At 68.8% G+C, this 461,373-nt stretch carries 323 protein-coding genes, 7 tRNA genes, 2 pseudogenes and 1 riboswitch (1 of these 333 running past the window's edge); of the genes and pseudogenes, 138 read left to right on the forward strand and 194 right to left on the reverse strand.

Annotated features, from left to right (window positions below; translation table 11 throughout):
* Both HUA75_RS33505 and HUA75_RS33515 read right to left on the reverse strand, forming a co-directional pair.
* A partial coding sequence (locus HUA75_RS33505) for a non-ribosomal peptide synthase/polyketide synthase (RefSeq protein WP_254627899.1) occupies positions 1-28,955 on the reverse strand: 28,955 nt, incomplete at its 3' end.
* Between the two features lie 152 nt (positions 28,956-29,107).
* Entirely contained in the window at positions 29,108-31,411 is a 2,304-nt protein-coding gene (locus tag HUA75_RS33515) for a TIGR02266 family protein (protein ID WP_174488709.1), read from the reverse strand.
* Between the two features lie 175 nt (positions 31,412-31,586).
* On the opposite strand from HUA75_RS33515, the gene guaB reads away from it, so the two are divergent.
* Positions 31,587-33,044 (forward strand): IMP dehydrogenase, encoded by a 1,458-nt coding sequence (guaB, locus tag HUA75_RS33520; RefSeq protein WP_141641090.1) that lies wholly within the window; start codon positions 31,587-31,589, stop codon positions 33,042-33,044.
* An 83-nt stretch (positions 33,045-33,127) separates the two neighbouring features.
* Here guaB and HUA75_RS33525 read toward each other — a convergent pair whose 3' ends face one another.
* Positions 33,128-33,748, reverse strand: coding sequence for a hypothetical protein (locus HUA75_RS33525; RefSeq protein WP_174464523.1), 621 nt, complete (start codon positions 33,746-33,748; stop codon positions 33,128-33,130).
* Between the two features lie 99 nt (positions 33,749-33,847).
* Here HUA75_RS33525 and guaA point away from each other — a divergent pair, with 99 nt between their 5' ends.
* Entirely contained in the window at positions 33,848-35,401 is a 1,554-nt protein-coding gene (gene guaA / locus HUA75_RS33530; RefSeq protein ID WP_141641088.1) for a glutamine-hydrolyzing GMP synthase, read from the forward strand.
* 119 nt (positions 35,402-35,520) lie between these two features.
* Here the strand turns inward: guaA and HUA75_RS33535 are convergent, their stop codons facing one another.
* Positions 35,521-37,647 carry a S46 family peptidase gene (locus HUA75_RS33535; RefSeq protein WP_174488710.1) on the reverse strand — a complete coding sequence of 709 codons (2,127 nt, stop codon included), beginning with the start codon at positions 37,645-37,647 and terminating at the stop codon, positions 35,521-35,523.
* Positions 37,648-37,899: 252 nt separating this feature from the next.
* A complete protein-coding gene (locus HUA75_RS33540) occupies positions 37,900-40,290 on the reverse strand; it encodes an ABC transporter permease (RefSeq protein WP_174488711.1) in 2,391 nt (796 codons plus the stop codon).
* Positions 40,291-40,476: 186 nt separating this feature from the next.
* Between HUA75_RS33540 and HUA75_RS33545 the strand changes: the two genes are divergently transcribed.
* Positions 40,477-41,100: a hypothetical protein gene (locus HUA75_RS33545; protein WP_371746250.1), complete on the forward strand. Its 624-nt coding sequence runs from the start codon at positions 40,477-40,479 to the stop codon at positions 41,098-41,100.
* Positions 41,101-41,304: 204 nt separating this feature from the next.
* Here HUA75_RS33545 and HUA75_RS33550 read toward each other — a convergent pair whose 3' ends face one another.
* From HUA75_RS33550 to HUA75_RS33610, 13 genes are all read right to left on the reverse strand, one after another.
* Complete coding sequence (locus HUA75_RS33550) at positions 41,305-42,123, reverse strand: DUF3014 domain-containing protein (protein ID WP_174455508.1); 819 nt, start codon at positions 42,121-42,123, stop codon at positions 41,305-41,307.
* Positions 42,124-42,280: 157 nt separating this feature from the next.
* The gene (locus tag HUA75_RS33555; RefSeq protein ID WP_141648043.1) at positions 42,281-43,162 is read right to left on the reverse strand and encodes a ribonuclease H-like domain-containing protein; all 882 of its coding nucleotides are present in this window, start codon (positions 43,160-43,162) and stop codon (positions 42,281-42,283) included.
* Positions 43,162-43,590 carry a (deoxy)nucleoside triphosphate pyrophosphohydrolase gene (locus HUA75_RS33560; protein WP_174488712.1) on the reverse strand — a complete coding sequence of 143 codons (429 nt, stop codon included), beginning with the start codon at positions 43,588-43,590 and terminating at the stop codon, positions 43,162-43,164. Before HUA75_RS33560 ends, HUA75_RS33555 begins: the two co-directional genes overlap by 1 nt.
* Entirely contained in the window at positions 43,587-44,750 is a 1,164-nt protein-coding gene (locus HUA75_RS33565; protein WP_174488713.1) for a PQQ-binding-like beta-propeller repeat protein, read from the reverse strand. Before HUA75_RS33565 ends, HUA75_RS33560 begins: the two co-directional genes overlap by 4 nt.
* A gap of 10 nt (positions 44,751-44,760) precedes the next feature.
* Entirely contained in the window at positions 44,761-45,561 is an 801-nt protein-coding gene (locus HUA75_RS33570) for a tetratricopeptide repeat protein (RefSeq protein ID WP_174488714.1), read from the reverse strand.
* A 103-nt stretch (positions 45,562-45,664) separates the two neighbouring features.
* The gene (der, locus tag HUA75_RS33575) at positions 45,665-47,044 is read right to left on the reverse strand and encodes a ribosome biogenesis GTPase Der (protein WP_141648039.1); all 1,380 of its coding nucleotides are present in this window, start codon (positions 47,042-47,044) and stop codon (positions 45,665-45,667) included.
* Between the two features lies 1 nt (position 47,045).
* Positions 47,046-47,990 carry a GTPase Era gene (era, locus tag HUA75_RS33580; protein WP_174488715.1) on the reverse strand — a complete coding sequence of 315 codons (945 nt, stop codon included), beginning with the start codon at positions 47,988-47,990 and terminating at the stop codon, positions 47,046-47,048.
* 123 nt (positions 47,991-48,113) lie between these two features.
* Complete coding sequence (locus HUA75_RS33585; RefSeq protein ID WP_141648037.1) at positions 48,114-48,665, reverse strand: peptidylprolyl isomerase; 552 nt, start codon at positions 48,663-48,665, stop codon at positions 48,114-48,116.
* Positions 48,666-48,743: 78 nt separating this feature from the next.
* Positions 48,744-49,469, reverse strand: coding sequence for a peptidylprolyl isomerase (locus tag HUA75_RS33590; RefSeq protein ID WP_174488716.1), 726 nt, complete (start codon positions 49,467-49,469; stop codon positions 48,744-48,746).
* A 44-nt stretch (positions 49,470-49,513) separates the two neighbouring features.
* The gene (gene rnc, locus HUA75_RS33595) at positions 49,514-50,323 is read right to left on the reverse strand and encodes a ribonuclease III (protein WP_174455500.1); all 810 of its coding nucleotides are present in this window, start codon (positions 50,321-50,323) and stop codon (positions 49,514-49,516) included.
* Between the two features lie 9 nt (positions 50,324-50,332).
* Entirely contained in the window at positions 50,333-51,196 is an 864-nt protein-coding gene (locus HUA75_RS33600; protein WP_174455499.1) for a hypothetical protein, read from the reverse strand.
* On the reverse strand, positions 51,196-52,341 hold the full coding sequence (locus tag HUA75_RS33605) for an acyl-CoA dehydrogenase family protein (RefSeq protein ID WP_174488717.1): 1,146 nt from the start codon (positions 52,339-52,341) through the stop codon (positions 51,196-51,198). The genes HUA75_RS33600 and HUA75_RS33605 overlap by 1 nt, the downstream gene beginning before the upstream one ends.
* A gap of 69 nt (positions 52,342-52,410) precedes the next feature.
* Positions 52,411-53,940 carry an acyl-CoA carboxylase subunit beta gene (locus HUA75_RS33610; RefSeq protein WP_141645879.1) on the reverse strand — a complete coding sequence of 510 codons (1,530 nt, stop codon included), beginning with the start codon at positions 53,938-53,940 and terminating at the stop codon, positions 52,411-52,413.
* A gap of 206 nt (positions 53,941-54,146) precedes the next feature.
* Between HUA75_RS33610 and HUA75_RS33615 the strand changes: the two genes are divergently transcribed.
* Positions 54,147-54,506, forward strand: a complete 360-nt coding sequence (locus tag HUA75_RS33615; RefSeq protein ID WP_174488718.1) for a YtxH domain-containing protein — start codon at positions 54,147-54,149, stop codon at positions 54,504-54,506.
* A gap of 110 nt (positions 54,507-54,616) precedes the next feature.
* Here the strand turns inward: HUA75_RS33615 and HUA75_RS33620 are convergent, their stop codons facing one another.
* On the reverse strand, positions 54,617-55,393 hold the full coding sequence (locus tag HUA75_RS33620; protein WP_141645877.1) for an enoyl-CoA hydratase-related protein: 777 nt from the start codon (positions 55,391-55,393) through the stop codon (positions 54,617-54,619).
* Positions 55,394-55,495: 102 nt separating this feature from the next.
* Between HUA75_RS33620 and HUA75_RS33625 the strand changes: the two genes are divergently transcribed.
* The gene (locus HUA75_RS33625) at positions 55,496-57,457 is read left to right on the forward strand and encodes a TIM44-like domain-containing protein (protein WP_174488719.1); all 1,962 of its coding nucleotides are present in this window, start codon (positions 55,496-55,498) and stop codon (positions 57,455-57,457) included.
* A gap of 102 nt (positions 57,458-57,559) precedes the next feature.
* Here HUA75_RS33625 and HUA75_RS33630 read toward each other — a convergent pair whose 3' ends face one another.
* From HUA75_RS33630 to HUA75_RS33655, 6 genes are all read right to left on the reverse strand, one after another.
* Positions 57,560-59,071, reverse strand: a complete 1,512-nt coding sequence (locus HUA75_RS33630; RefSeq protein WP_141645875.1) for a methyl-accepting chemotaxis protein — start codon at positions 59,069-59,071, stop codon at positions 57,560-57,562.
* A 155-nt stretch (positions 59,072-59,226) separates the two neighbouring features.
* Positions 59,227-60,195, reverse strand: coding sequence for a hydroxymethylglutaryl-CoA lyase (locus HUA75_RS33635; RefSeq protein WP_174488720.1), 969 nt, complete (start codon positions 60,193-60,195; stop codon positions 59,227-59,229).
* Positions 60,188-60,916 (reverse strand): class I SAM-dependent methyltransferase, encoded by a 729-nt coding sequence (locus HUA75_RS33640; protein WP_141645873.1) that lies wholly within the window; start codon positions 60,914-60,916, stop codon positions 60,188-60,190. The genes HUA75_RS33635 and HUA75_RS33640 overlap by 8 nt, the downstream gene beginning before the upstream one ends.
* A gap of 96 nt (positions 60,917-61,012) precedes the next feature.
* Positions 61,013-62,206, reverse strand: coding sequence for an aminotransferase class I/II-fold pyridoxal phosphate-dependent enzyme (locus HUA75_RS33645; protein ID WP_174488721.1), 1,194 nt, complete (start codon positions 62,204-62,206; stop codon positions 61,013-61,015).
* A 39-nt stretch (positions 62,207-62,245) separates the two neighbouring features.
* The gene (locus HUA75_RS33650; protein ID WP_371746251.1) at positions 62,246-63,220 is read right to left on the reverse strand and encodes a phosphatase PAP2 family protein; all 975 of its coding nucleotides are present in this window, start codon (positions 63,218-63,220) and stop codon (positions 62,246-62,248) included.
* Complete coding sequence (locus HUA75_RS33655) at positions 63,217-65,727, reverse strand: MMPL family transporter (RefSeq protein ID WP_174488723.1); 2,511 nt, start codon at positions 65,725-65,727, stop codon at positions 63,217-63,219. The genes HUA75_RS33650 and HUA75_RS33655 overlap by 4 nt, the downstream gene beginning before the upstream one ends.
* A 434-nt stretch (positions 65,728-66,161) precedes the next feature.
* Here HUA75_RS33655 and HUA75_RS33660 point away from each other — a divergent pair, with 434 nt between their 5' ends.
* From HUA75_RS33660 to HUA75_RS33670, 3 genes are read left to right on the forward strand one after another with little or no spacing between them, the layout of a single operon-like run.
* A complete protein-coding gene (locus HUA75_RS33660; protein WP_141645869.1) occupies positions 66,162-67,709 on the forward strand; it encodes an aminotransferase class I/II-fold pyridoxal phosphate-dependent enzyme in 1,548 nt (515 codons plus the stop codon).
* Between the two features lie 6 nt (positions 67,710-67,715).
* Positions 67,716-68,897 (forward strand): N-acetyltransferase, encoded by a 1,182-nt coding sequence (locus tag HUA75_RS33665; protein WP_141645868.1) that lies wholly within the window; start codon positions 67,716-67,718, stop codon positions 68,895-68,897.
* Positions 68,898-68,915: 18 nt separating this feature from the next.
* Positions 68,916-69,917, forward strand: coding sequence for an NAD(P)-dependent oxidoreductase (locus HUA75_RS33670; protein WP_174488724.1), 1,002 nt, complete (start codon positions 68,916-68,918; stop codon positions 69,915-69,917).
* Positions 69,918-69,991: 74 nt separating this feature from the next.
* On the opposite strand, the gene HUA75_RS33675 is transcribed toward HUA75_RS33670, so the two are convergent.
* From HUA75_RS33675 to HUA75_RS33705, 7 genes are all read right to left on the reverse strand, one after another.
* The gene (locus HUA75_RS33675; RefSeq protein ID WP_141645866.1) at positions 69,992-70,627 is read right to left on the reverse strand and encodes a phospholipid-binding protein MlaC; all 636 of its coding nucleotides are present in this window, start codon (positions 70,625-70,627) and stop codon (positions 69,992-69,994) included.
* A 54-nt stretch (positions 70,628-70,681) separates the two neighbouring features.
* Positions 70,682-72,460, reverse strand: coding sequence for a TolC family protein (locus HUA75_RS33680; RefSeq protein ID WP_141645865.1), 1,779 nt, complete (start codon positions 72,458-72,460; stop codon positions 70,682-70,684).
* 382 nt (positions 72,461-72,842) lie between these two features.
* A tRNA-Ala gene (locus tag HUA75_RS33685) sits at positions 72,843-72,915 on the reverse strand.
* A gap of 55 nt (positions 72,916-72,970) precedes the next feature.
* Positions 72,971-73,372 (reverse strand): hypothetical protein, encoded by a 402-nt coding sequence (locus tag HUA75_RS33690; protein WP_174455490.1) that lies wholly within the window; start codon positions 73,370-73,372, stop codon positions 72,971-72,973.
* Between the two features lie 56 nt (positions 73,373-73,428).
* Positions 73,429-74,715 (reverse strand): RsmB/NOP family class I SAM-dependent RNA methyltransferase, encoded by a 1,287-nt coding sequence (locus HUA75_RS33695; RefSeq protein WP_141645885.1) that lies wholly within the window; start codon positions 74,713-74,715, stop codon positions 73,429-73,431.
* 114 nt (positions 74,716-74,829) lie between these two features.
* Complete coding sequence (locus HUA75_RS47800; protein WP_141645863.1) at positions 74,830-75,498, reverse strand: response regulator; 669 nt, start codon at positions 75,496-75,498, stop codon at positions 74,830-74,832.
* 99 nt (positions 75,499-75,597) lie between these two features.
* Positions 75,598-75,683: transfer RNA gene (locus tag HUA75_RS33705), tRNA-Leu, on the reverse strand.
* Positions 75,684-75,779: 96 nt separating this feature from the next.
* Between HUA75_RS33705 and HUA75_RS33710 the strand changes: the two genes are divergently transcribed.
* The 3 genes from HUA75_RS33710 to HUA75_RS33720 all read left to right on the forward strand — a co-directional run bounded on the left by HUA75_RS33710 (position 75,780) and on the right by HUA75_RS33720 (position 79,665).
* Positions 75,780-76,526, forward strand: coding sequence for a lipopolysaccharide assembly protein LapB (locus tag HUA75_RS33710; RefSeq protein ID WP_141645884.1), 747 nt, complete (start codon positions 75,780-75,782; stop codon positions 76,524-76,526).
* Positions 76,527-76,923: 397 nt separating this feature from the next.
* Entirely contained in the window at positions 76,924-77,880 is a 957-nt protein-coding gene (locus HUA75_RS33715; protein WP_141645883.1) for a diguanylate cyclase, read from the forward strand.
* Between the two features lie 48 nt (positions 77,881-77,928).
* Positions 77,929-79,665: a response regulator gene (locus HUA75_RS33720; protein WP_174488725.1), complete on the forward strand. Its 1,737-nt coding sequence runs from the start codon at positions 77,929-77,931 to the stop codon at positions 79,663-79,665.
* Between the two features lie 147 nt (positions 79,666-79,812).
* Here the strand turns inward: HUA75_RS33720 and HUA75_RS33725 are convergent, their stop codons facing one another.
* The 17 genes from HUA75_RS33725 to HUA75_RS33805 form a co-directional block, all read right to left on the reverse strand.
* A complete protein-coding gene (locus HUA75_RS33725; protein WP_371745615.1) occupies positions 79,813-80,439 on the reverse strand; it encodes an HdeD family acid-resistance protein in 627 nt (208 codons plus the stop codon).
* A 74-nt stretch (positions 80,440-80,513) separates the two neighbouring features.
* Entirely contained in the window at positions 80,514-81,440 is a 927-nt protein-coding gene (gene miaA / locus HUA75_RS33730) for a tRNA (adenosine(37)-N6)-dimethylallyltransferase MiaA (RefSeq protein WP_174488726.1), read from the reverse strand.
* Positions 81,433-82,221 carry a hypothetical protein gene (locus HUA75_RS33735; RefSeq protein WP_371746252.1) on the reverse strand — a complete coding sequence of 263 codons (789 nt, stop codon included), beginning with the start codon at positions 82,219-82,221 and terminating at the stop codon, positions 81,433-81,435. Before HUA75_RS33735 ends, miaA begins: the two co-directional genes overlap by 8 nt.
* Before the next feature lie 101 nt (positions 82,222-82,322).
* The gene (locus tag HUA75_RS33740) at positions 82,323-82,502 is read right to left on the reverse strand and encodes a hypothetical protein (protein ID WP_141646463.1); all 180 of its coding nucleotides are present in this window, start codon (positions 82,500-82,502) and stop codon (positions 82,323-82,325) included.
* A complete protein-coding gene (locus tag HUA75_RS33745) occupies positions 82,499-85,597 on the reverse strand; it encodes a dehydrogenase (protein WP_174488727.1) in 3,099 nt (1,032 codons plus the stop codon). The genes HUA75_RS33740 and HUA75_RS33745 overlap by 4 nt, the downstream gene beginning before the upstream one ends.
* A 16-nt stretch (positions 85,598-85,613) precedes the next feature.
* Complete coding sequence (locus tag HUA75_RS33750) at positions 85,614-86,156, reverse strand: hypothetical protein (protein ID WP_174455485.1); 543 nt, start codon at positions 86,154-86,156, stop codon at positions 85,614-85,616.
* Positions 86,156-86,452: a PqqD family protein gene (locus tag HUA75_RS33755; RefSeq protein ID WP_141646465.1), complete on the reverse strand. Its 297-nt coding sequence runs from the start codon at positions 86,450-86,452 to the stop codon at positions 86,156-86,158. The genes HUA75_RS33750 and HUA75_RS33755 overlap by 1 nt, the downstream gene beginning before the upstream one ends.
* Positions 86,449-86,856, reverse strand: coding sequence for a S24/S26 family peptidase (locus HUA75_RS33760; RefSeq protein ID WP_305794745.1), 408 nt, complete (start codon positions 86,854-86,856; stop codon positions 86,449-86,451). The genes HUA75_RS33755 and HUA75_RS33760 overlap by 4 nt, the downstream gene beginning before the upstream one ends.
* 137 nt (positions 86,857-86,993) lie before the next feature.
* Complete coding sequence (gene hisS, locus HUA75_RS33765) at positions 86,994-88,262, reverse strand: histidine--tRNA ligase (protein WP_217446419.1); 1,269 nt, start codon at positions 88,260-88,262, stop codon at positions 86,994-86,996.
* 26 nt (positions 88,263-88,288) lie between these two features.
* On the reverse strand, positions 88,289-89,131 hold the full coding sequence (gene asd / locus HUA75_RS33770) for an archaetidylserine decarboxylase (RefSeq protein WP_141646468.1): 843 nt from the start codon (positions 89,129-89,131) through the stop codon (positions 88,289-88,291).
* A gap of 13 nt (positions 89,132-89,144) precedes the next feature.
* Entirely contained in the window at positions 89,145-89,861 is a 717-nt protein-coding gene (locus HUA75_RS33775; RefSeq protein ID WP_141646469.1) for a hypothetical protein, read from the reverse strand.
* A gap of 55 nt (positions 89,862-89,916) precedes the next feature.
* On the reverse strand, positions 89,917-90,648 hold the full coding sequence (locus HUA75_RS33780; protein ID WP_141646470.1) for a metallophosphoesterase: 732 nt from the start codon (positions 90,646-90,648) through the stop codon (positions 89,917-89,919).
* Positions 90,649-90,674: 26 nt separating this feature from the next.
* The gene (locus HUA75_RS33785; protein WP_141646471.1) at positions 90,675-91,028 is read right to left on the reverse strand and encodes a TIGR02266 family protein; all 354 of its coding nucleotides are present in this window, start codon (positions 91,026-91,028) and stop codon (positions 90,675-90,677) included.
* A gap of 102 nt (positions 91,029-91,130) precedes the next feature.
* Entirely contained in the window at positions 91,131-92,057 is a 927-nt protein-coding gene (locus tag HUA75_RS33790) for a PfkB family carbohydrate kinase (RefSeq protein ID WP_141646472.1), read from the reverse strand.
* Positions 92,058-92,172: 115 nt separating this feature from the next.
* Positions 92,173-93,702, reverse strand: coding sequence for an MlaD family protein (locus HUA75_RS33795; RefSeq protein WP_141646473.1), 1,530 nt, complete (start codon positions 93,700-93,702; stop codon positions 92,173-92,175).
* Positions 93,703-93,802: 100 nt separating this feature from the next.
* Positions 93,803-94,540, reverse strand: coding sequence for an ABC transporter ATP-binding protein (locus tag HUA75_RS33800; RefSeq protein ID WP_141646485.1), 738 nt, complete (start codon positions 94,538-94,540; stop codon positions 93,803-93,805).
* 53 nt (positions 94,541-94,593) lie between these two features.
* Positions 94,594-95,409, reverse strand: coding sequence for an ABC transporter permease (locus HUA75_RS33805; RefSeq protein ID WP_141646474.1), 816 nt, complete (start codon positions 95,407-95,409; stop codon positions 94,594-94,596).
* A gap of 198 nt (positions 95,410-95,607) precedes the next feature.
* Between HUA75_RS33805 and HUA75_RS33810 the strand changes: the two genes are divergently transcribed.
* Genes HUA75_RS33810 through HUA75_RS33820 form a run of 3 tightly spaced genes read left to right on the forward strand, consistent with a single transcriptional unit; the run spans position 95,608 to position 98,354 of the window.
* A complete protein-coding gene (locus tag HUA75_RS33810; RefSeq protein WP_141646475.1) occupies positions 95,608-96,165 on the forward strand; it encodes a hypothetical protein in 558 nt (185 codons plus the stop codon).
* 24 nt (positions 96,166-96,189) lie between these two features.
* The gene (locus tag HUA75_RS33815; protein WP_217446402.1) at positions 96,190-97,587 is read left to right on the forward strand and encodes a hypothetical protein; all 1,398 of its coding nucleotides are present in this window, start codon (positions 96,190-96,192) and stop codon (positions 97,585-97,587) included.
* Positions 97,584-98,354 carry a hypothetical protein gene (locus HUA75_RS33820; protein ID WP_174488729.1) on the forward strand — a complete coding sequence of 257 codons (771 nt, stop codon included), beginning with the start codon at positions 97,584-97,586 and terminating at the stop codon, positions 98,352-98,354. The genes HUA75_RS33815 and HUA75_RS33820 overlap by 4 nt, the downstream gene beginning before the upstream one ends.
* 9 nt (positions 98,355-98,363) lie before the next feature.
* On the opposite strand, the gene HUA75_RS33825 is transcribed toward HUA75_RS33820, so the two are convergent.
* The 5 genes from HUA75_RS33825 to HUA75_RS33845 are packed head-to-tail and all read right to left on the reverse strand — an operon-like array spanning position 98,364 to position 104,572.
* A complete protein-coding gene (locus tag HUA75_RS33825) occupies positions 98,364-99,062 on the reverse strand; it encodes an RluA family pseudouridine synthase (protein ID WP_174488730.1) in 699 nt (232 codons plus the stop codon).
* Entirely contained in the window at positions 99,059-100,501 is a 1,443-nt protein-coding gene (locus tag HUA75_RS33830) for a pitrilysin family protein (RefSeq protein ID WP_174488731.1), read from the reverse strand. Before HUA75_RS33830 ends, HUA75_RS33825 begins: the two co-directional genes overlap by 4 nt.
* 8 nt (positions 100,502-100,509) lie before the next feature.
* On the reverse strand, positions 100,510-101,826 hold the full coding sequence (locus tag HUA75_RS33835; protein ID WP_141646480.1) for a pitrilysin family protein: 1,317 nt from the start codon (positions 101,824-101,826) through the stop codon (positions 100,510-100,512).
* A 26-nt stretch (positions 101,827-101,852) separates the two neighbouring features.
* Positions 101,853-102,518, reverse strand: coding sequence for a response regulator transcription factor (locus HUA75_RS33840; RefSeq protein WP_174455477.1), 666 nt, complete (start codon positions 102,516-102,518; stop codon positions 101,853-101,855).
* A 2-nt stretch (positions 102,519-102,520) separates the two neighbouring features.
* Positions 102,521-104,572 carry a serine/threonine-protein kinase gene (locus tag HUA75_RS33845; protein ID WP_174488732.1) on the reverse strand — a complete coding sequence of 684 codons (2,052 nt, stop codon included), beginning with the start codon at positions 104,570-104,572 and terminating at the stop codon, positions 102,521-102,523.
* Between the two features lie 389 nt (positions 104,573-104,961).
* On the opposite strand from HUA75_RS33845, the gene HUA75_RS33850 reads away from it, so the two are divergent.
* The gene (locus HUA75_RS33850) at positions 104,962-106,671 is read left to right on the forward strand and encodes an HAD-IG family 5'-nucleotidase (protein WP_141648660.1); all 1,710 of its coding nucleotides are present in this window, start codon (positions 104,962-104,964) and stop codon (positions 106,669-106,671) included.
* Positions 106,672-106,755: 84 nt separating this feature from the next.
* Here HUA75_RS33850 and HUA75_RS33855 read toward each other — a convergent pair whose 3' ends face one another.
* Positions 106,756-107,574: a hypothetical protein gene (locus HUA75_RS33855; protein ID WP_174488733.1), complete on the reverse strand. Its 819-nt coding sequence runs from the start codon at positions 107,572-107,574 to the stop codon at positions 106,756-106,758.
* Positions 107,575-107,752: 178 nt separating this feature from the next.
* Positions 107,753-108,550: a class I SAM-dependent methyltransferase gene (locus tag HUA75_RS33860; RefSeq protein ID WP_174488734.1), complete on the reverse strand. Its 798-nt coding sequence runs from the start codon at positions 108,548-108,550 to the stop codon at positions 107,753-107,755.
* Positions 108,551-108,758: 208 nt separating this feature from the next.
* Between HUA75_RS33860 and HUA75_RS33865 the strand changes: the two genes are divergently transcribed.
* Positions 108,759-111,008 (forward strand): di-heme oxidoredictase family protein, encoded by a 2,250-nt coding sequence (locus HUA75_RS33865; RefSeq protein ID WP_174462205.1) that lies wholly within the window; start codon positions 108,759-108,761, stop codon positions 111,006-111,008.
* Between the two features lie 69 nt (positions 111,009-111,077).
* On the opposite strand, the gene HUA75_RS33870 is transcribed toward HUA75_RS33865, so the two are convergent.
* The 4 genes from HUA75_RS33870 to HUA75_RS33885 all read right to left on the reverse strand — a co-directional run bounded on the left by HUA75_RS33870 (position 111,078) and on the right by HUA75_RS33885 (position 114,602).
* Positions 111,078-113,243 carry a diguanylate cyclase gene (locus HUA75_RS33870; RefSeq protein ID WP_174462204.1) on the reverse strand — a complete coding sequence of 722 codons (2,166 nt, stop codon included), beginning with the start codon at positions 113,241-113,243 and terminating at the stop codon, positions 111,078-111,080.
* Positions 113,240-113,521 (reverse strand): septum formation initiator family protein, encoded by a 282-nt coding sequence (locus HUA75_RS33875; protein WP_141648665.1) that lies wholly within the window; start codon positions 113,519-113,521, stop codon positions 113,240-113,242. The genes HUA75_RS33870 and HUA75_RS33875 overlap by 4 nt, the downstream gene beginning before the upstream one ends.
* An 81-nt stretch (positions 113,522-113,602) precedes the next feature.
* Complete coding sequence (locus HUA75_RS33880; RefSeq protein WP_174488735.1) at positions 113,603-114,118, reverse strand: TlpA disulfide reductase family protein; 516 nt, start codon at positions 114,116-114,118, stop codon at positions 113,603-113,605.
* A 1-nt stretch (position 114,119) separates the two neighbouring features.
* Positions 114,120-114,602, reverse strand: coding sequence for a Fur family transcriptional regulator (locus HUA75_RS33885; protein WP_174455471.1), 483 nt, complete (start codon positions 114,600-114,602; stop codon positions 114,120-114,122).
* A gap of 352 nt (positions 114,603-114,954) precedes the next feature.
* Between HUA75_RS33885 and HUA75_RS33890 the strand changes: the two genes are divergently transcribed.
* The 3 genes from HUA75_RS33890 to HUA75_RS33900 all read left to right on the forward strand — a co-directional run bounded on the left by HUA75_RS33890 (position 114,955) and on the right by HUA75_RS33900 (position 117,600).
* Positions 114,955-116,190 carry a hypothetical protein gene (locus HUA75_RS33890; RefSeq protein ID WP_141648715.1) on the forward strand — a complete coding sequence of 412 codons (1,236 nt, stop codon included), beginning with the start codon at positions 114,955-114,957 and terminating at the stop codon, positions 116,188-116,190.
* 15 nt (positions 116,191-116,205) lie between these two features.
* Positions 116,206-116,544, forward strand: a complete 339-nt coding sequence (locus tag HUA75_RS33895) for an FmdB family zinc ribbon protein (RefSeq protein WP_141648716.1) — start codon at positions 116,206-116,208, stop codon at positions 116,542-116,544.
* Positions 116,545-116,853: 309 nt separating this feature from the next.
* Entirely contained in the window at positions 116,854-117,600 is a 747-nt protein-coding gene (locus HUA75_RS33900; protein ID WP_174467731.1) for a hypothetical protein, read from the forward strand.
* A gap of 12 nt (positions 117,601-117,612) precedes the next feature.
* Here the strand turns inward: HUA75_RS33900 and HUA75_RS33905 are convergent, their stop codons facing one another.
* Complete coding sequence (locus HUA75_RS33905) at positions 117,613-118,356, reverse strand: PHP domain-containing protein (protein ID WP_174488736.1); 744 nt, start codon at positions 118,354-118,356, stop codon at positions 117,613-117,615.
* Positions 118,357-118,418: 62 nt separating this feature from the next.
* On the reverse strand, positions 118,419-118,694 hold the full coding sequence (locus HUA75_RS33910) for a hypothetical protein (RefSeq protein ID WP_046713894.1): 276 nt from the start codon (positions 118,692-118,694) through the stop codon (positions 118,419-118,421).
* Between the two features lie 226 nt (positions 118,695-118,920).
* On the opposite strand from HUA75_RS33910, the gene HUA75_RS33915 reads away from it, so the two are divergent.
* Positions 118,921-119,133, forward strand: coding sequence for a hypothetical protein (locus HUA75_RS33915; protein ID WP_141648720.1), 213 nt, complete (start codon positions 118,921-118,923; stop codon positions 119,131-119,133).
* Between the two features lie 60 nt (positions 119,134-119,193).
* Here the strand turns inward: HUA75_RS33915 and HUA75_RS33920 are convergent, their stop codons facing one another.
* Entirely contained in the window at positions 119,194-121,350 is a 2,157-nt protein-coding gene (locus HUA75_RS33920; RefSeq protein ID WP_174488737.1) for an alpha-amylase family glycosyl hydrolase, read from the reverse strand.
* Between the two features lie 229 nt (positions 121,351-121,579).
* On the opposite strand from HUA75_RS33920, the gene HUA75_RS33925 reads away from it, so the two are divergent.
* Positions 121,580-122,953 (forward strand): DUF4331 domain-containing protein, encoded by a 1,374-nt coding sequence (locus HUA75_RS33925; RefSeq protein WP_174488738.1) that lies wholly within the window; start codon positions 121,580-121,582, stop codon positions 122,951-122,953.
* 11 nt (positions 122,954-122,964) lie between these two features.
* Entirely contained in the window at positions 122,965-124,275 is a 1,311-nt protein-coding gene (locus tag HUA75_RS33930; RefSeq protein ID WP_174488739.1) for a tetratricopeptide repeat protein, read from the forward strand.
* 76 nt (positions 124,276-124,351) lie between these two features.
* Here the strand turns inward: HUA75_RS33930 and HUA75_RS48035 are convergent, their stop codons facing one another.
* The 4 genes from HUA75_RS48035 to HUA75_RS33950 all read right to left on the reverse strand — a co-directional run bounded on the left by HUA75_RS48035 (position 124,352) and on the right by HUA75_RS33950 (position 134,173).
* Positions 124,352-126,967 carry a protein kinase gene (locus tag HUA75_RS48035; RefSeq protein WP_174488740.1) on the reverse strand — a complete coding sequence of 872 codons (2,616 nt, stop codon included), beginning with the start codon at positions 126,965-126,967 and terminating at the stop codon, positions 124,352-124,354.
* A gap of 80 nt (positions 126,968-127,047) precedes the next feature.
* Positions 127,048-129,513: a serine/threonine-protein kinase gene (locus HUA75_RS48040; RefSeq protein ID WP_174488741.1), complete on the reverse strand. Its 2,466-nt coding sequence runs from the start codon at positions 129,511-129,513 to the stop codon at positions 127,048-127,050.
* 46 nt (positions 129,514-129,559) lie between these two features.
* Complete coding sequence (locus HUA75_RS48045) at positions 129,560-131,959, reverse strand: serine/threonine-protein kinase (protein ID WP_174488742.1); 2,400 nt, start codon at positions 131,957-131,959, stop codon at positions 129,560-129,562.
* A gap of 42 nt (positions 131,960-132,001) precedes the next feature.
* Complete coding sequence (locus tag HUA75_RS33950; RefSeq protein WP_174488743.1) at positions 132,002-134,173, reverse strand: serine/threonine-protein kinase; 2,172 nt, start codon at positions 134,171-134,173, stop codon at positions 132,002-132,004.
* A 60-nt stretch (positions 134,174-134,233) separates the two neighbouring features.
* Here HUA75_RS33950 and HUA75_RS33955 point away from each other — a divergent pair, with 60 nt between their 5' ends.
* The gene (locus HUA75_RS33955) at positions 134,234-135,613 is read left to right on the forward strand and encodes a sigma 54-interacting transcriptional regulator (protein WP_141642342.1); all 1,380 of its coding nucleotides are present in this window, start codon (positions 134,234-134,236) and stop codon (positions 135,611-135,613) included.
* 213 nt (positions 135,614-135,826) lie between these two features.
* On the forward strand, positions 135,827-136,756 hold the full coding sequence (locus tag HUA75_RS33960; RefSeq protein WP_174488744.1) for a DUF4382 domain-containing protein: 930 nt from the start codon (positions 135,827-135,829) through the stop codon (positions 136,754-136,756).
* Positions 136,757-137,002: 246 nt separating this feature from the next.
* Here HUA75_RS33960 and HUA75_RS33965 read toward each other — a convergent pair whose 3' ends face one another.
* The 3 genes from HUA75_RS33965 to HUA75_RS33975 all read right to left on the reverse strand — a co-directional run bounded on the left by HUA75_RS33965 (position 137,003) and on the right by HUA75_RS33975 (position 140,752).
* Complete coding sequence (locus HUA75_RS33965; RefSeq protein ID WP_141642340.1) at positions 137,003-137,956, reverse strand: hypothetical protein; 954 nt, start codon at positions 137,954-137,956, stop codon at positions 137,003-137,005.
* Positions 137,957-137,967: 11 nt separating this feature from the next.
* Entirely contained in the window at positions 137,968-138,666 is a 699-nt protein-coding gene (locus HUA75_RS33970; RefSeq protein WP_141642339.1) for a hypothetical protein, read from the reverse strand.
* A 130-nt stretch (positions 138,667-138,796) separates the two neighbouring features.
* On the reverse strand, positions 138,797-140,752 hold the full coding sequence (locus HUA75_RS33975; RefSeq protein ID WP_217446403.1) for a patatin-like phospholipase family protein: 1,956 nt from the start codon (positions 140,750-140,752) through the stop codon (positions 138,797-138,799).
* A gap of 375 nt (positions 140,753-141,127) precedes the next feature.
* Here HUA75_RS33975 and HUA75_RS33980 point away from each other — a divergent pair, with 375 nt between their 5' ends.
* Together HUA75_RS33980 and HUA75_RS33985 are read left to right on the forward strand one after the other, a co-directional pair.
* Complete coding sequence (locus HUA75_RS33980) at positions 141,128-141,481, forward strand: hypothetical protein (protein ID WP_174488746.1); 354 nt, start codon at positions 141,128-141,130, stop codon at positions 141,479-141,481.
* A gap of 68 nt (positions 141,482-141,549) precedes the next feature.
* The gene (locus tag HUA75_RS33985) at positions 141,550-143,751 is read left to right on the forward strand and encodes an SMI1/KNR4 family protein (RefSeq protein WP_174488747.1); all 2,202 of its coding nucleotides are present in this window, start codon (positions 141,550-141,552) and stop codon (positions 143,749-143,751) included.
* A 12-nt stretch (positions 143,752-143,763) separates the two neighbouring features.
* Here the strand turns inward: HUA75_RS33985 and HUA75_RS47145 are convergent, their stop codons facing one another.
* The 4 genes from HUA75_RS47145 to HUA75_RS34000 form a co-directional block, all read right to left on the reverse strand.
* Positions 143,764-144,957, reverse strand: coding sequence for a sensor histidine kinase (locus HUA75_RS47145; protein WP_371746253.1), 1,194 nt, complete (start codon positions 144,955-144,957; stop codon positions 143,764-143,766).
* A complete protein-coding gene (locus HUA75_RS47150; protein ID WP_254627900.1) occupies positions 144,897-145,241 on the reverse strand; it encodes a hypothetical protein in 345 nt (114 codons plus the stop codon). Before HUA75_RS47150 ends, HUA75_RS47145 begins: the two co-directional genes overlap by 61 nt.
* 477 nt (positions 145,242-145,718) lie before the next feature.
* Entirely contained in the window at positions 145,719-146,393 is a 675-nt protein-coding gene (locus tag HUA75_RS33995) for a response regulator transcription factor (protein ID WP_141642335.1), read from the reverse strand.
* Between the two features lie 112 nt (positions 146,394-146,505).
* Positions 146,506-147,108 carry a sigma-70 family RNA polymerase sigma factor gene (locus HUA75_RS34000; protein WP_174455455.1) on the reverse strand — a complete coding sequence of 201 codons (603 nt, stop codon included), beginning with the start codon at positions 147,106-147,108 and terminating at the stop codon, positions 146,506-146,508.
* Positions 147,109-147,328: 220 nt separating this feature from the next.
* On the opposite strand from HUA75_RS34000, the gene HUA75_RS34005 reads away from it, so the two are divergent.
* The 5 genes from HUA75_RS34005 to HUA75_RS34025 all read left to right on the forward strand — a co-directional run bounded on the left by HUA75_RS34005 (position 147,329) and on the right by HUA75_RS34025 (position 155,306).
* A complete protein-coding gene (locus HUA75_RS34005) occupies positions 147,329-149,323 on the forward strand; it encodes an alpha-1,4-glucan--maltose-1-phosphate maltosyltransferase (protein ID WP_174488748.1) in 1,995 nt (664 codons plus the stop codon).
* Between the two features lie 15 nt (positions 149,324-149,338).
* Positions 149,339-150,997, forward strand: coding sequence for a maltose alpha-D-glucosyltransferase (treS, locus tag HUA75_RS34010; protein WP_174455453.1), 1,659 nt, complete (start codon positions 149,339-149,341; stop codon positions 150,995-150,997).
* On the forward strand, positions 150,994-152,328 hold the full coding sequence (locus HUA75_RS34015; protein WP_174488749.1) for a phosphotransferase: 1,335 nt from the start codon (positions 150,994-150,996) through the stop codon (positions 152,326-152,328). The genes treS and HUA75_RS34015 overlap by 4 nt, the downstream gene beginning before the upstream one ends.
* Positions 152,325-154,529 carry a 1,4-alpha-glucan branching protein GlgB gene (gene glgB, locus HUA75_RS34020; RefSeq protein WP_174462190.1) on the forward strand — a complete coding sequence of 735 codons (2,205 nt, stop codon included), beginning with the start codon at positions 152,325-152,327 and terminating at the stop codon, positions 154,527-154,529. The genes HUA75_RS34015 and glgB overlap by 4 nt, the downstream gene beginning before the upstream one ends.
* 567 nt (positions 154,530-155,096) lie before the next feature.
* A complete protein-coding gene (locus HUA75_RS34025) occupies positions 155,097-155,306 on the forward strand; it encodes a hypothetical protein (RefSeq protein ID WP_141642329.1) in 210 nt (69 codons plus the stop codon).
* Positions 155,307-155,526: 220 nt separating this feature from the next.
* Here the strand turns inward: HUA75_RS34025 and HUA75_RS34030 are convergent, their stop codons facing one another.
* The 3 genes from HUA75_RS34030 to HUA75_RS34040 are packed head-to-tail and all read right to left on the reverse strand — an operon-like array spanning position 155,527 to position 157,651.
* Positions 155,527-156,051, reverse strand: coding sequence for a gamma-glutamylcyclotransferase (locus HUA75_RS34030; RefSeq protein WP_141642328.1), 525 nt, complete (start codon positions 156,049-156,051; stop codon positions 155,527-155,529).
* 11 nt (positions 156,052-156,062) lie between these two features.
* Positions 156,063-156,656, reverse strand: coding sequence for a GbsR/MarR family transcriptional regulator (locus HUA75_RS34035; RefSeq protein ID WP_141642327.1), 594 nt, complete (start codon positions 156,654-156,656; stop codon positions 156,063-156,065).
* Positions 156,653-157,651 carry a polyprenyl synthetase family protein gene (locus tag HUA75_RS34040; protein ID WP_141642326.1) on the reverse strand — a complete coding sequence of 333 codons (999 nt, stop codon included), beginning with the start codon at positions 157,649-157,651 and terminating at the stop codon, positions 156,653-156,655. The genes HUA75_RS34035 and HUA75_RS34040 overlap by 4 nt, the downstream gene beginning before the upstream one ends.
* A gap of 320 nt (positions 157,652-157,971) precedes the next feature.
* On the opposite strand from HUA75_RS34040, the gene HUA75_RS34045 reads away from it, so the two are divergent.
* Positions 157,972-159,366, forward strand: a complete 1,395-nt coding sequence (locus tag HUA75_RS34045; RefSeq protein ID WP_371746265.1) for an MFS transporter — start codon at positions 157,972-157,974, stop codon at positions 159,364-159,366.
* Positions 159,367-159,392: 26 nt separating this feature from the next.
* On the opposite strand, the gene HUA75_RS34050 is transcribed toward HUA75_RS34045, so the two are convergent.
* Complete coding sequence (locus tag HUA75_RS34050; RefSeq protein ID WP_174488751.1) at positions 159,393-160,925, reverse strand: methyl-accepting chemotaxis protein; 1,533 nt, start codon at positions 160,923-160,925, stop codon at positions 159,393-159,395.
* 197 nt (positions 160,926-161,122) lie between these two features.
* On the opposite strand from HUA75_RS34050, the gene HUA75_RS34055 reads away from it, so the two are divergent.
* On the forward strand, positions 161,123-162,079 hold the full coding sequence (locus HUA75_RS34055; RefSeq protein ID WP_141642323.1) for an alpha/beta fold hydrolase: 957 nt from the start codon (positions 161,123-161,125) through the stop codon (positions 162,077-162,079).
* Positions 162,080-162,089: 10 nt separating this feature from the next.
* On the opposite strand, the gene HUA75_RS34060 is transcribed toward HUA75_RS34055, so the two are convergent.
* Both HUA75_RS34060 and HUA75_RS34065 read right to left on the reverse strand, forming a co-directional pair.
* Positions 162,090-162,419, reverse strand: a complete 330-nt coding sequence (locus tag HUA75_RS34060) for a hypothetical protein (RefSeq protein ID WP_174465178.1) — start codon at positions 162,417-162,419, stop codon at positions 162,090-162,092.
* Positions 162,420-162,501: 82 nt separating this feature from the next.
* On the reverse strand, positions 162,502-163,860 hold the full coding sequence (locus tag HUA75_RS34065) for an amidohydrolase (RefSeq protein ID WP_174462188.1): 1,359 nt from the start codon (positions 163,858-163,860) through the stop codon (positions 162,502-162,504).
* Between the two features lie 196 nt (positions 163,861-164,056).
* Between HUA75_RS34065 and HUA75_RS34070 the strand changes: the two genes are divergently transcribed.
* A complete protein-coding gene (locus HUA75_RS34070) occupies positions 164,057-165,118 on the forward strand; it encodes a hypothetical protein (RefSeq protein WP_141642320.1) in 1,062 nt (353 codons plus the stop codon).
* 9 nt (positions 165,119-165,127) lie between these two features.
* Here the strand turns inward: HUA75_RS34070 and sugE are convergent, their stop codons facing one another.
* The 4 genes from sugE to HUA75_RS34090 form a co-directional block, all read right to left on the reverse strand.
* Positions 165,128-165,454 (reverse strand): quaternary ammonium compound efflux SMR transporter SugE, encoded by a 327-nt coding sequence (sugE, locus tag HUA75_RS34075; protein ID WP_141642317.1) that lies wholly within the window; start codon positions 165,452-165,454, stop codon positions 165,128-165,130.
* 18 nt (positions 165,455-165,472) lie between these two features.
* Positions 165,473-165,542, reverse strand: a riboswitch (guanidine-III (ykkC-III) riboswitch).
* Positions 165,543-165,610: 68 nt separating this feature from the next.
* On the reverse strand, positions 165,611-166,639 hold the full coding sequence (locus HUA75_RS34080; protein WP_174488752.1) for an ATP-grasp domain-containing protein: 1,029 nt from the start codon (positions 166,637-166,639) through the stop codon (positions 165,611-165,613).
* Between the two features lie 2 nt (positions 166,640-166,641).
* Positions 166,642-167,712, reverse strand: coding sequence for a putative zinc-binding metallopeptidase (locus HUA75_RS34085; protein WP_141642315.1), 1,071 nt, complete (start codon positions 167,710-167,712; stop codon positions 166,642-166,644).
* A gap of 92 nt (positions 167,713-167,804) precedes the next feature.
* Entirely contained in the window at positions 167,805-169,553 is a 1,749-nt protein-coding gene (locus HUA75_RS34090) for a SulP family inorganic anion transporter (protein WP_174488753.1), read from the reverse strand.
* Positions 169,554-169,767: 214 nt separating this feature from the next.
* Between HUA75_RS34090 and HUA75_RS34095 the strand changes: the two genes are divergently transcribed.
* From HUA75_RS34095 to HUA75_RS34105, 3 genes are all read left to right on the forward strand, one after another.
* Positions 169,768-170,484 (forward strand): outer membrane beta-barrel protein, encoded by a 717-nt coding sequence (locus tag HUA75_RS34095; RefSeq protein WP_141642313.1) that lies wholly within the window; start codon positions 169,768-169,770, stop codon positions 170,482-170,484.
* A gap of 139 nt (positions 170,485-170,623) precedes the next feature.
* The gene (locus tag HUA75_RS34100; protein ID WP_141642312.1) at positions 170,624-172,459 is read left to right on the forward strand and encodes an aspartate:alanine exchanger family transporter; all 1,836 of its coding nucleotides are present in this window, start codon (positions 170,624-170,626) and stop codon (positions 172,457-172,459) included.
* Positions 172,460-172,468: 9 nt separating this feature from the next.
* The gene (locus tag HUA75_RS34105) at positions 172,469-173,389 is read left to right on the forward strand and encodes an HAD family phosphatase (RefSeq protein ID WP_174488754.1); all 921 of its coding nucleotides are present in this window, start codon (positions 172,469-172,471) and stop codon (positions 173,387-173,389) included.
* A 101-nt stretch (positions 173,390-173,490) separates the two neighbouring features.
* Here HUA75_RS34105 and HUA75_RS34110 read toward each other — a convergent pair whose 3' ends face one another.
* Together HUA75_RS34110 and HUA75_RS34115 are read right to left on the reverse strand one after the other, a co-directional pair.
* Positions 173,491-174,249 (reverse strand): DUF5953 family protein, encoded by a 759-nt coding sequence (locus HUA75_RS34110; RefSeq protein ID WP_174488755.1) that lies wholly within the window; start codon positions 174,247-174,249, stop codon positions 173,491-173,493.
* A gap of 1 nt (position 174,250) precedes the next feature.
* Positions 174,251-175,156 carry a DUF6310 domain-containing protein gene (locus HUA75_RS34115; protein WP_174488756.1) on the reverse strand — a complete coding sequence of 302 codons (906 nt, stop codon included), beginning with the start codon at positions 175,154-175,156 and terminating at the stop codon, positions 174,251-174,253.
* Positions 175,157-175,251: 95 nt separating this feature from the next.
* On the opposite strand from HUA75_RS34115, the pseudogene HUA75_RS47155 reads away from it, so the two are divergent.
* A pseudogene (locus tag HUA75_RS47155) lies at positions 175,252-175,437 on the forward strand (IS3 family transposase); the annotation flags it as partial.
* A 1,713-nt stretch (positions 175,438-177,150) separates the two neighbouring features.
* Here HUA75_RS47155 and HUA75_RS34120 read toward each other — a convergent pair.
* Together HUA75_RS34120 and HUA75_RS34125 are read right to left on the reverse strand one after the other, a co-directional pair.
* Positions 177,151-178,011, reverse strand: a complete 861-nt coding sequence (locus tag HUA75_RS34120) for a neuromedin U (protein WP_174488757.1) — start codon at positions 178,009-178,011, stop codon at positions 177,151-177,153.
* Positions 178,012-178,148: 137 nt separating this feature from the next.
* Positions 178,149-179,477 (reverse strand): DUF1254 domain-containing protein, encoded by a 1,329-nt coding sequence (locus tag HUA75_RS34125; protein WP_174488758.1) that lies wholly within the window; start codon positions 179,475-179,477, stop codon positions 178,149-178,151.
* Positions 179,478-179,779: 302 nt separating this feature from the next.
* Between HUA75_RS34125 and HUA75_RS34130 the strand changes: the two genes are divergently transcribed.
* Both HUA75_RS34130 and HUA75_RS34135 read left to right on the forward strand, forming a co-directional pair.
* The gene (locus HUA75_RS34130) at positions 179,780-181,657 is read left to right on the forward strand and encodes a SulP family inorganic anion transporter (RefSeq protein ID WP_174488759.1); all 1,878 of its coding nucleotides are present in this window, start codon (positions 179,780-179,782) and stop codon (positions 181,655-181,657) included.
* Positions 181,658-181,777: 120 nt separating this feature from the next.
* Positions 181,778-184,687 (forward strand): patatin-like phospholipase family protein, encoded by a 2,910-nt coding sequence (locus tag HUA75_RS34135; protein WP_174488760.1) that lies wholly within the window; start codon positions 181,778-181,780, stop codon positions 184,685-184,687.
* Between the two features lie 9 nt (positions 184,688-184,696).
* On the opposite strand, the gene HUA75_RS34140 is transcribed toward HUA75_RS34135, so the two are convergent.
* The 4 genes from HUA75_RS34140 to aspD form a co-directional block, all read right to left on the reverse strand.
* Entirely contained in the window at positions 184,697-185,587 is an 891-nt protein-coding gene (locus tag HUA75_RS34140) for a hypothetical protein (RefSeq protein WP_174488761.1), read from the reverse strand.
* Positions 185,588-185,705: 118 nt separating this feature from the next.
* Positions 185,706-186,857 carry a hypothetical protein gene (locus HUA75_RS34145; RefSeq protein WP_174488762.1) on the reverse strand — a complete coding sequence of 384 codons (1,152 nt, stop codon included), beginning with the start codon at positions 186,855-186,857 and terminating at the stop codon, positions 185,706-185,708.
* Between the two features lie 33 nt (positions 186,858-186,890).
* Positions 186,891-188,048: a type II asparaginase gene (locus HUA75_RS34150; RefSeq protein ID WP_174488763.1), complete on the reverse strand. Its 1,158-nt coding sequence runs from the start codon at positions 188,046-188,048 to the stop codon at positions 186,891-186,893.
* A gap of 35 nt (positions 188,049-188,083) precedes the next feature.
* Positions 188,084-189,757, reverse strand: a complete 1,674-nt coding sequence (aspD, locus tag HUA75_RS34155) for an aspartate 4-decarboxylase (RefSeq protein ID WP_174488764.1) — start codon at positions 189,755-189,757, stop codon at positions 188,084-188,086.
* 274 nt (positions 189,758-190,031) lie between these two features.
* Here aspD and HUA75_RS34160 point away from each other — a divergent pair, with 274 nt between their 5' ends.
* Both HUA75_RS34160 and HUA75_RS34165 read left to right on the forward strand, forming a co-directional pair.
* Entirely contained in the window at positions 190,032-191,066 is a 1,035-nt protein-coding gene (locus tag HUA75_RS34160) for a formylglycine-generating enzyme family protein (RefSeq protein ID WP_174488765.1), read from the forward strand.
* A gap of 222 nt (positions 191,067-191,288) precedes the next feature.
* Positions 191,289-192,359, forward strand: a complete 1,071-nt coding sequence (locus HUA75_RS34165) for an ornithine cyclodeaminase family protein (protein ID WP_246137140.1) — start codon at positions 191,289-191,291, stop codon at positions 192,357-192,359.
* 3 nt (positions 192,360-192,362) lie between these two features.
* Here HUA75_RS34165 and HUA75_RS34170 read toward each other — a convergent pair whose 3' ends face one another.
* Genes HUA75_RS34170 through HUA75_RS34190 form a run of 5 tightly spaced genes read right to left on the reverse strand, consistent with a single transcriptional unit; the run spans position 192,363 to position 200,905 of the window.
* Complete coding sequence (locus HUA75_RS34170) at positions 192,363-193,361, reverse strand: NAD(P)H-quinone oxidoreductase (protein ID WP_174488766.1); 999 nt, start codon at positions 193,359-193,361, stop codon at positions 192,363-192,365.
* Positions 193,348-193,875 carry a MaoC/PaaZ C-terminal domain-containing protein gene (locus HUA75_RS34175; protein ID WP_141642298.1) on the reverse strand — a complete coding sequence of 176 codons (528 nt, stop codon included), beginning with the start codon at positions 193,873-193,875 and terminating at the stop codon, positions 193,348-193,350. The genes HUA75_RS34170 and HUA75_RS34175 overlap by 14 nt, the downstream gene beginning before the upstream one ends.
* On the reverse strand, positions 193,872-194,762 hold the full coding sequence (locus HUA75_RS34180) for an aldolase/citrate lyase family protein (RefSeq protein ID WP_174455428.1): 891 nt from the start codon (positions 194,760-194,762) through the stop codon (positions 193,872-193,874). The genes HUA75_RS34175 and HUA75_RS34180 overlap by 4 nt, the downstream gene beginning before the upstream one ends.
* A 20-nt stretch (positions 194,763-194,782) precedes the next feature.
* Positions 194,783-195,997 (reverse strand): aminotransferase class I/II-fold pyridoxal phosphate-dependent enzyme, encoded by a 1,215-nt coding sequence (locus HUA75_RS34185; protein WP_174488767.1) that lies wholly within the window; start codon positions 195,995-195,997, stop codon positions 194,783-194,785.
* Positions 195,998-196,003: 6 nt separating this feature from the next.
* Positions 196,004-200,905 (reverse strand): non-ribosomal peptide synthetase, encoded by a 4,902-nt coding sequence (locus tag HUA75_RS34190; RefSeq protein ID WP_174488768.1) that lies wholly within the window; start codon positions 200,903-200,905, stop codon positions 196,004-196,006.
* A 231-nt stretch (positions 200,906-201,136) separates the two neighbouring features.
* Between HUA75_RS34190 and HUA75_RS34195 the strand changes: the two genes are divergently transcribed.
* Positions 201,137-202,333, forward strand: a complete 1,197-nt coding sequence (locus HUA75_RS34195; RefSeq protein WP_174468374.1) for an OmpP1/FadL family transporter — start codon at positions 201,137-201,139, stop codon at positions 202,331-202,333.
* Here the strand turns inward: HUA75_RS34195 and HUA75_RS34200 are convergent, their stop codons facing one another.
* Both HUA75_RS34200 and HUA75_RS34205 read right to left on the reverse strand, forming a co-directional pair.
* Positions 202,334-203,140 (reverse strand): cyclic nucleotide-binding domain-containing protein, encoded by an 807-nt coding sequence (locus HUA75_RS34200; RefSeq protein WP_371745681.1) that lies wholly within the window; start codon positions 203,138-203,140, stop codon positions 202,334-202,336.
* Between the two features lie 159 nt (positions 203,141-203,299).
* On the reverse strand, positions 203,300-203,980 hold the full coding sequence (locus HUA75_RS34205) for a Crp/Fnr family transcriptional regulator (RefSeq protein WP_174462175.1): 681 nt from the start codon (positions 203,978-203,980) through the stop codon (positions 203,300-203,302).
* A gap of 241 nt (positions 203,981-204,221) precedes the next feature.
* Here HUA75_RS34205 and HUA75_RS34210 point away from each other — a divergent pair, with 241 nt between their 5' ends.
* From HUA75_RS34210 to mxcL, 13 genes are all read left to right on the forward strand, one after another.
* The gene (locus HUA75_RS34210; protein WP_141646962.1) at positions 204,222-204,995 is read left to right on the forward strand and encodes a 2,3-dihydro-2,3-dihydroxybenzoate dehydrogenase; all 774 of its coding nucleotides are present in this window, start codon (positions 204,222-204,224) and stop codon (positions 204,993-204,995) included.
* A 135-nt stretch (positions 204,996-205,130) separates the two neighbouring features.
* The gene (gene dhbC, locus HUA75_RS34215) at positions 205,131-206,363 is read left to right on the forward strand and encodes an isochorismate synthase DhbC (RefSeq protein ID WP_141646963.1); all 1,233 of its coding nucleotides are present in this window, start codon (positions 205,131-205,133) and stop codon (positions 206,361-206,363) included.
* A complete protein-coding gene (locus HUA75_RS34220; RefSeq protein ID WP_174488769.1) occupies positions 206,360-207,991 on the forward strand; it encodes a (2,3-dihydroxybenzoyl)adenylate synthase in 1,632 nt (543 codons plus the stop codon). The genes dhbC and HUA75_RS34220 overlap by 4 nt, the downstream gene beginning before the upstream one ends.
* Positions 207,992-208,032: 41 nt before the next feature.
* Positions 208,033-208,959 (forward strand): isochorismatase family protein, encoded by a 927-nt coding sequence (locus tag HUA75_RS34225; RefSeq protein WP_174488770.1) that lies wholly within the window; start codon positions 208,033-208,035, stop codon positions 208,957-208,959.
* A gap of 69 nt (positions 208,960-209,028) precedes the next feature.
* The gene (mxcG, locus tag HUA75_RS34230; RefSeq protein WP_174488771.1) at positions 209,029-213,396 is read left to right on the forward strand and encodes a myxochelin non-ribosomal peptide synthetase MxcG; all 4,368 of its coding nucleotides are present in this window, start codon (positions 209,029-209,031) and stop codon (positions 213,394-213,396) included.
* On the forward strand, positions 213,396-214,775 hold the full coding sequence (locus HUA75_RS34235; RefSeq protein ID WP_174488772.1) for a class II 3-deoxy-7-phosphoheptulonate synthase: 1,380 nt from the start codon (positions 213,396-213,398) through the stop codon (positions 214,773-214,775). Before mxcG ends, HUA75_RS34235 begins: the two co-directional genes overlap by 1 nt.
* Positions 214,776-214,889: 114 nt before the next feature.
* On the forward strand, positions 214,890-217,445 hold the full coding sequence (mxcH, locus tag HUA75_RS34240; protein ID WP_254627901.1) for a TonB-dependent siderophore myxochelin receptor MxcH: 2,556 nt from the start codon (positions 214,890-214,892) through the stop codon (positions 217,443-217,445).
* A gap of 43 nt (positions 217,446-217,488) precedes the next feature.
* On the forward strand, positions 217,489-218,739 hold the full coding sequence (locus HUA75_RS34245; RefSeq protein ID WP_174488774.1) for a hypothetical protein: 1,251 nt from the start codon (positions 217,489-217,491) through the stop codon (positions 218,737-218,739).
* A gap of 131 nt (positions 218,740-218,870) precedes the next feature.
* A complete protein-coding gene (locus tag HUA75_RS34250) occupies positions 218,871-219,560 on the forward strand; it encodes a MotA/TolQ/ExbB proton channel family protein (RefSeq protein WP_174488775.1) in 690 nt (229 codons plus the stop codon).
* A 2-nt stretch (positions 219,561-219,562) separates the two neighbouring features.
* Positions 219,563-220,018, forward strand: coding sequence for a biopolymer transporter ExbD (locus tag HUA75_RS34255; protein WP_141646971.1), 456 nt, complete (start codon positions 219,563-219,565; stop codon positions 220,016-220,018).
* Complete coding sequence (locus HUA75_RS34260; protein WP_174488776.1) at positions 220,005-220,838, forward strand: TonB family protein; 834 nt, start codon at positions 220,005-220,007, stop codon at positions 220,836-220,838. Before HUA75_RS34255 ends, HUA75_RS34260 begins: the two co-directional genes overlap by 14 nt.
* Before the next feature lie 40 nt (positions 220,839-220,878).
* Entirely contained in the window at positions 220,879-222,141 is a 1,263-nt protein-coding gene (mxcK, locus tag HUA75_RS34265) for a myxochelin export MFS transporter MxcK (protein WP_174488777.1), read from the forward strand.
* Positions 222,089-223,357 carry a myxochelin B biosynthesis transaminase MxcL gene (gene mxcL / locus HUA75_RS34270; protein ID WP_141640657.1) on the forward strand — a complete coding sequence of 423 codons (1,269 nt, stop codon included), beginning with the start codon at positions 222,089-222,091 and terminating at the stop codon, positions 223,355-223,357. Before mxcK ends, mxcL begins: the two co-directional genes overlap by 53 nt.
* A gap of 56 nt (positions 223,358-223,413) precedes the next feature.
* Here the strand turns inward: mxcL and HUA75_RS34275 are convergent, their stop codons facing one another.
* The gene (locus HUA75_RS34275) at positions 223,414-224,235 is read right to left on the reverse strand and encodes a siderophore-interacting protein (protein WP_174466869.1); all 822 of its coding nucleotides are present in this window, start codon (positions 224,233-224,235) and stop codon (positions 223,414-223,416) included.
* 340 nt (positions 224,236-224,575) lie between these two features.
* Here HUA75_RS34275 and HUA75_RS34280 point away from each other — a divergent pair, with 340 nt between their 5' ends.
* The 4 genes from HUA75_RS34280 (at position 224,576) to HUA75_RS34295 (ending at position 229,567) form a co-directional block, all read left to right on the forward strand.
* Positions 224,576-226,273, forward strand: coding sequence for an alpha/beta-hydrolase family protein (locus HUA75_RS34280; protein WP_174488778.1), 1,698 nt, complete (start codon positions 224,576-224,578; stop codon positions 226,271-226,273).
* 228 nt (positions 226,274-226,501) lie between these two features.
* Positions 226,502-227,317 carry a YdiY family protein gene (locus HUA75_RS34285; protein ID WP_174488779.1) on the forward strand — a complete coding sequence of 272 codons (816 nt, stop codon included), beginning with the start codon at positions 226,502-226,504 and terminating at the stop codon, positions 227,315-227,317.
* 72 nt (positions 227,318-227,389) lie between these two features.
* Positions 227,390-228,964 carry an AbgT family transporter gene (locus HUA75_RS34290; RefSeq protein WP_217446404.1) on the forward strand — a complete coding sequence of 525 codons (1,575 nt, stop codon included), beginning with the start codon at positions 227,390-227,392 and terminating at the stop codon, positions 228,962-228,964.
* Between the two features lie 135 nt (positions 228,965-229,099).
* On the forward strand, positions 229,100-229,567 hold the full coding sequence (locus HUA75_RS34295; protein WP_174488780.1) for a hypothetical protein: 468 nt from the start codon (positions 229,100-229,102) through the stop codon (positions 229,565-229,567).
* A 35-nt stretch (positions 229,568-229,602) separates the two neighbouring features.
* Here the strand turns inward: HUA75_RS34295 and HUA75_RS34300 are convergent, their stop codons facing one another.
* A complete protein-coding gene (locus HUA75_RS34300; protein WP_174488781.1) occupies positions 229,603-230,952 on the reverse strand; it encodes a DUF2254 family protein in 1,350 nt (449 codons plus the stop codon).
* Positions 230,953-231,056: 104 nt separating this feature from the next.
* Positions 231,057-231,419, reverse strand: coding sequence for a hypothetical protein (locus HUA75_RS34305; protein WP_141640651.1), 363 nt, complete (start codon positions 231,417-231,419; stop codon positions 231,057-231,059).
* 74 nt (positions 231,420-231,493) lie between these two features.
* Here HUA75_RS34305 and HUA75_RS34310 point away from each other — a divergent pair, with 74 nt between their 5' ends.
* Positions 231,494-232,939: a hypothetical protein gene (locus tag HUA75_RS34310; protein ID WP_254627902.1), complete on the forward strand. Its 1,446-nt coding sequence runs from the start codon at positions 231,494-231,496 to the stop codon at positions 232,937-232,939.
* 22 nt (positions 232,940-232,961) lie between these two features.
* On the opposite strand, the gene HUA75_RS34315 is transcribed toward HUA75_RS34310, so the two are convergent.
* Positions 232,962-234,332 (reverse strand): MFS transporter, encoded by a 1,371-nt coding sequence (locus HUA75_RS34315; RefSeq protein ID WP_141640649.1) that lies wholly within the window; start codon positions 234,330-234,332, stop codon positions 232,962-232,964.
* Positions 234,333-234,564: 232 nt separating this feature from the next.
* Here HUA75_RS34315 and HUA75_RS34320 point away from each other — a divergent pair, with 232 nt between their 5' ends.
* From HUA75_RS34320 to HUA75_RS34350, 7 genes are all read left to right on the forward strand, one after another.
* The gene (locus HUA75_RS34320) at positions 234,565-235,608 is read left to right on the forward strand and encodes an LLM class flavin-dependent oxidoreductase (RefSeq protein ID WP_141640648.1); all 1,044 of its coding nucleotides are present in this window, start codon (positions 234,565-234,567) and stop codon (positions 235,606-235,608) included.
* A 168-nt stretch (positions 235,609-235,776) separates the two neighbouring features.
* Positions 235,777-240,384: a type I polyketide synthase gene (locus tag HUA75_RS34325; protein WP_174488782.1), complete on the forward strand. Its 4,608-nt coding sequence runs from the start codon at positions 235,777-235,779 to the stop codon at positions 240,382-240,384.
* 15 nt (positions 240,385-240,399) lie between these two features.
* Positions 240,400-243,480, forward strand: coding sequence for a type I polyketide synthase (locus HUA75_RS34330; protein WP_371746254.1), 3,081 nt, complete (start codon positions 240,400-240,402; stop codon positions 243,478-243,480).
* Positions 243,481-243,511: 31 nt separating this feature from the next.
* Positions 243,512-244,816 carry a glycosyltransferase family 4 protein gene (locus HUA75_RS34335; protein WP_174488783.1) on the forward strand — a complete coding sequence of 435 codons (1,305 nt, stop codon included), beginning with the start codon at positions 243,512-243,514 and terminating at the stop codon, positions 244,814-244,816.
* Complete coding sequence (locus HUA75_RS34340) at positions 244,813-245,601, forward strand: thioesterase II family protein (protein ID WP_141640645.1); 789 nt, start codon at positions 244,813-244,815, stop codon at positions 245,599-245,601. The genes HUA75_RS34335 and HUA75_RS34340 overlap by 4 nt, the downstream gene beginning before the upstream one ends.
* A 23-nt stretch (positions 245,602-245,624) precedes the next feature.
* Entirely contained in the window at positions 245,625-245,957 is a 333-nt protein-coding gene (locus HUA75_RS34345) for a hypothetical protein (RefSeq protein WP_141640644.1), read from the forward strand.
* Positions 245,958-245,979: 22 nt separating this feature from the next.
* Positions 245,980-246,849 carry a cupin-like domain-containing protein gene (locus HUA75_RS34350; protein ID WP_141640643.1) on the forward strand — a complete coding sequence of 290 codons (870 nt, stop codon included), beginning with the start codon at positions 245,980-245,982 and terminating at the stop codon, positions 246,847-246,849.
* 15 nt (positions 246,850-246,864) lie between these two features.
* Here the strand turns inward: HUA75_RS34350 and HUA75_RS34355 are convergent, their stop codons facing one another.
* Positions 246,865-248,322, reverse strand: a complete 1,458-nt coding sequence (locus HUA75_RS34355; RefSeq protein ID WP_254627904.1) for a hypothetical protein — start codon at positions 248,320-248,322, stop codon at positions 246,865-246,867.
* A 37-nt stretch (positions 248,323-248,359) separates the two neighbouring features.
* Positions 248,360-250,663 (reverse strand): lantibiotic dehydratase, encoded by a 2,304-nt coding sequence (locus tag HUA75_RS34360; RefSeq protein WP_254627905.1) that lies wholly within the window; start codon positions 250,661-250,663, stop codon positions 248,360-248,362.
* A 104-nt stretch (positions 250,664-250,767) separates the two neighbouring features.
* Here HUA75_RS34360 and HUA75_RS34365 point away from each other — a divergent pair, with 104 nt between their 5' ends.
* On the forward strand, positions 250,768-251,457 hold the full coding sequence (locus tag HUA75_RS34365; RefSeq protein ID WP_141640642.1) for a glutathione S-transferase: 690 nt from the start codon (positions 250,768-250,770) through the stop codon (positions 251,455-251,457).
* Positions 251,458-251,491: 34 nt separating this feature from the next.
* Positions 251,492-252,733: a GNAT family N-acetyltransferase gene (locus tag HUA75_RS34370; RefSeq protein ID WP_174477617.1), complete on the forward strand. Its 1,242-nt coding sequence runs from the start codon at positions 251,492-251,494 to the stop codon at positions 252,731-252,733.
* A gap of 60 nt (positions 252,734-252,793) precedes the next feature.
* Here HUA75_RS34370 and HUA75_RS34375 read toward each other — a convergent pair whose 3' ends face one another.
* On the reverse strand, positions 252,794-253,915 hold the full coding sequence (locus HUA75_RS34375) for a hypothetical protein (protein ID WP_254623954.1): 1,122 nt from the start codon (positions 253,913-253,915) through the stop codon (positions 252,794-252,796).
* Positions 253,916-254,072: 157 nt separating this feature from the next.
* On the opposite strand from HUA75_RS34375, the gene HUA75_RS34380 reads away from it, so the two are divergent.
* Positions 254,073-254,690, forward strand: coding sequence for a hypothetical protein (locus HUA75_RS34380; protein WP_141640640.1), 618 nt, complete (start codon positions 254,073-254,075; stop codon positions 254,688-254,690).
* A gap of 41 nt (positions 254,691-254,731) precedes the next feature.
* Here HUA75_RS34380 and HUA75_RS34385 read toward each other — a convergent pair whose 3' ends face one another.
* The 3 genes from HUA75_RS34385 to HUA75_RS48050 all read right to left on the reverse strand — a co-directional run bounded on the left by HUA75_RS34385 (position 254,732) and on the right by HUA75_RS48050 (position 257,603).
* Positions 254,732-255,811 (reverse strand): hybrid sensor histidine kinase/response regulator, encoded by a 1,080-nt coding sequence (locus HUA75_RS34385; protein WP_141640639.1) that lies wholly within the window; start codon positions 255,809-255,811, stop codon positions 254,732-254,734.
* Positions 255,808-257,271 carry an ATPase domain-containing protein gene (locus HUA75_RS34390; protein WP_174488784.1) on the reverse strand — a complete coding sequence of 488 codons (1,464 nt, stop codon included), beginning with the start codon at positions 257,269-257,271 and terminating at the stop codon, positions 255,808-255,810. Before HUA75_RS34390 ends, HUA75_RS34385 begins: the two co-directional genes overlap by 4 nt.
* Positions 257,272-257,417: 146 nt before the next feature.
* Positions 257,418-257,603, reverse strand: a complete 186-nt coding sequence (locus HUA75_RS48050; RefSeq protein ID WP_371746255.1) for a hypothetical protein — start codon at positions 257,601-257,603, stop codon at positions 257,418-257,420.
* A 321-nt stretch (positions 257,604-257,924) separates the two neighbouring features.
* Between HUA75_RS48050 and HUA75_RS34395 the strand changes: the two genes are divergently transcribed.
* The 3 genes from HUA75_RS34395 to HUA75_RS34405 are packed head-to-tail and all read left to right on the forward strand — an operon-like array spanning position 257,925 to position 262,374.
* Complete coding sequence (locus tag HUA75_RS34395) at positions 257,925-259,964, forward strand: carbamoyltransferase C-terminal domain-containing protein (protein ID WP_174467722.1); 2,040 nt, start codon at positions 257,925-257,927, stop codon at positions 259,962-259,964.
* Positions 259,965-259,990: 26 nt separating this feature from the next.
* The gene (locus HUA75_RS34400; protein WP_174488785.1) at positions 259,991-261,043 is read left to right on the forward strand and encodes a hypothetical protein; all 1,053 of its coding nucleotides are present in this window, start codon (positions 259,991-259,993) and stop codon (positions 261,041-261,043) included.
* 8 nt (positions 261,044-261,051) lie between these two features.
* On the forward strand, positions 261,052-262,374 hold the full coding sequence (locus HUA75_RS34405; protein ID WP_174488786.1) for a nucleotide disphospho-sugar-binding domain-containing protein: 1,323 nt from the start codon (positions 261,052-261,054) through the stop codon (positions 262,372-262,374).
* Here the strand turns inward: HUA75_RS34405 and HUA75_RS34410 are convergent.
* On the reverse strand, positions 262,349-263,224 hold the full coding sequence (locus tag HUA75_RS34410) for a class I SAM-dependent methyltransferase (protein ID WP_371746256.1): 876 nt from the start codon (positions 263,222-263,224) through the stop codon (positions 262,349-262,351). The two genes, HUA75_RS34405 and HUA75_RS34410, sit on opposite strands and share 26 nt — an antisense overlap.
* A 168-nt stretch (positions 263,225-263,392) precedes the next feature.
* On the opposite strand from HUA75_RS34410, the gene HUA75_RS34415 reads away from it, so the two are divergent.
* The 4 genes from HUA75_RS34415 (at position 263,393) to HUA75_RS34430 (ending at position 297,653) form a co-directional block, all read left to right on the forward strand.
* Complete coding sequence (locus HUA75_RS34415) at positions 263,393-264,550, forward strand: hypothetical protein (RefSeq protein ID WP_174488787.1); 1,158 nt, start codon at positions 263,393-263,395, stop codon at positions 264,548-264,550.
* Between the two features lie 176 nt (positions 264,551-264,726).
* Complete coding sequence (locus HUA75_RS34420; protein ID WP_254627906.1) at positions 264,727-267,189, forward strand: acylase; 2,463 nt, start codon at positions 264,727-264,729, stop codon at positions 267,187-267,189.
* A 187-nt stretch (positions 267,190-267,376) separates the two neighbouring features.
* On the forward strand, positions 267,377-285,382 hold the full coding sequence (locus tag HUA75_RS34425) for a non-ribosomal peptide synthase/polyketide synthase (RefSeq protein WP_174488789.1): 18,006 nt from the start codon (positions 267,377-267,379) through the stop codon (positions 285,380-285,382).
* Complete coding sequence (locus tag HUA75_RS34430) at positions 285,375-297,653, forward strand: non-ribosomal peptide synthetase/type I polyketide synthase (protein WP_174488790.1); 12,279 nt, start codon at positions 285,375-285,377, stop codon at positions 297,651-297,653. The genes HUA75_RS34425 and HUA75_RS34430 overlap by 8 nt, the downstream gene beginning before the upstream one ends.
* A 56-nt stretch (positions 297,654-297,709) precedes the next feature.
* Here the strand turns inward: HUA75_RS34430 and HUA75_RS34435 are convergent, their stop codons facing one another.
* Positions 297,710-299,017: a nucleotide disphospho-sugar-binding domain-containing protein gene (locus tag HUA75_RS34435; RefSeq protein ID WP_174488791.1), complete on the reverse strand. Its 1,308-nt coding sequence runs from the start codon at positions 299,015-299,017 to the stop codon at positions 297,710-297,712.
* Positions 299,018-299,160: 143 nt separating this feature from the next.
* Between HUA75_RS34435 and HUA75_RS34440 the strand changes: the two genes are divergently transcribed.
* From HUA75_RS34440 to HUA75_RS34450, 3 genes are all read left to right on the forward strand, one after another.
* Entirely contained in the window at positions 299,161-299,904 is a 744-nt protein-coding gene (locus HUA75_RS34440; RefSeq protein WP_174488792.1) for an aspartate/glutamate racemase family protein, read from the forward strand.
* A gap of 275 nt (positions 299,905-300,179) precedes the next feature.
* Positions 300,180-300,932: a sulfotransferase domain-containing protein gene (locus HUA75_RS34445; protein ID WP_217446405.1), complete on the forward strand. Its 753-nt coding sequence runs from the start codon at positions 300,180-300,182 to the stop codon at positions 300,930-300,932.
* A 95-nt stretch (positions 300,933-301,027) separates the two neighbouring features.
* Positions 301,028-301,957: a biosynthetic peptidoglycan transglycosylase gene (locus tag HUA75_RS34450; protein WP_174488794.1), complete on the forward strand. Its 930-nt coding sequence runs from the start codon at positions 301,028-301,030 to the stop codon at positions 301,955-301,957.
* Between the two features lie 171 nt (positions 301,958-302,128).
* Here the strand turns inward: HUA75_RS34450 and HUA75_RS34455 are convergent, their stop codons facing one another.
* Together HUA75_RS34455 and HUA75_RS48055 are read right to left on the reverse strand one after the other, a co-directional pair.
* Positions 302,129-302,956: a glycosyltransferase family 2 protein gene (locus tag HUA75_RS34455; protein ID WP_174455394.1), complete on the reverse strand. Its 828-nt coding sequence runs from the start codon at positions 302,954-302,956 to the stop codon at positions 302,129-302,131.
* A gap of 15 nt (positions 302,957-302,971) precedes the next feature.
* Positions 302,972-303,718, reverse strand: coding sequence for a galactosyltransferase-related protein (locus HUA75_RS48055; RefSeq protein WP_174488795.1), 747 nt, complete (start codon positions 303,716-303,718; stop codon positions 302,972-302,974).
* Between the two features lie 134 nt (positions 303,719-303,852).
* Here HUA75_RS48055 and HUA75_RS34465 point away from each other — a divergent pair, with 134 nt between their 5' ends.
* Positions 303,853-305,160, forward strand: a complete 1,308-nt coding sequence (locus tag HUA75_RS34465) for a polysaccharide deacetylase family protein (protein ID WP_174488796.1) — start codon at positions 303,853-303,855, stop codon at positions 305,158-305,160.
* A 57-nt stretch (positions 305,161-305,217) separates the two neighbouring features.
* On the opposite strand, the gene HUA75_RS34470 is transcribed toward HUA75_RS34465, so the two are convergent.
* From HUA75_RS34470 to HUA75_RS34535, 14 genes and pseudogenes are all read right to left on the reverse strand, one after another.
* A tRNA-Pro gene (locus tag HUA75_RS34470) sits at positions 305,218-305,294 on the reverse strand.
* Between the two features lie 207 nt (positions 305,295-305,501).
* A pseudogene (locus tag HUA75_RS34475) lies at positions 305,502-305,780 on the reverse strand (integration host factor subunit alpha); the annotation flags it as partial.
* A 99-nt stretch (positions 305,781-305,879) separates the two neighbouring features.
* On the reverse strand, positions 305,880-308,294 hold the full coding sequence (gene pheT / locus HUA75_RS34480) for a phenylalanine--tRNA ligase subunit beta (RefSeq protein WP_174488797.1): 2,415 nt from the start codon (positions 308,292-308,294) through the stop codon (positions 305,880-305,882).
* Positions 308,295-308,384: 90 nt separating this feature from the next.
* On the reverse strand, positions 308,385-309,434 hold the full coding sequence (gene pheS / locus HUA75_RS34485; RefSeq protein WP_141640621.1) for a phenylalanine--tRNA ligase subunit alpha: 1,050 nt from the start codon (positions 309,432-309,434) through the stop codon (positions 308,385-308,387).
* Positions 309,435-309,594: 160 nt separating this feature from the next.
* Entirely contained in the window at positions 309,595-309,942 is a 348-nt protein-coding gene (gene rplT, locus HUA75_RS34490; RefSeq protein WP_141640620.1) for a 50S ribosomal protein L20, read from the reverse strand.
* Between the two features lie 95 nt (positions 309,943-310,037).
* Positions 310,038-310,244 carry a 50S ribosomal protein L35 gene (gene rpmI / locus HUA75_RS34495; RefSeq protein WP_141640619.1) on the reverse strand — a complete coding sequence of 69 codons (207 nt, stop codon included), beginning with the start codon at positions 310,242-310,244 and terminating at the stop codon, positions 310,038-310,040.
* A gap of 272 nt (positions 310,245-310,516) precedes the next feature.
* Positions 310,517-312,445 (reverse strand): threonine--tRNA ligase, encoded by a 1,929-nt coding sequence (gene thrS, locus HUA75_RS34500; RefSeq protein WP_141640618.1) that lies wholly within the window; start codon positions 312,443-312,445, stop codon positions 310,517-310,519.
* Between the two features lie 76 nt (positions 312,446-312,521).
* A tRNA-Val gene (locus tag HUA75_RS34505) sits at positions 312,522-312,593 on the reverse strand.
* Between the two features lie 96 nt (positions 312,594-312,689).
* Complete coding sequence (locus tag HUA75_RS34510) at positions 312,690-313,376, reverse strand: uracil-DNA glycosylase (RefSeq protein ID WP_174488798.1); 687 nt, start codon at positions 313,374-313,376, stop codon at positions 312,690-312,692.
* Positions 313,373-314,158 carry a hypothetical protein gene (locus HUA75_RS34515; protein WP_174488799.1) on the reverse strand — a complete coding sequence of 262 codons (786 nt, stop codon included), beginning with the start codon at positions 314,156-314,158 and terminating at the stop codon, positions 313,373-313,375. The genes HUA75_RS34510 and HUA75_RS34515 overlap by 4 nt, the downstream gene beginning before the upstream one ends.
* 5 nt (positions 314,159-314,163) lie before the next feature.
* A complete protein-coding gene (locus tag HUA75_RS34520; protein ID WP_174488937.1) occupies positions 314,164-315,321 on the reverse strand; it encodes an AI-2E family transporter in 1,158 nt (385 codons plus the stop codon).
* Positions 315,322-315,614: 293 nt separating this feature from the next.
* Positions 315,615-316,028, reverse strand: coding sequence for a PEGA domain-containing protein (locus tag HUA75_RS34525; RefSeq protein ID WP_371746258.1), 414 nt, complete (start codon positions 316,026-316,028; stop codon positions 315,615-315,617).
* 48 nt (positions 316,029-316,076) lie between these two features.
* Positions 316,077-316,883: a hypothetical protein gene (locus HUA75_RS34530; RefSeq protein WP_141640615.1), complete on the reverse strand. Its 807-nt coding sequence runs from the start codon at positions 316,881-316,883 to the stop codon at positions 316,077-316,079.
* 116 nt (positions 316,884-316,999) lie between these two features.
* A complete protein-coding gene (locus HUA75_RS34535; protein WP_141640614.1) occupies positions 317,000-317,350 on the reverse strand; it encodes a PilZ domain-containing protein in 351 nt (116 codons plus the stop codon).
* A gap of 164 nt (positions 317,351-317,514) precedes the next feature.
* Here HUA75_RS34535 and HUA75_RS34540 point away from each other — a divergent pair, with 164 nt between their 5' ends.
* Positions 317,515-318,243: an FKBP-type peptidyl-prolyl cis-trans isomerase gene (locus tag HUA75_RS34540; protein WP_174488800.1), complete on the forward strand. Its 729-nt coding sequence runs from the start codon at positions 317,515-317,517 to the stop codon at positions 318,241-318,243.
* A 10-nt stretch (positions 318,244-318,253) separates the two neighbouring features.
* On the opposite strand, the gene HUA75_RS34545 is transcribed toward HUA75_RS34540, so the two are convergent.
* The 4 genes from HUA75_RS34545 to HUA75_RS34560 form a co-directional block, all read right to left on the reverse strand.
* Positions 318,254-319,204, reverse strand: coding sequence for a class I SAM-dependent methyltransferase (locus tag HUA75_RS34545; protein ID WP_174455386.1), 951 nt, complete (start codon positions 319,202-319,204; stop codon positions 318,254-318,256).
* A 30-nt stretch (positions 319,205-319,234) separates the two neighbouring features.
* Positions 319,235-321,220, reverse strand: coding sequence for a hypothetical protein (locus HUA75_RS34550; protein WP_254627907.1), 1,986 nt, complete (start codon positions 321,218-321,220; stop codon positions 319,235-319,237).
* A gap of 207 nt (positions 321,221-321,427) precedes the next feature.
* Positions 321,428-321,631 (reverse strand): cold-shock protein, encoded by a 204-nt coding sequence (locus tag HUA75_RS34555; RefSeq protein WP_141640610.1) that lies wholly within the window; start codon positions 321,629-321,631, stop codon positions 321,428-321,430.
* Positions 321,632-321,748: 117 nt separating this feature from the next.
* On the reverse strand, positions 321,749-323,581 hold the full coding sequence (locus HUA75_RS34560; RefSeq protein ID WP_141640609.1) for a M2 family metallopeptidase: 1,833 nt from the start codon (positions 323,579-323,581) through the stop codon (positions 321,749-321,751).
* Between the two features lie 238 nt (positions 323,582-323,819).
* On the opposite strand from HUA75_RS34560, the gene HUA75_RS34565 reads away from it, so the two are divergent.
* From HUA75_RS34565 to HUA75_RS34605, 9 genes are all read left to right on the forward strand, one after another.
* Positions 323,820-324,914: a DHH family phosphoesterase gene (locus HUA75_RS34565; protein WP_174488802.1), complete on the forward strand. Its 1,095-nt coding sequence runs from the start codon at positions 323,820-323,822 to the stop codon at positions 324,912-324,914.
* A gap of 54 nt (positions 324,915-324,968) precedes the next feature.
* The gene (locus HUA75_RS34570) at positions 324,969-325,484 is read left to right on the forward strand and encodes a DUF3105 domain-containing protein (RefSeq protein ID WP_254627931.1); all 516 of its coding nucleotides are present in this window, start codon (positions 324,969-324,971) and stop codon (positions 325,482-325,484) included.
* 175 nt (positions 325,485-325,659) lie between these two features.
* Positions 325,660-327,474 (forward strand): hypothetical protein, encoded by a 1,815-nt coding sequence (locus tag HUA75_RS34575; protein ID WP_174488804.1) that lies wholly within the window; start codon positions 325,660-325,662, stop codon positions 327,472-327,474.
* 148 nt (positions 327,475-327,622) lie between these two features.
* On the forward strand, positions 327,623-329,293 hold the full coding sequence (locus HUA75_RS34580) for a DUF1800 family protein (protein ID WP_174488805.1): 1,671 nt from the start codon (positions 327,623-327,625) through the stop codon (positions 329,291-329,293).
* Positions 329,294-329,296: 3 nt separating this feature from the next.
* On the forward strand, positions 329,297-330,838 hold the full coding sequence (locus HUA75_RS34585) for a DUF1501 domain-containing protein (RefSeq protein ID WP_174488806.1): 1,542 nt from the start codon (positions 329,297-329,299) through the stop codon (positions 330,836-330,838).
* Between the two features lie 237 nt (positions 330,839-331,075).
* Positions 331,076-331,582, forward strand: a complete 507-nt coding sequence (locus HUA75_RS34590) for a hypothetical protein (protein WP_141640603.1) — start codon at positions 331,076-331,078, stop codon at positions 331,580-331,582.
* Positions 331,583-331,911: 329 nt separating this feature from the next.
* Complete coding sequence (locus tag HUA75_RS34595; RefSeq protein WP_246136933.1) at positions 331,912-333,180, forward strand: phage tail sheath C-terminal domain-containing protein; 1,269 nt, start codon at positions 331,912-331,914, stop codon at positions 333,178-333,180.
* Positions 333,181-333,195: 15 nt separating this feature from the next.
* Positions 333,196-333,585: a hypothetical protein gene (locus HUA75_RS34600; protein ID WP_174455379.1), complete on the forward strand. Its 390-nt coding sequence runs from the start codon at positions 333,196-333,198 to the stop codon at positions 333,583-333,585.
* A 3-nt stretch (positions 333,586-333,588) separates the two neighbouring features.
* The gene (locus HUA75_RS34605; RefSeq protein ID WP_174488807.1) at positions 333,589-334,449 is read left to right on the forward strand and encodes a hypothetical protein; all 861 of its coding nucleotides are present in this window, start codon (positions 333,589-333,591) and stop codon (positions 334,447-334,449) included.
* Positions 334,450-334,888: 439 nt separating this feature from the next.
* Here the strand turns inward: HUA75_RS34605 and HUA75_RS34610 are convergent, their stop codons facing one another.
* Both HUA75_RS34610 and HUA75_RS34615 read right to left on the reverse strand, forming a co-directional pair.
* Positions 334,889-335,308, reverse strand: coding sequence for a hypothetical protein (locus HUA75_RS34610; RefSeq protein WP_174477638.1), 420 nt, complete (start codon positions 335,306-335,308; stop codon positions 334,889-334,891).
* A gap of 204 nt (positions 335,309-335,512) precedes the next feature.
* Entirely contained in the window at positions 335,513-335,674 is a 162-nt protein-coding gene (locus HUA75_RS34615) for a hypothetical protein (protein ID WP_174488808.1), read from the reverse strand.
* Positions 335,675-335,687: 13 nt separating this feature from the next.
* Here HUA75_RS34615 and HUA75_RS34620 point away from each other — a divergent pair, with 13 nt between their 5' ends.
* From HUA75_RS34620 to HUA75_RS34685, 14 genes are read left to right on the forward strand one after another with little or no spacing between them, the layout of a single operon-like run.
* Positions 335,688-336,023: a hypothetical protein gene (locus tag HUA75_RS34620; protein WP_217446406.1), complete on the forward strand. Its 336-nt coding sequence runs from the start codon at positions 335,688-335,690 to the stop codon at positions 336,021-336,023.
* A gap of 4 nt (positions 336,024-336,027) precedes the next feature.
* A complete protein-coding gene (locus HUA75_RS34625; RefSeq protein WP_174488810.1) occupies positions 336,028-337,056 on the forward strand; it encodes a hypothetical protein in 1,029 nt (342 codons plus the stop codon).
* 1 nt (position 337,057) lies between these two features.
* The gene (locus HUA75_RS34630; RefSeq protein WP_141640597.1) at positions 337,058-337,942 is read left to right on the forward strand and encodes a hypothetical protein; all 885 of its coding nucleotides are present in this window, start codon (positions 337,058-337,060) and stop codon (positions 337,940-337,942) included.
* Positions 337,939-338,493, forward strand: a complete 555-nt coding sequence (locus HUA75_RS34635; protein WP_174462133.1) for a hypothetical protein — start codon at positions 337,939-337,941, stop codon at positions 338,491-338,493. Before HUA75_RS34630 ends, HUA75_RS34635 begins: the two co-directional genes overlap by 4 nt.
* A complete protein-coding gene (locus tag HUA75_RS34640; protein ID WP_141640595.1) occupies positions 338,490-339,122 on the forward strand; it encodes a phage baseplate assembly protein V in 633 nt (210 codons plus the stop codon). Before HUA75_RS34635 ends, HUA75_RS34640 begins: the two co-directional genes overlap by 4 nt.
* Positions 339,123-339,124: 2 nt before the next feature.
* On the forward strand, positions 339,125-339,775 hold the full coding sequence (locus tag HUA75_RS34645) for a hypothetical protein (RefSeq protein WP_141640594.1): 651 nt from the start codon (positions 339,125-339,127) through the stop codon (positions 339,773-339,775).
* The gene (locus HUA75_RS34650; protein ID WP_141640593.1) at positions 339,775-340,185 is read left to right on the forward strand and encodes a GPW/gp25 family protein; all 411 of its coding nucleotides are present in this window, start codon (positions 339,775-339,777) and stop codon (positions 340,183-340,185) included. Before HUA75_RS34645 ends, HUA75_RS34650 begins: the two co-directional genes overlap by 1 nt.
* 48 nt (positions 340,186-340,233) lie before the next feature.
* The gene (locus HUA75_RS34655) at positions 340,234-340,719 is read left to right on the forward strand and encodes a hypothetical protein (RefSeq protein ID WP_141640592.1); all 486 of its coding nucleotides are present in this window, start codon (positions 340,234-340,236) and stop codon (positions 340,717-340,719) included.
* Entirely contained in the window at positions 340,716-342,281 is a 1,566-nt protein-coding gene (locus tag HUA75_RS34660) for a baseplate J/gp47 family protein (RefSeq protein ID WP_141640591.1), read from the forward strand. Before HUA75_RS34655 ends, HUA75_RS34660 begins: the two co-directional genes overlap by 4 nt.
* Positions 342,278-343,681 (forward strand): hypothetical protein, encoded by a 1,404-nt coding sequence (locus HUA75_RS34665; RefSeq protein ID WP_174462132.1) that lies wholly within the window; start codon positions 342,278-342,280, stop codon positions 343,679-343,681. Before HUA75_RS34660 ends, HUA75_RS34665 begins: the two co-directional genes overlap by 4 nt.
* The gene (locus tag HUA75_RS34670) at positions 343,678-345,432 is read left to right on the forward strand and encodes a tail fiber domain-containing protein (protein WP_174488811.1); all 1,755 of its coding nucleotides are present in this window, start codon (positions 343,678-343,680) and stop codon (positions 345,430-345,432) included. The genes HUA75_RS34665 and HUA75_RS34670 overlap by 4 nt, the downstream gene beginning before the upstream one ends.
* Positions 345,429-345,641, forward strand: coding sequence for a hypothetical protein (locus tag HUA75_RS34675; protein WP_141640590.1), 213 nt, complete (start codon positions 345,429-345,431; stop codon positions 345,639-345,641). Before HUA75_RS34670 ends, HUA75_RS34675 begins: the two co-directional genes overlap by 4 nt.
* Before the next feature lie 27 nt (positions 345,642-345,668).
* On the forward strand, positions 345,669-347,378 hold the full coding sequence (locus HUA75_RS34680; protein ID WP_174488812.1) for a hypothetical protein: 1,710 nt from the start codon (positions 345,669-345,671) through the stop codon (positions 347,376-347,378).
* Between the two features lie 15 nt (positions 347,379-347,393).
* Positions 347,394-348,161 (forward strand): hypothetical protein, encoded by a 768-nt coding sequence (locus HUA75_RS34685; RefSeq protein WP_174462129.1) that lies wholly within the window; start codon positions 347,394-347,396, stop codon positions 348,159-348,161.
* 86 nt (positions 348,162-348,247) lie between these two features.
* Here the strand turns inward: HUA75_RS34685 and HUA75_RS34690 are convergent, their stop codons facing one another.
* From HUA75_RS34690 to HUA75_RS34700, 3 genes are all read right to left on the reverse strand, one after another.
* Entirely contained in the window at positions 348,248-348,487 is a 240-nt protein-coding gene (locus tag HUA75_RS34690) for a hypothetical protein (RefSeq protein ID WP_141640587.1), read from the reverse strand.
* 336 nt (positions 348,488-348,823) lie between these two features.
* The gene (locus tag HUA75_RS34695; RefSeq protein ID WP_174488813.1) at positions 348,824-349,276 is read right to left on the reverse strand and encodes a GNAT family N-acetyltransferase; all 453 of its coding nucleotides are present in this window, start codon (positions 349,274-349,276) and stop codon (positions 348,824-348,826) included.
* A gap of 185 nt (positions 349,277-349,461) precedes the next feature.
* Complete coding sequence (locus HUA75_RS34700; protein WP_174488814.1) at positions 349,462-349,869, reverse strand: DUF1801 domain-containing protein; 408 nt, start codon at positions 349,867-349,869, stop codon at positions 349,462-349,464.
* Between the two features lie 119 nt (positions 349,870-349,988).
* On the opposite strand from HUA75_RS34700, the gene HUA75_RS34705 reads away from it, so the two are divergent.
* The gene (locus HUA75_RS34705; protein ID WP_174488815.1) at positions 349,989-350,219 is read left to right on the forward strand and encodes a hypothetical protein; all 231 of its coding nucleotides are present in this window, start codon (positions 349,989-349,991) and stop codon (positions 350,217-350,219) included.
* 130 nt (positions 350,220-350,349) lie between these two features.
* Here HUA75_RS34705 and HUA75_RS34710 read toward each other — a convergent pair whose 3' ends face one another.
* Positions 350,350-350,682, reverse strand: a complete 333-nt coding sequence (locus HUA75_RS34710; protein ID WP_141640583.1) for a hypothetical protein — start codon at positions 350,680-350,682, stop codon at positions 350,350-350,352.
* 454 nt (positions 350,683-351,136) lie between these two features.
* Here HUA75_RS34710 and HUA75_RS34715 point away from each other — a divergent pair, with 454 nt between their 5' ends.
* A complete protein-coding gene (locus tag HUA75_RS34715; protein ID WP_174488816.1) occupies positions 351,137-352,327 on the forward strand; it encodes a hypothetical protein in 1,191 nt (396 codons plus the stop codon).
* 62 nt (positions 352,328-352,389) lie between these two features.
* Here the strand turns inward: HUA75_RS34715 and HUA75_RS34720 are convergent, their stop codons facing one another.
* Entirely contained in the window at positions 352,390-353,745 is a 1,356-nt protein-coding gene (locus tag HUA75_RS34720; RefSeq protein WP_371746266.1) for an MFS transporter, read from the reverse strand.
* Positions 353,746-353,937: 192 nt separating this feature from the next.
* On the reverse strand, positions 353,938-354,978 hold the full coding sequence (locus tag HUA75_RS34725; RefSeq protein ID WP_174455363.1) for a pirin family protein: 1,041 nt from the start codon (positions 354,976-354,978) through the stop codon (positions 353,938-353,940).
* Between the two features lie 249 nt (positions 354,979-355,227).
* On the opposite strand from HUA75_RS34725, the gene HUA75_RS34730 reads away from it, so the two are divergent.
* Positions 355,228-356,328 carry a heparan-alpha-glucosaminide N-acetyltransferase domain-containing protein gene (locus HUA75_RS34730; protein ID WP_174488817.1) on the forward strand — a complete coding sequence of 367 codons (1,101 nt, stop codon included), beginning with the start codon at positions 355,228-355,230 and terminating at the stop codon, positions 356,326-356,328.
* Here HUA75_RS34730 and HUA75_RS34735 read toward each other — a convergent pair.
* Entirely contained in the window at positions 356,322-356,810 is a 489-nt protein-coding gene (locus HUA75_RS34735) for a VOC family protein (protein WP_174477649.1), read from the reverse strand. The genes HUA75_RS34730 and HUA75_RS34735 overlap by 7 nt on opposite strands.
* Before the next feature lie 98 nt (positions 356,811-356,908).
* Here HUA75_RS34735 and HUA75_RS34740 point away from each other — a divergent pair, with 98 nt between their 5' ends.
* Together HUA75_RS34740 and HUA75_RS34745 are read left to right on the forward strand one after the other, a co-directional pair.
* The gene (locus HUA75_RS34740; RefSeq protein WP_174488818.1) at positions 356,909-358,762 is read left to right on the forward strand and encodes a von Willebrand factor type A domain-containing protein; all 1,854 of its coding nucleotides are present in this window, start codon (positions 356,909-356,911) and stop codon (positions 358,760-358,762) included.
* A gap of 331 nt (positions 358,763-359,093) precedes the next feature.
* Entirely contained in the window at positions 359,094-359,792 is a 699-nt protein-coding gene (locus tag HUA75_RS34745) for an expansin EXLX1 family cellulose-binding protein (protein ID WP_174488819.1), read from the forward strand.
* 70 nt (positions 359,793-359,862) lie between these two features.
* Here HUA75_RS34745 and HUA75_RS34750 read toward each other — a convergent pair whose 3' ends face one another.
* The 4 genes from HUA75_RS34750 to HUA75_RS34765 form a co-directional block, all read right to left on the reverse strand.
* Positions 359,863-365,370 (reverse strand): DNA repair ATPase, encoded by a 5,508-nt coding sequence (locus tag HUA75_RS34750; RefSeq protein WP_174488820.1) that lies wholly within the window; start codon positions 365,368-365,370, stop codon positions 359,863-359,865.
* Between the two features lie 147 nt (positions 365,371-365,517).
* Entirely contained in the window at positions 365,518-367,677 is a 2,160-nt protein-coding gene (locus tag HUA75_RS34755; RefSeq protein WP_141647542.1) for a flotillin family protein, read from the reverse strand.
* A gap of 126 nt (positions 367,678-367,803) precedes the next feature.
* Positions 367,804-368,628, reverse strand: a complete 825-nt coding sequence (locus HUA75_RS34760; RefSeq protein ID WP_141647543.1) for a hypothetical protein — start codon at positions 368,626-368,628, stop codon at positions 367,804-367,806.
* Positions 368,629-368,852: 224 nt separating this feature from the next.
* Positions 368,853-369,908, reverse strand: coding sequence for an acetylserotonin O-methyltransferase (locus HUA75_RS34765; protein ID WP_254627908.1), 1,056 nt, complete (start codon positions 369,906-369,908; stop codon positions 368,853-368,855).
* Between the two features lie 110 nt (positions 369,909-370,018).
* On the opposite strand from HUA75_RS34765, the gene HUA75_RS34770 reads away from it, so the two are divergent.
* Both HUA75_RS34770 and HUA75_RS34775 read left to right on the forward strand, forming a co-directional pair.
* Positions 370,019-370,726 carry a 2OG-Fe(II) oxygenase gene (locus HUA75_RS34770; protein WP_174488821.1) on the forward strand — a complete coding sequence of 236 codons (708 nt, stop codon included), beginning with the start codon at positions 370,019-370,021 and terminating at the stop codon, positions 370,724-370,726.
* A gap of 264 nt (positions 370,727-370,990) precedes the next feature.
* The gene (locus tag HUA75_RS34775) at positions 370,991-371,362 is read left to right on the forward strand and encodes a DUF1330 domain-containing protein (RefSeq protein WP_174488822.1); all 372 of its coding nucleotides are present in this window, start codon (positions 370,991-370,993) and stop codon (positions 371,360-371,362) included.
* Positions 371,363-371,375: 13 nt separating this feature from the next.
* Here HUA75_RS34775 and HUA75_RS34780 read toward each other — a convergent pair whose 3' ends face one another.
* Entirely contained in the window at positions 371,376-373,043 is a 1,668-nt protein-coding gene (locus HUA75_RS34780; RefSeq protein WP_174488823.1) for an amidase, read from the reverse strand.
* A gap of 108 nt (positions 373,044-373,151) precedes the next feature.
* Between HUA75_RS34780 and HUA75_RS34785 the strand changes: the two genes are divergently transcribed.
* Entirely contained in the window at positions 373,152-374,210 is a 1,059-nt protein-coding gene (locus HUA75_RS34785) for a patatin-like phospholipase family protein (protein WP_141646335.1), read from the forward strand.
* Positions 374,211-374,229: 19 nt separating this feature from the next.
* On the opposite strand, the gene HUA75_RS47170 is transcribed toward HUA75_RS34785, so the two are convergent.
* The 6 genes from HUA75_RS47170 to murJ all read right to left on the reverse strand — a co-directional run bounded on the left by HUA75_RS47170 (position 374,230) and on the right by murJ (position 389,047).
* Positions 374,230-376,641, reverse strand: coding sequence for a cation:proton antiporter (locus HUA75_RS47170; protein WP_217446408.1), 2,412 nt, complete (start codon positions 376,639-376,641; stop codon positions 374,230-374,232).
* A gap of 307 nt (positions 376,642-376,948) precedes the next feature.
* On the reverse strand, positions 376,949-384,262 hold the full coding sequence (locus tag HUA75_RS47180) for a myxosortase-dependent M36 family metallopeptidase (RefSeq protein WP_174488824.1): 7,314 nt from the start codon (positions 384,260-384,262) through the stop codon (positions 376,949-376,951).
* A gap of 528 nt (positions 384,263-384,790) precedes the next feature.
* Positions 384,791-384,864 (reverse strand) — tRNA-Met (locus HUA75_RS34805).
* Between the two features lie 68 nt (positions 384,865-384,932).
* Positions 384,933-385,006: transfer RNA gene (locus HUA75_RS34810), tRNA-Met, on the reverse strand.
* Positions 385,007-385,103: 97 nt separating this feature from the next.
* Positions 385,104-387,062 (reverse strand): S1 RNA-binding domain-containing protein, encoded by a 1,959-nt coding sequence (locus tag HUA75_RS34815; protein WP_174488940.1) that lies wholly within the window; start codon positions 387,060-387,062, stop codon positions 385,104-385,106.
* Positions 387,063-387,346: 284 nt separating this feature from the next.
* The gene (gene murJ / locus HUA75_RS34820) at positions 387,347-389,047 is read right to left on the reverse strand and encodes a murein biosynthesis integral membrane protein MurJ (RefSeq protein ID WP_174488825.1); all 1,701 of its coding nucleotides are present in this window, start codon (positions 389,045-389,047) and stop codon (positions 387,347-387,349) included.
* Positions 389,048-389,152: 105 nt separating this feature from the next.
* On the opposite strand from murJ, the gene HUA75_RS34825 reads away from it, so the two are divergent.
* The 5 genes from HUA75_RS34825 (at position 389,153) to HUA75_RS34845 (ending at position 394,537) form a co-directional block, all read left to right on the forward strand.
* Positions 389,153-389,635: a ferritin gene (locus HUA75_RS34825; protein ID WP_174488826.1), complete on the forward strand. Its 483-nt coding sequence runs from the start codon at positions 389,153-389,155 to the stop codon at positions 389,633-389,635.
* A gap of 47 nt (positions 389,636-389,682) precedes the next feature.
* Complete coding sequence (gene encA / locus HUA75_RS34830) at positions 389,683-390,549, forward strand: encapsulin nanocompartment shell protein EncA (protein WP_141646339.1); 867 nt, start codon at positions 389,683-389,685, stop codon at positions 390,547-390,549.
* Positions 390,550-390,574: 25 nt separating this feature from the next.
* Positions 390,575-391,999 carry a sigma-54 dependent transcriptional regulator gene (locus HUA75_RS34835; protein WP_141646340.1) on the forward strand — a complete coding sequence of 475 codons (1,425 nt, stop codon included), beginning with the start codon at positions 390,575-390,577 and terminating at the stop codon, positions 391,997-391,999.
* Between the two features lie 196 nt (positions 392,000-392,195).
* Entirely contained in the window at positions 392,196-393,122 is a 927-nt protein-coding gene (locus HUA75_RS34840; protein WP_371746259.1) for a M23 family metallopeptidase, read from the forward strand.
* Positions 393,123-393,217: 95 nt separating this feature from the next.
* Positions 393,218-394,537 carry a hypothetical protein gene (locus tag HUA75_RS34845; protein ID WP_174488827.1) on the forward strand — a complete coding sequence of 440 codons (1,320 nt, stop codon included), beginning with the start codon at positions 393,218-393,220 and terminating at the stop codon, positions 394,535-394,537.
* 111 nt (positions 394,538-394,648) lie between these two features.
* Here HUA75_RS34845 and rsmI read toward each other — a convergent pair whose 3' ends face one another.
* The 12 genes from rsmI to sucC form a co-directional block, all read right to left on the reverse strand.
* On the reverse strand, positions 394,649-395,479 hold the full coding sequence (gene rsmI, locus HUA75_RS34850) for a 16S rRNA (cytidine(1402)-2'-O)-methyltransferase (RefSeq protein ID WP_174488828.1): 831 nt from the start codon (positions 395,477-395,479) through the stop codon (positions 394,649-394,651).
* A 9-nt stretch (positions 395,480-395,488) separates the two neighbouring features.
* Positions 395,489-395,866 (reverse strand): YraN family protein, encoded by a 378-nt coding sequence (locus HUA75_RS34855; RefSeq protein ID WP_174455348.1) that lies wholly within the window; start codon positions 395,864-395,866, stop codon positions 395,489-395,491.
* Between the two features lie 43 nt (positions 395,867-395,909).
* A complete protein-coding gene (locus HUA75_RS34860) occupies positions 395,910-397,808 on the reverse strand; it encodes a chromosome segregation protein SMC (RefSeq protein ID WP_141645908.1) in 1,899 nt (632 codons plus the stop codon).
* Positions 397,809-397,901: 93 nt separating this feature from the next.
* The gene (rplS, locus tag HUA75_RS34865) at positions 397,902-398,285 is read right to left on the reverse strand and encodes a 50S ribosomal protein L19 (protein ID WP_174488829.1); all 384 of its coding nucleotides are present in this window, start codon (positions 398,283-398,285) and stop codon (positions 397,902-397,904) included.
* Positions 398,286-398,407: 122 nt separating this feature from the next.
* On the reverse strand, positions 398,408-399,151 hold the full coding sequence (gene trmD / locus HUA75_RS34870) for a tRNA (guanosine(37)-N1)-methyltransferase TrmD (RefSeq protein WP_174488830.1): 744 nt from the start codon (positions 399,149-399,151) through the stop codon (positions 398,408-398,410).
* Complete coding sequence (gene rimM / locus HUA75_RS34875; protein ID WP_141645905.1) at positions 399,148-399,711, reverse strand: ribosome maturation factor RimM; 564 nt, start codon at positions 399,709-399,711, stop codon at positions 399,148-399,150. The genes trmD and rimM overlap by 4 nt, the downstream gene beginning before the upstream one ends.
* A complete protein-coding gene (locus HUA75_RS34880; protein ID WP_174488831.1) occupies positions 399,708-399,992 on the reverse strand; it encodes a KH domain-containing protein in 285 nt (94 codons plus the stop codon). The genes rimM and HUA75_RS34880 overlap by 4 nt, the downstream gene beginning before the upstream one ends.
* Positions 399,993-400,018: 26 nt before the next feature.
* Positions 400,019-400,282 (reverse strand): 30S ribosomal protein S16, encoded by a 264-nt coding sequence (gene rpsP / locus HUA75_RS34885; protein WP_141645903.1) that lies wholly within the window; start codon positions 400,280-400,282, stop codon positions 400,019-400,021.
* A gap of 89 nt (positions 400,283-400,371) precedes the next feature.
* Entirely contained in the window at positions 400,372-401,508 is a 1,137-nt protein-coding gene (rlmN, locus tag HUA75_RS34890) for a 23S rRNA (adenine(2503)-C(2))-methyltransferase RlmN (RefSeq protein WP_174488832.1), read from the reverse strand.
* Between the two features lie 206 nt (positions 401,509-401,714).
* Positions 401,715-402,158: a nucleoside-diphosphate kinase gene (gene ndk, locus HUA75_RS34895; RefSeq protein ID WP_141645901.1), complete on the reverse strand. Its 444-nt coding sequence runs from the start codon at positions 402,156-402,158 to the stop codon at positions 401,715-401,717.
* A gap of 31 nt (positions 402,159-402,189) precedes the next feature.
* Positions 402,190-403,086, reverse strand: a complete 897-nt coding sequence (gene sucD, locus HUA75_RS34900; protein ID WP_141645900.1) for a succinate--CoA ligase subunit alpha — start codon at positions 403,084-403,086, stop codon at positions 402,190-402,192.
* A 40-nt stretch (positions 403,087-403,126) separates the two neighbouring features.
* A complete protein-coding gene (sucC, locus tag HUA75_RS34905; RefSeq protein ID WP_141645899.1) occupies positions 403,127-404,287 on the reverse strand; it encodes an ADP-forming succinate--CoA ligase subunit beta in 1,161 nt (386 codons plus the stop codon).
* Between the two features lie 321 nt (positions 404,288-404,608).
* Here sucC and HUA75_RS34910 point away from each other — a divergent pair, with 321 nt between their 5' ends.
* Positions 404,609-405,691 carry a S41 family peptidase gene (locus HUA75_RS34910; RefSeq protein WP_174488833.1) on the forward strand — a complete coding sequence of 361 codons (1,083 nt, stop codon included), beginning with the start codon at positions 404,609-404,611 and terminating at the stop codon, positions 405,689-405,691.
* A gap of 160 nt (positions 405,692-405,851) precedes the next feature.
* Here HUA75_RS34910 and sdhB read toward each other — a convergent pair whose 3' ends face one another.
* From sdhB to HUA75_RS34935, 5 genes are all read right to left on the reverse strand, one after another.
* Complete coding sequence (gene sdhB / locus HUA75_RS34915) at positions 405,852-406,658, reverse strand: succinate dehydrogenase iron-sulfur subunit (RefSeq protein WP_141645897.1); 807 nt, start codon at positions 406,656-406,658, stop codon at positions 405,852-405,854.
* A gap of 80 nt (positions 406,659-406,738) precedes the next feature.
* Positions 406,739-408,616 (reverse strand): succinate dehydrogenase flavoprotein subunit, encoded by a 1,878-nt coding sequence (sdhA, locus tag HUA75_RS34920; RefSeq protein WP_174488834.1) that lies wholly within the window; start codon positions 408,614-408,616, stop codon positions 406,739-406,741.
* 222 nt (positions 408,617-408,838) lie between these two features.
* Complete coding sequence (mdh, locus tag HUA75_RS34925; protein ID WP_141645896.1) at positions 408,839-409,783, reverse strand: malate dehydrogenase; 945 nt, start codon at positions 409,781-409,783, stop codon at positions 408,839-408,841.
* Between the two features lie 32 nt (positions 409,784-409,815).
* Complete coding sequence (gene icd / locus HUA75_RS34930; protein ID WP_141645895.1) at positions 409,816-411,114, reverse strand: NADP-dependent isocitrate dehydrogenase; 1,299 nt, start codon at positions 411,112-411,114, stop codon at positions 409,816-409,818.
* A gap of 183 nt (positions 411,115-411,297) precedes the next feature.
* A complete protein-coding gene (locus tag HUA75_RS34935) occupies positions 411,298-411,861 on the reverse strand; it encodes a sensor histidine kinase (RefSeq protein WP_141645894.1) in 564 nt (187 codons plus the stop codon).
* 396 nt (positions 411,862-412,257) lie between these two features.
* Between HUA75_RS34935 and HUA75_RS34940 the strand changes: the two genes are divergently transcribed.
* Both HUA75_RS34940 and HUA75_RS34945 read left to right on the forward strand, forming a co-directional pair.
* The gene (locus tag HUA75_RS34940) at positions 412,258-414,402 is read left to right on the forward strand and encodes a hypothetical protein (RefSeq protein WP_174462103.1); all 2,145 of its coding nucleotides are present in this window, start codon (positions 412,258-412,260) and stop codon (positions 414,400-414,402) included.
* 20 nt (positions 414,403-414,422) lie between these two features.
* The gene (locus HUA75_RS34945; protein ID WP_141645892.1) at positions 414,423-415,172 is read left to right on the forward strand and encodes a hypothetical protein; all 750 of its coding nucleotides are present in this window, start codon (positions 414,423-414,425) and stop codon (positions 415,170-415,172) included.
* A gap of 97 nt (positions 415,173-415,269) precedes the next feature.
* On the opposite strand, the gene HUA75_RS34950 is transcribed toward HUA75_RS34945, so the two are convergent.
* Positions 415,270-416,937, reverse strand: coding sequence for a bifunctional 3-(3-hydroxy-phenyl)propionate/3-hydroxycinnamic acid hydroxylase (locus HUA75_RS34950; protein ID WP_217442641.1), 1,668 nt, complete (start codon positions 416,935-416,937; stop codon positions 415,270-415,272).
* A gap of 364 nt (positions 416,938-417,301) precedes the next feature.
* Between HUA75_RS34950 and HUA75_RS34955 the strand changes: the two genes are divergently transcribed.
* A complete protein-coding gene (locus HUA75_RS34955) occupies positions 417,302-417,514 on the forward strand; it encodes a hypothetical protein (RefSeq protein ID WP_141645890.1) in 213 nt (70 codons plus the stop codon).
* 270 nt (positions 417,515-417,784) lie between these two features.
* Here HUA75_RS34955 and menE read toward each other — a convergent pair whose 3' ends face one another.
* The 6 genes from menE to HUA75_RS34985 are packed head-to-tail and all read right to left on the reverse strand — an operon-like array spanning position 417,785 to position 425,228.
* A complete protein-coding gene (menE, locus tag HUA75_RS34960) occupies positions 417,785-419,227 on the reverse strand; it encodes an o-succinylbenzoate--CoA ligase (protein WP_174488835.1) in 1,443 nt (480 codons plus the stop codon).
* Positions 419,224-420,384, reverse strand: a complete 1,161-nt coding sequence (locus HUA75_RS34965; protein WP_174488836.1) for a mandelate racemase/muconate lactonizing enzyme family protein — start codon at positions 420,382-420,384, stop codon at positions 419,224-419,226. Before HUA75_RS34965 ends, menE begins: the two co-directional genes overlap by 4 nt.
* A gap of 9 nt (positions 420,385-420,393) precedes the next feature.
* On the reverse strand, positions 420,394-421,317 hold the full coding sequence (locus HUA75_RS34970) for a 1,4-dihydroxy-2-naphthoate polyprenyltransferase (RefSeq protein ID WP_371746260.1): 924 nt from the start codon (positions 421,315-421,317) through the stop codon (positions 420,394-420,396).
* On the reverse strand, positions 421,314-422,174 hold the full coding sequence (gene menH, locus HUA75_RS34975; protein WP_174488837.1) for a 2-succinyl-6-hydroxy-2,4-cyclohexadiene-1-carboxylate synthase: 861 nt from the start codon (positions 422,172-422,174) through the stop codon (positions 421,314-421,316). The genes HUA75_RS34970 and menH overlap by 4 nt, the downstream gene beginning before the upstream one ends.
* On the reverse strand, positions 422,165-423,934 hold the full coding sequence (gene menD, locus HUA75_RS34980) for a 2-succinyl-5-enolpyruvyl-6-hydroxy-3-cyclohexene-1-carboxylic-acid synthase (RefSeq protein WP_174466568.1): 1,770 nt from the start codon (positions 423,932-423,934) through the stop codon (positions 422,165-422,167). The genes menH and menD overlap by 10 nt, the downstream gene beginning before the upstream one ends.
* Complete coding sequence (locus HUA75_RS34985) at positions 423,918-425,228, reverse strand: isochorismate synthase MenF (protein ID WP_174488838.1); 1,311 nt, start codon at positions 425,226-425,228, stop codon at positions 423,918-423,920. Before HUA75_RS34985 ends, menD begins: the two co-directional genes overlap by 17 nt.
* Before the next feature lie 116 nt (positions 425,229-425,344).
* Here HUA75_RS34985 and aroF point away from each other — a divergent pair, with 116 nt between their 5' ends.
* The 8 genes from aroF (at position 425,345) to HUA75_RS35025 (ending at position 433,535) form a co-directional block, all read left to right on the forward strand.
* Entirely contained in the window at positions 425,345-426,250 is a 906-nt protein-coding gene (aroF, locus tag HUA75_RS34990; protein ID WP_371746261.1) for a 3-deoxy-7-phosphoheptulonate synthase, read from the forward strand.
* On the forward strand, positions 426,247-426,936 hold the full coding sequence (gene ubiE / locus HUA75_RS34995; RefSeq protein WP_141646435.1) for a bifunctional demethylmenaquinone methyltransferase/2-methoxy-6-polyprenyl-1,4-benzoquinol methylase UbiE: 690 nt from the start codon (positions 426,247-426,249) through the stop codon (positions 426,934-426,936). The genes aroF and ubiE overlap by 4 nt, the downstream gene beginning before the upstream one ends.
* Before the next feature lie 37 nt (positions 426,937-426,973).
* A complete protein-coding gene (locus tag HUA75_RS35000; RefSeq protein ID WP_371746262.1) occupies positions 426,974-427,519 on the forward strand; it encodes a shikimate kinase in 546 nt (181 codons plus the stop codon).
* Positions 427,516-428,787 carry a shikimate dehydrogenase gene (locus HUA75_RS35005; RefSeq protein ID WP_174488840.1) on the forward strand — a complete coding sequence of 424 codons (1,272 nt, stop codon included), beginning with the start codon at positions 427,516-427,518 and terminating at the stop codon, positions 428,785-428,787. The genes HUA75_RS35000 and HUA75_RS35005 overlap by 4 nt, the downstream gene beginning before the upstream one ends.
* Complete coding sequence (gene aroC / locus HUA75_RS35010; protein WP_141646432.1) at positions 428,784-429,803, forward strand: chorismate synthase; 1,020 nt, start codon at positions 428,784-428,786, stop codon at positions 429,801-429,803. Before HUA75_RS35005 ends, aroC begins: the two co-directional genes overlap by 4 nt.
* Complete coding sequence (locus HUA75_RS35015) at positions 429,800-430,870, forward strand: 3-dehydroquinate synthase family protein (protein ID WP_174488841.1); 1,071 nt, start codon at positions 429,800-429,802, stop codon at positions 430,868-430,870. Before aroC ends, HUA75_RS35015 begins: the two co-directional genes overlap by 4 nt.
* 2 nt (positions 430,871-430,872) lie before the next feature.
* The gene (locus HUA75_RS35020) at positions 430,873-432,156 is read left to right on the forward strand and encodes a 3-phosphoshikimate 1-carboxyvinyltransferase (protein WP_174488842.1); all 1,284 of its coding nucleotides are present in this window, start codon (positions 430,873-430,875) and stop codon (positions 432,154-432,156) included.
* 77 nt (positions 432,157-432,233) lie between these two features.
* The gene (locus tag HUA75_RS35025; RefSeq protein WP_174455329.1) at positions 432,234-433,535 is read left to right on the forward strand and encodes a citrate synthase; all 1,302 of its coding nucleotides are present in this window, start codon (positions 432,234-432,236) and stop codon (positions 433,533-433,535) included.
* A gap of 128 nt (positions 433,536-433,663) precedes the next feature.
* Here HUA75_RS35025 and HUA75_RS35030 read toward each other — a convergent pair whose 3' ends face one another.
* Positions 433,664-435,463 (reverse strand): long-chain fatty acid--CoA ligase, encoded by a 1,800-nt coding sequence (locus tag HUA75_RS35030; RefSeq protein WP_254627911.1) that lies wholly within the window; start codon positions 435,461-435,463, stop codon positions 433,664-433,666.
* Positions 435,464-435,562: 99 nt separating this feature from the next.
* Here HUA75_RS35030 and HUA75_RS35035 point away from each other — a divergent pair, with 99 nt between their 5' ends.
* From HUA75_RS35035 to pyk, 3 genes are all read left to right on the forward strand, one after another.
* Positions 435,563-435,937 (forward strand): hypothetical protein, encoded by a 375-nt coding sequence (locus tag HUA75_RS35035; RefSeq protein ID WP_181791072.1) that lies wholly within the window; start codon positions 435,563-435,565, stop codon positions 435,935-435,937.
* 177 nt (positions 435,938-436,114) lie between these two features.
* On the forward strand, positions 436,115-436,822 hold the full coding sequence (locus HUA75_RS35040) for a bifunctional nuclease family protein (protein WP_141646440.1): 708 nt from the start codon (positions 436,115-436,117) through the stop codon (positions 436,820-436,822).
* 216 nt (positions 436,823-437,038) lie between these two features.
* Positions 437,039-438,439: a pyruvate kinase gene (gene pyk / locus HUA75_RS35045; protein WP_174488844.1), complete on the forward strand. Its 1,401-nt coding sequence runs from the start codon at positions 437,039-437,041 to the stop codon at positions 438,437-438,439.
* Between the two features lie 19 nt (positions 438,440-438,458).
* Here pyk and HUA75_RS35050 read toward each other — a convergent pair whose 3' ends face one another.
* The 10 genes from HUA75_RS35050 to HUA75_RS35095 form a co-directional block, all read right to left on the reverse strand.
* Positions 438,459-439,124 carry a hypothetical protein gene (locus HUA75_RS35050; protein WP_141646429.1) on the reverse strand — a complete coding sequence of 222 codons (666 nt, stop codon included), beginning with the start codon at positions 439,122-439,124 and terminating at the stop codon, positions 438,459-438,461.
* A 15-nt stretch (positions 439,125-439,139) separates the two neighbouring features.
* Positions 439,140-440,264 (reverse strand): glutamine-hydrolyzing carbamoyl-phosphate synthase small subunit, encoded by a 1,125-nt coding sequence (gene carA / locus HUA75_RS35055; protein ID WP_141646428.1) that lies wholly within the window; start codon positions 440,262-440,264, stop codon positions 439,140-439,142.
* Positions 440,264-441,568 (reverse strand): dihydroorotase, encoded by a 1,305-nt coding sequence (locus HUA75_RS35060; protein ID WP_174488845.1) that lies wholly within the window; start codon positions 441,566-441,568, stop codon positions 440,264-440,266. The genes carA and HUA75_RS35060 overlap by 1 nt, the downstream gene beginning before the upstream one ends.
* The gene (locus tag HUA75_RS35065; protein WP_141646426.1) at positions 441,565-442,458 is read right to left on the reverse strand and encodes an aspartate carbamoyltransferase catalytic subunit; all 894 of its coding nucleotides are present in this window, start codon (positions 442,456-442,458) and stop codon (positions 441,565-441,567) included. Before HUA75_RS35065 ends, HUA75_RS35060 begins: the two co-directional genes overlap by 4 nt.
* Before the next feature lie 85 nt (positions 442,459-442,543).
* Positions 442,544-443,788: a signal peptidase I gene (lepB, locus tag HUA75_RS35070; RefSeq protein ID WP_254627912.1), complete on the reverse strand. Its 1,245-nt coding sequence runs from the start codon at positions 443,786-443,788 to the stop codon at positions 442,544-442,546.
* A 51-nt stretch (positions 443,789-443,839) separates the two neighbouring features.
* Positions 443,840-445,090, reverse strand: a complete 1,251-nt coding sequence (gene lepB, locus HUA75_RS35075) for a signal peptidase I (RefSeq protein ID WP_174488846.1) — start codon at positions 445,088-445,090, stop codon at positions 443,840-443,842.
* Positions 445,091-445,092: 2 nt separating this feature from the next.
* Positions 445,093-446,904 (reverse strand): translation elongation factor 4, encoded by a 1,812-nt coding sequence (gene lepA, locus HUA75_RS35080; RefSeq protein ID WP_141646424.1) that lies wholly within the window; start codon positions 446,902-446,904, stop codon positions 445,093-445,095.
* 231 nt (positions 446,905-447,135) lie between these two features.
* Positions 447,136-448,077, reverse strand: coding sequence for an NAD-dependent epimerase/dehydratase family protein (locus HUA75_RS35085; RefSeq protein WP_141646423.1), 942 nt, complete (start codon positions 448,075-448,077; stop codon positions 447,136-447,138).
* A 69-nt stretch (positions 448,078-448,146) separates the two neighbouring features.
* The gene (locus HUA75_RS35090; protein WP_141646438.1) at positions 448,147-449,103 is read right to left on the reverse strand and encodes a UDP-glucuronic acid decarboxylase family protein; all 957 of its coding nucleotides are present in this window, start codon (positions 449,101-449,103) and stop codon (positions 448,147-448,149) included.
* 28 nt (positions 449,104-449,131) lie between these two features.
* Positions 449,132-449,311 (reverse strand): ribbon-helix-helix domain-containing protein, encoded by a 180-nt coding sequence (locus HUA75_RS35095; RefSeq protein ID WP_044281109.1) that lies wholly within the window; start codon positions 449,309-449,311, stop codon positions 449,132-449,134.
* 94 nt (positions 449,312-449,405) lie between these two features.
* Here HUA75_RS35095 and HUA75_RS35100 point away from each other — a divergent pair, with 94 nt between their 5' ends.
* Entirely contained in the window at positions 449,406-450,035 is a 630-nt protein-coding gene (locus tag HUA75_RS35100; RefSeq protein ID WP_141646422.1) for a hypothetical protein, read from the forward strand.
* A gap of 30 nt (positions 450,036-450,065) precedes the next feature.
* Here the strand turns inward: HUA75_RS35100 and HUA75_RS35105 are convergent, their stop codons facing one another.
* The 8 genes from HUA75_RS35105 to HUA75_RS35140 all read right to left on the reverse strand — a co-directional run bounded on the left by HUA75_RS35105 (position 450,066) and on the right by HUA75_RS35140 (position 457,098).
* The gene (locus tag HUA75_RS35105; protein ID WP_141646421.1) at positions 450,066-450,428 is read right to left on the reverse strand and encodes a cupin domain-containing protein; all 363 of its coding nucleotides are present in this window, start codon (positions 450,426-450,428) and stop codon (positions 450,066-450,068) included.
* A 27-nt stretch (positions 450,429-450,455) separates the two neighbouring features.
* Complete coding sequence (locus HUA75_RS35110) at positions 450,456-451,352, reverse strand: SPOR domain-containing protein (RefSeq protein WP_174488847.1); 897 nt, start codon at positions 451,350-451,352, stop codon at positions 450,456-450,458.
* 135 nt (positions 451,353-451,487) lie between these two features.
* Positions 451,488-451,853: an integration host factor subunit beta gene (locus HUA75_RS35115; protein ID WP_141647739.1), complete on the reverse strand. Its 366-nt coding sequence runs from the start codon at positions 451,851-451,853 to the stop codon at positions 451,488-451,490.
* A 73-nt stretch (positions 451,854-451,926) separates the two neighbouring features.
* Complete coding sequence (locus HUA75_RS35120) at positions 451,927-452,700, reverse strand: hypothetical protein (RefSeq protein WP_174488848.1); 774 nt, start codon at positions 452,698-452,700, stop codon at positions 451,927-451,929.
* A gap of 30 nt (positions 452,701-452,730) precedes the next feature.
* Positions 452,731-453,777 (reverse strand): tRNA 2-thiouridine(34) synthase MnmA, encoded by a 1,047-nt coding sequence (gene mnmA / locus HUA75_RS35125; RefSeq protein WP_141647737.1) that lies wholly within the window; start codon positions 453,775-453,777, stop codon positions 452,731-452,733.
* Between the two features lie 107 nt (positions 453,778-453,884).
* On the reverse strand, positions 453,885-455,156 hold the full coding sequence (locus HUA75_RS35130; protein ID WP_174488849.1) for a CCA tRNA nucleotidyltransferase: 1,272 nt from the start codon (positions 455,154-455,156) through the stop codon (positions 453,885-453,887).
* A 151-nt stretch (positions 455,157-455,307) separates the two neighbouring features.
* Positions 455,308-456,543, reverse strand: a complete 1,236-nt coding sequence (locus tag HUA75_RS35135; RefSeq protein WP_174488850.1) for an MFS transporter — start codon at positions 456,541-456,543, stop codon at positions 455,308-455,310.
* 12 nt (positions 456,544-456,555) lie between these two features.
* Complete coding sequence (locus tag HUA75_RS35140; protein WP_174488851.1) at positions 456,556-457,098, reverse strand: TetR/AcrR family transcriptional regulator; 543 nt, start codon at positions 457,096-457,098, stop codon at positions 456,556-456,558.
* 515 nt (positions 457,099-457,613) lie between these two features.
* On the opposite strand from HUA75_RS35140, the gene HUA75_RS48060 reads away from it, so the two are divergent.
* The 3 genes from HUA75_RS48060 to HUA75_RS48065 form a co-directional block, all read left to right on the forward strand.
* On the forward strand, positions 457,614-459,860 hold the full coding sequence (locus HUA75_RS48060; protein ID WP_174488852.1) for a VCBS repeat-containing protein: 2,247 nt from the start codon (positions 457,614-457,616) through the stop codon (positions 459,858-459,860).
* 1,040 nt (positions 459,861-460,900) lie between these two features.
* Positions 460,901-460,974, forward strand: a tRNA-Arg gene (locus tag HUA75_RS35150).
* 47 nt (positions 460,975-461,021) lie between these two features.
* Positions 461,022-461,373, forward strand: the 5' end (the start) of a protein-coding gene (locus HUA75_RS48065; protein ID WP_174488853.1) for a tyrosine-type recombinase/integrase. Its footprint extends 737 nt past the window's final position; the window shows 352 of its 1,089 coding nt (coding positions 1-352); its start codon is at positions 461,022-461,024; its stop codon lies beyond the right edge, outside the window.

Genomic DNA, 461,373 nt, shown 5'->3' on the forward strand with positions numbered 1-461,373 from the left:
GCCACCAACTCCGAGGAGAGAGCCTCACCACTGCACACGACGCGGCGCAGGCCCGAGAGCTTCTCGAGTCCCGGCTCCTCCAGGAAGGCGCGGAGCATGGAGGGGACGAAGTGCAGGGTGGAGATGCGCTGCTCGGAGATGAGGCGGACGAGGTAGGCGGGGTCCTGGTGTCCGCCAGGCTTCGCGAGGACGAGGCGAGCACCCGTCATGAGGGGCCAGAAGAACTCCCAGACGGAGACGTCGAAGGAGAAGGGAGTCTTCTGAAGGACGGAGTCGTCGGGAGACAGGCCGTACTGCTGCTGCATCCACAGGAGGCGGTTGACGATGCCGGAGTGGGCATTCATGGCGCCCTTGGGGCGGCCGGTGGAGCCCGAGGTGAAGATGACGTAGGCGAGGGAGTCGGCGCCGGCCAGGGGCGAGGGAGTCGTCGAGGGCTGACGAGAGACAGCGGTCGCGTCGGAGTCCAGGCACAGCACGCGAGAAGCGTGAGGAGGCAGGACGGCCTTGAGGTGCTCGTGGGTGACGAGAACGGGCGCGTCCGCGTCCTCCAGCATTCCGGCGAGGCGCTCGCGGGGGTAGGCCGGGTCCAGGGGGACGTAGGCGGCGCCGGACTTGAGGACGGCGAGGAGCGCGACGACGAGGTCCAGGGAGCGCTCCAGGCAGACACCGACGAGGACGCCGGGACGAGCACCGAGAGAGCGCAGGTGCCAGGCGAGCTGGTTGGCGCGAGAGTCGAGCTGGGAGAAGGAGAGGGAGGAGTCCTCGAAGCGGACGGCCTCCGCGTTGGGAGAACGAAGGACCTGGGCCTCGATGAGCGAGTGCAGGGACACATCGCGCGGGTAGGACTCCGTGCGGCCCTGGAACTCCACCAGCACCTGTCGCCGCTCCTCCTCGCCCATCAGCGGGAGGCGCTGCACCGGCAGGTCCGGTGAGGCCACCACGGTGCGCGCGAGCACGTTGAGGTGCTCGATGAGGCGCTCCATCGTGGCGTCATCGAAGAGCTTCGCGGCGTACTCGAAGCGGCAGGCGAGTTCGCCCTGTCCCTCGACGACTTCCAGGCTCAGGTCGAACTTCGACGTCCCCGTGGCGACGTCGAGCTGGCTCAGCTTGAGCGTCTGATGCGTGGTCTCCGCCGGAGGCGTGTTGATGACGTTGAGGACGACCTGGAAGACCGGCGTGCGGCTCTGGTCTCGCGGCGTCTGGAGCACTTCAATCAATCGCTCGAAGGGCGCGTCCTGGCGCGAGAAGGCCCCCAGCGACTGCTTCTTCACGCGGCCCAGCAGCTCGCGGAAGGTCGGCGTCCCCGTGAGCTGGGAGCGCATGGCCAGGGTGTTGACGAAGCAGCCGATGAGGCCCTCCGTCTCCGGCTGCGTGCGGCCCGCGATGGGGATGCCGATGGCGAAGTCGTCCTGTCCCGCGTGGCGGCCCAGCAACGCCTGGTACAGCGCCAGCATCACCATGAACGACGTCGCGCCTTCCTTGCGGCCCAGCGCGAGCAGGGGCTCCGTCACCTCGCGACTCAGCACGAAGCGCAGGCTGCCACCGTCGTAGGACTGCACCGCCGGACGCGGCCGGTCCACGGGCAGCTCCAGCGCGGGTGCTCCAATGAGCTGGTCCTTCCACCAGCGAATCTGTCCGTCGAGGACCGCGCCCTCCAGCCACTCCCGCTGCCAGACCGCGTAGTCCGCGTACTGCACGGGCAGCTCGGGCAAGGGGTTGGGGATGCCCGCGCTGAAGCACGCGTAGAGCACCGACATCTCTCGCGCGAGCACCAGCGAGCACCATGCATCCGAGATGGCGTGGTGCATGACCATGTTGAGGACGTGGTCCTGTGGCCCCATGCGCAGCAACACCGCGCGGATGACCGGACCTTGCTCCAGGTCGAACGTCCGCGCGCCGTTCTCCTGGCAGCGGCGCATCAGCTCGGCCTCGCGCTCCTCAGGGGTCGCCCCAGCCACTTCCTCCAGCGGCATGGGCAGGCCACCCTTGGGGTGGATGATCTGCACTGCTCCGTTCTCGGTGAGCTGGTACGTGGTCCGCATCACCTCGTGACGCTGCACCAACGTGTTCAGCGCGGCCTGGAGCGCGTCGGTGTCCAGCGGACCGACGAGCCGGAAGCTGGAGCTGTTGTTGTACGCGGTGCTCGTCGGGTCGAGCTGCTGCAGGTACCACAGGCGCTGCTGCGCGAAGGACAGCGGCAACGGCCTGTCGCGCCGTGCCCTCGGAATCCCCGTGGGCGCGGTGGGCACCGTGGCCGTACGGGGCGCGGGGCTCTCGGTCTTCGCGGGTGGCGCCTTGGCCACGGGGGCAGGGGGCTTGGGTACGGAGACCTGGACATTCTCCACGCGTCCATCCGCGCGCAGTCGCGCATGGCGACCCGTGCGGAACACCTGGGACGCGCCTCCCATGGGGTGGGCCACCAGACGACGGCGCTCCTCCTCTTCGGAGCGCCACAGGCCGGAGGGCAGGCCCGCGCCTTCCAGCGCCAGCTCTCCGACGACTCCCACGGGCACGGGGTGGCCCGCGCCGTCGAGAATCCACGGACGGAGGCCCGCGGGGATGCGCTCCTCGGGGCCTCGGGGAACCAGCGCGCCTTCTCGTGCGCCGCCCGCGAGCAAAACCTGGAGTCCCGAGCTCTGATGCAGCGTCGTGGCCAGCTCGGGCGAAGCCCCATCGAGCACCAGGGCTCCCACGGGCCCCAGCGCCTCACGGGCGCCGGGCAGCTCGGTCAGCGTGCGCGCGAGGCGCGCGGACGTGTGCAGGAGGACCTGGCCTGATTGCCGTGCCAGCTCCAGCACCTCGCCTACGCCCTGGTCGCCTTCCACCAAGACCTGCTCGTGGCGCGTGGCGGCCTCTTGCTCCAGGCGCTCTCGGATGGCGGAGAGCTTCTCGAGTCCCTTGAGCACCACGGGCGTCTCGAGCCCGAAGTCGATGAGCGCGGCGATCTCATCCACGTCCGCCACCCTCACGTCGAGCAGGCGCTTGAAGCCGCTCTCCACCGTGCCGATGAGGCCCGTGCCCTTCGCGTGATGCTCGAAGGTGTGCTCCAGGAGGGTGTTGATGTCCTCCTCGGAGACCTTGTCGATTTCACCCTGGTGCCCCTGGGCTGCGAGCAGCGTGGCGGTGATCTCCGCCGAGCTGCGGAAGTAGCCCAGCAGCGGCTTGCGAACCGTGCGAAGGACTTCCTGTTCATCGTCGCCGATGAAGGCGTGCAGCATCACCGTGACGTGGCCTCGGCCCGGGTGGCCGTTGCGACGCCACGCCTCCCGGTAGAGGGCGACCCGCTGCTTCAGCTCGTCGATGGACAGCGCGAGCAGACCGGTGAGCACGCCCGCGCCCACCTCGCCGGCCAGTCGGAATGTCTCCGGATTGCCCACGGCCGTGAGCCAGACGGGCAGCTCCTTCTGCACGGGCTTCGGACGCAGCCCCACCTCCACCGTCACGCCACCACCACCCAGCCGCTTCATCTTCTCGCCCCGCCACAGGGAGCGCAGGGTCGCCAGGTGCTTCATCAGGATGTTGCGGCGGTCCTCGAAGTTGGCCGGAGCGAACGAGAAGTCCGCCACGTGCCAGCCCGTGGCCACCGAGAGGCCCACGCGGCCGCCCGAGAGGTTGTCCACGACGGACCACTGCTCGGCGACCTGCATGGGGTCATGCAGCGGCAGCACCACGCTGCCGGAGCGCAACTGCAGGCGTTTGGTGATGGTGGCCAGCGCCGCGGCGACGACCGCCGGCTGCGGGTAGAGACCGCCGAACGAGTGGAAGTGCCGCTCGGGCGTCCAGACGGCCGAGAAGCCATGGGCATCCGCGAACTTCGCGCCCTCGACGAGCAGCTCGTACTTGGGACCCGTCATCGAGTCCTCATCGTTGGCGAAGTAGATGAGGCTCATGTCCATCGCCTGGGTGCGAGGACCGCCGCCTTGCAGTCGCACCAGTCGCGCGGAGACCTGCTCGGAGGGGAACGCCACGCGCAGACCGCGCGAGAGCGCCCACAACACCTCCAGCTCCGGACGCTCCTCCGACGTGTCGACCGCCGCGAGCCACGTGCCGCCTTCCGACGGACGCAGGCGCTCATCCAGCGCGGTGAACAGCTCCGCCAGGGAGTGATGGTCCAACGTCCACGCCGGCTGGCCCGCGCCCGAAGGCAACAGCCAGGCCGCCGCATCCGCGCGGGCTCCACGTGCGCCCGTGCTCGCGGGAACCGAGGCATCGAGGATATCCTCGAGGTAGAGCGTGCGCGCGGCATCGAGCTTCGAGGAGGTGACGACCCCTCGCCAGGTGATGAGCAGGGGCGTTGCCGCGCCCTGGGGCGCATAGGCCGCGAGCCCACCCAGGTCCGTGGCGCCGAGGGCCACCACCGCGCCGCCGGCTTCGAGGACACCCCAGAGGACCGCCAGCTTCGAAGGGGACGGAGGCAGGCAGACCGCGACAGGGGCTCCGGGATTCAATCCCGTGGCACGCAGTCTCGCGGCGACGTTCTCCGCGCGCCGGGTCAGCTCCGCCCAGGACCAGGACTGGTCCCCGATGATGGCGGCCACGGTGCCCGGGCTCCGCTTCGAGCGCTCAGCGAGTTGGGCCGGAACGGAGGTGGAAACACGCACGGGACGCGGCGCGGGCCAGGTGGCGCGCTCGGTCTCGGTGGCCAGGGGCAGGCGAGAGACGCGCTCATCCGGACGAGCCATCGCGGACGCGAGCAGCACGTGGAGGTGGTCCACCATCCGACCGGCGGTCGCCGCGTCGAACAGCTCCGTGGCGTACTCCAGCGCGCCGTGGACGCGGCCCGACTCGTCACCAAGCACGAGCGTCAAGTCAGACAGCGTGGTGCCCCACTGCACGGGGCCGTCCGGGACTTCGACGATGGAGCCGCGGACCCCGGTCATCTCCAGGGCCGCCGCTCCGCCGCTGATGCCGCTGTGGAACACGAAGACGGTGTCCGTCATGCGCCCACGGCCAATGTCCTTGCCGGGGACGAGTGCTTCTACCAGGTACTCGAAGGGCACGTCCGGACGGGACTGGACCTCGTTGAGTTCCTGGCGCACGCGGTTGAGCAGCTCACGGAACGTCGGGTCGTCCGCGAAGCTGGTGCGGAACGCGGCGGAGTGCGCCACGTATCCGATGAGGGGCAGCAGCTCCGGCCGGGTGCGATTCCCCAGGGGCGTGCCGACGATGATGTCCGTCTGTCCGCTGTAGCGGTGCAGCAAGGTCTGCCACGCGGCGAGCACCAGCATGTACGACGTGAAGCCCTCGCGTTTACCGAACGCGCCCAACTCGCGGGCCAGGGCTCGCGGGAACTCCACGGGCAGGCGCACGGAGGTGAGCGGGCAGCTCGTGGGACGCTTGCGGTCCGTGGCCACCTCGAGCTGACGCGGCATTCCCGCGAGCCGCTGACGCCACCACTGCTCCTGCTCGGGGAAGCGGCCCTCGCGGATGCCCCCGCGCTGCCACGCGCCGAAGTCCGCGTACTGGATGGGCAGGGGAGGCAGGGGCGACGGGCGGCCTTGCTTGAAGGCGCCGTAGAGCTGCACCAGCTCGTTGATGAAGAGCGCGGTGGAGAGCGTGTCGCAGACGACGTGGTGGATGCTGCCCAGCAGCAGGTGGTGCCCAGGCTCCAGCCTGAGCAGTGAGGTCCGGATGACGGGCCCGTTCACCAGGTCGAACGGGAGCATCGCCTCCTCGCGCGCCAGGCGCATGGCCTCGGCTTCGCGCAGCTCGGGCGTGGCTCCGTGTACGTCGACGATGGGGAGGGGGATGTGTACGTCGTGGTGGAACCGCTGGACGGGTCGGCCGTCGACCACGTCATACGTCGTGCGCAGGGCCTCATGCCGTCGGACGACCTCCTGGACCGCGCGCGCCAGCGTGGCCGCGTCCAGATCTCCTTCGAGTCGCAGGACGAAGGGGATGTTGTACGCGGAGAGGCCGGGCAGGTGCTGCTCCAGCCGCCAGACACGTTCCTGGACGAAGGAGAGCGGCAGCTCGGTTGTGCGGGGCAGGGGGACCAGGGGCAGCTCGCGCGTCGGCGCGGCGACGGGGGCCTGCCGCAGCATCGGCTCGATACGCAGAGCGATGCCGGCCACGGTGGGCGCCTCGAACAGCGCCGCCAGGGGGAGCTGCACGCCGAACGCTTCTCGGACCTGGTTGAGAAGCTGCGCGGCCATCAGCGAGTTGCCGCCAATCTCCAGGAAGTCGTCGTCGCGGCCGACGAACTCCAGGCCCAGACGCTCACGCCAGAGTCCCGCGAGTCGCTCCTCGATGGCACCGCGCGGTGCGTCCTCGCGAGTCGGCGTGGCTTCCACGGGCTCCGGCTCGGGAGTCACCGGTGGCGACCGAGGTGCCTCCACTGGCGCCCCGTGGCCGGGTCGGAATCCCGAGGGTTCCAGCGACGCTACCTGGGCTGGCTGGAAGCCTGAGGTCTCCGACGGCGCCACGTGGGCAGGGCGGAAGCCCGCGGACTCACTCTGGACGGCGTGAGTGGGCCGTGAGCCAGCGGGTTCGGACGGGAGTCCGTGCACGGGCGGTGAGCCTGGGGACCCGGCCGGGACTCCGTGGGCGGGCCGGACGCCAGTGGCCTCCGCTGGCACCACGTGAGCAGGTCTGTACCCAGACGACTCCGGCGGAGCAACCAACGCCGGCGGGGGCACGAGTCCCGTCGTCGTCGGACGCCCGGGCTCCGTCCCGGACGCCATGGCTGAGACAGACGGAGGATGCGCGACCGGCGTCGGTGCTCCGGACGCGGCCCTCAGCTGCACGGACTCCGCGACGACCAGGGGCTGCACAGGTGCAGCGCCGGGCTTCGCCTCCACCCAGACGCGCTTCTCCTGGAACGGATACGTGGGCAGATGCAGTCGGTGGCGCTGCTCATGCGCGAAGAAGGCGGACCACTCCACCTCCACACCCTGGGTCCACAGCTCACCCACGGACGCGAGGAGACTCGCGTGCTCGGGCGTTGAGGTCCCCCGGCGCAGCGTGGCGAGCGCCTTCACCCGGTCCTTGTCCTGGCCCAGGGACGCGCGCACCAGCGGCGTCAAATCCTGTCCAGGGCCCACCTCCAGCAACACGCTGCATCCCTCTTCGAGCAGTGCACCCACCGCGTCGGCGAACAACACCGGCTCGCGCATCTGGTCGGCCCAGTACCGAGGCTCGGCCAGCGCCCCGGTCCGCGCCCACGTGCCCGTCACGCTGGACGCGTAGCGCACGGTCGGCTCGGAGCGGCGCAGCGAGGCCACCACCCGCGAGAGTTCGGGCATCAGCGGCTCCACATCCGCCGAGTGGAACGCATGGGGCGCGGGCATCCGCACCACACCGACGTCCCGGCGCTTCAGCGTCTCCTGGAGTTGCTCCACCTCCGCCACGGGGCCCGCGACGACGCAGCGGTCCACCGCGTTGACCGCGGCCAGGGACAGTCGGCCCGACAGCAGCGGCTGCACCTGCGACTCGGGCAGCGCCACCGCGAGCATGGCTCCGGGCGGCATCCGGTGCATCAGCTCGCCTCGGGCCACGGCCAGCTTCAGGCCGTCCTCCAGCGACAACACTCCGGAGACGCAGGCCGCGGCGTACTCACCGAAGCTGTGTCCCAGGACGGCATGGGGCTTCAGGCCCCAGTCCATCCACATCCGCGCGAGCGAGCACTCGACGGTGAACAGCGCCGGCAGCGCGACGCGCGTGTCCGCGAGCAGCGTCGCGTGCTCGGCCTCCTGTCCCGGTGAGGAGGTCAGCAGCGTGCGGACCTGGGCCCGCAGCGCCGGAGTCAGCAGCGCCAGGCACGCCTCGACATGGGCGCGGAACGTGGGCTCGGTGTCGAGCAACTCTCGACCCATGCCCAACTGCTGGCTCCCCTGGCCCGGGAAGATGAAGGCGATGCGGCGCCGACGCGCGGCCTCCGTGTCCTTCACCTTCGTCGGCGTGGAGGGCTTGAGGAGCTGTCGCGTCAGCTCGGCCGCGTCGCGAGCCACCACCACGCGGCGATGCTCGAAGACCTTGCGGCCAACGGCGAGCGTGAAGGCGGCATCCGCCACGGGCAGGGCCTCGGCATGCGCCTCCGCATGGGAGGCGAGCTGCTTCGAGGCCGCATCCAGCGCCTCGGGCGTGCGTGCGGACAGGACGAACAGGTGATGGGTGCGGGAGCTGCTGCCGCTCGGAGACATCGGGGACTCCTCGAGCACGGCGTGGGCGTTGGTGCCGCCAATGCCGAAGGAGCTGACCGCGGCGCGCCGCGGGGTCTCGCTCCTCGGCCACGGCCGAAGGGTGGTGTTGACGAAGAAGGGCGTGGCGTCGAAATCAATCTGCGGATTGGGGCGCTCGAAGTGCAGGCTCGGGGGAATCTCCCCGTGCCGCAGCGACAGCGCGACCTTGATGAGGCCCGCGAGTCCGGCGACGGTGTCCAGGTGGCCGACGTTGGACTTCAACGAGGCCAGGGCGATGGTGCCTCGGTGCTCGGGGCCCAGGCCGTAGGCGCGCTGGAGCGCCGTCACCTCGATGGGGTCTCCCAGTGGGGTCGCCGTGCCGTGCGCCTCCACGTAGCCGATGTCCGAGGCCGGCACGCCGGAGCGCGCGAGCGCCTGGCGGATGACCGCGGACTGTCCCTGCACACTGGGCGCGGTGAAGCCCGACTTGTCGCGCCCGTCGTTGTTGGTCGCCGTCGCGCGAATCACCGCGTAGATGGCATCGCCATCCCGCTCCGCGTCCTCCAGGCGCTTGAGGACGACGCAGGCCACGCCGTTGCCGGAGACGGTGCCCTGCGCCGCCGCGTCGAACGAGCGGCAGTGCCCGTCCGGCGAGAGAATCATTCCCTCCTGGTACACGTAGCCCGTGCGCTGAGGCACCGACAGGCGCGTCGCCCCGGCCATGGCCACGTCGGACATTCCCGCGAGCAGGTTCTGGCAGGCCAGGTGGACCGCCACCAGCCCCGTGGAGCACGCGGTGTGGATGAGGACGCTCTCACCGGTGAGGCCCAGCTTGAAGGATGTCTTCGTGGCCAGGCTCTCGTGAGTGGCCGTGCCGTAGAGCTCGAACAGCGCGGCGCCATCCAGCGGCACCGTGGCGCGCACCGCCTCCGTGTAGCCGGAGTCGATGGCCCCCGCGTACAGGGAGATGGCCCCCGGGAAGCGATCAGGGTCGATGCCCGCGTCTTCCAGCGCCGTCCAGGCCGACTGGAGGAACACGCGCTGCTGCGGGTCCAACCACTGCGCCTCGCGCAGGGACATGTCGAAGAACGCGTGGTCGAAGCGGTCCGCGCCTTCGAGCACGCCCCCCGCCGGGACGAACGCCGGGTGCTGGCTCAGGTCGATGCCCTCGGGGAGGCCGGGCATGCGCTCCAGCTCCTCGGGCTTGAACCAGGTGATGGACTCGATGCCTCCGCGCAGGTTGCGCCAGAACTCGCCCACGGACCTCGCGCCGGGGAAACGTCCCGCCATGCCGATGATGGCGACGGCCCCCGAGGTGGAGGGCTTGGACACGGGGCGCTGAGGCTCGGGCTCGACGTGAGGCGTTGCCGTGGCGGCGGCCTCCGCGCCCTGCTTCTCCAGGGCACGGGCGAGCCCCTGGACGGTGGGGTGTTCGAACAGCCACACCACGGGGAGCGGCTGGCCCAGCTCTTCACGCAAACGCGCGGCGATGCGCACGACGGAGAGCGACGTGCCGCCCAGCTCCTCGAAGAGGTGGTCATGCATGCCGACGCGCTCGGTGCCCAGCTCCTTCGCCCAGATGGCGGAGATGCGCTGCTCCAGCGGATTCGCGGGCTCGACGAAGCGGCCCTGTCGTCCCGTGGACGCGGCATCCGGCTTCGGCAGCGCCTTGCGGTCCACCTTGCCCGTCGAACTCAGCGGCAGCGTGGGCAGCGTGACGATGACCGCCGGCACCATGTACTCGGGCAGCCGCTGGCGCAGCCCCGCGCGCAGGTCGGCCGTGTCCAGCGTCTGGCCCTCCCGCGCGGAGACGTAGGCCACCAGTCGCCTGTCACCGGGGACGTCTTCGCGAACCACGGCGGCGACTTCGTGCACGGCGGGTTGCGAGGCCAGGGCGGCTTCCACTTCGGACAGCTCGATACGGAAGCCGCGGATCTTCACCTGCTGGTCCGTGCGTCCGATGAACTCCAGCACGCCCTCGGCCCGCCAGCGGACGACGTCACCGGTGCGGTAGAGCCGCTCTCCCGGGAGGTTGCCGTAGGGATTCGGGACGAAGCGCTCGGCGGTGAGGTCCGGACGCGACACGTAGCCGCGAGCCACGCCCAGGCCACCGAGGTACAGCTCGCCAGGGACGCCCACGGGCACCAACTGCTGCCGGGCATCCAGGACGTACGCCTGCGTGTTGTCGATGGGCGTTCCAATGGGGAACGACACGCCCGACGGCATCGGCCGCTGGATGGAGAAGGCCGTGGCGATGACCGAGACCTCGGTGGGCCCATAGGCGTTGGTCAGCGAGCCGCGCACCGTGGACAGCGCGCGATGCGCATGGGGCGCCGAGAGGACCTCACCGCCGACGTGAATCTCCTTCAGGCGCTCCAGGATGTCGGGGCGGTGCTCCACGAGCTGCGCGAAGAGGCCCGAGGGCAGGTGCGTGAACGTGACGCCATGCCGCTCCATGACCGCGCCCAGCGTGTCCAGGTCACTGGGGACGGCGTTGGCCGGGTAGATGACCACTCGGCCGCCGTGCAGCAGCGAGGGGCACAGCTCCAACACCGAGCCATCGAACGAAATGGGCGCGAGCAGGATGCTGGTTTCTCGTGCTCCGTACCGCGCGTACCGCTCCGCGTGGCACAGGCGCAGCAGGCCCCGGTTCTCGATGGCCACGCCCTTGGGCCGCCCCGTGCTGCCGGACGTGAAGATGACGTACGCGAGGTTGCGAGGGCCCGCGCCGGAGCTCGGTGGCGTCGTGGGCCATGAGTCCAGCTTCAGGTCCTCCAGGTTCAGGCTCTCCAGTCCCGAGTCAGGGAGGGACAGCCGCTCCCTTAGCGCGCGCGAGGAGACGAGCAGCTTCGGCCGCGCGTCCTCGACCATGAAGGCCAGGCGCTGGGCCGGGTACGCCGCGTCGAGCGGGACGTAGGCGCCACCCGCCTTCATCACGGCGAGGATGGTGACCACCATGTCGAAGCCGCGCTCCAGGCACACGGCGACGAGGACCTCGGGCCCCACACCGCGAGAACGCAGCAGGTGCGCGAGGCGGTTGGCCCGTGCCTCCAGCTCCCTGTACGTCAGCTTCTGTTCGCCGGACTCCAGGGCGATGGCATCGGGGCGCAGGTTCGCCTGTCGCAAGAACCCGTCCACGAACGTGGCATCCGCCGGGAAGGGCCGCACGGTGTCACTCCAGTCGACCACGAGCTGATGGCGCTCGTCCGACGAGAGCAGGTCCAGCGTCCCCAGCGCACGGTCAGGAGTCGCCACCACGGCTTCGAGCAGGTTTCGCAGGTGGCTCGCGAGGCGTGCCACCGTGGGCGCGGTGAACAGCTCTGTGCTGTACTCGATGACGCCACGCAGCCCGTCCGCCTCTTCCACGAGGACGAGGCCGAGGTCGAAGCGCGCGGTGTCGTTGTCCACGTCGAGCTGGCGCAACGTCAGGCCGGGCACGTTCATCGTCGTGGCGGGCGTGTTCTGGAGCGCGAAGACCACCTGCACCAGCGGCGTGCGTCCCAGGTCTCGCTGGGGCTGGAGTTCCTCGACGAGCCGCTCGAAGGGCAGGTCCTGGTGCTCATACGCCGCGAGGGTCGTCTCACGCACCTGGGCGAGCAATGCGCGGAAGGAGTCCTCCGGACGCACCCGTGCGCGCAGCACCAACGTGTTGACGAAGAACCCGACCAGTCCCTCCAGCTCGCCATGGCGGCGGCCCGCGATGGGCGAGCCGACGAGCAGCTCCTCCTGCCGGCTGTAGCGCGAGAGCAGCGTCTGCCACGCGGCCAGCAAGGTCATGAAGGGCGTGGCCCCTGCCTGCCGTCCGAGGGCGACGACGCGATTCACCAGCTCACGAGGAAGCTGGATGGCGTGCGAGGCCCCCTGTGGCGTGCGCAGCGCGGGGCGCGGCAGGTCGGTGGGCAGATCGAGGACGTGAGGCGCGCCTTCGAGTCGCTGCTTCCACCAGGCGACTTCCCTGGCGAGCGTGTCGCCCTGGAGCCACTGGCGCTGCCACGCCGCGAAGTCGACGTACTGCACCGGCAGCGGAGACAGCGCCGGAGCCTTCTGCGCGGAGAAGGCCTCGTAGGCCAACGCCACCTCGCGCACCATCACCGCCAGGGACCAGCCGTCCGAGATGATGTGGTGCATGACGAGCACCAGCACGTGCAGCTCGGAGTCGAGCTTCACCAGCACGGTGCGCAGGAGCGGCCCGGTGCTCAGGTCGAACGGCTGGCTGGCCTCCTCGGCGGCGTACTTGCGCGCCGCGGCCTCGTGCTCCGAAGGCGAGACGTCGGTGAGGTCGGCGAGCGGCAGGGTCCACGGCTTGTGGGGATGGAACGTCTGCGTGGGCTGGCCGTCCTTGAGCGCGAAGGTCGCGCGCAGGGGCTCGTGACGGGAGACGAGGAGGTCCAGCGCCTGCCGCAGCGCCTCGGGATTCAAGGCGCCTTCCAGTCGGACCGCGCCGGACACGTTGTACTGGGTGCCTCCTGGCTGGACCTGGTCCAGCAGCCACAGCCGCTGCTGCGCGAACGACAGCGGCAGCTCCCCGTCGCGAGGAATGGGACGCAGTGGCGGCACCTGCGACGGTGTCGAGCGGAAGAGCATTCCCTCTTCGACAAGCTCCGTGACTCGGGCCACGGTGGGTGCGTCGAAGAGGGCGTGCACGGGGAGTTCGACGCCGAACGTGGTGCGGATGCGAGAGACGAGCTGGGTCGCGAGCAGCGAGTGTCCGCCGAGCGCGAAGAAGTCGTCATGCAGCCCCACGTGCTCGACGCGGAGCAGCTCGCGGAAGGCGCTGGCGACCCGTTGCTGGAAGGGCGTGAGTCGTTCAGGTGCGGTGGGCACGGTGGTTCCAGCCGTGGTCGGTGCCACCGGGGCCGGGAGCGCCTTCCGATCCAGCTTCCCGCTCGGGGACAGCGGGAAGGCCGGGAGGCTCACGAAGGCCGAGGGCACCATGAAGGTGGGGAGTCGGGTCGCCAGGTGGTCCTTCAGCCCGGTCGTGTCGGACGACGCGTACTCCTGGACCACGTAGGCGACGAGGCGCTGGTCGCCGGGGACGTCCTCGCGGACGAGGACGACGGCGTCGCGGACGGAGGGGTGTGAAAGGAGAGCGGCTTCGATGTCACCGAGCTCGATGCGGAAGCCGCGCAGCTTGACCTGGAAGTCGGAGCGGCCGAGGTACTCGAGGGTACCGTCGGGCAGCCAGCGAGCGACGTCGCCGGTGCGGTAGAGGCGGGCCTCGGGAGCGTCGGAGAACGCATCGGGGATGAAGCGCTCGGCGGTGAGCTGGGGCTTGCGCCAGTAGCCGAGGCCGACCTGGGCGCCGCCGATGAAAAGCTCACCAGGGACGCCGATGGGAGTGGGCTGGCCGAGGGAGTCGAAGACGTAGAGGCGGGTGTTGGCGACGGGCCTGCCGATGGGGACGGAGGAGCGAGAGGAGCCGCGAGCGCAGTGGAAGAAGGAGACGTCGACGGCGGCCTCGGTGGGGCCGTAGAGGTTGTGGACTTCCGCGGAGGCGGGCAGGCGCGAGTGGGCGCGGGCCACCAACTCCGAGGAGAGAGCCTCACCACTGCACACGACGCGGCGCAGGCCCGAGAGCTTCTCGAGTCCCGGCTCCTCCAGGAAGGCGCGGAGCATGGAGGGGACGAAGTGCAGGGTGGAGATGCGCTGCTCGGAGATGAGGCGGACGAGGTAGGCGGGGTCCTGGTGTCCGCCAGGCTTCGCGAGGACGAGGCGAGCACCCGTCATGAGGGGCCAGAAGAACTCCCAGACGGAGACGTCGAAGGAGAAGGGAGTCTTCTGAAGGACGGAGTCGTCGGGAGACAGGCCGTACTGCTGCTGCATCCACAGGAGGCGGTTGACGATGCCGGAGTGGGCATTCATGGCGCCCTTGGGGCGGCCGGTGGAGCCCGAGGTGAAGATGACGTAGGCGAGGGAGTCGGCGCCGGCCAGGGGCGAGGGAGTCGTCGAGGGCTGACGAGAGACAGCGGTCGCGTCGGAGTCCAGGCACAGCACGCGAGAAGCGTGAGGAGGCAGGACGGCCTTGAGGTGCTCGTGGGTGACGAGAACGGGCGCGTCCGCGTCCTCCAGCATTCCGGCGAGGCGCTCGCGGGGGTAGGCCGGGTCCAGGGGGACGTAGGCGGCGCCGGACTTGAGGACGGCGAGGAGCGCGACGACGAGGTCCAACGAGCGCTCCAGGCAGACACCGACGAGGACGCCGGGACGAGCACCGAGAGAGCGCAGGTGCCAGGCGAGCTGGTTGGCGCGAGAGTCGAGCTGGGAGAAGGAGAGAGAGGAGTCCTCGAAGCGGACGGCCTCCGAGTTGGGAGAGCGAAGGACCTGGGCCTCGATGAGCGAGTGCAGGGACACGTCGCGCGGGTAGGACTCCGTGCGGCCCTGGAACTCCACCAGCACCTGTCGCCGATCCTCCTCACCCATCAGCGGAAGCTGTCCGATGGGGCTCTTCGCATCGCGAGCCACGGTCTCCAGCAGGACGCGGAAGTGTCGGCCCAGCCGCTCTGCGGAAGCAGGGGAGAACAGGTCGAGACTGAACTCCAACGCGCCGTCGAGTCCGCCGTCCTGCTGCTCCATCAGGGACATCGTGAGGTCGAGCCGCGCGGTGTTCGTCGCGGTCTTCAACACGTCGACCCGGACGCCGGGCAGCGCCGGAGGCTGCATGGGCGCGTTCTGCAACGCGAACATGACCTGGATGAGCGGAGACCTGCGGCCCTCGCGCTCGCCGCCGAGCGACTCCACGAGCTGGTCGAACGGGACGTCCTGGTGGACGTACGCGGCCAGCGACTCCTCACGGACTCGCGCCACCAGCTCCGTGAAGGTCGGGTTGCCATCGACGCGGGCTCGCAGCACCAGCGTGTTGACGAAGAAGCCGATGAGCGGCTCCAGCTCTGCTCGGGTGCGCTGGGCCACGGGGCTTCCGATGCAGAAGTCCTGCTGCCCGGAGTAGCGCGACAGCAACACCTCGAACGCGGCGAGCAGGACCATGAACAGCGTGGCCCCTTCGGCGCGAGCCAGCTTCTCCAGCTCCGCCACCAGCTCCGGGGGCAGCGTGAAGAAGTGACTGCCACCCCGAATCGTCCGCGTCGCGGGACGCACGGTGTCCGCCGGAAGCTCCAGCGCGGGAGCCCCGACGAAGCGGGCGCGCAGGGATTCGAGCTGTCCCTGGATGCCCTCGGAGCGCACCCACTGCCGCTGCCACGCCGCGAAGTCCGCGTACTGCACGGGCAGCTCGGGCAAGGTGGGCTCACGGCCCTCGGCGATGGCCTCGTAGAGCGCGGCCACCTCTCGCACCAGCACTCCCATGGACCAGCCGTCCGAGACGATGTGGTGCATGCACAGCAACAGGATGTGCTCGGTGGGCTCGGTACGGACGAGCACCGTGCGCAGCATCGGACCGGTCTGGAGGTCGAACCGGTGATGCGCCTCCTCGACCATCCGAGCGCGGAGCGCGGTCTCGCGCGCTGCGGGAGCCAGCGTGCTCAGGTCCTCCACGGGCAGGGACCAGCGCGTCGGCGCGGGTTGGATGCGCTGGAACGGAAGTCCTTCACGGGCGAGGAAGGTCGTGCGGAGCACCTCGTGCCGGAGGACCAGCGCGGCGAAGGTCTGCCTCAACACGTCCACGTCGAGCGCGCCGGACATCTTCAGCGCCACGGGCACGTTGTAGACGGCCTGGCCCGGCTGGAGCTGTTCCAGGAGCCACAGGCGCTGCTGGGCGAAGGACAGGGGCATCGCCTCGTCACGGGCCACCGTCAGCAGCGGCGGCATCGCCGTGCGCGAGGCGTGCAGCATGAGCGCCTCGATTCGCTGCGCCAGCCCCGCCAGCGTGGGGGCCTCGAACAACACGCGCAGCGGCAGGTCCACGTCGAGCCGCGCGCGCACCCGTGTCACCAACTGCGTGGCCAGCAGGGAGTGGCCACCCAGCTCGAAGAAGTCGTCGTCCGGACCCACCCGGTCCACCTTCAGCACCTCGCGGAACAGGGCCGCGAGCTGCTGCTGGAGGAGGGGGAGGGCATCCTCGGAGACAGGCGAGGACGAGGACACTTCCGGCGTCGGCAGCGCCTTGCGGTCCACCTTGCCGTTGGGGGACAGGGGCAGGGCGTCGAGCGCGACGAACGCCGTCGGCACCATGTACTCCGGCAACTGACGACGCAGGTGCTCACGCAGGGCGCCGCTCTCCAGCGTCGCGGGCACCACGTACGCCACCAGGCGCTTGTCGCCCGGTGTGTCCTCGCGCACCACCACCGTGGCTTCGAGCACGCCCGGATGGGTGCGCAGCGAGGCTTCGACCTCGCCCGGCTCGATGCGGAAGCCACGCACCTTCACCTGGAAGTCCGTGCGGCCCAGGAAGCGGAGCGTGCCGTCCGCTGTCCACCGCACCCGGTCTCCGGAGCGGTACAGCCGAGCGCCCGGCGTGGAGGAGAACGGATGAGGAACGAAGCGCTCCGCGGTGAGGGCAGGCTGACCCAGGTAGCCCCGGGCCAGACCGTCTCCTCCGATGAACAGCTCACCCGGGACACCGACGGGCACGGGCTGAAGAGCGTCGTCGAGGACGAAGACCTGGGTATTGCCGATGGGCCGACCGATGGAGACGGAGGTCCCCACCTCGTCACCCGGTGACAGCCGGTGGCAGGCGGTGAAGGTGGTCCCCTCGGTGGGGCCGTACCCGTTCACCAGACCACGGCCACTGGCCAGTCGCTCGCGCACCCGTGGCGCGGGCAACACGTCGCCGCCCGCGAGGAGCTGCGGAACCCGGGCCAGGGCCTCCGGCTGATGCTGCTGCATCTGGTCGAACAGTGCGGCCGTCAACCAGAGGAGCGACACCTCATGCCGCACGAGCGCCTGGCCCAGCTCCTCCAGGTCCGTCGTCGCGTGCGGGTAGATGACCAGCCGTCCGCCATGCAGCAACGCGCCCCACAGCTCCAGGGTGGACGCATCGAACGCCAGCGGCGCGAGCTGGAGCACCACTTCCTTGGGGCCCAGGTCGACGAAGCGCGCGCCGGTCAACAGGCGCACCACGCTTCGGTGCGGAATGGCCACGCCCTTGGGCGTTCCCGTGGAGCCGGAGGTGTACGTGACGTACGCGAGCTGGTCCGGTCCGATGTCCGAGTTCACCGCGTGCGTGGGCTGCCGCGCGATGACGCTCCATTCGGAGTCCAGGCTCACCAGGGGCTGGGAGCCCGAGGGGAGCTCGTCCTCCAGCGACGCCTGCGTGAGCACCGCCGCCACGCCCGAGTCCTCGAACAGGAACGCGAGCCGATGCGCCGGGTACGACGGGTCCAGGGGCACGTAGCACCCCCCGGCCTTGAGGATGCCGAGCACCCCCACCACCATCTCCAGACTCCGGTGGAGGCACACGCCCACGCGCGACTCGGCGCCCAGGCCCAGGGTTCGCAGGTGGTGCGCCAGCTGGTTGGACCGCTCGTCGAGCTGCGCGTACGTGAGCGTCCGACCGTCATGATCCACGGCCACGGCCGACGGCGTGCGAGCAACCTGCGCGGAGAACAGCGCGGGAATCGTCGCCACGGCGGGCAGCTCCACCTGCGTGTCGTTCCAGTCGCGCAGCAGTTGATGACGCTCGGCCTCGGTCATCAGGGGCAGCTGACTGAGGCGCTGCTCCAGACCTCCGCGAGCCACCGCCTGGAGCACCACGCGCAGGTGCTCCGCCATCCGGTGGATCGTCGCTTCGGTGAAGAGGTCGGTGCTGTATTCGAGCTGTCCCTCCAGCGCGCCCTCCCGCTCCATCAGGGAGAGCGTGAGGTCGTAGCGCGCCGTGTCCGTGGTGCACGGAAGCAGGTCCACCTGCATGCCCGTGAGCGACGGCGCCCGCATCGGCGTGTTCTGGAGCACGAAGAGGGTCTGGAACAGCGGCGTGCGCGAGAGGTCTCGCTCACCGCCGAGGGCTTCCACCACCCGGTCGAACGGCGCGTCCTGATGAGAGAAGGCCGCCAGGGCGACTTCCTTCACCTGCCGCACCATGGTGGCGACGGTGGGGTCCTCGTCCCACTGGAAGCGCAGCGGGACGGTGTTGACGAAGAAGCCGATCAACCCCTCCAGCTCCGGCCGTTCGCGGTGACCCACCGTGGTCCCCGTGGTGAAGTCGCGCTGCCCCGAGTACCGAGCCAGCAACGCCTGCCAGCCGGTCAGCAGCACCATGAACAGTGTCGCGCTCTGTTCGCGACCGACGACCTCCAGGGCCGACACCAGCTCCGCGGGCAACGAGAAGGAGTGCATGGCGCCCCTGAAGCTGCGGGACGCGGGACGTGCATGGTCCGTGGGAAGCTCCAGCACGGGAGCCTCCTGGAGCCGTGAGCGCCACCAGTCGACTTGCGCGCTCACCGCGCTGTCTTCCATCACTCGCCGCTGCCACGCCGCGTAGTCGGCGTACTGCACCGGCAGCTCCGGGAGCGCCGCGCTCTTGTTCTCCAGGAGCGCGGTGTGGACCTCGGCGACCTCGCGCACCAGCACGTCCACGGACCAGCCGTCCGAGATGATGTGGTGCATGCACAGCAGGAGGACGTGCTCCTGCTCCCCGAGCTTCAGCAGCGCGGTGCGCAGCAACGGGCCGCGCTCCAGGTCGAAGGGACGGTGTGCCTCTTCGCTGATGCGGCGCGCGGCCGTGGCCTCGCGCGCGGAGGGCTCCAGCGCGCTCAGGTCCTCGATTCGCAGCGCCCAGGTCTCGGGCGCGGGATGGACGTACTGCACGGGCCGTCCCTCGCGGGACGTGAAGGTGGTGCGCAGCGTCTCGTGACGACGGGCGACCTCCTGGAAGGCACGGCGCAGCACGTCCACCTGGAGCGTCCCACGCAGTCGCAGCGCGGCGGGCATGTTGAACGCGACGAGGCCCGGCTGGAGCTGGTCCATGAACCACAGCCGCTGCTGGGCGAAGGACAGCTCCATTCCCTCCGGAGCGCGGGGCAGGGCGACCAGGGGCGGCAGCTCGGAGGCGGACGCCGCGAGCGAGGCTTCGAGTCGCTCCGCGAGCCGCGCCACGGTGGGCGCCTCGAAGAACGCGCGCAGCGACAGCGTGCTCCCCAGCCGCGCACGCAGTCGCGTCACCACCTGCGTGGCGAGCAGCGAGTGCCCGCCCAGCAGGAAGAAGTCGTCATTCAGGCCCACGCGCTCCACGCGCAGCACTTCGCGGAACACGTCCGCGAGCTGACGCTGGAGCTCCGTCTGGGGGGCCTCGAAGCTGGAGGCTCCCGAGGCGAAATCAGGGACTGGCAGGGCCTTGCGGTCCACCTTGCCGTGGGACGTCTGGGGCAACGACTCCAGCGCGACGAACGCGCTTGGCACCATGTACTCGGGGAGGCGCTGGCGCAGGTGGGCGCGAAGCGACTCCGTGTCCACGGTGGCCGGCGAGACATAGGCCACCAGTCGCTTGTCACCTGGAACGTCCTCTCGGACCACCGCGATGGCCTCACCGACCTCGGTGTGCGCGCGCAGGGCGGACTCCACCTCACCCAGCTCGATGCGGAAGCCACGCACCTTCACCTGGAAGTCGATGCGCCCCAGGAACTCGAGGGTGCCATCCGGACGCCAGCGCACACGGTCTCCCGAGCGGTACAGCCGCTCGCCGGGCGTGGAGGCGAAGGGATTCGGGACGAAGCGCTCGGCGGTGAGCGCGGGCTGGCCCTGGTAGCCCCGAGCGAGTCCCGCTCCGCCGATGAGCAGCTCGCCTGGAACACCCACGGGCACCGGCCGCAGGCTCGGGTCCACGACGTAGACGTGGGTGTTGGCGAGGGGGCGACCGATGGGAATCGAGTCGCCCAGCGTGTCACCCGGGTTCAGGGGTTGCTGCGTGGTGGCGACGGAGACTTCCGTGGGGCCATAGGCGTTGATGAGCGAGCGGCCCTGGGCCAGTCGTTCCCGCGCCCGGGGCACGGGCAGCACGTCTCCACCCACGATCAGCCAAGGCACCTGGGCCAGGGCCTCCGGTTGATGCTGCTGCATCACGTCGAACAACGCGGTGGGCAGCAAGGCGGCGGTCACTCGCTCCTCGACGAGGATGCGTGCGAGTTCTGTCACCTCGGGCATTTGAGCCGGGTACACGACGAGCCGTGCGCCGGACAGCAGCGTGGTCCAGACCTCCAGGGCGAGCGGGTCGAACGTGGGCGCACAAATCTGGAGGACGACGTCCTCGGGTCCGGTGGCGAGGCTCAGGCCGGACGCCAGACGCAGCACGGCCCGGTGGGTGACGGCCACGCCCTTGGGCATGCCCGTCGAGCCAGAGGTGTACGTGACGTAGGCGAGCTGGTCCGGGCTCGTCGAGAGCGTCACCGCGTCTGCCGACTGGCGCGCGATGTGCGCCCACTCGGAGTCCAGGCACACTCGCGAAGGCGCGACGGACGGGAGCACCGAGGCGACAGCCTCCAGCGTGAGCACCGTGGCGAGGCCGGCATCCGCGATGACGAAGGCGAGTCGTTGCTCGGGCCACGCCGGATCCAGGGGCACGTAGCTGCCACCAGCCTTCACGACACCGAGCATGGCGACCACGAGCTCCGTGCTTCGCGGCAGGAGCAGGCCCACGCGAGGCTCCGACCCCAGTCCCCGGGCCAGGAGGTGGCGCGCGAGCTGGTTGGAGCGTGCCTCGAGTTCCGCGTAGCTGAGCCCGTGGCCCTGGTGAACCACTGCCACGGCGTCGGGTCTGGCCCGCGCGTGCGCGGAGATGCGCTCGTGGAGCGTGGTCTCGGACGGGTACTCGGCGCGGGTGTCATTCCAGGAGACGAGCACCTGGTGTCGCTCGGCCTCGGACATCAGCGGCAGTGCGGAGAGCCGGCGCCGCGCGTCTTCCACCACGCCGCGCAGCAAGCGCTGGAAGTGGTCGACCAGGCGCCGCGCGGTGTCCGGGGTGAAGAGGTCCAGGCTGTACTCGAGCTGTCCCTCCAGGGTGCCCGAGCGCTCCATCAGCGAGACGGTGACGTCGAACTTGGAGGTGTTCGTCGCCGTCCGCAGGAGGTCCACGCTCAGGCCCGGCAGCGCTGGAGGCTGCAGCGGAGCGTTCTGGAGCACGAACACCGACTGGAACACGGGCGTGCGCGACAGGTCGCGCTCTCCGCCCAGGGCCTCGACGAGTCGATCGAAAGGCACGTCCTGATGAGCGAAGGCCGCGAGGGACTCCTCGCGCACCCGGCCCACCAGCTCCACGAAGGTCGGGTCGCCCGCGAGCTGTGCCCGCAGCGCGAGCGTGTTGACGAAGAAGCCAATCAGCCCCTCCAGCTCCGGACGCGTGCGATGGGCCACGGGGGTGCCCACGCAGAAGTCCGTCTGGCCGGAGTACCGCGCGAGCAGGGTCTGCCAGGTGGCGAGCAGCACCATGAAGAGCGTGGCGCCCTCGGACTGGCCCAGCTTCTCCAACTGGGAGACCAGGTCACCCGGCACGGTGAAGAACTCTGTCGCGCCGCGCGAGCCGCGCACGGCGGGACGCGGGAAGTCCGTCGGCAGCTCGAGGACGGGGGTCCCCTGGACGTGCGATCGCCAGGCTTCGAGCTGGGTGTTCTCGGTCTCGTTCTCCAGCACGCGCCGCTGCCAGGCCGAGTAGTCGGCGTACTGGACCGGGAGTGTGGGGAGGGTGGCCGCGCGGCCCGAGGAGGCGGCCGCATAGAGCATGGTGACCTCGCGCACGAGCACGCCCATGGACCAGCCGTCGGAGACGATGTGGTGCATGCACAACAGGAGCAGGTGCTCCTCGGCTCCCAGTCGGAGCAGCGCCGTGCGCAGCAGGGGGCCGTGCTCCAGGTCGAACGCGTGGTGCGCCTCCTCGGAGACGCGGTGCTCCACGGCGGCCGCGCGCGCGGAGGACTCCAGGGGGCTCAGGTCCTCGACCTCCAGAGGCCAGGCCTCGGGCGATGGATGGACGAGTTGCACGGGCTGGCCATCGCGCGAGGTGAACGTCGTCCGCAGGGGCTCGTGCCGACGGACGACCTCCGCGAAGGTCCGACGCAGGGACTCGACGTCGAGTCGTCCCGTCAGCCGCAGGGCCACGGGGATGTTGTACGCGGCCTGTCCGGGCTGGAGCTGCTCCAGGAACCAGAGGCGCTGCTGCGCGAAGGACACGGCGAGCGCGTCCACCGTTCCGGAGCGAGTCAGGCGCTCCAGGGGCACGCTCTCGCTCGGTGTCGGAGCCGAGCCTTGTAGCGGAGCGATGCGCTCGGAGAGCCGTTCGACGGTGGGTGCTTCGAAGAGGGCACGAAGGGACAACGAGACGCCGAGCTGAGCGCGCAGCCGCGTCACCACCTGCGTGGCCAGCAGCGAGTGTCCACCGAGCGCGAAGAAGTCATCCCGGGCACCCACGCGGGAGTGCCCCAGCACCTCGGAGAAGATGCGAGCGATGGCCTCCTCGGTGGGGTTTCTCGGCGCGAGGTATTCGTCCTCGATGACGGAGCGGTCCGCTTCCGGAGCGGGCAGCGCGCCACGGTTCACCTTGCCACTGGGAGTCAGCGGCAGCGACGGCAGCACGACAAAGGCCGACGGCATCATGTGCGGCGGCAAACGCTCCATGAGCGACTGCCGGATGCGCGCCACTTCGCGAGCACTCCGGGCCCCGCGCAGCGGGTCGTTCGCGAGTCGCGACACGGGCGCGAGGTCACCGGCCGCCTCCGGGGTGAGGTCGAGTCGAGTGGCCTCACCGGGCCGTGAGAACACCACGTCCAGGGCGCCGTCCGCATGCGCGCCGGCCCAGCTCACCCGGACGTCGTAGCCGATCACTCCGCCCAGGGCATAGAGGTCCTCCGGCTCCACGCCTCGTGAACCGGGCCAGTCGCGGAGCACTTCGCGCAGCGCGCCCACGTGCGGCGGCCGGCCGGAGCCGGAGAGCAGCGCGACCAGGCGCGTGTCATCGAGCACGCGGGCGTTGGGCAGGCCGCGCACGGCCAGCATCGAAGGCTGGGCTTCGAGCTTCTGGCGCAGGGTCTCCAGCGACAGGTTGCTTCCATCCACCCAGTCAGGACGCGAGGCCGCGGTGGCCTCGCCCACATGGAGGATGACCTCGTAGCGGAAGCGGCTCAGCTCGTTGTCGTAGCGACCGTGTTTGGGCAGGACCTCCACTCGGGAGATGCCCGGCACCCGCGCGGGCAGCGAGGTGAAGTACGTGGGCGAGAGGACCAGCTCCTCCTCGGCCAGCACGTCTCGCTGCACGCGGTACTGGAGTTGCGGCGTCGACAGGTTGGGCGGCGCGCGGTGCAGGCGCACCGAGGCACGGAAGGACTCCAACAGCTCCAGGTTGCGCACGTCGCCCAGGAAGATGCGGCCCCCGGGCTTCAGCACCTTCACCGCTCCGCTCAGGACCTGGAGCAGGTAGTCGCCGCTCGGGAAGTACTGGATGACGGAGTTCAGGATGACGGTGTCGAACGAGTGGGGCTCGATGCCGGACAGGTCATCCACGCTTCGATGCAGCAGGGAGACGGAGCGAAGGGAGTCGCCCAGTCGTTCCTTCTGCTGCTCGATGCGATCCAACGCGGGCCGGGCGAAGTCCACGCCCCAGTACGCCTCGCACCGAGGCGCCAGCCGGTACAGCAGGAGGCCCGTGCCGCACCCCAGCTCCAGCACCCGGCGAGGACGCAGGGCGAGGATCTGCCGCACCGTGGTGTCCACCCACTCGCGCATCTGCGGCGCGGGGAGCGGCCCGCCGGTGTAGCTGTCATTCCAGCCGGAGATGTCGAAGGTGGGGTCCTCGCTGCGCTCCCCCTGGGCGTAGGTCTCGTCGTAGACGGCCTTCCACTGCGCCGTCTGCTCCACGGTGCCCGACGTGTCCAGGTCCCCGAGGACGACGTACGCCGCCAGGCGCTTGTCTCCCGGCGAGTCCTCGCGGGCCATCACCACGGTCTCTCGCACCGAGGGATGCGTGCTCAACGCCGATTCGATCTCCCCCAGCTCGATGCGGAAGCCGCGAATCTTCACCTGGTTGTCGATGCGGCCCAGGTACTCCAAATCTCCATTGGCCAGGCGTCGCGCCAGGTCTCCCGCGCGGTACAGCCTGCGTCCGCGCACGGGGCCGAAGCGGTCCTCGACGAAGCGCGCCGAGGTCAGCTCGGGACGCCGCAGGTAGCCACGGGCCACACCTGCACCACCGACGTGGATTTCTCCCGGGACGCCCACGGGCACGGGCTGGCCGAGCGCATCCAGCAGGTAGATTTGAAGGTCCGGAATCGGCGCGCCAATCACGCTGGACCAGGGGCGCTCCACGTCCTCCATCCGCACGGGACGGTAGGTGACGTGGACCGTCGTCTCGGTGATGCCGTACATGTTGACGAGCGTCGGACGCGCGTCGCCGTGCCGCTCGAACCACGGACGCAGCGCGGCCATGTCCAGCGCTTCACCGCCGAAGACCACGTAGCGCAGGGACAACGTGGGGAGCGGACCGCGCGCGGCGGCCTGTTGCTCGGCATGGATGAGCTGGCGGAACGCGGTGGGCGTCTGGTTGAGGACGGTGACGCGCTCGTCCGCGAGCAGCCGATGGAAGGCCTCGGGAGAGCGGCTCACCCAGTACGGCACCACCACCAGCCGGCCGCCGTAGAGCAGCGCGCCCCAGAGTTCCCACACCGAGAAGTCGAACGCGTAGGAGTGGAACAGGGTCCACACGTCCTCGGGTCCGAAGTGGAACCACGCGTCGGTGGCGGTGAAGAGGCGCACGACGTTGTCGTGCCGCACCATCACGCCCTTGGGGCGCCCCGTGGAGCCGGAAGTGTAGATGACGTAGGCGAGGTCGCTCGGGGCGTTGCAGCGCGGCGGGCGAGGCGCGGGGGTGGAGTCGGACGGCTCGGTGTCCAGGCGCACCACGGCGGCGCCGGGCGCGGGCACGCGGTCCTCCAGCGAGGTCTGCGTGATGAGGACGGGGGCCTGCGCGTCCTCCAACATGAACGCGAGGTTCTCCCGGGGATACGACGGGTCCAGCGGCAGGTACGCACCGCCGGCCTTGAGGATGCCGAGCAGGGCCACGATGAGGTCCAGCCCGCGCTCCAGGCACACGCCGACGAGGACGTCGGGGCCCACGCCATGGCGCAGCAGCACCTGGGCCAGCCGGTTCGCGCGTGAATCCAGGTCGCGGTACGTCAGGTGACTGGACTCGAACGTGACGGCGACGGCGTCCGGCGTGCGGTCCACCTGCGCCTCGAAGCGCTCCACCAGCGTGCCGTCACTCGGTGACTCGGTGCGGGGGTTCCAGGCGTGCAGAACGTGCTGACGCTCGGCCTCCGTCATCAAGGGCAGCTCGGCGATGCGCTGGCTGGGAGCGTCCACCATGCCGCCCACCACCACTTCCAGATGGCCGAGCAGCCGGTCGATGGTCTCCGCATCGAAGAGGTCCGACGCGTACTTGCAGCCGATGAGCAGGCCGTCGGGCCCGTGCGCGGCCTCGAACGTCAGGTCCAGCTCGGTGGTGCGGTTGTCCAGCAGCGACACGCCCAGCGTCAGGCCGTTGCCGACGGCCAGGTCGCGCGGAATGTCGTAGTCGTCCAGGACGAAGGCGACGTTGTACAGCTCGCGCCGCTGCGAGCCGGGCTGCACGGCCGCGAGCACGTGGTCGAACGGGCAATGTCCGTGGGCCAGCGCGCCCAGGGTGCTCTGCTTCACCGCCGCGAGCAGCCCCGTCACGGTGGACTCGGACGGGAGCCGTACGCGCAGCGGGATGAAGTTGGTGCAGTCGCCCATCAGCCCGCGAATGCCGGGGACCTCGCGGCCGGAGATGGCGGAGCCGAGCACGAAGTCGGCCTGTCCGCTCCAGCGATGCAGCACGGTGGACAGCGCGGCGACCACGCTCATGAACGGCGTGACACCTTCACGTCGGCCCAGGGCATGGAACTTCGCCATCAGTGCCGCGGGCAACAGCCGCGAGCGGCGCGCACCGTGGAACGAGAGGCGCTGCGGCCGAGGCCTGTCGGTGGGAAGGGCGAGCAGGGAGGGGGCCTCCGCGAGCGCCTGCTTCCACCACGTCAGCTCCTTCCGGAGGGCCTGGGGCGTGAGGTGTTCGCGCTGCCACGCGGCGAAGTCTCCGTACTGGAGCGCCGGCTCGGGCAGGGGCGAAGGTTGTCCCGCGCTGAAGGCCCCGTACAGGGTGGCCAGCTCGCGCGCCATCAGGCCCACGGTCCAGCCGTCGGCCACCAGGTGGTGCACGGAGACGACGAGGGCATGGTCCTCGGCCGCGAAGCACACGAGGCTGAAGCGAAGCAGCGGACCCGTCGCCGGGTCCATGGGACGCTGGCCATCTCGTACGGCCACGGCATCCAGCACGGAGGCGCGGTCCGCGAGGTCATCGGCGTCAGTGACGACTCGCTCGATGGCCACGGGAGTCGGTGCGTGGACGTGCTGGAGCAGCTCACCGTCCTTCGAGGTGAGCGTGGTCCGCAGCACGTCGTGGCGACGGACCAGTTCGTTCAGCGCGCGCTCCAGCGCGGCCGTGTCCAGGTGTCCCCGCAACGTGAAGGCGAGGGGGATGTGGTAGGCGGTCGAGGCCGGTTCGAGCTGCTGGATGAACCAGAGTCGCTGCTGCGCGAAGGAGGCCGGCAGAGGCACTGTGTTCGCGCTGCCCCGCGCCACCGGACCGGAACGCGGTGCGAGCGAGCCCTGGGCCCCCGTCGAAACCTCTGTGATGAGGCCCCGGAGGCTGACGTCCTGAAGCAGCGTGGCGGCGGAGATGCGCGCGCCCAGGCGCTTCTCGATGCGCACCTGAAGGTCGGCCGCGCCCAGGGAGTCCATCCCCAATCGGGTCAACGGAGCATCCAGGTCCACGGTGCCAGCGGAGGCACCCAGTACGGCGGAGAGTTCCTCGCGAAGCGCGCGCTCCAGCTCCGCGGAGGACAAGCCCGAAGTCCTCGCGGATGGTTCCACGAGCGCGCCAGCGGAAACCGCCACGTCGGCGCTCGCGGACGGCGCGGTGCCGGACTGAGCGGCCACACCGACGCCCACCGTCGACGCGGTGCCGGACTGTGCGGCCACGCCGACGCCCATCGTCGACGCGGTGCCGGACTGAGCGTCCGCGGTCCCACCAACGTTCACGGACGAAGCGGTGCCCAGCAGCGACGACCCGGTTGCTCGAGGCTCCCTCTCAACGACCCCAGCGGTTGCATCCCGAGTCGTCCCAGGTGCGCCCCCGAGGTTCAGGTCCGAGCGCCACAGCACGGGCAGCTCGCCCGAGGCCAGGCCCGCACGGCAGGCGAAGCGCTGGATCTTCCCGCTCGACGTCTTGGGGATGGAGCCGGGCGGAAGCAGTGCCACCGTCCTGGGTTGGACCTCCAGCTCACGGGCAATGCCCTGCCGCACCGAGTCCGCCACGGCGGTCAGCGCCTCGGTGTCTCCCGACTCCGCAAGTTCGCGCGCCACCTCCGCGACCACCGCGAGGGCCTCACCCTCCGGCGTCTCGATTCCGAAGGCCGCCACGCCACCGGGCCGCACACGCCGATGCGCGCGCTCCACCACGGCCTCCACGTCCTGCGGGTACAGGTTCCTACCCCGCAGGATGATGAGGTCCTTGCGACGCCCGGTGACGATGAGCTGCCCGTCATCGAGGAGCAGTCCCAGGTCCCCCGTGCGCAGATAGGCAGGTCCGTCCTCGGCGCCCACGGGGCGTGCCTGGAACGTCTCCTGCGACTGCTCGGGCTTGTGCCAGTAGCCCAGCGCCACACTGCCGCCGGACACCCAGATTTCACCCACTTCACCCGCGGCGCGCGGCACCTTCGTCTCGGGATCGACGATGAGCAGCCGCTGCTCGGCCAGCGTCGCACCGCAGCTCACATGCGCGCGGACGCCCGGGGTCTCCGGGGCCGCGAGGACAGCAGTGCCACGAGACAGCGAAGCCTCGTCGAGCACGTGCACGCGAGGAACGCGGCCCTTCTGCTCACCGGTGACGATGAGCGTGCCCTCGGCGAGCCCATAGCAGGGATAGAACGCCTCGCGACGGAAGCCCGCCGGAGCGAACACCTCCGCGAAGCGGTCCAACGTGGCGGCTCGAATGGGCTCCGCTCCGCAGAACGCCACTTCCCACGAACTCAAATCGAGCGCCTTCACATCCTCGGAGGTGGCGCGACGCGCGCACAACTCGAAGGCGAAGTTCGGGCCTCCACTGACGGTGCCCTGGAAGCGGGACACGGCCTCCAGCCAGCGCATGGGACGCTGGAGGAAGGACATCGGTGACATCAACGCCACGGAGAAGCCGCCGAACAGCGGCTGGAGGATGCCGCCAATCAGCCCCATGTCGTGGTACGGCGGCAGCCAGATGACGCCCACGCTGTCGCGGCGCACCTGGAACGCACCGGAGATGAGCCCCAGGTTGTGCAGCAGGTTGGCATGGGACAGCATCACGCCCTTGGGCGTCCCCGTGGAGCCCGACGTGTACTGGAGGAACGCCAGCGTGTCGGAGCCAAGGTCGGGCTCGCGCCACGCATCCTCACCGCCCACGGGCAGGTCATCCGTGGACAACCACTGGAGCGCTCGGAAGTCCGGCGCCTGTTCGAAGACGAAGTCCGCCAGGCCCAGGATGCCCGACGTGGTGAGTACCACCGTCGCCTCCGCGTCCTGGATGATGGCGCGCAAGCGGGGAAGGGTGCGCTCGAGCCGCGTCGGGTCCGGCGGATAGGCGGGCACCGCCACCGCGCCCGCGTACAAGCAGCCAAAGAAACCCGCGAGGTAGTCGAGCCCCGGCGGATAGAGCAGCAGCACTCGCTGGCCCACGGCCCCACGCGCTTGCAGCGCGGCGGCGATGCGACGTGCCTGTCGCTCCAGCTCGGGCGCGGTCAGCGCGGCTTCGTCGCCGTCCGACTCTCCGAGGAAGGTGTAGAGCGGCTGCCGCGACGACTCTCCGACTGCGCGCGCACGGAGGGCGTCATTGAGGATTCGAAAGGGAGCATGCATGGGGTGTGGAGCTCGTCCGGGCTGATTGCGGCCGGCGGCTTAATAACAGGCGAGGCCGACAATCGCGGGCCTCAACGACTACCCACATGCATCTTCATTCCCAGCGTGAAAGTGGAAGGAGGACTGATCCACTCTCAGCAAGAAATCGAGACTCAGGCTCTACCGAACAAGCCTTTGAGCCATCGCACGAAGCCTCGCGACTTCGCGCTCACCACGGCTGGTACCGCGTGGACGTTGGATTGCGGCGCGGCTGTGACCTTCGGCGGAGCGATTCGTGGGGCCGAGGTAGTTGTCACGCCCGCAGGAGCCCTCATCGGCGCCGGACTGGCGGTGCCTGTTCCCGTCGTGCTCACGGTGCGCGTCGGCGTGGAGCCCGTCGCCTGTGCCGCGGCGGCCGTTCCTTCGGCGTCCAACTGGGCGAGCTTCGCCTTCACGGCGTCGGGCGTGTCGCGCGTGGAGAAGGTGCTCGTCACCTCGCGCCCTGAGGAGGACTCGCGCGCGGTGACCTTCAACAGTGACTCGTTGTTCACCTCGAACGTCACCGACACCTGCACGGCGCCACGCGGGAGCTTGGGCAGTCCCGCGAGCTTCAGCGTGCCCAGGTACTCGTTGTCGGACGCCTTGTCGGAGTCGCCCTGGAACACGGTGAGCTCCAGCTCCGTCTGGCCGTCGCGGTGCGTGGAGAGGGTGTAGCTCTTGGTGGAGGGCAGCGAGGTGTTGCGCTCCAGCACGGGCTTGAAGCGTCCGCCGGGCAGGCCCACGCCAATGGCCATGGGGAGCACGTCGATGAGCACCACGCCTTCCAGCTGCCCCAGGCTGTGCGCCAGGAGCGCGGCCCCCAGGGCCACCGCTTCGTCGGGGTGGACGCCCTTGCTCGGCGGCTTGCCGAAGAAGCGGGTGATCTTCTCGTGCACCAGCGGGAAGCGACTCTGGCCTCCGACGAGGATGACCTCGTCGATGTCCTTGGGGCCCAGGTTCTTCACCCGCAGGACCTCCTCGCAGACCTGGACGGTGCGGTCGACGAGGCCCTCGGTGAGTTCGATGAGCTTCTGCCGCGTGAGCGTGACGTCCAGGTCGTACGGCTTGTCCTCGATCATCGTGACGAAGGCCACATGCACCCGCATCTCCGAGCGCTCCGACAGCGCGCACTTCGCGCGCTCCGCCGCGTCGTTGATGCGCTGCATGGCCACCCGGTCGCCCTGGAAGGCCCGGCCCGTCTTCTTCTGAAACTCCTCCAGCAGGTACGCGACGATGGCGTTGTCGAAGTCGATGCCACCCAGGAAGGTGTCGCCGCCGGTGGAGATGACCTCGTAGACGTTGTCGGCCAGCTCCAGCACGGACGCGTCGAAGGTGCCACCGCCCAGGTCGTACACCAGCACGCGCTGGTTGAGCTTGCGGCCGTAGCCGTACGCGAGCGCCGCGGCGGTGGGCTCGTTGAGGATGCGCTCGACGTAGAGCCCCGCGAGCTTGCCGGCCTCGCGCACCGCGTGGCGCTGGTTGTCGTTGTAGTACGCCGGGACGGTGATGACGGCGCGGGACACGGGCTGGCCCAACTGGTTCTGGGCGACTTCGCGCACCTCGCGCAGGATGAGCGCGGAGATCTGCTGGAGCGTGTAGACGCGGTCCGACAGCTTCACGCCCGCGTCACCGTTCTCTCCCGCGGTGATCTCGTAGTGGAACTTGTCCTTGATGGACCCGACGATGGCGGACTCGTACGCGCGCCCCACCAGGCGCTTGGCGCCGTACACCGTGTGCCGGGGGTTGGTGAGCATCTGCCCCTTGGCGGGGTGGCCCACCACCAGCTTGCCGCGCGTGTTGACCGCGATGATGGAGGGCACCGTGTTGTGGCCCTCGCGGCTGTTGAGCACCCCGGGCTTGCCGTTGCGCACATAGGCGGCACACGAGTTCGTCGTGCCCAGGTCGATGCCAATCACCACACCCGCGCGCTTGGGCTCCGCCGTGTTCAGGTCCAACGCCGCGTCCGACATCATCGTCGCGGGCACCGGGGCGACTCCGCCCGAAGGGGGAGCGGCCTGGGCGGCGACGACCTGGGGATTCGCCTGCTGTGGCGGAGGTGGGACGGTGTAGTCCGGAGCACCCACGCCCGTGGGGACTGGGGGCACGTCCGACTGGGCGTGGGGCAGGGCGGCGACCGCCGAGTCGAGGAAGCGGCGCGTCTGGGGGTCCATCCCCAGGAAGCGCAGGCCCATGCCCACCACGCCCTGGCCTCCCTGCCCGGTGACGAAGTGGACCACGGCCTGCGCGTGGATGAGCCGCTCGCCGCTCGCCAGCCGAAGGTCCAGCGTGACGGCCGTCCCCGGAGGCTTCACCGCGCGAGCGCGCAGGTAGATGCCACCTCGGGTGACGTTGCCGCCATACTTCGCCAGGAACTCCTCCGGCGTCGCGAATGGCAGCTTCACGACCAACCCGACCGCCGCCTGATTCGATTCCGTCAAAGCCCGGTTCCTGAGACGTGAGTGAAAAGCCCGGTCGGATTATCGCTTGAAGTGCGAGTGAACGGGCGTCAAAAAGTCCACCCTTCCAGGTTGCGTGGGGACAACGTACCTCGTATGGAACCGCACCCTCGGGGCGCTGGTGCCTCGTGGGCCCTTCGCCCCGGGAGCGCCGCCCATGTTGAACCCCGAGATCCGGCTCGCACTCACCTTCGATGACGTCCTCCTGGTGCCCGCCGAAAGTTCGGTTGTCCCCAAGGATGCGGACCTGTCGACCCGCCTCACGCGCAACCTTCGCCTGAACATCCCGCTCCTGTCGGCGGCGATGGACACGGTGACGGAGTCGCGCACCGCCATCGCCATGGCGCAAGAGGGCGGCATCGGTGTCATCCACAAGAACATGACCCCCGAGCAGCAGGCGCTCGAGGTGACCAAGGTCAAGAAGTTCGAAAGTGGAATGGTGGTGGACCCCGTCACCATCGACCCCGAGGCCCCGCTGGGCCGCGCCATCGAGCTGATGCGGCACCATGGCGTGTCGGGCATCCCCGTGGTGAAGGGGCGTCGCCTCGTCGGCATCGTCACCAGCCGCGACGTGCGCTTCGAGACCAACCTCACGCAGAAGGTCGAAGCGGTGATGACGCGCAAGCTCGTCACCGGCCGCGAGGGCATCATCCAGGGGGATGCGCAGAAGCTGCTGCACGAGCACCGCATCGAAAAGCTGCTCATCGTCAACGACGACTTCGAGCTGCGCGGCCTCATCACCATCAAGGACATCGAGAAGCGCCGCACGAACCCGAACGCGGCCAAGGACGGAAAGGGGCGCCTCCTGTGCGCCGCCGCCGTGGGCGTGTCTCCGGACCGCGAGGCGCGCATCGACGCGCTGGTGAAGGCGGGCGTGGACGTCATCGTCGTCGACACCGCGCACGGCCACTCCAAGGGCGTGGTGGACGGGGTGCGGGACACGCGCAAGAACTTCAAGGGCTTCGAGCTCATCGCCGGCAACGTCGCCACCGCCGAGGCCACCCGCGCGCTCATCCAGGCGGGCGTGGACGCGGTGAAGGTGGGCATCGGCCCCGGCTCCATCTGCACCACCCGCGTCGTCGCCGGCGTGGGCGTGCCGCAAGTCACCGCGGTGGATGACTGCTGCCGCGAGGCGGAGAAGCACGACATCCCCATCATCTCGGATGGCGGCATCAAGTACTCGGGCGACATCGTCAAGGCGCTCGCGGCCGGAGCCAGCACGGTGATGATCGGCTCGCTCTTCGCCGGCACCGAAGAGGCCCCCGGGGACGTCATCCTGTACCAGGGCCGCAGCTACAAGAGCTACCGGGGCATGGGCAGCCTGGGCGCGATGAAGCAGGGCGCCAAGGACCGCTACTTCCAGTCGGACGTGGACGCGGTGAAGCTCGTTCCCGAGGGCATCGAAGGCCGGGTGCCGTACAAGGGCACGCTCGCGATGAACGTCCACCAGATGCTGGGCGGCATCCGCAGCGGCATGGGCTACGTGGGCTGCGGCACCATCGACGAGCTGCGCAAGAACGCGACCTTCGTGCGCATCACCTCGGCGGGCCTCAAGGAGAGCCACGTCCACGACGTCATCATCACCGAAGAGGCTCCCAACTACCGCGTGGAGTAGGCGTCAGGACGGGCGGCTCCTGGAACGAAAAGAGGGCCCACGCCAGGCGGCGGGGCCCTCGGTTGTTTCGGCCGGGAAGGCGGCTACTTGCGGCCCTTGCGACCGCCGGAGCCAGAGTCGTCGGAGGACGGCGACGCGGCGGAGATCTTCCCCTCGGCGCCGGCCACGCGGCTGAGCAGGGCGTCCTTGTCGTCGGGCTCCAGCGTTTCAATGGCCTGGCGCAGGGTGTTGAAGTCGAGCCGGGCGATGGTGACGGTGTTGCCGCCCTTGATCTCCTGCACGGTGGGCACCATCACCAGCTCGCGCATGTAGGTCTCGAACTCCACCTTCACGTCGGCCGTCTGCTGGATGCAGGTGTCCCGTGCATTGACGATCTGCTGGCTGCCCTCGCGGTAGCTCAGGTCCGGGTTGCGGTTCATCGCCTCCTCGAACGTGGTGGTCCGCTTGCGCAGCGAGGAGTACAGCTCGATGTAGTCGACGAGGCGGTCCGTCTCGGGGCGATTGACGTTGCGGGCCTTGCCCAGTGCGTCGGTGGTGTCGTCACAGGTGAGCTTCTGGAGATCGGAGACCCCTGGCGTGTCTTTGACAGCCAGGTTTTGGGTCTCGCGGTCCAGTCGCTCGTCGGAGGAGATTTCCTTCACGCATCCAGAGGCGGAGAGGAACAAGAGGGTCGCAGCAGTGGAAGCGGACAGGCGGCGGAGCATCCGGACCTCGAACAATTGAGGGGACTTGGGCGTTGCTTTCCGGAAGTTTGTAGCGATAAGGGCCCCCAGCCGTCAACGACGCCCCTTGGAGAACCTCCGGTGGACCTGCACGCCGAGAAGATCCTGATCCTCGATTTCGGGAGTCAGTACACCCAGCTCATCGCCCGGAGGGTGCGCGAACTGGGCGTTTATTGCGAAATCCACCGCCCGGACCTCCCGGCGGAGGATATCCGCCGCTATGCCCCCCGGGGCATCATCCTCTCCGGAGGCCCGGCGTCCGTGGAGGCGCCTGGTTCCCCCCGGTGTGACCCGTTCGTCTTCGAGGCGGGCGTGCCCGTCCTCGGCATCTGCTACGGCCTCCAGCTCACCGCCAAGCTCCTGGGCGGGCGCATTGACCGGGGCGCACACCGTGAGTTCGGCAACGCGGAGGTCGAGGTCCTGGCGCCCCGCGGGCCCTTCTCGGAGTTCAAACCCGGAGACCGGGTCCAGGTGTGGATGAGCCACGGAGACCGGGTGGAGGAGCTTCCGCCCGGTTTCGAGGCCATTGGTCGCAGTGGCAATTCGCCCTTCGCGGCGGCGGCCCACCAGACCAAGCCCTTCTACGGCCTCCAGTTCCACCCGGAAGTCGTACATACCCCGCAGGGCAAGGCCATGCTGCGCGCCTTCCTCTTCAACGACTGCAAGGTGAGCGGCTCGTGGACGATGAAGGGCTTCATCGACGAGGCGGTGGCCACCATCCGCCGACAAGTGGGTGAGCAGGGCCGGGTCATCTGCGCGCTGTCCGGCGGCGTGGACAGCTCCGTGGCCGCGCTGCTGCTCCACCGCGCCATCGGCCCCCGGCTCCAGTGCATCTTCGTGGACAACGGGGTGCTGCGGCAGGGGGAGCGCGCCCAGGTGGAGGGGCTCTTCGTGGACCGCTTCCACGTCCCGCTGAAGACGGTGGATGCGCGGGCCCGGTTCCTGGACGCGCTGGCCGGCGTGACGGACCCGGAGAAGAAGCGGAAGATCATCGGCCGTGAGTTCATCGCCGTGTTCGAGGAGGCCTCGCGCGACATCCAGGACGCCGGGTTCCTGGCACAGGGCACGCTGTACCCGGACGTCATCGAGTCCGTCTCGTACAAGGGCCCCTCCGTCACCATCAAGAGCCACCACAACGTGGGCGGCCTGCCGGAGACGATGAAGCTCAAGCTGGTGGAGCCGCTGCGCGAGCTGTTCAAGGACGAGGTCCGCGCCCTGGGCCGCGAGCTTGGGCTGCCCGAGGACATGGTGAACCGCCAGCCGTTCCCCGGTCCCGGCCTGGCCATCCGCGTGCTGGGTGAAGTCACGGAAGCCCGCCTGGAGCTGGTGCGCCGCGCGGACGCCATCGTCCAGGAGGAGATTCGCGCCGCGGGGCTCTACAAGGAGCTGTGGCAGGCCTTCGCCGTGCTGCTGCCCGTGCAGAGCGTGGGCGTCATGGGCGACGAGCGCACCTACGAGTCCACCTGCGTGCTGCGCGCCGTCACCAGCGTGGACGGCATGACGGCGGACTGGGCCCGGCTGCCGTACCCCGTGCTGGAGCGCATCTCCACGCGCATCACCAACGAGGTGCGTGGCATCAACCGCGTCGCCTACGACGTGTCCTCCAAGCCCCCGGCCACCATCGAGTGGGAGTGAGCCGGGAGTAGGGTGCCCGCTGGAAACGCGAAAGAGGCTGCCTGGCGAACGTGCCCAGGCAGCCTCTTCGTGCTTCAGGGGTCCGGGGGTTGAGCCCGGGCCCCTTCAGGCGGGGTGAATCACCCGGCCGGCTTCGTGGGGACCGAGGGAATCTTGGTGCTGCCCGGACGCAGCTCCTCGAGCACCCGGGTGGCGCCGTAGATCTTCTTCAGCGACTCGATGATGGCGTCGCTGTGCACGGCCACGGTGCGGTTGACGGACTCGTCGAAGCCGTACTCACCGCCCAGGGACTGGATGTTGCCGTCGAACACCAGGCCGACGATCTCCGCGTCCTTGTTGATCATCGGGGAACCGGAGTTGCCGCCGATGATGTCGTTGCTGGTGACCAGGTTCATCGCCGTGGCGCCGTCGAGCAGCTTCTCCGACTTCAGCCAGGAAGGCGGCAGGGCGAAGGGCTCCTCGCCCGTGGCGTGCTCGAACGTCCCGGCCATCTGGGTGACGGGCTCCACCTTCTTGCCGTCCTCCATGTAGCCCTTCACCGAGCCGTAGGACAGGCGCAGGCTGAACGTCGCGTCCGGGTACTGGTTGGTGCCGTAGGCCTCGAACTTCGCCTTGGCGACCAGCTCCGCGTTCTTCTTGATGACCGCGTCGATGTTCTCCTCGTAGTTCTTGCGGACCGCGCGGCCATCCGCGTCGAGCGCGAGGGCCAGCTGGATCATCGGGTCCTTGGAGGCGGCGATGGCCGCCTTGCCGCCGTCGAGCAGGCCCTTGCGCACGGCCACGTCACAGACCTTGGAGCCCTTCACGTCCTTGAGGACGCAGAGCTTGGAGCCCTTGACCAGCCGGGCGGCCAGCTTCTCGGGGGACTCCTTGCCCAGGACCTTCTTGACGAACGGGTGGTTGGAGCCGAGCTCCTCGCGCATCTTCGTCAGGCCGAACGACAGGCGCATGATCTCCAGCTCCGGGTAGATGGGCGCCGGGCTGAGCAGCCCGGCCGTGAGGGCCGGCACGTTGGCCTGGTTGAACTCACGCAGGCGCTGGCCGTTCTCCTTGGGGAGCTCCTCGGAGGCGCGCACCAGCGCCTTGGCGATGCTGTACAGGCTGGAGGACAGGCCGTTGCCCTGCTCGACGAAGGCCAGGTCCTTGCGGACGTTGACGAGCTGGCCCTGCGCCTTGGCGATCTCATCCCACGCCGCGCCGTACTTCTTCTTCATCTCCGGGTTGGCGTCGACCTTCTTGCGCAGCTCCTGCTCGGCGGCGACCTTCTGGCCGAAGAACTTCTTGTCCTGCAGCGCCTCCAGGCGGCCCTTGGTCGCCTTCAGGCCGTTCTCCACGCCGAAGAGCAGGTTGTTGGAGATGCGCTTCTGCTCGGGGCCGCGCTTCTGGAACTCCGTCACCATGCCGCGCACTTCGGACATCATGAAGAGCATCTTCGGCATGGCCACGTCGCGCTGATACTCCAGCTCCGCGATGGTCAGCCCGCGCGAGGTGCGGCCGGGGTGGCCGGACACGAAGGTGAGGTCACCCTCCTTGGCGCTCTTCTCGGACCACTTGAAGAAGTTCTCCGTCTTGGCCGGCTTGCCGTCCTGGTAGACGCGCAGGAACGTCACGTCCAGGTCCCACCGGGGGAACTCGAAGTTGTCCGGGTCGCCGCCGAAGAAGGCGATGGCGTGCTCGGGGGCCATCACCAGGCGCACGTCCTGGAAGCGGCGGTACTTGTAGAGGTTGTACTTGCCGCCCTGGTACAGGGTGACGACGTCGCAGCGCACCTTGGCGTCGCCGGCGGAGCAAGCCTGCTCCAGCTCGGACATCTTCGCCTTCAGGGTGTCGCTATAAGGCTTGCCGGACAGCCCCGCGGTCGCCTTGTTCAGCGTCTCGGTGACGTCGGTGATCTGCTCCAGCTGGTTGATCTCCATCGCCGGGCACTGCGTCTCCTCGGCTTCGGTCTTCGCGTAGAAGCCGTTGGCGATGTAGTCCTTCTTGGCGCCGGAGAGCTGCTCGATACAGCCGCGAGCACAGTGGTGATTCGTCATCACCAGGCCGTTGGCGGACACGAAGCTGGCGGAACAGCCGCCCGCGAGCCGCGCGGAGGACAGGCGGGCTTTGTCGAGCCACTCCTGCGAAGGCTCGAAGCCGTACTTCTCCTTCACCTTCGCGGACGGGAAGTTGTTGTACGTCCACATGCCTTCGTCGGCCAGCGCGGGGGCGGCGCCGACAAGGGTGGCAATCAGGAACAACCGTTTCATTGGACAGGTCCTTTCCAGGGCCGGGGGTGTCGCGGTTCTGCGGTAACCCACTGCCTCGGTCAACCGGGAAAAAAGCTGGGAAGAATTCCCAACCCCTGGAACATCCAGGCGGCCGGGGGATTCCTCGTCAGTGCGCGGAGTCCTACGAGATGTCGCTGCCCGTGATTGCATGATTCGAGCGGATGACCGCTCCCCAGGGTTGGCTATCGCACCGCGTCGAGAACCCGCCGCTCCGGGTCGGGTCGCCGTGACTCAGGTGCGCATGGCCACAAGCGGGTCCACGCGGGTGGCGCGGCGCGCGGGAAACCAGCAGGCCAGCAGGGCGACGAGGGCGAACAGGGTGGCCACGGCGCCGAAGGTGAGGGGATCCGTGGCGGTGATTCCGTGGAGCTGGCTTTCGAGCAACCGGGTCAGCGCCAGGGAGCCCACGAGCCCCAGGGCGATGCCCACTCCCGCGAGCCTCGCGCCCTGGCCGAGCACGAGTCGGAGGACGTCTCCGGGACGTGCCCCGAGCGCCATGCGGATGCCGAGCTCCCGCGTCCGCTGCGAGACGAGCAGCGAGATGACGCCATAGAGGCCGTAGGTGGATAGCACCAGGGCGAGCGCCGCGAAGCCGCCGAGCAGGCACAGCACGAGCCGCCGGAAGCCGAGCGACTGGGAGATGACCTGGTCCATGGTGAGGGCGCGGAAGACGGGCAGGCTCGAGTCGACCCGGCGCACGGCCTCGCGGACCGAGGGCAGCAAGGTCTCCGGTGGCACCGAGGTTCGAGCGACGAGCACCAGGCTGTCGTCGCCCCAGGGCCGGCCGTAGGGGACGTGGAGCTCGGCCAGCGGCGTCTTGTCCAGGCCGGCCTGTCGCACGTCGCCCACGACGCCGATGATGGTGTGGGCCCCGGTGCCGAGTCGGAGCTGGCGGCCCAGGGCGTTGCCGTCCGGGAAGTGCCGGCGCGCGAGCGTCTCGTTGATGATGACCGTGGCGGGCTGACCGGGGGCCGCGTCGACGGTGGTGAAGTCGCGGCCTTGCTTGAGCGGGATTCCCACCGTGCCGAAGAAGCCGGGGCTCGTGGAGCGGCGCTCGGCCCTTGGCTCCGAGCCGGCCTCCGGGGGCGGTTCGCCCTCGATGACATAGCGGGCGTTGTTCCATGCGCGCTGGATGGGCAGCAGCGACGTCATTCCCACGGCGCTCACCCCGGGCAGCGCTCGCACCTCGTCGAGGATGGGCTCCAGCAGGGTGCTCGGCACGTTTCCGTCCAGGCCCTGCTCGGTGAAGAAACGGCTGTCGGGGATGGCGATGTGCAGCGTGAGCAGTTGCTCGGGCGCGAGCCCGGGGGACGTGCCGAGGAGCTGGAAGAACCCCCGGCCCAGGAGGCCCGCGCCCACGAGGAGCACCAGACAGACCGCCAGCTCCACGACGACCAGCGTGGATCGGAGGCGTCGGCCGCCCTGGATGGGGGCCCCGCGAAGGTCGAGCCGGGAGACCTGGAGCGCGGGAAGCAGTCCGAAGGCCAGGCCGCTCCCGATGGAGATGGCGGCGAGGAACAGGAAGGTCGTCCCATCGAGGGAGACCGCGGCCCGATGTGGCATCGACTCGGGGACCACGGCGAGCAGCGCGTCCAGGCCCCAGTGCGCGAGCAGTCCACCCAGGGCGCCGCCCGTGAGCGCGAGCAGGAGGCTTTCGACGAGGAGTTGCTGGATGACGCGGGCGCGCGTCGCGCCGAGCGCCACGCGGACGGCGAGTTCCTGCCGGCGGGCACCAGCGCGCGCGAGCAGGATGTTGGCGACGTTGGCGCAGGCGATAAGGAGGACCAGGGCCACGGCGCCGAGCAGCAGCTTCAGTGGGCCGCTCCAGAGCCGCGTCTGGGCCTCGGCGAGCGAGTCGGCCCGTGCGGTGCGTTCCTTGAGGGCAGCCGGGCCCGCGGCCGCGATTCCGGCGGTGACGTCCTTGAGTTGCTCGTTGGCCGAGTCCAGGGTGATTCCGGGCGCCAGCCGGGCGCGCACGGAGAGCACCGTGGAATAGCGACCGCCACGGGCATCGGGCGGAGCCACCAGCGGCAGCCAGACGTCCATGTCCGGGGCGAACGACTCGGGAATGACTCCGACGACGGTATGCGGGACGTTGTCCAGGAGCACCGTGCGGCCGAGGACGGCGGGATTCGCGCCAAAACGGCGTCGCCAGAGCGCCTCGTTGAGCACCGCGACGGGCTCATGCCCAGGCTGGTCGTCGCCGGGCGCGAAAGTCCTGCCGAGCAACGGGGGGACGCCGTGCACGGTGAAGTAGTCGGCGGTGCCTCGGGTGGTTTCCAGGCGCTCGGAGTCGTCGTCCGCGCGGAGAATCGAGCCGCCCACGGTGAACGCCGCCATGTGCTCGAAGGCCCGGGCCTGATCGCGCCAGTCGAAGAACGTGAGCCAGGAGACCGGGCCGCCGGAGCCTTGGGCGCGCAGTTCGACGAGCGACACGAGCCGCTCGGGTTCGGCGTACGGGAGAGGCCGGAGCAGCACGCCGTGGACCACGCTGAAGATGACGGCGTTGGCGCCGATGCCCAGGGCCAGGCAGAGGATGGCGGCGGCCGCGAAGCCGGGGGCACGTCGGAACGTGCGGAACGCGAAGCGCGCATCCGCGAGCAGGTCGTCGAGGAATCTCATGGGGGCCGGTCCGGGAACGCCGTGGTGGAGGCTTGGAAGGCCCGCATCTTGGCCGACAGCGGCGTGCCGATGGTCTGGGAACAGCGGGGAAGAACCCTGGAAAAACGACCCCTGGTTTCCCATTCGCTTAGTTTACATAACGCATGTTATCGGACGTTCCGATAGAGGGGGGGACAGGGGTGAACGGTGGGCCTGGCTGCCTGGATGCCCGCATCGAGTCCTCGCTTCTCGTGGCCACCGTGGCCGCGTACCGTGCCCGGCATGCGTTTCCTCCAACGAACCGCGGTCACCACCGCGTTTTGCTGCGGCCTGCTGGCGCTGACGGGATGCCCGGACAAGACCTCGGGTCCGTCGCCAGATTCTGGCGTCGCCGAAGTTCCCGAGGCGCCCAAGGCCCCGCCGCCGACCACGTTCGCGCTTCGCTCCCAGGTTCCCGATGCGGGCCTCGCGGAGATCTCCCTGGACCCTGGCGAGAAGCCGGTCATCGAGCAGACCTCGACGCTGGAGCTGACCGCGTCACGAGGCCTCCGGAACTACCGGGTCCGGCTCTTCGACGCCGCTGAGCGAGCCATGGTCTCCGACGACGTCGCCGAGGAATCCGACACCGGGCTCGTCTACCGCATCGTCCTGCCCCAGCCCCTGAAGACCGGCTTCGAGTACACCCTGGTCGTCGATGCCCAGACCGGCACCGCGTTCACGGACACCTTGGGCCGCGACGTCGAGGAACTCCGCACCACGTTCCTGGTCGCCGGCGAAAAGGAAAAGCCGGCACCGCCTCCAGCGCCGGCCAAGAAGAAAAAGCGCCGCTAGCCCTGGGCCTCATGGCGGCCCCGAATGTTCCCGGCACCGCCTCGAATGTTCCGGGCCGCTCGCCCTGGGCCCGCATGAACATTCCAGCCTTGCCGCGAACATTCGGGCCCCGGCTTGCCCGGGTCGCCCATCAACATTCGGGCTCGCTACCGCGAATATTCGGGCTCCATCCAGAGCCCGGCTGCCCATCAACATTCGGGCTCGCTACGGGCCCTCGGCGGCCACCGGAGGCAGTCCCAGCGCGCCCTGAAGCTCCCGGAGCTTCGCCTGGATGACCCGAATGTTCTGGGGCCCCATCCGCAGCAAGTGCTTCTGCGCCCGGCTCAGGCCCTCCAGCTCCGGCGAGGCATAGACATAGAGCGCTCCTTGCGGCTGGACCTCCAGCGCGGCGCCCTCTGGAACCGGAACCGCGAGCAGATGCTGGAAGGCTCGGCTCAGCGTCGAATCGAACGTCTGTCCCGGCGGAGCAATCTCGCCATGCGCCTGGTCGATGAGCGGCTTCAAGTCGCGGTACATGCTCTTGGCGACCTGTGCGTCGAAGGTGCCGAACACTCGCGCCACCAGGTCGTAGCGAGCATGGCTTCGCGGGTCGATGGTCACCGACTTGTCCTTGCCCTCGACGACCTGGAATCCATCCGCCGGGCCCAGGAAACCCAGCACCATCCGGGGGCTCACGCCCTCCGCGATGTTGTTCACGGCCGCCGTCACCCGGCGCACCAGATCCTTCTCCTGGAGCCAGCGCTGGAGCTCCGCTTCCTCCGACATCCGGCTCGCCATCTCCCGGACCCGGCCGTCACTCTCCGGAAGCGAAGCCGTCGGTGCTACCGGCGCGGCCACACCTGCGTCCTCGATGATTGGAGCCACCGCGACCACGGGCGGCGGCTCCTTCTCGAAGAGGCCCAGCGCGACGGCGGCCCCAACGCCCACCGCCACCAGCGCGCCGCCCACCAGCGCGGCCTTCTTTCCAGCCGAGCCTCGCTGGGGAACCTCTGAGCTCTCTGTCGGGTCAATCGGGTCGCTCATGGGTTGTGCGGTCCTCCGTCTCGGGTTCGGTTCACCCTACAAACGACTCCTGGACGCATTCCACAGGCGCTGTGCAACCCATGAGGCCGGTTGTTCACCGGAAGAGAGTCCCAGGGGGGCGAATCGCCCAGGCACCCTGCCCGCCCTGCTCAGGAACTCAGGGAAACTGCTCTTCGGCCCGGACGCGCTCGAGCGTCTGAAGGTCCCGCTCCGTAGGGCCCAGTTCCAGGATGATCCGGCTCACGTCGTACAGCACTTCGCCACGCTCGAACACGGGCAGCCGGGGGACGTCCTGATTCAAGTCATCGGCGCCGCGGTTGTAGGCCACGTCCATCAGCGTCCGGAGCTGGAAGGAGTCGTAGAGGTTGTATTCCACCAGGAACCGCAGCGCCTCCACGTCGCCGCGCCGCGTATACGCACGCCACAGCAGCACGGCGTCGTAGCCGTTGACGCCCTTCATGTGCGGCGGACGCTCGGCGCCAATCTTTCCTTCGATCTCCTTCAGCCCGCCGCCCAGTCCCAGCCGACGCGTGACGAAGCGCAGATCGATATGCGCGTCGGGCACCGGAAACCGCCCCGCGCCAAAGTAGTTGCGCAGCACCGGCACATCGAACGTGGACCCGTTGAAGGTCACCCACAGCCGCCGCGCCGCCATGGCCTCCGGCAGCGCGTCCATGTTCCGGCCCTGGATGAACACGTGCAGGCCCGTGGCATCGAACAGGCTCACCACCGTGGGAGCCTGGGCCTCGCGGCCATCCGTCTCGATGTCGAAGTAGACGGCGTCCTGGTGGAACTCGGGATACAGCCGCCAGTGCTCACGGGGCGGAATCAGCTCCGCCAGCCGGCGCAAATCCCTCCGCTCCAACGCCTCACGGCCCAGCGCGAGTCGCTCCCGCGCGATGTCGTCCGTCTTCCGGGTGATGGCCACACCCTCGCCGGCCGCCGGATAGTCGTCCCACGTCTTGAAGCCGCGCGCCCAGAGGTCCTTCTCGCGCCAGGGGCCCACGCCGGGGATGTGCTGGAACGTCCGCTGGAGCATCAATCGAGCGCGCCCAACCTTCCCGCCACCAGCTCCTCCAGGAGCGGAATGTCCGCTTCGCAGAAAGGCAGGGACTGCATCTCCCCGGGCGTCCGGAACTCGAGCGCATGCGCGCCCAACGGCTTCGGCTCACCGGAGAGCATCCGCGCCGCGTAGAGCACCAGCTCCACCGTCAGGTCCGGGTACTCGTGGCGGCCTTCCCACAGCCGCCGGCCCACGGAGAGCTCCACATCCAGCTCCTCGCGACACTCCCGGGCAAGCGCGGCTTCGTCCGTCTCGCCCGCCTCCACCTTGCCGCCCGGAAACTCCCACAGGAGCGCGCGGCTTCCACCCGGAAGCCGCTGCTGCACCAGGAAGCGCTGGGCGTCGAGGCGACCTGGAATCAGCGCCGCCACCACGCGGACCGTCCGGGTCGCCACCGTGGTCACCCCTTCAGCCCGTTGAAGTCCAGCGAGTAGAGCCACCCGTTGTTGGAGAGCACGAACAGCTTCGAGCCCGCCACGAACGGCGTCGCGGAGACGCCGTCGCCGGGGTTCCACGACACGCGCGCCTGGCCCGTCTTCGGGTCCAGGAACAGCAGCGACCGCTGGATGGGAACAATCAGCATTCCCTTGGAGAACACGGGCGTCTGGCCCGACCTTTCGCCCAGGGGGTGCGACCAGAGGAGCCGTCCGTCTTCCGCCAGGTAGGCGTCCACGCGGCCGTCGCCCACGGTGAAGAGCATCTGCCCCTTCGCCAGCAGCCCCGTCATGCCGGACACCGAGCTGGTCCAGACCAGCTCTCCGGACTCCGCCTCGAGGGCGAAGAGGCCGTTCTTGTACGACGCCACGTAGAGCTGCCCGTGGTCATCCAGCGCGGGCGTGGTGTCCACGTCCAGGAACTCGGAGCCGCTTCCCGACAGCGACTTCTCCCAGTTGGCGCCGCCGTCCTTCATGTTCAGCGACACGATGTAGCCGTCGGAGAAACCCACGTAGACATTGCCGTCGCGAACCAGCGGCGTCGACGCGCCTCGCACCGTGAAGCCCGACGGCGGGTCCCTGCGGTACTGCCAGGCCCAGACCCCGTCCTCGACCTTCACCGCGAACAGGGTGTCGCTCTCCGAGGCCACCAACACCAGGCCCTCGGCAATCACCGGCACCGTGGCCAGCGACTCACCCGCCGCGTACTGCCACTTCTGCTCTCCAGTGGCCGCGTCCAGCGCGTACAGGGTGCCGTCACCCCCGGGAACGAAGGCCACGCCGTCGCTCACCTGGGCCCCCGCCGCGAAGCGGGTCGTCGTCCGCTTGGACCACTTGATCTGACCGTCCGGACCCACGCCGCGGATGACGCCATCCCGCGTGAGCGCGATGACCGTCTTGCTCTTCGCGTCGTACGCTGGCGAGGCGACCTCGCGCGGCGCGTACTCCAGCAGGGTGGGCGCCACCAGTGGCGCCCACCAGTCCACCGAGAAGTAGTCCACCGGAGGCGCCAGCTCCGTGCGGGGCAGCTCCGGATTGCCGTAGCGCGGCAGGGTACTGCAACCGCCCAGGAGACCGACCGCCACGGCACTCCCCAGCCAACGCCTCCAGCTCACGAGCTGCTTCTTCATAACGTGCGCGCTACCCCGCGTCAGTGACGGCGGCCGGCGCGGGCGCCGGGGCCGGGATCTTCACGCCCTGCGAGGCCAGCACCGCCAGCCGCTCGCTGGACAGTCGCGCCGCCGTGGTGTTCGCGTGGTCCGTGGACACCTTGGACAGCACGGCCGCGGCCTCGTCCTTCTTGTCCTGCGCGATGAGCATCCGACCCTTGTGGTAGTCGCCCATGCCGGCCAGGAACTCACCGCCGCCCGCCGCGCCCATCTGCTCGAAGGACTTGATGGCCTCGTCGTACTTCTTCTCCGCCTCGAAGGCGTAGCCCTGTCCCTCCAGCGCGCCCGCGCGGAGCGGGTCGTTCTGGGCGGCGCCCTTCAGGAAGTCGCTGAACGCGGTCTGCGCGTCCGCGAAGCGGCCCAGGCGGAACTGCGCCTCGCCGAGCGACAGCGCCGCCGTCGTCGCCGACCGCGTCCCACCGTGCTCCTTGCGGAAGTCCGACAGAGCCGTCACCAGCGCCTCGTCGCGCTCCTTCACGTTCTTGAAGGGCGTCTCGGTGTCGCCGGGCTGCGCGGGCTGCACGCCCTCCACGGGACGATCCAGCACGGCGAGCGCCTGGCCCAACGCCTGGCCAGCCTGCTCCTCGCCGCGCTTGGACACCTCGCTGGCGATGGCCACACCCACACCGCCCAGGATGATGACGGCCACGGCGATGCCGATGATCTTCTGCCGCTGGATGAGCCAGTCACGCGCGTCAGCGCCGACCTTTTGGAAGGTGTCCGGCTGACGAAGCTCCTGCTGGCGAATCTTCTCGGTCTTGGTTCCAGCCACGTCGGTCAACCTCTCTCTGCGCTTCGGTGCTCTACCCTGTCGGAGAGCGGAAGAGCGGCGCACTGTACGGAGCGCGCGCCGCGAGTGTCAACGCACGGACGCTTCAGTGCTTCCCCTGATGGCTCGGCCTCTTTCGAGCCGCCCGCTTCGCCTGTCCGGGCCGCTCCCGGAACACCAGCCGGATGGGCACGCGCAGGTCGAAGGTCTTCCGGAGCTGATTGGTGATGTACCGCTTGTACATGTCCGGCACGCCCTCCGGATGGTTGCACGTGAGGGCGAACGTCGGCGGCGCCGACGTCACCTGGGTGATGTAGTACAGGCGCAGCGGCTTGCTCCGGACGATGGGCGCCGGGTGGTTGTCCACCATGTACTCCAGGAGCCGGTTGAGCTGGGGCGTGGGGGCCCGGAACCGGAACTGCTCGGCCAGCTCCACCGCCGCGTCCATGACCTTCTCCACCTTGGAGCCCGTCAGCGCGGACGTGAAGATGATGGGCGCGTAGCCCACGAACTTCAGCGAGTGCCGGAGCGACTCCCGGAACGCCTCCTGGCGGCGCTGATCCGCGTCGATCAGGTCCCACTTGTTCACCACGATGACCAGCGCGCGGCCGCGCTCCTCGGCCAGGCCCGCCAGCTTCGCGTCCTGGTCCACCGCGGGCTCGGTGGCGTCCATCAACAGCACCGCCACGTCGCTGCGCTCCATCACCTTGAGCGCCGCGATGACCGAGTACTTCTCGATCTGGTGGGCAATCGTCTTCTTGCGCCGGATGCCCGCGGTGTCCGTGAGGAGCAGCTTGCGGTCCTTGTAGGTCAGCGGCGAGTCGATGGGGTCCCGCGTCGTCCCCGGAATCTCGCTGGCCACCACCCGCTTCTCCTTCAGGATGGCGTTGACCAGGGTGCTCTTGCCCACGTTGGGCCGGCCGATGATGGCCACGCGGATGATGCCGTCGTCCGGCGGGGCCTCGGCGTCCTCGCCCTCTTCCTTGGGCGGCAGCTTCTCGACGACCTCGTCGAACAGGCCGGGCACGCCCAGGCCATGCTCCGCGGACATGGCGTGCACCTCGCCCAGGCCCATCTTGTAGAAGTCCGCGGTCAGCGACTGCATCTGCCCGCTGGTGGTGTCCAGCTTGTTCACCGCGACAATCACCGGCTTGCCGCTCTTGCGCAGGTACTTCGCCACCGCTTCGTCAGCGCCCGTCACGCCCTCCCGGCCGTCGGTGACGAAGATGATGACGTCACACTCCTCCACGGCCAGCTGGGCCTGCTCGCGCACCTGCTTGAGCAGCGAGTCCTTCTCGCCGGGGACGAAGCCGCCGGTGTCGATGAAGGTGAACGCGCGTCCACCCCACGCCGCGTCCGCGTAGTGGCGATCCCGCGTCACGCCCGGCTGGTCCTCCACCAACGCGATGCGGCGACCGATGAGGCGGTTGAACAGCGTGCTCTTGCCCACGTTGGGGCGTCCGACAATGGCTACCAGGGGCTTCATCTCAGTCGTATCCCAGCTTCTTGAGGCCTTCGGGGCGCTCGCTCCAGCGCGGCTCCACCCGGACACGCAGGTCCAGGTACACATGCGCGCCCAGCAGGCGTTGCACGGACTTGCGCGCGTCCGTGCCAATCGTCTTCAGCATCTGCCCCTGTTTTCCAATGATGATGGCCTTCTGGCTGTCGCGCTCCACGAAGATGGAGGCGGCGATGCGGATGAGTCCGCCCAGCTGGCCCGGAGGAGTTCCCGGCCGGGGCTCGCGCTCGGACTCGTCGAAGATGTCCACCATCACCGCGGTGGAGTACGGAATTTCCTGGCGGCAGTGCCGCAGCACCTGCTCGCGGATGTACTCGCCCACCAGCGTCCGCTCCTGCTGGTCCGTGAGCATGTCCTCGTCGAAGAGGTTCTCGCCTTCCGGCAGGTGGCTCAGCACCGTGGTGAACAGGCGCTCCACGCCGTCCTTCTCGCGCGCGGAGATTGGGACCACCTCCGCGAAGGGGAACTCCTGGCGGTACAGGTCGATGAGCGGAAGGATGGCTCCCTTGGGGATGGAGTCGATCTTGTTGATGACCAGGAAGGTGGGCTTGCCCAGCTTCTGGAGCCGCTCGAGGATGATGCGGTTGCCCGGGCTGACCTCGGGCTTTTCGCCCGCGGGCGGCTCAATCAGGAAGAGGACCAGGTCCACCTCCTCCGCGGCCTGGATCGCCGTCTCCACCATGTAGCGGTTGAGCTCCCCCTTGGCCTGGTGGATGCCGGGGGTGTCGAGGAATGCGACCTGCCCTTCAGGGCGGGTCACGACTCCGAGGATGCGGTTGCGCGTCGTCTGCGGCTTGCCGGAGACGATGGCGATCTTCTCACCAGTGAGCGCGTTGAGCAGGGTGCTCTTGCCCACATTGGGGCGTCCGATGAGCGCGGCGAAGCCGCTGCGGTGGTTCTTGGGAGAGGCCATTGCTTCGAAGGTGGTCTGGGAGTCCCTGTGTGGCTGGGAGCCCCTGAGGGGGAACTTCCAACAGCGCCCTATAACAGACCACCACCCCCGGCATCTGCCCGGGGCGGTGGTCAGGCGGGCGGCCTACGGCTGGGTCGTCGAGATGGTCAGCTTGTTGACCGTCACGGGCGTGCGGGGACGGTCATCACCATCCCGGGCCACCTTGCTGATCTTCTCCACGATGTCGTAGCCCTTCACGACCTCGCCGAAGATGGTGTGCTTGTTGTTGAGGTACGTCGGCTTCGACGTCGTCAGGAAGAACTGGCTGCCGTTGGTGTGCGGCCGGCCGATGTTCGCCATCGCCAGGAGGCCCACCTTGTCGAACGTGCGGCCGGACTGGAACTCGTCCTTCACGTTGAAGCCGGGGTTGCCGCGGCCGGAGCCGAGCGGACAGCCGCCCTGAATCATGAAGCCGTCGATGACGCGGTGGAACACGGTGCCGTCATAGAACGGGCGCTTCGTCTTCTCCTGCGTCTTGGGGTCCGTGAACTCCAGCTCCCCCGTCGCCAGGCCCACGAAGCTCGCCACCGAATCCGGGGCGTCCTTCGGGAACAGCTTCACGACAATCTGCCCCTGCGTGGTGTCGAAGGTGGCGTAAAGGTCATTGCCCGCGCGGGCCTCGTCCGTCATTCCCATGCTGCCCTCCCGTCTTGCTTGATGGACCCGCCGAAGCAGCGGGTCCGTTTCACGTCCACTGCCCCAAGTCCCGCCGACCTACCGGGGGGACTCGGGCCGAGCGCCCTGGGGCTTCGGCGTCACCGGGGGCTTCACCGGGGCATCCGCCGCCGGTCCCTTCCGGATGACGACGCCCGCAGGCGCCTTGTCGCTCAGCTCCACCCGGGTGAGCACCACCGGCGTCTGCGGCCGGTCGCGGTTGTCCCGAGGCACCGCGCCAATCTTCTCCACGACGTCGTAGCCCTTCACCACCTCACCGAAGAGGGTGTGCCTGTTCGTCAGGTGGTCAGGCGCGCTGGTGGTGATGAAGAACTGGCTGCCGTTGGTGCCCGGTCCCCGGTTGGCCATGGCCAGCTGACCCGGCTTGTCGAAGATGTGGCCGTTGTTGAACTCGTCCTCGAAGCGATAGCCCGGGTCACCCGAGCCCGTCCCCGTTGGGTCCCCTGCCTGAATCATGAAGCCCGGGATGACGCGGTGGAACACCGTCCCGTTGTACAGCGGCTGCTTCGACATCTCTCCGGACTTGGGGTCCCTCCACTCCTTCTCACCCGTGGCCAGACCCACGAAGTTCGCCACCGTCTTCGGGGCGTCCTTGGAGAAGAGGCGGACGGTGATGTCGCCCTCGCTCGTCTTCAGCGTGGCGTAGAGGTCCTTGCCGGCCGTCACCTTCTTCGTCCACTTGCCGGGAGCCGCGGCGACAGCGGTACCCGCCACCAGGCAGGCCACCAGCGCGAACGTCAAACGGAGGGGGGAGGAGGAGCGCATGGGCGCGGCACCTTATTCCCCACCCCCTTCCCCACCAAGGGGTTTCACGCCGAGGTGTCGTCCGGTGGCACTTCCGGGGTGGGCGCCTCCACCGGGGGCGGCCCTCCCTCGGGGGGCGGAGGGGCGGCGCTCGCGGCGGTGGCGGCGTCCTGCTTGATGCGCTCCAGGGTGGCCTGAGCCGCGCACTGCTCCGCTTCCTTCTTGCTGCGGCCGGAGGCCCGGGCGAAGGGCGCGTCGCCCAGCGTCACCTCCACCTCGAACACCTTCGAGTGCTCCGGGCCCGCCTCCGAAATCACGCGGTAGCGAGGCGACAGCTTGAGCTTCTCGTGCGCCATCTCCTGGAGGAGCGTCTTGTAGTCCAGCCTCCCCTGGCCGCTGGAAACCTCGTCCAGCAGCTCCGCGAAGCACCGGTCCACCAGGGCCACGGCGGGCTCCAGGCCCGCGCAGAGGTAGACAGCGCCGAAGACGGCCTCGAGCGCGTCCGCCAGCACGGAGTTCTTCTCGCGGCCGCCCGACAGGAGCTCGCCCCGGCCCAGCAGCAGCAGGTCCCCCAGGGGGATGGTGCGGGCCACCCGGGCCAGGCCGTCCTCGTTGACGATGCGGGCGCGCATCTTGGTGAGGTCGCCTTCGGGCATGCCTGGGAAGCGCTCCATCAGCCGGTGGCTGACGGCCAGGTTCACCACCGAATCGCCCAGGAACTCCAACCGCTGGTTGTCCTTGAGGTCCTTGTCCCGCGTCTCATTGACGTAGGTCTTGTGGGTCAGGGCCTCGAGCGCGATCTCCCTGCGCGAGAACCCCAGGCCCAGGCGCTTCTCCAGGGCCTCCACCCGCTCCGACACAGTCAGCTTCTCCACGGACGTCTTTCACTCCTGAGGCGCGTCCGGTCCGACCAGCCTCACGGCTTCGGGACGAACTTTCAGCAGCGCCGCCACCATCCGGACAATGCCCGGGAATTCATCCAGCTCGAACCGGCCCGCCCACACCTTGCCCTGAGCCCCCGCCAGCAGGCCTCGGAAGGTGCGTCCCGCCACCCTCGCGGCGGCGAAGCGATACGGCCGGCCCTCCACCTGCAACTGCGCCAGCAGCTCCAGGCTGCTCCGGGGCGGAACCAACGACTCCGCGCCAAACTTCTCCACGATGTCTGAAAAACGCACCAGCCCCGCGCCCGCGGGCGAAGGCTGCGGACGGCTCGCCGGCTCACCCAGCAGCGCCGCCAGATACCCCGTCAGCGCGGCGCGCTCGCGGAACTCCGACAGCTCCAGCGTGTGCCCCGCCCCACCGGAGACCTCACCCGCGTCCCGCTGGGCGCGGGCGATGCGGAAGTTGCCCAGGCGGTCCGCGGCGAGCAGGACGGAGAGGTCGCCCTCCACCACCTCGGTGGTCAGCTCCAGGGTGTCCTGGTCCACCCGCGGCACCAGCCCCAGCACCTGGAGCTCCGCCGAGCGACGCTGGACGTGGAAGATGTGCTCGTTGAAGGCGTCCGACAGCAGCGCTTCGATATCCGCCACGTCGCTGAGGGCGCCGACGAGGATGGGCGCGAGCCCCACCACGGCCGCCGGGGAGATGGGGATGAGCCGGTCCCCCATCACCTGGAAGGTCACCTCGGCGATGAACGCCTTGGTCACGGGATTGACGAGAGGAGACGACTCCAGGTCCAGCACCGCTTCGATGCCGGCCACATCCTCACGTACTTGAAGCCCGAGTCCCTCCAGCCGTGCCGTGTCCATCAAGCCCCTTTGAAGGTCTCTCTCGCGATGATGGTGCGTTGGATCTCGCTCGTTCCCTCTCCAATTTCACACAATTTGGCGTCGCGGAGGTAGCGCTCGACGGGGAATTCGCGGGTGTAGCCATAGCCTCCGTGGATCTGCACCGCCTTGGAGGCCGCGCGCATGGCGACCTCGGAGGCGAACAGCTTCGCCATGGAGGCTTCCTTGGAGTACGGCTGGCCCGCATCGGCCATTCGCGCCGCGCGGTGGACGAGCAGCCGCGCCGCGTCCGTCTCCGTCTTCATGTCCGCCATCATCCAGCGCAGGGCCTGGAACTCGGAGATGGGCTGGCCGAAGGCGGTGCGATCCTTGGAGTAGCGCACCGATTCCTCCAGCGCGCCCCGGGCCAGGCCCACCGCCAGCGCGCCGATGGTGATGCGGCCCTTGTCGAGGATCTTCATCGTGTCGATGAAGCCGTGGTCGACCTCTCCGACGCGGTTCTCGTCGGGGACCTCCACGTTCTCCAGCACCAGCTCCGCCGTGTCCGACGAGCGCATGCCCAGCTTGCCGTGGATGGCGCGCTGGCTGAACCCGGGCATCCCCTTCTCCAGGAGGAACGCGGTGACGCCCTTCTGGCGCTTGGCCGGAGACGTCACCGCGAGCACGACGAAAACGTCGCCCACGGTGCCCTGGGTGATGAACATCTTGGTGCCGTTGAGCACCCAGTTCTTGCCCTGGCGCACCGCGGTCGTCTTCATGCCGGACGCGTCCGAGCCGGACCCGGGCTCCGTCAGGCCCCACGCACCCAGGGCCTCCGCGGAGGCGAGCTTGGGCAGGTACTTCGCGTGCTGCGTCTCGTTGCCGAAGACGCGCAGGTGGCTGGTGCCCAGGCCGTTGTGGCTGGCCACCGTGAGGGCGAGCGAGCCGTCGTAGCGGGCGATCTCCTCCACGGCCACGGCGACGGCGAGCGAGTCCATGTCCGCCCCGCCGTACTTCTCCGAGACGAGGATGCCCATGACGCCGAGCTGGCCCAGCTCCCGGACGACTTCCATCGGGAACTTCTCCTCCTTGTCCCACTGGCCGGCGAAGGGCTTCACCTGGCGCTCGCAGAAGTCGCGGAGGGAGGACTGGAGGGCGCGATGACTTTCGGGGAGTTCAAAGTCCATGGTCGGGAGGATCTATAGCAAAGGGTCCCGGAAGGCAGCGGGCCTTCCGGGTAGGGCAAGATTCTCTACTCAAACGGGATAGACACCGTGCTTCTTTTCGGCACGAGGCGTCTGGCGCGAGGCGTACAGCCCGTAGCGCTGGGTCAGCTCGTGACGCAGGCGCTCACCGGGGACGATGTCATCGATGACCAGCTCGCTGGCCAGCTTGTAGATGTCCACGTCCGCCTTGTACTCGTCGCGCAGCTTCTGGACGTAGGCGGGGCGCTCGGCCTCGGGCAGCTCTTGAATCTTGTTGTAGTAGACGGCGTTGACGGCCGCCTCCGGGCCCATGACGGCGATCATCGCCCCGGGCAGGGCCAGGGTGGCCTCCGGCGCGAAGCCCGGGCCGCTCATGGCGTAGAGGCCGGCGCCGTACGCCTTGCGCACGACGAGGCAGATGCGGGGCACGCTGGCCTCGGACACCGCGGAGATCATCTTCGCGCCGGAGCGGATGATGCCCGCGCGCTCCACCTTGGTGCCAATCATGAAGCCCGGCACGTCCGCCATGTAGAGCAGCGGAATGTTGAAGGCGTCACACAGCCAGATGAACCGGGCCGCCTTGTCCGCGCTGTCCACGAAGAGCACGCCGCCCTTGTACTTGGGCTGGTTGGCGATGATGCCCACCGGACGACCGTCGATGCGGGCAAGGCCGGTGATGAGTTCCTGGGCGAAGAGCTTCTTCACCTCGAACCAGCTCCCCTCGTCGATGAGCTCGGTGATGAGGGCGTGCATGTCGAAGGGCTTGTTCTGGTCGACGGGGACGATCTCCTCGACCTTCTTCCCGCTGGCCTTGGGCGCCTTGGACTCCGCGCGCGGCGGCAGCTGGCTGCAGTTCTCCGGGAAGTAGCTCAGGTAGTTCTTCGCCGCGGCGATGGCCTCCTGCTCCGTCTTCACCAGCACGTCGCCACAGCCGGAGATGGAGCAGTGCATCTTCGCGCCGCCCATCTCCTCGAGCGTCACCTTCTCGCCAATCACCATCTCCGCCATGCGCGGGCTGCCCAGGTACATGGAGGCGTTGCCGTCCACCATGATGACCAGGTCGCAGAACGCGGGGATGTACGCGCCACCGGCGGCGGAAGGTCCGAAGAGCAGACACACCTGGGGCACGTCCCCGGACATGTGCACCTCGTTGTAGAAGATGCGGCCGGCGCCCCGGCGACCGGGGAACATCTCCACCTGGTCGGTGATGCGGGCTCCCGCGGAGTCCACCAGGTAGAGCAGCGGGCAGCGCAGCGAGCGGGCGGTCTCCTGGATGCGGAGGATCTTCTCCACCGTGCGGGCGCCCCAGCTTCCGGCCTTCACCGTGGAGTCGTTGGCCATGATGGCCACCGTGCGTCCGGCCACCTTGCCCAGGCCGATGACGACGCCATCCGAGGGCAGCTCCCCGTCCAGGTTGTTGGCGAGCTTCGCGTCCTCGACGAAGGAGCCTTCGTCGACCAGCAGGCGGATGCGCTCCCGCGCGAACAGCTTGCCGGCCTCCTGGTTCTTCGCGTGGTACTTCGGCGCGCCACCCTTCTCCACCTGGGCGATCTTCTCGAGCAGTTTCGTGTCTTGGGACATGGCCCGGGCGACATAGCAGAAAGGTCCACGGCTGGCTGCTCTCTCACCGAGGGCTCGACGCACCCTGTCGTCCAGCCGATGACGCGCCGAGCGAACCCCAGGGTCCGGGGGGTGGCGGCGCGGGCTCCCCTGCCTACCTTCAAAGCTCGAAGGAGACGCTCCGCGGCGCGGCGCGTCCCCGACCAACACTGGCCCAGGAGGGATGCATGTTCGCGAAGAAGAAGGCGAAGTGGACGGCGAAGGGTTTGGCCAAGAGCGAGCTGTACCGCAAGTGGATGGCGCACAAGCTCCTCGACGAGCTTCCCCGCGTCGCCCGGAATCGCTGGGACGACTTCGAGCCGGATGATGCGCTGCGGCACGTGGGCCTGACGACCTACAAGCCGGGACGCGCCGGACTGGGCAGCCTGGGCCTGTTCCTCATCGGCGCGGTGGCGGGCGGCGTGGCGGCCATGCTGCTCACCCCGAAGACGGGCGACGACCTGCGCAGCCAGGTGAAGGACAAGGCCATGGGCTACATGAACAAGCAGAACATCGGCCTGGCGCCGGAGAAGAGCGCCAGCGCCTAGCGAGTGAAACCGCCGCGTCGCGCGGGCCACTCGTTCGCGAGGGTCCGACCCGACCAGGGTTCACGAGGGCGGGGTCCGCGAGTCGCGGGCCGCCGCCCTTCGTGTGTTTCTCATCGCCCCTTGAAGACGGGGGGACGCTTCTCCGCGAAGGCGCGCAGGCCCTCGAGCCGGTCCTCCGTCTTGAGGACCTCTTCGTACTTGCGCAGCTCCAGCGCGAGCGCGTCGTCCAGCTCCAGGCCCGTGCCCTCGTCGATGGCGTGCTTCGCCGTGGCCACCGCGATGGGGGCGTTGTCCACCACCGACTCCGCGAGGCCGTGTGCCACTTCCAGGAGGTGCCCTTCGGGCGCGAGCCGGTTCACCAGACCCACGGCGAAGGCCTCTGCCGCGTTGAGGCGCCGGGCGGTGAGGATGAGGTCCTTGGCGCGCCCCGGGCCCACCAGTCGCGCCAGCCGCTGCGTGCCGCCGCCTCCGGGGATGATGCCCAGCTTCACCTCGGTGAGCCCCAGCTCGGCCGCCGGGGCCGCCACGCGCAAATCACAGGCGAGCGCCAGCTCGGTGCCTCCACCAAAGGCCGCGCCGTTGATGGCGGCGATGAAGACGCAGTCGCTCTTTTCAATCGCGCGGAACGTCTTGCGCAGCCCGTCGAGGAACGCGCGCACCTCGTCCTCGGCCATGCCCGCGCGCTCCTTGAGGTCCGCGCCCGCGCAGAAGGCCTTGTCGCCCGCGCCGGTGATGACGACCGCGCGGACCTGGTGCCCCGAGGAAACCCGAGCGACGAGCGCGCCCAGCTCCTGGAGCATGGCGCGGCTGATGGCGTTGCGGCGGCCCTCGCCGTCGATGGTCCAGATCTCGATGGCACCGCGTGCGTCGACCTTGAATTCCGGCATATCCGCTCCCCTTCCAGGGCCCGCCCGGCGGGCCGCTCTGGGACGCGGCAGAGTGCGGCGGGAAGGCGGGTCTGGCAAGGCGGAAACGGTTAGCATCCCCTCATGCCTTCGCCGCGCACCGTGCTCCGACAGCTCGCCCCGTGGGCCTCCTGGTGGCCCTCGGCCCTCGCCCTGGTGGCCCTGGCCCTCGTTCCCCTGGATGCCCTGGCCCGGGGCGGTGGTGGCGAGCACTACACGCGTCCCTCCTCCGACCGCGACGGCGGTGGCGATGGGATCCCCATCTGGATCCTCTTCGAGGCGTTCCGCCTGGTGTTCCGCTACCCGAAGGTGATGATTCCGCTGCTGGTCATCTGCGGCGTCGGGTACTGGCTCTACAAGCGCAACCTCCACCCGACGGCCACCACGCGCAAGGCGTTGGACCAGTACGAGGCGGACCAGCGCACCCAGGTGACTTCGCGCGACGTGTCCGGCTGGGTCAACGCGCTCAAGCTGAAGGACCCCGCGTTCGAGCTGGAGCCCGTGCTCGGCAAGGTGCGCCGGCTGTTCATGGACCTGCAGCAGGCCTGGTTCCGCCGCGACATGACGCCGGTGCGGCCCTTCCTTTCGGACGCGACGTGGCAGCGCTTTGGCGTGCAGCTCAAGCTGCTGGATGCGCAGGGCGTGCGCGATGCCATCACCGACATCGAGGTGCTCGACGTCCAGCTCATCGGCCTGGAGCAGAGCGAGTGGTTCGACAGCATCCAGGTCCGCGTCCAGGCGCGGATGCGGGACACGGATGTGTCCGCGAACGACACGGATGCGCAGGCGGTCGAAGCCGCGCGCAGGGCTCGGATGGAGACCTTCACGGAGGTGTGGACCTTCGTGCGCAAGCCGGGCGTGCAGACGCGCATCGGCGCGGACCTGTTCCAGGGCAAGTGCCCCAACTGCGGCGCCCCGTACAAGGGCGGTGCGGCCAACCGCTGCGAGTTCTGCAACGCGGTGGTGAACTCCGGCAACTACGACTGGACGCTCACGGAGATAACGCAGGGCGTGGAGCACTCGCGCTACCACCGGACGGTGGACGGGCTGCTGCAGGCGCGGCAGGACGACCCTGCGCTCAACCTGGAGGTCCTGGAGGATCGCGCGTCGCTGCTGTTCTGGAAGTGGATCGACGCACAGAGCCGGGGCGACACGAACGGCCTGTCCAAGGTGGCCACGCCGGATGCCCTCGGGACGCTGAACTCCGAACTGGACGGTTTGCGTCGCCAGGGCCGGCGGAGGGTGTTCCTGGAGTGCGCGGTGGGCTCGGTGGATGTGCGGCTGCTGGAGGTGGACCCGCGAGGGTATGACCGCGCGCACGTGGAGATCCGCTGGAGCGCGCGCATGGGCGTGGGCCCCGTCAACGAGCGTCCTCCGCAGATCCCCACCCTGCCCCAGCGCTTCGTCTTCACGCTGGTGCGCAAGCATGGCGCGCGGACGAACACCGCGAACGGCGTGTCCACGGACCGCTGCCCTCAGTGCAACGCGCCGCTCACCGACAGCGCCGCCACCGCATGCGAGTTCTGCGGCACGCAGCTCGCCAACGGCGAGCGGGACTGGGTGCTCTCGTCCGCGCTGCCCTTCGAGGCGTGGAATGTCCGCGAGGGTGCGAGCAGCTATCGGGCGCCGCCTGCCCGCGCGCCGGTGGCTCGGCCGTCAAACGGTGCGCCCGCGGTGGCCTCGTCGGGGAGCGGCACGGACGCGGTGCTGGATGTCCAGGAACGGCATCGGCTGCTCTACATGATGGCCGCCATCGCCGCCTCCGACGGCACCGTGACTCCCGCCGAACGCCGGCTACTGAAGCTGTGCGCCGAACGCTGGGACGTCGAGTGGTCTCAGGTGGAGATGGCCCTCAACGCGGGGCCGCAGCTCTTCGAGCGACTGGTTGCCCGAGGCAGCCCCGAGGCGGAGGTCTTCCTGCGCAACATCGTCGAGATTGCCCTGGTGGATGGCCGCATCGACCGCAAGGAGCGCCGCATGCTGGAGTCCGCGGCGGGCCACCTGGGCCTCCAGGAGAAGCTGGCGTCGATGATCAGCGACCGTTGAAACGGCAGGGGGCGGGCCACCGAGTCCGCCCCTCCGGGAATCCGGCGAGACGCACTCCGAGTATGATTACTGAGAGTGAAGTCCAGCCCTGGGCCCGAGGGCTCAGGAGGGGCGGTGTGACTCGGGCTGATAGGTCTGGATGACCCGCTGCACCCGGTCGGTGACGGACTGGAGGGCAACGGTAGCGGAGGCGGCGGAATCCAAGCGGCCCAGGGTTTCCGTCATCATCGCGGACAGGTCATTCACGGCGCCGAAGAGCTGCGAGACGCCCGCCGCCTGCTGGCCCACCGCCGCGGAGATGCGGCGCACGCTGTCGGTGCTGTTCTCCATCATCGAGGTGAGGCCGCGAAGGCTCTCGCCGGACTCGCGCACCACTTCCAGGTCCATCGACATCCGCTCGGAGCCCCGCTTGCTCGCGGTCATCACCGCCTGGATGGACTTCATCGTTTCGTCGAGGATGACGCGCACCTCGCCCGTGGCCTGCTGGGACTGGCGCGCCAGCCGACGCATCTCGGTGGCGACCACCGCGAACCCCCGGCCCGTCTCCCCCGAGCGCGCGGCCTCAATCGCGGCGTTGACGGCCACCATGTTGGACTGGTCCGCCAGGTCCTTCACCGTGGCGGCGATGTCGTTGAGCTTGCGGGCCCGCGCGCCCAGTTTCTCGAGCTGACCGGACAGCTCCGACGCCTGCGACCGGATGCCCTCCAGCCCCAGCATGCTCTTGCCAATCATCGCCTGGGCCGTGGTGCCCGCATCGCCCGCCTGGGTGGTGGACTCCATGATGACCTCCGCCTGCCGTGAGGTCTCCTCCGACGTGCGCTGAATCTCTGTCGCCGTCACCTGTGTCTCGGACAGCGCCTGCGCCTGCCGCGACAGCATCCGGCGCTGGTCCTCGGTGGTGATGGTCAGGGAGAGCATCGCCTCGGTCAGCTCCCGAGCGGAGTCCATCAGCGGCTCCACCACCCTCGCCTGGATTTCCCCCTGCGCCAGCTCCAGCCGGGCCTGACGCGACGCCAGCTCCCGCAAGTCCCTTCGCCCGCTCAGGCAGGTCAGGATGAGGAACACGTTCTCGAACACCACCCAGCCCGCGTGCTCCAGCGGACGCCACACGCTCACCAGGTCCGAGCCGAACACCGATTGCGGCCAGAACAGCCCGCGCGCAAGGTGGTCCACCACCACCACGCCCGAGTAGATGAGCAGCACGCGCACGTCCCGGTAGACGGCCAGGAAGGCCAGCGAGCCGAAGATGTGGAAGTGCGTCTCGATGCGGCCATCGGTGATGTGGATCAGCAGCCCTGACGTCAACGCTTGCGCCACCGCGATGGAGAAGCGCGTGGACACGCCCCCAGGACGCAGCAGGCTCAGTGACACCGGAAGGCTGGCCACCACGAGTCCGAGCACGCCCGCCGCCCAGACATGCGGGTGCACTTCACTCGAGGTCCCCGCCCACGTCCGTGGCGACAAGACGAGCGCGGTGAGGAGCGCCCCCAACCATTGAAGTCCCATCAGCACGGCGAACATCCGGTCCGTGCGGCGGTGGAGGGCAGATTGATGCGTGTCGAAGATGTCCGACGAGCGGTTCGCGAGGGCCGTCGCGTCGACCGTGTGGGTCATGAAGCAAGTCCAGGTGGGGGGTACAGGGTCGACTCCCACCCAGGCTAGCAGCGGTGCCCTCGTATCGGAACCACCGTCGAAATTTTACAGACTTGCCACCCCTCACGAAGGGAGTGACCCACGGAGCCGCTCCAGGCGAAATCCGTGGGAATGGCTCAGGTCTGCGCGCGGCGAGAGGCCTTCTTCTCGCGCTCGCCCAGGGCGGCCTGGAGGTACTTGCCCGCCAGCTTCCGGCCGATGAGTTCCTGGGCAATCTCCCCGGCCTCCACCAGCCGGTCCAGGTTGATGCCGGTGTCCACGCCCATGCCGTGGAACATGAAGACGGCGTCCTCGGTGGCCAGGTTGCCCGCGGCTCCGGGCGCATAGGGGCAGCCGCCCAGCCCGCCGGTGCTCGCGTCGAACGTCGTCACGCCCGCGGACAGGCCCACCAGCGAGTTGGCCAGCGCGGTGCCTCGGGTGTCGTGGAGGTGCAGCGCCAGCTTCTCCACCGGAATGTGCTGCAGGAGCGCCTCCAGAATCTCTTCCGTCTGCCGGGGCGTGCCCACGCCAATCGTGTCGCCGAGGCTGAGCTGGTAGATGCCCGCGTCCACCAGGTAGCGGCAGATGTCCACTACGCGCTCCACCGGGACATGGCCCTCGTAGGGACAGCCCCACACGGTGGACAGGTAGCCGCGCACGCGCATTCCGGCCTGGAGCGCGGCGGACGTCACCTCGCGAGCGCCCGCCATGGCCTCGGCGATGCTCTTGTTGATGTTCTTCTTGGAGTGGGCCTCGGACGCGGAGATGAACACCGCCGCTTCCTGCAACCCCGCCTCCTTCGCGCGCTCCAGCCCCTTGAGGTTGGGCACCAGCGCGGAGAACACCACTCCCTCGCGGCGCCCCACCAGCCGCAGCAACTCCTCCGCGTCCGCGAGTTGGGGAATCCACTTGGGCGACACGAACGACGTCACCTCGATGCGCTTCTCGCCGGCCGTCACGAGGGCGTCGATGAGCCGCGCCTTGTCGCGCGTGGGCAGCGTGCGCAGCTCGTTCTGGAGTCCGTCCCGAGGGCCGACTTCGTACACGTCCACCCGCTTCGGCAGCTGGCTCAGCAGGGTTCCACGCGCTCGTGAATTCTCAGCCATCTCGCAGCACCGCTCCCACAATCAGGTCGGCCGACAGATGCGTCAGCGGCTCGCCATCGAGCCCGCCATGCACCCAGGAGATTGAAAACCCCGTGCTTTCCAACAGCCCGGCGAGATCCGCAAGGGGATAGTAACGAATGGCGTAGGACGCATGCAGGACGCGCCCGTCCACGAGGGTGAGCGTTCGTCGTCCCACGTCACGTCCCGTCGCCGCGTCGAAGTGACTTTCCTCATCCAGCACGCCACCACCGGGAAGCCCGCGCTGGAACGCGGCGTCGGGTGACGCGGCCAGTCGTTCATGTGGCACCGTCTGGAACACCAGCCGCCCTCCCCGTCTCATGGCGCGCGCCAGCTCACGGAGGATGTGTACGTGCTCCTCGTCCGTGAAGGCGAACAGCGTGGAATACCACGCGTACGCACCGGACAGGCTCCCCTCCCGAAAGGGCAAGGCCCTCAAGTCTCCGCGCACCACCGGAAAGCCCGGGCGTCGCATCGACAGCGAGAGCGCGTCCTTCTCCAGGCCGATGACGCGACCGGCCAAGGGGCCCGAGGCCTGGAGCCGCGCGGCATGGCGGCCATGCCCGCAGCCCAGGTCCACCACGGGCCCCGGGCCAGGGAGGTCGGCGAATGCGCGCGCGAGGTAGTCCACCTCCCTCGCCGTGACGGACTCGGAGAGGAACGGCAGCGTGCTGCGCAGGTACAGCTCGCCGAAGAAGTCCACGCGCGCCCGTGGCGGCCGGGAAGTGCCGGGCCGCCCTCCTGCGAGGGGATGTAGCAACCGCGTCCGGGGCTCGCAATGCGCGCGGGCACGGAGCCGTCAGCGTCGAGTCGACAGCTTCGCGCGCAGTCGGAGCACGGCCTCATCCAGCACCGCGTCCGTCTTGCAGAACGCGAAGCGGGCGAGCCCGTGCCCCAGGTGCCGATGCTCGGGCCCGTAGAAGACACTCGGGGGAATGGCCGCCACGCCGACCTCCGACACCAGGTGCCGGCAGAAGGCCACGTCGTCCGGGAAGCCGAAGCCCCGGATGTCCGCGAGGATGAAGTAGCTGCCATCCGGGGTGTACGCCGGCAGTCCCGCCTCGCGCAGCCCGGCGAGCAGCCGCTCCCGTCTCGACAGGTAGGTCGCCGCCAGCTCCGCGAAGTACGCATCCGGCAACCGGAGCGCCGCCGCCATGGCCGCCTGGAAGGGAGACGCCGTCGCGAAGGTGACGAACTGGTGCGCGCGCTGAATCGCATCTCGCAGCGGGGGCGGCGCGATGACCCAGCCCACCTTCCAGCCCGTGAGGCTGAACGTCTTGCCGCCGCTGCTCACCGTCACCGTCCGCTCCGCGAGCGACGGCACCGTGGCCGGGCGCACGTGGCGGGCGGGCGCGAAGGTGATGTGCTCGTAGACTTCGTCGGACAGCACCTTCACGTCATGCTCGGCGCACAGCGCGCCGATGCGCTCCAGTTCCTCGCGAGTGAAGACCTTGCCCGTGGGGTTGTGGGGCGTGTTGAGGATGAGCAGCCGCGTGCGCGGACCGAAGGCCGCGCGCAGTTCGTCCCAGTCGAACCACCACTGCGCATGCGCCGCGTCCGGTGGACGCAAGGGCACCCAGCGCGCGGTGGCGCCGACGAAGGTGATGTTGGCGTCGTACGAGTCGTAGAACGGCTCGAAGGCCACCACCTCGTCGCCCGGGTCCACGAGTCCCAGCAGCACATCGAGGATGGCCTCGGTGGCGCCGCTGGTCACCGTCACCATGGTGTCCGGGTCCACCGTCTGCCCGTAGAAGCGCGCGGCGTGTTCGGCGATGGCGACCCGCAAGTCCCGGGCGCCCGAGCTCATGGCGTACTGGTTGACGCCCTCGCGGATGGCCCGCTGAGCGGCCTCCTTCACGGCGTCAGGCCCGTCGAAGTCGGGGAACCCCTGCCCCAGATTCACGGCGCCATGCTTGTGCGCCAGGGCGCTGAACTCCGAGAAGACGGTGGTGCCGAACCGGGACACGCGCTGCGACAACACGGGCCTGGACATGGGGGCTCCTGGCGGCCGGCGTCAGTCGCCGGACCGGGCTCAGGGGCGCAAGATAGCGTCCACCGGGACGGAACGCGCGGCTCTCTCGCTCTCGCGCTGGCGGGCCGCTCGGGACAGGGCCGCGGACATGCCCACCACCACCATCACCAGCGGCACCGCGCACAAAAGGTCCGTGGCGTAGTGGAAGCGCCCGGCCAGCGTCGCGACGATGAGCCCCAGGCCCGGCAGCAACATCACCCAGAACAGCTTCCGGGAGAACCGCCACGAGTAGAACAGCACCACCAGCGTGGTGCCGGTGTGGCCCGACGGGAAGCAGTCCCGACCGAAGAGGGGCCTGCGCATGATGGAGTCCAGCATCGGCGTCCACGTGCCCTGCAGCGGCCCGCTGAACGCGTCGACCAGGAAGTAGCGCGGCCCCACGGCGGGCACCAGCGAGTAGGCCGAGTAGTTGAGGATGAACAGCAGGCCCAGTCCCAGCAGGTACTCGTCGAACTCCGCCGAGGCGCCCCGCGCCCGGTAGTACAGCCCGATGCCCAGCACCAACGGCCAGACGAAGTGGCCGTAGTAGCAGACCATCAGCACGTCGTTGAGCCACGGCGGCACGACGTGCGCGAGCACCACCGCCGCCTGGAACCCGAAGATGCGCTGGTCCGCCGCCACGAGCTGCGCGTCGCGCAGGAACGGGTTGAGCGTGTCCACCACCGGCGACAGCCACGAGTGCGTCAGCACCGCCACGGGCAGCAACCAGAAGTCGGCGATGACCGTCAACCAGCGCTGGCGAGGGAACCAGGACTCCAACGTCCGCAGCACCAGCGGACCGGCGGCCATGGAGGCGAACAGCCCCGCGTTGGGGATGGCCTGCGGCGCCCAGCGTCCCGGCCCGAGCAGGACAAAGGCCCCGAGCGAGCACGCGATGACGATGATGAGGTCCACCGCCCCCAGCCGGACCTGCACATCACGAGGGCCATTCATGGGGACGGAGCCACGAAAGCTCTGGAAGGTCACGAGACTCACGCCGATTTCCGCTCCCCCGATGGCGCGGTGTCCTGACCGGCCATGTCGAGCTCCAGGCTCCGGACGACAGCACCCTCCCGGGCGACCGAGCCCTGCCTCTCCTTCCAGCGCTCCAGGAGGGCGAGCAGCGCGGGGAAGAAGACCGTGGTCCCCAAGAAGGTGCACACGACCCCAAGTAGCGCAATCTGTCCGATGCTGCGCAATCCCTGGTGGTTGGCCACGAGCAGCGCGCCGTAGCCCGCCGCGTTCGACAGCGTGGCCACCACGGCCGCCAGCCCCGTGTGTCGCACCACCTTGCCGAGCGAGCCGGGGCCCTCCTCCTCGTACCGGTGATACAGGTGGATGGAGTTGTCCACGGCGATGGCCAGGAGATTCGGCAGCACCACGGCGTTGATGAAGTTGAGCTGCACGTCGAACAGGTACATGCCGCCCGCCAGGCACGTCATGCCCAGGAACAGCGGCCCCGTCACCAGCAGCGCGCGCTTCAGGCTGCGCAGACTCAGCAGGATGACGACGAACACCACCGCCGCCGCGGAGCAGAGGATGAGCAGTCCGTCTCCGCGCACCAGCGCGAAGATGCGCGCGGCGATGCGGTTGCTGTCCAGGACGGACATCTCCACGCCCCGCGCCGTCGCCGTCTCCACCACCTGGTCGATCTGCGCGGCCCAGCGCTTCAGGTCGTCGGTGTCGTAGTTGGACACGGAGGGGAACAGCAGCAGGAAGGTGCCCTGGCCGTCGGTGGCCAGGAAGCGACGGCGCACCTCCACGGGCAGCGAGTCCAGGCCGTAGGGCTTCGCTTCCACCATCTGCTCGAAGTCCTTCAGCCGCGGATCCTCGTGCGCCGCCTCGGGCAGCCCCTGCAGCAGCGCCCGGATGCCAGCGATCTCCTTCTCCCGTCGCTCCAGGTCTCCCGGCACCAGGTCGTTCAAGGAGGTGGTGCGCAGGAACACGGAGTCGGCGCCGTTGCGCTGCTTCACCTCCGCGATGACCTGCTCCACCTTCGCCACCTGGGCCAGGTCGTCGACCAGGAAGATGGCCGGGTTGAGCGGCTGTCCCAACTGCTCGGTGACATGGTCATCCAGCCGCGACGCCGGCGAGTCACCCTTCAGCTTGCGCATGTCCGTCTCGAACCCCAGTCGCGGGGCGATGGAGACGGAGAACGCGGCGAAGCCCACCACCAAGAGAGCCAACAGCGCGATGACGGGCGTGGGCCAGCGCTTCCACTCGCGCGCCGGAGCCGGGGGTGCCGCCGACGTGGCGGTCTCCGCCGACGCGGGCGCGCCGTCCTTGCGCGCGGGGCGCAGTCGCTCCGCGATGGCGAGCAGTGATGGTCCCAGCGCATAGGCCGCGATGACGGCGAGCAGCACGCCCAGGCCCGCCAGGAAGCCGAACTGGTTGAAGGCGTGGAACTGCGCCAGGAGCAGCACAAAGAAGGCCGCCGCGTTCGTCACCGCCGAGGTGAGCGCGCCGCTGAACGTGCCGCGCACCGCCGTGGCCAGCGCGTCGCGCGACGAGCGCGTCCGCCGCTCCTCCCAGTAGCGCATGCACAGGTGCACGCCGTACTCGATGCCCAGGCCGATGAGGATGGCGACCAGGAAGCCCGTCACCACGTTGAGGTGGCCGATGGCGAGCTGCGCCACACCGAACGTCACCAGCAGCCCCACGACGACGGGCACGCCGACGACGGCCAGCGCCGCGATGCGTCGCGTGGCCAGCAGGATGAGCCCCACCGCGATGAGCGCGGACAGCATGCCGGCGCGCGACAGGTCGCCCCGCATCACCGCGTCTTCCTCGATGCGGTTCTGGAAGTTGCCCGTGGCCTCCAGCTTCACGGCCGGAAAGCGCTCCGAGGCCAGCGTCCGGCCCGTGCCCATGGCCAGCTCCACGAAGCGGCGAGCGAAGGAGAGATCTCCCGCCGTCCCCATGGGCTTGAGCATGAGGTACACCTCGGTGCCGTCCGCGTTGGCCAGGTACTCGTGCACCGGCGCGTTGGGCGAGTGCTTGCGGGCAATCTCCTCGAACGTGGGCGGAGGGGGCGTGGCTCCCAGGTCGATGTAGAAGGGATTGGCCTGCTGCCGCTCGTAGCGCACCCGCGCCGCCAGTTCCGTGCGCAGCTCCACCAGCTTCTCCGCCGGCAGCAGCAACAGCCCGTGACGACGGAAGAACTCCACGTCGTAGCTGTGCTCGACGTAGCGGACCTCCGGCAGGGCCTCCAGCCGCGATTTCAGCTCGCTCGCGTAAGCCTTCAGCCGCTCCGGCGTGTCCCCCTTCGCGACGATGACCAGGTACCCATCCCCGCCGGCCTTCTGCGACACGCGTGTCAGGTCCTGGACTTCACGGGCTCCCTGGGGAAGCAGTTCCACGAATGAACCACGAAACTCCAACCGCGACGCCAGTGCCATACCGCCCGCGGCGAGCAATGCGCAGATCAGCAGCACGTACCAGGGCCGGGAGACCGCCGTCTGGATGAACCCCTCGAACCACCGTTCCCGCAGAGACCTGGCCACCGTCCACTCCTCGATGAACGCCGGGCATAGCAAATTCCCGGCCATTCGTAGCCCCCCCAAACAACGGGCGGCTGGAAAGCCTTCCGCCGGTCATTCAGGTGCCGCCGGACGTGCAGCCGAGTACACACGGTACTTTCCAGTATCCACTGGAAGACGGTGCGATGCGGCGGGGTGCCACCAAAGCGCCAGTGCTGTCAAGGCACGGGCGTCAAAGGGCCTCTCGCATGGGACTCAAGCGACAGTCCGCGCCTTGACACTGCCTCTCGGCCTCTTTATTCACCGCCCCGCGTCCCCCGAGGGAGGTCGACGGACGCAAGGTTGCCCCCGGCTCGGGAACGAGCCCTGCATGGTGAGTGGCGACCGGAGCGATGCATCCGCCTGACAGGCGACAAACCCTCCCCCGACGCAGACATACAGAAAGACCACAGAACACCATGAGCGACGTCTTCGACAAGTGCAGCAATTGGAAGGACTACCGCATCGCGAAGGCCACCGGCCTCTACCCTTACTTCCGCGTCATCGAGGCGTCGCACGGCGCCACGGAAGTGGAGATCGAGGGCAAGCGGGTGATCATGGTTGGTTCCAACAACTACCTCGGCCTGTCGGCGGATCCGCGCGTGAAGGAAGCGGCGATCAAGGCGACGGAGAAGTTCGGGACGACGTGCTCGGGCTCGCGGTTGTTGAACGGCACGCTGGCGCTGCATGAGGAGTTGGAGGGACGGCTGGCCAAGTTCCTCAACCGCGAGTCGGCGCTGGTCATCTCCACCGGCTTCCAGACGAACCTGGCGCTGGCGTCGATTCTCGGCCGCCACGACATCGTCTTCAGCGACCGGCAGAACCACGCATCCCTGGTGGACGGCATCCGCCTGTCCTTCGCCACCGAGCGCAAGTTCCGCCACAACGACATGGACCACCTGGAGCAGCTCTTGTCCCAGGCGGATCCGAACGCGGGGAAGATCATCATCACCGACGGCGTCTTCTCCATGGAGGGAGACGTCTGCAACCTGCCGCGCATCGTGGAGCTGGCGAAGCAGTACAACGCCCGGGTGATGACGGATGACGCGCACGCCATGGGCGTGCTGGGTGAGAAGGGCCGGGGCACCTCGGAGTACTTCGGCCTGGAGAAGGAGACGGACCTCGTCATGGGGACGTTCTCCAAGAGCTTCGCGTCGCTGGGCGGAGTGCTGTCCGGTCCGTTCGACGTCATCAACTACATCCGCCACAAGTCCCGCTCGGTCATCTTCTCCGCGTCCATGACGCCGGCGTCCATCGCCTCGGCGCTCAAGGCGCTGGAGATCATCGAGGCGGAGCCGCAGCGCCGCGCCCGCCTGCTGGACATCGCGGAGAAGATGCACAACGGCTTCCGCGCCATGGGCTTCGACACCGGCGTGTCGGTGTCGCCCGTGGTTCCGGTGCACATCGGCGACCAGGTGAAGTGCTTCCGCTTCTGGCGCGCGCTGCATGAGGCGGGCGTCTTCGCCAACCCGGTGATTCCGCCGGCGGTGGAGGCGGGCCACGCGCTCATCCGCACCTCGTACATGGCCACGCACACCGACGCGCAGTTGGACCGGGTGCTGGACACCTTCGAGACCATCGGCCGCAAGCTGGGCGTGATTCCGGAGACGCGCCCCACGGTGTACGAGCCGGTGCAGATCGCCCGCCCGGGCACGTCCGTGCGCTCCAACAAGGCGAGCGAGAAGTGGGCGGCGGGCTCCGCCGGCCTGCTCGCGGACAAGGGCGGCATCACCCTGGAGCAGCTGCAGCGCATGTCGTCGCGCGAGGTGGCCGGGAAGATCTTCGACGCGGTGGAGCAGCTCACCTGGCGCGCGGCCAACCTCCAGCCGGAGGACCTGCGTCAGCTGCGCTCCGCGCCCATGAAGCTGTGGGAGAAGCGCGGCACGCTGCCCGGCCTCCTCCTGGAGAAGGGCGCGCACTTCTTCATGCGCAACGGCACCGACGGCAACCCCGCCGAGAGGACCTGATCCCCCATGGCCCTGCCCGCCGAGCCACCCGCGACACAGCCCGCCCTTCCTCCCCTCCCCTTCGACGTCCTGGTGACGCCCGTGCGGGGCGCCGCGGCGCAGATGACGTTCATCCGCTTCCCGGCCTCGCTGTACGCGGGAGACCCCAACTGGGTCCCCCCGCTGGAGATGGAGCGCAAGGACTTCCTGGACCCGAAGAAGAACCCCTTCTTCGAGTATGGCGAGGTGGAGCTGTTCCTCGCCCGGAGGGGCCAGGAGGTGGTGGGCCGCATCGCCGCCATCCGCAACCCACGTCACCAGGAGATTCACGGCACCAAGGAGGGCTTCTTCGGCCTCTTCGAGTGCGTGAATGACGCGGGCGTCGCGCGACTGCTGCTCGACGCGGCGGGGGCATGGCTGAAGCAGCGCGGGCTGGACGCCATGCTCGGGCCGGCCAACTTCTCGTCCAACCAGGACTGGGGTCTGCTCATCGAGGGGCACGACTCGCCGCCGGCCGTGATGATGCCGTACAACCCGCCCTACTACGCGTCGCTCATCGAGGCGTGCGGGCTGGTGAAGGCCAAGGACCTGTTCGCCTACGAGCTGTCCTCGTCCGCGGAGCCGCCGGAGAAGGTGGTGCGCATCGCGGAGAAGATGCGCCAGCGCGAGGGCATCACCGTGCGCGCGGTGAACCTCAAGGACTTCGCCAACGAGGTCGAGCGCATCCGCGACATCTACAACTCGGCCTGGGAGAAGAACTGGGGCTTCGTGCCCTTCACGGACCGGGAGTTCGACCACCTGGCCAAGGACATGAAGACCATCGTCCGGCCGGAGCTGGTGCTCATCGCCGAGGTGAAGGGTGAGCCTGTCGCCTTCTCCATGACGCTGCCGGACGCCAACCACGCGCTCAAGGCCGCCAACGGGCGCCTGACGACGTTCGGCCTGCCCATCGGCCTGGTGAAGCTGGCGCTCGCCTCGCGAAGCATCCGCCGCCTGCGCCTCATCACCCTCGGAATCAAGGAGGGCTACCGGCGCCGAGGGCTGGACGCCATCCTGTACCTGGACACGCTGCGCACCGCGCACCGCCTCGGGTACTCCGGTGGAGAGATCTCCTGGACGCTCGAGGACAACCACCTCGTCAACCGCGCCATCGAGTCGATGGGTGGCCAGCGCTCCAAGGCGTACCGCATCTACCAGCGCCCGCTGTAATCCTCCTGGAGTCTCCTCGTGCGCTTCCTCCTCACCGGTGGCACTGGTTTCATCGGCCATCGGCTCGCGAGCCGCATTGTCGAGCGGGGTGACTCGCTCACGGCGCTCGTGCGCTCCAGCTCTCGTCGCGACGCGCTCGCGGCGCTCGGTGCCCGGTTCGCCGTGGGAGACCTGACGACGGGCGAGGGCCTGGCGGAGGCCGTGCGCGACGTCGACTGTGTCCTGCACCTGGCCGGCGTCACCAAGGCCCGGGAGCCCGCGGGCTACTTCGAGGGCAATGCGAATGGCACCCGCCGCGTCGCGGAGGCCATGGCGTCACTGCCCCGCCCTCCCCGGCTCGTCTACTGCTCGTCGCTGGCCGCCGCCGGGCCGTCCACACCGGAGCGTCCGCGCCGGGAGGAGGACCCTCCGGCGCCCGTCTCCGTCTACGGCCGCAGCAAGCTGGGGGGCGAGGAGGCCGTGCGCGAGCTCGCGGACCGGGTGCCCTCCGTCATCGTCCGGCCCCCCATGGTCTATGGCCCTGGCGACGTGGAGTTCATCCCCTCCGTGATTCCCATGGCGGAGCGAGGGCTGGCGCTCAAGAGCGGCTTCGGGCCCAAGCGCTACTCGCTCATCCACGTCGATGACCTGAACACCGCGTTGCTCGCGGCCGCCGAGCGAGGCCCCACGCTGGACAAGGCCGACCCGGCGCGCGGCGTGTACACCGTCTCCGATGGACGCGAGTACACCTGGGAAGAGCTGTGCGCGGCGGTGGCCCATGCGCTGGGCCTCAAGGCCCCCACCGTGCTGCCCGTGCCCGACAGCGTGGGCTACATGATTGGCCTGGGGTCCGAAGTCATCGCCCGGCTGCGCGGAATCACCCCCATCCTCAACCGCGACAAGGTGCGGGAGATGACCGCCGCGGCGTGGACCTGCACCACCGAGCGCGCCTCGCGTGAGCTGGGCTTCCTGCCCACCATTGCCCTGGCCGACGGGCTCGTCGGGACCCTCGCGTCGTACCAGCAGATCGCGCGCACCTGAAAAGACGAAGGCCGAGGCCCCTCGCGTGGGAGCCCCGGCCTGGAGTGCTTCGGTGACGCGGGGTTCGCGTCAGCTCACTTCGTCGGACCCGCCGAGCCGCCCGTCGCCGAGCCCGTTGCGCCCGTGGAGCCCTTGGCCGAGTTGGCCGCGTTCTCCTTCTCGAGCTGCGCCCGCTTGGTCTTCAAGGTGGAGAGCAGGCCGTCGAAGCCCTTGGTGCTCAGCAGCTTCTGGAACTGGCCCTTGTACGTGTCCACGAGGGACACCTCGTCGGTGACGACGTCGTAGATGCGCCAGTCGCTCTTGGCGCTGGGCTTGTACAGGCGGTAGTCGACGGGAATCTGGTCCTTCTTGAGGGTGAGCGTCGTGTTGACGGTGGCCTCGGTGCCCTCGATGGACTCCTTGCCGTACTTCACTTCGGCCTGGGCCTGGCCAATGGCCTTCTGGGCATAGGAGGCGCGCAGGAGCCCCGTCATCGTCTCGGAGAAGTCCTTGCGCTGGGCGGGCGTGAGCGTGGCCCACGTCTTGTCTCCGAGGGCGCGCTTCGCCAGCTCCTGGAAGTCGACGAACTTCTCGACGACGCTGGCGAGGGATTCAACGGTGGCGCCGGGAGCGTTGGCGGCCTTCTGGACATCCGCGTTCCCGGACTTGACGACCGAGAGGGGACCAGGCGCCGCGGCGATCAGGGTGGCGGCAAGCAGGGAAGCAATCATGGCTTTTCGACTCCGTGAAGGAGGACGGTACAGCGGACAGACGCGGCGCCCCGATTATTCACCTGGGGCGGGTGGCGTCCCCGTGACTCGGGCGAGGGCCGCCATTCCCAACCGGACGTCGAACCAGCTCTTCGACCGGTCGCCTGTAACCTGCGCATAGGCCGTGAAGGCGTCCACCAAATCGCGCGTTTCGCCCGTCCCCAGGTCGAAGGCGGCGAACGCGGAGGTGACCCAGCGACGCGCGCTCTTCTCCGCGTCCGTATACGCCCGGGCCCGAGACCACGCGGCCACCAGCTCGCCATGCACCTTCGCCACTTCCAGGCGGATGCCGGCGCGAATCTGTTTCTCCTGGGCGCGCAGCTTGTCGAGCTCCGCCCGCGCCTGATCCAACTGCGCGTCCTTGATGGGGATGTCGAACGTCCCCCGCACCACCAGGCCGAGGCCCGCGGTGCGATCATTGTACGGGTCATACGCGAAGGGGCTGCGCTGCCGGGTGGCGCTGCTGGTGAACCGCACGTCGTAGAACCCCGCGAGCCCCAGGTCCGGGAAGTAGCTCCGTTCACGGATGAGCACTTCGGACTCACGCGCGACGATGCCCGCGGCGATAGCGGTGAACTCCGGCCGGTACTGATCGGCCAACGCCAGCGCCCGCTCCAGCGAGGGCGGCTGCACCTCCGCTTCGGGCGCCAGCTCTTCTTCTACGACGTCGACCGCCGCACCGGGGGCGGCGTTGGCCAGCACGCCGATGGCGGTCAGCGCGAGCGCGCGCCCTTGAATCGCCTCGGCCTTCTTGGCCTCGACGATCTGCCGGAAGAAGCGGACCTTGTACGTGTCCACCTGGGTCACCTGGGGTGACTCCTCCTTCAGGAGCGCGGCGATGCGCTCGGCGGCGTCCTCCAGTCGCTTGGAGACCTCCTCGAGCTGCTGCACCCCGGAGCGCGCAAGCTGGTAGCTGAAGTACGCCTGCGCGGCCTGGAAGCCCGCCTCGTCCTGGGCCCGCTCGCGCAGCGCGGCGCCGAGGATGGGGCCCTGCGCGCCCGCCTTCTCCAGCGCGGTCAGCTTGCCGAACGTGTAGAGCGGCAGCACCGCGTTTCCCGAGGAGAACACCGTCACGCCGACCTTGCCGAGGTTCCAGTCGCCTTCGTAGGACGCCTCGGTCGTGGGCGGGCCGCCGACGCCGTCATTGCGCGCCTCGGGCACCGGGCCTCCCGCGCCCACGGAGATCTCGAACTTGGGGAACCAGGCCCACTTCGCCTGCTTGTAGAGCGCCTGGAACTTGCGCAGCTCCGCGCTCGCCTCCTCCACGCGGGAGTCCGTCGCGCGCGCCCGTTCCACCAACTGCCCCAACGTCAGGGGCGCGGCCTTGGCGGGCGGGGCGTCCGCATCCGGCACCTGCGCCACGCCCTCCTTGGCCTGCTGCGCCTCGCGCGCGGTCTCTCGCATGGGCGCCGGAGACACCGTGCGCCCCCCGGAAGGGTTGGTGGAGGTATCCACCGTCTCGGGCGCAATCGTCGGCGGACCTGGAGGAAGCGTGGTGCCTCCCGTCGAGCCCGTCGACGTGGCGGGAGCCTGCGGCGCGGCGGCGCCAGGCGTCGGCGTTCCCGTGCTCGGAGTGGGAGTGGGCGTGGGGCTTCCCGTCGTCCCGGTTCCCGTCCCGGACTGACCGCTGCCGGTGGTCCCCGTCGTCCCCGGCGTCGAGCTGCCCGAGGTCCCCGTCGTTCCCGGCGTCGAGCCACCGCCCTGCCCCGCGGAGCCTGGCGTGAGCTGGGCGGCCGACAGCCCACCCGCGAGCACCAGCGCCACTGCCACGCCTCGATCCAGGTGTCTGCGCATTGCTCGGCCTCTCGCGGGCCCCCATATCCGAGAAGCCCGCGACGTCGCAGCATCTTCCTTCGCCAGGGCACAGTCACCGACCAACTTCGTCGGCTGTCGAGAGTCCTCGTCCATCGCGTCCCCATGTCCCCGTGCCGCGCCACAGTGAGTAGCGTCGAAGGGGCCACGTTCACCACGTCGCGACATCGCCGAGACCTCGAATCGTGCTTGGAAGAATGCGGAGGACGGGACGCCAGCGCGGAGCAGCACCGGGGAGTCGTCGGTCACGCACCCAAGGAAGCCGCGTGAGGCCCGGCGCGAAACCGGGGCCATCGCTCGCGACCGCCCATCGGAAATGAAAAAGGCCCGCCAGGTTTCCCGGGCGGGCCTTTCTACTTCAGAGTGGAGCTAACCGGGATCGAACCGGTGACCTCTTGAATGCCATTCAAGCGCTCTCCCAGCTGAGCTATAGCCCCGTCTTTTGCTGCTGGCCGCCTTGGGTTGCGGCCCGACGTCGAAAGTGGGTGCCTTCTACCGTTTCTTGTTCCCAGGGCCAAGAACTGTTTGAGGCTTCGGTGCGTTTTTTCCAACCTTCAACCGCTCGGCGACTTCCTCACCTTCCCGAAGGATATCGGTGAGCTCGCGAGCATGCGCCTCGGCTGCCTGCTCGGCCGCTTCGATGGCCTTGAGCGCGGACGCGAAGCCCGCGGGAAGCTCCAGCCTGCCCTTCTGGATCTGCCGGTAGACCAGGTCGCCGAGCTCCTTGAGAGCACGGTCCTTCTGGTCCTTCAGCACTGTGGCCCTGGCGTTCGCGCGGGCCAGGTCGGTGTTGCGCTCCACCGCCTCGCGCAGCTGCGCCAGACGGGCCTGCGCCGCCTGGAAGGCCTCGTTGATCTGCTTCACCACCTCGGACTGCTTCGCGTCGGCCGCCACGTGGGTGACACCCCTTGAAGAACCAATACTGGCGTAGCGTGTGGGCTCGTGGACTGTCAACCCTGCCCCGTCGTCCGGCGCAGCCTCGCGGCGAAGAACCCGCCCCCTGGCACCTTGGGTGGCAGGGACTTGAGGTACGGCCCGTGGGCCGCCAGCGCGGCCCGTTCCGCTCCGAGCACGTCCGAGACAGGCTCCAGGGTGAACTCCGGATGTTTCGCCAGGAAGCCCTCGACCACGGCCTCGTCCTCGTCCGGCAACACCGAGCAGGTGGCGTAGACGATGAGCGCTCCGTGCTTCGCCTGCCGGGAGACCTCCTCCAGCAGCTCGGACTGCGTCGTCTGGTACTTGGCGATCTCCTGCGCGGTGAGCTTCCACTTCTGATCCGGCTCGCGCGCCAGTGAGCCCGTGCCGCTGCACGGCGCGTCGATGAGCAACACGTCCGCGTCGGACAGGGGCAAGGGATGCGGGAAGGCCACCTGCCGCAGCGAGAAGTGACGCACCCGCTCACGCGCCTCGGCCAGCCGGCGCCGGGAGCGGTCTCCCGCGAGCACCCGGCCCGAGGGACCGACGAAGTCCGCCAGCGCCAGCGTCTTGCCGCCCGCGCCCGCACAGACATCCGCGACGGTGAGGCCCGTCAGCGAGCCGCCCACCGGACGGCAGACCTCCGAGATGAGCTGGCTGCCCACGTCCTGAACTTGAAGTCGCCCCGTCTTCATCATCCGCGTCTCGAAGACGCGATGGCTCGCATCCACCACGCGCACCGCGTCCGGAGCGGCGAGCACCGCCTCCGCCGCGACGCCCTCCTCCACCAGCGCCGCCAGGACTTCATCCCGCGTGCCCGGAGGCCTGACGCGGAAGTGCAGGCCGGGCTCCTCGTCGAGCGACGACAGCAGTCCCTCCAGCGTGGCTTCATCCGGGTACGCCTGCGCCAGCTTCTGCACCAGCCAGTTGGGGAACGAGTACCGCATGGCGAGCCGCTCCGCGTGGGAGTCCGGCAGCGGCGCCTCGGGCAGCTCCGACTCCACCACCTTCTGGAGCACCTCGTCCTTCAGGGTGCGCGGCCTCATGGGGCCCGGCAGTCGCACCTCCGGGCCGATGCGCGCCCAGGTCTCACCACAGAAGATGCGCCGCCATAGCGCGTACCGCACCAGGGCCTGGTCCTCCACCATCACCAGTTTGCCCGGCGGGTGGCCCAGGAGCTTCGCCGCCAGGTCCAACAGGCGCTGATGACGGGACAGCTCGCGAACGACGAGCGCGGCGAAGCGCCGCTCCTGGCCTCCGAGCCCATCCGCGTCCCGCAGGGCATTGGCCAGCGCGGCCTTCAGCGGATCTCCCCGCAGCACCGCGATGTGCGCTTCCAGCGCCGCCGTCGCCGCCCTCCGCGAGGGACGACCGAGACGTGCCGCATCATGCGGAGTTGTAGGCCAAACAGTGTCCACGGGTGCCAACCTGCCCTTTCAACCGTCCAGGCCGAGCGTGATGACGAGACACCCGGTGGGCGTGCGCACCTCGGGCGTTTCATCCGCACCCACGAAGAACGTCGCCGGGGCCACGAAGCGTGTCCCCTCGATCTCCAGCTCGCCCTCCAGCAACAGGGCCGCCTCCCGCCCACGAGGCCGGGCCGACCAGGCCCACTGCCCCGCCGCCGCCAGCCGCACCCAGATGGCGCCCGCCGCCTTGCCGCCCGGCGAGGCCAGGTGCACACCCGGCGCGCACTCCACCCAGTCACTCTCGGAGGGAACCTGGCCCCTCGAGGCCAGCTCCACGTTCCGGTGCACGGCCAGGAAGCGCTCCACCAACCCGAGGATGTCCTCGATCTGGAAGGGCTTCACCAGGACGCCATCCGGGACGAAGGGCCTCAGGGCCCGCGCCACTTCCTCCGGAGACGCCGCGCTGACGATGGCCACCGCCTGGCGCCCCTTCCGGGCCGCCTCCAGCACCGAGCGCCCGCCTGACTCTCCGCCGCCGATGCGCAGGTCCGTGACGACGAGGTCGAAGCGCTCCTGGCCGAGGGCCGCCAGCGCCGAGCTCACTTCGCCGACCGAGCGCACCTCCGCCAGGTCGGAGATCAGCTCACCCATGCCTTCCCGGAGGCTCGCGTCGTCCTCGACCAGCAGAACCTTCATCTCGGGGTATCTCCAACGCCCCTGACCGGAGCACGTCCTCCACGGTCCCAGGCGGGGGAACCGGCGATGCCCTGCCAGTCACCCACCCCATTCGGGAAGTGGCCCTCCCCGGACTCGAACCGGGACGCGGGGTCAGCCGCAGCGGATTTTGAGTCCGCCTCGTCTACCAATTTCGACAGAGGGCCGTTTGTTACGGAAGCGGCCAGACGTATACCGCGACGGTCGCCCGTATGCATCCGAAGATTGCGGTGCCGGACGCACATCGCTATGAGGGCCCCCGCATGTACAACCTGCTCATCTCGCTGGCAGTGGGAATCGTGGTCGCGCTGCTGGTGAAGTTCGCCGGCTTCTCCATCTGGGCGGGCCTGGTGCCCGGCCTCATCGCCGCACTCGGTACCTTCATCTTCCTGGCCCGGCGGGTCGCCACCCGCATCCAGGCACTCATGACGACGGTGCAACAGGACCTCCAGTCCCAGCCCACCAGTCAGAAGGACGCGCAGGGCCGGGTCGACCGGGCCGTGAAGACGCTCGAGAAGGGACTCGTCTATGACAAGTGGCAGTTCATGGTGGGTCCGGAGATTCACGCGCAGATCGGGATGCTGAAGTACATGGTGAAGGACCATGACGGGGCGCAGGCGGCCTTCAGCAAGGGCAGCTCCCGCAACTACATGGCGAAGGCCATGGAGGGTGCCCTGCGCTACCAGCGCAAGGACTTCGCGGGGATGAAGACCGCCTTCGAGTCCGCCACCAAGAGCGGGAAGAAGGAAGCCATCGTCTGGGCCGTCTACGCCTGGTGCCTCCTGCAGAACAAGGAGAAGGACGAGGCCCTCAAGGTGCTCGGCCGCGGCGTGGAGGAGAACCCGAAGGACGAGAAGCTCAAGGCCAGCCTCGCCCAGCTCCAGAACGACAAGCGGCTGAAGATGAAGCCCTACGAGCCGCTGTGGTGGCAGTTCGGGCTCGAGGCCCCGCCGACGATGCCTCCCATGGGCGGTGGTGGACGCCGCATGCAGTTCGTTACCCGACGTTGATCCCAGGAGCGAGGGGGGCGTGCGCGCCCTCCTTCGCCCGGGAATTCCTACCGCCTCCCCTACCCTGACGCTGGAACGACTTCCGATCCGCCTTCTTTGCGAGGAAGCGTTCGCATCGCAACCCCCTGAAATGACTCCCGGCCGCATGCCTGCTCCAAGGGCATGCTGCTTGCTCTTCGCCCACGCGCGCCGACGGGGATGACACCCGCCGCGCACAGCAGTCGGGCCTGGCGGCCGGAGGTCTCGGGTGAAGGTTGCGGGTGGGGATGGGTGCTCGCAGGACCGGGCGGTGGCGGATGCGCGTGGGGCGCAGGGGCGGCGAGAGCACCTGGTGGGGCGTGGCATCCGAGACCTCTGGACCGCGAATCATCGGGAGATCAACGAAGCGGAGAGGTTCATGCAACGGCGAGGGCGCACCTCGGAGCGGTCCCTCCTCCTGGTCATCGAGGATGACGCGAGCGTGTTGGAGAGCCTGTCGGACCTGCTCGCCTCGCGCTTCGATGTCCTGGGCGCGGCGGATGCGGGCGTGGGGCTGGAGTTGGCGAGCGAACATCGTCCCGACCTGGTGCTCCTGGACAGATTCCTGCCCAGCGGGGATGGGCTGGCGGTGTTGGAAGCGCTGCAGCGGGACTCCCGCACGGAGTCGACGCCGGTCATCTTCCTGACCGGGGACGCGGACGAGGCCACCCTGGAGCGCTGCCTGGAGATGGGGGCGGTGGACTTCATCCACAAGCCGGCGAGCGCGAGGGAGCTGATGGCACGGATCGACCGGGCGCTGCGGCAGAGCGAACAGCAGCGGCGGCTTCAGATCCTCGCCCAGACGGATGCCCTCACGGGGCTGGCGAACTTCCGGGCGCTCACCGTGCGGCTGGAAGAGGAGCTGCGCCGGGCCCAGCGCTACGGCTACCCGCTCAGCGTGGTGGTCATCGACCTGGACCACCTCAAGGCCATCAACGACGGGATGGGGCACGACGTGGGCAACCGAGCCATCCTCGCGTTGGCCAACCAGCTCAAGGGCAATCTGCGCGAGTCGGACTTCGCGGCGCGCTTCGGCGGCGACGAGTTCGTGGCGCTCCTTCCCCACCAGACGGCGCTGGAAGCGGCGGTGTTCGCCGAGCGCATCCGCACCGGGCTGCATTCCGTCGGCGTGCAGAAGAGCGACGGCCGCCCTGCTTCCTTCGGGTTGAGCGTGAGTGTCGGCATCGCCGACCACACATTGGAAACACCCCGGGACGATACGGATGCGCTGATGAAGGCGGCGGACGCGGCCCTCTACGAGGCCAAGCGCGAAGGGCGTGACCGGGTCGTGGTGTTCGGCCGTCCGGCGCTCGCGCCGCCCGTGCAACGACACTGAGCGCGGGGCGGGACGAAGCAGGCGACGGCGGGAAGCTAGAGGGCGCGGATGATTCTGGGCAACAGGCTGACGAGCGGTTCGAGGGTGGCGGTCGTCGGGGGCGGTATCGCGGGGGCGGGGCTGGCGGCCTCGCTGCTCTTCAACGGCAGGGCACGGGGGCTGACGCTCGATGTGCGCGTCTACTCCGGGGGACTGTCCGAGCGCACCGCGCCTCCCGCGGTGCTGACACCCGAGTGTCGCTCTCGCCTGGCCGCGCTGGGCTGTCGCATCCCCACCGAGTGGCGCGCGCACGAGCTGCGGGGCGTGGAGATCATCGCCGAGGGACGTCGCGAGCTGCTGACCGCCTCCCCTGGTGGCCTCTGGGTGGTGGACGGCTGGCCCCAGGGAGAAGGAGGACTGGCCCAGGTGCGTGACGTGCTGGCCACGGCGGCCAGCGCCCAGGGCGCACGGTTCCTCGAGCGGCATGTGGACCGGGTGGAGCGTCAACCCGCGGCCCCGGATGCTCCCGCGTCCGTGCGAGGCGCCGGGCCGCTGGTGGTCCGAGCGCAGGGAGGCGGAGAGCGCTTCCATGCGGTGGCCCTGGCCGGTGGCGCGGGGCCGATGATGGGTGACGCGTTCTTCCCGGGCTTCCGCCCCGCGCCCACGGTGGCGGCCGTGCAGGCACGGCTGCGGCACGCTTCGCCGCGGCTGGAGATCGCCCCCGTGGCTCGGCTGTGGGTGGCGCCGCTTCCGACGGTGGATGGGCTGTTCCTCCTGCCGGGCGCGGACTCTGTCTATGCGCTGGCCTTTGGCCCCTCGGTGACGCCGGCCGACCTGTGCCAGGCGCTGATGATGGCCGCCCGCGATGGACTGCTGGAGGAAGGGTTCGAGCTGGCCGCGCTGGAGACGACCCGGTTGCCCTACGGGCCGGGGCGCACGCTGGTGGCGCCGGGACAGATCGCCGTGGGCCCCGCCGCGTTCGGACATCCGCTCCAGGTGGGGCTGTCGGAGACGCTGGCCTCGTGCAGCCGGGCGGCGGTGGCGCTGCTGGATGGAGGGTTGGATGGCTCGGCCCTGGAGCGTCGCTACGTCCGCGAGGGCCTGTGCGAGTTGATGGAGGACGCGGCGGCCGGAGCCCGCGCGGCGTCGTGGCTGCGGCGCGCCGGGAAGCGAGCGCCTGGGGCCTTCGTCGCGGCGAAGGGACGGCGCACGTCGTCCGGTGTCTACGGGGGTGGAGTGCTGGGCCTGAGTGCTCCCACGCCGCTGGCCCTGTTGGGGGCGGTGCGCTGGGCGGGCCTGCGTGAGGTGGTGGGCTCCTGGCTGCGCACGACGATGGAGCCCGTGCCCATGGCGGTGCCGGAGTTGGAGCCCGACTTGTACTACGTCGTGGACGATGACCCCGACGCGCGTGAGGCGCTGACGGCGCTGCTGGAGAGCACGGGCGCCAAGGTGGTGTCGTTCGCGGACGAGCTGGCGCTGTTCTGCGCCGTGGCGCGACGGCCGCCCACGGCCATCATCCTCGATGTCGTGCTGCACTGGGTGGACGGGCTGCGCTTGTGCGAAGGTCTGAAGCAACATCCCCTCACGCGAAGCACGCGCGTGGTGGTGATGAGCGGCTTGAATCGTCCGCACGTTCGCCAGAGAGCGCTCGACGCGGGGGCCGAGGCCTTCCTGCCCAAGCCCGTGGATCCGGAGCGACTGCTGCGCATCCTCACCGGCCGGTTGGCCTCGCCCAGCACCACGGCTGACGCGACGACGCGACAGCCGACCGATGCGGGTGGTTCGGACCGCTACGCCGCTTCCTAGGGAGCTGTGCTCGGCACGGTGCCTTTCAGTCCACCGTGCCCGCACCGGGGCGTGACGGGGCGACGCGCGCGCGACGCCGCACGCCAACGAGGAAGGGCACGGGGCCTCCTGGCCGCCGTGCCCCTCGTTCGTTCCGCGAGCGCCCGCTTACGTGGCGATGCGACGCAGGCCTCGGCGCAGTTCCAGCGAGCCGGCCATGAGCGCGATGCCACGCATGAGGATGGAGATACCCACCAGGGTACCCACCAGCCACACGGCGGAGACCGGCCACTGCGCCATGACGATGACACCCAGGGCGATGGAGATGGCGCCATAGGCGCAGTCCCAGCCCCACTGGGGATACCGGTCCATCAGCGAGGTCACCACGTGGAAGAGGCCGCTGGCGAAGAAGTAGCCAGCAAGCAGGAGTGTCAGCGCCCCCAGGCCCGCCGCCGGATACACGAGCACGAAGAAGCCCACCACGGTGGAGAGCACGCCGCTCAGCAGATAGAGCCAGAAGGGCCCGCCGGCCTTGCGGACACGGAACGAGGAGACAATCTCCGCGATGCCCGTTCCGGCCAGCAACGCGCCAAAGAGGATGACGGAGACCAGGCTCGTGAGGAACGAGGCCCCCAGCGCGACGAAGCCGAGGACGGCCATCAAGAGCCCCAGGACGAATGGCGGTCCCCATGCCGCTGAGGCGGCCTTGCTTCTGTCACCTGTCGCGGGTTCACGTTTGTAACTGGTGTCCATGTCGGTCCGCCTCCCTTGGAGGAAAGATTCAGCGGCGAACATGGGTGCCTTGGAGCACGGAGACAACAGCCTCACTTCCCGCTCCTCCCCTCCCCGCCCCTCCCTGGAGGGTGACTTCAGCCCGGTGCGCTCGGCGTGCTCTCGCGCAGGGAGGCATACGGGGGCTGGATGAAGACGGCGCCCGGCTCCTTGCGGAACCAGGTGAGCTGGCGCTTGGCGTACCGTCGCGTCTCCTGCGCGGTGTCTCGAATCGCCTCGTCCACGGACAGGCGGCCCTCCACCACCGCACGTGCCTGCACGTAGCCCACGCTTCTCATCGGGGCGGCATCACCCAGGCCTCGCTCCAGATGTGCCCGGGTTTCCTCCACGAGCCCGGACGCGAACATGGCCTCCGTGCGCGCGTTGATGCGGCCGTACAGCTCCTCTCGCAGCGGGTCCAACACGTAGAACCGGAAGGGATACCGGTCCGGAGCGAACGCATGGGCCTTGCGGAACTCGGAGGCGGGCACGCCCGTTTGCGCGTGGATCTCCAGCGCGCGGACCACTCGCACCAGGTCTTGAATGGGCAGCTTCGCCGCGGTCTCCGGGTCCACTTCCGCCAGCCGGCGATGGACGGCCTCGCGCCCCTGTTCCGCCGCGAGCGCATCCATTTCCGCGCGCAGCTCCGGGAGCGCTCCCGGGGCGTCCACCACGCCGTGAAGCAGGATGCGCAGATACAGCCCCGTGCCTCCCACGACGACCACGGGCCGACCGCGTCCGGTGATGTCAGCGATGGCCGCGTCCGCTCGACGCTGGTACTCGGCGGCGGAGAAGGTCTCCATCGGGTCCACCACGGACACGAGGTGATGCGGCACCTCGGCCAGCTCCTCCGTCGAAGGCTTCGCCGTGCCGACGTCGAAGTGCCGGTACACCTGTTGCGAGTCCGCGCTGACGATCTCCCCACCCAGGCGACGCGCCACCTCGATGGCGAGCGACGTCTTCCCGGACGCCGTCGGCCCGGCCAGCACCGTCAACGTCGGTCTCCCCTCCTGTGCCTCACCCATGTCCCGACACTCCCAGGGCCTCACGCACCACGGTGGCGGCGGACGCATCTCGCGAGAACACCAGACGCACCGGCTCCACGTCCGACAGCAACCTCCCCGCCGAGGAGAGCAGCGCACCGCGTCCCTCGGAGGACGCCTCCGACAACAGCGCATTGTGCACCAGCACCCGGCCCACGTCCCCGGCACGCTGTCGCTCCCAGCGCGAGTTCGAATCCCAGGCCAACGTCCCCACTGCGCGCAGCCGGGCCTCACGTGGGAACCCGAGGTTCCACGGCGTCCCCGCTGCTCGCCATGAGCCCTCCATCGCATCGGGCCAGACCGCCACCAGCTCATCCGAGAGCAGCGCCTCGCCCGCGTCCATCCACAGCCCACCCAGGGTGCTCTTGCCCGCGCCCGAGTGCCCCGTGAAGAGCGCCGCCGCGTCGCCATGCACGAGCGCCACGCCATGCACCAACAGGCCACCGCGACGCGCCAACTCCTCCGCCAGCATCACCCGCAGCACCACCTCCACGGGGAAGCGACCCGCGCCGACCACCTCACCACGGAGGCCGTCCGCGTCGAGTCTCGCCGAGTAGTCCTCCCCTTCCAGTCGGAGAGAGCCATCCTGCTCGCGCCAGGGTCGGGGCAGTTCGCGGGTCGTCGGCTCGGGGCGGGCCACGGAGGGGGCCGCGACGCGCAGCCGGCAGACTCGGACACCGGCCGAGGGTGGAGCAATGACGAAGCCCACCAGGGAGCGGTGCAGCAGCTCCCGTACACGGGAGTCTGGCACCTGGAGGCCCACGGTCCATCCAGCGATGGAGAGCCATGGGCCTGACGTCTCCAGGCCGTCTTCGTCGGAACCGCCGGAGCGCTGGGGACCGGACGGGCCGGCTCCCGATGCGTTCAGGGCGTGCACTCCGACTCGCCGGGGATGTTGCACTGGGACATGGCCGCGAGCGCGACGAAGGGCTGCTCCCACAGGATGGCGGGAGCCTCGTAGCGCGAAACAGCCTCGGTGGAAGCAGTCCGAGGAACCTCCGTCGACGGCGACGGAGAGGACGAAGGAGTCGAGGGATTTTTCACGGGAACGGTACCGGGAAGGCGCAGATGCGGCCGTCCTGAGAGCCCACATGCAGTCGGGAAACGGTGGTGTCGATGGTCGGAGTGCCGATGAGCTGCGTGTCGCCGATGGACACCTGCTGCGAGTCCACGCCGCCAATCATCTCGAGCTGATGCACCTTCCCGTCGGAGCTGCCCACGTAGATGCGGACGACGCCGTTGGAGTTGAGGGTGAAGGTGCCGGAGGGATTCGCGATGGGCGTGGTCCACACCTGAGAGGGTGCTGTCTCCCCAGCCGTCACGTGGTCCCAGAACTCCACGCTGCCACTCGCGAGGCTGGCCACGAAGCCTCCGCCCAGGGGCCGCACGAAGCTGGTGAACGCGGGCGTGCTCGGCGAGGGGCGCGTCGCCACATTCGCGCTCCACACAGACGTCAGGGTGCCCGCGTCGATGGCGTGGACGACGCCGTCGCTGTTGGTCGCGAAGATCTGATTCGCCACGGCGTTGCGCACCAGGCTGTGCTCCAGGTCGCCCAGGGAGAGGCGCGTCACCTCGGTGCCCGTCAGCGTGTCCAGGACGCGGAGCGACGCCGTTGTTCCACCATGCGTCTTCGAACCGATGAAGAGGCGGTTGGTGGTGTAGTCGACCACCATGCCACCACTCACCATGCCCAGGTCTCCGGGCTGGTAGGTGAAGACCGGAGTGCCCGTGCGCGCGTTGAGCGCCACCACGCGATTCAGGGCCGGGTTCGCCAGCCGCGTCGCGAAGAACGCCAGGTCCAGGTTCGGCCGCGCGGCCTTGTATGCGGCGTTCGCGTAGTCGTGGAGCTGCGTCACGGGGAAGGACTGGATGGTGCCAATGGGTGCGCCGGTGTTGTCCCAGCGCCACAGCACCGTGCCGGTGGTGGCGTTGAGCGCGTAGGCGACGCCTGACTGGTCGGCGGTGAGGATGTACTGGCCTGCCAGGCCATTGAGCGGCACCACCGGGAAACGGCTGCCGATGAGGCCCGACAGGGGAAGCGGACGCCAGCGCTCGGCACCATCGGCCGAGGGCGTGGTGACATTGGTGAGATTGGCGACGACCGAGTCGTTGAAGGAGCTGAAGATGCCCACGCCCAGCTCGGTAATGGGCTGGAGGCGAGCATCCAGGCCCACCGAGTAGCACCACAACGGCGCCGCGCCGACGCGGGCCTGGGGCGTCGCGATGAGCGCCGCCGAGGCCGTGGGCCGGCTGCCCGCTGAGTACCGTCCCACGTCATCGGTGTTGAACACGCGGTAGTGATACGTGGTGCCGTTGACGACGGTGGTGTCGGTGATGGAGGACGTCGAAGTGAAGCTCTCGGAGGCGACGACGGTGGCGTTGCCAAGCGTCGAGCCGGCGGCGTAGGCCCGACCGGCGACCGGCAGCGTGTTGGGTGCGGCCCCCGCGGAACGAAGCACCAGCACGCCGTTGTGAACCGCGGGGTTGTCCCACGTCACCGTCACGCTCGCATCCCGAGCCACCGCGGTGAGCCGCTCGACTTCCGGCGCAGTGCCCGTGGCGATGGTCACCGGGGCCTCGATGCGCGCGGCCGAGTCGGACGCGTATACGAGAGGCAGATGCATCCGGTGGCGGAACGCCGTGGGCGCGGTGACGTTTCCGACGCTCGCGTACGTCACGGTGAAGGCGCGCTCCTGGTTGGGCATGATTCGCGCGGCATTGTTGTTCGCCGTCCAGGTGAAGCTCGTCGCACTGCTCGAGATGGACCACCCCGCCGGGGCCGCCGGATTGCCGCTGACGAACGCGAAGAAGTTCACGGCGGGCCGGAGCAACGTGACCTGCTCGATCGGCAGCGTCCCCCGGTTCTGCACCGTGTAGACCACCGGCTGATTCGGCACGCCCGGAACGAGCACGGACGGACTCGCCTTCAGGCGATGCGTCACGATGCGCCCCTGTCCCGAACGCACGACCTGGGTCGTCGCGGCGCTCCCGTTCAACGTCGCATCCGCCTGCACATCGAAGGCGAAGTCGGAGAACTCGGCGCCAGTGAGGGTGTAGCTCCAGATGAAGTGCGCGGAAGCGCCGGGGGCCAGGCGCGACACGCTCGCGGGATTGGGGCCGGAGGCGAGCGCCGCCACGGCAGTGCCCACAAAGACGGGGGCACGGGGCGTCACGTTCAGATAGGACGCGGTGGTGGACGTGTTGGTGACGCTGAGCCGCACTTTCACCGTCTCGCCCACGAAGGCCTGGACGTTGTCCACGTCACCGGAGGCCGCGAGCACCCCCACGTTCACCATGGGCGTGTCGGCCACGGCCGAGGTGACCGATCCGCTCCCGTTGGTGGCGCGGACGCTGGCCACCATCGTCCCGCCCGTCTCGGTGGTGGCTCGAGCGGAGAGGATGGCCGCGTTCCGCAGCGGAATGTTCACCTGGAAGTTGGCGGGCTGGACCTCGACGACCTCGAACGAGACACCGCCCACGCCGGTGCTGGGGCCTTCCGCCGTGATGTTGTTCTGGGCGGCCGTCTGGCTGGTCCGGTTCTCGATGACGAGGCGCGCGGTGATGTCGTCGCCCACGGGAAGAACCCGTGGCTGGATGTCGACCCGCGTGGACAATCCCACGCGCCGCCATTCCGCGGCGGCCGTCGTCCGATTCGTGGTGAAGGACTGGTTTCCGCAAGCCTCTAAGGCCGTCAGCGTCGTGAACCGCTGGCCCGTGGCATTGGCCGCCGTCACTTGCGGAATCATCCGCAGCGTGAAGGTCGCCGTCTGGTCCTGCATCAAACCGGCGTCCGCCAACGCGCAGTTGACCGGGATGTTGTACGTCACCTGTCGCGTCGCGATGAAGTGGTCCGCGACCCAACCCGCGGGCGCCGGGCTCTCCAGCAGCGTGTATCCGGTGGGCAGGATGAACGACACCTGGTTGATGGGCCGGAACAGCGGCGAGGTGCTCCGGGTGTTGTTGCGCACCTGGACGCGCAGCTCGGAGACCTCATCCATCACCACGGTCGCCTGGGTCTCCCCGGGCTCCGCGAGCGTCGTGAAGACGGCGGCGCGGGTCGTACTCTGGGCCAGCGCGGCGAAAGGAAGGACGAGCACCGCGACGAGCGCGGCGAGGCGGGCGTTCAGCGTGGGAATCATGGCGGAAGGCCTCACGTCACGGCTCCAGGGTGAAGGCGGCCGTGGTCAGCGGCGCGCCGTCGAGAAAGAAGCGAACCTGCCATGTCCCGCTCATGCCGGAGGTGGCCACCGTCGTTCCGGCCACGGGCAGCGAGAAGCGCACGGTGCGAGTCACGTCCGGCTTCGCCTCCACCACGGAGGTGCGCCGCTCGTACGGATGGCCGGAGGGCGACACGAACTCGACCTCCACGCGGCCCTTGCCACGCACGCCGCTCACCGTCAGGTCCACGTCCACCTGGGACACGTCCGACAGGCCGTGCGCGTCCAGCCCCACCACCTCCGCGTGTCCGGAGACGGGCGTCGGCATCGGCTCTCCCTCCGCGGCTTCAGCCGTCGGAGGCCGGGCGGCCTCGCTCTCCTCGCCCAGCACGTCCGTGGGAGCAACGGGCTCCACGGCGGGCGGCGTGCCCTCCGCGGGTGCATCCGTCCAGTCGAACACCCGGGGAGAGATTCCGCTCTCCGTACAGGCCGTCAGCAGCAGCGCCGCCGCCGAGCAGCCCGCCGCAATGCGCGCTCGCATCACCGTACCTCCTGAAGCTCGTCGACCAGGCCCAGTCGGGCCAGGTCCGTGAGAAACCGCAACGTGTCCGTGAGCACCTGCCCCACGTCCATGGAGAACTCGCGGGCCACGACGTCGGCCACCGAGCGCGCGGAGCGCGTCCCGTCACTGAGTTCCCAGATTCGCACCGCCGTCGCGTTGAGGCCACGCAACGTGCGCCCCTCCGCGTCCAGCAGGAGAAAGTCCGCGCCGAAGCGCTGTCCCTCCGCCCCCACCCGTCGCCGCGGAAGATGGTCCGCCGAGAAGTCGCCGCTCATGGGCGCCCTCCCCGTCCCAGCCACCGCGCCACCCTGCCCCGCACCACCGCGCGCACCCGACCGAGCCGCGACGGCCCCCGGTCCCACCCCGCGCCCAGCTCCACCGCGCCTCGCCGGACACACGTCACGCGCCCGAGAATGCGCGACGCGGGAATCGGAGGGTCCTCCGCCGGCGCATTGTCCCCGCGCAGCGACAGCACGCCCTTCCCCGCCGCGCGGACCCGATGCAGGACGAGCGCGTCGTCGAACCGCGCCAGCACCACCTCGCCTGGCTGAGGCTCGCCAGACAACGGCTCCACACCGGCGAAGTCCCCTGCCCGCAACGATGGCCACATGCTGTCTCCCCGTACGGGAATCCAGCGAAAGGCCGAAGGCGAAGCGGAGGTGGGGGACTCACCCGACATTTCCGAGCCAGTCTACTCCACCGGCCAGGGCGGCGCGAATGAGTCCCTTTGGATTCCCCTTGAATTTCCCGGAGGTTACAAGACCCCTCCGGGTTGGTCTGAATCGCGGGGAGTCCTGAATTCCCTCGACTACAAACTCAGGAGGCGCTGGGGGCGTCCGCCCGGGGGGCGGCCGAGTGGGCCCGCACCGTCCGCGCGATGTCATCCAGGGCCACGGGGATGGGCTCCCCTCCGGCCATCGGCTTGAGCTTCGCCTGCCCGCTGGTGCGCTCCAACTCCCCGAGCACGAGCGTGAAGCGCGCCCCGCTCTTGTCCGAGCGCTTCATCTGGCTCTTGAGGCTGCCGCCGCGCGTGTCGAAGTCCACTCGAAGGCCCTCGCGCCGCAGCCGGCTCGCCAGGGTGAAGGCCGCGTCATGCGAGCCCGCATCCGCCACCGCGATGAACAGGTCTGGCGTCGCGCCGAACTTCTGCTGGCTCTCCTTGAGCAGGAGCACCAGGCGGTCCAGTCCGCACGCGAAGCCGACGGCGGGCACGTCCGGCCCCCCCAGGCTCTTCACCAGCTTGTCGTAGCGGCCACCGGCGCCCACCGTGCTGGCGGTGCCCAGCGCGGGGTGCGAGGCGATGAACTCGAAGACGGTGCGCGTGTAGTAGTCCAGGCCGCGAACCATGCGCGGATTGACGACGAACTTGATGTCCAGCGCCGTCAGCTTGCGCTGCACGTCGTCGAAGTGCGCGCGGCACGGCTCGCACAGGAACTCGAGCACGTTGGGGCCCTTGGCGGCCACCGCCTGACACGTCGGGTTCTTGCAGTCGAGCACCCGCAGCGGGTTCTTCTCCATGCGCCGGTGACAGTCGGAGCACAGCTCCTCGCGGTGGGCCTGCAGGTACTCCACCAGCTTCGCGTGGTACGCGGGCCGGCACGTCTCGTCGCCCAATGAGTTGAGGTTGAGCGTGATGTCCTGGAGCCCCAGCTTCTGGAGGAACTGGGCCACCATGTCCATCACCTCGACGTCCTGGGCGGCCTCCTTCGAACCGTAGGCCTCCGCGCCGATTTGATAGAACTGCCGGTAGCGGCCCGTCTTCATCCGCTCGTACCGGAACATCGGCCCTGTGTAGAACCAGCGCGTCAGCGGCTCCTTGTTCACGATGGAGTGCTCGATGTACGCGCGCGCCGCCGGCGCCGTGCCCTCGGGTCGCAGGGACAGGCTGCGGTCGTTCTTGTCGGTGAAGGTGTACATCTCCTTGCCGACGATGTCCGTCTCCTCACCCACGCTGCGCACGAACAGCGCCGTGTCCTCCAGCATGGGCGTGCGGATCTCCCCATAACCGAAGCGACCGAACAGCTCCCGTGCCAGGCCCTCCACGTGCTGCCAGATCTCAATCTCGCCTGGCAGCAGGTCGTTCATGCCCTTGACGGCGCTGAGCGTCTGACTCACGGGATGACTCCAATGCGCTGCCCCAGCCGAAGCACCGCCTCTTCCTGGAGGCTCGCTTCCCACTTCACGCGGCCGGGCTCGAACAACAGGATGACGGTGGAGCCCATCTCGAACCGACCCAGCTCGCCGGCCTTCTCCACCTTGTAGCCCTCTTGATACCGGTGCACCTTGCCCGGCTGGCCCGTGTGCGTGGTGATGTCCTCGTAGGACGCCTTGATGCGCGACACACAGGTGGCGCCCACCTTCACCACGGCGCACTGCCCCGCCGCCGTCTGGAGGTAGGTCACCAGCCGCTCGTTGACGCAGAACAGGGACTGCTTGTTCTTCACCGACGCCGGATTCACCGGCCAGAACTCACCGGGGATGTACGCATAGCCGGTGATGGTGCCCGCCAGCGGCGAGTGGATGCGGTGGTAGTCGCGCGGCGACAGGTAGATGGTCGTCCAGGCTCCACCGTGGAAGGGCTTCGCCGCCTCCGCGTCCCCCAGCAGCTCATCCACCGTGTACTCGATGCCCTTGGCCTGCAGGCACCGGCCGTGCTCGGAATAGCCCACCTGCGACACGCGGCCGTCCACCGGGGACACCACGGCCTTCTCGTCCGGGTCGATGGGGCGCAGGCCCGGCTTGAGGGCGCGCGTGAAGAACTGCGCGAACGTGGGGTAGTGCTCGATGGGGTGCTCGGCCTCCGCCATGTCCACGTTGTAGGACTTGGCGAACGCCCGCATGGCCGCCTGGTGGACGGGCGCGGGAATGGGCACTCGCGTGGCCATGCCCACCGCCGTCGACAGGGCGGACTTGGGCAACACGCGCATCAACTTCATGAAGGTCTGTTCGTTCATGGGGCGTCTTTGACTAACGGCCGGCGTCGGTCCCCGCGGGGGGCTCCGTCCCGGCATCCAGCGTCCGCGTCACCGTCCGCACGGAGCTCTTGGGCAACAACATCAACACCCGTCCCTCTTCGACGATCAGCACCGTGTCGGGATGTCCGGGGTACTCCAGGCGGCAGGCCGTGCTGTCAGTCAGCTCCCACGCGTCCCGGATGCCGCGCCCCTCCACGTTGATGGGGGTGCCACGCTTGAAGCAGCCTCGGAAGCCGGCGACCAGCTCGTTCGCCGGGGTGCCAGTCTGGGGGCCGTTCACCGGGCCGGCGTCTGGAGGACCGGCGTCCACGGCCTCGGCGGGAGGAGGAGGCGGCGGCGGTGCCAGCGTGGTGGAGGGCGCGTTCGGGACGACCTCGTGGGCGCTGGCCACTGCCTTCTGCCTCGCGACGAGGGCCTCCTGCATGCGCGCCCGGTTCTTCTGGATGCGCTGGAGCAGCTCCTGCGCGGAGGGCGCATCCAGGCTGTCCTGGGGCACGCGCTGGAGCTTCGCCTCGATGGACCCCATCTGCGGGTCCAGATAGGCGTCATCCAGCTTCTGCGCGTACAGCTCGCGGAACTGGCGGGTGGCCTGCTCGTACTCAGCGGACGGCGGTGGTGGCTCGCGACGGCAGGCCGACAACACCAGCAGGAGGGCGGAAACAAGGGCCGCGAAGGGCCGGAGGGATGCTCGGAGGACCTGGGGGCGCACGCACCCGGTTTATTTCATTTCCCCCCGCCGTGCCCAGTTTTCAGAAAGCGCCGCGTCAAACGCCGAGGAACAGGCGCTTGCCGAAGTTGAGCGCCAGGTCGGCGTCGAAGATCTTCTGGGCGGACGTCTCGATGTCGTACTCCACCCGGACGTACTCCACCGTGCGCGCATCCGTGTCGCAGATGACGAAGCAGGCGCGGTTGTCGTAGTCGCGCGGCTGGCCCACGCTGCCCACGGAGATGATGTACTTGTAGCCCTTGCGGATGCCGAACTTCTGGGCCACCACGTCGTTCACCTCGCCATTGCCGATGGCGAACGCCCGGCACAGGTGGCTGTGGCCGATGAACGTCACCTCCGGCAGCTCCTCCACGTAGGGCGTCAGCTCCCGCGCCTGCTCCAGCGCGAAGATGTACTCGTACGCCTTCGGGTCGATGGGCGAGCCGTGGCAGAAGCCCACCTCGCCGATGCGGTACGTGTACGGAAGGCTGCGCAGCCACGCCATGTTCTCGTCCGTGAGGACGTTGGCGGACCAGTCCAGCGCGTGCCGGGCGGCGTCGTAGTAGTACGAGTAGTCCATCCGCCCCGCCACCGCGGCGTCGTGGTTGCCCAGCAGCGTGACTTCCGCCACCGAGCGCACCAGCTCGCAGCACGGGTTGGGAGACGCGCCGTAACCGACGATGTCCCCCAGGGACACGATGCGGTCGACCTTCTGATGCTCGGAGACCCGGAGCACCTCGGTGAGCGCTTCGATGTTGGAGTGGATGTCGGAGATGACGGCGATGCGCATGGATGCCTCGGTCGGTGGCGCCGCGTTCAGCCGGCCCAGACCGCCTTCACGGGGTTCTTCTGCTGCTGCGAGATAATCCGCCGGAGCCGCCCCAAGGTTTCCGCATCCAGCGATTCGAACTGGAGCCCCATCCCCGGCGGGTAGGCCCGGTCCTCCTCTTCCCTCAGCCATACCACCGTGGCCGCCGCCTGTACTTCGGGATCCTCCGCGGGCGTCAGCCGGAGGACCGCTCGCGCACCTCGCGCCAGCGGAGTGCTCGTCCGGAGAAACAGACCTCCCTCGCTCAGGTTCGTGATGCGGGCATACAGGGTGACGTTGTCTCCCTCGCACCAGCAGCGCAGCAAGGTGGGTACCCGTGCGGACTTTCGGTTATCGCTCAACCCTCTTCCTTCCCGAACACCAAAGGATGGAAGCCTAGAGACGGCCTGAATCCACCGTCAAGTTCGTGGGTGAGCTGGGACCCCACCTCACCCTCCAGGCGCTCAACGCTCCAGCGGCCCCAGGTCGTCGAAATGGGTCAGCTTCCTGAATTCCGCGAAACGAGCGCGAATCTCCGGATGCGTCACCTCGCGCAGGCGCTCCAGGCTGAACTTCTCCACGGTGAAGGAGGCCATGACGCTGCCCATCACCATGGCCCGGCGCAGCACCGTCGAGTCGATGTCCGACGTCGCCGTGGCCAGCGCGCCCATGAAGCCACCCGCGAAGGTGTCACCGGCGCCGGTGGGGTCGAAGACCTCCGCCAGCGGGAAGGCCGGGCAGGCGAAGACGTGGTCCTTCTCGAAGAGGAGCGCGCCGTACTCGCCGCGCTTGATGACGACGCGCTGCGGACCCATGCCGAGGATGGCGCGCGCGGCCTTCACGACGTTGTGCTCACCGGCCAGCTGGCGCGCCTCCGCGTCGTTGACGAAGAGCAGGTTGACGCGCTGGAGCGTCTTGAGCAGGGCCTCGCGGCTGCCCTGGATCCAGAAGTTCATCGTGTCGGCGGCCACCAGCTTCGGCGAGCGCACCTGATCCACCACGCGCGCCTGCAGCTCCGGGTGGATGTTACCCAGGAAGACGTAGGGCGTGTCGCGGTAGGCCGCGGGCAGCTCGGGCGAGAAGGTCTGGAAGACGTTGAGCTGGGTGTCCAGCGTCTTCGCCTCGTTCAGCTCGTAGCCATAGCGGCCCTTCCAGCGGAAGGTGCGGCCGGGCACGCGGGTGAGGCCCTCCAGGTCGATGCCTCGCCCCTTGAGGAAGCTCACGTGAGCTTCAGGGAAGTCCTCGCCCACCACGGCGACGATGCGCGCGGGAGTGAAGAACGACGCCGACGTGGAGAAGTAGGTGGCGGACCCGCCGAGGACGTCCTCCTTCTGTCCGAAGGGGGTTTCCACCGAGTCCAATGCGACGGAGCCGACGACGAGGAGGGACATTGCGAGCTTCCTGGAAATACAGAGGGGGGCACGGTGCCCTGCCAGGAACCCCGTGCCCGTGCCGGGTACGCGGTTTCACGGCTGGCGTCAAGCCGCGCAGCCGTGAAAACCCCGATCAGGGGGTGGGGATGCCCGTGGCCGTGAGGATGGCCTTCAGGTCGTCGTCGGTGAAGAACAGGCCGCCACCCACGAAGAAATCGCGGCCGGCGATGAGGCGCTGCGTCGCCGTGTCCCGCTGCTGGGCGTTGAGCATGTCGTCCATGCCCGCGACGACGAACAGGTGGTCGAACGCTTGAGCCCGCAGCGTGGCGCGCAGCCGGGGATAACGCAGCTCGTCCGCCGCGAAGTTGAAGGCGTCCATCTTCAGCGTGAGGGCGTCGTCGAACAGGTGCAGGTCCGCGCCCACGCCGCCGGTGGACTCGATGAGGCCCACGCGCAGCGTGGTGAAGTACCAGCGCTTGGCGAACTGCGCGCTGATCCGCAGGCTTTCCTTCGTCACCTTGCGGGTCTGGATGACGGGGTCGCCCTCGGACGGCGGATTGGTCTGCACGGTCTCCGTCGTCACGGTGCCGCGCGGGTCGTCCACCAGCTCCAACAGGTAGTACTTGTCCGGCTTGGGGATGAGCCGCACGGAGAAGACATTCTTGGAGCGGCCCTGGGCGGCCAGGTAGCTGCTCTGGATGCCGACCTCCGTCTGGAGGTCGGTGAGCTTGGCGGCGAAGCGGGCCACGTCCTGCACCGTCTCGCGGACCTCGCGGCCCACGCTCTCGTCGGTGAGCAGCACGCCCGCGGCGCCCTCCCCGTCCTTCACCTTGCGGGTGATCTCCTCCAGGTTGCCCAGCGTGCTGTCCAGCTTGGTCAGCGTCTGCTTCAGGCTGGCGACGCTCTCCTTGAAGTCACCCTCCCCGCTTCCGACGATGTTCTTGACGCTGGCGAGCACCTCGCGCACGTCGCGGGTGATGAACTCGATGTTGTCGACGATGCGACCGACGTCGGCCTGGTTGTTCTGGGTGATGGTCCGCACGTCGGTCGACACCCCCTCGAAGTTCGCGAGGATGACGTCCAGCCGGTCCGCGTTGCGGCGCACCGTCGCGTCCACGGAATCCGACAGACGGACGAGGTTCTCGACGATGCGCTGGAGCGAGCCGGCGCCGCGCTCTCCGCCCAGCACCTCGCGCAGCGCGCCCGTCACCTGCTGGATGTCGGAGGTGATCTGCGACAGCGACTCGAAGATGGCCTCCATGCCCTGCGTGTCGATGACCCGGCGGATCTGCCCGCCGTTCTCCAGCTTGGGGGCGTTCTCCGTGCCGGGATTCAAGTCCAGCAGGTAGTCGCCCAGGAGCGACTCCGAGCGCTTGGTGACGACCGCGTCCTCGCGCAGGTCCACGTCTTCGCGGATCTTCAGGACGACGCGCGCCCGCGTGCCCTCCAGGATGATGTCGTCAATCTCTCCCACCCGGATGCCGGCGATCTGCACCCGGCCGCGCACCGCGAGGCCAGACGCGTCCCGGAAATAGGCCCACACGCGCGTGGAGTCGCTGTCGCTCAGGCCGCCTTCGCGTGCGAACAGCACGAAGGTGACGAAAAAGGCCCCCGCGGCGATGACCAGCAGGCCAACACGGAAGGGCGTAACGAGCTTCTTCACCTGATGTGACTCCGAGGGCTACCGGCCGGGCGCGACTCTAACGTTTTGCATCTGGAGTGCCACATTTTCCTGAAAGCGGAGCCTCCCGGGGCCCCTGCCCTCAGTTCTTCCCGAACCACGTCTCCAGGAACACCTTCACCGCCGGGTGCTGGGACTCGCGCAGCTGCTCCGGAGGGCCGTGCGCCACGATGACGCCCTTGGAGAGGAACGCGATCTGGTCCCCCACGTTGAACGCCGAGGAGATGTCGTGGCTGATGACCACGCTCGTCACGCCCAGCCCCTTCTGCGCAGCCAGGATCATCTCATCCACGTAGTCCGTGGTGATGGGGTCCAGCCCCGTGGTCGGCTCGTCGTAGAGGACGATCTTCGGGTCCAACACGACGGCGCGCGCCAGGCCCACGCGCTTGCGCATGCCGCCCGACAGGTCCGACGGGAACTTCGACTCCACCTCCCGTTTGAGCCCCATCAAGTCCAGCTTGGAGCGGACCTTGGCGTACAGCTCGTCCTCGGACAGGTGGGTGTGCTCGCGCAGGGGGAAGGCGACGTTCTCGAACACCGTCATGGAGTCGAAGAGGGCCGCGGCCTGGAACACCATGCCGAACTTGTTGCGGACGCGCTGGAGGCTCTGCACCCCCATGGGGATGATGTCCTCGCCGTCGATGATGACCTGGCCGCTGTCGGGGCGGAGCAGGCCAATCATGTGCTTCATCAGCACCGTCTTCCCGGAGCCGGAGCCGCCGAGGATGACGCACGTGCTGCCCGCGGGCACGCTGAGGTTGATGCCGGTGAGGACCTTGTTCTCACCGAACGTCTTGTGCAGGTCCACGATCTCGATCATCGGCTTCGTGGACATGCCGGCGTTGTCTTCGGACGGAGGACCGGAGGCAGCCATCAGTGCATCACGATGCCCACGAGGAAATCGAGGATGAAGATGGACAGGGCGCTGGCCACCATCGCCTCGGTCGTCGCCTGACCCACGCCCTTGGCGCCGCCCGACGCGTTGAAGCCCTTGTAGCAACAGATGAGCGCCACGGAGACGCCGAACACGGCCCCCTTGATGACGCCCTCGTAGATGTCCACCGGCTCCAGCCACTGCTGGGTGCGCGTCAGGAAGGTGCCCGGTGAGATTCCCAGGCCTCCCACCGCGACGAAGTAGGCGCCCGTCATGCCCGCGGTGCTGAACAGGATGGTCAGCATGGGGACCATGAACAGGCCCGCCAGGATTCGGGGCACCAGCAGGTACTGCACCGGGTTGACGGCCATGGTCTCCAGCGCGTCCACCTGCTCGGTGACGCGCATGGTGCCCAACTCCGTGCACATGGCGGAGCCGGCGCGCATGGTGACCATCAGCGCGGAGAACACCGCCGCCAGTTCGCGCGTCAGCGTCAGCGCCACCGTGGGGCCGACGAGGCTCTCCGCGTCGAAGAGCGCGAAGGCCTCGGACGTCTGGAGGGCGAACACCATGCCGGTGAACAACCCCGTCAGTCCGACGATGAAGATGGAGCCCACCCCCACGAAGTCCAGCTGGGCGAACAGGTTGTGGAGGCGGAAGGGGCGCCGGACGCTCCAGCGGGCCACGTCGATGGCCAGCGTCACGACGCCGCCAATGGTGCTGACGACGTCGATGAGGCCCTTGCCGAAGCCGGCCACCGTCTGGGTGAAAATCCCTGGCTCGCGGGCCGGCTTGCTGGGGGTCTGCGTGGTCATGCGGTCAGGCGCCTACTCTTACGTGCCACGACGGGGGGCACAAGCGAAGTGTTCCCTCCCAGGCCTGGGAGCGATACCACCAGGCGGGCGGGCGACGAAGGGACTACCTCACTTCGGAGCGATGCGTTTATGTTCCGCGCCCCTTTCTTTCCAAGCCCGGTGCCCGCGAGGCGCACCGGGCCGAGAACTCAGACGAACATGGCAACTCATAAGGTCGGCGGCGAGGTGGACGCATACTGCACCCGCTGCAAGCTCACCCTCGCGCACACCATCCTGGCGATAGTGGGAACGAAGATCGCTCGGGTGCGCTGTAACACCTGCAACGGGGACCACGCCTACCGAGGCGCCCCGGGCACGACGGACCGCCCTGCTCCCACCCCGCGCGCGAGCCGGGCCTCGGGTGGCCTGACCAGGGCGGAGAAGATCATCATCTCCTTCGAGGAGCAGCTGGCTGGCAGGGACGTCGCCAACGCGCCCCGCTACAGCCCGAAGGACACGTACAGCGTGGATCAGGTCATCCAGCACCCGACGTTCGGCGTGGGACTGGTGACGGCGGTGCGGGGCGACAAGGTGGACCTCACCTTCCGCACCGACACGAAGACGCTGGTGCATGGCCGTGGCGGCGCGCCCTCGGAGAAGCCCGCCTTCAGCCCGCCCGTCCGGCAGGCGACCGGCCCCGCGGACAAGCCGCAGGTCGCCGCTGAAGAAGTCCCGGCGGAAGCGCCCGTCGAGGAATCCCCCGCAACCGGGGATTGACCGAGGCGAGGCGGGAGGGCGAAGTTGGGCGGCACGCTCGTGCGCACCCGCTCGCCGCCCTTCCTGCCGTTCCTCGTGCTGGCCCTGGCCGCTTCGGCGGCCCTGGCGGCGGCTCCTCCGGACTCCGGCCTGGAGGTGCGCGCCGCTCCCGCTCGGGTCGTCCTGGGGCGGGACCTGGCCGTCGCATTGGAGGTCCGCGTTCCTCCAGGCGTGGGGCCGGTGCGGGCCGCGGCGTCGTCGGGGCGGTTCGCGGAGGAGCGACTGGACGGCGGTGGTGCCCGGCGCACCTTCCGCTGGACGCCCCCTCCCGTACGGCACCCCCTGGTGGCGGTGTTCGCGTTCTGGGTCGAGGCCGGTGACGGCCCTCCCCAGGTGACGCTGTTCCGGCTCGGGTTGCTCGGACAGACGACGCTCGACGTGGCCACCGCGCCTGGCGCCACCGTCGAGGTGTTGCTCGGCGACAAGCGCTTCGGCCCCATCCAGGCGGATGCCCGAGGCAAGGCCCGCGTCCCCGTGGAGGTGCCTCCCGGTGTCGTGTCCGCGCGCGTGCTCGCCACTCGAGGTGAGCTGCGCACCGATGCGGCCACGCCCCTGGATGCGCCCCGCGCGAGCCCACGCGTCGCGGTGCTCACGCCCTCTCCCCTCCCCCCTGAGGGAGGCTGGTTGTTCGTCGCGGGAGAGGGACCGCTCGACGTGGCTGCGCTGGAGTTGTCCGTCGAGGGTGCCCGGTACGAGCCTGCGCGAAGAGGAGCCAACGTCGCGCGCTTCCGTGTAGTGCCTGCGCCCGAGGCCACTTCCGTCACGGTGAGCGTGCAATCGCCGGGGGCGGAAGTGGCTCGGACCCGGGCCGACGTGACACGCACGCCCTCGCCGAAGGACCTCGTGCCCGTGACTCCCCTCGCGGAGGATGCACAGGGAACGTGGCGTCCTGCGCTGCAGGTGCTTGCGGGGGGCTCGTTCGCCAGCGGAGACAACACGGGCCCTTTCGGCGCGCTGGGGACGTCGCTCACCGCGCCGTGGTGGAACGGACGGTTCGCGGCGGAGCTGGAGGTGGGCATGCGGGGCGCCACGTTCAACGGGACGGTGGGCACGCTTGGCGCGGTGCGTTCCCAGGTGCTGGCGGTGCCCGTCCTCGCGTCGGTGCGCGCGGAGGTGCTCCAGTTCGCCGCGTTCACCCTGTACGGCCGAGCAGGAGGTGGACTGGCGCCTTTCCGTCATCGACTCCGCAGCGACTTCCAGGCGGAAGTGAAAGAGAGCAAGCTTTCCGGCATGGGGTTCCTGGCCGTCCAGGGCGCGTACCGGTTCGGGCGCTGGAGCGCGCTGGGAGAGCTTCGTGGCGCGTGGGCGCCAGCGAGCACGCCCCTGCTGGACGCGCAGCTCGGCGGTGTGGCCGCGCTGCTGGGGATGAGGTTCGAGCCATGACTCGCGTCACCGTGCTCCTCGCGCTGCTGTTGGCGGCTTGCGGCTCGAGCGCGGTGCTCCCGGCTCCGACCATCATCGCGGTGAGTCCGAGAGAGGCGCAGGTCGGCTATCCCGGCACCATCCGCGTGACGCTGGACGCGGTGTTCCCCATCCGCGTGGACTACTCCCGCCAGGAGGCGCGCGCGGGGACCGGGACGCGGCTGTGGTTCGGCTCCGTGGAAGCGCCCCTGCACGACATCGACGAGAGCGGCACGCTCTCGGCGGATGTGCCGGAGCTGCTGCCCCCGGGAGCGCACGATGTCCGCGTCATCCTCGCAGACGGTCGGGAGGCCCTCCGTGAACGAGGCTTCACCCTGCTCGACGGGGACGGCATCGACGAGGACGGCGGTGTGGAGGAGTTCCCCGACGGAGGCATCTTCGTCGCGGATGGAGGGCCGGAGCAGGATGGAGGGCCGACTCCGGGAACGCCGATGCAGCCAGGGGACATCACCGGCTTCGAGTTCGAGTCGGTGCAGGAGCAGACCCGGGGCCAGCCCTTCGTCATCACGGTCCGAGCCCTGGGCCCGCGCGCGGCGGAGTTCGAGGACAAGCTGGACCTCACCGTGAACAAGTCCAACGGGGGCGTCAGCCCCACGTCGCTGGATCAGTTCGTCGCGGGGGTCTGCACGCAGTCCATCACCCTGGACGTCCAGGGCGACGACGTGACGCTGACGGTGACGGACCGCTTCGGAGTCGAGGGCAACTCCAACAGCTTCAAGGTGAAGTAGTCCGCCGCGTCAGGCCAGCGTGAGTCGCAGCAGCTCGCGAACGCGCGCCATGTCCGGAGGCAGCGGGGCCTCCACCGCCCGGGCCTCGACTCCTGGTAGCGCGGGCCACTCCACGCGCGCAGCATGCAGGGGCGTGCGCGCGAGCGCCACGGCCTCCCCCTCCCCTCCCAGCTCCTTCTCCAGCCAGGGCGTGTCGCGGCCGTACTGGTGGTCCAGCAGCAGCGGGTGCCCCAGCGAGAGCAGGTGCACGCGAATCTGGTGCGTGCGTCCGGTGAGGGGTTCGGCCTCCACCAGCGTGGCGCGGTCGAAGCTCTCCACCGGTCTCACGCGCGTGCGCGAGGGCTTCGCCTCCGCTTCTCCCGGACGGGCCACGCGCATGCGGCCCTTGCGCGCGGCGACCAGCGGCGCGTCCACGAGGCTCGGCGCATCGATTCGCCCTTCCACCAGCGCGACGTAGCGCTTGCGCACCTTGCCCGCCTCGAAGGCCACCGAGAGCGAGCGGTGGACCTGGGCGTCCAGCGCGAAGACGAGCGCACCGGAGGTGTCGCGATCCAACCGGTGCACCACGAAGATCTTCTGGCCCCGCTGTGCCTCCAGCGCATCGCGCAGGGATGGACCGCCATCACGCCCGGGGATGACAGGCACCCCGGGCGGCTTGTCCACCACCAGCAGTCCTCCTCCTTCGAAGAGGATGCGAACCTCGGTCACTCGTACTCCGAAGCCTGCACCACGGAGATGGGCCCCAGTCCGCGCAGCTGCTTCTTCACGGCATCGGCCTTGCCCAGCACGACGATGGTGGGCGGCTCCGCGAAGCAGTACTTCTTCGCCACCACGGCCACCTGCTTCGGCGTCACCGCGCGCAGCCTGTCGCGGAAGTTCATCACCCAGTCGTCCCCCAGCCCGTGCAGTCGCATGTCGGCGATGCTGCTGGCGATGGACTCGTTCGTCTCCGTGCGCAGCGGGTAGAGGCCGCCCATGTACGCCTGCGCGTCGCGCAGTTCGCCCGGTTTGATTCCGGAGTCGCGCATCTTGGCGATCTCCGCCAGCGACACGTCGATGATCTCCCGCGTCGACTCCGTCTTGGTGAACGTCGACAGGGCGAAGATGCCCGCCGCGTTCATCGCGTCGAACCAGCAGCCGATGCCGTACGTGAGGCCCCGGTTGACGCGGACCTCGTTCATCAGGCGCGAGGTGAAGCCGCCGCCCAGGGCCACGTTCATCGACGTGGCCGGGAAGTAGTCCTCGTGGCCCATGCGGTAGCCCGGGCCGCCCATGCGCACCTGCGACTGCGTCTGGTCCGGCTTGTCCACCACGATGACCTTGCCGGCCTTCGCCACCTTGGTCAGCGGCGGGATGACCATGGGCGCGTCGGGTCCGCCCGTCCAACCGGCGAAGGACTCCTCGGCCGCCGCGGCCACGCGCTTGGGGTCCACCGAGCCCACCACCACGAGCATGGCGATCTTCGGCCCCATGCGCTCCTGGTGGAAGCGCACCGCGTCTTCACGCGTGAAGGTGCTCACCGTCTTCACCGAGCCGCTCACGTCGTGCCCATAGGGATGATTCCCCCACAGGGCCTGGACCATGGCGCGGTCGGCGATGACGGACGGCTCGTCCAGGTCATTGGCGAACTGGGCCAGCGCCCTGTCTCGCGCGTCCACGACCTCCGACTCGGGGAAGCTGGGCTCCTGCACGAGCTGGCCCATGATGCCCAGCATCTGCGCGAAGTGCTCGGCCGGGGTGGTGATGGCGACGGACAGCGTGTCCTCGCCCACGCCCACGCCCAGGCTCGCGCCGACGAACTCCACGGCCTCGTCGATGGCCTCCGCGTTCAGGCGGCGGGTGCCCCGGCGCAGCAACCGGGCCGCGAAGTCCGCGATGCCATGCTTGCCCGCGGGGTCGGTGGAGCTGCCGGCGCGAATCACCAGCCGCATGGAGACCATGGGCAGGGGGCCGCGCTCGGCGGCGACCACGCGCAGCCCGCTGGACGTGGTGCCCTCGTGCAGCGTGGGGAACACCAGGGCGCGACTGGCCGAGCTCTTCACGGGCGCGGCCTTGCGAGGTGCGGACTTCGTCGCCCGGGCCGGCGTCTTCTTCTTCGCGGCGCCGCGGGGGGCGGACTTCGGGGTTCGGCTCTTGCGGGAGGCCATGGAGGCAATCAGCTTTCTTCAGAAGGCGCGGGCACCAGCGTCACAACGGAGCGGCGCTCGGGGAGGAGGTATTTCGCGGCGGCGGCCTTCACCTGCTCGCTCGTCACGGCGGCATAGGCGGAAGGCAGCGTGAGGACGTGGCGCCAGTCACCCAGCAGCGCCTCGTAGTTGCCCATCGCATGGGCACGGCCATTGTTGGTGCCCAGCTCGCGCAGGTGGTCCGAGCGCAGGTTGTTGAGCGCCTTCTGGAGCTCGCGTTCGGTGATGCCATCGCGCGCCAGCTTCTCCAGCTCCGCGTACAGCGACGCCTCGGCCTTCTGCGGGTCCGCGCCGGGCTTCAGCTCCAGGAAGAAGAGGATGGTGCCGGGGTCGATGCGCCAGCTCCAGTCGAGCCCCACGCCCACCACCACCTTCTGCTCGTACACCATGGAGCGCACCAGCCGGCTCCCCTCCCCCTTCGTGAGCACGTACTGCGCCACGTCCAGGGCCAGGGTCTCCTCGTTGCGCGCGGCGGGCCCACGGTAGCCAATCATCACCGCCGGGGACTGCGCGGGGTGGCGCACGGTGGCGCGGCGCTCACCGCGCTGCTCGGGCTCCGCGTTGATGACGGGCAGCGGCGCGGGGCCTCGGGGAATGTCGCCGTAGTAGCGGCGCACCAGGGCCATCGTCTTCTTCGGGTCGATGTCGCCCGCGATGTAGAGCATCGCGTTGTTGGGGGCGTAGTAGGTGCGGAAGAACGCCTGGCAGTCTTCGCGACTGATGGCTTCGATATCCGCCAACCAGCCAATCACCGGCCAGCGATACGCGTGCGCCTTGTAGATGAGCGAATCCAGCTCCTCGCCCATCATCCCGCCGATGTCGTTGTCCATGCGGACGCTGCGCTCTTCCTTCACCACCTCGCGCTCGCTGGTGAGCATGTCCTGGGAGATGCGCAGCGAGCGCATCCGGTCCGACTCCAAATCCAGCACCGTCTCCAGCGCGTCGGAGGAGAAGTCGTCGTAGTACACCGTCGCATCGTGGGACGTGTACGCGTTGGAGCTGCCGCCGTTGGACTCCAGCGTCTTGTCGAACATCTTGGGGCCGTACTTCTTGGCCCCGTTGAACATCATGTGCTCGAACAGGTGGCTGATGCCGGTGATGCCGGGGCGCTCATTGCGGCTGCCCACGTTGAAGAAGGTGTAGAGGCTGACGACGGGGGCCAGGTGGTTGGCCAGCAGGCGGACCTGGAGGCCATTGGGCAGCGTGGCCTCGTGCACGTCGAACAGGGACTGGAGGGCGGGGTCCGCGGCGCGGGCGGGAGCGGACTTCGTGGAAGCCTTGCGCATAGGCCCCCAACGTATACAGGGCGAGGCTACAGGTCCACGACACCTTCACGCAGGGCCAACACCACGGCCTCCACATGAGAGTTGACGCCCATCTTCCGGTAGATATGTGACAGGTGCGTGCGGACGGTGCGGCGCTCCAGCGTCATCACGTGCCCCACCTCCGCGTTGGACAGGCCCTTGGCCACGTAGCCCAGCACCTCGAACTCCGTGGGCGTCAGCTTCCAGGGGTTGTCCGCCTTCTTCTCCGGGGTGGCGGGCTTGCCCTGGATGGACTGGAAGTAGTTCCAGAAGCGACGGGCGATGATGGCTTCCAGGACGGTGCCGCCCGCCATCACCTCATGGATGCCGGCGCGAATCTTCTCCGGGCCCACGCGCTTCACCAGGTAGCCGGACGCGCCGGCCTGGATGGCCTCGTAGACCTTCTGCTCGTCGTCGAACGAGGTGAGGATGAGGATCTCCACCTCCGGCGCCTGGCGCTTCACCTTCTGCGTCACCTGGATGCCGTTGATGCCGGGCAGCTCCAGGTCCAGCAGCACGAGCTGCGGCCGGACGCGGACGATGTCCTCCACCGCGGCCTCGCCCTCCTGACTGCTGCCCACGACCTCCAGCTCCTCGAACGTGCTCAGCACCTTGAGCAGGTTCTTGAGCAGCTGCGGCTGGTCCTCGACGACGAAGATGCGAGTGCGGTCCATGGTCACCGTCGGGGGGGCACGCTGAAGTTCAACACGGTTACTTGATTCTCTTTGCCCTTCAATATGCGGACCGACATCTTCTTCATCTCACCGGTCGACAGGGCGATCATCATGACCTCGTACGAGCCGACACGCACGGGGTAGCGCCTCACGGGCGTCGAGCGGCTGATGAGGTCTCCGTCGAGGAACACCTTCGCGGGGATGTTCGTCTCGATGGAGAGGAAGCCGCGCACCCTGACGGGTGGCTTGTTCAGCGCGACGACCTGCTCCTCCACTTCCTCCCGGGGCTCGGGCGCGCGGACGGCGGCGGCCTTCGGGGGCGGCGCGGGCCGGGGAATCGGCGTCGGGTCGGGAGGAAGCACGGGGGCATCCCCGGGCTCCTGCACCGGAGGGCCGTCCCCTCCCAGGCGCCAGGCGGCGATGACGAACGTCGACAGGCCGACGAGGGCCAGCACTCCGGCGATGGCGACCAGTCGACCGCGACGGTGCTGCGTATCGCGGATGCTCCGCTCGTCGGTGTTCATCCGCGGGGTGGGCTGCGCGGGAAGCGCGGGCGCGGAAGGCGGTGGCATCGCGATGTCGTCGCGCCGGCCCGGGTGCGCCACCGCGGGGAACGGGTCCGGCAGCGTGCGAGGCCCCTTCTCCACGGGCGGCGGCGCGCGCTTGGCCCGAGCCGCGGCGCGACGACCGACGACGGAGAACTCCTCGTCATCGTCGGGAGGCGGGCTCGGCGAGGAGAAGTCCTCGAAGACGCGCATGCGCGGATTGCGAACCTGTGCGCGCGCGGCCCCCTGGTCGGCTCCCCCACCCTTCGCCCCCAGTTGCCGACGCGGCTTGGGCGGCGCGGCGCCCGGAGGAGCATCCCAGCCCTGCTCGATACCGGGGGCCTGCGTCCCCTCCGTCCAGTCCCCGTCGGGCAGGCGCGACTCGGGCTCCGGAGCGCTCGGGGCGGGCGCGGCGGCGATGTCCGGCTCGTAGTCCTCGGGACGGTATTCCTCGAAGCCGGGCACGGACTCCAGGGTCTCCGCGCGGGCCTCCGTCTCCGAGAGCGCGCGGGTGTAGGGGGCGCGCTGGACGATGGAGGCTTCGGGCTCCTCGGCGCCCAGGTCGTCCATCTCCGCGCCGGAGATGGGCTCCAGGGAGAAGGGCTCCTTGAACGGCGGGGCCGTGAGGCTCGCGATGCTGACCTCGTTGGGGAACAGCTCGGTGACGAAGCGGCGCACGTCGTCCGCGCCCGGCATGCCTCCGCTGGCCGAAAGGAAGTTGCGCAGCGCGTTCGAAAACTCCGCGCACGAGCGGAAGCGCCGCGCGGCGGTGGGCTCCAGCGCGCGAAGCACGAGCGGATCCAACCGCGCGTTGATGCGGCGATCCAACCGGCTGGGCGGAGGCAGCCCCTCGCTGCGGCGCGTGGAGACACCGCCGCTGCCGGGAATCACCGGCTCGCGCTGCGTGAGCAGCTCGTAGGCGATGGCGCCCAGCGAGTACACGTCGGACGCCTCCGTGGCGGCCTCTCCCCGGGTGACTTCGGGCGCGCGGTAGGTGCCGCGGCCCCGCCCCGCGAAGGACTTGCGCAGCTGGGGTACGGCCAGGAGCGCGCGCATCGCGCCGAAGTCGCAGACCGCGGGCGTTCCAGCCCGGCCCAGCACCACGTTGCCGGGCGTGAGCGCTCCGTGGATGACGCCCGCGTCGTGCGCGTGCTGCACGGCGTCCAGCAACTGGATGACGATGTAGAGCGCCACCGCCGAGGGGAGGAGGACCTCCTTGGTGTGCAGGCGCTGGAGGGCGGTCCCCAACAGGGCGCCATCCACGTCCTGGCGGACCACGGCGAGCCGCTGACGCACGACGCCCATGTCCACGACATGGAGGATGCCCGGGTGGCGCACGGACTGGAGCAGCCGCGTCGTCTCCGCCAGGTCCAGCGCGTAGGCGGGGTCCGACGTCTTGGGGTGGAAGAGCTTCACCACCACCTCGCCCGACGGAGCCTGGACGGCCTCGTATAGCTCCGCCAGCTCTCCGGACTCGATTCGACCCGTCAGACGATACGTGGCGCTCATCGCTTCTTTCGCGCCGGGCGACGGCGAGTCACTGCGGAAAAGACGAAGCCGCACCAGACGCACGACTCGCCGCGTCGGCCTGGGGGGAGCTCCAAGGTACAGCCGGGGCAGCGCGGGCGCGCTCGCCGTGACTCCGGTTTCGAGGGCTCGGCCGCTCGCCCGGAGGTGCTCCGAGGGGTGGCGACGGGCCGAGGCGATGCCGCGCGCAGCCGGGCCTCCAGACGGCGCACCCGGTCCTCGAGCGCGGCGACCCGGGTGGACAGGCGCGCATGGAGTTCCTCGGCGGTCTCCGAGGGCTGACGTCGGACAGGCGAACGCATCGCGGCCTTTGAGCGTGCCACGCCCGTCCAGTGCCCTCAAGGACCGAGCCGCGAACCAGCACGCGTGTTATGTGTGGACGTCCCGTGGCTCCAACCCTGTCCCCCTTCCGTCCCATCCCGGGCGGGCCCTCCCCGGACCCGCTTCACGGGAGCTTCCGTTCACCTCTCAACCGCGCGCGCTCGGAGGCGGCGGCTCAGCACGCCCAGCAGCTCCTCGAGGATGAGACGCTGGCGCGGCTGCTCTCCACTCCGCGAGCCCCCCGGGACACCGTTCCAAGGGCGCGGGAGGTCTTCGTCAACCGCAACCTGCGCATGTCTGGCCTGGAGCTCATCGGCTTCGACATGGACTACACGCTGGCCATCTACCACATGCGCCGGCTGGAGCAGCTGTCGTTCGACATGACGCTGGCCAAGCTCATCAGCGAGTACCACTACCCTCCGCTGGTGGGGCACCTGCTCTACGACCACCACTTCGTGATGCGTGGGCTCGCGGTGGATCGCCTGAACGGGAACATCCTCAAGATGGACCGGTTCGGCCACGTGGGCCGCGCGTACCACGGGCTGCGTCCGCTGAAGCCGGAGGTGTCGCGAGAGCTGTACCGCAACAAGCGCGTGCGGCTGCGCAACCCCCAGTTCGCCTGGAACGACACGCTGTTCGCGCTGCCGGAGACGTGCCTGTTCGCGGGCATCATCGAACTGCTGGAGTCGCTGGGCCAGAGCGTGGACTACGGCAAGCTCTACGACGACATCCGCGAGGCCATCGACGCGGTGCACCGGGACAACTCGCTCAAGCGCGAGGTTCGCAAGGACCTGGGCCGGTACGTGTTCCTGGACCCGGAGCTGGGGCCCGCGTTGCACAAGCTGCGCTCGGGCGGCAAGCGGCTGTTCCTCCTTACGAACTCCGCGTGGGACTACACGGACGCGGTGATGAAGTACCTGCTGGACGGGCAGCTGCCGGAGTACCCGAGCTGGCGGAACTACTTCGACGTGGTCGTGACGGCCGCGGGCAAGCCGGGCTTCTTCACGGACGCGCGGCCGTTCCTGGAGCTGGACACGTCGACGGAGGAAGGCCGCCCCGTGGGCGAGGCCACGTCGTTGGACCGGGGGAAGGCGTACTCGGGCGGCAACCTGGCGCGCTTCGAGGAGCTCACGGGCTACCGGGGTGAGAACATCCTGTACGTCGGCGACCACATCTACGGCGACATCCTGAAGTCGAAGAAGTCGTCGCTGTGGCGCACGTGCATGGTGGTGCAGGAGATCGAGGATGAGATCACCTACACCGCCACGCGGCGCGAGGAGATTGGCACCCTCACCCAGATGGAGATCCTCCGCGAGCGCCTGGATGACGAGGTCAACCACCACAAGACGCTGCTGAACCTGCTGGAGCGGCGGCTGGAGCGCGAGCCGCTGACGCCCTCCGAGCGCGAGTCCGTGGAGGAGCAGCGCCGTCAGCTGAAGTCGGAGCTGGACAAGATGCGTCGCGCGCTGAAGGACGCGACGGGCATCGCGGACACGCTGGAGGAAGACGTCGAGGAGGGCTTCAACCCGTACTGGGGCCTGCTGTTCAAGGAGGGCAACGAGAACAGCCGCTTCGGCTACCAGGTGGAGCAGTACGCGTGCCTCTACACGAGCCGCGTCTCCAACTTCCTGCACCACTCGCCCATGCAGTACTACCGCTCACCGCGAGATCAGATGCCGCATGAGCAGGCCGGCGCGCTGTCCGCGCGACTGTCCCCCATGGGTGGCGAGGGTCCACCCAAGGGTGCCGGGAAGGACTGACGGCGCCCTCCCCTTCCTTGGTCCGCGCCAGGGAAGGGGCACTCGCGTGGCGCTGACTCCTGATTCCGCCCGCGTGCCCCGGTGTCATCCACCCGGGACAAGCACCCGGGTGGACAGGGGCACGGCGTCCAGGCGGGGACGTTGAAGCTCCAGCGAGCCGATGAGCTCGGGAGCGCGACGCGACGACACTCGCGACAAGGTCATCGAGTGCTTCTGTGCGGAGGGCGGCACCTCCCCCACGGTCGACGTCATCGCCCGGTACTCACGCGCCTCGACCAGCTCGGGCCAGGTGTCCTCACCCAGGTAGAAGTCGGTCCGGGCGTTCAGGGAGACCTGCACGGAGGCCGCGAGGGGATGCAGTCCGTCCGGCCTGGAGAGTCGGAGGTAGTACTCCTTCGTCCGTTGGTACTTGCGATACGGGTGAACACTGGGATGGTGCTGATAGCGGGCCGCATACACCCCGGTGACATCCAGCTCCTGCGTCCGCCAGGTCTCTCCGATGACCTCTGGCCTCACGAACTGTGAGGCCGCGACAATCGAGCGCAGGATGTCCCGCTTCCAGGGCTCCAACCCGGGCTCGAAGTACGTCACGAGCGCCGCGCCTCGCGCATCGAGCAGCACGTAGACGGTGGCCTGAAGTTGCGTGATGAAGGACTCGGGATGCAGACCCGATCCACGACTCGACTCGAAGTACGCCTGCGCGCGGACCGAGGCCCGCAGGTCGACTTCCCCTTCCCGAAGGCCCACCACCGCGACGCGCAGCTCACCCTGCAGGGAGCTGATCCGAGCCGGTCGCGCGATATCCTCCCCCGGACCGCGGGCCCCTCGCTCGTCGTAATAGAAGAGGTTGTAGGCCCGCTCGATGCCGGGCATCCAGGCACGTGCGTTCGTCACGGCGGCCAAGGCCCTGGGCTCCGGTGACTGCGGGCCAGGCGCGGCGATGGCCAGGAGGCTCATTGCGAACAGCCAGCGATGACGCATCACTGAGGAGTCCGGGGGAAAGAAGGTGCTCCCTGCAGACGCCCCTGTCCCACCGACGGTTCCAGCCCATCCCAGTCACCGCGATGTGCACCGTCGCGATTCACGAGGACGACTTCGCCGGGACGTGGGCGGCGACACGCCCCCAGGCGACGTCGGAGAAGCGGGAGAGCGGCTCCGGTGAGAGCCCGAGCTTGCGCAGGTCATCCGTGTAGCGCGCGCCCTTCACCACCACCCACCGGCGTGCCACGCGCCTGGCTTCTTCGAGTGTCTCCGCCGTGAGGGGCGCATGCTCCGCGAAGCGGCGCAGCACCTCGAAGGCAGGCTGTGCCTTCTTCGGCTTCGCGAACATCGGGTCGAAGAACACCACGTCGAAAGACGCGGACGGCAGCGTCCTGAGGTACTCGCGCGCGTCCGCATGGACCACCTCGACGGCGCACGCGTCGGCCCCCCGCTCGTAGCGACGCAGCCCCTCCCCTGCCACGGCGCACAGCGCGAGGCTCTTCTCCAGTCCGACGACGCGTCCGGAGGGGCCCACCGCCAGCGAGGCCACCAGCGCGTCCTGCGCAAGGCCCAGCGTGCAATCCAGCACCGAGTCTCCAGCCCCGAGCTCCGCCACTCGGACGAACGTGTCGGGCTCCCCCGCGCGCAGGCGCATGAGGCGCAGGTGCGCCATGCCCGCATGGAACCCGAAGGAACCCTCCGGCTCCCACAGCGTCACCCCATCTCCGCCCACCACCAGCAGCGCCTCCACCTTCGTCCCAAGCCAGGGGGCGATGCCCTCCTTCGAACGACGCGGAAGGAACGGCAGCCCCCACCGCGCCGCGACGGCTCTCGCCTCCTGGAGCTGCGCGGCATCCACCTTGGTGCTGGTCGTCACCGCCAGGGGTACGGGGGGCATGAGCGGCGCGCATCCTGCCCCAGTCGCCCCTCAACGCAACGCATCAGGACGCAAGTCCGAGCTGTCGGGGATGTCCGGAAAATAACCCTAGTAGATAAATTTTCCGAACATCATAGGAATTCTTGGCTTCTCGGCCTAACACTCAACTTCCTTCGGATGGTGGAGAAAGCCGAAGCCACCATGCGGAGGATCCCCCTGGAGAACACGCATGAGTAAGAGAGCAACAGGAGTGGCCGTGGCATTGTTGATGGCGGCATGCGCGGCCAGTTCCGCGAGCGCCGCCACCTCTGGCGCTCAGCCGTCTGGCTCGTCCGCCATCTTCTTCATCGACACCACGTCGTGGGCAGACATCCACTACAAGGTGAACAACGGTTTGCAGCTCAACGTGAGGATGGCCGTCACCAACGGCCGCAACGAGTTCACGGTGAGCGGTCTCAACACCGGTGACTTCGTCGACTACTCGTTCACGTATTGGGACGTGGCCTGTAACTGCGCCTTTGACACGGCGTGGGCACGCTACACGCACTCGGGCACCTCGCAACCCGATGCGGGCACCGGGACTCCGGATGCCGGTACGGGCACCCCCGACGCCGGGCCCCCGCCCGACGTGGGGAACATCATTCCCCTCTTCAACAGCGGTACCGCGCTGGAACCCGCGACGACACAGGACACGTCGACCGCGCTCATCACCCGCGTGGGAGACCGCGTCCGCGACAGGCACGCGCGCGAGTCTCAGTACCAGGCCTATGACCACTACCTGGCGCGCTACTTCGAGAACCGCACCTTCTGGCTCGAAATCATCGACGAGGTGGCCAAGGGCGGCAGTCAAATCAAGGTGAACCTGCACACGGTGTATCCGCACGACGGCACGAACTTCCGCGCCTTCTTCCGCGGCCTCAACACCGTGGCGGAGTACTTCCACAACGGCACCTTCGAGCGGGTGAACGACTTCCTCTACACCGCGAGCGTGAACTTCAACGCCAAGGAGGGCCGGGCCATCCGCGTGGGAGACCGCATGGAAATCGAGGCTGGCGTCTTCCTTCGGCAACCGGTGGAAGGTCGGTTCAACTACTACGGCCGCGCCCTGCTCTACCTCGTGGGCAGCGCGGGAATCGTCCCGTTCGAGGGCCAGGGCGCCATCCTCGACTCCTTCGCCCTGCCCGCGGCGGGCTGGTCAGGGGGGCGCACGACGCTGAACTACCCCTACTCCAACGAGCCGAGGAACCGGTTCCTGCAGATGGCGCTGAACATGGCGCCGGTGAACGCGCAGCCCTTCGTCGAGGGCCGCCGCCTGCACCACACCGACTTCAGCGATGGCAGCCACTCGGAGCCAGGCAACCCCGTCATGTCGTCGCAGGTGAACAAGCTGGGGCCCCACTACATCTCCCGCTCGTGCATCTCCTGCCACGTGCAGAACGGCCGAGGCCTCCCGCCCGCGGTCAACACCACCCTGGGCAACTACGTCGTCAAGGTGGGCCGGGTGAATGGCTCCACGGTGACGGCGGACCCGTTCCTGGGCTTCCGCCTCCAGCCGCGCAGCACCAGCGGCACGCCCGAGGCGGACGTGCGCATCGCCAGTTGGACGACGAGCACCGGTCAGTTCGCGGATGGCTCGGGCTACGAGCTGCGCAGGCCCAACTACAGCTTCCTCAACGTCATCCCCACGAACCACTCGGCGCGAATCACGCCGCAGCTCGTGGGGTTGGGCTTGTTGGAGGCCGTTCCGGAGACGGCCGTCGCGGGGCTCGCCGACCCGAATGACAGCAACGGGGACGGCATCTCCGGCCGCATGCAGGCCGTCGTCGACCCGGAGACGGGCCAGACGCGGCTGGGCCGCTTCGGGTGGAAGGCCGGCATCGCCCGGCTGAAGCACCAGGTGGCCGAGGCCCTCAACCGGGATATCGGCGTCACCAACGCCGTGTTCCCCACGGGTGACTGCGGTCCGTCGCAGCAGGGGTGCGCGGGCGCAAGCCAGGAGCTGAACAACGCGGACCTGGACAAGATGGTGCGCTACGTGGCGCTGCTCGGCGTGCCCGCGCGGCGCGACTTGCGCGATGCCACGGCGCTGCGCGGAGAGACGCTCTTCGCGAACGCGGGCTGCGCGAAGTGCCACGCGGCTTCGCTCACCACCAGCGCCTGGCACCCGAACGCGGAGCTGCGCGGGCAGACCATCCGCCCGTACACCGACCTGCTCCTGCACGACATGGGCACGGGCCTGGCCGACAACCTGCCCGAAGGAATCGCCTCCGGCTCCGAGTGGCGCACGCCTCCCTTGTGGGGCATCGGCCTGACGGCGGGCGTCAGCGGCGGCGAGGCGTACCTGCATGACGGTCGCGCGCGCAGCCTCACCGAGGCCATCCTCTGGCACGGAGGCGAGGGCAACGCCTCGAAGAACGCCTTCGTCGCGATGAACGCCTCGGACCGCGCCGCGCTGGTGAGGTTCCTCCAGTCGCTCTAGGCCGTCGGACCCGTCGGGTTCCACTCGGCTCGGGGAGTCCCGAAGACAGGGGCTCTCCGAGCCGGGAGACTACGAGGCCTCCACGGCCTGGAGCTTCCGGCCACCCTGCATCTGCGCCACGGTGACGGACTGGTTCCGGCCGTTGCGCTTGGAGTGGTAGAGGCACTGGTCCGCCAGGTCGATGAGCTGCTGCTTCTCCATCCCGTGGTCGGGGAAGGTGGCGATGCCCAGCGACATGGTGATGCGCAGCGGCCCCATCTCCGTCTGGAAGACCTCCGCCTTCACCGCTTCGCGAATCCGCTCGGAGATGGTGAACGCACCCTTCGCGTCCGTCTCCGGCATGATGATGACGAACTCCTCGCCGCCGTAGCGCGCCACCACGTCCGTGTCGCGCGCCATGGACTTGATGATGCGCGCCACGCCCTTGAGCACCTGGTCGCCCGTCGGGTGGCCATAGGTGTCGTTGACGCTCTTGAAGTGGTCCACGTCCGTGAGGACGACGGAGCACTTGCGCTGGTAGCGCCGCGCCTGCGCGAGAATCTCGTCCGCCTTCGCCTGGAAGGTGCGGTGGTTGAACAGGCCCGTGAGGCCGTCCGTCGTCGCCATCCGCTCCATCTGCTCGTAGAGCTGCGCGCGGAGCACGGCCTGCGCGGCTTGAATGGCGATGACCTCGATCATCCGCAGCACGTCCTGCTCGAAGTTCGCCTTCTTGCGCGAGCCCGCCACCAGCGTGCCCAGGATGCGGTCCCCCGCCACCAGCGGGAAGATCTTCAGCGCGCCCAGGCCGCGAATCTGCGTCTCGTCGTCGAAGATGACCTGCCTGTCCATGGCCTTGAGGTCTCGTCCCGGCAGCGGCGCGCCGTAGCGCACCACGTTGGCGACCAGCCCGTTGTTGTCCGCGAAGGAGCGCCCCTCCAGCGCCTTGCCATGCGCCGTCACGCCGGTCATCCGCGCCACGCGGTGCATCCGCTTGCCGTCCACTTCCGACACCAGCGTCACCGCGCAGAAGTCCAGGCTCGCCAACTGCCGGGTGCTCTCCAGCACCGCCACGAAGACCTGCTCCGGGCTGCCCGCGCGGTTCAGCTCCTCGATGGCCTTGAAGAACCGGTCCTTCTCGTCGCGCGTCTTGCGGATGTAGCTCATCACCCGCTCGACCTCGATGGAGCGCAGCACCTCGCCGGCGATGGTGCTCAGGAGCTTCTCGTCCTGGTCGCTGAACGGCTCATGGCTCAGGCGGTCCGCCACGAGCACGCCGCGCACCAGGCCGCTGCCCTCGATGATGGGCACCGCCAGCAGGGCCTGCACATTGGGGCCGCTGCCCTCGTAGTACGTCACGCCCTTGAGGCCCTGGGCGGAGTTCATCCGCACCGGCGCGCGGCGCTTGAGCACGCCGCCGATGATGCCTTCGCCAGCACCGAAGCGCTCGCGCTGCACACGCTCGGAGCCGGAGCGGCAGTCGTAGAGCTTGAGGCTGCGGTCATCGGAGGCCAGGAGGAAGGCCGCGCAGGTGTGGGTGCGCAGGCCCGTCTCGGCGATCTCCAGCGCCGCGTGCACCGCGCCTTCAATCTCCTTCACCGAGGCGACGAGCCACTTCTCGTCGGAGCTCATGCCGCTGAAGCTGTCCGCCGTGCCGGAGCTCACCAGGCGGAAGGTGCGCGCGCGCTCCTCCACCTCGCGGATGCGCTTCTGCACCGCGTCGTTCTCCGCGCGGCGGGCCACGGCGATGCGCGAGGCCAGCACCAGGTGGTACAGGCCGGCGAAGAGCACGAGGAACGCCGAGTGCGTCGCGAAGCTGGCCGCGTTGGGCACCGGGCCGCCCAGCGTCACCAGCGCGTCGAACACCAGCGCCACGCCCAGCAGCGTCAGCCCCGCGTTGCGAGGCAGGAAGGCGACCAGGAACGCCATCAAGAGATAGACGATGGGGAACAGCTCCCCGCCGCCAATGGCCACGACGATGAAGCCCGCGGCGACCAGCCCGCCGCCCAGCTCCAGGTCATCACGCAGGTCGATGACCGCGCCCACCGAGCCGCGCATGGCCCGGCGCCACGCCGCCACGGCGATGCCCACCAGCAGGAACAGCACCAGCCCGGCCTCCGTCCAGCCCAGCGTGTGCAGGCCTCGGAAGCCGCCGCGCGCCAGGTGGAGGAACGTGGACAGCCCCGCCACGGTGGGAAGCAGCCGCACGACATGACGCAGCAACCTTCCGGGCGACGGAAACGCGCTCAGCGACGTCATGGTGACTCCAGATGAAAGACGAGCTCGCCCGGCTTCACGTAGCCGAGCTCTTCACGGACGGCCCGCTCCAGCGCGGCGGGGTCCTTGCGCAGGGCGGCGATCTCCTGGCGCAGCGCCTCGTTCTGCTCGGACAGGGAGGTGTTGCGCTGCTGGAGCGCACCCACGTCCTGTTTCAAGGAGAGGTAACGGCGGAAGCCCTTGGCATCCGCCACTGACAGCAGGCTCAAGGCCCCCGCCACACCCACCGCCACCACCAGGAGCTTTCCGCGAGCCGTCATGAACGCCGTCGACGGTACCAGCGAGCCTCGCCCCCGCAAGAAATCCGCTCCAGACCTGTAGCACCCGTCGACTTTGCGCGCTCAGTCCTGCTTCAGCAGCTTTTCAATCGCCTTCGCCACGTCTCCGTGGCCTTCCACGCCCTGCCAGCCAGCCACCGCGCGGCCACGCCGGTCCAGCAGGACGGTGGTGGGCAGCCCCTTGATGGGGCCAAACGGGCTGCGGCCCTCGATCATCCACTCCGAGGCCACCAGCACCGGGTAGCGGGGCGCGTAGTGCTCGGCGAAGGGCTGGAGCACCTTCGTGCCTTCCAGGTCCATCCCCACCGACACGACCTGCAGTCCCTGCGCGCCATAGTCGCGCTGGAGCGCCTCCAACGTCGGCATCTCCGCCAGGCACGGGAAGCACCAGGTCGCGAAGAAGGAGACCAGGACGACCTTGCCCTGCAGCTTGCGCACGTCGTGGCGGGTGGGGCCCACCGACGGCAGGGCCAGCGACTGGAGGAAGGCCGGTCCGGCATCCACCGGCCGCGAGCCGCGACACCCCGTCAGTGACAGCAGCAGGGCGATGCAGGCCAGGGCTCGCGCGGCGGCGCTCATCTCACGCTTCCGTGGGCAGGGGGGCCCCGCGCTGACAGTCCCGACACAGGCCGTACAGCTCCATCTTGTGCGACGTCACCGCGAAGCCGTGCTTCCTGGCCACCGCGTCCTGGAGCGTCTCGATGCGATCATTCTCGAACTCGATGATCGTGCCGCACCGGGTACAGATGAGGTGGTCGTGGTGGTCGCGTCCCGCCGCGGCCTCGTAGCGCGTCTGGCCGTCGCCGAAGTTGCGGGCGTGGGCCAGGCCGCACTCGTTGAGCAGCTTCATGGTCCGGTACACCGTCGCGACGGAGACCTTCGCGTCCTGGGACCGCACCTTGTTCCACAGCTCTTCCACCGACAGGTGGCCGCCAACGGCGAAGAAGGTGTCGATGATGAGGCTGCGCTGCCGCGTGCTCTTCAGGCCATGCTGGGCCATGTAGCGGGCGAGCACCTCGTCCTTGTCCTTGATGTCGTCGTGGTCGTGGTCGTGGCCCTGCATGAAATCCCTCGGTAGGGGGCCGACCCTGCGTTGGCCCTCTCATCCTTGTGTAACCGCGCCCCGGAACCGCGCGCGCCCCGCCCTTCCCCCCCAGCTCCGGTCCTCTTCGAAGTAAACTGTCAGCGACCTCTGTTGGTCTCCGGAAGCGGGGCCTCTGATACCCCCAGCCTCCTCGGCCCGCAACGTCCGGCAGCCGGCGTCAAGGATCGCTCCTTCCCTTGGCCGGCCCGTATCCTGGCTTGCAACAGCCGCTGGCTGTTTAGATTGGAGGCGGACTGGCTCATTGACACTTGTCTGGCCGCGAAGATAGAGGCATCCGCCCTCGTAAACGAGCATTTTTCCGCACCTTTCCATGACCAGCCCCTGGCAGAGAAGACGACAGCCCGACGACGTCCCCACCCCCGTGGCGGTTGCCGTCTCGGATTTCTGCCGGCGCGCGAAGTCGCCGGCACCCGCTCCCGAGGTCCGTGAAGCGCTCGCCCTGCTGCTCGAGGACGACGACTTCCGGGTCCGGGCACTCACCGACGCGGAGCCGGAGACCACCCCCCTGGGGCCCTTCGCCGTCGTGGACATCCTCCGAGGTACCGCCCCCGCCGTTGCCGCCCAGCGTCAGAGCTGCGGCTACTACGACGTGGCCCGCGAACTGGCCTACGTGCGGGAGGAGAAGACGCCTCCCCGCGCCGTGGCCGCGGACCCGTCCATCCCCTCCTTCGCCCTGCCCGCCGCCAGGCCCGCTGGAGAATCCTCCGGCAAGGCGAAGAAGGGCGCCAAGGCGGATGAGGCCACCGTCCTGGAGCGCATCGCCCCGAAGAAGCGCTCCACCCTGGTGGACGAGGAGACGACCTCTCCCTCCGAGCAGGAGCTGGCGGCCCTGGATGAGGGGCCGAGCTTCCTGCGCCGCGACCTGCCCCGTCCCCGGGGCCGCTTCACCCGCGTGGAAGCGCCCCGCACACCCTTCGTGGAGCTGACACGGGCCTCGGGCAAGGAAGTCCTGGAGGCGTTGCTGGAGGGCTCCGAGCACCGCTTCGCGCTGCTGCGCAACATGTCGCACCGGTTCAACGGCTCGCGCGGGGATTTGACCCTGGTGGATCTGGAGACGGTGCTGCGCGATCACGGCCTGCTCGACGCGCTGAAGGAGAAGGAGCGACTCCAGCTCCTGGACGCCTACACCCAGCAGCGTGGCGCGACGGGCCGGGTCGGCTGGGCGCTGGGCGTGAGTCCTCCGGAGCTGCAGCGGCTGGTGGCCTCGTGCGGATTGACCGAGGACGTGGAGGCCCTGCGCGAGCGCTTCCGTCGCGAGGCGCTGGCTACCTCGCACCTGACGCACCGGTTGGATCTGCTGGGCCGTGAGAAGTACCTCGCGGACCTGGGCATCCAGCGCAAGTTCAACGAGTCGCTCCGCAAGGACCTGGAGCGGCTGCTGCGCGATGAACTCCCCGGCGCCACGGATCTTCACGGACTCAGTGATGCCGTGGGCCGCAAGTATGGCTCGCCCAGCGAGCTGGTCTTCCGCGCCATCGAGCGCCTGGGGCTCGCCGAGGGGCTGCGCAAGCAGCTGCACCCCGGCGTCCCTCCCTCAACTCCCTGAAAAGGCACCGCACCCATGCCCATCTACGAGTACGCCTGTCAGAGCTGTGGAAAGATCATCGACGTGCTGCAGAAGTTCTCGGATCCTCCGCCCGCCACGTGCGCCACGTGTGGCGCGGAGGGCCCGCTGACCAAGATGCTCAGCCGCTCCAGCTTCGTCCTCAAGGGCGGCGGCTGGTACTCCGACCTGTACAGCTCCACGAAGAAGGACGGCTCCTCGTCGTCCTCCTCCTCGGGTTCGTCGTCGAGCAGCAGCACCTCCTCGAGCAGCACTTCGTCCACTCCGTCGACGCCCGCCGCGGCCTCGACGAGCAGCGCCCCCGCGCCGGCCGCGGCGTCGGGCGACAAGAAGTAGCCGGACGCGGAGGGGCGGAAAATTCGCGCGGGGTCCGGGAGCGACGCACACTCGCTCCCCGTGCCCTTCCCTCCCTCCAAGCGTCCTCCCCGCCAATGTGCTCTGTGCGGTCACCCGGAGCTCACGGATGCGCGCGGGCTCGGCCGCTTCCTGCTCGTGCCGGACCCGGCTGGACGGGGGCCGGTGTGTCCGTCGCAGCGAGGCTGCCGTGGCGGCAAGCGGGAAGCCTCCTCCCCGTCGACGCTGACGCAGGCATCGCGCTGAGCTAAGCAGGGAGCTCCCGCGCGTGCCTGTCGCGGAGGTGCCCCGATGCTCGCTCGACGCCCCCTTCCCTCGCTGTCCCTCCTCGTGCTGGCCGCGTTCGCGGTCGGCTGTGGCAACTACACCCGCATGGCGCCAGAGGCCCGCACGTCGCTCCAGCGCACCCTCACGGGGCCGGACGCGGAGCAGTACCTGCGCGTCTCCGGCAACGTCATCCCCTTCTTCGGGGACGGCTCCAAGCGGCTGCTCACGCCCTACGCGCCGGACGACGTGCGCCTCCTGGACGACAGCAACGGCAAGCCCATCAACCCCGGCGCCGTGGAGCGCACGCTCCCCGTGGGCACGAAGCTGCGCATCACCAAGGTGGAGTTCCCCACCGCCTGGGTCGTCGCCGAGCGCGTCCTCTACACGCCGCGCACCTGGCCGTGGGTCTACCTGGCCGAGGAAGGCAAGCCGGACGCGCCGCCGCTCGTGCTGGTGCTCCCGCCCAACCTGGAGCAGCCCAACGACTTCCGCGCGGAGGTGGAGAAGTACCTCTCCGCCCAGAATCCCAAGTCCCAGCTGGAGGCCCTGGCGCCGCCCGTGCGCGATGCCGTGCGCGAGAAGCGTCTGGTGGCCAACATGTCCGCGGACGCGGTGCGCATGGCGTGGGGGCCGCCGGAGCTGGTGCGGCGCACGCTGGAGGGCACCGCGAAGAACGAGGAGTGGACGTATCCGGGAGGCCGCCGCAAGGCCTTCATCACGGATGGCCGGCTCGCTCGCGCTGAAGAGGCAGGCGCTTCCGTCCTGCCTTGACCGCTCGACGGACTACCGACGCCCGCCGCCGCCACCACCGCCGCGGCGGCGCTTCCCACCGCCGCCACCGCCCTGCTTGCGAGCCGCCTGGGCCTCGCCCGGGCGCGTGAGGCGGGGCAGCTCCCCGGCCATCACCGGCCAGAACTCGCCCTTGAGCAGCTCGGCCACCAGCTGGGCCTGCGTCGCCACGGGGCGCTTGAAGAACGTGGCGCCCCGGCCCATCTCGTCCAGGGAGCCGCGCACGTCGCTGCCACCGGTGCACGGCAGCTTGAGCGCCTCGGCTGCCTCCACGGCCAGGTCGTTGGCGGTCTGCTTCACCCGGGCGTTGTAGCCCTCCACCGCGCTCAGCACGTTGAGCGAGCGCACGTAGTCCATGGCCGGGTTGGGCGAGTCCCTGTCGAAGGGCCGCGCCGCGATGATGGCGGCACCCATCGCCTTCACCTTGGGCAGACACTCCGCGGCGCTCCAGGGCTTCTCGCGGTTGCTGCCCCACATCTGCACGGGCTCGGGGGCAAGCTCCGGCTTCGGGAAGAAGCACAGATATTGGCCACGGTCCGTCACCAGCTCCAACCCGACGAACACCTTCACCTTCGACTTGGCGCCAATCTCGAACAGCTCGTCACAGCCGTCCTGGGTATTGGTTTCCGTGAAGGCCACCCCGTCCAGGCCGAACAGCGCGGCCCGTTCCAACACGGCGCGAGGGTCCAACTCGCACCCCTTGGACAGGTGGGAATGGGCGTGCAGGTCGATGAGCATGGGCGCCGCTCCCTAACAGGCTCCCCTGGGCCTGTCGAGCCCGCGCTGCCCCCCTGCGTCCCTCAGGCGAAGGCGTAGGACTGGAAGGTCCCCTGCTTGGCCTGCGTGTTCTTCTCCTCGTAGGTGCGGATGAGGTACCCCATCAGCATCAGCGAGGACGTGTTCTCCAGCACCCGGGACGGGTCCTTGGAGATGAGATTGGCGCTGTAGTTCAGGAAGAACTGCGCCAATTCCTCCCCCGCCTCCTTGACGATGAGCGCATTCAGCGCGGTGGGCTCCATCGTCCGGATGGTGTTGATGAAATCAACCGCCAGATCCTTCTTGGTCTTCACGTCCACGGGCCTGCCCCCTTCCCCAACACGCCGCCACTCGTGGCCCCCTGCCTCGAGCGCCCCCAAACGGGTGCGACTTGGGCAAACTAAGCACGCGCTTTCGCGTGCAAACCCCCGTCACGAGGCCAGCAACGCCCTACCCTCCAGGAAGCCGGGTTTTTGACACCTCTGAACACCCCGTGCGATAACGCCCCCTTGTCCTGTGTCGGGACCGCACAAGGAGTGGCTGGCGATGTTCACGGGCGTGAAGGTCTTCTCCGCCACCAAGGCGAAGGAGCGCGAGGAGCTGGGTGAGAACGTCACCCGTTGGATGAAGAGCAACTCCGATCTGGAGATCGTGGATCGCGTGGTGGCCCAGTCGTCCGATAACGAATTCCACTGCTACACCCTCGTGCTCTTCTACAAGCACAAGACGGCGCAGCAGCCCCCTCCGCAGCAGCCGTAGTTCGCGGGGCCGCGGTGGGAAGGGGGCGGCCTCTCCCCTTCCCTCAATCCCGCGGAAGCACTACTCGGTGCGAGGCACGTACACAGCGACGCTGCGCGGCGGGACCACCATCACGGTTTCCGTCCCGGCGAGCTGGAGCGTCCGCCCACTGAAGACGTCCTCGTACGTGGCGCTGCTCGCCGCGAGGCTTCCCAGGGGCTCCACCACCAGCGGGCGCTCCACGTCGCTCCGGTTGATGGCGATCACCGCGCCCTGCCCGTCCGGCAGCGAGCGCTGGAAGATGTACAAGTCCCTCTCAATCCGCAGCGTGTGCCGGGCTCCGGTCTGGAGCGCGGGATGGGCCAGGCGCGTCTGCCCCAGCTTCTGGACGACGGCGAGCAGCTCCGCCTCCAGCGGGGTGAGCGTGGAGCCAAAGCGCATCAGCCGGCGGTTGTCCGGATCCCCCGCGCCCGGCAGGCCCACCTCGTCCCCGTAATAGACGAGCGGCACGCCCGGCTGCGTCAGCACGAAGGTGAAGGCGAACTTCGCCTTCTCGAAGGCCGCCGCGTCCGTCACCGAGGCCGAGGGGCGCGAGCTGCTCCAGGGGTCTCCCCCCTCCCCGTCCAGCTGCTTCGCCGCCTGGGAGATGAAGCGCGCCACGTCGTGGTTGCCGATGAAGGGCGAGTTGATGGTGCCCGGCGCGTAGAAGACCTCGTTCTCCCGCACCGCCTGGTCCACGCGCTCCAGGCCCTGGCCGTCCGCGAAGGCCTCGCGCACCGGCCAGTACAGGGGGAAGTCGAACTGACCATCCAGCTCGCGCGGGCTGATGTAGCGGGCGATCTGCGAGCGGCCATCCGCGCCGACGAAGGTCTCACCCACCAGGTAGAACTCGGTGCCCGTCATCGCGGTGATGTCCCGCAGGCGACCACGCAGGGTGCGGCCCGCCACCTGGTCCATGTGCTTCACGGCGTCCATGCGGAAGCCGTCGAAGTCCGCCGCCTCCAGCCACCACAGCGTGTCGTCGATGAACTGGTCCACCATGTTCGACGAGCGCCAGTTGAAGTCCGGCAGGTAGTTGGTGAACTTGCACGTCAGCCGCTTCTCTTCCCAGTCACAGTCCTGGGTGCCGCACACGCAGCTGGCGGAGGTGTTGAACCAGTCGTCGTTCCGGTGGCTCACCCAGTACGGGTGCTCCTCGTGGACGTGGTTGAGCACCAGGTCGGCGATGACGCGGATGCCCTTGCGATGGGCCGCGGCGGTGAGGGCGCGCAGCTCCTCGATGGAACCGAAGCGGTGCTGCGTCGCGCGCGGCTGGGAGGGCCAGTAGCCGTGGTAGCCGGCGTAGTACTTGCCGCCCGTGCCGATGAAGCGCCCCTCGGGGTTCTGGTCCACCGGGGAGATCCACAGCGTGCGCACGCCGAGCGCGTCGAAGTAGCCGTCCTCGATCTTCTGGGTGATGCCGGCGAAGTCGCCGCCCTGGTAGTTGGCGATGGGGTCCACGTCCGCCACGGCCCCGTCGTTCTCCGAGCGCGCGTTGAGGAAGCGGTCCGTGAAGGCGAAGTACATCAGCCCCGACTCCCACCGGAACTTCTGGGGCTCCACCCAGAACGGCAGGTAGAGCGGCGACGCCGCGCGGCCGGACGCGTCCACGGCCACCACCTTCACGTGGTGCTTGCCCTGGGCCAGTCCCTGGACCTGCAAGCGGAAGCGCCCCGTTCCCGCGTCGAAGGTGCCGGGCTTCTCCTCCCCGTCGAGGGACAGCATCACCTTGTCGGTGGCTGGCCCCACCTCGTCGGTTCCGTCGACGTACGCGACGTCCACGTCGAGCGAGCCTTCTGGCGTCGACACGAAGCGCCGCAGCTCCAGCACGGGCTCGCGGCAGTCCGGCACCGTCAGGCGCGAGTACTCCTCCGTGCGCACCCAGCGGGAGTACGGGTTCTGCGGGTCCAACAGCTCCTGCTTGCCCACCACGAAGCGGTAGCCGTAGTCGCGCGGCTCCAGTCCTTCCAGGCGCGCGGTGAACACGCCGTCACCCCGGTCCGCCATGCGCGCGGACGTGGCGGAGAAGCCATTCCATTCGCCCGTGACGGACACCGCGCCCTGGAGTGACTGCTGGGGCGCGTACGTCAGCGTCACCTCGCAGGTCCGGACGGGAATCGAGTCCTCGGAGTCACCGCAAGCCGCGGAGAGGAGCAACACCGGAAGCGCGAGCGAACGGACGATGCGGGAGTGCGTCATGCGGCTGCCTTTCTACGGGAGGGCCCCTCGCTTTTCCAAGCCCCCCTCCGCCAGCTTTTTGACTCACCGCGACACACAGGGCTGATGCCCACCGGACACTGGAGGCCATTCGGCACCTTGGGACAGGAGCCAGGGACCCAACCTGCCGGGTACGGAGGGGGCCCTGGCGAACGAGCCCGCAGCTTCGTCCCGCACCCGCCCTCGTGGTTTCCCCCTCCCAGGAAAACGAATGAGAGCTCCCAATCCGGCGTGGCGTCTCCTCGCGGTTCCGCTGTTCCTCGCAGCCAGCGTCGCGGTGGCGTCCAGCCATCGTGAGGCCCCGCTCATCAGCAACGACCCGGCGGCGGACGGGACGGACATGTACGCCTGGAAGCAGGGCGGCAACCTGGTGCTGGTCGCCAACTACTACCCCATCGGCGTTCCGTACGGCGGCCCCAACTACTACCTGTTCGACGACAACGTCCTCTACGAAATCCAGGTCGACCAGTCGGGAGACGGCGCGCCCGACGTGCGCTTCCAGTTCCGCTTCCGCACGCAGATTCGTCCCAGCCCCCTGCCCTCCGTGGGCGTGGTGGCGGGGTATGACGCGTACAAGGACTCCTTCCTCTACGCCTTCGCGGGCGTAAAGACGGCCACGGCCCCGGAGATCCTCCGCTACCAGACGTACACGCTCACCAAGGTCGTGGGCGGCTCGCAGCAGGTCATCGTCCGGGACGCACCGGTGGCCCCCAACAACGTGGGGCGACTGACGACGCCCGCGTATCCGCAGACCGCCGGGGCCTCCGTGCTGGACCCCATCACCCAGAGCGCCATCCAGACGGGGCTGGGCACCGCGGCCAAGTACAAGATCTTCGCGGGCCCTCGGGACGACCCGTTCTTCGTCAACCTCTCGAAGACGTTCGACTTCCTCAACTACGACGGCAAGGCGAACCGCGATGACCTGGCGGGGCTCAACGTGCTGTCGCTCGTCATCGAGCTGCCGCTGACGGAGTTCAGCTCACCGCACCTGGGAATCTGGACCACGTCCAGCCGGCCGAAGGTCACGACGCGCCGCACGGATGGCGGTGTGGACACGAGCGGCTCGTGGGTCCAGGTGTCCCGCCTGGGCAATCCGCTGGTGAACGAGGTGGTCGTCCCGATGAAGTTCAAGGACTTCTTCAACGCCTCCAAGCCGCAGAACGACCTGTCCACGCCGGCCATCGTCGCCATCATCTCCAACCCGGAGCTGCCGCAGCTCCTCCAGGCCAAGGGCTTCATTCCCCTGGCCCCGCCCGCGCCGCGCACGGACCTGGCCACCATCTTCACTCGCAACACCCAGGGCAAGCCCACGGGCGAGATGCTCCACATCAACACGGGCACGGACTCCACGTTCCCCAACGGGCGGCTGCTGACCGACGACGTGACGGACGTGGCGCTCAAGGCGGTGGGCGGCGCCTTCTTCACGACCTTCGCGGACGGCGGTCCCGCCATTCTCCCCGACGGGGGCGGCACGTTCGCCGCGGCGGCCGCGGGGCTCAGTGATGGCGTGGCGGCCAACGACAAGTCCTTCCTCACGACCTTCCCGTACCTGGCGCCTCCCCACTCCGGCGACCCGACCCCCTGAGCCCGCGTGCCATGGCCTCTCGACAACTGCTCGCCCTCGGCGTCGCGGTGGTGGCGATCTCCGCGGGCGGGCTCACGCGGTGGTGGCTCGCTCCCGCACGGCAGACGCCCCCGGGCTCGCGGGCGTCCGAATCCACGGGGGAGCGACTGGCTCGGATGCAGCGCGATGCCCCGCTGGACGATGCCCCGGCCCAGGCCCGACTCGCCACGGAGTGGATGCGGGAGGGGCTCCGCTCGGGGGATGAGCAACACCTCCTGCATGCGCGTGTCGCCGCACGACGCGCGTTGCTGGTGGACCCCGAGCGCGTGGATGCCCTCAAGGTGGAGCTGCTCCTGCTCCACCACGACCATCAGTTCCAGGATCTTCGCGACGCCTCGCGACGACTGACGGAGTTGTTCCCGCACGACGCCTTCTTCCAGGGGTTGCTCGGAGACGCGGAGCTGGAGCTGGGGCGCTACGACGAGGCGGAGACGGCCTACGCGCGGATGATGGACTTGAAGCCCTCGCATGCGACGTACACCCGCGTGGGCTATTTGCGCCTCATGCGCGGAGACGTGGATGGGGCCATCTCCGTCCTCAAGCTGGCGGCGACGTCCGCGGACCCTCGGGATGGAGACACGGTGGCTCGGGCCTTGTGTGAGCTGGGCGATGCGTACCTCGCGCGAGGTGAGCCGGACACGGCCATCGAGTACTTCACCGTGGCGCTCTCACATGCGCCCGGCCTGGACCGCGCGCACGCGGGACGGGGGCATGTGCTGCGCATGAGAGGACTCCCCGACGCGGCGGCGGTGGAGTACCGGGCGGCGATGACCGCTCGTCCCAAGTTGGGACATCGGGCCTTTCTGGCCGACGCGCTCATGGCCGCGGGGCGGGAGCAGGAGGCCCAGGCTGAGTACACCCAGGCGTTCCAGGACACGGCCCAGGACGCGAGGGAGCAGGCGCGGCTGCTCCTGGACCTGGGACGAGACGTGGCCCAGGCGGAGGTGCTCGCGCGGCGTGAGCTGACACGCCGTCAGGACGTCTTCACGCAGGCGGTGCTGGCCTATGCGCTCGTCAGCGCCGGCAAGCTGGACGAGGCGCGTCCCCTGGCGGAGGCCGCGCTGCGGCTGGGGACTCGCAACGCGAGGCTGGAGTATGTCGCGGGACTCGTGGCCTCGGCGGACGGGGCCCGGGATGAGGCCCGGCTTCACCTGGACGCGGCGCTGCGAGGTTTCCCACCGCTTCCACCGAGACAGTTGGAGCGGGCGCGTGCGCTGCTCGGGGCCCTCGCTTCCCCTTCGCCGAATGTCAGCGCCCAGGCCCTTGGCCAGCCGACGAAGTGAGGCCGTGCATCTCCGAGCCGGTGTCGCGACGGCTCGGAGCAAGCCCCCTGGCCCTCGAACGTCCGAGCCAGTCGCGCTACGGCTCGGAAGGTGAGCCCTGCATGGACTCGTACTCCTCCAGCACGCGCAGCACCTTGCTCGCCTGGGCATGAGATGACGGGGCCAGGTCGAGGAAGAGGCGGTAGTGCTTCGCGCCCTCCTCCTTGCGGCCGAGCCGCGCCGCCACGGAGCCCAGGAACAGGTGGCACTCGAAGTTCTCCGGCTCCATCGCGACGCACTCGCGCGCCCGGGTTCTCGCGGACTCGAACTGCTTCGACTTGAACAGGGCCTTGGCCTGTTCGAGCGCCAGCTCGCCTCGACTCGCTTCCGGCGACTCCTCCGGCTCCACCACGATTTCCTGCTGCTTGCCGGATGTCGCCGGCTTGCTCGTGGTCGTACGCGTCCCCGTCGACACATGTCCCCCAGGGCGCGCTCCCGCATCCTCGTGCCCGACGTTGGCGGACTCGACCTCGACCTCGACGTTTTCGGCCTCGGCACGCTCGGCGGCCGCGGCGGCGCGCTCCGCGGTGGCTCGGGCCGTCTCGATGCGGACCGACACCGCGCCCTGGTTGTCCGTCGGGTCATCGTCGATGAAGCCGCAGTACAACCCGTGGACGCCGCTGAGCTTCACGTCCTCGCCCCTCGACAGGAGGAAGCGCTGCGCCCGGGCCGGAGGCGTGCTCGGACCATCACGCTCCACCGACACCTGCTGCACGCACGCCACCGTCACCACCGGCCCTTGATCTCTTCCTCGCGTGAAGGCTCCACCCTCCACCGGCTCCAGCAACAGCGTGTACACCTCCATGGGGTCCAGGCCGTCCACGAAGAGGCTCCTGCTCAGGTCCGTGGTCATCCACTCCAGATGGATGGTGTGGCGGCGCTCCTCGTTCGTCCGCGTGTTCGTCACCGTGACGATGCGCTCGGGCAGGTCATCCTGCGGCGTGGGCGCCCCCACCGTGAAGAACATCACCGCCGATGCGCCCCGGAACGGCTCCGGCTTGCGCGTCACGAGGCCCACCGCCGCGTCCGCCGCGACGTTCTTCCCCGACAGCAGGAAGAAGATGCTCGGCATGGGCTTGCCGCGATCCGCCGGGGACAAGACCCCTGACTCGGAGATGCGATAGGTCACCTCCGGGTTCAGCGTCCCCAGCGCCGCACGCCCGGACGAGACGCCGAACAGGTGCCGCCGTGCATCCAGCCGGAAGGACTCCATGGGCATGTGCACGGTGTCCATCGCCTCGGGCGGCTTGCCCGCGGCCACTTGCGAGGGCTGCTGCCGCGGAGGTGCATCCGTTGGCCGGCGGGCATCCGCGTCCTTGAGCGGAGGCGTGGGCAGCGGTGGCCGGGCCGGTCCGCTCGACGAGGGCTTCGGCGGGACCCAGTCCGACTTGAGCTTGTCGAACGCCGACCACATGAACCCCGCGAGCACCAGCAGGCCCGCGGCCACCACGACGTGGTGCGTGGAGATGCGGAAGCCGTTCTCGAAGAAGCCTCCCCGGTCCGGAGAGTTGCCGTCCTCATCCTCGTCTTCGCTGTCCAGCCCCTCCCCTCCATCCGGCAGCTCTCCTGGATGGCTCTCGATGGTCTGCGGCTCCGTGCGCAGCTCCGGCGCGGAGATCTCCGTCGGCTTGGGCAGGAGGCTGTTGGTGGCACGCCAGACGGACAGCTCCTCCACGAACGAGGGCGGAACCTTGGTGTCCTTGCCCATCTCCGTCAGGTCGGGGCGGAATAGCTCCCGCAGGAGATAGGCCGCCGACATCGCGGAGAAGCGCGGCGCGGCCTTGAAGAGAAACCCCGCCAGCGCATCCCCGAAGGCATGCGCGGACTCGAAGCGGTCCTCCTTCTTCACCGCGAGCGCCTTCTGGAGGATGGCCTCCAGTCGCACCGGCAGGTCCGGTTTGATGTCGCGCGGACGCGGCAATGGCTGGCGCGTGTGCAGCTTGTGCATCACCACGTACTCCGGCCCCTCCAACGGGAGCCGGCCACACACCATCTCGAAGAGCACCACGGCCGTGGCCCAGACGTCCGTGCGCGCATCCACGTCCTCGCCCCGCGCCTGCTCCGGGGAGAAGAAGAGGTACTTGCCCTTCACGACGCCCGGCGCGGTGTCGAAGCTGCGCAGCGAGCGCGCCTTGGCGATGCCGAAGTCGACGATCTTGACCTGGCCCTCGTAGCTGACGAGGACGTTGTCGGGGGAGATGTCTCGGTGGACGATGTTCAGCGGCTCACCCTTGTCGTCCGCGCGCGTGTGCGCGTAGTGCAGCCCGCGGCACATCTCCAGGGCGATGTACGTGGCGATGGGCACCGGAAGGCTGGCGAAGTTGGAGCGCAGCGCCCGCTTCATGATGCGGTTGAGCGGCTGCCCGTCCACGTACTCCATGGCCAGGAAGTACTCGCCATCCACCTGCCCGAAGTCGAAGACCTGCGCGATGGCCCCATGCGACAGCGTGGCGGAGATGCGCGCCTCGCTGATGAACATGGAGACGAACGCCTCGTCGTTGGCGAACTCCGGCAACACCTTTTTGATGAGGACTGGCTTGGTGACGCCCGCGGCCCCCAGAAGCTGCGCCCGCCACGTCTCCGCCATCCCTCCCCGGCCAATTCGGGATTGGAGCTCGTACCGGCCAAACTGTTCGTGCTGCTCATTCGCCATTGGGCCGTAGGGTATCGCGAGGGATTCCGATCAAAAAGGGTCGTCAGTGAATGCGGGTCTCAATGTCAGGATTCCCGCCGCTAGGGGGTGGACGCGGGTCGGGTCTGCCCATGGCCCGAGAGGAGTTCCTTCACCGTGGCGGCCTTGGGGTGGCTCGGGTAGCGCCGGAGGAAGGTCCGATAGCGCTCGAGGGCGCCGTCCATCCGACCGAGCCGCGCCTGCATGACCCCCGAGAGGACCAGGCAGTCCGGCTGCTCCGGGACGGTGGAGAGGCAATCCTCGGCCAGCAGGAAGGCATCGTAGAACTGTCCGGCACGCGCCAGCCGCTGCCCTTGTGTGGCCAGCCTCGTGGCCTCCCCCACGCGGGCATCCTCCACCGGGGGAGCCTTGGGGCGCTTGGGGTCCCACGGTGAGATGCGCACCTCGGCCTCGCCTTCGTTGTCGAAGACGGCATCGTCGATGAAGCCGCAGCGCAGGCCCTGGATGCCGCGGACCCTCACCTCGCGCCACTCCGGCAGGAGGAACTGCAGCGGCTGCTCGGCATACCCGTCGACCTTTCGGACGGGCTCGAGGGTGGAGGGGAGCTCGGACCACTCGATGCAGGCCACCTGGCTCATCGGCGCGTAGGCCCTTCCTCTCAGGAAGACACCCTCCCCGACCGGATTCAGCGACAGGGTATAGGTCTGCCGGGCATCCAGGCCTCGAATCAGAAGCCCCTTGCTGGCGGAGACGCGCATGGGCTCGGGGTGGAAGGTGAAGCGCTGCTCGACGGCCGCATCCTCTTGCTTGAGGTACACCGACTGGTAGGCGAGGTCATCCTGGGTCGGCTCTCCCAGCGTGAACAGCGCGACGGCCCGGACGCCCTCTATCGAGATGGGACGGCGACCGACGACGCCCTCGCGAACCTCCGGTCTGACCGCCTCGCCCGAGAGCAGGAAGAAGACGGGAGGCTCCCGGCGCGGTGCGGGTTCCAGGACGGCCGGGTGGGCAAACCCATCCGACGGGCTCGATCCCCAGAGGCGGTAGGTGACGGTCGAATCCAGACGCGGGAAGGCGACCAGGTCCAGCGGTACGCGCAGGACATGTCGTCGGGAGTCCAGACGGAAGGCCGTCGCGGCGGGATACTCCGGGACGGGCTCGGACTCGACGGAGTCCTCGGAGCCGGTATCCGGACTGGACGCATCCAGCGCCACCTGCTGAGCGGCCCGCGGAGTCGAGGCATCTGGAGCGGAGCGAGACACCGCGCCCCCTGCGTCGCCGGGCTCCGGGTAGTGCGCGAGCAGCGATGAATGCGAAGGGACGTCCGCTACCTCGAGTACCCCTGACGGGCGCAGCCAGTGAAGGGTCCCCCAGAGCGCGAGGAGTCCTGTGCCCGCGACCAGCCCCAGTCGACCCCACTTGGGGAACTTCGAGGGACCCGCGACCGAAGGCGTGCGCACGGTGGGGGCATTGTGTGCGCCGCGCCTCGGGGAAGACACCTTGGACACGGGCGCGGGCCCTGGCGTCGGTGGCCGTGCGTGGGGACGGGGCGGAGGTGCGTCCTTTCCACGCCAGGCGGCCAGCTCCTCGAGGAACGAGGGCGGCACGGTCAGCTCGCGGCCCTCCTGGAGCAGGTCCGGCTTGAACAGCTCCCGGACGAGATACGCCAGGTTCATGGTCGAGAACCGAGGCGCGAACGGATAGAGGAACGAGGCCAGCGCGTCGCCAAACGCATTCGCCGACTCGTAGCGAATCGAGGCATCCACGGACAGCGCTCGCATCACAATCTCATTCAGCGCGGACGGCAGCTCCTTGCGCACCTCCCGGGGCGAGGAGAACTCCCCATGCACCATCCGAGACATCACCGCCGCCTGCGTGCCGGTGACGGGGAGCTGTCCACACAGCATCTCGTAGAGCACCAGGCCCGTTGCCCAGACATCCGTGCGGGCATCCACCTCGCGGCCTCGCGCCTGCTCGGGAGAGAAGTACAGGTACTTCCCTCTCACGACGCCGGGTTCGGTGTTGAAGTTGCGCAGCATGCGCGCCTTGGCGATGCCGAAGTCGACGATCTTGACCTGACCCTCGTAGCTGATGAGGACATTGTCCGGAGAGATGTCCCGGTGGACGATGTGCAGGGGCGCGCCCTTCTCGTCCGTGCGCGTGTGGGCATAGTGCAGCCCCCGGCACATCTCCAAGGCGATGTACGTCGCCAGGGGAATGGGCATCTGCTGCAGGCCCGTCTTCGCCGCGCGCCTCAGGAGTCGGTGGAGCGGCTGACCATCCACCAGCTCCATGGCCAGGAAGTACTGTCCATCCATCCGTCCAAAGTCGAAGACCTGGGCGATGTTCCCGTGCGACAGCGTGGCGGAGATGCGCGCCTCGCTGATGAACATGGAGACGAACGCCTCGTCGTTGGCGAACTCCGGCAACACCTTCTTGATGAGGACCGGCTTGGTGACGCCCGCGGCGCCGACCAACCGCGCGCGCCACGTCTCCGCCATGCCTCCTCGACCCAACTGGGTGAGGAGCTCATAGCGTCCAAGGTGCTCATGCGGATCGTGGGTCATGGGGGTAACCCGTGGCGGGCGCGCAAATCATGTCGCGGTGGCGCCGTCATTTCGGGGCCGAGGCGCCCTCGATTTCCATCAGGAGCCCCTCCACGATGTTCGCTTGTGTGTGTTCCGGATAGAGCTGGTGAAAGCGTTGGTACCGTCGCGCGCCCTCTTCCGTCCGGCCCGCGTAGCCCAGCGCCGTGCCTGACAGGAGCAGGCATTCGGGGTGGCTGGGAATCAAGGCCAGGCATTTCTCCCCCACGGCCACGGCCTCCTCGTACTTCTTCTCGCGAAGGTGTTGCTTCAGGTCCTTGAGCAGCTGCGTGACGTCCGGGGTGCGAGGCTTCTTGGCGGGCGGACGCTTGACGGCGGCCTCCGCGTCGATGCGCATCCGGAGCGCCCCCTCGTTGCCGTCGGCGCCGTCGTCGACGAAGCCACACACCAGTCCGAGGACGCCTCGCACGCGGCGCTCCTCGCCTTGTCGGAGCAGGAACTGGAGGGGCAAGGCCTCCTTGTCCCGGGAGACTCCGCGCGGCGAGGGGTTCTCTTCGGGCGGTGGCACCCACTGGGCACAGATGACCGTGGTGGCAGGGCCCGCGCCGCGACCGTGAAGGAATGCGCCCTGGGGCGTCGCCTCCAGGTTCAGCGCGTAGGTCGTCATCGGATCGAGCCCCTTGAGGACGAGTCCGCGCTTCAGCAGCAGCCCCTCCGCGTCAGGGCGGAAGACGAAGGACTTCGATGCCGCGACGCTCGCGCCGGACAATTGGATGAGCCGCTCGGGGATCGACTCCCTGCTGCCAGGTCCGAGACGGAAGAGCGAGATCTCGCGGGCCTTCTCGATGGCTTGGGGCTCGCCCGCGAGTTCCCCCAGACGGGCCGTCTCGGGGAGGAGCGAGGCGTCGCCGGACAGCAGGAAGAAGACCGTTGGAGGGAGGCCCTGGGACGGACTGAGGATGAAGGGCGCACCCCGGCCGGGCGAGGTCGTGTCGACGAGCACGAAGGAGCGCTCCGGGGCGAGCGGTCCAAACGCCTTGAAGGTCCGGGGGACGATGATGACGTCGCGGTCTGCCTCGAGCAGGAACTCCGTCACGGGGTACTGGACGAAGGTGGGCGGACGCAGGGTGCCGGAGTCCAGCCGGGGTCGGGCTTCGGGCGCGGGCATGGCACCGGACGTGGCCGGGCGCCGCGTGGAAAGGGCGAGCCCCACGCAGGCCGCGACGACCACGACGCCGCAGGCGATGCCCGCGAGCCGCTTCCAGTTTCGCTGCTGGGGGATGCTGGGGAGGAGGAGCTCCGTGGCGCTGTCGAGCAGCTGGGTGGGCCGCTCCGACAGGGGAATCACGACCTCGGAGCGCCTCCGCTTGCGAGCCGGATCCTGAGGCTCGGCGTCTCGGGCCGAAGGAAGCTCCTCGGTTTGAACGGGGGGCGGCTTCGGGGGTGGGCGGACCCTGGCGGCGTGGGAGCGCCAGACCTCGAGTTCCTCGTGGAAGGCGCTTGTCACGGACAGCGCGCGGCCCTCTTCGGCGAGGTCTTCCTGGAACAGCACCCGGACCAACTGCGCCAGGTCCATGGTCGAGAACGGTGGAGAGACCGAATACAGGAAGCCAGCCAGCGCGTCGGCGAAGGCATTCGCGGACTCGTAGCGCGTCGACAGCTCCACCGACAGCGCCTTCATGATCAGCTCATCCAGCGCGACGGGAAGATCTCCGCGCACCTGCCGTGGGGAGGGGAACTCGCCATAGGCCATGCGCAGCATCACCGAGGCCTGCGTGCCGGTGATGGGCGGCTGTCCACAGAGCATCTCGTACAGCACGAGGCCGGTGGACCAGACATCGGAGCGGGCGTCCACCTCGCGCCCCTTCGCCTGCTCCGGGGAGAAGTACAGGTACTTCCCTCTCACGATGCCGGGCTCGGTCTTGAAGCTGCGCGACATGCGCGCCTTGGCAATGCCGAAGTCGACGATCTTGACCTGGCCCTCGTAGCTGATGAGGACGTTGTCGGGGGAGATGTCCCGGTGGACGATGTTCAGCGGCGCGCCCTTGTCGTCCGTGCGCGTGTGCGCGTAGTGCAGCCCTCGGCACATCTCCAGGGCGATGTACGTGGCCAGGGGCACCGGCAACTGGGACAGGCCCAGCTTCGCCGCGCGCTTCTGGACGCGGTGGAGGGGCTGGCCATCCACCAGTTCCATGGCGAGGAAGTACTGGCCGTCCACCCGGCCGAACTCGAAGACCTGGGCGATGTTGCCGTGGGACAGCGTGGAGGAGATGCGGGCCTCGCGGACGAACATCGAGATGAAGTCCTCGTTGTTCACGTGCTCGAGGAGGACCTTCTTGATGAGGACGGGCTTGGTGACGCCCGCCGCGCCGACCAGCCTCGCGCGCCACGTCTCGGCCATGCCTCCACGCCCCAGCAGGGCCAGGAGTTCGTACCGACCGAAGCGTGCGTTGCGGTCCTGGGCCATGACTGGAGTTGCCGGATGTCCTGACGGGAGAAGGGGCTCAGGTCATTTTGATGAGTCGTACTGCTTGAGCAGGTTCTCGACGCCTGGCCGAGCCGGATGGTCGAGCGGGGCCAGACCGAGAAAGCGTCTGTAGTGCCCTGCCCCCTCTTCCAGGTTGTTCAGGCGGGCGTTGGCGATACCCATCAACAAGAAGCAGTCAGGGTTCCTTCGTGCCAGCACATGGCATTGCTCGGCCGACTGAAGCGCGGCGCCGTAATCCTGCTCCTTGAGGAATTGACGTGCGCGAGCAATCAACCTGTCCGGATTGTCGTGGCTCAGGCCCGCGGCGGCATTGCTTTTCGTGGATGGAGGCGTCTTCTGACTCCTGGAGTAATGGTTGATTCTCACGGCCTGGTTCCTCGCGAGACTGGCGGACGGATGTCCCGCATACAGGATGGCCACGCTCAGATAGGCCTGGACTGCCTTGTCGAACTCCTCCAACTGCTCAAACCTCTCGGCAGTCGCCATCAGACAGTCCAGAGCGTTGGGATCGACGCCTTGGCATTTCTTCGGCACGGCCGACGTCGTTCCGGATCTGCCCTGTTCGATATTCCGCTCGGCCTTCATCTCCTCCAGGAGAGTGAGAGCCGTCTCCGCAAGAGGATGATCGCGGTGCGCCGTGATGAGTCGTTTGAAGTGCATCTCGGCCTCGGGCAATTGCTTGAGGCGGGCCATGCTGGCCCCCGCGATCCACAGACAGTCTGGGTGATTCGGTGCGACCGCCAGGCACTTCTCCGCCAGGGAGGACGCTGTCGGAAAATCGCCCCGGTCGAGCAAGACTCTTGCGTGGAGCACGTCGGCCCTTGTCGCGCCCGGGGGATATCCCTCAGGGGGACGGTGCGGAGCCACGGGATCCGGGGTCGGCATCACCGTCGACCGGGCCGCGATGTAGTACTCGGGAAACGCCACGGTCCCGACCACCAGCACCGCTGCGATTCCCAGCATCAGCCCCCAACCCCAAAGGCCTCCGCTGGACGGGGCGGGCACCTCCGGCACATGGGTCTCCGGAGTCTCCTCCGTGGCATGGGTGGAGCCGACTCCCATGGCGGGCAACAGCCTTCGCGTCGTCCGTTGCTGATTGGACCGCAGGTCCAGGTCCATCTCCGTCTCGGCCCGCGACGCGGTCTTCTTCCCTCGCTCCTTCTTCGGCGGCACCTCCGGCGGCGCCCCACTCGCCCGCCACAAGGTCAGCTCATCGATGAACGAGGCCGGAACGGATAGCTCCCTCCCCTCCACCGCCATGTCTCCCCGAAAGAGCACCCGGACCAGGTAGGCCAGGTTCATCGTCGAGAACCGCGGGGCGTGGGAATAGAGGAACGCAGCCAGCGCATCCGCGAACGCATTCGCGGACTCGTACCGGGCCGACAGGTCCACCGACAGCGCCCTCATGACGAGCTCATCCAGTTCGACAGGCAGGTCCCCGCGAACCTCCCGTGGCGAGGGAAACTCCCCATGCGCCATGCGCATCATCACCGCCGCCGGTGTGCCGCTGACGGGGGGCTGCCCGCACAACATCTCGTACAGCACCAGGCCCGTCGACCAGACATCGGAGCGGGCGTCCACCTCGTATCCCCTCGCCTGCTCGGGAGAGAAGTACAGGTACTTGCCCTTCACCACCCCGGGCTCCGTCATGAAGTTGCGCGCCAGCTGCGCCTTGGCGATGCCGAAGTCGACGATCTTGACCTGACCCTCGTAGCTGATGAGGACATTGTCCGGAGAGATGTCGCGATGGACGATGCCCAGGGGCTTGCCCTTGTCATCCGTGCGCGTGTGCGCGTAGTGCAACCCCCGGCACATCTCCAACGTGATGTACGTCGCCAGGGGAATGGGCATCCGCGACAGGCCCGTCTTCAGCGCGCGCTTCAGGACGTGGTGGAGCGGCTGCCCATCCACCAACTCCATGGCCAGATAGTACTGGCCTTCCACCCGACCAAAGTCGAAGACCTGGGCAATGCAGCCATGGGACAGCGTGGCGGAGATGCGCGCCTCGTTGATGAACATCGACACGAAGGCGTCGTCCGCCACGAACTCCGGAAGCACTTTCTTGATGAGGACGGACTTGGTGACGCCAGCGTCGCCCATCCACCGGGCCCGCCACGTCTCCGCCATTCCCCCCCGACCAAGCCATGACACCAGCTCGTATCGGCCGAACCTGTCGCCGGGCTGCAAGGCCATATCAATCCGGAACCTACCGCAGAATCCTGGGAGCCCGAACTTCCTGGGTCTCCCCGTGCTATGTTGTGCACCGTGGCAAGTCTGGGAGACGAGGACGGGGATGACGCGCTGGTTCGAACCGATGCCCTACCGGCACTCAGGAGCCCCCGCTTCCGGGTGAAACTGGCGGTGCTGTCGGGGCCGGACGCAGGAAAGACGTACCCGCTGGCGCCCGGGCGCTATCGCGTGGGCTCCGAAGCGACGTCGGACATCGTCCTGCCGGATCGCTCCGTGTCCAGGCAGCACCTCGTCCTGGAGGTCCGCGAGGATGGCGTGCGCGCGGTGGACCCTGGATCACGCAACGGCTCCTTCTGCGAGGGTATGCGCTTCTCCGAATTGGAGGTTCGTCCAGGGGCAACTCTGACCCTGGGTACCACCGAGCTGAAGCTGGTTCCGGAAGGAGAGAAGACGAGAGCCCTCCCCCTCTCCTCCCGCAGCAGCTTCGGGGGGCTGGTGGGCAACAGCCGACGCATGCGGGAGGTCTTCACGCTGCTGGAGCGGCTGGCCCAGGGCGAGTCGGACGTGCTCATCCAGGGCGAAACGGGCACGGGCAAGGAGCTGTGCGCGGAGGCCATCCACACGCATGGCATGCGCAGCAAGGGCCCCTTCGTCATCGCCGACCTGGCGGGGATTCCACCGCAGCTGCTCGAAAGCGAACTGTTTGGCCATGTGAAGGGAGCCTTCACGGGGGCGCACGGTGATCGCGCCGGCGCCTTCGAGCGGGCCCACGGCGGCACCCTCTTCCTGGACGAAGTCGGAGAGCTTCCGCTGGAAGTCCAGCCTCGCCTCCTGCGCGTGCTGGAGCGCCGACAGGTGAAGCGCGTGGGCGCCAATGACTACCGCACCTTCCACGTGCGCGTCGTGGCCGCCACGCATCAGGACCTGGAGGGCGCGGTGAAGCAGGGCCGCTTTCGCGGCGACTTGTTCCACCGCCTCGCGGTGCTGCGCGTCGTCCTGCCACCCCTGCGCGAGCGGCCCGACGACATCCCGCTCCTCATCGACACCGTGCTTGCGCGACTGGGCAAGCCTCCCAGCGCGCTGTCGGACGTCACCCGCGCACTGCTGACGCAGTACCCGTGGCCCGGCAACGTGCGCGAGCTGCGCAACGTGGTGGACCGCGTGGTGAGCCTGGGTGAAGAGGCCCTGCCGGACATTCCGGACGTGCCCGCACCCGTGCCACCACCGGAGGACGACTCCGAGTCGACCCAGTCGTTGGCGCTCGACCTGCCGTTCAAGGAAGCCAAGGAGCGGCTCATCGAGGGCTTCGAGCGCGACTACCTGCGCAACCTCGTCGAGCGCTGCGAGGGCAACGTGTCGCGCGCCGCGCGCGAGGCGGGGATTGATCGCGTCTATCTGCGCAAGCTGCTCCGCAAGCACGGGCTCGAATCGGGCGGCCCCTGAGTCGACGGGCGACTCTCGCCCACCGTAAGCCCTGGCTCCACGGTGGGTGAGCCTCAGGACTCGCCTGCCCAGGACATCCCGGAATTCTCCACCTACAGCCCCTGCGGGCAGCCAAGGCTGAAATTCCGCGTGTGGCCGATGGGCTCCGGCGTGAGTCATTTTCGGTCGAAACGGCCCGTTGTCTTCACGGCCCCCTGCCGGAGCAAGCCCCCCATGTTGACTCATGCTCGCCGTGCGAACCTCGTCGCGGGGTTCGCCATCGCATTGCTGTTGCCACTGATGGGCTGTGGTAGCGGAGACGGAAAAGTCTCCATCCTGCTGACCGATGCCCCCGGCGACGGCGTGGAGACCGCGGTGGTCACCATCTCGCAGATCTATCTCCAGGGTGGCGACGAGGAAGGCGGCCGCGTCGTCCTGCGCGACGAGCCCGTCACCGTCAGCCTGTTGGACCTGGCCAACTCGACCTCCGAGCTCGTCTCCGAGGCCGTCGTTCCCGACGGGGACTACTCCCAGCTTCGCTTCGTCATCACCGGCGGTTATCTGGAGACGAAGAACGCGGATGGCTCCACGTCCATCTTCGCCACCTCCAACAACTACGCGGGACTTCCCGAGGGCGCCGTCGTCGCCGGCCAGCTCCACATGCCGAGCTACGGCTCGTCGGGGCTGAAGGTGAAGTTCGACGAGAAGCTGACCATCGAGGGCGAGCAGAAGATCCTCCTGGTCGACTTCGACGTGGCGCAGAGCTTTGGCAAGGAGGCGGGCAACTCCGGCCGCTGGGTGATGAGCCCCGTCATCAAGGCGGCCGAGGTGACGGCGTCCGCGAGCATCACCGTCGAGGTGAAGCTCGGCGCCGGCGTGGTGCTCCCCACGGTGGAAGGAACCGCGGTGACGCTCGCGGACTTCCACGCGGTGCTCATCAACGACGCGGGCAGCCGCGAGACGCTTCCGCTGACCGATGAAAACGCGGACGGCACCTTCGAGGCCACCTTCAAGTTCCTCATCCCGGGCACGTTCCAGGTGGACGTGGAGTCCCCGGCGAGCGTGAGCATCTCCACCACGCCCGGTGACCCGGTGACGGTGCAGCTCGCCTCCGGCCGCGACGGCACCCAGGCCTTCGTCGTGAGTGGCGCCCAGCCCCAGTAGGCCCCTCGAACACTCCCGCGCCTACCCCTGCCCACAGGGGCTCCGGGCACGGCCCTCACGTGGGAAGGAAAAATCCACGTGCAGCGTGGCCGATCCCCGGGGGCGGAGGTCTCCCGCCTGAAGGCCCAGATTTTCTCCGAGGGTTTTCGAATCAGGTGGGGTTGGCGCGGGGCCAGCTCCCCAGGCGAGGCGTCGGGACATGTTCCCGGCGCCTCGTTTTTTATCCGCGCTCGAAGCGACAGCGGCTCAGTAGACGACGAGCGGCTGGGGCGAGTGGTAGCTGACGATGGTCAGCACCGGGATGCGGGGCGCCTCGGCATCGTCATCGGTGCCTCCCGACGTGAGCCTCACACCGTCGAACCGCGCCAGGAACACGTAGTCGCGGCGGGCCTCCAGGAATGGATCCGCGCCCTGCAGCCGCCCCAGGGCCTCCTGGCCGGTCTCGTCGGAGATGTTGTCGTAGTGCTTGCGCGTCGTGGAGCTGTTGCCGCGCTCCCGCGTGCTCACGCTGCCGCCCAGCCGGCCCGGCCCGGTGAGCTGCGTCTGCCCGCCCAGGTCTCCCGACGTCGTGGTGGTGGTGTCGTAGCTCTCGCCATAACCCACCGGCGCATTCGTCTCCACCGAGGCCAGCGTGTGCTCCACGAGCCACACGGTGGGCTTCTCCCCTTCGGAGCGCTGGTCCGCCACGCGGGCGCGCAGCAACACGTAGCGACCCTTGTACGTGTCGGGACGCTCAACCGCGGACGCGAGCGAGAAGATGGGGATCTTCCGCTCCTGGAGGTACTGGAGCTCGCCGGACACGCTGCCTCCGCGCTGGGCCACGACCCGGGCGATGAGCGAGGCGGCCTCGGGACGCACGCGCAGGTCCTCCGACCAGGCGCCGCTCAGCAGCGCGCGAATCTGGGTGAAGGGCGTCAGCTCGATGCAGGCCTTGAGACCCGCCCAGCCTTCGTCCCGCGACTCCGCCTGGAGCCTGCGCGCGGCGGCTTCACACAGCGCCGGATTGGGGTAGCGCGCGGCGAAGGCCTTGGGGTCGGCGGACGCGCTGGGCGGCGGCGCCTCCGCGGCCTTCGGGGTGAGCGGGGCGTCCTCGCGAGGCTGGGAGTCCGCCCACGTGACGTGGGAGTGGGATGCCCCGCAACCGGCGGCGAGCGAGCCCAACAGGGCCCAGGTCGGAAGAGTCCAGGGATGGTGGCGCATGGAGCTGACTCCTAGAGCGAGGCGGAGCCCGAGCGCGAGGAGCGCTGCTGCTCACGGGCGGTGGGCGAGGCGGAAGAAGCGCCGGTCGGCGCGGGCAGCACGACGGAGCACACGTCCTCGCAGCGCTCACTCAGGCACGCGAGCGTCGCGGGCGAGGTCTGCTGCTGGGACACGTCCGCGTAGCACCGGTCTCCCGTGCCGGGGCACCCTCGACGCGCGGCGCACTCGCAGCACGGCGCGGCCACCGTGGCCATGAGCTGGACTTCCTGCAGAACGCTGGAGAGTCCGCGGTAGCAGGTCCGGGCCCCAGGAGCGAAGCGGCCCTTGGCGTCCACGATGGGCGTGCCTCCCGCGAGCCCGCACTGGTCCGCGGCGGCGACGTAGCGGCGCTCACAGAGCGCGATGAGCGTCGCGTCGGTGCGACCCTCGCGGGCATTGCCCACCGCCTCCGTGCACAGGGCGCGGGAGATGTCCTTGAGCAGCTTGCGGTTCGCGGTGGCCTGTTCGGCACCGGACGCGCTGGCGGCGGCGTCCGATTCGAAGACGCACTCCTTGCCCTCGCGAAGCGTGTCGACGGTGCAGGCCCAGGCTGTCGGAGAGTCGTCGGAGATGGGCGGCGCCGCGAGCGCTTCGGGCGGGAGCGCCGGCGTGGAGGCTTCGGGAGTGGAGCCCAACAGGAAGAGGGAGACGAGGATCGCCTTCATGGACATGGCAGGTTAGGCCGTTGGCGGTCGCCACACAAACCGCGCCGCTCCGCACTGTTCCTCGGATGGCGCAAGCCGCCATCGGGTGTCTTCTCCCGGGCACCCTTCCCCACCTGGGTCGAAGATGTCCTCTGACTCACGCCTGGGCCCGTGGCTCCTCTGGCCCGTGGGCCTCCAGCACGACCTCACGGGTGCTGCCCCACTGGGCCCGCGGTGCGTACCGTTCCCACAGCGGCCCCAGGAAGAACCGGCCGAAGCGATCCATGGCCGTGGTCCCCGCGCCCTCGCGCCGAGCGGGCTGCATGCTGGAGATGAGCGACAGGAGCTGCCCCACCCCGAGCGTCAGGACTCCGGCCCCCACCACGGGCCCCTGGGCGTTCATCCCCGCGTGGAGCTGGCAGTGCAGCCGCGTCGAGCCCTTCCACGCGTCCCCGCCCCGTCGATCATCGACGACCTTCGTCCCCTCCAGGAAGTAGTCGCGCCCTTGATGCGGGAAGCGCAGCCCATACGTCATCACCCTCGAACTGGGAGCGTCCGAGGGGCGGAAGATGTTGAAGCTTCCTCGTCGCACCGGCAGGTCCTCGCCGAACGGCGCGAAGCTCAACCGCGCCACCAGTCGCGCCGAGCACTTCACATCACTGACAAAGGCATCCAGGTCACCGACGCTGATGGTGCAGTGGATGGTCATCGGCTGGGCGCCTGGATGCAGGGCCCCTTGCGTGGGGTCGGTGACGCCCATCGAGAAGAGGCCGGTGAGGGACTCCACGAAGGTGAGGTCGGGTGAGGGCTCCGTGGTCCGGGTCATCTCCGGCGTGAGCGGCAGCCCCTGCGCACCGCATACGTCGAGGTAGCGCCACGTGTCCGAGTAGCCCATGTCGATGAGGGCCGCCGCCGTGGCTCGCCCCGCGTAGAGGTCCGGGTCGAGCGCGAGCGGACGCTCGGGCTTGATGAGGTGGACCGCGATGGGACGCTGGTGGCCTGGCACGACCTCCCCCGCGTCGATGCGCTCGTTGAGTTCCTGGATGACGCGAAGCTGCGCGAACAGCGCGCCGTTGGTGCTCATCTCCACCAGGTAGGCGTATTGCTCGTAGAGGCCATCGTCGTAGACGGGCGTGTTGCCCAGGCACCACAGCACCCAGAGTTCGTTCGCGCCCCGGCGGACGGCATCGAGCAGGTGGGTGTCCTGAGTCCACAAGGCATCCGTGTAGAGCGTGCCGTCCCGCTCCACCGGTGGCATGAGGATGGGGGGAGAGATGGCCGCCAGCAGCAGCTCCCGGTCCAGGTCCCGATGGGGAATGGCCACGTCCGTCTTCCGCTCGAAGTCGCAGACATGGAAGGTGCCTTCCACGAGGGAGCTGGCGCGGATGGCTCCAAGGTCGATTCCCAGATGAGGGAAGACGCGCCGGAGCACCTTCTCCGGGTCTCCCAGCGGCTCGACATGAAGCACGTCCAGCGTCTTCCTTGGCACCGCATGGGCGAGGAAGTCTTCCACGGACAGCGTCCTCCACCGCGCGCACGCCTCCCCGGGCGACGCTCCGGACAACAGCATCGCCAGATTGAGGGACCCCGCCGACGTCGCATCCGCGAAATGAAAACCCAGGTCCGCGTCCTCCAGCGCTCGAATCGCCCCCGCCTGCCATGCCGCGCGCAGTCCCCCGCCAATCAGGATGAGCGCGCGCTTCCGGGGACCTGGCGTGTCCACGAAGCCCGCGCCAGTGGCCGTCGAGGACGTCTCGCCCCCATCCTGTGTGGAGAAGCGTGGGTCCTCCTCCGAGGAGGAAGGGACCTGCTCCGCCCGTGCCTCGGCCACGCCGTCGGGTGACGACGATTCGAGAGCGCGTTCCTCGGGCCGCATTCCGTCCTCGCGCCGCCACCTCCAGGGCGCCTTTCGGGTCGACATCTCCCAGGCGCCGCGCTCCGTGAGGAGGAGGTAGCCGAACACGAGCACGCCACCGACCAGACACACGAGCGCGAGGACGAGCAGCATCGACAGCCGCCTTCCCACCAGCACGCTCAGGTACAGCTCCGCGGCCACCGCGATGAGAATGGCGGAGAGGATGGCGAGTGCTCGGCGCCATGCCGGCCCCTGCATGCGCCACTGACGGTCTCGCTTTTCGGGCGACCGGATGGGCGATGGCGAGCGCGATGGATTGGACGGTTCGACTGGCATGACGCGGGCCCCCTCGTCTCGACTCGACCAGGGGCCTCACGCTCGTGACGGACTGAACGCGAGACCCGCCCCCTCCGGCGGCACTGCGTCAGCCAGGGGAACCTATGGAAAACGTGGGCCGGCGCGGGGGGACGCGCAACCCGCGCATGGGTTGCGATGGCCAGCGATGGGACTTCCGACCGGGCACCGATGCACCCGCGAAGCGCCACCTCGGCCACTCGGGTGATGTGCCCCGGCTCGCGCCTTCGTGAAACACTGTTCGCGTGGAGTGCCCACCCAGGCTCCCGAGGAGAAGCGATGTCACCACAACCGAGCGCCCCCTGGACCTCCTATGACGGCGGCACGTCCCTGGGCTGGATGGGCACCCAGGGCGGCACCATCGCTCGGGATGAGGACCAGGAGGGCCAGCTGCGTCTCACGTACGAAGTGGACGACTCCCGCTCCTTCCACGCCATCACCTGCTCTGTCACGGGGTGGCTCCTCCACCACCGGTTCTTCGACAACGCCGAGCAGGCCATGGAGGCCTTCGAGGCCATGAAGCCCGCCTTGGAAGACCTTCGCGCCCAGCTCCGGGAGGGGGGACCGGGCTCACCCGAGGAGGCTCGACGTGGAGGGCCCGTGCTCGCGGCGTTCCTCGCGCGCTTCTCCTGAGGCCGTTTCCACCGCGACATTTCCGACGGGGAAGCGTTGAGAAGGACGACTGCCCTGGAGCGCCCCCCATGTCACCCAAGAAGAAGCTGTCGAAGCCAGACGCCGCGCTGCTCTCCGCCGTCAAGAAGTCGAACGCCAAGGCGGTGGCCAGGCACCTGGCGGATGGGGCCGACCCCAACGTGAGCGACGATGACGGCTATCCCGTGCTCCACACGGCGTGCTCCGAGGGAAACCTCGACGTCGCCCGGCTCCTGCTGGACGCGGGCGCGGATGTAAAGGGGCTGGATTCGGACTCCGCCACGCCCCTTGGCTTCGCCACCGCTCAAACAGGTGACGACGCCGTGGAGCTGGTGAAGCTACTGATCGCCAGGGGCTCCGACGTCAACCACCAGTGGAAGGACGAGGCCCGCTCCACGGTGCTCACCGACCTGCTCAACCAGGAGACCAACGAGGAGCCCTCCACGGAGGTCCTGAAGACGCTGCTGCGCGCGGGAGCGAATCCGAACCTCCCCAACGGCCGTGGCGAGACGCCGCTGATGTTGTCCGTCGACTACAAGGAGCAACCCGAGCTGTTCGAGCTGCTGCTGGAGCACGGCGCCCAGGTGAACGCGGTCGACTCCAACGGCAGGTCGGTGCTGATGCAGGCCGTCCGCTACGGGAACGTCCCGGTGGCCGAGCGGCTCATCTCCAAGGGCGTCGACGTCAACGTCAGGACGACGGATAGCGATGGCAATACGGCGCTGACGATGGCGCTCGATCTGGATGAGATCTTCGGAGATCCATCCCTGGTGGTGCTGGGCGCGCTGCTCCGCGCGGGAGCGAAGCCGAACCAGCCCAACGCGCGCGGCTGGTACGCCCTCCATTACGCGGCCAGCCTCGAGGACGTGAAGTTCACCACGCTGCTGCTCGAAGCGGGAGCGGACCCGAAGGCCGCGAACGCGGGGGGCTACTACCCCATCGATACGGCGAACGGCCGTGGGAACACGCGGGTGGAGAAGCGGCTCATCGCCGCTGGAAGCCCCACGCTGGAGCAGGCGGCTTCGCTTCGCTCGGAGAGTGTCTGGAAGCGCATTGGTGCGTGGGCCGCCAGGCGCAACCCGACCTACGCGGAGCAACTCGCGAGTACGCGCCCCTCGACCGAGGCACGCGTCGCGGCCCTGGAGAAGGCGCTTGGGACCCCGCTGCCCCTGGACTTCCGCGCGTTCCTGCTGCGATTCGGAGGCGGTGCACCGGCGGGATCGCCCGGCCTGTCTGTCTCCGAGTACGAAGTGCTTCCCGTCGACCAGATTCTGAGCACCTGGAAGGGGCTTCGGAAGCTGGTGGAGAAAGGCACCTTCAAGAAGGCCGAGCCCCATGAACTGTCCAAGTCCCAGAAGGACGTGAAGTGGACCTGGTGGCACCCCGGCTGGGTGCCTTTCGCGCAGGACGGTGGGGGCAACCTCAAATGCGTGGACCTGGACCCCGGCCCGGAAGGAAAGCGTGGACAGGTCATCGGCTGGGAGATTCGCGGCGGCCCCCTGAGCCCCTATGCCCCGTCCATGGACGCATTCTTCGAGCACTACCTGGAGGGACTTGAGACCGGACGCATCGAACTGTACGGCGACGAGGAGCCGGATGATCCCGAGGCAACCGCGACTGCCCCGGTGACGGCTCCCGAGCCGTCGAGGGTGGGCACCGCCGCCGAGCGCGTGGAGGCGCTCTCGAACCAACTGGGAGCCTGGTACGAGGAGCACCACGCGCCCTATGCGCAGCGCTTCGCCCGCACGAAATCCGCGTCCCAGCAGCAGGTGGACGCGCTGGAGAAGAGCGTGGGGGCGGAGCTGCCCGCGGACCTCCAGGCGTTCCTGCTCCGCTTCGGCGGGGGCGCACCAGACAAGAAGCAGGGCCTGTCCTTCTTCACGTATCAGGTGCTGAGCGTGAAGGAGATCACCGACCTCTGGACGCAGTTGGAGACCCAACGTGAGAGCGGAGCGTTCGCGAAGTCCAAGCCCTTGGATCTCACCAAGGGCCAGAAGGAGCTCACCCGGACGTGGTGGAGCGCGGGTTGGATTCCGTTCGCGAAGAACGACCACGGCGAGGCGCTCTGCGTGGACCTCACCCCGGGCCCGGCCGGTCGGCGTGGACAGGTGCTGCGCTGGTCCGAATACGCGGGGCCCCTCGATGAGGCGAAGGCACCCTCGTTGGAGGATTACCTCACCGACTGCCTGAAGCGGCTTCGCGACAAGCGCTGGTACGTCCGCAGCGACAGTGACGACCTGCTCAGCTCCTGACGCCGCGTCCCCTCAGGCGTGCGGAGCGCGCGGCGCCGAGTCCTTGTCAGGAGCCAGCATCTCCCCCGAGAAGCACACCTCGAGCCCGCCATACTCGGACGGGTTCAACGTCAGGGCCCAGCCGTGGACCTGCGCGACGTGGTGGGCGATGTGCAGGCCCAGCCCCTGTCCTTCCGGGGCCCGGGTGCGCGCGACGTTTCCTCGGACGCCTCGCTCGAGGATTCGCGCTCGCTCCTCTTCGGAGATGCCGGGCCCGTCGTCGATGACGCGGAGCACGAAGCGTCCCTCACGGGTGCTCTCCAGCACGACGGCCACGTGCCCCTCCTCGCGGCCGTAGCGCACGCCGTTGCCCACGACGTTGCTGATGGCCTGCTCGATGAGCGTCACGTCGCCGAGCACTCGAACGGGCGTCGCGGGGACACCGCTCTCCAGGGAGATGCGCTGTTGCCGGGCGATGGGCTGATGGCGACCGAGGACTCGAGCAATCACGTCGTTGAGGTCCACGGGCGCGCGCTGGACGTGCGGCGCGCCAGCCTCCAATCGCGTCGCCGCGGTGAGGTTGTGGACCAGCGAGGCCATGTAGTGCGCCTCGCTCATGGCGGAGGACACCTCGGCCGCGTTCACGGGCTCGCCTCGGGAGAGGTGCTGCTGCATCGCGGAAAGGGTGCCCTGGAGCACGGTGAGCGGCGTCATCACGTCGTGGGTCGTGTTGGCGAGGAAGTCCCGCAGGCCTTGCTCGCGTGCTTCCTGTTGCGCCATCCGCGCCTGGATTTCCGCGCGAGCCTCCTGGAAGGCCCGGGCGAGGTCGGCGATCTCATCATGGCCGCGCACGGACACGGGCTGCTCGTAGCCACTGCGCGCGGACGCACGCACGTCTTCGGTGAGCATGCGGATGCGGCGCACCACCGGGCCCAGGGCCAGCACCACCGCCGCGACGACAATGGACACGAGCAGGCTCCAGTCCTTGAGCGGTGGGAGGAAGAACGGCGAAGGCCCCGGAGGCTCCACACGACGGGCGAGGACGAAGGCGCACGGACCTTCGTCCCAGGACATGCGCACCAGCAGGTCGAGGACCCGCCGCCCATCCAGCTCCGAGCGCCGGGCGACCGTCGCCCCTTCGAGCGCGTCCTCACGGACCTCCGCTGTCAGCGCGGGCGCCCGAGGGTTCCGGGAAGTGAGCTGAGCGTCATAGGGAAAATAGAGCACCCGAGGAGGGGCCCGCCCTTCCCTTCCAGGCGGTGGTGGTCCATCGAAGGTGTCGCTTCCTCCCGGACGAGGCGGTGGTCCATCGAAAGCGTCGCTTCCTCCCGAACGAGGCAGTGGTCCATCGAAAGCTTCGCTTCCTCCCGGACGAGGGGGTGGTGGACCCTCGAAGGCGCCGCTTCCTCCCGGACGAGGAGGTGATCCATCGAAGGCGTCGCTGCCTCCTGGACGAGCGGGTGGTGGACCATCGAAGGCGTCGCTTCCTCCCGGACGAGGAGGTGATCCATCGAAGGCGTCGCTGCCGCTTGGACGCGTCGGTCGGCCTCGGGGCCTTGTCGGGGGAGGATCCTCGTCGAGTGGACGTGCCTCGTCGAGCCCCGTGGCTCTCGGCACTGGCTCCCCACGAGACGGGAGTGCCTCATTCCTCCCCAATGCACCCAGTGGTTCCCCGCGCGGTGGCAGCGCATCATCGTCCCCAGCCCTCCTCGGAGGCGGTGGTGGTCGTCCGTTGTCAGCTCCACCTCGAGACCCCAGACCATCCGGCGGAGGACGCCCGGGCGGCGCGGGTCGCTCGAACGGGCGAGGTCGCCACGTCTCGGGCGAGGCCTCGCAGCGCGTGCGTTCCACCTGCATCTGCGCCAGCGTGGAGGCTTCGAGCACTTCCTCCTGCGAGCGTTCCCGGAGCGATTGCTGGAAGTACGCCATCGCCACCACGACAGGCAGCACCGCCGCCATCGCCGTGAGCGCCAGGCGCAGGCGGAGCTTCACGAACCGTCTCCCGCGACCAGTCGATAACCCACGCCCCACACCGTCTCCACACACTGCGCCGGCGCCAGCTTTCGCCGCAGCCGCGAGACGTGCACGTCCAGCGTCCGCTCCGTCCCCTCGCGCTCCGGATCCAACACGTGCTCGACCAGCCACTGCCGCGTCACCGCCTCGCGAGGCCTGCGGGCCAACGCCGCGAGCACCTCGAACTCCACCCGCGTCAACTCCACCACCCGCCCCTCCACGCGGACCTCCCGCGCCTGGAAGTCGACGCGCAACAGCCCCAACTCCAGCACCGCGTCCGCCTTCTGGAGCACCGGCCGGCGCAGCCGCGCGCGCACCCGCTCGATGAGCTCCTCCGGCCAGAAGGGCTTCGTCAGGTAGTCATCCGCGCCGAGCTTCAGCGCACGCACCTTGTCCAGCGTGTCGTTGCGCGCGCTCAGGATGAGCACCGGCACCTCCGAGAAGCTCCGGAGCGCCTTGAGCATGTCCAGGCCGTACGTCCCCGGCAGCATCAGGTCCAGCACCACCAGGCCCACGTCGGGAAGCTCCCCGGGCAGCAGCGCGCGGCCTTCCGTCCACCACAGCGGCTCGAAGCCCGCGCCCCTCAGCTGCTCGACAATCTGCGCGCCGAGCCGAGCGTCGTCCTCCACCAGCAGGATTCGCTCCCCCATGTCCCGCTCGCCTCCTCCCACCCGGTCACCACGGTGCCGTCATGAATGGATGAATGAACGCCCACGGTATACCGAGGACCTTAAGACTCCCTTAACGGGAGCCGGCCGCGCCTCAGTCCGCCGGGCCGCGCTCGTCCCGGAGCAGGTCCGCGAGCTTCTCCAGGGCCAGCCGCGCCCGGGTCTTCACCGTGCCCAGGGGGTCTCCGGTGCGCTCGGAGATCTCCCGCTGAGACAGGCCCTCGAAGTAGGCCAACTCCACCACTTCGCGCTGCTCGGGGGGCAGCGTCATCATCGCCCTGCGCACCCGCACGCGGTCCTGGCCCTGGGACGTCGCGTCGTCCGGAGCGGGAGGCGTCGCGCTCATCGGAGGCGGCTCGTGGGCGGAGCCCTCGGCGACTCGGGCGGCGGTGCCCATGGAGCGCAGCCGGTCGATGGCGCGCGTGCGAGCGATGGTCGCCACCCAGGTCTCCAGCCCGCCGCGGTCCGGGTCGAAGTCTCGGGCGCGCCGCCAGACCTCGAGGAAGGCCTCCTGGAGCACCTCCTCCGCGTCCGCTCGGGAAGGCAACAGCCGCAGCATCACCGCGAAGGCCCGGGCTCCGCAGCGCGCGTAGACCTCCCGCATGGCCACGCCGCTGCCCAGGGCGACCTGCTGGAGCAGGGCCCTGTCGGCGGCGGGGTCGCTCGCCCGCTGAGCGGAGGGTGGAGGAAGCGCCATGTATTTCCCGGATACCGCAACCCGAGGTGCGGATCCCAGCTTCATGTATGGGCAGCCGGGCAGCCAGCCCCTTTGAAGCCAACGGGTGGGCGTCCCCAGACCCCGTCCCTAACGTTCACGAGCCAACGCGGCCGACGCGCCAGTCGTCCTTCATCAACGCACCCCGCGACACGCCGCCCAGCTTCACCCCACCTCAGACCTATAAGGGCCGCGAGCCGATATGAAAGATCGAATCGGGAGCGTGTTCATCGAGGGAGTCAAACCCCAGCTCGACGGCGGCCGCCACGCCGTCAAGCGTGTCGCCGGGGAGAGCCTCACCGTCCGCGCCGACATCTTCAAGGAGGGCCATGACGTCCTCGTCGCCGTCGTCCGCTGGAGACAGGCCGCTCCCCAGGAACAGCAGACCGACTGGCGCGAAGTGCCCATGCGCCCGCTCGGCAACGACGCCTGGGAGGCGGAGTTCCCCCTGGCTCGCAATGGCCGCTACCAGTACACGATTGAAGCCTGGCCGGATCTCTTCCGGACCTGGACGTCGGAGCTGAAGCGCAAGGTCGATGCGGGCCGGGACGTGCGCAGCGAGCTGTTGGAGGGCGCGGCCCTGCTGGAAGGCGCGGCGGCCCGAGCGCGCCCGGTGGACGCGGCCGACGCGCGGGTGCTCACCGAGGCCGCGGTGCGGATGCGTCAGCCCCCGACACCGGACCTGGTGGCCGTGGCGCTGGCGCCGGAGCTGGCCACGGTGGCGTCCACGTATCCCGACCGCGCGCTGGCGCGGCGGCACGAGCCGGAGCTGGAGGTGTTCGCGGACCGGCTCAAGGCGCGCTTCGGGGCCTGGTACGAGTTCTTCCCGCGCTCGGCGAAGCGCGATGGGCGCACGCATGGGACGTTCCAGGATTCGGAGGCCTGGCTGCCGTACATCCAGGGCCTGGGCTTCGACGTCATCTACCTGCCGCCCATCCACCCCATTGGCCGCACCGCGCGCAAGGGGAAGAACAACAGCCTCAAGGCGGGCCCGGAGGACGTGGGCAGTCCGTGGGCCATCGGCGCGGCGGAGGGGGGCCACAAGGCGGTGCACCCGAGCCTGGGCACGCTGGCGGACTTCCGTCACTTCGTGCAGGCCGCGCAGTCGTACGGCATCGAGGTGGCGTTGGACCTCGCGTACCAGTGCTCTCCGGACCACCCTTATGTGAAGGAGCATCCGGAGTGGTTCCAGCGCCGTCCGGACGGCACCATCAAGACGGCGGAGAACCCGCCCAAGCGCTACGAGGACATCGTCAACTTCGACTGGATGGGCCCCGCGCGCGAGTCGCTCTGGACGGAGCTGGAGTCCGTCGTACTGCACTGGGTGCAGCAGGGCGTGCGGACCTTCCGCGTGGACAATCCGCACACCAAGCCCATCCAGTTCTGGGAGTGGCTCATCCGCCGCGTGCAGGAGCGCCACCCCGATGTGCTCTTCCTCTCCGAGGCCTTCACCCGGCCCAAGGTGATGAAGGCCCTGGCGAAGGTGGGCTTCACCCAGTCGTACACGTACTTCACGTGGCGCAACTTCAAGGGCGAGCTCCAGGAGTATCTGGAGGAAATCACCCAGCCGCCCGTGTCCGACTACTTCCGCGGCAACCTCTGGCCCAACACGCCGGACATCTTGCCGGAGCTGTTGCAGAACGCGGGGCCCGGCGCGTTCCGGCTGCGCGCGGCGCTTGCCGCGACGCTCTCCTCGGTCTACGGGATGTATTGCGGCTTCGAGCTGTGCGAGGGCCGCCCGCTGCCTGGCAAGGAGGAGTACCTGGACTCGGAGAAGTACCAGCTCGTCGCGTGGGACGCGGACCGGCCGGGCAACATCCGGGACTGGATTGCGCGGCTCAACAACGCGCGCCTGACGCAGCCAGCGCTGCACACCTACGACACGCTGCGCTTCTTCGAGTCCGACAACGAGCGGGTCCTCTTCTACGGAAAGCGCACCCCGGACGGCACCAGCACCGTGCTGGTCGCGGTGAGTCTGGATCCGTACGCGCCGCAGGAGGCGCTGTTGCGACTTCCGCTGGAATGGCTTGGCGCGAACGCGGACGAGACCTATCAGGTGCACGAGCTGATGACGGATCAGCGCTCCCTGTGGCAAGGCTCGGACGTGCAGGTGCGCCTGACGCCCGAACAGCCCGCGGCCGTCTGGGCCGTCTACCGCTTCCGCCGTACCGAGCACGCGTTCGACTACTACGAGTGACAACCCGAGAGGCGTATGGACCTGGATCCCCTCTGGTACAAGAAGGCCCTCATCTACGAGCTGCACCTCCGAGCATTCCACGACTCCAACGGCGACGGGCATGGCGACATCCCGGGCCTCATCGAGAAGCTCCCGTACCTCCAGGACCTGGGCATCGACTGCCTGTGGATCCTCCCCCACTACCCTTCTCCGCTGCGCGATGACGGCTACGACATCGCGGACTACTACGGCGTCCACCCGGACTACGGCACGCTCGCCGACTTCCAGCGGATGGTGGAGGAGGCGCACAAGCGCGGCATCCGCATCATCACCGAGCTGGTGGTCAACCACACCAGCGACCAGCACCCCTGGTTCCAGGAGGCGCGCAGCGACCCGAAGAGCCCCAAGCGCGACTGGTACGTCTGGAGCGACACGGACGAGAAGTACAAGGGCGCACGCATCATCTTCACGGACACCGAGCGCTCCAACTGGACGTGGGATCCGGTGGCCAAGCAGTACTTCTGGCACCGCTTCTTCAGCCACCAGCCGGACCTGAACTACGACAATCCTCAGGTGCAGGAAGCGATGCTGGACGCGATGCGCTTCTGGCTCAACATGGGCGTGGACGGCTTCCGCTGCGACGCGGTGCCCTACCTGTTCGAGCGCGAGGGCACCAACTGCGAGAACCTTCCGGAGACGCACGCCTTCCTCAAGCGCCTGCGGAAGACCATCGACGCCGAGTACCCCGGGAAGATGCTGCTCGCGGAGGCCAACCAGTGGCCCGCCGACGTGCGCGTCTATTTCGGCGACGGCGACGAGTTCAACATGGGCTTCCACTTCCCGGTGATGCCGCGCCTGTTCATGGCCATCCGCCGCGAGGACCGCACGCCCATCGTCGAAATCATGCAGCAGACGCCGGACATCCCGGAGTCGTGTCAGTGGGCCCTCTTCCTGCGCAACCACGACGAGCTGACGCTGGAGATGGTGACGGACGAGGACCGGGACTACATGTACCGGGAGTACGCCACGGACCCTCGGATGCGCATCAACCTGGGCATCCGCCGCAGGCTCGCGCCGCTGATGGACAACGGGCGCCGGCGCATCGAGCTGATGCACAGCCTGCTGTTCACCCTGCCCGGCACGCCGGTCCTCTACTACGGCGATGAGATTGGCATGGGGGACAACATCTACCTGGGCGACCGCAACGGCGTGCGCACGCCCATGCAGTGGACGGGAGACCGCAACGCGGGCTTCAGCCGGGCGGACTACGCGCGCCTGTACGCGCCCGTCATCGCGGACCCCGTCTATGGCTACCAGTCCATCAACGTGGAGGCGCAGGAGCGGGTGAAGTCCAGCCTCCTGCACTGGGTGAAGCGGATGATTCGCATCCGCCAGCGCTACCCCGTGTTCTCCCTGGGGACGCTGCGCTTTTTGCCCATGGAGAACCGCAAGGTGATGGCCTTCGTGCGGGAGTGGGAAGGCCAGACGGTGCTGGTGGTGTGCAACCTGTCGCGCTTCGCGCAGCCCGCCGTGATGGACCTGCGTGACTGGGAAGGCAAGGTGCCCGTGGAGATGATTGGCGAGACGCCCTTCCCGCGGATCAGCGACCTGCCCTACCAGCTGTCGATGGGCCCCTACATGTTCTTGTGGTTTCGGCTGGACCAGCCGCTGCCGGGAGGAGGAAGCCGCGCATGACGACCTTGGACCTGACGAAGCTGCCGGAGTACCTCAAGAGCCAGAGATGGTTCGCCGGCAAGGCCTGGCCCATCAAGCAGGTCAGCGTGGTGGACCACGCGAACCTGGATGCCACGCCGTGCAGTCTGTCGCTCGCCGTGGTGGAGGTCGTCTACGAGCTGGGCCAACCCGAGCGCTATCTCCTGCCGGTGAAGCCGTCGGCGGAGGGCGTCAAGGACGCGCTGGAGGATGATGGCTGTCTGCGCGCCCTGTTCGACCTCATCCGCGACGGCGCCCAGCTCCCCTCCGCGTCGGGCCGCGTGGTGGGGGAATGGATTGGAGGGCCGGAGGGCCTGCTGGGCCTCCCCTCCCCGCTCGCGGTGCGCCGGCTGATGGTCGAGCAGAGCAACACCTCCATCGTGCTGGGTGAGAAGGTCATCGTGAAGGTCATCCGCAAGCTGGAGGCGGGGGTGAACCCGGAGCACGAGGTCGGGCGCTTCCTCGCCACGCGGACGACATTCCGGGCCACGCCCGCGCTGCTGGGGGCGCTGCGATTGGAGGGCGCCGCCAGCGCCACGCTCGCGCTGGCACATCGCTTCGTCCCCGACGCGGTGGATGGGTGGAAGTACACGTTGGACCGGCTGCGCCAGGAGCGTCCCCTGGGCGAGCGCTTTCTCAGCGAGATGGAGGAGCTGGGCGGGCGGCTGGGAGACCTGCACCAGGCCTTCGGCTCGGCGCCCATGGACGACGCGGCCTTCGCTCCGGAGCCGTTGCTCCAGGAGGACCTGCAGCGCTGGAGCGCGTCCATCGTCGGAGAGCTGGGCGTGACGCTGGCCGAGGCGGGCCGGCTGCACCCGGACCTGGAGGGGCGCCGCGAGGGCCTCATCGAGTACGCGAGGCGGCTGGCCCACGTGGCGCCCTCCGGACAGAAGATTCGCATCCACGGGGATTTGCACCTGGGTCAGGTGCTGCGGGCCAACGAGCAGTGGCTCATCTTCGACTTCGAGGGGGAGCCGGCGCGCAGCTTCACGTCGCGGCGCGAGAAGTACAGCCCGCTGCGGGACGTGGCGGGGATGCTCCGCTCGTTCGACTACGCGGAGGCCACGGTGGCGCTGGAGGGAGGCGCGCCGCGAGGACGCGTGGGCCCCAGCCGGGAGGCATTCCTGGAGGGTTATCGCAAGGCGACCCAGGGAGCGACCTTCCTGCCCACGGACACGGCGGCATTCGAGACGATGTTGCGTGCGTTCGAGCTGGAGAAGCTCCTGTACGAAGTGAGGTATGAGATGCAGAACCGGCCTGACTGGGTGCGCATCCCCGTCGAGGCCCTCTTGAGGATGGAGGAGGCCCAGTGAGGAAGCCGGCGGACAAGGCACAGGTCGACGCGGAGCTTCGGCGCGTGGTGGAGCTGCGGCACCCGGAGCCCCACTCCGTGCTGGGCATCCACCCGGACGGCGACGGCGTGGTGATTCGCGCCTTCCGCCCGGACGCCGTGGCCATCCACGTCCTCCCGGAGTTCGGAGGCCGTGTCCCGATGACGCACCGTCAGGACGGCGTCTTCGAGGCCCGCGTCAACGGACGCGACAAGACCTTCGGCTATCTGCTGGAGGTGGAGTACCCCGGCAAGCGCGTCTTCACCCTGCGGGACTCGTACAGCTTCCTTCCCACGCTGGGGGAGATGGACCTGTACTACGCCGGTGAGGGGCGCCACGAGCGGCTCTGGGAGCGCATGGGCGCGCACCTCATCCACCACAACGGCACGCGCGGCGTGTCCTTCGCGGTGTGGGCACCCACGGCGGCGGGCGTCTCCGTCGTCGGTGACTTCAACAGCTGGGATGGACGGCTGCACTCGATGCGGCGCATGGGCGCGTCGGGCATCTGGGAGCTGTTCGTACCGGAGGTCGGAGAAGGCGCGCGCTACAAGTTCGAGATTCGCCCCGGCCAGGGTGGGCCGCGCGTGCTGAAGTCGGACCCGTTCGCCTTCCGCGCCGAGGTGCCTCCGGCCACCGCGTCCGTGGTGCATGACCTGGGACGGTACGGGTGGGGAGATGGCGCGTGGTTGGAGTCGCGCACCCAGAAGTCCGACGTCGCGCACCAGCCGTGGAGCGTCTACGAGGTCCACCTGGGCAGTTGGCGCCGGGTGGTGGAGGACGGGGACCGCCCCATGACGTACCGGGAGCTGGCGCCCGCGCTGGCCGAGTACGTCAAGCACATGGGCTTCACGCACGTGGAGCTGCTGCCCGTGTCGGAGCATCCCTACGGTGGCTCATGGGGCTACCAGGTCAGTGGCTACTACGCGCCCACCGCGCGCTTCGGCCACCCCGACGACTTCCGCTTCATGGTGGACCACCTGCACCAGGAGGGCATCGGCGTCATCGTCGACTGGGTGCCCGGCCACTTCCCCCGGGACGCGCACGCGTTGGGCGAGTTCGACGGCACGGCGCTGTACGAGCACGCGGATCCGCGCAAGGGCGCGCAGCCGGACTGGGGCACGCTGGTCTTCAACTTCGGCCGCAACGAGGTCCGCAACTTCCTCATCGCCAACGCGCTGTTCTGGATTGAGGAGTACCACATCGATGGTCTGCGCGTGGACGCGGTGGCCTCGATGCTCTACCTCGACTACAGCCGCAAGCAGGGCGAGTGGATCCCCAACCGCTGGGGCGGCCGGGAGAACGAAGAGGCCATCCAGTTCCTGCGCGAGCTCAACGACACCGTGCGCCGCAAGCACCCGGGCGTCGTGGTCATCGCCGAGGAGTCCACCGCGTGGCCCAAGGTCTCCTCCCCCGTCAGCGAGGGCGGACTGGGCTTCCACTTCAAGTGGAACATGGGGTGGATGCACGACACGCTGTCGTACTTCTCCAAGGACCCCATCTACCGGCAGTACCACCACAACCAGCTGACGTTCGGCCTGCTGTACGCCTTCAGCGAGCACTTCATGTTGCCGCTGAGCCATGACGAGGTGGTGCACGGCAAGGGCAGCCTGTACGGGCGCATGCCGGGAGACCCGTGGCAGAAGCGCGCCAACCTGCGCTCGTTGTTCGCGTGGATGTGGGCGCACCCGGGCAAGAAGCTGCTCTTCATGGGCGGCGAGTTCGGCCAGCCGGCCGAGTGGAACCACGACAAGAGCCTGGACTGGCACCTGACGCAGGACCCGGGGCACCAGGGCATCCAGCGCCTCGTCGCGAGGCTGAACCGCATCTACAAGGAGCTGCCGGCGCTGTACGACGCGGACAGCGAGCCCGTGGGCTTCCAGTGGCTCCAGCCGGACTCGGCGTCGTCGAACGTGCTCGCCTTCGTCCGCCGCTCGCGACAGCCCGGCCGTCACGTGGTGTGCGTGGCCAACCTGTCCCCCACCGTGCGCGAGAAATACCGCGTCGGCTTCCCACTCCAGGCCAACTACGTCGAGGTGCTCAACTCCGACGCGGGCGAGTACGGCGGCTCCAACACGGGCAACATGGGGCAGCTCCACACGGAGGCCACGGGCTGGGATGGACAGCCGGCTTCCGCGTTGCTCACCCTGCCCCCGCTGTCTGTCTTGTGGTTCACGCCGGGATAAAGACAGACATCCAATTGCAAACAAGTCAATCACAGACACGCGCGACGTGCCTGTGATTGACTTTTTGTTTCATGGCGTCGAGCGTGGCGGCCCTGGGAAATACCTGAACATCCAGGCATGTAGGCACAGCCATTCGACCGAGCCCTCGCTTGGGCGTGAAAGGCCTGAGCAGTGGGGCGAAAACCACTGATCATCAGAGCATGTAGGCACGAGAATTTTAGTGCCGCCGATCATGACGTGATCGGCTGGCTTCGGCTTGCGGAGGAACTTCGGACCCACTGTTGATATGTTCAGGTCTCCGCAAGCTCCCGATTTCACGCCAAGGAGACCTCAACTCCTGATGATTCCTCGACAATCCGGGCGGAGCCAGGGGCTGGAAACCACTGTCCACGTGTTCATGTAGGCATGGGTCTTGAGATCGGAGCGTGATCTGAGCGGCGAGGCCCGGCGCCCGGTCCCCCTCCAGGCCACCCGAGCCAGGGCAGGCGCCATGACGCGGCCATGCATTGCGGACCCGCTTGGTCGCCCCCAGCGTATGGGACGACACCCCAGCGAGAGGAACGCACGATGGCCCGAAAGAAGATCGCCGAGGGATATGGCGGCACCAGCGAGCAACGCCAGCGGCAGCTTCAGGGCGACAGCTTCTCCGAGCGTGCGCCACACACCCCGGCTGAATCCGAGGCCACCCGGAGCACCCCGGACAAGGATGGAACGATGGTCACCGTCCACCCGCTCGAGAACGAGGACGAGGACGACCTCTGGCGCGGAAAACCGTGACCGCCTGGCCTTCACCAGCCCCTGGCGATTGGCGAGCGTCTGGCGAGCTCAAGCGCGCATGAAGAGGAAGTACAGCAGCGCGCTCAGCACCACGGAAACGAGGATGCTGCCCAGACAGCCCAGTCGGTTCGAGAAGAAGAAGAACATGGACGCGGGAAGAACCTAGGCACCGCCGCCCGGAATGGCACGGTGCCCCGCCTCCCCTCGCGTCCGGCCGCCGTCAGGCCCCGCCGCGCTTCAGCCGCTCCACGTAGTCCGCCGGGAGCCCGGCCGCCTGCGCGCCCCGCACCAGGGCCTCCACGAAGCGAGGGCTCACCGGGCCGTCCTGCGCGGCACGCCTCGGGTTGGTGACGAAGGCCGTGGCCTCCACCTCCTGCCCGTCCACGAGCACCTTCACCGCGCGCTCGACGCACATGCCCGTCACGAAGCCTTCCTTGTGCTGGACGATGGGCCAGTCCTGGCCGCGAATCTCGAACAGGCGCCCGAACACCTGGCCTCCCGTCGCATCCGCCAGCCCCGCCACCCGGCCGCCCCACCAGCGCGACGGGAAGTCGTAGACCAGGTCCACGTCCACCGCCTCCGCCAGCCGCCCTTCCGGCAGCTCGAAGAACCCGTACGAGTGCTGCTGCTTCCACTCGTCGAACGCGGCCCGGTCCAGGATGGTCGAATACGCGAAGTACAGCCGCTTCGCGTTCGGGTCCGCGCCCTCGCGGGCCTTCATCACCTGGTCGTAATGCGAATCCATGTGTGTCCCCTCTACCGCTCGTTCCGGCGCGACGCGCCGTCCCGGAACACCGCCAACACCCCGGACACGTCCAGCCGCGACGTCTTGATGAACAACCGCAGCGCCCGCTCCACGTGCTCGGCCAGCGTGGCCATCTTCTCCAGCCGCTCCAGCCGCTCGCTCGGAACTTCGCCCGCCATCTCCGCCAGTCGCCGTGCCTCGGAGAGGTCCGCGCGGATGCGCGCCACGAAGCCCGCCTCGCGCTCCTCGATGACGTGCCGGACCATCCGCACCAGGTCCGTCTCCGCGCCGTAGCGCCAGACGGTGTCCTGCGGCAGCCGCACCCGCTGGATGACACCCCAGCGCTCCAGGTCTCGGAGCAGCATGGAGACGCCACCCTTGGACAAGTCGAGCTCGCGCTCGATTTCGCCCGCTGTCAGAGGCTCGCCCCGCAGGTACAAGAGCGCCCACACCCGGCCCTGGTTGCGCTTGAAACCCCAGAACTCGATGACATTGCCCACCGCGTCCACCGCGATGGCTTCCCACGGCGCCAGCCGGCCCTCGATGACCGGCGCGTCTGGGCTGCCCGGGCTCCCGTGTCCCCCCGTCCACAGGTAGCCCTTCATGCGGCCCGCCCCTGGACTTGCTCGGCGATTCCCGCCGACAGCTTGCGCGCCCAACCCACCAGCTCCGCGCCCGCGGGCTCGTGGGCGAAGTGGCCCAGCTTGTCCAGCGCCGCTTCAATCTCCACGTTCATCCGCGCCATGGACGCCTCCACCGCGCCGGTGGCCTCGATCGCCGAGCCAATCTCCTTCGTCCGGTCGGGAGTGATCGTGGAGAAGGCCCACGCGTCCTTCAGCTTGCGACGCAGGCTCTCGTCCTTGGCCACCGCCAGCAGGATGGGCATCGACGGCGTGCGCGAGTGCACGTCCGCGTACCGCGGCTTGCCCACGTCCGTGCCCAGGATGTCGCGGATGTCGTCGGCGATCTGGAACGCCACGCCCAGGTGACGGCCGAACCCGTCGAAGCGGTCCACCGCCTCCGGCAGGTTGGCCAGCGTCGCCGCCGCGTGTCCGCACCAGCCGAACAGCGAGCCCGTCTTGCCCTCGGCGATGAAGCGCAGCCGGTTGAGCGGCAGGTCCAGGTCGCCGCGCGCCTCCACCTCCGCGATGGCCGCGCGGGTCATCTCGGAGACGACCGACAGCGCGGACAAGGTCAGCCGGGAGTCGAGCTGCGCCAGGTGGTGCAGGCCGGTGGACAGGATGAGGTCTCCGCTCATCACCGCCACGATGTTGCCCCAGCGCGCGTTCACCGTCGGGCGGCCCCGGCGGAACATGCCCGCGTCCACCACGTCGTCATGCAGCAGGCTGGCCGAATGGATGAGCTCCGCGGCGACCGCCACGTCCACCAGCCGCTCCGGCGCGACACCCACCGCGCCGCCGAACAGCCGCACCAGCATGGGACGCGCGCGCTTGCCACCCGTGCCCACGCACAGGTGCCGGGCCGCTTCCATCAGCGTGTCGCCCTTCACGTCGGGACCGGCGTTGCCATCCACCAGCATGCCGTTGAGCCGCTGCTCCACCGCCGCCAGAAAGTCCGTGAGCTCCCGAGCCAGTTCCATGTGCGCCGTTCTCCTCGGACGTTCATATAGTTCAAGACCGCTTGAACTGCACCTGATTCCAGCGTCCCCTCCGGCCAGGGGGGCAGGCGGCTGAAGTCGCTTGGGGTCCGAGCGGGCGACCCAGGGGGAGACGGGGTCGGATTGAGGCGCCTGGCCGAGCCGTGCGACAGACGGAGGGCCCCCGCTCCCTCGTTGCAAGGACCGCGTTGAGCCCCCCCGCTGCCTTTCGTCGCTACGTCCTGAGCAGCTTCGCCTCGCTCGCCTCCGGCGTTCCCCTCTTCCGGCCGGGCTCGTCACTGCCCGGGTCGGCCGCGCCGCTCATGGGCGCGCCCCCGGCGGACAGTCCGGACGGCCTCTCGCACACCCCCGCTCGAAGGTTGCGCGCGACGCTGGGCGCCTCCGTGGTGGAGGGCATGTTCACGGAGGTCTTCACCGCGTGCGCGGGTGCCACCGTGCTGACGGCGTGGGCCATCGCCTTGAAGCTGGGGCCCCTGCTGGTGGGCGTGATGACCGCCCTGCCCTTTCTTGCCCAGTTCGTGCAGTTCCCGGCGGCGTGGCTGACGTCCGCGTTCGGTCACCGGCGCGTGGCCCTGACGGCGGTGTGCCTGTCGCGGCTGGTGATGTTCCCGCTGGCGATTCTCCCCTGGCTGGAGCTGGAGCTCGCGGCGCGGCAGCACGTGCTGCTCGTGGTGGCCGGGGCGTCCGCGCTGCTGGGCGTGGTGGGCAACAACGCGTGGGTGGCGTGGATGGGGGAGCTGGTGCCTCGCGCGGTGCGGGGACGCTTCTTCGGACGGCGCACCGCGCTCACCACCCTGGCGGGCACCCTGGCCTCGCTCTGCGCGGGCCTGTTGATGGACCGCCTGCGGCCCAGCGAGGGCCTGGGCGTGGCACTGCCCCTGCTGGCGCTCGGCGCCTGTGTCATGGGCGTGGTGACGACGCTGCTCATGGCCAGCCAGCATGACCCCGCGCCGCCGGGCACCACGCCCCGACTGGAGCTCAAGGGCGCGCTGGTGCCGCTGAAGGACCCGCTGGCGCGGCGCGTGCTGACCTACCAGGTCGCCTGGAACGCGGCGGTGGGAGTGTCCGCGCCATTCTTCGCGCTGCACAGCCTCCAGAACCTCAAGATGACCTTCGTCATCATGGCGCTGCACGCCGCGGCCGTCGCGGGGGTGCGCATCCTCACCGCGCCGCTGTGGGGGAAGATGATCGACAAGGTCGGCGCGCAGCCCGTGCTGATGGCGTGCTCGCTGGGCATCGGCGTCATCCCCGCGCTGTGGCTGCTGCCCTCGGCGGGGACGCTGTGGCCCCTGCTCTTCGACGTGCTGCTCGCGGGCGCGCTGTGGAGCGGCCACGGCCTGGCCATCTTCGCCCTGCCGCTCAGCGTCGCGCCGCGCAAGGGTCGGCCCTTCTATCTCGCCGCCTTCGCCACGGCCGGAGGACTGGCCTACTCCGTCGCCGCCGCGCTGGGAGGCGCCATCGCCTCCGCCCTGCCCGAGACGTTCATCCTCGGCGGCAAGCCCTGGGTGAACCTGCACGTCCTCTTCGTCGTGTCCTCGGTGGCCCGGCTCGCCGCGGGCCTGCTCGCAGCGCGCCTCCCCGAGCCCGGCGCCCACCCCGTGACGTCGATGAGCGCGCTCGTGTCCCGGCTGTTGCCTCGAACACGCGCCTCCCGCGTGCTGGCCCCGCCGAGCACCGGGAGTCACCGCCCGGGCTGAGCCTCGTGCCTCGCACCCGTCGCTGCTCAGACGCGATAGGCCCGCACCACCTCGGCCACACGCTCGGAGAGCAGCTTCAGGGACACCGCGGATTCATTGGTGGCGGAGATGCGCGTCACGGTATCCCCCATCAGCGAGTTCAGCTCGTTGACGGCGGTGAAGATCTGCTCGATGCCCGTGGCCTGCTGGCTCACCGTCTGCGCAATCTGCCGCGCGGCGGCGGTGCTGTCCTGGACGATGGTGCTGAGCTGTCGCAGCGTGTCTCCGGATGCGCGCGCCTGCGTCAGCCCCGCCTCCATCCGCTGGGTTCCCTCGGCGGTGATCTGCACCGTGCCGGCGATGGCCTCGCCGATGTCGGAGAGGATCTTCCGCACCTGGTTCGTCGCGCGGATGGACTGGTCCGCCAGGGCGCGAATCTCCCGCGCCACCACCGCGAAGCCCTTGCCATGCTCGCCCGAGCGCGCCGCCTCGATGGCCGCGTTCACCGCCAGCAGGTGCGACTGGTCCGCCAGGTCCTTCACCGTCTCGGTGATTCCGCCAATCTGCTGCGTGCGCTCGCTCAGCGACATGATGCGCAGGGTGATCTGCTCCACCTGGGAGCGCAGGTCCACCATGCCTTCAATGCTCGCGGAGACGGCGTCCTCGCCAGACTTCCCCAGCGCCTCCGCGCGTTCGGCGACCTCGATGACGGACTGCGCGGAGCTGGAGGCCAGCAACGCCGTCTGGCGGATCTCCTGCGCCGTCACCTGCGTCTCCTGGAGCGCGGCGGCCTGTCGGGTGACCATCTGGTTCTGCTCGGTCGCGGACTCGTTCAACCCCATCACCGAGTCGCTGAGCAGCTCCGTCGACGAGTGGAGCTGATGCAAGAGGTCCTTCAGCTTGCCCACCAGCAACCCCACCGCGCGCGCCAGGTCGCCGACCTCGTCCTGGGTCGAGACATGCACCGGCTCTCGCAAATCGCCGTGCTCGGCGATGCGCCGCACGGCCCCGGTGAGCGCGATGAGCGGCGCGACGATGCGGCGGCTGATCCCCCACGCCAACCCCATCAGCACCACCAGCGCGGCCAGCAGCACGATGCGCAGGTTGCCCACGATGCCATTGATGTGGCCCCGGGCCTCCGTGCGATTGAAGCCCACGTGCACGGTGCCCAGACCGCCGGGCACCGGCGCCGCCATGTCCAGCAGCTCCACGTCCTCGGCTCGCAGCGGCGTGCCCTCCTTCGTCGCGGCCAGCTCGGAGACGTGGTCGCGCAACATCTGCGCGTGGCGGCCCGACACGCCCACCAGCGCGCCCTTCGCGTCCACCAGCGCCACGTACGCCAGCGCGCCCTCCTGCGCCACCGCGTCCAGCGTGGGCTGCACCTCGCCCTGTTCGCGATTGCGCAGCAGGTCCGCCATCGCCGCGGCGAGCGCCGTCGGCACCGCCGCGCTCATCGAATGGCCTTGCTCCTCGAAGGCCTCGCGGAGGCGCGGAATCGTGTACCCCACCGAAAGCAGGGCGAAGAACAGCGCCACGACGAGCGGCGCGAGGATGATTTTTTGAGAGAGAGTGAATCGCATCCGAGCACGAGGGAATGCAGGGCGAACGCGGCGCGGCCATTGTGGACGCGTGACTGGCAATGGCGCAACCCCACCCGCCGTTTCATGAAGACACACATTGAAGCAAGGGTCCGTCGGCACCCCAATCCGTGCTCGCCGGTGCCTGACTCGCCGTCTATCTTTCGCGGCGGCTCGCCGCTCCAGGAGAAAATTGCACCATGAAGCTTCGTCGCAAGGTCCTCATCACCGTGCTCGTGCTCCTCGCGGGGGTTCTCGCGGCCAGTCTTCGTCTGGACGTTTCTCCCCAGGAGCTGGAGGCGCGCTACGCGACAGCGCCTTCGCGCTTCGTGGAGGTGGATGGGTTGCGCATCCACTACCGGGACCAGGGCCAGGGACCCACGCTGCTGCTGCTCCATGGCTCCAATGCCTCTCTTTTCACCTGGGAGGGCTGGGTGCGTGAGCTGTCCGAAAACTACCGCGTCATCACCCTGGACCTTCCAGGGCACGGACTCACCGGGCCGGACGCGCGGGGGCGATACACCGCGGACGCCATGGTGGAGGTGGTGGAGGCGTTTCGCGCGCGCCTGGGGTTGGAGCAGTTCGTCCTGGGAGGCAACTCCATGGGTGGCTCCATCTCCTGGCGCTATGCCCTGCTCCATCCGCAGCGGGTGACGCGGCTGGTGCTGGTGGACGCGGCGGGTTTTCCGCGCGACACGCCCGCGCCGCTCGTCTTCCGGCTCATGCGCGCGCCCGTCGTGGGAGAGGTGCTGTCACTCTTCTCCCCGCGCTGGGTCATCGACCGGAACCTGCGGGCCGTCTACGGAGAACCCTCGCGCGTGACGGAGGCGCTGGTGGAGCAGTACCACGCGCTCCTGCTGCGAGAAGGCAACCGGACCGCCACTCGCGAGCGGATGCGGGCCGGCGGAGACGACGCGCGCTGGAAGCAGTTGGGGGAGCTGCGCATGCCCACGCTCGTCCTCTGGGGCGCGAAGGACGCGTGGATTCCGCTGGAGCACGGCCAGCGCTTCGCCCGGGCCATCCCTGGGGCGCGGCTCATCGTCTATCCGGAATTGGGGCACGTCCCCATGGAGGAAGACGCCGCGCGCACCGCGAGGGAGCTGCGCGGCTTCCTCGAGGCGTCCGCGCCCGCGCCGACCGGGCACGGCACGCTCTGAGCGAAGGCCCTCACCCCGGGGAGCGCGTCGTCGGAGGCCGCGAGGCGCCCTTCGCGGAGGCGCTTCGCTCGCGGGTGATATCCAGCAGCGTCACCAGCCGGCGCCGTGCGTCCACGACGTAGTGGACCGTCAGCTCCTCCACCTGGAACGTGGCCGGCTCCGGCGTGGGTGTCGCCAGGGCCGCCACGCCCTCCAACCGGGCTTGGATGTCGCGGTAGCGTTCCTGGGAGAGCCGAGCGACCTGGCTCCAGGCCGCCGCGGCGATTTCCACGGTGTAGGGTCGATGGGTGTTCCGCTGAGACTTCATGGCGGTGGTGGCATAGAGCAGGCCGCGTGCCACCCCACCTTTGAGGAAAACCGGACGGTTGGCGCCAGGACTTCTTGCGTCCCTGTAGAAACATCAGTCAGCGCCCCCGTGATTTTCAGTGCAGGCCCCGGGGCTCGGCTCCCTTCTTCGGCTCTTCATCCAGGCAGGCAAGGGCCGCCAGCAACATGGACTCACAGCCGAAGCGCAGGCTGTCGACCGAGGGGTCGAAGCGGGAGGAGTGGTTCGGCGGCAGGTTCCGGAGCTTCTCCCAGAGCGTCTTGCCCGCGGCCCGTTTCCACGCCTCGTGGGACGTGCCCCCGAAGTACCAGTAGACGAGCGGCACCGTGGCGCCATGGCTCTCGCCGGACACGCGCCCGTCGAAGTAGGGAAAGTCCTCGCTGCCACTCTGCATGCCGGTGTCGATGATGCGGTCCTCTCCGAACCAGGCCGCGTGCGCGGAGCGAACCCGGGTGAAGTAGGAGTCGTCATTCACCATCACCCGCGTGTGGTGCATCACCTCGATTTCCGGTGGCTTGGGGGAGCGCCCCGCTTCGCACTCCGCCTTCGCCATGCGGGAGATGGCCTCGAGCAGCTGCCCCTGGAGGTCATCGGTCGGCGTGCGCACCGTCAGCTCCAGCACCGCCTCGTCCGGAATCACGTTGGAGCGGGAGCCCGCGTGCAGGCTCCCCACGGAGATCACCGCGCCGCCGCGGGTGATGTCCACCTCGCGGGAGACGATGGTCTGCAGCCTCGTCACCAGGTAGGCGGCGATGACGACGGGGTCCACCGTCAGGTGTGGCTGTGAGCCGTGGCCGCCCTTGCCGAAGATGCGCACCCGCACGTTGGCGGAGGCCATCATGCTGGCGCCCGGATGGTGCCCCACGATTCCCACCTGGAGCGGGCCCACGTGCTGGGCGAGCGCGACGTCGGGCTTGCCGAAGCGCTCATAGAGTCCGTCGCGCAGCATCGCCCGCGCGCCCTCGAGCGTCTCCTCCGCGGGCTGGGCCACCATCATCAGCGTGCCGCGCCAATGATGCTGTGAGTGGGCGAGCAGCTCCGCCACCCCCATCAGACAGGTGATGTGGACGTCATGTCCGCACGCGTGCATCACCGGCACCGTGCCGCCGTGCGAGTCCTTCACCCGCACGCGGCTCGCATCCGGGCGTCCCGTCTTCTCCTCCACCGGCAGCGCGTCCATGTCCGCGCGCAGCAGCACGGTGGGCCCCGGGCCGTTGCGCAGCACACCCACGACGCCGTGACGGCCCACCTCCTCCGTCACTTCATAGCCGCTGTGCCGCAGCCACTTCGCCACCTTCGCCGCCGTCTGCTGTTCCTGCATGGACAGCTCTGGGTGCGCGTGCAGATCCCGATAGAACGCCTCCAACCGTGGAGCGAGCTGCTCGTGCGCGAGCGTCAGGTCGGGACGCCAGGCGTGCGTGGGCTCGGTCCGTTGCAAGGTCTCAGTCACTTCCATTCCACATCCTCCCCGATAGCGGCGGGAAGATGCCCCTCGCCTGGCGGACGGAGAGCGACAGACACACGAACGTTGGCGTCAATGTCCGTGGACCAACGGGCTTGCCGTCAGGCGTCGGTTCGCTGTCCTCGCCGCGACGCAGACCGGGCGCGCGGGGCAATGGTCTTGGGTGGCTGTGTTCCCCACGTTGCCGTAGATGAAGACCGCCATCTTGAGTCTGGGAGTGTTGTTGAGCCTCGGCGCGAGTCCCGCGCTGGGAGAGTCCAAGAAGGACGAGGCCTGCACCGAGCCATGCGGCGCGCGCTCTCGCCAGCTCAAGGACCACACGTTCCTCTTCCCCATGCTTCAGGGGAGTGCGTTCGTCACCACCAACGTGGGCATCCGGGAAGGTCTCGCGCGCTATGACGTCCCGGATGTCCCGGTGAACGACCTCGAGCCGCGGGACGTCCTGCTCACCGGTATCCAGCAGACGCTGGACCTGAGCCTGGGCGTCACGGACTGGCTCGGCTTCACGGGCTTTGGCAGGGCGACCATCATCACCGGCTCCAACGCGGATGGGCTGCTGGCCTCGGGCGCCTCGGTCGACCTCGTCGGACAGCTTGGGGGTGTCGTGCGGATTCTGCGCAGCGATACGAGTGGAACGCAGCTCTCGTTCCGAGCGAACTACGGCTACAACCGGGGTCGGGAGATCACCCTGCTCCCGCTCATCAACGCCATCGTCGATTCGCCCGCGGTAACGGTGGGGGGCATCATCGATGGAGACCTGGGTCAGCTGCTCTTCGTGCCCCGGAAGGAATCCAGCGCCAAGGGCGGCCTCTACGTGGCGCAGTCTTTCGGACGGGTGTTCTCGCTCCAGGCCTCCGGGGCGGCGGAGTATGCGTGGCAGACGCGCCGCCCGTTCGACAGTGTCGCGGGAGGGCGGTTCGAGCAGAACACCCACGCGCTTCGCGTCTCCCTCTCGCTGGCCGCGACGCTGGACATCTACCCGGTGACGGCGGTGCCGCTGGCGGTGATGGGCGAGTACGTCTTCCGCACGGGGTTCCAGGAGAGGGTGGGCCAGGATGACCGGACCCTGAAGGACAGCACGGCGGCGCTGGGCATCTACTACTCCGGCCGAGCCAACCTCCAGCTCGGCCTGGGCGCGGTGAGGACCTTCAACGCCGAACCGCGCCCGGGCCTGGGTGAGAGAGGCCGCAGCCTCGAATCCGGCGAGCCCTCCTTGTCCTACGGAGAACTCATCCTTCGCTACGTCTGGTGAGCACGGACCTCAGTGCCCCGCGCCGCTGGTGGCCTTCAGTCCGATGATGGCGACCAGGAGCATGGACAGGAAGAGGATGCGCAGCGGGGAGATGGGCTCGTGGAAGAGCACCACGCCCAGCACCGCCGCGCCGAGCGCTCCGATGCCCACCCACACCGCGTAGGCCGTGCCGATGGGCAAGGTCTTCGCCGCCGTGGACAGCAGGAACATGCTGGCGACGATGGCCACGCCCGTGAGGACGCTGGGGACAAGACGGGTGAAGCCCTCGGTGTACTTGAGGCCCACGGCCCAGCACACCTCGAGCAGCCCCGCGATGAGGAGAATGATCCACGCCATGACGTACGACTCCTGAGATGAGCGTCGTCTTGTCGTGACCGGGTACGGCGCACCTCGTCCGGGCCCGCTGTCCCCTCCCTGGGAACAACGGACGGCGAGGTCTATAGCGCCTCGCCCCTCCGGCTTCAACGTCCTCTGGCCCCCGGAGATTCCCCCTCACACCCGCGGCACGGACTGCGCCTCCGTCACGGGCACGGCCTTCATGCGCGGGGACACCTGCCGCTGCATCGCGGTGTCGGCGATATGACGGATGAGCGCGGGATACGACAGCCCCCGCTCCCGCGCGCCGAGCGCCACCTCGCACTGCGCCTCCAGGTAGGGATTCGGATTCACCTCCAGGAGATAGGGGTCCTTCGTCCCACTGGAGAGCCTGAAGTCGATGCGGGCGTAGTCGCGCAGCTTGAGCGCCCGGAACGCGGTGATGGCGGCGCGGGAGACGCGCCCCAGCAGCTCATCCGACAAATCCGTGGGCAGCACCAGCCTCGGGCTGCCCGCGGTCTCCGGGCCGAACTTCACCTCGCGGTTGGCGATCTTCATCCGCTTGCGGCTCCACTTCGCGCCGAAGTCCAGCTCCACCACCGGCAGCACCTCCGGCCGCGTGGGGTCGCCCAGCACGCCCACGTACAGCTCGCGCCCTTCGATGAACTCCTCCGCGAGCGCCTCGTCACCGAACTCCTCTTGAATCCTCCGCACGCGCCGCGCCAGCCCCTCCAGGTCCTTCTCCACGCCCAGCCCCAGCGACGCATCCGAGCGGGCCGGCTTCACCACCACCGGGAAGCGCAGATCGCCGCTCGTCTGCAAGGACGCCCCATCGAAGGTGGCGAACCGGGGCGTGAGCACCCCGTGGTACTGGAGGAGCTGCTTGGTGAGGATCTTGTCCTGCGCCAGCAGCAGCCCCGCCGTCCCAGAGCCCGTGAAGGGCACCCGCGCCAGCTCCAACATCGCGGCGACGTTGACCTCCAGCCGGTAGTCGTCGGCGAACGTCTCGCAGATGTTGAAGACCAGGTCGGCGCGACTGCGGCCCACCATGCGGACCAGGTCGGAGACGCTCTCATCCACGCCAATGGCCACCGTCTCGTGTCCACCCTCCTCGAGCGCCGAGCGGACCTGCCCCATGACAGCGTCCGCCGGCTCGCCCTTCGGCTGATAGTGGAGGACCGCGATGCGCCAGGGGCCCGGGGCCATGTTCACTCCTCGAAGAAGCGGTCGGTGTAGAGGTGATTCATCGCCAGGGCCGTCACGAGCGAGGCGATGCGCAGCGCGGCCTCCCTGCTGTCATCCGGGTGCAGCGTGAGCCCCAGCGACGCGGTCCTGTCCCCCAGGTGGTCCAGCAGCGCCCGCACCACGCTGGGACTGACCCCCGTGTAGTGGCTCACGCTCGACAAGAGCCGCTGCCGCTCGGCGCGAACCAACGTCTCCGCGCGCACCGGCGCCACGCCGGGCCCCTCGAAGATGTCCTCCAGGAACTGGTCGAACGCGTCGCGCAGCTCCAGGTCCACCTTCTGGTCCAGCTCCCGCTGCCGATAGTGGTCGAGGACCGTGCCCTCCATCTCCTCTGTCGTCAGGTCCGGCTGGGCCAACTGCACGCGCGGTGGCGTACGGCCCAGCCGCCCCACCGTGTCCTCCACGTACTGGAGCTTCCGCAGCGCGCCCCAGCCCTGGTAGCGCTTGCGCCAGTCGCTGTCCGGCGTGAGCCACACCGCGAAGGTCTCCGCGAAGTCCTCGTCCGGGTGCTTCTGCGCGTACCAGCCCGCGATGTGGTGGACGTAGCGCCGCGAGAAGGGCCGCGCCTTGTAGTCGTCGCGGTACGGTCGCGAGTAGTCGCCGAACTGCTTGCGCCACTCCTCCGTCTCGTAGAGCTGGTGGGCGTAGTTGAAGGCGTGCCCGGCCTCGTGGCGCAGGTACATGAGGATCTCCCCTTCCGTCTCCACGCCGCCGCCCAGCTCCGCCTCGATGGAGTGCAGGTCCGGGTCCGCCAGGTAGAACGGCACGCCGATGACGGGCACGCCGGAAGGACAGCCCCACTCGTCGGACAGGTAGCACTGGGGCTTGAAGGAGATGCCTCGCGACTCCAGCTCCGCGTAAAGCTGGTCGATGTGCCGCTCCAGTGGCGTCCCCGCCAGTCGCAGCGACAGGTCCTTGATGCGGGCCTGCAGCAACTGTTCACGTCGAGGAGGCAGTCCGCCGCGTCCGTCTCCCTGCTGCGCCGGGTGCTTCTCACGCAGGGGGAAGGCGGGATGGGAGGGAGGAGTCCACATGCCCTCTTCTAGATAAGAAGCCCCGGGCCAGGCGGGCAGCCCTTCAGCGCGCTCCAAGCGGGCAACCAATCAAGGCCCCGCTGAGCCGCGCGTCAGTGGGAGGCGGGGGGCGAAGGTGGCTCGGACCCGGCGCTCGTGCCTGGTCCGCGTTTCTGGAAGCGGGCCACGGCGGCCTCGACGGTGAGATAGACGTTCTCCTCGCCCAGCCGCTCCATCATCCCCGTGCGCCGCAACATCCCGCGCAGCGGCGCGTTCGCATCCGCGATGACCAGGACGATGCCCTGGGCCTCCAGTTCGCGGCGCAGCTTCTCCAGGCCGTCGGCGGCGGTGACGTCCAGGTCGAACACCGCGCTCGCGTCCAACACGACTTCCTTCACGGGGGGCTTCGCCCGAGCGACCAGCGCGCGAAGCTGCTCCCGGAGGTGGCGGGCATTGGCGAAGAACATGGGCGCGTCGAAGCGATAGACGAGGAGGCCCGGAATCGTGTGCGTGCCCGTGTGTCGGCTGACGTCGTGCCAGCCGGGCACGCCTTCACGCTCGCCCAGGACGGCGTCGTGCGGATGCGCCGCGCGACGGATGAGGTCGCCCAGGGCCAGCGCCACGGCGATGAGGATGCCCTGGAGGATGCCCAGCACCAACACGCCGAGCGTCGTCACCACCGCGAGCACCGCTTCCACGCGCCGCACGCGCCACAGCGCGATGACGGCGGCCACATCCATCAGGTACACCGCCGCGACGATGACGATGCCCCCGAGCGTCACCAGCGGGAGGTTCTTGAGCAGCGGCGTGAGGAAGAGCGCGAACACGGTGACCAGCACGGCGGCGACGACCCCCACCAGCTGTGACTTGCCGCCCATGGCGTCATTGACCGCGGTGCGCGAGTCGCTCCCTGTCACCGGGAACCCCTGCGTGAAGGCATTGGCCAGGTTCGCGGCCGCCTGCCCGAGGAACTCCTGATTGCCGTCCAGGTGGTACCGGTGCTTGTCCGCGTAGAGGCGGCCGGTGAGCACGGAGCCGGCGTAGTTGACCAGCGCGAGGCTCAGCGCGGCCGGGAGCAGGACCCGGACATCGGAGAAGCCCACCGAGGGCAGGCCCAGGGACGGCGGTGCGGCGGCGACGGGCCCGACGACCTTCACCCCTCCGTGATGGAGCTGGAACACCTCCGCGGCCACGGTGGTGAGCACCACGAGGATCAGCGGTCCGGGCAGCTTCGGCAGGAAGCGCCGCAGGAGCACGAGGACGACGATGATTCCCAGCCCGAGCAGCAGCGTGGGCAGATGCGTCTTTCCCAGGTTCTGCCCCACCTCCAACACCTGCCCCGGAAAGTCGTTGGCCTTGCGCTCCAGGCCGAACATCCGCGCCAGCTGGCTGCCGATGATGATGAGCGCCGCGCCGTTGGTGTAGCCGATGAGGATGGGTTTGGAGAGGAAGTCCGCGAGCGCGCCCGTCTTGAACAGCCCGGCCGCCAGGCTGATGAGGCCCACCATCAGCGCCAGGAGCGCGGCGAGCGAGGCGTAGCGGGCGGGGTCCGTGCCCGCGACCCCCGCCAGCGCGCTCGCGGCGATGATGGCGGCACCCGCCTCCGGTCCGAGGAGCATGTGTCGGGAGGGCCCGAACAGCGCATAGGCCAGCATGGCGATGGCGCCCGCGTACAACCCGGCGACAGGCCTGACGCCGACGATCTGCGCGTAGGCCAGCCCTTGTGGCACCAGCATGGCGCCAATGGTCAGCGCGGAGAGCAGGTCCGGACGCAGCCAGGACTTCTGATAGCCCCGCACCCAGCTCAGGCCCGGAACGAACCGCCGCGCGCTCCGCCATCCGTCTGTCGCCGTGAGCTTCATCGTCTCGTCTCGCTCCGGTGGGAACCCGCGCTCTGACGGTGCGTCGCTCGTGAATCGTCCGCATGGGCTTCCGGGGAGGGGCAGGCGCCCGGCGGGGCTTCTGCTTGAAGGACGACGGACAAGCCCCACGTGAGGGAGCGACGAGCCCGAAGCGCTCCGGGCCCGCGCGCGGCCACGTCCCCAGCTTCACCCGACTCAGTCAGGAGGACGTCTCATGTCTCGGTTCTTCGTCATGTCCCTGATGCTGACCACGCTGCTCACCGCTCCGCCCGCCCTGGGAGGTGCGTTGAGACAGGCGGCCGAATCCAAGGAGGACTTCATCGAACAGGAGCCACCCGTGGCTGGCAGCTTCACGTTCAACCTGGGCGTGGGCGTCGTCTTCCCACTCTTTGAAACCAACAGCCGGTTCAAGGAGGGCTGGGGCTTCCTGCTCGGCGCGGGCTATCACCTCACCGAGCGCATCAGCCTCCACGCGGAATACCAGTACAGCGACTACGACGTGAAAGAGGGCCTGCTGGCGGACACCAGCCTCTCCGGCGACCACATCATGCAGTACGGAGATCTCAACCTGCTCATCGGCGTCGCGCCGAAAGGACGGCTCGGTCTCTACATCACCGGTGGCCCGGGCCTGTACTATCGCAAGGTGGAGCTCACCCAGTTCGCCGGCGCGGCGCTCGTCCCGGTCTGCGACCCGTGGTTGCTCTTCTGCACCAGCGACGTCGTCCCGGTGGACACCGTCATCGGCTCGCGCAGCACGACGGACTTCGGGTTGAACGGCGGCGTGGGCGTCTCCTATCGCGTCTACGGCCCGATGCGCGTCTATCTGGAAGCGCGCTACCACTACATCTTCGGCCCTGAGTACGACACGCCGACGGGCTCGCGACGGGCGAACGGCCAGTACCTGCCCATCAACCTGGGCGTCCGCTTCTGAGGCCCGCGCCATGACGCCCCGGAGGCCCCGGCGGCCTCCCGGGGCGGGCGCACGATTCCACGCCCGCCTCTCCCCGCGGGGCTCCTCCTGAGAGGAGGGCCACGCACTACCCTGGATTGATATCTGGAGGGACGCTCGCATGAGAAGCCAAGCGCGCCATGCCGCCATTCTCGCAGGAGCCGCCGTCGTCGGGCTGGCTGTCATCGCCTTCGCACAGGGACAGCCGCCGCCTGCCATGCAGCCGCATCCCCACGGCGTCTTCGGCGCCATCCTGGACTACCTGCGCCGTCAGCCCTTCATCCTGCTGTTCCTCGTCGTGGCCGTGGGTTACGCGCTCGGGGAGGTGAAGGTGAAGGGCGTGGGCATGGGCTCCACGGCCGCGACCTTGCTTCTCGCCCTCATCGTCAGCTTCTGGGCCTTCCAGTCCTTCAACATCGAGTACACCCTGCCGGAGTTCACCAGCACGGTGTTCTTCAATCTCTTCATCTTCGCCATCGGCATGAAGGTGGGGCCCCAGTTCCTCGGCGGTATCCACCGGGAGGGCAAGCACCTCATCATCCTGGCGCTGCTGGTGCCGCTGCTGTCGTCGGCGCTCGTCTATGCGTCGCGCTTCTTCACGCACCTGGCGCCGGGGTTGCTGGCGGGTATCCTCTCGGGTGCGAACACGGCCACCCCGGGGTTCGGCGCGGCGCAGGCGGCGCTGGCCAGTGGCTCCGCGGCCCTGTCCGGGGAAGCGGCGCGCCAGGCACCGGGCAACCTCACCACGTCCTACGCGTTCCTCTACTGCATCAGCATGGTTGTCTTCACCGTGTTGATGTCGGTGATGCCGAAGATGTTCGGCAAGGACGCGGTGGCGGACGGCAAGGCGATGGAGAAGGAGCTGGCGGGCGAGGACTCCGCGCCGCTGCCGGGCACCGCGGACTCGTTCATCCGGGGCTACATGCCGTTGGACCTGCGGGTCTTCCGGGTGGAGAACCCGGCGCTGGAGGGGCGCACGGTGGCGGACCTGGACCATGCGCATCCGCGGGTCGCCATCGAGCGCATCTACCACAAGGGGCGCGTCTACAACCCGCCGCCGGACCTGGTGCTCAGTCGCGGTGACGAGGTGGCGATGCTCGGCCCCGTCTCGCTGCTCCTGGCGGGCGGGCCGCGCATCGGGCCGGAGGTGGACGACTCGAAGCTGCGGAACGTGAAGTTCGACACGGTGGAGTTCATCGTCCACAACAAGGACGTCATCGGGAAGACGCTGGGGGAGCTGGCGCTGCGGATGGGCCAAGGCATCTACCTCAACGCGCTCTTCCGGGCGGGTGACCAGCTTCCGGTGAGCCAGGACCAGGCGGTCAACAAGGGTGACGTGCTGCGCATCACTGGCAGCCCCAAGCGGGTGGCGGAGCTGGGCAAGGTGCTGGGGCCGCCGGTGAAGCCCAGCCTGTCCACGGACATCATCACGTTGGGCCTGGGGCTCGCCGCGGGTGCGCTGCTGGGCGCCATCACGGTCCCCATGTTCGGCATCCAGTTCAGCCTGGGCTCCGCGGTGGGGCTGCTCGTCGTCAGCATCGGGTTGAGCATCTTGCGAACGCACAACCCGGCGCTCGGCGGTCCGTTCCCGGAGTCCGCGCGTCAGCTGCTCGAGGATGTCGGGCTGAACGTCTTCATCGCCATCCTGGGGTTGAACTCGGGAGCGGGTGTGGCGCACGCCATCGCGGGCGGTCTGCTGGCGCCCACGCTCATCATCGGCTCCATCGCGGCCTTCGTTCCTCCCATCGTCGGGTGGATGGTGGGCCAGTACATCTTCAAGATGAACAGCGCCGTGTTGATGGGCGCCATCGCCGGAGCGCGCTGCAACAGCGCCGGCATGAGGGCCGCACAGGAGGCGTCGAAGAGCATCGTCCCGGCGATCGGCTATCCGGTGACGTTCGCCATCTCGAACCTGCTGCTCACCCTCATCTGCTACATGTTCGCCCTGATGGGCTGAGAGAACGCCATGAGCGCTCCCCTTCCCTCCTGGAATGACGGCGCGGCGCGCAGGGCGCTGCTGGACTTCGTCGATGCGGTGACCACGGACGGGGCGTCCAGCTTCGTTCGGCCGGAGGACCGGGTCGCGGTCTTCGACAACGACGGCACGCTCTGGTCGGAGCAGCCCATGTACGTGCAGGCCCACTTCGTCGTGGACCGGGTCCGGGAGCTGGCACCCGCGCATCCGGAGTGGCGGAAGCAACAACCCTTCCAGGCGCTCATCGAGGGGGACGAGGAGGCGCTGCGCAAGCTCACGGAGCATGACGCCGCGGCGCTCATCGCGGCGACACACGCGGGGATGACCACGGGGGAATTCTCCCGGACGGCGAAGGCGTGGCTGGCGACCGCGAAGCATCCGCGCTTCCAGCGACCCTTCACCCACTGCATCTACCAGCCAATGCTGGAGCTGCTGGACCTCCTGCGGACGCATGGGTTCGACCTGCACATCGTCTCGGGTGGAGGCATCGACTTCCTGCGGGCGTTCAGCGAGGAGACGTACGGCATCCCCTCGTCGCATGTGATTGGGAGCAGCGGGAAGACACACTTCGACCTGCGGGACGGCCAGCCCGTGCTGGTGAAGCTGCCTGGCCTCACCAGCCTCGACGATGGCGAGGGCAAGCCCATCAACATCCACCTGCACATCGGGAAGCGGCCGGTGCTGGCGTTCGGCAACTCGGACGGGGATCTCCAGATGCTGCAGTACGCGGGCTCGGGAGATGGACCTCGGCTGCGCTTGCTGCTCCACCACGACGACGCGGAGCGGGAGTACGCGTATGACCGCGAGGCGAAGACGGGACGACTGGACCGGGCACTGGATGTCGCAGGGAAGGACGGGTGGACGGTGGTGAGCATGCGCTCGGACTGGAACCAGGTGTTTCCCCAGGGCTGACGGAGCATTCAGGTCGGCGGCGGACGGGCGCGGCGACGCGAAGCCCGCGCAGCGCGTCTCTTTCGCACGGCCGGCGCGGCGTCCCAGGCCCATGAATCGGGTCAGGGCGCTGCACGTCCGCCGATCTCCGGGAACCTCTCATAGGCCCGCAGGAGCGCGTCCAGGTGGGCGGGGTTGTCCAGGTCAAGCGGCGCGTCCGTGAGTTGCACGACCCATCCGCCCGATGCCGTGTGCCGCGCCCGCGACAGCAGCTTGGAATCCCGCCCGGGGTCCGGGAACCCGATGGCCTGTGCGGCAGCGGCAGACCAGTAGTTCAGCCACCCGAGAAAGTGCGGAATCTCAGGCATGGACCTGTCCCATGGGAGCCTGAGCGACGGCAGCCCGTGGGGCGGAGCCTGCAGCTCATCGCCGGGGTGGCGGAACTGTTGCGCCACGATCCCACCATAGCCGTTCGGCGTCGCATGCCCCCAAACCGCGCGAGAGCCCTCCGCTACACCTGCAAGCACATCGACAGCCCCCGCGATGCCGGCTGCGTCGAGTGGCAGGTCCGCATGGATTTCGAAATGCGGCGGACTTCCTGCGGCAAGACCGTTTGGGTTTTCCAGTCCGGCAACCGTCACGGGGTGGTTATCATCATCGTTGCAGAGGAACGGAAACCCTCCGTCTTTGATGTTGGCCGCAATCCACTCGTCGCGCTGGGGCACTGCGATGAGGCCTTCCTTTTCCGACATCGTCCACCCCAAGCGCAAGCCGGGCAGCGCACGTTCCATTGCATGGACAACCGCGGTCGGGCGGTCGTCATGGTCCTTGAGCGCAGGCGCGTGGACGATAACAATGAGGGTTCTTTGAGCGACCGTCATTTCAACACCAATCCATGACAACAACCCTGAGGGTGGGGTCTTCGTCGAACAGCACGGTTCTATGCGCGGCGCTTCGCACTCCAATGATGAAGTCGTACCCGCACTCCCTGGCGAGCTTGGCTTCGCGCCTCAGCTCAGGCAGTTTCATCCTGACAAAGAACCTTTGTGAGCGAGGTGGCTGTTTTTCAAAGTCATCCGTTTTGACATCCCACAGCGTACGGGTGGCGAGCACCAGTCCGTCGAAGTTCTTCCCATTGACAAGCACATCCCAGCCACGGAAGCTGTTGTTCGGAATCTTGTCAGCGCATTGGTTGTGTGGGGCGTTGCCGCCCAAGTGTCGTACCGGGACGGGCCTGCACTCAGGGCGGCGCTCGCGCTCCACTGGCTCGGTCGGTCCTGGAGGGAACCAGTCCTGCCCTGATGGCTGGGGCTTGGGTTCTTGATTCGCTGAAGGCTCCGCTGCGTCCTTTGTTTGGGGCGCGCGATCTACCTCCTCCGAACTGCTTCCTCTCCATTCATACGCATCCAGCGCTTCCTTGATGGCGACTCCCACGACCACCACGCCAACGACGATCACCGTGCCTACGACGATCTCCGGTGCCGCCAGAAGACAGAGTCCGACTCCCAGGGTCACCGCACCCGCCGAGGCAACGGCACAACGTCCCGTCCGGTCCGCGAACCGGATCCGGTCGTGGTCAAGGGCTGCGAAGCACCGCTCCGCGAGCGCGGGCCAAGGCTGGGAAGCCTCACGGACGACGCACCGGCCCCCGTCCCTCCACGGCAACTCCGCTGCCCGCTGGAGGTTGGCGAGCCTCGGGTTCCGCGCTGTTGGCGATTCCCGGCTCGGCGCCGACGTAGCGCAGGCTGAAAGAACAAGCAGAAGCGCGATGCACTCTCGGAGGCGCATGGTCACGGCGTTCAATCAAGCGCGAGGCTGTGGGTCAAGGCTCGCCCGCCCTGGAGCATGCTGAAGGGGACCCCGATTTTCGGACCACCCGCCACCATGGGCCCCCGAGCATCTTCAACACCGACCAGGGTTCCCAGTTCACCGACCGGGACTGGTTGGTGGTGCTCCAGCGCCATGACGTGCGGATCAGCATGGACGGAAAGGGTCGCTGCCTGGACGACGTCTTCGTCGAGCGACTGTGGCGCAGCTTCAAGTACGAGGAGGTGTACCTCGACACGTGGGGCCTGCCAGAATGGAAACCGTCAATCGGTCAATGCGCTGAGTCGCCGTCGATGGGGAGGGGGCTGGCGGAGCTTGGGTGTCATTCCTGTGGGAGTCGTCCGAGCCGTTCGTGCGAAGGTCGGGCGGCAATGGCGAAAGACACCAACCTTCATGGACCAGCTCACAAGCGTCGTACTCTCGTTCGTTGCCTCGGGGCGGTAGCTGTGCTGTTCGTGATGGCGGTTTGGGGGGTTGTCGCTACGCGCCACGTTGGCACTGGTGGGGAGCGGTCTACCGCAGGGCTGCGACAGGAAGGGCGTTTCTCCCAAGTACAGAGCGCGGCCGGACGCACGGACGAGGTGCCTCCCGCCGACCCTCGGCCATCTTCTTTCCGCTCCTGCCGAAAGGATCCCGTGGGGGGATGCGACTATGGCGAGGCCTGCGATTTCACAGTGTACGACCACATGTGCAGTGATGGGCCTTGCGAAGGTCCCCAGAATGGCGACCAGCGCTGTCACCGCGTCTGTGATGACAACGTCTGCTCCAAGGGAGAGACCTGCGAGCAGCGCCTCGTCCATGACAGTGACACTGGCCGCCGGATGCTCCCTCTCTGCATGTGCTCTGGCCTGGGGTTCGGATGCCCTGAGCGGGGACCTGATGCGAAGCCGTGGCCCGCGGAGGGGGGCCTTGAGCCATGGCGGGCGGAGACTGATTTGCCCTTCGACCTCTACTATCACGCTGCCGCCAGCACCCCAGGCCGTGTGTTCGTGTCGGGAGGACTTCGCCGCGTGCCTGGCTCCGACTCCCAGAACGCCGTTGTTCCGGGAGTCTACTCCGCTTCACTCTTGATGAGGGGAATGCTGGGGGAGTGGAAGGAGAGTGGGCGAATGCCGGAGCCACTCATCCGACATGCCATGGCCGTGCATGGGGGACGCCTGTACCTAGCGGGCGGAGAGATTCTAGGTGCGTCCAGGTTTGTAGCCTCTGTGTCCTCTGCACCCCTGCTGGAGGACGGCACTCTAGGCCCATGGAGGACGGAGCCTCCTCTTCCCTCTCCACGCGGAGGGCATGCGTTGGTGGCTACGGCTGAAACATTGTGGGTCGTTGGTGGCTCGCTGGACAGGGCATTCTTCGACGGGGCTTCCACGCTATGGCGTGCGAAGTTTGTCGAGGGGCGCATTGTCGGCTGGGAGTCCATCCAGGCGCCCTTCACGCTCCAGTACGACCAGACACCTGCGGTGCGGAACGACCGCCTATTTGTTGTGGACGAGAAGGATGCGCTCCACTCCACTTCGCTTGTTGGCCTGCCCGATTGGAGAGCCGAAAACACTCCGCAATGGCGGGACTCAGTTACCTATCGGGCGAATGGACAACGCCGGGTCCAACTGGTGGCGCTGCAGGAGCGGATGCTCGTCATCCTAGACCGAGGACTGACCCTCACGGCCCCCTTCCTGGCCGAGAATCGGTTGGGGGCTTGGACGCAGGCCTCGCGCCTCCATGGCCCCGATTGGGGGGGCGTTATTAGCGTGAGTGGCACTGGCCGTGTCTACTTCTTCGGGGGCGGGATTTCCAACCTCACAGCCCCTCGCTACGTGCGGGTCTGGTCCAGTGGACAAATGGTGCCCTGAGCAGCGCGTGGTCAAGTCCCGAACCCTGTGTCGTTGGCTCGGAGGGGTTCGGGAGAGGAAGAGTCTGGTGTTGATTTCAGCAGAGACATATTCCTCCGCTCGACGTCAGTGCTTCTTGTTCAGCGGGAACAGGAACGAGAGCTGGACGCGCAGCTGCCACTCGGCCGCGCCCGGCAGGTCGGGCCGAATGGCGTTGTAGTACGCCGACACAGAGCCATTCAGGGCCTGCTTGCCCACGGTGAAGACCTTGCCCGCCCCCAGGCCGAATGGAATGGTCCACTGCTCTCCCGAGGGCGCCTCCCAGTTCGCCGTGAGGATGGGCGCGGACGTCACATACCAACCCTTCGGAAGGTTGTAGCTGATGAAGTACTGGAGCAGCAGTTGGTTGACGGTCTCCCGCTCGTCGTCACCGAACACGGAGAACACGTTGTTCGCCAGCACTCCAATGGACCAGGGAGAGGGCTGAACCAGCGCCACCACGGACGGCCCGACACTCCACTTCCCCGTGCCCAGCGCATCCGCCGTCCCCGTCGGCAGCAGGAATGCCGGGCCGATCCCCCAGATGAAGAGGCCTGGCTTCTTCGGCGCCACGAAGAACGTGGCCGACGTGTCACCCAGACCGAACGTCCCCCCACTCCCCTCCGCCAGGTCCGGTTGATAGAGAATGGGCACGATGAGGCGCGCGATGACGTTGAAGTCGTGCGTCAGCGGCAACGGCACCACCGGCTGGATGTTGAGGGTGTTGCGCACCCGGTCTCCAGGGTCCACCCCCAGGTCCAGGTTGTTCTGGAGGGGCACGCTGATGAGCGAGGCCACCGGGTTCTGCACCGCCTTGGCCAGCTCCTGCTGATCCGCATCTCCTCCTGGCGGCGAGGGAGGCTGCTCCTCCGCGGACGAAAGCAGTGGGGCCGACAGCAGCAGCATCACGGCCAACGCCCCGCCTCGACCCGCCCTCGGTGCTCGCATGTGCCCCCGCTCCGTGCCAGGAATGGCACCGAAGGGGGTGTTCATCGGCGGGCGGCCCGGCAATGGAACCCTCCCCGCGGGGCATGCGCACTGCTTTGGACCGTGCGTTGGCAACCCTCGCCGGGAAGGCGACGCGCTCAGTCGCTCAGCGCATCGATCGCGGGCGGGACATACGCACCTCGCATCGCCGACTCGGTGGGGCCGTAGATGCGCAGGAGGACATAGAAGCGCCCATCGGGGATGGGCAGCCAGTTGGCCACGCGGTGGGGCTCGGGCGCCTCGTGCTGGAGGAAGAAGGAAATCGAGCCATCGCTCGACTTCTTCAAGTCACGAGACCTGTCCCCCATCGAGTACCGCTGGATGGGATTCTCCACCAGCATGCGAGTCTCACTGTCGTACGCCGTGAGCGACCAGAAGAACCGCGCGGGAGGCAGCGCGTCCGCGGTGAAGCGAAGCACGTACCGGCTCCGGCCTCCGTCCAGCAGGCGGTCCTCACCATCCAGGTGGGTGATGGGATAGACGGCCTCCTCGGCCGAATTCGCGTAGATGTAGTTCCAGGCGACGCGCGCCCGCAGCAGGTAGTCGTCGCCGAACGCGCCCACCTTCGGGTCGGGCAGCTCCCAGCCGCGATGAAGCACGGGGCGCTGCTGGATGGCGCGGCGTGCCTCCTTCACACCCTCCAGCATCGCGTCACGCACGGCCGGCGAGAGCGCCTGTGCATCCATGCGCGCCCCGGGCCGCACCCCGAGTCGCGCGAAGCGCGCCAGCAAGGGCTGCTCCGCATCCGCGAACCGGTGCCACTGCATCATGAAGTTGACGTACTCGAACGCCTTCAGCGACGCGTCCGCCTTGTCGTCGAAGTACGGAGGCCACGCCACTGCGGGCAGCTTCGGCGCCGCCTGCTTCGTGAGTTCATGGAGCGGCGTCAGCCGGAACCGCTGCTGGAGCGCGGCCGCCGTGGACAGGTCCTCGGGTCCACTGACGCCGATGCGCAGCAGCGCCGCCACGAATAGCGAGGGAGACCGGATGACGAGCGCGTCACGGAGCGAGTCCGGCAACACGCCGTCCCAGTCCGGTCCCGCGATGACGAAGCGCCGAGGGGCCGTCCCCGTGGCCCGCGTCCCGATGTACGGCAGATTGTTCGTCGTGATGTCGACCAGTTGGACGCAGAAGTAGCGTCCGCTCAGCTCGGGCGTGTCCAGCACCACGGGCTCGCCGCGCAGGTCCAGGTTCGCTTCCGAGTACAGCGTGTCGTTGTTCGCGGAGACGACGTCGCGGTCCTTCGGCGTGAACAGCCGAGCGAAGTGCAGGAAGCGGTTGGCCGGCCGGACCTGCGGTGAGTCCGGCAGGAAGCCCAGGGCGAACAGGCGGTAGTGCTCCACCAGGGGCAGGCCGAAGACATAAGCGTCGCGCGCGAGGTCCTGGATCTCCTGGGGCGTCAGTCCCGATGTTGATGACTCCAACATGATGGCACCTCTCCTGGCGTGACGAGGACAGCGCCCTCGCCCGCGCGACTGGCTCACGTCCGGCAACCTGGGCCGAGGCTGATTCGCACGCAACAGTCCAAGAGGACCGGTGGCAAGGCGCCCGCTGCGGACGACTGGTCCAGCCCCACCCGCCCCGAATCGCAAGGCTTGCTCGTCCCCTCGCCCGGCCTCGAAGGACAGGACTGTCGACCTCATCGGGTCCTTCGATTTCCCCCGCCTCGATTGTCAGGCCCCCAGACGCTCAGCAACGTGTGCGGGACACGACAGCCGGAGCGCCACGCATGCCGGAGAGCCATCATCCCCACAGCGCCGCAGCCCACTCCGTCGCACGCTTCCTGCCATTCCTATCCTGGCTTCCCAAGTGGCGGCCGAGCTCGCTCAAGCGGGACGTCGCGGCGGCGCTGACCATCACCGCGCTCCAGATTCCAGAGGCCATGGCCTACGCGGAGCTCGCGGGAGTGCCACCGCAGGCGGCCTTCTACGCGGGCCCCGTGGCCTTGGTGCTCTATGCCCTGCTGGGCACGTCACGCCAGCTCGTGGTCGCCATCTCCGCCACCGTCGCCGTGCTCTCCGCGTCCACGGTGGCCGCGCTCGCGCCTTCCGGTACGCCCCGCTTCATCGCGCTCACCGCCGCGCTGGCCATGCTCGCGGGCCTCATCTCCATCCTCGCCGGCGTGCTGAAGCTCGGGCGAATCGCGCAGTTCTTCTCGGAGTCGGTCCTCACCGGCTTCGTCTTCGGTCTCGCCCTGGTCATCGCCATCAAACAGGTGCCCAAGCTGCTCGGCCTCGAAGCCGCGAGCGGCAACTTCTTCGAGCGGCTGTGGAACCTGGTGACCCACCTGGGCCAGACACACCCGCTCACGCTCGTCGTCGGCGTGGCGAGCCTCGCGGTGTTGGTCCTCCTGGGCAAGCTGCTGCCGCGCCTGCCCGCGTCCCTCGTCGTGCTGGTGCTCGGCACCGTGGTCGTCGGGGTGCTCGGCCTTCAAGGGCGGGGCGTGAAGGTGGTGGGCGACATTCCCTCCGGCCTTTCGGGCCCCTCCATTCCAGACGTGGGCCTGGGAGACCTCTTGAAGCTGATGCCCGGTGCGTTCGGCATCGCGCTGGTGGCGTTCGCGGAGGCCATTGGACCCGCCCGGGTGCTCGCGTCGAAGCACCGCTATGAAATAGACCCGAACCAGGAGCTCATCGGCCTGGGCGCGGCGAACCTGGGCGCTGGCCTCTTCCGCGGTCTGTCCGTGGGATGCAGCCTGTCCAAGTCCGCCGCCAATGACGCGGCGGGGGCTCGCACGCAGATGTCCAGCCTGCTCGCGGCCGCCATCCTCGCGCTGGTGGCGCTCTTCTTCACGCCGCTGTTCCGCACGCTGCCGGAGGCCACCCTGGCCGCCATCGTCGTGCTGGCCACCGTGGGGATGATGGACGTCAAGGAGATGCGCCGCCTCTTCAAGCTGCGCCGCACGGACTTCTTCCTCGCGGCGGGTGCGCTCCTCAGCGTGCTCGTGCTCGAGGTGCTGCCGGGCCTGCTGGTCTCCGTGGGCCTCTCCGTGGCGCTCCTCGTCTGGCGCGCCAGCCAGCCCCGCGTCAGCGAGCTGGGACGCGCGCCGGGCACGCTGGACTTCGCGGACGTGCGGCGTGATCCCGCCCCGCTCACAGTGCCCGGGCTGCTGATGATTCGCCCCAACGAGGGCATCTTCTTCGCCAACGCCACGTCCCTCCGGGACGCCATCATCGGCCGGGTGGACAGCGCGACCTCGCCCGTTCACGCCGTGCTGCTGGACCTGGAAGTCACCGCGGACCTCGACGTGCCCGGCGCGGACATGCTCGCCGCGCTGAAGGAATCACTCGAGCACCGCGAAATCACGCTGATGCTCTCCCGCGTGCTCGGGCCCACCCAGCGCATGCTGGACCGGACCGGCGTGACGGAGCACATCGGCGCGAAGAACATCCACCCGCAGACCTTGAACGGCGTCGTGGAGTACCTGTCACATCGGACCCACCACGCGAAGGCCGAGTGGTCGCTCGTGCGAGACGGCCTCCACCGGTTGAATGCCCTGGTGGAAGAGGCCATCCCCGCAGCCGAGGAAGACGGCGACCGGCGACGGCTGGAAGCGCTGCGCCAGAAGCTGGCTCGGATTGACGACGGCTCATCGTCACGCGAGTAGTCGCCCGCCCTCCTCACGGCCGCCCCCTGGGACGCATTCCCAGACGCAACGGTGATATTCTGGACAGGTCGTACTAGCCAGAACTCATCGGACGGCCCGGCCTGTCCACCGAGGGGGCCCATGAGCAAGCGACGCCCGAGCCAGCGCAGTCAAAACGCGATGAAGCAACGAGCCGGGGCCGCCCTGCCCTCGGGCGCCGCCGCCGGAACCAACGACGTCATGCTCACGGTGCCGGGCGTGACGCGAGACGCACCGCGCGCCCCCGCGTGGGTCACCTATCTCGAGAAGCGGCTCGCGACGGTCATCGCGCTGCTGGCGGCGGGCCTCGCGCTGACCAACCTGCCGCAGGTCCACAACATCGTGCTCCAGTTGCCGGGCATGGCGTCGCTGCGGGCGGGCGGCTCCGCGCTGATGGCCGTCACGTTCTGGGCGTATGTCGTGCTGCTCGGCGCCTTCTTCTTCCTGAGCGCGATGTGGGTCTTCGTTCCGCGCGAGGGCTTTCCCCGGTGGATGGAGCACCGGAACCTCGTCAGCCGGGCCACGCTCGCGCTGTGTCGGAGGCTGGTGGCGTGGGCCCGCTTCCCCCTGGCGTTCCCCGCCCCGGAGCGCCGGACGCCGCGAGCCCTGCTGTACGGCGGCTTCGTCGTGGCGGGCCTCGCGCTGGGACTCGTGGGTTTTCTGGGGCTGCTGCCCGCGCCGTGGAAGGCACGTGACTCGGGGCCGGGCCTCGTGGCCGCGCTCACGGTGGCGGTGGGCCTGCTCGGGCTGCTCGGCCCGAGGCTCCTCGCGTGGAGGCCCTCGCTGCGCGTCCTGGCGGAGGTCGTCACGCGGGGACTGGTGATGTCGCTGGGCTCGTACTTCCTGGCGGAGCTGCTCTGGGGCTTCTTCATCCCGACGATTCCCGAGGCCAGCTTCCGGCTCTACACCATCTGGGCCATCTACCATCTGCTCTTCGTGATTCTGTGCGCGGCGCGCGCGCTCGACCTGGTGGAGAACGTGGTCCAACGCGCCGTGCTCGCCCTCGCGCTGCTGGGCTCCGGAGTCGTCATCGTGGGGCTGCTGGACCGGCAGGAATCCCTCCAGTCCCTGCCCCTGGCCGAAGGCAAGTCCCTGAGTGAGGACGCCCTCTTCACCCGGTGGGTCGACACGGCGAATCGAAGACTCGACTTGATGTGCGACGGCCCCGTGGTCTTCGTCTCCGCCGCGGGTGGCGGCTCGCGAGCGGCCATCTTCGCCATGCTCACGCTGGAGAGCCTGAGCCGGATGCAGGTGAAGGCCCCCGACGCCACCACGGAGCGCTGCCGCGCGCAGTCGCTGGCCGACCATGTCCTCTTCATCAGCAGCGTCTCCGGTGGCAGCGTCGCCAGCGCGCACTTCTCCCACCGATTGGCCGCGGGCACCCTGGGGGTGACCGTTCCCGCGGACGTTCCGCTCAAGCACGCGCCTCGCGAGGAGCTCGCCTCCCACCTGATGGACGGGGCGTGTGGCCTGAAGGCGGAGCGACTGTGGCCGCTGAGCAGCGACACCCTGGATGACATGTTCGTGGACTTCAACGCGCCCCTGCTGCGCGGCGTGGTGATGCCAGGGGTGAGCCGTGGCGGAGGGCTTGCGTCCTTCTGGTCGGACTACCTGGGCTGGCCCGCGAGCCTCCCCGACGACGGAAGTGTCCCCCTGCTCTTCATCAACACGGCCAGCGCTCGGACCGGAGGCCGCATCGTCACGGGCAAGCCGCCCCTGCCCGGCCGCCTGGTGAGTGACGGAACCCAGCCGGAGGCCCAGGCGCGCTCCACGAGCGAGCTGACGACGACGGGAGACATCGCGCTCGCCGACGCGGTCCGTGCCTCCGCGAACTTCCCCTTCGTCGTCGACCTTCCCGAGGTCGTCGACGCCCAGGAACACCGCGAGCCGCTCATCGACGGCGGCGTCTTCGACAACACCGGGCTGGACACCTTCGTCCTGCTGCTGCGGGGCCTCACCGACACGGAGCGCTGGAAGACGAACCCCGCAGCGCGGGCCGCCATCGACCAGCTCTTCACGCAGCTCACGGACCGCGGCGTCCTCTTCGTGGAGATCGACTCGGGCGCGAAGCCGCCGTCGCTGGACGAGCGCGAGGCCTCCGTGGATGCCATCGGCACCCCACTCTCCGCCCTCTCGCGCGCAAGCCATGCCTTCGCGCGTGACATGGCCGACTACCAGAAGGCGGAGATAGGTCGCCTCCTCGCGAGCAAGCAGGTGCCCATGATGCAGACCCGCTACAACTACGGGGACGTGCAGCTGTCGGAGGACGCGAGCAAGGCGCAGCGCGAGTGCGTGGAGGAGAACCAGGACGAGGTGATGACGGCCTGGGCCCTGGGGCCCAAGGACAAGGGGCGCCTGCTGGGCCAGTTCCTCTGGCAGGAAGAGAGCGCGAGCAACCTCATCGCCAGCCACATCAAGAACCTCCGGGGCGCGGCCCAGACGCAGCGCACCGTCGCGAGCGGGGCCATCCAGGACCCTGTCGCCATCCACGCCCATCCGTTGATGGAGAAGCTGAAGGACCCGCTCGCGAGGAAGCTCGCCGCGGAGATCACCCGACAGCTCGTCGAGGACCAGGTCTCCCTGCAGCGACAAGGCACCGCTCGCCTCTACAATCCCGACGCCCCGGCCGTGCAGGTCTTCTCCCAGGTCGACGCGAGCACACCGGACCTCGCCACGAGCCTGGGGGATGGGCGCAAGGACGCGTGGGTCTACCTGGGCCAGTACCTGCCCGGCTCCAACACGTGGCGCACCTGCTTCTACTGCAAGCCCTCCCAGACGGAGTGGTCCTTGTCGCCGCAGCAGTTCGTGGGCAGCACGCTGGAGAGCACCGTCCCCTCGCTCCTGAGGGACGAGCCCGCGACGGGAGAGCCGGCGGCGTACGGCAAGCCCCTGGGCGCCCTCGGCGTCGGGCAGCACGTCACCGTCAAGGAGGTCCAGGACTGGGGCAACCTGGGCTTCATCTGGGCGAAGGTGAGCATCAACCCCAAGGACTCCGCCCGGCTCAAGCGCTGAAGGGACACTTCAGGCGGGGACGCCGCCCGGGGGCACGCGCCGCGAAGACTCCGTGTCTCGCTGTCGCTTCACCCAGAACTTGTAGGGCGTCAGCGAGAGCAGGCGGATGACGATGTAGGCCCCCACCACGCCCGCGACCTCCAGGGCCCGGTAGTTCGGATAGCTCTGGATGATGATGGTCATCGCCAGCACCGGGTGCGCGAAAGCCGTGGCCAGGGCCACCGCCTTGCGGTCCTCCAGCCGGGGTCCCCCGGCCCAGTGTCCGAGCACGATGGAGATGGAGACGAGCACCACCAGCGCGAGGATGGCGAGCCACGCGATGTGGATGAGCCGGGGTCCGACGATGAAGAGCAGGACCACGGCCACGCAGAGCAACAGCACGCTGAACACCCGGCTGCACCACGGAGCCAGGGCCTTGGCCACGTTCGGAGCGTAGTGCCGCACGGCGATGCCCACCGCGAGCGGCGGGAGGATCTTCACGGCCAGCAGGCGGAACACCAGCTCCGGGTTCGCCTTGAACTCGACGCCGAGCAGGCGGTCCACGCCCAGGACCCACGCGGGCACCGTGATGAGCGCGAACACGCTGAGCAGGAGCAGCAGGTTGATGGACGTGGAGGGATTCGCGCCCAGGGCCTTCGCCTGATTCACCTGCAGCGGCGCGCCTGGACAGACCGCCATCAACAGGATGGCGCTGGCCACCACCGTCGGAAGTCGGAAGACCTCCACCACCGCCAGGGCGACGAGGGGCACGAGCAGCAGCACCACCAGCAGGGAGCGCACGTAGAGCGCGGGGCGCTCCAGGACGTGTCGAATCTCTCCGGGGCGACGCGCCAGTCCCTCGGTGAACATGAAGAGGGTCACGATGTTGCCCAGCACGAATGCGACCACGGACCTGAGCATGCTCGCCTCCTCTGCGGGCGGCGCGTGACTGGGCCCCCGCACAGGTATCTCCACCCCTGCCCCGTCGAGGGAGTCCACGGCACCCGGGCTTCCATGCGCCCGTTTCGCCCACCCGCGCTCAGGTCACGCTCTGCCGGAGCTGGTTCACCACCGTGAGGAACTGGCGGTCCAACACCAACAGGATGGCGAGCGGCGCCACGGCCGCCGTCGCCACCGCGAAGAGCGAGCGTTGGTCCCACGGCAACAGCTTCATCCTCCGGGCGACCATGAAGGACGACCCCAGGTCCGCCAGGGAGGAGAAGTCCGGGGCCCCCAGCGGGTCCTCGTCCGGCTTCCGGCGGAACCACCTGTCCTCGAACTCTCTCGAGTGGTGCGCGGCGACCGCGGAGAACCACGGGTCTCCCTGGCGCTTGGCGCGCACGAGCTGATGGGAGAAGAACCCCAGGGGCGCGAACACGCAGATGATTGCCAGGACGGCGAAGAGGACCTGCGGCATGACGTAGTCCAGGGGGGCCTCGGTGATGGCGGCGGCATTCGTCCGGTACGAATACGCGGCGACAGCCACAGCCACCGCGAAGACCACCGGCGCGAAGCTGGCCTGGCAGATGGCGAGGAACCCCAACCCGCCCGACAGGTCCGGGTGGGTGGGAACCAGCCGGAGCCGGAGGCGGGAGACGCGAAGGAGGAAGACGCCCCAGACGACGGCGCGCCACGCCCACCGGAATGCGAGGAAGCGCACCAGGGGCTGGCTCACGCACTGGTACCACCCTCCCGCCAGGGACGGTCGGGGCGCCGGGTCCGACACGAAGAACCACTCCCGCGCCGGGTCTGGAGTGGAGACGAGCGCGAGCGCGATGACGATGCCGAGCAACACCAGCTCGACGACCGGAGCGTCGCGCCAGTGAGTCAGGGATCGAGCCATGGCGTCGTACGAGGCTCGGTCCTTCTCCTCCACCAGATTCGCGCGGAGGAACTGACGCGCCGCCACCCCGACCCTGCCGTCGATATAGGGATCCACCGCCGCGAACACGGGCAGCGACAACAGCAGCTCCGCATGCACCTGGAGTTCAGAGAACAAGAGGCGCGTGGATCCCAGCCCTTCGAGCAGCGAGAGCAGCACCAGGGGCGCCCAGCTCACCAGCGTGATGACGAGCGCGGCCCGAACGGCGCTGAAGCCAGGCGGCCTGATGATTCGCAGGCCGCGCTCCAGTTCGAAGAACAGCCCGCCCCTCACCAGGGAGAAGTCGGGAAGTGTGTGGGAGTCGGCCATGATGAATGGGGCCGGAGGCTCAATCCCCGGTCCTCAGTACTCCTCGAACATCCGCTGCACCTTGGTCGGGTCCTTCGTCTCCAGCAGGGCCAGCTGCAGCAGCACGCGCGACTTCGCCGGGTTCAGCTCTCCGGAGGCCACGAAGCCCTTCTGGTCGTCGTTGATTTCATTGTTGCGGAGGACGAGTCCGCTGGGCAGCCGCGTGCTGCGCACCACCACCAGGCCCCTCTTCACGTGCTTGGCCAGCGTGTCGAGCGCCGGCTGGGTCATGTTCCCATCCCCCACGCCCGCGATGACCAGCCCCTTGGCTCCGTTCTTCACGGCGGAGTCGATGAGGTCCGGGCTCATGTTGGCGTGGGCGTAGAGGATGTCGACGCGGGGGAGCGTGTCCTTGCCGGTGACGGAGAACTCGGAGTCGACGGTGTGCTTCTTGTCCATCCTCTCGAACCAGTGGACGTCACCGGTGTTGACGACCCCCGCGGGGCCCCGGTTCGGGCTGCGGAAGGTCTCCACGTTGGTGGTGTTCGTCTTGGTGACGTTGCGAGCGGTATGGATTTCGTCGTTGATGACAATCAGCACCCCGCGCCCCTTCGCCTCCGGGGACGCGGCCACCGACACCGCGTTGTAGAGGTTGCCCGGCCCGTCCGCGCTGATGGCGGTGGCCGGACGCATGGAGCCCACGAGCACCACGGGCTTGTCGCTCTTGACGACCAGGTCCAGGAAGTACGCCGTCTCCTCCAGCGTGTCGGTGCCGTGCGTGACGACGACGGCGTCCACGTCCGGCGACGCGAGCAGCTCGTTGGTGCGCTTCGCCAGCTTCAGCCACACCGAGTCGTTCATGTCCTGGCTGCCGATGTTCGCCACCTGCTCACCCGTCAGCTTCGCCACCTTGTCCAGGTTGGGGACGGCCTTGATGAGGTCCTCGACCTTGAAGGCTCCGGACTTGTAGCCATACCCCTGCGGATTGGACTGCGCCCCGGCGATGGTGCCGCCGGTGGCGAGGATGCGCACGGACGCCAGGTCCTCGGAGGCCTTCCCTGGCGCCGCCTGGGCACCGCTCGAGCCCGACGTACTCTGCGACTCGCTGGAGTTCGTCGGCGGCCGCCCCTCCTGCGCGGCGATTCCCGCGCCTGTCAGCAGCAAGCCCAGCGCGGCCAGCAGCCCTCGCACCGTGTTCTTGGAACCGTTCATGGTGGACCTCGATTGGGGGTTGGCGTCACGGAAGCTCAGGAGTCCAGGCGGGTGCCCTTCCACTCCTGGATGGCGCGGATGACGATGTCCTTGAGGCTCTGGCCAATGCGCGGATAGTCGTCGTCATCCAGGTTCGCGAGCGACACGCGCGCCGACCACTCCGGCCCCTCGAAGCCGCTGCCGTTGAGCAGCACCACGCCGTGCCGGCGCGCCAGGGCGAGCACGATGTCGAGCGGATCGTGCCGCGACTCCGCGTACTCGACGAAGGCCGGACCCACGTGCTTGCGCGCCCACACGTCCAGGTCGAGCGTCTGGTAGTACGCCGTGCGCAGCGGATCGTCGGGCAGGTCGATGTCCAGCCCCTGATACAGCGCCGCGAGCCTGTCCCGGCAGATCTTCCGACAGCGCTTCTTGTACGTGTCGTCCTTGTCCAGCAAGGCGAACAGCGAGAAGAGCGACATCTGGAGCTGCTGCGGCAGGGACAGTCCCGCGGTGTGGTTCAGCGCGACGGCACGACTGTCGGCCACCATCCGGTCGATGAACTTCAGGCGCTCCGGTTCCAGCAAGATGGAGCCATACCGCTCGTTGAGCATCTCCCGCTGGGCCTCGGGCAGCCGGGCGATCATCGCGTCGACGATGTTGTCCTCGTGGAGCGCGACGACCCCCAGGCGCCACCCCGTGCAGCCGAAGTGCTTGGAGTAGGAGTAGACCAGGAGCGTGTTGTGCGGCAGCTCCGCCGCCAGGGAGCGGAAGCCCTCGACGAAGGTGCCGTACACGTCGTCGGTGAGGATCAGCAGGTCGGGCCGCTTCTTCCGGACCAGGTCCACGAGCAGGTCCATCGACTCACGCCGCATGGCCGTCGCACCGGGGTTGCCCGGATGCACGACGAAGAACGCCTTGATGCGCGGATCCTCCAGCTTGCGCAGCTCCGAATCCGGGTACTGCCACGCGTGGCGGCCTTCCTCCGTCATCGCGCTCTGGCGGATGTCCACCGTGCGCAGGCCGAACTCCTCCAGGCGCGGAATCTCCAGGTAGGGCGTGAAGATGGGCGTGCCCAGGGCAATGGTGTCGCCCTTCTGGAGCAGGCCGTTCACCATCAGCGACCGGAAGATGTACGTCATGGCCGCGGTGCCGCCCTCGACGGCGAACAGGTCGAACCGCCCTGGCGGCGGACGGCTGTCACACATCTCCTTGGCCAGGTAGGCCCTCACGATGTGCTCGCAGTGGACGAGCATCCGGTCCGGCACCGGATAGTTGTCGCCGATGGCCGCGTCGGTCAGCTCCCAGACGAACTTGTCCGCATCGAAGCCCAGCGTGGAGACGCCGTAGTCGAGCGCGTCGCGCAAGAGCCGGATGCCAGCGCTGTCCTCGCTCTCGTCGAGGAACTTCCGCAGCCGCGCGGCGATGCCCGGGGACTTCGGCATGCCGGCGAGCCCCACGTCCGGCTCGTTCCACGTGCGGCGGGACTCGTGCAGCGCGAACTGCCCCATCAGGAAGAACGCCTCGCGGGGCGTGGTGGCAATCCAGTTGGGGTTGCCGCGGCCCGCGTTGAGCATCACCGCCGCTCGCGTCTTCGCGGATTCATCCGCCAGCTCGATGAGCGTGTCCTTCAGCTCGAACGGACTGAGCTTGCGGAGCTCTTGCGTGTCGGGGGTATCCGCGTCCCGTGGGGCGCCCGTCTGCGTCTCGGTCGTCGTCTCCGTGCTCATATCCGTCTCGCTCCTGCGACGCCCCACCGGCTGGGGTGCTGTCGGTTCGGGTCGAACCACGTTGGCGAGAGGACTTTGTCCACGCGTGTACAGGCCGCCAATCCACGCGAGGACTCGCGCCGGGCGCTCGCAGGTCCGGGTGCTCGACCGCGGCCGCACGTCGCGAGCCCCGCCCTGGAGGGCCGGCTTGTCGTCCGGAACGGCGCCCCCCAGCTTGCCCCAAGGGGACCGGACACGTTCCCACCTGGCGGGGTTTCAAGGAGCGAGGCGACGAATGAGCGGCACGGAGGTCGTTGGTGAAGCCACGCCCCTGGAGGCGCGCGTCTCGCGCGACGGCAACGAGGTCGACACGGATGCGGCGCCCGGAGACGCACCGTTCCCGGGCATGGCGTGGATCCCCGGTGGCACGTACTGGATGGGCTCGGACCACCACTATCCGGAGGAGCGGCCCGCGCATCAGGTGACGGTGAGCGGCTTCTGGATGGACCGCCACACGGTGACGAACGCCGACTTCGCGCGCTTCGTGGAGGCAACGGGTTACGTCACCGTGGCCGAGCGTCCGCTGAATCCGGACGACTTCCCGGGCGCGGCCCCGGAGCTGCTCGTGCCCGGCTCGCTCGTGTTTCGCAAGGCGGCCCAACGCGTGGACCTGAAGGACCTGTCCCTGTGGTGGGCCTATACCCCCGGCGCCTGCTGGAAGCTGCCGGAGGGACACGGCAGCACCTGGAAGGGCCGCGAGTCGCATCCCGTGCTCCACGTCGCCTACGAGGACGCGGAGGCCTATGCCGCCTGGGTCGGAAAGGCCCTGCCCAGCGAAGCGGAGTGGGAGCGCGCGGCCCGCGCGGGCCTGGACCGCAAGGTCTACGTCTGGGGCGACGAGTTCTCCCCTGGAGGCCAGCACATGGCCAACATCTGGCAGGGAGAGTTCCCCTGGCAAAACCTGAACACCGATGGGTTCGAGGGGACCTCGCCAGTGGGGACATTCCCGCCCAACGGGTATGGCCTGTTCGACATGGCGGGCAACGTCTGGGAGTGGACCACGGACTGGTTCCAGGAGCGGCACCAGGGCAACGGGGGCAAGGCGTGCTGCATCCCCGTCAATCCACGGGGCCCTCCGTCGAGCGGCAAGAGCCTGGACCCCTGCACGCCACAGGTGAAGATTCCGCGCCGCGTCCTCAAGGGCGGAAGCCACCTGTGCGCGTCCAACTACTGCTTGCGCTACCGACCCGCCGCACGTTCTCCGCAAGCCGTGGACAGTGGAACCACACACATCGGATTCCGATGTCTCGTCCGTGTTCCAGAAAAGTGACGCATCCTCGGAAACCACGAGCCGTTGGATGGAACCGCGGCAAACACGCCAGTTTCCGCCGGTTTGGGCACCCCCTGGTCGCGAACATGAAAGCCCTGCTAGTTTGCGCTCCCACTACAGACCTGTGTTATCAGCAGGCCCTGTTTCGCTCGCCAACTGCTGAAACAGTGAATCAGCCCAGGGGTATTACGAGTGAAGAGCGACGCGACACGGACACTGTTGGTGACTCGGTCCGACCTGCGCTGCATCGTGGAGGAGCTGGGCGCGGACGCGCTGATGGACGAGCTCATCCGTGCACTGACCGAAGCGCTGCGCACGTTTGACGGCGAGCTCACGGAAGTGCGCAAGCGTGACGGTTTCCTGTTGGATCACCCGCGTCAGCCAGGCTGCCTGGAGTGGATGCCGGTGATGCAGCGGGGCAGCGCGGTGACGGTGAAGATGGTGAGCTACAGCCCGTTCAACCCCGAGGCGCACGGGCTGCCGACCATCATCGCGACCAACAGCCTCTACGACGTGAACACCGGCCATCTGATTGCATTGATGGACGGCGTCTTCGCCACGGCGCTGCGCACGGGCGCGGCCTCCGCGGTGGCCACGCGCGCGCTGGCCTCGCCGGACAGCCGCGTCATCGGCCTGGTTGGCTGCGGGGCCCAGGCTGTCACGCAGCTGCACGCCATCCGGCGCGTGTTCCCCATCAACGAGGTGCTGGCCTACGACACGAATCCGGAGGCGCAGCAGTCGCTCGCGCGCCGCACGGCGTTCCTGGGGCTGGACGTGAAGGTCGTGACGCTGGCGGAGCTGGAGGAGCGCTCGGACATCATCTGCACCGCGACCTCCGTCGCCGTGGGAGGCGGGCCGGTCATCTCCGGCAAGGCGCTCAAGCCGCACGTCCACATCAACGCCGTGGGCTCGGACCTGCCCGGCAAGACGGAGCTGCCGAAGGAGCTGCTCGAGCGCAGCCTGGTGTGCCCGGACTTCCTCGTGCAGTGCCTGGTGGAGGGCGAGTGCCAGCAGATTCGCCCCGAGCAGGTGGGCCCGGACCTCACCACCCTGGTGAAGAACCCGGACGTGTACGAGTCGTGGCGGCAGCGCTCCACCGTGTTCGACTCCACGGGCTACGCGCTGGAGGACCAGGTCGTCACCGCGCTGATGCTGCGGCACGCGGAGCGGCTGGGGCTGGGCACGTCCGTGGGCCTGGAGACGGTCGGCGGCGACGCGTTGGACCCCTACGCCCTGCTGCGCGAGCCGGACGCCGCGCCTGTGCGCGACCTCCGCCGCGCCACGGGGAGCTGAGCCTCAGACCTCCAGGACGATCTTCCCGAAGCTCGCGTTGGACTCCATGTGGCGGTGAGCCTCCGCCACGCGCGCCAGCGGGAAGGTGGAGTCGATGATGGGGCGGACCCTGCCGGCGACCAACTCCGGCAGCCACCGCGCCTGGAAGCGCCGCGTGACGGCCGCCTTGGCCTCGAGCGGCAACGGGCGCAGGGCCATGCCCTTGATTTGAAGCCGGCGCAGCACCACCTGCTTCAGGTCCACGTCCCCGCGCATCCCGTCCATCAGCCCCACCAGCAGCAGGCACCCGCCCAGGCGCAGCGAGGCGAGGTTTCGCTCCAGCGCCGCGCCGCCAACGAAGTCCTCCACCAGGTCCACGCCGCGCCCGTCCGTCCACCGCGCGAGCACCGGCGCGAAGTCCTCCTGGGTGCGCACCACGCCCGCGTCGGCGCCGAGTTCGAGACACCGGCGCTTCTTCTCCTCGCTGCCCACGGTGACGAATACGCGTGCGCCCACCGCGCGCGCCACCTGGATGCAGGCGGTGCCAATCCCGCTGCCCCCCGCGTGGACGAGCACGGACTGGCCCGGGCCCAGGCCTCCCAGCTCCAGCAGGGACTCGTGCGCGGTGCAGTACGCCTCTGGCGTGGCCGCGGCTTCGACGAAGGACCAGCCCTCCGGCATGAGGACCGCCATGCCCTCTTCCATCAGGCACGCCTCCGCGTAGCCGCCGCCGTCCACCAGCCCGAAGACCCGCTGGCCGGGCTCGAAGGAACGAACGGCCACTCCCACGGCCTCCACGACGCCGGAGACCTCCACCCCGAGCAACGGACTGGTGACATCCGGAGGCAGCGCGTAGCCCCCGGCGCGCTGCGTGGTGTCCGTCCGGTTGAGGGCGGAGGCGCGCACCCTGACGAGGAGCTGGTGAGGGCCCGGAACCGGGCGAGGAATTTCCGCCAGATGAAGCTGCTCCGGACCGCCTGGACGCCGCACCACCACCGCCGTCATCACTTCAGTAGTTCGCATCCACGTCCACGCCATGGCGCCGCAAGGGCACGAGGAAGGAGCGCTCGAAGGTCATCACGACGGTGCCGTCCGCCTTGAGGCCCTTCGTCTCCACGGTCACGACTCCCTGTTTCGCGCGAGAGCGGGACCTTCGCTTCGCCAGCACCCGGCTCTCCGCGTAGAGGGTGTCCCCCACGAAGACGGGGGCCGTCAACCGGATGCGATCCCACCCGAGGTTCGCCACGCCCTTGGCACTGGTGCTGTTGAGACTCATCCCCCCGACGATGGCCAGGGTGACGAGGCTGGAGATGAGCGGCTGCTTCCACTCCGTCTTGCTGGCGTAGACGGCGTCGATGTGGAGCGGGTGCGTGTTCAGGCTCAGCAGGGACTGCCACATGTTGTCCACGTCGGTGATGGTTCTACCCGGACGGTGCTCGAAGACATCCCCCACCTCGAAGTCCTCGTAGAAGAGGCCGTGGGTCTCCCGGTAGCGCTGCTTGCCCACCTTCTTGTGGGCAGCCACCAATTTCTTCATGAGTCTCCACTCCTGGAACCCGCCCGGAGTTGGACGGGTGCCAGAGCCTCCTCGAGCTGGACGCTGGCCAGCACGCGCCGAGCCACCGTCACCAGCGGAGGACCAATCATGCTCCCTCCGACGACGTGGATGCCGCCTTTTCCATCCCCCGCCTGCGCCAGCACGCGACGCGCGTGGGCCACCATCTGCGCGGTGGGCCGCAGCGCCGCGTGGACGACGCCCACCTGGTCCGGGTGGATGACGATCTTCCCGGTGAAGCCCAGCGCGCAGACCCGGCGCGTCTCGTCCTCCAGCTCCGCCAGGTCCTCCAGGTCGAAGAACGGCGAGTCGATGGCATTCACCCCGGCGATGGCCGCCGCCATGGCGATGCGTGAGCGCGCGTAGAGCAGCGGCTCCCAGGCCAGGGGCACCCCCAGCTGCGCGGACAGGTCCGCGGCGCCGAAGATGAGGCCCCGCAACCGGGGGGTGGCCATGGCGATGGCGTCCACCGCTTCCACGCCGCGCGCCGTTTCGATGATGGCCAGCAGCGCCAGCTCCGGGAAGCGATCCCCGAGCAGCGCCTCCACCTGGTGGAGCTCCGACGGGGACTCCACTTTCGGCAGCAGCAAGGCGTCCAGCCGGGCGTTGGAGTCCAGGAGGGCGAGCACGTCGCGAAGGCCCGCCTCGGTGCGAAGGCTGTTGATGCGCAGGCACAGGGGGCCACGGGGCCTCGACGAGGACAGATAGGAGATGGCCAGTCGACGCGCCTCGGACTTGAGGGTCTCCGGGACACCGTCCTCCAGGTCCAGCAATCCCAGGTCCGCCCCCACCTCCACCGCTTTGTCGAAGCGCATGGGGTCGATGGCGGGCGTCACCAGGAAGGACCTGCACTGCAATGGCATGGTCATGATGCGCTTGGCTCCATCGCTCAGGACTCAGGCGAGGACAGCTCCACCACGGCATCGCAGAGCCGCTGGAGGTCCTCGGGGGTGATGTTGGAGCGCAGCATGATGCGCAGCCCCGCCCGTCCCTTCGGGACGATGGGGAAGAACACCGCGGACGCGTAGAACCCCCGCTCCATCAACTTCCGCGAGCGCTCCACCGCGGCCGTCTCGGGTCCCACGTCGATGATCTTGATGGGGAAGTCCTCGCCGGCGGTTCGCGTGGGAACGCGCTCGTCGAAGTAGCGCACGTTGGCGCGCAGGGTCTGCTGACGCGCGGCCAGCTCCGGCCCGCCATGGATGCGCGCGGAGGCCAGGCTCGCGCCGATGGCTGGAATCGCCAGGCTCTGCGACCAGCCGAGCGGTCCCGCGAAGCGGCCGACGAGGTCCGCGTGCTGCCCCGGGCCGAGCATGATGGCGCCACCCGCGGTGCCAAAGCCCTTGCCCAGCGAGCCGATGATGATGGTGCGCGAGTTGACCTCACCACCCATCATCGCGCGCACGTAGCCCTCTCCCGCGCCGCCGTAGATGGAGAGCGAGTGGGAGTCATCGAAGTAGAGGAACAGCCCGTACTTGTCCTGGAGGGCGAACAGGTCCTTCACGATGGCCACGCCCCCCATCGAGTAGAAGCCGTCCGCGACGTAGGCGACGCGCGCGTGCTTGCGACAGAGGTCCTCGAGGAAGTCCAGGTCGTTGTGGGGCGCGGTGATGACGTGCGTCTCGTCGGCGCAGATGGGCTTGATGAGGTTCATCGAGAAGTGCGCGGACTTGTCGAAGACGAGGATGGGCTTCTGGCCATCCGGCAGCAGGTGCCCGGAGGCGATGAGGGGCAACAGGCCCGCGCTCGCGGAGCTGGCGGAGTTGGTGACGACCGTCTTGGCGCGCCAGAGCCCGGTCAGCTCCTCCTCCAGCGCATCCAGGTCCGCCAGCCGCACGCGCAGGCGGGAGATGGACATGGTCATCGTCCGCTCTCGCTGGAGGACCTCGATGGCGCCCTGGAGCACGTCCGGGTGCGAGTCGAGTCCCAGGTAGGAGCACGAGCAGGTGTTGAAGAACTCACGTCCATCCGGCAGCGACAGCGAGCCGTGCCCGGTGTTGTGCACGGACAAGTCCAACAACCCCGCCTCCTTGGCGGCGGTGAAGGAGGGATTGCCGTGGCCAATCATCGACTCCGTGTTGCGATAGCGATTCTTGAGTTCCATGACGGCTCACTCCTGCACTTCGAATCCGGGGACGACCGCATCGATTCCTACCGCCAGGTCCGGCGACGCCAGCACGCGCTCGAGGAGCACGACGAAGGCGTCGCGGAGACGTCGCGGAGTGTCCGGCTCGAAGAGGTCGGTGTTGAACTCCAGCAGGCCGGAGAAGCCATCCCCCCGCTCCTGCAAGGACAAGGTCAGCTCATAGATGGACGCGCCCCGGTCCGCGGGCATGGGGACCAGGGTCAGCTCCGGGAGCACCAGCGCTTCCATGGGCGTGTTCTGGAGGACGAACATCACCTGGAAGAGCGGCGCTCGATCCGGCTGTCGCTGGGGGACGAGGGCATCCACCACCTGGTCGACCGGCACCTCCTGGTGCGCGTAGGCGCCCAACGTGACATCGCGAACCCGTGACAGGAGCTGGCGGAAGCTCGGGTTGCCCCGCAGGTCCACGTGCAGCGCCACGGTGTTGACGAAGAGGCCGATGAGCGACTCCAGCTCCGGGAGCGCGCGGTTGGCGATGGGCGAGCCGATGACGATTTCTTCCTGGCGCGCCCGGTGGCAGAGCAAGGTGCCGAAGAGCGACAGCAGCGCCATGAACGGCGTCACCCGCTCCTTCTGGCAGAGCAGGTTGAGGGAATCACTGCGCGCGCGCCCGAGCGCGACGGAGATCGACGTGCCATTGAACGTGCGCGTGGTCGGACGGGGCTTGTCGACGGGGAGGTTCAGCAGCTTCGGGGCCTTCGCCAGCGCCCCACGCCAGTAGCCCAGCCGAGCCTCCAGCTCCGCGCCGGAGAGCCAGCGACGCTGCCAGGCCGCGTAGTCCGGGTACTGGATGTGGAGCGCCGGAAGCGAGGGCGTCTCCCCGCGCGAGAAGGCCGAGTACAGGTGCACCACCTCGCGGGTGATGATGCTCTCCGACCAGCCATCCGAGAGGATGTGGTGCTTGCTGAAGATGAACAGGTGTTCGTCGTCCGCGAGGCGAATCAGCGAGCCGCGCACGAGCGGCCCCTGGGTGAGGTCGAAGGGCCGGCGAGCATCCTCCGCGATGCGCCTGAGCAGCTCCGTCTCCGCGTCCTCCCGGCCCCGGAAGTCCTCCATGGGGAGGTCGATTCGCATCGACGCGGCGACCTTCTGCACGGGCCTGCCGTTCTCCTCGGTGAAGGTGGTGCGCAGCGACGCGTGGCGATCCACCAGCCCCTGGACCGCGGCCCGGAGCGCCTCCACCTGCAGCGCGCCCTTGAACCGGTAGGCCGCGGGCTGGTTGTAGGCCGTGGACGTGGGGTTCGCCTTGAACAACCGCCACAGCCGCTCCTGCGAATAGGACAGCGGCGGGAGTGAACCGCGAGACGCACGAACCAGCGGAGGCAGCACACTCAAGGGCTCGCGCGGCGTGGACTCGATGCGCCGGGCCAGCGCCGCGACGGAGGGCGCCTCGAACAACGTCTTGAGGTGGACCTCCGCCTTGAGTTGATTCCGGAGGCGGAACACCAACTGGGTCGCCAGCAGGGAGTGGCCGCCCATGCTGAAGAAGCTGTCGGTGACGCTGACGCGCGGCAACTTCAGCACCGCCGCGAAGGCCTCCGCCAACTGCACCTCCAGCGCGTCCCTCGGTGCCACGAAGGGCGCCGCGCCCCGCAGGCTCTCCACGTCCGGCGCCGGCAGCTTGCTTCTCGCCAGCTTCCCGCTCGGCGTCAGCGGCAGTGCCTCCAGCTTCATCAGCGCCGGCGGCACCATGTGCTCCGGAAGCTTCCGCGCCAGCGCCTCTCGCAGAACCTCCGGCTCCCACTCCACGCCCTCCCCCAGCACCACGTACCCCACCAACCTCTTGTCCCCCGGCGCATCCTCGTGCACCCCCGCCGCCGCGTCCCTCACCCCCGCCAATTCCCTCAACGCCGCCTCCACCTCCCCCAACTCCACCCGGAAGCCCCTCACCTTCACCTGCTCATCCAACCGGCCCAGGAATTCCACCACCCCGTCCCCTCTCCACCTCGCCCTGTCTCCCGTCCGGTACAGCCTCGCCCCCGCCTCCCTCGCGTACCCGTCCGGCACGAAGCGCTTCGCCGTCAGCTCCGCCCTCTCGTGGTACCCCTGCGCCAGCTGCGCCCCGCCGATGTACAGCTCTCCCGCCACTCCAATCGGACACAGCCTCCCCTGCCCGTCCAACACCAGCAGCTTCGTGTCCGGCAGCGGCACTCCAATCGGCGGCAGTCTCGGCCAGCTCCCCGGCGGCCCCTTCAACCGGTGCGCACTCACCACGTGCGTCTCCGACGGGCCGTACTGATTCTCCAGCACGCACCCCGGCAGCTTCTCGAAGAAGGCCACCACCGCCGGCGTCACCTGCAACTGCTCTCCCGCCGTCACCACTTCCCTCAACGTCGTGGGCACACTCGCCCCGTGCGCCACCGCGTCCGCCAGCGCCTGCAGCGCGACGAAGGGCAGAAACAACCGCTCCACCTGGTGACTCACCATGAAGTCCAGCAGCGCCGGCACGTCCTGCCTCAGCGCCGCCGGCGGCACCACCAGCGCTCCTCCCGCGCTCCATGTCGAGAAGATTTCCTGGAAGGACACGTCGAAGCTCAGCGACGCGAACTGCAACGTCACAGCCTCCGCCTTCACCGAGTGCGCCCGCTGCCACAGCAACAGGTTGCACAGCGCCGCGTGCGACAGCGCCACCCCCTTCGGCTTCCCCGTGCTCCCTGACGTGTACACCACGTAGCAGGTGCCTCCAGGTGGCACCGCCCTCGGGGGCGCCATGTCCGGCCTCCTCCCTATCTCCCCCGCCTCCTCGTCCACGCACAGCGCCAACTCTCGCGCCCGCTCCGGCAGCACCGCGCGCTGACTCGCTAGCGTCAGCACCCGCACCACCTTCGCATCCTCCACCATGTACCCCAGCCGCTCCGCCGGGTACTTCGTGTCCAGCGGCACGTACGCCGCCCCCGCCTTCAATATCCCCAGCACCCCCACCAGCTGCTCCAGCGAGCGCTCCATGCACAGCCCCACCCTGTCTCCCGCACCCACCCCCGCCCCGCCCAGGTGCCACGCCAGTTGATTCGCTCGCTTCTCCAACTGCGCGTACGTCAGCCCCTCCCCTTCGAAAACCACCGCCACCGCCTCCGGCGTCCTCCCCGCCTGCGCCTCCACCAACTCGTGCGCGCAGACCTCGATGCGTGATTCGACGGTCGTCGCGTTCCACGTCTCCAGCACGAGGTGTCGGTCCAGCTCCGTCACGAGGGACAGCTCGGACAGGCGCAGGTGAGGCGCCACCACCGCTCGCTCCAGCAAGCGCTCCAGATGCGCCACCAGTCGCTCCGCGGTCGCGGGCTCGTAGAGGTCGGTGCGGTACTCCAGCATCCCCGACAGCCCCGTGGGCGACTCGCTCAAGGTCAGCGTGAAGTCGAACTTCGAGGTGCCGCTGTCCACATCCAGCGGACGAAAGCGCAGCCCCGGACTCTCCAGCGCGGCCATGGGGGTATTGACCAGGACCAGCGCCACCTCGAAGAACGGCGAGCGCTTGGGCTGGCGCTCCGGCTGGAGCGCCTCCACCAGCTTCTCGAAGGGCACGTCCTGGTGCGAGTACGCCCCCAGCGTCGTCTCACGCACGCGAGACATCAGCTCGCGGAACGTCGGGTCTCCGTCCAGCTTGGTGCGCAGCACCAGCGTGTTCACGAAGAAGCCAATGAGTCCTTCCGTTTCCGGAGAGGTGCGTCCCGCGACAGGGGCCCCCACGCAGATATCGTCCTGCCCCGAGTACCGCGACAGCAGCGCCTGAAGCCCCGCGAGGAGCCCCATGAACAGCGTGGCGCCCTCCTGACGACAGAAGCCACGCAGCATGCGGACCAGCCCCACCGGCAGCTCCACCTTGAGCACCGCGCCCGGGTTGGAGGCCCCGGCGATGCGAGGGTGGTCCGCCGGAAGCTCCAGCGCGGGCGGGGCGCCCTCCAGGCGCTGCCTCCACCACGAGAGCTGTCGCTCCAGCGCCTCCCCTCGCAGCCGCTCGCGCTGCCGCACCGCATGGTCCGCGTACTGGAGGGGCAGCTCCGGCAGCGGCGAGGGCCGGCCCGCGCTGAAGGCCTCGTAGAGCGCGACCACTTCCCGGATGAGCACGGAGATGGACCACGCATCCGAGATGATGTGGTGCATCGTGACGACGACCACATGCTCGCGCTCCGTCAGTCGCAACACCCGCGCGCGCAAAAGCGGACCCCGGACCAGGTCGAACGGCCGCCGAGCTTCCTCGCGCACGGTGCGCAAGCCGATGGCTTCACGCTCCGACTCCGGCAGGTAGCGCAGGTCCTCCACTTCCAGGGCCATGGGCGCGTTGCCCGCGTGAGCCACCACCTGGAGCGGCCGCCCATCCCTCGCGGGAAACACCGTGCGCAGCGACTGATGTCGACACACCAGCTCCGTGAACGCCCGCTCCAGCGCCGCCACGTCGAGCGTCCCCTCCAGCCGCAACGCCGCTGGCAGGTTGTAGAGCGGGCTGCCCGGTGCGTACTGGTCCAGGAACCACAGCCGCTGCTGCGCGAACGACAACTCCGCCTGACGCTCGCACGGCACCAGCGATGACGGCCGCGCCTCGCGCGAGGGATGCAGTGGTTCCAGCACCTCTCCGGGCTGCAACGCCACCAGCGCATCGATACGTCCCGCCAGCGCCGATACAGTCACCAGGTCGAACATCTCCTGGAGCGACAGCTCCACCCGCAGCGACGTCCGGATGCGCGAGAGCACCTGTGTCGCAAGCAGGGAGTGGCCACCGAGTTCGAAGAAACTGTCGAGCGCGCCCACCTGCGGGATGTTCAACACCTCACTCCAGATGTGCGCGACCGCGCGCTCCGTGTCGGTGCGGGGTTCCACCGCACGGGTGACGCTGCGCTCTACGAGGAGGTCCTGGGAGCGTGGCTGGGTCATGGCGAGGGGCCTGGGAGGGGAGTCCAGGTAAAACAAGTCTTACTGAGAAAACCTGTGCAAATGCACGCAGCCCCCTACCAAGGATGACGGGTTCACACTTGGGCGCGTGGTGTACGACTGACCCGGGGATGCATCGTTCAGGGCAGGGCATCCGTAAAATTGCTTCAAGCCTGGATGACCAGCGCACTGCGCCAAAGCAGACTGTCCTATAGTGCTCGTTTCAAACCGACCATGAAGACAACGCTCTCACTCATGACGCTCCTCGCCGCTGGTGTCAGCCACGCCGCGGGGTTTCAGATCGACACGCAGAGCGCTCGCGCCACGGGCCTGGGCAACGCGGCCACGGCGTGGCTGGAGGACTCGTCCGCGATCTATTCCAACGCGGCCAACATCCTGGGCGTGAAAACGTTGGACATCACCGTGGGCGACACCGGAATCCTCCCGAGCCTGAAGTTCACGCCGACGGGGGGCACCACGCAGGGACAGAAGCTGACGCTGTCACCACCGCCGCATGTCTTCGCGGTGTTTCGGCCCTTCGAGAAGCTCGCGTTCGGCGTGGGTGCGTACACGCCCTATGGCGCGCGCAGCCACTGGGAAGAGGACTTCGTGGGGCGCTTCCGCGGGCAGGAGTCGAACCTCGCCGCGTATTACATCAACCCCACCGTCGCGTATCAGCTCCACGAGTCCGTCCGCGTGGGCGCGGGCGTGGACGTCGTGCGCTCCACGGTGGAGATCCGCCGGGCGCTGAACTTCCTGGAGAGCGAGGGCTCCATCCACCTGGGCGGCGGCGCCTGGGGCGTGGGCTTCAACGCGGGGCTCCAGGCGGAGCTGCTTCCCGGGGAGCTGACGCTGGGCGTGCACTACCGCAGCTCGGTCGCCGTCACGTTCGAGGGGAAGGCGGACTTCCAGAACATCCCCGTGGAGTTCCAGCAGCGCATGTCGGACCAGCGCGTGAGCGCGGACGTCACCTTCCCCGCCACGCTCGCCATCGGCCTGGCCTTCTATCCGATGGAGCGGCTGACCATGGCCCTGGACGCCCAGGTCACCTACTGGTCCAGCTTCGAGGAGCTGGCCATCACCTTCCCCGACACGCCGCAGCTCAACAACCCGTTGGCCAAGAGCTGGTCGACGAAGATCAAGTACCACCTGGGCGCCGAGTACGCCGTCACGCCCCAGCTCCAGGCGCGCGCGGGACTGGTCGCCGACCTGTCGCCGAGCCCCTCGGACACGCTGACGCCGGACCTTCCGGACGCGGACCGCTACAAGGTCGCCATCGGCGCGGGCTACACCACCACGGCCGGCCTGCGCGCGGACGTGGGCTACCAGTTCGTCTTCCTCGCGGACACGGAGAGCACCGCGCCGGGCATTGACGGAACCTACTCCGGCTCCGCGCACGTGCTCGGCGTGACGCTCGGCTACGCCCTGTAATCAGCCCCCGGGATTGGCGATGACATCCATCGTCCGGTGCATGCGCGCCAGTCCCAGCCGCACGAGCGCGCGTCGCATCTCCGCCTGCCCCCAGAAGTGCTTGCGGAACACGTCCCGGTCCAACCTCAGCAGCGTGCAGGGCGTCAGGGCCTTCACCGTCGCCGTGGCCCGGTGCCCTCGCAGCAGGGAGACCTCGCCGAAGAGGTCTCCCTCCACCATGTCGGGATACGCCGTCGTGTGCCCATCCGCGTGCGTGTGGAAGACGCCGCAGCGGCCGCGCAACAGGATGTAGAGCGCCTCACCTGGCTGGCCGTAGGTGAGCAGTTGCGCCCCGGCCTCCACCGCGCAGGGGACGAGCGCGCTGCCCAGCTGCGCCCACAGCTCCGGCGACAACTCGCTCAACACGGGACTGCCGCACAAGGCATCCGCGAGCAGCCTCTCGCGACACCGCATGGCGACCACCGGAGCGTCCAGTCCGTAGCGCGAGCCCGTCAGCGACAGGCCCGTGTGAGACAGCTCCCGCAGCACCGTCCGCTCCAGCGTGACGACGCTCGCGGTCCGGGGACACTTCGCCATCATCGCCAGCTCTCCGAAGAAGCCGCCGCCCGAAAGCTGCGTCACCAGGCGGGCCTCGCGCCTCCCGGCCTCCCGGTACACGCCCACCTTGCCTTCCAGGATGACGAACATCGACGAGCCCGGGTCTCCCTCGCGCACCACCACGCGGCCCGCGGGCAGGAACCGCGTCCACACCGGGAGTGGAGCGGGCCCCACCGGCGACGCCTCGGGCGCGGGAATCGTGGCGCCCACGCGCGGGGACGATTCCCCGGGCTCGGGAGTCTGAGTCGAACAGGGACCTGGGGAAGCCAGACGCGCCATGCTGCCTCCACGGTGGAGCCGCATGACAAACCTAGACGCCTTTGAAATATGCCGCAGTGAACGGCTTCACATCCCGAATGCCCAGCGGTGCTAAGGGGTTTCCCTGCCCAGGCGCTCGGGATGGACCAGGGTGATGACTCCCCCCTCGTAGGACAGCAATCCCTCGCGCACATAGAAGCGCAGCCACTTGTTGGTGCTCTCCCGGGTCAACCCGCAGAGGTTCGCCAGGTCTGTCTGCGTGAGGTTGCAAGGGATGACCACACCTCCGGGCCCGTGAACACCCTGCTCCCTCCCCAGGTCAAGCAACACCCGAACCAGCCGCTCCCGCGCATCCAGGAAATGGGTGTCATGAACCAGCTGGGTGACATGCCTGACCATCTGGCTCAAGGTCGCCAGCAAGCCCAGCGAGACACCCGGACGGGTCTCCAGGAACCGGCGGAAGTCCTCCCTCTGGAGGGTCAGCAACTCCGACTCCTCGCGCGCGACGGCATCCGTGGACCGGGGCTCTCCATCCAGCAACGCCAGCTCCCCGAAAAAGTCCCCCCGCCCCAGCAACGAGAGAATGACTTCCTTGCCGTCGGGCGAGCTCAGCCGGATGTCAATCTCACCGCGCCGGATGATGAACAGCGACGTCCCCACGTCTCCCTGATGGAAGACAACCTCGCCTCGCGCGAAACGTCGCGGACGCAGCAGCGCGGAAAGACTCTCCAGGGCTTCGTCCTCCAGTCCAGCGAAGAGCGAGACTTCGGACAGCAGCGCAGCGTGTGACATGGCATCCCCCATGGCTCACCCAGACGCTCTCGCGCCCACGCGAATCAGAACCCACTCACACCCCACATTGCATCACCCCCGCCCGGGTGGAAACGCGTCAACGCATTCGCCCCGGAGTCTCACCACTCTTGACACCGCGCGGCGCACATGGCACTTAGTCGCCCAATAACGATAATGAGAACCATTCTCATTATCCCACTTTTACCTCGGACCCCTCGGGTACCGGCAGGAGAAGGCCCCGATGGGAGACACACCGCGAGTGGCACTGGTGACGGGTGCCGCGCAAGGCATTGGCGCCGAGGTCGCGCGGGTGTTGGCCGGTGAAGCGACCATCGCCGCGCTCGACACGAACGCGGAGGGCCTGCTGTCGCTGGTGGCGGAGCTGCGCGGCAAAGGCCAGCGGGCCACGGCCTGGCCCGTGAGCGTGAGTGACGCCTCCGCGGTGGAGACCGTCGTGGAGCGCATCGAGAAGGAGCTGGGGCCCATCCACACGCTCGTCAACGTCGCGGGGGTGCTGCGGATGAATCCGGTGGTGTCGCTCAGCGACGAGGACTGGGCCACGACGTTCGGGGTGAACACGAACGGGGTGTTCCATGTCTCGCGCGCGGTGGCCCGGCGCATGGTGCCGCGCCGCGCGGGGGTCATCGTCACCGTCGGCTCCAATGCCGCGGGGACACCCCGGATGCAGATGGCCGCGTATGCCGCGTCCAAGGCCGCGTCCACCATGTTCACCAAGTGCCTGGGCCTGGAGCTGGCTCAGTACGGCATCCGCTGCAACGTGGTGTCTCCGGGCTCCACCGACACGGCCATGCAGCGGGGCATGTGGAAGGACGAGCACGGCGCCGACGCCGTCATCGCCGGAGCCTCGGAGACGTTCCGCGTGGGCATTCCCCTGCGGCGCATCGCCACGCCCCGGGACATCGCGGAGGCGGTGCAGTTCCTCGCGTCGGACCGCGCGCGACACATCACCATGCACGACCTCTGTGTCGACGGCGGCGCCACGCTGGGCGTCTGAGCCCGCGCCCTCCTCCACCCGGCGCCCGGGTGGCTCGAAGTTGAGATGGATTCTTTGTTTCAGGATTGAAACGACAGGTTTGCTCCAGGGGCGCGCCCGCGACGAGGGCGTGGCCTTCGGAACAGGAGGTTGGCTGTGAAGACGACCGAACGCGCAGTGGCAACCCAGAAGCTGGCCGCGCAGTTGCTCGAGAGCTACGAAGCGGGCTCCTCATTCTTCTTCGCCTCACCCCGCCGCACGTTGCTGGCGCAGGGCACCTTCGCCACGGTGCCGCACGTGGGCGGGACGAGCTCGCTCGCGCGGTTGCCCGAGCGCGTGGCGGCGGTGCTCAGCGAGGCGCGGCAGGCGGACCACGACATCCCGGTGGCGGTGGGCGCGGTGCCCTTCGACGGGCGCGTCCCGGCGCAGCTCGTGGTGCCGATGACCATCCAGCGCGCGGGGCCTCTCGTATTCGACGACGTGGCGATGCCCCACCAGGGCGTGCCCACGCGCTACACGGTGCAGCCCGTGCCGGAGCCGGCCGCCTATCTGGACGGCGTGGCGCAGGCGCTGAAGCTGATGGAGAGCGGCCCGTTGCGCAAGGTGGTGCTGTCGCGCTCGCTGCACCTGAGCTCCACGACGCCCATCGACCTGCAGCGGCTCTTGCACAACCTGGCCCGGCGCAACCCGTCTGGTTACACCTTCGCGGCGGACCTGCCCACGCGCCCGGGGCTGATGCCCGGCGAGGGGCGGCGCACGCTGATTGGCGCGAGCCCGGAGCTGCTGGTGTCCCGCTCGGGAATGCAGGTGCTGGCCAACCCGCTGGCGGGCTCGATTCCGCGCAGCCCGGACCCGGTGGAGGACCAGGCCCGCGCGGCGGCCCTGCTCCAGTCCCCCAAGGATTTGCACGAGCACGCGGTGGTCATCGACGCGGTGGCGGAGGCCATGCGGCCGTTCTGCAAGACGCTGGATGTGCCCGCGAAGCCGTCGCTCGTCAGCACCCAGACGATGTGGCACCTGTCCAGCCGCATCGTCGGTGAGCTGGCGGATCCGTCCATTACGTCGCTGACGCTCGCCGTCGCGCTCCACCCCACCCCGGCCGTCTGTGGCTACCCGACGGAGCTGGCGCACGCGACCATCGGCCACATCGAGCCATTTGACCGCGGCTACTACACGGGCACCGTGGGTTGGTGCGACGTGAATGGTGACGGCCAGTGGGCGGTGACCATCCGCTGCGCGGAGGCGGACGAGAACTCGCTGCGGCTGTTCGCGGGCGCGGGCATCGTCGCGGGTTCCAAGCCGGAGTCGGAGCTGGCGGAGACCGAGGCGAAGTTCCGGACGATGCTGGTCGCCATGGGCCTGGGTCAGGGCGTCGAGGTGAAGCCGTGAGCCAGGGCGACTCCCGGCTGCCCGGCTGCCCCACGTGGCCCCAGGATTACGCGGAGCGCTACCGCCGCGCGGGCTACTGGAAGGGGGAGACCTTCGGACGGATGCTGCGCGAGCGCGCCGAGCGTCATGGCGAGCGCACCGCGCTGGTGTACGGCAAGGAGCGCTGGACGTACCGCGAACTGGATGCGCGCGTGGACTGGCTCGCCGCGGGCTTGAAGGGCCTGGGCATCCAGCCCCAGGACCGCGTGGTGGTGCAGCTGCCCAACATCGGCGCGTTCCACGAGGTGTGCTTCGCCCTCTTCCGACTGGGGGCCCTGCCCGTCTTCGCGCTGCCCGCGCATCGCGCCTCGGAGATCGGCTACTTCTGCGAGTTCACCGAGGCGGTCGCCTACGTCATCGCCGACCGGCACGGCGGCTTCGACTACCGCAACCTCGCCACCAGCGTGCAGGCGAAGACGCCGTCGCTCCGGCACGTCATCGTCGTGGGAGACGCGGGGCCCTTCACTTCGCTGGAGAGCCTGTATGCCGACTCGCCCGTGGAGCTGACGGAGCCGCGTCCCGACGACGTCGCCTTCTTCCAGCTCTCCGGCGGCAGCACGGGCGTGCCCAAGCTGATTCCCCGCACGCACGACGACTACCTGTACAGCCTGCGGGCCAGCGCGGAGATCTGCCAGTTGGACGCGTCGAGCGTGTACCTCTGCGCGCTGCCCGCCGCACACAACTTCCCCATGAGTTCGCCGGGCGTGTTCGGCACGTTCTACGCGGGAGGCACCTCGGTGCTGGCCCTGCACCCGAGCCCCGACGTGGCCTTCCCGCTCATCGAGAAGGAGAAGGTCACCATCACCGCGCTGGTGCCTCCACTGGCCATGGTGTGGCTGGACGCGGCCAAGGCGCGCCGGCATGACCTGTCCAGCCTGCGCGTGCTCCAGGTGGGCGGCGCGAAGTTCAGCGCCGAGGCCGCCGCGCGCGTGAAGCCCGCGCTGGGTTGCACGGTGCAGCAGGTCTTCGGCATGGCCGAGGGACTGGTCAACTACACGCGCCTGGACGACTCCGAGGACCTCATCGTCAACACGCAGGGCCGCCCCATCAGCGCGGACGACGAGATTCGCATCGTCGACGAGGACGGCCAGGACGTGGCGACGGGTGAGACGGGCCAGTTGCTCACGCGCGGGCCGTACACCATTCGCGGCTACTACAAGGCGGAGGCGCACAACGCGCGCGCCTTCACGTCCGACGGCTTCTACTGCACCGGAGACCTGGTGCGGATGACCGCGGACGGCTACCTCGTGGTGGAGGGCCGCGCGAAGGATCAGATCAACCGGGGCGGCGACAAGGTCGCTGCGGAGGAAGTGGAGAACCACCTCCTGGCGCATCCGGAGGTCCACGACGCGGCCGTCGTCTCCATGCCGGATGCATTCCTGGGCGAGCGCACCTGCGCGTTCGTCATCCCCCGGGGCACGCCTCCCGCCGCCACGTCGCTGACCGCGTTCCTGCGGGAGCGGGGGCTGGCGGCCTTCAAGATTCCGGACCGGGTCGAGTTCGTCGAGACGTTCCCCAAGACGGGCGTCGGCAAGGTCAGCAAGAAGGCGCTCCGCGAGACGCTGAGCCGCCCCACCGCTCCCCGCTGACACACCCTCCCCTCTCCTTCCTTCCAGAAAAGGACCCCCTCATGGCGCTCCCAGCCATCACCCCCTATCCGATGCCCGGTGCCGCCGACCTGCCGAAGAACAAGGTCGCGTGGACGCCCGACCCCAAGCGGGCCGTGATGCTCATCCACGACATGCAGCGCTACTTCGTGGAGGCCTTCACCCCCGGCCAGTCCCCCGTGACGGAGCTGGTGCCCAACATCCAGCGGCTTCGCGCGCACTGCCTCTCGCTGGGAATCCCCGTCGTCTACTCCGCGCAGCCGGGCGGCCAGACGCCGGAGCAGCGCGGCCTGCTGCTCGACTTCTGGGGTGGCGGCATCAACGGCGGTCCGCTCCAGAAGCAGATCATCGACGCGCTCACGCCGGGCGAAGGTGACGTCCAGCTCACCAAGTGGACCTACAGCGCGTTTCGTCGCACGGACCTGCTGGAGGTGATGCGCGCGCGCGGCAAGGACCAGCTCATCATCTGCGGCATCTACGCGCACATCGGCTGCCTCCAGACGGCCAGCGATGGCTTCATGAGCAACATCCAGCCCTTCCTGGTGGCGGATGCGCTGGGCGACTTCTCCCTGGCGCACCACCAGCTCGCGCTGAGCTACGCGTCGCAGCTCTGCGCCGTCACCACCACCACGCAGCAGGTCATCGACTCGCTGGGCCTGCCCGCCGTCAAGGGCGCTCCCGGACTGAGCCAGCACCAGGTGCGCGCGGATGTCGCGGAGCTGTTGCAGCAGTCGGTGATGGAGGTGAACGAGGATGCGAACCTGCTCGAGCAGGGCCTGGACTCCATCCGGCTGATGAGCCTGGTGGAGCGGTGGCGGAGCGCGGGCGCGGAGGTCACCTTCGTGGAGCTGGCGGAGCGGCCCACGCTCACCGAGTGGTACGTGCTCCTGCGCGCCATGCCCCTTCCGCCTCCTGACGCGAGCAGCGTCCAGGTGGCCCTCCACCGTTAAGCGCCGCCCACGGAAGCGAGGCTCCCCCCACCTCGCTCCATGCCGATGCCCTCTCTCGAAGGACCTGCGATGACCGAATCACACGACGCACGCTGGCCGCTCACCGCGGCCCAGCACGGAATCTGGGTCGGTCAACAGCTCGACCTCGCGAGCCCGATCTACAACGCCGGGGAGTGCATCGAGCTTCGTGGCGCCATCGTCCCCGAGCACTTCGAGGCCGCCGTCCGTCAGACGGTCGACGAGGCGGAGGCCCTCCACACGCGCTTCGAGTCCACCCAGGAAGGCTCCTCCCAACTGGTCAGCCCCCGCGTGGAGTGGGCGCTCCAGCACGTGGACGTGTCCACCGAAGCGGACCCGTGGGCCGCCGCCCAGGCGTGGATGAAGGAAGACCTGACGCGCACGGTGGACCTCACCCGAGGGCCGCTCTTCGCCCAGGTGCTCTTCAAGGCGGGGCCGGAGCGGTACTTCTGGTTCCAGCGCGTGCACCACATCGCCATGGATGGGTATGGGTTCTCGCTGCTCACCCGGCGCGTGGCGGACCTCTACACGTCTCGCGTGACGGGCAAGGCCGCGCCCGTGGGCTTCGGTCCCCTGCGCCCCGTGCTGGACGAGGACGCGGCCTATCGCGCCGGTCCCCAGTTCCAGAAGGACCGTGACTTCTGGGTCGGCCGCCTCGCGGACGCTCCGCTGCCGGTGACGCTGGCGCCGCCGGCCCCCATGTCCGCGTCGTTCGTTCGCTCCACCCGGATGCTCGCGGGCACCGACGTGGAGCGGATGCAGGCCGTGGCGAAGCAGCTCGGACTGACGTGGCCGGACCTGGTGCTCGCGGCGACGGCGGCCTGGATTCACCTGCGCACCGACGCGCCGGAGGTCGTGCTCGGACTTCCAGTGATGACACGGCTGGGCTCGGCCGCGCTGCGCGTGCCGTGCATGGCCATGAACATCGTGCCGCTGCGAGTGCCCGTCTCCCCCGGTGCCACCCTGGCCTCACTGGCCCGGCATGTCGCCGCGGAGATGCGCGCGTCCAGGCCCCACCTGCGCTACCGCTACGAGCAGCTTCGACGCGATCTGCGCCGCGTGGGTGGGCAGCGCAAGCTGTTCGGCCCCGTGGTCAACATCATGCCGTTCGACTACGGCGTGCGCTTCGCGGGCCTGCCCGGCATCGCGCACAACATCTCCGCGGGGCCCGTCGAGGACCTCTCCATCGGGATGTATGCCCGCTCGGACGGCGGTGGCCTGCGCGTCGACTTCGACGCGAACCCGGTCTGCTACGACGCGCGCGCCGTGGACTCCCATCAGCAGGAGTTCCTCCGGCACCTGGACACGTGGCTCGGCGCGCCCGAGCAGGCCGTTCGCGAGCAGGTCCTGTCGACCGGTGGCGACGCGTCGGTCCTGGATGGAGGCCCGCTCCCCGCGCCCGCCCATCCGGTGCTGGAGCTCATCGAACGCCAGTCCCGTGAGCAGCCGGACGTCATCGCCGTGGAGCATGGCGAGCACCGCCTGACGTACGGCGAGCTGTGGCGGGCCGCCGGGTCGCTCGCGGAGCGCCTCGTCGCCGAGGGCGTCCAGTCCGACACGCCCGTGGCGGTGAAGGTGCCGCGCGGAATCGACGCCATCGTCGCGTGGCTGGGCATCCTGCGCTCCGGCGCGGGCTACCTCCCGCTCGACCCCACTGGCCCCGCCTCCCGCTCGGCCGCCATCCTTGACGACGCCGCGCCCTCGCTGATGGTCCTCCCGTCGGAGACCGTCTCCGCCACGGACGCGAGCCCCCGCGCGGCCGGGCACCTGACCGTCCTGAAGCGCGACGTCGCCACGGAGACGGTCGCCCCTCGCGCCGAGGCTGAGCGGCTCGCGTACGTCGTCTACACCTCCGGTTCGACGGGCCAGCCCAACGGCGTGCAGATTCCTCACCAGGCGCTGGCACACTTCGTCGCGGGCGCCACGCACCGCTACGCCGTCACCCGCGAGGACCGCATCCTCCAGTTCGCGCCGCTGCACTTCGACGCGAGCGTGGAGGAAGTCTTCCTGGCGCTGACCTCGGGGGCGCGGCTGGTGCTGCGCACCGACGAGATGCTCCAGTCCGTGCCCCGGCTGCTCGAGTCCTGCGCGGCCCACGGCATCACCATCCTCGACCTGCCCACCGCGTTCTGGCACGAGCTGGCCTACGCCGTGTCCACGGGCGCGGCGCGGCTGCCGTCCTCCCTGCGCACCGTCATCATCGGTGGCGAGGCGGCCCTGCCAGAGCGCGTCGCCCGCTGGCGGGCCACCGTCGGTCCGAGCGTACAGCTGCTCAACACCTACGGCCCCACGGAGGCCACGGTGGTGGCGACGGTGGCGTCGCTCGCGGACGCCGGTGGTCCGGAGTCCGAGCGAGACGAGGTCCCCATCGGCCTGCCGCTTCCCGGCGTCCGCGCGGTGCTCGTGGATGCGCAAGGACGACTCGTCGCTCGGGGCGCGGAGGGCGAGCTGTGCCTCTTGGGTGGCGCGCTCGCGCGGGGCTATCTCGGCCGGCCGGAGCTGGACAAGGCTCGCTTCATCTCCCTGGCCGCGCTGCCCGGCCAGCCCCGCGCCTACCGCACCGGCGACAAGGCCCGGCTGCGGGAGGACGGACAGCTCGTGTTCGTCGGTCGCGTGGACGACGAGCTGAAGATCAGCGGACACCGAATCGACCCGGCCGAGGTGGAGACGGTGCTCCTGGGCCACCCCGGCGTGCGTGAGGCCGCGGTGGTCGGACAGGTGCTCCCCGGCGGCGCCCGCCGGCTCTGCGCGCACATCGTCGCGGAGGCCCCCGTGCCTTCCGCCGCCGATCTGCGCAAGCACCTGCTCGCGAACCTGCCCGCGCCCATGGTGCCGGGCGCCATCGTGTTCGCCGAGCGCCTGCCTCGCACCAGCACGGGGAAGATCGACCGCGCCGAGCTGCGCAAGGCCACCACCACCGACGCCTCCTCCACCGTGGCGCAGGCCACCACGGAGCTGGAGCGCGTGGTGCTCGGCATCTGGGAGGAGGTCCTCGGCGCCACGGGCCTCACCGCGCAGGACGACTTCTTCGACCGCGGGGGCCAGTCCCTCCAGAGCATCCAGGTGGCCAACCGCCTGGGCATCGCCCTGGGCCGGGAGGTCCCCGTCGCCACGGTGTTCCGCTACCCGACGGCCGCCGCGCTGGCCCAGGCGCTGGAGCACGGTGAGGCCACCGGCTCCGAAGCAAGCGGCCCGAGCACCACGATGCTCGCTGACTCGGAGCTGTCCGAGGACATCGTCCCCCGTCCGAGCACCACCGCGCCCCAGGGCGTGGGCGGCAGCTTCGAGACGCGCTTCCCGGAACCCCGTCAGGTGCTGCTCACGGGCGCCACGGGCTTCGTCGGCGCCCACCTGCTGGACCAGCTCCTGCGCCAGACGCGCGCCCGCGTGGTCTGCCTGGTCCGCGCCAGCGACGAGGCCCAGGCGATGGAGCGCATCCGCGCCGCGCTCACGTCCCAGCAGCTTCCGACGTCGGGCCTCGCCGAGCGGGTGCTCGCGCTGCCGTCGGACCTCACCCAGCCGATGCTCGGCCTGGACAGCGCGCGCTTCCACGGGCTGGCCGCGGAGTGCGACGTCATCCTGCACAACGCCGCCGTCGTGAGCGTCGTGCGCGAGTACGGCAGCGTCCAGGCCGTCAACGTCAAGGGCACGCGCGAGCTCTTGCGCCTGGCCGCCGCCGTGCGCCTCAAGCCCTTCCACTACGTGTCCACGCTGGCCGTGGCGCCCCAGGCGAACGTGAGCCCGGAGGTGCCCGAGGACTTCGTGCAGGCCCACCCCGGACTGCGTGACGGCTATCAGCAGAGCAAGTGGGTCGCGGAGCGACTGGTGCAGCACGCCTCCGAGCGCGGCCTGCCCGTCGCCGTCTACCGGCTGGGCCGCGTCGTCGGCGCGACGGACACCGCCATCGTCAATCCGCAAGATCTGGTCTGGCGCATCCTGCTCGCAGGCATTCCCTCCGGCTCGCTCCCGCTGCTCGACGTGGGAGAGACCTGGACCCCCGTGGACTACGTGGCGCGCGCCATCGTCAAGCTCTCCCGCGTCGCCACGCCCGGCACGGTGTTCAACGTGACGCCCGTGCCCGACGTGCGACTGCCGGACCTGTTCCGCTGGGTGGGCGAGTACGGCTACCCCGTGGACCTGCTCCCCATCCCCGCCTGGCGCGCCCGGGTCGCGGAGCGTGCCGGCACCGCGGACAACACCACCACCCTGGCCTTCTTCGACCTGCGCTCCGGTGACTCTGCGCCCGCGTTCGGCCTGGGCCCCATCCGCTGTCAGCGGTTGCATGAAGCCCTGGAGGGCACTGGCATCACCTGCCCCCAGGCGGATCGCGACCTCTTCTTCCGATACCTCGCCTGGTGCGTCACGCGCGGCCTGCTGCCCGCGACGCCCGGCTCCCCCAAGGAAACGGCCCCCTCGTGATGAACCGAACCTGGAATCCCGGCACCTGGCGGGAGAAGCCCGTGAAGTACATCCCGGATGACTATCCGGACATGCGCGCCCTCCACCGAGTGGAGGAAGAGCTGTCCCGACTCCCTCCGCTGGTCCACCCCTCGGAGACGCGGCGGCTCACCGCCTCGCTCGCGCAGGTGGCTCAGGGCAAGGCCATCCTGCTGCAAGGCGGAGACTGCGCGGAGAGCTTCAAGGAATTCACCACCGACAACATCCGCGACACCTTCCGGCTCATCCTCCAGATGGCCGTGGTGCTCACCTTCGCGGGCGGACGCCCCGTGGTGAAGGTCGGAAGAATCGCCGGCCAGTTCGCCAAGCCGCGCTCCAGCCCCGTGGAGACGCTCGACGGTGTCACCCTCCCCGCGTACCGGGGCGACATCATCAACGGCATGGACTTCGAGGCCGCCGAGCGAATCCCCGACCCCAAGCGGCTGCTCAAGGCCTACCACCAGTCCTCCGCCACGCTGAACCTGCTGCGCGCCTACTCGCAGAGCGGCTACGCGGACCTGTGCAACCTGCACCGCTGGACGCTCGACGGCGTCTCCGGCTCACCGCAGGGGGACCAGTACCGCAAGCTCGCGGACTCCATCTTCGAGTCCCTCTGCTTCATGAGCGCGCTGGCGCCGTCCCCGGAGTACACGGCCGCGCCCACGCCCACGCCCGTGGACCTCTTCACCAGCCACGAGGCCCTGCTCCTCAACTTCGAGGAGTCGATGACGCGCATGGAGCCCGGCTCCGGCCACTGGTTCGACGCCTCCGCCCACATGCTGTGGATTGGCGAGCGCACCCGCCAGCTCGACGGCGGCCACGTGGAGTTCATGCGCGGCATCCGTAACCCCATCGGCGTCAAGTGCGGGCCCACCATGGACCCCGACGACCTCCTGCGCCTGATGGACGCGCTCAACCCGGAGGCCATCCCCGGACGCCTCACGCTCATCGGCCGCTTCGGCTCCGACAAGGTCGCCGACTGCCTCCCGCGCCTGATGGCCGCCACCCGCCGCGACGGCCGCCCCGTCATCTGGTCCATCGACCCGATGCACGGCAACACCCACAAGGCCAGCAACGGCTACAAGACGCGCTCCTTCGACCGCATCCTCTCCGAGGTGAAGTCCTTCCTGGAGGTCGCCTCCTCCGAGGGCGTCCACCCGGGCGGCATCCATCTGGAGATGACCGGACAGAACGTCACCGAGTGCCTGGGAGGCCCGCTGGCCGTGACGGAGGACGACCTCCACAGCCGCTACCACACCCACTGCGACCCCCGCCTGAACGCGGACCAGGCACTCCAGCTCTCCTTCATGGTCGCGGAAAAGCTTCAGGCCCTGAAGACCCCCCACGCCAGGGCAGCCTGAGTCACCCATCAACCCTTGACAGCACTGGGTCTACAGGAATACACGGCCTCGCAAATGAAAATGAGAACCATTTTCATAATCCCCACTGGGCGCGGACGAGAGGTCGTTGGCCGGATGCGTTGGAGCGTGGCGGTGATGGTGTGGCTCGCGTTCGCCCTTCCGGCGCGAGCCCAGGTGGCCGGTGAGGCCCAGGTGCCGGCGGCGGCGGCGCAAGCCCCGGCGCCCGTGCCGGCCGTGGTGGCGCCGAAGCTGGTGACGTTCGTGGAGGCGCCCTACCCGGCCGAGGCGGAGCAGGCCCGGCTGGAAGCCACGGTGCGGTTGAAGCTGACGCTGGATGACCAGGGCGTCGTCACGGAGGCGGAGGTCCTCGAGCCCCAGGGACACGGGTTCGACGAGGCGGCGCGACAGGCCGCGCTGAGCTTCCGCTTCGAGCCGGCCCGGCGTGAGGGTGTCGCCGTCGCCTCGCGCATCGCCTACAGCTACGAGTTCCGCCTCCCCGTGGAGCCCGCCCCCGCTCCCGTGGTCGAGACGCCCGCTCCGGCTCCGACGCCCGCACCGGAGGCCGTGGCCCAGCCGCCCGCTCAGCCCGAAACGCCCGGGGTCACCGCGGCGCCGGTCGACGTGAGCCAGGAGGCCATCGACGTCACCGTCGAGGGTGAGTCCGTGGCCAACCGCCGGCGTCGCTCCGCCGAGGCGGTGAAGGTCATCGAGACGGAGAACCTCCAGCGCGAAGCCGTGGACATGGGCCAGGCGCTGGCGCGCAGCGAGGGTGTCGGCGTGCGCCGCGCGGGAGGCCTGGGCAGCCGGGCCCGCTTCTCCCTGGCGGGGCTCGCGGATGACCAGGTCCGCTTCTTCATCGACGGCGTGCCGCTGGAACTCGCGGGCTACGGCCCGGACTTCGCGAACGTCCCCGTCAATCTGGTGCAGCGCATGGAGGTGTACCAGGGCGTCGTGCCGGTGCGCTTCGGCGCGGACGCGCTGGGGGGCGCGGTGCAGATCGTCACCACCGAGAACCTCCAGGGCAGCGGGGCCTCCGCGTCCTACGAGATTGGCTCGTTCGAGACCCACCGCGTCGCCGCGAGCGCGCAGCACGTGGCCAGCGCCTCCGGCCTGTTCGTCCGAGCCAGCGGCTTCTTCGACTCCAGCCCCAATGACTACCGCGTCGACGTCCGGGTGGAGGACAGCTCGGGGAAGCTCAGCGACGCGCGGCTGCCGCGCTTCAATGATGCCTTCCGCGCGGGAGGCGGCGGCGTCGAGGTCGGCTTCCTGGACAAGCCCTGGGCACGGCGCCTCATCCTGCGTGGCTTCGCCTCCGCGTCCACCCAGGAGATCCAGCACGACACGACGATGAAGGTGCCCTACGGCGAGGTCGACTCGGGCAACCAGTCCGGCGGCGCCACGCTCCGCTTCGAGCACACCTATGACGGCGGCCTCATCGCCGATGCCGTCGGCGGCTATGTCTTCCGACAGGCGCGGCTGAGCGACCAGGGCCGCTGCGCCTACGACTGGTTCGGCCGGTGCGTCGCCGAGCTCCCGCAAGCCGGAGAGATGGAGAGCCGCGCCGTCGACCGTCATGTGGGGCAGCACACCGGCTTCGCGCGCATCAACCTGGGCTGGAGCTTCACCCCCAACCAGATGCTGCGGCTCGCGGTGTCGCCGACCTGGGTGAAGCGGACCGGTGAGGACCGCGCCCTCCGGAACACCGGACTGGTGGACCCGCTCAGCGCCCGCCGCGGCCTCTACACCCAGGTGACCGGGCTGGAGCACGAACTGGATGCCTTCGACGAGCGGCTGGAGAACATCGCCTTCGTGAAGAGCTACGTGCAACTGGCCCGCGCGGACCGGCTGAGCCCCGACAACAGCTTCATGCCCGTGGACCGGGACACCTTCACCTTCGGCGTCGGTGACTCGCTCCGCTACCGGCTGTCGTCCCTGTTCATCGCCAAGGCTTCCTACGAGTGGGCCACGCGCCTGCCCCGGCCCGACGAGCTGTTCGGCGATGGCATCCTCATCGACGCGAACCTGGAGCTGGATCCAGAGACCAGCCACAACCTCAACCTGGAGCTGGCGCTCGACACGCGCGAGACGCGGCACGGCTCGTTCCGGGGCGGCGTGATGGGCTTCGCGCGACTGGCGGACCAGCTCATCATTCCCCAGGGGCGCGAAGGCTACTTCACGTACCAGAACGTCTTCGCGGCCCGCGCCCTGGGCGGCACCGGCGCGGCCGGGTGGACGTCTCCGGAGCAGTACTTCTCGCTGGACGGCAACGTCACCTGGCAGGACGTCCGCAATGTCTCCAGCGAGGGGGCCTTTGGCATCTTCGAGGGGCAGCGGCTGCCCAACCGTCCGCACCTGCTGGCCAACGGCAGCGCCCGCTTCCAGTTGAGCGGCCTGGCCTCGTCACGCGACGAGCTGTCGCTGACCTGGCACACCCGGTACATCCACTCGTTCTACCGGGGCTGGGAGAAGCTGGGCACCCAGGATTCGAAGCAGGACATCGACGCGCAGCTCCTGCACTCGCTGGCCCTCACCTATGTCACCCGGACCGCGCGCGCGACCTTCAGTTGGACGGTCGACGTGCAGAACCTGACCGACGCCACCGCCATGGATTTCATGGGCGTTCAGCGTCCCGGCCGCAGCGTCTCCGCCAAGGTGGTCGCGGAGCTCTGAGTCACCAACACGCAGTCATCCTCTCCGAAAGGCTTTGCCCCCCATGAAGATTCGCTCGTTCTTCCCCCTGTCACGCATCACCGCCGCGGCGCTCGCGCTGTCGCTGTTCGCGGGCTGCAATGACGACGACAAGGATCCGGAGCCGACCCCCAACACCGGTCCCGTCTATGCCGCCATCACCCAGGTGAGCGTCGACGGTGAGTCGCAGAGCTACATCGTCCTGACCGACAAGGTCGACGTCACCACGCCGCTCGCCCTGGAGAATGCCATCGAGGTTCCGGGCCGCGCCCTGGGCTCTGGCATCGCGAAGAATGGCCTGCTGTACGTGAGCAGCAGCGAGGGCGCCGTCGTCACCCGCTACAAGCTCACCGCGGAAGGCAAGCTGGAGAAGGACAAGGACGCGCAGGGCCGTGACGCGGAGGTCAGCTTCCAGGGAAGCGGCGTCAGCTCCATCGGCGAGTACCAGCACCAGTTCCAGTACGTCTCGGAGACGAAGGCGTATTACATCGACGGTCGCTCCGGGAAGGTCATCGTCTGGAACCCCACCGCGATGACGGTCACCAGCGCCATCACCCTGACCGGGCTGACCATCGAGGGCGCGCTGAGCACCTTCGCGACGATGCCGGTGCGCGTCGGCAACAAGCTCATCATCCCCATCGGCTGGCGCCCGAGCGCGGGCATCGGCATCACCAAGCAGGCCGGCGTCGTCGTGGTGGACACGGTGGCCGACACGGCGACCATCGTGACGGATGACCGCTGCGGCTACGTGCGTGACGGCGTCGTCGGTCCGGACGGCCTGGTGTACCTGGCCACCGAGGCGTACGGCGCGGCCGTGTACCGCACGGCGGGCCCGGAGACCACGCCGGTGCCCTGCCTGCTGCGCTTCAACGCGACGACGCAGACCTATGACCGCGCGTTCTTCCGCAACCTGGCTGACCTGACCAACGGCAACGCCACGGGCTCCCTGCTGCGCGGCCCCAACGGCACCGCGTACCTGCGCGTCCTGGACGAGACCACCTACACCGTGGTTCCGGGCGTGCACCCCCGCCCCGTGGCCAGCGCCGTCGCGTGGAAGTTCTGGCAGCTCAACCTCAGCACCTTCACCGCGACGGAGGTCACCACCCTCCCCGTCTCCACGGGCAGCACGTTCCTGTACGACGTGACGGACAGCCGCACGCTCTTCACGGAGTTCACCAGCACCTCCACGACGAACTTCCGCGACCTGACCAGCCAGAACGGCGCGGTCGCCTTCAGCACGCAGGGCCTGGTCTTCTCCTTCCTGCAGCTGCGCTAGTCACTTTTTCATCCCATGGCGCCGGGTGCGGAGGTCGCATCCGGCGCCGTGGAGTCCTGCTTCAAGGCAACCCGTAGACAACGACGCGGCGATGACGAGCGGTCATCACGACGACGCCTGAGAGAGCGACCATGCACATCGTGGAAATCGTCAAGGATGTCTTCGTGCAGTGGGGTGCCAACTGGGTGCTCTGGCTGCTGTTCGCCCTCTCGCTGGTGAGCATTGGCATCATCATCGAGCGGTGGATTGTGTTCCGCACCAAGCAGGACCTGGTGCGCGAGCTGTCCGGCACGCTGGAGGAGACGCTGGCGAGCGGCGACTTCCCCTCGGCCATCTCCAAGCTGGAGAAGCGCACGTCCGTGGGCGCCACGGTGGCCCGCGCCGGGCTCCGGCTGGCGCCGCAGGGTATGACGGCGGCGGAGAAGGGCATGCAGAGCGCGCTCGCGATTGAGCGCTCCACGCTGGAGAACCGGCTGGCCTTCCTGGGCACGCTGGGCAACAACGCGCCCTTCATCGGGCTGTTCGGCACCGTCATCGGCGTGCTGCTCGCCTTCGAGGCGCTGAGCGAGACGACCGCGGGCGCGGTGGTGGGCAAGACGAGCCAGGTCGCCTCCAACGCGGTGATGGGCAGCATCGCCGAGGCCCTGGTCGCCACGGCCGTGGGCATCGGCGTGGCCCTGCCCGCCGTGGCCGCCTACAACTACTTCCAGCGGCGCATCGCGAGCATCCTCTCGGACGCCGAGGCCCTCACCAACCTGGTGCTGGCCTACGTCTCCGCCCGTGAGCGGGCGACGGCGCGCTCCTCCACCGGAGGCGCCTGACCATGGCGGGCGGAACGCAGCCCCGAGGCGGCCTGATAGAAGGCATCAACGTCACGCCGCTCGTGGACATCATGCTGGTGCTGCTCATCATCTTCATGGTGACCGCCCGGCTGGTGGACAGCCCCGCCGTGCCCCTGGATCTCCCCAAGGCCTCGCAGAGCGAGGACGTGCAGACGGTGTTCGCCGTCTCCATCACCGCCACGGGCCAGCTCCTGGTGAACGGCGAGGGAATCACCGAGGCCGCGCTGCGAGACAGCGCGCGACATGCCCTGGTGAAGGACCCGGAGCTGCGCGCGGTCATCCAGGCGGATGGCGCCGTGCCGCACCGGCAGGTCATCGCGGTGTTGGATCAGCTCAAGGAAGCCGGGCTCACGAAGGTGGCCTTCGGCACCGTGCGCCCCGCCGAGCCGGCGACGCCCGAGACCCCTGCGACGGAGGACGGGCGTGTCATCCCCTGACCCCACCGCGCGCCCCGACGCGAGCATCGCGAGCATCATCCTGGGCCCGCCGCCCGCGCGGCGGCGACACGGGCTCGTCTGGGCCATGGTGGCCACCGCGTCCCTGCACGGCGTCGCCGGCGTCGTCGCCTGGCAGGCCTGGCGCAAGGGTGAATCCCTGGCGCCCAGGGTCACCCAGAAGAAGCAGACGCTTCAAATCGACCACGTGGTGGACCTGAAGCCGCCCCCGCTGCCTCCCGAGCCCCCGCCGCCCGCGCCTCAGCGCGTCGCGAGGGCGGACCCGCCACCGCCGCGCGTGAAGACGCCCAGCCCCGCGCCTCGCGAGTCGTCACGTCCCACGCCCGCGGAGCCCGCGCAGGCCGGCGCCGTCATCGCCGCGAAGGAGCCGGCGGCCCCGCTCGACTTCACGGACTTCGAGATGACCAGCGGCAATGCGCCTCGCTACGCGGGAGGCGTGACGGCGTCCACGGGTCGCTCGGCGACGGCGGTCAACACCGTGCCGAGTGGAGAGACGCAGGGCCAGGGCACCGGAGGCAGCCGGGCCCGCTCCATCCAGCTCGCGGCGCGAAGCTGGAGCTGCCCCTGGCCGAAGGAAGCGGATGCGCTGCGCATCGATGACCAGCTCGTCGTGCTGCGCGTCGCCGTGGACGCCGACGGCGAGGTGACGTCGACGGAGCTGCTGTCAGACCCGGGACATGGCTTCGGCCAGGCGGCCCTGGCCTGTGCACGCAAGGCGCGCTTCGACACCGCGCTGGACCGCGAGGGCCGGCCCTACGCGGCGACCTCGCCACCGATTCGGGTGCGATTCGTCCGCCCCTAGCCTCGCGGCCCCCGCCGCGCGCGACACCTGGAGTCCCCTCGTGAACCCCGCATCTCCGCCTCGACAGGAGAGAGTGCTGACCCTGCTGCTCGCCGGGGTCCAGTTCAGCCACCTCCTGGACTTCATGATCATCATGCCGCTGGGGCCGGAGTTCATCCGGCGCTTCGGCATCACGACGGCGCAGTTCGGGGCGATGGTCTCCTCGTACACCCTGGCCTCCGCGGCCATGGGCGTGCTGGGCCTGTTCTGGTTGGATCGGTTCGACCGCAAGCGCACGCTGCTGGCCATCTTCGCGGGCTTCATCCTCTCCACGATGGCCTGCGGCGCGGCCACCGGCTACGTGTCGATGTTGGTGGCGCGCTCGCTGGCGGGAGCGTGCGCGGGGCTGATGGGCGCGGTCATCATGGCCATCATCGCGGACGTCGTTCCCCCCGAGCGACGGGGTCGCGCCATCGGCACGGTGATGTCCACCATCGGCCTCTCCGCCGTCGCGGGCGTTCCGCTCGGTCTCGCCCTGGCGAACCTCTTGGGCTGGCGCGCCCCGTTCTGGGCCATCTGCGGGCTGGCGGGCGTGTTGTGGTTGGGGCTCTTGAAGGCCCTGCCCCGCTTGGACCAGCACCTGTCCCGGAGCGACGAGGAGACCCGCCGCAATCCCCTGTCGACGCTGGCGGCGCCGGGGCTCGCGCTGGGCTGGCTTTTGACCTTCAGCGTGGCGTTCGCCAGCTTCCTGCTCATCCCCTACCTGGGCACGTACATGGTCGGCAACCTGGGCCTGTCGCAGACGGACCTGCCCTGGGTCTACCTGGGCGGCGGCGCGGGAACCCTCGTGGCGGCGAAGCTGGTGGGACGCTTCACGGACCGGCTCGGACCAGGCCGCATGCTCGCCTTGCTCCTGGTGGGCACCGTGGGCCCGCACCTGCTGTTCACGCACCTGTCGCCCTCGCCGCTGCCCGTCGTCATGGGGGCCTTCGTGTTGTTCATGGCCCTCACGTCCACGCGAGCCATCCCCACCATCGCGCTGGTGACGGCGCGGGTGCCTCCGTCGCTTCGCGGGCGGTTCCTCGCGGTGAACATGGCCGCGAGCGACGGCGCCTCCGGCCTGTCCGCCTGGGTGAGCGGGATGCTCATCGCGACGTCACCGGAGGGAGCGCTCATCGGCTTCGGCCAGGTGGGGTGGATGGCCGTGGCGGTGACGGCGCTCTCGCTGTGCCTGCTCTGGACGTTACTCGAATCAAGCCAAAGGAAGCCTCATGGACATGCCCGTCAGGAAGCACCCTTCCCTCCCCCGTCCCATCCTGGGTGAGCTGAAGCTGGAGCGCTCGAACCAGCTGCTCGCCGAGGCGCGCAAGACGGTCCCCGGCGTCACCCAGTCGATGATGAAGAAGCCGGAGTTCTTCGCTCCCGGCTCCTTCCCCGTGTTCCTCTCCAAGGGCCAGGGCGCGCTGGTGGAGGACGTGGACGGCCAGGAGTACATCGACTTCATCAGCGGCCTCGGCGCCAACATGCTGGGCCACAACCACCCCGCGGTGGTGGACACCATCCGCAAGCACCTGGAGGAAGGTGTCCTCCACTCGCTGCCCACGCCCGTCGAGGTCACCTCCATCCAGGCGCTGCTGGAGCTGGTCCCCGGCGCGGAGCAGGCGCGGTTCTTCAAGACGGGCGCGGATGCGACGTCCGCGGCGGTGCGCCTGTCGCGCTACGTCACCGGCAAGGAGCGCATCATCACGGTCGGCTACAACGGGTGGCACGACCACTTCATGTTCGACACACCGGGCGTGCCGGCCGCGCACGCGGGCCTGACGACGCGCCTGCCCCTCTTCACGCCTCCGGACGAGGCGGTGCTGCTGTCCACCATCGAGAAGCAGGCCAGCCAGCTGGCGGCGGTGATTCTCTCCATCCCCTACAACCGCGTGCTCACGTCCGCGTTCATGCAGCAGGTGCGCGCGACCTGTACGGCGCACGGCGTGCTGCTGGTGATGGACGAGGTCGTCACCGGCTTCCGTCTGGCGATGGGCGGCGCGCAGGAGTTCTTCGGCGTGCAGGCGGACATCGTGTGCATGTCCAAGGGCATCGCCGCGGGCATGCCGCTGTCGGCCATCTCCGGCCCGGCGAAGTACCTGAGCAAGCTGGCCGACCTCCAGGTGTCCACCACCTTCGGCGGTGAGCTGCTGACGCTGGCCGTGACGGAAGCCGTCCTGAAGTTCTACAAGAACGGCAACCACATCCAGCACGTGGCGAAGCTGGGCCGCAAGCTGCGCGAGGGCATCAACGCCCACGCGGAGGCGGTGGGCTCCCCGCTGCGCGTGCTCGGCTACGACGCGATTCCCTTCTTCCGCTACTCCACCGACATGGTCGAGCACGCGAAGTTGATGACGCCCTTCCAGGGCGGCATGGCGCGCCGGGGCATCCTGCTGCGTCGTGACGTGAACTTCCCCGGGGCCGCGCACACCGAGGAGCAGATCGACTACACGGTGGAGATGGCGGGCGAAGTGCTCCGCTCGCTCGCGAAGCCCGCGTAGCCTTCGTCGAAAGTCCCGGGGAGGTCGAGGTGTTTTCGGCCTCCCCGGGCGACGACTCAGTTCTGCGAGTCGTGGTGGTGGTCCGACAGGCCGCGCTTCCAGTAGCCGGTGACGCGCACCCAGCTCTTCTTCGTGCCCCGCTCGTTGAGCAGGTGGTCGCGGATGGGGCGCATGGAGAGCGACTCGCCCGACACCCAGGCGAAGTAGTCGCCGGGCGGGAAGTCGAGCCCGCGAATCGCCTGGTTCAAGAGGTCTGTCGTCCCAGCCTCCGCGCCATTGCGGTGAAGCCACGTCAGCGTCACGTTCGCCTTCGTGTCGAACTTCTGCTCCTCGCTGGCGTCCGACACTTCGATGAAGACGATGGCGCGAGCCCCCGCGGGAAGCTCTTCCAGCCTGCGGCCGATGGCGGGGATGGCCGTCTCGTCGCCCGCGAGCAGGTACCAGTCGAAGTCGTTGGACACGAACAGCGAGCCCTTGGGCCCGCCCACGCCGAGGAAGTCACCCGGCTTCGCCTTCGACGCCCAGGACGACGCGGGACCCGAGCCGTGGAGGACGAAGTCGATGTCCAGCTCGCCCGCCACCGCGTCATGCCGCCGGGGCGTGTAGTCGCGCGAGTCCGGCTTCTTCTCACCCGGCTGCAGCACCGGACCGTTCGGCCCCATGGTGGGGATGACCGGCTTGAGCTTCCCCTCCTCGGGGAACAGCAGCTTCACGTGGTCGTCCGCACCCTCGCTGTTGAAGCCCTGGATGTCCTCGCCCCCGAAGGTGATGCGCACCACATGCGGGGTGATGGGAGTCACCCGCAGCACCTCCAGCAGCCGGAACTTCACGGGGAAGGGCCCCCGACGGAACACTTTCTCGCTCACGCTCGTCGTCACGCCGCGCTCCTCTTCTCTTCACGCTGCCTCGAGGCCCGCCCCGAAGGACGGTCCGACAGCCAGGACTACGATATTGACTCGCAATTTCGTTATCACAAGAGGCCGGGTTCGTCTCCAGGCTTGAGGGCCTGACGGGTGGGAAGTCGGAGCCCTGGCCGGGCGCCGCCCGGGCGCACGTCAGGCGAGCGGGCCTGTGCGTCTTCCCCAGGACAGCTCCCGGGCCCTTTGTCCCTGGCAGGGATGACGAGCGCCCGCTGTGGGCCGCGTTCGCAGGTCCTACCCTCTGCATGGAACGAGGGATGCGGTGCCGCGCCGCGAGAACGTCTCCCCGGGGGTTCGCATGGAGCGCCTTCTTGATCGCGCCGCGCCGAAGCCACCCGCGCGCGGTGTCTGGCATGGGAGTCGGACTTCCTCCCGGTGGCTCCACTACACGCTCCCCGGCGCGTGGGTCGCGCTCGTGTTCGCGTGTCTGTCCTTCACGCCGTCGTTGCTGCCGCGCAGCGGTCCCTTTCAAGGCCTGGTCAGTGGCATGAGCGCGGTCATCGGCTACGGGCTGGGCGTCCTGGGCGCCTGGCTCTGGCGCGAGTTCGCCAACCGACCTCCGAGGGCTCCGAGTCCACGCGCCTGGCTCGGCTTCTTCATGGTGGGGGGCGTGGCCCTGGTCGCCGCGCTGGCGTTGGGCTGGCATTGGCAGGCGAGCATTCGCGAGCGGATGGGAATGCCCCACCCTGGCCGCGCCGGCTACCTGTTCGCGCCCGTGGTCGCGGCGGTCATCTTCTTCCTGCTCGTCGCGGCGGGGCGGGGGCTGCGCGCGGTGTATCGCCGACTGGACTCGCGGCTCGCGCGGCACATCGGCCCGCGTGCGGCCCGGGCGACGAGCGGCGTCGTGGTGGCGGCGCTCACCTTCCTGCTCGCCAGCGGCGTGCTGTGGGACGGGCTCATCTCCCTGGCGGACCGCACCCTCGCGGTGCAGGACACGACGACCGCGGAGGGCGTGTATCCGCCGAGCAGCGCGCTGCGCTCCGGAGGCCCTGGCTCGCGGGTGGGCTGGGAGACGCTCGGCCGCGAGGGACGCAACTTCGTGGGCCGGGGTCCCTCGGTCGAGGAGATCTCCACGTTCAACGGCGCCGCCGCGAAGGAGCCCATCCGCGTCTATGCCGGTTACGCCTCCTCGCCGGACGCGGAGGGCCGCGCGAAGCTGGCCGTCCAGGACCTGGAGCGAGCCGGTGGCTTCGAGCGCGAGTACCTGCTCGTCGTCACCACCACGGGCAGCGGCTGGGTGGTGCCGGAGTCCGTGGACGCCTTCGAGTACGTCACAGGCGGCGACTCCGCGATCATCTCCATGCAGTACTCGCATCTGTGGTCCTGGCTCTCCGTCCTGGTGGACCAGCAGCGCGCGCGGGAAGCGGGACGCGCCCTCTTCGATGAGGTCTACGAGCGCTGGTCGCGACTCCCCGAAGGCCGTCGTCCGAAGCTGCTCGTGTTCGGAGAGAGCCTGGGCTCCTACGGCGGAGAGACGGCGTTCAGTGGAGAGCGGGACCTGGCCAACCGCACGAGCGGCGCGCTCTTCGTCGGGCCGCCACACTTCAACACGCTGTATCGCGAGTTCACCGACCAGCGCGATGCTGGCAGCCCCGAGGTGGAGCCCACCTATCGCAATGGCCGCATCGTGCGTTTCAGCAGGCGGCCGGGCGTGGAGATTCCTCCGGCGTCCGCACCCTGGGGGAACTCCCGGGTGCTCTACCTGCTCCACCCGTCGGACCCCATCACCTGGTGGAGTCCGCAGCTGCTCTTGAGCCGTCCCGACTGGCTGAGGGAGCCCCGGGGCGATGACGTCGTGGACGCGATGGTGTGGCTCCCCTTCGTGACGTTCTGGCAGGTGACAGCCGACCTGCCGCTGGGGATGGCGGTCCCTCCCGGCTATGGCCATGTCTACACGGGCGAGCACGTGGACGGCTGGCTCGCGCTGCTGCGGCCGGAAGGCTGGACCCAGGAGAAGACCGCGCGACTGAGGGAGCGCCTGCGGCCCGAGCCGTGACGAGTGTCGCGCGTCGGATGAAGGCAGTGAATCGGAGTCGGGCCCTGACGCGCACGCGAGCGTCCCGCGCTGCCCCCTTGGGCGATTGCGCGCCCTGTCACGCATGACGAGTGTTTGACGGAACCCGAGAGGGCGGCACGCGCCTGCTCGCTGTCCTGGCCGTGAACTCCGCGCCTCCCGTCTCCTGGCATCGCTCCAGGAGCGCCTCACTGCTTCACCCGAGTGTGTATGAGCCCTCTTCTCTTCCTCCTCACGGTCCTTGCCCAGACTCCCACGCCGCCGCCCGACACGGTGTCGGAGGACGGCCCGGTGCGCCCATGCACCGAGGATGAGGAAGAGGACGTCGGGCCCTGGACAGGCTCCTTCGGCGTCGGCTTCTCGTTCTTCACCGGCAACAGTCGCTCGTACACGCTGACGGGCAATTCCCTGGCGGAATACGAGTCACCCAAGTGGGCACTCACCCTGGAGGCGGATGGCGCCTACGGGAGAGCGGCGGCGTCCGAGGACGAAGAGGAGCTCATCGCGGAGGCGCTCGGAGCGTGGGTGCGTGGAGAGTACCGGGCCACGCCCCTGCTCAGCGCGTACACGTACCTGGGGGCGGAGACCGACCACCTGTCGAGCCTCGAGCTGCGCGCGGAGGTGGAGCTGGGGGTCGGCTTCACGTTGATTGAGCAGAAGAAGCGCAAGACGGACGAGCTGTTCCTGCGGGCCTACCTGGGCGCTCACTACGCCCATGACCGCAGGTTCCAGTACGTCCCCACGCAGAAGGATCTCCCCAGCGTCGACCTGTGGTCTCCCTCGGTCGGGGTGATGTTCCGCTACGACATCAACGAGCGGGTGGAGTTCCGGGAGTACGCGATGCTGCTTCCGGATGTCTTTGGCGACACGCGCGTGCTGCTGACCTCCACCACGAAGCTCTCCGTGAACCTGACGGGGCGCCTGGCGCTCACCACGTTCTTCGACGTACGGCATGACAGCTCACCGGCGGAGGGAAAGGCCTCCACGGACACCGCGCTCACGGTGGGAGCAGAGCTGACGCTCTGAGGCAGGGGGCTCGCGCGTCGTCGCGGGATTGAGCGGCAAGCGTGTCCCCGGATGGAAAGGATCGGGACGACCATGAAGGCAGCTCACTTCAACGATTCGATGCCGGAACGGCAGACCGAGACACCGCCCAAGAAGAAGGGACTGGAGCGGATTCTCGACACCGTCGAGCGGGTGGGAAACAAGGTCCCCCATCCGGCGGTGATCTTCGTCGCGCTGATTGGCATCGTCATCCTGCTCTCCCATGTCTTCTACATGATGGGGGCCAGCGTCACGTACCAGACCATCAATCCGGAGACCCACGCCCCGGAGGAGACGACCGCCGCGGCGAAGAGCCTGCTGACGGGCGACGGGCTTCGCTTCATGTTCGAAGGCGTCGTCCAGAACTTCATGAACTTCAACGCGGTGGGGGTCATCATCGTCGCCATGCTCGGCGTCGGTGTCGCGGACGCCGCGGGCCTGGTGGGGGCGCTGATTCGCAAGCTGGTGGCCGTCGCGCCCCGCAAGGCGCTGACGTACATCCTCGTCTTCGTCGGCATCCTGTCGAGCATCGCGGCCGACGCTGGGTATCTGGTCCTGATTCCCCTGGCGGCGGCGGCCTTCCTCACCGTGGGACGTCATCCCCTGGCGGGTCTGGCGGCGTCCTTCGCGGGCGTCGCGGCGGTGTTCACCGTCAACATCCTGATCAAGCCGCTGGACGGAATCCTGACGGAGATCACCAACGACGCCATCCACATCCTGAATCCCGAGCGCTCCATCGACCTGACGGCGAACTTCTGGTTCTCCGTCGCGTCGGTCATCATGCTGACCTTCATCGTCTCGCTCATCACCGACAAGGTCATCTCGCCCCGGCTGGGTGAGTACAAGGGCGAGAAGCCGGACGCGGCGGGTGCGACGATGAGCGCGGACGAGTCGCGTGGACTCAAGTTCGCGGGGTTGGGGGTGCTGGCCGTCCTCGTGTTCTTCGGGCTGCTGACCCTGCCGCCGGGCGCGCCGCTGCGCAATCCGGAGACGGGGGCCATCGTCGGCGACTCGCCGTTCATGAACGGCCTGATTGTCGCAATCACCCTGCTGTTCCTCGTGGCGGGTGCGGCCTACGGCATCGGCGCGAAGACCATCCGGAGCAGCGTCGACGTCATCAAGGCGATGGAGAAGGCGGTGTCGGGGCTGGGCGCGCTGATCTTCCTGCTCTTCATCATCAGCCAGTTCATCGCCCTGTTCACGTACACCAACATGGCGACGCTCGCGGCCGTGAAGATGGGCGACATCCTGGAGGACGCGGGGCTCGGGGCGCTGCCGTTGCTCGTCGGGTTCGTCGGCGTCGTCGCCGTGCTGGACCTCATCATGACGGGCGCCATTCCGAAGTGGGCCATCTTCGCGCCCGTCTTCGTGCCGCTGCTGATGCGGCTGAATGTCGACCCGGAGGCCGTGCTGGCCGCGTACCGCGTGGGTGACGGTCCGTTCAACGCCATCTCGCCCTTGAACGCCTACTTCGCGTTGATCGTCACATTCGCCCAGAAGTACCAGAAGGAAGCAGGCGTGGGCACCATCGTGGCGCTGATGTTGCCGTACGTCGTGGTCGTCTTCATCGCGTGGATCCTCCTCCTGGTGGCGTGGCAGGTGCTGGGGCTCCCGTGGGGACTCGGGTAGGCCCAAGAGGACACCTGAACCGAGGCCGTGCCAGGGCCGAGTGCCCTGGCACGGCTCGAGGGTGAGCAGGTGGGGCACGGCAGGAGCCGAAGGACTCGCTCGTCGACCACGAGGTGAAGCTGATACCTTACGTCCATGAATCCGGATGCAGGTGTCGAGAGGACTGGCCTTCATTGGACCCTGCAACCCGCGAAGAGCGCCGCGCTCGCTGTGACCTTCGCGGCGGCATCAGCGCTACTGGCCCCCTGGGTCACTCCGATGCCGGCCCTCCCGCCCGCCGTGGGCGCCCTTTGCGGCGTCATCGTCGGCACGCTTCAGGCGCGCAGCCTGAGGGCGGCTCCCGATGCAATCCGCGCCGCGAAAACCGCGATTGAGGTTCGTCGCGCGATGGTGGCGACCGTCGCCGGGAAGTGGGCCATCCGAGCGCACTGGGTGACCACCGTCGTGCTCTTGACCCTCGCCATGATGATGATGGGCATCGGAACGTTCGTGGCGTTTGTGGTGGGCAGCCTGGCATACATGGCTGTCCGCGACCTCACGACCCTGCCCGAGCTCCTTCGTCTGTCGAGTGCCCCATCCTCTCCCGCTGGGGAACCGCGTTAGGACGACAGGTGGCGACCTGCTGAGCCGGGATCGGCTCAGTGCGGGCCCCACTCGCCCGCGTTGGCTCCGAGGTCGCTTGGCGAGCGGTTCTCGAACGCAGCGCGAATGCGCCTGGATTCCGTGAGCCGTCGATGGAGGCGCTCACGCTCGGGGGTCTCCTGTGCGGTGGCCATCGCGAGCACGCGAGCCACGAGTGCGTGCGCCGCGGCCCGGTCTTCCGCATCCCAGGCGGTCAGCCCCACGGCGAGCGCGATCTGGAGGACCTCTTCAAGGACCTCGGGACTGCCCATTCCATGGTGCAGCGGACCATCCACAGCCATGAAGAGATAGTCGCGCAGGCGCATCCCCGCGACGGACGCACGCACCTGTCCATCGGGGTCGACCACGTTCCAGTCCCCCAGCGGCAGATGTCCCAGCCGGCGCATCACCGAGCGGACCTGCTGCAGCGCCTGTCGCGCCGTATAGGCGTCGTTCGCGGAGGTCGAGAGCGCCCGGTTGGCGACGTCGACGAGGATGCGAATCCCGAGCGCGGGGTCGCAATCAGGCTCGCGCGCCGCGGTGAGGAGCAGGGCCGAGGCGAGGCTGTGCATCGCGCGAGGGTCCATGGACCCAGGAACTTCCCCCACCACCCAGCCGACGACTTCCCCCGTGTCGACATAGTCGCCGACGAATACGTCGATGCGCACCCGCACACGCCAATGCCGGGCGGTTCGAGTGAGGCGACGGAGGTCGACCTCGGTGAGGTAGCCAGAGGAAGGCGCCGTGAGCGCGGAGGACTCGGGCGGCAGCAGCAGGGTCGCCGCCGGGTCCAATGGGAGTCGGCTCAGTCGAGCCCGGATGCGACGCTCTGCCGCCGAGACGACCAACTCCTGGACGAGTCCGAGCACGCGCTCCACGCGCATGTAACGGAACGTGCGAATCATGCAGACGACCAGGGACACGAGCGCGCAGAGGACCAGGATGAAGGCCCCCGAGAGCACGGGACGTGGACGGACTCCCGCGTCCGTGATCAAGCCCAGCTCCCGTCCGGCCACGAGGATGTACCCACTGGAGACGCAGAACAGCGGGATGGCGCGGCGCAGCGGCGCGCTCTTCAAGTAGAGCGGGACGAGCCGGGGTGAGTATTGATTCGCCGCGGACTGGATGACCGGTGCATTCAGGGACAGGACCACCGTGAGGACGGTGATCTGCAGTCCGAACAGCGCCGTGAGCGCGGAGCGTGTCTTGGAGGGGTCCCCCCGCCAGGCCAGCCCGAAGAAGGCCGACGCGTAGTCCGTCTGAACCCGCGCCAGCTCCAAGCCAAGCAGGCCGCCGATGCCGAGACAGGCGAGCAGCACCAGCCAGTAGGGGTCACGGATGAGCCTGCGGAGACGGCGGGCGACCATGCGAACTCCCTCTCGGCCAGAAGGAAAATGTGGCCCCGGAGGGCGTGGCACGCAGCAGACACACGGACAGGCAGCAGCCCGTGGACTCGGTGCACGGACGCGCCCTACCCGGCGTCGTTCACTTCGACGAGCGCCGCCAGGAACAACGAGTAGGTCAGCTCCGCCACGGGACGCTTCTCGCGGCGCGCCTGCGTGCGCAGCGCCTTGGGCAGCGAGCATGGCTTGCCGCGCTCTCCATCACGGAGCTGCACATAGCCCCGCTCCGAGTACCCAAGCACCTGCCATCCCCGCTGACAGAGGGCCTGCGCCAGGTCGTCCGTGAGCTGGTGGTGGATGGCCTTCGCCAGCGGATGCTGGCCGAAGATCTCATGCGACCACCGACCCTCGTCTTCACGCCAACCGCGCGCCCGCAGGTAGTTGGCCTTCCGCGCGAGGGAGAGCCCTCCGACATGGCGTTCAAGCTTCATGGTGTCACGAAGGCTTTACATGCACACTGCGACAGAGTGCAATTGCGTGAATTTCTTGGCGTGGAGCCTTCGTGATGTCAGGCGCAGATGGGCGGCAGGGCAAGATGTTCTCCGAGGAAACCCACGTGCTGCACGGCGAGCTGTCCGCCGCGGCGGTGGCCTTCCTGAAGTTCGCGGAGCGGACTCCCGAGGCATTCGCGAAGCACCGCTTCGGCAAGTTCGAGGAGTCGCCGCTCATGTATTACGAGCTGCACCGCTGGCCCATCCTCATCGACGCGCGCCGGAACCAGTTGCTGGAGGACGTCTCGGTGAAGCTCAGCCGGCTCGTCAAGCGCGGGCCCCGGCTGCTGCTCGGCGGTGACCCGGCACGTGTCGCCGAGTACTTCGGTCTCCCGCCCGAGCGCGCACGCGTGGCGGTGGAGGCCCTGGCCCTCACGGACGACGCGCGCGGCGTGCTCAGCCGGGGCGACTTCATCGACTCCGCGGACGGGCTCAAGTGCCTTGAGATCAACATGATGGCGGGCCTGGGTGGTTGGGAGACGGCGCTCAAGGCCCAGGTGGTGATGGACCAGCCCGTGCTCCAGCGCTTCACCCAGGAGCAGGGCCTGCGCGTCCAGCTCCAGGACACCCTCAAGGCCTTCCTCTCCCACGTCATCGACGACGTGCGCCGGACTGTCGCCTGGGAGGGCGAGTGCAACCTGGCCGTGCTCTTCCCGGACAACGAGCTGCCGGACCCGGTGGGTGTCGAGATGGCGACCCTGCTGCTCAACACCACCTTCACGGAGCTGCTCGAAGCGGAGGGCGCGAAGGGCGAGGTGCTCATCGGCGCCTACGGCGAGGTCCACGACGCGGAGGGACACCGCTTCACGATGCGCGGCCGACGCGTGCATGCCGTGCAGGAGCATGACGCGAGGGACAGGCTGGAGGTGGTGGGAGCGGCGTTCGATGCCCGCGTCGGCGCCGCGCTCGCCGCCCGCACCCTCTGCCTCTACAACGGCCCGGCGCAGGAGATCCTCGACGACAAGCTCAACATCTCGCTGCTGTCGGAGAACGAGGACTCCCCTGCCCTCTCCGCCGAGGAGCGCGAGCTCATCCGCCAGCACATCCCCTGGACGCGGCGGCTCCAGCGCACCCACACCCAGCGGGCCGGTGAGCGCGTGTGGTTGCCCGACCAGGTCGTCGCCTCGAAGCGCGATGGGCTGGTGCTGAAGGCGGGCCGCGCCTACGGAGGGAAGTCGGTGCTCATCGGCCGGTCGATGACCGCCGAGGCGTGGGACGCGGCCATCCAGGAGGCGCTGGAGAGCGGCGGGTGGATCATCCAGGAGCGCGTCGAACCGCGCCCCTACCACTTCATGCGGGACGACGGCTCCGTGGGCCCGCACATCCTCATCTGGGGCTCGTTCGTCTTCGGCGAGCGCTACGGCGGGACGATGGTCCGGATGAATCCCATGGGTCGGGGCAAGGACGTGGTCAACGCGACGCAGGGCGCGTTGATGTGCGCGCTCGTCGTCGTCGAGTAGCCCGCCCGTCCGGGGCCCTCCGTCACGCCGAGGTCGGCGCCGGCTGGGGCCCCACGCTCGAAGGCGGCTCGCGCAGAACGTCCGGCAGCTCCAGCTCCACGTTCCTCACCCGGGGGGAGAGCCAGGCCACCAGCACGTTCACCGCGCACAACACGCCCAGCACCAGGTAGAGCAGCGCGATGCCCCGCCCCGGGCCCACGCCGAGCATGGGCCCGAAGCGCCCCGCCAGCGCGCCGCCCGGGGCCATCCAGGGCTCGAAGAATCGGTCCGCCAGCGGTCCCGAGAGCAAGGCCGCCACCGGCGGCGTGGACAGGGCGATCATCCGCCTCACGGCGAAGACCCGGCCCTGCAACTCCGACGGCACCTTGCTCTGCCAGATGGACTGAGAGCACCCCATGACCCCTGGGGTGGTGAACATGAAGACGAAGGCGGCGCCCGCCACCAGTCGCGCATCCGCCGGCAGCGCCGCCGCGAACAGGGCCAGGCCCGCGAGCAGCTCGAAGCCAAGCACACCGAGGATGCGCCGCCGGGGCCCACCCCACACGCTCATCAACAAGGCCCCCGTGAGCACCCCCATGCCCGAGCAGGAGGCAATCCACCCGAGGGTCGACGCGTCCGCGAAGCTCAGGACCATGGGAGTGATGAGCACCGTCACCAGGCTCACGAACAGGTTGGCCACGGCGATACACGTCAACAGCCCCAGCAGGCCGGGCCGCGCCTGGATGAAACCCCACCCGACCGCCATCTGCTCCAGCAGGGAGCCTCTCGCCGCGCGCGCGGTGGCGCTTTGCTCGGGCTGGGGGAATCCCACACACAGCAGCACCAGCGCGGAGAGGAAGAAGGACCCCAGGTTGATGAGCAGCACCCCCTGGAGGCCGATTCGCACCACCAGGAGTCCCGCCAGCGCGGGCCCGCCCAACTGGCCGATTCCCAGCGCCAGCTCAATCAGGCCATTGGCCCGCCCCAGGTGCTGCTTGGGCACCATCAGCGCCGTGGAGGCCGAGTAGGCCAGCGCACGGAACGTGCCCGCGGCCGCGCACACCGCGATGGGCAGGTACAGGTGCCAGCTGCGCAGGCTCCAGAGCCCTGCCCCGTCCGCCACCAGCATGAGCCACATCAGCAGCATGGTGAGCCCCGCCCCCACGTCCGCCAGCACCATGATGCGGCGGCGGTCCCACCGGTCCACGAGCGCCCCGGCGACGGGGGCAATCAGCACCATCGGCAGGAACGAGAAGAACGAGGCGAGCGAGTACTCGGTGATGGAGTCACTGCTCCGATACACGTGGACCATCACCGAGAAGCCCGCCAGCGCCGAGCCCAGCGAGGAGACCAGCTGCGCGAACCAGGTGAGCCCGAAGACGGCGGGCGGGTGCGTGATGACGCGTCGGAACATGTGGGAGGTGCTGATAACAGGTCGCGGCCGGGAAGAAGGAGGAGTCCGCGCAACCACAGCACTCCTGCCTGTCACATTTTCTCGGAGTTCAAACAAAATCAGCCAAGCCTCATTTCTCACGGCTGGCGGTGCTATTATAGTAACGACCCCCAACGAAACGCGGTCAACTCGACGCCCCGGCCCGTGTCGTCCACGGCCGAGGGTGTCACTTGCCCCGGGAGAAGCGCTCGCCGTGAAGCTCAGTGTCCTTGACCATTCCATCGTCGCCCGAGGCAGCACGACACGTGAGGCATTCCAGAACACGGTGGAGCTGGCCCGTGCGGCGGAGCAGCTCGGCTATCACCGGTTCTGGGTCGCGGAGCACCACGGCTCCGGACACTTCGCCGGTGTCGCTCCCGAAATCATGGTGGCGCATGTCGCGGCGGCGACGTCGCGCATCCGTGTAGGCACGGGCGGTGTGCTGCTGACGAACTACAGCCCCTTCAAGGTCGCCGAGGTCTTCCGGCTGTTGGAAGCGCTCCACCCGGGACGCATCGACCTGGGCATCGGGCGGACGTCTGGCAGCGCGGACCTGGTGGCCAAGGCGCTGGCGTACGGCGTCCCCGCGAGCAACGAGAGCTTCCCGACGAAGCTCGAGGACCTCATCGCCTTCATCTCGGGGAGCACGCCCGCGACGGCGGAGTTCCAGGGGCTGGGGTTGCGGACGATGGCGCCGGGGATGCCGCAGTTGTGGGCGCTGGGCTCGGGTGAGCAGAGCTCCGTGCTCGCCGCGCGGCTGGGAATCTCCTTCTGCTTCGCCCACTTCTTCAATCCGATTCACGGCGGTCCGGTGACGCGCGGCTACCGCGCGCGGTTCCAGCCCTCTCACGTGCAATCGGCGCCTCGCTCCTCCGTCAGTGTGTATGTCATCTGTGCACCGACGGAGCAGGAAGCTCGGCGGATAGCCCGCAGCAGCGACCTGCTGACCATCAACACCCGCCGGGGCCGCAACGAAGAGCCCATTCCCTCCATCGAGGAGGCGGAGGCCTACGCCTATACGCCCGAGGACCAGGCCACGCTCGAGTTCGACCGCAAGCGCGTCGTCTGCGGAGCTCCGGCCCAGGTGAAGGAGCAGTTGCTGGGCATGGCCGAGGAGTTCCAGGCGGACGAGCTGCTCATCACGACCATCGTCCACGACCACCGCGCCCGGCTGCGGTCCTACGAATTGCTCGCCGACGCGTTCTCGCTCACGAACACGCGCGACGAAGCCCTACCCACCGCCCGCACCGCGAGCTGATTCGCGGCCTCGGGTGACTCGCGGCGGCCGGGGGACCGCCGCGGGCGACGGCTCCAGCACATTCGTCACGGACGTTCCTCCGCCTTGAAACCGTATGTGCGGACCGTTCGTACGTTCCAGACACGCCTCCCCCTGATTCTCCTCCTGCCTGTGAGTGCTTCGACCGCCATGAGCGAAGACAACCTGAATGACGGCGATGCACTGGCCATTGCCATTGTCGGCATGGCCGGCCGCTTCCCGGGCTCTCCGGACGTGGAAGCCTACTGGCGCAACCTCCGCGACGGCGTGGAGGGCATCCGCTTCTTCACGGACGACGAGCTGCGCGCGCGGGGTGTCCCCGAAGAGCGACTGAGGCAGCCGGGCTTCGTGAAGGCCGGGGCGGTGCTGGAGCAGGTGGATGCCTTCGACGCGGGCTTCTTCGGCTACTCGCCGCGTGAGGCGGCGTTGATGGACCCGCAGCACCGCATCTTCCTGGAGTGCGCCTGGGAGGCGATGGAGCACGCGGGCCACGGGCTGGACACGGAGTCGCGCTCGGTGGGCGTCTTCGCCGGAACGAGCCTGAGCACCTACCTGCTCTTCAACCTGCACACGCACCCGGAGCTGCTCGATTCAGGCGACAGCTTCCAGGTGATGATTGGCAACGACAAGGACTTCCTCGCCACGCGGCTCGCGTACCACATGGACCTCAAGGGTCCGAGCCTCGACGTGCAGACGGGATGTTCCACCTCGCTGGTCGCAACCCACCTGGCCTGTCAGGCGCTGCTCGGTTTCCAGTGTGACGTGGCGCTCGCGGGGGGCGTGTCCGTGGACATGCCCCAGCGCACCGGCTACGTGCACCAGCCCGGTGGCATCGCGTCGCCGGACGGGCACTGTCGCCCCTTCGATGCCGAGGCCCAGGGAACGCTCTTCGGCAGTGGCGTGGGCGTGGTGGTGCTCAAGCGGCTGGAGGACGCGCTGGCGGACGGCAGCCACATCCACGCCGTCATCCGCGCCACGGCCGTCAACAACGATGGCGCCTCGAAGCTCGGCTACACCGCCCCCAGCTCCGAGGGACAGGCGGAGGTCATTGCCCGCACCCATGCGCTGGCGGGCGTGACGCCGGACAAAGTGGGCTTCGTGGAGACGCACGGCACCGGCACGCTGCTGGGAGATCCGGTGGAGGTCTCCGCGCTGACGAGCGCCTTCCGCGCGGGCACCGAGGCCACCAGCTTCTGCGCGCTGGGCTCGGTCAAGTCGAACATCGGCCACCTGGACGCGGCGGCGGGCGTGGCCGGCCTCATCAAGGCGACGCTCGCGGTGGAGCACGGGCAGATCCCTCCCACCCTGCACTGCCGGACGCCCAACCCCAACATCGACTGGGCCCGGAGCCCCTTCTATGTGAACGCCACGCTGAAGGACTGGCAGCCCCATGGCCACCGGCGCCACGCGGGCGTGAGTTCCTTTGGCATTGGCGGCACCAACGCCCACGCGCTGCTGGAAGCGCCTCCTCCTCCCGCGCCTTCCGGCCCCACCCGGCCGTGGAAGCTGGTGGCCCTCTCCGCGAAGAAGCCGGGCGCGCTGGACACGCTCAGCCACAACCTCGGCGCGCACCTGGCGGCGCATCCGGAGCAGGAACTGGCGGACGTGGCCTACACCCTCCAGATCGGCCGAAAGGCCTTCGCCCATCGGCGCGTGGTGATTTGCGAGGACGGCCAGGACGCGGCCACCGTGCTGACCGATGGGGCACCGGAGCGCGTGTTCACCGGCATGGCGAAGGACGGTGGACGTCCCGTCGTGTTCCTCTTCCCCGGTGGCGGGGCCCAGCACGTGCGCATGGGGCAGGAGCTGTACGAGACGGAGCCCGCCTTTCGCGAGGCCTTCGATGCGTGCGCCGCCCTGCTGTCGCGCCGGGGAGGCCCGTCGCTGCGCGCGGTGCTCTACCCGCCTGGAGACGCGGACGCCTCGGCGCCCCTCCCTCGCCCGTCCGTGGGCCTGCCCGCGCTCTTCACCGTGGAGTACGCGCTCGCGAAGCTGTGGGAGTCCTGGGGCATCCAGCCCGAGGCGATGATTGGCCACAGCATGGGCGAGTACGTCGCCGCCTGCCTCGCGGGTGTCTTCTCGCTGGAGGATGCGCTCGCCCTGGTGACCGAGCGGGGTCGCCTCTTCGAGCAGCTCCCCTCGGGCGCCATGGTGAGCGTGGCCCTGTCCGAGGAGGAACTGCTGCCGCTGCTGAGCGAGCGGCTGTCGCTGGCCGCCGTCAATGGACCCACTCAGTGCGTGGTGGCCGGAGACACCGCCGCCGTGGACGCGCTTTCGACGGAGCTGGCGGCGCGTGGCATCGAGCACCGTCGGGTCCACATCGACGTGGCCGCGCACTCGCACATCATCGACTCCATCCTGCCGGCGTTCTCCGCCTTCGTGAGTCGGCTGAAGCTGCAGACGCCCAAGCTGCCCTTCGTGTCCGGTGTGACGGGGACGTGGGTGACGGAGGAGGAGGCCACGGACCCGCGCTACTGGGTGCGGCACCTCCGGCAGACGGTGCGTTTTGGCCCCGGCCTGCGCTGCCTGATGGAGGACACCTCGCGCGTGCTGTTGGAGGTGGGCCCCGGCCGGACGCTGGGCTCGCTCGCGCGGCTCCAGGTGGCTCGCGACCAGTCCACCGTCGTGCTCACGTCGATGCGCGCTCCTCGCGAGCCGGGCTCCGACGTGCGCTTCGTGCTCACCACCCTGGGCCGGCTCTGGATGGCCGGCGTGCCGGTGGACTGGAAGCGCCTCTATGCCGGAGAGAAGCGCCGGCGCGTGGTGCTCCCCACCTACCCCTTCGAGCGCAAGCGGCACTGGTTGGACCCGAAGCTGGTGGGCGCCATCGTTGGCGGAGAGGCCTCGCTCGCCCGGCGCAAGGACGCCTCCGACTGGTACTACCTGCCGTCCTGGAAGCGGACGCTCGCCCCGCGCGTGCCCGCGGCCACCCTGGGTCACTGGCTCGTCTTCGTCGACGAGCGGGGGCTGGGTGACGCGCTGGCGGCGCGGCTCATGGAGACCGGCGGCCGGGTCACCCGCGTGAAGTCCGGGCCTGACTTCCGCCGGCTGGAGGACGGAGACTTCGAGGTGAACCCGGGCCGCGCGGAGAATTACGCGACGCTGCTGGCCGCGCTCACCGAGGACGGGCCGCGACCCGACCGCATCGTCCACCTGTGGAGCGTGGATGCAACGGGCGCGGGCCTGGAAGGCGTGGAGCGCGCCCAGGACACGGGCTTCTTCAGCCTGCTCTTCCTGGCGCAGGCGCTGGGAGGCCAGGGTTCGTCCGGGTCGGTACACCTCACGGTGGTCTCCACCGGAGTGCAGTCCGTCACCGGCCACGAGTCACTCGCCTCGGAGAAGGCCACGCTGCTCGGCGCATGTCGCGTGCTGCCCCATGAGGTGCCGGGCCTCACGTGTCGGACGCTCGATGTGGAGCTGCCCGAAAGTCCGACGGAGCTCCCCGCGTTGGCGGCACGACTGGCGGGTGAGGTCACCGCAGCGTCCTCCAACGGCGCGGTCGCGCTGAGAGGCGCCCACCGCTGGGAGCAGTCCCTGGAGCCCGCGCACCTGACGCCTCCGGAGGCGGGCGCGCCGACGCGGCTGCGGCCTCGGGGCACGTACCTCATCACTGGTGGCCTGGGCGGAATCGGCCTGGTGCTGGCGGAGTCTCTCGCGCGCAAGGTACAGGCCCGGCTGGTGCTGGTGGGTCACCGCGCGATGCCGGAACGAAGCCACTGGGATGCGTGGCTGGGCGCACACGACGAGCAGGACGTGGTGAGCCAGCGGATTCGCCGGGTCCTCGTGTTGGAGTCACTCGGGTCCGAGGTCCTGGTGCTCCAGGCGGACGTGGGCGACGCGGGGCAGATGGCGGAGGTGATGCGCCGCACGCGTGAGACTTTTGGCGATCCGCATGGCGTCATCCATGCCGCGGGTGTGCCCGCGGGTGGGCTCGCGCAGCTTCGCACCCGGAAGGCGGTGGAAAATGTCCTCCGTCCGAAGGTGCGAGGCACGTGGGTGCTGCACGAGCTGTTGAAGGGCATGCCCCTCGACTTCCTCCTGCTCTGCTCGTCCCGCACGGCCTTCACCGCCGAGCCCGGGCAGATCGACCACTGCGCGGCGTGCGCCTTCCAGGATGCCTTCGCCTACCAGGCCTCGGCGACGGGGAGCCTGCCGGTCATCTCCCTGGGCTGGGACACGTGGCGCGAGGTGGGCCAGGCCGTCACCACCCAGATTCCCGGCGGGGCCGACGCGCTGCGCGAGGCGATGCTCACCCACGCCCTGTCCCCCACCGAGGGAGTGGACGTGTTCGAGCGCGTGCTCGCGCAGATGCCCACGCACGTCGTGGTGTCCACGCAGGACCTGCGCGCGGCCATGGCCCGCAGCGCCAGCTTCCTCCAGGACCTGATGGGCCCGGTGGAGACGGACGACGCGCCCAAGGGAGAGCGCGCGGCGCCCACCAACATGGACGACGCGGAGCGCGAGCTGGCGGACATCTGGCGGCGCTTCCTGGGCGTGGAGAGCGTGTCGCTGCACGAGAACTTCTTCGAGCTGGGTGGCAACTCGCTGATTGGCCTGAAGGTCATCAACGAGGTGAAGCGCCGCTTCGGCACGGACGTGCCCGTGGTGGCGCTCTTCGAGAACCCCACCTTGAGCGCCATGGCGCGGCTCCTGACGCGCGGACAGGACCCGGCGCCGACGACGACCACCAGCGACCGGAGGAGCCGAGGAGCGCGGCGCCGGGAGCAAATCCAGCAGCGCCGCCAGTCCGGCAATTGAGGGGGAGGAACCAGCGTGTCGGAAGGCAACACGGGCATGGAGATCGCAATCACCGGGATGGCCGGGCGCTTCCCGGGCGCACGCAGCCTGGATGAGCTGTGGCGCAACCTGTGCGACGGCGTGGAGGCCATCGAGCCTCTGTCGGACGACGCGGTGCTGAAGGCCGGCCTGCCCCCGGAGGTGCTCGCGGATCCCCACTTCATCAAGGTGGCCTCGCGACTGGAGGACGTGGCGGGCTTCGACGCGGCCTTCTTCGGCTACACGCCGCGCGAGGCGGAGGTGATGGACCCGCAGCAGCGCCTGTTCCTGGAGTGCGCGCTGGAGGCACTGGAGGACGCGGGCCAGGGAGCGCCGCCCCAGGACGTCCTGGTGGGCGTCTTCGGTGGCCAGGCCCTGAGCACGTATCTGTTGCTCAACCTGATGGGGAACGCGGAGCTCCTTCGCACCGCGGACCCGCTCCAGCTCAACCTGGGCAACGCGGGCAGCTTCCTCACCACGCGCGTCTCCTACAAGCTGGACCTTCGCGGCCCCAGCTTCAACGTGGAGAGCGCATGCTCCACGTCGCTCGTCGCGGTCCACGTCGCCTGCCAGAGCCTGCTCAACCAGGAGTGTGACGTCGCGCTCGCGGGAGGCGTGTCCATCAACCTCCAGCTCCAGGGCGGCTATCGCTACGTGGAAGGTGGCATCCTCTCGCCGGATGGGCGCTGTCGCTCGTTCGACGCGCAGGCGAAGGGCATCGTCTTCGGCAGCGGCGCGGGAGTGGTGGCGCTCAAGCGGCTGGAGGACGCGCTCGCGGATGGCAGTCACATCTACGCCGTCATCAAGGGCTCCGCGGTGAACAACGACGGCGCCGCGCGCGTGGGCTACACCGCGCCGGGCGTCGAGGGACAGGCCGCCGTCATCTCCGAGGCCCTGGGCAGCGCGGGCGTGTCCGCCGCGAGCATCGGCTACGTGGAGGCGCACGGCACCGGCACGGCGTTGGGAGACCCCATCGAGGTGCAGGCGTTGACGCGGGCCTTCGGTGACGAGGCGGCGGGGCCGCGCACGTGCGCCCTCGGCTCGCTCAAGCCCAACCTGGGCCACCTGGACGCGGCGGCGGGCGTGGCGGGCCTCATCAAGACGGCGCTGGCGCTCAAGCACCGCAAGCTGCCGCCCAGCCTCAACTTCGAGACGCCCAACCCCAACATCCCCTGGGACGAGAGCCCCTTCTACGTCAACACCACGCTGCGCGAGTGGAAGGCCTCCGCCCACGGGCCCCGGCGCGCTGGCGTGAGCAGCTTCGGCATGGGTGGCACCAACGCCCACGTCATCCTCGAGGAGCCGCCGACGCGAGCCCCTGTCCGGGCCGCCCGCGCGCAGCAGCTCCTGCTCCTGTCGGCTCGCACGCCCGCCGCGCTCGCCGCGCAGACCCAGCGACTGGCGGAGCACCTTCGCGCGAACCCGGGCCTGGAGCCCGCGGACGCGGCGTACAGCCTCCAGGTCGGCAGGCGTCGCCACGCGCATCGCCGCGCCATCGTGTGTCAGGGGCGCGAGGACGCGCTCACGGCGCTGGGCGACACCGCGCGGCAGTTGTCCGCCGCCGAGGAGCGCACGGGCCGCTCCACGGTCTTCATGTTCCCCGGCCAGGGCGCGCAGTACGCGGGAATGGCCCAGGGCCTCTACGAGAGCGAGCGCGCCTTCCGCGCGGTGGTGGACGACTGCGCCACCCGGCTCACGCCGCACCTGGGCCAGGACCTGCGCGAGGTCCTCTTCCCCGCCGCGAACCGCGCGGAGGAGGCCCAGCGCCAGTTGCAGCAGACGCGACTGGCACAGCCCGCCCTCTTCACCATCGAGTACGCGCTCGCCCGGCTGTGGATGAGCTGGGGCGTTCAGCCCGAGGCGATGATTGGCCACAGCATCGGTGAGTACGTGGCCGCGTGCCTCGCGGGCGTCTTCAGCCTGCCGGATGCGCTGGCCCTGGTGGCCGCGCGCGGCAAGCTCATGCAGGAGCTGCCGTCGGGGGCCATGCTCTCCGTCGCGCTGCCGCATGCGGAGCTGACGCCGCTGCTGGACGCGCGCGTGTCCGTGGCCGCGATGAACGCGCCTTCGCTGACGGTGGTCGCCGGACCCGACGACGCGGTGGAAGCACTGCGGGCCCGGCTCGAGGAGCGCGGCGTGCAGGCTCGCAAGCTGCACACCTCGCACGCGTTCCACTCCGCGATGATGGACCCCATCCTCGCGCCGTTCACCGAGCGCGTGCGGCGGGTCAAGCTGTCCGCGCCCCAACTGCCCTACCTCTCCAACGTCACGGGCACCTGGGTGACGGCCGCCGAGGCGACGGACCCGGCGTACTGGGCCCGCCATCTGCGCCAGCCGGTGCGCTTCGCGGCGGGGCTCTCGCTGCTGCGGCCCGCGCAGGTGCTGCTGGAGGTCGGTCCCGGACGCACGCTGTCCACCTTCGCCGCCCAGCCCGGCGCGCTCCCGCAGGCGCCCACCACGATGACCTCACTGCGCCACCCGGACACGCGGCAGCCGGATACGGCCGTGCTGCTCGGCGCGCTGGGGCAGCTGTGGCTTTCGGGCGTGGACGTGGACTGGGAGGCCTTCCACGGAGGGGAGCGACGACTGCGCGTCCCGCTGCCCACGTATCCCTTCGAGCGCAAGCGCTACTGGGTCTCCCCGGATGGACACCGCGCGCTGGCTTCCGCTCCAGCACCGGAGCGCACGCTCGAGGCCCGGGAGCATGAAGAGGCGGCGTCCGCGGGCTACTCGCGCCCCGCGCTGTCCACGGAGTACGTGTCACCCGACACGGACGACGCGCGGACGGTGGCGCGCATCTGGGAGGACGTGCTGGGTGTGCGGCCGGTGGGGCTCAACGACGACTTCTTCGCGCTCGGGGGGCACTCGTTGCTGGCCACCACGGTGGTGGGTCGCCTGCGGGACACCTTCGGCTTCACGGTGCCACTGCAGTCCCTGTTCGAGGCACCGACGGTCGCCCGCCTCGCGGCGTTGGTGGCCGAGCAGCGCAAGAGCCCCGGCCATGATGATCCGGAAGTCGAGGCCCTGCTGAAGATGCTGGCGGAGCTCACCCCCGAAGAGGTCGCGGCCAGTCGCTAGCCGCGCTCCCACCCCTTTCGAGAAACAGCCGATGGCATCTCCCAACTCCGCACCCCTGAAGGCCCTCATCCTGGCCATGGAGTACACCCCGAACGTGGCCGGAGGCGTGGGCACCTACGTCTACGAACTGGCCCGCGGGCTGGCCCGTGGCGGGTGCAAGGTCACCGTCGTGGCGTACACCCCGGGCGAGCCGGCCGTGCTTCGCGAGCCCAACCTCACCGTGCACCTGGTCCCGCCAAGCCGAGGCAGCCTCTCGCAAGCGGCGCAGCTCTCGCTGGTGCGTGGCATCCGCCTCTTCAACGAGGACCTGGTCCACCACGGCCGCGAGCGCATCCGCGAGGAGCAGCCGGACCTCATCCACTTCCACCAGTGGCACACACACCGCGCCGCGCGGGTGCTCGGCCGCGAGGCCGGCGTGCCCGTGCTGGGCACCAGCCACTACATCTCCGAGCCCGCCGAGCGCTGGTGGGGCCAGACGCCCGACCCGGAGATCCTCGAGGAGGAGCGCAGCTTCTACGACGGCACGACACCGGTCATCTCGGTGAGTGAGTCCATGAGCGAGCTCATCCGGGAGACCTACGGGCTGTCGGCGTCGCTGCTGCACACCATCCACTGCGGCATGGAGGCGGGGCCCTTCCTGGAGCCCTCGCACACGCCCGAGCAGTACGCGCGGCTGCGCGCCACGGTGGCCACGCCCGATGACCCGGTCGTCCTCTACACGGGCCGGCTCCATCCGCAGAAGGGCATCACCGCCATCTTCGCCGCCGCCGAGCGCGTGCTCGCCAAACGTCCAGAGGTGCGCTTCCTCCTGGCGGGCGGCACCGACTCGCGCGAGTCCACGCAGATGGTGCAAGGGCTGACCCAGCGCTACGCGCACCTGCGCCACCGCATCAAGCTGCTGGGCAAGTTGCCGCGTCGCCAGCTCGGACTGCTGCACCGAATCTCGGACCTGGCGCTGGTGCCCTCTCTGTACGAACCCTTCGGCTACACGGCCATCGAGGCCATGGCCTCCGGGCTCCCGCTCGTGGCGACGAGGTCTGGAGGCCCGGCGGAGATCGTCGAGCACGAGAAGACGGGCATGCTCGTCCCGGTGCTGCCCGGCGCGCCAGGAGGCCCGCGCGAGGTGGATATCGAGGCACTCGCCAACGCGCAGCTCCACTTGCTGGAGGACCGCCAGCGCGCTCGGAGCATGGGCCTCGCCGGACAGCAGCGCGTGGTGGAGCTCTTCGGCCTGCCGCGCATGGTGGCCGCCAACCGCGTCGTGTACCAGAAGCTGATCGACATGCCCGCCCGGCAGGCCGACGCCCCTGTCGCCCGGCGCGAGGTGCTCTCATGACATCCCCGGTGTCGCCCTCCCCCGCCCTGGCCGCGGCGGAGTGGCTGGCCTTCCACGTCCCGCAGCCGAGCGCCTGGGTGAGGGTGTTCTGCCTGCCCCACGCGGGCGGCAGCGCGTCGCTGTTCCGCACCTGGCAGGCGGAGCTGGGACAGGACATCGAGGTGTGCCCGGTGCAGCTCCCCGGCCGGGAGAACCGGCTGCGTGAGCCGCCCCTGCGTGAGCTGCCGCGGGTCGTCGACTTCCTGGTGGACGTGGTGGCGCGACACGGGGACAAGCCCTTCGCCCTGTTCGGGCACAGCATGGGCGCGCTGCTCGCGTACGAGCTGACGCGGGCGCTGCGCGAGCGGGGGCTCCCCACGCCGTTGCACCTCTTCGTCGCCAGCTACCGCGCGCCCCAGACGCTGAAGGCCCACCCGCCCACGGCGATCACGCACGACATCGACGCGGCCGAGGCCCGGCGCATGGGCGAGGCCATCTCCGTCTCGGGCGACATGGCGGAAGAGCTGCTGAAGCTGATTCGCACCACCCTGCTGGCGGACACCGCCGTGTGCGAGGGCTACACATGGAAGCCGGGCCCCGCCCTGGCCTGTCCGCTGTCCGCCTTCCGAGGCTTCGACGACTACGTCCCCGAGGACGCGACGGAGGCCTGGCGCCAGCTCACCTCCGGAACGTTCTTCACCCAGACATTCCTGGGCGACCACTTCTTCCTGCGGCAGACGCCTCGCGGCCTGTTGCAGAACATGCGCCGGAGCCTCGCGAAGTCGCGGCCCGCGCCTTCCCGCTGACCCTCCCCAAAGGAGCTGCCCCGATGAAGTACCTCATCTACGTCAAGGACCGCACCTCGGGCCCCGTGCCCCCGGACCCCATCGCCCTCAACCGCTCCGTTCGCGAGTGGGTGGGCGCCCGCCTCCAGGACGGCACCATGGACTGTGCCTACTACGTCCTCCCGAAGATGGGCCTCTGTATCATCAACGCCGACTCGCACGAGACGCTGCTGACGCTGCTGCGCGCGTGGCCGTCGTTCGCGTTCCAGGAGTTCGAGATCCACATGCTGGCGGACGTGCGCCACGGCATCGACAACAACTTCGAGCGACTGACGCGCGAGGGCCCCAAGGCCCAGGCCGAAGAAAACGCGGCGTGACGCGCCACCCAGGAGAGCTGTCATGAGCACCGCCACCGTGCAGAAGGATGTCGGGCCCCAGGTCCCCGAGCGCATGCCGCTCGACAACCGTCGGGCTTTCTACGAAGGCCTCGAAGCCAACAACAAGCCCATCATCTTCACGGATGCCATGAAGGGCTGGCCCGCCGCCGAGCGGTGGACCTTCGACTGGTTCATCCAGCAGTACGGCGACGTGAGCGTCCCGGTGGAGTGGCTGCGCTACAACGCACGCCCCGCTGGCGACGTGGAGCGCGTGGGCCGCGTGCGGAAGATGACCATGCGCGACTACGTCGCCTCGCTGAAGGTGAAGGACGGCGAGGAGACGCCGGGCTACCTCATCGGCAACGACTTGTTCCGCACCCTCCCCGCCCTGCACCGCGACGTGCGCTTCGACGAGTACGCCGTGCAGCGGCGCCTCACCGAGCAGCTCTTCTTCATGGGGCCGAAGGGCACCTTCACCCAGCTCCACTTCGACCGCGCGCACAACCTGCACGCCGTCATGGTGGGCCGCAAGCAGTGGCAGCTGTACGCGCCGTCACGGGACGCGGAGCTGCGGCCGGCGAAGCTCAGCCACCCCTGGTCGGTGATGAGCGCGCATGACCTGACGCCGCACGGGGGCAAGCCGGACGAGCTGCCCGCGGGCAAGGTCCCCGACTATGACTTCGTCCTGGAGGCCGGGGAGATCCTCTACCTGCCCTATGGCTGGTGGCACCGCGTGTACACGGTGGAGGACGCCATCGCCACCAACTACTGGTGGTGGACCTGGTCCATGCTGGCGCGCATCGGCCCCAAGCTCATCCCCTCCATCGCGGTGAGCGCGATGAAGAAGATGCGCAAGCAGCAGACGCTCGGTCGCGAGTACCGCGAGCAGTGACGCGGAGCCGGCGGCTCACTCCAAGTCGATGAGGGCGGCGAACATCGCGCCCTGCGAGACATTGACGACGCCTGTGCCCTTTCCCATGGGGCACAGGCGCAGCGAGTGACCGCCGTAGGTTTCACCGAGGACGAAGAGGCCCCAGATGACGCTGTGAGGCAGCACCCCACCATCGGGTCCCAAGTAGTGGAAGGGCGCGGACCGCACCCGCTCCTGCACCACCCAGCCGCCCTCATCGAGCGCCTTGCGCGCGGCTTCGTCCCACGCGGGCGCGGGCGTCGACTCCCCGAGCAACACCGAGGCGCCGCCAAAGTCCCGCCCCGCCTTGAGCACCAGCTCCTCGCGCCGGGAGGACAGCAGCTCCGGAAGGAAGACGCGCTCGCCCCCGCGCTCGACGTGGGCCCGCTCGACACGGCGAGACCAGGGCACGTGGGTGCGCACCAGCGCCTGCTCCTCGGCGGACAGCGCGGAGGACGTCACACGCTCCGACAGGAGCGCGAGGTTGCGCTTGTCGTCGAGCACGTCCTGAGCGGGACCGTTGAAGAGGCTGATTGAGCGAGCGGAGGTGGCGGCCCGCGCGTTTTCGATGAACTCCGGGCCCGCCATCAGGAGACGATCCCGGGCCTCGTACTCGACCACCGCGTGCAGCCGCTTGCCCTGGGTGGTGAGGCGGTGTCCCTCGGCGCTCTTCACCGCGCCGTAGGTGGTCATGAAGACCTCGCCCCGCGCGCCCTCAGGACGGAGGATCTCCATGAGCTGGCTGGTGAAGAGTCGGCACGCCTGCTCCGCGAGCGCCGGCCCCGGAAGTCCGCTCGGGGGGAAGAGGATGGCGATGTTGCACTCGCCCTCCCACTCGGTGTCGCGGCGCACGCAGTCCACGATGTTGGCGAAGAAGACGCGCAGGGTATGGGGCTGACGGACGCGCAGCCCCTTCTCGGTGGCGAAGCGGTGCATCGCGGGCTGCGACATGACCTGTTGGACGAGGAAGGCCGTCTCCCAGCCGCCGACCCCCGCCGTCAGGTTGAACTCCAGGCACTTCAGGGCCGTGCCATCGTGGATGAAGTCACCCCGGCTGATGGCTCCGCGCGCGTCGTCCGTGCGCGCGAGGCAGTCCAGCGCCTCGCTGGCGCGCTCCTGGGAGAGCCCGTACCAGGCCGCGGCGCTGCCAGCGTCCCCGAGCAGTCGCCGTGGCGCGCATTTGATGAGTCGGCACAGCTTCGTGGCCATCTCCCGCATCGCCACCACCGCCGTGGCGTCGATGAACAGGGGCCAGGCGTGCAGTTGGTAGGGAAAGAGCGGTGACGCCTCGCTCGGCGCGAAACTGTGCCGCGCGAAGGTCTCCGGGACGCGCTCGGCGAAGTCCAGGAACTCCGCGGCCGCGGAGGACAGCCCCCCGTGCAACGCCTTGATGTCGGGAGGGAACGTTCCGCCGGGAATCGGCTCGGGCGCGCGCATGCCGTACTGCTCCTTCATGGGTAGAGGTGAACCACGTCGACTGCGTGGGAGTCGCTCAAGACAGCTCGCAGACCACGCGAAGCTCGCTCGTATATCGGTGCTGGGCCGCATCCGTGAGCCAGAGGTGGTCCGGGTCCGGCACCATCTCCGAGAAGCTGACCCGCGAGGACGGAGCTTCCTCCAGCGCGCGCCGCACCAGCTTGGCCATCATCTCCACCAGGAGCGGGCTGTCGAAGTCCACGAAGCAGGGCTTGCGCTCCGTCTCCACCTTGAAGAACGCGAAGCGAGGGATGCCGAGTCCGCGCTGCCAGCGCCGGGCCTCGAGCCACTGCTCCAGTGCCTCCGTGACACTGGCGAAGCCCAGGCTCGCCGCCGGCACGCTCCATCGCTCGCGGGCGACGATGACACCATCCACCGTCAGTCGCGGCGAGTAGTCCTCGCCCAGCGCCAGGTCGAAGGCGCTCGCGCAGCGGTGCTCCAGATAGACGGCCAGGAAGTCCATCAACCCGAAGCGGCGCCCGCTCACGCGGTCCACGACTTCCAGTGCGCCGTCGCGGCGCTCCACCACAAGGTCACCCACGCGCAAGGCGCGAGCGCCAGGATTCGGCGACGGCTCCTGCCCGGAGAGGTAGTGGAGGCTGCCTCTAGGGAACAGGCACGGCAGCGTCCGCTGGCTCCACTCGGACTTGGGAAACACCGGGATGATATCCGCCTCGGTGGCACACCGCTCCGCGAGAGCGAAGAGCTCCGTGGGCGCGGGGTGCTGCTCCACGAAGAGCGAGGAGATGCTGTTGCACAGGTGCAGCTCACCCAGGACCAGTTGGTAGTCCCCGGCGCGGACCGCCTCGTCGCTCGCCGCGTCGATCATCACGTCCGGCGACGCATGCCAGCGGCGCTTCCACCCCGCTCCGCTCGTGACGAAGCTCTCTCGCACCAGGGGACGCAGTGCCTCGACGGTGCGCGTCTGACGACGGACACCCGGTTCGAGGGCGAAGAGCTCACGCCAGCGACGACGGTGCTCGGTGACAATCTCCTGGATGGGCATCAGCTCCGTCGCGGACGCCGGATCTTGAATGCCCTCGACGAAGGCGAGCTGGAGCGTGGTGAGCTCCACCGTCGCTCCTCCCTGGGACAGCCTGTCGAACAGCGCCTCCAGGCCCACGCCCGTGCGACGGGTCACCTCGCCCACCAGCCAGCGAGCCCCCGTCAGCAGCAGCTCCAACACGGGTCCGAGTCGCGCGAGCAGCGGAGCCCCCAGCTCCAGCGAGCCGTCCCTCACGCAGTCCTCGTAGATGAGCGTGCGCGAGGCGTACGTCTTGCCCGCCGCGCGCGTCGGAAGCGCGCCCGTCACTTCCTTGAACACGCCCTCCAGCTCCGCGAGCGCTCCGTCCAGCGACTCGGGTGAGCCAGCCGCGGCCTCGACGGCGGCACGCGCGTGCTCCAGTCGGTCCAGCGGGGCCAGCGCGCGCGCCCGAGCATCCGCATCGGGAATCGCCATCAGCGCGCCGCGCAGCACCACCTCCGGGCGCACCAGCAGCGGCACGTCCCAACCCCAGGCCAGCACTCCCATCCCGCTCGCCTGGTCCAGCGCGTCGTAGACCTCGTCCACGTTCGCGAAGGCGGGCTCGGCGCCGCGCGTGAGCGCCTCCGCGATGGCCACTGCGCTGACCGTGCCATCACACCGCGCGAGCAACAGCGCCTGCGACGGCAACAGCTCCACGGGCGTGGGCATGGGGCCATGCAGCACCTGGCCCTCCAGGCGGAAATACGGCAACAGCCGAGGCGGCGCCCAACGTCGCAGGGTGGCGTCCTGGACCAGCGCGGCGCCGAGCGTGTCCATGCACCACGCCTCGAAGTAGACGGCGCGCCGGGAGACGAGTTGCTGCCCCGGCGACAAACGCAAGGCGTCACTCGACTGCGTCAGCCGCGCCCAACCCACCGGACCGAAGAACCCGATGGTGTCATTCTTGGTGCTGTAACGCTGAACGTAGGAAGCGACCAGCCGCTCGCGTTGCCGGGCCTTGCTGTTGCGCGCGGTGGCGGGCAGCGCCGCGAGTGGCTCGACGCCCGTCTTGTACGCGTGACGGTTCTGCCAGAGCAGGGCCTCGCGCAGTCGCGTCTCACCCGCCAGGGAGCGCAGCGCGGCGCTGATATTCAGCAAATCCGCGTCGAACGTGGCACGCAGTGCGTCCCCGGGTGTTTCAGCCCCCGTCGCAAGCCAGGCCTCCGCGGCGGCGGCGGCGCTCGGTGCCGCGAGCCGGAGCACATCCTCTGCGGGAAAACCGGCGCCGCGCAGCGCGGCCCAGGGCCACAGCGCCATTCCAGGAGCAAGCGGGACAAGCAAGGGTGAAGCGGACATCGAGGATTCCAGAGGCTCGGGTACAGCGGTCAAGGAAGTCTGCCCCTTCCGGATTGTCCGCCTACTCTAGTATACAGCCCGTCCCTCTCAACGGCGTTCCCTGTATGAGCGATCAATCATCATCATTGCCGCGTCTTTCGTATTTCACGGGTCGAGGTGTCGCGGAGAAGATCCGCCTGGTGCTCGCCGAGTCCGGCACGGAGTACGAGGACATCGACCTGGGCAAGTTCGACGTGAAGGCGAAGGAGAAGACGCCTCCCTTCGAGGAGCTGAAGCGCGCCGGAAAGCTGGCCTTCGACAAGGTGCCCTTGTGGGAGGAGCCGGACGGCTTCCGTGTCGTGCAGAGCCTGGCCATCCTGCGTCACGTCGCGCGCACCCGGGGCCTCTATGGCGCGAACCCGCGTGAGAGCGCCGCCTGCGACATGATCATCGAAGGCGTCGAGGAAGTGACGGCGCGCGCGCGCAGCCTGACGTCGCTCAGCCCGGACGACCTGTCCGAGCAGCTCCCCATCATCCTGGGCGAGGAGCTGCCCCAGTGGCTCGGCCACTTCGAGCGGGTGATTGGGAACAACGGCAGCGGCGAGGGCTTCTTCGTCGGCACCGCGGTGAGCGTGGCGGACACCAGCGTCTTCGGCTTCCTGGAGCTGCTCGTCGACAACGGGCTCATGGAGGTGCTGGAGAACAGCTACCCGCGCCTGCGCTCGTTTTTCGAGCGGATGAGACAGCGCCCCAACCTCGCGCGCTACATCGCTTCTCCCAAGCGAAACCCGCCCGTCCAGCTCCTCAACGGCTGAGCGGAATCATCCTGGCACCCGAAGCCCTCCGGCCATGACGCTGACCCTGAAGTTTCATGACTCCGTCCGCCACCTGAGTGATGAGGCGCTGGACGTCCTCACGTCCGAGTCGAGTGTGTTCTTCGGCCGGCGCTGGCTCAGGATGCTGGACGCGGTCGACCTCCCCTTCATGGTCCGGGGCGAGCTGTCGCTTCGCTATGCCATTGTCAGCCAGGGCGAGGTCCCCGTCGCGCTGGCGCCGTGTTTCATCACCCGCAGCCAGAACATCTACACCCCCTACGCGCTGGAGAAGTTCTTCTTCAGCAGTTGGAAGAAAGGCTTCGCCAACGCGGGGGGGCTGAGCCGGGTGGCCGTCACGGTGGCGGACCTCTACCACTCGCTGGCGCGGCTCACGGGGGCTGGCATCGACGGAGGCGTGTTCGTCACCAGCCCCCTCAGCATGCGCAGCGGCATCATCTGCTCGCCCCAGTCACCCGAGCTCGCGCGCCAGGCTCGCGAGCTCATCCTCCAGGGGCTGCGGGAGCTGGCGACGAGTGAGCGACTCCCCCTCTACTTCTACGGAGTGGATGGAGACGATGCGGCGCTGCGAGAGGCGCTCAACTCAGCGTCCTTCCAGGAGGTCTTCATCTACGACGACAACGTCATCGACGTGCCGCCGGGTGAGAGCCTCGACGCCTATCTGGGCCAGTTCAAGAGCGACGCGCGGAGGTTCCTCAAGAAGGAGATGGCGCACGTCCGAGACGCGGGCGTGAGCTTCGAGCGTGTCTCGCGCATGGGTGAGATGGGCGAGTTGCTCGAGCGGTTCTACGAGGTGACGTATTCGAAGTACGGCAGCGAGCACATCCGCCACCCGCCCGCGTTCTGGTCCGCCATCGAGCAGCACGTCTCACCCGAGGCCGAGGCCCTGGTGGGATACCAGGGCGGAGAGCCCATCGGGTTCTCCCTGCTGCTGCAAAAGCACGACGAGGTGTGGTTCTACCGCGTCGGTCGCGCCGAGGCGGGTGCATCGGAGACACCGCTGTACTTCAACCTTGGCTTCTATGAGCCGCTGCGCCGGGCCTACGAGTTGGGCGCCCGGAAGCTCTGGCTCGGGCCCAGCGCCTACGAGACGAAGCGGCGGAGAGGCGCGCGAAGACATCCGCTCTTCAGCTACCTGTGGATTCCAGGGCGCTGGCCGCGCACCGTCCTTCAGCCCTACGTGTCTGCCTATTCCCGCGTGACGAAGGCCATGGCGGCGGGCAGCCCTCAAAAGAACCGGATGCGAAAGACACCCTGACCTGGAGGGTGCGCCGACTCCCGTGGCGCGTCGCACCCCGCCACGGGAGCCTGAGCAGGCTCAGCCTTCGAGCTGCTCCGGAGTGACGCAGGCCGCGGCGAGGTCCAGGTCCTCCAGCGGGATTCGCTGGATGTGTTCGCGGGGCTCGTACTTGGGGTTGAGCTTGTCGCGATACTTCTCGGAGCCGCTCTCGTACGTCACCCACAGCTCGCCATCGATGATGTTCACGCCCTGGGCGTAGGGGTCGATGAGCCCATTGCTGATATCCACCCGGTTATCGATGTTCGCCGTGAAGGAGTCCGCGCTGGCCTCGAACGGCTGGTAGATGAGCTTCTGGTCGCCCGTGGTGAACAGCAGGGCGCCGTCGACCACCGTCATGCCCTGGGCGCGGTCCGGCGCGCGGATGGGTCCCTGGCGTGAGTCCTCGATGAGGGAGCCGGTCTCCTCGTCGAGCTTGTAACGCCAGACAGCGCCCGCCTTGCCATCGCCGTCCTTGCTGTAGCTGCCGATGTACGCGTAGCCGTCCTTCACCGTCATGTAGCTGCCAGCGGAGACCAGGTCCATGCCAGTGGCCGGGTCCTTCACTCCCTCGGGGAATGGGACCTCCATCACCTGGGAGGCCTGGGCCACGGTCCCCGTCTTCGCCGCGCGCTCGAGCTCCTCGCGCGTGTAGACGTAGATGCCCCGGGTGTCGGAGACGTAGACGAACTCGCCGTCGGTCGAGACACCACCGCCATGCGTGGGCTTTCCCTCTTCGGGGTGCTTGGGGTCGAGCCCACCGAGCTGCACCTGGAGCGACTCGCTGCCCGAGCCCTTGTCCTGCACGGACAGCAGCACGTCGTGCTCGTCGGAGTAGTACGTCGTGAGCACTTCATCGCGTTTGGCGTCGTAGCCCTGGCCCTGGGGCGTCCAGCCCGCATCGAGGTGCAGCAGCTCCGGACCGACGGGCGCCGAGCCGCTCGAGGAAGGCGGAGCGGCCACCACGCTCGCGGGCTCCGCGACCGCCGACTTCGTCCCCAGGCCGGTGAGATTCACGGGGCTGGGCCGGGCAGCCTCCAGGCCGTCCTGGAAATAGGGCGCGGGGGCCGGGGGCGTCACCGGTGCTTCAGGCGCCAGAGGCTTCGTGGCATCCGTCTGGGTCGTGGTGACGACCCGGCGAGGAATCGAGGTGATCAAGAGCATGCCTCCGTCTGAACGGGCGAGTATCCAAGCCCCGCTGTATCACGGGCTGGTAACAACCCGAGCATATCCGAGTCTGGCAGGGAGAGCGCGACCCGGCCCACGGAACCGGCGGTCCCTTGGGGCGGCTGCGGGACGCGGATTTTGCTATGGGGGGGCCATGTCATCCGCACTCCAGACCCGTTCCCCCAGCTCCCTGGCCGCTGGCCGCTTTGGTCAGACGCGCTACATGATTCGCCGGAAGTTCTTCAAGCTGTTCGGCGGCGCCTTCCACATCTACGACGAGGTGGGCAACCTTGCGTTCTACTCGAAGATGAAGGCCTTCAAGCTGAAGGAGGACCTGCGCATCTACGGAGATGAGGAGATGCGTGAGGAGCTGCTCACCATCAAGGCGCGCGGCATCCTCGACTTCGGCATGACGTACGACGTGACGGACGCCGCCACGGGAGAGCGCGTGGGCGCGCTGCGCCGCAAGGGCCTGCGCTCCATCCTCCGAGACCAGTGGCTGGTGCTGGACGCGAACGACCAGGAGACGGGGAAGATTGAAGAGGACAGCATGATGCTGGCGCTGGTGCGCCGCTTCCTCACCAACCTGGTGCCGCAGTCCTTCTCCGGGAAGCTGGGCGAGACGAAGGTCCTCGCCTTCCACCAGCGGTTCAACCCGTTCATCCAGAAGATCGACCTGGACTTCTCGATGGACGACCGGAACCTGCTCGACCGGCGGCTCGGCATCGCCGCGGCGGTCCTGATGTGCGCCATCGAAGGCCGTCAGCAGTAGCCTTCGAGAGAGGGGCCGGGAGCGCGTCCCGGCCCCCTTCTTCAGGAGCGGAGGGGCAGTCGGAGGGTGAAGGTGGAGCCTTCGCCCATCTGGGAGCGGGCGGCCAGCGAGCCACCGTGAAGCCGGGCGAGCGACGAGGCGATGAACAAGCCCAGTCCATGGCCCCTCCCCTGTTGGCTGTCCGCTCTCCGGAAGCGGTCGAAGACGTGGGGCAGCGAGGCGGCCGGGATTCCCACGCCCTTGTCTCGCACATGGATGAGGACCGCGCCTGGATCCAACGCCGTCCGGATGTCCACCTCGCGAGAGGCGCCGCGATACTTCACCGCATTGGACAGCAGGTTGTTGAGGATCTGCCGCGTCCGTTCCGCGTCGAAGAACACCTGCTCCGGAGGCTCTTGCGCCTCCAGCCGGAAGGTCACCTCTGGCTGGGCCTCGGACCAGTCCTGGACGACTTCCTGGAGGAAGGGAACCAGGGGCGCGGGCACGCGCTGGAGCTCCAGCTTCCCATCCACCAGTCGCGAGGCGTCCAGGATGGAGGTCACCAACCCGTTCATCTGGTCGAGCTGGCGCATCACCGACTCCGCGGAGCGTTGCTCGTCTTCGGGGGCGCCACGCTTGAGCAGCTTGCGAAGCAGGAGCTGGACGTTGAGGCGCGCGGAGCTCAGCGGCGTCTTCAGCTCATGTGCGACCCAGTTGAGCATCTCCTCGCGCGCCGCTCCCAAGGAGGTGGCGGAATCGCGCGAAGGCGGAGGTGTGTCCGGAATGGCCCGTTCGTGACGGGCCAGCGCGGCGCTGACGGTCTTCTCGAAGGTGGCCAGGTCCACCGGCTTGGCCAGGAACGTCTCCGCCTCTTCGCGACCGGTTGGGCGCGCCGCGCTGAGGAGCACGAAAGGCACATGCGCCAGGGCTGGCTCCGAGCGCATCGCATAGAACAACTGCATCCCCGTGCGCCGGGGCATCATGTGGTCGCTGATGACCAGGTCCGGAGGCTCCGTGCGCGCGAGCATCAGGGCCTCCTCGCCATTGCTGGCTCGCACGACGCGGTGGCCCAGGTCCTCCAGCACCTCGGAGAACACTTCCAGGAGCGCCTCTTCGTCCTCGGCGATGAGGATCAGGCTCATGTCGTGCTCCCACCGATGGTGGTTCCCACCGGACGGGCCTGACCCGTGAGCAATCCCTGAGAGGAACGCATGGGGGCGAGCACCCGCAGGCCCGTATCGGCCACCTCGAACTCGCGCACGGTGCTGTCGTACTTGCTGTCGCGCATCTTCAGGATGGAGAGGATCCGGTGCAGGCGGCCGTGCAGCTCCACGAAGCGCAGGAGCAGCACGTTCTCCGCCAGCATGGCCACGGGCGAATCGCTGAAATCCAGCTCGGTGCCCACGACCTTGGAGACCTCGCGGGTGAACAACGACGTCACCCCCAGTTGCCGCAGGCGCAGCGCCAGGGACGCCAGGAAGGCGCGGCGTCGCTCGCCCTCCATGATGGATTGCTCCAGCTCCGCCAGCCCATCCAGGACGACGCGCTTCACGCCCCGCTCCTCGATGCGCTGGAGGATGCGGCGGACAAGGACGTCTGCCTCGGCTTCCGCGGGCAGCTCGTTGATGATCTCCAGCATCCCGGACTCGTACGCGGGCCGCATGTCCAGCCCCACCCGCAGCGCGCGGGCGAGCACGCGCTCGGGTGAGTCGAAGAACGAGACGAAGAGCGACTTCTCTCCACGGCGAGCGCCGTCCAGCGCGAAGTACGACGCCATCAGCGTCTTGCCGATGCCCATGCTCCCGGCGATCAACGTGGCGCTGTTGGACGGAAAGCCGCCGTACATCAAGGTGTCCAGCTCCGGAAGCCCGAAGCCCCTGCGTTCGAGGTCCAGAGGAGCCTCCGGCACGGCAGGCAGCGTCGCCTCCAGACGAGGCAGGAAGTCCACGCCCTGCATGGTGATGCGCATGACGTGCTCGCCCAGCAGGTGTGGACGACCGCGCAGCTTCACCACCTCCACCCGGCGCATGCGGAGCGCGCCCTGGCTCCGGACGGACACCGCCACGATGCCATCCATGGTGGTGGCCTCCGGCAGTTCCATCAGTCGCTGGAGCGGATACTCCGTGGTGAAGATGCCAATGCAGTTGAGCGCCGCCAAACCGAGCCCCAGCTCGTAGAGGAACTCGCGCAACCGCGCCTCGTCCTGCCACAGGTCGCGGATGGAGCGCAGGCCGTCGATGAAGAGCAGGCGGGCGCCGCGCTCTCGCACCGTCTGGAGGAGCAGGTCCCTGGCTTCCTTGGCGCCCCGCTTCAACGCCGAGTAGGCGCTGATGAGGAACAGATTGTCGCCCAGCACCTCGGGCTTGTGGAAGGCGAAGCCGGACAGCGCATCCACCAGCTTGTCATGAGGCTCGGAAGTGACGGTGACCACCACGACGGGGATGCCCCGCGACGCGGCCGCGAAGGCCACCTGGCTGCACAGCACCGTCTTGCCGCTGCCGGGCGTCCCGGTGACGATGATGGACTGGCGAGGAGGCAACCCACCCGCCAGGAGCACGTTGAGGCTGGGGATGCCGGTGTCGAAGTTCTGCGGCGGACTCATTCGGGAATTCCGGGGAACGTGAAGACCCAGGCGAGGGAGGCCTGAGCCAGGAGGTGTGCACGCGACGGCACAGCGCGCAACCTGCGGTTGGCTCGGGCGACCCGCCACCCCGAAACGCCGTTCGACGACCCCGGACTGTTCAGCAGTCAGCATCCTCCAGCCCTCCAGGGCTGGATGCCGAACCAGCGAAGGGCTGGGCGCCTGCCGTGTGCCGTCCAGCCCCCCGTGCGCTGGACCTGGCGCGCGCTCCCCTGGCACCAGCCAGAGGAACCGCACGTGCGGCGACCATCACACGGGCAGGCGTTGGAGCAGCGGTTCGAGCCCCCGAGCAAATCTCCAGGAAGACCAGTTCATCTGAACGGACCCGTAAAACGGGCCGTACATAAACCCATCGAGAAAGCCAGACGCAACCCAGCCTCCACGCGCGACGGATTGTGGATGTTATTGGCGGTGACGGGAGCGCCTCAGGGTGCCCGAGCTCGCGATTCTCCACGGACGTCAATCGGGCGGCGCGGAGCCGCCACCGATGACGATGGGGTCATCGAGGTTCTTGAGGTCATCGCCAGCCTGAACGCGGGACTCTTTCATCTTAGGCGGGTTTTTCAATACAGTGCGACTGAGTCGTCAGCGCGCATTAAACGGAGAATCCAGTAATGGCTCGAAACGTCAAGTCCACCTACGTCCTTGGTACGGGTCTCTCTCACGACGGCTCGGCGTGCCTCATCAAGGATGGGCGCATCTGTGTGGCCATCGAGAAGGAGCGCATCACCCGGCGCAAGCACGACGGTGGCAACGACTCGGACGCGGTGAGCTACTGCCTGCAGGCCGAGGGCATCACCATCGACGACGTGGCCGTGGTCGTGCAGAACGACAACTTCGGCATGCTGGTGGGGGCGGACGACTGGTTCCAGGGGCCTCGGGTGGTGAAGGGAACCAACGTCCCCCTCGTCACCATCTCCCACCACCTGGCGCACGCCTTCAGCGCCATCTGCGCGTCGCCGTTCGACGAAGCCTCGGTGCTCATCATCGATGGCAGCGGCAATTCCTTCGATGACTGCCTGGACCGTGAAGGGTGCACCCTGGGCGTGACGCCCGCCAAGGAGCTGGAGCACCTCTACTTCGAGAAGGACAGCTATTACCACTACGAGCAGGGCCGGATGCGCCCGGTCTACAAGGACTTCTCCGAGGCCGGCATGGGCATCAAGCAGTACCCCATGCGTCCCAACTTCACGATGCACTCCATTGGAGGCATGTACCTGGCTGCGAGCGTGTACGTGTTCGCGGGCTTCGAGGACCCGGGGAAGCTGATGGGGCTTGCGCCGTTTGGCCGCCCGAACCAGCACGACTTCCCCATCTTCGACCTGAAGGACGGTCGCGTCTTCGTGCGCTACGACTGGATGGAGCGCTTCACGCGGCCGGCGCGCAACAAGACGGACTTCAAGGAGGGCTTCCAGGCACACGCGGACTTCGCGTGGTGGCTGCAGCGTGAGGTGGAGCGGGCCCTGCTCTACGTCGTGAACCACCGCTACGAGCAGGCGCCGTCGGACAACCTCGTCTACGCGGGAGGCGTGGCGCTCAACGCGGTGGCCAACCGCGTCATCCGCACGCAGTCGCGCTTCAAGAACATGTTCATCCAGCCGGCGGCGGGTGACAACGGGCTGGCGGTGGGCTGCGCGTATTACGGCTGGCAGGAGGTGCTCAAGCGCGAGCGGGTGAAGGCCACGGGCTCCTCGGCGTTCGGCCGGCACTACCGCCGCGACGAGGTGGACGCGGCCCTCAAGAACCACGACGACCTGCTGAAGGAGGAGCCGGCGCAGGACGTGTACCGGCGCACCGCGGAGCTGCTCGCGGACGGCAAGGTGGTGGGTTGGTTCCAGGGGGGCTCGGAGCTCGGTCCGCGGGCGCTCGGCCACCGCAGCATCCTGGCGGACCCGCGCCTGCCGCACATGCGCGACTTCATCAACAGCAAGGTGAAGTTCCGTGAGGACTTCCGTCCCTTCGCGCCGTCGGTGCTGCGCGAGGACTGCTCCACCTACTTCGACTGCGACTACGAGAGCCCGTACATGGTCATGGTGGCGCCGGTGCGTCCGGAGTGGCGCTCGCGCATCCCCAGCGTCGTGCACCAGGACTTCTCGGCGCGCATCCAGACCGTGACGGAGGACGTGTCCCCCGCGTACTACCGGCTGCTGAAGCAGTTCAAGGAGGTCACCGGCATCTCCGTGCTGCTCAATACCTCCTTCAACCGCAAGGGCATGCCCATCGTGGAGACGCCCGAGGAGGCCATCCGGTTCTTCCTCAGCTGCGCGCTGGACGCGCTGGTGCTGGAGGACCGCATCTTCTTCAAGGTGGCGACGCGGACGTCCGTGGACCTGCCCCTGGACAAGCTGCTGCTGGAGCGCATCAAGCCCGCGCTGGAGCGCAACGTCGAGGAGGCGAAGCGGATCGGCGGGGTGTTCGAGCTGCGCCTGAGCGGCGTGCGGACCTTCACCATGGACCTGTCGCGCCAGCAGCCGACCCTCTTCGAGGGCCGTCAGAAGACCCCGGACGTGGTGCTCGAGCTCTCGGAGAGCGACTTCCAGCGGCTCTACAACGACCCCAACGAGGCCCAGTCGCTGTTTGGCCAGGGAAAGATCTCCGTCAACGGAGATCCCGCGCGCGCGCTGCAGGTGGCGCGCATCCTGCGGATGTCGTGAGCCGCCGGCCCGCACTCGAGGACACCATGAACGTACGGGAAGCCCTCCAGCGGACGAAGCACTGGGTCGATACGGAAGGCAGCCGGATCCCAGGCTTCCTGGGCGCCTATGTCGCGGGGAGTTCGACGCGCATGCCGCTGGACGCGCCCTTCGCGCCGTGGCGTGACGTCGATATCGTCATCGCCACGACGGACGCGAACGAGGTCCGGATGCCACCCCTGGAGTTCGTGCACCAGGAGGTCATCGTGGAGTGCGGCTGCCTGGACGCGAAGCTCTTCCAGCGCGCCGAGGATATCGTCGCGACCCCGGAGCACGCGGACAACCTCGCGGCGGGGGTCATCCTGTCGGACCCGACCGGCGCCTTCCAGAAGCTGCACGAGCGCGTCGCCGTGGAGTTCCCTCGACGCCCCTGGGTGCGTGCCCGGTGCGAGGCCCACCAGCGCACCTTCCTGACGCACCTGGAGCAGGCCACCCAGGCCCGCGCGGCGGGGATGTATCCGCTGATGCTCATGCACTACCACGCCGCCCTGGTCTACCTGTCGGGGCTCGTGGCGCTGTCACACCTGCGCCCCATCACGGTGCGCCAATGCTTCGTCCTCTCGGGGGAGTTGCTGGAGCGGCAGGGGCTCGGGGCCCTGCACGAGGAATCGCTGGAGCTGCTGGGCAGCGCGAGCCTGTCGAAAGCGGAAGTGGAGCACTTCCACGCGGACTTCATGAGGGCCTTTGACCGCGCGATTGAAGTGAAGCGGGGCGACATCCCGTACGGCTTCAAGCTTCGCGCGCACCTGAGGCGCGCCTACCTGGAGGGAACCCAGGAGATGATCGATGCCGGGCGGCACCGGGAGGCCGCGTTCTGGTTCTTCGGCCTCTATTTCCTCGCGCTGATGGTGATCCAGAAAGACGCCCCGGGCGACGAGAGGCCGGTGTTCCAGGCGCGCTTCGATGCGTTCTTCGCCCGGCTCGACTTGCACCCCACGGCCGACTGGATGGGCCGGCTGCGGCGCGCGAAGGCCGTCTTCGAGCGGTTCCGCGAGGCCTCGGAAACGGCCCTCGCGAGCACCCCCGCCATCAAGGACTGACTCCCCTCATGGCGACCATCCTCCTCGCGCCCTTCGCTGGCCATGGCCATATCAATCCCACCCTGAAGCTCGCCCGGGCACTGGGCCAGCGAGGCCACCGAGTGGTCTACGCGGGCCCCCTGGACTGCCAGGAGCTGGTGACCCGTCGCGGGGGCGAGTTCATCCCCGTGCTCGAGGAGCAACTGCCCAAGGGCAGCTTCGACCCCTTCCAGGCCTCCGGGTTCCTGGGGCACGTGCGCCAGCTCCGCGCGCTCACCCGCCGGGTCGACGCCGCGCTGCTGGCCATCGCGGAGGGCGCGCTCGACGGAGTCTTCGAGCGCGTGCGACCGGACCTGGTGGTCTGCGACACCCTCCTTCCGTACACGGCGCTGGTGGCCCATGGCCATGGAGTCCCAGCGGTCTTCTTCAACACCTCCGTGCCCCGCGAGTTCATCCACCCCTTCCTGTCCCGGCCACCCACGGAGCCCTCCCGCAGGCTGCGCGCCCACGCAGTCCGGGCGTTGCTCGGGGTGATGGGGGCGCTGGGCATCGCGCCCCGGATGAACGAGCGCAGCGCGCGCATCGCACGCCGCTACGGCTATCCGGTGGAGGCGCTCGCGACGGAGCCCGAGCGCCTGCTCGCGCCCCGGCTGCCAGAGCTGGTCCTCGCCCCGCGTGAGTTCGCCGAGCCCGATGGCTACGTGGAGTCGCACTACATCTACGCGGGGCCCAGCATCGACCTGGACCGGGCCCCCATGGACTTCCCCTGGGAGCGGCTCGCCGCCGACAAGCCCCTCATCCTCTTCTCACTGGGCAGCCAGGGCGCCTTCCGCCGAGCGCTGGAGCAGCAGGTGCTCGACACCGTGTTCGCGGCGGCGCGGGCGAGGCCCCAGTGGCAGTTCGTCTTCGCGGTGACGCCCGCCCACGACCCGAAGCCCTACGACGCGGAGCCCAACGTGGTGGCCGTCCACTCCGCGCCCCTGCTCCAGTTGCTGGAGCGCGCCACCGCGGTCGTCACGCACGGCGGCTTCAACACGGTGAAGGAGTGCATCTACTTCGGCGTGCCCATGGTCGTGGTGCCGTTCGTGTTCGACATGCCCGGCGTGGGGCGCGCGGTGGAGCACCGGGGGCTGGGCATCTCCTGCCCCGCGAAGACGCTGAAGTTGGAGCACCTGCTCGCATCGCTGGACTCGCTGGTGGGCGAGCCGCGGTGGCGCGCGGCCCTGGCCGCCATGCGCGCCTGCTTCCATGAGAACGAGCGGAACAACTCGGCCGCGGACGCCCTCGAGCGCCTCCTCCAGGCGCCCGAGGCCCAGGGCGCGCGGCTCAGGCCGGGTTCTTCCGCACGGTGACCTGGAAGGCCTTGCGCACCACCTGGAGGTGCCTGGCCGCGGCGGAGAGGAACGCGTCGATGCCCAGGTCCGGGCGCGAGATGTCCTGGAAGTCCGCGAGCTGCGCGGCGGCCATGCCGTAGTCGTCGAAGGTCATCACCCCACCCGGCTTGAGCAGCCGCCAGCACAGCACGGCGTCCTCCAGGACGTCGTACGTCTCGTGGGAGCCGTCCACGTAGATGAAGTCATACACGGGCTCGGGAGGAAGCCGGCGCAGGGCGACATGGGACAGGCCCGCCAGCTTCTCCACGCGCTCGCCCGCGCCGCTCGTGGCGATGTTCTCGTCGAACAAGCGCGCGGCATTCCCCTCGAACAGGTCCACGCAGGTGATGCGCGACGTCGGGTGCGTGAGCACGTTCTCCAGGAGCCAGATGGCGGAGCGCCCCTCGAAGCTGCCAATCTCCAGCACCCTCGCGCCAGGCTGCCCCATCAACGGCGAGAGCACCTCGCGCCACTCGGCTTCGCACTTGGACATCCAGTCCGTGGAGAAGCGGTAGCGGCCCACCTGCCGCAGCGCCGGGTTGCGCTCCATGTACCCGCGCGCCGCCGCCTTGACCTCCGGGGAGGCCCACTTGAAGTCCAGCAGCCGCGCGAGCGCGGCGTGCACGGAGCTCCGCAGGTTGTCCACCGACGCGGCATGAGGCCCCAGCCGCGCCGCCGCCCCGTTCGTCAGCATCGCCCCCAGGCTCTCCACCTCCTGGAGCCACACGAGGATGCCCGCGTTCGCGGCGGAGGGCTCCATCCTCAAGAAGCCCTGGAAGCGCGTGGCAAGCGACGACACCTGATGGGACAGCTCAACCCCGGGGTTCACGCGGGCCTGCCTTTCTTCGGAGGGAGGGGCACTCACGACACCCTGCCGGCGTCCGAGAGTGTCTTGGATGGTTTCATGCGGTATACCGCGAGGTCAAGGAATCGCGATTAATCACGAATGTAAACATTTCCTGATTATGTATAAACAGGCCTCGATGAAGCTCCCTCCATGAATGACACCCGCCTCCTGGTCAGCAGCATCATCCGAATCACCGAGCCCGGTGAGCGCAGCGGCTCCGTGCGACTGGTCAGCCTGAAGGAGCGGCGCGTCCTGGCGGACTGGCCCATTCCGGAGAGTCCCTTTCGCGCGTACGACCCCAACCCGCGCGGAGGGCTCAGGGGCGGTCGCGGCATCAGCGGCGACGGTGAGCGCATCGTGGTGGCGGTGACGGATCGCCTCTTCGTCTTCAATCGCGAGTGGAGGCAGGTGGGCGAGCTGAGCCATCCCCTCCTCGGCCAGGTGCATGACCTCCTGGTCGAACCGGATGGCGTCTGGGTGACGGCCAGCGCATCGGACATGGTGATGAAGCTGGGCTGGGACGGCGCCGTGCTGCGCGCGTGGAGCTGGCGGGAGGACCCCGCGCTGGCCCGGGAGCTGAAGCTGGCGGACGCGCTCGGCGGAGCGCTGAGCGACGATTACCGGGACCCGCGCCGGCTCCCCGCCTTCTTCGACTTCGTCCATGTGAATGGCGTGGCACGCTGCCCCGAGGGGCTGCTCGTGTCCTTCGGCTTCGTCCCGTCCCGGCTCTCACGACGCCTCCAGGCGCTGACGGACCTTCCCGACGCGCTCCTGCGGCGGCTGGGGCGCGGGACGCGAAAGACGAGGGCCTCGAGCGCGTTCGACCTGCGCTTCCTGGCCTCGAGCTTCACGGCCTCCTCCTGGGTCGGCGTGCTGTTGCCGGACCAGGGGCCCGCGCGCGTCGTCGCCCGCCAGGACGGCATCCTGCGCCCCAACCACAACCTGCTGCGGCACCGGGACACGCTCGTCTACAACGACACCCACAACAACCAGGTCGTGCAGCAGGCGGTGGATGGGAGCTGGAAGCGGCAGGTGGCCATCCCCGGAGATCCACCCTTCGTCCGCGGTCTCGCGCCCCTGGGGGGAAACCGCTTCCTCGTGGGCAGCCAGCGGCCGGCCGCCTTGTACGACGTGGACTTCGATTCACCGCGCTGCGAGCGGCTGCTCGAGCTGGGCACCCACCGCCACGAGTGCGTCTACGGCATCCACGTCGTGCCGGACTGTTTCGGCGAGCCCCCGGAGGAGCTCTGGGCGCCCGCGTCCCAGGCCAACGACGCGCGGCCCCGGAACGAAGCGCGGGTGGCCTAGCACACCGCCGCGCGACGTGCTGTCCGGACACCTGCTTTTGACATGAGCGCGTGTTTCAGGTCCGGACGGACTCGTGGTCGAAGGAAGCATATTGCCGGTTTGACCATTTGAGCCATGTTTCCATAGTCTGCATGGCTGACTTCAACCACCGGTCTTCCAGGTCTCCCTTGTCATTCATGAACTACTCGTTTCGCGGCCCATTCTTGCGCTGCGTGCTCGCGACCCTCGCGATCTTCACCCTGGCCGCCTGTGGTGAAGACACGGTCCCGGAGCCGCCTCCCATCGCCGCGCCGGGCTACGAGGCCACGATCCGGCTCACCCGCCACGGGATTCCCCACATCACCGCCAGGGACCTGGGCAGCGCGGCCTTCGGCCAGGGCTATGCCTTTGCCCAGGAGCACGTCTGCGCCCTGGCGGATCAAGTCCTCAAGGTTCGCAGCGAGCGGGCCCGGTTCCTGGGCGCGGGCGCTGGCAATGCCAACGTGGCCAGTGACTTCGGCTACCTCGCGCTGGACGTCTACGGCCGCGCGCGGGAGGCGCTCCCCAGGTTGCCGGTGGACGTGAAGTCGATGATCGAGGGTTACGTCGCGGGCTACAACCGCTACCTCGAGGAGGTGGGCCCCGCCGGACTGCCCCCTGGCTGCGTCAACGCCGCGTGGGTGAGGCCCATCAGCGACGTGGACCTGATGGCCTACCACGTCAGCCTGGCGCTGCTCATGAGCAGCTACCAGTTCGTCGCCGCGGTCACCAATGCCCAGCCGCCCACGACCACGGGCGGCATGCGCATCACCGTGCCGTCGCCGGAGGCCTTCAAGGAGCTGCGCGATCACGAAACGGGGAGCAACGGCTGGGCCATTGGCGCCGATCGCTCACAACGGGGCCGCGGCATGCTCGTGGCCAACCCCCACTTTCCCTGGCAGGGCGAGCTGCGGCTCTGGGAGAGCCACCTCACCGTGCCGGGCGTGATGAACGTCTACGGCGCGAGCCTGCTGGGCGTGCCAGGGGTGCTCATCGGCTTCAACGAAAACGTCGCCTGGACACACACGGTGTCGGCCGGCCAGCGGATGACGCTGTACCGGCTGAAGCTCGTGCCCGGCAAGCCGACCCACTACCTGTATGACGGGCAGGAGCGGCAGATGACGGCGCGGGAACACACCATCCTCGTGCGCCTGCCGGAGGGTTCGCTCACCAACGTGAAGCGCACGCTCTACAGCAGCCACGTCGGCCCCATGCTCGCCATCCCCGGCGCCACGGACTGGACCTCCACGGTCGCCTTCACCTATCGCGACGCCAACCTGGAGAACTCCACGCTGCTGGCCCAGTTCCACGCGATGAACCGCGCGCGCAACCTCCAGGAGTTCAAGGAGGCCTTCGCCACCATCCAAGGCATCCCCTGGGTCAACACCCTGGCGGCGGACCGTGACGGCAACACCTGGTACGCGGACGCCGCGGCCACGCCCGACCTGAGCAGCGCGGCGATCGACGCCTGGCGCACGGCCAGCTCGGGCGCGGACCCGCAGGCGACCTTGTTCCTGCGCAACCTCAACCTCGTGCTGCTCGACGGCAGCACCTCCGTCAACGAGTGGGTGGCCACTCCCGGCGGACGCAGCCCGGGACTCATCCCTTTCGCCCGCGTGCCTCAGCTCGCGCGGCGTGACTTCGTCTTCAACGCCAACGACAGCTACTGGCTCACCAATCCGGCGGAGCCCCTGCCGGACCTGTCCCCCCTGCACGGTCCCACGCGCCGCAGCCAGCAGCCGCGCTCGCGCATGAACCTGGTGATGTTGACCGAGCAGACGGCGGAAGGGGCCTCCGGCGCGGATTGGAAATTCACGCTCGACGAGCTCCAGGCCGCCATCCTCAGCAACCGCGGCCTCGTGGCGGAGATGCTGCGGCCCGGAGTGGTGGAGCGCTGCCAGGCCACGCCCACCGCGACCTACCAGGGCAGGAGCGTGGACCTCACCCGGGCCTGCGCCATCCTCGCCGCCTGGAACGGCCGCTTCGACGTGGACAGCGTGGGCGCGGTGCTCTGGCGCGAGTTCATCGGGACCTATCTGGTGAACCAGTTGCTGAACAAGGGCACGCTCTTCGACACGGCCTTCGACGTCAACGCGCCCTTCACCACGCCTGGCACCCTCACGCCCGCCCCCGCGCAGGGTGAGGACCCGATGCTCGTCAAGCTCGCGCAGGCGGTGACGCTGCTGACGTCCTCGAACATCTCCCTGGACGCGCCGTTGGGCACCGTGCAGTTCACGCCGCGCCGCGGCCTGCGCATACCCATCCACGGTGGCCACAACCGCGACGGCGTGGCGAACGTCGTCAACTACGGCACCATCCAGTCCACGCTCATCGACGTGCCGCCCGCGCGGGCCAGGCTGCTCAATGGCGAGACGGGCCTGACGTCGGACGGCTACGTCATCACCTCCGGGTCCAGCTTCCTCATGGCCCTGGAGTTCACCGACACCGGCGTGCAGGCGCGAGCCTTGATGACCTACGGCCAGTCGTCCAATCCCGCCTCGCCCTACTACTCGGACCAGACGGAGCTCTTCTCCGGGAAGCAGTGGCGCGACATCCGCTTCACCGAGGAGCAGATCCTCGCGGACCCGGCCCTGGTGGTGCAGTCCGTGTCGGCTCCGTAACCCCTCTGTACCTCCAGAGCCTCGACAGGGCCTCCGGCTGTCCCCGGGGGGCCGTTCCTCACTTGCATGTCATCACGAGTGAAACCCGTCCTCCGACCTCGGGGGACGAGCCTTCACCCGTCGTGCTCGGCACCGCCCGCCCAGGCCTGGCCCGCCAGGTGCCCGAGACACTGGAAACGTGAACATCATGTCCGCCCACTCCACCTCGTCTCCTGGCTCCTCCACGTCTCTCGTCGGCCTTCTGCGTCAGCGGGCGCAGGGCCGGGCAGAGGACCCGCTCTACACGTTCCTGGAAGAGGACGGGGCCGCCAGCGGGATGACGGGCGGGGAGCTGGACCGCTGGGCCCGGCGCATTGGCGCGGCGCTGGAGGCGGTGGCTCCCGCCGGGGCGCGCGTCGTGCTGCTGTACCCGCCCGGCCTGCAGTACATCGCGGGCTTCTTCGGGTGCCTGTACTCGCAGCGGGTCGCGGTGCCGGCCTACCCTCCGGATCCGCTCCGGCTCGCGCGGACGCTGCCCCGGTTGCGGGCCATCATCGAGGATGCGCGGGCCACGGTGGTGCTCACCACCTCGTTCATCGCGTCCTTCGCGGAGTTGCTGTTCGAGCAGGCCCCGGAGCTCCAGTCGCTCCAGTGGGTGGCCACCGACACGCTCCCCGAGGACACGGAGCACGACTGGACGCCGGCGGACGTCGGCCCGGACGCGCTCGCCTTCCTCCAGTACACCTCCGGCTCCACGGGCACGCCCAAGGGGGTGATGCTCAGCCACGGCAACCTGCTGCACAACCTGGGGCTCATCGCTCACGCGTTCGAGAGCCGCCAGGACTCCGTGGGCGTCATCTGGCTGCCGCCCTACCACGACATGGGGCTCATCGGCGGAATCCTGCAGCCGCTCTACATGGGGTTCCCCGTGGCGCTGATGTCGCCGCTGGACTTCCTCAAGCGCCCGCTCCGGTGGCTGGAGGCCGTGTCGCGCTTCAAGGGCACCATCAGCGGCGGTCCGAACTTCGCGTTCGACCTGTGCGTGCGCAAGAGCACGCCCGAGGAGCGCGTGGCGCTCGACCTCAGCGCCTGGGAGGTCGCGTTCTGCGGCGCCGAGCCCATCCGCCCGGAGGTGCTCGCGCGCTTCACGGAGGCGTTCGCGCCGAGCGGGTTTCGCCCCGAGGCGCTCTACGCCTGCTACGGCCTCGCCGAGGCCACGCTGATCGTCTCGGGCGGCAAGAAGGGCGTGTTCCCCGTCCATCGTTCGTTCTCGCCCGGAGCGCTGGCGCGCAATGAGGCCCGAGTCGACACGACGACCGGGGGACAGGTGCTCGTCGGCTGCGGCGGGAACCTGCCGGACCAGGAGCTGCGCGTCGTGGACCCCGCGACGTGCGCGCCGTGCCCGCCGGGCACCGTGGGAGAGATCTGGGTCTCTGGCCCGAGCGTGGCGCGGGGCTACTGGCAACGCCCCGAGGAGACGGCCCGCGCGTTCGAGGCCCAGGTGCCCGGAAGTGACAGGCGATTCCTGCGCACGGGCGACCTTGGCTTCCTGCACGAAGGCGAGCTGTTCGTCTCCGGGAGGCTCAAGGACCTCATCATCCTCCGCGGCCGCAACATCCATCCCCAGGACCTGGAGCTTACCGTCGAGCAGAGCCACCCCGCGCTCCGCCCCGGTTGCACCGCCGCCTTCGCCTTGGACGTCGATGGTGAGGAGCGGCTCGTCGTCGTCCAGGAGGTGGATGTCCGCAAACTGGTGGATCCCGCCGAGGTGACGGCCCTGGTGCGCCGCCGGCTCGCGGAGCAGCACGACGTCCAGCTCCACGCGCTCGCGTTGATTGAACCCGGCAGTATTCCCAAGACGTCCAGCGGGAAGATCCAGCGCAACGGCACCCGCGCGGCGTTCGTCGCCGGCGAGCTGGCCCTCGTGTCGACCTGGCGCGAGGAGGCCGCGGTCGGCGCGACAGCTCCGGAGGCTGTGGCGCTGTCCTCGAGCGCGACCCTGGAGGAGACCACCACCTGGCTGCGGGACACCCTGGGCCGAAGGTTGCGTGTCCGGGCGGAGGAGCTGGATCCCGCCGTGCCCATCACCCGCTTCGGCTTCGACTCGCTCGTCGCGATCGAGCTGGGACACGCGCTGGAGATCGCCACGGGCGTCTCCTTGCGCATGGAGGAGCTGCTGCGAGGACCCAGCGTCATGGAGCTGGCGGCACTGCTGCACGGACGGCGCTCGGCCGCGAAGGCGGAGCTCCCGGCCATCACTCGCCGCGCGGATGACACGCCACCCCTGCTCTCCCCCGGCCAGGAGCGGCTATGGCTCCTGGAGCAGCTCCAGCCGGGCGGTGCCCTGTACAACCTCGCCGTCGCCGTCCGGTTCAAGGGCGCCCTGGACACCGGGGCCTTGGAGCGCGCGTTCCAGGACATCGTGCGCCGCCACGAGGTGCTCCGGACCACGTTCCGCGCCGTGGAGACGGAAGGTCCGGCCGTGCTGAGCGTCTCGCCGGACGCGGACTTCACGCTCACCACCGACGACCTGCGCGCGCGGCCGGCTGCCGAGCGCGAACGGGAGGTCCAGCGACGTGCGGACGCCGAGGCGCTTCGGCCCTTCCTGCTGACGCAAGGGCCGCTCCTGCGCGGGCTCCTGCTACGGACCGGCGAACAGGAGCACGTGCTCGTGCTCACGATGCACCACATCGTCTCGGACGGCGCGTCCATGGAGGTGCTCGTCCGCGAACTCGCGGCGCTCTACGCGGCGCACACCTCCGGTCAGCCGGCGGCGCTGCCCGAGCTGTCGCTGCGGTACTCCGATTACGGCGCGTGGCTGCGCGATCACCTGCGGGGCGAGACGCTGGAGCGATTGCTCGGCTACTGGCGGCGGCAGCTCGAAGGTGCGCCCGAGGTGCTGGAGTTGGGTGTTGCGCGGCCCCGGCCGGCGGTGTCCACGCACCAGGGTGACAGCGTGGAGGTGAAGCTGTCGGCCCTGCTGATGGAGCAGGTGAAGTCCCTCGCGCGCGAGCAGGGCGTGTCACCCTTCGTCGTGTTGCTGGCGGCGTTCCAGCTCCTGCTGGCCCGTTACTCGGGGCAGGACGACATCTGCGTGGGCACGCCCATCAACGGTCGTGACCGCCCGGAGACGCAGGGACTCATCGGCTTCTTCGTCAACACCCTGGTCCTGCGCACGCGGCTGGCGGGAGCCGCCACCTTCCACGAGCTGCTCGCGCGCGTGCGCGACGTCACCCTGGAGGCCTATGCCCACCAGGAACTGCCGTTCGAGAAGCTGGTGGAGGCGCTGCGGCCGACGCGCCACCTCGGGGCCTCGCCGCTGTTCCAGGTGGTGCTGGCCATCCTGCCGGACCCGCTCTCCGCGCAGCCGTTGCCGGGGCTGGAGCTTCAGCAACTGGAGCTGCCGAGCCGCCTGGTCCAGAGCGACCTGCGCCTCGCGCTCGCGGAGAGCGTCCAGGGCCTCCACGGCCGGCTGGAGTACAGCACGGACCTGTTCGACGCGGCGACGGCGCGCCAGCTCGTCAAGCACCTCGGCGCCCTGCTGGAGGCCGCGGTCTCCCAGCCCTCGGCGCCACTGGCGTCCCTGTCCCCGCTGGATGAAGTGGAGCGCCGCCAACTGCTCGTCGAGTGGAGCGGCGCCGTCCCCGGTGAGCCGGAGGATGTCTGCGCTCACCGGCTCTTCGAGGCGCAGGTCGCGCGGACTCCCGACGCAGTGGCGCTCAGCTTCGAGGGTGAAGAGCTGAGCTACCGCGAACTCAACGCGCGGGCCAACCGGCTGGCGCGGGTGCTTCGGCGCCGGGGCGTGGGGCCGGAGGTCCTCGTTGGCCTGTGCGTCGAGCGCTCGTTCGAGATGGTCGTGGGGCTGCTCGCCATCCTCAAGGCGGGCGGCGCTTACGTGCCGATCGACCCGAGCCAGCCCATGGAGCGGCTCGCCCTCATCCTCGACGATACGCGCGCTCCGCTCGTCCTCACGCGCCGCGCGCTGGTCGACCGGCTGGGCGGGCAGCAGGCCCGGGCGCTGTGCCTGGAGGACGTGGAGGCCGAGGTCCGCCTCGAGTCCACGGAGGACCTCGACGCTGGCGCCACTGGCGGCAACCTCGCGTACGTCATCTACACTTCGGGCTCGACGGGCCGCCCCAAGGGGACGCTCCTCCAGCATCGGGGCCTGTGCAACACGGCGCGGCAGACGCTCGCGGTGATGAAGCTGGAGGTGGGCAGCCGCCTCTTGCAGTTCTTCGCGCTGAGCTTCGACGCGGCGGTCTCCGACATCTTCCCGCCGCTGCTGTCGGGGGCCACGCTGGTCCTGGTGCCAAGGGACCGGCTGATGCCGGGGGCTCCGCTCGAGCAGACCCTGAACGAGCAGGCCATCACCGTCGTCACGCTGACGCCGTCCGTCCTCGCGCAGCTCTTCCCCGCGGGAGTGACGAGCCTGCGGACCGTGCTCACGGCGGGCGAGGCATGCACGCCGGAGATCGCCTTGCGCTGGGCGGACCGGCTGCGCTTCGTCAACGCCTATGGCCCCACCGAGGTCACCGTCTGCGCGACCTTCAACACGGCGATGGACCCCGAGCGCCCCACGCTGGGCAGGCCGCTGGCCAACGTCCAGGTGTACGTGCTGGATGACGCGCTCCAGCCCGTGCCGGCCGGTGTTCCGGGCGAGATGTACGTCGCGGGCGTGGGCCTTGCGCGGGGCTACCTGGGCCGCCCGGACCTCACCGCCGAGCGGTTCGTCCCCCACCCCTACTCCTCGGTGCCCGGTGCCCGGCTGTACCGCACGGGCGACCGGGTCCGACACCTCGCCGACGGCGACCTGGAGTACGTGGGACGTGTCGACGACCAGGTGAAGCTGCGCGGCTACCGCATCGAGCCGGGTGAGATCGAGGCCGTGCTGCGCGCGCAACCGGGCGTGCGCGACGCGGCGGTCATCGTCCGAGAGGACGTCGCGGGCGATCCGCGACTGGTGGCCTACGTGGTGGCCTCGCTCGAGGTGGCGCGCGGGCTGCGCGGCGCCATCGAGTCGCGACTGCCGGAGTACATGGTTCCCTCGGCCTTCATCCCGCTCGAGGCGCTCCCGCTGACCCACCACGGGAAGCTGAATCGCAAGGCCCTGCCTCCGCCGGAGGACCCGCGCCTCACACTGGGCGAGGAGTACGCCGCGCCCACGACGGACACGGAACACAAGCTGGTGGCCATCTGGGCGGAGGTGCTGCGGACCGACCGCATTGGCATCCACGACGACTTCTTCGACCTGGGCGGTCACTCGCTCATGGCCACCCAGGTCATCTCCCGCATCCGCACCGCCTTCGGGGTGGACCTGCCCCTGACCGCGTTGATGACCGATGCGACCACCGTGGCCGTGATGGCCCGCCGCATCGACGCAAGCGCGCAGCAGCCCCGCAGGGCCCCGCCGCCGCTCGCCAGGGTGCCGCGCACCGGGCCCCTTCCGCTGTCGTTGGCGCAGGAGCGCCTGTGGCTGGCCGACCAGCTCTCCCCGGGCTCGCCTCTCTACAACGTGCCCGCCGCGGTGAGGATGCGCGGCATGCTCCACGTGCCCGCCCTGGAGCGAGGTCTCGCCGAGCTCATCCGCCGGCATGAGGCGCTGCGCACCGTCTTCCGCGAGGTGGACGGGCGCCCGGTGCAGGTCATCCTGCCTCCGGGGGAACTGGCGCTGCCGGTGGAGGATTTGGGTGGCCGCTCGCGCGAGGAGGCGGAGACGGAGGCGCGGCGCCTGGCGCGCGAGGAGGCCGTGCGCCCGTTCGACCTGGCGCACGGGCCGCTCGTGCGCACGGTGCTCGTCCGCCTGAGTGAGGACGAGCACATCCTCTGCCTGACGCTGCACCACATCGTCTCCGACGGCTGGTCGGGCGGCGTGTTCCTGCGCGAGCTCGCGGCGCTCTACGGCGCCTTCAGCCAGGGCGGGCCCTCGCCGCTGGCGGAGCTGCCCATCCAGTACGCCGACTACGCGGCGTGGCACCGCGGCTGGCTCGAGTCCGGCGTGCTGGCGGAGAACCTGGCCTGGTGGCGGGGCAAGTTGACGGAGCTGCCCACGCTCCAGTTGCGCACCGATACGCCGCGCCCACCGGGTGAGCGCTTCCGAGGTGACAGTCGGCGCTTCACCTTCCCCGCGGAGCTGACCGCGCGGCTGGAGGCGCTCGCTCGCGGCGAGGGCGCCACGCTCTTCATGGCGCTGCTCGCGGTCTTCGACGTCCTCCTCCATCACCACACGGGGCAGGACGACATCGTCGTGGGCACCGACATCGCGAGCCGCGAGCACGACGCGCTCGAGGGCATCATCGGCTTTTTCACCAACCAGCTCGTCCTGCGCACGCCGCTGTCGGGCCAGCCCACCTTCCAGGAGCTCCTCTCGCGCGTACGGCGGGTCGCCCTGGAGGCCTACGAGCACCAGGACACGCCCTTCGGCCGGCTCGTCCAGGAGCTGCGCGACCAGCGCGCCGCCACGGGACAGCCGCTCTTCCAGGCCAAGCTCGTCCTCGAGAACGCCCCCATGCCCGCGATGCGGTTGCCGGGCCTCGCCCTGGAGCTCATGGAAGGCGCGAGCAACGGGCTGGCGCGCTGGGACCTGCTGCTCATCCTCACACCCGACCGTGAGGGCCTGAGCGTCGTCGCCGAGTACAACACCGACATCCTCGACGGCGAGGGGATGGCGCGCCTGTGGGAGCACTTCCTCCTGCTGGCCCACGCCGCCGTCGAAGCCCCCGGACAGCGCATCTCCACCCTGCCCATGCTCACCCGCGAGGAGCACCAGCGGCTGGCGGCATGGAATGGCCCCCTGCGGCACATCGCTCCGGACGCGTGCATCCCCGCCTGCTTCGAGCAGCGCGTGTCGGCGGCGCCGGACGCGGTGGCCCTCGTCTTCCAGGAGCAGACGCTCACCTACGGCGAACTCAACCGCCGCGCCAACCAGCTCGCCCACCACCTGCGCGGGCTCGGCGTGGGCCCTGGCAGCCGCGTGGCCCTGGCGCTGGAGCGCTCGCTGGAGCTGGTGATCGGCATGGTGGCGATCCTCAAGGCCGGCGGCGCCTATGTCCCGCTCGACGCGAGCTACCCGGCGGAGCGCCTGTCCTTCCTGCTGGAGGAAGCACGGCCGGCGGCCATCGTGACGCGCTCGGAGGTCGCCGACGAGCTGCCCGCGCACTGGGCCCAGCTTGTGTGCATGGACCGCGATGAGGCCACGCTCGGACAGAGGCCGGAGCACGACCTGGCGCACGCGGTGGGCCCGGAGTCCGAGGCCTACGTCCTGTTCACCTCCGGTTCGACCGGAACGCCCAAGGGCGTCGCGGTGCCCCATCGCGGAGTGCTCCGGCTGGTCCAGGAGCCGGGCTACGTGCGCCTGTCGTCGGAGGAGACCCTCCTGCAGTTGGCGCCGCTCGCCTTCGACGCGTCCACCTTCGAGATCTGGGGCGCGCTGCTGAACGGCGCCCGGCTGGTCATCGCGCCGCCGCACGCGCCGTCACTCGACGAACTGGGCGAGCTCATCTCCCGTGAGCACATCACCACGGTGTGGCTGACTGCAGGCCTGTTCCACCAGGTCGTCGACACGCACCTCGGAGCCTTGGCGCCAGTGCGACAACTGCTTGCCGGCGGTGACGTGCTGTCGGCTCCGCACGTGGCGCGCGTGCTCGAGACCTACCCCACCTGCCGGGTCATCAACGGCTACGGTCCCACGGAGAACACGACGTTCACCTGCTGCTTCCCGGTAACGGACCGTGAGGAACTCCGCGCGGGCGTGCCCCTGGGTCGGCCCGTCCCGGGCACACAGGTGTACGTGCTCAACCCGGCGTTGGCGCAGGTCCCCATCGGCGCGCCTGGAGAGCTGTACGCCTCAGGAGACGGGCTCGCGCACGGCTACCTCCACCAGCCCGCGCTGACCGCGGAGCGCTTCATCCCGAACCCCTTCGGCACCACGCCCGGGGCCCGGCTGTACCGCACCGGCGACCTGTGCCGCGTGCGCCGTGACGGCACGCTCGAGTTCCTCGGCCGCGTCGACAACCAGGTGAAGGTCCGTGGCTTTCGAATCGAGCCAGGGGAAGTCGAGACCGCCGTGCGACGCCACCCGGCGGTGCGGGACACCGTGGTCGTGGCGCGTGAGTTCGCCGGAGAGAAGTCCCTGGTGGCCTATGTCGTTCCCGTCGAGGGCCAGACGGTGACCGTCGACGGGATGCGGTCCTTCCTGTCGGACAAGCTGCCCGCGCACATGGTGCCAGCCGCCGCCGTAACGCTCGCGGAGCTGCCGCTCACGGCCAACGGCAAGGTCGACCGTCGCGCGTTGCCGGCGCCGGATGGGGCGCGCCCCGAGCTCGGCACGACCTACGCGGCCCCTCGCACCCCTACCGAGGAGATCCTCGCCGCGGTGGGCGCGGAGACGCTGGGCGTGAAGACCGTGGGTATCGACGACAGCTTCTTCGACCTGGGCGGCGATTCGATCCGCGCCATCCAGTACGTGGCGCGTTGCCGCGAGCGAGGCGTCGAGCTGTCGGTGGCGACGCTCCTGGAGAAGCAGACCGTCCGCGCCATGGCCGAGACGCTCCTGCACCAGGAGCCACCCCGGACGGAGGCGGCGACGAGCCAGCCCTTCTCCCTGGTGTCCTCCGAGGACCGCGCGCGGCTGCCCGCGGACGTCATGGACGCCTACCCTCTGGCCGCGCTCCAGGTGGGCATGCTCTTCCAGAGCGAGTACAGCCAGCAGTCGGCGCTCTACCATGACGCCTTCAGCTTCCACCTGGAGCTGGAGGACGCCAGCGCCGAGCCGCTGCGGCACGTCCTCCAGGAGCTGGCCTCGCGCCACCCCGTGCTCCGGACCTCGTTCGATCTGGTCCGCTTCAGCGTCCCGCTACAGCTCGTCCACCGCGAGGCGGAGGTGCCGCTGCACGTGGAGGACCTCGGTCACCTGTCCCGCGCCGAGCAGGACACCGTGCTGCGGGAGTGGCTCGGCCGTGAGCGCAGCCGCCCCTTCGCATGGGACCGGGCGCCGCTGCTCCGCTTCGGCTTCCACCGGCGCGGTGAGCACACGGTGCAGCTGTCCGTCATCTTCCACCACGCGATTCTCGACGGCTGGAGCTTCGCGTCACTGCTGACCGAGCTCGTCCCCCGCTACCTGGCCGTGCGGCGGGGCGCGGCGGCGCCCGTCCCTCCGCTGGGGGCGGTGTACCGTGAGTTCGTGGCGCTGGAGCGTCAGGCGCTCGACTCCGAGGAGACGCAACGTTACTGGCAGGAGCGACTGGCCGAGGTGTCACGCGTGCGCGTGGACGCCGCCCGCAGGACGGGAGCCCAGGCGCCGGGCCCGCTCCTGTTTCGCGAGTTCCCGCTGACGGAGCCGTTGGCCAGGGGACTCCGGGCTCTGGCCCACCAGGCCGTGGTGCCCATCAAGAGCGTCCTGCTCGCGGCGCACCTGCGGGTCCGAGGGGTGCTCGAGGGGGCCTCCGAAGTGGTGACGGGCTTCGTGGTGAACGGCCGCCCGGAGGTGAGCGACGGCGAGCGGGTGCTGGGCTTGTTCCTCAACAGCGTCCCCTTCCCGGTGCGGCTCGGCGGAGGCACCTGGGTGGAGCTGGTCCGCGAGGTGTTCGCCCGCGAGCAGGCGCTCTCCCCGCATCGGCGCTACCCGATGGCGCGGATGCAGCAACAGTTGGGGGGACGCCCGCTGTTCGATGCCCTCTTCAACTTCGTCCACTTCCACGTCTCCGAGGGGCTGACGCGCATCCCGGGAATGAGGCTGGTGGAGCCGTACTGGGAGACGTCGTGGCTGGACATGCCGCTCGACACGACGTTCAGCGTGGACCCGGAGACCCAGGACGTGAAGCTCACGCTGCGCAGCCACGGGCGCGAGTGGGACCTGGACCGGCTGGAATACATCGCCGGCATCTACCTGCGCGCGCTGGAGGACATGGCGCGGCACCCGCTGGGTCGCTACGAGTCCTGCCAGCTCCTCGACGCACAGGAGCGTCACCGCCTGCTCGTCTCGTGGAACGACACGGCCACGCAGGCGCCACTCGCGAAGCACGTCGGCGCGTTGTTCGAGGCCCAGGTACAGCGGACGCCCGACGCGGTGGCGCTCCAGGTCGACGCCCTCTCGTTGAGCTACCGCGAGCTGAACGCGCGGGCGAATCAGCTCGCGCGCGTCCTGCGGCGCAACGGAGTGAAGCAGGAGGTGCGGGTCGCGCTCGCGCTCCAGCGCGGCCTCGACATGGTGGTGGGCGTGCTGGGCGTCCTCAAGGCCGGCGGTACCTACGTACCGCTCGACCCGAGCTACCCGTATGAGCGGCTCGCCTACGTGCTCAAGGACAGCGCGGCCCAGGTGCTGGTCGCCCATTCCATCCTCCGCGACGAACTCCCCGACACCGGGGGGCCGCAGGTGTGCCTCGACGAGATCGACCTGTCCCCCGAGGAGGACACGGACCTCGGCGTGACGGTGGACGCGGACCAACTGGCCTACGTCCTCTACACGTCGGGCAGCACCGGCCGGCCCAAGGGCGTCATGGTGACGCACGGGGGCGCCGTCAACTACCTCGTGTGGAGCCGCGAGGCCTATGACGCGGCGTCGGGTGCGGGTGCGCCCGTTCACTCGCCGCTGGGCTTCGACCTGACCATCACCAGCCTGCTGACGCCCCTCATGGCGGGAGGACGAGTCGTCCTGGTGCCCGACACGAAGGCGGGCGAAGGGCTGGCCCAGGTCCTGCGCTCGGGCACGGACCTCTCCCTCGTCAAGCTGACGCCAACCCAGCTGTCGCTCCTGGAGACGCAGCTTGGCGACGTGGCCGTGGCTGGCCGCGTGCGCTGCTTCGTCGTGGGCGGAGAAGCGCTGACCTCCGCCGCGCTCGCGTTCTGGCGTGAGCGGGCGCCGGCCACGCGCATCATCAACGAGTACGGCCCCACGGAGACGGTGGTGGGCTGCTGCACCTTCGAGGTGGGTCCCCAGACCGCCTTAGGGAGCACGGTGCCCATTGGCCGCCCCATCGCCAACACGAAGTTGTACGTGCTGGACGCGCACCTCATGCCGGTGGCGGTCGGCGTGGCGGGTGAGCTGTACATCGGCGGAGCGGGCGTCGCGCGTGGCTACAGCCAGCAGCCCGCGCTGACGGCCGAGCGGTTCGTGCCGGATTCGTTCTCCTCCACGCCGGGGCAGCGCCTCTACCGCACGGGAGACCTCGTGCGCTGGCGCGCCGACGGCGAGCTCGACTTCCTGGGACGCATCGACGACCAGGTGAAGGTGCGCGGCTTCCGCATCGAGCTGGGCGAGATTGAAGCGGTGCTCGCCGAGCACTCGGCCGTGAAGGAAGTGGCCGTGGCGGTGCGGGACTACGGCGGTGACCGCAAGCTGATCGCCTACGTCGTCGCTCACGACGCGCCGCCGAACTCCCTGGAGCTGAGAGGCTGGCTGCTGACACGGCTGCCGGAGCCCATGGTGCCCTCGGAGTTCCTCACCCTGGACGCGCTACCGCTCACCCCCAACGGCAAGGTGGACCGCAAGGCCCTGCCCGACATGGACGTGAAGGCGGTGACGGACGGCATGGCGTATGCCGCGCCGAGGACCCCGGTCGAGGAGCGGATCGCGGAGATCCTCGCCATGGTGCTCGGACGACCGCGCGTGGGGCGGGATGACGATTTCTTCGCGCTCGGTGGCCACTCGCTGACGGCGACGCAGGCCATCGTCCGCGTCCGAGATGCCTTCCGCATCGATCTGCCAGTGGGTGCGCTCTTCGATGCGCCCACCGTGGGCGCGCTCGCCGAGCACGTCGAGCGAGCGTTCGACGCCGGGGTGGGCGTGCGGTGGACGCCCCTGGTGCGCGTGCCGCGCGACGGGACGCTGCCCCTGTCCTTCGCTCAGCAGCGCCTGTGGTTCATGGACCAGTTGGAGCCGGGGAGCGCCGCATACAACATCCCCGCTGCGGTGAGCATCGAAGGTGACCTGGATGCGGCCTCGCTGGAGCGCGCGTTCGCCGCGCTGGTGGCGCGTCATGAACCCCTGCGGACGGCGTTCCGCGCCGAGAACGGGCAACCGATCCAGGTCATCTCCCCGGTGGGCGAGCTGCCGCTGCGGCGGGTGGACCTGCGCGGGCTGCCCCTGGCGGAGCGCGACGCCGAGGAGCGGCGCCTGAAGGCCGAGGAGGCGCAGACCCCGTTCGACCTCCAGCGGGGACCGCTGCTGCGCACCGTGCTCATCCAGCAGGACGAGCGCGCCTACACGCTGCTCGTGACGCTGCACCACATCATCTCGGACGGCTGGTCCACCGGCGTGCTCATCCGCGAGGTGGCCGCGCTCTATGAGGCCTTCTCCGGTGGAAAGCCCTCGCCCCTCAAGGAGCTCGACTATCAATACGCCGACTTCGCGGCGTGGCAGCGACGGTGGATGGATGGACCGGAGCTCGAAGCAGAGATCGACTTCTGGCGGATGACGCTCGCCGGCGCCCCCCCGCTGCTGGAGCTCCCCACCGATCGCCCCCGTCCCCCCGTCCGTGCCTACCGGGGAGCGACACACCCGGTAACCCTGCCCAGGGAGCTGTCCGAGGCCATCAAGGCGCTCGGCCAGAAGGAGGGGGCCACACCCTTCATGGTCCTGCTGGCGGCATTCCAAACGCTGCTGGCGCGCACCTCCGGCCAGGACGACCTCTGCGTGGGAACGCCCGTCGCGGGCCGGACGCGCACGGAGGTCGAGGGCCTCATCGGCTTCTTCGTGAACACGCTCGTCCTGCGCACGAGTGTGGCGGGAGACCCGTCGTTCCTGGAGCTGCTCGGCCGGGTCCGCGAGGTGACGCTGGCGGCCTACACACACCAGGACGTCCCCCTGGACAAGCTCGTGGAGCAACTGCACCCCGAGCGCAGCCTGAGCCACCCGCCCCTCTTCCAGGTGGTGTTCGCCCTCCAGAACGCGCCGACGGCCGAGCTGACCCTCCCGGGGCTCGTCCTCAGGGCGCTGCCCACCGAGAGCCAGGCGGCCAAGTTCGACCTGGCCCTGTCGCTCCGCGAGGGGCCTGACGGCTTCGACGGCTTCATCGAGTACGACACGGACCTGTTCGACACAGAGACGATTTCCCGGATGGAGGACCAGCTGCGCGTCCTGCTCCAGGGTGTCGTGTCCGAGCCTCGGACTCGCCTGTCTCGGCTGGCGCTCACGCACACGAGCGGGCTCTCGTCCTTCGAGCTCCGGCCCGCTCCGGAGCACCCCAGCGTGCTCTCGCTCATCGCGAGCCAGGCCTCACTTGCACCCGAGACACCAGCGGTCATCGACGGAGCGCGCGTCTTCACCTACGGAGAGCTCGTCCGTGAGGCCTCGCGCCTGGCTCGCGGGCTCGCGCGCATGGACACCCGTGGGGAGCGTCCCATCGCGGTGTTGCTGGAGCGCTCGGCCGAGATGGTGATCGCGCAATTGGCGATCCTCAAGGCGGGCAGCGCGTTCATGGCGCTCGACCCGACCATGCCGGACGCCCGTCTGCGCGTCATCCTCGCCGAGGCTCACGCGGCGGTCGTCGTGACCTCGCCCTCGCTGGCGGCGCGCCTGCCCCCGGGGCTCCAGGTGGTGTTCGCCAACATCCACCCGCCCGACGCGGGCAGGGTCGCGGACGAAGGCACCACCGAACCGCCGGAGCCACTCCCGTCCCAGTCCGCCTACGTCATCTTCACGTCAGGCACGACGGGCGTCCCCAAGGGCATCACCGCCGACCATGCCGCGCTGGCCCACCTGACCGCGTGGCACCAGCGCGACATCCCCGTGGGCCCGGGTGACCGAGGGGCCGTGATGGCCTCCCCCGCATTCGATGCATCGATGCTGGAGCTCTGGCCCAAGCTCGCGGCCGGAGCGACGCTGGTCATCGTCCCGGACGAGGTGCGCGCCGCGCCCGCCGCACTCGCGCGCTGGATGGCGGACACGGCCATCACCACGGCCTTCTTCACCACGGCGCTCGGGGAGCTGGTCCTGGCCGAGCCTCTCCCGGCGCACCACCGCGTGCGCGTCATCATCGTCGGTGGTGAACAGCTCCGGCGGCGCCCCACCACGGAGACGCCCTACCAGCTCCTGAACGTCTACGGCCCCACCGAAGTGACCGTGCTCGCGACCTGCGATTTCGTGGCGCCAGCCAGTGTCGAGCAGGGGCTCCCCACGATTGGCCGCGCCATCTCCGGGGCCCGCGTGTCCGTCCTCGACGCGCACCTGCGGCCGGTACCGGTCGGCACACCCGGCGAGCTGTTCATCGCGGGCGGTGGCCTCGCACGGGGATACCTGGGCCGGCCGGACCTGACGGCCGAGCGGTTCCTCCCGGATCCACACGGCCCTCCGGGCGCGCGCATGTACCGCTCGGGCGACCGGACGCGCATGCGCGCCGATGGGCGGCTGGAGTTCCTGGGCCGGCTGGACAGCCAGGTGAAGCTCCGTGGGTTCCGCATCGAGCTGGGAGAAATCGAAGCAGCGCTCGGAGCGCACCCGGCCATCAAGGAGGCCGTGGTCACCGTGCACGAGGTGGCGGAGGACCGCCGGCTGGTGGGCTACGTCGTGGGCCGCCAGGAGCTGCCGGAGGCCGCGGAGCTGCGCCGCTGGCTCCTCGAACGGCTGCCCGAATACATGGTGCCCGCGGCGTTCATCCGACTGGAGGCGATGCCACTCGACTCCAACGGCAAGGTCGTGCGCAAGGCCCTGCCCGCTCCCGAAGCGCTGTTCGCCGGGAGCACGGAGGGCTACGTGCCCCCACGGACTCCCACCGAGGAGATCCTCACCGGCCTCTTCTCGCGGGTGCTTGGCGTGGAGCGGGTCGGCATCAAGGACGGCTTCTTCGACCTGGGTGGACACTCCCTGCTGGCCACGCAGCTCGTATCGCGGCTGCGGGCGGCCTTCGGTGTCGAGCTGCCGCTCCGGGTGCTCTTCGAGTCCGCGACTCCCGAGCACCTGGCCGAGCGCGTGGAAGCCCTGGCGCGCAAGGACGCCGGGCCGCAGGTGCCTCCGCTCACGCGAATGCCGCGCGGGGAGCGGCTGCCCCTGTCCTTCGCGCAGCAGCGCCTGTGGTTCCTCGACCGGCTGGAGCCCGGCAGCGCGCTCTACAACCTCTCCCATGCCATGCGGCTGAGCGGGCACCTCGACGTGGAGGCCCTGGAGCACGGCCTCGCGGAGGTGGTGCGCCGCCATGACAGCCTGCGCACGACGTTCGGCATGGATGAGGGGATGCCCTTCCAGGTCGTGGCCTCGGAGTTCCCATCGGTCCTCGAGCGGGTGCGGATGGAAGGCACGCCCGAGGAGCGCGGGGAGGCCGCCCTGCGCAGGTGCGCGGCGGAGGTGCGCCGGCCGTTCGACCTGGCGCGCGGGCCGCTCATCCGAGCCGTGCTGCTCGAACTCTCCGAGGACACGCACGTCCTGATGATGACGATGCACCACATCATCTCGGACGGCTGGTCGGTGGGCGTCTTCGTGCGGGAGATGGCCGCCCTCTACGAGTCCTTCCGGCAGGAGCGCCCATCGCCCCTGGCACCGCTGCCAATCCAGTACGTGGACTACGCGCTCTGGCAACGTCAGTGGCTGGAAGGCGAAGTGCTGACGGCGCAGCTCGGCTACTGGAAGGACCAGCTCGCCGGGGCGCCCCGTGCGCTGGACCTGCCCACGGACCGCGCGCGGCCCCCGGTGCAGACCTACAGCGGCGCGAGCCACCGCATCCGCTGGTCGCCCGATCTGTCCGCACGCGTGAAGGCGGTGAGCCGCCAGGAGGGTGTCACGCCCTTCATGACGCTCCTCGCGGCCTTCCAGTCACTGCTGGGCCGCTACTCCGGGCAGGACGACATCTGCGTGGGCTCACCCATCGCGGGACGTACCCGCGAGGAGACCGAGCAGCTCGTCGGCTTCTTCGTCAACACGCTGGTGCTGCGCACGAGCCTCGCGGGCGACCCGAGCTTCCGCGAGCTGCTCGGCCGCGTGCGGAACGGAACGCTGGGGGCGTATGCCCACCAGGACGTGCCCTTCGAGAAGGTCGTCGAGGCGCTCCAACCCGAGCGCGACCTCAGCCGCTCGCCCCTGTTCCAGGTCATGTTCGCGCTGCAGAACACGGCGGTGCCGGCGCTGGCATTGCCGGAGCTGAAGGTGACACCGCTCGAGCCGGACCTGCCCACCGCGCGCTTCGAGCTCATCCTGACGCTCATGGAGGAGGACGGCGCGCTGACCGGGGCCATCGAGTACAACACGCGGCTGTTCGACGGGGCGACCATCCGCCGGATGGAGGTACACCTCGTCGGCCTGCTCCAGGCGGTGCTGGAGGACGTCGACCGCCAGCCCTCCCGAGTGCCCCTGCTGTCCGACGTGGAGCGCCGCCAGGTGCTGGTGGACTGGAACGCCACGGAGGCGGTGCTTCCGTCGGGGTGCGCGCACGAACTGGTCGCGGCCCAGGCGGCACGAACGCCGGATGCGCTCGCGGTGACGTTCCAGGACCAACGGGTGACCTATCGCGAGCTGGAGCGGAGGGCCAACCAGTTGGCGCACCGGCTGAGGGCGCTGGGCGTGGGTCCCGAGGTGCAGGTGGGCCTGTGCGTGGATCGCTCGGTGGAGCTGGTGGTGGGCATCCTCGCGGTGCTCAAGGCGGGTGGCGCGTACGTGCCGCTCGACCCGGGATACCCGCGTGAGCGTCTGGCGTTCATGCTCGCCGACAGCGGCGTCCGGGTGCTGCTGGTGCAACGGCATCTGGCGGACGGCGTGGCCGCGCCGGGCGTGACGGTGCACGTGCTCGAGCCGGGCGTGGGCGAAGGCGCACCGGAGACGCCACCGGACGTCGCCGTCGACGCCGACAACCTGGCGTACGTCATCTACACGTCGGGCTCGACGGGGCGGCCCAAGGGGACGCTGCTCACGCACCGCGGCCTGAGCAACACGGCGCTCGCGGCGGTGAAGGAGCATGGCTTCCATCCGGGCAGTCGCGTCCTGCAGTTCGCGGCGACGAGCTTCGATGCGTCGGTGTGCGAGATCTTCGCCACGCTGCTGGCGGGAGCCACGCTGTGCCTGGCGCCGCGCGAAGCGCTGCTGCCGGGGCCCCCGCTGCGGGCCGTGCTGACGGACAACGCCATCACCGCGGTCACCCTGACGCCGTCGGTGCTGGCGCAGCTCGAGCCTGAGGGGCTGCCCGCGTTGGAGACGGTGATATCCGCGGGTGAGGCCTGCACGCCGGACGTGGCCCGCCGGTGGAGCCGTGGCAGACGGCTGCTCAACGCCTACGGTCCCACCGAGGTGACCATCTGCGCGTCCATCAACGGCGCGGTGGACCCAGAGCGTCCCACCCTCGGCCGGCCCTTCCCCAACGTGCGGGTGTACGTGCTGGATGCGCGCCTCGTCCCCGCCCCGGTCGGCGTGGCCGGCGAGCTGTACGTCGGCGGACCGGGCGTGGCGCGCGGCTACACGGGCCGGCCGGACCTGACGGCGGAGCGCTTCGTGCCGGATCCCTTTGGCGCGCTGCCAGGCGCGCGCCTGTACCGCACGGGCGACATCGTCCGATGGTGCGCGGACGGCGAGCTCGAATACGTCGGGCGCGCCGACGGACAGGTGAAGCTGCGCGGCTTCCGCATCGAACTCGGAGAGCTGGAGGCGGTCCTGCGCGAGCACCCGGCGGTGAGGGATGCCGCTGTCGTGGCGCGAGATGAAGGCGGCACTCGCCGACTGGTTGCGTACGTCACCGGCGACGGGCCGGGCCTCGAAGTGCCGGGGCTGCGCGGCTATCTCACCGAGCGGCTGCCGCTGTACATGGTCCCCGCCACCTTCGTGGTGCTGGACACCCTGCCCCTGTCGTCGAGCGGCAAGCTCGACCGCAAGGCGCTGCCGCCGCCCGACGCTCGGCACCTGGGCTCGGCGGCCACATACGAAGCGCCGCGGAGCGACGTCGAGCGCACCGTGGCGGGAATCTGGCAGGAGGTCCTCAACGTACCGAGGGTGGGCCTGCACGACGGGTTCTTCGAGCTGGGCGGCAACTCGCTCTCGCTCGTGCAGATCCACGGCAAGCTCCAGAGCGCGCTGGGCGTGGAGTTCCCGCTCGTCGAACTCTTCCAGCACCAGAGCGTGAGCGCGCTCGCCGCGCACCTGCGCCGTGTCGCCGACGCCGCGGCCACGCCCGTGGACACCGCCGCCGAGGAGGAGCGCTTCGATTCCCGAAGGGCCCTGCTCGAGCGGCAGCAAGCCCGGAGGCGAGGACGCGCCGGCCCCACCCCGGCCGACTCGGACGGCAATCCGGAGGATTCCCATGAGTGACGACATGGAGCGGTCCGAGCCTTCTCCGGAGGGCGTGGCGATCATCGCCATGTCCGGCCGCTTCCCCCAGGCCGCGACGCTCGAGCAGTTCTGGGACAACCTTCGCCGTGGCGTCGAGGCGCGCACGGTCTTCACCGACGAGGAGCTGTTGGCCGACGGCGCCGACCCGGCCCGCATCCACCAGCCCGGTTACGTCCGCGCGGGCTTCGTGCTCGAAGACGTGGACCGCTTCGACGCGGGGTTCTTCGACTTCAGCCCGCGCGACGCGGAGGTGCTCGATCCGCAGCACCGCGTCTTCCTGGAGTGCTGCTGGGAGGCGCTCGAGCGCGCCGGGTACGCGAGCCGGGCATACCGAGGGCAGATCTCCGTCTTCGGCGGCGCGGGCGCGTCTTCGTACCTCTACAGCAACCTGCTCTCCCGCCCGGACGTCCTCCAGGGAATGGGGACCTTCCAGGTCACCATCAGCAACGACAAGGATTTCCTCCCGCCACGCATCTCCCACAAGCTGGGGCTGCGCGGCGCGAGCATCGCGGTGCAGACGGCCTGCTCGTCCTCGCTCGTGGCGATCCACCTCGCGTGTCAGAGCCTGCTGACGGGCGAGTCGGACCTCGCGCTGGCGGGTGGCGTGTCCATCGCCCTGCCCCAGCGGACCGGTTACGCCTACCAGGAAGGCGGCGTCGTCTCACCGGACGCGCACTGCAGGACCTTCGACGCGAAGGCCGCCGGCACGGTGCGCGGCTCGGGGGCGGGGGTCGTGGTCCTCAAGCGCCTCGCGGACGCTCTCGCGGACGGTAACCCCATCCTTGCGGTCATCCGTGGTTCGGCGGTCAACAACGACGGCGAGGCACGGCTGGGCTACACCGCCCCGAGCGTCGAGGGGCAGACCGCGGTCGTCTCCGAGGCCCTGGGCATCGCGGGCGTCCCCTCGGAGAGCGTGACGTACGTGGAGGCCCACGGGACGGCCACGCCCCTGGGCGACCCCATCGAGGTCACCGCGCTCACCAAGGCGTTCCGCGCCCGGCTCTCGCAGGGTGCGCGGGCGCGCTGTGCGCTCGGCTCGGTCAAGACCAACATCGGGCACCTCGATGCCGCTGCTGGCGTCGCGGGGCTCATCAAGACGGTCCTCGCCCTCCAGCACCGGGAGCTGCCGCCCTGCCTCCACTTCGAGCAGCCCAACCCGAAGCTCGACCTGGCGAGCGGCCCGTTCTTCGTCAACGACACGCTGCGGCCGTGGGAGAGCGACGGCACGCCGCGCCGGGCCGGCGTGAGTTCGTTCGGCATTGGCGGGACGAACGCGCACGTCATCCTGGAGGAGGCGCCCGCGAGGCCTTCCTCGACGTCCTCCAGCCGCCCGTGGCAGTTGCTCACGCTGTCGGCGCGCACCGTGCCCGCGCTGGAGGCCGCCACCTCGAACCTCCAGACCTGGCTGACGCAGCACCCGGAGGCCGAGTTCGCCCAGGTTGCGCACACGCTGCAGGTGGGGCGCCAGCGGTTCTCGCACCGCCGTGTCCTGGTCTGCCGTGACGCGGAGGATGCTCGCGCCGCGCTGGAGGCGAGAGACCCCCAGCGCCTGCGGACCACCCTCCAGGAGGACTCCACGAGCCCTGTCGTCTTCCTGTTCCCCGGCCAGGGTGCGCAGTACGTGGGCATGGGGCAGGAGCTGCACGCGTCGGAGCCCGTCTTTCGCAAGCATGTGGATGACTGCTGCACCCGCCTGAAGTCCCTGCTCGGCTTCGACCTGCGCGAGGTGCTGTTCCCACCGTCCGACGTGGCCCCCTCGGCCGCGGAGGCTCGGCTCACCCAGACGGCGGTGACCCAGCCGGCGCTCTTCGTCATCGAGTACGCCCTGGCGAAGCTGTGGATGTCGCTGGGCGTGACGCCGCAGGCGATGCTCGGTCACAGCATTGGCGAGTACGTCGCCGCGTGCATCGCGGGAGTGCTGACGCTCGACGACGCGCTCGCGTTGGTGACAGCGCGCGGCCAGCTCATGCAGTCGCTCCCCTCGGGCGCGATGCTCTCGGTCGCGCTCCCCGAGGCCGAGCTGCGGCCCCTGCTCGGCCCCGCGCTGTCGCTCGCCGCGGTCAACGGGCCCGCGCTCTGCGTGGCCTCGGGCCCCACGGAGATGGTGGAGGCGCTGGAGGCGGTGCTCACCCGGCGGAAGGTCGAGTTCCGCCGGCTGCACACGTCGCACGCCTTCCACTCGGCGATGATGGACCCCATCCTGGAGGCCTTCGCCGCGAAGGTCCGTGGTGTGCGGCTGTCGCGGCCTCGCCGTCCCTACGTCTCCAACCTGACCGGCACCTGGATCACCGAGAAGGAGGCCACGGACCCAGGCTACTGGGTGGAGCACCTGCGCCAGGCCGTGCGCTTCGCCGACGGAGCGAAGCTGCTGCTCGAGGACACGGCGAACGTGTTCCTGGAGGTCGGTCCTGGCACGACGCTCGGCGCGCTGGTGAGGCAGGCGGCACGATCGCCAGGGCCGAGCACCATCCTGTCCACCCTGCGGCACCCGCGTGAGTCTGTCTCCGATCGGACGCGCCTGTTGGAGACGGTGGGCCAGCTGTGGCTCGCCGGCGCGGCGCTCGACTTGAACGGGCTCCAGCCCGCGGAGCACCGTCGCCGGCTGTCCCTGCCCACCTACCCGTTCCAGCGCGAGCGCTACTGGATTGAACCGCGCGCCGGTGCCGGGCTCACCCAGGCGCGAGCGGTGACAGGACCGGGGCTCGTGCGCAAGCAGGGCTCGCTGGCCGACTGGTTCTACGTCCCGGGCTGGAAGCACGCGGTGCGGCTCGGCTTGAGCATGGCGGCGACACGCTGGCTGGTGATGCTCGATGAGCGCCTCGGTCCCGCGCTGGCCGACCGCCTGGAGGCCACGGGCGGGGACGTCGTGAGGGTGGCCACGACGGACGCCTACGGCCGCCAGGGACCTCGCCGCTTCACCGTGGCCGAGGGGCAGCCTGAGGGCTACACGCGCCTGCTCGCGGAGCTCGACGCGGAAGGATGGAGGCCCGAGCGGGTCGTCCACCTGGGGAGCGTCGCCGGGGCCTCGCTGGACGAGGCGTCCGCGGTGGACCGGGCGGTGAACGGGTTCCACGACCTGCTCCATCTGGCGAGCGCACTGCACACGCGGAAGGCAGCGCCGGCTGTCGAACTCATCGTGGTCACCGCCGGTGCCCAGGACGTCACGGGAGAGGAGTCCCTGTGTCCGGCGAGCGCGCTCCTCGTGGGGGCATGCAAGGTCCTGCCGCAGGAGCTGTCCCCCGCCCTGCACGTGCGCACAATCGACGTCGCCCCGGCGGAGGTGGGTGGAGAGCGGCTCACGCGCCTGTTGGTGGACGAGCTCCGCGTGGAAACGGCCGAGCCGGTCATCGCGTACCGGGGTGGACGCCGCTGGGCGGAGACCTACGAGCGCGCGCGCCCGCAAGAGGGGGGACAGGGGCGGCTGCGTGAGCGCGGTGTCTACCTCATCACGGGTGGGCTCGGGCGCATCGGACTGGCGCTGGCCGAGGAACTCGCGACGTCGTTCCAGGCGCGGTTGGTGTTCGTGGGCAGGTCAGCGTTTCCCGCGCGCGAAGCGTGGGAGGCGTGGCTGGCTTCCCATGGCTCGAACGACGAAACGTCGCGGCGCATCCGCCAACTGCTCGTCATCGAGCAGCGCGGTGGCGAAGTCCTTGTGCTCCGCGCGGACATCTCCCGCCCGGAGGAAGTCGCGGAGGTCCTCGCGCGAACCGAGGCGCGCTTCGGAGCCCTCCACGGGGTGATCCACTCGGCGGGAAGCCTGGGTGAGCGGGCCCACGTCCCGGTCCTGGACCCTGGTGACGCGCGGCATGCGGAGCAATTCGACGCGAAGGTGCGCGGAGTCCTGGCGCTCGAACGCGCGCTGCGGGGCCGCGCGCTGGACTTCGTGCTGCTGCAATCCTCCCTGGCGGCGGTGCTGGGGGGAATCGGGTTCGCGGCCTATGCGGCGGCAAACCTGTTCATGGACGCCTTCGCTGCCCGCCAGAACCGGAGCGAGTCCACGTCCTGGCTCAGCGTGGACTGGGATGGCTGGGGCGACGAGGAGACGCTCGACGAGGGGATGCTGGCGCTCACGATGGCCGAGGGCGTCGCCGCGTTCCAGAGCGTGCTCCGCGGCGACGTTCCGCGCTGGGTCGTATCGACCGGAGACCTCTCCGCGCGGTTGGCCACCTGGGTCCAGCCGGTGGCGGCGCGTGGGGACGCGGCGAGCGCGGTGTCGTCGCATGCGCGCCCCCAACTCGCGACCGGCTACGTGGCCCCTCGCGACGCATTGGAACAGGAGCTGGCGGCGATGTGGCAGGAGCTCCTCGGCGTGACCCCGGTGGGCCGCCACGACAGCTTCTTCGATCTCGGTGGGCACTCGCTGCTCGGGACGCAGTTGCTGTCGCGCCTGCGAGAGACCTACCGGGTCGAGCTGCCGATCCGGACGTTGTTCGAGACCCCGACGGTCGCCGGCCTCGCGGAGGCGATCACCCAAAGCCGGAGCGGGCCCGAGACGCGCCCAGATCCCGCGCCCACGACAGCGAGCGCCACACCGTCCCGCGCCCCACTGTCCTTCGCCCAGCAGCGCCTCTGGTTCTGGGAGCGCCTGGAGCCGGGCACGTCCGTCTACAACATCCACACGGCGCTCCAGTGTGACGGTGACCTCGACGTGGGCGCCCTGGGGCGGAGCCTCGATGCACTGGCGGCGCGCCACGAGGCGCTCAGGACCACCTTCGTCGAGGAGGGGGACCAGGTCGTCCAGGTGATCGCCCGCCGGCTCGACCTGGAGGTACCCGTCACCGACCTGCGCGATCGCTCCGACGACACGCGCGCGGACGAGGCACGCCGCGTCGCGGAGGAAGAGGGACGCCGGCCCTTCGACCTGGAGAAGGGACCGCTCCTGCGCGCCCGACTCATCAAGCTGGCCGCGCGCGAGCACGTCGTCACCCTCACGGTGCACCACAGCATCTTCGACGCGTGGTCACTCGGCCTGCTCATCCGTGAGCTGGCGGAGCTCTACACGGCCTTCGCGGCCGGGCGGCGGCCCCGCCTGCCCGAGCTCACCATGCAGTACGCGGACTTCGCCCGCTGGCAGCGGGAGCGGCTCCAGGGCGACGTGCTCGAAGCGGAGCTCGCGCACTGGCGCACGCGGCTCGAGGGAGCCCCACCGGCGCTGGAGCTGCCGACGGATCGCCCCCGGCCAGCGACGCCGTCATACGACGGGGCGAGTCATCCGCTGGACCTCCCTCGTGAGCTCACGGACGGGCTGAAGGAGCTGGGCCGGCGCGAGGGCGCCACGCTCTTCATGGTCCTGCTCGCGGGCTTCCAAGCGGTCCTGGCCCGTCACTCGGGGCAGGACGACATCGTCGTGGGCACACCCATCGCCGGGCGCAACCGCGTCGAGCTCGAGAGCATCGTCGGCTTCTTCATCAACACGCTCGCCCTGCGTACGCGCCTGTCGGGCAACCCCACGTTCCGCGAGCTCGTGGGTCGGGTGCGCGAGGTGACGCTGGCGGCCTACGCCCACCAGGACATCCCCTTCGACAAGTTGGTGGAAGCCCTGGCGCCGCCGCGCGACCGCAGCCGCTCGCCGCTGTTCCAGGTCCTGCTCATCCTGCAGAACGCGCCGGTTCCAGAGCTGGCCCTTCCCGGGGGACTCAAGCTGCGCCCTGTCGGCGCGCCGGAAGAGCCGGCCAGGTTCGACCTCAGCCTGTCCTTCACGGAGACCGCCAGCGGGTTGCAGGGGACGTTGCGGTACGCCACGGCGCTGTTCGACGCGAACACCGCGCGGCGCCTGCTCGGCCACCTGCGCATGTTCCTCGAGGCCGCGGCAACCAACCCCGACCAGCGGCTGGACGCCGTATCGCTCCTGTCCGCGGACGAGCAGCGTGAACTCGCGCACCTGGAGTCGGGCCGGCGTGAGCGACCTTCGCCCCGGTCCATCCTCGAGCGCTTCCGAGCGTGGGTGGACCACACGCCGGCGGCGCCCGCCGCGCTCATGGGCGAGCGCACCGTTCGCTACGACGCCCTCGCCCTCCGCGCCCACGTCGTGGCCCGCGAGCTGGCGCGGCACGGGGTCCGACGAGGGACGCCGGTCGCCGTCTTCCTCCCCCGCTCCCCCGAGCTGCTCGCCACATTGCTCGGCGTCCTCGAAGTCGGCGGCGCGTATGTGCCGCTCGATCCGGGCTACCCGGCGGAGCGCGTGGCCTACATGCTGGGCGACGCGCGCCCCCGGGTCGTCGTCACGGATGGGACTCGGCGTGAGCAACTCCCGGAAGCGTGGCGGGAAGGCGCGGTCCTCGTCGAGTCGCTCACCGATTCACCGGGAGCGTCGCCGCGTCCGGCCGACCTCCAGGGCGATGACGTGTCGCATCTGGTCTACACGTCCGGCTCCACTGGCATGCCCAAGGGCATCATCGGCCACCACGCGGGCATCCTGAACTACGTCGACTACCTGGAGCGCACCTATCGGCCCGGCCCGGGTGACGTCGCGCTGCAGCTCGCCTCGGCATCCTTCGACGCCTCGCTGCGCGACATGCTGGCGCCGGTGTTGATGGGCACGCCCGTCGTCTTCGCCGACGGCGATCGCGGGCGAGATCCCGAGGAACTGCTCGCGGCCATCGAGCGCTACCGCGTCACGCTGCTGCCGAGCGTGGTGCCCAGCCTGCTCCGGCTGCTCCTGGCGGCGGCGGGGACCCGGCCGCGCGAGCTGGGAACGGTCCGGCTGATCCTCTGCAGTGGCGAGCGGCTCCTCGCGACGGACGTGGAGCGGGCGCGCGCGGTGTTCGGTGCGCACGTGCGAATCGTCAACCAGTACGGCCCCACCGAGTGCACGCTGACGAGCACGTTCCACATCGCCACGCCCCAGGACCTCGTGGGCGTGGTGCCCGCGGGGCGGCCCATCGACAACGCCGAGGTGGTCCTGCTCGATGCCCGCGGCGAGCGTGTGCCCGCCGGGGTCGTCGGCCACATCCACATCGGCGGCAACGGCGTGACGCATGGCTTCCTCGGGCGGCCCGACCTCACCGCCGAGCGCTTCGTGCCGCACCCGGACGGGAACCGGCCCGGGGCCCGCCTCTACGCGACGGGCGACTACGGGCGCTGGCGCGCTGACGGTGCGCTCGAGTTCGTCGGCAGGCGCGACGACCAGGTGAAGGTGCGTGGCAACCGGGTGGAGCTGGGCGAGATTGAATCCAACCTGACGCGCTGTCCGGGAGTGGGCGCGGCCGTGGTCCTCGCTGTTCCCGAGCAGGACGGTGACACGAGGCTGGTCGCCTGCATCGTCGCCAGCGACGCGGGGGCTCCGAGTGATATCGAGCTGACCACGTTCCTCGCGGCCCGCCTGCCCGAGCCGATGCTCCCCTCCGCGTACGTGCTCCTCGATGTGCTGCCACGCACGCCGAACGGCAAGGCGGACCGGGCGGCGCTCATGTCCGCGGCGACCGCCGCCCGGCGGCGCGGTGGGGCCGACAGCGGGGCTCCTTCCGTGGCGCCGCGGACACCGACCCAGGAGATTGTCGCCGGACTCTGGGCCCAGCTCCTGTCGGTGGAGCGCGTGGGGATTCACGACAGCTTCTTCGACCTGGGCGGGCACTCGCTGCTGGCCACCCAGGCCGTGTCGCGCGTGCGTGTGGCCCTGGGAGTCGAAGTCCCACTGCGTGAGCTGTTCACACACCCCACCGTGGAGGCGCTGTCCGCGCGCATCGACGAGCTCGCGATGAGCAGGCAGTCGGCCAGGGGCAGGCCGCCGCTCGTGCCCGCCCCGCGCACGCAAGGGCTGCCGTTGTCCTTCGCGCAGAAGCGCCTCTGGGTGGTGGATCGACTGCGGCCCGGCGACCCGGCCTACAACATCTCGGGGGCCATCCGGGTTCGTGGGGCGCTCGACGCCGACGTGCTCGAGCGCTGCGTCGCGGAGATCGTGCGGCGCCACGAGAGCCTGCGCACGACCTTCGAGTTCGTGGGAGAGGAGCCGGTGCAGCGCATCGCCACCGAGCTCGAGGTGCCGCTGGGGCGCGTGGACCTGTCGGACTTCCCCGAGCCCGAGCGCGAAGACCTGGTCGCCCGGCTCGTCGCCAAGGAGACGGGGTGGTCTTTCGCCCTGGCCCAAGGCCCGCTGCTACGCCTCTCGCTGCTGCGACTGTCCGAGGCGGAGCACGTGCTGGTGTTCGCGATGCATCACATCATCTCGGACGGCTGGTCGCGCGGAATCCTCGTCCGGGACCTCATGGCGCTCTATGTCGCCTTCGTCGCGGATCAGCCTTCGCCCCTGCCGAAGCCGGTGCTGCAGTACGCCGACTTCGCGCACTGGCAGCGGAGCTGGCTGCGGGACGAGGTGCTGGAGGCCCAGCTCGCGTACTGGCGGCGTCGGCTCGCGGGCGTGCCACCGGTGCTGGCCCTGCCCACGGACCGTCCGCGTCCGGTGGCGCAGAGCCTGCGGGGCGCCCACTACCGGGCCACGCTACCGCCGCCTCTCGTGGAGGCGTTGAAGCGGCTGGGCCGGACGGAGGGGGTCACGCTGTTCATGACCCTCATGGCCGGTTTCCAGGCGTTGCTCTCGCGCTACACGGGGCAGGAAGACCTCACCGTGGGGACCGACGTCGCCGGCCGCAACAACGCCGACCTGGAGGGGCTCATCGGGTTCTTCGTGAACCAGCTCGTCATCCGCGGGCAGCTCGACGGCAACCCCACGTTCCGCGCGCTCCTGACGCGCGTGCGTGACACGGCGCTGGAGGCGTACGCGAACCAGGACCTGCCCTTCGAGGAACTCGTCCGAGCGGTCAACCCCGAGCGGAGTCTGGGCCATACGCCGCTGTTCCAGGTCAAGCTGGCGCTGCAGAACCAGCCGTTCACGGAGCTCCAGCTCCCGGGCCTGAGTCTGAGCGGCGTGGCGTTCGAGAACGCGTCGTCCAAGTTCGACCTCACGCTCGTCCTGGAGGAGTTCGAGGGCAGCCTCGTCGGGCTGTGGGAGTTCAGCACCGACCTCTTCGACGAGGCGACGATCGCGCGCATGGCCGCGGCCTACCAGCGGGTGCTGGAGGCGGTGGTCACCGCGCCGGACCTGCGGCTGTCCTCCCTGCCCGTCCTCGCCGACGAAGAGCGCCACCGGCTGCTCGTCGAGTGGAACGCGACGGACGCCGAAATCCCAGTGGACCGATGCGCGCACCACCTCTTCGAGGAGCAGGCGCGCCGCACACCGGAAGCGTCGGCGGTGTCCTTCCAGGGGCACGCGCTCACGTACGGGGAGCTGGACCGCCGGGCCAACCAGCTCGCGCACCACCTGCGTGGGCTCGGCGTCGGGCCCGAGCTGCGCGTCGGCGTTTGCCTGGAACGTTCGCTGGAGCTGGTGGTGGCCCTCCTCGGAGTACTGAAGGCGGGGGGCAGCTTCGTCCCGTTGGATCCTGGCTACCCCACGGGGCGGCTCTCCCTGCTGCTGCGGGAGTCCGCCGTGTCGGTGCTGCTCACGCAGGACGCGGTCCTCGACGAGCTGCCCCTCCGCTCGGAGCTACCGGTCTGCCTGGACTCGGATTGGACGGACATCGCCCGCCACCCCACGAGCGCGCCGTCGGTCGACGTGGCGCCGGAGAACCTGGCCTACGTCATCTTCACCTCGGGCTCCACGGGCCAGCCCAAGGGCGTCCTGCTCGCTCATCGGGGCCTGTGCAACACCGCGCTGGCCCAGGTGGCGGCCTTCGACATCGCGCCCGGGAGTCGGGTGCTCCAGGCCGCCGCGCTCGGCTTCGACGCGTCTGTCTCCGAGGTCTTCGCCACCCTGCTGGGCGGCGGCTGCCTCCATCTGCCCCTCCGTGACGAGCTGATGCCCGGTGCGCCCCTGCGCGATCTGATTCAGCGGGAGGCCATCACCACCGTGACGCTCACGCCGCCGGTGCTCGCGCAGTTGGAGCCGCGAGCGCTGGACACGTTGCGGGTGGTGATCTCCGCGGGCGATGCGTGCACGCCGGAGCTCGCCGCGCGGTGGAAGCCGGGCCGGCGATTCCTCAACGCCTACGGCCCGACCGAAGTGACGGTGTGCGCGAGCATCAGCCCTGACGTGAAGGTCGAGCGGCCGAGCATTGGCCGGCCGCTCCCGAACGTGCGGCTCTACGTCCTCGACCCCCACCTCCAACCGGTTCCCCTGGGGAGCACCGGCGAGCTGTATGTGGGTGGCGTGGGACTGGCGCGTGGGTATCTGGAGCGCCCGGACCTCACCGCCGAACGGTTCATCCCGTCCCCCTTCGCGCTCACGCCCGGTGAGCGGCTGTACCGGACGGGAGATCTCGTGCGCGCCCTGCCGTCGGGCGAGTTCGAGTTCTCGGGCCGCGTCGACAACCAGGTGAAGGTCCGCGGCTTCCGCGTCGAGCTGGGGGAGGTCGAGGCGGTGCTCGGGCAGGCCCCCGGGGTGCACGAGGCCGTCGTCGTGGCCGGTGCCGACGCGGCGGGAGGCAAGCGGCTCGTGGCCTACTTCGTCGCCCGGGAGGACACGCGGCTCGCCGTCGAGGACCTCCGTGCGTTTCTGCGCGACAGGCTCCCCGACTACATGGTGCCGTCCGCGTGGGTGCTCCTCACGGCCCTGCCGCTGACGCCCCACGGAAAGGTCGACGCCAAGGCGCTCCCTGCTCCCGAGGCGGCGCCCGGCACTGATGATGCCCGCCAGCGCACCCCGCCCCGCACGCCCACCGAGGAGCTCATCGCCGAGGTGTGGGCCGACGTCCTTCAGTGCGGGCCCGTGGGCATCGACGATGACTTCTTCGAACTGGGCGGACACTCGCTCATGGCCACCCAGGTGACCACGCGCGTGGGCGGAGTCTTCGGCCTGGAGCTGTCGCTGACCGACTTCTTCGCGAAGCCCACCGTGGCGGCGCTCGCCACGCATATCGACTCACTCGGAGGCACGTCCGGGCCGCGCGTCCCGCCAGTCGTTGCCACGCCACCGTGCGAGGTGCTGCCCCTCTCGCCGCGCCAGCAGGTCTACTGGTCGGACGAGGAGAAGGGGCCCGAGGACCTCGCGAACTCCTCCCCGGCGGCGTTCCGCCTGGACGGCCCGCTCGACACGGAAGCACTGCGGGAAGGCTTCGACCTGCTCGTCCGGCGCCACGAGATCCTCCGCACGAGCTTCCCCTTCATCGACGGCACTCCGATGCAGCGGATTGCCTCGCAGGGGGAAGCACGGCTCCAGGTGGTCGAGCTCGGCGACCTGCCGGAGCAACAGCGCCAGGCGGAGCTCATGCGGCGTATCGACGAGGAGCAGCACCGCCCGTTCACCGTCGCCCAGGGACCGCTGCTCCGCGCCTGGGTGTTCCGCCTCACCGCCGACACGCACGTCCTGCTCCTCAACCAGCACCACGCGATCACCGACTACGTCTCCACGTCCCTCTTCATGGGCGAGCTGGCGGAGGTCTACGCCGCGCTCCGTGAAGGGCTGCCGCCGCGGCTCCCCGAGCCCGCGCTGCAGTACCGCGACGTCACCCGCTGGGAACACGACTGGCTGCGCGGGGGAGCGCTGGAACAGCTGCGCGCCTACTGGTCCCTGAAGCTCGCCAGTCCAGTCCTGGAGGTGGCGCTTCCCTACCGGCGCCCGCGCCAGCGGCACGAGGGCATCGTGAGCAGCCTCCAGCCGTTCCTACTCTCACCCGAGCTCTCCAGGGCAACCCGGGCGCTCTGCCGCAAGGAGGGCGTGACGCCGTTCGTGCTGATGCTCGCGGCATTCCAGGTGGTCCTGTCGCGCTGCGCCGGGCAGGAGGACATCGCGGTCGGCTTCTCGCACGCCAACCGCCAGCGCATGGAACTGGAGAAGGTCCTGGGGATGTTCGCCGGTTACATGGTGTTGCGGACGGACCTGTCGGGTGACCCGAGCTTCCTCGAGGTCCTCCGGCGGGCTCGCTCGACGTACCTGGAGGCGTTCCAGCACCAGGGGCTTCCGCATACCGAACTGGTCAAGCTGATGCCGCCCCCGTGGCAGGTCGGCTTCTCGTTCACCCGCGTGGATCGCGCACAAGCCACCTCCGTGGCCGGGCTGTCGGTGTCCCCTCTCCCCCTCCATCGCACCCGGTCCCTGACGGACCTCAAGCTGAACATCGTCGAGGCACCGGAAGGACTGGGCGGCACCTTCGAGTACAAGGCCGACCTGTTCGAGCACGAGAGCATCGAGGCGATGCAGGACGACTTCCAGGCCCTGCTCGAGTTCATCGTCGCGGCCCCCGACCAGCGCCTGTCCGAGCTTCCGCGACGCACGCACGCCCTGGGCCTCGCCCATGGAAGGCACGAGACGGCGTGAGGATGCGAATGAGCCCGACCAGGTCCGCGAGCGGACGCAGTGAGCGCGCGAAAGGCCTACGCCAGGCGGCGGCGCTCACCCACCGAGGCAGAGCGGCGCGCGAGGAACTCCTCGATGGGGCCCACGGCCCCCCGTGCGCTCTCGGCCTGGACGAAGTGGACCCGCAACTGATCGCAGGCCTTCTTGTACGCGGGGTTCTGGAGGACGTCGTCGAGGGCCTCGAGCAGCCGGTCGGCGGTGAACTCTGGAGGTGGGATGGTGCGTCCCACCCCATGAAGTTCAATCAACCGGCCGATGTCGGGCTGATCGAACTGGAGTGGAATGGAGACCATGGGCACGCCGAAGGTGATGCACTCCTTCACGCTGTTCGTCCCGGCATGGTTGACCATCACCGCCGCCTTCCGGAGCAGGCCCAACTGCGGCGCCACCTTCACGGCGATCACGCCGGGCGGCACGTCGAACATCGCGGGCTCCATCGTGGAGCCCACCACCATGACGAACTGAAGCTCCGGGCGGCGGGCGGCCGCGAGGAAGGCCTCCTGGAGGATGCGCAGGTTGTGCTTCGAGGTCGCGGCGAGCGTCCCGAGTGCGAAGAGGACCAGCGGTCGGTTCTCGCGCAGGCGCTCCCAGGGAAACTCGGGCTCGCGGCGTTCATGGTCGATGCACGGCTCGATGTAGCAATACTCCCCGGGGGTGCTGCGCACCCGCACCTCGGCGAACTCCTTGGGGCAGAGGAGCAGCTCGGGCGAGAGGCTCCGGTCGAGCATCGGAACGGTCTTGATGTTCTTCAGCGGGTAGCGGTGCTTGCGCGCCAACGCCAGCAGGGTCGGACGAAGGCGGGGAAAGAGCCCCAGCGCCATGAGGAGTCGCTCACCCGGCATCGCGGCGCCACGCCCCGGTCCCCGCGAGGCCCCCTCCGGGCGTGGAATGAACTCCGGGGGAATCGTCACGTTCATCTGCAGGACGGGGACGTCGAGCCCGTGCCCGATGATTGCGAGGTGCCGGAGCTTCTCGTCGCAGATGAGGAGGTCCGGTCGAAGCGGGGCCAGGAGGGCATCGACCTCCCCCTCGACCATCCGACGCAGCGCTTCGTTGAAGCAACGGGCCTGGGTGCGCAGGAACCACAGCAGGCGCAGGCCCTTCAGCCGCGCCGCGGTCGCTCGCAGCTCGGTGAGCTTCCCCTTGGGGAAGACGTCCCCGAACAGGGGCGTGAACTCGAACCCCTCGGCACGCACCTCGTCCTCTATCTCCAGGATGCCCAGGTAGATGACCCGGTGACCGCCGCGCTGGAGCGACCGCGCGATCCGCAAGCTGGGATTGACGTGGCCCGGAACAGGCAGCGGCGCGAGGAGGATGGTGGCCATCTGAATCCTTCGAGGAGGTCGATCTGGATCGAACGGATTGTAGAATGGTTTTTCGTGGATTATTGTTCAAACCTGCAAGATTAGACATCCGGTGAGACGAGACCTTGGATAGCCTTGGGCTGCCGCCTGCCGCGCGGACGAACATGTGGGACGCGGTCCCGGCGCCGAGCGAGCTCCTGGGCATCGTGGGGGGCCTCGGGCCCCTGGCGTCGGCCGAGTTCCTGAAGACCATCTACGAGGAGAACCCGTTCGAGGTGGAGCAGTCGGGGCCGGCCTGTGTCCTGCTGTCGGACCCGAACGTGCCGGATCGCACCCAGGCGATCATCCAGGGCCAGGAGGCGTTGGTGGCGCGATGGCTCGAGGGCGCGTTGATGCGCCTGCGGGACATGGGTGCGCGGCGCATGGTGATCGCCTGCATCACGATGCACCACTTCCTCGAACACATCCCCGCGCCGCTGCGCGACCTCACCGTGTCGCTCGTGGATCTCACCCTCGACGAGGTGAGCGCGGAGGGGAAGCGCTGGCTGATTCTCTCCAGCCAGGGGACCCGCGCGGCGCGCGTCTTCGAGCGCAGCGAGCGCTGGCGTGCGGCGGAGCCCCACCTGACCTGGACGAGCCCCGCGGAGCAGGTCGAACTCCACGACGCCATCTACCGGCTCAAGCGACACGGCGACGTCACCGAGGCGGCGGTCCTGTGCGAGCGGCTGGTCCGGGCCCATGGCGTGGACGGCTTCATCGCGGGCTGCACCGAGCTTCACCTCGTCACCCGGTACATGCGCACCCGCCCCCCACAGGAGCGCCTGCGGAACATCGACCCGCTCTACCTGGTGGCGAACCGCATGCCCGCGCTCGTCACGCACCGGTACGCCCTCAAGCGCAGCGCGTAGAGGCTTGGGCGCGAGTGCCTGGAGACTCCCTCCCGCACCTCCGTGTCGCGGCTCACTGCGTTGCGAATAGCGGGCAAGAAAGTAAATTCAGAAATCGCCTGAATATTGCGATGTTCTGACTATGCAGCTCTGACAAGCTTGGCCGGGTGAGCATGAGTGAGCGGCACGGCGTCACGAATCGTCCGACCCGGCCAGCAACGGACCCGATGAGGGGTCTGGTTGGCGGGTTGATGCGCGCACGGTGGGCGCTTCGGTCGGCGCGCTCGTGGCTGCGCGTGCGTTACGTCTGGCTCAAGCCCCGCCCTGGGGACATCTACATCGCCACCGCGGCCAAGGCCGGGACGACGTGGATGCAGCAAATCGTCTTCCAGTTGATCCACGAGGGACGTGGCGAGTTCGAGCACATCCTCCAGGTGTCCCCATTCCTGGAGCAGCTCGGGACGAAGCCCCAGGCGGAGCAGGTGCTGGCCAGACTGCCCTCGCCCCGCATCTTCAAGACGCACCTGAGCCATGGCTTGCTGAGGCCTCCCGCCAACAGCCGAGTCATCTACGTCACGCGTGCGGCGTCCGACACCCTGGTGTCCTACTACCACCACGTGTGCAGAGCCCATGGCGCGCATCTGGACTTCGATCAGTTCTTCCAGCGGGAGATGAAGAACCGCGGGTGGTCGTCCCACCTCAGGTCCTGGTGGCCGAACCGCCGGGCGCCCAACGTCCTGCACGTGCGCTACGAGGATCTCGTGAGAGACCGCGAGCGAGAAGTGCGGCGCGTCTCCGCGTTCCTCGCGCTTCCACTTCCTCCAGAGCGACTGCCGGACATCCTGGAGAAGACGAGCTTCGAGTACATGAAGCGGCACAACGCCCGCTTCGCGCCGCCCATGCCAGGAGGCTTGAGCGCGGAGGGATTCATCCGCGAGGGCAAGGTGGGGAGCGGCCGCGACGCGCTCGATGCCGGGCAGCAGGTCCTGCTCGAGAGGACGCTGGCCCCGCTGTTCCGCGAGCTTGGCATCACCGGCAACGAAGTCTGACAGCTGACCACGAGAATAGGGTTGCCAGCATCATGTCTCAGAGCCCCCGTAGCGCCCCTGACCGGTCCGTTTCCCCCAAGCCCAAGCGGCGCGGCGTGTTCCGGCGCCTCGCGCGCGGGACGCTGGTGCTGCTCGCCATCGTGGGCATCCCCTTCGCGATGTACGTCACCTGGGTGTCGCATCAGCTGCCCTCCGTGAGCCGGCTGGGCGAGGAGAACCCGGAGCGCACCAACTACATGCGCCTGGCCATCTCCGAGGGACAGCTCCCCGAGAACTTCGCGGTGACCTGGCTTCCCCTCTCCTCGATGTCCAACGCGCTGGTGTGCGGGGTGGTGAAAGCGGAGGACACCATCTTCTTCCAGCATCGGGGCTTCAACTACCGGCAGACGTTGCTGGCCATACACGGCCGCTTGAATGGCCGGGTCGTCGGGCACAGCACCATCACCATGCAGCTCGCGCGCAACCTCTTCCTCGGACCCGAGCAGACCTTCGAGCGGAAGCTGCGGGAGATCCTCCTCACCCGCGACCTGGAGCGTGAGGTGCCCAAGCAGCGCATCCTGCAGCTCTACCTGAACATCATGGAGCTGGGCCCCGGAGTCTGGGGCGTGGGACAGGCCAGCCAGTACTACTTCCAGAAGCAGCCCGCGCAGCTCGACGCCTTCGAGGGCACGCTCCTGGCGGCCATCGCGCCCGCGCCGCGCCAGCCCCTGGAGGGACCGAATCGCGAGCGAGCACGAAAGAAGCAGGCCTCCGTCCTGTGGCGCATGTTCATCTCCGGCCTGCTCGGCCCGGAGCAGTACCAGTCACTGGCCCTCCGCCATCAGGTCCTGTTCCAGGCCCTCGAGAAGGGAGTCCCGCTGCAGGAAGCGCTGCGGATCCCCACTCCCGCCGACGTGCAGCCGCCCCCCGTGCCATTCCGTGTCGTCACCGAGGAGATTCCCGAGGAGCGGATGCTGGAGGAGTCCTGCGGCTATCGCAGCGAGCTCGGCTACTACACGGGCCCCAACCCCGTCCCGAAGTTCTGAGAGGCAGCGGGCTCCCGCGCAGGACACGCCCTCATCCGCGAGACCGGGCCTTCACCGACAGGGGCTGGGGCTGGCCTGCCTTGACGGAGGAGTTACGAGGAGAACAGCCGGCGCAACCAACCGGTGAGCCCGCTGGCGGATGGAGCCGGCCTTCCGTCCAGGTACGAGGAGTTACGAGGAAAAGAGCCGGCGCAGCCAACCGGTGAGCCCGCTGGCGGATGGGGCCGGCCTTCCGTCCAGGTATGCGGCGGGCACCTGTTGCCGGAGATCCTCGGGGAGCGTGTGGAACGCATACTCCCGGCCCGGAGGGATGGGCTTGAGCTTCACGCCTCGCGTCTCGGTGAGGTAGTCGTACCCGACGCGTTGGAAGCGCGATTCCGGATCCAACCGGACGTAGCGGTCTCTCCGCGCGATGCGGTCCTCCGGCTTCACCATGCGCAGGTGATACAGGCCGTGGTCCAGCATCAGGTGCCGGGCCCCCACGAGTTGCTCGGGGTACCACACGCCATGAAACTTCGTATGGCGCCGGCCTCCGAAGGTCATCGCATCAGGAAGAGGAAAAGCGCAGCAGCGGGTCTTCCGGCCCCAGAGGCCATCGGCGCGGTACTGCGCGACGCCGTCCCACAGCTCCCGGTAGCGCATCGCCACGAGGGGCCGGTTCTGCTTCTCCGCCTTGAGGAGGTACTCCGGCAGCCGCGCGAGAAAGCCCTGCTCGAAGCGCTCGTCGGCGTCACCGCAGAGCACCCACCGGGCGCCCAGCTCCTTCGCCCGCCGCAGCAGTCGGGAGCGGTTACCGGGCTCATCCCAGCCCACCTCGTCGGGACGCGGCGGGTTGGTGAGCACGTCGGCCATCTTGGGCTCAGCGGCGAGAATGGCGCGCGTTTCATCCGTCGACCCGTCGTCCAGCGCGACGAAGGCATCCACATGGTCGCGCAGATGGTCCAGGCACCCGCGCAGGTAGTACGCCTCGTTCCGAAGCTGCAGGACCGCCACGAGCATGGAGTGTCCCATCTCCTATCGCCGCCAGTCGAAGGCGATGCGCTTGAAGCTCTCACCCCAGCCCTCGGGGTTCGCCTGCGCCGACGAGGGGCTGAAGATGCGCTGCGTGTACTCGGGTGAAGGCATCGCGCTGGCCTGCCGCACCTGCCGGGGCTCGAGGGACAGGTGGAGGATGCGCATGTCCTCGAGCGGAAAGAGGTACGTGTCCGTCATCATGAGGCGCACGCGCAGGTTGTCGTCGTCACCGCCCCACTGGTCGAAGGTCTCGTCGTAGCCATGGATGGCATTCAGGCGCTCGCGGGCCACGCAGATGGAGCCGTAGATCGTCACGGGTTCCGTGAACGCCGTCGCGAGAGAACCTCCGGCGGACTCCACCTGGTCGAACGTCGCGAAGGCGACGTGGCCGAGCGCCGCCGTACCGGGGTTGGCCGCGATATGCGCGAGCGCGATGGCGGGCACGTCGGTGACGAAGGCGGACTCGGGCGACATGACGAGCACGTGCTCGCCGATGGCATTGCGCACCCCCACGTTGATGGCGCGACACGGCGGCCGCCAGGGGTGGTCGAAGTCGTTGACGATGATGCGCCACCGGATGGACGGGAAGTCGCGGACGAGGCGCATCACCTCCCCTTCTTCGCTCGGCTCGTCGAGGACGATGACCACCTCGGTGCCTGGCCGGGCGAAGTACGGCGCGTTCAGCAGCAGCACCCTCTGAAACTCCCGGATGCGCTTGAAGTACGGCATGACGACACTGAGATTCACCCGTTCCCTCCACTTCGTGCCCGGAAGCTCCGGACCGCCCGGCGAGGACCGAATGATACATTTTCCTGAATAGCCGTGTTCACCGCTTTAACATATTCTACGCGCTTCACGGCTTCCGCCCTGGAGCACCCCCCATGCTTGTCGCCCCTGTCCGCTCGCGCCTCACGCGGATGTCACTCCTCGCCGTCCTCGTCTGCGTGGCGGCATCCTGCAAGAAGCGCGATGCCCCCTTCGGGGAGCCGATGGAGACGGACTTCGGCGCGCACCCGCTGCAAGTCACGGCCTCATTCGACGGGAGCAAGCGCTTCGCGATGTGGCTCGACACGTTGGGGTTCGCCCGGAAGCTGGAGCGGGAGACGGGCAAGCCGCTCCACTACACCTACTTCATCAACACCGCGTACTACGACCCCACCGTGCAGGGTGTGGCGATTGATCCGCTCGACGTGCCGACGACGGCTGAAGAGGCCCGAGTGCGATGGGCCCTCACCCAGCAGGCCCTGAACGAGGGGCATGAGGTCGCGAACCACACGGTCCGCCACGCGTCCGGGCAGACATGGACTGACGACGCCTGGCGCAAGGAGATCGACGAGTTCCACGCGCTGGTGGAGGCGAACCTCTTTGAGCCCGTCGTCGATGCGAAGGGCAAGGCGGTGTTCCCGAAGTGGGAGCCCTTGAAGACGGCGGCTGCGGGACAGCCGGGTGCGCGATGCGGCGCCGACGCGGACTGCCAGGGCGGTACGTGCCTGCACCTGACCGAGGACGTGGGCGTGTGCAGCACGACCTGCAATGCCAATACACCCTGCGTGGCGGGCTTGGTCTGTGGAAGCCCGACGTGGACAACCGCGACGGACGTTTGCATTCCCCCTCCGGCCTTCCCCATCGAACATGAAGGCAAGGTGCTGTTCGACGCGGAGGGGAAGCCCCAGCGAGACAACCTCCGGCCGTACCGGGTGGTGGGGTTCCGCGCGCCCTTCCTGCACTTCAACTCAGCCCTCTACCGGGTGCTGTCCGCGCGCGGCTACGCGTACGACAGCAGCCCGAGCTGGAAGCTCGGCCCGCCCAGGCGCATGACGAAGGAGCCCGGACTGGGAATGGTTCAGTTCCCGCTGATGTGGATGAAGGGCGCGCTCACGTACTCGATGGACGACGCGTACAACTCGAAGGGAGGCACGGGAGCGCAGATGGAGGAGGACTACCAGAAGGCCCTCCACGCGGCCTACGAGGACTTCGGGCGGGTGCCGTGGAACATGGGCCACCACTTCGCGCTGTTCCGGGGCGGTGACTACTGGCGCGCCATGCAGAAGACGCTCACCTACGCCGCCGCGGGCTGTCGGGATGAGAAGGGGGCCCGCCACTGTCAGGAAGTGGAGTTCCCCTCCTTCCGCGAGCTCGCCGAGAAGAAGATTCCGAGCTGGGACGCCACCGCCGCGTCGAAGCCGTGACAAAAAGGTGAAGGCCCTGGACTTCTCGGCTTTCGCCTAGGAGTCCAGGGCCTTCGATGGTCGGGGCGACAGGATTTGAACCTGCGACCACTTGCACCCCAAGCAAGTGCGCTACCAGGCTGCGCTACGCCCCGAAACCGCTTGTGCTGCCGCCGTCGTGAAACGGTGCGCCCTTATGCCCCTACACAACGCTCAGGTCAAGCAGGAGCAGCAGGTCGCGGTGGGAAAACTCACCCTTCTGAATCTTCCATTCCCTCTTCGTCGAAGTCCTCGCCCCGGGCCTCGGCCGCGTCCGCCGCCGCTTCCTCGCGCGCGTCGATCTCCGCGTGATCTTCCGGCGGGGCCTCCCCGTTGAGGGCGCTCTTCAACACCTGACTCGGCCGGAAGGTCAGCACCCGACGGGCCGAGATTTCAATCTCCTTGCCCGTCTGCGGGTTGCGACCCACGCGCGCCTTCTTCTGGCGCACCTGGAAGTTGCCGAACCCGGAGACCTTGATCTTGTCGCCGCGCTCCAGCGTTTCCTTGAGCGTGTCGAACACGAGCTCCACGATTTCGGCCGACTCCTTCTTCGAGAAGCCGACCTTCTCGTAGACGCCCTCGATGATGTCCGCCTTCGTCATGCGAATCCTCGGGATGCCCCCACCCTCAGCACGGTGAACGCCCAAATACTGTGGCAGCCTTCCCGAAGGCAAGTCAACCCTCTGACTTCATTCAGGAATTCAGGCACGCAGCGAGGCACCCAGGCGCTGGTTCACCTCGCTGATGATGCGCTGGTGCGCCTCCGTGACTTCCACGTCGGTCAACGTCCGCTCCGCCGAGCGGTAGCGCAGCGCGTACGCCAGGTTCTTCTTCCCCTCGGGAATCGGCTTGCCCGTGTACACGTCGAACACCAGCGCGTCCTCCACCAGCGGACGGCCCACTTCCAGGATCACCTTCCGCACCGAGTCGTTCGCCAGCTCCACCGGCACCACCACCGCCAGGTCGCGGAGCACCGCGGGGAACCTGGGCAGCGAGTGGTACTCGGGCACCAGCCGAGCCGCCGAGTACAGCGGCTCCGTGTCCAGTTCGAACACGAACACTCCCTCGGGCAGGCCCAGCGATTTCACCACGCGAGGGTGCAGCTCCCCTACATGGCCCAGCACCGTGCCGTCCGCCAACTTCACCTCCGCGCTGGCACGCGGGTGGTACGCCGCAGGCCCGCCAAGCGACCAGGTGACGCCGTCCACACGCAGCGCCCCGAGCACCGCCTCCACCGCGCCCTTGGCATCGTAGAAGTCCGCCCGGGCATCCTTCTGCGTCCAGCTCCGGCCGCCACCTCGCAGGCCCCACACCAGGCCCGCTACGCGGTTCACTTCGCGCGCCGCCGGCCGGGTCCCCTGCCCGCCCTCCGAGTCCCGGAAGTAGGCGCGGCCCGTCTCGTAGAGGCACACCGACTCCACCTGGTGCCGGACACTGCGCGACAGGTTCTCCAGCAGCCCGGGGAGCAGGCTGGTGCGCATCACCGACTGCTCGACACTCAGCGGGTTGAGCAGCGCCACCGGCTGCTCCTTCAGGCCCAGGACCTCCAGGCTCTTGGGCGCGACGAACGAGTAGTTCACCACCTCGTCCAACCCCGCACCCGACATCGCCTGCCGCAGGCGACGCTCCGCCTCGGAGTGCGCCGGCTCGGGCGCCAGTGAGGCGAGCCCGCGCGGCAGCTTCGCCGGGATGTTGTCGTAGCCGAAGACGCGAGCGACCTCCTCCAGCAGATCCTCCTCGCGCTCCACGTCCACCCGCGCCCTGGGCACCGAGTACGTCGCCTGCCCCGCGCTCTCCGCCAGCTTCTGGAAGCCGAGCGCCTCCAGGATGCGCCGCACCTCCGCCTCGGGCACCGCCACGCCCAGCACCTTCTCCACCCGGGCGAAGCGCAGCGTCACCTGACGCGGCGGCTTCTCGTCCGGATAGATGTCGATCAACCCCGGCGCCACCGTGCCGCCCGCGAGTTCGACGAGCAGCTGCGCCGCCCGCTCGATGGCGGGAACCACCGCGTCCAGGTCCGCCCCACGCTCGAAGCGGTGGGACGCCTCGGTGTGCAGCGCATGACGCTTCGCCGCCCGGCGCACGCCCGAGCCCAGGAAGTTCGCCGCCTCCAGCAACAGGCGCGTCGTCTTCTCCGTCACCTCGCTGTCCCCGCCACCCATGACGCCCGCGAGCGCCTGCGGCCGGTCCCGGTCACAGATGACCAGCTCATCCTGGTCCAGCGTCCGCTCCTTGCCGTCCAGGGTCGTGAGCTTCTCGCCCTTCTTCGCCCCGCGGACGACAATCTCCTGCCCCGCGAGCTTGTCCAGGTCGAACGCGTGCAGCGGCTGCCCGAACTCGAGATTGACGTAGTTGGTGATGTCCACCACGTTGTTGATGGCCCGCACGCCACACGCCTTCAGCCGGTCCTGCATCCACTGCGGCGACGGCTTGATGGTGACGTTCTCCACCACTCGCGCCCCGTAGCGCGGGCAGCGCACCGAGTCCTCCACGCGGACCTTGACGCTCTGGGACGCCGGCGTCCCCGACTCCGTCAGCTTCGGCTGGGGCACCTTCAATGCCGCCCCCGTCACCACGCTCACCTCGCGCGCCACGCCCAGGTGGCTCAGCGCGTCCGGCCGGTTCGGCGTGACGTTGACCTCCAGGACCACGTCATCCAGCCCCAGCGCCTCCGCGATGGGCGTGCCCGGCTTCAAGTCAGGCGACAGGATGAGCAGGCCATTGGACTCCTCGCTCAGCCCCAGCTCCTTCGAGGAGCAGAGCATGCCGGAGCTGTCCACGCCTCGCAGCGCGGCCTGCTTGATCTCCATCCCGTTGGGCAGCTTCGTGCCCACCGTGGCCAGCGGAACCTTGTCGCCGACCTTGTAGTTCTTCGCGCCGCACACCACCTGCACCAGCGCGCCGCCCCCGGCGTCAATCTGCGTGACGGAGAGCTTGTCCGCGTTGGGGTGCTGCACGGACTCCTTGATCTGCGCCACCACCACGCCTCGGAGCCCATCCCCCGGACGCTCCAGGCCTTCGATCTCCAGGCCCGCGGCGGTCAACTTGCGCGCCAGCTCGTCCACCGACGGCGGCAGCGCCACGTAGTCGCCAAGCCACTTCACCGAAATCTTCACAGGTCCACCCTCTTGCTCTCGGGACGAAGACAGGAGCGCGACCACGCCACCCCGCCAGGCGGGAGGCTCGGGCGGCCGCGCCCGAAGGACTCAGAACTGCTCGAGGAACCGAGCGTCGTTCTCGAACATCATCCGCAGGTCGTCGATGCGGTAGCGCAGCATGGCGATGCGCTCCACGCCCATGCCGAACGCGTAGCCCGTCACCTCGCCCGGGTCATACCCCGCGGAGGTGAACACGTTGGGGTGCACCATCCCGCTGCCCAGCACCTCCAGCCAGCCCGTCTGCTTGCACACGCGGCAGCCCTTGCCGCCACACGAGGTGCAGGAGATATCCACCTCCGCCGACGGCTCGGTGAAGGGGAAGAACGACGGGCGGAAACGCGTGCGCGTGTCCGAGCCGAAGAACGCCTTCACGAACGCGTCCAGCGAGCCCTTCAGCTCGGCGAACGTCACGTCCTTGTCCACCAGCAGGCCTTCCACCTGGTGGAACATCGGCGTGTGGGTGATGTCCGAGTCGCGGCGGTACACCCGCCCCGGCATCACCGCGCGGATGGGCGGCTTGCGCTGCAGCATGTACCGCACCTGCACCGGCGACGTGTGCGTGCGCAGCAGCACGGAGCTGTCCGCCTTCTTCGCGTGCCCCAGTGACGGCTCGTCCACGTAGAACGTGTCCTGCATGTCCCGCGCGGGGTGGTCCTTCGGGAGGTTCAGCGCCTCGAAGTTGAAGTAGTCCAGCTCGATTTCGGGGCCCGCGGCCACGTCGAAGCCAAGCCGGGAGAACGTCCGGACGATGTCCTCCATCGTCCTCGACACCGGGTGCCGGCTCCCCGGCGCCACCGCGCGACCGGGCAACGTCACGTCCAGCCCGGGCCCCTGGAGCTGGGCCTCCAGCGCGGCGTCTTCCGCGCGCTGCGTGGCCTCGGCGAGCAGCTTCTCCAGCTCCGCCTTGACGATGTTGGCCACCTCACCCAGCGCCCGTCGCTCCTCGGGGGGCAGCTTGCCCATGCCGCCAAGGACTCCGGACAGCTCGCCCTTCTTGCCCAGGTAACGGACCCGAAGCGCTTCCACCGCGGGCAACTCGGACGCCCCCGCGATCTCCCGCCGAGCGGCCTCCGCCAACGCCTGCAACCTGTCCCGCATGGCCTTGTCGCCTCCGTTGCACGGCCCCTGGACGCATGGCCCATCGGGGCAAAAAAAAGGGCCGCCCTGGAGAGGCAGCCCGTTTACTCACGCAGGCGGGCGGCCCGTGAAGGCCACCTCACCCGCTCTGTCGCTGGCCCTCAGGGAGGACCGGCGTGAATCAGGCCGCCTTCGCGATGTTGGCGATGGCCGCGAAGCCCGAGGGGTCCGCGATGGCCATGTCCGACAGCACCTTGCGGTCCAGGCTGATCTTCGCCTTCGCCAGGCCGGCGATCAGCTTCGAGTAGGACAGGCCGACCGTGCGGGCCGCCGCATTGATGCGGACAATCCACAGGCGACGGAAGTCCCGCTTGCGCTGCATGCGGTCGCGGCTGGCGTAGTCCAGGGCGCGCTCAACCGCCTGGTTCGCCCGGCGGAAGCAGTTCTTCCGGCGGCCGCGGAAACCCTTGGCCAGCTTCAAAATCTTATTGCGACGGCGACGAGCCTTTACACCCTTCTTGACGCGCATGTTTCACTCACTCCGGACTGCGTAGGTTGTCAGCCCCCGCGCGGTGCCGGCTTCACGCCGCTCCGCCAAGGGCCACGAGGTTGCCGAGCCGTGGCTCAGGCCCCGTAGGGGAACATTTCCTTGATGACCTTCTTCGCATCCATGTCGCGAAGATGGCTGGTGCCGCGGTTGCCGCGCTTCTGCTTCGGCGTCTTGGCGTGAGTGAAGAGGTGCTTGCCGTAGGCCTTGCCGTGCTTGACCTTGCCGCTCTTCTTCACCTGGAAGCGCTTCTTCGCGCCACTGCGGGTCTTCAACTTCGGCATCGTCCTGATTCCTTCCTTACAGCGTGCCGTCAGCGTCACGGCCTCTGGCGTTTTCACCCAAGGCCACGGCGGGAGCCGGCAGCCTCTACCACTATTTCTTTTCAACTGGAATGGCTACCGCCGACCGCACGCCAAGCCGTCGACCTACCGTCCCCGCGCCCCCTGCCCTTTCGGGCTGGGTGCGACGATTCCTACAAAAGTGCCCCAAGATACTTGGGCATGACGGGGAGTCAAGACCTGTCCGCAATGCACGGACCACCCCGTCCAACGGCCTACGGCAGGGCGGTCTCCTTGGCCAACAGGGCCTCGAAGTCCGCAAGCTTCATGCTCTTGAGGTCCTCGCCCCCGTACCGGCGGGGCGCCACGCCCTCCGCGGCGACCTCGTTGTCGCCCACCACGAGGGTGAACGGAATCTTCTGGAGCTGCGCCTCGCGGATCTTCGCGTTGAGGGACATGCCGCGGTCGTCGAAGTCCACCCGGAAGCCCTTGGCCCGCAGCGTGTCGCGCACCTTGCGCGCGTAGTCCGCCTGCCGGTCCGCCACGACGACGATGACCGCCTGGATGGGCGACAGCCACGCCGGGAAGGCCCCCGCGAAGTGCTCGATGAGGATGGCGGTGAAGCGCTCGAAGGAGCCGAAGATGGCGCGGTGGAGCACGACGGGCCGGTGGAGCGCGTTGTCCTCGCCCACGTAGGACAGGTCGAAGCGCTCCGGGGCCAGGTAGTCCAGCTGCATGGTGCCCAGCTGCCAGCGGCGCCCGATGCTGTCGGACACCGTGAAGTCGATCTTCGGGCCGTAGAAGGCGCCGTCGCCCGGGGCCAGCTCGTACTCCAGGCCCAGCGACTCGAGCGCCGTCTTCAGGCCCGCCTCGGCGCGATCCCACAGGGAGTCATCCCCCAGCCGCTGCTCCGGACGCGTGGACAGCTTCACCGCGTACGTCAGGCCCACCGCCTTGTAGACGTGGTCCAGCAGCTTCACGAAGCGCTTCACCTCGTCGGTGATCTGCGCCTCCGTGCAGTAGATGTGCGCGTCGTCCTGCGCGAACTGGCGCACCCGGGTGAGGCCGCCGAGCGAGCCCGCCGCCTCGTTGCGGTGCAGCACGTCCTGGGTGTGCAGGCGCAGCGGCAGGTCGCGGTAGCTGTGCTTCTTGAAGCCGTAGAACAGGTGGTGCGACGGGCAGTTCATCGGCTTGAGCGAGAAGTCATGCTCACCCGACTCACTGTCGAGCACGAGGAACATGTTCTCCTTGTACTTGCCCCAGTGGCCGCTCGTCTCCCAGAGGCCCTTGTTGAACATCAGGGGCGTCTTGATCTCCACGTAGCCGTCATTCGCCGTGAGCCGGCGCATCCAGTCGGAGAGCGTCTGGTAGAACGTCGTGCCCTTCGGGGTCCAGAAGGCGGCGCCGGGCGCGTACGGGTGGAAGTGGAAGAGGTCCAGCTCCTTGCCCAGCTTGCGGTGGTCGCGCTTCTTCGACTCTTCGATGCGCGTCAGGTACTCCTGCATCGCCTTCTTGTCGAAGAAGGCCGTGCCGTAGACGCGCTGGAGCATCGGGTTGCGGTGGTCACCGCGCCAGTACGCTCCGCTGGACGAGAGGATCTTGATGACGCCGATCTTCCCGGTGCTCGGGGCGTGGGGCCCCAGGCAGAAGTCCACCCAGTCGCCGTGGGTGTAGAGGGTGAGCGTCTTGGCGCCGCGCGCGGCGATGTCCTTGACGATCTCCACCTTGAACTTCTCGCCCTTCTCCTCGAAGAGGCGAATGGCGTCGTCCATGGAGATTTCGGTCCGGACGAACGTGAGGTCCCGCTTCAGCTCGGCGTTCGCCTCGGCCTCGATCTTCTCCAGGTCGTCGGGCGTGAACGGCTTCTCGCGGAAGAAGTCGTAGTAGAAGCCCTCCTCCGTCGCGGGACCGATGGTCACCTGCGTGCCGGGGAAGAGCTTCTGGACGGCGCTGGCCACCACGTGGGCCGCGTCGTGCCGGATGAGCTCCAGGGACTCCGGGCTCTTGGGCGTGAAGATCTGCAGCTTCGCGTCCTCGTCGAGCTTCCGGGCCAGGTCCATGTCCTGACCGTTCACCCGAGCGAACAGCGCGGCCTTCGCCAGGCCGGCACCGATGCTCTCCCGAACGAAGTCCGCGATGGTGGTCCCCCGGGCGGCCTGCTTCTGACTGCCGTCGGGGAGGGTGACCGTGATCATGTCGGACATGCGATACCTCGGAAAAACCGCGGGCGGCAGGGCTCTTGAAAGCCGTGCCGCCCGCTGGAGATCACATCAACTGTGTTGGGTCGTAGTGGGATCGAACCACTGACCCCTACCGTGTCAAGGTAGTGCTCTACCGCTGAGCTAACGACCCGGTGCTGAGGTGGCGCGGGGAATAACAGCGGGCTCCCGTAGCTGTCAAGCAAACACGCGACTGCGCATCCGATCTTCCCAATTTCCCGGCGCGTCCCTACGGCTTCGCTGCGATCAGCGCTCGGACCCTCGCCATCACCGCGTCGAACATGGCCGGCGTCAGCCGCCCCGTCTGCGTGTTCTGCTGACTGACGTGGTAGCAGCCCAGGAGGATCCGCCCATCCGAGAGCTCCAGCTCCGCTCCGTGTCCGAACGCGGGGCGCGGCGATCCGAACTTCATTCCGGTCCGCTCCAGCGAGGCGAGCGCCGCGTTCCAGCCGATGGCCCCCAGGGCGAGCAGCACCCGGGCGGGCAACAGGGCCATCTCCCGATCCAGGAACGGCGCACAGCGAGCCAGCTCCTCGGGAAGCGGCTTGTTGTCCGGTGGAGCGCAGCGGGCGGCCGCCACGATGAAGGCATCCCTCAGCGCCAGCCCGTCCTCCCGGTGCTCACTCGTCCCCTGGTTCGCGAACCCCGCCCGGTGCAGTCCCGCGAAAAGGAAGTCCCCGGACCTGTCTCCGGTGAACATGCGCCCCGTCCGGTTGGCCCCATGCGCCGCCGGCGCCAGGCCGACGATGACGAGCCTCGCCCGCGGATCTCCGAAGCCCGGCACCGGCCGCCCCCAGTAGGTCCACTCGCGGTAAGCGCGGCGTTTCACCCGGGCGACTTCCTCGCGCCACTCCACCAGCCGGGGACAGCTCCGGCACGATGAAATCTCCTGATGCAGCTGCTCCAGCTTCGTCACCGCGCGCTCCCGCTCACCGCGGCCTCCAGCCGCTCGACCCAGGCCCGGGCATACCCCAGGGACTCCGGGTCCGCGCCCACTTCAAGCTCCAGCTCCGTGGCCGGCTCCTGGACGAACAGCGCGACGAGGGTCACCTCATCCAAGGGCTCCCTCACGCGGATCCGCCGGACAGCGCCGCCCAGCGCCCTCCCCTTCGCGTCGGTCCACAGCAAGACCCTCGAAGCCGAAGACCTCCAGGGCCACGCGCCGAGAGCCGGGCCACGCCCACCCAGCGCGATGGGCCCCAGCAGCTTCGCGCCCGGGAGCTGCACGAACTCGCCCCAGCCCGCCAGGCTCGCGTCCTCGGGCCCGGGAAACCACGCCACCCGCGAGGGCCTTACGTCCGCCACGCGACTGGCGACGTCCACATCGAGCCCCCCACGGACCTCCACCGCCACGGCCCTGGGCCCCAGCCGGTGGTGCCAGCCCGACGCGTCGAGCGTCGACGAATCCACCCAGAGCCCCACCCGGGGTGCCCGCCCGAGCTGCCGCGCATGCGCCTCCAGGAGCGGTGGACGGACCTGGACATAGACCTCGGGGAAGCTCTTGAGCGCCTCCAGCGTCGAGTCTCGCAACATGTTCGATCGGGTGCTCAGCCACAGCACCGTCCCGCTACCAGCGAGGGAGCGCAGGGCATCCGCATCCACCGACTCATCCACCCGGAGGTGGAGCCGATAGTGGGGCAGCGTCAGGCTGGCGGGGCCTGGAGCCTGCGCCAGCACCGCCGCCAGCAACACCGCCACGCCGATCACTTCGAGCGAGCCTCGCCCGTGTACAGCGAGGTCCGCTGGTAGCGCTGCACCACCACGCTCAAGACAACCTTGAGGATGGCCGCCACCGGCACCGCCAGGAGGATGCCCACGAAGCCGAACAGCTCACCGAACGCCAGGATGGCGATGATGACCGCCACCGGCGCGAGCCCCACCTTCTCTCCGACGATGCGCGGGGTGATGACGAAGCCCTCCAGCATCTGGCCGAAGATGAACGTGCCCGCCACTACGCCCAACTGCCAGGGCCCCTGCCACGACAGCATCAACCCCACGAGCGAGAGCACGATGCCGAGCCCCGTCCCCAGGTACGGCACCATGTTGCCGAACCCGGCGATCACCCCGATGACGATGGCCATGTCGATGCGCGCCACCGACAGGCCCGCGGCGTAGATGACCGACAGCATCGCGCCCACCGTCAACTGCCCGCGCACGAAGGCGGACAGCACCTCGTCGACCTCCGCGAAGCGACGTCCCACCAGCCCCACCGCGCGACGCGGCAGCAGGTCCTTCAGCCGCCCCATCAGTCGCGGGTAGTCCTGCAGGAAGAAGAAGGCCAGCACCGGCACCACCGCCAGCCCCAGCAGCGTCACGACGAACCGCGCCGTGTTGCCCGCGAAGGCCGCCACGAGGCGCGCGGCGGCGGGGCCCGCGCTCTGCACCAGGTCCGACGCCTGCTGTCCCAACTCCGTGGTGCGCTGCCGCACCAGGTCCGGCACCGAGCGCCCCAGCAACCCCTCCAGCCGAGGCACCACCTGCGTGCTCGCGCGACGGAAGAAGTCCGGCAGCTTCAGCGCCTCGTCACGAAACACCGGGACGAGATAGAGCACCGCGCCCACCATCAGCAGGGTCCCCGCCACGAAGACCACCGTCGTCCCCAGCGTCCGATCCAACCCCCTGCGCTCCAGGGCCGTCACCATCGGATTGAAGATGTAGGCTCCGGACAGCGCCAGCAGCACCGGCACCGCCACGCCACCAAACACCGCCAGCAGCGCGAACACCAATCCCAGCGAGCCCACCATCACCGCCGACCACCACAGGTCGATGCGGCGAGCCTCGACCTCCGTCAGCTCGACCTCCGGCACCGCGGCCACCAGCGGCGACGGCGCTTCCTTCACGGAGTGAAGCACGGGAGGCACTGGTGCCTGGCTCACCGACCCGGGGCTGCTCTTCTTGTTGTTGCGGCGTCCGATGACCCACTCCTCTTCCACGAATCGTTCGTGGATTACGGCTTCTTCAAGCCGTCATTGCGCATCCCGAAAGCGTCCAGCTTAGGCCCCGTCAGGGTTCGGACGGAAAGGCCCGGACCCACGGCTCATCATCGCCCAGGCTTCCTGGGAAACCACGAGGGCATCCGTGGCGCGGTCCCGCCTGGTTGGATGAACGGCAGGCAGCCCCCTTGGACATCCCCGCCGCGAACCGGCGACACCCGTCACGGAGTGCTTCCCCCGGGCGCGCTCTCCGAGGAGCGCAGTTGGATGGTCAGCCTCGCCCGGGCACCACTGGGCTCGTAGTACGTCGTATAGGGCCAGTACCCCTGCTTCTTCACTTCGATTTGATGCAGGCCCGTCCCCAGCGTCAGCCCCCGGGGATTGCCGGCGTAGTCGCTGCATGCGCCCTGGAGCACGCCGTCCAGATACACCTCGGCGTCATCGGGATCACAGCGCAGCACCACGTCTCCGCTCGTGCCCTGGGCACCAGCCATCAGCTCGCGCGCCCGCGCCATCGAGTCGGGCTCCTGCTTCCCCGCGCACCCCAGCAGTGACAGCAGGAACAATCCCGCGCCGTACCTCGGCCACCGTCCCACCCGCGCACCACTCACCCCATCACCCTGTCGACCTTCCACCGAAGTCCCCTGCCGCGCGGAACCGGGCCTCGGGAGCCAGCATCCGCGCTACTGCGTGACGATGACGACACGGCCCTCGGCCAGGAAGCCCGTGTTGACCTCTCCCAGCGTCTTCACGTCATCCGAGGCGAGCACCAGGTCGGAGCCCTTCAACCCGGTGGCCTTCACCACCATGGGCTTCTCTCCCACCAGCGCGGCCTTCTTCGCCGCATCCAGGCTGTTGAACCACGCGGCGACACCGGTGGACTCGCGGACCTCGCTCGCGAGCGCACCCGCCCCATAGAGCGCCTTGCCCGCCGCATCCAGCAGCCGAGGCGCGAGCACGGGCTTGAGCCCCAACCCTCGCGCATCCACCACGAGCCCCGTGTACTTCTTCGCGCCGGCGCTGTTGAAGACGATGGTCGCGCCCGGTGCGGGCACCACCAGCGCGGACGTAATCGCCGCCAGCGGCACCTCCACATCCAGCTCCACGCCACTGTCCGAGAAGAAACGCTTGGCGACGACCTTGTGGCCACGGACCGCCGTCTCCACCCGCTCGCGCACCTCGCTCCGCGCCATCTCGTCGCCGACGCTCCGCCCCGCGCTCAACTGCAGCGTGCGCACCTGCTCGAGGAGATTCTTGGACGCATCCTGCTTCGCGGAGCGCTCGGCCCCCAGGCGCGCCTGCCCCGGATTCGCCGCCTTCAAATCGGGAGCACCCGCCCCGGTCGCCCGAAGCACCTGCCCCTCCCAATTCACGCCCACACTCCCCACCGGACGGACAACCTCAACGGTGGGGACGGGCTTCGCAGCCTTGCCCTGGCCGAACGCCGACAGAGGCACGGCCAGCAACACCGCCCATCGCAAATGCCGCATGGAGCTCCTCCCGTCCTCACCCGATACCTTGGGTAGTCCCAGGGCAGAATGGCTGCCCATTCAAGGAGCCCGCCTCCTTGGAAGTCAAGACAACCTCCGAGGAGCAACGCGTCGCGTCAGTTCTCGCTGCCCGGGCGGCCGTGACGGTCGACGTAGGCGTCAATCATCTTCCGATGCCGCTCGGTGAGGAGGGTGAACTTCACGCCGGAGCGCTCGCCGCGTTTGGCGGTGGACAGCTCCACCCACTCGCGTACGACTTCGCCTTCCGCGTAGATGATTTCTTCCGAGCCCGGGAGCTGGAACTGGAGGCCCACGCGCTTGGCTTCGTGCTGGGGTTCAATCAACCGTGCCAGACTCACCCCTTCCGGGCTGATGTCCGCGGCCCGCGACATGTACGGCACGCCGCCCATGTACTTGTTCAGGTAGATGTCGAGGGGCGCCCGCTTCGCCTTCCGCTTGTCGCTCATCGCTCCGTCGCCTCCGCTGCGTGCAACAGGTTGCTCCGGGGTTGAAGCAACCTGGATGCAGGGTAGAGGCAGGTGCTGAACTCGCAAGAAAACGACCCACCACTCCGTGCTGGGCGCGAGCGCGTGGGCCCTATATTCCAGCCCACATGATGAAAGGTGGAAGCATGCGAACGACGATGTGCATGGCGACACTCGCCCTGGTGCTTGGCACCACGGGAGCACACGCCCAGGGTGGCGGCGCGGCGAAGAAGTCCGAGCCCACGGCGAAGGCTCCCGCGGCCCCGACTTCTCCTCCCGGGGAACTCTCCGAGGACGGAAAGACCATCTACGCGCTCGGCGTCAGCGTGGGGAAGGACCTCTCCCTCTTCGCCCTCACGCCAGAAGAAGTCCTCATCCTCCAGCGTGGCGTCGCCGACGGAATGGCCGGCACTGCCACCGTCGAGCCGAAGGAGTACGCGCCCAAGATTCAGGCGTTCGCGAAGTCGCGTCAGTCCCAGGCCGGCAACGCGGCGCTGGAGCGCGCGGCGAAGGAGCCCGGCGCGGTGAAGCTGCCCACGGGCGTCATCTACCGCGAGACGCAGGCGGGCAACGGCAAGAGCCCCCGCGTCACCGACACCGTGAAGGTCCACTACGAAGGGCGACTGGTGGATGGCTCCGTGTTCGACACGTCGGCCAAGCGCGGCATCCCCGTCGAGTTCCCTCTCAACGGCGTCATCGCCTGCTGGACCCAGGGCGTCGCGCGGATGAAGGTGGGCGGCAAGGCGAAGCTCACGTGCCCCGGCGCCACCGCGTACGGCGAGCGCCCTCCTCCGGGCTCGCGCATTCCGCCCAACGCCGTCCTCGTCTTCGACGTGGAGCTGGTGGACATCCCCGGCGACACGTCTCGGCGGTAAGCCGCGCGGCTCACTTCACCCGACGAATCCAGAAGCTCCCGGGCCAGTCCACGGGAGTGCCTCGATACGACGGGAAGGCCTGACGCAGTCGGTCCGCATGCGTCAGGTGCATGAAGCTGCTGCCCCAGAGCACCTCGAAGCTGTCATTGAAGGACAGGAACGCCTGGAGCAGGTACTGCTCCGTCCAGAAGCGCCGGTGCTCCAGCACCCAGGCCCTGGGGTACTCCGCCGGCAGGAAGATGTCGTGGATGTGCACCACCACGCCCTTCTTCAACCGGGGCAGCAGCTCCAGGAACTCCACCTGGACGTCACTGCCCACCTTCAACACGTGGCTCGAGTCGATGAAGAGGACGTCGTTCTCCTCCAGCCTCGCCACCTCCGACAATGGAATGTCCTGCGCCTTCATCGGCTCCAGGCGCGTCAGCCCGGGGAAGCCCGCGCGCAGCACGTCGCTCGGATAGGGCTCGAACGCCACCAGCTCACAAGCGGGCGCGCCGTGTGACTCATTCACCCGGCACGCCTGCGCCGCCAGCCGCGTGGACCAGCCCGAGCCAATCTCGAAGAGCCGGCGCGGTTTGAGTTCCCGCACCAGGCAGTACAGCAGCTCCGCGTCCACCGTCCCGAACGCGCTGTTGTCCAGGTGGAACTCGTGCGGGACGCCCGTGGGCTCGCGCGGGAAGGCCGTGTATTCGTCGCGATACTGCGTGGAGAAGCGCTCCAGGAGTTCGAGCTGCCTGGACTCGCGCAGGTCCACGCCCACCAGCTCCGAGCGCGCGCTCCAGAGCGACTCCGGCAGCGAGCTTGTGTCGGGGATGGGCTGATAGAAGTGGTTCGGCGTGACGTGGTAGCCGCTCCGCTCGAAGACCTGGAACAGCCGAGGGTCGTCGAGCAGCCCGAGCCGCCGGCCTCCGTTCACCAGTCCTTGGGCCAGCAGCTCCTTGAGTCGACGCTTGATGGGCATGTGCGGCGCGCAGCCTACCACCGCGTGAGACTACGGCTTCCCCTTCAACGCGGCCTCCGTCGCCCGCAGCAGCGGCTCCGCGCTCACCGGTGCGCCCGTCGCATGCGTCATCCACACGTCCGGCGTCACCGAGCCATAGGTCGCCATCCGCTCGAACTCCGCGCCCAGCGGCCCCTTGCGAGACAGGTGTTCTTCAATCTGGAACGCGATGAGGTGCCCCAGCGGATAATCCGGCAGGTACAGCGGGTAGCTGATCATGTGGCTGTAGATGGCGAGCAGCGTGGTCCCCTCGCCCCCCAGCACCGGCGCGAAGTAGCGGGCCCACACGTCGCGGGAGATCGACACCACCGCCTCACGCAGCTCCGCGGCCGTGGCCTCCGGATGCGCGTACAGCCAGTGCCACACGCCCATGTCCACCATCGCGATGCCCGAGCGCTCCCACGTCTGCCAGAAGTCTCCGAGCACCCGCTCCCGCTCGCTGGCCGCATCCGGCTTGCCCAGCCCCAACAGCTCCAAATCCCGCGCCTGGAACACGAAGGCCAGCGCCTCCGTGAAGGCGTTGTTGGGGACACCCGTGAGCAACGTGTGGTCCACGCCGTAGAGGCTGAAGGCCTGCTCCACGTTGTGCCCCAGCTCGTGCACCGCGATGTTGTAGCCCTTGTAGCTCATGCCCTCCTTCTCCACGCGCGTGCGCAGCCGAGGGAAGTCCCCTCTGCGCATCGCCTGCTGGGCATGTCCCGCCCCCCGCGAGGCATCCACGCGGATGTGCGCCGCGAGCCAGTCCGCCTTCTGCGCGCTGAACCCCATGCCGCGAAGGATGCGGGGCAGGTCTTGCGCAAACGCCTCCGCGCTCGGGTAGCGCTTGCGAGTCAACGCATCCAGCTCCGACTCCGGCCGCTGGGCGCCCGGCTTGAACCCCGCATACCAGACGTCCTGCGGCTCCAGCTTCCGGCCCAGCCTTGTCTCAATCTCCTTCGCCACACGCGGCACCAGCGGGGACTCCAGCACCTGCGTCAGCAGCGCCTTCACCCGCTCCTCGGGCAGCTCCCGACCCAGCTCGAAGGCGCGAGCGATGCGCGTGGGCGCCACCGGCACGTACGGGTCCGCCTTGCGCGCGGCCTGGAAGATGGCGAGCAGCCGCGCGTAGCGCACGTCCTGCTCCCGCGTCGCGTCCGCCTTGGCTTCCTTCGACGGCGCATCCGCCTCCACCGTGTCCGCCGGCGCCACCGTGACGACGTTGGTGTATGGGTTCCAGTCCAGCCTCGGGTTGTCGATGACGGCCGCCGGAATCGTCTGGGTGAGGATGCGCTCCATCACCTGGACGATCATGCGCTGCTTCTCGCGCCCTCGCGGGTCCGCGTAGTCCGCCTTCAGCTCGTCGCGCAGGTTCCAATGGCTGATGAGCCGCAGCCCCTTCGGGAAGAGTCGCTCGCCGCGCTCGTCCAGCAGGTGGTGCATCCACACGTTGTACTCGGCGATGTAGAGGTTCGCCGCCGCCACCTCACGCGAGGACTCCTGGGCGATATCCGCGGGAACCCGCATGCTGAAGCGCCCGGCGAGCCTCGCCTCCGCCCACTGCCTGCGCGTCCACGTGGGCCCCTTCTCCGTGCGCTCCGCCAGCGTCGTCAGCGGGAAGTTGAGCAGCACCACGAAGGCGACCTTCGCGCGGAACAGGTCCTCGGTGACGTGCGAGGACGGGTCATACGCCGCCACCAGCGGCTCCACCGGCAACAGCGGCCCCAGGTCCAGGTCCGTGTACCACTGCGTCTCGCGCCCCAGCTCGAGCATGTGCCCATCCAACTGCTCGAACAGCCGCTCCAACCGGGCGAACGTCGCGTCCAACACCCGCGCGTCCGACACGAACTGCTCACTCACGAAGACAGACAGGTCTCCGTCCTCGGCCCGCCATTGCAGGGCGACCTGATCGACGCCCCGCTCGATGCGCTCGCGCGACGCCTCCCCGTGTTTCGCCACGAGTCCGGCCTTCACCGCCGCCAGGTCGAACGCGGGCTTCATGGCTCGGGACTCCTCCGGCGCAATGACAGGGGGCCGTGCGGCGGTGGCACATCCCAATGCCAACAACAGGGGCCAGGAACGGACGGCGGAAACGAAGCGTGGCTTTGGAGAGGACATGGGCAGGCACCAGAAAGCACGAAGGGCCCGACCTTGGCAGGCCGGACCCTCATGATGCATCCAGGAAGTCGTTGCGAACGACGTCGGGAATCAGCCAGCGCGGACGTTCTGCGCCTGCAGACCCTTGGGGCCGCGGGCCACTTCGAACTCCACCTTCTGCCCCTCCTGGAGGGTGCGGAAGCCATCCATGTTGATGGCGGTGTGGTGGCAGAACACGTCCTCACCACCGCCGTCCTGGGTGATGAAGCCGAAGCCCTTCGCATCGTTGAACCACTTCACGGTACCAGTAGCCATTCGATTTCTTCTTCTTTCGTCACGGACGCGAAAATCCGCCGTCCGGTCCTACCGAGCGAACCCTAAAGGACCCGGGGAATCTATGCGGCCTTTCCCCGGGAAGTCCACTTCAGCAGGCTACCAGCCGCACTTCTGGCCCTTGTTCTGGGCCTTCAACCACTGACGCAGCGGGCTGAAGTAATCCAGCAGTGGTGTCGCATCCATCTTCCGCGTTCCAGTGACGACCTGGAGCGCCTCCGGCCAGGGCTTGCTCGCGCCCAATTCCAGCATCGCCTGGAGCCGCTTTCCGGCCTCCTTGTTGCCGTAGATGGAGCACTCGTGCAGCGGGCCCTTGAAACCTGAAGCCTCACACAGCGCCTTGTGGAACTGGAACTGGAGGATGCGGGCCAGGAAGTAGCGCGTGTAGGGGACGTTCGCCGGCACGTGATACTTGGCGCCCGGGTCGAAGTCCTGCTCGGAACGCGCCACCGGCGCGGCCACACCCTGATACTTCTGGCGCAGCGTCCACCAGGACTTGTTGTAGTCCGCCGGCTTCACGCGGCCGGAGAAGACCTCCCAGCGCCACTGGTCCACCAGCAGGCCGAAGGGCAGGAACGCCACCTTCTCCAGCGCGTCCTTCATCTGGAGGTTGATGAGGTTCTTGTCGTTCTTCGCCACTTCCTTCAGCAGACCGACCTGCTGGAGATAGGCGGGGGTGATGGACAGCGTCAGCGCGTCGCCAATGGCCTCGTGGAAGCCGTCGTTCGCGCCGGCCTGATAGAGCACGGGCAGGTTGTAATAGTACGTGTAGTAGTAGTTGTGACCCAGCTCGTGGTGGATGGTGACGAGGTCCTCCTCGGTGGGCTTGATGCACATCTTGATGCGCAGGTCGTTCTCGTACGTCACGTCCCAGGCGCTGGCGTGGCAGACGACGTCCCGGTCCTTCGGCTTGGTGAACTGGGAGCGCTCGAAGAAGGACTCCGGGAGCGACTTGAGGCCCAGCGAGGTGAAGAACTTCTCACCCAGCCGCACCATCTTCAGCGGGTCGTAGTCCTGCTTCTTCAACTCGGAGTCCACGTCCAGGCTGGCCTGACCGGGGAACGGCTCCACCAGGGGGTAGATGTTGTTCCACTCCTGGGCCCACATGTTGCCCAACAGGTGCGCCGGAATGGGCTTGCCCGAAGGCACCTTCTCCGCGCCGTACTGCTTCGCCAGCCGGCCCCGCACGTAGCAGTGCAGGTCGTCATACAGGGGCTTCACCTGGCCCCACAGGCGCTGGGCCTCCTTCTCGAACTCCGCGGGCTGCATGTCGTAGCCGGAGCGCCACAGCGTGCCCAGGTCGTTGAAGCCGATGTCCTTGGCGCCGTCGTTGGAGATGCTCACCAACTGCTGGTAGAGCGGGCGCATGGGCTTGGAGATGGAGTGCCAGCCCTGCCACGCATCCAGGAGCGCGTTGTAGTCACGGCTCTCCGCCATGACGTCCGACAGCTCCTCCAAATCCCTGCACTTGCCCTTGCCGTCGGCGCCGCAGTACTTGCCCTTGCCGTAGAGTCCTTCCAGCTTCGCGGCCGTCGTCGCCAGCTCCGCGCGCTTCTTCGCGTCCGAGGGCGCCGGCAACGCCTGGGACACGCGCAGCAGGTGCAGCATGCGCGCGGTGTCCGCGTCGAGCTTCAGGCCGTCGAAGCGGCGCGAGTCCTTGATGGCGCCGTTGACGTAGCCGAGCACCTCTTCGTTGACGTAGGCGGCGTTCCGCTCGGTGTCATCGGTGATGTACGTGGACTTGATCCACTCGGCGGTGGCCTGTTTCGTCCATAGCCGCTTGAGGTCCGCGTTCACCTTCTCGGCGAACTGCTTCGCCTCCTCGGGCGTGGCCTTCGCGGCGGGCGCCTGGGCAAAGCCCGGGACGGCGGTCAGCACCATGGCCGCGAGGGCCGAGCGCAGCAATGACTGCGGAAGTCGGGTCCGTTTCATGGGGCGGACCGTAGAGGAACCGCCGGCCAATGACATCCCGAAAGTAGGCCCTCAAGCACCTGCGCGCCCCTCCCACCACGTCGGCGTCCGGCCTCGTCGCCGGCTGACGCAACGCGAAAGCGCCATCGAGCGCCCCGGACGAAAGGGACGACACGCGCCCCAGGGCCCGCCCGTGGAGCAGGCGAGTCCCCTGCCCTCTCCCTCCCGAGTCCCCGGGCCGCGTTACAGCTTTGAGGCCATGCTGCTTGGACACACGAAGGACCCGACCTGGCCCGCGCCCGAGGACGCACTCACCGAGGCCCGTCGCTTCATGGAACAACAGCGCGGGAAGCGCGTGCTCGTGGTGCCCCACTCGGAGGTGGATGGGCTCGCGTCCGGCGTGCTCATCGTCCGTGCCCTGGAAGCGCTGGGTGCATCCGGCGCCCTCCGCGTGCCGGGCAAGGGAGAACATGCCCATTCGCCAGGGTTCCTCGAGCGGGTCCGCGCCTCCTCGCCCGAAGCCCTCATCGTGCTCGCCATGGGCAGCCGGGCGACACCTCTCCTCCCCACGCTCGTCGTGGACCGTCATCGAGACACCGAGCCGCTTCCCGCCGAGGTTCGCCTCCTCTCCGCGCACGGCCATGAGCCCGCCGCGAGCACCAGCCTGCTCACCTATGTGCTCGTGTCACCGCTCGTCGTGCCCGGGCCGCTGGAGTGGCTCGCGGTGCTCGGCACGGCAGGCGCGCTCGGCACCGACGCGCCCATGCCGTTCCTCAAGGACGCGCTGCGACGCGCGAACCGCAAGGCCGTGGTGGAGACGGTGTCCCTGGTGAACGCCGCGCGACGCTCCGCGCGCTTCGCCGCACCCAGGGCGCTGGAGGTCCTCCTGCGCGCACGCAACGCGAAGGACGTCGCGGACGGCCACGTGCCCGGCGTGGACGAACTGCGCGACTGCCGCCTGGAAGTGCGTCGGGAAGTCGAACGCTGCGCGAAGACACCTCCACGCATCGCGACGAACGTGGCGCTCCTGCTGTTCAGCTCCGAGGCCCTGGTACACCCCCTGGTGGCCGTGAGGTGGGCGCAACGCCTTCCCGACCATCTGGTCATCGCCGCCAACACGGGCTACCTGCCCGGGCGCGTGGACTTCGCGCTGCGCAGCCAGGCGACCCGAGATCCGATGACCCTCCTCCAGGGACTGACGCCTTCCGCGCTGGGAGACGCGCTCACGGCGGGCCACGCCCACGCCACGGGTGGGAGCTTGTCCCAGCCCGACTTCCTCCGCTTCGCGGAGGCCGTGGGCCTTCCAGGACTGCGCGCTCAAGACGTGGAGCGGCGAGGCGCGTTCCCGGGCTGATGGGATATGACAAGGGCCGTGCCACTCAAACACGCCCTCGTCGTGCTCCCTTCGCTGCTCGCGCTCGTGTCGCTGTCCGCGTGCGACTCCTCGGATGACGGGGGACTTCGCGGCTGCGAGCAGTACAGCTTCCCGCTCTCCGCGCAGACGTCGTCAGGCCACCTGGCCGTCTGCGACAGCCCGGCCTGCGGCAACGGAGAGAATCCACCGAACTCCGGCCCGCACTGCGGCAACGTGGCGCGCTGCGGAGTCTACGCGGAGCCCGTGTCTCGCTGCCTGTACGTCCACAACCTGGAGCACGGACACGCGGTGTTTCTCTACAACTGCCCCGACGGCTGTCCCGACGAGGTCGCGAAGCTCGAGGCCGCCGCGGCCAGCGTGCCCACGGGCGCAAACGGTGTGCGCCGAGCCCTGGTGGCGCAGGACCCGCAGATGCCCCAGCGCGTGGCCGCGTTGCTCTGGCGACGCACGTACCTGGCGGACGCCGTGGACCCGGAGGCCCTTCGCTGCCTCCTGGCACATCAGGACTCGGATGCCCCCGAGCCTGGCCTTGCCTGCCCGGGCCCGTGAAACCTCGCGCATGACTCCTCGCTCGGAGCCCATGAGTGGCTCCGGCGGATGACAGTTGCCCCTCGCGGCGCGGGCCACGAATGCGGGGGCTCGCCCGTCGGTACGGAGGGCAGGCGTCCCGACGCTGGGTGCGGGCAACCGGTTTGTCGACTGCCAGCCATTTGTAGTCAGGGGCATGAAACCAACGCTCCGACGAAACCTCGCCGTGCTGGCGTTGGCGTGGCTGACAGCCGCCGTGTCGCCCGCCCTCGCTCAATCACAACCACCGGGTGTGAAGGGCCCCGTTCCCACGGGGATGCCCAATCGCCTCGCCGTGGGACTCTTCGAGGAAGCAGGTCAGAACTGGATGCGAGACAGCGGCGTCCCCTGGGACGTGCGCTACCGCTACTTCACCAAGGGCTGGGTGGACAACTGGGGTTGGGGGCAGCCCGATGGAAGCTGGGGGAAGGCCTTCCTCGATGAGTCCAAGACCCAGGGCTTCCTCCCTGCGCCCGTCTTCTACCAACTGTTCGCCGAGCCGGGCGGTGGTGAGGGCGAGTCGCTCGCCAAGGTGCAGAACGCGGCCACGATGCGCGGCTACTTCGGCGACCTGAAGATTCTGCTCCAGCGCGCGAAGGAGCTCGGCAAGCCGGTGCTGCTCCACATCGAACCGGACGCCGTGGGGCTCCTCCAGTTCCAGACGAACTCCAATCCCAACGCCTATGCCGCGATCGCCGCCACGGGAATGCCCGAGCTCGCGAGCCTCCCCAACACCGTGGCCGGCTGGGGCCTCGCCTTCCTCCAGCTCCGCAAGTCCGTGGGCGCCAACAACGTCATCCTCGGCATCCACATCTCCGCGTGGGCCAGCGGCAAGGACATCTCCTGCTGCTCCGTCACCGACCCGCTCCAGCCCGAGGTGGACAAGGTCGTCAACTTCCTCAAACCCCTGGGCCTTGGAACCAACGTGACGGGCGCCACCTACGACGTGCTCGTCGGAGACCCGCTGGACCGGGACGCGGACTTCTACAAGCTGACGCGGGCCCAGGACGTCTGGTGGGATGCCAGTGACAACGCCTCCATCTCCTCGCGCTCCTTCAATCGCTACGCGCAGTGGTTGACGCTCATGAACCAGACCACCGGCAAGCGATGGGTGCTCTGGCAGATTCCGCTCGGCAACTCCCAGCATCGCAACATCAACAACGACGGCAGCACCCGCGCGGGCTATCGCGACAACCGCACCGAATACTTCTTCGGCACGAGCGGCGACGCGCACCGCCGCAAGTTCGCCAACACGGGCGTCATCGCGCTCCTCTTCGGCGCGGGCGCGGGTGGACAGAGTTCGTATCCGAATGACCTCGGCGCGGATGGACAGCCCTACCTCAAGACTCACGCGGCCCCGTTCCTCCTCGCGGGTGGACTGACCCTCCCCGCCACGGGCACCACCCTCCCCGGCTCAGGAGGAGACGCTGATGGCGGCACGGGTGGAGGGACCGACGCGGGCACCGACGCCGGGACGCGCGACGGCGGCTCGGGTGGCACTGACGCCGGGACGAGCGACGGCGGTAGCGCGGCTCGCGGCTACGGCTTCGAGTCCAGCACCGAGGGCTGGTCGTCGTCGGGCGCTCCACTCAAGGCCGCGACGTCCTCCACGGCGCGAGCCCAGGCGGGGACGCGCTCACTCGCGGTGCCCTTCAGCGGAACCTCGGGAACGGGCGTCGTGTCCGTCCTCACCGCCCCCGTCCCTCGCGGCGCGACCGTGACGTTCCGCGTCTGGATTCCCAGCGGCAGTGGCATCACCGCCATCCAGCCCTTCGCACTGGAAGGAGAGCCAGGCGGCTGGCGCTACACAGGGCGCTGGACGGCGATGGGCAGCCTTCAGACGGGAACCTGGAACACCGTGACGGTGGCCCTGCCCACCAACAGCACGACGCCGCTCTACCAGCTCGGTGTCGAGTTCACGACGAACAGCGGCTGGACGGGCACCGTCCACCTGGACGCCATCACCTGGTAGCCCCCATGGGCCGAGGAGTCGGGCCCCGTGGCCCCTCCAGGCCCTTTGGAATTCGCACCGGGGAGCGCAACTATTTCCGGACTTCAGTGTTTTGGTTCCTGGGGGAGTCCCCTCCCCCTTCGTGGACCCACTGAAGGAGTACCTCCGGATGATTCGACGCCTCACTCTCACCCTCGCCGTGTGCGTGGCCGCATGCGCACCCGACGAGGGCCCGCCCACCTCCCATACCCCACCGCTCGACGCGCCAGGACAACAGGAGCAGCACGCCGAGCCCCTCGAGACGCCCACCGAGCCCAACACCCTGCGCTTCCTGGAGCAGGCGACCTTCGGACCCCGGCAGGCCTTTGGCGCCCCGACGCCGCCCATCGACACCGTCGAGCACGTCATGACGGTGGGCATCCGTCAGGCCATCACCGACCAATTCGCCGCGCCGCGCTCCACCTTCGACGGCCTTGCGACGAAGGACCTGGGCTCGCAGTTCTTCTTCCATGCCGTCCATGGACAGGACCAGCTCCGGCTGCGCATCGCCTTCGCCCTGAGCCAGATTCTCGTCGTCTCCCAGAACGGCATCCCCAACGTCATGTCCACGCCGGAGCCCGAGCCGCGCGTGGCGATGGCCAGCTACCTCAACCTCCTGTCCCAGCGCGCGTTCGGCAACTTCCGCCAGCTCCTGGAGGACGTGACGCTGCACCCCGCCATGGGCACGTACCTGGACATGGCCAACAACCGGGCCTTCAAGCCCAATGGCCTGCCCATCGAGCCCAACGAGAACTACGCGCGGGAGATGCTCCAGCTCTTCACACTCGGCCTCCACAAGCTGAATGAGAACGGCACCCCGGTGCTCGACAACCTGGGCCGCACGACGCCCTCCTACACCGAGGCGCAGGTCCAGGCGTTCGCCCACGCCCTCTCCGGTTGGACCTATGCCGGGCCCACCTGCCCGACCATCGGCCGGACGAATCCGCCGACCTACGCGGCGCCGATGATGGACTGCGCGGTGAACCACAACAGCACGTCCAAGGAGCTGCTCCGGGGCGTGTGGACCACCGCCAACGGCACGCCTCGTCAGCACCTGAAAGAGGCGCTCGACAACGTCTTCGACGACCCGAACCTGCCGCCGTTCATCTGCAAGCAGCTCATCCAGCACCTGGTCACCAGCAACCCCAGCCCCGAGTACGTGCAGGACGTGGTCAACATCTTCAAGAACAACGGCAGCGACGTCCGGGGAGACCTGCGCGCGGTGATCCGCAGAATCCTCCAGCACGACGAGGCCCGGGGCCCCGTGCCTCCCGCCGCGCAGCTCGCGACCTTCGGCCACCTGCGCTCGCCCGCGCTCCACGTCACCACGCTCGTCCGCGGCCTGAAGGGGACGCTCGACACGACGGGCACGTTGGATCCCGGCGCGAAGCTGAGCTCCTGGAGCCAATCCATGGGGCAATACGTGCCCCAGCCTCCGTCTGTCTTCAGCTACTACCCGCCCAACGCGCCCGCCCCGGGAGGAGGAGGTCTGCTCGGTCCCGAGTTCGCCATCCTGGACACGGCCACCGTCACCGCGCGCGCCAATGTGACGCATGACCTGCTCTTCGCGGCGGCCACGGCCAACGCGGGCGTCCTCATCGACCTGGACATCCTCCCCGTCAACTCCAGCGACACCGTGCAGTGGCTCAACCGCTACTTCCTGCACGGCACCATGTCTCCGGAGCTGCGGGACATCGTCCTCAATGCCATCTCCCACCCGGATGCCGGCGACACCCTGCGCAGGAAGAAGCTCGCCGTCTACCTCACGTCCCTCGCTCCCGAATTCCAGATCCAGAGGTAGCCCATGAGCTTCTCACGACGACAATTCCTCCGTGGCACCTCGCTGGGCCTGGGATATCTGGCGGTCTCCTCCCCCATGCCCGGTTGGCTCGGGAACGCCGCCGCCGCGACGCTGTCCGGTTACGCCGGCTACCGCGCGACGGTGTGTGTCTTTCTGCTGGGTGGCAATGACACCAACAACGTCCTCGTCCCCCGGGACGCCGGCATCCACGCGCAATATCTCGACGCGCGCTCCACGCTCGGCATCCCCTTGAACGACCTGCGCCCCATCAACCCCGTGGGACTGGCGCCGGGCGCCTATGGGCTCCATCCCTCGCTGGAGAAGCTCCAGGCGCTGTTCGAGCAGGAGCGCGCGGCCTTCGTCTGCAACGTGGGGCCGCTCACCCTCCCCATGCGCAAGGTCAACTACGAGCTGGGCGATGTGCCCCGCCCTGACAACCTCTTCTCGCACAGCGACCAGCAGGACGCCTGGGCCAGCGGCATCTCCAACCCCTCCACCGTGGACCTGCCCCCAGCGCTGGAGGGCAAGGCCACCGGCTGGGGCGGACGCACCGCCGACCGCCTCCACACGCACAACCCCGGTGACTATCCGGAGGTGACCTCCTTCGGCGGCAAGGCCCTGTACTCCGGAGGCGCCGAGCGACAGCCGATGATGGTGTCCTCTTCGGGCGTGCTCGAGATGAAGGGGACGTCCGACGCGGACTTCAACACCCTGCGCTCGGAGGCGCTCGCGGACATCGTGGCCCTGGACCGGGGCGTCACGCTGGAGGCCTCTTACGGCGGTGTCTTCACCACCGCGCAGACCTTCGCCTCCGCGCGAGCCACCGCGCGCGCCGCCGCGTGGGATGCGCTGACCGACGACGCGCGGGTCGACATCGACGGCTACTTCACCCCGCCGCAAGGCACGACGGGCTGGACGCTGCACACGCAGCTCTACCAGGTGATACGCGACCTGGTCGCCGGCGCCGTGCCGTCCACGAGCGGAGGGCTGGGCGTGCGCCGACAGATGTTCTCCGTGGGGCTCGGCGGCTTCGACACCCACGTGGGCCAGGACGCCACGCAGACCGCGCTGCTCCTCCAGGTCGACTTCGCGCTGGACGCCTTCCAGAAGGCGATGACCCGCCTGAAGACCGAGGGCGTCTTCGGCGTGAATCCTCCCCAGTCCACGCTCTTCACCATGAGCGACTTTGGCCGGACCCTGGCTGAGAACTCAGACAAGGGCTCCGACCACGGCTGGGGCAGCCACGCCATCGTCCTGGGAGACCGGGTGCAGGGCCGCCGCCTCCACGGCACCTTCCCCAACCTGGACCTGTCCGCCGGCGCCGTGAACAACCTGGACTCCGTCGACGCCAAGGGCCGCTGGTTGCCTTCACTCTCCGTGGACCAATACGGCTTTACCCTGGCGTCGTGGCTGGGGCTGGGCGGCGTCGCTGATCGCGACCATGCCTTCCCCAATCTCACCGACTACGTCGCCGCCGCAACCTCCGGGGGCTTCCCCGCCGCCGCGCGCGCCTACCGGATTCCGTTCCTCCTGCCGGACCCCTGAGCGACGATTCTCAGAGGGGCGCGGGGTCACCTTCCCCTTCATCCACCCCGCGCCCCTCGACCCCCTGCGTCACCTTGAGCCAGGGTCAGCAATGACAACCCGGAAATGGTAGGGCCGAACCGTTGTTTCGTGCCCTACCTGATAAACCCTTGAAACCGGAGTGTTCGCTAACATACTGTGCGCATGCGTTCATGTTTCGCATGAGCGCACTCATTTTCACTTGAGGGGGACATATCCATGGCAGCAGACGCAGCGGCGAACGTTTCCGACGCTTTGGCTACAGTGGACAACATCGCCATCCAGGTCGAACAGGCGCTGTACAAACTGTATCTGGCCGTGAGCGGTACGGGATTCAAGAGCATCACCGACAAGATTTCCGTCATCTGGACGCCGGTACGCAATGTACTGAGCTCGGTGCTCAAACAAGTCGAAGGTCTCATCAAGCCGCTGATGGATCCGCAGGTCGTCACGTCCATCAAGGACGTGCTGGAAGCGGGCCGAGACCTGGTGAACTCCACGCTGGACCTGCTGCCTGACTCCGCGCGGAACCTGGCGCTGACGGGACAGCGCTTCCTGAACATCATCGTCGACTTCGTGGGCGCGGGTGTCGAGCACATCGTCGCCATCGTCGACCTGCTGCTCAACGTGGGCAAGGCCATCATCGGCGAGCTCTCCACGCTGGCGGCCACCACCATCGCCGCGCTGCGCAAGACGGGTGTGCAGATTCCCGCCACCAATCCCTGATTCAACCCCTGTCGTCTGTCGCATCTCCTGGTGTGTCGCGGGCGTCATGGCTCGCCGCCAGGAATTCCAGCGTGTCGTCACGGCCCTGCGCACGCTTTTCTCAAATCAGTGTCTATGAATAGGACCGTCCCCCATCAGGGGTGGGCGCAAGCCCAGGCACGCGGTCCAGGGAACCTGCACCCGGAGCAGGGATTTCCACCCCCTCGCTGGCGAGGGTCGGGGAGCGTATGGCCACAGGTCTCATCATTCCTGGTGTCCAGGTCACGGTCGTCAAGGAAGTGTTGCCCCAACAGCTTGCACCGTCTGGGGTTCTTGGAATCACAGGCTTCTTGGAGTCAGCCAACGGCAAGGTCGTCCGAGCCAGCAGCTGGTCTCGCTTCCTGGAGGTGGCCGGGCGCGCGAGCGCCTACAGCCTCCCGGAGGCGCGCCAGGCGCTGGACAATGGCGTCTCCGAGCTGGTGATTTCCCCCCTGCCCGCCACCGCGGGCACCGCCGCGACGATCGCCGTCGCGGCCGACAACAGCAAATATCCGCCGGGGCACGTCGGCGATAAGTTTGGCGCCACCTTCATCGCGAGAGTCCCAGGCCTGTGGGCCAACGGAATCACGCTGAAGGTCACCTACCGTGACAACATCGACCTGTCGGTGTCGTTCGACCTGGAGGTCACCCACCCCTCCAGCGGCTCGGTGGAGGTGCTGCGCAACGTCAACTCCGCGTCGCTGACCTCGTCGCTGGACACCTCGTCGTTCATCCGCATCGACACGACGAAGGGCGTGGGCTGGCCCACCGCGGGCACGTACACGCTGGCCACGGGCAAGGACGCCACGCCGGACGACTACGCCACGGCGCTGGGCCGACTGAAGGACCAGCCGGACGTGGACCTGGTGCTGGCCGCGGTGCAGGACTTCTCCGACCGGACCAAGCTGACGCGCATCTACGGCGACGTCATCAGCCACTGCAACACGCTGAGCAGCGAGAGCAAGGGCCGCCTCGGCTTCGGACAGGTTCCTCCCGCCGGGACGATGGCGGAGAACACGCAGCTCGCCGCCAACCTGGTCAGCGACCGGTTCGTGCTCGTCGCGCCTCACGGCACGGTGGGCGCGGTCGCCGGCATGGTGGGGAGCCTGGCGCCGCACCAGTCCCCCACGTTCAAGCGCGTCTCCGGACTGAACGAGCTGCTGGTGGGTGTGGAGGACCAGAAGGCGCTGTTGCGTGCCTTCGTCGTCCCCGTCGTCACCGAGCGCGGTCGGGGCACCATCGTCGTGCGTGGCCTGACGACGGACGGAGATCAGATCAACGTCCGCCGCGTGGCGGACCGCGCGGTGCGCACGCTGAAGATGGTGGGCGACCTGTTCATCGGATTGCTCAACAACGCCGACGGGCGCAGCGCCCTGAAGCAGAAGCTGGTGGAGGCGCTGGTGCAGATGCAGAAGGACGGCGCCATCGTCCCCTCCACCGACGGGAAGGATCCCGCCTTCAAGGTGGAGGTCTATTCCTCGCAGGCGGACTTCGCGCTCGGAATCGTCAGGGTCAACATGGCCGTCAGACCCGTCCGCGCCATCGACTACATCTACGCGACCATCACGGTCCAGGTCTGATGAAGGAACGCACCGATGCCAACGGTATTCTCAGCCAACCGTAGCAGCATCCTCGTCGACGGAGAGGCCGTGGACGGCCTCCAATCCATCGCATTCCGAGTGGTCACCGAGCGCGAGGACATTCGCGCCATCGGGTCCAACGAGCGCGTCGACGTCATCTTCGGCCTGCGCACCGTCGTCGGTGAGCTGGTCATCCGCTCCGCGGCCGTGAAGCTGGACACCCTGCTCTCCGAGCGCGGCAAGTTCCAGCTCGTGGCGAACCTCAAGCGCACCGAGGGCACGGACGACACGCGCACCCTGTCCTTCGACGACTGCTTCGTCGAGGGCAAGTCCTTCCAGATGGACGCGCACGGCAGCGCCGCCACGACGTACGCCTTCACGGCGACCCGCATCCGCGAGGAATAGTCCGTGAGGGAGTCGCCCGCCAGCTCACGCACGGAGTCCGGTGCGGCGCCGATCTCCCTGGAGATCGACGGCCGGACCTTCCACCTCCACCCCGGAGTCAACTCCGGGGCCCTGGAGGTGGAGTGCTCCACTGGCGAACGTCTCGCGCTCCATCCGTGGAGCTTCGAGGCGCACCTGCGGGCGCTCGACCTTCATGCGCGGCTCGATGGCGCGGGACTGGCCTTCGACGCCGACGGTTTCGCCGCTGACGTGCTGCGGAACTCAGGGGTGCCGGAGTCGCTCCACGCGGAGCTGGCGCCCCTCGCGTTGTGGTGGGCCTCGGGCGGGGCACAGGAGCCTTCGCCCGGGACGCTTCCACCGGGCTGGGTGCAGGCGGGTGCGGTGCGTGCCCGACTGCGGCCCTGGACGTTCTCCGAGCGCTCCCGCGCGCTCGAAGAGAGCCTGACGTCGCAGCCTGATGGCTCGAGGGAACTCAGCCTGGAGCGATACCTGCGCTCGATGCTCTCCAGCTCCGTCGTGGAGCACTTTCCCACGGCGCCTCTGGAGACGCTGGATGGGGCCAGCACCGCCGCGCTGCTGGACGCCGTGGTCGCGCTCAACGCGGGGGACGAGCGCGATGAAGACCGCACGATGCGTGCCTCGGGCAAACAAGCCCGGGTCCTCGCGGAAGTGACGTTGAAGCTCTGTCGTGCCCTGGGGTGGACACCTTCCCAGGTCTGGGCAACCCCCGCCGCCGAGGTGGACCGGCTGCTCGCGATGTTGCAGCTCACGGAGCCTGGTGCTCCCGCCCCGGCCCCGACTTCGCGGCCGAGGAGACTCTCCGACTTTCCCGACGCGGTGGTCATTCAGGTGGAGGACGACTGATGCGCACGACGTTCACCACCACCGAGCTCACCGCACGACTGGCCCGCCCGGCGTTTCGGGCACTCGAAGGTGTCGCCCGACAGCTCGGCGTCAAGCTGGCTCCTCATGCTTCGGAGCAAGGCGAGCCTTCACCTGACGAGGCGTCAGCACCGACCTCCGGCAGCGATGCGACCACTGTGCGTCCCGGAGTGGAGGCACCAGCGACGGCTCGGCCCACCGGTCTCCTCTCGCCTTCACGCTCCAGCGGCGAGGTGGATGCAGCTCCGGGTCCTCATGGACAGCGACCCTCCGGGTCCCTCGTCGCTCGACCTGAGCCCGTCAGCGTCTCTGCGGCCCCTATCGCTCCTCGGTCCGTCGCGCCCTCGCGGCCCGCGGTGACGCCGGTCTCCGCTTCCGAGGTCTCGAGGTCCGTGAGTCGTGCGCCCACGTCCGATGAGGGTCATTCCTCCTCTCCGGCGCACGACCTGCCTTCGTCCGGGAAGCGCGCCGGTGTTCCCCTCGCGAGCGACGCGCGAGTCTCCGAGATGGCTCCCGGCGACGACACGCACTCGGTGAACTCCGGTGCGAGCCACCCGGTGAGGTTCGACGCAGCCACACTCCACGCGGGCGCATCGACTTCGTTGCCCTCGGAGTTCTCGGCGGGTCCGTCGAAGCGCTCGGGCATGGGGGACAGGAGCACGGACGAAGCGCCTGTCGCGGCGCGGACTCCGAGCGATGGCGTCGAATCAACAGCCAGCTCGTCCCCCCTGAGTGCCCCTCCGGAGTCGCTCGCCACGAGCAGCGATTCGTCCGAGGGACTCCGCGTCTCCATCAAGGCCACCGAGCCCCGGTCGCCCAAGCGACAGGTCGTGCGACTCATGCGACCGATGCCGCTCCCCGCCGAGACCTCGGCGAGCGAGAGCGTCCCCACGCTCCAGCGCGCAAGTCCCCTGCCCGCACGCGGCGAAGATGCTTCCTCGAACGTGCCGCCCGCGGCTCACAAAGTGACAGCGGACGCACCTCGCTACGAGGCGAGCACTCCGGTCGGGGTCACCCCGCGTCCCCCCTCCGCACCCGTCGAGGCTCACACGAGCCTCCCGTCCGCGCCGCCCGTCATGCGCGTGCTGTCATCGACTCCCGCCGCGTTCCGGGCGCCAGGGTCAGTCGCGCAGTCCACGCCCGTGGTGCGTCCCGCCGCGCCCGCCGTCTCACGCCCCAGGTCCCGCCTCACCTTCCTTCCGCCCATGGAAGCCGAGCCCGTGGCCCCTCCGTCGTCACCCGAGCTGGAGCGCGCGGTGCCACCGGCCGCGCTGGCCACATCCCAGGTCGTGCGCCAGGTGAGCCAGGGTCTGACGCCCGTCCTGGAGCGAGCCCAGCAAGTCACCCACGAGGCCCTCACCGTCGAGCGCTCCTCGCGTCCCGCCTCGACTCCCGCCGTGGACTCCGGTGCGAACGCGGCGGTTCGCAACACGTTCAACGTGAACGTGCAGATGGGCGCGGAGACGGCGACGGCGGGCATGGACCGGCGCACGCTGGAAGACGCGCTGGTGGACATCCTTCGCGAGACGGCACGCCGTCACGGACTGGAGGTCTGAGCCCATGGCCGGCATCGGATACTCCGTGACGATTGGCTCCCTCCGGGCTTCCAACAAGGCCCGCCAGGGACAGGCCTTCATCCGCTCCATCACCAGCGAGCTGACCATGGACGGCGCGGGCGGCCGGTGCACCGTGGAGCTCGTGCCCTCCGACGCGGCGCTCCCTCCTCCCGGAGAAACCACCACCATCGCCCTGGATGGCGGCGATGGCGCGGTCACCGTCTTCACCGGCCTGGTGCTGGAAGCCCGCGCCGCGCCGGACACGTCCATCGTCATCGGCGGAGATGCCCTGGCGAAGCTCGCGCGGCTCGACGTGTCGGGCGCCTACGAGCAGATGTCAGCGGGCTCCATCGTCCGTGAGCTGGTGAAGAAGGCGGGCGGCACGCCGGGCACCGTCGACGACGGCCCGACATTCCCCAGCTACGTGCTGCACCGCGGGCCTCGCGCCCTGCGGCACATCCTCCAGCTCGGAGAGCAGTGCGGCTTCGATGTCTTCACCGACGGCGAGGGGAAGGTGTACTTCACGGCGCCGAAGCAGGGCGGCGCGGACCACACGTTCGCCTACGACGCCCAGGTGCTGCGCACGCAACTGGGCAAGCCGCTCCCCGCCATCGACGGCTTCGAGGTCTGGGGCGAAGGCGCGGCCAGCTCACAGGGCGAGAAGAAGGCGCACTGGCTGGTGGACGACCTGGCTTCCGTCCATGGCAAGGCCGCGCTGGGCACCAGCGGCAAGGTGCAGGCGGGCTCCACGGGAAAGAACTCGCGCGAAGTGAAGGACGGCTCGGTCCGCGCGGGCGCCGACGCGTCCGATCAGGCCAAGGCCCGCGTGGGCGCGCTGGCCGCCCGTCCGCTGCACGGCTTCATCGAGGTGCTGGGAGCGCCCGCCGTGAAGCCTGGAGACTTGATCAAGGTGGACGACATCCCGGAGGGCCATCCCGTGGAGGCCCTGCTGTCCGGGAAGGTGCTTCGCGTCCGCTCGGTGCGTCACACCCTGAATGCCCGCACGGGCTTCACCACCCGGATGGAACTCTGACATGCCCGTCCGCATCGGAAAAATCGAGCTCATCGGGCTCACGCAAATCTACACCGAGGACGCGCGCAACCTCGTGCAGCAGCGCGTGCCCGGTCAGTCCGGCTCCGTCTTCCAGGACCTGGGCCGTGAGCCCGTCACCGTCGTCATGGAAGGACTCCTCCTCGGCGAGGACCCGCAAGCGGCGCTGGAGGAGCTGAGACAAGCGCAGATGAAGGCGACGCCGATGTCGTTCGCCTCGGACGCCATCGCCGGAGCGGACCTCACCGACGTCCTCATCGCGGACTTCCAGGTCCGCCAGCTCGCGGGACACCAGAACCGCTTCAGCTTCTTCCTGCGCGTCAAGGAGTACGTCGAGCCCCCCGCCACCCAGGACGCGGGCGTCGGCGCGGTGAACGACGCGGTGGCCGACGACGCGCAGTCCTGGGCCCAGGGCTCCACGGACGCCGCGGGCGTGCTCCAGAACCCCGAGTCGCTGATGGACGCCGTCGACGCGAACCCGGACCTGCTCGGCCACCTGTCTCCGGACGAGCTGGGCTCGGTGGTCAACGGGACGAAGGGCTCGCTGACGGGGAAGAACTTCGGAAGCCTGCTGGGCGCGCTCGGCAAGGTGAACCCCGGCGCCATCATCGGCTTCGTGCAGTCGCTCAGCCAGGCCGGGAGCCTGGGCGAGTTCATCGAGAAGCTCGCCACCGAGGGCATCAACATCCTGGAGCAGATGACCGGGCTGGACCTGGGCGCCGCGCTCGACATCGTCAAGGGCATCGCGGGCGCCGGGGACTTCCTCGCGAAGCTCCAGGCCGTGGGCAAGGAAGCCGGCGCACTGGGCGCGGCCATCGGCGGGTTCGATCCGCTCGGACCCTTCAAGGACCTGGAGAACCTTCCGTGAGCACGACCGCCGATATCGTCGACAGCATCACCCGACTCGTCATCGCCGTGGACAACCTGCTCAAGACGGACACGGTGAACGCCATCGTCAGCCTGGTGCGCAGGTTCGGCATCGGCGCCCCCGTGAAGGTGGGCATCGACGCGCTGGGCAATGCACTGAACCTCATCATCGGGTGGATCGCCAAGCTGGAGCAGGTCGCGGCCATCCCCGAGCTGCTGGAGAAACTGGACCCCGCGCTGGAGGGCCTGAAGGCCATTGGCGACAAGTCCGAGCAGGAGATGCGCGACATGGGCATGGAGGCGCTCGCCCCGCTCGCCGGCGCGGCCCACGCGGCGCACCTGGTCCTGGAGAAGATTCGCGCCGGCGCCGTCGTCATCCTCCAGGGCTATCTGCCCAAGCAGTCCCTGACGTCCCTTCGCGAGTCCGTCATCGGCGTCAAGGCGACGCTCAAGGCGCTCGGTGAGGCGCTGCTCGCCGCGCCGCCGCCCACGACACCCGCTCCCTCCCTGGGTGCTGGCAGCATGCCGCTGCTCGCGGGAGGCACGACGTGAGCGACCTGGTCACCATCATCCGCTCCATCATCCGGGACGAGCTGGCGTCGTTGCGCCTGGGCGACCTAGGAGTGGTGACGAGCGCCTTCCCGCACGCGGACGGCGACGCGAACAACCACGAGTGCCACGTGAAGCTGCGCGAGAGCGGCCTGGAGCTGCGCCGCGTCCCCATCGCCACGCCGCACATCGGCATGGTGAGCGCGCCGCACGCCGGAGACCTCGTCGTCATCACCTACCTCAACGGCGACCCCAATCGCCCCGTCATCACCGGACGCCTGTACTCGGACAAGCTCAACCCGCCCATCCACGAAGCGGACGAGTGGCGCGTCGTCTCGCCACCGGGTGGCAAGACGTCCATCGCCATCGACCAGGAGCAGTCGGTGGTCATCACCGCCGGCGAGACGGTGGTGACGGTGAAGCAGGACGACGTCATCACCATCAAGGGCAAGACGGACCTGTCGCTGGAGGTGGAAGGCAACGTGCAGCTCAAGTGCACGGACTGCACGGTGGACGCGTCCGGGAAGATCGACCTGGGCAAGGGAGGCAGTGGCGTCATCACCGAGATGAGCCACAAGTGCTACTTCACCGGCGCTCCGCTCAAGGGCTCCAAGGACGTGAAGGCCAAGTAACCATGCCTGCACCGAGCGGAAGCGAAATAGGCGCCCTGGCGAAGAGCGCGATGCAGTCCGCGAGCCTCCGGGGAGAGAACGCTCCGGACCTGGCCACCGCGCTCGGTGACGCCTGCGGCCAGGCCTTCACGCTCTTCGCCTCCATGGCCATGGTGACGCCGGGAATCCCCGCCGCCGCGCCGCCGCCACCGGGCGCGGGCAGCACCGCGGGGCCCGGGATGATGCTGCCACCGCCGGCAGGGGGCCCCGGCGCGTCGCAGATAGAGCCCATCGCCAAGGGCCTGCTCGCGTCGAACAAGATCAACGGCGAGCAGCGGGACGCGCTGGCGAAGGCGATTGCCCAGACGGTGGAGCAGGCCCTCATCCTCTTCACCGTCCAGGTGATGGTGGCGCCGGGAATCGCCATCGCGGGCTTCGTGACGTCGTCGCCCGGCAGTCTCATGGGCGCCGCTCCCGCGAAGCCGATGCTCCAGCCGATTGCATTGGGCTTCCTCATGGCCGGTGGCATCCGGGGCGAGAACGCGCCGGACCTCGCGGGCGCCATGGCCGAGACGCTGTCCAACGCGCTCACGCAGATGATGACGCGCCTCAAGGTCTCCCCGGGCATTCCCAGCTCGCCCGGGGCGACGGCGGGCCCGGGGAGGTTGCTCTGATGGCGGACGAGCTCAAGACGGACCTGCGCCTGAAGTTCAACGAATCGGGCGGCGTGGACCTGGACTGGTCCACGGACGACGGCGCCACCACGGTGAGCGGCAAGGACAACCTCATCCAGGCCCTGACGATGCGGCTCATCGTCTACCGGGGACACCTGGAGCAACTGGGCCACCAGCGCTACGGCAGCCGCGTGGCGGACCTCATCGGCGAGCCGTTGGATCGCGCCAATCTGGACCTGCTGCGCCGCTACGTGCGGCAGGCCATCAAGGAAGACCCGCGCGTGGACGAGGTGACGCAGTTGAGCGTCACGGCCCGGGCGGATGTGCCAGGCGCGGTGGATGTGCGAGCCCGCATCAAGGCCATCAGCGGTGAAGCGGTGGAACTGGGATTGGCGCTCGACCTGGGTTGAGCGCGGCGGCGTGGGCAACGGGTACGGACACGACTTCGGGAGAGCGTGATGAACGGCAAGGAAAAGCAGGGCATGAACGGAGTGCTGACCCTCGAGCTGCTCAACCTGGATGGCTCCCTGATGGAGCGGCGCCGGGTCCCCAACCTCATCACCACCGCGGGCAAGCGGTTGGTGGCGGAGCTGCTGATGGGCCGGGTCAACGGGCTGCCCGTCAAATGGTCCATCGTCGTGGGCACTGGCACCGAGGCGCCAGTGCCCGGGGACACCGTGCTGAAGGGCCCGGCGGCCGAGGCCGAGGACCCCGCGCCCAAGGTGGAGGTCATCGACCCGGGTGACGGCTCCAGCCTGGTGCGCGCCCTCGTGACGGCCACCCTGCCCGCCATCACCGACGCCACGGTGCAGCCGCTCACCGAGGCCGGCATTCAAGTCACCCTGGGGGAGACCACGAAGATCCTCTTCAACCGGGTCCGCTTCGAGGAGGTCAATCGCGGCTCCAACATGGTCATGAAGATGATGTGGGAGATCTCCTTTTGAGCCTCATCCCTCCCGAGACAACCACCTTCAGCGCCATCGTCGAACGGCTGCTGAAGAACATGGGGCCGGGAACGGACCCCAACGCCGGTGGCATGGCGCGAACCCTGGCCGAAGCCTACGCACGGGAGATGGCGACCTTCTACGCCATGATGGAGCTGGCCCATCGCTCCGGCTACCTCGACACGGCGGAAGGCGCCGCGCTGGACAACGTCGTCGCCGTGCTGGGCCTGAAGCGCGCACGCGCAGGTCGCCTCACCGGCGAGGTGGAGCTCAGCCGCGCCGCCCCCGCGCCGGAGGACATCGGAATTCCCGCCGGACGGCAGTTGACGGGCCTGGCGGCGGACGGCAAGCCGCTCCCCCTCTTCGAGACGCTCGAGGACGCCACCCTGCGCAAGGGCGACACGCGCGTCCTCATTCCCGTGCAGGAGATCCAGGATGACGCCGGGGCCGCGGCCGAGGCGCCTCCCGTCATCAACCCCTTCCGGCTGACGCTGATGCCCAGGCCCATCCTGGGAATCGAGGCCGTCACCAATCCGGCCCCCCTGCGGCGCGGCTCGGATGATGAGACGGACGAGAACCTCCGCGCGCGCGCTCGCACCGCGCTGCGGGATGGCGAGAAGGGCACGCTGGAGTCCATCGCCGCCGCCGTGCGCCAGCAGGGCGTGCAGCAAGTCACGGTGAGGGAGCCCGCCGACGCGCCTCCGGGCGTCGTCGATGTCCTCGTCGGCGACACCGACTTCGAGTCGGACGTCGAGGGCGTGGTCCGCGTCGAGTCCGCCATCCGGGAGACGAAGGCCGCCGGCATCCATGTCCGGCTCCGCTACGCGAAGACCGTCTTCTTCCAGGTGGACTTCCAGGTGGAGCCCACCAACCCGGAGATGGACGAGGTGACGTTCGACCGGCTCCGCCGCGAGCTCCAGCAGACGCTCGCGCTCCACATGAACGAGCTGCCCGTGGGCGCGCCCGTGAGTCGCCGCAAGCTGGAGGCCCTGCTCTTCGGCAACCCCGCGGTGCGCAGGGTGAACGAGCTGTCCGTGGAGACGTATGTCTGGGGCACCGACCCCGGACCTCCCATCAAGAAGGTCCTCGTGAAGGAGACGGCGGGCCGACTGTATGGCGCCAACCGCGACTGGAAGCTGGAGCCCCTGGAGGCCGCGCGCATCGACCTGGAGCTCAAGCCGCCGCGCATCACCCGCCTGCGCGCGCCGACGTGGCGGCTGGACCTGGTCGTCTCGCTGTCCAGTGGGGAGGCGCGCACGGCCGAGCAGGTGCGCGAGGCGCTGCGAGGCGCCCTGGACGTGTACGCGGCGCGGCTCTCCGAGGACGCTCAGATGGGTCGCGAGGCGAAGCTCACCTTCGACTCCCTGCAGCAGAGCCTGAAGACGCAGGCGCGCATCGAAGCGCTGCTGGGCTGCGACGTCACCCTGGAGACCGGAATCACCGCGACGCTCGTCCTGGCGACGAATCCCGCCCATGTCGTGCCCGCCCAGGTCACCCAGCTCCTGGTGCGAGCCGACGTCCGGCTGCAGTTCGGCGGGGCAGAGCTGGTGGGTGTCGGATGAGCGCGGACCAACGCAGACGTCGCATGGTGGGCTACCTGCCGCCCGTTCTGCAGTCCGGAACGAAGCTCAACCTCTTCTTCTCCACGCTCGCCCAGGAGCTGGAGCAGATGGAGGGAGGCCTGACGCGGCTGATGCGTTCCCGCTGGCACGCGCTCGCGCGGGGCTTTCCCGTCGAGGAGTCGCTGGCGAACAAGGCGGACTCGGAGCTGGGGCAGCTCGCCGCGCTCTACAACCTGCTGCCTCGCCGGGGAGAGTCCGCCGACTACCTCCGCCAGCGCGTCGCCACCGTGGTGGAGCTGCACCGCACCGGCATGGCCTCCGCGCGCGCGCTGCTCCGGCTCGTGTCCCTGGTCTACATGGCACGGCAGCCGCCGGTGATTACCTGGGAGGGGAAGCTCGCGGTCGGCCTCTTCTCCGTGCCGCGCACGGATGGCACCTACCGGACCATTCGCGTCGAACTGGAGGACAATCCTCCGACGCCTTCGAGCGCGAGCTTCCGCAACGTGAGCGGGGGCCAGCGGCTGATCGCCACGAACGGAGGGCTCCACGTCGCATCGCCGGCCATCTCCCTCAAGGCGACGGAGAAGGAGATCGCCGTGCCCGTCTTCCGCCACGAGCAGTCCGGGCTGGACCTCATCTTCCTGGGCCGGGTTCCCCTGAACTCCACGCTGACCTTGCGCGACGAGCGAGCCGCCTTCATCGACGGCATTCCCGTGGACCCCGTGAAGAACCCCGTCATCCGGACGCACCCCACCCGCTTCTCCGCCCTGACGGACCCGGGCGTCCTCACGCGCTTCGATGCGCCCGAGTCCCGCTTCTCTGTGTTCGAGGAGGACCAGCACGTCCCGGACCTGGCGCTGGGCGAGAACCACTGGCGCTACGACACGCTGGATCAACAACAGGTCCACTCCTACCTCACGAGCTGGTCCCAGACACGACGGGACGCCGCCGTGGCGTGGGCCCTGCCCGTGCGAGCCACGCCGCGCGCGGACGTGCGCCTCGACTGGACGGAGATAACGCCCGCGACCTGCACGCTGACCATCCCCGTCGACTACATCCCGCCGCACCTTCAGGTGCCCAACGAGGACCAGGTGGTGCCCGGGCTGCCTGGGTTGGTGAAGGAGTTGATGCGCGCGCTGGAGTACGGCCGCTGCGCCGGCGTGCGCACGCGCATCGAGTTCACGCTGCCCCTGCCTCCGGAGGCGCTCGTCGCCAGCGAGGGACCGCTCCGGATGGAGGTCGACACGTCCCTGACCGAGAAGCTGGAGCCGAAGGACGCGCTGACCTCGTTCGGTTCCACCATCGAGTTGCACGAACAGTTCCCAGATCCCCAGGAGAAGCTCGCCTGGGACGGCGTCTTCTCCGCGACCCGCTTCGATACCTCGAGGTTCCAGTCATGAGTGATCCCTTCTACACCGCGAAGTCCGGTGACCCCATCCTGGCGGACACCTGGAACAACATGCAGATCAAGACGCGGGATGAGATCCGCGCCCACACCCACCATGGCGCCGACGACGGCCGGCAACTGGATGGCGAAAGCATCTCCGCCACCGCCGTGCTGAAGGTGAGCCGGGTGGACGCCACCGTGTCGATGTCGGTGGGCGGCGTGGACCTGGCCACCCGGCTGAGCACCCTGGACACCCAGAAGCTGTCCATCGGCGGTGGCAACCTCACGGGCCCGCTGTCTGTCGCGACGGCCAACGTGGGCATCGGAGCGACGGCGGGGACCAAGCGACTGCTCGTCGTGGCGCCGGGCAGTGGCAACCAGAACGCCCCCCTGGAGCTGCGGAGCGGTGGCGATACGGGCTGGGGCATTGGCGCCGTCATCCGGACCACCGGCGGCACGGAGGGCGCGGGGCTGGTGCTGAGAAGCCGCGCCAAGAGCTGGCAGCTCCGCGGTGAGCAGGGCGCCACCGCCACCGGCCTGCAGATCACCGAGGACGGAGGCGACGCGGACACGGGCTCGGGCCTGGGCACGCCGCGCATCCACATCAAGTCCGGCGGCGGCGTGGGCCTCAACACGACGGACCCGCAGGGGGCGCTGGACATCCGCCTCTCGGGGGCCGCCGCCGGGTTCGACAGGTTCGTGGTGAACACGACGACGGACTGGGGCAGCGGCACGGCACAGGTGACCATCGGCGCCGGCGGTGGCGCGGGCCTGATGATCAACAACCCCCACGTCATCTGGCACAAGACGGAGAACCGCGCGTCCATCCGCTACGGCCTGAGCGGCGGCGTCGCCACGGGCCTGTTCTGGGACGTGGGCGCCCGGGTTGGCAACGCATTCTCCTTCTCGGTGAATGGCACCCAGACGATGTGGATGGGCGCGGACGGCAGCGTCGGCATCGGCACGGTGACGCCGGGCGCGCGGCTGGACATCCAGGGCGGCGGACTGCGCGTCAGCGGCGCCATCATGCCCTCCATCGGCAACGCGTCCGGCAACGGCATCCAGTTCCCCGAGGACTCGTGGGGTGGCACCGGAGACGCGGCCTTCATCCGCTACTACCGCGTGCCCAACCCGCTGCCCGGTGAGGAGGAGAACGGCCGTCTGGTCATCGCCTGCACGAACGAGCCGGGCGACTCCATCATCTTCCACCAGGCCGGCGCCGAGCGGCTGACGCTCGTCAATGGGTTCATTGGCATGGGGACGCCCCGCCCGTCCACGCCCTTGCACGTCGTCCAGCAGGCCGCCAACGCGGGCCTGCGCATCCAGGAGAACACGTCCGGCCGCTTCATGGACCTCTGCTACGAGGGCCAGGGCACCTTCCACCTGTTCCACAGCAACGGCAACGGCCAGTGGATGCAGCAGGACGGCATCTGGCGCGGCCCCTCGGACGCGTCGCTGAAGGACAACATCACCTCGCTCCAGGACATCCTCCCGCGCGTGCTGGCGCTCAGGCCCGTGAGCTTCAACTGGAAGAACACCGGTGACCTCAACCTGGGCCTGGTGGCGCAGGAAGTGGAGACCGTCTTCCCGGAGCTCGTCAGCGAGCTGAAGCTCGAGTCCGCGGGCGGCAAGGTCATCAAGGGGCTGGCCCACCAGGCCTTCAGCGTGCTCGCCATCGCGGCCCTCAAGGAACTCAAGCAGCAATACGACGAACGATTGGCGGCGCTCGAGCAGCGTCTCCAGAACCAGGAGCTGAAGTCATGATGGATGCCATCGAGAAGCGCCTCGCGGACCTCCGGGCCGAGCACGAAGCAGGTCAGAAGATGATGGCGGAGCTGGAGGCGAAGCGCTCGCATCTGGTGCAGACGATGCTTCGCATCGAGGGCGCCATGCAAGTGCTCCAGGAGCTGCTGCCCGCGAAGGCCGAGGGCGGCACCGCCACCGTGACGGACATCAAGGAAGCCGCTCGCTGATTCCCCGCACGACGTCAGGACTCCGCCATGAGTGATACGCGCGTCGGCGCCACGCTGACCTATACCGGGACGGCCACGCCTCCCACGGCCGCACAGATTCCGGTGGACACCGCCGGTCTCGTCGTCGCCCTGGACGTGCCGGCGGGCGTGGCGTTGGTGCGCGCGGCACTCACCGTCCGCGCGCCGTCGGATGACGTGACGGTGAACCTGTCGCCCACCGCCACGCTGGCCACCAGCGAGGGGCAGACCGCCCTGGACCCCGCGCAGCCCATCACCTGGCTCAGCCTGGACTGGGGGGCTCGTCGTCCCCTGTCCTCCGTGGACGTGCGGCTGCCGGCCTCTCCCACGCAGACGGAGAAGAAGGGGCGCCTGAGCGTCGCGGAGGGGGGCGCCTGGTATCCCCCGACGCCGTCGGACACGGTGTCGGTCAACGCCGTGGCGCCAGCGCCACTGCCGGGCATCCTCGCCAGCCGCTTGCTGGTGGAGTTCGTGGAGGCGAGCAGCGCGCCGCCTCCGGTGGGGACTCCGAAGACGCTGGCGGCGACCCAGGTGGCGAGCATCGCCCTGCGCGCGCCCGCGCGGCCTCCCGACCTCACCGCGACCGTGGGCGTGGGCGCGGGCGCGCTGTTCTTCCACCATGCGCTGCCCCTGCTGCCCCGGCAGGAGCTGGTGCTGGAGGATGCGTTGAGCGACGCGCTCCAGCGCGCGTGGCCCGTGGACCTCAAGTCCGGCGCGGTGGCGGTGGCGCTGCGCTCGTCGGGGCTGGGCATGTTCGACCGCGTCCAGCTCGTCATGGACACGCTGGAGGTCATCCAGCGCTGGAGCGACGGCGCGGAGAGCCAGACGCTGGTGGTGAACACGGACAGCAGCGTGTCCGCGCGAGTCACCGTGCCCAGGGACCGCGCGCTCTCCGAGGTGCGGTTCCACGTCCAGCATCAACTGCGCGATGAGGACCTTCCCCTCGCGCCGCGTCCGCCCTCGATGCCCGCGCTGTCTCACCACTGCGGCTCCGGGTACTCCGCCGCGCAGGCCTTCCGTGCGACGCGCGCCACGGGCCCGCTCGCGGCCCTGGACCTCCACTTGCGGCCGCTGACCCGGCGCGTGGTGGGAACCCTCGCCTTTCATGCCGACGTGCATGACCGGCCCGATGATGCGCCCCTGGCTGGCGGTTCCATTCCCCTGCTGCTGGAGCAGGAGGGTTCGGCTCCGTGGGCCTCGCGCTGGGTCGCCTTCACTCCTGGCAAGCCGCTCGAGCTCGGAACGGGCCCGTGGTGGGCCGTCCTCACGGTGGACGAAGGAGATGTCCTCTGGAGCCTCACGGACCATGCGGAGACCGCTCCCACGCCGGGCGCGTTGACGCCTGGCACCGCGCTGCATCGCACCGAGGCCATGGGCCCGTGGCTGCCTCGGGAGAATGGCCTTCCGGGAGAGGAAGAGGACGCGGAGGCGCTCTGGGCATGCTCGCGTCCACGCCTGCGTCCACTCACCGCCGTGCCTCCGCTCCCGCCCCGTCTTCAGCTCCGCTGGGGCACGAAGGTGCTCGACGTGACGGCTCGCGAGGACGGTTCCGTCGCGCTGGATGCCAAGGCCCTGGCCACCCTCACACCGCCCGGGGGCACCGGAAGCCCGCCGCCGCTGGAAGTCCTCGTCCAGTCGCGCGTGGCCGGTGACATCACCCTCTCCGGGCTCCAGGTGGTCATCCCCCAGCGGGAGACCTACCCACTCTTCCCGAGGTAGCGAGACCCCCACCCCATGCTCCTCGCCATCGAGTCCTACTTCCACGATGCACTGCGCCCCGCCGTCCCCGAGACGGTGGAGGTCGCGACCGGCCCCTCACGAGGACCCGCCGCCGACGCGGAGGCGCTCGTCGAGGTCTATGCCTCCCGACTGAAGCTGGCGCTTCCGGAAGGCGATGACCTGGCGGCGCAACGACAGCCGTCCTATTTCGCCCAGGTGCACCGCTGGGCGGGCAACGGGACGACGAAGGACTTCACGCTCCCCGCGAATGCGCGCGGACAGGTGAGCGAAGTGGAGTCACCGCCCGGGCACCCGCTGCGCAGGGGCGATGACTACACGCTCGAGGACACCACGCTGCGCCTCTATCGCGCGCCCGCCGTGGCCAACGAGGCCGTGGTCGCCTTCCTGCGAGGAGACCGCGCCGACGGCTTCCTGGAACGGCGCCGGTGCGAGCTGTCGCTGTCCATCCGCGCCTGGGTGAAGGCCCCGGGCAACGCCGCGCCCCTGCTCTCGCGTGCCCTGGCCGCTGCCTTGGCCGCCTCCGCGGACATGGGAAACCTGGAGGACGAGGACACGTATCCCGACGAGTCGGGAGTGAGGCTGCGTCTGCTCCAGCCCGCGGCGAGCCTTCTGGACATCCAGCGCGCCATGGAGCCCGTGGGTGAGACGTTCTTCAGCCGCGCCCAGGCGAACTTCATCATCCGGGGAGAGCTGGAGCAGCTCATCTCACTGGGGACGCCGGAGCTGGAAGGCACCATCCTCGAGGTGCGGCGCGTGACGTAGTCGTCGGAGGCTGGCGCGGGAGCAACCGCCGTACAACGGCCCGACCCAGGGAATGCCTGGGCGGGCCGCTCTTGCTCAAGGACCTGCTACTCAGCTTCAGCCGCGTCTACCGCGGGGCAGAAGCGAGCCATACAGGCATCCCAATCCGCGACGCATTCATCAGCCGGCCTGTTTTCAAGAAACAGGCAGCGGTTGTAGAGGCGGTCGCACACGCCCCCGCACGCAAGAGCCTCGACCGAGGGGTCCTGTTCCGCGTCAACGCCACCACAGCCCGACAGCAAGCCCACGGTCAGCAGCGCCTTGGTGATAAAGGACTTGATCCGCATGTACGCCTCCTCAAGCGCCTTTCTGGATTGAAAGACATTGCAAGAGTAGCACCTCCTCCCAGGGCCACCCGGTGCGAATCGGCTCCACGCCATCAACAACACCCTGCGTCATCTGGTGCTTGTGATTCAGAACCGACCCACCTTCTCGGCATGCTTTCGAAACCACGGGAGCCATCGCTGATTTCGAGGAGGGCGAGCACAGGCCGGCTGCCGACGGACGGGATACGTCGAGAAGATGCGGCGCCACGTCCACAAGTCGCGCCCAGCCGACCCACCCGTGGTTCTTGTCTTCACGGCACGCGGTGATGCCTCGAAGGGAAATCCAGACGACCTTCGCTACGTCGAACCCAGCCGCATGAGGACTTCGGCGACTCCATCCGGGTGTTCCTGATGCTCATCGGTGAGGGTCTGGAAGCCACACTTTTCGAGGACGCGGATCGACGCGGCGTTGTGGAGAGCGACCCACGCATGAAGCGGCCGGGCGGGCACGAGCGCGAGAAACTCAGTGAGGGCCCGGGTGGCGATGCCTTTGCCCCAGTGCTCGCGCCCCACCCAATAGCCGATGAGGCGCTTTCCATCCTGTTCCCAACTGCCGATGTTCCCAACGACCACGCCACCCACAACGATGGTGCGGTTGACGTTTTCAGGGCGGAGAACATTCGTGCGCCAGTGAGACATGAACGCGTCGCGCTCCCGCGATGGAAACGCGGCCATGCGCAGCGCTTCCGGGTCGCACTGGTGCTCGAAGAAGATGGGAAGGTCCTCATCCGTGACGATGCGGAGAATCATTCTGAAACAGCTCCGTCCAGTCTGCGCCGCGAGGGACGTCGCGAGGCGAATGGTGGAGGGATTCTAGCTTTTTCGGGCAGGACGAAGCGCGGGAATCTGGACCGGCGAGACGACCCAGGATCACAGCACGCAGGACCCCATGCCGTTCGCCGAGGTCCCGCACGGACTGCGTCTTCACCCTGGGTTCATTCCACCTGTCGAATCCACTGACGCACGAGCGCCTCGAGCGCCTTGCGCTGGCTCCGCACGGACTCGAGCGTGACGAGACAGCGGTCTTTCGCGAGCCACCGGCAGAGTCCCTCCGGATCGTCGACCTCGACTCCACTCTTCGCGCTCTGCTTCACCTTCGCGCCGGTGTGGAAGACGAGCTGCACGCGGTCCTCGGAGCGAAGGTGCACGGCCGCGAAGAACTCGGTGGTGCGGAAGCTCGCGGTGTTCCACTTCACCGCCTCGGAGATGGAGGGGTCGACACCGAGGATGAGCTTTCGGACCTGGTCGATGTCCTTGCGCAGCGGGTGCGCTCGCTCGTCGAGGAGCACGGTGACCTCCATCGAGCCGTCTTGCGGGGGCGGCACAGCGCGCTTCGCGGCCATGGTCCTGTGTCTCCTCTCCGGCGATTGCGTCCCGGTGTCTACCATGACACGCCCCAACTCCGCAGGAACCGACAGTCCCTGAAGGGACAGGACTCACGAACGGTTCTGGCTTTGAAACCGTGGCTGGCAATGCGGACCACTTCGAGCGAGCACTCGCGGCGAAGCTCGTCAACACTCGCACCGTGATGGCGCTGACGACAGCCGTGCGCGCGGGAGAGGCCGCGATGGTGCGCTCGGATGAGACCGCGTATAAAGCAGCGCATGAGCAGACCCTGAAGGCATTGCGTGCGCTCTCGCCGGAGGAGCTGCGCGCGGTCGAAAGCATCACCACGTCGATGCAAGTCCGTTGAGCCCCCCGTGAGGGGCGCCGCTCCGCGCTTGTCGTCGACGGTGCCTTCGACGCTTCCCTGCGATTGAAAGACGCATGGGCCGCCCCAGAACTCCGGGGCGGACCCAAGCCCTACGCACCCAACGTCGGCCTCAGGGGCAGTAGGTGCAGTAGAAGAAGCCGGAGTGCGAGGCGTACGGCCCATCCCCCGAGCCTGAACACTCCGTGGTGCAGTCATCGTTCGTATAGCAGGAGGCCACCAGCCCCTCCTCGCTGTAGGGGAGCGAGCTGTACCAGGCGCTGTACCGAGGGCGGTAGAGCTGCACACAGGCCTGGGCGGACACCTCCCCGGCGGTGCCTTCCGTGGGCGCGCCTTCCAGGACAGTCGACGGAACGGGCTGCTCCGAGAGCGGCGGGGACTCCCCGCCACACGCCATCAGGAAGCCCGCGGCCAGCACGGCGAAACCACTCAGGGTGCTCTTCATGGTGACACTCCTTCCAAAGGGAGGCCTGCAGGAGAGCACATTCCCTCGCGGACCTCGGTGCGAGGAAGCGCCCTCCTCCTCGGCCCGAGGCGTCACACCCGTCCGGGGCATCCAGGACCCTGTGGATTCCACGTAGTCATTGGGCGCCGCTCTTCGGAGTGGACCGCGCGGCCAGTCCCCTTCCGCCACTTGCGCCAATCACACGCGCAGTCCGCACGAAACATCCCTTTTCAGAACTCCGAGTAAACCAAGGGAAACAGATGCGACCTTCCAGCGCGCGCTCCGTTCCATCCCTGCGCGGGCGGACTTACTTGCCATTTGAAGGTCATCTCGCTCCATCTCGACCTTTGTCGAAATGAAGTTGCATCAGTATCAACACTACAAGTATTCCCAGAGCCCCCGGAACTTCCCGGCTGGCGGCACGCGTGCGTGCATGACAAGGATTGGTGGAAACATGGCGTCCCGTCTCGGTGATACGTCTGCGAAGGGTTTGCGTTGGGGTGCGGTGTTGCTGGCGGGGCTGGTGGGCTGTGGCCCCACCACGACGAAGGAGCCCGCGACGAACCAGGAGGAAGTGCGCTCCATCGAGGAGCAGTCCAAGGCACTGACGCCTCCCCCGGGCTGTACCGAAATCACGCTGGGAGAGCTGAGCAACGGCGTGGAGCTGACGCCGGTGAGGTACTCGCAGCAGCCGACGTACCGGGGCACGTTCACCAACCCGGCCGCCCCCACCGCCACGAACCTGGCGTACCTCCGGCTGGACGTGAATACCGCGCCCGGGCTGTATGACTTGTCCGTGGGCGGAGGCAACACCTTCACGTGTGATCGCTGCGTGATGGGCTACCAGGACTCCGGTGCGCCAACGGAGAAGTACCTCGTCGCCGACTCCGGGACGATGCTCGTCGCGCTGAAGGTCTCGCCGGACCAGACGATTGGAGCGCTGGCGAACGTGGTGCTCCGCGAGTCCGTGGACGCCGCGCCGCTCAACGCCCCGTACTGGGGCAGCGCCGTGGTGCCGGGCGGCGAGTGCAAGTGGATCCGCTTCGCGACGTGGAACACCGTGCGCCCGGGTGGCTGCGATCCGCGCGAGGGCTCGCTGACGGCGAACCTGCCGGACACCACCTGCGTGCCCACCAACTACGCCGCCAGCGACGGCACGCTGGAGCGGGCGCTGGGCACCAAGACGCACGGCCAGGCGTGCACCACCACCCCGGCGGTGAGCGAGTACGAACTGGACTCCACGGACTGCGAGCAGGGCTTCACCTGCACGGACCTGCTCTCCGCGAACGCCCAGTGCCTCAAGACGTGTGACTTCATGGCGGCGAACCCGGGCTGCCCCACGGGCACGATTTGCGGCGTCTACGGCCTGTGCATCGAGCAGTCCGTGCTCCAGCCGCTCGGCTTCGACTTCGACCCCGCGCGGATTGGCGAGCAGTGCAGCGTGGGCTACGCGGAGTTCTGCGGCACCGAGGGCGCACGCGGCGCGTGTCTGGACCTGGCCCGTACGGGCAAGGGCACCTGCTACGCCTATGAGCGCGCGCGCAGCAACTGCGGCCCTGGCGAGGAGCTGGGCTACATGAACTACGGCCGCTCCGGCGGCGGCTACGACCGCACCTACGGCTTCTGCTACCACGACGGTCGCTAAGGGAAGTGAGCGGGGGCGTTCGCTGTCCGGGTCCCCTCCAGCCCGGGCAGCGGCGCCTCCGCTCAGCTCACCGCGCGCCCACCGATGCGCGAGCCCGCGTCTTCTGGCAACCGCCTGAACAGCGGCCCCGCCAGCGAAGACACCACGCCCACGGCGAGGAACGGCAACAAGAAGCGGTCCGGGGTCAGCGGCAAATCCCCGCTGCCTCGCGCCAGATGAAGCATGAGCGCGCCCAGGCTGATGCCCACGCTCAGCGCCATCTGCTGCGTCACCACCGCCACCGTGGAGGCCTGGCTCATCTTCTCCCGAGGGATGTCCGCATACGCCACGGCGTTGATGGCGGTGAACTGCAGCGAGCGCACGAAGCCGCTGACCATCAACGTGGCGACGATGAGCGGAATGGGCGTGGAGTTGCGGAAGAACGCCGGGAGCGCCGTCAGCACCGCCGCGGCCAGGTTGGAACCGACAAGCGTCGTCCGGAAGCCCAGCCGCTTGATGACCCACGGCGCCACGGGCTTGCAGGACATGGCCCCCAGCCCCGTGCCGATGGTCACCATGCCCGCCTCGAACGGCCCCCACCCCAGGCCCACCTGGAGCATGAGCGGCAAGAGGAACGGCGTCGCCCCCAGGCCCATCCGCACCAGCCCACCACCCGCCGTGCTGGCCCGGAACGTCGACAGCTTCAGGAGCCGCAAGTCCAACACCGGCTTCTTCATCCGCAGCGCGTGCGCCACGTAGAGCGCGATGGCCCCCACGGCCACCAGCGCCATGCCCATCTGGATGTGCACGGGCACCAGGCCGACGCCCAGCGTCTCCGCCGCGCCAATCGTCAGGATGATGGCCACCGCCGCGATGGCATAGCCCTTCCAGTCGAACGGGCCCGGGTGCGGCTGGGGCAGCTCCGGCACGTAGCGCGACACCGCGAGCATGCCGAGCAGCCCCACGGGGACGTTGATGAAGAAGATCCACGGCCAGTCCGCCACGCCGAGGATGAGGCCCGCCAGCGGCGGACCGATGAGCGGCCCCACCAGCGCCGGCATCGTGAACCAACTCAGCGCCGACACCAGCTTGTCCCGGGGCGCCGAGCCCACCACGATGAGCCTGCCCACCGGCGTCATCAGCGCGCCCCCCAACCCCTGGAGCGTGCGGAAGACGACGAGCTGGGGCAGCGTCCGCGAGAAGCCGCACAACACCGACGCGATGAGGAACACACCCATCGCCAGCATGAAGACGCGACGAGGACCGAAGCGGTCGGCCACCCAGCCACTCGCGGGCGCGAGCACCGCCAGCGCCAGGATGTAGGAAGTCAGCGCGAGCTTGAGGTGGATGGGGTCCGTGTCGAAGGCCACGGACAGCGTCGGCAGCGCGGTGGACAGCGCCGTCGAGTCGACGAACTCCATGAACAGCGCGCTCGCCACCGCGATGGACGCGAGCCGGGAGCCTCTGTTGGCGGACGCGGGCGGCGATCCAGGTGGAGAGGAGCCAGGAGAGTCGGACACCTCTCTTCTATGCACGGGAGCCCACGTGCATGTCACGCTCGACGACACTCCATCCGGGGGCTCCCTTGCCCGCGAAGGAGCCAGGGAGCCGAGCATCGGTGCCCTGGCTCGTCAGGTGGGTCGCTCCAGGCGCCCATCCGCGTGGCGCGCGAAGCGCCCTTCCTCCCGGGCGTGCACCGGGTCGTCACTCTTCCAGGGCCAGCCGCCGAAGCCCGTGCGCTGGTAGTCGCTGAACGCCTGTTGGATCTCCTGGCGGGAGTTCATGACGAAGGGGCCGTGCTGCACCACGGGCTCGTTGATGGGCCGGCCCTGGAGCATCAGCAACTCCGCCTCGTCGGGGCCGTTCTCCAGCACCGCGTCCACGTCGGGGCGCAACTGGAGGACGTGTGATGCGGGGATGGCGCGGCCTCCCACCTTCAGCGCGGAGCCCTTGAAGAAGTACAGGAAGCGATTGCTCCCACGCGCGGCGGCGGGCAGCGTCCAGCGCGCCCCCGGCGCCAGCTTGAGCGTCCAGATGGCCACGTCCGAGTCCGCCCGCGCGGCCCAGGACTTCGGCGGCGGCGGCGGGGCCTTCACGTCGCCCAGCGTTCCGGCGACGACGGTGACCTCGGTGGTGCGCCCCGCTTCATCCCTCGCGACGTGCCGGGGGATGACGTGGTCCCACAGCATGGAGAAGTGCGGCGTCACCAGCTTGTCCGCGCTCGGCAGGTTGAGCCAGATCTGGAACAGCTCCACCGGATTGGGCTGGTCCTTCTTCAAGAGCGGGAACATCTCCGAGTGCAGCACGCCGCTGCCCGCGGTGAGCCACTGCACGTCCCCGCCGCCGAAGCGCGCCGCCGCGCCCAGCGAGTCCGAGTGGTCCAACAGCCCGCTGCGGACGACCGTCACGGTCTCGAAGCCCCGGTGCGGGTGCTGCGGGAAGCCGGGCACCACGGTGCCGTGGTACATGTTCCAGCCGTCCCGACCGTCGAAGTCCTGGCCGAGCTGCCGGCCCGCCAGCGACGCGGTGGGCCCCATCCGCTCGTTGCCCGCCGGGTAGGCGTCCACGTGGTGCACGCAGAACAGGAACGGGTCTGGCGTGGGCCAGGGCATCCCCCTGAGCGGGCTCAGGCCGATGACGGCGGGTTGCTCACTTCCCTGCTGCTGACTCATCCCCTGCTCCTCTGACTTTCCCGTGCTCCGAGAGCAGCTCGCGGCCGACGTGGCCCCCGCCACCGCGAGCACCTTCAGCGCCGCTCTCCGACTGACCTCATCACCCAAGGGCCACCTCACGCATGACGCCGTCTCCAGGCTGTAATCCTGGCATGGACGGGGCGCATCCTTTCATGCCCGGGGCCCGCCCGCCCGCCGAGCCGTCCTCCCCATACACGCCGACCCGGACTTGCCGTAGGGTGCGCCGCCTTGAGCCCCTCCTCGCCCCTTCCCGTGTCCCACGAGCGCGTGCGTGCCATCGACTGGCTGCGCGGCATCGCCGTCCTGTTCATGGTGCAGACGCACTCGCTGGCCCTGCTCACCCCGGAGCTGCGCAAGAGCGCCTGGGTGGGCCGCCTGCTCAAGGTCGACGGACTGGTCGCCCCCGCGTTCATCTTCTCCGCGGGCTTCGCGCTCGCGCTCGTCATGGTGCGCAGCGCCGCCAGTGGCCAACTGCGCGAGCGCGTGCCCAAGAACTTCCGCCGCACCTGCGAGGTCCTCCTGGTGGCCTCCCTGGTCAACTGGGCGTGGTTCCCGCTGCTGAGCGAGCCCAAGTGGCTCTTGCGCATGGACATCCTCCAGTGCGTGGGCGTGTGTCTGCTCCTCATGCTGCCGGTGGCCGCCGCGTTGGCGCCCCGGCCTCGCGTGCTCGCCGGCGCAAGCCTGTCCCTGGCCTTCATCGTCTTCGCCGTGTCGCCCCTGGGTGAACACGTGCCCGAGCCCTGGGCCACGCTGACGAAGAAGTCCTCCTTCGCGCCCTTCCCCCTGCTGCCGTGGATGGGCTTCGCGTGGCTGGGCGCGTTCGCGGGAACACTCGCGGGCGCCTGGGGCCGACGTCCGCTGGCCCTGGCGCTGCTCCTGCTCGTCGCGGTGGGCGCCATCGGCGCGGCGTCGGGAGACTTCCTCTTCCAGCTCTACCCGCACCACCGCTTCTTCGTCGCCAACCCGTCGAACTCCGCGGCGCGCTTCGCGTGGGTGTGCGCCGTGCTGCTCGGATTGATGGGGCTGGAGGCCCGGGTGCCCGCGGGCCACGCGCCCTCACGGCTGCGGCGGTTCATCGAGGTCTTCGGAACCTCGTCGCTCTCCGCCTACTTCTTCCACGAGATGCTGCTGTTCTACCGGCTTGGAGGCGTCTTCTCCTTCCAGCGCTTCTGGGGAGACCGCAGCGGATGGGGCCAGTACTGGCTGCTCACCGCGGTGCTCATCGTCGCCACGTGGCTCTTGTGCCTGGCGTGGGACCGGCTGGAGCACCAGGTGAGGACTGCGCTCCAGTCCCTGAGCAGGAGGCTGCGCCCCGCCGTTCCTCAGTGAGCGTCGGTGGACAGGCGCTCGAACGCGGCGATGACCTCCGGCGGCGCCTGGACCAGCTCGATGAGGACCCCCTCGCCACCGTAGGGGAACTGCTCGTTGCCCTTGGGGTGGACGAAGCAGATGTCGAAGCCCGCGGCGCCCTTGCGGATGCCTCCGGGGGCGAAGCGCAGGCCCTGCTGCTCCAGCCACTTCACCGCGACGGGCAGGTCATCCACCCACAGGCCCACGTGGTTGAGCGGCGTCTCGTGGACCCGGGGCTTGCCCTCCGGGTTGATGGGCTGCATCAGGTCCACCTCCACCTTGAAGGGCCCCGCACCGGCGGTGACGATGTCCTCGTCCACGTTCTCCCGCTCGCTGCGGTAGGTGCCGTGAGGCGTCAAGCCCAGCAGGTCCACCCAGAGTTTGCGGAGCGGGCCCTTGTCGGCGCCGCCGATGGCGATCTGCTGGATGCCCAGGATTCGGAAGGGTCTCAAGGTCTGCATGGGCCCGGAACCTACCGGGAAAAATCGCGGGAATAGACCCATTTGTCAGGTCGTGCGTTTCGATGCGGCGCCTGTTGATTCCGTCCCCCGGAGAACACATGTCCCAGACCTTCCTGAAGCGCCGTTTGAGCCAGTGGGGAAGTGCCCTGCTCGTCGCCTGTGTCCTGCCCGCCTGCATGTCCATGGACGAGCGCCAGACCCTGACGGCCCCCGAAACGCGCTCCACCCCACGAACCCACGCCACCGCGAAGCCGGCCCCGCCTCCGAGCGCCGCGCCCCAGGACTTCGCCGCCGCCGAGGGCGACGACGCCAGGGCCACGGCCGAGTCCCCGGCGCCTCGCGAGGACCGGGCCAGGAAGGCGCCGCGAGGCATCGACGCGGAGCTGCGTGAAGAGCCTGCTCCCGAGCCCCTCATGGTCGCGCCCGCCACGGGTGCGATGGGCGGCGCGGTGGCCAATGGCGTCATCGGCCGTGCCCAGGGCGCGGAGATGGCGAAGCCCTCCCGGATGGCGCCCAAGAAGCTCGAGGCCAGCGCGCGCCTCACGGATAAGGACGTGGACGGCTCGGACGCCCACGCGGGTCCGCAGGGCAACACCTTCGAGGCCTGGAAGCCCAACACCTTCACCGAGACGAGCAAGGACCCGCTGTCCACCTTCGCCGCGGACGTCGACACCGCGTCCTATACGGTGGCCCGCCGCTACCTCCAGAACGGCAACCTGCCGCCCTCCTCCGCCGTGCGCGTCGAGGAGTTCGTCAACTACTTCAAGTACCGCTACGCCCCGCCGGAAACAGGGGCCTTCACCGTGCATCTGGAGGCCGCGCCGTCGCCCTTCGACTCGAAGCGCCACTTCGTGCGTGTGGGCGTGCAGGGCAAGGTCGTCTCGCGCTCGCAGCGCAAGCCGGCGCACCTGGTGTTCCTGGTCGACACCAGCGGCTCCATGGCGTCCCAGGACAAGCTGCCGCTCGCCAAGGAAGCCATCAAGATCGCCGTGAAGAACCTCAACGAGAACGACACGGTGGCCATCGTCACCTACGCGGGCTCCACGCGGGACGTGCTGGCGCCCACGCCGGCCACGGACGTCAAGAGCATCCACGCCGCGCTGGACGCGCTTCAGTCCGGGGGCGGCACGGCCATGGGCTCCGGCATGGAGATGGCCTACAAGCACGCGGTGAAGAAGGCCTCCGGCAAGGTGGTCTCCCGCGTCATCGTCCTCACCGACGGCGACGCCAACATCGGCCCCACGCTGAGCCCGCAGGCCATGCTGGAGAGCATCCACAAGTACGTGGCCGAGGGCGTCACCCTCACCGCCGTGGGCTTCGGCATGGGCAACTACCGCGACGACATGATGGAGAAGCTCGCGGACAAGGGCAACGGCAACTGCTTCTACGTGGACAGCTACAAGGAAGCGAAGAAGGTCTTCGAGACGCAGCTCACCGGCACGCTGGAGGTCATCGCCAAGGACGTGAAGCTCCAGGTGGAGTTCAACCCGCTCGCGGTGCGTCGCTACCGCCTGTTGGGCTACGAGAACCGGGACGTGGCGGACAACGACTTCCGCAACGACAAGGTGGACGCGGGTGAGATTGGCGCGGGCCACAACGTCACCGCGCTGTACGAGGTGGAGCTGGTGAAGGACGCCAAGGAGTCGCTCGCCACCGTGCGCGTGCGTGCCAAGGCGCCCAACGGCACCGAGGCCGCCGAGCAGTCCTTCCCCTTCACGCGCTCCCTGCTGCGCGCGTCGCTGGAGGCCGCCTCGCCCGACTTCCGCTTCGCCGTGGCCGTCGCCTCCACCGCGGACATCCTCCGAGGCAATCCGGCCGCCGAGGGCTGGAGCCTGGCCACCGCGCAGAAGCTCGCCGAGGGCGCCGCCGCTGGAGACGCTGACCGCAACGAGTTCGTGAAGCTGGTGTCGCAGGCCCGCGCCCTGTCCGGCGCGTCCGCCCGCGGCGAGTAAGCAGACCCAAGCAGGTTGCAGGGGGAATGGGGTGGAAGGCCCGGGGGGCGCCTTCCACCCCATTATTTTTTCCGGCGAGCCTCCCGGACGCGCTCAGTACGCGACGACGGTGGGTGGCGTGGTGCTGGTGAAGAAGTCTGGGAACGTGGCGATGTAGAGGACCACCGCCACACAAAGACAGACAGCGCGTCGGAAGAATCTCATGACGTGACGACCCCCTTGTTCGTTTGAAAGCGGCGACACGCCAACAGCCCCGCAAGTCATTGCACCGACATTTCCGTGAGCGTGGGGAGGGCACGGCGCGGACACGTTGCGGTATCCTTCGGGCCGTATGCGCCCATCCCACCTGCCCTCCCGCCCCCTGCTCGTTCCCATGGCCACCCTCTTCCTCGCGTGCGGAGGATGCGGTGATGACCCCAGCGGAGGAGGGGTCCCCCTGGGCGAGGAGCAGAAGGGCATCGCCACGTACTACAACGCCACGGGCGAGGGGAACTGCAGCTACGACGCCAGCCCGGACGACTTGATGGTCGCGGCGATGAACACCCCGCAGTACGCGAGCAGCGCCGCATGTGGCCAGTGCGTGGACGTCCAGGGGCCGAGCGGCAACGTGCGGGTGCGAATCGTGGACAGGTGCCCGGAGTGCGAGGCCGGCCACCTGGACCTGAGCCGCGAGGCCTTCGCGAAGATCGCCGAGATGCGGCTGGGCCGCGTGGACATCACCTGGAAGGTGGTCTCCTGCGACGTGGCCGGCGGCCTGGAGTACCACTTCAAGAACGGCAGCAACCCGTGGTGGACCGCCATCCAGGTGCGCAACCACCGCGTGCCCATCTCCAAGCTGGAGTGGCGTCGTGGCGACGGCGCGTGGAAGGACGTCCCGCGCGAGGACTACAACTACTTCGTCAACGGCGACGGCATGGGCGAAGGCTCCTTCACCGTGCGCGTGACGTCGACCACCGGCGAGCAGGTGGAGGACACCCTGCCCCGCGTGCTGGACAACGACACCTTCGAGGGCTCCGCCCAGTTCCGCTGACGCGGGGCCGCTTTCGCACCGGCCGAGGCTCGACACACCATCGAGCCCCGGCCGCGAAAGCTCCGAGCGACTACCGACGCAGCATGGAGCGCAGCAGCTCCAGCGCCTCGGTGACGTTCTGCCAGACCTGGAGCGACTTGACGTTCTCACCCTCGCCCTGCACGGCGCGACGGGAGGCCCTCTCCAGGGGCAGCAGCACGCCCTCCACCAGCTCTATCTGCCGGCTCAGCTCCGCCGGAGACGGCCCTGCCACGGCGGCCCGCTGGAGCGCCTCCGCGGGCATCTGCGCGGACACGTTCACCGGCCGGTCCGCGAGCGCGGAGAGCGCCCTGGAGAGCTGCTCCATGTACGGCCCGAAGTCCTGGGCCGGGGCCTGCTGCACCACGGGCGCCTGGGCGGACGTCGCCACCCGTTCGGTCAGCGCCTTGAGGAGCTGCGCCATGTGCTTGAGGTATGGCGCCAGGTCCGTCGCCGGCGCAGGCGCGGCCACCGGCAGAGGACTGTCCTTCGCCTCGCGCCCCACCTTCGCCACTTCCAGCACGGCGTCGCGCAGGGCCTCCAGGTAGGGCAGCGCCTCGGCCGTCGGGTCCTCGTTCCGGTCCGCGGAGGCCTGCTGCACCTGGGTGGCCGCGTTCGCCACCGCGTCGCGCACCGCGCCGAGCTGCTCTTCGATTCCACTGAGCTGACCGGTGACGCGCGCCACGGGGTCGTCCTCCTTGCCCCCCATGCGCTTGACGCGCGCGAAGCCCTGCTTGATGTCCTCCCACCGCTTCGCCTTCTCCGGCGTCAGGCGGCCACGCATCTCCGCCAGCTTGAGCAGGTTCTGCTCCGCCGCCGTGGTGAGCGTCTGGGATTCGCCCTGGTAGTGGTCGTCGACGAGCCGCTCCAGCTCCGCGTCCGTCATGGCCGCGACCAGCTTCTCCGACAGCTTGTTCATGTTGCGGTAGGAGCCCTGGAGCTTGAAGGCGGGCTCCGCGCGGAAGCGCTCGTCCTGCGCCGCCGAGGCGATGTACTGCATGTTCACCTTCAGCAGCACCGACTGCACCCGGAACATCCGCTGGAAGATGGCGATGATCTCCTGCAGCTCCGCCGCCGCGTAGCCGTGCTTCAGCTCGCCCGCGGGCACCTCCTCGCCCTGCGCCATGCGAAGCAGTCGGTGCGTGTCCGCCGCGTCGCGAGTGGCCAGCGGCGCCGTCACCGGGTTGGAGGTCAGCGCGTTCTCCAGGTAGCTCAGCGCGAACAGGTGCTCCTTGCCGTCGAGAATCTCACCCAGGTTGTAGGTGTCCGCGCGGTTGGCGAGCATGTCCGGAATGCGGAAGCGCTCACCCGTCTCCGTGTAGGGATTGCCGGCCATGACCACGCAGAACTTCTTGCCGCGCAAGTCATAGGTCCGCGTCCGGCCGTTCCACACGCCCTCCACGCGGCGCTGGCCGTCGCAGAGCGAGATGAACTTCTGGAGCAGCTCCGGGTCCGTGTGCTGGATGTCGTCGAGGTAGAGCATCACGTTGTTGCCCATCTCGAAGGACAGGTTGATGCGCTCCACCTCCTGCCGCGACGTGGCGTTGGGCGCCTCCGCCGGGTCCAACGACTTCACCGAGTGGCCCAGCGCGGGGCCGTTCACCTTGACGAAGGTGAGGCCCAGCCGGCTCGCCACGTACTCCATCAACGTCGTCTTGCCGTAGCCCGGCGGCGACATGAGCAGCAGCATGCCCATGCGGTCCGTGCGCTTGCCCTCGCCCGCCGCGCCCAACTGCTTGGCGAGGTTGGCGCCGATGAGCGGCAGGTACACCTCGTCGATGAGGCGGTTGCGCACGAAGGACGACAGCACCTTCGGCGTCAGCTCCTCCAGACGCAGCTTGCGGCGCTCACGCTCCAGCAAATCCCGCAGCAGTCCACGGTACGTCTGGTATTGCGGCACGCGGAGCTGACGGAACTCGCCCAGTCGCGCCAGGAACTCGTCCAGGCGCAAGGACAGCTTCCGGTCGTGCACGCGCGGGTGACTGCCCAGAAGCCCCGTCACCTCGGCCGCCGTCAGCGCGCCCGCGGGCTCGCGGTCCAGCTTGCGCTCGGTGAGCAGCAGCACCGCCGTCTCCAATGCGAAGTAGCCCGCGTCACCGGGGCCGCCTTCGCGCTGGGCCAGATACGCCTCCACCCACGCCTTGGCGATGAGCAGCCGCGAGGACAGGTCCTTCTCCAGTCCGCGCAGGTCCTCCTCGAAGGCGGTCCGGGTCCCCTGGCGCTCCAACTGCGCCAGGAACGCGTCGCGCAGCACCACCGCCTCGCCGCTCGTGGTGAAGCGGGGCCGGTCCACCGCCAGCTCCTCCACCAGATAGCGCCCGGCCTGACGAGCCTCCGCCGGCGAGTGCTCCAACCCCTGTGCCTTGAGGAACGCCTCCACGGCCTCCCCCAACGCGAGCCCCAGCTCGGACAGGCTTCCGACTGAGGAGAACGTCTGACGCAGCCGAGCGAGGCTCCGCGCACGACGGTGCAACAGCGTCCGCGCGCCCTCGTCGGAGTCGAAGGCCCAGTACAGCGAGGCCCACGCGCGAGGCACCGGCGCGAAGCGCAAGAGGCCCGCGCCCTGGTGCAGCGTCAGCAGCTTCTCCAGCACCGCCGCCGCGTCAACGTCATGCACGCCGCGCTCGTAGCCTTCATCGAAGCGGTCCGCCGCGTAGGTGCGCACCCGCTCCAGCAGCGTGCCGGCGATCACCGCCTCATGGAGCGCGGACAGCGTCAGTCCACCCTTGCCGTCCTCCGCGTCGGTGAGGATGCACGAGGCCAGGTACTCCACGCGGTACACGTCCCGCGTCTCGGAGACCAGGTGCTGCTCCCAGAGGCCCTGGTGCTTGAGCAGCTCCGGGTCTTCCAACTTCTGCGCGTAGTCGGAGCCGGTGAGCTGGAGATAGAGCGCGCCGTCTCTCGGAACCAACGTCAGGTCCAACGGCTGCGTGTTGACGTTGAAGCGGTAGGTGCCCAGCTTGATGAGCGAATCGCCGTCCGCGAACAGGTCCTGCTTGTCGCGCAGGGCCCGCAGCGCGTCCTGCTTGGAGGACTTGAGCCGCGACAGCACCTCGTCCGAGCGCACGCTGTCCTGGAGTCCCAGGAGCTGCTCGGAGAGCTGCCGCAGCTTGAGGATCATCGCGTCGGTGGCGAAGTACCCGTTGAGCTCGTCGTCCGACTTGAACGACTTGGAGCGGCGCTGCACGCCCTGGAGGATTCGCTCCGCGGCGCCGAAGAGGCTCTGGGCCCGGCGCTGCCGCTCATCCACCAGCGTCTGCTTGCGAGCGCCGAACGCCTCCAGCAGCTCCTCGCGCTTCTGGGTGATCTGCCCCAGGAACTCGTCGAACTCACCGAAGCGCCCTTCCAGCTCCTCCAACTGCACCGTGAGACGCGACAGCCCCTCGTCGCACTTCTCCGGCAGGTCCGCCTGGGCCAGCGCGTTCTCGATGGCCTGCCCCAGCAGCTTGAACTGGGCGCCGAACTCCGCGCGCTTCTCCCGGCTGGACAGCTCCTTGCGCTTGGCCGCGAGGCTCGCGCGCACGCGGTTGAGCCGGCCGAACAGCTCGGAGATGCCCTCCAGGATGCGGGCGCGGGCCAGCGGGTCTCCCACCTGGAGCCCACCCACGACTTCACCCAGCACCGTGAGGCCCTGGGCCGTCTTCTCGATGTCCTCGCCCAGCGGCGCCAGCTCCACCGTCGTCTTCACCGGCTCCAGCTTCGCGAGCAGTTCGTCCAGGCGCGCGGCCAGGGGCTGAAGCGCCTCGCCCTTCTGGAGGAAGTCCACGCAGCCGGAGCTGGTGTTGTCGGACGCCTCCACCACCGCCTTCTCCAGGGCATCCACGCGCCCCAGGTCCATGTAGCGGATGTCCTTCAGCGTGATGAGGTGCCCGCGCTGCTGACGCAACTCCGCCAGCACGTGCATGAACTCCTCGGCCGAGGTGAGCAGCTCCGGCTGCACGCGTCCCAGCAACTTCGTCTGCGCCTTCTCCGCCTCGGCCAGCGACTCGGACGCGCGCTTCTGGAGGGCGAGCACCTTCTCGAACTCATCGATGATGAGCTCGGACGTGCGGCGCAACAGCTCCACGGGCTCCTGCAGGCCCGTCTCCGCGTGGCCCAGCCAGTAGTACGCATCCAGCGCGCGCGTGGCGGCGGCGACCAGGTCCTCGTACGTGCGGCGGTTGGGCTTGTCCGTCTTCGCGATGCGCTGGAGCGTCAGCGAGTCGGAGATGCCTCGCACCAGCTCCGCGTTGCCCACCTTGCCCAGATAGCCGGGCGCCGTGGGTGCCGCCGCCGCGTGCTCGTCCGACACGAAGGGCGTCTGCCACACCTGCATCGGGTGAACCCGCGTGGGCTCCTGCGACGTCTCGCGGAAAACCACCAGCCCGCCGTCCGCGAAGAGGCTGTAGCCATTGCACACCAGCGGGTTCTGCACCTCCTTGCGCACCAGGTTGTACGGGAAGAGCAGGTACCGGCCCTCCTCGCGCTGGTGGAAGATGTAGAGGACGTCTTCGCCGTTGGGTGAGCGGATGACGTGCTTGAACTCCATCCCCGAGCCGGTGGCGTCACCGTCGAAGACCTTGTAGTCGCCCGTCTGGAGGTAATAGCCCCCGGGGAAGATGATGCCCTGGTCCTCGGGCAGCCGGATGCAGGCCTGGCCGATAGCGTCGATTCGCACCACGTGCTGCGTGCGCGAGTTGAACACCAGGTAGCGCCAGGCCTTCTCGCGGAAGGGCAGCACCCGGATGAGGATGAGCGTTCCCACCCGGGCCCAGGCGAACCGCGCGTCGTCCAACGACTGGTTCGCGTCCTCCACCGGCTCGCTGTAGATGCCCAGGCCGGACGAGGTGTTGTTCTCCACCTTGACGGTGAGGTCGCCCTTCACCGTCTCCACGAACACCTGATCCAACACGTTGACGTGCGGGTGCTGGCCCAGCACGTAGTTCTCGCGCGTGGCCACCGTCCACTCGAAGTCGTGGGACGGGGGGAAGACGTGGTCCTTCTCGCCCTGGTTGTCCAGGTAGGTGGCGCGGCCCTCGGTGTCCAGGTTGAAGCGGAACACCTTGAGGTCTCGCGCCGTCTGGCCCGTCTGGAAGATGGCCAGGAGCCGCGCGTCCTTGCGCCTCAACTGCAGGAGCTTCGCGTCCTTGTAGTACCGGTACAGCTCGCTGAAGTCCTTGACGAAGCGCGGGTCGGCCAGGAACCCGCCGGCTTCCGTGTGCGGCACGGCGGACAAATCAAACCCGTCGGCCGTCTTCTCGAACCGGTGCAGCGAGAAGACATCCGCGACGGACGTCTCCTTCTTCAACCCGATGAAGACGTTGTAGCCAAAGAGCAGGTACTTGCCGACGCTGACGATGTCGCGCGCCACGCAGTTGTTCTCGGTGCGCACCCGCTCGTTGCCTGTGACCGCCAGCTCCGAGCCGCCGAAGAACGCCTTGCGCCGCGCATTGAGGTCGTTCGCCTTCGCGCCCAGCACGTCCGCCTGTGCCAGCAGGCGCGTCCGGATGACCTCGTAGCTGCCCCCCTCTAGCGCCGCCTCGCCCGTGGGCGCCGCGCCCTTGCCACCGTCAGTTGCCATGAGTGCTCACCGGAAAGTTTCGCGGGGACCCCACCCCCGTCCCACCCGGATGGGAGGGACGCCACCCCGGAAGGCTTGGGGGCGAGGTCGTCGTGACGCCATGCCCGCCCTCGCGCTCGGCGAGGGCGGACCCTTCTGCTGCCCGAATCAGCCCTGCTTGTCGGAGGCAGCCGGCTTGCCCTCGGCGCCCAGGAGCGCCTTCAGGTTCGCCGCCGGGTCCGTGGGGCCGGGCGTCATGCGGTGCAGCAGCGCCGCCACCGCCAGGTTCTGCGCGTCATTGCTCAGACCCGGCTTGGAGAGGATCTCCTTGAGGTCCGCCGGCAGGTCCTTCTGGCCATTGAGGTAGCCCCCCAGCGCCGTCTTCAGGGCCTCGCCGTGGTCCAACGCGCCGTCCACCGCGGTGCCGAACGACACCGCCTTGACGAAGCGCTCGAAGAACTGGCCGTCGCCACCGACGATGTTGAACTTCGCGTTGGCGAACGCCTTGGCCAGCACCTCGGCCTGGGCATGGGCGATGTCCTTGCGCACGCGGATCGTCTCCAGCTCGATGTCGCGCTCCTTGTTGAGCTTGAGGCGGAACTCCTCGTGCTCGCGGCCCACGCCGTCCATCAACTTCATGGACGCCGCCTTCTCCGCGAGGCCCCGGGCCTCGGCGAACAGCTTCTCCTGGATGGACGAGGCCTCGGCGAGCTGCATCTCCTTCGTGGCGAACGCCTCCGCCTCGCCGCGCTTGTGGATGGCCACCGCCTCGGCCTCCTGCACGCGAGCCCGGGCGATGCCCTTCTCCTGCTCACCCGCGGCCTCCGCCAGCAGCCGCTCACGGACGACCTGCGCCTGCGCATGGCCCTGCTTCTCGATCGCGCCGGCCTCCGCCTCCTTCACGCGCACCTGCGCCATGCCCAGCTTCTCCGTGGCCGCGGCGTCCGCTTCCTTCACACGGATGCCCGCCAGGCCCTCGGCGGCGGACTCGGCCTGGATGCCGTCGGCCAGGCGCATCTTCGCCTTCGCCGTCTTGTCGGCGGCCTCGAGGTCCGCCTCGGCGAGGGTGAGCTTCTCCTTCGCCATGAACACCGCCATCTCGCTGTTGGCCTTGGCGGCGTTCACGTCCTTGACGGTCTTCTCCTGTGCCTGGGCCTCGGCGTTGATGATGATCGCCTGCTTCTTGCGAAGGGCGTCGGACTCCACGCGCAGGTCCTTGATGCGCTCCTCCTCCTGCGCCACCGTCTTCTCCACGGCGATGCGGGCGCGCACCACGTCGGCGATGTTCTTCTTCTGCTCCTCGAGCGCCTTCTCCTTGTCGATGCGCTCCAGCTCCGTCTCACGCTCCCGGCTGATGGCCGCCAGCGAGCGGGCGCGCTCCACGTTCTCCGCCTCGACTCCCACTTCGCGCTCGCGGTGCTTCTGGGCCACTTCCACGTCGCGCGACTTGTTCTGCTCCTGGACGAGGATCTCCTGCTCCGCCTTGATGCGGGCGAGCTGCGCCTTGGAGTACTGCTCCTGCTTCACGCGCTCGGTCTCCGCGGACTCCTCGGCCTGCACCGTCTCGATGGCGCGCCGCTGCTTCGCGGAGGCCTCTTCACGCTGACGCTCCAGCTCGAAGATGCTCTGGTCGGCTTCCACGTTGCGCTTCGTCACCGCCTGGCGCTCCGTCTGGCGCAGCTCGTTGGTGACGATGTTCTGCTCGGTGGTCAGCTTGGTGATCTTCCGGATGCCCTCGGCGTCGAGGATGTTGTCCTTGTCGAGCATCTCCACCGGGGTCTGCTCCAGATAGTCGATGGCGCAGTCCTCCAGCATGTAGCCGTTGAGGTCCCGGCCAATCACCTCCACCACGTTGTCCTTGATCTCCGCGCGCTTGGTGTAGAGGTCCACGAAGTTGAAGTTCTTGCCCACCGTCTTGAGGGCTTCGGAGAACTTGGCCTCGAAGAGCTTCTCGAGCGTCTCCTGGTCGCTGGCGCGCACGCAGCCGATGGACTGGGCGACCTTGAGCACGTCCTCACGCGTCTTGTTCACGCGCACGAAGAAGGTGACCTTGATGTCCGCCCGGATGTTGTCCTGGCAGATGAGGCCTTCCTTGCCGCGACGGTCGATCTCCACCGTCTTCAGCGCGATGTCCATCACCTCGGCCCGGTTGATGATGGGGAAGACCACCGCGCCGGTGAAGGTCACGAGCGGCTCGGTCTTCAGCGTGTTGACGATGAGCACCTTGCCCTGATCCACCTGCCGGTACAGGCGAACGATGGTGAGGACGATGCCCGTGAGGAGGATGACGCCTCCGCCGACGGCGGCTACCAAGGTGATGGGATCCATGGCCTTTTTCCTGTGAAGTATTGACAGCGGGCCTTGTATCAGGCGCCAGAGATCCCCCGCGAAAGCCCTCTGGCGTCGAATCCACACACGGTCCGCCCCCCTGAGCGGACCGCGCCTCGACTCAAGTCATGTACGCGCTCGCGCGCGGGCCAGCGCCGCGGCCCGAGCGGGGTCGCGAAGCTGATCCATCTCTTCCGGCAACAGCCAGTCCACGGGCTCCACCTCGTAGACATCCCGCTGGGCGTCGTACGACAGCACCAGCGCGGGATCTCCCCGCTTGAGCCCGTTCTTCTTCGAGCAGACCACGTTCAAGATGAAGCCCGCCTCGCCGTCCTCGAACGTCGCGTGGCCGTTGCGGTCCGTGACACCGCCGCTGGAGATGGTGCAGACCCGGCCCATCAGCGAGTCACGCCCGGGCGCCTTGCGCGCCACGAAGACGGGCTTGAGCGGCCGCACGGCGATGCCCGAAATCACCAGCCCCGCGACGAAGCACAAGAGCCCCACCGCGCTGCTGATCAACCACGAGGGCAGCACGCCTCCGAGCGCCGCGTGCGCGGGCGGGGTCGCCACGAGCGACAGGAACCACGAGAAGAACGAGACGAGGCTCACGGACACCGTGAGCGGGATGCCCGCGAAACCCAGCGTGGAGAGGATGCCGCCGTCCACGTGCGCGTCGTGGTCGTGGGCGCCCATCGCCTTGCCGCCGCCCTGGAGGGCCTCGCCCGCCGCCTTCGCTCCACCTTCCAGCGTCCCGGCCAGGGCCTTGCCCCCGCCCTCGAACGCCGCACCCAGTGCCTTTCCACCCGATTCGAAGTCGACGTGGCCGCCATCGAGCAGGTCGATACCCACTGCCCCGATGATGACGAACAGCCAATATGTGAGCACCACGCCCATGGCGGTGGTGAAGATCGCGGTCGGGAACGCGAGGATGGCGTCGAAGAAGGGCGTCATCGTCGCCCGGGACTCTAATCGAGCCTGATTCCCTCCGAAAACCGCCCCCGTCGATTTCCTGGACGGACGCTCGCCGAGCCTCCGAGCGAAGCCCGCATCGTCAAGCAGCCCCCGGCTTCACGACTCCTGGAGGGCCGCGACGGGCGTCCGGGGTCCACCCCCACCCGGACATGGGAGCACGGGCCCGGCGTGAGCTGCGACGCCGGGCCGAGGGAATGCCCGACTCAGGCGGGGACGACCTCCACCACGCTGGGCGGCATGTACGTCGGCAGCACGCGTTGGATGCGCAGCCCGGCCTTCTCCAACAGCGCGGTGTACTCCGTCCCCGTGCGCTCCTGGCCGCCCACCAGCACGAGCATGGCCATGTCGTAGAGGTTTCCGAAGTGCGACACGTTGTCGCCCGGCAGCACCGTCTCCACGATGAGCAACTTCGCGCCCGGATGCATCGCCTCGCGCACGTTGGTGAGGATCTTCAGGCTGCGCTCGTCGTCCCAGTCGTGGAGGATCTGCGACAGGATGTAGATGTCGTAACCCGACGGAATCTTCTCGAAGAAGTTGCCCTCCAGCACCTCGCTGCGCGACGCCATGCCCAGGTTCGACAGGCGCGCGGTGGCCTCCGCCTTGACGTGCGGCAGTTCGAAGAGCGCGCCCCGGAGGTTCGGATGGGACTGGAGGATGTGCGCCAGCAGCGTGCCCGTTCCACCGCCCACGTCCACCACGGACTTCGCGGTGGAGAAGTCATACGCGCCCACCACCGCCGGAGCGTTGAGACTCTGATACGCGGCCATGCTGCCGTTGAAGATGGCCGCGTCCTCGGGGTGCTTGGACATGTAGCCAAAGAAGCTGTCCCCCATGAACTTCTCCACGGAGGGTTGCCCCGTCTTCAGCGACGACACCAGGTCTCCCCACGCCTGCCAGGACAACAGGTGGCCGTGCGCGCGCAGTGAGCCATACACCGAGCCCGGGCTGTCCTTCTGAAGCATCCTGCCCAGCTCCGTGAGGCCGAAACGCTGGCTCTGCTCGTCCTTGACCAGCACCCCCAGGCCGGTCAGGAGTCGGAGCATGCGTCTCAACGCCGGAGCATGGGTGCCGCTCGCCTGCGCGAGCTCCTCCACGCTCTTCGGCTCATCACCGATGGTGTCCGCGATACCCAGCTCCGCCATGATCTGCAGGCTGCGAGAGACCCAGAAGCCGTAGACCATCTGGGTCATCACGACAGCGGGCGGAGGTGAGCTGGGGGCGGCGGGGGCGGCGTTGACGGGACGAGGTTGCTGGCTCATGCAGGGGGGGACCTTGCGCGGGGGGAGTGAGACACGGCAATTCTGGAACCTAAAAGGTAGGCTGTAAAAGCACTTCTTCGTCTCATCCCTCGCAATCCCCGCCTTTTGTCGTGCGCCCCTACATCACCCACCGTCAAGCCCTCCCCCCCGTGGAGCTGGAGTCCCTGCGAGACGCACTGCTGGGCTCTCGCTTCGTGGCCCGCAGCCCGCTGATGGGCACGTTCCAGGCGAGTCGGGGCTTCGCCTTCATCTTCACACATGAAGGAAGGAGCACCCTGGAGGCTCGCTTTCCGTTCCTGCGCGCGTATCTCGCGCGGGTGCTGGCGCCGGAGAGCGCGCGCGGCTTGAGGCCGTGGAGGGAGCGGCTGTTCGGCTCGCGCCAGCCAGCACCCAACGCGTTCTATCTGAACCTGCTGTTGCTCGACGCGGGCAAGGGCGTGGGCCGACACATCGACGCGACGTTGCAGGGGCCCAGCGGCGTCCCGGACGCCACGCCTCGACACGTGAGCGTCCTGTATCTCCAGATGCCCGAGGGCGCGCGCGGCGGCGCGCTTCGCCTGTTGCATGACAATCGCGACGTGGGCGAGGTGCGGCCACGGCCCGGGCTGCTGGTGCACTTCCAGGGACATCTCCAGCACGAGGTGCAGCCCTTCCTCGGCGCGCGGGACGACTCGCAGCGCGCGAGCCTCGTCTGCGAGCAATACGTCTTCGCGCCCGACGCACTCGCGCGACTGCCGCCCTTCCGCATCCAGTCCAAGGCGGGCTTCGCCGCCTACCTGGATGCTCAGCGCGAGCGCACCGACACCGGAAACACCTGAACGAGCCTTCAACGGCCCGCGTGGAGCCCTCCGGATGGACCCGACACGGCGGGCCTGAATCGCTTCGGCATCCCACGTGAGGCGGGCGGCGGGCGCGTCGAGACGGAGCCTGGCTTCCGTGGCGCGCTCGCCGTGGGTGGCGTGGGCCCCAGTTTCTGGGGCTCCCGGGTCTGTCCTGTTCCGGGTTCACCGTACGGTGAGACTGAGCGACAATGACACGCCGTCTCGATGGGGGGCGGACCGATTCGATTTTCAGGAGGCACCGTGGCTGTCGATCCGCAGGGCACCGACGTTCAGCGCTTCATCCAGGAAGACCCCGGGGGGCCGCTGGTGATGATGAACCTGGTGCGGTTCAAGGAGGGGGGACGGGCCTCGTTCGCGGAGTATGCGAACGCCATCATGCCGTTCATGATCAAGGCAGGCGCGCAGCCCCTCTACGCGGGCGACGGCTCCACCGCGCTGGTGGCGGAGCCCGGGCAGACCTGGGACGCGGTGATGCTGGTGCGCTACCCGAGCCGCGCGGCGTTCCTGCAGATGGTGAATGATCCGGACTACCAGCGCTTCAGCCATCTGCGCACGGCCGCGCTGCACGAGGCGGTGATGCAGGCGACGCTTCCCTGGGCGGCGTCGCCCTGAGCGTGGCGAGGACTCAGCGCCCGGCGACGAGGCGCAGGTCCGCGGTGGGAACGAAGCCAGGCGGACGTCGGTGCCGCGTGGCCTGTTCGTAGGCATGGGCGAGCTTGAGCAACGTGGGCTCGCTCCATGCGCGACCGATGAACGACAGCCCCACGGGCAGCCCGCGCACGTAGCCCGCGGGCACGGTGAGGGTGGCGTAGCCGGAGACAGCGGCGGGGGTGGAGCTGCTGCCCAGCCAGTGGTCACCGTTCACCAGGTCGATGAGCCCTGGAGGCGCCTGCGTGGGCGCGACGAGCGCGTCCAGTTGGTGCTTGCGCATCACCTCGTCGATGCCCTGCGCGCGTGACAGCCTGCGACTGGAGGCCAGGGCCTTGAGGTACTTCGCATCGGAGAGCGGTCCGCGGGCCTGCGCCTGACGCAGCAACTCCTGCCCGAAGTACGGCATCTCCGAGTCCTGGTGCTCCTCGTTGAAGCGGATGAGGTCCGCGATGGTGCGCAGCTTCGTCGTGCCGCCCAGGCTCGCGAGCCACGACTCCACGCCCGCCTTGAACTCGTGGAGCAGCACCTCGAACTCGGGCTCGTCCAGCTTCGCCGCGTTGGGGATGGAGGCCGGGTCGACGAGGATGGCGCCCTTCGACTTCATGACCTCCAGGGCCTGCTCCACCAGCGCGTCGGTGGCGGCGTGGTAGCCGAAGAAGCGCTCGCGCGGGACGCCGATGCGCGCGCCCTTCAGCCCGTCGGCGTCGAGGAACTTCGTGTAATCCAGTCCCGTGCGGCCCTGGCTCGCGGCGGTCGCCACGTCGGAGGCGTCGACGCCGGCGAGCACGGTGAGCAGCGCGGCGGCATCCGCCACCGTGCGCGTCATCGGGCCCGCGGTGTCCTGACTGTGAGAGATGGGGATGATTCCCGAGCGGCTGACGAGCCCCACCGTCGGCTTGAGTCCCACGAGCGAGCACGCCGCGGCGGGCGACACGATGGAGCCATCCGTCTCCGTGCCCACGGACACGACACAGAGGTTCGCGGCCGTCGCGGCGCCCGAGCCCGAGCTGGAGCCCGAAGGCGACCTGTCCAGCGCATACGGATTGCGGCACTGGCCGCCGCGTCCACTCCAGCCGCTGGCGGAGCGCGTGGAGCGGAAGTTGGCCCACTCGCTGAGGTTTGTCTTGCCGAGGATGACAGCGCCCGCGGCGCGCAGGCGCTCGACGACGAACGCATCTCGCGAGGGCACGGCGCCGACGAGCGCGAGCGAGCCCGCGGTGGTCTGCATCCGATCCGCCGTCGCGATGTTGTCCTTGATGAGCACGGGGATGCCATGCAGCGGACCGCGAGCGCCCTTCTCCTTGCGCTCCAGGTCCAACGCTTGGGCGATGGCGAGCGCGTCGGGATTCAGCTCGATGACGGACAGGAGCGGCAGCGAGCCGGTGCGGTCCATGGCCGCGATGCGCGCCAGGTAGCGCTCCGTGAGGCCGTGCGCGGTGTACTTCCCTTCGCGCAGGCCGGCCTGGAGGTCGACGATGGTGGCCTCCTCCAGTTCGAACGGACTGGAGGAAGGCGCAGCGAGCCCCCGCGGGTTCGCGGTGGCGTCCACCGTGGCCAGGGCCGTGACAGCGGCCGAGCCACCGAGGAAGGCGCGCCGGCTCATTTCCCAGGAGCGATGTCCGGAAGGCGTGGGCTTTTTCATGGGGGCGCGCGCAGTACAGCAGTGGCGCATGGATTGTCGCAAGCCATGCGCGCCCGAGCACGGAAGTCCCGCGCAACCCACCCGCTCCTGTTACGGTGCAACCCCGACATGGCCTCGAATCTGACGCTTCTGGCGGGACCTGACGCGCTGCGGCTGCTGCGTGCGCGGGGGCTGCGCGGTGACGACGTGGATGTGGTGCCTGGAGCCTCCGGTGGCCCCAAGTGGTTGGTGCTGGCCGGGCTGGACCGCGCCCTGTTCGGCGAACTCTTCAAGGGACGCACCCGCCCCCTGCACTTGATTGGCAGCTCCATCGGCAGTTGGCGACTGGCGTGTCTGGCCCAGAACGACCCGGTGTCCGCGCTGCGGCGCTTCGAGGCGGCGTACATCGACCAGCGCTATCCGCCCAAGCCTTCGCCCTCCCTGGTGAGCGAGACGAGCGAGCGCATCCTCGATGCGCTCCTGGGAGATGATGGCCTGAAGGAGATCCTCCACCATCCGTGGGCGCGGCTGCACATCGTCACGGCGCTGTGTCGAGGTCCCCTGGGTGTCGAGCATCCGCGCGTCCAACTCCTGGGCCTGGCGCTGTGCGCGATGGGCAATGTGGTGAGCCGCAAGAGCCTGAGCCTCCACTTGCGCCGCGTCATCTTCGACACAGCCGGCGACACGACGCCCTTCGCGGGACAGAAGGATTTGCCGTCCGTCCACCTGCCCCTGACGGCGGAGAACCTGAAGCCGGCGCTCATCGCCTCGGGCTCGATTCCATTGGTGCTCAGTGGCGTGCGCATCCCCGGTGCGCATCCAGGGGTGTACCGGGATGGTGGCGTCATCGACTACCACCTGGACCTGGACTTCGGTCCTGGTGAGGGACTGGTGCTGTACCCGCACTTCTATCCGTATGTGGTGCCCGGCTGGTTCGACAAGGCCCTGCGCTGGCGACGGGCGCGGCCGGAGAACTTCCGCAGGGCCCTGCTCATCTCCCCGTCCCCCGAGCTGGTGGCGAGGCTGCCCGGTGGAAAGATTCCGGACCGCGTCGACTTCGAGCGGATGACCGACACCGCGCGAATCCGCGCCTGGAACCAGGTGGTCTCCGAGAGCGAGCGGATGGGAGACGAACTCCAGGAGCTCATCGCCACGGGGCGACTCGCCGAGCACGTGAGGCCGCTCTGAGCCTGGAGCCGCGCGGCGCTCACTTCCCTGCCGGCGCGGGCTCGCTTTCGAGCTGGACCTCGTCGAGATAGCACCAGCCCCAGCTCTCACCGGGCTCCAGCGAACGGATGAGGGGATGGGTCGTCTCGTGGAAGTGCCCCGTCGCGTGCTTGTTCTTGGAGTCGTCGCAGCAGCCCACATGGCCGCACGTCATGCACAGCCGCAGGTGAACCCAGGTGTCATGGAGCTTGAGACACTCCTCGCACCCCCGCGTCCGGGGCCGCACGGGACGGAGCTGGTCCAGGTGGGCACAAGGTCCCGTGCCCGCGCTCGGATGGAACTCGATGGTGGCCTGCGTGTCGATGAGCTCCGCCGCCGTGCGCGGTGCGACGCTCTCCGGTGGCCCGGCCTCCACCTCGAGTCCTTCGGGAGGCGGTGAGCGGAACAACTCCGCGCCGCGCTCGAAGGCCGTGACCGAGCCCTTGAGGACGAGTTCGTCACCGACCTCGAACCGCGTGTGCGGCTCCACCCGCGACAGCGGCACCCCTTCCCTTCGCAGCTCCAGGACCTTGAGTGCCCCACCGGCTCGCTGGACCAGCGCCTCCACCGTCTGTCCGACAATGGGCGCACCCGGGCGGACCGTCACGCGGCGAGAGCCCAGGCAGTCTTCTTCCAAGGCGCAGACGAGCAACGGCTTCTCCAGCGAGCCCGCCAGTCGCAGCGCCGCGTAGCCGGAGCGCCGCACGGCGTCCTCATGGTCCTCGATCTCCTCGGGGGACTGTTGATAGTCCTCGAGGAGAGAGGTCAGCACCGCGACCAGGCTCTCCAGCTCCTCGCACACGACGACGTCCGCGCCTGCCTCGTTCATCGGCTCCACGTCCGCGACCGTGCGCACGCGAGCCACCAGTCGCAGCGTCGGATTCTCCATCCGCGCCACCGCCACCACGCGGTGGGCCATGGCGACCTCGTCGTCGACGACCATCAACAGCTTCGCGCGCTGGACGCCCGCCACGCGCAGCGTGCGCTGACGCGCATAGTCGCCGCGAAGCACCGCCATGCCCTCGGCCTCCGCTTCATTCGCGCCCTGGGGACTCAAGGTGGCCACCAGGAACGGAATGCCCGAGCCGCGCAGCACGCGCGTGAGTCGGCGCGCGCCATCTCCGTAGCCGGCGACGATGACGTGGTTCTCGAAGCGGGCGAAGGACTCGGCCGCGAGGGCTTCGGACTCGTCCGTGGAAGGGCCCTCCTGCGCCATCGCGTTGTGACCTCGGCGGGTAAGGCGTCCACCCGCCCAGATGCCCAGCCGGGACAGCAGCGGCGTGAGCACCATCAACATCACCGTGGCCGCGATGAACGCCTGGGAGCCCTCGGGGAGGCCCGCGGGAAACAACCCCAGGCGCCGGCCGCTGCGCTCCAGCACGAAGGAGAACTCCCCCACCTGAGCCAGGAGCAGCGCGCTCTCCACCGCCACCGGCGGGCGATAGCCGAGCGCCAGCACGCTGATGGCCGTCGTCACGGCCTTCACGACGAGCACCGCGACGATGGCCAGCAACACCACGGGCAGGTGCGCCACGAGGAAGCCCACGTCCAGCAACATGCCGACGGAGACGAAGAACGTCGCGCTGAAGAGAATCTGGAGCGGGAGGATTTCTCCGAAGGCGTGTTCGCTGAAGCGGCTCTCGCTGACGACCAGTCCCGCGAGGAAGGCGCCCAGGGACACACTCACGCCCGCGAGGCTGGTCAGGAACGCCGTGCCGAAGCAGACCGCGATGACGGTGAGCAGGAACAGCTCCGGTGAGCACGTGCGCGCCACCACCTCCAGCAGCCGGGGCATCAGCCGCCGCGCCACCACCAGCACCGCGACGATGATGCCGAGCGCCTTGGCGAAGGCCCACACGAAGTGGAGCGGTGAGTCGCCCTTCCCCGCCAGGATGGGGACGAGCAGCACCATCATCACCACGGCGAGGTCCTGGAAGATGAGCAGCCCCAGGGACACCTGCCCCACGTCGGACGAGGTCCCTCCCCGGTCTCCGAGCAGCTTGAGGACGATGGCGGTGGAGGACAGCGCGACCAGGAAGCCGGTGAACAGCGCGGGCCGCCACGCCACGCCGAACAGCATGAGCAAGCCCATCATCCCCACGGACGCCAGCCCCACCTGGAGCCCTCCGCCGCCGAAGAGGAGCAGCTTGAGCCGGGCCAGCTTCTCCAGGCTGAACTCCAGGCCGATGCTGAACAGCAGGAGGATGACGCCGAGTTCAGCGGCGGAGTTCACCAGCTCCAGGTCCTTCACCAGGGCCAGGGAGTTGGGTCCAATCAGCGCGCCCGCGAGGAGGAAGCCGACGATGGGCACCAGCCTGAAGCGATGGCCCACGTAGGCCATCACCGCGCCCGCGGCGATCAGGATGACAATCTCTTGCAGGAACGGCGGCGCGGCCGAGGCGAGTGGGAACATGGACGGGAGGCGGCGGCCCGGTCGAGCCACACGGGAGCCGAGCCTGCCCCAGCGCGCATGGCCACCCGTGCGCCGCGCGGCGGATTCGTGCACCAGTCACCGTCACGCGGCGGGGGCTCGTCACTTCGCCCCCACGAACGTTGTCCCGCGAACGACGCCGGAATGAACGACGGCCGACACCCTCGCGAGAGGATGCCGGCCGTCGGACTTCAAGAATGCTCGAACCGCTGGAGAGCCTCCGGGTCCGGGCCTGTCAGGCGCCCGTCCCCGGAGGAGACCGCCTCCCCGAGAGGAGGCGGCTTCCGGCTCAGTTCACGCGACGACGACGGTGCAGCAGGCTGAGCAGCGCCAGGGCGAGCATGCCCGCCGGAGCACCCGCGCCCGTGGACGAGCAACCACCCCCATCATCCGGGGTGGCCGTGGCCGCCACCGTGACGCTGTGGGTGGCGTTGTGGCTGTCCTTCACCGTCAGCTTGAACGTGAACGTGGCGCTGTCGTCATCCAGCTCCGGAACGTCCACGTTGAGCACCGCCTTGGTCGACTCGTTGAGCGTCACGCTCGGGCCGCCCGTCTGCTCCCACTTGTAGGTCAGGGCATCGCCATTCGCGTCGGAGGAAGCCGAGCCGTCGAGGGTCATCGACGTCTGGCTGCCATTGAGGATGATGCGGGCCTTGGCCACCGGAGCGACATTCTCCACCGGCGCCGCGGTGATGGTGATGACGACGAGGGAGGCCGAGCTGTTGGCCGCCCCGTCGTTCACCACCAGGCTGAACACCAGGTCGCGCTCGGCCGTCACCGTCGGAGCGGTGAAGGTCGGCTGAGCCGCCGTGGCCTCGGACAGCGTCACGGCCGGACCGCTGATCTGCGTCCACAGGTACGTCACCGTGGTGCTATCGGGGTCGCTGCTCGCGCTGCCGTCCAACGTCACGGTGGCACCGGACACGGCGGAAGCCGCCGGTCCCGCGTTCGCCGTGGGAGCACGGTTCACGTTGCGCACCGTCACCGTCACCGTCGCGTTCACGTTGGCGTCACCGTCGGACACCGTCACGCGGAACGAGAGCGCCGCGTCGTCATCCACTTCGCCCGCGCTGAACGACGCGGTCGCCGTGTTGGCGTTCTGCAGCGTCACGGTGGTGCCCGTCAGCTGGGTCCACGCGTAGGTCAGCGTGTCGCCGTCCGCATCCGTGGCATGGGCCACGAGGGAGACAGTGCTCCGCTCGTCGGCCGTCACCGCGGACGCCGTCACCACGGGCGCACGGTTCGGAACCGGCGGCGCGGTGATGGTGATGACGACCAGGGAGGCCGTGCTGCTGGCCGCGCCGTCGCTCACCACCAGGGCGAAGACCAGGTCGCGCTCGGCCGTCACCGTCGGAGCGGTGAACGTCGGCTGGGCGGCCGTGGCGTTGGACAGCGTCACCGCCGGCCCGCTGACCTGCGTCCACTGGTACGTCAGCGTGGCGCCGTCGGGGTCGCTGCTCGCGCCGCCGTTCAGCGACACGGTGGCACCGGACACGGCGGAGGCCGCCGTACCCGCGTTCGCCGTGGGAGCACGGTTCACGTTGCGCACCGTCACCGTCACGTCCTGGGTCGCATCGAAGGTGCCGTCGGACACCGTCACACGGAACGTGAGCACCGCGTCGTCGTCCACGTTACCCGCATCGAACGTCGCGGTCGCCGCGTCGGCGTTCTGCAGCTCCACGGTAGCGCCCGTCAGCTGGGTCCACTCGTAGGTCAGCGTGTCGCCATCCGGATCGGAGGCCTGCGACACGAGGGAGACGGTGCTCCGCTCGTCGGCAGTCACCGCGGACGCCGTCACCACCGGAGACCGGTTGGGGATGGCCGCCGGGTTGATGGTGATGACCACCAGGGAGGCCGCGCTGCTGGCCGCACCGTCGTTCACCACCAGGCTGAACACCAGGTCGCGCTGCGCCTCCACCGACGGAGCGGTGAAGGACGGCTGGGCGGAGACCGCGTTGGACAGCGCCACGGACGGGCCGCTGATCTGCGTCCACGTGTAGGACAGCGAGGTGCCATCCGGGTCGCTGCTCGCGCTGCCATCCAGCGTCACGGTGGTACCGGACACGGCGGAAGCCGCCGCACCCGCGTTCGCCGTGGGAGCACGGTTCACGTTGCGCAGCGTCACCGTCACCGTCTGGTTCGCGGTGGCGCCACCATCGGACACCGTCACGCGGAACGTGAGCTCCGCGTCGTCGTCCACGTTACCCGCGTCGAACGTCGCGGTCGCCGTGTTGGCGTTCTCCAGCGTCACCGTCGGGGTGCCGGACAGCTGCACCCACGCGTAGGTCAGCGCGTCGCCATCCGGGTCGACGCCCTGGGCCACGAGGGAGACAGTGCTCCGCTCGTCGGCCGTCACCGCGGACGCCGTCACCGACGGAGCCCGGTTGACCCTCGTGACAGCCACGTTCACCGAGTCGCTCGCGACGGACGTCCCGTCGCTCACTGTCAGGCGGAACGTCAGCGTCTCCACGCTGTCGGGAGCGGTGAAGCGGGCGGTGGAGGTGGTGGCGTGGGTGATGCCCACGGGCGTACCAGCCGTCTGCACCCAGGTGTACGTCAGGACGTCGCCGTCGGCGTCACCGCCCACGCCGCTCAGCGTGTACTCGGAGCGAGCACCCACGGTGCCGTCGGCACCCGCGTTCGCCGTCGGCGCGCGGTTGGCGTTGAGCACCGTCACCGTCACGTCGTGGCTGGCGGTCGCCGTGCCATCCGACACCGTCACCCGGAACGTCAGGGTGGCGGTGGTGATGACCTCGGCGGCCGTGAAGGTGGCCGTCGCGGTGTTCGCACCGGACAGCGTCACCGCGGCGCCGGACAGCTGCGTCCAGGCGTACGTCAGCGTGTCACCGTCCGGGTCCGTCCCGGTGGCGATGAGGGTCGCGGTGGTGCGCTCGTTGACCGTGACGGGCGAGGCCGTCACCGCCGGCGTGCGGTTCACCGGATTGACCTGCACGTTCACCGTGTCGCTCGCGGTGGAGCTGCCGTCGCTCACCGTCAGGCGGAACGTCAGCGTCTCACCGGTCGCCGTCTCCGGCGCGGTGAAGGTGGCGATGACCGAGGTGGCGTTGGTGATGCCCACCGGAGTACCGGCCGTCTGCACCCAGGTGTACGTCAGGGCGTCGCCATCCACGTCGCTCGCCGAGCCGCTCAGCGTGGCCACGGCGCGCTCGTTCACGGAGCCATCCAGGCCCGCGTTCACCGTCGGCGCGCGGTTGATGTGAAGCACGTTCACCGTCACGTCCTGCGTGGCGGTCGCCGTACCGTCAGACACCGTCACCCGGAAGGTGAGGACGGCGTTGGCGGCCACTTCGCCCGTCGCGAAGGAGGCCGTCGCGGTGTCCGCGCCGGACAGCGTCACCGGGGCACCGGACAGCTGCGTCCAGGCGTACGTCAGCGTGTCACCGTCCGCATCCGAGGCCGTGGCCGTGAGGTTGGCGGTGCTGCGCTCATCGACCGTCACCGACGAAGCGGTGACCACCGGGGCGCGGTTCACGTCGTGGATGACCACGTCCACGGTGTCGTTCACGCTGACCTTGCCGTCGGAGACGGTGAGGCGGAACGTGAGCGTCGTGTCGAAGTCCACCTCGGGGGTCGCGAACGTGGCGGAGGCGGCCGTGTAGCCCGTCAGCGCCACCGGAGTGCCGGACACCTGCGTCCAGAGGTAGGTGACGCTGTCGCCATCCGCGTCGCTCGCGGAGCCGGACAGGGTGAAGCTGCCACGCTCATTCGCCGAGCCATCCAGACCCGCGTTCACGGTGGGAGCGCGGTTGACGTTGAGCACGCGCACCGTCACGAAGTCCGTGGACGTCAGGCTGCCGTCGCTGACGTTCAGCCGCAGCACGATGTCGCGGTCCGACGCCACTTCAGGGGACGTGAAGGTCACGGTGGCCGTGTCGGCGCCGGACAGCGTCACCGCCGTGCCAGAGAACTGCGTCCAGGTGTACGTGAGCGGATTGCCGTCGGCGTCCGTCGCGCTGCCCGCAACCGTCACCGCGGTGCGCTCGGGCACCGTCTGGTCCGGACCGGCGTTGGCGACCGGAGGACGGTTCAGACACACGTTGTTGTCCGCCGCCAGGGAGGTGAACGGCGTGTTGTCGATGCCGCTGAAGGACAGGTTGTCCAGCGCCCAGCCCGTCGCGCCGACGAAGTTGTCGGTGCCGATGCGGAAGCGGATCTGGACCGTCTTGCCAGCGTACGTGGTGCCCAGGTCCAGCGTCGCGGGATCGAGCGTGGGGAAGTTCGCGCTCGTGCCGACGATGGCCTGACGGCCCTGCAGGGGGTTCAGCACGCCCGGGGCCGTATCCAGCACGCCACCGTACAGGGGGACGCCGATGTCGATCCACGTCTGACCATTGTCCTCGGTGAGCTCGATGACGGCGCCGTCGTAGTTGGCGTTCGCGTCGGCCTCGAAGTCGTAGGTGTGGTCAAAGCTGACGATGAACGGCGCGGTGGCGCTCACGTTGAGCGGCGGGGTCTTCAGCCAGAAGTCCGTGGGGAACTCCCGGTTCTCGCCGAAGAACGCGCGGTCGATGAACGCTTCATCGACGTAGACGAGCCCGAAGAAGTACTCGTTGATTTCAGGCGCTTCGCTGGACTCGAGCTCCCAGGGGAGCGTCGCGGGGTTGGACTGGACGTTCTCCGTCCGGCTGGTCTCCGGAGCCTCGTCGTAGTTCGTCACCGCGTTCAGCGCGGCGATGACGTCTCCCGGAACCGCCTGGTTCTCATCGCGGAAGGCGATGATGAACTCCGCGACGGAGGCCGTCGCGGCGCCCGTCAGGGTCACCGGCAGCGCCACCGTCACCTGGCCGAACACGGGAATCTCAGGCAGGCGGACCACGCCCGCGTTGCCGATGACGACACCGCGGGACGGCGAGAACACCGTCACCGAGGCGTTGCGCGCGGGGTGCGAGCCGGTGTTCGCGATGGTGACGACGATGCGACCCGTCTCACCGTTGTCGAGCACACCGTCGCGATCACACGAACCGGTGGGCAGGTCGTCGGAGAGCGTCGCGCTCACGAGCCCCAGCGCGGGACCGGTGCGGAAGCTTTCGACCAGACCCTCGTGGGTGGTGGAGACATAGGACGGGGCCACGGCGCCGACACCGGCGCCACGCTTGGCGAAGGCCGTCCACATCCGCTCCGCATCCGCGGGGTCGATGGCATAGGCACCCGCGAGGATGGCGTCACGCGCCTCCAGGAAGGTGGGCGCGTAGGGCGTCTGCATGTACCCCAGGACGATGTACTGCTTCATCCGGTCCTGAGCCTCCTGGAACGGGTGGACGCGCAGCAGCGACGTATAGGCCTCCCAGAGCATGGTGGCCCACACCTCACCCGAGTTGTGGAACTGCGAGTTCGGGAGGGTGTTCGTAATGATGGGCGCGGTGGTGGGCAGGGCGGACGAGTTCGCGATGTGGCGGAACGTCAGCGCGTTCTTCGCCATGTCGGACGAGTACGTCACGCGGCGGATGCCGAAGAAGGCGCTGTCGGGAGAGCCGTAGCGGGGGGCGAACTCCGCCGCGCCGTACGCACCCGTCCAGTCAGGGTTGGAGGGGACGTTGATGTCCTCCGCCCGGGTCACCATGAGCAGCGCGTGGAAGTCAGCCCAGCCCTCGCCCATGGAACGGCCCTGCTGGTTGACGAGGCCGCCCGCATCGAGGATGAGGCGGTTGCTGATGTAGTGCCCCCACTCGTGCGCGACGATGATGTTGTCGACGGTGCCGTCCGGGCCGATGCTCGGCGCACGGAACAGGCGCACGTTGAGGCCCGGCTCGTTGCGGAGCAGGTTGCCATTCGCCAGGGTGATGCGCAGCGCGGGGATGGTGAGCGTGGTCGAGGTGCCGCCCATGTCCGCGACCGGCCCCGCGGCGTTGTCCGCGATGATGACACCCGTCGCCCCAGCGGCCTGCGCACTGGTGAGCTTGTCGACGAAGCCGCAGCCACCGCGGTCGATGAGGGCGATGTTCCCAGCCACCGCCGCCGCGTTGGTCAGGGGGGTGCAACCGTCCGTGGTGGACGGCCCCCCCGCGGTGACTTCGTCCAGCGCGATGACGACATTGCCCACCACGTCGAACGCCTGGGCACCCATGCCGGATGCGATTCCGACGGCATAGTTACCCGCGACATGGGCCGGAGCATTCACCGTCAGGTACGTCTCGCGCGGACCGGAGAAGCGGTACATCTGCATGCGCGGTGAGGCACCATCCGCCGGCGTCAGCATGTTGGCGTTGTCGGTGCCGCTGTAGTCCTGCGCCTGCGCCTGGATGGGGTCGCCGTCCTCGCCACCGCGCTCGAAGTTGTCGAGCTGCGCGTTGCCCGAGAGTTCGTCGAACCCGGAGTCGTAGTACCAGTCGTGCAGCCAGTTGTTCAGGTAGAACAAGCTGGTCGTCGCCGCGGCGATCTGCTCCGCATTGGCGTTCGGCTGGATGTCGAACAGCATCGTCCGGTCGAACACGCCGGGAGCCGTGACGGTGGGGCGAAGGTCGCCCGCGCTGAAGAAGTCCGGCGCAAAGAGGTCCGCGTAGGCGTCCACGTTGTTGCCGGCAGTCACCGTCGCACCCGCCGCGAGCCACGGATCATTCTGGCTGTAGGGCGCGTTCTGAAGGGTGACGAGCGAGGGAGGAACGAACGCGGGCCGGAAGCCCGTCGGCGCACCGTCCGGGTGCGGCGTGGCGTTCGTGCCCGCGGGACCGTCATGAGGCGTATACGGGGGTGTGGTGTCCGCGAAGACGCGGTAGCTGAAGGCGGCCTGCTCGCGCATGTCCTTGCGAGACAGCACGCGACCATCCAACGCGGAGATGACGTACGCGTAGGCGTCCGAATCGACGCTGTTCTCGCGGCCGGTGATGACCTCCACGTAGTACGCGGGCACCAGCGCGTTCGGAAGCGCGTAGTAGACCTGCTTGGCGCGGGCGGGCTCGCGAAGGCTCTCTTCCTGCGGTCGCGCGTACGAGGCCAGGGCGTAGCGCGTATAGCGGCCCGTGGGCTTCGCGCTCTTCACCTGGTTCAGCAGGCTGCCGTCGAGCGCGGAGCCCGTGACGTCCTGAAAGGCGGCGGCGATGGCGGACTTCGCCGACAGCTTGAAACGCATCCGCTCCGGCGCGGCCCGCGCCGTCACGTGCTCGGAGATGGTGCCGGAGACCGACACCAGCTCGTTGTTCTTGTTCAACAGCAGCCGGAGGCTCTGGCGGAACACCTCGACGCCGGAAACCTCCTGCGCCACGGTGACGACCTTGACACCCTGGGGCAGCTGCTTGACGGCGGAGACGCGGGCACCGGCCACCTCGAACGACTTCACGCCGTACATCGCCGCGTAGTCGTTGAGCTGGGTGAGGGCCGCCTGCGCCGGCGCCATGCTGGCGTACTGCGCCTTCAGCTTGTTCTGTGCGCCACCAGTGGCCCACAGGAAGCGAGGGGCGCCGGTGTGCTCATCCCGGTGGGTGACACGGACATCCGTGTCGGCGTCCACCGGCTTGAAGCTCGCGGCGGTGCGACCCGCGGGCTTGGCTTCCAGGAATGCGTCGTAGTTCGGCAGCGTCCGGGCGAAGGAGCCAGTACCTGAAAGTACCAGCGCCAGGCCGGACAGCTTGGCAACCAACCTTCTCACGTGGGGGTGCTCCCATGGGATTGCGCGGGGTGGGAGCCGCCCGGGAGACCCGATACGTCGCGTTCCGACAGCCTTGCCGGAAGCTCAGGTCTGTTCTGATTGGCTCCCAGGTGACAATTTGTCACCTGTTGGAGAGATTAGTGCCTTTACTGGTGTAGGTTGAAAGGCGACATTGCGGTTTTTTCTATGATGGCGGGAGATTTCCGTATCCACGAGAGACCTCGTCTGAAAAATCCCCAGTTATCTCAAGGGGCTGCAATGTCCATGGCCAACATTCCAGTGCTGACGGACCTACCCAGTTTCTCCGGTGTCAAGCCAGACGTGACGGGGAGTCCAGGCGGTCGTCAGGGCACGGACACTCCCCTGCCCCCGGGTTGATCTGCCATTGGGCTGAGGGGCGGGGCGGCGCGCTGACGCGAAGGCATCCAAGCACACCAAAGAGAAAACCCCGGCCACCATCTCTGGCGACCGGGGTCTTCAACCTTGCGGTTTCTTCCGAATCCAGACAGGCCCTCGAAAGACACCAAGTTGCGGGGGCAGGATTTGAACCTGCGACCTTCGGGTTATGAGCCCGACGAGCTACCAGGCTGCTCCACCCCGCGACATGTTGTGTTTGCCTATAAACACCAGAGGCCCGGCTTTCTATTCTCCGGGCCTCTGGCATTCCTAATTGCGGGGGCAGGATTTGAACCTGCGACCTTCGGGTTATGAGCCCGACGAGCTACCAGGCTGCTCCACCCCGCGTCAGCGGCGAGGGAGGTAGTACCGCCCCTCGCCGTGGACTGCAACATCTATTTCCCGCGAACTCGAACACGCGTCACACGTGCTCGAGTCCGGTGAATCACTTGCCGAACTTGCTGAAGAGATCGGCGAGCGTGCCGAAGCCCTTCTTGCCAGCGGCGGCGCCCTGCGGCTGCTGCGTCTTCTGCCACTCCTCCACCTCGGCACGCTCCTCGGCGCGCACCGCGGCGGTGACGGACAGACGAATCTTGCCGGAAGCGTCGATGTCGAGAATCGCCACCTTCACCTCCTGGCCGAGCGCGTAGTGCTTGCGCAGATCCGTGCCGCGCTCGGTGCCCGTCTCGCTGGCCGGCAGCAGACCCTTGCCACCCGGGAACTGGAGGAACACGCCGTAGGGCTCGATGCGGTCCACCTTGCCCACCACCACCTGCCCCGCCTTGGGACGCGGCGCGGCCGGAGCCGAAGGCGCGGTCTTCTCCGCGGCCACCGGAGCCGTGCGCTCCTCGGGAGGACGCTGCGCCTCCTCCTCGGTGATGCGGCGCAGGCCGATGCGCTTTTCGTTCGCGTCGATCTTCTCGACGGCGACCCAGATGGTCTCGCCTTCCTTCACGACGTCGCGCGGGTGCGCGATGCGGCGATCACTCAGCGCGGAGATGTGCACCAGGCCATCCACGCCCGGACGCAGCTCCACGAACGCGCCGAACTGCTGGAGGCGGACGACCTTGCCCTGCAGGCGGTCGCCCTCCTTGATCTCGGAGATCGCCTTCTTGAAGGGATCTTCCTGCCGCGAGCGCATGGACAGCGTGATGCGCTCCTTCTGCTTGGTCTTGTCGGGCGAGTTGGGCTGCGCGGGCTCCATGCGCAGGATCTCCACCTCCACCTCGTCGCCGGACTTCACCACGTCGCTGGGGTGACCCACGCGCGTGTACGAGAGCTCGGAGACGGGGATCATCCCCTCCACGCCGCCCAGGTCCACGAACACGCCGAAGTCGCGCACGCCAGAGACCTTGCCCTTGACGATGCTGCCCTCGGACAGGGTCTTGCGCGTCTCCGCGGCGAGCGTGCGCTGTTCGTCCTCGAGCAGCGAGCGGCGCGACAGCACCACGTTGCGGTCACGAACCTCCGTGACGCGGAACTTGAGCTTCTCGCCGATGAACTGATCCGGCTTCTCCACGTAGCGCAGGTCCAGCTGGCTGATGGGACAGAAGGCGCGCTGGTCACCGATGGCGACCTCGACACCGCCCTTGTTCACGCTCAGCACCATGCCCTCGACGGGCATGCCGGAAGCGCGGGCCTCGGCCAGCATCGCCATGGACGCGCTGCCCTTGGCCAGCGCGCGGCTCAGCACGATGCCCTTGGCGCCCACCTCGATGACGTGCGCCTCCAGGCTGTCGCCAACGCCGAAGCGCAGGATGCCCTCGTCGTCCTTGAGCTCGCGAAGCTCGATCATCGCCTCGCTCTTGGACGAGCCCTCCAGCGACACGAACGCGGTGTCCGCGCCGAGCTGGAAGATGGTGCCCTTGACCTTCTCGCCCAGGCGGACGCCCCGACGACCCGGAGCGCCCCCCTCCTTCACCTGCACCTCGAACATCTCGGCGAAGGACTCGGACTCGGGGACCTCCTCGTACAGCGCCGTGGAAGGCGCCGGCGTCGGCGCGACAGGGCGCGGCGTGGGAGTCGGAGTGGCGCCGGAGGCCTCGGCGGCGGCCGTGGTGGCCTCCGCCGTCGCGGTCGCCTCGGCGGGTTGCTCACCCACCGGACCCCGCGTTTCGATGGCACCCGACGCACGCTTCACGACGACCATGGGGCCGGACGGACGGCGCTCGCCGCCACCACCGCGGCGCTCACCCCCTGGGCTGCCACCGCCCCGCGGACGGCGCTCCTCGCGAGGAGCTCCTCCTTCGGGACGCGGCTGAGCATCGCGGCCCTGACCGGGACCGCCGCGCTCGCCTCCGCGACCGCCGCCGCCGCCACGACCTCCCTCGCCACGGCTTGCGCCGCCCGAAGGAATGCCGAGCATCACGTCGCCGAAGGTCGCCTTCGGCTTCTTGGGGCCCATTCCGCCAGGACCGCCCGCATTGGAACCGTTCTTCTCGTCGCTCACTGCCGAGACCTTCCTGAGACGAAGTCAGCCCAGACTTCCCGTGAAGCCGGAGCCCATGAAAAAGGCGGCGCACTCTACACGCGCGCCCTGTCGGGAGGAAGCCCCGATGACGCGCACGTGGTCCACACCACCGCCAGGACCCTAACGACGAGAGCCCTTTACGCCATCCCTTCCGACACCTGGTTGCACCCCCAATCAAAGCCTACCTGCCCCGTCAGGAGCCGAGCCATGGCGCGGACTTAGCGCTTGCGACGCAGGCGGCCAGAAACCTTGCGGAACACCGCGCTGGCCTCCGGCACACCGAGCGCCGCGGCCACCGCGAAATAGATTACTCCCATTGGGAGGGCGACGGCGATGAATCCCAGGATGGGATGCATCGCGGGGGGGGCGAGGAAGGCCCCGCCCCACTCCGCTTGCACTCCGGGCATGGGACCCAGCACCGAGGCGAGCCCCAGCTTCACCCCCAGGGCCACCGTTCCGGCGATCACCGCCGCGCCCCACAGCCGGGGCAGCAACCCCGAAGGCACGCCCACGCGGCCCAGCTGCCTGGAGAGCTTGCGCCGCAGAAGGGTCGACTCCAGCCAGGCCACCATGCCGCTGGAGAGCGTGAGGCCGAGCGCACCCAGTTCAGGGGGGAGCCCCAGCCACTCGGGCCCGTGAAGGCCCAGGACCCAGGCCCCCAGCGAGCCCAGCGCCACGCGGACGATGGCGAAGCGCAGCGGCGTCTTCGGATCCTTCAGCGCGTAGAACGCGGAGGCATAAAGCCGGCCCACGGTGGCGGCCACCAGCCCCACGGACGCTCCGATGAGCAAGTACCAGAGGTAGCGCGAGTCCGCCGCGCCGAAGCGGCCCGTCTGCAGCAGCGCCGCGGCGACCATGTCTCCCAGGAAGAAGAAGGCCGCGGCCGAGGGCACCACCCAGAAGGCGATGCGCCGCGCGCCCGCGTCGATGCGCGTCCGCAGCTTCGCGACGACCTCCTCCCTCTCGCCATCCGCCGCGCGCGCCATCTCTGGCAGCTCCGCCGCGGACACCGCCATGCCGAAGAGGCTCACCGGGATGAGGTAGATGGTCTGCGCATAGACGAGCGAGGACATGGCCCGCTCGGAGATGAGCGTGGCGAAGGCGGTGTCCACCCACGCGCTGAACTGCACCACGCCGCGCCCCAGGACGACGGGCCCGAAGCTCTTGAGCACCTGGCGCACCGGCGCCGCCACGGTGGAGAGCGAGGGCCTGAAGCGCCCCAGCAACTTGAGGACGCTCGGTACCTGCACCGCGAACTGGAGGAAGCTGCCCGCCACGACGCCGTAGGCGAGCAGCTCCACCAGGCGCTCCTCGCCATAGCGGCCGCCCAGCACCAGCAGCGTGAGGATGATGGCGCCGTTCCACACCACCGGCGCCAGGTACGACAGCAGGAAGCGGCGGTGGCTGTTGAGGATGCCCAGACACCAGGCGCTCAGGACCAGGAAGCCGGTGCCCGGGAAGAGGACGCGCACCACGCGGATGGCCAGCTCGCGCGCGTGGCCCTCGAAGCCCGGGGCGATGAGGTCCACGAAGAGCGGCGTGAAGAGCATGCCCGCGCCCACGAGCAGCGCGGTGGCCAGCGACAGCAGGCCGAACACCGCGCCCGCCACCCGGTCCGCCTCCTCCGTGTCCTTGCGGCCGAGCAGCTGGGCGTACACCGGAATGAACGAGCCGGAGAGCACGCCCTCGCCAAACAGGTTCTGCAGGAAGTTGGGGATGCGCAGCGCCGCCTTGAAGATGGCCGCCGCCGCCTCGTTGCCCAGGTAGTGCGCGAAGACGCGCTCGCGCACGAGCCCCACGAGCTTCGAGGCGAGGATGCCCGTGGCCACGAGCAACGCGCCTCGGCCGCTGGAGCGCTCGGACCGAGGAGACGGGGCGGTGGGAGGCGGCGGAGAAGGCTCGGGCACGGAGGCGGTCACGAGCGCCGGACTCTATGCGTGACGTCAAGTGGCATGAAGCAGGAAACCCACCGGGCCCTGTTTCTCTTGACGGTGCCCCCGGCGGATTGCAAGGGTCCATTCCCAATGGCCGAAACCCCGGACAGCGACCTGGACGACGTGGCGCGCATTCGCCGCGTGCTGGCGCGCGAACTGGAGACCATCAACGAATACGAGTCCTTCGCCCGGGCCGCTTCCCACCCCGAAGTGAAGGCGTTCTTCCTCCACCTGGCGACAGAGGAGAAGGAACACGTGTCCGAGGCGGTTCACATGCTGCGCATGCTCGACGCCAACCAGGACGCCCGCTTCACCAGTCCCATCGCGGCCGGGCACTTCCAGCAGGCCGTCGCCGATGCGGGCACACCCGTCGCGGCCCATTCGCCCTCCCCCACCCCACCGGCGCCGAACGTCATCAACGGCCGGTCCCCGGTGGAGCCGCTCACCGCCCTTCCCCCGCAGCGCCTGATGTACGGCCTGCCCGCTCCGCCGCCCGCCGTGGAGTCCCATCCCCTCACGGTGGGCTCGCTCCGCCGGAGTGGTGGCGGTGGTGGCGGCGGCGGCAATCGCTGAAGACGTTCCTTTTCTTTTCTCCTTGTTGAGTATCTGGAGACTGTTCGATGCCTGACTTCCTTGGACATGCCGAGAACCCGCTCCGTGAAGAGGAGTGGGCGCGCCTGAATGAAACCGTCATCCAGGTCGCGCGGCGCTCGCTCGTGGGCCGCCGCATCCTCGACATCTACGGTCCGCTGGGCGCGGGCGTTCAGACGGTGCCCTACGACGAGTTCCAGGGCGTGTCCCCGGGCGCGGTGGACATCGTCGGTGAGCAGGAGACCGCGATGGTCTTCACCGACGCGCGCAAGTTCAAGACCATCCCCATCATCTACAAGGACTTCCTGCTGCACTGGCGCGACATCGAGGCGGCCCGGACGCACAACATGCCGCTGGACGTGTCCGCCGCCGCGGGCGCCGCGGCGCTGTGCGCGCAGCAGGAAGACGAGCTCATCTTCTACGGCGACGCGAAGCTGGGCTACGAGGGCCTGATGACGGCCAACGGCCGGCTCACCGTGCCGCTGGGTGACTGGACGGTGGCGGGCGGCGGCTTCCAGGCCGTCGTCGAGGCCACGCGCACGCTCAACGAGCACGGCCACTTCGGCCCCTATGCCGTCGTGCTGTCGCCCCGGCTGTACTCGGCGCTGCACCGCATCTACGAGAAGACGGGCGTGCTGGAGATCGAGACCCTCAAGCAGCTGGCCTCGGATGGCGTCTACCAGTCCAACCGCCTGCGCGGTGACTCGGGCGTGGTGGTGTCCACCGGCCGGGAGAACATGGACCTGGCGGTGGCCATGGACATGGTGGCGGCCTACCTGGGTGCCTCGAGGATGAACCATCCGTTCCGCGTGCTGGAGGCGCTCCTCTTGCGCATCAAGCACCCGGACGCCATCTGCACCCTTGAGGGCCCCACCGCGGCGTCGGCCCGTCGTTAGTCCGGCCCCTCCGCGCCCTGCTCCCATGGCAAAAGTCCTGGTGATCGACGACGAGGCGAATCTCCGCAAGGTGCTCGCCGCGATGCTGCGCCGGGATGGCTTCGACGTCACCGTCGCGGAGAACGGTGAGCAGGGGCTGGCGGAGTTCCACAAGAACGGCGCCGACATCATCGTGACGGACCTGGTGATGCCCAAGGTGGGCGGCATGGAGGTGCTGAGCACCATCCGCTCCGCCAACCCCGACGTGCCGGTCATCATCATCACCGCGCACGGCACCGTGGACTCGGCCGTGGACGCCATCAAGGCGGGCGCGTTCGACTACATCACCAAGCCCTTCGACCAGACGGAGCTGTCCGCCGTGGTCGCCAAGGCCGCCAAGACGAACGAGAGCGCCCGTCGCTCCGTCCGTCCGGACCTCAAGGCGCGCGCCGCCATCATCGGCGAGTCGCCCCAGATGCAGGACGTCTACAAGGTCATCGACAAGGTGGCGGACACGCCCTCCACGGTGCTCATCACCGGCGAGAGCGGCACCGGCAAGGAGCTCATCGCCACCGCGCTGCACGGCGCCTCCAGCCGTCGCGACAAGCCGTTCATCAAGATCAACTGCGCGGCCATCCCCGCCACGCTGCTGGAGAGCGAGCTGTTCGGCTACGAGCGCGGAGCCTTCACCGGCGCCGTCACCTCCAAGCCCGGCCGGTTCGAGCTGGCCGACGGCGGCACCCTCTTCCTGGACGAAATCGGGGAGATTCCCGTCGAGATGCAGGTGAAGCTGCTGCGCGCGCTCCAGGAAGGCGAGTTCGAGCGCGTGGGTGGCATCAAGACGACGCGCGTGGACGTGCGCCTCGTTGCCGCCACCAACCGCGACCTCCAGGCGGAGATCGAAGCCGGCCGCTTCCGCAAGGACCTGTACTACCGGCTGGCGGTGGTGCCGCTCACCCTGCCCCCCCTGCGAGAGCGCCGCAGCGACATCCTGATGCTCGCGCGGCACTTCGTGGACAAGTACAACCGCCGCCTCAACAAGAAGATCGAAGGCATCACCGACGACGCGCTGGCGCTGCTGCAGGGCTACGCATGGCCGGGCAACATCCGCGAGCTGGAGAACCTCATCGAGCGCGCGTTGCTGTTCGCGGACGGACCGCTCATCACCGCCAAGGACCTGCCAGAGCCCGTTCGGCAGGGAGCGGGCGTCCAGGCAAGCCCCGCTCCGCCCCCCAGCGCACCGACCCTGGAAGTTCCCACGGGTGAGGTGGGCCTGAAGGACATCGTCCGGATGAAGGCGGCGGAGCTGGAGCGGGACCTCATCGTCAAGAAGCTCGATGAGACGGGTGGCAACGTCACCCGGGCCGCGCGGCTCTTACAGATCAGCCGCAAGTCCCTGCAAACGAAGATGAAGGAATTCGGTCTGCGCGACACCACGCCAGACGAGCAAGAGGACGGCCCCGAGGATTGACCCTCGGCTGGCGGAATTCCTCGTCGCGGGCGCTGGTTTTCGCGCCCGCCCACTCTTTCCAAACCAGGGAGCCTGTATGCGGCCGAACCTTCCCACCCTCGGTGCACCTCCAAAGCGCAGCCCCATCGGGCCCGTGGTCGCCGTGTCACTCATCCTTGGCGGAGCCGCCGGGGGCGTGTGGTGGTGGAAGCAACGGATGGCGAACGCCACGGGCGAGGCCGCCATCCACCAGCCTGTCGCCGAGGCCACCGGCCCCGCGGATGCGGGCGCCCTCGCGGCGGCCCCTCTCGCGGCGCCTGTCCCCGTGGACCCGGTGAAGGCCGCGGGCCTGGAGCGCGCGTCGATGCGCATCGAGGGCCCGCTGGAGACGGCCCTCAACAACTCCGCTGGCGCGGACGTGGGCCCGGCCCTGGCGCAGGTGGTGACGCGCACGCTGGTGTGGTGGGTGGAGGTGCCGGGTGAAATCCTGCGCGGCGACACCCTGGACGTGCTCTTCCAGCGCCGCCCCAACGAGGAGCCCCTGGTCCACGCGGTGCGCTTCACCAGCGCCAAGCTGGGCAAGACGCTGAGTGCGTACCGCTACCAGGCCGGGACCGAGGGTGCCGCGCGCTACTACCTGTCCACTGGCGAGGAGCTGGAGCTTCGCCTGGAGAAGTCGCCGCTGGACGACTACGAGCAGGTGACGTCCCTGCTGCGCGACGGTCGCCGCCACAAGGGCGTGGACTTCCGCACCCCGGTGGGCACGCCCGTCAAGGCGCCCTTCGCCGGCGTGGTGAAGCGCAAGAACTGGAACTGGGGCAGCAACGGCAACTGCCTGGAGCTGGTGGAGACGGGCGGCCGTGGCCGCCGCGCCCTCTTCCTGCATCTGGACGAGGTGTCCAAGGACATCCACCCGGGCTCGCGCTTCAACGTGGGCCAGGTCATCGCCCGGAGCGGCAACACGGGCCGCTCCTTCGCGCCCCACCTCCACTACCAGCTGATGACCCAGGACGACCGGGTGCTGGACCCCTTCGACCAGCACAAGACCTACCGCCGCACCATGGCGGCCGGCCACAAGACGGGCTTCGATGACGAGGTCCGGCGCCTGGAAGGGCTGCTCGGAACCTCCGTCGCGGGGAAGTAAAAGCAACCCGATTCTTGACACTCCTTCGACGGCGCGGCTAGCTGGAAGCCCCCGGGCTTGCCGGAAGGCCCGCTCGTTTCGCCGTCGGAGGTCGGATGCACAGGCTTCGCGCCGTACTCGCCGCGCTGATGCTGGGCGCGCCGTTCGCCGCCAGCGCGGCAGATATCACCCGGATCGCTTCCTCCTTCGAGGATGACGATCCGTTCGACCTGTTCATCGATGTCGGGTTCGAACGTACGCAGACTCGCGCGAAGATTGTCCGCGAGCAGCTCGCGCCCGCGGGCACGCCGCCCAACGAGGATGGCTCACCAGCCACGCGCGGTGACGCCGCGGAGCTCTGGTACAAGGGCGTCGATGCCCGCCTCAACCTGAGGCTGGCGGTGGGTCTCTACAGGGACTTGGAGCTGTCCTTCACGCTCCCGCTGGTGTTCCAGCAGAACGAGCGATGGGACTTCACCTCCCAGTCGTCCCAGGAGTCTTCCACCATCACCAACAACTGCATCAACGCGGATGGCTCGACCATCGCGGGATGCCTCTCGGACCCGCAGACCAACGGTGTGCCGCTCTTCGGCGTGCCGCAGGAGAGCTTCCGGGGCGGACTGGGCAACCTCCACTTCGGCCTGGCCTACGCCTTCTTCAACCAGGCGAAGGACGAGACCAAGCCCACCTGGATTGTCGGCATCGACTACGAGGCCCCCACCGCGAAGGTGAGGGACCCGAGCGTGGACACCACGAACTCGGACGAGCGCGGCAACATTGGCGACCGGGTCCACAAGTACCAGCTCTACACGGCGTTCTCGCGCCGCATGGGCGTGGCCGAGCCGTACTTCAAGGCCAGCTACACCATCCCCGTCCGAGGCCCTCTCTTCTATTCGAACTGCGACCAGCGCACGTCGAACCCCACAAACCTGGGTGCTCCTGGCAACTGCGGCGAAGGTCCGTGGAACCGCAAGGAGACGGGCATCAAGTCGCCGGAGATGCTGGGGATGGTCGCCGGTGTGGAGCTGGTGCCGTTCGACAGGCCTCAGAAGCACCAGAAGTTCACCCTGGACCTGCGGGCCATCGGCAACTACGTGGGCGCGGGCCGGTACAACAACGAGCTGAGCGCGGCGCTTCGCAAGCTGCTCACCTCCGAGGAGTACTTCCAGGTCGGCGGCATGCTCGGCGCCACCGCGAGCGCGTCGGATACCTTCAAGATTCGCGCGTCGGGCACGTTCCTCTACAACACGGACCACACGCTGACGAACGAGGAGATGGGCCAGGACCTCAACGGTGATGGTCAGGTCGACACGGCGGTGGGCTCGCCCGAGCTCAACCCGACATTCGACTGGCGCTATGACCTGGTCTCCCGCCGCTTCCGCGCCATCGGCAGCACGACGTTCCGCTTCGACCTGAGCGCTTCGTTCAACTTCTAGCGGCAGGTGACACCCGGGAGGCGCGGCATCCACCGCCTGCCTCCCGGTGTCGCGGGCAGCAGCAACGCAGCCGCCAGGAGGGAGCACGCACCTCCTGGGACCCGCTTCGACTCACCGCTTCAGCGACAACCCGAGTCGGTAGACGTCCTGTCCCGACCAGCCCGCACGACGCGCCAGCTCGGTGCTCAGGGGCTTGAGCTTCTCGCCGCGAGCAAGCCCCTCTTCGAGCCCGCGCCGCAGCTCTTCCTCGGACCAGCGGCGCTCTCCGGTGCGGCCTTCCACGAGCACCACGACCTCACCCCGGGCCTCTTCCGTCGCGTAGCGCGCGGACAGCTCCGACAGCGGCCCTCGCACGAACTCCTCGTGCAGCTTGGTCAGCTCGCGGGCGACACACGCACGGCGGTCCCCCCAGGCATCCTGCAGGTCCGGAAGCGTTTCTCCCAGACGGCGCGGAGACTCGTAGAGCACCAGCGTCGCGGACAGCGCGGCCACCTCCTCCAGCATGGCGCGCCGCTCGGCGCCCTTGCGGGGCAGGAACCCCAGGAAGTGGAAGCGCCCCGTGGGCAGCCCGGACGCGCTCAGGGCCGCGACGAGGGCCGTGGCGCCCGGGATTGGAACCACCGTCAGCCCTCGCTCCAGCGCCTCCGCCACCAGCCGCTCTCCGGGGTCGCTGATGGCCGGACTGCCCGCGTCCGTGACGAGCGCGCAGTCATCCCCTTCTGCGATTCGATCGAGGATTCGCCCGGCCCGCTGCCCCTCCGCGAAGGCGGGCAGGCTGACCAGGTCCTTGCCGCCAATGCCGAAGTGGTCCAGCAGCACACGGGAGTGCCGCGTGTCCTCGCAGGCGATGAAGCGCACCGCGCGGAGGGTCTCCAGCGCGCGCGTCGAGATGTCACCCAGGTTCCCGATGGGCGTGGCCACCAGGTACAGCGTTCCAGCCATGCCTTCCCCTTACATGCCCGCATCGAAGGCGCCGGGAATGTGCTCCACGGTGGCGCGCGCTCCACGCCCCACCACGGAAATCACGTCGAAGCGCATCATCCGCTCACGCAGGTCATGAGCGAAGAGATAGTGCAGCGCCGCCTTCACCACCCGACGTTGCTTGGCGAAGGACACGGTGTGCGCCGGGTCTCCCCATACGGCCGAGGAGCGCATCCGCACCTCGACGAAGCACACGGTGTCCTCTCGCTCGGCCACCACATCCAATTCGCCGTAACGACACGGCCAGTTCCGCGCCCTCACCCGCCAGCCCCGCTCCTCCAGGTACCGCACCGCCACCGATTCCGCCTCATCCCCGAACTCCCGCCGCACCCCACGCCCCATCCCCATACCCCCACCGTCCTCCCCCACGGAGGACACCTTCCACATCGGACTACACGTTAACCGTGCCGTCCGACATCTGGGCGAAGCCAGGGTGCGGGGTGACGTGGAGCACCTGCGTCAGCGTGCCCAGGTGCTTCAGCATCCGGGCGATGAGCGGCAGCTTCACTTCCTCGACGCCGGCGAAGACATCCTCGAGGACGAAGGGTCGCTTCACGCGCGCGCTCCCCTTCTCCACCACCGTCATCCGCAGCGCCAGGTAATACAGGTCCAGGTCCTTCGGCGGAATCTCGCCCACCGGTACCCGTCGCCCGCCCGCGAGCGCGAAGGCCCGACCCTCCTTGTCCCACTCGACGCCCTGGTAGCGGCGGTCCGTGAGCGCGGTGAGGTACTGGACGCAGCGATCCTTGAGCATGGCCTGCACGCTCAGCACATCCGTGGTGAAGATGTCCGCGGCCTGTGCCAGCAGCGCGGGGGAAGGATCTTCCAGCGGCTCCGCGGGCGCGGGAGCACCATCCGGTCCGGCAGCGGCCGGCGGAGGTGGCGCCTTCGCCAGCGCGATGGACTCCTTCACCCGGCCGAGCTCCCGCTCCACCTCGCGAATGTCGCGCACGTAGGAGCCCTTCTGAATGAGCTCCGCGTTGAGTGCCTCGAGCTGGTCCTTCAGCGCCTGGCGCTGCGTGGACGCGGCCACGAACTCGGGGTCCGCCTCCACCGCCGCGAGCTGATCCTTCAGCTCCACCACGCGAGCGGCCAGCAGCTCCTTGCGCTCAAGCGCGGCGGGAATCTCGTCCAGGCTCTCCACGCCGAGTGCCTTCTGCGCCATGCGCACCGGCGCGGCCTCGGCCTCGAACTCCTCGTGGATCTTCTTCTCGCGCGCGTCGAAGCGACCTTCCTTGCTGCCTCGCTGCGAGGACTTCTGGAGTTCATCCACGTAGCGCAGCGCGACGAACGCGGAGAAGCCGAAGGCGGGGATGTCCAGCAGCGCCAGGTAGCGGAACGTGCTGTCGATGCCGAGCCCCAGACCCAACCCCAGCCCGAGAAACAGCACGCCCACTGCGATGCCGACCCAGAAGCCACGGTCCTCTGTCAGCGGCTCCACCGAGTCCGGCACGTCCGCCGCGTCCGCATCCCGGTCCGCGCCGAGCCGGACCAGCGCATCGTCCCGCTTCGCCACCACCTTGGAATAGCGCTGCACCCGGTTGAGGATGTCCTGGGGAAGCCCCAGCGTCTGCGGCGTCGGCGCGGCCCGCCACGCATTCTCCGCGTCGTGGATGGCCACCTTCAGCCCCTCGGTGCCCTTCAGGCGCTGATCCGCGTCGAAGATCTGCGAGGACAGCCCGTCCACCTTGAACTGGAGCCCATCCACCTCGCGCGCGGAGATGAGCTCCGCCTCCAACGCGCGCGCCTTCGCCTCGGATGCGGCGATGTCGTCGGAGGGCGCGACGGTGGAGGCGGACGCCAGTGAGGGGAACTTGCCGGACGCCTTGGGATCCACGGCCTTAGCCGCGGCCTTGCGTGGACGCCGGGATGGAAGCTGCCCCACCTGGAGGCAGTAGAGCTGCTCGAAGGTCGTCCGCGGAGGCAGCCCCACCTGCCCGCGCATGAACTGGTTCATCTCCGAGGCATCCGAAGACACCAGCTCCGGCTGCTGCGTCGCCTTGTTCAAGCGGTGCAGCGTCCCCGAGCCGCCCAGCTCCCGCAGGACCCGGTACGTCGCACCATCCACGCCCTGGAAGGTCAGCGCGGCCTTGCCGGACTTCGCACCGGGCGCGATGAAGGAGGCGTCTCCGCCCCGACCGTCCGCGAAGAGCAGCGCGAGCAGGACTCCCGCGAACGGGCTCGCCTCGGCCGAGGGCGGCTTGAGGACAAGGTACCCGGACTTCAGCGAGAAGCGGCCCGCGGGAGTAAAGCCCCGGACATTCTGGACGGCGACCTCGACGAATTGCATGGCCGGCGCATGTTACCGCGAATGAAAAAAGGAGCGCCCGGGATCGGACGCTCCTTCTCACGACGGCCCGTGGGCCGACGAGGACTCAGGCGCTCAGGAGGCCTTGGCGGCCTTGGGGGCCTTGTCGGGATCTTCCTGCACGTCCACGCGGGCCGCCTTGCCCTTGAGGTCGCGGAGGTAGAACAGGCGGCTGCGGTTCACGCGGCCACGCGAGAGGACCTCGATCTTCTCGTAGCGGGGGCTGTGCAGCGGGAAGATGCGCTCCACGCCGACGCCGAAGGACACCTTGCGGACCGTGAAGGTGGCCCTGTGGCTGCCCGAGGTCTTCCGGATGACGGTGCCCTCGAACGCCTGGACGCGCTCCTTCTCGCCCTCCTTCACCTTCCAGAAGACGCGCACGGAGTCACCAGAACGGAACGAGGTGACGTCCTGGCGCAGGTACTTGGCCTCGACGTGCTGAATGGCGCTGTTACGCATGACAGACTCCAGTAAAGCGGAAGCTAACGCGACGATGAACGCGTGAAAGAGCGGGCCGTACTACCAGAGAGAATGGTGTCGGACAAGCCCGCTGAAGCCCAATCCACTGAGAACCCCCAGGGTTACAGGTCTTCCTCGCGGCGAGCCAGCAGTTTTTGATCCGCCTTGGACAACGTCAGGCGGGAGAACAAGTCGGGCCGGCGCTCTCGTGTGAGCACCAGCGATTTCCAACGGCGCCACCGGGCGATGCGGGCATGGTCTCCCGACTGGAGGGCGGCGGGCACCTCGACCTCCCGGAAGACAGGCGGGCGCGTGTACTGGGGATGCTCCAGCGTGCCCTCCTCGAAGCTCTCCGACACCGAGGACGCCACATTCCCCAGCACCCCGGGGACCAGCCGCGCCACGGCGTCCACCACCGCCATCGCGGCGACCTCCCCACCGGTGAGGACGAAGTCTCCCAGGGACAGCTCCCCATCCAGGTAGCTCATCACCCGCTCGTCCACGCCCTCGTAGCGACCACAGACGAGGATCAACCCCGTGGTGTGGGAGACAAGCTCACGTGCGGCGGCCTGGGTGAACGTCACGCCGCGAGGGCTCATCAGCAGCACCTTCGCGCCGGGCAGTCGCGAACGCGCGGCTTCAATCGCGGCGATCAGCGGCTCGGGCTTCATCACCATCCCGGCCCCACCCCCGTAGGGAGCGTCGTCCGTGACGCGATGCTTGCCCTCCGCGTACTCGCGGATGTCGGTGATGGTGGTGGAGAGCAGGCCCTTCTCCTGGGCCTTGCCGAGGATGCTGGCCCCCAGGTAGCCGGTCACCATGCCGGGGAACAGCGTGAGCAGCTCCACCGGATACGGCGGACTCACTGCTCGGACCCGTCGGGCGCATCCTTGTCCGCGTCGCGGCGGCCGACTTCCACGTACTCGGGAGGGCGGATCACGATGCGCCGCGCGGCGATGTCCACGGTGGGGACGAACTCATCCGCGAACGGCACCACCAGCTCCTGCCGCCCCGCGGCGCGGATCACCAGGTTCGGCACCTCGCCGGTGGCCCAGATCTCCTCCACCGTTCCCAGGGGCGTGCCGGCCTCGTCCACGGCGGACAGGCCCACCAGATCGCCCTGGAAGAACTGGCCCTCTTCGGGCGGCTCCAGGTCCTCGCGGAAGACGAACACGGTGGAGCCCACGAGCGACTCGGCCTCCGTGCGCGTCTCCACGCCCTCGAAGGCGACGATGTCCTCTTTCGGCGTGGGCCGCAGCTCCTCCATCTTGAGGTCGCGTTCCACGCCCGCCCGGGTGCGGATGCGAACCCGCTCGACGGTGGCGAGCGTCTCCGATCCTGGATCAAACGGACGCACGGCCACCTCGCCGCGCAGTCCGTGCGCGCGCGAGATGAAGCCCAGCTCAAGCAAGGGGTTCGGAGTCACCGTGACGCGTCCGGTGCGGCGGCGGGCTGACCGCTGGCCGCATTGCGCCGGTCGTCGAGGATCTCCAGACGAACCTTCTGGCCTGACTTCTGGGCGGCGGCATTGAGCAGCGTCCGGAGGGCATTCACGGTACGCCCATCACGGCCGATGACCTTGCCAACATCCTCGGGGGCGACCTTCAGCTCATAGAGCCGCGCGCCGTCCACCTCGGAGATGCGCAGGCCCACCTGGTCCGGTTGATCGACCAGGGCCCGCGCCAGATACGTGAGGAGTTGCTCCACGTCCGCTCAGTACAGGCGGTCGCGGATCAAGCCGCGGGGGTGGACTTGGGAGCCTTCGCGGCGACCTTGATGAGGTCCGCCACGGTCTCCGACGGCGTCGCGCCCGTCTTCAGCCAGTAGTTCAGCCGCTCCTCGTTGAACTCCACCTTCGGGGGGGTGATGTTCGGGTCGTACGCGCCAACGGCCTCGATGAACTTGCCATCCCGCGGGTTGCGGGAGTCGGTGGCGACCACGTGGTAGTAGGGCTTCTTCTTGGCGCCCGCGCGGGCAAGACGGAGGACGACGGCCATGGAGTACTCCAGCGAACAGGTTACGACGATGGAAACGGGGTGGCGCTCTTAACGCCGCACCCGCCGGATTGTCAAGGAAGCTCGGGACTTTATGTCGTGCTTTCGGCTGCGGACGCCTCACCACGATTGGCGAGCTGCCCGCAGGCGCCAGCGATGTCCCGGCCCCGGTTCTTGCGGATGTAGGCGGACACGTGACCATCCGACAGGATGGCCCGGAACTCTTCCGCCCGCTCTTCCGCGGTGGTCTGGAACCCCAGACCCGGGTTCTCGTTGTAGGGAATCAGGTTGACCTTCGCCGGAATTCCCTTGAGCAGTTGGATGAGGCGGTGCGCGTCCTCATCGCTGTCGTTGAAGCCCTGGATGAGGACGTATTCGAAGGTGATGCGGCGTCCCTGGCGCAGCGGGAACTTGCGACACGCGTCCAGCAGCGCGGCGATGTTCCACTTGCGGTTGACGGGCATCGTCTTGCTGCGCTGCTCGTCGGTGCTGGCGTTGAGGGAGATGGCCAGCTTCACGTCCGTCTCCTGGCCGAAGCGCTCGATCATGGGAACGAGGCCGACGGTGGAGACGGTGATGTGGCGGTGGCTGAAGTTCGGCCCGTCCTCGGACTGGAGGATGGAGAGCGCCGTCTTCAGGTTTTCAAAGTTGTGGAGCGGCTCGCCCATGCCCATGAACACGAGGTTGGAGAGCGGGCGCAGCGTCTCGTGGCCCTCGTTCTTGCGGACCTCGCGGTTCACCGCGTGGACCTGGGCGACAATCTCGCTGGGCGTCAGGTTGCGCTTGAGGCCCATGGTGCCCGTCATGCAGAAGCCACAGGCCATGGCGCAGCCCACCTGGGTGGACACGCACAGCGTCCTGCGGTCCTCGGAGGGCATGTAGACGGACTCGATGTAGCGCCCGTCCCGCGTCTTCCACCGGTACTTGATGGTGCCGTCGATGCTGCGCTGCTCCAGGTCCTTCACCAGCGGGACGATCTCCGCGGCGACCTTCAGCTTTTCGCGCAGGACCTTGGACAGGTCCGTCATCTCGTCGAACGACGTGGCGCCGCGCTGATGCAGCCAGCGGTAGACCTGGGGGGCACGGAAGGCGCGCTCGCCCAGTTGCTCGGTGACGAAGCGGGTGAGCGCCTCCAGCGAAAGGCTGGCCACGTCCACGAGCTTCGCGGGCGCGGGCGCCGGCAGCGGCTCCGTGACAGGAAGAGAGGGGGTGGCGGAGGTCTCGGTCATCGTCGTCGCGCTATTGAACGGTAAGGCCCGGGGCGTCCCTTCCCACACCTGGGCACGACAAGTCAAAGGAGCGCACGCTCCCTGAGTCCTGCTCCAGGCATGAGCACCCCTCCCCTGCCCCGCTGGAAGACCAACGGCCCGGGCCAGCCCCTCGCGGGTGCCGACACCGGGCCGTCAGTCAGAGGCCCCTTCCGGGGCCCTGCCGCCTACTTCTTGGCGGTGTACTCGTACGGCTGGACTTCCGTCTCGCGGAAGAAGTACGCGATCTCGTTCTTCGCGTTCTCCAGGCTGTCGGAGCCATGCACCGTGTTCTGGTCGATGCTGGTGGCGAAGTCCTTGCGGATGGTGCCCTCGGCCGCCTGCGCGGGGTTGGTGGCGCCCATGATGTCGCGGTTGCCCAGGACGGCGTTCTCGCCCTCCAGCACCATCAGGACGACGGGGCCGGAGATCATGAACTGCACTAGGTCCTTGAAGAAGGGCCGGGCCTTGTGGACCGCGTAGAAGCCCTCGGCCTCCTTCTGGGAGAGCTGCTGGAGCCGGATGGCGACCGGCTTCAGACCCTTCTCCTCGAAGCGGCTGATGATCTTCCCGATGACGCCCTTCTGCAGACCGTCCGGCTTGATGATGGACAGCGTACGCTCGATGGCCATTTTGACTGGCTCCTTGTGCCCCTGAGGGGTGTTAGCGCTTCTTGGGGCCGCGCTTCACGGCCTCCTGGAGGGTGGTGCCCAGCTCGGCGGGGCTGGCGGCCATCACGATTCCCGCGGCCTCCATCGCCTTGATCTTCTCCGTCGCCGTGCCCTTGCCGCCGGAGATGATGGCTCCCGCGTGGCCCATGCGCTTGCCCGGAGGCGCCGACTGGCCGGCGATGAAACCGGCGATGGGCTTGGTGAACTCGCGAGCGACGTACTCCGCGCCCAGCTCCTCGGCGCTGCCGCCGATCTCACCAATCATGATCACCGCGTCCGTGTCCGGATCCGCGTTGAACAGCTTCAGCACGTCCACGAAGTCCGTGCCGTTGACCGGGTCTCCGCCGATGCCCACCGCCGTCGACTGGCCCAGGCCCAGCTGCGTGAGCTGGTGCACGGCCTCGTACGTCAGCGTGCCAGAGCGCGACACCACGCCGATGCGGCCCGGCTTGTGGATGTGGCCCGGCATGATGCCGATCTTGCACTTGGCGCCGGGGGTGATGACACCCGGGCAGTTCGGACCGATGAGGCGCACGCCCGGCTTGCCCTGCAGGTAGCGCTTGGCGCGCACCATGTCGAGGACCGGGATGCCTTCGGTGATCGTGATGATGAGGGACACGCCCGCGTCAGCGGCCTCCATGATGGAGTCCGCGGCGAACGGGGGCGGGACGAAGATGACGGACGTGTTCGCGCCCGTCTGCTTCACGGCATCGGCGACCGTGTTGAACACGGGAACCTTGCCCTCGAAGCTGGTGCCGCCCTTGCCCGGCGTGACACCGCCAACGAGCTTCGTGCCGTACTCCAACATCTGCTTCGAGTGGAACGAGCCCGCCGAGCCGGTGATGCCCTGGCAGAGGACCTTCGTGTTTTCGTTGACGAGGATGCTCATGGCGCTCCTTCAAAAAAGTGTGGGCGATGAAGCGCGCGGACTACTTCAGCGCGGCGACGGCCTTCTCGGCCGCCTGACGCAGGTTGTCCGCCGGGGTGATGGCGAGGCCGGAGTTGCGCAGCAGTTCCTTGCCCTGCTCCACGTTGGTGCCTTCCAGGCGAACGATGAGCGGGACCTTGAGCTGCACTTCCTTCGCCGCGGCGATGATGCCGTCCGCGATGACATCGCACTTCATGATGCCGCCGAAGATGTTGACCAGCACCGCCTTCACCGCGGGGTCGGCCAGGATGAGCTTGAAGGCCGCCGTCACCTTCTCCTTGCTCGCGCCGCCGCCCACGTCCAGGAAGTTGGCCGGCGAGCCGCCCACCAGCTTGATGGTGTCCATGGTGGCCATGGCCAGGCCCGCGCCGTTCACCATGCAGCCGATGTTGCCCTCGAGCGCGATGTAGGCCAGATCCCACTCCTTGGCCTGCGTCTCACGCGCGTCCTCTTCCGCCAGGTCCCGGTACGCCAGCAGGTCCTTGTGGCGGTAGATGGCGTTCTCGTCGAACGTCACCTTCGCGTCCAGCGCCACCACGCCGCCATCCTTCAGGATGACCAGCGGGTTGATCTCCACCAGGGACGCATCCGTCTCGATGAACATCCGGTAGAGCGCGGTGCAGAACTGGGCGAACTTGTTCACCGTGGGGCCGGACAGGCCCAGCCCGAAGGCCAGATTGCGGCCCTGGAAGTCCAGGAAGCCCACCGCCGGGTCCACCGTCTCGCGGAGGATCTTCTCGGGGTGCTTCTCCGCCACTTCTTCAATCTCCACGCCGCCCTCGCGGGACGCCATGAAGGTGACGCGGCTGGTGACGCGGTCCAGCGTCACACCCAGGTACAGCTCCTGGCCGATGGCGAGACCTTCTTCGATGTAGACCTTGTGGACCTTCGTGCCTTCCGGCCCGGTCTGGATGGTCTTCAGCATCATGCCAAGCATCTGCTTGGCGAGTTCCTTCGCCTCGGCGGGGCTCTTGGCCAGCTTCACGCCGCCGCCCTTGCCTCGGCCACCGGCATGGATCTGGGCCTTCACCACGACGACCGGCGTGGCCAGCTCCTTGGCAGCGGCCTCCGCGTCATTCGGCGAGAGGGCGAGAATTCCCTTCGGCGTGGGCACACCGTACTTCCGGAAGATTTCCTTGCCCTGGTACTCGTGGATCTTCATCGAGGCTCCATGTGGAGACGAGGGGGACGACCCCTTACAGGCGTCAGCGCGTGGCCCTCATTGCGCAGAAACCGACGGATGGCAAGGCCGTTTGACCCGGCACACACCGCGGTGCGGCAGGCTGTGGACAGCTGATAACCAGGAATGTCCGGGTAGATGAGGACGCCTTCACCGCGTCCGAACTCCGAGCAACGGAGCAACAAGGCCCGAGCACGCACGAAGCCCCACGACCAGGGAGCCAGGCCCGGGGACGGTATGACCCGGGTCGCCACGCGTTCCGTGTCGCAGCCGTGACGTGTTCCCTCCAGGAGCCTTCGCCCCATGTGCTTGCGCCCGTGGCACCTCGTCGCCGTGGCACTGCTCGCGTCCCCTGCCCTTGCGTCCGCGCCCGCGAAGCCGCCGGTGCTCAACGCCACGGAGCGCACGCGGATCATCGAGGCGGTGCTCGTGCAGGTCCGCGCGAGGCATCACTCTCCGGAGCTGGGAGAGCTGGCGCACCGACTGCTGCGCGCGAGATTGAAGCGCGGGGACTATGACGCCATCACCGACCCGGAGCGGTTCGCGGAGGTCCTCACCGTGCACCTCGAGCAAGCCGGACAGGACGCGCACTTCGTGGTCATCCACAGCGCGAGGCCCGTGCCGACGAACGTTCCCCTTCCCTGGGAGCCCGCACCGGCGCACATCGAAGCGTGGCGCGCCGAGCGCGAGGCGATTCACGCGCGGCAGGCGCGGTTCGACGCGCGGGGCATCACTCGGGTGGAGCGGTTGGAAGGCAATGTCGGCTACCTTCGACTCTCCCGCTTCCCCGACGAGAAGCTCGCGCGTGATGCCACGGCGGCGGCGATGACCCTGCTGTCCTCCACGGACGCGCTCATCGTGGATCTGCGTGGCAATGGCGGCGGCGATTCCAGCCTGGTGGCCCACTACCTCGCATGGCTCTTGCCCGCGCCCGTCCGCGTGCGTGACACGGTGTGGAGAGGCCGGGAGACGACCTCGCTCCACACTCCGACCGAACCCCTGGCGGGACGATACGGAGACAAGGAGGTCTACCTCCTCACGGACAAGGACACGTTCTCCTCGGCGGAGTTGTTCGCGTATGACCTCCAGGCGCGCAAGCGCGCGCGGGTGATCGGTGAGAAGACGCGCGGCGGTGCCAACACGGGCGTGGTGCTTCCCGTGGACGAACACTTCCTCGTCGGTGTCCCCATGGGACGCACCGTCCACGCCGTGACTCGGGCGAACTGGGAAGGCACCGGGGTGACTCCAGACGTGGCCGTGCCTGCTTCGGAGGCGGTGCGCACGGCGTACGCCGCCGCGCTCGACACCCTCGTGAAGCAGGCCACGGAGCCCGAGCAACTCGCAGAGCTCCAGTCCGCGAGGAAGAGCCTCGACCCGCCACGCTGAGCCCGAGCAACTCACGGAGCTTCGCACCGCCCGAAAACCGCGGACCGCCACGCGAAGCACGCACCGCTCCATGCCATTCGCATCAACGGCAACGGCCCCATGCCGTGTCCCAGGGACACACGCATGAGGCCGCTTGGCCTTCACGGGAACAACAGCCCCGTCACCCCGGACCGCTGTGACCCTTCTTCTCCTCTTCCTGCGAGAAGAGGTCCTTGATGACCAGCTTGGTCACCTGACGGTTCATCATCGCGATGGAGGTGGTGAGCGGAATCTCCTTCGGGCAGACCTTCACGCAGTTCTGCGCCTTGCCGCAGTCCTGCACGCCGCCGGGCCCCATGAGCGAGCGCACGCGCTCCTCGGAGTTCAACTTGCCCGTCGGGTTCATGTTGAACAGGCGAGCCTGGCTGATGGCCGCCGCGCCGACGAAGTCGTTGTCCATGGTCACCTGGGGGCACGCCTCCAGGCAGCTTCCACACGTAATGCACGTGGAGAGCACGTACATCGTCGACTGGTCCACCGGCGACTGGCGCGGGCCCGGCCCCAGGTTGTGGGTACCGTCCGTGGGAATCCAGCCCTTCACCCGCTTGAGCGCCTCGAACATCCGGCTGCGGTCCACGGCCAGGTCCCGGACCACGGGGAACTTGCTCATGGGCTCCAGGGTGATCGGCTGCTCCAGCTTGTCGATGAGCGCCGAGCACGCCATGCGCACCCGCCCATTGATGTTGATGGCACAGCTGCCGCAAACCTCTTCGAGACACGCGGCGTCCCACACCACGGGAGGCACGCGCTTGCCCTCCACGGTGACGGGGTTGCGCTGGATCTCCATCAGGCACGAGATGACGTTGGCGCCCTTGCGATAGGGAACCTTGAACTCCTCGTAGCGGCCCGGCTGGTCCGGAGCGTCCTGCCGCCAGATTCGGAAGGAGATGGATTGGGTGCTGACGGCGCCTGCCTGTGCGGTGTCCATGTGGCTCGACCCTTCACTTCCAAGTCAGTTACGGGGACCCGCGCTCTCACGCGGGCCCACCCAGAAAGTTCCCCGGTGCCTTACGCGTACCAGCGCGGCTCGGGCTTCAGCACCGGCGTCGGGACGTCCTCATAGGAGATGTTCGGCCCCTCTTCCGCGTACTTCGCGATGGTCGTCTTCGCCCACCTGTCATGGCGCGCCTGCCACAGCGCCATCCACGAGGGATCGTCGTTGGGGTCCTTCGTCTTCGGCTCGGGCAGCGAGAAGTCCGGCTTGTAGTGCGCGCCACGGCTCTCGTCGCGCAAGAGCGCGCTGGTGGCGATGACCTCGCCCAGCTCCAGCATGTTCCAGAGCTGGTTGGTGTACGACAACGACCGGTTGGACGAGTTGCCCGTGTCCAGGACGTTGACGTTCTTCCAACGGCTCTTCAGCTCGCGGATCTTGTCCACCGTCTTCTTCAGCCGGTCGTTGTAGCGGACGACGGTGCAGTTCTCCGTCATCACGTCGCCCAGCTCCTGGCTCAGACCGTAGGGATTCTCCGCGCCGGCCATCTTCTTGATGGTCCCGAACCGGTCCTCCCAGTAGCGCTTCGCATCCTGGAAGTACTTCTCCGGCATGGCCGCCGCGCTCGTCGTGTTGCTCTTGGCGAAGGACGCCATGGCCGGGCCGCCGCTCATCCCCGAGTAGATGCAGGAGAGCAGCGAGTTGGCGCCCAGGCGGTTGCCACCGTGGAACGCGTAGTCCGCCTCGCCCGCGGCGTAGAGACCCGGGATGTTGGTGGACTGGTTCTTCGGGCTGCCTTCCAGCGGCGTCAGCGTCTTCGAGTCCGCCTCGAACTGCACGTACAGGCCGCCCATCGAGTAGTGCATGCCCGGGAAGATGACCATCGGCGTGACGCGCGGGTCGTCACCGACGAACTTCTCGTAGATCTCCATGACGCCCTTGATCTTGGCGTCCAGCGTCTTGGCCGGGATATGCGTCACATCCAGGTACACGCCGTCCCTGCCCCCGATGCCCATGCCCAGGTCGCGGCAGACGATGAAGATCTCCCGCGTGGCCACATCGCGGGGGACCAGGTTCTTGTACTTGGGGTACTTCTCCTCGAGGAAGTACCAGCGCTCGCTCTCCGGGATGTCCCGGGGGCCGCGCGTGTCGCCCTTCTTCCGAGGCACCCAGACGCGGCCACCCTCGCCGCGCACCGACTCGCTCATCAGGCGCAGCTTGTCCTCGCCCGGAATCGAAGTCGGATGCACCTGGATGAACTCACCGTTCGCGTAGATGGCGCCCTCCATGTAGGCGCGACCCGCGGCGGTGCCGGTGTTGATGATGGAGTTGGTGGAGCGACCGAACACGATGCCAGGGCCGCCCGTGGCCAGGCACACGGCCTCCGCCGGGAAGGTGCGGATCTCCATGGTGCGAAGGTCCACGGCCACGCTGCCGATGCAGCGGCCCCCCTCGTCCTTCACCGTGCCGAGCCACTCCCAGTACTCGTACTTGGTGACCTTGCCCTCGGCCTCATAGCGGCGGACCTGCTCGTCCAGCGCGTAGAGCAGCTGCTGGCCCGTCGTCGCGCCGGCGAAGGCGGTGCGGTGGTGCAGCGTGCCGCCGAAGCGGCGGAAGTCCAGCAGGCCTTCCGGCGTGCGGTTGAACGTCACGCCCATGCGGTCCAGCAGGTAGATGATGCCGGGGGCCGCGTAGCACATACCCTTCACGGAGATCTGCTCGGCCAGGAAGTCGCCGCCGCGCAGCGTGTCCTTGACGTGGATCTCCGGGCTGTCGCCCTCGCCCTTGGTGTTCACCGCGCCGTTGATGCCACCCTGGGCGCAGACCGAGTGCGAGCGCTTCACCGGGACGAGCGAGAGCACATCCACCTGGTGGCCCGCCTCCGCGAGCTTGATCGTCGTCATCAGCCCGGCGAGACCGCCGCCCACCACTGTGAACCGCGCTGCTGCTGCCATCATCGTCTCCTTGACTGCCGGGACATCGGACACGCCTGCCGTCAGCCGGCTCGCCGTTTCGGCGCGCCACGCTCCGGACATCCCCGTGCGAGTTCTACAGGCTAGTTAACTTGGCGGAACCGCGCCGCAACGGCGGCGTCGAAAACGATAAGCCCGCGTCATCCGCGGCATCAGGCGCGAAGCCCGCCGACTGCTTCCGGCGGGCTCCACGACTGGAACGGACTACAGCTTGACGGAGTCGACCGTCTTCTTCACCGACTGGAAGGACTTCGCCAGCTCGGCCTTCTCGGCCTCGTTGAGGTCCACGGTGATGATCTTCTCGATGCCGCCCGCGCCGATCTGGATGGGAGCGCCGAAGAAGTAGTCGCTGATGCCGTACTGGCCCTTCAGCAGCGCCGCGCCCGGCAGGATGCGCTTGCGGTCGAAGATGAAGCTCTCCGCCATGGCGATGGAGGAAGCCGCGGGCCCGAAGTAGGCGCTGCCCGTCTTGTACAGGCCGACCAGCTCCGCGCCGCCCTCGCGGGTGCGCTTGACGATGGCGTCCAGCTTGTCCTTCGCGATGAGCTCCGTGAGGGGCACGCCGCCCACGGTGCTGTGACGCACCAGGGGCACCATGTCGTCGCCGTGGCCGCCGAGCACCAGCGCCTCCACGTCACGGATGGAGCAACCGAGGGCCTCCGCCACGAAGCACTTGAAGCGGCTGGTATCCAGCACGCCCGCCATGCCCACCACCATGTTGTCCGGCAGCTCCGCGATCTTGTGGAGCGCGAACACCATCGCGTCCAGCGGGTTCGCCACGTTGATGACGAACGCGCCCGGGGCGTGCTGCTTGATGTTGGCAGCCACGTCCTTCATGATCTTGAGGTTGATCTCGAGCAGATCCTCGCGGCTCATGCCCGGCTTGCGGGGCATGCCGGCCGTGATGATGATCACGTCCGAGCCAGCGACGTCCTTCCAGTCCGTGGTGCCGGTGACGCGACAGTCGTAGCCGTCCACCGCCGCGAGCTGGTTGATGTCCAGCGCCTTGCCCTTGACCAGACCTTCGGCCACCGGGATGTCGTACAGGAACACGTCACCCAGCGACTTCTGCACCGCCAGCAGCGCGAGGTTGCCGCCGATCTGCCCGCCGCCGATGAGGCCAATCTTCTTCTTGCGATTCTGAGCCATGGATTCGCCGTCTCCCATTCCCCGTGAGGGGACTACATGTGCTTGATGATGGCCTGACCGAACTCGGAGCACTTCACCTCGTTCACGCCAGACTGCCCTTCCTGCTTCATCAGGCGGGCGAAGTCGTAGGTCACCGTCTTGGCGGCGATGGCGCGGTCCATGCCCTGGATCATCAGGTCCGCGGCCTCGTGCCAGCCCAGGTGCCGGAACATCATCTCACCGGAGAGGATGACGGAGCCGGGGTTCACCTTGTCCTGGTCCGCGTACTTGGGCGCCGTGCCGTGCGTCGCCTCGAAGACGGCGTGGCCGGTGACGTAGTTGATGTTGCCGCCCGGGGCGATGCCGATGCCGCCCACCTGGGCCGCGAGCGCGTCCGACAGGTAGTCGCCGTTGAGGTTCAGCGTGGCGATGACGTCGAACTCGTCGGGACGCGTGAGCACCTGCTGCAGGGTGATGTCCGCGATGGAGTCCTTGATGATGATCTTCCCGGCGGCGACGGCGGCCTTCTGCTCCGCGTTGGCCGCGTCCTCACCCTTGGCGGCCTTCGTCACTTCCCACTGGTCCCAGGTGTAGACCTTGTCACCGAACTCCCGGGCGGCCAGCTCGTAGCCCCACTTGCGGAAGGCGCCCTCGGTGAACTTCATGATGTTGCCCTTGTGGACCAGCGTCACGCTCTTGCGCTTGTGGTCCACCGCGTACTGGATGGCCGCGCGGATGAGCCGGTCGCTGCCCTCATGGGACACCGGCTTCAGGCCGATGCCGACATCGGAGGGGAAGCGGATCTTCCCGAACTCCTTCGGGAACTCCTGCTTCAGCAGGGCCAGGAACTTGTCCGCCGCCGGGGTGCCGGCCTCGAACTCGATGCCCGTGTAGATGTCCTCCGTGTTCTCACGGAAGATGGTCATGTCCACCTTGTCCGGCGTCTTCACCGGGCTGGGCACGCCCTTGAAGTAGCGTACGGGACGCAGGCAGACGTACAGGTCCAGCATCTGGCGCAGCGCGACGTTCAGCGAGCGGATGCCGCCGCCCACCGGCGTCGTCAACGGGCCCTTGATGCCGACCAGATAGGTGCGGAAGGCTTCGACGGTCTCATCCGGCAGCCAGTTGTTGACCGCCTTGAAGGACTTCTCGCCGGCGAGCACCTCGTACCAGGCGATCTTCTTCTTGCCCTTGTAGGCCTTCTCCACCGCGGCGTCGAAGACGGCCTGGGAGGCGCGCCAGATGTCGCGGCCAGTGCCGTCGCCCTCGATGTAAGGGATGATCGGGTGATCCGGGACGGACAGCTTGCCGTTCTGGAGGGTGATCTTCTCGCCGGACGACGGGGGCGCCATGGACGTACTCCTGGAAGGTGTGGCCGTGTAAGAATTGGCGCGGGATAGTCGAGAACCCGCCCCCCTCCCGTCAAGGAGTTTGGCCACCCCTCCAGGTTGCAGGACTTATCGGACCCAGCGGCGCGGCACGAGAGGACCAACCTCCCGCACGCCCCCGAGCGCTCGATGTCCTCGCCGGCCGGACTACCAGCAGGCCAGGCCCGGCGCGGGCAGCTCCACCGTCACGGTGAGCCCCGACTCCGCACCGCGCACCACATCCAAGGTGCCGCCCACGGACTCCACCAGCTCCCGGGCGCGCGCCAGCCGCCGGTGCGTGGGCCCCACCAACATGGGCGACAGGAAGACGGCCCGGAGCTCCCGCTCGGAGAGGTGCGCATCCGGCGTCACCACCTGGAAGCGAGGCCCCTCGTCTCCAAAGTCATCGGGTGGATCCAATGACACGCGAACCCCGCTTTCCCCGGCGAGGTCGGCGGCGTGGGCCAGCAACAACAACAACACCTGCCGTGTACGTCGCAGCCCCGTGCGGGCCAGCACGGCTTCATCCGGAAGTTCCAGGTTCACCGCGATGCCGTGGATTCTTCGCGCGGCTTCCAGCAATTCCATGGATTCACGCATGAGCGCCGCCACATCCACCTGGTGGAAGTCTGGCCCCTCCACCGACTCCAGACGAGGGGCGCGCGCAGGGTGTCCGACACCGTCCCCTGCTTCACCCGAAGTCCTGCCCACCCAATCCCGTGCCGCGCTCATCGCTCACCTCATCTGGTTGGCGTGCCGGAGGGAGTTTACTGGAGCAATCCGACTCGCTCCATTTCACTACGAGAAAGCACTCAGAGCGTGGTTGACTGGTGACATTACAGTTGAGCGACATCTTGGCGGTGGCGTTGTCGGGTGCTGGGCATACAGTTCGTGAAACTTGGAGAAATGACCTGTCACGGTTGACCCAGTGACCTAGATTCCCGCCTTGACGAAAACAGCAAGGCTGCACAAATTCGATTTGACTGTTCCTGCCGACTCCGTATGATACGGACCCATAGCGAAATGCCGCCCACCGCAGCACCGCTGGAGCAGGGAGGAACTGTTGTGCTTGCAACTTCGCCATCCGCATCAGGCGTTCCTCACTACCGGAGAAGGGGGCTCCTGGACATGGAAGGGGGAAACCCGCTCTCCGACCGGCGGACGGTCGAGTTCGATAGCCGAGACGCATTCATCAATGTGATTCCGCTGCCGCCAGCGGAAGCCGCGCTGGATGACTCGGGCTACTCGCTGCATGGCCGGGGGCCGAACGCCATCACCTGCTCGCTGGGTTCGCTGGAAGGAACCATTGGCGAGGTGACGCGGTTGAGCCCCACGGTGGTCTGGGTGATGCCTCGCGGCCCCGTGAATCACGCCGAGGCGCCCACCCTGCCCGTCTTCCTCAAGGGTCTTGGCGTCACGATTGGTCCGCTGGTGGGCGCGTTCATCCGCACCGACTCCGAGACGGCGAGCGCGCCCGTGGGCCTGCAGCTCGTGGGAGTCACCGTGGAGCAGGGCCGGCAGATTCTCTCGATGCTCGCGGATGCCCTGCGCAACGGCGTGGCGGAGCCCGCCGCTTCCGCGATGCCGATGCAGGACATCATCGAGCAGCCGGAGCGCATCCGCTCCATCCTCACCGCCATCTGCGCCTCCGGTAACAAGGGCGTGCTGCGACGGATGGGCCGCTCGGTGCGCATGGTGCTGGAGCGCTTCAACTCGGCGACGGCCCAGTTGGAGTGGCGCACGGAGGAGGCGGTCGCCGAGTGGGGCGAGGCGCCCTACGACGTGGACGTCATCGGCTACAACAGCGCGTACCGCATGCGGCTGGACGCGGGCGGCATGGACGGAGATCGGCTCTTCACGCCGATGCCCGCGCGCATCTCCCGCATCCGTCATCGCTGGCACCGCCGGGTCCCCGCCCCCACGGGCGCGAGCGTGCGCTTCCACCACCCGCTCTGGCGCGAGCTGGGCGAGCTGACGCGCGACGCGGTGGACCTGTCCTTCTCCGGCCTGTGCATCCGCTGCAAGCCGGAGGACTTGATGTTCCCCGGCCTGCTGCCGCCCCACATCGAGCTGGAGACGGGCGCGGGCCAGACGCTGACGTTGCGCGGAGAGATCCGCTACGTCACCAGCCCCCGCGCGGATGGCCACGTGCTGTGCGGCCTGAGCGTGCAGCCCTACTCCGTGGACGAGGCGCGCTGGGTGCGCTTCGTGTCGCAGACGACGTCCCCCGCGACTCGCACCAGCGAGGACATGGAGGACGGGCTGTGGGATTTGTTCACCCGCTCCGGCTTCTTCAGCCTGGCGGGCAAGTCCACCGAGGAGTTCGAGGAGTTGCGGCTGGCCTTCCGCGGCATGGCGAAGCGCGGCGCGGAGATTCCGCAGCTGTTCTGCCAGGCGGTGTGGCCGTCCGAGCGCGGGCCCGAGGCGACGCTGTCCTTCATGAAGCCCTACCGCCACGCGTGGATGGGGCATCAGGTCGCCAAGCGCCCCGGCAAGCCGCCGCCGAGCGTGCAGGAGCCGGGGCAGATCATGCGCGACCTGTACGTGCGCACGTTCGAGCACCCGCAGAGCGACCCGGACTTTCGCTGGGTGGTGGCCTACGTGGAGGCCCTCAACCCGTGGATTGCCAAGGCGCACGTGCGCTACGCCGAGCGGCAGATGGAGACGGGCCAGGGCCTGGCCTTCACCCGCAAGGTCCACATGCTGGACGTGCTCACCCACGAGCAGACGGGCCGCAGCCACGAGGGCATCCAGGTGGGGCTCGCCACGCCGCAAGAGCTGACGCTGCTGGCGGACTCCATCGCTCGCACGCGCCCGGCCTGCTACGTGGAAGCGCTGGACTTCACGCGGGAGCGCATCGACATGCGCCCGGTGCAGGCGCGCTGGAAGGAATTCGGTCTCGAGCGTGAGCGAGAGATCCTGGTCGCGCGGCGGGGCGGCGTGCCCGTGGCGGCGACGGTGCTGGAGCTGGGTCAGCGGGGCACGAACCTGTACTGCCTGCTGGACATGGCCCGCCTGTTCTCACTGACCGAAGAAGGACCGTCCACCTATGTCGCCCTGGTGGACGCCGCGCGCCGTTGGTACGCAGCGCGCCGCCGCACCTCGTTCCACTTCCTGTGTGAGGACGAGGGGGGGGATTACGTGCAGGAGGCCGGCATCCACGGAGGGCCTGATCCATTCATGTGGATCATCTCCTCCAAGCTGATTCCCGACTTCCTCGAGCACATCAGTGAGCTGACCATCGGGCGCCGTGGCGCCCACAACCCTCGCTAACACGCCCTAGAGGTTCAGACATGAGCAACAAGCAACTCGTGGAGCAGAAGTATGTTCCCCACGTGGTCGAGGTGCGCGAGCGCCTCAAGTCCTCCCCCGCGCTCCAGACGTTGCTGGATCCGAACGTGGACCCCGCGCTCGTGGAAGGCTTCCTCATCCAGCTCAACTCGCTGGGCGTGTACATGACGGAGCCGGTGGACGGATGGATCCGCCGCGCGGGCGAGGCCACCGTGAAGATGGGCCTCAAGGACGTGGGCGAGAAGCTCATCACCCACGCGAAGCACGAGGAAGGCCACCACCTGATGATGATCGAGGACACCAAGAGCCTCGTCGCCCGGTGGAACGCCAAGCGCGGTCCCCAGCTGGATGCGACGGCGCTGCTGAACCAGGTGCCCACGCAGGCCATGGTGGAGTACCGGAAGATCCACGAGGACACCATCGTCGGTCCCATGCCCGCCGCCCAGGTCGCGATCGAATATGAAATCGAGAACCTGTCGGTCGTCTTCGCGCCCGGGCTGATGGAGCAGGCCAAGCGCGTGTGTGGCGAGGACATCATGGAGGCGATGTCCTTCGTCAAGGAGCACGCGGAGATCGACGTGGGCCACACCGCCCTCAACGAGGTGATGCTCGGCAAGCTGCTGACCCAGGTGCCCGAGAAGGCCGAGGTCATCGGCAAGACGGGCGCCCTGGCGCTCGACATCTACCTGCGCTTCATGGGCGACTGCGTCGAGCGCGCCCAGGGCCTGCTCAAGCCCGCCGCCGCGGCCTGACGTCCCGTCGGGCGGAAAGTCCAGCCATGCCCGACTCCGGGGCGCCTGTGGCCATGTTCTGGCCCGGGCGCCCCGTCGACTTTTTCCACGCCCTCCCCTACCCGGCCCGACGAACCTCCGAGGCGCCACCCCGCGGACGGGGACGGATGAGACCTCGCAGCGCGCGACGAAGCCCGTCGAGGCGAGGCCCCGTGGCCGTGCCGAACACGTACCGGTCCGGACGCAGCACCACCACGTCCTTGTCGTGCCGTGAGAACCACGCGCCGAGCCGGCCTTCCGTGTCCACGAACGCGTCCGGAGGAGGCTCGCCGATGCGCTCCGCGGAGAGCACGGACCACGCCCGCGCGCCCAGCTCCGCCGCCAGCGTGCGCGCCTCGCGCTGCGTGTCCTGCGAGGCACCGGGCCGCGTCAGCACGACGAAGCCGTCGCCGAGCACGTGGTCCATCAACACCCGCTGCCCCTCCGTGGCTTCCACACGCGGCTGCGGGAAATAGGTGCCTTCAGGCGCGGCCTTCGCCCGCTGCGTGCCGAGGATGAAGCCCTTCTCCAGCGCGAATGCGGGCTTCACCTTGAACTGGCGAATGAACTCTCCGGTGACGGGCAGCCGGTAGAGCACCTGGATGAGCACGTTGCGCGCGCGCGCCAGCACCTGGCCTCCCGTCATCATCATCCGGCCCATCGCATCCGAGCTCTTGATGACCTCCGAGACGTGGCCACGCCGCTCGTGCTCGTACGTGTCCAGCAGCGAGTCATCCGCCGAGCCGTCCAGCACCCGCGCCAGCTTCCACGTCACGTTCGCCGCGTCGCGAAAGCCCGCGCACAGGCCCTGGCCCAGGAAGGGCGGCATCAGGTGCGCCGCGTCTCCGAGCAGGAAGGCGCGTCCCACCCGCCAGCGGTCCACGATCCGGCTGTGGTACGAGTGGACGTTGACCGAGCGAATCGTCACCGTCGCCGGGTCGACGTAGTGCGAGATGAGCGAGCGCACATGCTCGGGCTGGCGCACGGCCTCCAGGTCCGCGCCCGGGTCCACGATGATGTCGAAGCGCATCTCGTCCCGCGCCGTGCGCGCGATGAACCCCCGCCGGTTCGGGCCACACAGGTAGCTGGTGTAGTCGGGCTCTGGAGACGCCGTGCTCACGGTGATGGCCAGTGAGTGCTCCAGCGCGGTGGTGCCCTCCAGCTTCAGGTCCAGTTTGCGGCGGATGGTGCTGTGGGAGCCATCACAGGCCAGCAGGTAGCGCGCCCTCACCGTCACGGACTTCTCGGTGCCGCACTCGCGCACGCGCACGGTGATTCCCTCACCGTCCTGCACGAAGGACTCGACCTCGCGGCCCTGCCACAGCTCCACGTGCTCGAAGCGCGCCATGCCCCGGCGCAGCACCGCCTCCATGCGCGGCTGCTGGAAGAAGGCGCCGACGTAGTGGCCGAACGGCTGGTCCAGGTTCGCGAAGTCCACCTCCGCGAGCGAGCGCAGCCGGTCATCGAGGTAGCGCAGCGTGTGGCACGGATGGAAGCCCGGCCCCAACTCGCCCTCCAGCCCCGCGGACTGGAAGATGCGCTGCGCCTCGTCATCCACGCTGATGGCGCGGGACTGACCATGCGCGGACAGCTCCTTCTCCACCACCAGGGTCTTCACGCCTTGGAGCCCCAGCAGATTGGCTGCCATCGCTCCGACCGGTCCACATCCCACGATGATGACATCAACAGTTTCAGGAGCCACGTCCGCCCTCCGGGTGTCGTGCTTGTTGAGCTGCCTTTGATTCATCTCCCAGGCCAGGCCTTGGATTTATCAAGTGCCTCTTGATTCAAAGAACGCCTGGGGGAGGATTCCTTGCCTGCTTGAGATTCACCTCTCGGGCAGAATTTCCAATCACTCCCGGATGTTTTCCGTTTCAAGCGAGGGGTGCACCCTACCCGGCGGATTCCCGTCGTGGGCTCAAGTGGGTGCTCATTCCTCGTGAGCTTCAAGATTTGCGTCCGCATGAAATCGCAGTGTCGAGTAGCGACGGAGACCCTGTCGGGAAAGCAGCACAGACGTCGTGGGCAACGCGCGGCGTCGTGCTTTCGGGGATCGACGGATGCTTTGGTGGCGCTTCCCCCTCACGCGAAGTTCGCGAAGGAGCAGTCCGATGGAATGGCTCGAATTCTCCCGCTGGTCCCCCGAGGTGGAGCGACAGCTCGCGCAGCAGGCCGCGCGGCTGGGCGCGGCGGCGGCCCGTGGAGCCTCCCTGACCCGGCGGGTGCGCGTCAGCGCCACCGTGGCGGCGGCGTACCGGCTGAGCGCGATGCTGCGTGAGTATCCTCGCACCAATCCCTGGGGCCACCCGGTCTCGGAGTCCTGATTCGGGCCTGACGCTCGCCGGAAGTTTCCCGGCTTCCGGCGTCACGTCCCCACCAGGAGCCCCGGCCCCCTCGTCAAGGGTGAGCAAGTGAACGGTCCCTTCAAGGGGCCTCACGAAAGCTCCCATCCGAGGGAAGGGCTCTGGCGAAAGCGGTTTGTCTCACGATTGATTGACACATCAATCCACTCCCACCTCAGACTACCGGGTTCTCACCAGGACGCCCAGTGTCACGCGCCGAACTTCGGCGAAGGGGTGTGAAGAGCGCCGCGTTCAGTCCTCGGCGGCCTTGCGCAACGAGGAGCGCTCCAGCTTCCCCATGGCATTGCGTGGCAGGGCATCCACCCAGATGAACCGAGCGGGCAACTTGAAGCCCGCGAGCGATTGACGGCACCAGGCCTCCATCGCCTCCACCTCGGGACGCGACTGCCCCACGCGCAGCGAGAGGAAAGCCACGGGCACTTCGCCCCAGCGTGGGTCTGCCACGCCGACGACCGCGGCCTCCTGCACCGAGGGATGATTGGCGAGCACCGCCTCCACCTCGGCCGGGTAGATGTTCTCACCGCCCCGAACAATGAGGTCCGTGCGGCGCGACAGCACCGTGAGCCTGCCCCGTGCGTCGAGCACACCGAGGTCTTTCGTGCGCAGCCAGCCCTCTCGCAAGACTTCACGCGTGGCCTCGGGCCTGCGCCAATAGCCCGCCATCACCGTGGGCCCGCGCACCTCGATGTCCCCTTCCTGCCCGGGGCCTCGCACCTCGCCGCGCTCACCGACGATGCGAACCTCCATCCCCGGGAGCGGTGGACCCGCCGTCCGACCATCCGCTTCGGAGGGCCGCTCGGTCGTCACCTGCGAGCACGCCTCGGTGAGCCCGTACGTCTGGAGTGCGAGCAAGCCCACGGCGCGCGCCCGCTCCAGCAAGGGCACGGGCACCGGCCCTCCGCCAATCAGCGCCACCTTGAAAGTCTCAGGCACCCGTCGCCCAGCACGGACATCCAGCACCCGCTCCAGCGTGGTGGCGACGAGACTGACGTGAGACACCTTCTCCTCGTCGATGGCACGACTCGTGGTTTCCGCGTCGAAGCGCTCGTGCAGCACGAGACAGCCTCCCTCGTACGCCGTGCGCGTCAGCATCGCGAGGCCACCGACATGGAACAGCGGCAACGTCCCGAGCCAACGGGGCGCCGGGTGTTCTCCCAGGTTCGCCGCGGACCCGCGCGACGACGCCCGGAAGTTCCCCTCCGTCAGCACCGCGCCCTTGGGCCTTCCCGTCGTCCCACTGGTGAAGAGGACGACCCGAGGCTCGTGTTCTTCCAGCTCCACGCACGTGTCGGAAGAAGCCTCGGCCACGAAGGTCTCCAACACCTCCGCGCCGACAAGCCGCTCACGCAGTGTCCCCAGGGCGAGCGTCAAACCCGGCTCGACATCCTGGGCCAGGGGCTCCAACTCCACGCGGGTGAGGCGCGCATTGAGCGGCGCCAGCACGGCTCCGACACGGCCCAGTGCCCAGAAGAGGAACACACAGGCCGCGTGATTCGTCGCCAGCACACAGACGCGATGGCCCTTGCCAACTCCGCGAGCCTCCAGCGCGGCCACCCACCGACGCACCTCCGCATCCAGTGCGCCGTAGTTCCAGGAGCGCCCCGCGAAGGTGAGTGCCTCCGCGTCCGGTTGACGCGAGGCCCCTTCGCGAATGGGGCACCCGAACTTCGTCACACCACCACCCCGGCATCCAGGCCCAGTCCAGGCGACTCCGGAAGACGGATGCGCCCGTGCACGGGCTGGTACTCATGCATGGCGGGCTCATGCGCGAAGAGACGCCCCACCGCGAGCCCCGAGGCCAGCGACCCCGAAGGCAGCGCGGCCGCGAGGTGCGCGGCGCCCGCTCGGGCCACCACGCCGTCCAGCGAGCTCGTCACATATGCCTGCATTCCCAACCGCGCGGCCCGCATCGCCACCACGAGTCCGGGGAGCAGTCCACCCAACACCATCGGCTTGAGCACCACCGCGCCCACTGCCGGTCCACCGCCCAACAGCGGATCCACCGACAGCAGCGCACGCAGCGTCTCCGGTGAGCCGAGCGACTCGTCCGCCGCCACCATGCACGGCGCCCTTCGCTGCACACGCCACAGGGCCGACAGGTCTTCCGGCGGCGTTGGCTGCTCCACCAACTCCAGGCCGTACCAGCCCAGCTTGTCGAGCGCGCGCTTCGCGTCCGGTTCGGACCAACCGCCATTCGCGTCCAACCGCAGCTTCACGTCCGGCCCCACGGCCTCGCGCACCGCCTTCACGCGCTGCTCGTCCGCCTCCAGCGAACGCGTCGCCACCTTCAGCTTCAGCGTCCCGTAACCTTCGGCCACCGCACGCCGAGCCTCCTCCGCCAGTGCCTCCGGCGACTCCTCGCTCAGCAGCGCGTTCACCAGCACTTCGGGACGCGACTCCTCGGCCAGCAGCCAGCACAGCGGCACGCCCTGGCGCTTCGCGAGCAGGTCCAACAGGGCCAGCTCCAGCGCATGCTCAGCGGCGGGCACGGGGCCCGGCGGCGCGGGATGACGGGCCCGGACACGAACGCCCTCGCCGCGCGCCACCGTCGGCGGGAAGGGAGACAACGTGTCCTCGACCGCGCGCACCGAGTCGCCCAGGAGCTGGCCCTTCAGCGACGACAGCCACGCCCCCAGCACCTCGCCGCACACGGACAAGGACTCCGTGCCGAACTCCGGCAGCGGCATCGCCTCTCCGAGTCCCACATTCCCGTCCTCATCCTCGAGCCTCACGAGGAAGCCCTCGCGCGCGGAGTAGGAGCCTCGGGCCGTCTTCAAGGGCTGGAGCAGCTCCAACCGCAGCGGGGTCAGCGTCGCCTGAACAATACGCATGGACTCACATCATCGCAGGTACAGGCCCAGGCCGAACAGCACGCCGAAGAAGAGTTGGAAGCGCGCGGTCCCCCCCAACGCCGGGTTCAGCGCCGCCCCCTGCTCTCGCAGCACCCGCTTCAGTGGCGGCACCGCCAGGGGCAGGCTCAGGAACGACAGAAAGACCCAGGGTCCGGCGAGTCCCAGCACGAACATCGCGATGGGCGTGGCGAAGGCGGCCAGGAGCAGCAGCACGTACTCGGCCTTCCCCGCCGTCGTCCCCCAGCGCACCGCCAGCGTCCGCTTGCCCGCCTTCACGTCCGTGGTGACGTCCCGCAGGTTGTTGACGACGATGAGCATGGTGCCGCTCGCGCCCACCGGAATCGCCGCCCACCACGCCGCCGGATGCACCGTGCCGGCCTGAACGTAGAAGGTCCCCGTCACCGCGACGAGCCCGAAGAAGATGAAGACAAAGAGGTCGCCCAGGCCGTTGTAGCCCAGGGGAAACGGCCCACCCGTGTAGGCGTAGCCACAGAGGAGCGACGCGAGCCCGATGGCGACGATGGGCCAGCCGCCCACCGCGACCAGGTACGCCCCCACGGCCGTCGCCAGGGCGAAGCAGACCGCCGCGCCCACGAGCACCGTGCTCGGCGCGATGAGCCCGCTCTGCGTGACTCGCACCGGACCGAGTCGCTCGTGCGTGTCCGCGCCCTTCTTGAAGTCGTAGTAGTCGTTGATGAAGTTGGTGCCGATTTGGATGAGCACCGCGCCCAGGAGCGCCGCGAGGGCCGGGACGATGCGCCCCACTCCCAGGCCGAACGCGAGCGTCGTTCCCACCAGCACCGGCACCAGCGCCGCCGTCAGTGTCTTGGGACGAACCGCCAGCAACCACGTCTTCACGGTGGGCCGAGGCTTCGCCATCGCCACGGGGGCTCCAGCGACGGACGTACTCACGGATTCACCCTCCCTGAACTCGCCACCGGAGCAACGGCCTCGAACTGGGGCGCCTCGAACCAGGGCGTCTGGAGGAAGCCCAGCACCTCCCGGACGTAGTCCTCCGGTGCCTCCAGGTGCGGCGCGTGGCCGCAATCCGAGAAGGCATGTCGCCACACCACCGGAAGCTCCGTCGCCATCTTGCGCGCCGTCTGCGTGAACTTCTCGTCCCGCGCTCCCGTGAGCAGCAACGTGGGCAGTCGCTGGTGATGAAGCTCCGACCAGTAATCCGGTTGTACTCCAAGCCCCAGGCACTCGAGTGCGCCGGCGAGCCCCTCCACGGTGCAGCCTCGACGGTGCGCGCGCAGCGAGTCACGGCGCTCCTCGGGCATGGTGCGAAGGCTGTCGAACAGGGGCAGCGCTTCCCAGCGTTCCACGAAGGCGTCCACACCCCGGGCGCGGATGAACGCCGCGAGCTGCGCGTCCGCCTCGCGTCGCGCGGAACGCTCCTGACGTCGATGCAACCCCGGCGAGCCGCTCTCCATGATGAGCCGACCGAACCGGTCCGGCGCACGCACGGACGCGGCCAGGGCCACCCGCGCACCCTGCGAATATCCGAGCAAATCCACCGTGCCCGCGCCGAGCGAGTCCACCAGGGCCACCAGCGCGTCCACCGTCTCCAGGAAGCCGTCGCGGCCCTGTCGCTCGGGCAGCGGCGTGGTGCCATGCCCTGGCAGGTCCACCGCGATGGCTCGCACGGAGCGCCCCAGCAGCGGACGCAGTCCATTGAACGAGGCCCGGTTGCCGGTGAAGCCGTGCAGCAGCACGAGGGGCCGGGAGCCTTCTCCCCACGTCTCGTAGGCCAGTGTCACGCCCATGGTCCGTCTCCGAGTGCGGCGGCCATCCTCGCGAAGAGCTGCCGATGGTCATCCACGTTGGCGGCCCGGTCCACACGCACCTCCACGAGATGCAGGCCGCCTTCGAGCCCTTCACGCACCGCCGACCGCAACGCGGAGGGCGTCGTCGGCCGGTGCAGTCGCGCTCCGCCCAGCGCCGCCGCGTGCGACAGGTCCACGCCGTGCGGGGTGCCGAACAGCGTCTCGAACTCGTCCGGCTTCGCCGCCTGGGCGATGGGCAGGAACGAGAAGATGCCGCCGCCGTCGTTGTTCACGGCGACCACCGTCAGTGGCACCCGTGCGCGCGCGGCCGTGACGAAGGCCCCCACGTCGTGCAGCAGCGCCAGGTCACCCGTGAGCAGCACGGCGGGACGCGAGGCCGCCGCGGCCATGCCCAGCGCGCTGGAGATGATGCCGTCGATGCCATTCGCCCCACGGTTGGCCAGCACCCGCAGCGGCACGGGACCCGCCGGAGCGAAGGCATCCACGTCGCGAATGGGCATGCTGCTGGAGACGAACAACGGAGCCTCCGCGGGAAGCGCGGCCACCACCTCGCGGGCGATGCGCGGCTCGCTGAGCTGGTCGGGCCGCTCGGCGAAGGCGGCCTCGAGCGCGCCTCGCGCCAGTCGCTCCGCCGCGAGGAAGCCCTGCGCCCACCGTCCCGGGCCCCGGGTCTGTCCCTTCGCCAGCGCCGCGCAGGCCGCCACCGCCGAGCCTTCCACCACCGTCGACGCGCGATGCGTCGGGTCGAACAACGCGCCCCCATCACTGAAGAGGACGACGTCCGAGCCCGACGCCTCCACCCATTGCTGCGGCGACTTGGGCGTCAGCCCGCCACCGAAGCGCAACACCAGCTCCGGGCGGTGCGTCCGAGCAAAGGGCGCGTGGCGCAACAGCGCGTCGTAATACGAGAGCGTGAGCGGCCCACCGCCATAACGCGCCTGGGACGTCGCCTCGGCGAGCACGGGGTAGCCCGTGGCCTGGGACAGCGCGGAGATGGCGTCGGCGAACCCGTCCGCCTCGTCGCGAGGACCACAGACAATGACACCCCGCTCCGTCGCGGCGATGCGCTGACGCAGCGACTCCAGCACCGCGGCATCCGGCATCGGAGTAGGAGGCACGATTCGCGTGAGCGGCGCACCCACGCGGCCCGCCTTCGACAGCGCGGACAGGCGCTCCTCACCGAAGGCCTCCGTCACGGGCGCGAGCGGCTCGCGGAAGGGGACGTTGAGCTGCACGGCGCCCCGCGGCGCGCGCAGCGCGGTGGACACTGCCCGGGCGGCGGTCGCGCGCAGGTGGATCAGCGCCACGTCACTGGCCTCGGGGACGCCCACGTCCGTGAAGCTGCGCGCGTGCTCGCCATAGAAGCGGGCCTGGGGAACCGTCTGCGCCGCACCCCACCCCTGCAGCTCCAGCGGGCGGTCCGCCGTGAGTACGATCAGGGGCACCTGGGACAGCGAGGCCTCGATGACCGCGGGATAGAAATGCGCGCCCGCCGTGCCGCTCGTGGCCACGAGAATCACTGGTGCGCGTGACTGCTTCGCGAGCCCCAGCCCGAAGAACCCGGCGCTGCGCTCGTCGATGACGGACCAGGTGCGCAGGCCCTCCGCGCGAGCACACGCAATCGCCAGCGGCGAGGAGCGCGAGCCCGGGCACACCACCGCGTGCCGCGCGCCACCGCGAACCAACTCCTCCACGAGCGCGCGAGCCCACAGCAGGTTGAGATTACTGTCGCCCGACATCCCCGCCTCCCAACGCACGCAACACGGCCAGACTCTTCATCTCCGTCTCCCGCCACTCCGCCTCCGCGATGGAGCCGGCCACGATTCCGCAACCCACGAACAGCCGGGCCCGCGAGCCCCGCACCCGCGCCGAGCGCAACCCCACCATCAGGTGCGCACGCCCCGGCCCCACCCAACCCACCGGCCCCGCGTACCAGCCCCTGTCCAGTCCCTCGTGCTCCACCAGGAAGGACAGCGCTCGCTCGCGCGGAGTGCCACCCACCGCCGGCGTGGGATGCAACGCCCCCACCACCTGCGCGGCCGAGACACCCTCGCGAAGCTCCGCGCGAATGGCCGTGCGCAGGTGCACCACGTTCTTCAACGTCAACAACTGGGGCTCCGCGTCGGCTCGTACGTCGGCCGCAAGCCCCCGGAGCGTCGCGAGGATGTAGCGGACCACCGCCTCATGCTCGCGCACGTCCTTGTCCTGCCCCCGCAGCCCCTCGGCCTGATGTGGCGCGGCCGTCCCCGCGAGCGCCTCCGTCTCCAGCACCCGCCCCTCCACCCGACACAGCGTCTCCGGCGTCGCGCCCAGGAAGCACGTCCCGTCCGGCGCTCGAAACAAGAAGGTGGCACAGCGAGGGTTCTGCTCCCGCAGGCGCGCCAGCACGTCCACCACGTCGAAGGGCGCCGGCCCCTCCACGTCCACGGCGCGCGCCAGTACCACCTTCTGGAGCTGCCCCGAAGCAATGGCTTCCAGCGCACGCTCCACCCGCGCCTCGAACTCCGGACGCGACGAGGTCTGTGACAGGTCCACCGGACCGCCCCGCGCGTGTCGGTACGCCTCCGAGAAGCGCGCGCACACCCGCTCCAGCCGCGAGCGCACCGCGTCCTCGCCGCCACGTCCCTCGGGCGCGAAGGCCGCCACCGCCAGCCCGCTCCCGGTGCGCCACACCAGCACCTCCGGCAGCGTCCAGCGCGCCACGCCATGCGCCGCCCAGGCCTCATCCGGCAGGCCCGTCGCGCCGAAGCGAATCCCACCGAACCAGGGGCCCGGAAGAATGTCGGGAACCGCGCCCAGCCAGCGCAAGGACGTCGCGGCCAGGGTGGTGAGCACCGCGGGCACCTGCCCGGACTCAGCGGCCTCCACCACCGCCGCCTCGCCCCACCCCGCCGCCGCTTCTTGAGCCAGGGGCCGCTCCCAATACACCGTCGGAACGCCCAGCGAATCCGCTCCGGAGAGTGGATCCACCGCCGCCAGGGGCATCATTCCGGCCACCCAGCGCTGGCCCTCAACGGGATTGAGCGTCTTCATCAGCGGTCCTCATCCGCGACTGCCCTGAAATCACCTTCGGTTGTCTTCTAAGCCATCTCGGCTATACATGCACCAAGGAGTTCAAAACCTCTTGAACTCGGTGGATGGGAGGGCTCGTGGGAGGCAAGCAGCCAGACGAATCCGTGCCGGCGAACGCCGGGAAGGACACGGGTGCGCGGCGCGTGCTCCGAGCGTTCCGACCCGAGGGGACGCGGGTGCGTGCGGGCAGCGTGGAGGTAGGCGGCCCGGGGTTCGTCGTCATGGCTGGCCCTTGCGCCGTGGAGGGTGTGGAGCAGGTCGACCGGACCGCCGCCGCCGTGGCTCAGGCGGGCGCCCATGTCCTCCGAGGTGGCGTGTTCAAGCCTCGCACCAGTCCCTACGCGTTTCAGGGAATGGGGGAGCCGGGGCTGCAACTGCTGGCCGACACCGGGCGCCGCCACGGGCTGCCCATCATCAGTGAAGTAATGGAGACCGCGCAGATTCCCTTCATGGCGGAGTCCGCGGACATCCTCCAGGTGGGCGCGCGAAACATGCAGAACTTCTCCCTGCTGCGCGCGCTGGGCAAGATACGCCGCCCGGTGCTGCTGAAGCGGGGGCTGTCCGCCACCGTTCAAGAGTGGCTGCTGGCGGCCGAGTACATCCTCGAGGGCGGTAACGAGCAGGTCCTCCTGTGCGAGCGGGGCATCCGGACGTTCGAGACGGAGATGCGCAACACGCTGGACCTGGCCGCCGTCGCCTGGGCCAAGCAGCGCACGCACCTGCCCGTTATCGTCGACCCCTCGCATGCGACGGGACAGGTGGAGCTCATCCTCCCCATGTCCCTGGCGGCGGCGGCGGCGGGGGCGGATGGGTTGTTGATTGAAGTCCATGCGAAGCCGGAGCAGGCGCTGTGCGATGGGGCACAGGCCCTGACGCCGGAGCGCTTTCAAACGTTGATGCAGCGGCTGCCAGCCGTGCTAGACGCGGTGGGCCGACACCTTTGGCGGCCGGAGATTCCGGCCCAGGTCGTGAGGGCGCGATGAGTACCGAAGTCCGTCAGATGTTCTCCTCCATCGCCACGCGGTACGACGTGACGAACGAGGTCCTGTCGTTCGGCATCCACCGCCTGTGGCGTCGGACGGCCGTGCGTCTCAGCCGGGCCAAGGAAGGCGACAGCGTCCTCGACTGCGCCTCCGGCACCGGTGACCTGGCGCTGGTCTTCAAGCGGAAGGTGGGGAGCAACGGCCGCGTCGTCGGCACGGACTTCTGCCCGGAGATGCTGGAGAGCGCCCCCGCGAAGGCGGCCAAGGCGGGCCTCCAGGTGGACTTCCAGGTCGCCGACGCGATGGCGCTGCCCTTCGCGGACAACAGCTTCGACGTGGCCTCCATCGCCTTCGGCATCCGCAACGTGGATGACCCGGTGAAGTGCCTCAGCGAGATGGGGCGCGTGGTGAAGCCGGGCGGACGCGTCGTGGTGCTGGAGTTCGGTCAGCCCAACGGCGTCTTCGGAGCGCTCTTCCGCTTCTATAGCAAGACGGTGATGCCGGCCATTGGCGGCCTGCTCACCGGCAACCGCGCGGCCTATGAGTACCTGCCCCGCACTTCGGCGGCCTTCCCCGCCGGAGACCGTTTCCTGTCGCTGATGGACCAGTCCGGCGCATATGCGGAGCGAAGCGCGCATCCGCTGATGTTCGGAACGGCGAACGTGTATGTCGGCATCGTCCGCTGAAGGCCAGAGAAGACTCGTCGAGCATGTCCTCAACTCAGTGGATCCCCGGCTCGCGCCGACGCTGAGAGAAGCCGTCGCGCGTCCGGGGCCCACGCCTCGCCCGGCCGCGGGACAGACGGTGGTGCTGTGTGGCCATCGCAGCGCGGGCAAATCCACGTTGTTGCCCCGAGTCGGCGGACTGCTCGCGCGGCGGGGCCTGGACCTGGACACCCACCTGGAGCAGACCCACGGCCGCCCGCTGCGCAAGTGGGTCGCGGAGGCGCCCACGGAGTTCCGCGCCGCCGAGCGCCGCGCGCTCCTGGAGCTTCCCTCCGGAACCCTCGTGGCGGTGGGCGGCGGTTTCCTCTCGCACCACCCGGACGCGCTGGAGGGGATGTTCACCCTGCTCATCCCGGTGACGTTCGAGACCTACCGGGAGCGACTGCTCCACGACCGGACCCGACCCCGGCTGCGTCCGGGCCTCTCCCTGGAGGAGGAACTCTCCTCCGTCTTCCAAGAGCGCGAGGCCCTCCACGCCCGCGTTCCCACCATCGCCCTGGTGGACTTCCTCCGGGGCTGCCTCCATCTTGAGGAGTCCCCGTGACGCCCGCACGGCGTGTCGTGACGCTGCCTCCCACCCTGCTCGGCACTGACGCCGTCCACTTCGCCCGGGAGTGCCAGCGTCGCGGCGCCGACGTGCTGGAGATTCGCACGGACCTGCATGCCCCTGAGGCCGTGGACCCAGCCGCGCTCGCGGCCGTCCTCCCCCTGCTCGTGTCCGAGCGTGGCAAGCCGCTGCCGTCCGCATGGGTCACCGCCGCGTGGCGCGTGGACCGGGACTTGATGGATGCCACCGGGCACCAGGGCTCGCTCGATGCTCCCTCCGGCAAGCTGCTCGCGTCGCACCATGCGGACCGACAGCTCACCACCGACGAAGCCTTGCGGTTGTGGGAACGCGACGTGCCCGCTGACGCGCTGGTGAAACACGTGGAGCCGATGACTCATCCAGACCATGTCGGCACCCTGCTGGAGACGCAAAGCAGGCTGGCGGACCGGTTCGGAGTGACGCGTGTCACGGTGCTCGGCATGGGCGCGGTGGCGCTGCCCGCGCGCGCCGTGCTCGCCCGGAACAACATGCTCGACTACGTGGCCGCTGGCGGCTCCTGGGCCGCTGCGCCGGGACAGCGACTCCTCGACGACGTGGTTCGGGAGTGGCGCGGCGCGGACCGCACCACACTGCCGGCCCCGCTGCGGCTGGGCATCTTCGGGATGTCCATCGCCCACTCGCGCTCGCCTCGCATCCACCGGCAGCCGTTTGATCGCATCGACATTCCCGCGGACGGCCCCGTCGAGGCCCTCTTGGACTCGCTCCTGCCCCACTACGCGGGCTTCGCCGTCACCAGCCCGTTCAAGATGCCACTGGCGCGGCACACGGGCTCGTCACTGGACGCCATCAACACCCTGGTCCGTCGAGGCGCCCGGTGGGAGTCCTTCAACACGGACACCGAGGGCGCCCGGAAGGTGCTGGAGCGCCTGGGCTCGACGGAGGTCTTCGTCCTCGGTGACGGAGGCGCCACGTCCGCGCTGCGCACCGTGGCGACCGAGCGCGGTGAAGCCCTGCGCATCCTTCGTCGGGCGGACATCCAGGCACCCCTCACCGGCGCAGGCGTCTGGACCTGGCCGGTCCATGTGGAGCCGCCGGATTCCCTGCGATTCGAGCGAGCACGCGTCGCGGTGATCGCATACGGTGCGCCCGGCCGACGCATCGCGGCGGAGATTACGCGGCGCGGCGGCACCCCGGTCCTGCTGGGTGCGGCGTGGTTCGTCGCGCAGGCCCGGCGGCAGCGACAGCTTTGGGAGACCGCGACATGAACACCTTCGGAGTCCTCTTCCGTTTGACGACCTTTGGTGAGAGCCACGGCCCCGCGCTCGGCGCGGTGGTGGATGGCTGCCCCGCGGGCGTGCCCCTCACGCAAGAGCGCCTCCAGGCCGCGTTGGACAGGCGCCGCCCGGGCCAGTCCGCCCTCGTCACGCCTCGCAACGAGCCAGACCGGGTGGAGATCCTCTCCGGCGTCTTCGAGGACAAGACGCTCGGCACGCCCATCGCCGCCATGGTGCGCAACACGAACCAGCGTTCGGGCGACTACGAGCAGCTCAAGCAGGTGGACCGGCCCGGCCACGCGGACGCCGTGTGGCGCGAGCGCTACAAGCACCGGGACCACCGCGGCGGCGGTCGCACCAGCGGACGCGAGACGCTCTGCCGTGTCATCGGCGGAACCATCGCTGAGGCCTATCTGGAGCGGGACATGCCCACCGTGCGCACCGTCGCGTACGTGTCCCAGGTCGGTGACCTCATCGCCTCCGTGCCCGCGCCGGGCCTCACGCGCGCCATGGTGGATGCGCACCCCACGCGCTGCCCCGACGAGGCGGTCCGCGAGGAGATGTCCCGCCGCATCCTCTCCGCGAAGGAGGCCGGCGACAGTCTCGGTGGCTCCATCGACATCCGCGTGGAGGGGCTGCCCGTGGGACTGGGCGAGCCCATCTTCGGGAAGATCAAGGCGCTCATCGCCCAGGCGCTGGGCAGCGTGGGCGCCATCACGGGTGTCGTCTGGGGTCCGCCGGATCTGCTCCAGCGCATTGGCCAGCCGGGCACCCAGTTCCATTCCGTCAAGGACGTCTACGGCGGCATCCAGGGAGGCCTCACCAACGGTGAGCCGCTCCAGGTCCGCGCTTTCTTCAAACCCCCAGCGACGCTGGCGGACCACGCGAAGGGTGGCCGTCACGATCCGTGCATCATGCCCCGCGCCGTTCCGGTGCTGGAGTCCATGGTGTCACTGGTCATCGCAGACCTCGTCCAACAGATGAACGCACGCCCCAACACCCTATGAGCCCCTACCCTCCCGGCGCCTACCGTCCTCCCAACGACCGCTGGGGTCCGTTTTCGAGACTCGCCAAACGCCTTCCTGAAGGCAGCCTCGCGGTGGTGGATCGCACCGTCGCCCGGCTCCACCCGGGACTCATCCCCGCGCTGGAGGCGCAGAACCCTCGCGCCATCGTCCAGCTCGTGGGCGGAGAGAGCGCGAAGAGCTTCAAGGCCCTGGAGAAGGTGCTCGCCGCGGGGCTGTCCCTGCCGCGCTCCGGCACGCTGCTCGCCGTGGGCGGAGGAACCGTGGGCGATGTGTCCACCGTCGCCGCGCACCTGCTCAAGCGCGGTGTGAGGCTGGTGCAGGTGCCCACCACACTGCTCGCCGCCGTCGACAGCAGCCTGGGCGGCAAGGGCGCGGTGGACCTCACCGTGAAGGGCCGCGTGGTGAAGAACCCCGCCGGCGTCTTCCACTACGCCGAGGAGTCGTGGCTCTGCCCGGAGCTGTTCGCCACGCTGTTGCCGACACAGGTGCGCGAGGGCTCGCTCGAGGCGTGGAAGATGGTCATCAGCCTGGATGCGGCCCTCTTCCGCCGCTACCTGCGCAAGCCTCCCGCGCTCGAGAAGCTGGTGAAGGACGCGCGCGGCCTCAAGGAGAGCGTCTGCGAGCAGGACCCGTACGAACACAAGGGCCTGCGCCGGGTGCTCAACTTCGGCCACACCTTCGGCCATGTGCTGGAGAGCGTGTCCCACTTCAAGCTGTCCCACGGTGACGCCGTGGGCCTGGGCATCCTCCTGGCCCTGGACGTCGGTCGCCACCTGGGCGTCACCCCGGAGCCCGTGGCCGCCGAGGTCGAGCGCGCCCTCATCGACGGCCCGGGTGTCCTCGACCGTGAGCGAGTCGCCGGCCTCTTGCGGCGCCCATCGCTGAAGGACATCGCCACGCTGCTCGACGCCGACAAGAAGGCCGGGGCCCGGGGCGAGCTGCGCATGGTGCTCCTGACGGCCATCGGCGCCACCGAGGTCCGCGACGTGGCCGCCTCCACGTGGCGCGAGCTGTGGCCGGCGTGGACGAAGGCGGTGCGCCCGTGAGCATGAGCACCCGTCGCATCCTGTTGGACCCGAGCCACCTCGTGGCCTCGCCGCTCACCCCGCCCGTCTCCAAGTCGGACGCGCAGCGCGCCCTGGTGCTGGGTCACCTCACCGGCGCCTGGCCCCTGCCCTCCGTCCAGGCCGAGTCGGACGAGGACCTCCCGGCCGACGTGCGAGTGCTGCGCCGGGGCGTGGAAGCCCTGCGGCTGCCCGCCGGGCCCGTGCGCGACGTGGACTGCGCGGACGGGGGCGCCCCCTTCCGCATCCTGGCCACCCAGGTCGCGGTGACGCCGGGTGCTCGCGTGCGCCTCACCGGCACGCCTCGCCTGGGTGAGCGTCCCCACGGTCCCCTCTTCACCTCGCTGAAGGACGCACTCGGTCCCGCGGGGCTCACGCTCACCGAGGGCCAGCCCTGGCCCGTGGAACTGTCCGCGCCAACGGACACCTCGAAGGTGTCGCCCGTCTTCCGGGTGCCCGGCGACCAGAGCAGCCAGTACGCGTCCAGCCTGCTCCTGGGCTGCGCCGCGCTGTTCCTGCGAGAGCGCCGGGCGTGGAGCGTCGAAATCGAAGGCACGCTGACGAGCGCCGGCTACCTGGATCTCACCCTCACGTGGCTGGAGCGCTTCGGCTTCGAGGTCCAGAAGTCCGACTCCCAATACACCGTCTCTGGCTACACGCCCCCTCCGAGCGTCCCTTCGCTCCCCGGGGACTGGTCCTCGCTGGGCTACCTGCTGCTCATCGCCTGGAAGGCGGGGGGCACGGTGGAACGAGCCGACGCGGCCAGCGCCCACCCGGACCAGGCCATCCTCCGCCTCATCGAGCAGGTGGGCCTGGGGACGACGCCGACAGGTCCGGCGCACACGTCGAAGGTGACGGGCCGCCCGGCGGGAGGCTTGCGGGCTTCGGGTAAGGAGTGTCCGGACCTGCTGCCAACCCTGGCGGCGCTCGCCTGTGTGCTCCCCGCGCCTTCCACGCTGACGGACGTCGGAATTCTCCGATTGAAAGAAAGCGACCGGCTGGAAGGTATCCGAGACCTGGTCAGCGCCTACGGAGGGACGACGGAGCTCCAGGGGGAAATCCTCCACCTGACGCCTCCCGCGGCCCCTCCTGCCCGGTTCACCATGGACAGCCGGGGTGACCACCGCCTGGCGATGACGGCCGCGACGCTCAGCGTGCTGTCCGGAGCGACCCTCGTCCTGACCGGCCCCGAGTGTGTCGAGAAGAGTTTTCCGGGCTTCTGGCGGCAGCTGTCCCGCTCGGGAGCACGTATTTCCGAGCAGCCGTAGGAACCATCAGTGTCTCCCCATCCGACTTATCGTTCTTTTTTGTTGAAAGCGATCTGCGCCCTGTGAAATCTCCGCCCATGCCCAAGGACACGCTGACGATCACCGACAATCGGACCGGCAAGACGTACGAGGTCCCGGTCGAGAACGGCTGTATTCGCACCAACGCCCTCCGACAGATCAAGGTCGGGGACGACGACTTCGGCCTCATGGGCTACGATCCGGCGTTCCTCAACACCGCGAACTGTAAGAGCGCCATCACCTTCATCGATGGTGACAAAGGCATCCTGGAGTACCGCGGTTACCCCATCGAGCAGCTGGCCGAGAAGTCCAGCTACCTGGAGGTCGCCTACCTCCTGCTGAACGGAGAGCTGCCGACCCCGAAGGAGCTGGAGCAGTTCGTCCATCTCGTCACGCACCACACGTTCGTGCACGAGAACGTGAAGTCCTTCATGGATGGGTTCCGCTACGACGCGCATCCCATGTCCATGCTGGGCTCCACCGTGGCGGCGCTGTCCAGCTTCTACCCGGACGCGAAGAACACCAAGGATGAGCTGAGCCGTCGCATCCAGATCACCCGGCTCATCGCCAAGATGCCCACGCTCGCCGCGTTCTCCTACCGGCACACGATGGGCCTGCCCTACATCTACCCGGACAATGACCTGTCCTACGTCGCCAACTTCCTGGCGATGGTGAAGCGCATCGGCACCACGACCTACAAGGTCCACCCGGTGCTGGAGCGCGCGCTGGACGTGCTCTTCATCCTCCACGCGGACCACGAGCAGAACTGCTCGACGACGTCCGTGCGCACGGTGGGCTCGTCGGAAGTGGACCCGTACTCGGCCGTCACGGCGGGCATCGGCGCCCTCTACGGTCCGCTGCACGGCGGCGCCAACGAGGCGGTGCTGCGCATGCTCCGCGAGATTGGCCACGTCTCCAAGGTCCCCGACTTCATCAAGTCGGTGAAGAGCGGCGAGGGCGAGAAGAAGCTGATGGGCTTCGGCCACCGCGTCTACAAGTCCTACGATCCGCGCGCCAAGGTCATCAAGCGCGTGGCGGACGAGGTCTTCGAGGTGACGGGCAAGAACCCGCTGCTGGAGCTCGCCGTGGAGCTGGAGCGCATCGCGCTGCAGGACGAGTACTTCGTCAAGCGCAAGCTCTACCCCAACGTCGACTTCTACTCCGGCCTCATCTACGAGGCGATGGGCTTCCAGGCCGAGATGTTCCCCGTCCTCTTCGCCATTCCCCGCACGGTGGGCTGGTGCGCGCAGTGGGAGGAGATGGTCCTGGACTCCGAGCAGAAGATCGCGCGTCCCCGTCAGATCTACACGGGCCAGAAGCGCCGCGACTACGTCGCCATGGACAAGCGCGCCGTGAAGTAGGAGGCCTGTCCTCACACCCCTGGGCATGAAGTGAGATGGGGCGAGGGACCGCGAGGTTCCCCGCCCCTTTCTCTTTGCGGGCCCACCTGGCGACCCCAGCGCCTCGGGGTCGCCCGCACCGCCCCGCTTCAGCCCGTCTGGGCCGCGGTGGACTCGGCGTACATCGATTCGATGAGCCCGGCGTGCTTCTGCTCCACGGCCTTGCGGCGGACCTTCAGGGTGGGCGTCAGGTCGCCCGCGTCCACGGTGAAGTCCTGCTCCAGGATGACGAAGCGCTTGATCGACTCGAAGCGGGACAGCTTCGGGTTGATGTCGCGGTCCAACCCCTCCTGGATGAGCTGGCGCAGACGCGCGTCCTGGGAGAGCGTCTTGAGGTCCTCGGGCCAGCCCTTCTGTTGGGCCAGGGCGCGGCACTTCTCCGCATCCAGCGCCAGCAGGGCCACCAGGTAGTTGCGCCGCTCGCCCACCACCACCGCGTGGCCCACGCCGGGAAGGGACTTGATGAGCTCCTCGATGTTGCCGGGCGCCGTCTTCTTCCCGCCGGAGGTGACGATGATCTCCTTCTTGCGGCCGGTGATGTGGAGGTAGCCCTCGCCGTCGAGCTGGCCCACGTCACCGGTGTGCAGCCACCCGCCCTCCAGCAGCTCCGCGGTGGCCTCCGGGTTCTTGTAGTAGCCCATGCACACGTTGCCGCCCTTGACGAGGATCTCCCCGTCCTCGGCGATGCGGACCTCCACGCCAATCAGCGGGCGCCCCACGGTGCCCAGGTGGGCCGCCTCGCGCGTATTCACGGTGCCCGGGCCCGCCACCTCCGTCATCCCCCACACCTCGTGGATGAACATGTCGATGGAGGCGAAGAACTCCAGCACGTCCCGGCCGATGGGGGCCGCCGCCGTGGCGAAGAAGTCCACCCGCTCCATGCCGATGCGCGTCTTGAGCGGCTCGAACACCAGCCGCTGGGCCAGCCGGTACTGGGCCTCCAGGAGCACCGGGATGCGCTCGTGGCGCTGGGCGCGGGCATGCAGCTCCGAGGCGACGCCCCGGGCCCAGGAGACGATGCGGCGCTTCATGGGGGGCTGGCCGCGCAACCCCTCCTCCGCCTTGGCCTTGAACTTCTCCCACACGCGCGGCACGCCGAAGAAGAACGTGGGCCTCACGTCCTTCAGGTTCGCCGGCATCGCCTCCACCGAGTCCGCGAAGTACACCTGGATGCCCAGTATCAGCGGGCAGTGCAGGGAGATGACCTGCTCGGCGATGTGGGACAACGGCAGATAGGAGATGATGACCGAGTCCTGCTGGTGCTTGAAGTCCACGGCGGTGATGAGCTGCCGGGACGTCCAGGACAGGTTGTAGTGGCTGAGCATGACCCCCTTGGGGTGGCCCGTCGTTCCGGAGGTGTAGATGAGGGTGCCCAGCGCCTCCGGCTTCAGCGCGTTGACGCTGTCCCAGTAGGGCTTGTCGTCCACCCCCGTGCCCTTCTCCAGGACGTCCGCGTAGCGCAGGACACCCTCCGGCAGCGGCGTGGACGGCGCGTCCAGGATGATGAGGTGGCGCAGCTTGGGCAGGCGCTCTCGCAGGGCGAGGCCGGTGCGCAGGTGCTTCTCGTTCTCCACGACGAGGACGGTGGCCTCACAGTGGCCCAGGATGTACTCGAGCTGCTCCACCGCGCTGGTGGTGTACAGACCTACCGGGACGCCTCCCAGCGCCATGGCGGCCAGGTCCGCGACGTGCCACTCCTCGCGGTTGAAGCTGATGATGCCCAGCGGCTGGCCCTCCCCGTACCCGAGCGTCCTCAGGCCGAGGGCGAAGCGTTTGACCCGCTGGGCATATTCGAACCAGGAGGTGGGAACATAGCCGTGTCCCCGGCGGGTCCAGAGGGCCGGCCGATGCTCCTGCTGCGCGGCCCGGTCATGGAGGGCATGCACCATCGTCTTCGGGAGGTCCATCCGACGAAGGTTAGCGGATGTAGGGGCGTCCCGACCACGCCCCCGGTTCGCGGACGTTGACAGCTGGTTGGATGGCTTTGTATGCCGCGCCCGACCATGAGCATCGACTTCACCTGCCAGAAGTGCGAGGCAAGCTTCGAGCTTGACGTTCAAGACCTCATCGAGGGGACGGAGAAGATCATCTGTCCTCACTGCGACGCGAAAGCGCCCGCGAATCTCTCGGAGGACTTCGTCGCCGCGCTCTCGGAGATGCGCGCGCAGATCGCCGTGCTCGACAAGAAGTTCGCCGTCTCCATGACGTTGGAGTCGGAGGACGTCGCGGACACGATCGACGAAGAGGACGAAGAGGAGGATGAGGAATCCGACGACGAGGACGACGACCTCGACGAGGATGAAGACGAGGACGTCGAGGACGACGAGGACTACGACGACGAGGATGAGGACGAGCGTCCCTGACGTCCGCTCCCTTGCCCTCCGGGCGGCCGTTTCCCGCCGTCCAGGGCAACCGGGCTGAATCGCTACCCTCCCGACAGGGTGGCGGGTGCGTAGTTTCAGGGTGTGAGAACACCCAACCGCGCCACTTTCTTCTTCGCCCCCCTGTCGGCGCTGTTGTTGGCGCTCGGGGGGGTGCTGATGCTCCCCGCCTTCAGTGCTCCCGGGGCCATCGCGGCCACACTCCCGGGCGACTCCGGGCAACCGTGCATCACCGAGCACGGAGGCGACCCCAAGGCCTGCAACGAGCTGGTCGAACTGGAGGTGCAGGACGTCGTCCCGCTGGTGGAGGCCCAGACGCACGCCGTCGTGCTCACCACCAAGGACCGCCAGGTCGTCCTCCCCGTCTTCGTGGATGAGGCCTCCGCCGTCTCCATCGCCTTCCGACTGGCGGAGCGCGAGCCGCCCCAGCCGCTCGCCCAGGACCTCCTGGACGACGTCGTCGACCAGCTCGGCGCCAAGGTGACGGAGGTCCGCATCGACGACCTGCGCGACAACGTCTATTCGGGCCGCGTGTTCCTGGAGCAGGGTGCGAAGAAGATGACGCTGGAGGCCCGCCCGTCGGACTCCATCGCCATGGCCCTCACCAGCCACGCCCGCATCCGCGTCACGCGCAAGGTGCTGACGCTGGCCGGCATCAGCCGCGAGGAGATTGAATCCCTCCAGAAGGGCGGGCCCGGCGTGGGTGGCAGTGGCCCTGGCGGACAGATGGAAGAGCCCGCCCCGATGCCGCCTCCTGGGATGCCCGCGCCCGGCAATCCGCCCATCGACATGGACGCGGAGGCCCTTCCGCCTGGCCACCCGCCGCTCGGCGCGCCGCAGGGCACCGGCAAGAAGATAGACCTCTAGGCTTCGAGCCGGGGGCGAGCAGAGCCATCGACAGGTGCGAGAAAGCCCGGCCCCCCCTCCCAGGGAAGCCGGGCTTTCTCTCTCGAACATCGAGTGCCTGCAAGACGCTGGCGTGGGTCCAACCCGGGGGTCGGCACCGCGCCTGGGGCAAAGAGTTAGTCTCCCGGGCGCGAGACTGTCAAGCCACGCACCCCGCCGCCTAGGATGCGCGCACATATGCGCAAGGCGAAGATCATCTGCACCCTGGGGCCCGCATCGAGCTCCCTGGAGGTCATCGAAGGCCTCATCCGCGCGGGGATGAACGTGGCGCGGTTGAACTTCTCGCACGGTACGCACGACGAGCACCGCCAGCGGGTGGCCCTCATCCGGAAGGCGGCCAAGCGGCTGAAGCTGCCGGTGGCCATCCTCCAGGACATCCAGGGCCCCAAGATTCGCCTCGGAAAGTTCGAGGGTGGACAGCTCACGGTGAAGCCGGGCGAGCGCGTGACGGTGACGACGCGCGCGGTGCTGGGCCAGGGCTCCATCATCCCCACCCCCATCAAGTCGCTGACGAAGGACGTGGCGCCCGGAGAGGCCATCCTCCTGGATGATGGCCGGGTGCGGCTGCGCGTGCGCAAGGTGGCCGGCCAGGACGTCCTCTGCGAGGTGGAGATCGGCGGCCTGCTCAAGGACCACAAGGGGCTGAACCTGCCGGGCTCGCCCATGTCCGTGCCCACGATTACGCCCAAGGACGAGGTGGACCTGGCGTTCGGCCAGGACGTGGGCGTGGACTACGTGGCGCTGTCCTTCGTGCGCACGGCGGACGACATCCACCGGGCCCGCAAGCACGTGGCGAAGAACAAGACGCCGCTCATCGCCAAGATTGAAAAGCCCCAGGCCGTGGACCAGCTCGAAGCCATCGCCCGGGCCGCGGACGGCATCATGGTGGCGCGTGGGGACCTGGGCGTGGAGATGCCCCTGGAGCAACTGCCCGCCATCCAGAAGCGGATGGTGCGCGTGGTGAACCAGATGGGCGGCCTGGTCATCGTCGCCACGGAGATGCTGGAGAGCATGGTGAGCAACCCGCGCCCCACGCGCGCGGAGGTGTCGGACGTCGCCAACGCCATCCTGGACGGCGCGGACGCGGTGATGCTGTCCGGCGAGACGGCCGCGGGGCGCTACCCCATCGACGCGGCGTCCACCATGGCCCGCATCGTCGAGGAGACGGAGCGCGGCGTGGTGCGACACCAGCACCACTCCCCCTTCGAGCGCTCGGAGGACCTGGGCACGGGCGTCGCGGCGGCGGCGGTGGCGGCGACAGGCCAGCTCAACATCCAGACGATTGTCGCGTACACGGAGAGCGGCCACACCGCGCGCCTCATCTCCGAGTTCCGGCCCCACGCGCGCATCATCGCCCTCACGCCGAACGAGGCCGCCGTCAACCGCATGGCGCTGTACTGGGGCGTGACGGGACTCCAAGTGCCCCGCGTGAGGTCCACGGACGCCATGCTGCGGCAGGTGCGCAAGCTGTGCCTGCGCGAAGGCATCTGCCAGGTGGGCGCGCCCGTCGTCGTGGTGGCGGGAGTGCCGCTCAACGTACCGGGCAACACCAATCTGATGAGCATCCACCGCGTGTGAGCGCGGTGGACGTCGTCACTCAGAGCACCTTCTGCTCGAAGTCGTAGATCTTCTCGACGGCGAGCTGACGGTAGCGCTCCATGTTGAGGGCGCGACGGGCGCACTCCCAGACCAGCTCGTTGGGCGTGCGCTCCGGCTCCTTCTTCTTGCGGCGCTTCACCTCGGCCTTGATGGACTTCACCGCGGCGCGCGGGTGGTAGCAGAAGGAAGAGGTGAATAGGAGGTGCCCACCGAAGGGGATGAGGCGGGCCTCGAGGATGTCGCCCGTCTCCAGCCCGGCGATGTTGCGCCGCTCCGTCACGTCGAAGTCCTTGCCCGAGTACATGTCGCGCAGGCGCACCAGGCCCTTGCCCAGCTTGCGGACCTCGAAGATGCCGTGGACCGTCTCCGTGAAGCTGCGGAAGGCGTTGGACTCCTCGGGCGAGGTGTTCGCCAGGCGCTGCTCGTAGAACTCCACGGCCGGCGTCTTGCCCGTTCCAGGCGAGACGCGGTCATAGAGGTAGTAGTCGAGGAACGACGCCATGCGCAGCTCGAAGAGCTTGTCGTCCTCGAAGACCTCGCCTGTCAGGCGGAAGTACTCCGCCTTGGCTTCGAGCAGGTCCGCCTTCCGCGACTCCACGCTGCCGAAGGCGATGAGCTGGTCCAGGTACGGCTGGTAGGAGAGCGGTGACAGCGGGGAGTCCATAGAAGGTCGGTCATCCTACCCCGCCATCAGCTTCGCGAAGCGACCGAAGAGATAGCGTGCGTCATGCGGGCCGGGAGAGGCCTCGGGGTGGTACTGCACGCTGAAGGCCCGCGCATCTGGGACGGCCAGGCCCTCCACCGTGCCGTCGTTGAGGTTGATGTGCGTGACGACCGCCTTGCCCTTGAGGCTGGCGTCGTCCACGGCGAAGCCGTGGTTCTGCGCGGTGATCTCCACCTTGCCCGTCGTCAGGTCCTTCACGGGCTGGTTGCCGCCACGGTGGCCGAACTTCATCTTGTACGTCCGGCCGCCCAGCGCCAGCGCCATGATCTGATGGCCCAGGCAGATGCCGAACACGGGCACCTTGCCCAGGAGCGCCGCCACGGTGCGGTCCGCGCCCTTCACCGCCGCCGGGTCTCCGGGGCCGTTGGCCAGGAAGACGCCGTGGGGCTTGCGGGCCAGCACTTCCTCCGCCGTGGTGTGCGCGGGCACCACCGTCACGCGGCAGCCCACGTCGACCAGGAAGTGGAGCATCGACTTCTTGAGGCCGTAGTCGTAGGCCACCACGTCGAAGCGCGGGTCGCCCTGGGGGTGGGCCTCGCCAATGCCGGTGAAGACGTCCGGCGAGGGCGCGGTGAACGTGTACGGCGTCTTCACCGACACGCCGCTGGCCAGGTCCAGGCCCTCCATCCCGTGCGCCGAGCGAGCGCGCTCCGACAGCGCGGCCGGAGACAGGCCCTCGCTGGAGATGACGCCCATCTGCGCGCCATGGGTGCGCAGGTGGCGCACCAGGCGGCGGGTGTCCAGCCCTTCGATTCCTGCGACGTTGTGGCGCTTGAGGTACGCATCCAGCGACTCGCGCGCGCGCCAGTTGGACGGCTGGCTCGCGAGGGCGCGCACCACCATGCCCACCGCGTGCGGCTTGCCGGCCTCTTCGTCCTCCGGCGTCACGCCGACGTTGCCCATCTCCGGGTACGTCATGGTGAGGATCTGCCCGACGTACGAGGGGTCCGTGAGGATCTCCTGGTAGCCGTACATGGACGTGTTGAAGACCACCTCACCCACCGTCTCGCCGACCGAGCCAAAGGCACGGCCCTCGAAGGTGGTGCCATCCGCCAGGGCGAGCACTGCCCGCTTCGTCATTACCGTGACTCCTTCACCTGGCCGTCGGAGAACACCTTCCGGCCAGAAACCCAGGTCTGCACCACGCGGCCCTTCTGCTTACGGCCATGGAAGGGCGTATTCCGGCTGCGGGAATAGAACCGGTGGGCATCCACCGTCCACTCCTCCGAGGGGTCCACCACGGTGATGTCCGCCGGGGCCCCGGGAGCCAGGTGACCGCCCGGCAGGCCGAACGCCTTCGCCGGGCCGTTCGTCAACAGCTCCACGGCCCGCTTCGCGCCCAACAGCCCGGAGTGCACCAGCTCCAGCGTCAGCCCCAGGGCCGTCTCCAGCCCGACGATGCCGTTGATGCCCTTCTCGAACTCCACCTGCTTGTCCAGCACGCCATGGGGCGCGTGGTCCGTGGCGATGGCGTCCACGGTGCCATCCACCAGCGCCTCGCGCAGCGCCTCCACGTCCCGGTCCGCGCGCAGGGGCGGCGCCATCTTCGCGTGGGTGTCGTAGTCCCCCACCGCCCGGTCATCCAGGATGACGTGGTGCGGGGTGGCCTCGGCCGTGACGAGCAGGCCCCGGCGCTTCGCCTCGCGGATGAGGCGCACGCTGCCCTCGCAGGACACGTGGGCGATGTGCAGGCGGCCCTTCGTCTCCTCGAGCAGCACCAGGTCTCGCGCCACCATGGCCACCTCCGCGGAGGCGGGGATGCCGCGCAGGCCCAGGCGCGTGGACGTGGTGCCCTCGTGCATGGCGCCACCGGCGGACAGCGTCAGGTCCTCCTCGTGCACCATCACGGGCACTCCGAAGAGCGTGGCGTACTGGAGCGCGCGGCGCATCAGCGCGGCGTTCATCACCGGGCGGCCGTCGTCGGTGATGGCGACACAGCCGGAGGACACAAGCTCGCCCGTCTCCGCCAGCTCCTCGCCCTTGAGGCCCTTGGTGATGGCGCCCGCGGGGTACACATGGCACAGGCCGGCGGCGCGAGCGCGCGACAGCACCAGCTCCGTGACGAGCCCGCTGTCGTTGACGACCTTGGTGTTGGGCATGGCGACGACGGCGGTGAAGCCTCCCGCCACGGCGGCGCGGCAGCCCGTGAGGACGGTCTCCTTGCCCTCCTCGCCCGGCTCGCGCAGGTGGACGTGCAGGTCGATGAAGCCCGGCAGCACCCAGCGTCCCGCGGCCTCCACCACCTCCGCGCCCGGGGGCACGGGGAGCGGCGCGTCGGAGACCTCCGCCACCTTGCCGTCACGCACCAGGACGTCGCGGACTCCATCGACGCCGTTGCGCGGGTCGATGACGCGCCCTCTCCGGAAAAGCACCATGGAGTTCATGACGCGCACACCTCGAGGATGGCCCGCCGCACGGCGACGCCGTTGGAAACCTGCTCCAGGATGACGCTGCGGGGCCCGTCCGCCACCGAGGGCGCCAGCTCCAGGCCTCGATTGATGGGGCCCGGGTGCATCACCAGCGCGCCCGCCTTCATCCGATCCTCTCGGGCCGGGGTGAGGCCGAACAGGCGCGAGTACTCCTTCGTCGAGGGCAGGAACGCCTCGCCCATGCGCTCCATCTGCAGGCGAAGGCACATCACCGCGTCCGCCTGAGGCAGCACCGCGTCCAGGTTGTGCGTCACCTCGGCGCCCAGCGACTCCAGCCCCGGGGGCACCAGCGTGGGCGGACCACAGAAGACCACTCGCGCGCCCAGGGCCTTCAGGCACCACAGGTTGGAGCGGGCCACGCGGCTGTGGAGGATGTCCCCGACGATGAGCACCGTGCGGCCGTCCAGGCTGCCCCAGTGCTGACGGAGGGTGAAGGCGTCCAGGAGGGCCTGGGAGGGGTGCTCGTGGGTGCCGTCCCCCGCGTTGATGACGGCGCAGCGGACGTGTTTGGCCACCAGGTGGGGCGCACCGGACGAGCGGTGGCGCATGACGATGGCCACAGGCCCCGTCGCCTCGATGTTGCGAGCGGTGTCCAGCAGCGTCTCGCCCTTCGAGGTGGACGACCCGGACGGGCTCCAGTTGAGGACGCCGGCGCCCAGGCCTCTGGCGGCCATGTGGAACGAGGTGCGCGTCCGGGTCGAGTCCTCGAAGAAGAGGTTGGCGACCACCTTGCCGCGCAGGGTGTGGGTGACGTCTGGACCACCAGGCAGGTGCGCGCGCGCCCTGTCGAGCACTGCTTCGAGCTCGTCCCGGCGCCAGCCTTCGATTCCAAGGAGGTGTCTCATGGCCGGGGGCGCCGCGTACCCCGGGCCGTGCGGCGCGTCAAGCACCGTCCGAGGCGTGGCGGGTCGCCTGCCCCCCGGGTGTGGGTCAGCGCACGGGCTCGAAGAAGCGGTCCAACCGGAGACCCGTGCCACCGAACAGGCCATGCAGCAGGCCGTGGTAGCCCAGCGACAGCCAGACCACCATCGCCTTGCCCTTGATGTGGCCGTAGGGCACGAACTCCGTCTTGCCGTAGCCGGTGATGCCCAGGCCGTGACGACTGTCGGAGCTGTTGTCGCGGTTGTCGCCCATGACGAAGACCTGACCCTCGGGCACCACGTAGGGCCCCTCGTGCCGGGGCGTCCGCGTGGGTGTCTGGAGCACGCTGTGTGTCACGCCGCCCAGGCTCTCCCGGAACAGTGACTCCCGCTGGTCAAACCACTCCCCGTTGTCCGTGAGGTTGTGGACGACAAACGCGCTGTCGACACTCTCGCGAGTCTGCGGCTGGCCGTTGATGTGGACCACGCCGTCGAACAGCTCCACCGTGTCGCCGGGCACACCCACCACGCGCTTGGTGAAGTCGGCGGACTCGTCGACGGGATTGTTGAAGACGATGACGTCACCGCGCGCCGGAGGCCGGACGATGACGAACGGCACCACGTTGGCGAACGGGACGCGCACCCCGTAGATGAACTTGTTGATGAAGACCTGATCGCCAATCTCCAGCGTGGGCAGCATGGAGCCGGAGGGAATCCGGTACGGCTCCACGAAACACGTCCGGAACACCACGGCGACGAGCAGCAGCTTCGCGAAGCCGCCCACGAAGTCCCTGGGCGACTCCTTGCGGAACGTGATCAGGTGCTTCTCCGCGAGGACCTCCAGGGCCCCCACGTCGCTACGCAGCGCCCCCACGTCCCCTCGCACCGACGCGGCCTCCACCTTCAGGGCCTGCTCGGCGATGCGCTCGGCTACTCCCGGAGCCAACTTCTCGCGCACGGGAGGTTTGGAGAGGGCCCGCTCGTTCTGTTCGAGCAGGTCGATGGCGGCGAGCCGCGCGTCGCGCCACTTCGACGACACACCGCGCCAGACGAGGAGGGCGAGCCAGTACGCCACCAGCAGCAGGCCCAGTCCCTTCATCACGGGCTGCGCCCAGCTCGCCGCCGCGGGCACGAACTCGATGATCAGCGTGTACGGGAGCATCAGCAGCGCCGCGATGCACACCGGCGCCCAAAGGCTGGTGAGTCGCTCCTGCCAGAGCAGCCGGTGCCAGGCCCTCGCCTGCTCAGGGGTGCGCTGGGCCGCCATCATCGAGGACAACGACGCAGGGGACGCGGGGACAGACATGGAGGTCATGGAAGATAGCCCCCCGTACGAACCACCCGGCAATCGATTTCCAGGAACTCCCTAGCGCACGGGCTCGAAGAAGCGGTCCAACCGGAGACCCGTGCCACCGAACAGGCCGTGCAGCAGGCCGTGGTAGCCCAGCGACAGCCAGACCACCATCGCCTTGCCCTTGATGTGGCCGTAGGGCACGAACTCCGTCTTGCCGGTGATGCCCAGGCCGTAACGGCTGTCGGAGCTGTTGTCGCGGTTGTCGCCCATGACGAAGACGTGCCCCTCGGGCACCACGTAGGGGCCTTCGTGCCGACGCATCCGCGTGGGCGTCTGGAGCACGCTGTGCGGCACGCCGCTCAGGTTCTCCCGGTACAGCGACTCCTGCTGGTCGTACCACTGACCGGCGTCCGTGATGTTGTGGACGATGTACTCGCTGTCGACACTCTCGCGGGTCTGCGGCTGGCCGTTGATGTGGACCACGCCGTCGAAGATCTCCACGGTGTCGCCGGGCACGCCCACCACGCGCTTGATGTAGTCGGTGGCCTCGTTGACGGGGTTGTTGAAGACGATGACGTCTCCGCGCCCCGGAGGCCGGACGATGACGAACGGCACGACGTTGGCGAACGGGACGCGCACCCCGTAGATGAACTTGTTGATGAAGACCTGATCGCCAATCTGGAGCGTGGGCAGCATGGAGCCGGAGGGAATCCGGTACGGCTCCACGATGAACGTCCGGAACACCAGGGCGACCAGCAACATCTTCACGAAGCCGCCCACGAAATCCATGGGGGACTCCTTGCGGAACGCTCCCAGGTGCTGGGACGTGAGCGCTTCCAGCGCCCTCACCTCGCGGGGCAGCTTCTCCGGATCTCCCTCGGCCGAGGCCGACTCCACCTTCAGCGCCTGCTCGGTGATCTCCTCCGTCAGCGCCGGGGACAGCTTCTCGCGCACCTGCGGCTTCTGGAGGATGCGCTCGTTCTCGGCGATGAGCTCATGCGCCTCGTGCCGCAGCCGGCGCAGCTGCTTCTCGCGGGGCGACACGTTGCGCCACACCAGCAGCGCGACGAAGTACGCCACCATCAGCAGCCCCAGCCCCTTCATCGCGGGCTGGGCCCAGGCGGCCGCCGTGGGCACGAATTCGATGAGCGTCGTGTACGGGAACAGCACCAGGGCGACGATGCACAGCGGAGCCCACAGGCTGGTGAGCATCTCCCGCCACAGCAACTTGCGGCGCGCGCGCACCTGTTCAGGGGTGCGCCGGGCCGCCATCGCGGTCGCCAGCTTCGCGGGAGGGTTGGCGGAAGGACTGGCAGCGTTCATGGCTACTGCTCCGACTTGAGGACCGCGAGGAAGGCCTCCTGCGGAATCTCCACCGTACCCACCTGCTTCATGCGCTTCTTGCCCTCCTTCTGCTTCTCGAGGAGCTTGCGCTTGCGGCTGATGTCACCACCGTAGCACTTGGCGAGCACGTTCTTGCGCATGGCGGAGATGGTCTCACGGGAGATGATCTTCGCGCCGATCGCCGCCTGGATGGCCACTTCGTACATCTGCTTCGGAATGACTTCCTTCAGCTTCGCGCAGACCTCGCGACCGCGCAGGTAGGCGCGCTCGCGGTGCACGATGACGCTCAGCGCGTCCACCGGCTCCCCATTGATGAGGATGTCCAGGCGCGCCAGATCCGCCTCCTGGTAGCCGGTCAGCTCGTAGTCCAGGCTGGCGTAGCCACGCGACACGCTCTTGAGCTTGTCGAAGAAGTCGAAGACCACCTCGGCCATCGGCATCTCGTACGTCACCTGCACGCGCTGCCCGCTGCTGCCCAGGTACTTCATGTCCTTCTGCACACCGCGGCGGTCCTGGCACAGCTTCAGGATGGCGCCCAGGTGGTCATTGGGGACGTGGATGTGACAGGTGAGGATGGGCTCCTCGAACTTCGCGATGTTCTGCACCGGCGGCAGCTTGGCGGGGTTGTCCACCAGTTGGACGTCACCCTTGCCGCTGGTGATTTGGTACACCACGCTGGGCGCGGTGGTGATGAGGTTCAGGTTGTACTCGCGCTCCAGGCGCTCCTGGACGATCTCCATGTGCAACAGGCCCAGGTAGCCGCAGCGGAAACCGAAGCCGAGCGCCGTGGACGACTCGGGCTCATACGTGAAGGCGGAGTCGTTGAGCTTCAGCTTCGCGAGCGCGTCACGCAGGTTCTCGTACTGGTCGGACTCGATCGGGAAGATGCCGGAGAACACCATCGGCTTCACTTCCTGGAAGCCCGGGAACGGCTCCTGCGTCGGACGGGCCTCCTCCGTGACGGTGTCGCCGACCTTCGCGTCCAGCAGCTCCTTGATGTTGGCGACCAGCACGCCCACTTCGCCGGCCATGAGCTGCGTCACGGGGCGGGAGAACGGGGTGAAGACACCCAGCTCCTGCACCTCGAAGACCTTGTTGTTGCTGAACAGCTTGATCTTCTGCTTGAGCTTGAGCGTGCCTTCCAGCACGCGCACCAGCGTCACCACACCCCGGTAGTTGTCGTACCAGGAGTCGAAGATGAGGGCCTTGAGCGGCGCGTCCGGCGAGCCCGTCGGCGGCGGCACGCGCGCGACCACCGCTTCCAGAATCTCGTGGATGCCGATGCCTTCCTTCGCGGAGGCGGGCACGGCCACGGAGGCGTCGATGCCGATGACGTCTTCAATCTCCGCGCGGGTGCGGTCGACGTCCGCGCTGGGCAGGTCGATCTTGTTGATGACCGGGATGATCTCCAGCTCGTGGTCCAACGCCATGTAGACGTTGGACAGCGTCTGCGCCTCCACGCCCTGCGACGCGTCCACCACCAGGAGCGCGCCCTCGCACGCGGCCAGGCTGCGGCTGACTTCGTACGCGAAGTCGACGTGCCCCGGCGTGTCGATGAGGTTGAGGACGTACTGCTTGCCGTCCTTCGCGGTGTAGTTCATCCGCACGGACTGGGCTTTGATCGTGATGCCCCGTTCGCGCTCGATGTCCATGTTGTCGAGGAACTGGGCCTGCGCCTCGCGCTTGCTCAGCGTCCCCGTCTTGTCGAGGAGGCGATCAGCCAGCGTCGACTTTCCATGGTCGATATGGGCGATGATGCAGAAGTTGCGGATGTGCGCGTTTTCAGCCGGCATGTTCGTGGCGCTCGTCGGAAGAAGCGGGCGTGCCTAACATCGAACCGCGCGAAAATCTACGCGCGAACGCCCGCCAGACGAGCAACCCGTCGGGGGCGCCCGATTGTTCCCCCAACCACCGTGCTCCCCTGAACGGACGCCCGGCCACCCGGGGACGACAGGGCACGAGGGCCCGTCCGGGAGAGGCGACCTCTTCCCGGACTCCCCTGCCCTGCTTCCCGTCAGCCAGCCTCAGCCGTGGACGCGGACCGGCTCGGCCTTCTCGCGGAAGTAGGCGACGGTGCGGCGAGCCCCCTCGCGCAGGTCGGCGGACGGCTCCCAGCCGAGCACCTTCTTCGCGAGCGAGTTGTCGATGCACGAGCGCAGCTGCTCGCCGGGCTTGCCGGGCGCATGGGCCACGGCGGCCGTCGAACCCGCGGCCTCTGCCAGCAGCGCATAGAGGCGGTTGATGTCGGTCTCCACGCCGGTGCCGATGTTGATGGCGCCCACGTAGTCCTTCTCGAAGGCCAGCCGGTTCGCCCGGGCCACGTCGGGCCCGAAGACGAAGTCGCGGGTCTGCTTGCCCTCTCCGAAGATGGTGCAGCCCTGCCCGGAGAGCAGGCGCTGGCAGAAGATGGCCACCACGCCCGCTTCGCCATGCGGGTTCTGTCGCGGGCCGTACACGTTGGCGTAGCGCAGGGCGACGTACGGCAGGCCGTACTGGGCCCGGTAGTAGCCCAGGTACAGCTCCCCCGCCGCCTTGGAGACCCCGTACGGGGACACCGGGCGCGTCGCGTGGGACTCCGGCGCGGGGAACACGTCCTGCTCGCCGTAGATGGCGCCGCCGGTGGAGCTGAAGATGACCTTCTTCACGCCCGCGACGCGCGAGGCCTCCAGTAGATTCAGCATGCCGCGGATGTTCACATCCGCGTCGAAGCCCGGATCATCCACGCTGCGCCGCACATCCATCTGCGCCGCCAGGTGACAGAGCACCTGGGGCTTCTCCGACTTGATGAGCTCCGCGGCCTCGCGGCTGCGGATGTCATGCACGGCCAGCCGGACGCGCGGGTCCAGGTTCTCCTTCTTGCCACCCGACAGGTCATCCAACGCGATGACCTCGTGTCCCGCCTTCAGGAACTCGTCGCACACGTGCGAGCCGATGAAGCCCGCTCCACCCGTCACCAGGACTTTCACGCTTCCGTCTCCCCGCCACCCGGCCGTGGCCAAACTGTCTTTGATTTCAGAGTCTCTCGCGGCGGCAACCTATGACGGGGATCGCCGCACGGCAACCTCGCGGAACCACGCGATGGTCTCCCGCAGACCCTCCTCCAGAGGCACCTTGGGCTCCCAGCCGAGCAGCGTGCGGGCGCGGGTGATGTCTGGCTGACGTTGCTTGGGATCATCCTTGGGCAAGGGCTTCTCGATGATGCTCCCCCCGCCGCCCGCCGCCGTGCGCACGGCCTCCGCGAACTGACGGATGGTCATCTCCCGGGGGTTGCCGATGTTCACCGGATGGGGCTCGTCCGACAGCGCGAGCCGGACCAGGCCGTCCACCAGGTCCTTCACGTAACAAAACGAGCGCGTCTGGCTGCCATCGCCGAAGACGGAGAAGTCCTCGCCCTTGAGCGCCTGACCCACGAAGGCCGGAACCACGCGGCCGTCGTTGAGCCGCATGCGCGGGCCGTAGGTGTTGAAGATGCGAACGATGCGGACCTGCACGCCCTTGCGACCGTAGGCCGCCGTCACCGCCTCCGCGTAGCGCTTGGCCTCGTCGTACACCGAACGCGGGCCGATGGGATTGACGTTGCCCCAGTAGTCCTCGCGCTGCGGGTGCACCAGCGGATCTCCATAGACCTCGGAGGTGGACGCCATCAGGAAGACGGCCTTGTTCGCCTCCGCCAGCTTCAGCCCGTTCTCCGTGCCGATGGACCCCACGCGCAGCGTCTCCAGCGGGAGGTTCGCGTAGTCGATGGGCGACGCGGGCGAGGCCATGTTGAACATGTAGTCGAAGGGCTCCTTCACCGGGATGCCCTCGATGATGTCCGCCTTCACGTAGCTGAAACCCGGCCGGCCCTTCAACGTGCGCAGGTTCTCCTCGTTGCCGGTGATGAGGTTGTCCACGGCCGTCACGGCGGCCGCACCGTCGTCCAGAAGGCGCTCGCACAGGTGCGAGCCCACGAAGCCCGCGCCCCCCAGCACCACCACTCGCTTGCCCTGCATGCTCTTCACGTCGCGCCTCGTCTCTCTGTCAAATCTCGTCGAAGGTCGCCTGCCCCGGCAGCTGCGCTTTGTACTTCTCCAGGACCAGGTCGATGCCCTGGCGGATGTACTCGGCCACGGGCACCTTCGTCTTCTGGTTCAGCGCCTTGAGGAGCTCGTTCTGCTCCGGGGTGATGTAGATGGTGGTGCTGATCTTCTTTCGGGCCATGGCTATATGTGAAAATATATGGAATGACGTGGCGCGCGAAAGCATCTCGTGCGCACGCCTCGGCGGAGAGGCCGCTGCGTCCCGGGAGCACCGCATGACCGGCAGCAAGCGCTGGATTTTCCTCGGGTTGATGACCTCCGGCCTGCTCACCGGCTGCGCCAGCGACAAGGCCGCCGAGCGCGGCACCAACGCCCCGGGTAAGTCCTCACCCGCCTCGTCCGAGGCCATCCACCCGGAACCCGCGCGTGGCGAACACGTCACGCAGCAGGACGTGAACGGCGACGGCAAGCCGGACGTGTGGACCTACACGGTGGCGGACGCGGGCGCGAATGGCGAGGAGCGGTTCCGCAAGGTGCGCCAGGAGCTGGACCTGAACTGGGACGGCCGCGTGGACCTGACGCGCTACTTCGACGAGGCCAGCGCGCTGATGCGCGAGGTGATGGACCTGGACTACGACGGCAAGGTGGACGCCACCTACTTCTACGAGAAGGGGGCCAACACTCGCCGCGAGCGGGACTTCGACGGCGACGGCCGCGCGGACAGCGTCACCTTCTACGAGCGGGGTGTCCTGGTGCGCAAGGAGCGCGACACCAACTCCGACGGGCGCGTGGACTACTGGGAGTACTGGGAGGGCGGTCAGGTGGACCGCATCGGCGAGGACCTGGACGGCGATGGCACCGTCGACAAGTGGACCCGCAATCCCAACAACGCGGCCCGCGACTGAAGGGCGAGCCGCGCCTTCCCGGCGAAGCGACTACGGCTTGCTGGTGCCGGTGCGGCCGTAGGAGTCCTCCAACCGCACGACGTCATCCAGCTCGGGGGTGCTGACCTCGAGGATGTCGCAGTCGGTGATGGCCACCATGCGGTGCTTGGTGAGGGGCTTGATGTGGTAGCTCTCCCCCGGGTTCATCTCCTTCTCGATGAGCCCCTGTCCCTCGTCGACGACGAAGAGCAGCTTGCCGCTCTGGACGTGGATCGTCTCGTCCTTCTGGTTGTGGTACTGCAGGCTGAGCTTGTGGCCCTGCTTCACGTGCAGCAGCTTGCCCACGTAGCGCTCGGTGTGGGCCCAGATGAGCTCGTGGCCCCAGGGCTTCTCCACCCGCCTAGTCGTCGTCATGGTGCTTCCCGTCTTCCTCGCCCGCTCTCAGTTCGTGCCGGCCACGAACGCGTCGAGCTGGGTCTCACGCTTGAAGTCTGACAGATACCGCGTCGCAGCGTCCTTCGAGGCGAAGGTGCCCATGCGCACGCGGTACCAGGTGCCCTTACCGGCCACCTCCGCCGTGACGATATAGGGGGCATAGCCCCTATCACGCAACCGGGCCATGAACCGGTCGGCCTCCTGCTTGTCCTGGAACGCCGACAGCTGGAGCGTGAAGGCCCCACCCTTCACCGCCGGGTCCGGCAACTGCGCGGCGCGGGCGATGGCGTCCTTCATCCCTCCGCCCTCCTTCTGCGTCGTCCGCGTGGGCACGGCCGCCGTCTCCACCTTGCCCGACACCTGTGCGGGCTTCGCGGCGACGGGGGCGGGCTTCTCGGCCGGAGCGGCGGCGGGCTTCTCCGCGACGGGCGCGGGGGTGGGCTTGGGCGTCTCGGCGACAGCGACGGCCTGGGGCTCCTCGGCGGGCTCCTCCGGGGGCAGTTCGCCCGTGTCGGGGTCCGGCGTCGGGGCCATCGCGGCGGCCCTGGCGGGCTCGGGCGGCTTGGGCGCGGGCTTCTCCACCGGCGCGGCGGGCTTGGGAGCGGCGGGCTTGGGAGCGACGGCGACGGGCTCGGCGCTGGCCTTGCGCGTCAGCTCGTCCTGGAAGGTGAGCGCGGAGTCCTTGTGCTGCACGGCCTGGAGCGCCTGGGCATTGGCATCCAGCGCGGAGAGCAGGTCGGGAGCGCTGGCCGTCTGCACGTCACCGGCGAGCTTCTTCCCCACGACGACGCCCAACACGAAGACGGCGCCGAGCACGACGATGCCGGCGATCAACAGGCTCACAATCTGCCGGTTGTCGAGAGAGACGTCGAACTTCTCCTTCATCCGGTGGGCGTCTCGCATGACTCAGGGATCCTCGCGCGCGGACAGAGCGGGCCACACGAGTCCGTGTTGCGGCCTGTAGCGTCGGCGTCGAGGCAAAGTACGCCCCACCCCCCACCCGGTCAAATTCACGGAAGCGGCGTCGTGGCCGCGCCGTCACCGCGCCACGGACGTCACCGGCAACACCGCGGTGGCGAGCGCCACCGAGGGCAGCACGGAGCCCACGGGCTCCTGCCTGGGCGCGGGCGCATTGAGCCGCGCGCGCAGCTCCTTGCCGGCGGCGAAGCTGAGCGTGCGGCGCTCCGGCACGGCGACACTCTGCCCCGTCTTCGGATTGCGTCCCGTACGGGCGCGGCGCGTGCGAAGGGAGAAGACGCCAAAGCCTCGCAGCTCGATGCGCTTTCCCGCCACGAGGGCCTCCGCCATGCAGTCGAAGACGGCATGGACGATGGCTTCCAACTCGCGCCGCGGGACGTGGGGTGCACGCGCCGCGATGCGCTCGATGAGCTCACTCCTCGTCATGGCACACCTCCGCGAGGGACGGTGGACTCTACAGAAGGCGCACCCGCGAGGACAAACCACCCTGCCCCACGCCTCAGCGCAGGCGCAGGTCGGCGGGGCCTTCGACCTCGACCTCGGAGCCGTCCTTCGCCCTCAAGGTGACTTCCGCCCCATCCGGAACGAGCAGGCGGACGGTGCGGCCCAGGGGCACCTCGCGCCCCTCCAGGAGCACGGCGGTGGCCAGGTCATCCGTCTCCGCCACGGCGAAGCCATCATCCACCACCGCCACCAACCCACCTTCCCCCAGGTCTCCCGCATGGATGAAGGGGACCTTCGGACGGAACGGCGGCGCGGGCAGCGGCGTGTGCGGCCCTTCGTGATCGGTGTCCGAGCCCAGCCGCTGCAAGCCGTTGGGCGTGAAGAAGGCGACGAAGTACTGCGTGGAGGTGTACGCGTCCTCGTGCGCGCTCTTCGGCGTCACCTGCACGTTGGTGTAGCGGGCGGCGACGATGCGCAGCGCGCGAGGCGCCTCCTGCACGCTGCCGTCCACCCACCGGTGCGCCGGGAGGTTGGAGCCGTGGAGCTTCGCCTCGTCCGCGTCGCCAATCTCCAGCGTGTCGCCCTTCTCGAGGAAGCGCAGGCCTCCGCCGAAGTACTCGAGCACGGCGGGACCGGTGGCAGTGAGCAGCGCGTCCCCCGTGAGCTGGGCGCCAACGGCGACGGTGCGCTGCTCCTTGCCCTGCGTGCGCAGCACCGGAGCCCCCGCCGCGAGCAACCCGGCGATGGGCTTGTCCGAGCGCTCCTTACAGGCGGTGACCAGGCTCGCGGTCGCGGCCACGAGCAGACATCCCATGAGGCGCTGCGCCATGTCCCGCTTCCTCCTCAAGACGACTCGAGCTCAGACGATCCAACCACCACCCAGCACCTTGTCCTGAGCGTAGACCACCGCGGCCTGTCCTGGGGTGACGGCTCGCGCGGGGGCATCCAACTTCACCGAAACGAGACCGTGGGGCGAGATTTCCACACGTCCCGCGGCCCCCGCGTGGCGGTGCCGGATGCGGACCTCCACGGGCGTCTCCGGGGACGGTGGCGCATCCACCCAGTGGGGCTGGAGCAGCCCGAAGCGATCACGCCCCGTCTCCTCGGCGCTGCCCACCACCACACGGTGGGTCTCCGGCTCCAGTCGCTGGACGTAGCGCACCTGTCCGCCACCCAGGTTGAGCCCCTTGCGCTGCCCCACCGTGTAGCGGTGGATGCCCTGGTGGGTGCCGAGCACCTGGCCGTCCCCATCGACAATCTCGCCCGAGGGCTGGGGGCCGGCGACCTTCTCCACGAAGCCCGCGTAGTCACCGTCCGGCACGAAGCAGATCTCCATGCTCTCCGGCTTGTGGCTGGTGGTCAGGCCGTGGCGCTCGGCGACGGCGCGGACCTCCGCCTTCGTCATGTCGCCCACGGGGAAGACGATGTCGCGCAGCTCGTCCTGGCCGAGCGTGAAGAGGAAGTAGCTCTGGTCCTTCGCGGCGTCGACGGCGCGGCGCAGGACGTAGCGGCCGTCGGTCTCCTCCACGCGCGCGTAGTGGCCGGTCGCAAGCCGCGCTCCGAGCGCTCGGGCGCGCTTGAGGAGGAAGTTGAACTTCACGTCGCGGTTGCAGGCCACGCACGGGATGGGCGTGCGCCCGCCGAGGTAGGACTGGACGAAGGGATTGACGACGCGGTCCTGGAAGATCTCCTCCGCGTTGGCGACGTAGAACGGAATCCCGAGCGTCTGGGCGACGGCGCGTGCGTCATCGATGTCGTCCGGACTGCAGCAACTCCCACACTTCGCCTTGCCCTCGTAGGACCAGACGCGCAGGGTGATGCCAATGACCTCGTGGCCCTGTTCCTTGAGCAGGGCGGCAGCGGCCGAGGAATCCACCCCGCCGCTCATCGCAACGACGACTCGCATGGTGCCCCTTCCTACACGCCCCAGCGTCCGGGCGCACGCGGGAGGACGGGGGGAGCCCCCCAAACCCGACCCCGGAGCCCGGTGGGAGGGCCGCCCACCGGCCGGGCTCAGGCCCCCGTGCGAGCCGACTGCCAGGCCTGGAGCCGCTGCTTGAGGCCCTCGGCGGTGTTCAGGGCGGGCTCGTCGAGCACCGAGTCCATGAGGAAGCGTGTCGCCTCGCCGACGATGGGCGACGGGCCGACGGCGAGCGTGGCCATGATATCGCCCCCGGTGAGTGCCAGGTCCTTCGGCACCAGGGGCGGCTTCGCGGCGGCCAGGGCCTCCAGCCGCGCGCACAGGCGCTCCAGGTCGGACAGGCGCTCCGGGGCGCGGACCTGGACGCGGGCCCGGGCCACCGCGAGGAGCTGCGGAAGCTGGGGGAGCCCCACGCGAGCCAGGAGGCGGCGCAACGAGGGGTCCGTGTCCGAGAAGCGCTCTTCCAATTTCGCGGTCTCCACGAGCAGGGCCACCAGGTCGGCGACCTTGTTGGGGAACTTGAGCCGCAGGCCGATGTCACGAGCCTGGGCGCGGTCGACGAGGTCCGCGAGCAGCACGGCCACGCGAATCTCGATGTCGTTCGGCGCGGCCTGCACCGCGGCGCGCGCGAGCCGGGCGGCTTCCGGGGTGGCTCGGGCCACTTCGGGGAGGAACACGTCCAGCAGCCCCGTCTCCGAGAGCAGCAGCAGCCCCCCTTCCGCGCGCGGAGAGAGCAGCAACTTGGTCAGCTCCTCGCGCACGCGCTCCAGGGCGACCTTGCGGAACACGGCGAGGGTCGCGGGAATGGCGTCGCGGGTGTCCGGATCGAGCGAGAAGCCGAGCACGGCGGCGAAGCGGACCGCGCGCATGGGGCGCAGGCCATCCTCGGAGAAGCGCTCCAGGGCCGAACCCACGCACCGGATGAGCTGGGCCTGGAGGTCCGTCTGGCCACCGAACGGGTCCGCGAGGTCGCGATCCAACGGGTTGTAGGCCATCGCGTTGATGGTGAAGTCGCGCCGGGACAGGTCCTTGACGATGTCGCGCTCGAAGGCGACGGAGCTGGGCCTCCGTCCGTCGAGGTAGTCCCCTTCCGAGCGGAACGTCGTCACCTCGACATGGGTGCCGCCCTGCACGACGGTGACGGTGCCGTGCTGGATGCCCGTGGGGATGACCTTGCGGAAGGCGCGCTGGACCTCCTCGGGGAGCGCGCTGGTGGCCACGTCGAAGTCCTTCGGGTGAACCTTGCGAACCATGTCCCGGACGCAGCCGCCCACCAGATACACGGCGTGGCCCAGCTCTCGCAGCCGGGCGATGACGTCGAGCACGGGTTGGGGAATGTCGGCGTTGTGGAGGTTGGCGAGCATGGGTCCAGGGGCGGCGAGCGACGTGCCCGCCTGACAACCCGGGTTGTACTTGCGCGCGCCCCTCCGAAGCCAGGGCTCTGGCGACAGGCCCCGTGCAACTCGCGGCAGTGTTCCGCGATGGATGGTGGCTCCGTCCCCCCGTGCGGTCCGCTCAGCCGGACCGCTTCTCAGGGAGGCGGGTGGAAGACAGAACTCCGGACAAGGTCAGCACGAGCACGCCGGCGAGCGGCACCACGAGCAGCCCCACGCGAAGTCCCACGGCGTCGGCGACGAGGCCGACCACGGGAGGAGAGAAGAGGAAGCCCAGGCGCATCAACCAGCTCACGAGCGTGAGGCCCGTGCCAGGTCGCAGTCCGGGAAGCTCGTCAGCACCGTGCATGGCGGCGGGCACCAGCGTCGAGACTCCGAAGCCCGCGAGCGCGAACCCGGCGATGGTGGCGGGCACCGACGGGAACAGCAGAGCCGCCCCCATGCCCACCGCCGCAAGCACGCCTCCTGCCCGAGCCACGGCGCGTTGTCCGAACCTGTCGACGAACCTGTCGCCGAGCAGCCTCCCGACGAACTGCGAACCCACGAGCGCCACGTAGCCGAACGAGGCGACCGCGACGCCCGCGCCGAGCGTGCCGGAAAGATAGACAGCCGCCCAGGTCGACCCCGCGTCCTCGACGAGCGCTCCGCCGAGGGCAATCAGGACCAGCGCGGCGACCACGAGCCCCAGGCGCAGTCGACCCGGCGCTCCACGGCGTGCCGGGTCACTCTCCAACTGCGACGCGGCCTCGGATGAGACATTGGACGCAGTGGGCTCGGGGCCGGGCAACAGGAAGCGCAGGGCGGTCAACGACACGAGGGAGAAGGTCAGGGCCGAGACACCCAGGTGGACACCACGCGGCACGTTGAGACCCGCGGCGAGCCCGCCCATGAGTCCACCCAGCACGGCGCCAATGCTCCAGACCGCGTGGAACCCATTGAGAATCGACCGGCCATAGAGACGCTGCACCCGCAGGCCGTGGGAGTTCTGGGCCACGTCCGTGATCGCATCCATGCTGCCTGCGAGAAAGAGTGTCACCGCGAGCGCCACCCACGAGGGCGCGACACCAGCGCACAATACGCCCAGCCCCGTGAGCACCGTCCCGGCCACGGCGACCCGTGACGAGCGGAAGCGACGGATGAGCGCTCCGGCGGCCAGGCCAGCCACCAGTGCTCCGAACGGGAAGGACGCGACGGCAATTCCGTACTGGGCATTGCTGAGACCGAGGTCGGATTTGATCTGCGGATAGCGCGGCAACAGGTTGGCGAAGATGGCGCCATTGGTGAGGAACAGCACCGCGACGGCGGCGCGGGCCGCTCGGTGCTCGCGGAGCACCGGGGGGCGGAGGGGGATGGTCATGAGGCAGCAGCTCTAGGATGAGAGGAATTGGAGCACGGCGTCGCGAGTGACGTCGCGGCCGTGCGGTGTCGGGTCGAGGCTGACGTGGATGAACAGGCCTTCAATCAAGGCGTCGAGCTTGTGGGCGGTTTGCGCGTCGACGTGCTGTTCGAGCACCGCGCGGCTGCGGCGCATCCAGTCGTGGGTGATCTTCCGGAAGGCGGGCTTCCGGGCCGCGAGGGTGTAGAGCTCGAGCGTGAGCACCAGGTCGTCGGGACCGGCCACGAGGTCCTTGTGAACCAGGTCGACGATGGCCGTGGCGAGCTCGTCACGAGAAGCGACCGCCGAGAGTCGCGCAGTGAAGCGCTCGCTGACACGCTCGGCGAAGCGGGTGAAGGCCTCACGCAGCAGCTCGTCCATGCTCGTGAAGTGGTAGGTCATCGAGCCGAGAGGCACCCCGGCCCGGTCCGCGACGCGCCGGTGCGAAGTGCCCGCCACCCCACCCTCCGCGATGACCGAGAGCGCGGCGTCAATGATGCGGTCGCGTCGGTCGGGGTCGTTTCGTCGGGTCGCCATGGGACTCCTGGCTCAGGGAGAAGATACCCTCCATGTGTACGTTCGTACATATCGACAGGGTCCGGGGCGAATTTGTTCCCGAGCGAGGACCCTTTTCTCGGGCCCGAAGCGGTCGAGCAGGCATCCAGCAGCCCGGCGGCCCAGGTCGTTCCATCCGGCCGGAGAAGGATCCCGTGAGGCCCGCTGGCAATCCCAGACACCCGAGCCCCTCCTTCCCGCCCTTGACTCTGGTCCACACGGAAAGGAATGGCTCTCGCGCTGGCGGAGATCATCGACGGAGAAGTTCGCGATGTGTATGACACTCCTCCATGAAATCAGCTCCTCCTGAATCATCCCAAAGACTCAGACTGCTACTGGCGGGCACCGCCGCCGCGCTGGGTCTGGTCGTGCCGCAGATCTCTTTCGCTGATCCGGATTGCGGCCCCTTGGACCCACGGCCGATCTGCAACCCTACCGAAGTTCCTGGGCCCACTGATCGAGCACCCTTCTGGATTCACGAAGGCAAGCGATTCTTCGTGATTGGCGCCTTCGACTATCCTGATCGAGTCACCGCGGATGCGGGTGATTCGGATGATTTCCCAAACATCGACAAGACAGAGGTCGCGCTGAATGAACTGGGGCGCGTGGGATTCAATACCTTGATCCTGGACATGCAGGATCTGACGGCAGCCGACCTGGACAAGCTGGAGTTGCGCGGCGTCCACGCCCTCGCCAAGGCCTGGAACTGGAGTCACCGAGGAGAGGCGGAAAGTGAGCTCCACTGGGTGCGAGAGGTGGCCGCTCAGCACCATGTCGGTAGCGACCTGGACCTCAAGATCCAGGAGCTGAAGGCCAAACCGGCGCTCCTTGGCTATGACTCCATGGACGAGATGGGCTGGAACAAGGATGGAGGAGGACAGATCGTATGGGATGGCGGGGCCATTGACGGGCCCAAGACAGACTCCAATCGTGCTCGAATCCCCACCGTGGAGGAGGCCACGAGCTTCCGCGCGTTCGTCAACGAGAGAGACCCGGCGCACCATGTCTACTACACGGAGATCGCCGCCAATGATGCGGAGGGCGTTGCGGCTTGGGAAGGCATCCCCGGCTTCCCCGCATCGGAGTACCGGAAATGGAGGGCCGCTGCGAACGCGTGGGGACAGGACAGGTACCCCATCTCCCTCCTGCCCGGCGGCGGGTCTCCACCATTCCCCCTGGCCCCCCTCAATCACCCGGCGGAGAGCATCGAAGCCATGAAGGTGCTCCATGACGACAACTTCGTGGCACCCTACTCCCCCGCGGGCCCCATATTGATAGTGCTTCAGGGACAGGGCTATGCCGAGTGCTGCAGCTCTCACATGGGACCGACAATAGGCCGCAGACCCAACTACACGGAGACACGCTTCATGGCGTACTCCTCCATCATCCATGAGGCTCGCGGCATCTTCTGGTGGGGAACGGAAAACATCGAGCAAGACTCTCAGCTCTGGTGGGACATCAAGAAGGTCGCCTCGCAGCTGCGCATCCTGGAGCCCGCGCTGCTCTCGGACGAAACGTATGCCCTTGGGAGCTTCGCGCCCGATGCCGGCGCCGGACAGCTCGAGGGCATCCGAAGCACCATCGGACAGCACAACATCCTCATCGTCGCCAACCGCACGCCCACGGCGGTGACCGGCCCCATCACTCCGGTTGCCTGGAATGGAACTTCGCCGGCTCGCCCCCTCTTCGAGCAGCGCAGCAGCATCCTCTACAACTCCAGCCAGGGTGGATGGACCGACACGTTCGGCCCCTGGGAGGTCCATGTCTACACGGACGCGCCCATCTATGGGCGGAAGGATGACTTCGATGGGGATGGGAAGTCGGACTTCACCTGGTACTGGGAGTCACCCGCCATGCCGCAGACAGGGCTTCTCACTGTCCAGGCCAGCTCGCTTCCCCGTCCGATGCGCTTCCCAGGGGGTCTCCCGGGGGACATCTCGCTCACTGGCGACTACGACGGAGACGGCCTCACGGACTTCGCGGTGTACACTCCCGCCGAGAACTCCAACGCCGCGGGGTTCTTCACGGTGTGGCGGAGCCGGGGGCAGCACTGGAGCTGGTTCGATTTTGGTGAGCCGGGCGACATCCCCATCGCCGCTGACTACGACGGAGATGGGACCACGGACATCGCCGTGTACCATCACTTCACCGCCCCTGAGAGTACCCCTTCCGGGCTGTACTATGGAGAGTTCCGGTGGCTCTCGAGTCTGGATGGTCTCCCGCAGACCTTCCTAATGGGCGAGCCCGACGACACGCCCATCGTCGGAGACTTCGACGGCGACGGCCTCGATAACTTCGCCATGTACAAGCATAAAGCAGGTACGGGCTGGGGTGGATGGTTCACGGTGTGGAAGCCCGCGGAGAACGCCTGGGATTGGGACACGATGGGACAGGTGGGAGACATTCCTGTCGTCGGGGACTACGACGGCGATGGCCGAAGCGACCTGGCCCTCTATACGCCCCGCTGGCCCACGAACGACGGCGGCGGTTATTTCACCTACGTCCACAGCTCGACGGGGACGTCCTACGTGAAGTTCCTCGGCGGGGTCGGCGATGTTCCCGTCACGGGCGACTACGACGGAGACAGCAAGACAGACATCGTGGTTTACACGCCTCGCACGAGCAGTCCAGCAGCGGGCGGGTACTACACCATCACCTTCTCGAGCTCGCAGATCACGAGCACACGAAGCAGAGCCGGGGTACGGACCGGAGAACTGCCCATGGGAAGGGAATGGCAGCAATGACAGGCGCACATGGCTCGCGAGAATGAGCCATGACCCACTCGGGGACCTGGGCCGTCCAGGTCCCCGAGCAGTCGCCCCCCACGGGAAATGGGCGGCTGAACATCTGGGTGCCGACTACTTGCAGCAGATGCCTCCCTCTTCGCCGAACACGAGGTCTCCGAGCAACCGCTGCCCCAGAGGGCACCCCTCCCTGTGGGTGCTTCCATCCCCCGGATCTCCCCGTGGACTCCCTCCCTTCGCGAGACACTCCTCGGGCGTCAACGGATCCCCTCCACCCTCGTTGTCGCTATCACCACAAGCCACCGCCCCGACACCGATTCCCAGAATGACAACCATTCTTTTCCAGAACATCCGCACGACTCCATTCTCGTGAAGAGTCGCCCCCGACAAGCAATCCACGTACCATTGCATACCTGCCACCGGTTTCAGACAGCGCCTTGTTTGCCCCAACGATGTGGCGGCTCAGGATTCTGATGGGCCTCCATGAAACTTCGTGATCCAGCATGCGTTTCCGCCATCCTCGGGCAGAAACCTCTCACGCTGGGATGGACAGTTGTTTCAAGGCAGCATCACAGAAGGGAGCTCGAAGGCCCTCGTGCATCAGCACGACGCATACAAGACCTCCGTCACTCAGCGCAGTCCTGCGCCTTCCCTGGCCAGCCGATGTGATTGGAACAGGGACGGTAGCACCGGAGGGTTCACGTGCCGCACGCGGAGGCTTCACCCCCAGCGCGCCTCTTGCCATTGCGCAGGGCGGTGGTGGCGCCCGCTGCGTCCCTCGGCCTTGAGGCGAGGAAGCGGGCCACCTGGTCCCCGCTGGGGAGACCGCGTCGGCTGCCTCCCCCTTTGTCGGATAGGCGTCAGGGGCGCCGCTCGGAGAGTGGCAGCTCCGCCAGGGCCTCACTCTCGTTGCACGCCTCCAGCCGCCTGCTATAACGCGCTGGCCGGTTACGTACTGCTTACGTACCGGGGTGAAGGACTCGTCGAAGGTGGCAGCCCTTCATCAGAAAGTACAAGTAGTTCCGCAGCTTTAGCCGTCCGACCTCGTAGCTCAGTTGGATAGAGCGGCGGTTTCCTAAACCGCAGGCCACAGGTTCGATTCCTGTCGGGGTCATGGAACATGCAGCACCTCCATTGTGGCACCTTTGTGGCGGGGTGCCGGTGAGTAGGAAAGAACGTTGGGCGGGTGGATACATCCACCCACAGCAGGATGGCCGCCCGCTGTTCATCATCGAGAGGCGCGTGAGTGGGCACCGGTTCCACGTTTCGACCCGGGCCCACAGCATCCGCGCCGCCCTCAAGCAGCTCGAGCGGTTTGAGGCGGACCCCCTCGCCTACGCACCAGAGGGGGACGCCGTTGACGAGCCGTTGCTCATGACAGCCAAGCTCGTCGAGGAGTACCGCGAGTACCAGGTGAGCACGAAGGGCACGACCCCCAAGCACGCCAAGGAGATGTCGGCGCGGCTCGCGGACTGGATTGAAGACCTTGGCGGGAAAGATCTCCGACAGGTCA

Origin of the sequence: Myxococcus sp. CA040A, from assembly GCF_013336725.1 — a bacterium.
Taxonomy (GTDB): Bacteria; Myxococcota; Myxococcia; order Myxococcales; family Myxococcaceae; genus Myxococcus; species Myxococcus llanfairpwllgwyngyllgogerychwyrndrobwllllantysiliogogogochensis.

Coding starts and splice junctions, on each gene's coding strand:
- guaB (WP_141641090.1), top strand. CDS start 31,587: ATGTTGAACCCCGAGATCCGGCTCGCACTCACCTTCGATGACGTCCTC.
- HUA75_RS33525 (WP_174464523.1), bottom strand. CDS start 33,748: ATGCTCCGCCGCCTGTCCGCTTCCACTGCTGCGACCCTCTTGTTCCTC.
- HUA75_RS33535 (WP_174488710.1), bottom strand. CDS start 37,647: ATGAAACGGTTGTTCCTGATTGCCACCCTTGTCGGCGCCGCCCCCGCG.
- HUA75_RS33540 (WP_174488711.1), bottom strand. CDS start 40,290: ATGAGATTCCTCGACGACCTGCTCGCGGATGCGCGCTTCGCGTTCCGC.
- HUA75_RS33550 (WP_174455508.1), bottom strand. CDS start 42,123: ATGAGCGACCCGATTGACCCGACAGAGAGCTCAGAGGTTCCCCAGCGA.
- HUA75_RS33555 (WP_141648043.1), bottom strand. CDS start 43,162: ATGCTCCAGCGGACGTTCCAGCACATCCCCGGCGTGGGCCCCTGGCGC.
- HUA75_RS33565 (WP_174488713.1), bottom strand. CDS start 44,750: ATGAAGAAGCAGCTCGTGAGCTGGAGGCGTTGGCTGGGGAGTGCCGTG.
- der (WP_141648039.1), bottom strand. CDS start 47,044: ATGAAGCCCCTGGTAGCCATTGTCGGACGCCCCAACGTGGGCAAGAGC.
- era (WP_174488715.1), bottom strand. CDS start 47,990: ATGGCCTCTCCCAAGAACCACCGCAGCGGCTTCGCCGCGCTCATCGGA.
- HUA75_RS33585 (WP_141648037.1), bottom strand. CDS start 48,665: ATGGGAATGACGGACGAGGCCCGCGCGGGCAATGACCTTTACGCCACC.
- HUA75_RS33590 (WP_174488716.1), bottom strand. CDS start 49,469: ATGCGCTCCTCCTCCCCCCTCCGTTTGACGTTCGCGCTGGTGGCCTGC.
- HUA75_RS33600 (WP_174455499.1), bottom strand. CDS start 51,196: ATGGACACGGCACGGCTGGAGGGACTCGGGCTTCAAGTACGTGAGGAT.
- HUA75_RS33605 (WP_174488717.1), bottom strand. CDS start 52,341: ATGGACTTTGAACTCCCCGAAAGTCATCGCGCCCTCCAGTCCTCCCTC.
- HUA75_RS33610 (WP_141645879.1), bottom strand. CDS start 53,940: ATGTCCCAAGACACGAAACTGCTCGAGAAGATCGCCCAGGTGGAGAAG.
- HUA75_RS33615 (WP_174488718.1), top strand. CDS start 54,147: ATGTTCGCGAAGAAGAAGGCGAAGTGGACGGCGAAGGGTTTGGCCAAG.
- HUA75_RS33620 (WP_141645877.1), bottom strand. CDS start 55,393: ATGCCGGAATTCAAGGTCGACGCACGCGGTGCCATCGAGATCTGGACC.
- HUA75_RS33625 (WP_174488719.1), top strand. CDS start 55,496: ATGCCTTCGCCGCGCACCGTGCTCCGACAGCTCGCCCCGTGGGCCTCC.
- HUA75_RS33630 (WP_141645875.1), bottom strand. CDS start 59,071: ATGACCCACACGGTCGACGCGACGGCCCTCGCGAACCGCTCGTCGGAC.
- HUA75_RS33635 (WP_174488720.1), bottom strand. CDS start 60,195: ATGGCTGAGAATTCACGAGCGCGTGGAACCCTGCTGAGCCAGCTGCCG.
- HUA75_RS33645 (WP_174488721.1), bottom strand. CDS start 62,206: ATGTCCAGGCCCGTGTTGTCGCAGCGCGTGTCCCGGTTCGGCACCACC.
- HUA75_RS33660 (WP_141645869.1), top strand. CDS start 66,162: ATGAGCGACGTCTTCGACAAGTGCAGCAATTGGAAGGACTACCGCATC.
- HUA75_RS33665 (WP_141645868.1), top strand. CDS start 67,716: ATGGCCCTGCCCGCCGAGCCACCCGCGACACAGCCCGCCCTTCCTCCC.
- HUA75_RS33675 (WP_141645866.1), bottom strand. CDS start 70,627: ATGATTGCTTCCCTGCTTGCCGCCACCCTGATCGCCGCGGCGCCTGGT.
- HUA75_RS33680 (WP_141645865.1), bottom strand. CDS start 72,460: ATGCGCAGACACCTGGATCGAGGCGTGGCAGTGGCGCTGGTGCTCGCG.
- HUA75_RS47800 (WP_141645863.1), bottom strand. CDS start 75,498: ATGAAGGTTCTGCTGGTCGAGGACGACGCGAGCCTCCGGGAAGGCATG.
- HUA75_RS33710 (WP_141645884.1), top strand. CDS start 75,780: ATGTACAACCTGCTCATCTCGCTGGCAGTGGGAATCGTGGTCGCGCTG.
- HUA75_RS33715 (WP_141645883.1), top strand. CDS start 76,924: ATGCAACGGCGAGGGCGCACCTCGGAGCGGTCCCTCCTCCTGGTCATC.
- HUA75_RS33720 (WP_174488725.1), top strand. CDS start 77,929: ATGATTCTGGGCAACAGGCTGACGAGCGGTTCGAGGGTGGCGGTCGTC.
- HUA75_RS33725 (WP_371745615.1), bottom strand. CDS start 80,439: ATGTTCGCCGCTGAATCTTTCCTCCAAGGGAGGCGGACCGACATGGAC.
- miaA (WP_174488726.1), bottom strand. CDS start 81,440: ATGGGTGAGGCACAGGAGGGGAGACCGACGTTGACGGTGCTGGCCGGG.
- HUA75_RS33745 (WP_174488727.1), bottom strand. CDS start 85,597: ATGATTCCCACGCTGAACGCCCGCCTCGCCGCGCTCGTCGCGGTGCTC.
- HUA75_RS33750 (WP_174455485.1), bottom strand. CDS start 86,156: ATGCGAGCGCGCATTGCGGCGGGCTGCTCGGCGGCGGCGCTGCTGCTG.
- HUA75_RS33755 (WP_141646465.1), bottom strand. CDS start 86,452: ATGAGCGGCGACTTCTCGGCGGACCATCTTCCGCGGCGACGGGTGGGG.
- HUA75_RS33760 (WP_305794745.1), bottom strand. CDS start 86,856: ATGTCGGGTGAGTCCCCCACCTCCGCTTCGCCTTCGGCCTTTCGCTGG.
- hisS (WP_217446419.1), bottom strand. CDS start 88,262: ATGAACGACCTGCTGCCAGGCGAGATTGAGATCTGGCAGCACGTGGAG.
- asd (WP_141646468.1), bottom strand. CDS start 89,131: ATGAACGAACAGACCTTCATGAAGTTGATGCGCGTGTTGCCCAAGTCC.
- HUA75_RS33780 (WP_141646470.1), bottom strand. CDS start 90,648: ATGCGCATCGCCGTCATCTCCGACATCCACTCCAACATCGAAGCGCTC.
- HUA75_RS33790 (WP_141646472.1), bottom strand. CDS start 92,057: ATGTCCCTCCTCGTCGTCGGCTCCGTCGCATTGGACTCGGTGGAAACC.
- HUA75_RS33800 (WP_141646485.1), bottom strand. CDS start 94,540: ATGATCGAGATCGTGGACCTGCACAAGACGTTCGGTGAGAACAAGGTC.
- HUA75_RS33805 (WP_141646474.1), bottom strand. CDS start 95,409: ATGACCACGCAGACCCCCAGCAAGCCGGCCCGCGAGCCAGGGATTTTC.
- HUA75_RS33810 (WP_141646475.1), top strand. CDS start 95,608: ATGGCAACTCATAAGGTCGGCGGCGAGGTGGACGCATACTGCACCCGC.
- HUA75_RS33820 (WP_174488729.1), top strand. CDS start 97,584: ATGACTCGCGTCACCGTGCTCCTCGCGCTGCTGTTGGCGGCTTGCGGC.
- HUA75_RS33830 (WP_174488731.1), bottom strand. CDS start 100,501: ATGGCCTCCCGCAAGAGCCGAACCCCGAAGTCCGCCCCCCGCGGCGCC.
- HUA75_RS33835 (WP_141646480.1), bottom strand. CDS start 101,826: ATGCGCAAGGCTTCCACGAAGTCCGCTCCCGCCCGCGCCGCGGACCCC.
- HUA75_RS33840 (WP_174455477.1), bottom strand. CDS start 102,518: ATGGACCGCACTCGCATCTTCGTCGTCGAGGACCAGCCGCAGCTGCTC.
- HUA75_RS33845 (WP_174488732.1), bottom strand. CDS start 104,572: ATGAGCGCCACGTATCGTCTGACGGGTCGAATCGAGTCCGGAGAGCTG.
- HUA75_RS33850 (WP_141648660.1), top strand. CDS start 104,962: ATGTGTGGACGTCCCGTGGCTCCAACCCTGTCCCCCTTCCGTCCCATC.
- HUA75_RS33860 (WP_174488734.1), bottom strand. CDS start 108,550: ATGCCCCCCGTACCCCTGGCGGTGACGACCAGCACCAAGGTGGATGCC.
- HUA75_RS33865 (WP_174462205.1), top strand. CDS start 108,759: ATGAGTAAGAGAGCAACAGGAGTGGCCGTGGCATTGTTGATGGCGGCA.
- HUA75_RS33870 (WP_174462204.1), bottom strand. CDS start 113,243: ATGACGTCGCTGAGCGCGTTTCCGTCGCCCGGAAGGTTGCTGCGTCAT.
- HUA75_RS33875 (WP_141648665.1), bottom strand. CDS start 113,521: ATGACGGCTCGCGGAAAGCTCCTGGTGGTGGCGGTGGGTGTGGCGGGG.
- HUA75_RS33880 (WP_174488735.1), bottom strand. CDS start 114,118: ATGAGCGCCGCCGCGCGAGCCCTGGCCTGCATCGCCCTGCTGCTGTCA.
- HUA75_RS33885 (WP_174455471.1), bottom strand. CDS start 114,602: ATGCAGGGCCACGACCACGACCACGACGACATCAAGGACAAGGACGAG.
- HUA75_RS33890 (WP_141648715.1), top strand. CDS start 114,955: ATGACCAGCCCCTGGCAGAGAAGACGACAGCCCGACGACGTCCCCACC.
- HUA75_RS33895 (WP_141648716.1), top strand. CDS start 116,206: ATGCCCATCTACGAGTACGCCTGTCAGAGCTGTGGAAAGATCATCGAC.
- HUA75_RS33900 (WP_174467731.1), top strand. CDS start 116,854: ATGCTCGCTCGACGCCCCCTTCCCTCGCTGTCCCTCCTCGTGCTGGCC.
- HUA75_RS33905 (WP_174488736.1), bottom strand. CDS start 118,356: ATGCTCATCGACCTGCACGCCCATTCCCACCTGTCCAAGGGGTGCGAG.
- HUA75_RS33915 (WP_141648720.1), top strand. CDS start 118,921: ATGTTCACGGGCGTGAAGGTCTTCTCCGCCACCAAGGCGAAGGAGCGC.
- HUA75_RS33920 (WP_174488737.1), bottom strand. CDS start 121,350: ATGACGCACTCCCGCATCGTCCGTTCGCTCGCGCTTCCGGTGTTGCTC.
- HUA75_RS33925 (WP_174488738.1), top strand. CDS start 121,580: ATGAGAGCTCCCAATCCGGCGTGGCGTCTCCTCGCGGTTCCGCTGTTC.
- HUA75_RS33930 (WP_174488739.1), top strand. CDS start 122,965: ATGGCCTCTCGACAACTGCTCGCCCTCGGCGTCGCGGTGGTGGCGATC.
- HUA75_RS48035 (WP_174488740.1), bottom strand. CDS start 126,967: ATGGCGAATGAGCAGCACGAACAGTTTGGCCGGTACGAGCTCCAATCC.
- HUA75_RS48040 (WP_174488741.1), bottom strand. CDS start 129,513: ATGACCCACGATCCGCATGAGCACCTTGGACGCTATGAGCTCCTCACC.
- HUA75_RS48045 (WP_174488742.1), bottom strand. CDS start 131,959: ATGGCCCAGGACCGCAACGCACGCTTCGGTCGGTACGAACTCCTGGCC.
- HUA75_RS33950 (WP_174488743.1), bottom strand. CDS start 134,173: ATGGCCTTGCAGCCCGGCGACAGGTTCGGCCGATACGAGCTGGTGTCA.
- HUA75_RS33955 (WP_141642342.1), top strand. CDS start 134,234: ATGTTGTGCACCGTGGCAAGTCTGGGAGACGAGGACGGGGATGACGCG.
- HUA75_RS33960 (WP_174488744.1), top strand. CDS start 135,827: ATGTTGACTCATGCTCGCCGTGCGAACCTCGTCGCGGGGTTCGCCATC.
- HUA75_RS33965 (WP_141642340.1), bottom strand. CDS start 137,956: ATGCGCCACCATCCCTGGACTCTTCCGACCTGGGCCCTGTTGGGCTCG.
- HUA75_RS33970 (WP_141642339.1), bottom strand. CDS start 138,666: ATGTCCATGAAGGCGATCCTCGTCTCCCTCTTCCTGTTGGGCTCCACT.
- HUA75_RS33975 (WP_217446403.1), bottom strand. CDS start 140,752: ATGCAGGGGCCGGCATGGCGCCGAGCACTCGCCATCCTCTCCGCCATT.
- HUA75_RS33980 (WP_174488746.1), top strand. CDS start 141,128: ATGTCACCACAACCGAGCGCCCCCTGGACCTCCTATGACGGCGGCACG.
- HUA75_RS33985 (WP_174488747.1), top strand. CDS start 141,550: ATGTCACCCAAGAAGAAGCTGTCGAAGCCAGACGCCGCGCTGCTCTCC.
- HUA75_RS47150 (WP_254627900.1), bottom strand. CDS start 145,241: ATGGATCACCTCCTCGTCCGGGAGGAAGCGACGCCTTCGATGGTCCAC.
- HUA75_RS33995 (WP_141642335.1), bottom strand. CDS start 146,393: ATGGGGGAGCGAATCCTGCTGGTGGAGGACGACGCTCGGCTCGGCGCG.
- HUA75_RS34000 (WP_174455455.1), bottom strand. CDS start 147,108: ATGGCGCTTCCTCCACCCTCCGCTCAGCGGGCGAGCGACCCCGCCGCC.
- HUA75_RS34005 (WP_174488748.1), top strand. CDS start 147,329: ATGAAAGATCGAATCGGGAGCGTGTTCATCGAGGGAGTCAAACCCCAG.
- treS (WP_174455453.1), top strand. CDS start 149,339: ATGGACCTGGATCCCCTCTGGTACAAGAAGGCCCTCATCTACGAGCTG.
- HUA75_RS34015 (WP_174488749.1), top strand. CDS start 150,994: ATGACGACCTTGGACCTGACGAAGCTGCCGGAGTACCTCAAGAGCCAG.
- HUA75_RS34025 (WP_141642329.1), top strand. CDS start 155,097: ATGGCCCGAAAGAAGATCGCCGAGGGATATGGCGGCACCAGCGAGCAA.
- HUA75_RS34030 (WP_141642328.1), bottom strand. CDS start 156,051: ATGGATTCGCATTACGACCAGGTGATGAAGGCCCGCGAGGGCGCGGAC.
- HUA75_RS34035 (WP_141642327.1), bottom strand. CDS start 156,656: ATGAAGGGCTACCTGTGGACGGGGGGACACGGGAGCCCGGGCAGCCCA.
- HUA75_RS34040 (WP_141642326.1), bottom strand. CDS start 157,651: ATGGAACTGGCTCGGGAGCTCACGGACTTTCTGGCGGCGGTGGAGCAG.
- HUA75_RS34045 (WP_371746265.1), top strand. CDS start 157,972: ATGGGCGCGCCCCCGGCGGACAGTCCGGACGGCCTCTCGCACACCCCC.
- HUA75_RS34050 (WP_174488751.1), bottom strand. CDS start 160,925: ATGCGATTCACTCTCTCTCAAAAAATCATCCTCGCGCCGCTCGTCGTG.
- HUA75_RS34055 (WP_141642323.1), top strand. CDS start 161,123: ATGAAGCTTCGTCGCAAGGTCCTCATCACCGTGCTCGTGCTCCTCGCG.
- HUA75_RS34065 (WP_174462188.1), bottom strand. CDS start 163,860: ATGGAAGTGACTGAGACCTTGCAACGGACCGAGCCCACGCACGCCTGG.
- HUA75_RS34070 (WP_141642320.1), top strand. CDS start 164,057: ATGAAGACCGCCATCTTGAGTCTGGGAGTGTTGTTGAGCCTCGGCGCG.
- sugE (WP_141642317.1), bottom strand. CDS start 165,454: ATGGCGTGGATCATTCTCCTCATCGCGGGGCTGCTCGAGGTGTGCTGG.
- HUA75_RS34080 (WP_174488752.1), bottom strand. CDS start 166,639: ATGGCCCCGGGCCCCTGGCGCATCGCGGTCCTCCACTATCAGCCGAAG.
- HUA75_RS34085 (WP_141642315.1), bottom strand. CDS start 167,712: ATGTGGACTCCTCCCTCCCATCCCGCCTTCCCCCTGCGTGAGAAGCAC.
- HUA75_RS34090 (WP_174488753.1), bottom strand. CDS start 169,553: ATGAAGCTCACGGCGACAGACGGATGGCGGAGCGCGCGGCGGTTCGTT.
- HUA75_RS34095 (WP_141642313.1), top strand. CDS start 169,768: ATGTCTCGGTTCTTCGTCATGTCCCTGATGCTGACCACGCTGCTCACC.
- HUA75_RS34100 (WP_141642312.1), top strand. CDS start 170,624: ATGAGAAGCCAAGCGCGCCATGCCGCCATTCTCGCAGGAGCCGCCGTC.
- HUA75_RS34105 (WP_174488754.1), top strand. CDS start 172,469: ATGAGCGCTCCCCTTCCCTCCTGGAATGACGGCGCGGCGCGCAGGGCG.
- HUA75_RS34110 (WP_174488755.1), bottom strand. CDS start 174,249: ATGACGGTCGCTCAAAGAACCCTCATTGTTATCGTCCACGCGCCTGCG.
- HUA75_RS34115 (WP_174488756.1), bottom strand. CDS start 175,156: ATGCGCCTCCGAGAGTGCATCGCGCTTCTGCTTGTTCTTTCAGCCTGC.
- HUA75_RS34120 (WP_174488757.1), bottom strand. CDS start 178,011: ATGCGAGCACCGAGGGCGGGTCGAGGCGGGGCGTTGGCCGTGATGCTG.
- HUA75_RS34125 (WP_174488758.1), bottom strand. CDS start 179,477: ATGTTGGAGTCATCAACATCGGGACTGACGCCCCAGGAGATCCAGGAC.
- HUA75_RS34130 (WP_174488759.1), top strand. CDS start 179,780: ATGCCGGAGAGCCATCATCCCCACAGCGCCGCAGCCCACTCCGTCGCA.
- HUA75_RS34135 (WP_174488760.1), top strand. CDS start 181,778: ATGAGCAAGCGACGCCCGAGCCAGCGCAGTCAAAACGCGATGAAGCAA.
- HUA75_RS34140 (WP_174488761.1), bottom strand. CDS start 185,587: ATGCTCAGGTCCGTGGTCGCATTCGTGCTGGGCAACATCGTGACCCTC.
- HUA75_RS34145 (WP_174488762.1), bottom strand. CDS start 186,857: ATGGCCGACTCCCACACACTTCCCGACTTCTCCCTGGTGAGGGGCGGG.
- HUA75_RS34150 (WP_174488763.1), bottom strand. CDS start 188,048: ATGAACGGTTCCAAGAACACGGTGCGAGGGCTGCTGGCCGCGCTGGGC.
- aspD (WP_174488764.1), bottom strand. CDS start 189,757: ATGAGCACGGAGACGACGACCGAGACGCAGACGGGCGCCCCACGGGAC.
- HUA75_RS34160 (WP_174488765.1), top strand. CDS start 190,032: ATGAGCGGCACGGAGGTCGTTGGTGAAGCCACGCCCCTGGAGGCGCGC.
- HUA75_RS34170 (WP_174488766.1), bottom strand. CDS start 193,361: ATGCGAACTACTGAAGTGATGACGGCGGTGGTGGTGCGGCGTCCAGGC.
- HUA75_RS34175 (WP_141642298.1), bottom strand. CDS start 193,875: ATGAAGAAATTGGTGGCTGCCCACAAGAAGGTGGGCAAGCAGCGCTAC.
- HUA75_RS34180 (WP_174455428.1), bottom strand. CDS start 194,762: ATGACCATGCCATTGCAGTGCAGGTCCTTCCTGGTGACGCCCGCCATC.
- HUA75_RS34185 (WP_174488767.1), bottom strand. CDS start 195,997: ATGGAACTCAAGAATCGCTATCGCAACACGGAGTCGATGATTGGCCAC.
- HUA75_RS34190 (WP_174488768.1), bottom strand. CDS start 200,905: ATGACCCAGCCACGCTCCCAGGACCTCCTCGTAGAGCGCAGCGTCACC.
- HUA75_RS34195 (WP_174468374.1), top strand. CDS start 201,137: ATGAAGACAACGCTCTCACTCATGACGCTCCTCGCCGCTGGTGTCAGC.
- HUA75_RS34205 (WP_174462175.1), bottom strand. CDS start 203,980: ATGTCACACGCTGCGCTGCTGTCCGAAGTCTCGCTCTTCGCTGGACTG.
- HUA75_RS34210 (WP_141646962.1), top strand. CDS start 204,222: ATGGGAGACACACCGCGAGTGGCACTGGTGACGGGTGCCGCGCAAGGC.
- HUA75_RS34225 (WP_174488770.1), top strand. CDS start 208,033: ATGGCGCTCCCAGCCATCACCCCCTATCCGATGCCCGGTGCCGCCGAC.
- mxcG (WP_174488771.1), top strand. CDS start 209,029: ATGACCGAATCACACGACGCACGCTGGCCGCTCACCGCGGCCCAGCAC.
- HUA75_RS34235 (WP_174488772.1), top strand. CDS start 213,396: ATGAACCGAACCTGGAATCCCGGCACCTGGCGGGAGAAGCCCGTGAAG.
- mxcH (WP_254627901.1), top strand. CDS start 214,890: ATGCGTTGGAGCGTGGCGGTGATGGTGTGGCTCGCGTTCGCCCTTCCG.
- HUA75_RS34245 (WP_174488774.1), top strand. CDS start 217,489: ATGAAGATTCGCTCGTTCTTCCCCCTGTCACGCATCACCGCCGCGGCG.
- HUA75_RS34250 (WP_174488775.1), top strand. CDS start 218,871: ATGCACATCGTGGAAATCGTCAAGGATGTCTTCGTGCAGTGGGGTGCC.
- HUA75_RS34255 (WP_141646971.1), top strand. CDS start 219,563: ATGGCGGGCGGAACGCAGCCCCGAGGCGGCCTGATAGAAGGCATCAAC.
- mxcL (WP_141640657.1), top strand. CDS start 222,089: ATGGACATGCCCGTCAGGAAGCACCCTTCCCTCCCCCGTCCCATCCTG.
- HUA75_RS34280 (WP_174488778.1), top strand. CDS start 224,576: ATGGAGCGCCTTCTTGATCGCGCCGCGCCGAAGCCACCCGCGCGCGGT.
- HUA75_RS34285 (WP_174488779.1), top strand. CDS start 226,502: ATGAGCCCTCTTCTCTTCCTCCTCACGGTCCTTGCCCAGACTCCCACG.
- HUA75_RS34290 (WP_217446404.1), top strand. CDS start 227,390: ATGAAGGCAGCTCACTTCAACGATTCGATGCCGGAACGGCAGACCGAG.
- HUA75_RS34295 (WP_174488780.1), top strand. CDS start 229,100: ATGAATCCGGATGCAGGTGTCGAGAGGACTGGCCTTCATTGGACCCTG.
- HUA75_RS34300 (WP_174488781.1), bottom strand. CDS start 230,952: ATGGTCGCCCGCCGTCTCCGCAGGCTCATCCGTGACCCCTACTGGCTG.
- HUA75_RS34305 (WP_141640651.1), bottom strand. CDS start 231,419: ATGAAGCTTGAACGCCATGTCGGAGGGCTCTCCCTCGCGCGGAAGGCC.
- HUA75_RS34310 (WP_254627902.1), top strand. CDS start 231,494: ATGTCAGGCGCAGATGGGCGGCAGGGCAAGATGTTCTCCGAGGAAACC.
- HUA75_RS34315 (WP_141640649.1), bottom strand. CDS start 234,332: ATGTTCCGACGCGTCATCACGCACCCGCCCGCCGTCTTCGGGCTCACC.
- HUA75_RS34325 (WP_174488782.1), top strand. CDS start 235,777: ATGAGCGAAGACAACCTGAATGACGGCGATGCACTGGCCATTGCCATT.
- HUA75_RS34335 (WP_174488783.1), top strand. CDS start 243,512: ATGGCATCTCCCAACTCCGCACCCCTGAAGGCCCTCATCCTGGCCATG.
- HUA75_RS34340 (WP_141640645.1), top strand. CDS start 244,813: ATGACATCCCCGGTGTCGCCCTCCCCCGCCCTGGCCGCGGCGGAGTGG.
- HUA75_RS34345 (WP_141640644.1), top strand. CDS start 245,625: ATGAAGTACCTCATCTACGTCAAGGACCGCACCTCGGGCCCCGTGCCC.
- HUA75_RS34350 (WP_141640643.1), top strand. CDS start 245,980: ATGAGCACCGCCACCGTGCAGAAGGATGTCGGGCCCCAGGTCCCCGAG.
- HUA75_RS34355 (WP_254627904.1), bottom strand. CDS start 248,322: ATGAAGGAGCAGTACGGCATGCGCGCGCCCGAGCCGATTCCCGGCGGA.
- HUA75_RS34360 (WP_254627905.1), bottom strand. CDS start 250,663: ATGTCCGCTTCACCCTTGCTTGTCCCGCTTGCTCCTGGAATGGCGCTG.
- HUA75_RS34365 (WP_141640642.1), top strand. CDS start 250,768: ATGAGCGATCAATCATCATCATTGCCGCGTCTTTCGTATTTCACGGGT.
- HUA75_RS34370 (WP_174477617.1), top strand. CDS start 251,492: ATGACGCTGACCCTGAAGTTTCATGACTCCGTCCGCCACCTGAGTGAT.
- HUA75_RS34375 (WP_254623954.1), bottom strand. CDS start 253,915: ATGCTCTTGATCACCTCGATTCCTCGCCGGGTCGTCACCACGACCCAG.
- HUA75_RS34380 (WP_141640640.1), top strand. CDS start 254,073: ATGTCATCCGCACTCCAGACCCGTTCCCCCAGCTCCCTGGCCGCTGGC.
- HUA75_RS34385 (WP_141640639.1), bottom strand. CDS start 255,811: ATGAGCCTGATCCTCATCGCCGAGGACGAAGAGGCGCTCCTGGAAGTG.
- HUA75_RS34390 (WP_174488784.1), bottom strand. CDS start 257,271: ATGAGTCCGCCGCAGAACTTCGACACCGGCATCCCCAGCCTCAACGTG.
- HUA75_RS34395 (WP_174467722.1), top strand. CDS start 257,925: ATGGCTCGAAACGTCAAGTCCACCTACGTCCTTGGTACGGGTCTCTCT.
- HUA75_RS34400 (WP_174488785.1), top strand. CDS start 259,991: ATGAACGTACGGGAAGCCCTCCAGCGGACGAAGCACTGGGTCGATACG.
- HUA75_RS34405 (WP_174488786.1), top strand. CDS start 261,052: ATGGCGACCATCCTCCTCGCGCCCTTCGCTGGCCATGGCCATATCAAT.
- HUA75_RS34415 (WP_174488787.1), top strand. CDS start 263,393: ATGAATGACACCCGCCTCCTGGTCAGCAGCATCATCCGAATCACCGAG.
- HUA75_RS34420 (WP_254627906.1), top strand. CDS start 264,727: ATGAACTACTCGTTTCGCGGCCCATTCTTGCGCTGCGTGCTCGCGACC.
- HUA75_RS34425 (WP_174488789.1), top strand. CDS start 267,377: ATGTCCGCCCACTCCACCTCGTCTCCTGGCTCCTCCACGTCTCTCGTC.
- HUA75_RS34430 (WP_174488790.1), top strand. CDS start 285,375: ATGAGTGACGACATGGAGCGGTCCGAGCCTTCTCCGGAGGGCGTGGCG.
- HUA75_RS34435 (WP_174488791.1), bottom strand. CDS start 299,017: ATGGCCACCATCCTCCTCGCGCCGCTGCCTGTTCCGGGCCACGTCAAT.
- HUA75_RS34440 (WP_174488792.1), top strand. CDS start 299,161: ATGTGGGACGCGGTCCCGGCGCCGAGCGAGCTCCTGGGCATCGTGGGG.
- HUA75_RS34455 (WP_174455394.1), bottom strand. CDS start 302,956: ATGCTCGTGGCGGTCCTGCAGCTTCGGAACGAGGCGTACTACCTGCGC.
- HUA75_RS34465 (WP_174488796.1), top strand. CDS start 303,853: ATGCTTGTCGCCCCTGTCCGCTCGCGCCTCACGCGGATGTCACTCCTC.
- pheS (WP_141640621.1), bottom strand. CDS start 309,434: ATGCGGGACAGGTTGCAGGCGTTGGCGGAGGCCGCTCGGCGGGAGATC.
- rplT (WP_141640620.1), bottom strand. CDS start 309,942: ATGCGCGTCAAGAAGGGTGTAAAGGCTCGTCGCCGTCGCAATAAGATT.
- rpmI (WP_141640619.1), bottom strand. CDS start 310,244: ATGCCGAAGTTGAAGACCCGCAGTGGCGCGAAGAAGCGCTTCCAGGTG.
- thrS (WP_141640618.1), bottom strand. CDS start 312,445: ATGTCCGACATGATCACGGTCACCCTCCCCGACGGCAGTCAGAAGCAG.
- HUA75_RS34530 (WP_141640615.1), bottom strand. CDS start 316,883: ATGCGGCATTTGCGATGGGCGGTGTTGCTGGCCGTGCCTCTGTCGGCG.
- HUA75_RS34535 (WP_141640614.1), bottom strand. CDS start 317,350: ATGAGCGACAAGCGGAAGGCGAAGCGGGCGCCCCTCGACATCTACCTG.
- HUA75_RS34540 (WP_174488800.1), top strand. CDS start 317,515: ATGCGAACGACGATGTGCATGGCGACACTCGCCCTGGTGCTTGGCACC.
- HUA75_RS34545 (WP_174455386.1), bottom strand. CDS start 319,204: ATGCCCATCAAGCGTCGACTCAAGGAGCTGCTGGCCCAAGGACTGGTG.
- HUA75_RS34550 (WP_254627907.1), bottom strand. CDS start 321,220: ATGAAGCCCGCGTTCGACCTGGCGGCGGTGAAGGCCGGACTCGTGGCG.
- HUA75_RS34555 (WP_141640610.1), bottom strand. CDS start 321,631: ATGGCTACTGGTACCGTGAAGTGGTTCAACGATGCGAAGGGCTTCGGC.
- HUA75_RS34560 (WP_141640609.1), bottom strand. CDS start 323,581: ATGAAACGGACCCGACTTCCGCAGTCATTGCTGCGCTCGGCCCTCGCG.
- HUA75_RS34565 (WP_174488802.1), top strand. CDS start 323,820: ATGCTGCTTGGACACACGAAGGACCCGACCTGGCCCGCGCCCGAGGAC.
- HUA75_RS34575 (WP_174488804.1), top strand. CDS start 325,660: ATGAAACCAACGCTCCGACGAAACCTCGCCGTGCTGGCGTTGGCGTGG.
- HUA75_RS34580 (WP_174488805.1), top strand. CDS start 327,623: ATGATTCGACGCCTCACTCTCACCCTCGCCGTGTGCGTGGCCGCATGC.
- HUA75_RS34585 (WP_174488806.1), top strand. CDS start 329,297: ATGAGCTTCTCACGACGACAATTCCTCCGTGGCACCTCGCTGGGCCTG.
- HUA75_RS34590 (WP_141640603.1), top strand. CDS start 331,076: ATGGCAGCAGACGCAGCGGCGAACGTTTCCGACGCTTTGGCTACAGTG.
- HUA75_RS34600 (WP_174455379.1), top strand. CDS start 333,196: ATGCCAACGGTATTCTCAGCCAACCGTAGCAGCATCCTCGTCGACGGA.
- HUA75_RS34610 (WP_174477638.1), bottom strand. CDS start 335,308: ATGAGTCGCACGACCTGTCGCTTGGGCGACCGGGGCTCGGTGGCCTTG.
- HUA75_RS34615 (WP_174488808.1), bottom strand. CDS start 335,674: ATGGGCGGAAGGAAGGTGAGGCGGGACCTGGGGCGTGAGACGGCGGGC.
- HUA75_RS34625 (WP_174488810.1), top strand. CDS start 336,028: ATGGCCGGCATCGGATACTCCGTGACGATTGGCTCCCTCCGGGCTTCC.
- HUA75_RS34630 (WP_141640597.1), top strand. CDS start 337,058: ATGCCCGTCCGCATCGGAAAAATCGAGCTCATCGGGCTCACGCAAATC.
- HUA75_RS34645 (WP_141640594.1), top strand. CDS start 339,125: ATGCCTGCACCGAGCGGAAGCGAAATAGGCGCCCTGGCGAAGAGCGCG.
- HUA75_RS34650 (WP_141640593.1), top strand. CDS start 339,775: ATGGCGGACGAGCTCAAGACGGACCTGCGCCTGAAGTTCAACGAATCG.
- HUA75_RS34655 (WP_141640592.1), top strand. CDS start 340,234: ATGAACGGCAAGGAAAAGCAGGGCATGAACGGAGTGCTGACCCTCGAG.
- HUA75_RS34665 (WP_174462132.1), top strand. CDS start 342,278: ATGAGCGCGGACCAACGCAGACGTCGCATGGTGGGCTACCTGCCGCCC.
- HUA75_RS34670 (WP_174488811.1), top strand. CDS start 343,678: ATGAGTGATCCCTTCTACACCGCGAAGTCCGGTGACCCCATCCTGGCG.
- HUA75_RS34675 (WP_141640590.1), top strand. CDS start 345,429: ATGATGGATGCCATCGAGAAGCGCCTCGCGGACCTCCGGGCCGAGCAC.
- HUA75_RS34680 (WP_174488812.1), top strand. CDS start 345,669: ATGAGTGATACGCGCGTCGGCGCCACGCTGACCTATACCGGGACGGCC.
- HUA75_RS34685 (WP_174462129.1), top strand. CDS start 347,394: ATGCTCCTCGCCATCGAGTCCTACTTCCACGATGCACTGCGCCCCGCC.
- HUA75_RS34690 (WP_141640587.1), bottom strand. CDS start 348,487: ATGCGGATCAAGTCCTTTATCACCAAGGCGCTGCTGACCGTGGGCTTG.
- HUA75_RS34695 (WP_174488813.1), bottom strand. CDS start 349,276: ATGATTCTCCGCATCGTCACGGATGAGGACCTTCCCATCTTCTTCGAG.
- HUA75_RS34700 (WP_174488814.1), bottom strand. CDS start 349,869: ATGGCCGCGAAGCGCGCTGTGCCGCCCCCGCAAGACGGCTCGATGGAG.
- HUA75_RS34710 (WP_141640583.1), bottom strand. CDS start 350,682: ATGAAGAGCACCCTGAGTGGTTTCGCCGTGCTGGCCGCGGGCTTCCTG.
- HUA75_RS34715 (WP_174488816.1), top strand. CDS start 351,137: ATGGCGTCCCGTCTCGGTGATACGTCTGCGAAGGGTTTGCGTTGGGGT.
- HUA75_RS34725 (WP_174455363.1), bottom strand. CDS start 354,978: ATGAGTCAGCAGCAGGGAAGTGAGCAACCCGCCGTCATCGGCCTGAGC.
- HUA75_RS34735 (WP_174477649.1), bottom strand. CDS start 356,810: ATGCAGACCTTGAGACCCTTCCGAATCCTGGGCATCCAGCAGATCGCC.
- HUA75_RS34740 (WP_174488818.1), top strand. CDS start 356,909: ATGTCCCAGACCTTCCTGAAGCGCCGTTTGAGCCAGTGGGGAAGTGCC.
- HUA75_RS34745 (WP_174488819.1), top strand. CDS start 359,094: ATGCGCCCATCCCACCTGCCCTCCCGCCCCCTGCTCGTTCCCATGGCC.
- HUA75_RS34750 (WP_174488820.1), bottom strand. CDS start 365,370: ATGGCAACTGACGGTGGCAAGGGCGCGGCGCCCACGGGCGAGGCGGCG.
- HUA75_RS34755 (WP_141647542.1), bottom strand. CDS start 367,677: ATGGATCCCATCACCTTGGTAGCCGCCGTCGGCGGAGGCGTCATCCTC.
- HUA75_RS34760 (WP_141647543.1), bottom strand. CDS start 368,628: ATGACGCCCTTCTTCGACGCCATCCTCGCGTTCCCGACCGCGATCTTC.
- HUA75_RS34765 (WP_254627908.1), bottom strand. CDS start 369,908: ATGAGCCAGCAACCTCGTCCCGTCAACGCCGCCCCCGCCGCCCCCAGC.
- HUA75_RS34780 (WP_174488823.1), bottom strand. CDS start 373,043: ATGAAAAAGCCCACGCCTTCCGGACATCGCTCCTGGGAAATGAGCCGG.
- HUA75_RS34785 (WP_141646335.1), top strand. CDS start 373,152: ATGGCCTCGAATCTGACGCTTCTGGCGGGACCTGACGCGCTGCGGCTG.
- HUA75_RS47170 (WP_217446408.1), bottom strand. CDS start 376,641: ATGTTCCCACTCGCCTCGGCCGCGCCGCCGTTCCTGCAAGAGATTGTC.
- HUA75_RS34815 (WP_174488940.1), bottom strand. CDS start 387,062: ATGGGCCCCAAGAAGCCGAAGGCGACCTTCGGCGACGTGATGCTCGGC.
- HUA75_RS34825 (WP_174488826.1), top strand. CDS start 389,153: ATGGCCGAAACCCCGGACAGCGACCTGGACGACGTGGCGCGCATTCGC.
- encA (WP_141646339.1), top strand. CDS start 389,683: ATGCCTGACTTCCTTGGACATGCCGAGAACCCGCTCCGTGAAGAGGAG.
- HUA75_RS34835 (WP_141646340.1), top strand. CDS start 390,575: ATGGCAAAAGTCCTGGTGATCGACGACGAGGCGAATCTCCGCAAGGTG.
- HUA75_RS34840 (WP_371746259.1), top strand. CDS start 392,196: ATGGCGAACGCCACGGGCGAGGCCGCCATCCACCAGCCTGTCGCCGAG.
- HUA75_RS34845 (WP_174488827.1), top strand. CDS start 393,218: ATGCACAGGCTTCGCGCCGTACTCGCCGCGCTGATGCTGGGCGCGCCG.
- rsmI (WP_174488828.1), bottom strand. CDS start 395,479: ATGGCTGGAACGCTGTACCTGGTGGCCACGCCCATCGGGAACCTGGGT.
- HUA75_RS34855 (WP_174455348.1), bottom strand. CDS start 395,866: ATGGGGATGGGGCGTGGGGTGCGGCGGGAGTTCGGGGATGAGGCGGAA.
- HUA75_RS34860 (WP_141645908.1), bottom strand. CDS start 397,808: ATGCAATTCGTCGAGGTCGCCGTCCAGAATGTCCGGGGCTTTACTCCC.
- rplS (WP_174488829.1), bottom strand. CDS start 398,285: ATGCGTAACAGCGCCATTCAGCACGTCGAGGCCAAGTACCTGCGCCAG.
- rpsP (WP_141645903.1), bottom strand. CDS start 400,282: ATGGCCGTCGTCCTCCGTCTTGCCCGCGCGGGCGCCAAGAAGAAGCCC.
- rlmN (WP_174488832.1), bottom strand. CDS start 401,508: ATGACCGAGACCTCCGCCACCCCCTCTCTTCCTGTCACGGAGCCGCTG.
- ndk (WP_141645901.1), bottom strand. CDS start 402,158: ATGGCCATCGAGCGTACGCTGTCCATCATCAAGCCGGACGGTCTGCAG.
- sucD (WP_141645900.1), bottom strand. CDS start 403,086: ATGAGCATCCTCGTCAACGAAAACACGAAGGTCCTCTGCCAGGGCATC.
- sucC (WP_141645899.1), bottom strand. CDS start 404,287: ATGAAGATCCACGAGTACCAGGGCAAGGAAATCTTCCGGAAGTACGGT.
- HUA75_RS34910 (WP_174488833.1), top strand. CDS start 404,609: ATGTGCTTGCGCCCGTGGCACCTCGTCGCCGTGGCACTGCTCGCGTCC.
- sdhB (WP_141645897.1), bottom strand. CDS start 406,658: ATGGACACCGCACAGGCAGGCGCCGTCAGCACCCAATCCATCTCCTTC.
- sdhA (WP_174488834.1), bottom strand. CDS start 408,616: ATGGCAGCAGCAGCGCGGTTCACAGTGGTGGGCGGCGGTCTCGCCGGG.
- mdh (WP_141645896.1), bottom strand. CDS start 409,783: ATGGCTCAGAATCGCAAGAAGAAGATTGGCCTCATCGGCGGCGGGCAG.
- icd (WP_141645895.1), bottom strand. CDS start 411,114: ATGGCGCCCCCGTCGTCCGGCGAGAAGATCACCCTCCAGAACGGCAAG.
- HUA75_RS34935 (WP_141645894.1), bottom strand. CDS start 411,861: ATGAGCGCGGCACGGGATTGGGTGGGCAGGACTTCGGGTGAAGCAGGG.
- HUA75_RS34940 (WP_174462103.1), top strand. CDS start 412,258: ATGGAAGGGGGAAACCCGCTCTCCGACCGGCGGACGGTCGAGTTCGAT.
- HUA75_RS34945 (WP_141645892.1), top strand. CDS start 414,423: ATGAGCAACAAGCAACTCGTGGAGCAGAAGTATGTTCCCCACGTGGTC.
- HUA75_RS34950 (WP_217442641.1), bottom strand. CDS start 416,937: ATGAATCAAAGGCAGCTCAACAAGCACGACACCCGGAGGGCGGACGTG.
- HUA75_RS34955 (WP_141645890.1), top strand. CDS start 417,302: ATGGAATGGCTCGAATTCTCCCGCTGGTCCCCCGAGGTGGAGCGACAG.
- HUA75_RS34965 (WP_174488836.1), bottom strand. CDS start 420,384: ATGCGTATTGTTCAGGCGACGCTGACCCCGCTGCGGTTGGAGCTGCTC.
- menH (WP_174488837.1), bottom strand. CDS start 422,174: ATGGGCGTGACACTGGCCTACGAGACGTGGGGAGAAGGCTCCCGGCCC.
- menD (WP_174466568.1), bottom strand. CDS start 423,934: ATGTCGGGCGACAGTAATCTCAACCTGCTGTGGGCTCGCGCGCTCGTG.
- HUA75_RS34985 (WP_174488838.1), bottom strand. CDS start 425,228: ATGAAGACGCTCAATCCCGTTGAGGGCCAGCGCTGGGTGGCCGGAATG.
- ubiE (WP_141646435.1), top strand. CDS start 426,247: ATGAGTACCGAAGTCCGTCAGATGTTCTCCTCCATCGCCACGCGGTAC.
- aroC (WP_141646432.1), top strand. CDS start 428,784: ATGAACACCTTCGGAGTCCTCTTCCGTTTGACGACCTTTGGTGAGAGC.
- HUA75_RS35015 (WP_174488841.1), top strand. CDS start 429,800: ATGAGCCCCTACCCTCCCGGCGCCTACCGTCCTCCCAACGACCGCTGG.
- HUA75_RS35020 (WP_174488842.1), top strand. CDS start 430,873: ATGAGCACCCGTCGCATCCTGTTGGACCCGAGCCACCTCGTGGCCTCG.
- HUA75_RS35025 (WP_174455329.1), top strand. CDS start 432,234: ATGCCCAAGGACACGCTGACGATCACCGACAATCGGACCGGCAAGACG.
- HUA75_RS35030 (WP_254627911.1), bottom strand. CDS start 435,463: ATGGTGCATGCCCTCCATGACCGGGCCGCGCAGCAGGAGCATCGGCCG.
- HUA75_RS35035 (WP_181791072.1), top strand. CDS start 435,563: ATGCCGCGCCCGACCATGAGCATCGACTTCACCTGCCAGAAGTGCGAG.
- HUA75_RS35040 (WP_141646440.1), top strand. CDS start 436,115: ATGCTCCCCGCCTTCAGTGCTCCCGGGGCCATCGCGGCCACACTCCCG.
- pyk (WP_174488844.1), top strand. CDS start 437,039: ATGCGCAAGGCGAAGATCATCTGCACCCTGGGGCCCGCATCGAGCTCC.
- HUA75_RS35050 (WP_141646429.1), bottom strand. CDS start 439,124: ATGGACTCCCCGCTGTCACCGCTCTCCTACCAGCCGTACCTGGACCAG.
- carA (WP_141646428.1), bottom strand. CDS start 440,264: ATGACGAAGCGGGCAGTGCTCGCCCTGGCGGATGGCACCACCTTCGAG.
- HUA75_RS35060 (WP_174488845.1), bottom strand. CDS start 441,568: ATGAACTCCATGGTGCTTTTCCGGAGAGGGCGCGTCATCGACCCGCGC.
- HUA75_RS35065 (WP_141646426.1), bottom strand. CDS start 442,458: ATGAGACACCTCCTTGGAATCGAAGGCTGGCGCCGGGACGAGCTCGAA.
- lepB (WP_254627912.1), bottom strand. CDS start 443,788: ATGACCTCCATGTCTGTCCCCGCGTCCCCTGCGTCGTTGTCCTCGATG.
- lepB (WP_174488846.1), bottom strand. CDS start 445,090: ATGAACGCTGCCAGTCCTTCCGCCAACCCTCCCGCGAAGCTGGCGACC.
- lepA (WP_141646424.1), bottom strand. CDS start 446,904: ATGCCGGCTGAAAACGCGCACATCCGCAACTTCTGCATCATCGCCCAT.
- HUA75_RS35090 (WP_141646438.1), bottom strand. CDS start 449,103: ATGCAGGGCAAGCGAGTGGTGGTGCTGGGGGGCGCGGGCTTCGTGGGC.
- HUA75_RS35095 (WP_044281109.1), bottom strand. CDS start 449,311: ATGGCCCGAAAGAAGATCAGCACCACCATCTACATCACCCCGGAGCAG.
- HUA75_RS35100 (WP_141646422.1), top strand. CDS start 449,406: ATGACCGGCAGCAAGCGCTGGATTTTCCTCGGGTTGATGACCTCCGGC.
- HUA75_RS35105 (WP_141646421.1), bottom strand. CDS start 450,428: ATGACGACGACTAGGCGGGTGGAGAAGCCCTGGGGCCACGAGCTCATC.
- HUA75_RS35110 (WP_174488847.1), bottom strand. CDS start 451,352: ATGCGAGACGCCCACCGGATGAAGGAGAAGTTCGACGTCTCTCTCGAC.
- HUA75_RS35115 (WP_141647739.1), bottom strand. CDS start 451,853: ATGACGAGGAGTGAGCTCATCGAGCGCATCGCGGCGCGTGCACCCCAC.
- HUA75_RS35120 (WP_174488848.1), bottom strand. CDS start 452,700: ATGGCGCAGCGCCTCATGGGATGTCTGCTCGTGGCCGCGACCGCGAGC.
- mnmA (WP_141647737.1), bottom strand. CDS start 453,777: ATGCGAGTCGTCGTTGCGATGAGCGGCGGGGTGGATTCCTCGGCCGCT.
- HUA75_RS35130 (WP_174488849.1), bottom strand. CDS start 455,156: ATGCTCGCCAACCTCCACAACGCCGACATTCCCCAACCCGTGCTCGAC.
- HUA75_RS35135 (WP_174488850.1), bottom strand. CDS start 456,543: ATGACCATCCCCCTCCGCCCCCCGGTGCTCCGCGAGCACCGAGCGGCC.
- HUA75_RS35140 (WP_174488851.1), bottom strand. CDS start 457,098: ATGGCGACCCGACGAAACGACCCCGACCGACGCGACCGCATCATTGAC.